This window comes from Streptomyces sp. WAC00040 (assembly GCF_056835925.1).
The window spans coordinates 115,344-576,716 of sequence record NZ_JAKQZE010000004.1 but is presented as its reverse complement, the minus strand read 5'-3'; the positions used below and the strand labels follow the sequence as shown (position 1 = coordinate 576,716).

Here is a 461,373-nt window from a genome sequence, read left to right as displayed (position 1 = left end):
GCAGGTGCTTCGGCCGGTGTTGTGGTCCAGCCTTGGGGCGGCCGTTGGCGGTCGTCCATCTGACCGGACCACCGGCTGTCTCATCCCATGCGTCGGTACGCCGTGCGTGGCACGTTGGGTTACAGCAGCATTCTCAGGAAACGGTGGCGATCATGCGAGCTCAACTCGGCGATCAACTCATTGTCGAAAGCCCTGCCACCGGCGCCACCAGGCGCGATGGCGAGATTGTGGGACTCCACCACGCGGATGGCACGCCGCCCTACGACGTGCGCTGGTCGGACACGGACGAGGTGACGCTCGTCTTCCCTGGGCACGACGCGCACATCCGTCACATCGAGCACCACCCCAGGAGCCCGCACACTCCTTTCCGGCCGAGCATGCACGGGACGGGCGGGCAGCCAAGTGCCGGGTCTGGCGGGACACCGTCGGGCATGGCGCCCAACCCCGGTGACATCGGCCGCCGTGTGGCTGCCGAGCGCACACGCCAGGGACTGACCCGGGCCGAGACGGCCCGCCGCGCCGGAATGGCGCCGGAGTACCTGGCGTACCTCGAAGAACAGCCGGCCGACCCGACATCGGCCAGTCTCATCAACCTGGCTGCCGCACTGGGAACCAGCGCCGCAGCCCTGCGCGGGGGCGACATCGATCTGCCGCCCGGCCAGGGCCAGGCGCTCCTGCATCCTCAGCTGCGGGACGTTGGCCTCGACGAATGCCGCGCCTTGCTCTCCACGCACGGCGTGGGGCGCGTCGCGGTGTCGACACCGGACGGCCCGGCCGTCGTTCCGGTCAACTACGAGGTCGTCGACGACGTGATTGCGTTCCGGACGGCGCCGGACTCGGTTCCGGCGAGGGCCGTGGGATCGGAAGTCGCCTTCGAGGTCGACCATGTGGACGAAGCGATGAGCCAGGGCTGGAGTGTGCTCGCCGTCGGATCGGCGCGGGTGGTCACCGAGCCCGAGGTGGTGCGGAAGCTGGTCGACCGTGCCCACACAAAGCCGTGGGCCGGGGGCGAACGCGAGATGTGGGTGTCGATCGAGCCAACGCGCCTCACAGGCCGCCGCATCAGTCCGGCCGAGCACTGAGCGAGCGCGCGTTTCATTCTGCAGGCAGGGTGTAATCACGTCTCACTGCGTGTCCTCCGCACCAGCCGAAGGGCCGGACTCGCCGGTGAGATGGGGTTCGACGTTCACGACGCCCTCCACGGCGCGCACCAGGCGCACGGCGACCGAGATGAGTGAGGTGTCGCGGATGTGCCCGCGCAGGGTGACGACCCCCTCATCCACGTTCACGTGGATGGCGTGGCTGAAGGCCGGGAAGAGGTAGGACACAACGGTGCGGCGGACCTCTTCCTCGATCTCCTCGTCCGACCGCAGGAAGACCTTCAGGAGATCGGCGCGGCTGACGATGCCCTGGAGCATGCCCACGTCGTCGACCACAGGCAGCCGCTTGACATGCCGGACCGCCATGATCCTGGCCGCATGCGCCAGGGTGACGTCAGGGTGGACTGTGATGGCGGGGGTGCTCATGAGATCCTCCGCCGTCACCGCCCCGGCCTTGGCGACGTCGGAGAGGCGCCGGCGTTGCTCGTAGAGACTCGGGTCGGTGTCGCGGAACTCCTCCTTGGGCAGCAGATCGGCTTCGGAGACGACGCCGATGACGCGCGCTTCACCTTCCAGGACCGGCATGGCGCTGACTTTCCACTGCTCCATGGTTCGGACGATCTCCTTGAAGGGTGCGTCGCGGCCGACAGCCACGACCGTCTGGGTCATGACATCGCTCACGATGTGTGGGGTTTCCGGCATTGCCAACCACCTCGTCTCGCCTCGTCAGGGCACTTCGCCCGCGCCGTGGGGTGCGTACAGGTCGAGCAGGCGTACCAGGGCGGACCTGAGCCGGCGCGCGAGCACGCCGAGGACGTAGGTGCACAGCTCGTGGTCCAGGGCCGGGTCCTTCGCGCACATCGCACGGACCGCCGCCGCGTCGAACTCGTAGGCACGCACCGGGCTGCTCGCCTCGCCCCCAGATGCCACTGATGGGAGGGACCAGCCAGGACCAGCCCAGCAGTTTTCCGGCGTCGAGGGTCTCGATGACCGCTGCTTGCCGGCCGGGCACGTGAAACGTCGAGAGCGACCGTGCCCGTGTGAATGATCCAGAAGCGGTAGGCCTTTCCGCCCTCGTTGAAGATGCGCTCGCCCGTCGCGAACGACACCTCATGAGCGAGTGGCATGAGCTGCTCGCGATGCTCCGTGCTCAGGGCGCCGAAAACGCCGGGCCTCGTCACCACTGTGGTCTTCCCTTCTCCATGGCCTCGAAGGTGGAGGGCGGGCTTCGTCCAGTCACGGACGTCTCACCGTGCGGGGCCGTGGTCTTCGTGGTCGGGTCGCGATGGGCACGCAGCGCTGTCCCCCGGTCGTATGACTCCACCATCGCCGCAAAACGGCGCGGTGCAACCGGGGCCGAGGTCTGCTCCCAAGCCGATCCGCGTGTCACGAAGCCGGTCCACGTGTCGCGACGGACCCCGGGCGGTGCGACGGTGTTCACAGGAGGTCTCGCGGTTGCCGGGCAGAAGGGCGGTGGAGACAGTGGAGCTCCCGCTGGTCGTGGGCGTCGACGGATCGGATTCCAGCCTGCAGGCCGTGGACTGGGCGGCGGACGAGGCGGCACGCCACGGGCTGCCGTTGCGGCTCGTCCACGCCTCCCTGTGGGAGCGGTACGAGGGAGGCCGCCCGTCCTTCACCACCGACCGCCCGGCCGAAGAGGTCATGGCGGAGCACATCGCCGCGTCCTGCGCGGAACGCGCCCAGCTCCGCAACCCGGAGCTGAAGGTGTCGAGCGAGGTGCTGCCCGACGACGCCGTGTCCGTGTTGCTGCACGCGGGCCACGAATCCTTCGCCCTGATCACGGGCTCCCGCGGCCGCAGTGAGCTCGCTGGGTTGCTGTTGGGCTCGGTCAGCCTGGCGGTGGCCGCCCGCGCAGTCTGCCCGGTCATCGTGGTCCGTGGCGGGGAACGGAATCGGCAGGGCTCCTTCAACCGGGTGGTGCTCGGAGTCGGCGATGCCACCGAGGGCTCGGCCGCCGTACGGTTCGCCTTGCGCGAGGCCGAGGTGCGCGACTGCGCCCTGGATGCCGTTCGGGCCTGGCGCTACCCCGCCCATGAGCACGTGGACCAACCTCTGCTGGAGGTTGCCAGTGTCCACGAGGAACGAGCCTCTACCCTCCTCACCGACGCACTGCGCGACGCGGTGCGGGATCACCCCAAGGTTGATGTACACCGCCAAGCGGTGGAGGGTCCCGCGCACACGGTCCTTCTGGACATGTCGGCCGACGCCGACCTGATCGTTGTGAGTGCACTGCGCCGGCACGGCCACTTCGGTCTCCAACTCGGCAGGGTCGCCCACGCCCTCCTGCATCACGCCGCGTGCCCGGTGGCCGTTGTCCCGCAGCGAGCCTGAACTCCAGCACGTGGGCTGACGGGAGAGGGTGAGGCCGGCGGATGTCGGAGTGGACCTGGGAATACGACGGTTACAACCCGGCTGCTGAGCGGCTGCGCGAGGCGTTGTGCACGCTGGGCAACGGCTACTTCGCCACCCGTGGTGCGGTGCCCGAGAGCAGGGCGGGGCTGGTCCACTGCCCGGGGACCTACGTGGCCGGGTGCTACAACCGTCTGGAGTCGACCGTGGCGGGGCGACAGGTGGTGAACGAGGACCTGGTCAATCTCCCGAACTGGCTGCTCCTGCGATTTCGTTGCCGCCGCGCCGCAGGATCGTGGAGCCCGTGGTTCTCCCCGGACACCGGCACACTTGTCGACTACCGGCACACCCTGGATCTGCGCCGCGCCACGCTGACCCGCACATTCCGCTACCGGCACGATGACGCGGGCGTGTTGAGTGTGGAGCAGATGCGCCTGGTGCACATGGGGGACCCTCACCTGGCAGCGCTACGGACCGTCTTCACGGCTGAGGACTGGTCAGGAGAGATCGAGATCGAGTCCGCCCTCGACGGCGACGTGATCAACGGCAACGTGCACCGTTACCGCTCCCTCAACCGCAACCACCTGGCCCATGTACGGACCGGGACGGCGAAGGACGACATGACGTGGCTGCACTGCCGCACCCGCACCTCCGACACCGGCATCGCCATGGCGGCCCGGACAGTCGTCACCGGGGAGCCTTTGATCTCGTCGGAGCTTCATCCCGCCCGTCGGCGTGCCGTCCACCGCCTGGTGATCCCGATCGCTCCGGGCCGACCCGTCGGCGTGGAAAAGACCGTGGCGCTGCACACCTCACGGGATACGGCGATCAGCAACCCACTCGGGGCAGCGGTCGACCGGGTGTCCGCAGCTGCCGACTTCTCGGCCCTGCTGGCCTCCCATGCCGCAGCGTGGGAGCGGTTGTGGCGGCGCGCGGAGATCCAGGTGCCCGGCCAGGCCGGTCGGGTCCTGCGCCTGCATCTGTTCCATGTCCTGCAAACACTTTCTCCGCACACCGCGGATCTGGACGTGGGAGTTCCGGCCCGAGGGCTGCACGGAGAGGCGTACCGCGGCCACGTCTTCTGGGACGAACTGTTCGTGCTCTCGTATCTGAATCTGCACTTCCCGGAGGTCTCCCGGGCGCTGCTGAACTACCGGCACCGGCGCCTGCCCCAGGCATGCCGGGCGGCCGCCGCCATCGGCCGGGCCGGGGCGATGTACCCGTGGCAGAGCGGCAGCGACGGCCGCGAGGAGACTCAAGAGCTGCATCTCAACCCCCGCTCGGGCCGCTGGCTGCCGGATTACTCCCGGCTCCAGCACCACGTCGGCTCGGCGATCGCCTACAACATCTGGCAGTACTGCGAGGCCACCGGCGACACCGAGTTCCTGCACACCAAGGGTGCGGAGATGCTGCTGCAGATCGCCCGCTTCTGGGCGGACATCGCGGCCTTCGATCCCGAATCGGGCCGCTACCGCATCCGGGGCGTCGTCGGCCCCGACGAGTATCACGACAGCTACCCGGCCTCCGCCCAGCCGGGACTGGACGACAACGCCTACACCAACGTCACCGCGGCCTGGGTCCTTGCCCGCACCCTGCAGCTCCTGCGGCGCCTTCCCGCATGGCGTCGGCAGGAACTGTTCGATCGCGTACAGCTGGACGGCGGCGAACTTCTGCGGTGGGAGGAGGTCTCCCGGCGGTTGCGGGTGCCGTTCCACCGGGGCGTCATCAGTCAGTTCGAGGGCTACGACGACCTTGACGAGCTGGACTGGGATGCCTACCGGTCACGCTACGACAGCATCAGGCGGCTGGACCGGATCCTGGAGGCCGAAGGTGACGCGGTCAACCGCTACAAGGCGTCCAAGCAGGCCGACGTCCTCATGCTCGGCTACCTGTTCTCACCTGCGGAGCTGCGGGATCTGTTTCGGCGTCTCGGGTACGAGCTGGACCACGAGGTCTGGCGCAGGACCGTCGACTACTACCTTCAGCGCACGAGCCACGGCTCCACGCTCAGCGGGCTCGTCCACGGCTTCGTCCTGGCCCGGGCCCGGCGAGCCGAGGCGTGGCGATATGTCCAGGAGGCCCTGGAGGCCGACATCGCCGATATCCAGGGCGGTACGACCGGCGAGGGCATCCACCTGGGGGCGATGGCCGGCACCCTCGATCTGGTCCAGCGTGGTCTGACGGGACTGGAGACGCGCGAGGACGCCCTGTGGCTGGATCCCGTACCTCTTCCGGCACTGTCCGAGTACGGGTTCTCGCTCCGCTATCGAGGCCATTGGGGTGTCGGTGTACGGCGCCGGAGCGGGCAACTGGAGATCGGTGTACCCGACTCGGAGGAGTCCCCGATCCGCGTGGTGCTGGCCGACCGAGCCGTCACCATCGCCCCCGGCGAGACCTGCCCGCTCGTACTGCCGACGGATTGATCCGACGGGATGCGGCCCGGCAGCGAGGCGACTCTGCCCTGCGGCGGTGTTGCCATCGGCCTACGCTCCCAGAGCGGGGTTCGGCTTCGGGCGACAAGGCCGTGGGAGACGCGGATGAAGTGGTGGGTCTCACTGGTGGGCGCTGGACTCGTCATGGTCACCCTGCGGGACCTGTTCCACACACTCTGGCACCCCACCCGCCATGGCGGGCTGAGCCGCCTCGTCATGACGGCACTGTGGAGACTGGCCCGGCGCCTCCGTGCCCGCAGGCGTGTGGTCGGGCTGGTCGGACCACTCGCCATGGTGACCGTCGTGTGCATGTGGGCCACTACCGTCATCCTCGGCTGGGCGATCATCTACTGGCCGCACATGCCCGGTGCCTTCACCTTCTCGCCCGGCTCCGAGGCGGCGCAGGAGCCGGCGCTTCTCGACTCCGTGTACCTGTCGCTCGTCACGGTCGCCACCCTGGGTCTGGGTGACATCGCGCCCGGAGAGGGCTGGCTCCGCCTGGTCTCGCCGTTGGAGGCGCTGGTCGGCTTCGCCCTACTGACGGCCACAGTCTCCTGGGTGCTGGAAATCTACCCGGCGCTGACCCGTAGAAGGGTCCTGGCCATCCGCCTGGCACTGCTGCGCGACGCGAATCCGACGCAGCAGCAGATCGACAGCACCGCGGGTGCCCTCTTGCTGGACAGCCTGGCCACCGAGGTCGTACGCGTCCGGATCGACTTCACCCAGTACGCCGAGGCGTACTACTTCCATGACGGGGAGGACCACTCGTCGCTGGCGGCCATGATCGGCTACGCCGCCGCTCTCGCCCGGCGCGGACAGGCCGCAGGGCGGCCGGAGGTGCGACTGGCAGGTGAGCTGCTCGCCGGTGCGCTGAGAGATCTCGCCGCCATCCTCGACCAACGCTTCCTCCACACGGGCGCGGTACCGACGGACGTCTTCGCGGCCTACGCCGCCGACCACGGGCGGGCCTCGTGAACCGGCCCAGGGACAGCCGGACGCCCGACGCGGACATCGGCGAACCCCGCGGTGCGACCCCCTGGGCGGGTCCGTCGGGCCTGTCGTCGGACGAGGCCGCGCGGCGGCTGGAGTTCCATGGTCCCAACGAGATCCCGGCGGAGCCGCGGATCCCGGTGTGGCGTCGGGTACTGCAACAGCTGCGCGACCCGCTGATCCTTGTTCTGCTCGTGGCCGCCGCTCTGACGATCGCCACCGGCGATCTCTCCGACGCCGCCGTCATCCTGCTCGTGATCACCGTGAACACCATGGTCGGTGTCGTACAGGAAGTACGGGCGGAACAGGCGGTGATGGCCCTGTCCGCGATGAGCGCCCCCGCCGCCAGGGTGGTGCGCGACGGCGAGGAACGCTCTATCCCGGCTGCTGAGGTGGTGCCGGGCGACCTGGTGCTGGTGGCCGAGGGGGACATTGTTCCCGCGGACGGAGACGTGCTGGCTGCGTCGTTGCTGCTGGCGGACGAGTCCTCGCTGACGGGTGAGTCCGTGCCGATGGAGAAGGCCCCTGACCAGGACGCGTCGCGAGGTGCGGTGTCGGCGGGCACGATCGTCGTCCGCGGCCACGGGCGTGTCGTGGTTACGGCCACCGGCGCCGGCAGCGCGCTCGGCCGGATCGCTGCCCTGATGGGCGCCGCACCCGGTCCCACTCCGCTCCAGCACCGGCTGGCGAGGTTCGGCCGGACTCTGGCGGCGGCCGTCGTGGCGCTGTGCGTGGTGGTCCTCGCTCTCGGGCTGGTCCGCGGACAGCCCGTCGAGCTGATGATCGTGGCGGCCATCAGCCTTGCCGTCGCCGCCGTCCCGGAGTCCCTTCCCGCCGTGGTGACCCTGGCTCTGGCTCTGGGAGCGCGGCGGATGGCGGACCGGCACGCCATCGTCCGCAGACTGCCCGCGGTGGAGACACTGGGTTCGGTGACCGTGATCGCCACCGACAAGACCGGCACCCTCACCGAGGGCCGGATGGCGGCCGAGCAGCTGTGGACACCGTACGGCGAGGCGGCGGTCGTGGGCACGGGCTACGAACCCGAGGGCCAAGTCGTCCGCGACGGCGAGCCGGTCATCGTGAGCACCGCGCCCGACCTGGCGGAGCTGCTGCGTGCCGCGATGCTGTGCAATGACGCGGCGCTGGAGCCCCCGCTGGACGGCTCCACGGAATGGAGTGCGCTGGGCGATCCCACGGAGGCCGCTCTGTTGGTGGCCGGAGTCCGTCTCGGGCTGGGCCGTGGGGCGCTGGATCGCGGGTTGCCGCGTCTGGAGGAGATCCCGTTCGACAGCGACCGCAAGCGCATGACGACCATCCACCGCAGGCCGGAGGGCGGAGTGCGGATCGCATGCAAAGGAGCGCCGGAATCAGTGCTCCAGCCAGAGATCCTTACCGACGGGCCTGACGTACTCGCCCAAGCGGCCGCACAGGCCGAGGTGCTGGCACGCCGCGGGTACCGGGTCCTCGCCATCGCCTCGGCCGACTACCAGGACGCGGCGCAGCAGCCCCCGACGTGGGAATCGGGCCTGTCGCTTCTGGGCCTCGTCGGCATCCTGGACCCGCCCCGCAGTACGTCCGAGTCGACGATCGCCGCCTGCAAACGCGCCGGCATCGTCCCCGTACTCATCACCGGAGACCACCCGCTGACCGCACGGGCCGTGGCCGGGCGCCTCGGGATCGCTGCCCGGGATGAGGAGGGCACCACTGGGGACCGGATCCGGGAAGGCACAGCGGGCGACTTGACGAACGTACGGGTCTACGCCCGCACCACCCCCGAGCAGAAGCTGGACATCGTCCAGGCGTGGCGCGGGGCCGGGCACGTGGTGGCGATGACGGGGGACGGCGTCAACGACGGCCCGGCTCTGCGGCAGGGCGACATCGGTGTCGCCATGGGGCGGCGCGGTACCGAGGTCGCACGCCAGGCGGCCGATTTGGTCCTCGCTGACGACAACCCGGCCACGATCGTGTCCGCCGTCGAGGAGGGACGCCGGGTCTACGCGAACGTACGCCGGTTCCTGCTCTACGGCCTTGCCGGGGGCACCGCGGAGATCCTGGTCATGCTCCTCGGCCCCTTCCTGGGAATGCCGCTGCCGCTGCTCCCCGCACAGATCCTGTGGATCAACCTTCTCACGCACGGCCTGCCCGGCGTTGCCCTCGGCGCGGAGCCCGTCGACCCGGACACGATGCGCCACCTTCCCCGTCCTCCCGAGGAGAGCGTGCTGGGGGCCGGCCTGTGGCCCCGCATCCTCTTCATGGGAGCCTTCGTCGCCACGGTGACCCTCGTGGTCGGTGTCTGGGCCCGGGAGACCGGACGCCCCTGGCAGTCCATGATCTTCCTGATCCTCGGCGCCACCCAGCTCGGCGTGGCGCTCGGCTCACGGGCCCGCCCGGGCAGCCTGGCCAACCCGTTCCTGCTCGTCGCCGTTGGCGCGGCACTGAGCCTCCAGGTAGCGGGCGTCTATCTGCCGCCCCTGCAGGAGCTGCTGGGTACGGAGCCGCTTCCGCCCACCGACCTCGCGATCGCCTGCGCGGTGTCCGGTCTCGGCCATGTCGTCATGCGCCTTCAGGCCCGACTGAAACCGGAACGCCCACCGCGCGGGGGCCCTCCGGAGGTCCGAGGGCGTTGAGCCCGTCATGCGCAACGGAAGCGCGAATTCCCATCCGCTGACCGCCCTGTGACCCTCACGAGAGGGCGAGGCCGACCCGCGCCGGAGGAAGTCGCTGATCGGCTGACAGGGCCGAACGGACCGCGCACGGGGACCGGGTCGGCCCACGCGACTCGGGCTCGGGCAGGTGACCCTGGAAGCGGGGAAGAAGGAGGTGCTGGACATGACCGGCACGACCGAGCGGCTCCCCGGCCGCCCTGCACTGCCCGACCTGTCCGGATGGGCGGTGGCGGGATTCCCCGTGCTGGAGGAAATTCCGGCGACGCACGGTGTCCGCGTCGAAGAACGCCTGGCGGACGGGCGGTACGTGCTGCAGGCCGAGCTTCCGGGGATCGACGCCGAGGATATTGAGATCACCGTCGCGGAAGGTTGCCTGACCCTCCGTGCCGAGCGCCAGCGAGGAGACCACCCAGCAGGGCCGCGCGGAATTCCACTACGGCCACTTCACCCTGCTGCCGCCGGGGGCTGAGAGCGACGAGGCGACGGCTGAGTACGAGCATGGTGTCCTGCCATCACGATGCCGGTGTGGGAGGCGAAGACGGGCATGAGGACCATGCCGATGCGGGACTTCTGAGCGTAGGTGCGCATTGAACCGCATCCTGGTGCGCGGCCGATCCGTTCTTCTGGCCGCGCACATATCTGTTATCTGTCCGTGGGCTGCCGACACCCAGCGCGGCACCCGTCCGCTCGGCCCCTGCGGCAGCGTCACTACGTCCTCTGCCCGAGCGGGTGGGCCATTTCGTCGGCTCGTCTGCGCGGCCCCCTAACCCATACCAGTGGCCCCTTGGACCGCCCCGTCCGACGCGGTCATGATGCGCCCCACGCGCACGGCCGTGACCTTGTACTCAGGGCAGGACGTGACGGTGTCCGCCTGGTCGGAGGTGAGGTGGTTCACCCCGCTCGCGGGGAAGTGGAAGGAGCAGAAGACCTGGCCGGGGGCGGTCTGCTCACCGACCCTGGCGACGAGCCGGGCTTGGCCGTGCCGACTCTCCACGGTGAGCTGCGTGCCGTCCCGCACACCGTAGCGGGCGGCATCGTCGGGATGGAGGTCGAGGAAGTCGACCGGGTCGAGTGCGAGGTTGCCGCCGCGTCGGGTCATGCTGCCGGAGTTGTAGTGCGCCCAGCGCCGCCCGGTGACCAGGACCAGCGGGTAGTCGTCGTCGGGCTGTTCCCCGGGCGGGAGGTAGGGAGCTGCGCTGAGGTGGGCCTTGCCGTCCGGGGTGGCGAACCGTTCCTTGTAGAGCTTGGCCTCTCCTGGGCGGTCGGGATCCGGGCAGGGCCACGGCACGGCGCCTTCCCGGTCCAGCCGGGCGTGGGAGAGGCCGGCGAAGACGGAGGCGATACGTCCGCATTCGGCCAGGGCGTCGGCCGGAGTGGGGCAGCCCAGGTCGCCGCCCATCAGGCCGGCGAGGGCGTGTACGGCATCGAAGTCGCTGCGTGCTTCGCCCGGCGGAGGTACGGCGGGGCGGACCCGCTGGAAACGGCGGTCGAAATTGACGAAGGTGCCGTCCTTCTCCAGCCAGGACGTGACCGGCAGAACGACGTCGGCGTGGCGGGCGGTCTCGGAGAGGAAGAGTTCGTTGCAGACGACGAGCGGGCAGGCGTCCAGGGCTGCGGCTACCTGGTTGCTGTCGGGGTCGGTGGCGCAGACGTCCTCGCCGATGATCCACAGCGCCCGCAGATCCCCCGCCCGTGCGGCGGCGAACATGTCCGGGATCCTCAGTCCGGGGCGCTCCGGAACCTGTACTCCCCACACCGCTTCGGCCCGGGCTCGGGCGGCAGGGTCGGTCACCTTCCCGTAGCCGGGCAGGAGATCGGGCAGCGCTCCCATGTCGGAGGCGCCCTGGACGTTGTTCTGGCCGCGCAGGGGGTTGACGCCGTGCCCGCGGTCGGTGCCGACGGCGCCGCGCAGGATCGCGAGGTCGGCCAGGGACCGTACCCCGTCGGTGCCGTGCAGGTGCTCGGTGACGCCTAGGCCGTAGACGATCGCGGGTTGCCGGGCACGGCCGTACAGCCGGGCCGCGGTGACCAGGTCAGCGGCGGGCACCCCGGTGATGTCCGCGACACGGTCGGGCGGGTAGTCCAACAGCAGCTCGGCGAGTTCCGGCAGGCCGGTGACCCGTTCGCGCAGAAACTCCTCGTCCACGAGCCCCTCGGTGAGCAGGACGTGGGCGAGGCCGTGGAAGAGCGCCACGTTGGTGCCGGGCCGGGGCCGCAGGTGTACGTCGGCATGCAGCGCGAGGCCGACGGCGCGGGGGTCGGCGACGACCAGCTTGGCTCCGCGCAGCACGCGGCGGAGCAGGCGGGCTCCGACCACCGGGTGGGCCTCGACCGGGTTGGCGCCGACCACGAGCAGGCAGTCGGACCGCTCCACGTCGTCGAAGCTGTCGGTGCCGCCGGAGAGCCCGAAGGAGGCGGTCAGGCCGGCGGCGGACGGGGAGTGGCACAGGCGGGAGCAGTTGTCGACGTTGTTCGTGCCGATGACGACCCGCATGAACTTCTGGACGAGGTAGTTCTCCTCGTTGGTGGCGCGGGCCGAGGAGATCGCCGCCACCGCGTCCGCGCCACCGGCGTCGATGGCCTTGCGCAGGCCCTGGGCGACATGGCCGAGCGCCTTCTCCCAGCTCACCGGCTCCAGGCGGCCGTCGCGCCGCAACAGAGGCCGGGTGAGCCGTTCGGGAGAGGTGAGGTAGCCGTGGGCGAAGCGGCCCTTGACGCAGGCGTGCCCCTGGTTGACGGGGCCGTCCCGGGCGGGCAGCACGGCCGTGACCTCGCCGTCGGAGGTGACGACGTCCAAGGCGCAGCCGACGCCGCAGTACCCGCACGTCGTACGTGTGGCGGTCGGCCGGTGGGCGGAGGTGAGCCCGTGCCCCGGGCCGGGTTGGGTGATCGCACCGGTGGGGCAGGTGTCGACGCAGCCGCCGCAGGCCACGCAGTCCGACTCGGCCCAGGGCCCACCAGTGCCGGGAGCGACCACGGTGTCGGCGCCCCGGCCGGTCAAGGTCAGGGCGAAGGTGCCCTGCACCTCGGCGCACATGCGGACGCACCGCCCGCAGGCGATGCAGAGGTCCCGGTCCAGGTGGACGTACGGGTGGGAGTCGTCCCCGCCCCGGCCTCCGATGCCCTGTGCCGCGTCCGGGCCGATGCCCAACGACCGGCAGACATCGGCCAGTTCGCTGGGATTTTCCTCGGTGAGGGCACGGGGAGGCAGGGCGGAGGCGATGAGCTCCACCGCGTCCCGGCGCAGCTGCCGGAGGTCTTCTGCGGCGGTTTCGACGTGGGCACCGGACGAGGCCGGGGTCACGCAGGCCGCCACGATCTGTCCGTCGGCCCGTACGAGACACGTACGGCAAGAGCCGGCCGGGCTGAGCCGGTCGTCGGAGCAGAGCGCGGGCAGCTCGGCGCCGGCCGCCCGCACCGCCGAGAGCAGTGAGGCTCCCTCGGCAACGGCGACCCTGACGCCGTCCACCTCGATTCCCGTCATGGTTCCCATCCCGCGAGTCGGTCCCCGTAGGCCAGGGCGAGGCTGTGCACCGCGGGCGGAATGCGCCGTCCGAAGGCGCACAGGCTTGCCTCGGCCAGGACACTGGCGAGCCGTCCCCATTCCGTTCCGGGCGGGGTGCCGGCGGAGGCCAGCTCCAAGCCGCGGCGCGAGCCGACGCGGCAGGGGGAGCAGGCGCCGCAGCTCTCTGCCGCCGCGAACTGCCAGATGTGCCGCAGCACTTCCTCCGGCGGCACGTGCTGGTCGAAGGCGACCAGCCCGGCGTGGCCGAGGGCGGCGCCCCGGGCCGCGAGGTCGGCGGTCGTCAGCGGTACGTCCAGCGCGTCGGGGCCGAGGAATCCGCCCAGCGGCCCGCCGACCTGCACAGCGGTCAGTTCGCTGCCGTCCTTCAGACCGCCGCCCAGCTCGGTGACGATCCGCAGCAGCGGGGTGCCCAGCTCGACCTCGTACGCCCCGGGCCGGGCGAAGCGCTCCGACAGGCACACCAGCTTCGTCCCGGTCTCGCCCGGATCACCGCGCCGGGCGTACGCGTCTCCACCGTGGGCGATGATCCACGGGACGGAGGCGAGGGTCTCTACGTTGTTCACCACCGTCGGCTCATCCCAGAGGCCACGCTTGGTCGGGTAGGGCGGGCGCGGCCGGGCACAGCCACGGTCCCCTTCGAGGCTCGCGATCAGGGCGGTCTCCTCACCCGCGACGTAGGATCCGGCGCCCTGCACCACTTCCACGTCCAGGCTCGTGTCCGTTCCGTGTACGGACGGACCGAAGTGCCCATCGTCGTACGCCTGCCTGACCGCCTCGCGTATCCGCGCCAGCGCACGCGGATACTCCGAGCGCACAAGGATCACGCCTCGGCGTGCCCCGCATGCGAAGCATGCGAGGGCCAGGCCCTCCAGTACGCGCTCCGGCTCCGCCTCCATGAGCAGCCGGTCGGCGTACGAACCGGGATCCCCCTCGTCGCCGTTGACCACCACCACGGTGCCGGGCGCCCGGCCGGCCGATTCCCACTTGGCGGCCACCCGGAACCCCGCGCCGCCGCGCCCCCGCAGCCCGGATGCGGCCACCTGCCGTTGGACCTCGTCGGAAGTGCTCGTGGTCACCGTCCGTGGCCACACCTGCCACGGGGGCTCACCGGCCACCACGCTTCCCAGCAGCACGGGGTCGCCGGTGTCGTCGGCCGCCGGGATCTCGGGCGCCCGAGGGGCCTCGCGTCCCCCGAGCTGGCCGGCCAGCGTCGGGCCGGTGCAAGGCGTGTCACCGTCGAGGGCGGCGGGGCCCGCGTAGCAGTACCCCAGACAGCGGACGGTCTGCAGCGAGGTCGCCGCGTCAGGCGAAACCGTGCCCGCGGTGACGCCCAACTCGTGCTCCACCTCGGTGAGGTGCCGTCCGGCCTGGGCGGCGAAGCACGCCGTCGCCGCGCAGGCGCGGACGTGACGGCGGCCGTGCGGGGCGGCGAGGTCCGCGTAGTAGCCCGCAGGTCCGAGTGCGGCGGCGGCGGGCAGGCCGAGACCGGCAGCGACAGCCGGAGCCCACGTCCCAGGGCTGTCCGCTGTACCCGCCCTGACGTCGGCCAGCGACTGGATCAGCTTGTCTCCCGGCCGACCGCGCCGGTCGTCCAGGGCCCGAAACGCGTCGAAGCGGTCTGCGGAACCCACCGGAGTCATGACCTCATCGTGGAATCAGTCACCGAGGCTCGCAATCCGGGGTATCAATGACCCCCGACAGCGGCACCGGCAAGGGCGAGGACTTCGTACTCTCGCGCACCGTGACCGTGCCGGGCGACGCCACCGCCACCCCGCTGCCCGCACCGGCCACCACCACCGAGGCCGACCGCTACACCATCACCGTCACGGGCCAGCCCAGGGCGGGCATGGCCGTCCCCCTGACCGTCTCGGTCAGCAAGAACGGCAAGCCCGTCACCGAGCTCCAGCCCTACCTGGACACCTACGCCCACCTGACCGCCTTTCACGAAGGCGACCAGGCGTTCGCCCACCTCCACCCCACCACCGAGGTCACCGGCGACAACGGCGGGCCGGATCTCACCTTCCACGCCGAGCCGCCCACCGCGGGCAACTGGCGGCTGTTCCTGCAGTTCCAGACCGGAGGAAAGCTTCACACCGCCGCGATGACCCTGCGCGTCGGCTGAGCCCGTGCGGGCGCCGCCCTCCACAGCGGCGCCCACACTGGCTGACCTGGCCAATCGGGTTGGGGAACAGAAATGGGGAGTGCAGGGTGGGTGTCCCCCTGACAGAACGGGACACCGTGGCGGCGGCGCGGACGCGCGGCCTGTGGTCGGCGGCGCGAAGGTGGCAGATGCCGAATTCACGGTGGTCACTCCGTGCACTTGGCCATCCGCTCGTTCTGCGCCGCCGAACTCGAGATGGCCGCGCCCCGGCTCCGAGCCACGGGGCCGGCCAGCACGCTGCAGCCCACGCTGCGGACGCCGCGCAGACGCATCCCGATCCGGTGCTATCTTCCTCCCAGTCCGGATGGAACGCCCCTGTCGGCATTCCCACTACCTAGCCCTCCTACGGTCGTGAGCGTGATCTCAGGCAAGGTCCGTCGCGACCGTCACACGGGAGCGTTGCTGCGGGCAACGCTCCTCGCGGTGGTGCTTGCCCTTTTCGGGATGCACGTCCTGGCCTCACATCAGCCGGCCCACAGCGGGCATGCCGATGCGCTCCCGCTCGTCGACGCTGGGGACAAGACACCCCACGCGCACTCTGACGTCGCCTCCGGGGACGCCACCAGGACACTGGACAGCCCGGACGGCGAATCCCCCTGCGATCACGGCGGAGTCAGAGAGAGCTGCCTGGCGCTGCTGTGCATCGTCGCTGCCCTGTTCACGTTCGCCCTCAGGCGCGGGGGTGGCAACCGCGTCCTGGGCCGGCGCGCGGAACCCACGCACTCCTGGATCAGCCGCACCGGCGACCCGCCGTGCCTGCACCGTCTTTCGATTTTGCGCTGCTGAGAGCTGCATCAGCGTGACGCCGCACCACTGGTGCCGGCGCGGCTTCTGCCTGCTCTCACCCACCAAGATCCGAAAGGCCTTACCCGCGTGACCACCGCTCTCAAGCCCGAGCTCCAGCAGCCTTCCGCCTCGAAACATCGCCGCCCCGCCTTCGACAAGAAGTCACTCCCGGCTCGCTACAGCGGCCAGATGCTCTACTTCCTGGGCGCCGCCCTCATCGCCGGCGCCGTCGTCCACTACCCGATCAATCCGCCGCTGTACGCGATCATCTGCGCCGTCGGCGCCTTCGTGTTCCTCCTCGGGACCATCGTCAACGAGTTCGTACTGGCCGACGAGCGTCCGGCGCTGCGCCAGGCGATCTCGCTGGTCGCGTTCTCCTTGCTGCTGTCCTTCGGCGTCGGCCTGGTCGGCGGCGGCATCCAGCACTTCGAGCAGTTCCCCGAGCGCAGCGCCTGGATGACCCCCATCGGCCTGCTCATGTCGTACGTCGCGTTCGTCGCCAAGGACTCCAAGGGCCGCTGGCGGCACCTCGTCACCCCGTTCGCGGCCGGCGTCGTGGTCCTCGCAGCTCTCGCCTGGCTGGGCATGACCGCCCTTGCCGGCACCATCAGCTCCGACGGCCACAGTCACGACCACGGTTCCACGACCGGGACACCCGCAAAGCCGGACCAGGATCCCGTCAAGCAGGCCCCTCCGGCCAAGGCACCCACCGAGCCGGCCCAGGATGGACATTCCCACAGCCACTGACCCCGGTCCGTCACCCTCGTAGCCGTTCTCCGCGGGCCCAGCGTGGACCACGCTGGGCCCGCGGTCTGCTCATGGAGCCCGCACCTGCCGCCGGCGGGCTCGGGAGGCGGCGCGCTCTTGCGGACGTGTAGTCGGCGAGGCGTTTCCTCCAGCAGGCTCTTCTCGCTGGTGATCTTCCCCAGCTCACCGCGGCCGGTGCGGTCCTTGACCGACTGCATGGGCCATTTGCTGCTCCTTCCTTCCGCCGCTCCCTTCACCGCGCGGGGTAGCGGTCCGGGGCGGCGTCGAAGGCTGCTGCGCACTGTGCGGAGCAGAAGAAGTAGCTGCCGGCGTCGGTGTCGCGTCGTTCGGGGGCGGTTGCCGGGTCCAGTTGCATGCCGCAGACCGGGTCCACCGCACTCTCTGCGGGATCAGGCCGGGGCTCTTCGCCGGTGGGTGGCTCGGGTGAGTGGTGCCGTCCGTGTTCCGCAGCCGAGGCATGGGCCGGGGCCCGGTCGGCTGTCGATTCGACGTGGGGTTCGACGGGCTCGGCCGTGACGGTCGGGAGCGGGGTGGTGTGCCAGCGGCGCAGGCGGGAGGCGTTGGTGACCACGGACAGGGAGGAAAGGGCCATCGCCGCGGCGGCGATGATCGGGCTGAGACGGATGCCCCACAGCGGGTAGAGGGCGCCGGCGGCGAGAGGCACGCCGACGGCGTTGTAGATCAGGGCGAAGAACAGGTTCTGCCGGATGTTGCGCATGGTGGCGCGGGAGAGCCGGACCGCGGTGACGACGCCGGTCAGGGAGCCGGAGATGAGGGTGATGTCGGCGGCTTCGATGGCGACGTCGGTGCCGGTGCCGATGGCCAGGCCGACATCGGCGGCGGCCAGGGCGGGGGCGTCGTTGATGCCGTCGCCGACCATGCCCACGGTGCGGCCCTCGGCTTGCAGGCGGCGGATCTCGTCCGCCTTGTGCTCGGGCAGTACCTCGGCCAGGACCCGGTCCACGCCGACCTGGGCGGCGATGGCGGCGGCCGTGCGGGCGTTGTCGCCGGTGATGATGACCGTCTCGATGCCGAGCCGGTGCAGGGCGGCGATGGCCTGGACGGAGTCGTCCTTGAGGGTGTCGGCGACAGCGAGGACGCCGGCGGGCCGGCCGTCGACGGCGATGAGGACCGGGGTCTTGCCCTCGGCCGAGAATCCGGCCGCGACCGGGGTGAGGGCGCCGGCATCGATGTCGACATCGCTGAGCAGCCGGGTTGTGCCGACCAGGACCGTGTGGCCGTCGACGGTGGCCTGGACGCCCTTGCCGGTGACGGAGTCGAAGCCGCTCGCCGCAGGCGGGGTGAGACCGCGCTCGCGGGCCCCGGCGACGATCGCGCCTGCCAGCGGGTGCTCGCTGTCGGCCTCGGCCGCGGCCACCAGGGCCAGCAGCTCGTCGTCCCCGAAGCCGTCGGCGGAGTGCACGTCCGTGAGCTGGGGCTTGCCGGCGGTGACGGTGCCGGTCTTGTCCAGGACGATGGTGTCGAGTTTGTGGGCGGTCTCCAGGGCCTCGGCGGAGCGGATGAGGATACCGGCCCGGGCGCCCTTGCCGGTGCCGACCATGACCGACAGCGGGGTGGCCAGGCCGAGCGCGCAGGGACAGGCGATGATCAGCACCGCGACCGCGGAGACCAGAGCCAGGGTGAGCGCGGGAGCGGGCCCGACGGTGTACCAGATCGCGAAGGAGGCGACAGCGATGGCGATGACGGCGGGCACGAAGTAGGCGGAGACCGCGTCGGCCAGCCGCTGGATCGGGGCCTTTGACGCCTGCGCCTGCTGCACCAGGCGGATGATCTGTGCCAGCATCGTGTCGGCCCCGACCTTGCTCGCCCGTACCCGGAGCGATCCGGTCGTGTTGACGGTGGCGCCGATCACCGTGTCCCCTTCCCGCTTGGTTACCGGCATCGGCTCGCCGGTGACCATGGACTCGTCGACCGCCGACGACCCGGACAGCACCACCGAGTCGACCGGGATCTTCTCCCCGGGCCGGATCACCACCTCGTCGCCGACCGCCACGTCCTCGATGGGCATCTCCGTCTCGGTGCCCTCGCGTACGACGCGGGCGGTGCGGGCCTGGAGGCCCAGCAGGGCGCGGATGGCCTCGCCGGTGCCGGCCTTGGCCCGGGCCTCCAGCAGACGGCCGAGCAGGATGAGGGTGAGGATCACCCCGACCGCCTCGAAGTACACCTCCCGGACATCCTCCGGGAGCAGACCGGGGGTGAGGGTGACCAGCAGGCTGTAGGCGTAGGCGGCCGTCGTACCCAGGGTGATCAGGGAGTTCATGTCGGCGCCACGGTGCCTGAGAGTCAGCCATCCGGTCGAATGGATCGGCCAGCCGGTGTAGAACATCACCGGCGTGATCAGCACCAGCTGCAGCCAGTGGTTCAGCAGCCAGCCGGGCACCCAGTCGGCAGCGAACAGCTCGTGTGCCATCACAGCGAAGAGCACAGGCAGTGTGAGCACGGCGCCGGCGACGACCCGCCGGGTCAGATCGGTGATCTCCGCGCGCCGCTCGGCGGCCTCGGCCGCCTCCGACTCGGCCCCGCTCCCTTCACCGAGGTCGGGCCCCCCAGTACCGGCAGCAGCGCTCCGGCCCATACCGCCCTCCCGAGTCTCCTCCGTGGCGCCGGGACCGTCCGCAGGTTCGACGAGCAGCGTGCCGTGGATCATGTTCATTCCGCAGGCGAAGCCGAAAGAGCCGACGTCGGCAGGGCGAAGGCGCACGGTGGTGCGGGCATAAGCGGGCAGTCCGGCGCTGACCCGCAGGTCGGGGAAGACGACCCGGTTGGTGCACTCCCCGCTCTCCTGCCGGTCGAAGACCAGCTCCAGCGGCACCCCCTGGCGGACCTTGATGACATTGGGGCTGTAGCCGCCCCGCACGGTCACCTCGACCCGCTGCACCCCGCCCTCCAGCTGCGCGGTGCGGGCCTTGCGGGGGCCGAAGAAGAACCAGCCCAGCGCGCCGATCAGCAATGCGGCGAAGACCACGACCACGACATCAGCCACACCCATGGCAGCTCGCCCTCCTTGCGCGTGCACTCCTTTCCAGCGTCCCTCGCCTCTAGCAGTACCGGGTAGGGGCAGCCTGGCCCAGTGGATGGGACCAGTGGACCCTGCACCATCGGCGGGAACCGGCGGATCATGGCATCAAGGGAACAACCGGACTGCCAGCGGGCCCCGCCCGCCATCCGGATCACCAGGGACGTGATCGTGATGATGTTCTGGTTCGAGCACGATGTCAGCGGCTGGGGCTGGTTCACGATGTCGGCCGGCATGATCCTGTTCTGGGCGCTGATCATCACCGCCGCCGTACTGCTCTTCCGGGCCCTGAGCCGCGCCACCGAGCCCACCCGCACCACCGCCGGCCCCTCTCCTGAGCAGCTGCTCGCCGAGCGGTTCGCCCGCGGCGAGATCGACGAGGAGGAGTACCGGCGGCGCCTTGATGCCCTGCACGCCTCCACTCCACCCACCAAGCACTGACCCCGGCCCGCGGGCCGAAGCCAACACGTTGTGGACCTGCTGTCTCCCGAAGGACGGGCCGCCATGAACAACAAAAGGAACTACGGTCTGTACGCAGTCGCACTCGCCATCGCCTTCGTCGGCGCGCTCGCGCTCGGCGTGCCCGTGGGCACGCTCGCTCTCCTGGCCATCGTCGCCGCCTGCCCGCTGATGATGTTCTTCATGATGCGCGGCATGCACGGCGGCCAGGACGACGACCACCCCATGGACGAGCGCGATCCGCTGTGCAAGCACGACCACCACCAGCACCCCGGTTCCGGCCGACCCTGACCGGCCGGAACCGCGCGGCACAGGCAGGGCGAGGTGAACGCCATGAGCGCGCTGACAGCCCTCCTGATCGGGGGCGCTGGCCGCCCTCGCCTACGAACTCGCGCGCATGATCACGCCCGACGAGAGCCGCTTCCCACCCCTTGCCCCTCTTCGAGGACGGCGGGCGGCTCTGGAAGACGCTGAGCGGTGGTGCGTGTGCCTGCGCCTGCACGGCCGGATCGACGAAGCCACCTACCAGCGTCGGATGAGCGGCCTCGCCCACGGCGGCGCCGCACCGCCGACACCCGAGCAGCCTCAAGGAGGACGTGATGGGTGACGCCGCATACGGCCTGTGGCCCCTGGTGGTACTCAACACGGCACTGTTCATCGTCTTCGCCGCCAGCTTCTTCCACCCCAAGACCAAACGGGACTGGCGGGCCATAGGCGCCTACAGCGCCTTCCTGGTAGCGCTGTTCACCGAGATGTAAGGCACCCCGCTGACGATCTACCTGCTGGGCAGCTGGCTCGGCAACCAGTTCCCGCTGCTGAAGGACACCCACGCGGGCGGACACCTCTGGAACGACCTGACCGGCTGGTCCGGCGACCTCCACCTGAGCCCCTTCCACCTGGCCAGCTACGTCGCCCTCGCCCTCGGCGTCGGCTTCTGGCTGATCGCCGCCGCCTGGAAGGTCCTGCACGAAGCCGCGCAGAAGGACCGACTGGCCACGACCGGCCCGTACGCGTGGGTGCGCCACCACCAGTACGACGGCTTCCTGCTCATCATGATCGGATTCCTGCTGCAGTGGCCCACCATCCCCACTTTGATCATGTTCCCGATCCTGGTGCACGTGTACGCACGCCTGGCCCGCAGCGAGGAGCGCGAGGTCGCGGCGCGGTTCGGCCATGATTGGACGGCCTACGCCGACGGCACCCCTGCCTTCTGGCCCCCGAAGCCCCTCCACCGTGGCAGTACCCAGCCGCAGGCGAAGCCCACCTCGTCCGGACACGAACCGAGCCCGCCCACCGAGGCCCTGCCAACCGAGCGGCGCCTCACCCTGGGAGCGAGCCGTGACCGACCGAAGCCCATATGCAGCCCTGATCGAACTGCCGCGCGGATGTCGGGCCTCGACAATGGAAGAGGCATGGGCCGAACCCGCTGACGCGGCGCCGGCCTCGAAAGGGAGGCGGTCACCATGACCAGCATCACCCAACGCCTCACCACCCTGTTCCGGATCAAGGCGAACAAGGCGCTGGACAAGGCAGAGGATCCGCGCGAGGTCCTGGACTACTCCTACGAGCAACAGCTGCAGATGCTGCAACGGGTACGGCGCGGCGTGGCCGATGTGGCGACCAGCCGCAAACGGGTCGAACTCCAGGTCAGCCAGCTGCGGCAATCCACCGACAAGCTCCAGCGCCAGGCGGAGCAGGCACTCGCCGCCGGGCGCGAGGACCTGGCCCGCGAGGCACTCACCCGCCGTACCGCTGTGGCCGGGCAGATCACCGACCTGGAAACCCAGCACACGTCGCTGAAGGACCAGGAAGACAAGCTCACGCTCGCCGCACAGCGCCTGGAGGGCAAGGTGGACGCCTTCCGGACCCGCAAGGAGACCATCAAGGCCGGCTATACCGCAGCCGAGGCCCAGACCCGGATCACCGAGGCCGTGACCGGCATCGGTGAGGAGATGGGCGATGTGAGCCTGGCCATGCAGCGAGCCCAGGACAAGACCGAGCAGCTGCAGGCACGCGCCGGCGCCCTGGACGAACTCATCGCCTCCGGTGCGCTGGACGACGCCACCCTGCCGGCCGGACGGGACGACATCCAGGCCGAGCTGGAGCGCGTCACCGCGGGCCAGGACGTGGAACTCGAACTGGCCAGGATGAAGGCACAGCTGCCGGCGGGATCCGCTCCGCAGGCGGTGGAAGCTGGTGAAGGACGGCCAGGGCAGGAGAAGAAGTCATGATCATGCGGATTCTCGGCGAGGGCCAGTACGACATCGCCGACGAGCACCTCGACCGGCTCAACCAACTCGACACCAGCCTGCAGGAAGCCTCCGACGCCGGTGACGAGACGGCGTTCGCCACCGCTCTGTCGGCGCTGCTGGACGCCGTACGCAGCCTCGGCACACCGCTTCCCGATGAGCGGATCACTCCATCGGATCTCGTGCTGCCCGACGAGACGACCAGCCTGCCGCAGGTGCGCGAGCTTCTGTCCGACGAGGGCCTGATCCCAGGCTGACGGACTGATGGGGTGATGGCGATGCGCAGCCGCTTCGAACCCGACCGGCAGCTGACCGCCCGCATGGCGGTCACGATGTTCCTGCTCGGCTTGCTGTACGTGGCGTTCATCGCCGCGCTCATCGCGCTGCTGAAGTCGGTCGTGCTGGTGGTCATCATCGCCGCCGTCCTGCTGGGGGCCCAGTACTGGTACTCCGACAGGATCGCCCTTTACGCCATGCGCGGCCGGCTCGTCACGCCCGAGGAGCAGCCGCGGCTGCACGGGGTCGTGGACCGGCTGTGTGCGAGCGCGGACATGCCCAAGCCGCGGGTCGCGGTCTCCGACATGGACCTGCCCAACGCGTTCGCCACCGGCCGCAACGCCGACCACGCCGTGGTCTGTGTGACCACCGGCCTCATGCGCCGTCTGGAGACCGAGGAGCTCGAAGGCGTCCTCGCCCACGAGCTCTCCCATGTCGCCCACCGCGACGTGGCGGTGATCACCATCGCCTCGTTCCTGGGCGTGATCGCCGGGCTGATCGTCCGCTTCGCCTTCTACTCCCAGCTGTTCGGCGGGCGCAGCCAGCGGGACCAGAACACCGCCGCCGTCTTCTTGGCCGTGATGGCCGTGTCCGCCCTCGTCTATGCCGTCAGCTTCCTGCTCATCCGGGCTCTGTCCCGTTACCGCGAGCTGGCCGCCGACCGGGCCGCGGCCATGCTGACCGCAAAGCCGTCCGTCCTGGCCTCGGCGCTGACCAAGGTCAGCGGTGACATCGCCCGCATCCCCACGCAGGATCTGCGGACCGCCCAGGCGTTCAACGCGTTCTTCTTCACCCCTGCCCTCGGACCCGGCACCGCGGTGGCGAACCTGTTCTCCACCCACCCCACCCTGGAACGCCGGCTCGAGGCGCTCGCGGAGCTCTCCGCAGAGCTCGGAGAGGCGGGCGGCGAACCAGGCAGGGCGTGAGGGAAGGAGACGGTGGCCCATGGGCTTCTGGGATGTGCTCTTCGCCCGGAGCAAGCCGATCCGGCCTGACCTGGACCAGCTCTTCGCCCTGCCCTCGGCGGCGGTCACCCTCCAGGCCGCCATCGGCTTCACTCCGACCGGCTCGGGATCGGTCTGCTTCGCCGCGATCGAAGGCGGCGCCTTCGCGCAGGTCCAGCAGGAGGTACGAGCTCTCCTGGAGGCCGACTCCGAACGCGGCGGTGCTCCGGTGGAGTTCAGCCGCGACACCTACGGGTACTCCTGGCTGCTCTCCCGCCGTCCACCGGACGACCTGCCTGCCCTCGTGGGCGACCTGCACGCGGTCAACACCTCCCTGCAGGACAGCGGCTTCGGCCCGCACCTCCTCTGCTCTCTGGTCGCCTTCCTCGACGCCGAGCTGCGCCGGCTCGCCCTCGTCTACCTCTACAAGCGCGGCACTTTCTATCCGTTCGCTCCTCTGCCCGGCAACACGCGCGACAACCCGCTCGAACTCCAGGTCAAGGCCGTACTCCAGGACGACTTGCGCATCGAGCAGGATCTGAGGCGCTGGTTCCCGCTGTGGGGCGCCCCCGGCCTATGACACGACGCGACCGGCCCCACCCGAGCCGGGGAGGTGACAACGTGAGCGAAGCCCAGCCCCGCTCCCGTGACGCACCGGGAACCGCCCGCCCGGTGCTGGCGGCGGTCGGCATCGAAAAGGCATACCGACGTGTCCTGTGGCCGGCGCGCCGCACGACTCCGGTGCTGCGGGGCGTGGACCTCACCCTGGCTCCGGGCGAGGTGGTCGGCATCGTCGGGGAGAACGGCTCCGGCAAGAGCACGCTGATGAAGATCCTGGTCGGGGCGCTGGCCGCCGACGCCGGAACGGTCACCCGCGCCGGCCGGCTGGGCTACTGCCCGCAGGAACCAGTCCTCTACGAACGCCTCACCTGCGACGAGCACTTCGAGCTGTTCGGCCATGCCTACGCCATGACGAGCGAGGCGGAGCGGCGCTCGCGCCGCGAGATCTACGCAGCCCTCGGCTTCGAACGCTACGCCAGCACCCGCGCGGACCAACTCTCCGGTGGGACTCTCGCCAAGCTGAACCTGGGCCTGGCGCTCCTCGCGGACCCCGAGGTGCTGCTGCTGGACGAGCCGTACGCGGGTTTCGACTTCGACACCTACCTGAGGTTCTGGGACCTGGTCGCCGAGCGCCGCACGGCGGGTCGCTCGGTTCTGATCATCAGCCATTTCGTTACCGACCAGGAGCGCTTCGACCGCATCGTGGAACTGCGGGACGGCAGGGCGGTGACCTGATGACCGTCCTGCCGTTCGTTCGCCGCTTCCTCATCGAGTCTGCCCGGACCCCGGTGAACCTCCTCGTGCTCGTGCTGGTGCCGGTGGTGTTCGTGGTGGTGGCCGCACGGCCGCTGGCGGACGCGGCCGACCTGCTCGGCGGCACCGGTGGGCCCGCCGTGCAGACAGCTACCGCCGGCTGGGCCGCGGGATTCATCGCGGCGATCGCCATGTACTTCCAGATGCGCGCTTCGCACGCGGCTGATCGCCGTCTGATCATCTCGGGGCTGGCGCCCCACCGGCTGGTGGCCGCGCGCATGGGCGCCGGCCTGGCCCTGGCCGTGCTGGCCGCGGCGGCAGCTCTGCTGGCCCTCCAGTTGCGTACCGGCCTCGGCGATGATCCGGGGCGGGTGCTGGCCGGAACGCTGATGTACGCGGTGATCTACCTGGCCCTCGGGGCACTGATCGGCGCCACGGTGACCAGCCCCGTCAACGGCACCGTTCTGGTGCTGTTCGTGTGGATCCTGGACGTCTTCTTCGGCCCCGTCCTGGGCGCGGCGGACCGCGCGGCAACCCGGCTACTCCCGACGCACTTCGTGACACTGTGGATGGTCGATGCACCCTCCGGCCACAGCGGCGGGCCCGGAGATCTCGGCTGGGCCCTGGCCTGGACCGCGGCAGCCGTCGCGGTCAGCTGGACAGTGATCACCGCCGCCAGCCGCACGGCCCATACCCGCCGCCGCGCCAAGCCGGGCTCGGCCACGGCACAACTGGCCGCCGGGGTGCACGCAGGGCTGAGGGAAGCCGGCCGCAACCGGGTGCTGTGGGTGCTGCTCATCGCGGTGCCGACGGTCTTCGTCCTCCTCGCGGTGGCCACCACCCCCGAGGAGACCACGTCGCTGACCGTCCGAGAAGGTGGACGCACCACCGTCCAGCAGGCGTGGCTGCCCGACATCCACGGCGGCACCATGGCACCGATCGCCACCGCCTCCCTGGCCACCCTTGCCGGACTCTTCACGATCCTCAACGCCCGCACAGGCGACCAGCGCCTCGCCCTCGCCGGGTTCCGCACCGGCAGCCTGCTCGTCTCCCGCCTGACCGTCGTCGTCCTCGGCGCGCTCCTGGCCACCGCCGCCTCCCTCGCGGTGACCGCCACCGTCTTCGACGCCCGCCAATGGGGCCTCTACGTCGCCGCGAACGTCCTGATCGCCCTCACCTACGGCCTCATCGGCGTCCTCCTCGGCCCACTGTTCGGCCGGGTCGGCGGGGTGCTGATCGCCTTCCTGCTGCCCTTCATCGACCTGGGCATCGAACAGAGCCCCATGCTCCACACCGCCCCGCCCACCTGGGCGCACGCCCTGCCCGGCTATGGAGCCACCCGCCTCCTCATCGACGCCGCCATCACCCCCGGCTTCGACGCAACCAGCCCCCTGCTCACCGCCCTAGCCTGGCTGGCCGGACTCACCCTCGCCGCCACCGCACTGCTCCGCCACACCATCACCCCGGCCCGCACCGGACGGACGTCATGACCAGCGGACGCCTCGGCGGCGTGGCACCCACCGGCAGGGACTGCCCAGCGCGTACCGGTATGTCCTGATCCCCTTCGATCCGAGGAGCCACCACATGAAGACCACCCGCCTGCCCTGCCGTACCGCCCTGGCCGCCGCAGCCGTCGCCGCCTCCGCGCTCTTCCTGGCCGGCTGTGGAGACGACGGCAACGGCTCTACCGTCACCTCCCCGAGCCCCACCGCATCCGTCTCCGTCCCGGCAGGCGAGCACAACCAGGCGGACGTCGACTTCGCACAGGGAATGATCCCGCACCACCGCCAGGCCGTCATGATGTCCGACATGGCCGAAACCCGGGCCTCCTCCAGCGACGTCAAGACCCTCGCCGAGGAGATCAAGAAGGCCCAGGAACCAGAGATCGAGACCATGTCCGTCTGGCTGACGGCCTGGGGCGAAGAGGTCCCCCAGGGCATGGACGGCATGGACGGGATGGACCACGGCGACGCCTCGTCCCCCGGCATGATGAACGACCAGCAGATGAACGACATGCGAGGCGCCTCCGGCAAAGCCTTCGACACCATGTTCCTGACCCAGATGATCAAGCACCACGAAGGCGCCATCGCCATGGCCGAGACCGAGAAGAAGGAAGGCACCTACGGGCCCGCCAAGGAACTCGCCGACGACATCATCACCGCCCAGAAGGCAGAGATCACCCAGATGCGGGAAATGCTCGGCACCAACTGACCCGGCGGGCACCGACGACGGGCCCTATGCCGAAGACAAGGAAGACAGCCCCGGTCGCACGACGACCTCGCGGCCGGGCGGGACGGCGCCGAGGGGCGTTAGCCGGAAGCAGGACCCGGGACTCTTGAGGCGGCCCACCCCGGTCCGCCGGCCCCACGCGAAGGAGGCAACGATGTCCAGCACCGTCAAGGACATGCTCGCCACCTACCCGGCCGACCTCGGCGACATCGACCAGGCCAAGCTGACGCGCTGCATCGAAGAGTGCATCGCCTGCGCGCAGGCGTGTACGGCGTGCGCGGACGCCTGCCTGTCCGAGGGCATGGTCGGTGACCTGACCAAGTGCATCCGCACAGACATGGACTGCGCCGACATCTGCACCGCCACCGCGTCCGTCCTCTCCCGTCACACCGGCTACGACGCCAACATCACCCGCGCGATCCTCCAAGCGTGCGCCGTGGCCTGCAAGGCGTGCGGCGACGAATGCGCCTCCCATGCGGAGACGCACGAACACTGCCGGGTGTGCGCCGAAGCCTGCCGCTCCTGCGAGCAGGCATGCAACGAACTCCTCGGCGCCCTCGGCTGACGCGGCCGGGGTCGGCTCGCTACGGCAGCGGTACCTGTCCGCGCCGGCGACGGCCGTAGCGGGTCACCCCGCGCGGCTTGAACACCGACAGCGCGGCCGCCGTGAGCAGCACCATCAGGGCGGCGGCCGCATCCGCGATCAGCTGGATGCGCATGCCCTGAAGCTCGCCTCCCGCGAGCGCCGCCCGGGCGGCCGCATCGGCGAGGTGTCCGACCGGCTGCATGTGGACCAGTAGCAGAACGGTCGCCACCACGGTGATCAGGAGCTTTGCGATCACCCAGTAGTGACGCAGCAGCCCCCACACCGTGCCGAACGACCGCACCAGGCCGGTCAGCAGGCAGGCGGCGCTGAACGGGACGATCACGTACCAGCCCACCACGTCCATGGCCAGGTAGGCGCCCCGCACCGTCTGGGGTGAGCTGCTGGTCAGGCCGGCGACGGCGAGGGCGAGGAACGCCGCGACCGCGCCAAGCCAGCCGACCGAGGAGGTGATGTGGAGCGTGAGCGTGAACTTGCGCAGCCGCGGCGGGAACGGGGTTGGGTGGCTTTCAGCAGCGGGAAGGTGCTCCCGAGCCAGCTTCCCAGAAGGTAGATCGTCAGCGGGATGCCGTACATCTCGGTGAACAGCGCGACCATGAACGCGCTGTAGGCGCCCATGGCCCGCCAGTCCCGTTTCGTCTTCGGGTGGAAGAAGCTCGCGGCGAACAGGATGAACAGCGCGGTGTTGAGCACGACCGGGGCCACAGGCCGTATGCGGCGTCAGCCATCACATCCTCCTCGCGTCTTCCCGGGTGGTGGCGGGCCGACGTCGGCCGTGAGCGAGGGTGCTCATTCGGTGCTGTTAGGTAGGTGGTCTGGTCGATCCGGCCGTGCAGGCGCAGGCCGACGCACCACCGTTCAGCGTCCTCCAAGGCCGCCCGCTTTCCCCTAAGAACCCCTAACAGAATGAGCTTGTCTCTTGGTTGGCGCGCGATCGGGTGAGGAGATCATTACTCTGCATGGGTGCTGTCATATGACGAGTTGACCCCGCCGGAGCGCGAGCTGTGGGATGCGTTCCCTGAGGGGCGTCGAGTTGATCTGCGTACAGGCATGCCCGAGGCGGACGCTCCCGCTGCGGGTGCTCGATGGGGTCCCGAACGCACGGTTCGCGCGGCCGTCGTGGCGGCGCTGCTGCTCGGCGCGAACGACGATCGGTCTGGTGGCGTAGCTGCCCTGCGACTCGCCGGGGCACGTATCACCGGCCGTCTTGACCTGTCCGGGGCGGAGATCCGCCACACGTTCTCGCTGGAAGGCTGTCGGCTGGACGAGACGGTGCGGCTGCACGGGGCCACGACCCGGACGATCGAGATCACGGACAGCTGGGTTCCGGGGATCGATGCCGAACTCGCACGGATCGAGGGCGACCTGGATCTGAGTCGGTCGACCGTCGAAGGTGGCTCCCTCATACTCGTCAACGTCCGTATGGCCGGGAATCTCCTGCTTGTGGATGCCAAGATCTCAAGCCCGGAAGAATGGGCAGTGCTCGCGGGCGGCCTCGTCCTGGACGGCGGCGTCTTCGCCCGGCGACTCACCACACGGGGCGGGTTCCGGCTTCCTGGCGCTCGGCTGCTCAGCGGCCTGTTCCTGCAAGGCGCACGGCTGGAGAACACCGGGGGCGTCGCACTTGCCGCAGGTGGTGTGACCGCCTCGACCGTGGACTGCTCCCAGGGGTTCACCGCACAGGGAAGTGTGCGGCTGCGCAGGGCTCGCATAGAAGGTCTGCTGACCTTCGAAGGAGCCCGCCTGAACGGGGACGGCACAGCGCTGGAGTGCGTGGCGATGCAGGTGGGGGACTTCGACTACAGAACCGCAGCACCGCTCTCAGGGCTGGTGGACCTCCGGGCCGCACAGGCCACATGGTGCCAGGACAGCGAGCGGAGTTGGCCCGAGAAGGTGCTTCTGGACGGGTTCACCTACGGCTCCATCCGGTTCCGGGATACGCCGTCCATAGCGGGCGAAGGCGAAACGCCCGTCAGTGACGAGGTGGCCCGCCGCCTGGCGTGGGTCCGTCGGAATCCCGGTTATGCCCCGCAGCCGTATGAGCAGCTCGCCGGCTGGTACCGGCGGATCGGCCACGACGACGACGCCCGCCGCGTGCTCCTGGCCAAACAGCGTCACCGGCGCCTCACCCTGTCCCTGCCGGCACGGGCGTGGGGGCACCTGCTCGACGTGACCGTAGGCTATGGCTACCGGCCCTGGTTGGCAGGCGTCTGGCTCCTGACGCTGACCCTGCTGGGCGCTCTGGTCTTCGGTACCCACTCTCCGACCCCGGTGAAGCCGGGTGAAGGCGTCCCGTTCCAGTCTCTGGTGTACACACTCGACCTCTTGATTCCCATCGGTGGTCTGGGACAGCGCGCGGGTTGGTACTGGTCGAACGACGGCCTCCAGTGGCTGGCCTACCTGCTGATCGCCTTCGGTTGGATGCTCACGACCGCCGTCATCGCCGGTGTCACCCGCGCCCTGCAGAAAAACTAGCGATCGACAGCTGAGTTCAGGCGTCGCCAGCAGAGCAATGCGCATCCGAGGATGAGGAAGGCTTCGTGGATGTCGTCGCGGATCTCCCAACGGATCCGCAGGCGGCGAAACCAGTGCAGGTGAGCGAAGGCACGCTCGACAACCCAGCGTTGGGTGCCAAGTCCGGAGCCGTGCTCAGTGCCGCGTCGCGCGATCATTGGCTTCACTCCCAGCGCGCGGACGAGGCGGCGGTACTTGTCGTGGTCGTAACCGCGGTCCGCGAGGACCACGTCCGGGCGGCGCCGGGGCCGGCCGCGCTTACCCCGCACGGGCGGCACTGCCTGGAGCAGTGGGACGAGCTGGCCTCCAGACCCGGAAGCGCTACGACGAACAACGCGCCTTCAGCCCACTACTCGCGCACTCCGCCGGTCAGCCAGCTTGACTTCTTGACTCCCTGAGATGCCTTTGAGAGCCCGGACATGGGAGCCGTCGACGGTCGCGTCTTCCATGTCCAGCAGACGCGCGGCCCGCAGCTGAGTCAGCAGCACCTCGTGGAGGCGGGGCCGGACACCGGCCCTCGGTACCAGTCCCGCAGACGCCTCCAGGCCGTCACACCGCTGCAGCCGACCTGTTCAGCCGGAACATCCCGCCGGCTCACGCTCTTGCACAGCACGTAAACGATGCTCCGCAACGCAGCACGGTCATCCGCCGGCAACCGCCCGGGATCCCGCTTGCGCCGCGGCGGACGAGCAGGCAACAGCGGAGCCACACGTTCCCACAGGTCATCAGGCACAAGATCAGCAGACACCCCACCGATCCTGCCGACACAACGCCCAACTGCCCAGCGCGACAGCGAACTTCATGCTGAAGCGATAAGTAAGGGAGTTGGGCGGTGTGTTGGCCTACCAGCCGCGGGCCGGGAGGCACGGCAGCTGAAGCCGCCGGCCGCGGTCCATCACCGCTTTGTGGCCGCGAGGACCATGGTGATCAACAAGGCTCCCCCGCTGAAGGCGGCCTGCAGTGCACTGCCTACAGCCGGGTGTTGGTGGGCCACGTATGCCAGGCCGGCCAGCAGTAGGCAGCCCGTCAGCAGCCAGTGCAGGTTTCGTCCGGCGGCCGAGTCGGACCGGGGCGCGGCGTCCGGTGTGGGGCTGCGCTGGTCGTCGTTGCTCATTCTGGGATCCTTCATGTCGGGTGTGCGCGGCGCACACGAGTGGATCGAGACGCGGCTGGAGCCTGGAGGCGGCTGCTCGGCGGTGGGGAAAACGCCGTTTCCACCCGGGAGGCATTCCCTGAGGTATGGAATGGCAGCGCAGCCCCGGCTCCGGGGCCGCGTCTTATTTCTAGGGCTGGTTGGACGCCGCCGGCCAGGGCGTTCGGACGGCAGCCAACGAGTGAACGCCAGTGAACGGGCAGGGACGAGGAGAGTGCATGCCAGGACGTGGAGGCTTCCAGGCGAGAGGCCCCAGGCGCCCTGATCCACAGTCGGCGGAGCCGGGGGATCACCACTGGGCGGTGCTGATGCGCCGTGTCTACGACGAGCTCTACGGGCAGGGTGATCCGGCTGAGCGGCCCACCCTGACCGCTCTGGCCGACGCGGCTCATGTGCACAAGAGCTACGTCTCACAGATCTTCTCCGGGAAGAAGCACCCCCAAATGGAGGTGTTCCTGTCCCTGGTGCGGGCTCTGGGCGGCAGCCCCGCAGAGTGGGAGCCGCGATGGCACGCCGCGGTCGCGCAGACGCGGGCCGGGGAGCCGGCGGACGGCCTGCGACTGCCGGGCGTCGACGACGAACCCCCCGATGCCGTGTTACCTGGCGCCGCACCTGATTGGCCGGCCCCTCGCCATCTCACCCGTCGCTTCCTGCGCATGGTCATCGGCTGGCTGGTTACGGTCGCCACCTGGCCGGTGCGGATGCGCAGGGACAAGACAGCAGCGACGCTCAGGCGAAAAGTGCTCAAGAGCGTCCGGGTCACGACCTCGGACGAGATTCGCCGTGCCGAGGCCCACTACTACCTCTGTCCCCGGTTCCTGATATGGCGGGACCCAGAGGGAAGCAGAACCGGCCGGACGCCGCGGGGCAGGAAGACACGGCGTTCCGAGCCCGTTCGAGTGCCGACCTCCGAAACGGACATCCGTGTGCTCTTCGACGACGCCGACGAGATCGTCCTGCTGGGCAGTCCCGGGCTGGGCAAGACCACTCAGCTCGCCCGGCTCGGGCACCAGCTCGCTGTCGAAGCCCTGGAACAGGACAGCAGCGCAGAGCCGTTACCGATACCGGTCTTTCTGAGCCTGGACAGCTACCGCGGGGAACCCATCGAGGAGTGGCTGATCTCGGCGATGGGCCGCGGGCCCTACGAGCTGCCCGCCGTACTCGTGCGTACCTGGCTGCGCCAGCGGCAACTGCTGCCGGTACTGGACGGTCTGGATGAGGTGCCCGAGGCGGAACGACCTCGCTGCGTCGAGGAGCTGCGCCGTCTGCGGGCGGAGTGCCCCGGCATAGCCATCGGCTGCCGTACCGACGAGGCCGATCTGCGGCGGCTGGCACGTAGCATCGGCGCCCTGCGCTACGCCGAGCTCCTGGCCCCCACGCGCCAGGACGTCCAGGACTTCCTGGCCTCCGACATCGAAGCCCTCAAAGACGTGAGCGCCGCCCTGGGGACCGACCCGGACCTGTGGCCGCTGCTGCAGTCGCCGGTGATGCTGAACGTCATCCACGTCGCGTACCGCAACCGATCGGCAGCCGAGCTTCGGGAACCGGGCAGTCTGACGGACCGCCGACGTCGCATCTTCGACACCTACATCCGGCGGTGCCTGGAGGACGGCCGGCCCCGGGCATACGACGAGCCGGAGCGCACTCTTCACTGGCTCACCTGGCTTGCCCGCACGCTCACCGAGCGGGGTGAGCACGTGCTGCATCTGGATCGACTGGATCTGACCTGGCTCTCGCCGGCCCAGCAGATCCTGCCGAGGAGTGTGCCGAACGTCGTGATGTCGGCCGTGGCCCTCGGAGTGCCGCTGGGGTGGGTGGTGGTCGCCGCCCAGGCCGGGGTGGTGCGGACGAGCCTGCTCGATGCGGCGGCGTTCGCTCTGGCCATGGCGCTCACCATCGCCGGACAGGCCTACAGGTCCGAGAAGCACTACGCGAAGTCGCCGTCCCGCCGGCACTCGACAGGGCGGGACGAACCGGGCAGCATCCTCATCCCCTTCGGGGCGAACACACCCCTGATGCTCTTCAACGTCTTCTGGCTGGTGGTGTTGCTGGGGGCCGATCTGACCGCACCAGGCGTCCTTGTGATCGGACTCGGCTACCTGTGGGTGACCGCCACGCAGTTCGACGCCGCGTTCACCGACGTTTACTCGCCGGTCGAACAGCTTAGGTGGACCTGGCGGCGTCAGGAGCGAATGCTCTGGTCGCCGACCAAGCAGAACTACATCCGAGGCATCGTCACCTTGTTCCTTGCGGTGACGAACGTCCTGCTGTTCGGGTACGTCCTCCATCTGCTCTGCCCTGACCCGTGGTGGACCGGTCCGGCAGCGACCCTCTCCCTCGGGGCGCTCTACGCGTTCGGTAATCAGTTCGAGCCATCCCTGCAGGATCGGCGTCCCCGTCCCAATGAAGGAACCCGCCGCACCTTGCGGTTCTCCCTGATCCAGGGCGGGGCCACTTGTCTCCTGATCGGGCCGGCGCTATTCGCTCTCATCGCCCTGACCTCGCCGGCGGACGACCGACTGCGCACAGCCTGGTTCGTCGCCCTGCTGCTCGGCAGCCTCTACGGTCTGGCCCGCGCCTTCCGCTACGGCGGCCTCGCCGTCCTGCGGCACTGGACGATACGCGGTGTCCTGGCATACAGCGGCAGCACACCATACCGGTACCGCCGCTTCTTGCACGCGGCAGAACAGCGCATTCTGCTGTACCGCGCCGACAGCGGCTTCTCCTTCCCACACCGCCTGCTTCAACTGCACATGAACACCGTGGTGGCGGAACTGCTGCCGCGTGTTACCCCGCGACGCGAATAGCCGTGTGCGTCAGGGGCGGGATCGCCGGACCTCCATGCCGTAGCGGCGATGCATCGCGCCGCCGTCGTAGGCGTTCCGGAGTAGACGTACCTGGAACTCGCACAGTCCGTGGCCAGTGTCGCCGTGGCGCAGCGCGCCCGTGCCCGTGATCTCGGGGAGCGGGGGAGTCGGGCAGCAAGCACCACCTGATCACCGACCGGCACGGCACCCCGTTGGCCGTCTCGTTGACCAGCGGAAACCGCCATCACGTCACTGAGCTGATGCCCCTGCTGGACGCGATAACCCACATCCGAGGGGCGCGCGGGCGGCCGGGACCCCGACCGGGCCGGCTGTTCCCCGAGCGCTACGACTACGACAAGTACCGCTGCCTTCTCCGCGCCCGAGGCATCACACCGAAGATCGCCCGCAAGGGCTCAGCCCACGGCGGCGGTCTGGGCAGGACCCGCTGGGTGGTCGAGCGGACCTTGTGCGCCACGAGGCGCTCTGTTTGTATCCCCGGCTCAGCCGGGAGGAACTCGGAAGGAGGTTTCTGGGCCGGATGACTTACCTGGATCCGAAAGGTGAAGGGGACAAAAGCATGTCAGAAAACCAGTGACCGGGCTCAGTTGTTGGAGACGGTGCGCTGGGCGGCCCGCGCGATATGGCGAAGACTGGATTGTTTGAATCCCAATCTCCAGAAGATGCAAGTTCCCATCCGCCGGAAATGACAACTGAAACCGGTGCCGTACTCTGCCCCGGCTTCGATTGTTGGCCGGGGCACCTCCGGGGTGCGGAGCGATGTCCAGCGAGGACATTCAAGGAGATGAGTGGGGCGCCTGTGTCGCGCTTGAACGTACAGACAGGGACGAACGTGGGATCGCCTACGGGACGCGAGTCCTATGGCGACGGAGGCCCCGTAGTAGTCGCCGGAGTCACGACCGGCCAGGGAGGACGGGAAAGCCGTCCGCATCGGGCGAAGGGGGCCAGGTGATTCGGACACTCGAACCCGGGAGGTATGCGTAATGCAGAGCGCCAAAACGGTGCTGGGTGTCCTGCGTGAACGCGGCAGACGCGGTCTGCCGTGTGATGACCTGTATCGGCAGCTGTTCAACCCGCAGTTGTATCTGCTGGCCTACGGTCGCATCTACGCCAACCATGGTGCGATGACGCCTGGGGTCACATCGGAAACCGTGGACGGCATGTCACAGCGGAAGATCGACCGGATCATCGAGGCGATGCGCCACGAGCGTTACCTCAGCGCGGACAGCGTGTTGGCGGCAGGCAGGTTAGCGGCGCCGCGTGACGCCTCGCAAGCGGTCGCCGCCGATGGAGTAGCGGCCGTGGAAATAGCGCACGCCGTGAGTGATCGCGCGCCGGTAGCGCACCGAACTGGTGATGCCTCGACGCACGATCTGCTGCAGCTTCTGCCCCTCCTGGTCAGTCAGTCTGCGGGGGAGCGGGCAAGCACTCCGCATCGCTGCGGTTCACGGAGAACGTCCCCTTCAGCACCGCGCACGCCGTGGATGTAATGGACCGGAAAACGTGCACCGGCCGGTGGCTCACGCGGCGGCGATCGCCTGGCAGGCGCTCAAGGCGGGTGATCCGCCCACGGTTCTATCCCTCGAGCCTGAGTTGTACGCGGGAACGGGCATCACCCCGCTGAATCCCACCTGACCCGTCGTATCCAGACGCCGGCTCGCAGGAACGTCGACCGTTTCCACTGGGAACGGCCGCTGCATTCTCACGAGAACGCCCACGTATGGAGCACTGCCTCCCAAGGTTGACGTTGGATCGCCTCGGGGGCAGATGCCACGGTGCGGGTACGGGACCGCGCCGTCGGACAGGTGGTGGCCGCCCGGCGCTCAACGGTGCCCGAGCGGTGGCCCGGAGCCCGAGCGTGCGCGCGAGTCACCTGCTGGTCGCCGAGGTGGCAGCACGGGAGCCCGATGTCCGGCAGGGCTGTCGTAGGTACCGGACAGATGGAGATCAGGCTTCGCGGGACCCCTCGTACATCGCTTCGATGGTTTGTGCGTACTCGCGCTCCACCACAGGGCGCTTGACCTTGAGGCTCGGGGTGAGTTCGCCGTGCTCGATGTCGAGGTCGCGCGACAGCACCGAGAACTTCTTGATGGTCTGCCACCGCTGCAGGTCGCGGTTGAGCCGCTGGACGAAGCCGTCGATCAGCTCGCGGACCTGCGGAGAGGAGACGACTTCGGCGTAGCTGCGGCCACCCAGGTCGTGAGATGCCGCCCAGGGCATGATCACAGTCTCGTCGAGGGTGATCAGGGCGGTGCAGAAGTTGCGGCCGTTGCCGATGACCAGGATGTTGCTGAGGTACGGGCAGATGGCCTTGAAGCGGCCCTCGATCTCGGTGGGCGCCACGTACTTGCCGCCCGAGGTCTTGAACACGTCCTTCTTGCGGTCGGTGATCCGGAGGAAGCCGTCCTTGTCCACCTCACCGATGTCGCCGGTGTGGAACCAGCCGTCGCTCTCCAGGACCTCGGCGGTCTTGTCCGGAAGGTTGTGGTAACCGCGCATGATGCCGGGGCCTCTCAGGAGTACCTCGCCGTCCTGGGCGATACGGACCTCGGTACCGGGCAGCGGTTTGCCCACCGTGCCGACCCGATATCCGTCGGCAGGATTGACAGTGCAGGCCGCGCTGGTCTCCGTCAGGCCATAGCCCTCGAAGACATGCACGCCGGCGCCGGAGAAGAAATAGCCGATATCCGGAGCGAGGGCGGCGCTGCCGGACACGCTGCCGCGCAGATTGCCTCCGAAGGCCGCGCGGATCTTGCCGTACACCAACCTGTCCGCGACGGCGTGCTGGACAGCGAGCGCCAGAGGCACCCGGCGTCTTCCCGTCGCCGCTGCGCTCTCCTGCGCGGCCCTGGCGTAGTCGCGGGCGATCTTCGCCGCCCAGAGGAAGATCTTGTACTTGGCGCCGCCCTCGGCCCTCGCCCTGCTCGCGATGCCGTTGTAGACCTTCTCGAAGATCCGCGGCGCGGACGCCATCACGGTGGGCCGGACCGCGGGCAGATTGGCGACGATGCGGTCGACGCGCCCGTCCACCGCCATCACATGACCGGTCCTGACCTGTCCGGAGATCAGGGCCTTCCCGAAGACGTGGGACAGGGGCAGCCACAGGAACTGAACATCGTCGGAGCGCAGCAGCCCGCTGACCTCTTGTGCGACGCCCTGGTACGACCAGCAGTCGTGGACCAGGCGCACGCCCTTGGGCCGGCCGGTCGTGCCCGAGGTGTAGATAAGGGTGGCGAGGTGCTCCCGCTCGATTGCCCGGACTGCCTCCTCGATCGCGTCCGGGTGCTCTTCCAGGTAGGCGATCCCGCGCTTCTCCAACTCGGCGAGGGACAGTACCTCGAGGCCCTCCACCTGAGGGGTGTCCGCCGATGGGTCGAAGAGGATCACATGGCCGAGCTCGGGCAGACGGTCCGCGTGGGCGACCACCTTCGCCAGCTGTGCGGCATCCTCGGCGAATATCGCCCGGCTGCCGGAGTCGGAGAGGATGTAGACCGTCTCATCGGCATTGGTGCTGGGGTAGACGGCGGTCGCGGCGGCTCCCGCGCACATCACCCCCAGGTCGGCCAGAATCCACTCCATCCGAGTGGAGGAGGAGATCGCCACCCGCTCCTCACGCCGCACCCCCAGCGCAAGCAGCCCGGCCGCGATCGCCCTGACTCGCTCGGCGGTCTGCGCCCATGTCAGCGAGCGCCACTGCTCGGCGCCACAAGAGCCGTCCTCGGCCGGCGCCGGGTAGCGGTATGCCTCGCCGGCAGGTGTGGCCTCGACTCTTGAGAGAAACAGGTGCGCCACCGAAACCGGGCGGCTTTCAAGAAGGGATTGCGTGGAACTCACATCGACCTCCGGACTCTGGAGCAGTCGTCAACGACTTATTACTGACAGGTAACTCGATAGTGGGATGAGAGTAGAGGCAAGTCTCCGGCGCGTACAGGGATGAGGAAGCTGGACAATGGCGCTCGCATGGCCCCTGGGGGGAAGACGAGGGCCGTTCCTGCGGCGTCACAGGCGGAACATCATCCCGCCCGCGGAGGTGGCCGGTTGGGTGTGCGCCGGCCGCCTTCGGCGTGTGCCGTGGTACGGATGGAGCCGGTGCTGGCGGCCTCATCCGGAAATCCACCGACGACGACACCCGCGCCTCGCGCCCTGCCCTACCGCGTCCGTCTTCCGGACACTCCGGTGGTTCAGGAACCCGGCTCATGGCCGGGCCGGGAGGCGCGGGACGCCGATCCGGTGACCGACGGGTGAGCAGCGGGCGGCGCCGTCCAACTGCCGAGCAGCCGCAGCGCGGCGTCCGCACGCGGGTCCGGCGCGGTGAAGACGACCAGGGACCGGCCCTCGGCCCCGGGCAGCGACAGGGTCTCGTACGCCAGGTCGAAACGGCCGACCAGCGGATGCCGAAAGCACTTGGTGCCGTACGACTTCTCCCGCACCTCCTGCGCCGCCCACAGCCCCCGGAACTGCGGGCTGCGGCGGCTCAGTTCCGTCACGACCCGGCCCAGCCGCGCGTCCCCGGGGCGGCGCCCGGCGGAGAGACGCAGGAACCCGACGGTCTGCCGCGCCACGTCGTCCCACTGCGGGTACAGGTCGCGGGCAGAGGCATCGAGGAAGACGTGGTGCGCGAGGTTGGACGGCCCGGACGATGCTCCGCCAAGAAGGGCGCGGGTCAGGTCGTTGGCAGCGAGGACGTCCATGGCAGGCCCCAGCAGGTACGCGGGAACGGCTCCCACGGCCGCGAGAAGACGATGCAGGTCCTCCCGTACGGCCACGCGGGGCACGTCCCCGGCATCGCCGGTGTCCCCGAGGCCGTCGGCCTCCCCGTCCTCCGGGGCGCGCTGGAAGCGGCCGGGTGCCGGGAAGGGAGCGGCCTTGCGGACGGCCCCGCGCGCAAGGTCGTACAGGTGCCTCCGCTCGGTCGGACCGAGACGCAGCACGCGTGCCAGGGCGTCCAGCACGGCGTCGGACGGGTTGCGGGCCCGGCCCTGCTCCAGACGTGTGTAGTACACGGCGCTGACGCCCGCGAGTTCGGCCACCTCCTCCCGGCGCAGCCCCTCGACCCGGCGCCGGCCGATGACCGGGAGGCCGGCTGCGCCGGGGGCCACCCGGGAACGCCGCGCTTTGAGAAAGGCGCCGAGCTCGCTGGCTGAGTTCATGAGCGCCAGTATGCGCCGAGGCGGCGCCCGGCAGCCTGTCCCTGTCAGTACCCCCCAGTGTCCTGCGCGGGTTCTGCCTCCTTCCCCGCCTGGTACTCGCGGAGTAATGGCTCCGCGCCCACCGTGTCGCCACGGTGGACCCGGGTGCGGATCCGCACCACGCCGCCCGGCGTCACAACGGTGGTCGGGCGGCGCACGGACTTGCGACACGACAGGAGCGGCTTCAATGCGCGCGGTGGTCTTCTCCCGATACGGCGACGAGAACGTCCTGGAACTCACGGAACGGCCCGCACCGACCCCGGCGGACGGGGAAGTGCTGGTGGAGGTCAAGGCAGCGGGAGTGAACCCGGTCGACTGGAAACACCGCGAAGGAGCCGTGCGCAACGACCGGCCCTTCCCGCTGGGAATGGGCTGGGACGTCGCGGGCGTGGTACGAAGCACCGTGCCGGGCGGCCCCGCGGTCGGCGAGGCCGTGTACGGCATGCTTCCACTGCCGTACGGGGGCGCCTACCAGGAGCTGTGCGTCTTGCCTGCCTCCGCTGTGGCGCCCAAGCCGGCCCGCCTCTCCTACGCGGAGGCCGCCGCCGTGCCCCTGGCCGCCCTGACAGCCTGGCAGGCGCTGGAGACTGCGGGTGCCGCGGCCGGCCGGCGCGTTCTGGTACATGCGGGCGCGGGAGGCGTCGGGCACTTCGCCGTACAGTTCGCCCGGCACCTCGGGGCACACGTCACCGCCACCGCCTCCGCCCGCAACCTGGAGTTCCTTCGCAGGCTCGGCGTCGACGAGCCGGTGGACCGCACGACGGCGGACCTGGCCGCCGGGGAACCGTTCGATGTCGTCCTGGACACCGTCGGCGGTCCGGTACAACACGCGGCGTGGCGGCTCTTGCGTCCCGGCGGCACGCTCATCACACTGCCGGAACCGGTGAACGAAGTACACCGCCTCCCCCGCATCACGGCCCGCCGCATCATCGTCACTCCCGACGGCGCGGCGCTCCGCAGAATCGGCGAGCTCATCGATTCCGGCGCCGTACACGTCGAGGTCCAATCGATCCTCCCGCTGCAGAAGGCCGCGGAGGCGCACCGTACGAGCCGGGAGGGCAGCGTGCGCGGAAAGCTGGTCCTCGGTCTTTGAGGACCCGGGTGCCTGCCACCGCCGAACCGTGGGCAGCTTCGCCTTCCTGCCACAGCGGCTCCCATGGCTTGGGAACGGTCTCAAGGCGTTCTGTCAGGGTGGTGACCCTCCCGAAGCCGCGGACCAGCCGGGGAATCCCGTGCCGGCCGGCACAGCGGGGAGGGCCTGCCAGGTGTGGCCGACGGGCATCGCGGGTCCGAATTCTTCTGACGACGACGACCGCTTACCCTCAGCGGTCGGCAGCCCGATGACCTGGTCACGCGCGAGTGCGGTCGATGCGGACGTGGTCCTGGGTCACGCCTGCCACGGCGTCGACGGGGATGCTTCTCCTTGCCGACGCCCAGGAACCCTCCGTGCTCCAGCAGAAGGAAGCGGACCTTGTGTTCTTCCTCCTCGATGATCAGATCGCCGACCTTGCCGAGTTCGTGCCGGAGCGGTCGGTGACCTTCCGGCCCCGGATGTCCTCGTCTGCGGAGGGGGACGTTCGTGGCAGCCGGGTTGTCACCCCGGCTCGGGTTGCGGTTTCCCACTCCTGGTCATCCGATGCGGGCGGTCATTGGCCGGCGCCCTCCCGAGTCAGGGGGTGCGATGATCAGGCCACGCGCCCGCCGCCCTGCTCGGACTCCTCCTCCTCGTCGGGCAGGTGGACGTCGTGGACCGCGATGTTCACCTCCACGACTTCCAGGCCGGTCATGCTCTCCACCGCCTGGATGACGTTGGTGCGTACGTCCCGGGCGGTGTCGACGATGGAGACGCCGTACTCGACGACGATGTCCAGGTCCACAGCCGCCTGACGCTCGCCGACCTCCACACTGACCCCTCGGGTGATGTCGCTGCCGCCGCCGGGTACGCGTTCTTTCACTGCCCCGAACGCCCTTGCCATTCCTCCGCCGAGGTTGTGGATCTCGGGGATCTCGCGGGCCGCCATGCCCGCGATCTTGGCTACGACCCGGTCAGCGACCGTGGTGTCTCCGCGTATCCCCGGAGGAGCGTCGGTGCCCCTGCGGCCCTTCAAGGTCGTCCCCTTCTCGCCTGTCTCGTTGCGGGATCTCGTCGTCGTGTTGGTGCTGGTGCGGTCCGTGGTCTCCGACATGGCGGTCACCTCGCGCTCTCTGTGGCGGGTTTGCGAGCGTTGCCATCCCTTCCAACGCTAGATCAGTCGGACTTAACGGTAAAAAGATGAGCAGATGGGCGGTCGGTTCGCGTCGGTGGGGAGGGCTTGCCCGTCGGCCAGGGCGATGGCCAGGGCTCCGGCGGCCGTCGGATGCAGCGGGGCGCGATCCGCCGGCCCTTGGACGTACGGCTGGGCGCTCAGCAGGCGAGGTTGAGTACGTTCCAGTCGTCGGCCCTGGCGAGAGCCTTGGGGTAGGAGTCCGCGCTGCGCCGGCATGCCCGGTCGAGGTCACTGGGATCGGGCGGGGGGCGGTTGCCGGTCCCAGCGGCGGTCGAGCCTCTCAGGGCTACCGCCCGTACGTTGCCCAAGGGCGGGCCTTCGGCCCGGGGGACCCGGGGACCGGGGTGAGCGGACTGTCGCCCACCAGATCCTGCAGCGACCGTCGGGCAGCGCCTGCGTGGTGTCGGAGGCCAGCAGGTAGAAGCCGACGGCGTTTGACCGTGGTCACCAGGGCGAGGCCACTGGCCAGCACGAGGATGGTCCGGGCTGGCGGCATGTGGGCAGGCCCGTCGAGGCAGCCAGCGGGAGCAGCACCAGCCCGGCGGCCACCGCGGTCTCCCACGCGCCGTAGCGCATCCACCCGGACGTCAGCCTCCGGCCCACCTCCAGGGTGAGCCGTTCGTGATCGCCGGACCGCAGGAGGCGGGCCACCTCGGCGTCCTCTTGAGGCGGGTCGGCTCCAGCCGGGTCTGATCGGCCCGTCGAAGTGTCGTCTCCGGCGAGTAGTGCACGAGGTCGGCACCGGTCACGACGCGCTCTCTCGTGATGGTGTGGAGAGAATCTTCGCCGCGACTGCGTTGCTTCTGGGCGGTCCCTGTGACATGACCGGCGGTCCTGGCTGTAAAACGACCTCCCGTTCGGTGTCACGTTTTCGGCCGCCGTAAGGCAGTAACGAGTGAGCCGACTGGTCAACCGCCGATGTCGAAACCCGCGTGCCAAGGAGGCGTTATGGCAAGGGAGTTCTGGCGAACGCTCCAGATGGCTATTGAGAAGGACAATTGGACGGCCCGCCTTGTCGTGGCTTTGTGCACGTCAGGAGTCGCCGTGCTCGGCGTCTACGTGGTCGGCGCTGCCAGGTAACCCGGTCGGTGGCCGCGCGATAGGTACGCGGCCGCTGCCCCCTGTAGGAGAGACCCGATCGTCACTGGGTGTCCGCCACGTGGTGCATCCGTCGGCAGCCGCGAGAGAACATCCCGTACGCCCGCTGGCGCCGTGACTGCGTTTTCTGTCACGCCCGGCCGCGTTATCGGTTCTCGGTCTCTGTCGCGGGGCCGCCGCCTCACACGGGACCCGGGAGGGCCGCAGGTACTGGGGGACGATATGGAGCGCTGACCACCGCGGTGCTTGCAGCACCGGGCAGGACGAGACCTCGTTCCGACTGGAACTGCGCATATCCGGCGCCGTGATGGAAGTGGCCGTGTGGGACAGCGATCCCGTGCTGCCGGTGGCCCGGATCGCCGATGCGGGCAGGGTCGGGCAGCACGTACTGGAGATCGTCATGGCTGTCTCCCAGGGCTTCGAGGTCCAGCGGGAGCCGGTCGGCAAACGCATCACCGCCCGCATCGCCCTGCCCGACGACCCGGGCGGGGACGTCACCGGACGCCGCCCCCGGTAGGAGGCAGCGCTCCCCGCTGGCCCCGCTGTCGTGCTTGACGGCTTGCCGTGAAGCGGCGGGTTGCATGGGGCGACGTCGGCGGGGGAGAGGTCGGGGCGGGCGCGGTGCCAGTGTGCGAGGGGGCGCCACCGGCCGGAGGCGTCGTGGGCGACGTCGACTTCGCCCCGCATACGCACACCGCCGGCGCCCCAGCGCGTGGACGCGAGTTCCAGCGGCCGGGCGGCTGGGGCGCCGTCCGCCGCGGCGAGCCCGACACCGAACCCCTCCCGCAGAGTATGCGCCTCTACCTGAAGCGCAACTCACAGGGGCGTCTGGTTCTGGTGTGACCGGCGCGCCCGGCCCGGTTCGGCTTGTTGCCTCCATGCCCGTGCCGTTCGCTGCCCGTTCGACGGCAGGCCTCCGGCGGGCCCTGCTCGCTTCTGGCCCGGCCTCCGGTGGCGCCAGGGAACCGGCCTGGGGCGCGCGGCCAGCGGGCGGTACGCCCTGTTGCCGCCTTGAGCAGGGCCGTAGCGTCAGAGGACGTGCCAGCTCGGCACCCGCCGGGCAGCGAAGAGCGGGGAGCGCCCATGGAGCCTTCTCGGTACCGGGGTTGCCCTGACGGCCGCCGTGGTCCTTGCCCGGCCGACGGTGGTGTGGGCCGCCCCGCGCCGCGGCAGCTCGCTTCCCAGGCGGCCGTCAAGCAGGGCCGTACGGGAGACGCGGGCGCCTACGCGGAACGGGCGGGCGCCGTGGCGCGCCGCACGGGCGATGCGTCGGTGCTGGCGGCCGCGGCTCGCGCGGCCGCGATCCCGCTGCGCCGCACCGGCCGCGCCCGGCAGGCCCTGAGCCTGCTGCAGGAGGCACACAGTCAGCTGACGACCGGTTCCCGGTCCGTGGTCGCCGCTCTGGACGGGCGGCCGGGGTCGCGCTGACCGCTGCCTACCCGCCGCGAAGGCCCACCAGCCGTTCATCGCCCGGGAGTCCTCGCCTTGGCCGAGCAGGCCACCCACCGTCTGACCGACGGGCTCAGGTGCCCGGCTTGCGCCCGTACACGTAGACGTCGTCGCCGTTCTTCAACAGGTTCCAGTATGCCTTCGCGTCCGCGGAGCGCATGTTCACGCAGCCGCCGGAGCCGGGCGGGTTCCACATGGACTTGGTCGTGGAGTGGAACGCCTGTCCGCCGTCGAAGAACTGGGAGTACGGCATCCGCACGTTGTAGAGCGTCGACCAGTGGTTGATGTTGCGCCAGTAGATCTTCTTCGCGCCGGTGCGGGTCTCGGTGCCGTTCTTGCCGGTGCGCACCGGCACCGGGCCGTACTTGAGCGTCCGGCCGTCCTGGATCCAGCTGAGCTGCCGGGTCAGGTCGACGCACGCGATCCGGCCCTTGTTGGTCGGGCACTTGCCCGCCTTGTTCGGGTTGTTCCCGGCCGCACGCTGCGCGAGCATCGTGTTCATCGTGCGCCAGGTGATCGGGCCCGCGTAACCGATCGTGGGCGTGATGCCGTGCTTGGCCTGGAAGGCGCGGATCGCCTGGCAGTCGGTTGCCGACTGGCGCCCGTCGACCGGGCGGCCGAGGAACTTCTCGACCTGCTTCTGGTACGGACCCGTCGACGTGGTGCACGACGCGGCGTGCGCGGTGCCGCTCCCGAGCGCCACGCCGAGCGGGAGCAGCATGCCGGTCAGCCCGAGCAGCACTCCCGTACGTCCTATTCTGCCCCTCATGTCCCCCAACTCCCCTTCGTATCCCCTCCGGTTGGGACGGTCTGCCGGTTGAGACACGCGAAGGGGAGCGGTAGTTGCACGGAGGGGGGACGTATTCGCGACGCATTCCGGGCGGTCCCCCGAAAGGTGTGACCCGCGCCGTTACGCGGCCGTCGCGAGGCGTCGCTCCTGGGCCCGCGCCGCGTGCGTCCCGTACAGCGTGACCGACACGACGCCGAACACCGCCAGGAGCCCGAGGGTCACCGTGTGTGTGACTGGCGTTCCGCGAAGTCGCCGGAGGCACCGCCCGCGCTGTGCGTGTTGAGGGCCGCGCTCGTCTGGTGATTCGGCGCTGCCTCCACCCCCGCCCGCGGCTGGCGCTGGCGGTGTTGGTCCGGCCCCCACGGTGGGGCCTGCCCGCGCGGCCGCGCTCTCACCGCCCGCCGTTTCCTCGCCGTTCGCCGGTCGTCGGCCGTCCCCGGGCCGGGAGCCTGTCTGCCGGCTGTTGGAGGCCGCGGCGCCCGGGGCGCTTCCCGCCCCGCCGATACTGCGCTCGACGACACGCTGCGCCGTGGATTGCCCCGCGCGGGCGCTCGTTCGCCGGCCTTTGACCTCTGTTGCTTGGGCTGCCGGCTGCACTGTGTCGGCTTCCTGAGCGTCACGGGGGCGATGTCCCTCTCGGCGGCGATGACCGGCGCCAGGTCAGCGTCCTGTTCAAGAGCGACCTCCTCCTCGCCGTGCCGCTTCCAGGCCTCCTCGGTGCCTCGGCCAGTGAAGTACAACGGCCTGGTCGTTCATCTTCCGGACCGATGAGGCGGCGTGGCTGCACAACGGCACGGTGGAGTCGCACGGGAGGCCGACGACCAGGAGAGATGCGCGTCCACGCCCTGGAAGCCCGGTACATCAGGTCCCTGACGACAGCCGATGCCCGTGCTGTGCCGCCTCGGGGGAGGCTGTGCGCGAAACCACGGGCGCACAAGGCCTTGAACTGGGAGGAGTCGTGCGCCCCGCAGGATCGACGCCAGGAAAAGCCGCAATACGGACACGTCGCGGGGGTGATCGAAGCGCTAGGTTCTGTGCCGAACCCGCTCACGACGAGGGGGTTCCGGCGCACAGCCTTGGCCGGACGCCTGCCTTGCTCTCGCACCCTCCCGCGCGACGGCGCTCCGGAGCCGACCGGGATGGACGGAAGGGGAGACGGGGACAACGTGTGGGCGGTCGGCTGCTCCGGGCCGCTTGCGCGCGACACAGGACTGGGAGCACTTCTATCGCCTCGTGTGCGGCTCGCGCACACGCCTGAACTCGTAGGGGGGAACCCATGACCGTGACCGATCCGACTCCGCCGCGGCCGCCGCAGCCGTCCCGTGACCGGCTGCACTGGATCACCACCGGCCTACTCGCACTCGCCTTTCTCAGCTACGTCGTCCACGAACACCCCGCGCTGCGCGAGACGGCAGCCGCTGTGGGCGGCCTCGGGACGCTGCTCCTGGCGGCTGCGCTCGCGGTGGGCCGGAGCCGGTGAGGCCAGGTGGACTCCGGCGCTGCGGCACCGCCGCATACACGTTGGACGATCGACAGTCGATCCAGCGAAAGCGCGCCGCCGTCACCACCCTCAACTCCCACGTCGTCGATCGCCGCGGCCAAGCGGCCCCCACCTCCACATCGAGCTGTTCGCGGCGCTGCTGGTCCTCGAGGACCCGCGCCTGATCGCGTTCCGCACCGCTTACGAACTCCGCTCCGTGGCTGTCCCTTACGGCGGCTGCACCGAACCCAGCAACGTCAAAGCCAGCGGCAGCTCCTGCCCGATCCGCTTCCAGTGCGCCGGCCGCGGCTTCTACCGCCCCGACCCCTCCTACCTGCCCGCCATCGAGCAACACATCAACGAACTACGCGCCGACCGCGAAACCGCCCTGGCCATGGACGCCGCCGAGTTCGTCACCACCGCCCTCACCGTCCAGATCACCGCCTTCGAACAAGTCGCCCTCGCATGCATAGGTACCTGGCCGCCATGCCGGCCCACGAACGCGCCGAACTCGAAGACGCCAGCACCGTCCTGCGCCGAGCCAGAGCCGGAGCGCCCCGCCCCTCCTGCCCCTGACCGTCGTCAACCGCACCCCCGCCGGAGCACAGTGAACCCCCATGGCAACCCGGCCCCCCTCGCCGAGGCCCGTGCCCGCATCAGCGCCGACAAGCGCCAGCGTGCCCTCGACGCCATCACCACCCTCGAACGTGACGGCCACCCCGCTGTACTGCCCAGCCAGGTTGGTCCTCTCTCATCACTGCTGGCTAGGCGGGCGACGCACCGGCCTTCGATTCCGTGATGGCAGAGCCGTGTTCCGCGGCACGGACGTGGGAGACCGAGGACCCGGCAGAGGCCGTCCTGGCGGATCGCGCGGATCGCGCATATTCGTCCCGTGCAATCCGTGGGCAGCTACGTCGGCGCGGAATCCGTGACGACGAACAATCCGTTCCCCCCTCCGTTTCCCTCTCACAGCGACGCCGGCAGGAAGCCTTCCCGGGTGGAACGTGCTCCACGGCGCTGTGCAGGGGCCGCCCGCATCATGAGCTGTGATCAGCCGGTGGTCAGGCGCTGATGGACGCGCGCCGGATCGCGGCGAGCGCGCGCGTCACGTCGTCGTCGGTCGTCGACCAGTTGCTCACCGAGATGCGCATGACGCGGCGGCCGTGCCAGGTGGAGCCACTGATCCACGCCGTGCCGTCGTCGAGCAGCCGCGTCAGTATCCGATCCGTGCGTTCGTCGTCGCCGAACTCGGCGCAGACCTGGGTGAATACCACGTCGTTGAGGACTGTCGCGCCGTCGATCCGGGCGATGCCGGCGGCGAACGCCGCGGCGTGCCGGCACAGCCGCTCGATGAGGTCGGCCACACCTGACCGGCCGAGGGACCTGAGGGCGGCCCACACGGGGAAGGCTCGGCCGCGGCGGGAGAGTTCGGGGACCTTGTCGATGGGGTCGCCGCCCTCGTCCTGGATGAGGTAGTCGCCGTGCAGGCCCATCGCCGCCCGGAGCGCGAACGGGTCGCGCACGACCGCGAGGCCGCAGTCGTAGGGGACGTTCAGCGTCTTGTGGGCATCCGTCGCCCAGGAGTCGGCGTCCGCGCACCCCGCCGTCAGGTGCGCGTGCATCGGGGAGGCGGCCGCCCACAGTCCGAAGGCTCCGTCGACGTGCACCCACGCATCCGCCTGGCGGGCGGCCCCGATCGTCGCGACGAAGGGATCGAAGGCGCCGGAGTGGATGTCTCCGGCCTGGAGGATCACGATCGCCGGGCTCTGCCCGCCGACCGCCAGAGCGTGCCGCAGGGACTCGGGCTCGATGCGCCCTTGATCGTCCGCCTTCACCGGTTCGGGTCTGCCGAGCCCGAGGTAGCGCAGCGCCAGGTCGACGGCCATGTGGCGGTCCTCGCCGACGATGACGCGTACAGGTGGCCCACCCACGAGTCCGTCGCGGGCCACGTCCCAGCCGGCGCGCCGCAGCACAGCGTCGCGCGCGGCGGCAAGGCAGGTGAAGTTCGCCATTGTGGCACCTGTGGTGAAGCCGACGGCACTGCCGACCGGCAGGCCGAGCAGATCGAGCAACCACGTACTCGCGACGTCCTCCACCGCCGTGTACGCGGGCGAGACGGCGCGCATCACACAGTTCTGGTCCCAGGCACTGACGAGCCAGTCCGCGGCCAGGGCGGCCGGTTCGGTGCCACCGACCACGAACCCGTAGAAGCGACCACTGGGAAACGCGGTGAGTCCCGGCTCACCAGCTGTGGCCAGCAGGTCGACGACATCGGCGGGTGTGCTCGGACGGTCGGGCAGTTCGGAACCGAGCGCGCGCACGATCTCGTCGATCGAAGCGCGGGCGGGAACCCGGCGATCGGAAAGGCTCGCCAGCCACCGGAGGGCATGGCGGTATGCCTGTCGGAGCGCCGCCTCGCGGGCGTCCATACCTCGGACTATGCGACAGCCCTCGCGGCGGTGCAAGCCACGACCGGCACGGAGCCTTCGGCCCGCCGAAGGCGGATCGGGGCGCGGCGATGTGCCCTGGGTCGTTTGATGCCGCCGTGTGATCGAAAGGATCTTTCGCCGGTCCGTCGAGGGCGTCGTCGACCCCCTGAGCCCCGAGGCGACCGGCACCGGCTCCTTGTGCGGGCACCTGGGAATCCGGGCCACGAAGCATCCCTCTCCCGCTGGTTGTTGAACCAGTCGACCCATTCCGCGGTGCCCAGTTCGACGTCGGCGAGACCGTGCCAGGGCCGACGGGGCTTGATCAGCTCTGTTTTGCAGAGGCCGATCTGGGACTCCATGAGCGCGTTGTCCAGGGCGTCACCGACGGTGCCGATCGAGGCGTCGATCCCAGCCTCGAGAAGGTGCGCGCGGTGAACGCGAAAGACGTGTACTGGGCGGATTCAACCAGTCGTAGCAACGCTGGGCTGCGCTGATTGTAGATGTTCGTCGAGGGCCTCCCGGGTGTCTTCCGACCGAGGGTTTTGCGGGGACGGGAGTTGAGGACCGCGGCGATGGCGGTCAGCTCGTCGGTGCCCATCGGGACAAGTCGGTGCCCTTGGGGAAATGCTGACGTAGCAGCCCGTTGACGCTTCTATGTCAAGCGGCGAGCTGATGCTGGGCGATGTGGTGCTGCAGGTGGCTCGATCTTGGGTCATGGCGCGACGGATGACATCGATCAGATGGCGTTTGAGGATGCGTCGGACTCCGCGAGCTCCCTTGGTCGGCTCGTGGCGGGCCAGGAGTGCTCGCGCGCCCGCATGGAATCGCTGCTGGACGATGGACGCCGTGTAGAGCACGCTGTTGAGCCTCCGGTTGCCGCCCCGGTGCAGCCGGTAGCGTTCCTTGTCGGACGAGTGGACCGGGATCGGCGCGGTCCCGGTGTAGCGGGCGAGCTTCGCTGAGCTGGCGAAGCGGGTGATGTCACCGATCTCAGCGAGGAGGACCGCCGCAGACACATGGCCCAGCAAGCGGTCCTTGACATACTCCCGCAGTCGCTCGTTCGCGGCCCGCAACCATGCACGAGGTCGTAGGGGATGTCCCGTAACTACCGGCCATCCGGGCGGGGATAGCTCTGGTCCGGTACTCAGCAGAAATCGAGCGGGCTGCCCTTGTCCACGCAGTACTTCATGACGGCGATCAGCTCGCGGGTGTCATTGATGCGCCGTTGGAGGACGGGACCGTCGACGACTTGTGTCGGCTCGCCGACGATTGCTCTAGCCGTGGCAGCGTGGCGACGCACTGAGCGGGTGTGAGGTCGCCGTCGTCGTCTGGATGGTTGAGCAGCGGTGCCAGCGTGGTGGTGATGCTGCTCCACGCGCACTTCCCCAGCCGGAATCCGCGGCGCCCACGAGAAGGGCGGAGTCGACGGCCAGATCGGCTGGTTCCGTGGCAACCACCTCGTCCCGGTGCCCGAGATCACGATGCTCGCCGAGCTCAACGCGATGATCGACCGGTGGGACCAGGAGACGAGGATCGCCGGATCCGGTCCCGTCCTCGTACGATCGGTCAGTACTTCGCGGCCGAGCAGCCGCTGCTGGTGCCGCTGCCTGATGAGCCCTTCGAGACGGGCCGGCTCTTCACCTGCGGGTCGACCGCTGCAGCCAGATCAGCGTCCGCACCAACCGCTACTCGGTGCCGGTCCGGCTGATCGGCCGGAACGTCCGCGCGATGCTGCACGCCTCCGAGCTGGTCGTCTACGACGGCCGGGACGAAGTTGCACGGCAGGGGCGGCTGATCGCCAATGGCGGCACCGCCTCGAACTCGACCACTACCTGGAAGCTCTCGTGCGCAAGCCCGGCGCCTCGCCGCGAGCGACCGTGCTCGACCATGCCCGTTCCGCAGGCCGTTTCACTCCCGTCCACGACGCCTTTGGGATGCTGCCGTCAAGGCCCACGACGAGCGCGACGGCACCCGCGCGCTCATCGAGGTCCCCCTCGGCCGGCACCTGCCGCACGAGCACCTGGTCACCGGACTTGCTGCCGCCCTCAAGACCGGGGCGCTGACGGCGGACGCCGTCGCTCTCGAAGCCCGCAAGGCAGCAGACGCCGAAACCGCCCCTGCGGAGGCCCCAGAACCATCAGGAGCAAGCCGGACCGGCATCGCCCCACTGCCGGCTGCGGCGATGGATGGTTGCAAGGAACGTGATCCGCGGATGGCGATCGTCACCTCGGCGATCAAGGTGGCCGTCAAGGGGGCTTGGGTAAGCGAGCGCGTGCGTGGGTCGGGTGGGTTGGGGGGTGTGTCTCTTGCCGTTCGTCGTGCCGGTCCCACCGCTCGGCGCATTCGCCGTGTCCGCCTGTCGCAGTAGTGCTTCCGTTCGGCATACCCGAGGTGGCGGAGGGGGAACGGTGGGGCTCGGGCGGCGTAGACAGGAAGTGCAGGGACTGCCGAGACCCCCCGGCGGCACGCCGTTCGAGTGGGGAAGCGGTTCCCACCGTATCGGGCCGCCGGACCGACAGGTGCAGCGATGGATTCCTCCCAGTCCTCTGCCGCTTGAAGGGAACCACCCGCTCATGTCCACTACCACTGCAGCCGATCCGGCTTCCCGTCCTTCCGCGCGGGAAGCGTGTCACTCGGGTGAGCGCGCCATGAGCTGCCCGAACCGTGTGGTTTTCGCGCTGGCCGCCGATCGGGCGCACATTGCGACCGCGCGCCGTCAGGTCACTGCCCATCTGCGGTGCTGGAGTCTGGACGACATGGCTGCCGACGCCGCGTTGGTCACGTCCGAGCTCGTGACCAACGCCGTGCTCTACGGACAGACCGACACCGTCACCGTGCGTCTGGCCGAGTGCGGCACACCGGCGGACCCGCTGCTGCTGATCGCCGTCACGGACGAGTCCCCGGACCAGCCCGTGTCGGGGGCCGCTTCCCCCGCAGAGGTGGAAGAACACGGCCGCGGCCTGTTCATCCTCCAGTGTCTGGCCAGTTGCTGGGGCGTCATCGCCAAGCCGTGCGGCGGGAAGCTCGTGTGGGCCACCTTGGCCGTCAGCGGCTCCCGGCACGTCGATCGCAGCGGGCGTGCCTCCTCCCCGTGCTGCGCGGGCTCCCGGCTGGCACACGCCTTCAGCTAGGCGCCTCTCGTGCCGGGCCTGTGGGGTCCGGCAGGCGCTTTTCGTGGACCGCCGGGCTCAGGGGGGTGCTGCCTGGCTTGTCTCTTCGGCCGTGTGATTGCACGGCATCGGTCCCCGGTCCCTGATCAGGTCCGATGCGAATCCTGGGGCTTGTCCTGCGCTGTTGCCGAGCCCGGTCGGACAGGCAGGATCAGCGATTCGGGGGCGTGGAGGCGCACCAGCGCACGTGCGGTACCAGGAGGGACACTACGCCGGGTCAGCAAGGAGGTGCCGATCATCACCGCGAAGGCCAGGGGCACGCTCCAGGCCGCCGGGCGGCTCAGCAGGGCCTGGAGCAGGCCCCCGGACGGTGGGGCGGCGATGGTGACGACCGCCGCGCCGATGGTGGCGCCGCCGCCGGCGAGCAGACCTGCTGCGGCGCCCTGCGGGGTGAGGCCCCGCCACCAGATGCCCAGGAGCAACAGGGGTGAGAACGACGATGCGGCCACCGCGAACGCGAGCCCGACGACGTCTGCTGCCGGGAGGCGCACCACGAGGAGGGACAGCGCGCAGGGCACAAGGGCCGCGGCCACGCCGGCGAGCCGCAAGCGCAGCACGTATGCGCGGCCTTCGAAGGGCTCTCTGGTGGCGCTTGTGCGGCGTGACGTGCCGACCGGTGTCGCCCTGCGTTTCGTCCGTGCCGTGATTCTTGCCCGGATGTGCTCCAGCTCCTGGCTGAGCACCCCGGCCACCGAAACGGTCAGCCCGCTTGCCGTCGACAGGAACGCAGCGAACGCGCCGGCGGTCACGAGCGTGCCCAGCAGTGTTCCGACCGTCCCGCCGACGAGTTGGGTCGGCAGCAGCAGTACGGCCGCGTCGGTGCGGCCGGTCATGAGCAGTTCCGGCGTGTACACGCGGCCCAGCGCCCCGTACACCGGGGGCAGTACGTAGAACGCGGCAAGCAGCCACAGCACGGCCCAGGTGGTGCGGCGGGCCGCCGCACCGTCGGGGTTGGTGTAGTAGCGCACGATCACATGGGGCAGTCCCATGGTGCCCAGCAGGGTGGCGATCAGGAGCGAGTACGTCCCGTACACCGGATGGCTGGTGCCGGACAGTGGTCGGGCCCAGTCGTTGCCGCTCAGCGGCTCCTGACCCACCGGGTGGGGGACATCGGCCCCGGCGGGGAAGTCGACGGTGGCTCCTCCACCGATCCGGTGGTCACCCGGCCGGAGCCGTACCTGTGCGTGGTCCACAGGACGCCCGTCGAGGCTGCCGTTCACCGTCACGGTCACCGGCTCGTCGACCCGTACCCGCACGGTCTGCTGCACGGACACGGTCGTCGCCTCCCGGAATCGCGGCGGGGTGTCGCTACTCGGCCAGGGGGCTCCGTCGGCGCGCCAGGCCAGCAGCAGGAAGATCACGGGGACGGCGAGCGCTGTGAGCTTGAGCCAGTACTGGAAGGCCTGGACGAAGGTGACGCTGCGCATCCCGCCGGAGGCGACGGTGATCGTCACCACGCTGGTCACGACCACTGGCCCCACCCACAGCGGGGCGGCCGTGACGGTCCGCAGGGTCAGTCCCGCGCCCTGCAGTTGCGGCAGCAGATAGAGCCAGCCGGTGAGCACCACGAGCAGCGCCGTCAGGCGGCGCACCCGGGTGGATTCCAGGCGTGCCTCGGCGAAGTCCGGCACCGTGTAGGCGCCCGAGCGGCGCAGCGGGGCGGCCACGAACGCCAGGAGCACCAGGTATCCGGCGGTGTAGCCGACGCCGAACCACAGCATGTCGGCGCCGTAGGCCAGCACAAGCCCGGCGATGCCCAGGAACGAGGCCGCCGAGAGGTACTCGCCGCCGATTGCGGAGGCGTTGCGCAGGGGGGAGACGGCCCGCGAGGCGACGTAGAAATCCGATGTGGCACGGCCCGGCCGAAGCCCGTAGACACTGAACATGGCCGTGGCGACGCACACCAGCGTCACAGCCGCGATGGAGTGCGCATCGGTCATGGGGCGCGGACCACCCTCACAGGACGCTGGGGGCGCCTTCCGCGGCCGTCCGTCATGAGCGCTCGATCAGTTCGACGAAGTCACGCTCGTTCCTCTTCGCATGGCGTACGCAGACCAGGGCCAGCGTGAGGATCACCGGATACACCGCCACGCCGATGACCAGCCAGGCCGCGGGGATTCCCGCAAGGGTTCCGTCCCGCAGGGCGGGCGTGAAGAACAACAGGTACGGCATGCCGCCGAGAACGATGACGAGAGCACCTACGACGGCGAGCCCGAGCCGCAGCTGGCTGCGCATGAGTGAGCGGAGGTAGATGTCGCCGAGGGGTGTCTGCCGTCCGAGGTCGTCGGTGACGTACGCGGGACGGTCCATCGGTGTCTGCCCGCTTCGCAGGGCCGCCAGCGTCCTGGGATGGGCCACGGTGACGCGACGCGGAGGAGGCCTGTCCGCGCCGGAATCGCCCCGCGACGGATCCGGGATGTCGGTCACCGGGCACCGCCACGGTCGGGGAAGGTCCGTCGCTGGACGGGCGGCACCATGGTGGCGGACGGCTCACCGCCGGGCGAGGGCGGGCCCGCCGGGCGGCTCTCGGGCGGGCGGGTCCGCGCCTGTCGTACCAGGGCCTCCCTGACCTGCCGGATGTGGCGCCTGCTGACCGGTAGCAGCTGATCCCCGAGCCGCACACATGTCTTTCCACCCTCCATCCGCAGCTCGGTCACCTCGCTGAGAGCGACGAGAAAGCTGCGGTGGATGCGGATGAACCCGGCATCGTGCCAGCGCTCCTCCAAGGCGGCCAGCGGTGTCCGCACCAGGTGCGTGCCCGAGGGGGCGTGCAGGCGCGCGTAGTCGCCGTGGGCCTCGGCGTAGAGCACGTCGCTGCGCTTGACGAAGCGTGTCACGCCTGCCAGCTCCACACAGATGACCTCGTCGGCAGGAGGGGCGGCGGCCTGCGTCGCCTGGTCGGCGGGCTCGTCCGCCTCGTCCGCCTCGTCCGTCTCGTCCGCGACACGGCGCACCGCCTCGGCCAGGCGCTCCCGGGCAACGGGCTTGAGCACGTAGTCGACGGCGTGCAGCGTGAACGCGTCCACCGCGTAGTCCTCGTGCGCGGTGACGAACACCACCCGGGGCGGCCGGACGAAACGGGAGATCACGCGGGCGATGGAGACCCCGTCCAAGCCGGGCATGCCGATGTCGAGGAAGACGGCATCGAGGGGACGGCCCGCCTCCATGGCCCCGCCGATGTCGAGGAGGGCCTGAGCCCCGTCGTGCGCCGTCCGCACCTCCACCACACGCGGGTCGCAGCGGAGCAGGTAGGCCAGCTCCTCCAGGGCCGGCACCTCGTCGTCTACCGCGAGAATGTGGAGCATACTGCGAGGTTAACCATCTTTTGACCCGATATGGAACTCGACCGGACGCTCGGTGTGCACCGAAATGCACACCGGTGCCGTCAGCCGCGGGCCGGCCCGTTCTGGACGGCCCGCGGGTGGAACTTCGGCACCCGCACCCGCACCGTCGTTCCGGCATCCGGTGCGGTCTCCACGACCAGCCCGTAGGCGTCCCCGTAGATCTGCCGCAGTCGCTCGTCGACGTTGCGCAGTCCGATCCCCGGCTCGCGCCCCGGTTCCCGCCACCGCTCGGAGCCGGAGGGTTCCGCCGGGCCCTCCTCGCTCTCGCCCCTGAGGGTGCGAGCCAGGCGCCCGGGATCCATCCCCGTGCCGTCGTCCTCGACGCTGATCCAGGCTTCACTCCCCGCATCCTTGGCCCTGATCACCAGGTGCCCCGAGCCCGCGCGGCGCTCCAGGCCGTGGCGGACCGCATTCTCGACGAGGGGCTGAAGGCACAGGAAGGGCACCACCACGGAGAGGACCTCCGGCGCCACCCGCAGGGAGACCTTGAGACGGTCACCGAATCGGGCTCGTTCCAACAGCAGGTAGCGGTCGATGCAGCGCAGTTCCTCGGCAAGGGTGGTGAATTCGCCGTGCCGTCGGAAGGAGTAGCGGGTGAATTCCGCGAACTCCACGAGCAACTCCCTCGCCCGTTCCGGGTCGGTGCGGACGAAGGAGGCGATCGCCGACAGCGAGTTGTAGATGAAATGCGGCGAGATCTGGGCGCGCAGGGCGCGGACCTCCGCCTCCGCGACAGCCGCGCGCGAGCGGTCGAGTTCGGCCAGCTCCAGTTGGGTCGACACCCAGCGTGCGACCTCCGTGGTGGCCAGGACCAGACCGGTCGAGGCCTGCGAGCCGTAGACGGCGAGTGCGCCCTCCGGTCGGCCCCCGACGATCAGCGGCACCACGACGCCCTGTCGCAGCAGGCAGTCGGCCCTGTCGCAGGGGGTGTCGCCGGGGCCGATGACCTCGGTGCGTCCCCTGTCGAGGGCCCGCTGGGCGTGCCCGGGAACTGCCGACCCGTGGTCATGGCCGACCATGGCACCCTCCCAGGCCAGCACCATGCCGGACGCGTCCGTCAGCGCCAGCGCGGGCACGCCGAGCAGCGCCCGCAGATGCCGTCCGGCGCGCCGCGCGCTCTCCGCGTTCAGCGTGGCCCGAAGCGGGGGCGCGGCCAGCGAGGCGGTGTGCAGCGTCTCGTAGGTGGCCCGCTCCTGCGCGGTGCCCATGAACTGCCGGTGGCCGACGGCGCGCAGCAGGAGCAGCGCGGCAGCGATGAGGAGCACCAGCAGTGTCCCCAGGAGCAGGACGGCCGTACCGGTGGAGAACCACGCCATGCTCGGACGGTATACCCGAGCACCGGCCCGCGCAGGGCGGCGCTGCGGCCCGCGCTCGGGGGAGACCCGTGTCGCCCGTCCCGCGGCACAGGAGGGGGGTGGGACGGGGTGGTGGACGGCGGGCATCGGCCCTTCGCCCCACAAGCACCGCCGGTGCGGCGGTCGGCGGTGCCGGTCCGAGTGGAGAGCGAGGACGACGGCCCGCGCCGGCCGCGGCGGTGCGAGTTGGGACGGACCCGTGACGAAGGGCCGGGGCCCGCCCGCCGTCCGGACGGCGATCCGCCGAGCCGCCCGACGCGCGCACTTCTCGCCGGCGCCTAGCGTGCCTCGTTGACGATTCAAGGGACTCCTGGGGCTTGCGCGCTTCCGGAGGACACCTCTATAACCCTCGTTAGGAAAGTTTCCTAACGAATGGGTTCGATGATGAGACGCCGCACCCTCGCAATGGCGCTGAGCGCCCTGGCCGTGCTCGTACCCCTGTCCTCACCCGCATCGGCCGCCGACCCGGGAGCCGCGGAAGCGACGGTCGCAGCCTCCTTCGACTGGCAGGCATGGACGCCCTACTCCGTGGGCGACCGGGTCACCTACGCCGGTGTCGAGTACGAGTGCCTGCAGAGCCACACGTCGCAGCCGGGATGGGAGCCCCCGAATGCGGCCTCCCTGTGGAAGAAGGCCGACGGAAGCGGCGGCGACACCACAGCGCCGAGCGTGCCGGGCGGCCTGCATTCGACCGCGACCACCTCCAGCAGCGTGTCCCTCGCCTGGGACGCCTCCAGCGACGATGTGGGGGTGAGCGGATACCACGTCTACCGGGACGGGGCACAGATCGCGTCGGTTTCCGGCACGTCCTACACCGACAGTGGGCTCTCCTCCGGTACGACCTACGGCTACACGCTCAAGGCCCGCGACGCGGCCGGGAACCTCTCCGGTGCCACCCCCACCCTCTACGCCACCACCGCCTCCGAAGGCACCGACCCCGTGGAACCGGGCGGCTGGACCTCCTACTCGCCCGGCTACAGCGTCCAGGAACGCGGCTGCGGCGTGGTCAGCAACCTGACGTTCCGCCTGACCTGTTCCACAGCGGACGGCGATCAGCGCGCAGAGCGGCGATACGCCACGTACACCGGCGGCAGCCGCCAGTTCGAAGGGTACTTCCGCATCACCAGCATGGGTGGCTCCCGCGTCAGCCTCAAGCAGACCTTCCAGACAACCGGCCCGTTCTTCATGCTCGCGGTCGAGCAGGGCGGACGACTGTACGCCGTACACGGAGGGACGACCATCGCGACCGGTGCGACGATCGGCACCCCCGTGCGGATCAACACGGTCCACGTCGTCGGCAGCAGCCACCGCACCTACGTCAACGGCTCACTGCGCCACCGCGTCTCCAGCCCCTCCGGTGACTTCTACGACAAGTTCGGCGCCTACCGCACCGCCAGCGGAAGCGGACCGATCGGCGTCGAATGGAGCGGAATCCGGTTCTGGCGCAAATGATCCGCACACATCAGCACGACGCGGCCCTCCCCTCCGCGCTGCACACACAACCCGGACGGGACGGTCGCGATCTCTCACCCGAGGCAGGCAATGACCGCGAAGTCTTCAGTGCTGACGCTTGTGCTGCTGTGGGGCTCACTGACCGCATGCTCCGCACCACACACCCACAAAGCCGAGCCCCACCCGGTCGAGGAGCTCTCGGCCTCCCTGATCTCGCCCACCGACATCGTGCTCAAGTGGCGAACACACGACCCGGACGCCGCCGGTCACGTCCTCGAGTTCGCCACCGAGCGCCAAGGCCCCTACACCCCGTTGGAGTTCCTCCCGCCCCGGACGACGAGCTTCACCCACCCCGACCTGCTGCCGAACACGCCGTTCTACTACCGGCTCCGTGCCCTCCACGGCCCGGCCTCGGAACCGATCGAAGTGACCCTGCCCAAAGGACCCTTCAACGAGAAGGCTCAGAGAAGCGACCACGACTGGACAGCACCCACGACGGCTCCCGGGCAGCCGACCCCCACCGCCTCGATCGCAGAGGGCGCCGCCGCACCGACCGGACTGAGCGCCGTCATCATGCACGCCAACGGCATCAGGTTCCGATGGACGGACCGGGCCACCGACGAAGAGGGGCAACTCCTGGAGGTCAGGCCGGCGGGCAGCCCGGAATTCAAAGCGGTCGCCGTCCTCGACCCCGACATCAACTCGTTCGGCCTGGTCACCTTGCCCGACGAGAAGCAGGCCTGGTACCGCGTCCGCGCCTTCACCTACGGGCCACCGTCAGAGGTCGCCCACCGGACAACCGGCTCCGACCGGTTCGCCGACGAGCCCTCTTCGGCCATCTCCACGCAGCCGCCCGGTCCTCCGCACTAGCCCCACGCCCCGCCCGACACCGGACAGACACCGAGCCGGCGTCCGCTCGACGCACGCCCACCCGGATCACACCCCTGCACGCTCGACCCGTCATGCACGCACGGCACCGCACCAGAGAAATTCCCTTCAACCACCGGAGAGTCTCATGAGACCTGCTCGAACCTGGCCGAGCGCGCTCGTGGCCGCGCTGCTCCTCGGCCTGACCGCACTGCACAACGCCAACGCCACCCCCGCCCCCCAAGAGGTAGAAATCGGGGAATCGACCGCCCTCGCCGCCTACACCGCCTGGGAGCCGTGGACCGCCTACACCGTGGGCACACGGGTGACGTACAACGGCAGCACCTACGAAGCACTGCAGAGCCACACCTCCCAGCCCGGCTGGGAACCGCCGAACGTGCCCGCTCTCTGGAAAGCCGTCGGCAGCGGCGACACCACGGCCCCCAGCGCGCCGAGCGGCCTCAAGCCCACCGGCGTCACGGCCACCGGCATCTCCATGTCATGGACCGCCGCCACCGACAACGTCGCAGTCACCGGCTACGAGGTCCTCCGCAATGGCACTTGGGTAGCCACGCCGACCGGCACCTCCTACACCGACAGCGGACTGACGGCCGGCACCACCTACACGTACACGGTCCGGGCGAGGGACGCGGCAGGCAACGTCTCCGCCGCGAGCAACCAGATCAGCGCGACCACCTCACCCTCAGTACCCGACGGAGGCTCGACCCCCGCGGCGATCAACGGGCAACTCAAGGTCTGCGGCACCAAACTGTGCAACCGGTACGGCAACCCCATCCAACTGCGCGGCATGAGCACCCACGGTCTGCAGTGGTACAACCAGTGCCTGACCACCGGGTCCCTCAACGCCCTTGCCACCGACTGGGACGCGGACGTCATGCGGATCTCCATGTACATCCAGGAAGGCGGCTACGAAAGCAATCCGCGGCTGTACACCGACCGCGTGCACAACCTGATCGAGCAAGCCACGTCCCGAGGCATGTACGCGATCGTCGACTGGCACATGCTCAGCCCCGGAGATCCCTACGCCAACCTCAGCCGCGCCAAGACCTTCTTCACCGAGATCGCCCAGCGCCACAACAACAAGACCAACCTGCTGTACGAAATCGCCAACGAACCCAGTGGCGTCAGTTGGTCGCGCATCAAGGGCTACGCCGAGGAACTCATCCCGGTCATCCGCGCCAACGACCCGGACACCCCCGTCCTGGTCGGCACACGCGGATGGTCCTCGCTGGGCGTCTCGGAAGGCGGCAGCGAGACCGAGGTGATCAACAACCCCGTGAACGCATCCAACATCATGTATACGTTCCACTTCTACGCCGCCTCGCACGGCAGCACGTACGTGGCTGCCCTCTCCCGCGCCGCAGACCGCATCCCCATGTTCGTGACGGAATTCGGGACCCAGACCGCCTCGGGAGACGGGAGCAACGACTTCACCCGCGCCCAGGAATATCTCGACCTGATGGCGGCCAAGAAGATCAGCTGGGTGAACTGGAACTACTCCGACGACGAACGCACCGGCGCCGTCTTCAAGCCCGGCACCTGCAGCAACAACGGCCCCTGGACAGGCACCGGCTCACTCAAGCCCGCCGGCGTCTGGGTCCGCGACCGGATCAGGACCCCGGACAACTTCCCGACCGGCTGAACAGCACCGCCCAGGCCCTCGCCGGTGAGCCCGACGCCGCGGTACGGATGGCCTCGCCGCGCGGAATGGATGCGGCGCATCTGGTCCTCGCCGACGTCGATCTGTCGGGGTGCCTGTTCACCGGAACGGTGCACCTGGACCAGGTGCGGTTGGAGGGCGCCTGCTCCTTCGACACGGTCCCGCCCACACGCTGGCTGCCCTTACTCCCGCGGTTCTCCCAGCGCCGCGCCCTGGCCGAGGAACACCACTGACGCGCGAGTCGGCCGGCGGCAAGGGGCTGGAACGTGGCGGTGCTCGGCGCCGGGCGCGCCGGACCGGCGCAGCCGATCTCGAGCAGCAGCACCCCCGAAGCTGCGGCCCTGTCCCTGCCGTTCAGCGGGGCGGGGCCGTCGGCATCCCCGCAGGCGCATGCCCCGCCCAGCCCGTGAGCGGCTCCACGGAACTGCCGTGCGCGGCCTTGAGACCGCCCTGCGGCCACCGGTACGACCGGACGCTCTGTCGCAGTGGGAGTCGCCGACCTCCCAGGCCGACTCAAGGGCTGAGTCGAACAGCGCCTGCGCCCGAGCCGCCCATCCCAGCCGGGCCAGGGCGACGGCCGGCTCGTCGAAGTCCTCGGCTCGACGGAGGCAGTTCCGACTGGGAATACGCCCGGACCATATCGCCAAGGTGGACCGGTCGCCGCGTACCGGCCCAGTATCCCTCCGGGCGGGCGGTCCTCGGGGGCGGCGCGTACGGAGCGGTGCCGGACGTGCTCGGCAGGGCGCTGGTCGGCGTGGGAGAGGGGCAACGACTGGTCCAAGAGGCGCTGAAGGATTTCCACTCCAAGTGAACGGAAAGTCCCGCTCCGGGGCCGGTATCGGCCCCGGACGGCGGGGCGTCGCTGCGCCGGGCCGGCCATGGTCCGCGTCTTGCACGTTTGCCCGGGGAGCGCGGTGGAAGAGTCGACCCCGAGACCGGCCGGCCGAGTCGCTGGCGGGACGGCCGATTCTCCTCGACGTCCAGAACAGAACAGGAGCCCGCCGTTGCGCCTCTACGCCCAGACTCCCGCACGCCGGAACCGCCAGGTGCTCATGGACCTCATCGCCGTGGCCCTGATCGCCCTCACGGTGTGGGCGGCATTCTTCGTCCGCGACATGATCATGCTGCTTGCCGAGCCGGGGCGGAAGGTCGAGAGCTCCGGAGACGGCCTCGCCGAGGAACTCGGCAACGTCGGGGACGCGGCGTCAGACGTACCGCTCATCGGCGACGTTCTGAAGCAGCCGCTCCAGTCCGCAGCCGACGCCAGTACCGGCTTCGCGGATGCCGGCGCATCGCTCCAGGAGACCGTCGCCCAGGTCGCGAACGTGACGGCCACGGCTCTCATCGTCATCCCCGTGCTCCTCATCCTGGTTCTGTGGCTCCCCCCGCGCCTGCTCTGGATTCACCGCAGCATGATCGTCCGCCGTCTCGCCGACGCGCCGGGTGGCGCCGACCTGCTAGCCCTGCGCGCACTCACCGGCTCGCCGGCCGCCCTCGTCAAGCTGCCCACCCCGCCCGGCGGATTCGCCGACGCCTGGCGCCGGGGCGACCAGGAGGTCATCGCCACCCTCAGCGCGGTCGCCCTCGCACACACAGGCCTGCGCCCCTGACGAACGCCTCCCACGGCGAGGGACAGCCGAAGGACGGATACAGACCGGGGGACCGGGGCGCGTACGGGCCGGTTGGGCCGCCACAAGGTCCTCGGCGACGAAACTTTCCACGAACTCTTGTACACGACGGTCGAGATCGGCGTACCGCGCCTCTCGCTCAGCGCCCGTGACCGCTTCGCCGGCCATGAGGTTGGCTTCGGCGTCGACGCGTTGGGGGCGCTCCTCCGCGTCGGTGAGCAGGCCGACGGTGGGAGGGGAGAAGCCGCAGTAATAGGCGATGCCTTCGCTCAGATTTGTGTCGAGGACGGTTTGCATCCCCTACACGATGGGATCGTCGGCAGTGGCGCCGGCCAGGCCCAGCCACAGCAGGCGCTTGCCGGCGAGGCGGGGCTTGCTGGGGCCGTAGGCGAACCCGTAGTCCATACGCGGTCGATCCAGCCCTTGTGGAGGGCGGGCACGCTTTACCAGTGCACCGGGAAGACGGCTACGACGACATCGGTGGCTCCATTCACGAGTAGTAGTTGTGGCTCACTTGCGTCGAGCAAGCACGCTGAGCGACGGCTGATGCTCGGATCAGCCTCCGAGGTTGCATCAGCCGGTGACGTTCGGTGCGCGGAATGGTGAGACACGCGAGACGTGGGTCCTGGGGGGTCGGGGGAGGGTGAAGCGGTCGGGGTGGAGTACGGTCTTCGCCGGGTCGCCCATGTCGCGGCGCTTCCCATGCAGGTGGACACGGGTGGCGCGCAGCCCCGTCGGGACGTAGTTGCGGCTCCACTCGTAGAAGAACGGCGTCTTGTCGTAGTACGCGGGGAACTTGCGCTCCGAGGTGCTGGCCGGGTCGTAACGGTAGAACGGGCCGCCCATCGGGGCGCCGCCACCGCTGCCGAGCTCGGGGAACTGGGTCGAGGCAGGAATGGAGTACCCCTGCCGGGGACGCCATCTCCTCGGGCGGCCGGCCCGCCGTGGCGTTCGCCTTCAACGGCGAGGCCAGGCTGGGCCCTCGGGGAGTATCCGAACGGGAATTAGCGGTAGCGGGACGATCTTGATTCCGGTTCGGTGACGTGCCCGTTTTGCCTGGCTACTGAACTTGAATCCGTGATGTCGTAAATCATCCGTGGGCAGGCCGGTGGCGGCAAGGCAGTCGACGTTGTCCGAGCGGCAGCGGTCACGGCGTGGCCTTCTCGTTCTTCGCGACGTAGCCGGCGAGGGCGCCGAGGGACAGGCAGAGGGGCGAGTACAGGGCCAGGTCCCACCGTGTGAAGGTGGTGGGCTCGTCGGCGAATCCGGAGGAGACCAGACCCGCGCCGCCGCGGAGCAGCAGTACGCCCGCGACGGTGGCCGCGCCCAGGCGTCCGAGCCGGGCAGACGGCAGGCGCGGGGCCAGGCCCGCCTGAGCGGCGACGAGATAGGCCGCCGAACCGAGGGCCGCCGCCACGGTGGCCGTGGCGGCGGCACTGGGGGCCTCGGCTTCGGACACGCCACCGATCGTGCGGGTGAATTCGGCACGGTCGTCGAACGGCCACGGTGAACAGACCCAGACGACGTGCAGGGCCGCGGCGGCGGCGAGGCCGGCTGCCGCCACCCATCCAGCGGGCTTCGTGAACCTCATGAGCATTCTCCTTGTCCGGACGTGTCGGGGAACCGACGACCCACAGGATGGGGCGGTCCCAACGGCCCACATGTGATGGCGCGCGGTGGCGTTGTGGCCGTCCCGGTCAGCGCCCTGTAGGGGGCAGGCTGAGCACTCCGCGCACTGCCCGGTCCATGAGCTCGATGTCGTAGGGAGCCCTTCCGGCCAGCTCGATCCCGACCGCCTCGATGAGCGCGGTGGAGGCTGCCGCGGTCTCCCGGGGCGGCGGCCCGGGAGGGATCACCCTGCTCGTTCTGCCTGCAGCGATCAGGTCAGCACAGTCGGCGTCGAGCCGGTCGACGATCTCGGCGATTGCCCGGCCCACCGGATGGTCTTGCCCGGCGAACTCGATCCTCAAGGTCAACAGGACTCGCGCCACGTCCCGGCGGCAGAAGACGGCATGCTTGCGGGCCAGCGTCATCAGGGCATCGACAGGGTCGGCCTCGGCGGCGGCGGGGCTGCCCACCTCGGCGGTCCACGTCTCCTCTACCCACGTCACAACTGACAGCGCCAACTCCTCCTTGCCGGCGAACTGGTGATACACAGCGCCGCGGGAGTACCCCGCCTCGCCGGCCACCCAATCCAGCGTCAGGTGGGCATAGCCGTGGGTGGACAGCCTTCGGGTCGCGGTTTCCAGCACTGCGTGCCTGGTCCTCGCGCGCCGCTCGGCCTGTGTCCGCCGGGGTGTTGCTCCCGTCATCGCTTCTCGCATGCACACAAGTCTGTACGTCTCTTCCTTCGGCTCCGCCGGCTGTTCAGCGGATTCCCTGACGGGACGCGTCCGGCTGATCTGTGCCCGCCGCGGTGTCGGGTGGTGGCCCGGAGAGGAATCGGCTTCGGCGCCTGTCACCGAGCACGATGAGTCCGCCGATGATCGGGAATGCCCAGCCAGGGGAGGTCGGGCACACGATCGCAAGGGGCAGCCCCCAGACGAGGAAGATCCACCCCAACCACCCCGGCACACGACGGTGCTGGCGCGCTGACCACAGGACGTAGCAACCTAGTGCGAGCACTGGGACGGCCCAACTGCCGAATGTGGCCCAGAATCCGGCCGCTCGCTCGAACTGGCCGGACGTGGCGGGCACGTCGGTGCTGAAGGTGTTCCACACGCCCTCGTCAACGACCTTCGCCCAGAGGTCGCCCTCCTCCAGTGGTGCGACGACGACGTGCACGACGCCCATGCCGATGGCGAGCCAGCCCGCAGCCGCCACGAGGCGAGCGCTCATCTTCTCGCTGATCTCTCTCCCCATAGAAACAAACATACACGTTTGTAAGTATGCCGGAAGGAGGGCGGGCCGGGGCCGCGCGGATGACCGGGCTGGCCCGGTACGGGCTGACTTCGAAGGCGCCGACGTTCAAGCGGCTGGAGGTGACCCGGCAGACCGCGACGCTGCTGGCTGACCGGCTGCACGCCGCGCTGTACGAGGCGGTCCCGTACGACCTGCGCACCGAGATGGTCCGGCTGCTGGAAGTGCCGGAGAAGAAGCGGGTGTACGGGCGTTCAGGGGGCAGAAGCCGACCGGGCCGAGCTCTGCGGTTGTGGATTCGCTCCTGTTCAGGGGCCGAAAGCTCTAAGGGTCGCGTCGACAAGTGAGTCGGCATATGCGGCGGTCAGCGGACCGCTGCGATGCAGCCACCGCTGGAAGAGGGGGGCGTAGAGCACTTCGAGGGCCAGGTCGAGGTCGGCGTCGGCGTCGAGCTGGCCGGCCTTCTGGGCGCTGCGCAAGCGCGCCCTCTTCGCCTCTTCCAGCGGCTGGGCCAGCTTCTCCCGGTACTCGGCCGCCAGCGCGGCATCGTTGGCGATCTCGGTGTTGAGGGCCCGGATCAGCCTGTCGAAGGAAGGGTCGGCGAACTCCTTCGCCGTGGCACGCATGACGAGCTTGAGGTCGGCCTCGAGGTCGCCCGTGTCCGGCAGCATGACCGACTGCCCGTCCGCATCCTCACTCAGAGCCAGAAGGGCGGCGAAGACGACCGCGCTCTTCGACGGCCACCGCCGATAGATCGTCTGCTTGCCGACGCCGGCACGGGCAGCGATGGCTTCGACCGTGACCTTCTCGTATGCCTCCTCTGCGACCAGGGCGCGGGTGGCCGCGAGGATTGCCTGCCGAGACCGTTCCTTGCGTCGGGAGTGGTCCGGCCCCTTCTCGTTGGACATGCGGCCCCTAACCCAGAAATGAAACGAGACGATCCGTATTGATAATACCGAGAGAGTACCCTAGGCTGTAAACGAATCGATACGCACCGTTTCGTTTACTGAGAATGAGGAATCGTGGCGAACGCAAGAGTCTGGCTCATCACCGGCGCATCCCGCGGCCTGGGCAGGGCTTTCGCCGAGGCCGCCTTAGCGGGCGGCGACCGCGTAGTGGCTGCCGCCCGCAACGTCGAGCCTCTGGAGGAACTGACCGAGAAGTACCCCGACCACTTGGTCCCGCTTGCGTTGGATGTCACCGACCGCCGGGCCGTGTTCGACGGGGTGGAGCGGGCGGCAGCTGTGTTCGGCAGGATGGACCTCGTCGTCAACAACGCCGGCGGAATGCTCTACGGGATGGTGGAGGAAGCCACGGAGGAGCAGATCCGGGCACATATGGATGTGAACTTCTTCGGCGCTGTGTGGGTGGCTCAGGCGGTCCTTCCTCACTTGCGCGCCCAAGGCGGGGGACGGCTCCTCCAGGTCACCTCGATGGGCAGCGGCGGTGGAATGGCCACCGTCGGCTTCTACGGCGCAGGCAAGGCCGCGCTGGACTCGGTCAGCGAGGCACTGGCGATGGAGGTCGAGGGGTTCGGCATCAAGGTCACCATCGTGCAGATGGGCGGCTACGACACCGGCCTGTTCACTATCGGCACCACGACCACCGAACCCCTGACGCAGTATCAGCCCCTGCGTAGCGAGATGGAGGCGATGTGGGGCGACGCCGTCGCCCCGGAGCCCGGCACGGCTGCTCCGGTCATCATGGAGCTGGCCGCACTGCCGGACCCGCCCCGACGGCTGATCGTCGGCAGCCAGTCCTTCGATCATGTCTTGGAGATGGACCAGGCTCAAGCGGATCTGTACCGGTCCTGGGAGCACCTCAGCCGTATCGCCCCGGGCTGACCGTGTCCCGCGCCACGACATTCCCGTCCCCGTCCCGCTGCTCAGTCGCGGGGATGGGCATGGGCCGAGAAACGCGCCGTACCGGCAGGATCCGCCGGAGTCGACCGTAGGGGAGGCGGCCCCGCCGGTCCGGGAGATGCTGTTCGGCCGTGCAGGATTCGAACGCCTACGCAAACGCGTCCTGTTGGCCTGACCGGGCGTCATCAAGGCCTCGCCGCCCGGTCCACGCCCACCGGCGGGACGTCACCGAGTTCAATGACCGCCCCGGGCCAGCGCCGGGGTGGTCAACGCCCCCTGCGTTGGACGGGATGCCGCCTCACTCCGTCAGCAAACGATGGTCACCCTCGACATGCCCGGCAAGGTCGCCGACTTCCTCCGTACCGCCGAACTGGAGCCCGCCGAGCGGACCGCCCTCGACCACGGGATGACCGTACGGCGCGGCCAGGGCTACACCCTGCGCGTCAGCGCCGTCCCCGCCGTGCACCGCCAGCTCCTCGCCCGCTGCCAGCCGCTCGACGGAGGCGAGGGCGCCCCGGCGTTCCCGGCCCAGCGCAAGGCCCGCCGCGAGTACGAGAACCGGGTCAGCACCCTCGCGCCGACCGGACCATGATCTCGGTCAGCGGCTACCGCAAATTTCCGTTCGGATACTCCCCGAGGGCCGGCTGGTGCTCTCGGCCGACCTCGGCGCCACTCACGCGAGCATCGCTCTGACCGACCTGAAGACCCGGGTGCTGACCGAGCACACCCAGGACATGCCGATCTCCCAGGGGCCCGAGCACGTCCTGGGATGGCTGGTCGACGCCTTCGGCGCCCTCCTCGACCAGAGCGGCCGCACCCTCGCCGATGTGTGCGGTGCCGGGATCGGGCTTCCCGGGCCCGTTGAGCACAGCACCGGACGCCCCGTCAACCCGCCTATCATGCCCGGCTGGGACGGCTTCGACGTGTCCCTGTGGCTCCGCGAACAGCTCGGCGTCCCCGTCCTGGTCGACAACGACGTCGACATCATGGCGCTCGGCGAGCACTGGGCCGCCGGTGACGAGTGCGAGCACCTACTGTTCGTGAAGGTCGGCACCGGAATCGGCAGCGGCATCATCACGGAGCACCGCCTCCACCGCGGCGCCCAGGGGGCCGCCGGCGACATCGGGCACATCAGGGTTCCTTCCGCCGGCGATCAACTGTGCCGGTGCGGCAACATCGGATGCCTGGAGGCCGTCGCCGGCGGCGCGGCCCTCGCCGAACGACTGCGCGCCCTGGGCGAGAACGCCGCCGACGCCCGGGGTGTGGTCCAACTGGTCCGCTCGGGAAGCCCGTCGGCCGTCCAGCTGGTCCGCCAGACCGGCCGGGACATCGCCGAGGTCCTGGCCTCTCTGGTGAACTTCTTCAACCCGGGCGTGATCGTCGTCTGCGCCGACCTCGCGGATGCCGGCGAACACCTCCTCGCGGGCATCCGCGAGGTCGTCTACAGCCGCTCTCTGCCGCTGGCCACGCAGCACCTGACCATGCGCGGCCGCCTCCTCGGCGACCGCGCGGGCGTCGTCGGCGCCGCGGTGATGGTGATCGAGGACGCCCTCGGCCCGGGGGCGGTGGACCGCTCTGTCACCGCGGACTGAGGGGCCCCACACCCGTGGAAACATCTCGGCCGAGCGCAGACCCGTCCGCGCCGAGGGGGTCGCGGAGAACTGCTCGACTCCTGCCACATGGACCGTTCGCCCAGGGGGCGAGGAACGTGGCTGTCTCACCCGAGCGCTGGGCGTTCATCGTCCACGGTGAGTTCGTGGACACGGATCGCGTTGCCGCGGATCACCACGTCCTTCTCCGCCCGGTCGAGCGTGTGCACGAGTGCCTCGCAGATCCCGACGACCGTCGCGTAGTCGGCTGCCAGGGTGCCCATGTTCAGTACTGCGGGGAAGGCGATGCCGATCATCACGATCGCGGCCAGGATGGCGCCGGGGGCAGACCTCACGTGCGTCCCGTCCTCGCAGATGTGCTCGACGAGGTCGAATGAACCGGCCCACCGGCGAGGCGTACAACCTTCGGCGAGCTCCGGATGTCTTCTCGGTGAGTGCAATACGGGCATTACCCTCACCGCACTGTCCAACGCGGGAGGCCGCTCATGATTCCACGCCGTTCCGCCCGGCGCGGCGCCGTTGCCTGACGCTCCCGGGCATCTGCACGGGTCCGTGCTTCGGCGTCTCGCCGGGGAACCGACCGCGCACTTCCGCCCAGCCACCGCACGCACAAACCACCGCGGCTGATCAGGACTCAGTAGGCAGCCTCGGAGACCCAAGGAGGTTCTCCTGTGCGTTACATCAGAAGCGCGGCCCTCACGGCTGCGGTACTTCTTACCCTCGGTGGCGGCGCCGTGTTTGCGGCCCCCGCCGCACAGGCCGCAGTGCCGTTTCCGTCCATCGGCTGGCAGCAGCGCAATGCCGACTACGACGGCAACGGTTTCGACGACGTGCTGATCGGCGCCCCGGGCGCCACGGTGAGCGGTGCCGCGGGCGCCGGCTACGTCACCGTGCAGTACAGCTCGTCAAGCGGTCTCAGCACCACCGAGAAGAGCGTCCTCCACCAGAACACCTCGGGTGTCCCGGGCGGTGCCGAAGCGGGCGACGGCTTCGGTCGGGCCGTGGCCTCCGGCGACCTGGACAACGACGGCTACGACGATGTCATCGTCGGCATCCCCGGAGAGGACCTGGCCGGGCTGTCCGACGCCGGCGCCGCCACCGTCTTCTGGGGCTCGCCGACCGGGCTGCACGGTGCCGACAGCACCTGGCTGGAGAACTCCGACGAGCTGCGGGTCGGTGCGAACTTCGGCCGGGCGATTGAAGCGGCGCGGTACTTCGCCCCGGACCCGGCGGACCCGAACGCCAATCCGCGTGACTCGATCGCCGTCCTGGAGGACAACGCCCTGCTGTTCTTCACCGCCCCGCCCGGCGCGACGGCGCAGCAGCTGAAGATGTCGGACCGCAGCATGCGGGCGCGGGACTTGTCGCCGCTGGACACCGGCTTCGAGTTTCGCAACCTCAGCCACGGCAACTACAACGAGGACTCCTGGGCCGACCTGGCCATCTCAGGGGTCACCATCGGCGACCGGCCGGGCGTCGGCTCGGTGCACGTGCTGCACGGCGCGCCGGACATCGGCGGCCTCGGCGACGGCGGCACGTTCCCGGGCGGCCCGGCCATCGTCTCCGGCGACTGGGACGGCACTGGGCAGGACGACCTGGTCATCGGTGAAACGGGCAAGGGCTCGCCGTCGGGCGGCGGGATCACCCTCTACGTGGGCCGCGGGGACCTGTCCGGCCTCGAGCCGGAGCCGGTGCAGTACTGGACCCAGGACTCCGACGGCATCCCGGGAGTCGCGGAGGCGGGCGACCAATGGGGTGCCGAGCTGTCGGCCGGCGACACCGACGGCGACGGACACCCGGACCTCGCCATCGGCGCACCCGGCGAGGACATCGGCAGCGTGTCCGACGCGGGCGCGGTGTGGGTGCTGCGCGGTGATCCGACCGGCTTCACCAACATCGGGGCGAAGAGCTTCGATCAGCAGCTCGCCGACATCCCCGGCGTGGCGGAGTCCTCGGACCGCTGGGGTGGTCAGGTCCGGCTGATCGACGCCAACAAGGACGGTCTCTTCGGGCTGTTGGCGGCGGCACCGGGCGAGAACACCAATGACGGCTTCGTTTGGGTCATTCCCGCGTCGTCATCGGGGCTGGTGGCCAAGGGCACGTGGACCTACGACGGGGCATCCCTCGGGGCACCGGTGGCCAATGCGCAGTTCGGGGTGGCGATCGACGAGTAGCGGAAGCGCCGAGGAGGCCTTGCCCAGCGTGCCCGAGTACTGCCAGGCCACCCCGGGCGAGGCAGTGCCGTCCTTGGGGAAACCCGTGTCGTCCACCACCCACGCCCGAGGGCGGACCACCCGCACGGCCCGCCACGCCAACCGGGCCCGCACCGCGTCAAAAGCCCAGGTTGAGGACTGTGATGAACTGCTGGAGCTGCTGGTGGTCCACCCCAGGCGCCCGGCCATCGGCTGCATCGACTTACGCCGGCCGTCCAGCAGCAGCCCCCGCAGATACAGGGCACCCTTGGCACGCTGATCACGCCGCACCAACGGCGCGAACACCTCCCCGCCGAACTCCTCCAACCGGGCACGACACGTGGCGAGTTCCTCAGCCCTCGTACCAGCAGCGAACTACCAGACACCCACCATGACAAGGCCGACGTAACAAAGCCCTACTAGGGCGCGTATCGAGTCGTGATCATCGGGTGGTCCTGGTGAGGTCTTTGATCCGGATCATCGAGGCGTGCAGGTGGAGACTGGCGAGGTCCCCGTCGGGAGTCTTGTCGTATCGGGTGTCTCACCGTCCCAGTTCCGGCCTCCTGGTACGTCGCGCTCTGGGGCGGGTGAGACACGTGGAGCCGACGTGAGCCGACCGGTTCACTGATGTCCGGGCGGAGACTCATGGGACATGGCCCGGCACCCGGCTCAGGTTCCGGGGAGGATACGGCGCGTTTCGTAGGCCCACATCGCGATCTCGACCCGGTTGCGGGCGCCGAGTTTGGCCATCAGGCTGGCCAGATGCGTCTTCACCGTGCTGAGGCTGATGTGCAGTGCATCGGCGATCTCGGTGTTGGTCAGCCCGCGAGCGACGGCGAGGAGCACCTGCTCCTCGCGGGCTGTGACGGGGGAGACCGGCTGGGCCACGGGTCGGCCGGCGGGCAGGTCCGCGAATGCCTGGAGCAGACGCACGGTGACGCTCGGCGCGATGAGCGCCTCACCGTCGGACGCCGACCGTACGGCCTGCGCCAGAAGGTCCGGTCCCGTGTCCTTGAGGAGGAATCCGCGGGCGCCGGCACGCAGTGAGCCGTAGACGTACTCGTCGAGGTCGAACGTGGTGATGACGACCACGGCCAGCGGGTCGGCGACGCCCGGGCCGGCGACCAGCCGGGTGGCCTCGAGCCCGTCGAGTACGGGCATGCGGATGTCGAACAGGCATACTTCGGGGCGTAGTTCGCGGGCCAGACGTACCGCTTCCCGCCCGTCGGCGGCCTCGCCGACCACCTCGATGCCGGGCTGGGCGTTCAGCATGATCCGCAACCCGGTGCGGATGATCGTCTGGTCGTCAGCGACGAGGACGCGAATGGACACCGCTCTCGCTCCTCGCTCTCGGCAGTTCGGCTTCGACATGCCAGCCCCGGTCAGTACCCGGGCCGGCTCGTAGTGTGCCGCCGAGCAGGGTCGCGCGCTCGCGCAGTCCGGTAAGTCCGTATCCGTCGCGACCCCGGCCGGTGCGCCGGCCGTTGTCGCGCACGCTCACCCGCACCGTGTGCCGTTCCGCGGCGACCCGAACGACGAGCTCGGTCGCGTCGACCGCATGGCGCAGCGCGTTGGTCACCGACTCCTGCACGATCCGGTAGACGGCCGCGTCCACGGCCGGGGCCAGCGCGTCCAGTTCGCCGTCGAGCCCCAGGTCGACCCTGAGGCGACCACCCGGGGTGCGCACCAAGCGCTCCAGATCCGCGACTCCGGCAGGGGGCGCCAGCTCGGCGCCGACCCCGCGGTCGCGCAGCGCGGCGACCATGGCGCGCATTTCCTCCAGCGTGCGCGCCCCTTCCTCCTCGACCCCCTCCAGCGCCTCGACGGCGGCGGACGGGTCGGTGCCCGCGAGCACCCGGCCCGCCTGGGCGATGATCACCATGGCCGATACGTGGTGGGCCACCGTGTCGTGCAGTTCCCGGGCGAGCTGCTCGCGCTCGCGGGAGCGCACCTGCTCCAACTGCCGCTCGCGAGCGGTCACCCGGAACCGCACGGCAGCCCCGACCACGCCGGGCAGCAGCAGGAAGACCAAGCCCACGACCTTTTCGACGACCGGGGTCTCGTCCGTGACGACACACAGCGCGCCGACCGAGACGATCAGCGCACCGCCCAGCACGATCTCGCGTCCCGAGCCCCACCGGGGCAGCGCGTACACCAGCACGAGCACGACCGCGCCGGTGTACAGGCCGACGGGCTCGCGCGGTGCGGCGACGAGCGAGGCCACCTCAAGCAGGGTCACCGAGCCGAACGCCAGCGTCACCATCGCCAGCGGGCGGGTCCGGCGCCACAGGGGCAGCAGGCACAGCCATACGGCGAACACCACCGCCACCGGCCGCCACACGACGTTCTCGCGCAGGGTGGCCTCCAGCGCCACACCGGCAAGGCCCGCGGCGAGCAGCGCCCAGTCCCGCCGCACCCGTGCGGGCGCGGCGGGCGGCCGGGGTTCGGTCCACAGGGTTCGCAGGTCGTCTCGGAGCACGGTTCTCAGCCTAGGGACCGCGGCGTGTCGCGCATCGGCCGAAAGGACGGGTCGTCACTCCGCCCCGGGGCCGACGGATCCGCGGCCCGCGGGCCGATGCCGCGGAGCGCCGTGGCGACGAGCCTCGGGAACGGCGGCCGTACAAGGACGGCCGACGAGGTGGTTGGAGGACCCGATGCTCTCGAAAGCCCTGTTGCGCCTGGGCGCAAGCGCCGCCCGCCATCCCTGGCGGGTGATCGCGGCATGGCTGATCGCCGCCTCGCTCGTCGTCCTCGCCGCCGTCGCCTTCGGCGGGCGTACCGCGGACTCGATGACCGCTCCGGGACTGGACTCCCGACGGGCCGCGGAACTGATCGAGCGGGCGGGCACCGACCAGGAGGGGATGACCGCCCAAGTGGTCGTCACCCCCCTCGACGACGGTACGACGTTCTTCGACGACGACGGCGCGCGCACCGCTCTCACGCGGCTGCGGGCCGAGGTGAAGCGGCTGCCGCACGTGCTCGGCACGAGCGACCCGGCGACGGCGCTCGACACGGGCGGGGACACCGTCGTGCGCGGCGGCCTCGTTTCGGCCGACGGGCGGATCGCGGTCGTCCGGGTGCAGTACCCCGACCAGAGCCGGCTGTCGGCCGAAGACCTCGACGCCCTCGTCGATCTCGGCGACCGGCTGCGCGCCGAGCTGCCGCTGCGCATCGAGATGGGCGGGAACCTCTTCTACGCCTTCTCCGACCCCGACGGCGGCGCGAGCGAGCTGATCGGCCTCCTCGCCGCGGCCGCGATCCTGTTCCTGGCGTTCGGTTCGCTCATCGCCGCCGCGCTGCCGATCGGCATGGCGGTCTTCGGGCTGACCGTCGGGGTCGCCACGATGACGGTACTGGCGGGGGTGACAGAGGTCCCCACCTTCGCACCGGTCCTGGGCAGCATGGTCGGGCTCGGAGTGGGCATCGACTACGCGCTGTTCGTGCTCGCCAGGCACCGGGAGTACCTCGCGTGCGGGCTCGATCCGCAGGCGGCGGCCGGACGAGCGGTGGCAACGGCGGGGCGGCCGGTGGTCTTCGCCGGCGGCACCGTCGTCGTGTCGATCCTCGGCCTGGCGGTCGCGAACGTGCCGTTCATGACGGTGGGCGGGGTTGCCGTCTCGATCGTCGTCCTGATGATGGTGCTCGCGTCGGTGACGCTGCTGCCGGCCTTCCTCGGCGCGGCGGGCCCGCGCCTGGCCCGGGCCGGCCGGATCGGCCGGGCTCTGCAGACCAGGAAGCTGGGCCGACTCGCACGGCGGCGGGACCCGGCGGCAGGCGCCGCCCACGCCGCCGGGTGGCGTCGCTGGATCGGGCACGTCAGCCGGCACCCGGTGCCGTACGCGGTCGGCGCGGCGGGGCTGCTGCTGACCGCGACGCTGCCCGTGCTCGGCCTGCGCGTCGGCCTGCCCGACGACGGCTCACTGCCGCAGAGCCGTACCGAGCGCCGGGCCTACGACCTCGTCGCCGAGGGGTTCGGCCCGGGCACCAACGGTCCCCTCGTCATCGCCGCGGACCCCACCGGCGATCCGAAGGTGCTGGACCGACTCGTCGCAACGGTCGCGGCGGATCCGGGCATCGCATCCGTCGCGCCGACACACATCGATCGGGCCACCGGCATCGCGACCCTCGTGGTGTTCCCGACCACCAGCCCTCAGGACAAGGCCACGGCCGACACCATCGCCCGGCTGCGCACCGACGTGCTGCCCACGGCGATCGGGCACGGCCCGGCCAGGGCCCACGTCGGCGGCGCCGCCGCGAGCCTGTCCGATGTGGGCCAACGCACCAGCCAACGCCTGCCGGTGTTCGTCGCCGCCGTGCTGGCGATGTCGTTCCTGCTGCTGATGCTGGTCTTCCGCTCGATACTCGTACCGCTCAAGGCGGTACTGCTGAATCTGCTGAGCATCGGCGCTGCCTACGGCATCATGGTCGCGGTCTTCCAGTGGGGCTGGGGAGGCGCACTCATCGGGCTGGAAGCGACGGTTCCGATCGTGTCGTTCATCCCGATGTTCCTCTTCGCCATCCTGTTCGGACTGTCGATGGACTACGAGGTGTTCCTCCTCTCCCGCGTACGCGAGGAGTACGTGCGCACCGGCGACAACGGCACGGCGATCGTTGAGGGCGTCTCGCGCACCGCCCGGATCATCACCTCGGCCGCCCTCATCATGGTGGCGGTCTTCCTGTCCTTCGCCGTCGCCGAGGACCCCTCCACCAAAATGTTCGGGCTCGGCCTGGCCACCGCGATCTTCATCGACGCCACGGTCGTACGCATGGTGCTGGTACCGGCGACCATGACACTCCTCGGCCGGGCCAACTGGTGGCTGCCGAAGTGGCTGGACCGGATGCTTCCCCGCGGTCCGGTCGGCACCGACGACACCGACGCGGAATCCACGGGTGAAGCCCCGCGTCCACGGCTGGTTGACCGTTGACTCAACTCCTGCCCGCCCTTGGCGTCCGGCACCTCAGCGCGTCACCTAGTGCTGTGACCGCGTAGACACCTCAGGCGCTCAACACGTCAAGCTGCGGCGGCGAGTTCGACGGGGAAGGCGGTGTGCTCGTCGAAGAGCTTGCGGTGCTGAAGGCAGTGGTAGAGCTGGCCGAGCATGCGGTTGAAGAGGTTCCTCTGGGCGGCTGCGTGCCAGTCTCCGTGGCCGTCGCGGCGCCTGCGATAGTGGGTCTTGGCGCCTGGTGAGGCGGTGATCGCGGAGAAGGCCCAGAGGTAGCCGGCGTGGTTGAGGCGGTCGTTCTTCACCCACCGGCGGGTGATGCTCGACTTCTTGCCCGAGGCCCTGGTGATGGGGGAAGCCCCGGCGTATGCCTTCAGGCCCCGGGCATCGGCGAAGCGGTTTCGGTCGTCCCCGATCTCGGCGAGCACCCGGGCGCCGAGCTGGATGCCGAGGCCGGGGAAGCTGAGGATGATCTCAGCGTCCGGATGCTGAGGGAAAGCTTCCTCCACCGCCTCGGCCAGATTGTCGGCCGCCGTGCAGGCGGCCTGGAGCTGGACCAGGAGCGCGAGCATCTGCTGGCCGAGCGCGTCCTCGACCAGCGGGGGCTGGTGGGCCCAGTCGGCGCGGAAGACTTCACGGAGCCGTTCGGCCTCGGCTTCGACGCCGCGTTTGCGACCGGCGCGCTTGAGTGCGGCCTGCATCTGCGTGCGTGTCAGCTTCGCAGCCCGCGTCGGTGTCGGTGCCGCCTTGAGGAGTTCGTGCGCCTCCCGGCGGCACAGACCGTTCTTCCACGACTCGAAGGCGGTCAGGGCGGACGGATAGTACTCGCGCAACAGGGAGCGGAGCTGGTTGGAGATCTGCTGCCGGTTCCACGTGGCGTCCTGCTGAGCTCTGGCGAGCACGGCGAGGGCGCGGGCGAGGTCGCTGTCCTGCGGCAGTGGCCGGTGGGCGTGCATGTCGGTGCGCAGGATGTTGGCCAGGACCAGGGCGTCTCCGGGGTCGGACTTCTTGCGGGAGACGCTGTGCCGGTCACGGTAGCGGGCGGCGGCCATCGGGTTGATCGCGAAGACCTGCCGCTTGCCCGTCCGTAGCACTGCGACGAGCAGGCCGCGGGAGGTCTCGATCGCGACCGGGACCGGGTTCTCCTCGGTGTCGCCGTATTCGGCGAGCAGGTCCAGCAGGATCTTGTAGCCGGCGGCGTCGTCGGTGATGTGCCGTTTGGCCAGTAACTGGCCGCTGTCGTCGACCAGGGCGACGTCGTGCGTGCGTTCCGCCCAGTCGATGCCGCAGTAGATCAAGTCTTCCCCTCCGTCGTGCTGTTCTTGCTGGTCACGAGCTCATGCGGGCCACGCAGCGACCTAATCCCAGGACTCGGCCCTTCTGGCCGGTCCGCCACCTCAGTAGCCGTTCGTGGCACCAGCTCGTCCCACGGGCCTCGGTCTCTGCGGGAGCTCAAACGGCTCGGGCTTCACGAGAGGTCACCGTGGAGCGGGCTCGCACCGCCAACACCAACGAGTGATCAAGCGGAGGGTGTTGACGCCCCGGCGGCGCTGGACGGCGCCGATCTTTCGGTAGGCCTCGCGGGCCGGGAGGGACGTCAAACGTCCGTCCAGCACCAGCGGGCGCCAACACCGGCTGGACGGTGACGGGTGCATGGGCGCCGGCGCCGCCGATCTATCCTTGGGCATCGAGGCCGGGGAACCAAAAGGCGTCCGTCCGACGCCCACGCAACTGCCACCATGATTACGAGGACCGCGCGCCGCTCTATGCGGAGGTCTCAGCAGACCCGGTTCGCCGCAGGCATCGCAGCCCTCTACTCGAAGCATCCCCACAAGCTTTTGCTCCATTGGGGCGCCCTTATCTACGGATTAGGTTCGCCGTGTTGGGGCAGGAGCTTCCCCCTCGCCGCGTAGGTGACTGGCGCCCCGGAACGCTCACGCAGGAGAACCGTGTCACGGCTAGCTCGGGTCACGTCGAAAAGCGACAGCAGTCATGAGGCAGCTGTCGGACCAGGTAGGCGTGGCGGGTAGCGTCCCACGCGTGGATATCGCCAACCTGACCCCTCTCGAATCCCGGATCCGTCACGCCTTTGCACGGGGCGAACCGGTGGACGCGCGCCAGGATCACGGCGCCCCGGTCCGTCCGGAAGACGCCCACGGTCCGGACACTGCGGGGCCGCCCGTACGAGCTGGAGTGCTGCGCGGGTTGTTGCTTTCCGGCCCGGCAGAGGACGGCGAGATACCCGCGCTGCGCCTCACCGGCGCGACCGTGACCGGCCGACTCGACCTCGCGTACGCCGAGATCCCTTATCTGGTCCAGCTCGCGGACTGCGACCTGGAGAACACGCCCGATCTGCGCGGAGCCCGCGTACGGGCGCTCGACCTGCACGCGTCACGGATGCCCGGCCTCACCGCGACGGCATTGCACGTCGAGGGCGACCTCCTGCTCGCCGACTGCCGGGTGTCCGGCCCGGTCCGGCTCGGGCACGCTCGCGTCGAGGGCGACATCAGCGCCCCGCGGATGGTGGCACACGACGAGGTCGTACTCGAGGCGGCCCAGGTGGCTTGCGCCCTCGATCTTGAGGACGCCCGGCTGCACAATCCGGGAGGCCATGCGCTCAACGCGCCCAGTCTCAGCCTCGGTACCCTCCTCAACGCGGGTGGCCTCGACGCCGATGGCAAGGTCAGACTCACCGGCACAAGGGCCGGTGGCTGGATCTCCTTCATCGAGGCGCGGCTGCACAATCCCGGAGGAGTCGCGCTGGGCCTCAGTAGCTGCGAGGCCCGCCAGCTCACCTTCCGCGACGCGGAGCCCATCAAGGGCGACGTCAGACTGCACCATTCCACGTTCAAAGCGATCGAGGCTGATCCGTCGGTATGGCCCGAGACGGTACGGCTGGAGGGACTCGTCTACGAGTCCCTCTCGCCCAGGCTACCCGCAGCCCAGCGGCTGCCCCTGCTGGAGCGCGACCAGGACGGCTTTGCACCGCACAGCTATGAACAACTTGCCGTCACGTACCGCGGCGCCGGGGAGGACGGCGAGGCACGGACTGTCCTGCTGGCCGCACAGCGCAGACACCGCCGCACCCTGCCCTGGCCCGCCAGGCTGTGGGGGCACGTCCAAGACGTGACTGTCGGCTACGGCTTCCGGCCCGCCCGCGCGGTGACCTGGCTGCTGGCGTTGCTTCTGCTCGGAGTGGTCACCTACGGGCTCCACGAGCCGCCACAGTCCGACCCGGGCAAGGGACCGCAATTCAACGCCGTCGTCTACACGGCAGATCTGCTGCTTCCAGTCATCGACTTCGGCCAGGAGAAGGCGTTCGCGCCCACCGGGGCTCACCAGTGGCTGGCCGCCCTTCTCATAGCGGCGGGATGGGTCTTCGCCACGACCGTCGCGGCCGGGGTCGCGCGTAGCCTCAAGCGACAATGATCGAGGCGCTTCTCAGGGTTCGGCCCAGATATGACTACCCGCCGTCACGCTGCGGTCTTCAAGGGGCGTCCGACCCACCGAACGCCCTTCTCGCAGCGGATGCGGGCGCGCTCAGCGGCGGATGTCTGTGACCTTGTGGGCAGACAGGTTGTCCAGGATCACGTGGATCCGTGCGCCGTCAGGTCGGGCGGCGCGGATCGACTTCAGCGCGGCCAGGGTGTTTGCGGCGCCCTTCTTGTGGCGGTTGACGCCCCACAAGTAGTCGTCGCCGACCGAGTAACAGCCGTGGAAGTAGCGCACGCCGTGGGTGCGGTGGTAGGTGGCCGGCAGCCGGTTGGGCTGCCCCTGCTCGGACCAGCCCATGCCTGCGGTGGGCCTGATCCCGAGCGGTCCGAACTCGTCGAACGCGAAGACCCGGTCCGGGAAGCGGACCAGGACCTCCTCGATGCGGTCGAGCTTCGCCTCACGGTCCGGGTCCGGGGACTCCTTCCAAGTCTTGGTTCGCTGGAATGTGACACCTCGGCGGGTGAGCAGCAACGTAACGCCTCGCGGCCAATGCGAATGACCCAGCCGTGGACTTTCCGCAGGTAGGCGACGAGCTTGCGCAGCGACCAGCGGGTGAAGGGCTGACCGAGCTTGGTGGGTCGGGTGATGGCTGTCGCCACGACGAAGTCTTCGTCGCCAGGGCTGAGTAGGCGGGGACGGGCCTCCCGCCCACTGAGGGTCCAGGCAGGCCAGGCCGATGTCGTTGAACCGGTGGATCACATCCCGAACGGTGTCCTCATCAGCCTGCACCAGCTGCGCGATCACCGGCACCCGGTTCCCGCCGGCCGAGGCCAACAGCATCATCGCGCGCCGGAACCGCACCGAACTCGTACTGCCCCGGCGCACGATCTGTTGCAGCCGCTGTCCCTCCTGGTCGGTCAGTCTGCGCACACGGACAGGCTCAGCCACCGCGCCTCCAGCGGGTCGGATCGGACGCACGCATCCAACCGCCCCGCCTACCAACCCGGCGAACCTAATCCGTAGATAAGGGCGCCCCAATGGAGCAAAAGCTTGTGGGGATGCTTCGAGTAGAGGGCTGCGATGCCTGCGGCGAACCGGGTCTGCTGAGACCTCCGCATAGAGCGGCGCGCGGTCCTCGTAATCATGGTGGCAGTTGCGTGGGCGTCGGACGGACGCCTTTTGGTTCCCCGGCCTCGATGCCCAAGGATAGATCGGCGGCGCCGGCGCCCATGCACCCGTCACCGTCCAGCCGGTGTTGGCGCCCGCTGGTGCTGGACGGACGTTTGACGTCCCTCCCGGCCCGCGAGGCCTACCGAAAGATCGGCGCCGTCCAGCGCCGCCGGGGCGTCAACACCCTCCGCTTGATCACTCGTTGGTGTTGGCGGTGCGAGCCCGCTCCACGGTGACCTCTCGTGAAGCCCGAGCCGTTTGAGCTCCCGCAGAGACCGAGGCCCGTGGGACGAGCTGGTGCCACGAACGGCTACTGAGGTGGCGGACCGGCCAGAAGGGCCGAGTCCTGGGATTAGGTCGCTGCGTGGCCCGCATGAGCTCGTGACCAGCAAGAACAGCACGACGGAGGGGAAGACTTGATCTACTGCGGCATCGACTGGGCGGAACGCACGCACGACGTCGCCCTGGTCGACGACAGCGGCCAGTTACTGGCCAAACGGCACATCACCGACGACGCCGCCGGCTACAAGATCCTGCTGGACCTGCTCGCCGAATACGGCGACACCGAGGAGAACCCGGTCCCGGTCGCGATCGAGACCTCCCGCGGCCTGCTCGTCGCAGTGCTACGGACGGGCAAGCGGCAGGTCTTCGCGATCAACCCGATGGCCGCCGCCCGCTACCGTGACCGGCACAGCGTCTCCCGCAAGAAGTCCGACCCCGGAGACGCCCTGGTCCTGGCCAACATCCTGCGCACCGACATGCACGCCCACCGGCCACTGCCGCAGGACAGCGACCTCGCCCGCGCCCTCGCCGTGCTCGCCAGAGCTCAGCAGGACGCCACGTGGAACCGGCAGCAGATCTCCAACCAGCTCCGCTCCCTGTTGCGCGAGTACTATCCGTCCGCCCTGACCGCCTTCGAGTCGTGGAAGAACGGTCTGTGCCGCCGGGAGGCGCACGAACTCCTCAAGGCGGCACCGACACCGACGCGGGCTGCGAAGCTGACACGCACGCAGATGCAGGCCGCACTCAAGCGCGCCGGTCGCAAACGCGGCGTCGAAGCCGAGGCCGAACGGCTCCGTGAAGTCTTCCGCGCCGACTGGGCCCACCAGCCCCCGCTGGTCGAGGACGCGCTCGGCCAGCAGATGCTCGCGCTCCTGGTCCAGCTCCAGGCCGCCTGCACGGCGGCCGACAATCTGGCCGAGGCGGTGGAGGAAGCTTTCCCTCAGCATCCGGACGCTGAGATCATCCTCAGCTTCCCCGGCCTCGGCATCCAGCTCGGCGCCCGGGTGCTCGCCGAGATCGGGGACGACCGAAACCGCTTCGCCGATGCCCGGGGCCTGAAGGCATACGCCGGGGCTTCCCCCATCACCAGGGCCTCGGGCAAGAAGTCGAGCATCACCCGCCGGTGGGTGAAGAACGACCGCCTCAACCACGCCGGCTACCTCTGGGCCTTCTCCGCGATCACCGCCTCACCAGGCGCCAAGACCCACTATCGCAGGCGCCGCGACGGCCACGGAGACTGGCACGCAGCCGCCCAGAGGAACCTCTTCAACCGCATGCTCGGCCAGCTCTACCACTGCCTTCAGCACCGCAAGCTCTTCGACGAGCACACCGCCTTCCCCGTCGAACTCGCCGCCGCAGCTTGACGTGTTGAGCGCCTGAGGTGTCTATGCGGCCACAGCACTAGGCGGTGGGACACGAGCCGCATCACCAGAGTGCCCAGGTAGGGGCGACATGCGGCTCGTGAAATGGCGGAATGCGCGGAGGAGCTGGCGGCGTGGTGATCGGACCTGGGCAACGTGCCCGGCGACGGTGGTCATCCGGAGAAGTCGCTGACGGTGGCTGTCACGAACGCCAGCAGCGTAAGGGTGGCCGCGAACGCCATCCCCGCACGGCTGACGGCCGTTGCCGGGGATGCGCCCTCTCGGCGGGCGAGGAAGCCGGCGGTCACGGCCGCGAGCACGGCGATGATCACGGCGACGGTGATGGCGAGAACGACGAGGGCGACGGCGTGGACGGACACGGCAGGCTCCTTTTCGACTGCTTGCACAGGGGTCGATGCAGCGACCTTGCTCATTCGCGTGTGCAGCAGGGTGCAGCCGTACGAAGATGAACGGATCCGTACGGCGGCTCGGGGGGACGGGATGACTGACGCCGGGGCGGCGCAGGCGCTGGACGACCTGCGACAGATCCTGAAGACCCGCATGGGCGACCATCGCAGGCGCTTCACCACCAGCACCCTGGCCACGAAGGCGGGGCTGGGCAGGACGACGGTCAGCAACGCGCTCAATGACGGCCACCCGCCACCGTCCTGGGAGACGGTCGCGGCCATCGCGAGGGCGCTGGACTTCAGTGAAGAGGAACGCAAGGGGGCTTTGCGCCGCCTGTGGTGGCAAGCGGCCTCCACGAAAGTCACGTCTCCGCGAAGACCCGATGTCACCGTCCCCGTCAGCAACTTGCGGGCGCTCAGGCCGGAGCCATTCGTCGGGCGTGGGACGGAACTCGAGCTCCTGGCCGCGTTTTCCTCGACCGGCACGGGACTGCCTCCGGTGACCGTGCGCGGCATGGGCGGGGCCGGCAAGACCACGCTGATCCTTCACCACGTGTGGGCGCAGAAGGCGGCCGGCCGAAACCCCGTGTGGTGGATCGACGCGGACGGCCCCGACGCGATCGAGGCCGGCTTGGCCGGGCTGGCCGGGGAGCTGGACCGGGACATCGTGAGGACATTGCCGGTCTCCGAGGCGGCCGCCTGGGCGGCGCACTGGCTGGAGGCCCGGACGGACTGGGTGCTGGTCTTCGACAACGTCGAGGACGGTGTCCATCTCAAGCCATGGCTCGGCAGGCTGACAACCGGACAGGTCCTGATCACCACCCGGCGCACCCTGGCCTGGCAGCGGGGCAACGGCTTCCTGGACCTCGGCCCTCTTCACCGCGACTGCTCGGTGTCCCTGCTCAAGGAACTCACCGGCCGCAGTGACGAGGAAGCGGTCCCGGCGCTGACCGGGCTGGCTGCGGAACTGGGGGACCTTCCGCTGCCGCTCCGGCAGGCCGGGGCCTACATGGCGGAAACCGCGATGGACCCCGGCGCATACCTCGCCCTGCTGCGGGAGGACCTGGCGGGGATGCTGGCCGAGCAGCCGCCCGTGGACGACGAGCAGGAGCAGACCATCGCCCGCCTGTGGTCGGTGACTCTCTCCACGCTCCGGCACAGCCACCCTGACGCGGTGCTGCTGCTGCGCGTTCTCGCGTACTGCGCGCCCAGCCCGCTGCCTCGTGCCGCGCTCGACGGTGCCCTGCCCGCACGGCTGCGTGTGGTACGGGCCCTGGGCGTGCTCGCCGCCTACAGCCTGGTCGCCCTGACCCCTGAGGAAGTCACCGTGCACCGGCTGCTCCAGGCGGTCCTGCGCGCCGGCCTGCCCGCCCCTGACAAGGCCGAGGCAGGTGACCCGAGCGCGCTGGTGGTCGCGCTGCTGGACGAGGGGGCGCCCTGCGAGGCGGCGCCGGACGACGTCACCAGCTGGCCCCTCTGGGAGCGGCTCCTGCCTCACGTGGAAGCTGTCGTGGCCCACCGGGACGGTCTCGATCCGCTTCCCGAACTGGCCAACCTGATGGGACGAACGGGCACATACCTCCACTCCCGCGGTCGCCTCACCCTCGCGCTGGACATCGGCCGGCGTGCCCTGGAACTCTCCCAGCGCCTCCACGGCCCCAGGCACCCCTGCACCCTGACTCACATGAACAATGTCGCGGTGACTCTGAGCACAGCCGGAAGGCACGCGGAAGCCGAGCCCGTGCTCCGGGCCACATGGCGAATCAGCCAGGAGATCCACGGAGAGCGACACCCGAGCACGGCGACCTCACTCGGCAATCTGGGACACACGCTGACCCATCTGGGCCGCCGCGAAGAGGCTCTCGAACTTTCAGAGACGGCCTTGGAGATCATTCGCGACACGCTGGGTGAGGACCATCCCCGGACCGCCTCCCGCCTGGACGACCTCGCCGCCGTCCACACCGCCCTTGGGCACTACGAGCAGGCCCTCACGCTTGAAGAGCGCGCCCTGGAAATCACACGGACCGCCTTCGGCGACGACCACCCCGACACCGCCATCCGCCTCGGCAACCTCGCCGCCGTCCACACCGCCCTTGGGCACTACGAGCAGGCCCTCACGCTCGAAGAGCGCGCCCTGGAAATCACACGGACCGCCTTCGGCGACGACCACCCCGACACCGCCATCCGCCTCGGCAACCTCGCCGAGACCCTCAGGGCCATGGGGCACTACGACGATGCCCTGGGCCACGCGGAGAAGGCCTTGCGCATCACTGAGGAGGCATACGGGCGCGGCCACCGCGACACAGCTATCCGCCTGGGCAATCTGGCCCTCCTGCGCGGGGCCAAGGGCGACTACGAACGGGCGCTGGCGCTGGACGGGGAAGCGCTGGACATCACCCGTGACGTGCTGGGCGAGAACCATCCCGACACCGCGCTGCGGCTGAGCAACCTTTCCCAGAGCCTCCGGCGTACCGGACAGTTGCAGAAGGCTCTGGAACACGGACATCAGGCGTTGGACATCGCCACGGCCACCATGGGACCCAAGCACCCCGAACTCCCCGTCTTCGCCAACAACCTGGCCACCATCTACGACGAGCTCGGCCGGCACGAGGACGCCTACCGCCTCAAGACGCAAGTACTGCGAGCAGCCGAGGAAGCCCTCGGCCACGATCACCCCACCTGTGCCAATTTCGCCAGCAACCTGGTGTACTCACTGCACCGGCTCGGCAGATACGAAGAGGCGCTTCCGCACGCTCGACGGGCGGTGGCCATCACCACGAAGACCCTGGACACAAACCACCCAGACCTGGCGGTACGTCTGCACAACCTCGCCCAGACCCTCCTCTCCCTGCAACGACGCGAAGAAGGCCTGGCGCTGCAGCGGCAGGCCGCGGAGGTCGCCGAGACGGCCCTCGGCCCCACGCACCCCACAACCGCCCACATCCAGCGCCGGCTCACCGCCGCCACCGCAGTCGAACGAACGCCCTGAGAAGGCAACGCTCCATGGTCCCGTCGAAGCCCCTGTCTCCCGGGTTCAGCTGTCCGCTGGCTCTCCGCCTGCTTCTCGGCGGCTTCTTTGATGTCCTTCGGGATGTACAGCGGCCGGGAGGATGCCTCTCGTGTTCCGCCGTGGCGGGCCGCCCGGTTGGCGAACAGATCGCCCGCTCGCCCGTGACGCTGGCCGAGCCTGGCCTTCCCCCAGAACTCGCTGTTTGGGACGGGAATCCCGACCCGTCGCCCTTCCACGCCGCAGGACGCCGCGCTGACCGCCGCTACAGCGGTTCTCACCGGGTCACTGTCCATTCAAGAGATCGGGGACATGCTTCGCGCGCTGCACTCGGGCGCCGCCGCCCACCCCATCGCCTCTCGTCGAGACCACCCAGAGCGACGTCCCAGACGTCGCTGACAAGGTCATCGCACCGGACGGAACTCAGGCTCTGCGCCCCGCGAGCGATGCCCGCGACCTCTCGTGCGCGACCTGATCGAAAGGGCTCCTCTGGAGAACATCGCCGCAACTTGGCGGACCGGCCAGCACGTATGGCAGTGGACCCTGGACCTGTGCATGCGCGTCGAGAGCGAAGTGAGGGCGAACGCCCGCCAGATCCGCGAGACCGTCGACTGCGACATCCCTGTCGCCGCCGCCATCGACCAGGTCGACCAGTGGGACGCGTTCATCGAGGTCTCCTCGAGCGTCTTGACGATCACCCCAGCCCCTCAAGACTGAGGCATGCTGCGCGCCGCGTACATACCTCGCGCCCCGCCATTGACGATCGTCTTCCGCGGTCGTGAGTCCCAACTCGGTGTAGTCCTGGCCGTTCATCAGGAAGGCCTGGGTAGCGCCGTCCATCTCGAGTGCCGCGGCGAGCGGCATGTCCAGCTCGGCGGTGACCTGCTTCTTGGTCTGGGTGTAGGCGAGGGCGGGGCCCTGGGCGAGGCGGCAGGCGAGTTCAGCGGCGCGTTCGTCGGCCTTGCCCTCGTCGACGAGTTCGCTGAGCAGGCCGATGCGCTCGGCCTCAAGGGCACAGACCGGCTCCCCGAGCATCGCAGCCGGGTGGCCCGTTTCAAACCGACTACCCGCGGCAGCAGATACGCGGCACCCATGTCACTGCCGGAGAGCCCTACCCTGGTGAACAGGAACATGAAGCGGGCCGATGGATCGGCGATCGTAACCGGCGGCGAGCGCGAGCACTGCTCCCGCTCCGGCGGCAACACCGTGGACCGCGGCGATCACCGGGAGGGCACTCGCGGACGGCCCGGACCTGCCCGGTCATCCGATTGAAGTCGCGGAGCTCGGCGGTGTCCATGGACAATCGCACCGATGACCTCGTCGACGTCACTACCTGAGCAGAAACCGCGTCCTTCGCCGCCCAGCACGAGGGCGCGCACCGATCGCTCCCGGGACAGTTCGGCGCGCAGGTCGCGCAGGTCGCGCAGGTCGCGCAGGTCCGCGTAGGTCGCGCAGGTCCGCGTAGGCGCCGAAGGTGAGCGCGTTGGGCTTCTCGGGACGGTCCAGCGTAACCGTCACCACACTGTCCTTCTGGGTCAGCCGTAGATGGAGCCAGCGCTCGACGGGAAGTGCGGATCCAGTGCAGGGACTCAATGTTTGCTCCTTGTCAAGCGGTGTGTTCAGGTTTGTGGCACGGGCACACAGTGGAGGGACCGTGGCTTGCCAGCCCTCCCGCGTCCCAAGGGTGGCACTGCCCACTTCCTGGACAAACGTCTGCTGCTGAACGTGCATCCGTCGTGCCTCAAAGGCCAACGCCGTTCAGCGTAAAGGGGATTGCTGAGGTGATCGTCCGCCGGACGGCCCGGAGCCGGAAGACAGCGGTCGCTGACCTGGCCCAGAGGGCGCTGGACCGTCGTGGTGGGGGTCCGAGTAGGAACTGCCGTGTCCCCAGGTCGAGGTGGCTCTGGAATGGGACAACTCGGCTCGCTCGGCCTGGCCTCCCGAATGCCATGGTCGGGGCGGATGGTAGGGCACGGAGGGCTGATTCCTGCCAGATTCCCGGTGTTCCCGTAATACCTGGCGGCGCGTGGGTAGTGTCTGCGGTCGTCACTCGGCCGGGGTGTCAGCCGGCCGGCGTCGTCCAGAACAGAGGGAGCGGGTAAGGATGTTGAGTGTGGAGACGTCTCTGAAGGAGGCGATGACCTCGATCGAGGGGAGCGTGGCGGCTGCACTGGTCGACTACACGAGCGGCATGGCGCTGGGAACACTGGGCGGGGGCAAGGACCTCGATCTGACGGTGGCCGCGGCGGGGAACACCGATGTGATTCGGGCGAAGGTCCGCACGATGGAGATGTTGGGGCTCAAGGACGACATCGAGGATGTGCTGATCACCCTGGGGAGCCAGTACCACCTCATGCGGCTGATCAGAGGTCGTGGGGGCAACGGCCTGTTCCTGTACCTCGTCCTGGACAAGGGCAGGGCGAACCTGGCCATGGCCCGGCACCAGCTCCGGCGCATCGAGGCGGAACTGGAGCTGTAGCCGTTCCCATGTTTCCCGGCTCCGTCTGCCCATGAGTTGAAAGAGTCTTCAACTCGGCACATCTGAATGTGATCAGGCCGGGGCAGGCCGGGCCGGGAGCCGGGAAGATAGTCGGAGTTGGGCACCGAAGATCCAGCAGGTCCAGCTGCCTGAATGGTCGAACTGTGGGTGGGGAGTGTTGTGGCATGCAGGTGCCGCTGTATCAGGCAAAGGCGGAGTTTTTCCGCATGCTCGGGCATCCCGTCCGGATCCGTGTACTGGAGCTGCTCCAACACGGTCCTGTACCCGTACGCGAACTCCTGAACGAGCTCGAGATCGAACCATCGAACCTCTCCCAGCAACTCGCGGTTCTGAGACGGTCCGGCATCGTGATCTCCATTCGTGACGGTTCCACCGTTAGCTACGCGCTCGCCGGCGGCGACGTGGCGGAACTCCTGCGCGCCGCACGGCGCATCCTCACCGAACTCCTGGCCGGACAGAATGAACTCCTCGCCGAGCTCCGGCACACCGACATCTCGGCGCAGGCGGCGTCCTCGGCCTTCCCCCCTCCGGCCGCTCCGGGGAGATGACCCCTGGCCGCTGGGGTCGTTGAATATGTCGCAAACTGGCGGCCAGCCGGCATCATGCGTGTCCAGGCCAGCACGGGGCGGCGGTAGACCTCCAGGTCGGCTGGGTTCAACGGGGTGGCGAGCGTGTCCGGGAGCCCTTCGATGAACATGGATTTCTCCAGGACCATTCTCTCGCCCACCCCCGGGGTGCGCAGAAAGGTGAACAACTCCCGTCCGGCCGCTGGGAACTCGTCGCCGACCAGGGGCTTGGTGTCTCGGTGAAGGCGAGGCCGTAGACGCGGCCCGGGAGGCGGGCGTCGCGGTCGAAGGCGAGTGCGCCACCCCAGTCGTGGCCGACACGGATCGGTGACGGTCAGCACGGGTTTCCCGCATGCGGTCTAGCGTGTTCCGGCTACGGCTGCCCTGCTCTTGGCGGCTCTGACCGCGTGCGGCGATGGCGGTGGCGGAGACGGCAAGCCAGCCGCCGAAGCCGAAGAAGTCGGCGTCCGTGGACTGTTCGGATCAGAGTCTCGGTCAGGCTGAGTGGATGGAGCTTTGCTCAGACGAAGGCGCCGGCACTGGCGGCGACGGGAAGGACACCGCGGCCCCGGACGCCAAGCCGATGCCGCTGGGGAAGACAGTGGAGACGATCGGCTCGGAGAGCCCGGTGGACGGTGGCCCCGGCGGAGGCGGGCTCGAGGTCACGCCGACGACGATCCTGTACCAGGAGGAGGCCATGGGGAACACGGCCCTCAGCGGCACCTTCGCGATCATCACCGTGAAGGACAAGGCGTCGAACGCAGTCGACGCAGCCGAATCCGCTCCCGTCGAGGGCGGCGGCTGGCAGAGGATCGCCCCAGACGGCCAGGCACTGGATGAAGGCGACAACGAGGCCAGCAACATCACACCGAACGGGTTCACCAGCGGCGGCACCACCTGCCGACCACTCCATCGCCTGGGAGGGGGTGAATGGAGGGCCGGCGTCACCGCGAGCCGTCCAGTCGCATCAGGACGGAGTACGCCGACTCGGCCCGGCGAGCCGGTATGGCGTCAGGGTGGGCGTGGTCGAGGAAGCTCTGCGTGCCGCCGTGGTGGAGAACCCGGCCGCCGTCCATGAGAGTGACGGTGTCGGCTTCGTCGGCCAGGTCGGCGATGTCATGTGTCGACATGAGCACCGGGGTCTTCACCGCGACCTCCCGCAGCACATCACGGAAGACCGTGCGCTGGTGAGGGTCGAGCCCGGCCGTCGGCTCGTCCAGCAGGATGACGCGCGCGTCGTGGGCAAGGGCGCAGGCGATGCCGACGCGGCGGAGTTGTCCCCCGGAGAGCCTGGCCGTCTTCCGCCCGGTCTGTTCGGCGAGGCCGACCTGGTCCAGGGCGGCTCCGGCGCGCTCCCACGCACCGGAGCGGCTCTCCCCCTTCAGCCAGGCCACGTATGCCACGTACTCGCGGGCGGTCAACTGCCGTGAGGTCGGCACCCGCTGAGGCAGCCAAGCCACGTGGCGGCGGTATTCACGGCCGGCGGAGGTGAGGTCCGAGCCGCTGAACAGGACTCTGCCCGCCTTCGGCTCGACCGTGCCGGCGAGAAGAGCCATCGTGGTGGACTTGCCAGCCCCGTTGGGGCCGAGCAGGATCGTCAGGCCCTGGCCGGGTACCTCGTAGGTGAGCCGGTAGAGGACAGGGCGAACCCAGCGGTGATAGCTGAAGGTGACACGGTCAAGCAGCAGAGTCATCGGTCGGTCCTTGGTGCGAAGCAGATTAGGGAGGCAATCCCGGCCAGAAAGACAACAGCGGCGCCTACGGCGGCATGGGTGACACGGGCTTCCTCTGTGACGATCACCCATGGGTAGGGGTCGTTGCGACTGCGGCCCCCGAGGAACATGGAGTGAATCATCCAGAAGACAGGCAGCAGGGTCGCGCGATGTCCTAGCAGCGGCCAGGAGCCCAAGGCGAGTCCGCAGAAGAGCAGGTTGTTGCGCGCCGCTGTCCACATCACTTCCTGGCCGAGCGGAGACATCGCCACGGCGACCACCGTCGCCAGGAGCGCGAAGCCGGACACCAGCGCGATGTCCCGCGCATCGAGCCGACGGACGGCGGACCGTTCCACGGAGGGCAGCCGCCTTTCGAGGCAGACAACCAGGGCGACGCATGGAATGAGGCAGAGGAAGTTGCTGAGCTCCGTCGGTATTGCGTAATTCCCCAGGAACGCGGGGAAAACGAGGACCACATCGAGAGTGAGCCCGACGCCCAGGACGAAAGCCAACAGGGCACCGGGCACCAGGCCCAGGGCACCCCGCTGGCGCAGCCACCAGATCATGTTCAGCGTCCTGCCCGACAGGCATGCCGAAGCCGCTCGGCGTACCAGGTCTTCTGCTCCTGCGAGGAAAGCCTGCTCACTCCGTCCATTTCGGCGAGGAGCTGTTCCCTGCTCTGCCCTTGGCTGAATCCCTGGGTCTCACGGGACAACGAGGCGAGGTACTCACTCTCCACACCTGTCGTCCGTGCGGCCCAGAGGGTATTGAGATGCAAAGTGTTCCAGTCCGGCCGCTCGCAGGGCATTCCGACGACGGCAATGGCGATGTTCTCCCGGAGAGCCTTGTCCACGTTGCCGGGCACGAGGCCGCCGAGTGTCCAGTGTTCCCCCGTGGTGTCGAGTTGCTGAATATCGGCCACGGTGATGTCAGTGATGCGGGCGGGCTTCTCGGCGATGATGCCCTTGGCCTGCAACCGGCCTATTATATCGGCGAGTCCGTCCTGAATCTCCCCGATGTGTCCGGAGGCGGCCGACGGAAGACAGACCTCAGGCGTGTCCCCCTCACAGGTGACCGGGGCCAGGCCCTCAGCGGCTGGAGCGATCGAACGCCAGGCCTTGGTGATGCTGTACGCACCGAGCAGCCCACTGGCCGCGATCACCAGCGACGCGGCGACAGAGCTGACGCCGATGCGCCGGGGCCCCGCGAGGACGACGCAGGCAAGTGCCAGACAGACCGTCGGCAGAACCGCGGCTGCCGTCATGGACAGCGAGTACGCCTCACCGAACCCCACCCAGGAGATGGACCCGGTGACATGGTGCGCCCAGTAGCTGTCCGTCCCCAGCGGGAAGCTGATCCCGATGAAGACCGTCACGGATACGAGCGGCGCGGCGTACAGCGCGTGGAGTCGGCGCCCGATGACGAATCCGATGACCGCGTGCGCGGTGAGCAGGACGACGACGATCCCCATCAGATGCAGCACATACAGGTCGGGAGGGACTCCGACCACCCACAGCCCACCCGCCATGACCCCGACGGTCAGGACCGACAGGGACAGTACGGTGATGAGGACGGGCTGCACAGCGATACGCCAAGTGGAGCGTGCGGCACCCAACTCCCAGGTACCCAGGGCGCGAAGCCGCGTCGCCTCCACCGCGGCCAAGCCGGCCACAGCCGCTGCGGCCATCGGGACCGGGGCATGCACGGCATACGACGCGGCCTGCGCGGGCCACGGCACGGCGATGAGTGGCTCGATGTTCCGGGTGCTCGTGAGGAAAACGTAGGTGAAGAAAAGGCCAATCACGGGGAAGGCGAGCACGGCTGGATGCGTGCGAAGAGCGGAGGAGAAGCGCATGGAGCCTCGCAGGGAACAAAGACGGGCCGCCGCACGGCATTTGCGCGCGGCGGCCCGGAGGATCAGTCAGCCAGGGTGGTGTCTACATTGACAGTCTTGACGCTGACCGTGCAGGATATGCAGCCGCCGGCGATCTTGTCCACTTCGAAGTAGTAACTGTCGTAGGGCAGACCGCTCTGGGTAGCTGTGCTCTTGGACACCGCGCAGCGCACCGTGTGGCCGCTGGAGGCGTTCTACGTCCACGACGACACCACGGCCGTGGCTCTGCGGTAGCAGATGAGGGTGCAGCCGATGCTTCGACGAGCTCGGCGACGAGGTAGCCGTTGCTCCGTGCGTCGTCAGCCGGACCTTGCGGATGTCGCCGTCGACGTGGAAACACTCCATGCCGGGCAGGGCGAGGATCGGGCGGATGAACACCTCTCGGTCCGGCGCGCCGAACGGCTGCGGGAGCGCGAAGCTCAGCCCGACGCCGCCGCACCGTCCTGCTTTAACGAAGTTGGACGCAGCATCTCGTGACATCCGGTCGATCTGCCGGCCCCGATGGGGGCGGGTGGCAGGCCGATCCCGCCAGCCGCTGACCGCGTCGAGGGTGAGACCACCGAAGCCGGTGGCGGTCGACGGGCCTGGTCCGCGGCCCGGAATCGCGGTTGTCGACCAGATCACTCCGTTACGGTCAGGCACTCGGCGAGCAGGTCGACGACGTCGCGCCAGGCTCGCTGCGCGTGCCGTGGGTGGTAGCCAACGCCGGGGACGACGGGGTGGTCGACCGGCGGGTGGTGGAAGGCGTGCAAGGCGCCGCCGTAGACCGCGAGGCGCCAGTCGACGCCCGCGGCCTGCATCTCGGCGGTGAACGCCTCCCATTGCGCGGGCGGCATGATCGGGTCTTCCGACCCGACCCCGGCCCACACCGGGCAGCGAATGCGCGCCGCCTCGCCCGGTCGGCCCGTGGTCAGCGCGTTGACTGTCCCGATCGCGCGCAGGTTGACGCCGTCGCGCCCGAGTTCCAGCCCGACGGCGCCCCCGGTGCCGTAGCCGACGGCGGCGATCCGGTCGGGGTCGGTCCGCGCCTCGGCGCGCAACACGTCGAGCGCCGCATGGCCGATGCCCCGCATCCGGTCGGGGTTGGCGAGCAGCGGCATGCAACGGGCCAGCATCTCCTCGGGGTCACCCAAGTAGCGCCCGCCGTGAAGGTCGAAGGCCAGCGCTACGTATCCCAGCTCGGCGAGAGCATCGGCCCGGCGGCGCTCGACATCGCTGAGCCCCATGCCCTCTGGCCCGAGCAGCACCGCGGGTCGGCGATCGACTCCGGCCGGGAGTGCGAGGTGGCCGATCATCGTCAGACCGTCGGCCGGGTACTCGACCGTGCGCGTTGTAATCGTCGTCATGCGACTGGACCGTAGTGAGCGTCGAGTCCGGTCGGGCCGCTGTTCTGCCGCTGGCAGACCAGCGCGGCTGTCCCTCTGAAATGCGGCGATGGCTCACGATCCGCCACAAACCCCGTTCCCGCGGCAGCGGTTTCGGATCACCTGCCCTCGCCACAGTGCTGGAGGTGGACCTGCCGGTTCTTCCGCCGGGGACATCCCCGCGCCGGACGAGCAGCCAGCGGATGCGCCTTCGGTCGCTACAGGGCGCACGCCCTCACAAAAATCGCTGGTCACCGGCTCTGGCAGCTTGGACTTGTCGCCGTGATGAAGCACATGCAGGACCACCTTCCTCGCGCACCAAGACCGTGTCCTACGTGGTGAGGCGGAGGAGTTGTTTGTAGCAGCACAAGGCTGCGGCGAGGCCGAGAAAGGCCAGGCAGTTGCGGGGGTTTCGTTCGTAGCGGTGGTTGAGTCTGCGGTAGCCGGTCAGCCAGGACATGGTGCGCTCGATGACCCACCTTCGGCGCCCCAATCGCTGGCTGGACTCGATGCCTTTGCGTGCGATGCGGACGCCGATCTCATTTGGCTATGTGTGGGGAATCCGCGACAGTCCTTCGCCGCGCCCTCCGTGATGTTCACCGAGATCGCCGTCATCCGCTGGCTCCGCGACCTGATCGGCTACGTCAACCCGGCCGTGAGCGAGGTGAAGACGGTGTGGGACGTCGGCGGTGTGACGACCTACGGCGGGACCGGCTCGAACACCACGGCCATGATGCTGGCCCGGGAGAACATCGACCAGCACACCGCCTCACCCCGGCCCCGGCCCGTCCTCGCAGCGGCCAGGGCCGTCCCATGCCCGCCTCGCGCCGCCGCGTCCCCCTGCCGCCTTGCCCCGCTTGGCCCCCGGCGCTCCACGGTGCGGCCACCCCGGGCCGGGCACGGCGGGCCACCGGGGCTCGCCAGCGCAAGGAGGCGTCCGTGCTGTTCGCCGAACCCGCCCACACCGTCCGGATCGGATGCCACCTCCGCGCGGTAGATGGCATCCGACTGGCCGGCGCCGGAACCAGCTACACGCTCTGGGTCAGCAGACCGGCGTCGATGACGTCAGCGATAAGGGTGGCGCCGCGGCTGTTCTGGTGGATGTGGTCGGTCGTGAGCACGAGACCTCGCCGCCGCGAGATCGTGTCGAGGCTGCGGCGCAGCACTGCGTGCTGGACGAGGACGCCGACGACCGCTGCGGGCGTCACCTCCCGGTATGAAATCGGCGGCGGGTCCGCTTGGCGCAGTTCCTCGATCTGGCGTTCGTGGAGCGGCAGGTAGGCCACCTCGTTGGTGGCTGCGACCTCGGCGATCATCCGGCTGTACGCCTGCGATGCCTGTGCCGCTGCTCCGTCGAGTTGTTGGCCGAGTACCGGTAGCGACAGCAGACCGATCGTCGCGTCGGTCTCCGCTCGCAGCCGTGCGACGACGGCTCCCAGGCACTGTTGGAACCAGCCGGCCGACGGGCGATCGGGGAGCTGTTTGCGCTTCATGGCCTGCTCGACGGGGTAGCCGGCAAGGCTCGCTCGGGCGTCGTTGGTCCCGATCAACACGGTGATCACATCGGGTGGGTTCGTGACGACAGCATCGAGGCGCTGCAAGAGGTTGTAGGCGAAGTCGCCGTTGGCGCCGAAACGGGCAAGCTGCACGTCACCGGGAGGGTGGCGTCGTCCGAGAAGATCCAGGTAGTCGACGCTGAACTGCGCGCGGGTGAGGCTGTCGCCGAGGCACGCGATGCGTGTCGTCACGGCGCTTCCTCCGGGCTGGACGTGCCGACGCGTTCGGTCGGGCGGGTGTCGGTCCGAGGACGGTGGTCGGTGCCGAGGGTCGCAGTGATGGCCAGGATGGACGTCGGCCCCTCCATGTCGACCACGTGCCATACCCCGGCCGCGTTGATGGTGGCCTCGCCCGGCCCGAGCAGAACTTGGTCGGCTACCCCGTCCACGTTGCGGGTGACCGTCACGGACCCGCTGAGGCAAACGACCAGTTCGTCGCCTGCAGGGTGGCTCTCCCAATGGTCGCCGAGCCGGTCGCCGTCGAAGATCATCACCATCCGGCCCTCGGCGCCGTCTGCTGCGACCGCGGCGCTGTAGGCCTGGAGCACCTCCGGGTCCCAGGTGAAGCCCTCGACGGGTTTCGCTCTCGATCCCAGTCCAAGGTGCACGGGGGTGGTCCGCAGGTCCATGGCATTGCGTTCGTGGTTGACGAGTCTCATGCCGACGATCGTCCACGACAGCGATCGGGCGGTCTTGAAGAAAAGGGAAGAGAAGCCGACTCGAAGGGCAGACGGTTGGCGGCTACCCGGCTCCCAGGAGGACTTCGCTGCGACGCCAGGCCGTCGGCGATCGGCCCGTGAACTCGCGCCAGTCCCGAACGAGATGGGCCTGGTCGGCGTAGCCAGAGACGATTGCCACATCGCCCCACGGGAGCGGGTCCTGCGCCGCTGCCAGTTCGTGCGCGTGCTCGAAGCGCAAGACTCGGGCAAAGGTCTTCGGCGACAGGCCCACCTCACCGCGAAACCGCTCGGTGAGATACCGACGGCTCCAGCCGAGTTCCGCGGCGACCGCACCAACCTGGACGCAACCCCGCGCGGCGACGAGGCGGCGCCATGCCTCGGCCACCTCGGGGCGCATCCAGCGCACATGGTCGCCGCAGGCACCACGGCTGACAGCTCGGAGAAGCAATTCGTCCAGCGCGGTGAACCGCGCCGCCCATGTTGTCGCCGATCGGAGCCGGTCGACCAGCTCGACGGCAACCGCTCCGAGAAGCTCGTCAAGTGGGACCAGTCGGTGGGCGAGCTCGGCGGCGGGCATGCCGTAGATGGCCCGGGCCCCGAGCGGTGTCAGCGATACCTGAACACCTTGCTGGCGTCCGTCGTGGTGAATCGCGACGGACCGGCACATCAGACCGCCGGCCACGCTGCCGAATCGGGTGACCGGTGACCCGTCGTCGACGCCCGCCGCCACCTCCAAAGGATCTGACAGGCTGATCACCGCAGTGAGCGCGCGGCTCGGCGGGCCGCAGTGCACCCCCGTCGGGAGCCCGCGGAGGTCGAAGCCGACATACGAGTCGACGTACTGCCGCAAGACGGGCGCCGGACGTGCACCGATCCCGGTGGCCGTGTGGTCCTCCATTTTCGTCAGTGTACGAGCCGCCCAGCCCAGGAAGATCACCATCCAAAGGGCTGATCATCGCCGTTTGCGGCCGGTGACGATCCTGCTGGCTTATTCCGTGCCCGGCGGGTGTGGCGGCTCGTTGGTCGGGGCAGCAGCGGCCGTCTTGGCGTTCCGGTCGCGGGTGGGGTGTGGAATGTCGATGCGGCCGAGGCCGTGGCCGAAGGTGCCTGAGCTGACCGCGCAGGTGGCGCGGGCGGTGGCGGCACGGGGCCCGTATCCGTTGGCGATGCGGGTCCGTGACGAGCTGGGTGAGTTGTTTGCAGACGCCGAGTTCGCCGAGGCGTTCGGATCCAGAGGGCGGCCGGGCTGGTCGCCGGGCCAGCTGGCGCTGGTGACGGTGTTGCAGTTCGCCGAGAACCTCACCGACCGGGCGGCAGCGCATCGGGTGCGGTACGGCATGGACCTGAAATACGCGCTCGGCCTGGAGCTGGATGACCCCGGGTTCGACGCATCGGTGCTGTCCGAGTTCCGCACACGGTTGGTGAGCACGGGATGGAGGAGAAGGTGCTCGACCTGCTGCTGACCGCCCTCAAGGACCGGGGACTGGTGAAGGCCGGAGGCAAGCAGCGCACCGACTCCACCCGCGTGCTGGCGGCAGTACGCGACCTGAACAGGCTGGAGTTGGCCGGGGAGACACTGCGGGCCGCGCTGGAGGCACTGGCCTGCGCGGCCCCGGACTGGCTGACCCCGGCGGTGCCCGTTCAGGAATGGCCGAACGCTACGGCCCGCTGACTCATCCTGGCACCCGCCGACTTCCACGAGCAAGCGCGAGGAGATGGCCCTGCCGAGGCGGTCCAGGTTCCGCTGGGCGAAGACCGTCATGTGTCCGTCCCGCTCCACGCCGGTGGCGAGTCCGGGGCCGGTGATGGTGGCGGCGAGCGCCAGCGAGACGCCGGGGCCGGGGCCCAGCTCCAGATACCTGTGGCCGGGGCTGAGTTCCACGGCTTGAAGGGCTTCGACGGTGGCGGGGGTGTAGGTGGACATGGACGTCATGTGTCCGCCGGGCACCGGGCCGCGGGGGAGTGCGTCGAGGGGTTCACCGTCGCGCTGGAGCAGGATCGACTCGTCGCTGTGAATCAAGTCGAGCCACTCCTCCTGGTCGTCGGGGTGGGAGCCGTCGAGGAGGCGCCAGTCGATCGGGTCCGCACCCGGGCCGCTGACCCGGACGTACGCGTGCGGGAGCAGGACCTCGCGCGGCAGGCGAAGCAGCGCGCCGCGCAGCAGCTTGTCGGTCAGGACGCCGTCGGTAGTGAGCCGGTCGACCATGCCGGCGCGCCGACGGCTCGTCGCTTCGCGGAGGTCAAGAGGCATGAGCGGAGTCCTTCGCGGAAGTCGGCATGGTGGTGAGGCGGCGGACAGGCGAAGCCCACAGCAGTGCTGCCGGCACGAGGTAGAGCAGGGTCCCGACGATCAGCGCGGCATGTACGGAGGAGCCGGCGGCGATGGCGCCGGGCGTCAGGGCGGCCGGGCGCAGGCCGGTGACCAGCCAGACGGAGGTCTGCTGCGCGCGGGACTGCAGCTCGGAAGGGCACAGTTGCTGGCGTAGAGACCGCTGGGTCGTGCCCGCCGCGACCGCGGCCGCCGTCCTCAGAGCGCAGGCGGCAGCGATCACGCCGAGCCACACCGGAACCGGCCGGGCGACAAGAAGAGGCACCCCGCACACGGTGTAGGCGAGGAGCCTGCTCAGCAGCACGCGCGCCGGCCCGAACCGCTCCAAAAGACGGGTGGCGACCATTGCTCCCGCGAGGCCACCGGCGGCGGTGACGCCCATGACGAGGTCGAGTCCGGTGCTGCCCGAGTCGAGCCGGGTCAGCAGCGTGGACGCGAAGAACGTCGTCACGATCCCGTCGGCGAACGCGAGACCGGCGAGCGAGAGCACCAGGGGACGCTGTATCGGATCGCGCATCACGTGGCGGACCCCCTCGCGGATCGCGGAGCCCATGCGCACGGGCCGGTCAGCCGCCCGGCGCGCCGCGCCGGGCCGGATCCGGGAGGCGCACCAGGCGCTGAACAGGTACGAGAGGGAGTCCAGCCACAGGGCGTGGACTGCACCGACGAGCCCGACGACGAGGGTGCCGCCGTAGGTACCGGCCGTGTCCGCCAGGCAGAAGGCGCCGGCGATCCGCGCGTTCGCCGGATGTATGTGGGCGCGGTCGACGATCTCGGGCACGATGGCGATCGACGCGGCCTGGTGCAGCACGGTCAGTGCCCCCAGCAGCAGGGCGACCGCGTAGAGCACGGGCACGGACAGGACTCCCACGGCCCAGCAGACCGGCTGCGGAAGGTGCTCCCGGCGTCCGAGATGTTGTCCGTGTCTCCGGCCTTCGGGCCGCTTCCAGTCTTGTCGCTGCCTGGTTCGACCAGCGTCAATGTGTTCCCCCTCCGCGGACGTGGTGGTGGCGTCGACGTGTTCAACGACGCCGCACGATTTCGAGCACCTGTTCCTCTCGGACGGGTTGTGCACCCTGTGATTCAGCGAGTTTCCGAAGGTGTGCGGTGCACGGACCCTTGCCGCGCAAGGTCACGCGGCTCGGAGACGGTTGGCCGAAACGCCGATGCTCGGTCGTTGAGGCCGTGAGGTCAGAAGGAGGCCCGCCCACCTCACCGTGGCGCCCTGAAACCGCTGACAGGCGAGCCGCGGCGGTTGTCGAACATTGGCGTGGGGTTGTCCCAGGTGAGACGGTTGTCGAAGGTGGCGAAGGTGCGGGTGCCGGGTGCCTCCAGGAGTGCCTGGAAGCCCGAGTACTCCAGCAGCGTTTCGCTATCTGGCCTGGTCAGAGGCGTCGTCCGGAGTGTAGTTGGCTGATGGTGGGTCAGGGGTGGTCTTGCCCGATCGCCCCTCCATCGAATGGAGTCTGCGCTGGTAGTGGCAGTGGTGGGCGACTGCCTGGCGTCTGGGGCGCCAGAGTGACCAGCTCAGCAGGTGCGCGCACAGCCACCGGCCGGCTCGGTGGTTCGGGCCGCCTCGGAGCCACCCGGGGCTCCGAGGCGGCCCCGGCCGCGGGCCCTGGCGACCTCCGGTTCGGCCCTCCCGGGTACCGCACCGGCTCGCTCCGGTCGGGCGGCGAGCAGTGCGCGGCGGGTCGCCTGCCAGCGCCGCCTACGGCCGCAGCTGGGACGCGAGTGCCTCGGCGACCTTCCTGAGCGACTCGCCGGCCAGGGCCGGGTCCGCCTTGGTGACGGGCCATCCCTGGGAGACCACGAGCGCCAAGTCGCCCTTGCCCGCCACCGCCACCCGTGCGACGGCGACCGTGCCCCGGCCCGGGGTGACCCTGGTCTGGCCGATCCCGGGCCTGTCCTTGGAGAACGCCATCACCTCGTCGGCGCCGAGGTTGCCGAGGCGGGCGATCTGCGGCAGCGCCAGGTTCACCGCCACCCCGCCCTCGGACGCGGCCACGAGGTCGATCTCCACCGGGGCTTCCGAAGCCGTGAAGTTGCAGACGACGGACGTGTGCGGCGGGACGGCGGGGTTGGAGGGGAGCCCAAACGGCGGCGTGGGCTGCCCGCTGGGCCAGGCCTCAGCCGGCCGGCCCGGGTCGACGGTCCCCTGAGCCGCGGGGTCGCCGCCGGACGCCGCCGGGGTGACGGTCCGTTCGGCACCGGCCGCCTTCAGCGCCGCCGCCGGGTCTAGGCCGAACGGGCAGGCCGACGTACTCGTCAGCTGCTTCGCCGTCGAGGCGACCCGGTCGTAGGACAGCCTCTCACCGCCCGAGGCGGCCCCGCCGGAACTCCCGGACGAGGAACAGGCGCTCCCGGCAAGGGCGATCCCGGCCGCGCCGGCCAGGGCGAGGGTGCGGCGGTACTTGGCTGCTGTGCGATCAGCTGTCATCCGGTCAGCCTAACTAGTAGTGCTTCGTTACGTCGGGTGATCTTGCCTGGTGATGGGCATCTTCTGGCTATGAGACTGGGGGAGGTGGAACGGCTCCGGGGTGACTTAGCGGAGTTCGTTGCCGACGTTTTCGGGTCGCTGCCACGGCGGGATCAGCGCCGGTGGGGCGGGTGTTATCTGCGGGGCCTGATACTGGACGGGAGGCGGAAGTCGATCCAGCCGATGGCTGAGCGGCTGCCGGACGGCAACATGCAGGCGTCGCAGCAGTTCGTGAACCAATCGCTGTGGGATCCGCTGCCGGTGCGGCGGCGAATCGCCGAGCGGTTGTTTGAGGCGATCCGGCCTCAGGTGTGGGTCATCGACGATGTGTCGTTTCCCAAGTGCGGCACCGCTTCGGCGGGAGTGGCCCGGCAGTACTGCGGGGCCTTGGGCAAACGGGCGAACTGCCAGGTCGCGGTCAGCGTGCACGCGGCCACGGACAGCGCGTCCTGTCCGCTGGAGTGGGGTTGTTTCTCCCCGACGAATGGGCCGCGGATGATCGGCGGCGGCAGCGGGCTGGTATCCCCGACGAGGTCGGGTATGTCTCCAAGCCTCTTCTGGTCCTGAGGCTGCTGGACCGCCTGGCCGAACAGGGCTTTGAGGTGCCGGTGCTTGTGGCGGATGCCGGCTATGGCCGCAGTGTCTCCTTCCGGCTCGCGCTTGAGGAACGTGGCTGGTCCTACGTGATGGCGGTGGATCCGCAGGAGGTCGCCCGGCCGGCTACGGCCGAGCCGTATCGGCCCGCCTATGGCGGGCTGGGGCCGCCCACGTTGCCTCGATATCGCGAGCCGGCCCAGGCACTGACCACGTTCATCACCGCGGACACCGCCTTCGAGGAAGTGGTCTGGCGGCAGGGCAGCAAGGGGCTGATGACCTCGTGTTTCGCCGTGGTCGAGGTGCGACCCTCAGGCCAGGAAGCCTGCCGCACAGCCCAGGACCACGCCGGAGGACGCAACCGCTGGGACGGTGTTCTTCCGCTGCGGACCCTGCTGGTCGAACAGCCCGAGGACGTGGGCGAACCGACCGGCTACTGGATGACTGACCTGCCCGCCACCACCCCGATTACCGACCTGGTGCGCTGGGCGAAGATGCGATGGCGCATCGAACACGACTACCACGAACTCAAGCACGGCCTCGGCCTGGACCACTTCGAGGGCCGGACCTGGCGCGGCTGGCATCACCATGTCACCCTCGTCACCGCCGCCCAGGCCTTCTTCACCCTGCGGCGGCTCGACCCCAAGGCATGGATCCGGTGATGGGGTCGGTGGCTTCGCAGACGCTGTCCACGTTGCCCAGGTTGGTGCTGACCACGACGGCGGTCGAGTCAGCTGCACCAGTGAACGTCGCGTGGGCGTCGGTCATGCCCGCGTCGTGGAGGGCGGACTCGGCAGCGCGCAGGGCGAGCCGGGACGCGCGGTCGCACACGCCGGCGGTGCTGATCACGCGTGGTCGGATAGACGATCAACTGGGGAAGATCGCCTCTCTGACTCCCCGCGACGAACGCCGGAAGGCCTTCCGGCTGCTGGTCGCGGTCCTCGCAATCGCCGACGGACGACGCCGCGAGCGCTACTGCTCGAACGCTTGCAGTCACTGGTGGCACAGGCTGTCCGCCGCTGACTGATCCCTCCGTCGGCATCAGCGCCCAGCTGGGATCCCGTATCAGGCGCGTACGTAGCCCAACGGACCGGCAGCAGCATTGAAGTCACTACCGCGGCGGCTCGGCCAGTTCACGTGAGGGTCACGTGCATTCCGCCCTCGGTCAGAACTTCGATCACGAGGGCGACTAGGCCATATTGCTCACCCTCCGGCGCCAGGACGCGGGACAGGTGCTCGCGTGCAGTCGCAGCGTCCCGCCAGACCAAGGTCGCGGGAGCGGTATAGCCGAAGTTGCCGCGCGGACAGTCCACGAGGGCGTCCAAGCAGCCGCCGAAGTAGCCGCCCAGGAGCTGGCGGACCAGCCCCGGCCAATGTGGCGGAAGCGGCGTAGAGCGCTGCTTGCCCAAGGCCCTCGACAAGACGGTGGCGGGCGCGTCGCCGCTTCGGGGCGGGGCGGTGCGTACGGTGGGACATGACGGTCTCCGTTCAGGGGATGAGTCGGCTGCCCCCGCACCGCGTGTTCCTGGCAGGGATACGGTGGGGGGCGCAGTTTCTGCTGGCCCCAAGCCCTATGGCTGACGTGCGTTGAATGCAGCTTCCGGGGCTCGAATCTCGATGTAAGTTCGGCGCCATGAACGGGAATCGGGCCACCACGTGGGTCGAGGGAACTTCGGCCGATCTGGTCGCCGACGGGCTCGCGCTGGGCGTGAAAGCCAGTCCCCGGATGGTGACCTCCTGGGTCGAGGACGGCATGCCGGACAACCCCGAGCCGCGCAAGACCAGCGCGCACGGCAGTGATCCGCGGGTGTTCCCGCCCGAGCAACGCGAGTTGTTCACCAGACTTCTCGGGGCTCGAGAGCGCTCCCCGCTTGGGCGCATCCCGCAACGCTCCCTGATCCGCGTCGTGCTGTACCTGTGGCTTATCGACGACACGATCGTGCTCACCCCGCAGGCGCGCCGAGCCTGGCGTACCCATGCGCGCGCCACGGGCCAGACGACCGCCGTCCGGCGAAGTCAGAACGTCCGCGCCATCGTCGAGCAACTTGCCCACCCGTCAGCCAGCCTCAAGCAACGGCGCGCTGCCCAGCTCGTCCTTGAGGAGGGCGAGCGGACCGGGCGGATCGACATCGACAGACTGACTGCGGTCCTCACGGAGTTGTACTCGCCCTGGCCATTCCAGCCGGGTATGCCGAGGATCGAACGAGCCCTTCCCGGCCCGTTCGGGCCGGTCTTCGTCCAGCACCACATCGCTATGTGGAAGGCCCGCCGGCAAACGATCCGCCGCCGGCGGCCGGAGGAGATCGACGAAACCGAGCTCGACCGAGTGCGCGCCGTCTACAGACCGATGTGGGCCGACTACCAGGCCCGTCGGCCCGCCATGGCGACCATCGGCGCCGGAGAGTTCGCGGCTACTTCGCAGAGCCCGACACCATGGAGGGCCGCGCGATCGAGGCGGTCGATGCCTTTGTGGGAACGCTCGCCGGCGAACTCGGGCTGATCGAAGCCGCGTCCCATGCCGCAGAGACGGCACGCATCAGACTGGCGCGCTAACGGTCCCCGAGACCGCTCCACCGCATCCTCGCCGACGAAACCGACGGCACCGAGTGAGCCGTGAATACCCGTCAATGGCTTCCAGCGGTAGCGGCACGGGCATCGGCCGCGGCTTCGAGACGCCGGGACGCCGGATCGACGGACAGGGCGTAGCGGCTTCGCGTAGCGTGCTCAGGGACGGACCAACTCCCTTGGCTAACGGGGTGTTCGGCACGAGAGGCGGGTCGTGAGCTCCATTCCTGAGCGGTACACATGCGAAATGCATACCAGGTACGGCTACCTGGCCTGTTGGCTCCCCTCCACCCGGCTGGCGCTCGGGGACGTCGGTCTCCTCTCGGAGCACGGGTTCAGAAAGGTCAGCACGCTCGACGCGATGGGCATCGCGTTCACGAGGGGCGCCGAGAGCAAGATCGTCGATCTCGACTACTCGTCCGCGGACTGTGTCGCGGTGGCGGCCGACAACCGTCTGGAGGTCGCGCCCGCCGGCCTTGCGACCCGCCTGTCCATCACGTTCGACGAGGGCGGCGCGACGTTTTTCCAGGCGTCCGACTGCGTGCAGGAGTCCATGGGCAACATGCTGGCGCTGCAGGCGGCGCTGCGGGATCAGTACCGCAGTGGGACCTGGCGCCGCGAGTACGTCGTCGTGACCGAGGTCGTCCGTACCGGGCCCACAGCCATCCTGGTCTCGGAGCAGCAGGGAGCCCGGATCGACCTGCGGGTGAGCGCGGGTGTCATGGGTGGCCCGCTCGCGGTCGCCGGTGCGCTGGGACGGTACACCGTCACGTCCAGGTCCGGGATCGCGGCCAGCGTCCTCGCGCCGGATGGGGCCACTCCGCTGTTCCAGGCCGCGCAGCTGCGCCGGCGGCTGGTGGGACAGCCGGAGTTGGTGTTCCGTTCCGACGAGGACGAGGACGACGTGTCGCAGGGCGAGGCCGATGTGGTGGAAGGCCGCGCCGCGGCGGACGATCCGTCCGAGTGGGAGCTGGACCTCACCCGCCTGACCTGGTCCGACGTGGTCTCCTCGCAGCGGTTCGACGTGCACGACGTCCGTAGCGATCGGTGAGCGCGTCTCAGTCGGCCCGTGCGGGGCAGCCTTCCGTCCCCCGGACGGCCGCCTTGCACGCTTGCGTCGACGTCGCGCGGGCGCTGGCCACCGTCCAGGAGGCCCCGGTGCAGCTGATGGATCTACTGCTGGCGGCGATGTGCGCGGGTGATCCATCGTCCCGGGCACGGCTGGTGATGCACAACACCGCCGCGCACCACTTCCTCTCCGAGGAGCTCCGCACCGCGGTCGCCCGGGTGGAGTCCGACGGGGCTTACCGGGATGCGGCGGTTGCCTTCTCCCCCGTCGCGACCGCCGCGCTCGAGAGACTGGCGTTCTGGACGACTCGGACGGGCGACGCCTCCGCCGATACGGCCCACCTGCTGCTGATCTGTCTGGAAGCTCGCATGCAGGACGAGCAGGTGAGGCAGTTCGCCCACACGACCGGCCTGACGGAACGGGCCGTCGTACGCGGTGCCATGGCGGAACGCCACCGCGTCTGCCCCAGTGACCGTCAGTCCTCCGAACGGGGGCCGATCCTCTCCCCGCACCGTCCGAACCGGCCCGCGCCGTACGCGTTCAAGGCCAGGGCGGGGCGGCCCTACCAACACACTGTGCGGAGCATCACGCTGCGGTCCCAGATGACGGGCGCGGCCCACGTGAGCTCACGGGTGCAGGCCCATCTGATCCGGCTGCACATGTGGGTCCTGCTCTGGTGCCAGTTGCTGGTGCTGGCCACGGTGCTCGCGATGCTCTGGTCAGCCAACTACGTCACCCCGTGGTCGTGGCTGTGGCTGGGCAGCCTGATGGCGCGCAGGCAGCACCTGTCCCCCGGGGCGCGCCTGGCCGTGGACCTCGTCTGCGGCACGGCCTCGGTGTTCTTCGCCGTCCCCTGGTGGCTGGCCGTACTCGCCCTGTCCACACGGGTGCTCGAACTGCTCGACGGCCGGCTCGCCCTGCTCCAGGTCAGTGGTGACACCGGCGACGCGGCACTGACCGAGAAGGACATCAGGGCGGACCGGCGTGCGGACCGCCGGGCCGCCAAGTACTACCAGGTGCTCCGTGTGACGGGAAGGCTCTCGCCCGAGTGACCATGTCGGTCTTCGACCCCTTCGTGCCGCGCGTCGAGCATGCGCCACTGCAGGACTGGCTCGCCCGGCGCAACCGCCTCGACCAGGACGAGGCGGTCACCGAGTACGTCATCCCCCTGGCGTGCCTGTTCTGGACCGGCGTCTCCCTCTGGCGGCGGCTCGTTCTCCTGCCCCGCGCCGTCCTGTCGTGGTACGTATCCCGGCCCGGCCGCTCGGGGAGGCGCCGCATCGGGCTGTACGAATGCGACCTGATCGCCGTGCTCGACCGCGTCCTGTTGTGGCGGGTCCTCGGCCCGCGCGCGCTCGTGGTGGCCCTGGCGCTCGCTGTGTGCCTGTGGACGGGCACCCCGGGGTGGGCGGCGATCGCCGTCCCCGCCATGGTCTGGGCCGTCACCGGCTGGCGCCCGACCCGGGCACTCGTCCTGGTCGTACCCATCCTGATATGGACCACCCGGACCGCCCCCGACGTGCTCTACCTCGCCCTGCCCGGTATCGCGGCGGCCGAGATCGTCTGGCTGATGGTGTCCTTGGCGCGTACGGGCATGCTGGCGTCCGCGCCCGCCCACAGCCCCGTACGGTTCCTCGGTCGGGGCTTCCTGCTCCGCGCGCTCTGGGACCCCGCGGCAGCCCGTGCAGTGCTTGCCGTGGACAAGGCGACGCACGACGACCGGGCCCGGACCTTGTGTTTCACCGATGCCGACACAGGCGTGCCGCGAGGGCTGCGGCCGGTCCTCTTGCAGTGTCGCGCCCTGGCCGCGGCGGGCCGTCTCGAGTTCCAGGCGGCCATGGTGCTCTCCGAACAGGCGCGCGCGCTCGCGACGAACGCCCCGTCCCGGATCCGCGGCTGGTGCGCGCTGCATGCCGGGGACGTCCTGCTCGCCGCGGGCCAGCCAGCCGCCGCCGAGGCCCGCTGGCGGGAGGCGGCCGACCTGCTGGCCGGTGTGCCGGCGGCCCGCTACTGGGCCGCCCAGGCCGAGCTGCGCATGGGCGAGGCGTTGACCACGGACCTGACCGACACCGACCGGTGCCTCGAGGGCCTGCGGCTGCTGTGCCGGACCCGCCACGCAGCGGTACGCAGGGGCAATCTGGCCGTACTCGCGCGCACCGAGATGCTCCTGCTGCGCATGATGCACGAGGCGGGCAACACCATTGGTGTGGTCGAGCAGTTGCTGTCCGAGCACGAACGGAAGGAGGGAACGGTCGACCTCGGCGCCTCCGTCGCGGACCACGCGGCACAGACGCTGCTCCTGGTCACCCTGTACCTGGACGTCCTCGAGCACCCGGTCCGGTACCCGGAGGCCGACCTCGTCGACCCCGCCCGGCGCCGCGAGCGCTACATGCACGCCGCCGGCCTCATGGACGACGTACTGCGCCATCTGAGCAATTCGCGAATGCCCCTGCTCGAAGCCCACGCCTACGCCGTTCTCGCCCAGATCCAGCGAGCCGTCGGCCAACGCGAGGAGGCGTTGGGAAACGCGCTTGAGAGCCTGGGCGCCGTCCAGCGCGTCCGCTACCAATTGCCGACCGCCGCGTGGCGGGCCCACTGGGTCGCCTCTCACGCCCGCACGTACGCCCTCGCGCTGGACCTGGCCGCATCCGATCCCGCACTCGTCGGCGAACTGCTGGAGACCGTCCGCGCGCAGTCCGTCCCGGTGGCATCCGACGCCCCGGGCGGCCACCTGCGTGCGGTGCTCGACGCACTGGTCTCCAGTACCGGCCTGCCGCCGCCCGGGCCCCACGACAGCAAGGCGGATCAACGCGTCACCACCGATCCGCTGCTGACCGACCGCACGCTCACGGTTGGGCAGGCATCCTTCGTCGGCGGGCTGGCAGACAAGTCGGTCGACCTCGACGGCGAACTTTCGGTCATGCACCCAGGCGGCTGGTACTGGAGCTACGCCCGCGTGGGCGAGTGGCTCTACCACGCGGTACGCAGCCCTGAGGGGCGCTGGTACACCGAACGGCGTCCACACCGCGCATTCGCACCTGCCTACCAGGACCTGGTCATGCACTTGCCCGTGCGGCTGGCGGGTGTTGACACGCCCGCGAGGCGGCTTCCGGGCACCGCCCTGACTCTGGCGGGCGCCGACGATCCGGTGGCGTTGGAGTCGCTGACCGCGGGGCAGGTGTGGGCGCAGATATTCGACGCGCTCGGCGCGGCAATGGTCCCCACCGTGTTGCGGCAGGCCCTGCTCGCGGCACCGTCACCCGTACCGCTGGTGGTGGCTCCCACCGGAGCCCTCGCCCTCGTGCCCGTCTGCGCGTTGACGCTCACCCCGCAGCAGACGGTCCTGGACGTGGCCGAGGTGTCCTACCTCCCGTCGGTCGCCCTGCTGTCGCAGGCCCGGCGGCGCACCCTACGGGACGCGCCCCCTCCACCTCCTGGCTCCACCGACAGCCCGGCGCCGGCCCTGGCGGTCCTCGGCCCGGACCGGTCCCCGCAGCATCCCCGGCAGCGGCTGCGCCACGCACTCCGTACCGTCCCCGAGAACAGCGAGGTGGTCACCGGCCCCCTGACCCGGACCGCCCTGGCCGACCTGCTGGCCCGCGAGGGCATGGTGGAGACCGTGCTGTGCCTCGCGGGGCACGTCAATGTCCCGACGCCGGCTGACCCCGGTTCGTCCGGCTTCAGGTTCAGCGACGGCCTGTGGGGCATGCACGACCTGTACCGGACCGACCCGCACGGCGTGCCCCTCTACCGGATGCCCCACCGGGTACTGCTCGCGGCCTGCGCGAGCCTCGGCCTGTACGGGCAGCCGGACGGCGCCCACGCGCCCGTACTGCTGGACGTACCGGAATGGCTGGGCGTGGGGGCTGCCGCGGTCCACGGTGGAGCCCGGCACGTGTACTGCACCCTGTTCGAGCTCCTGGACAGCGAGCCGGCACGGCGTATCGACCTCGCCCTCGTCGACGCCCTCCGTCACCGCGTCCGCCCGGCGGCGGCGCTGCGCGCCGTCCAACGCGCGGAGCTGCACCGCTGGCGCAACGGCCACGGCTCCCTGCCCCTCGCGTTCCTCGCGTACGCGTACGTGGGACTCGGCGAGTCGGAAGGAAAGACGCTGCCTGCAACCACGGCGTTCACTGCGGCCCGGCCGGCCGACACGCCGGGCGCAGCACCACGTCAGGTGCCGGACCGGACGGCGCCAACCACCCCCACTGAAACGCCGGTTCGCCCTGTGCCCGGCAGACGCACCCCGCACGAGCCGTTCATCATGATGAAGAGGCACGCTCCGGACGGGACGGACAGTCGCGATGACATCCGGCACCCGCGCTTCGGACCCGACGGACAGGTCAGATTCACACCGTTCGACGGCGAGGTGGTCGGTCCCTTACCCGTTCGAGGCGCCGTGTGGACCCGGGAGGACCTGGACCTCGCCGCCTTCCGCTCCACCAGGAGCACCGAATGGCGGATCTTCGGTCTGCACCTGTACGTCACTGACGCCCGCCTGGTCCTGGTGGCCGACAAGCCGGACGCCCAAGCCCGCAGGGTCGCCGGACACGTCCGCTACCCGTGGGTGAGTTCCATCGGGTTCCGCCCCAAACAGAGCTTCCTCAACGACTGCGAGGTGGTGATCGAAACCCAGCAAGAGGGTATGGAGACCACCCGCACCACCCACCGCCTCACCCTGCTCTTCGACCACGCTACCGACAGCGGACGGCTCGCCCGACTGCTGGTCCGACGCCTCGCGTCACACCACCTCGCCGACGACACGCTCCCCACCTCCGTACGCCAGGACTTCGAGACGCTACGCGACGCCCCCGTCCTGCCTCCCCCGAGGAAGGGCGAGCACGCCACGTACCGGCCATCTGCCTTCAAGTACTACCCCTACGGGGCCGAGCACCTGCTGGGCCGGCCCCCAGATGGCATCTGGATCGGCCCCGGCCTGCCGCCGCAGCCCGAGTGAGCGGCGCTTGGTCCCGGGGCCGCAGCTCGGGCGGCCGCCCTGTCGGCCGGCTGCGGCCGTTGTGGGGACCGCACACTTCGACCGATAGCGCCGCCGTACTGGACGAAGTCGTGAAGGGCGTCGGAGCTGTCACCGCCTGGCGCGACCGCCTCCACGGCAAAGGCCTCATGGTCTCGATCGACGAGCACACCGACTTTCACCGCTTCCGGCGGGCCGGGTGGCACCATCCGCTCCACGTCGGTGCGATCGAGGTCGGCGGCTGTCACGTGCTCGGGATCGACTGGGACCAAGGCGACCACTCGATCACCGCGGTGAGCGCGACGCCGGCCAGGTCTATCCGGTCACACTTGAAGCCGACGAGGCGGGAGAGATGGTGATGCGATGGACCATCCCGCCCTACGACTTCGACGACGAGGGCGAGTGACGAGCCCAGCCCGGGGGATCCGCCACCGTTGTGAGACTGATCAACCCCGACACGTGATGAGACTGGCCGGAGAGCACCAGGTCAGCCGAGGCGTCCTCCGACACGAGCCGCGAGATCCTAATCCGTCGTAGTTATGAGCGATCCGCAGGAGCAGGGGCTTCTCGGAGCGTTCGAGTACCAGACCCTGACATCCAGGTACAGCCGGGCCGTGGAGGCCTCAACGCAGATCGGTGCGCGGTCGTGGTGCTCAGGCGGTGGCGGTCACGCGGGCGCCGGGCGGATGCCTTGCGAGACCCAGGCGATCAACGTCTATTTGTAGAACGACGGCGTTCAGCGCCTTCGTGCCCGCCGCCGCAGTCAACACCTACGACCTTGACCACTCGTTGGTGTGCGTAGTGCGAGCCCGCCGCACGGTGACTTCCTGATACGCCCGAGCCTTGCGAGCTCCCGTATAGACCGAGGCCCGTGGGGTGCGCTGGTGCCACGAACGGCTCGTGAGGTGGGGTTGCGTCCTGGGAAGTGGTGTACGGGTTCGACCTGATCCGGGGGTTTGCTCCGGCATCGGGATGGTGCCCGCATAGATGAACGGCCACCGGCTGATCTTCGAGATGTCGAAGCTCGAAGGAGATCAGCACGATGACCGCACCCGACAGTCTGCCCCTGCACGCCCTCGCCGAGGACAACCTCGCCGCGGCGAGTCCCGATCTGCTGCGCGCGATGATCAAGACGTTCGCCGACGCGCTCATGTCCGCCGAGGCCGACGCCCTCTGCAACGCCGAATACGGGCAGGTCAGCGACGAACGCGTCAACCACCGCAACGGCTATCGCCCGCGTGAGTGGGACACCAGGGCCGGCACCGTCGAACTGGCCATCCCCAAGCTGCGGCAGGGCAGTTACTTCCCGCACTGGCTCCTGGAACGTCGTCGTCGGGCCGAGCAGGCCCTCATCTCGGTGGTCGCCACCGCCTACCTGCTCGGGGTCTCCACTCGGCGGGTCGAGAAGCTCGCCGAGTCCCTGGGCGTCACCCAGCTGTCGAAGTCCCAGGTCTCCGCGATGGCCAAGCACCTGGACGAGCAGGTCGCCGCGTTCCGCAACCGGCCGCTGGACGCCGGGCCGTATGCCTTCGTCTGGGTCGACGCACTGACCCAGAAGGTCCGGGAAGGCGGCCGCATCATCAACGTCCACGCGCTGATCGCCGTCGGCGTCAATGCGGACGGGCACCGCGAGATCCTCGGCATCGACGTCGCCACGGCGGAGGACGGTGCCGGCTGGCTCGCTTTCCTGCGCTCGCTCATCGCCCGCGGCCTGACCGGCGTCCAGCTCGTCATCTCCGACGCGCACGCCGGCCTCGTCGACGCCGTTGGCGCCGTCCTGCCCGGCTCGTCGTGGCAGCGGTGCCGGACCCACTACGCCAGAAACCTGCTGAGCCAGGTCCCCAAGTCGGCCCAGCCCTGGGTGGCGACCCTGCTGCGGACCGTCTTCGAACAGCCCGACACCGACGCCGTGAAGGCCCAGATGCGGCATGTCCTAGACGCGCTGGAGGCCAAGTTCCCCAAGGCCGCAGCCCACTTGGACACCGCCCAGCACGACCTGCTGGCCTTCACCGCCTTCCCGCGTGAGATCTGGCGGCAGATCTGGTCGAACAATCCGCAGGAGCGGCTGAACAAGGAGATCCGCCGCCGCACCGACGTGGTCGGCATCTTCCCTGACCGCACCGCCGTCCTCCGGCTCGTCGGCGCGGTCCTGGCCGAGCAGAACGACGAGTGGACCGAGGCTCGCCGCTACATGGGCCGCGAGCTGTTGGCCAAGGCCCGCCTCCACCCGATCGAGTCAGAATCCGACGACACCGTCCTGCCCACCGAACTCACCGCATAGCCTCAAAACGAGATCACCGAGTGGCCGTCGATACACCACTCCAGCGGACGTGACCTGAGGTGGTGGCCCGACCGCGATGCGGCCGAGGCCTGGGATTAGGTCGCTGCGTGGCCCGCATGCGCTCGTGAAGCGCGAGCTCTTCGACGAACAGTCCGCGCTCCCACGACTGCCTGAGTTCGTCGTCAGCGCGGCTTGACCGGCAGCAGTTCGGTCACCCAGGCCGGCAGCTCGGGGTCGTCGCGCCAGGCTGCGGTGATCGTGAGTAGGGCGTCCCACGATGCATCGGCGATGGGGCCAGGGGCGCCATTCTCCAGCTCGGCATACAGCCGACTGCACAGGTGGGACGTGACGTCGTACAGGGTCCCGTTAACCTCCGCCACGCGTGCCAGAGCGGACCCAGGGGCGTGGGGCGGCTCTCCGTTGAGCCGGATCGTGGGGACCGGCAGCGTCTGTCCGTCCATGGACGAAGTCCCGCAGCGCGACCACTTGGTCCCACGTCGGCAAAGAGCGCTGGACAGAGGCCGATTCGGTCATGCGGCAAGGCTATCCGCGAGGTCGCCGTTGTTCGAGGCCTCGACGCCAGTAGCTTGACGGCATAGCAACGTGAGGTGTCTACACCTGCTCGCCCCCCCACGAAGCCGCCCGCCCACGATCGCCAACCGCGTCACCGACATCGTCCCGCTCAGACGCCTCCAGTGAGCTTCGGCTGACCCTCACCGATCACTCGGGCCCGCTGACCTGACGGCCGGCGGGCCCGCAACGGTCAGGCCACCGAGCGCAGATGGTCCAGTTCGCTGCCGATCGCATCCCGCAGTACGTCATGCTGCGGACCGAGCCTGAACTGTTCGTCACTCCACCGTTCGTGCGGATAGAGCCACACAGGCTTGCCCACCAGATCGGCCGGCTCCCAGTCGAACCGCGGCCAGACATGAGCGTGCAGGAACGGGTCCGTGTTCCCCAGGATCTCCAGGTTGACCCGTCGGAAAGCCGGGTCCAGCCGCCGGCAGGCACGCTCGACCGCTTCACCGAGCTGGTCCATGTCGGACAGGAACGACAGCCGCTTTGCCTTCGGCAGGTCCGACAGACGTTGCACATCCGGTTCGTCCACGAGCAGAACCGAGTAACCCGGCAGGAACTGAACATCCCCGATCACCGCGAACCCCGACGTCAACCGTCGAAGCACGGTCGGGTTCTCGCCCCGCAGCGCAGTCCCGATCCGGTCCATCCGCCAGTCACCAGTCATGGCCAGAACCTGCATTTCGGTGATCAGGGACTGCTCTTCGCTCCCCATCGTCCTCACACAGTTCAAGGACGAAGCAAGTGGGGCGAGGAGCGGCTTGGCCGTCTTCTTCAAAGATCCCGATCTACCCGTCCACGCCAATCTTCAGACTCAGGAATGCCCAGTTCCCGCCTGGTGGAACGCAGAGCGAAGATTCCGCACCCAACCATGATCCTGAATCCATGTTGAGCCTCGATGGGCACCGCCCTATCGGCACTGTCACCTGTGTCGCTGTAACTGCTCGCGATCTCCGAAGGTGGCGCAAGCGTCGAGGCCAACATCACCGCATGGTCGACTTCCTGGTCAGGATGATGCGAGCCGAGTTCGACGGTTGCCCTCTTGGTGACGCTTCCCTCTGGGGTGCGACTGCTCCTTTCGTGCACTGGCGTGAGCAGCAGCGCCGCTGGCTTGCGGGCCTCGATCCCGAGGCGGCGAGCCTGATCCGCGGGTGCAGGACTTTGTTGAGTGGCCCGCACCCTGACCAAGGGAGCTCGCCAACCTGCTCATCAGCCAGGTTGGCAAAGGCTCAACGCCCGGACAACCGGACGATGCCCGACGACTCGGTCCGAGCGGCCGCACGCCGATCGTCTCATCGCAGGCGCGGTGGGTGCGCGCTGACCTTGTGTCACCGCCCATGAACGGACCGAAACAGGTCAACTACCGATGAAGAACATGAGGAACCAGCTGGACGGCATCAGCGACCCCAGACCCTACGAGGGAAAACCGTCGCCTCGCTCGGCATAAACCTTCATCGCCTCGCCCAGAAATTCGACCATGCGCGGGTGATAAGAATTATGATAGTCCCTCATGGAGTCGTTCTCTGAATACAGTAGCGCCATGCCGATGTACGCCTTACGGCTAGGGGTGTAGAAGCGGCAGGCTATCGCGAAATGCCTTCGAATGAAATCCTGAATGTGCTCATCTCCTGGCAGGGAGCCGTCCAAGCAGGATGCGACTTCTTTGTAGAGAATGTCCCAGTCCTGATGGACCTGATTTTTTGTCCACATGCTCCCAGTCATTTGTTTCGGAGAGGCTCCGTCCTTGCTCCGTGGCCAATGACTGCCGACATTCGTCTGCGTACCGCTTATCCATGGCGCCAAGTATCATGCTTTTCCCATCGATTGTGGCAGTGGATGCTGGAGGCGACCGAGCATCAGCAGTGATCCGCTGCTGGTTCAGGCTGAACAGTGACACACCACCCATGGGCCGAGCAATGATTTATTGAGCTCTTTCAGTGTCGCCGCTCCAGGGTGAGGATAGCCGCGGTGATGGTCATGCGACTGTGGGTGTGACGGTGGCGTCGCCGGCTTGGTGGCGTCGGTAGAAGTACGTAAAGCGCTACGGCATTTCGGGGTGAGGTGATGGCCGGGGATGGTGTGTCAGTGAGCATTTTCCAACCTGCTCGCCGCGAGCGTGGTGCTCGGCTGGTCATGCACCTTCAGTGTCAAGTCCCTCCGCGGACTGGAGCAGGTACTCCGGCAGTTTCGAACTGGCCGCCAACACCTCGATGCCGATGAGGCGGCCCTGCTCGTCGAAGTCGAGGTTGATCACGCCGTCGACGTCCACTGGATCGCAGGGATACATGTGCGCGGACGTCACGCGGGCCTGCGGTTCGGTGAGGTATACGTACGCTGCGTTCACGGTCTTGTCGTAAGTGACTCTGACGTCTGTCACGGTGAGCGGTCTCCCTTGCTGTCGTTGATGGTGGCGCTGTCCTTGTCCATGCCTCCGGCTGCGGCGACATCAGGCTGCCGTGGCGAGGTGCAAGGCCAGGACGGCCTTGACGATGTCGGTGATGCGGGTGGTGCTGCAACGGAGTTTGCGCAGGAGGCGCCAACTCTTCAGGGTGGCGTTGGCCTGTTCTCCGACGGCTCAAGATTCTGGCGTGGGAGGAGTTCACCGCCCGCTTCCCGACTGGGAGCGTGCTCCAGCGGTCGCGGTAGGGCACCCGGATCGTCCCCCTGGCTCCCTGATATCCCTTGTCTGCCCACATCCGGATGCCGGCTTGGGTGAGCGCTTCGATGATGCCGTGGGTGCGGGCGGCCTTGATGTCGTGGACGGCACCTGGCAGGGCAGATGAGGCCCAGAGCAGGTGTCCGAACGCGTCGGCGATGACCTGGACGGTCGCTGTGCATGGAATTCATCTCGTCAGGCCAGGCCTGTCCGACGGATCATGTGGCGCAGTAGCCTCCTTGGATGCCGTGATATCGGGAGGGGCGGCTGTGGAGCAGTTCTTTTATGTGGTGGGCGTCTGCCTCGCCATCGTCGGGGGCTTCGCCGCCCTCGTGACCACCGGGAACGTCCTCGCGTTCTGGCGCTTGCGGGCGCTGGAGCGCCGGGGTGTCCAGGGGGAGGCGGTCTCGTACAACCAGGACTGGATGGGTGGCAAGTACCGGGTCCACTACCGCGTTTCGGTCCCGGAGGGAGAGCGCGGTGGGCAGTTCTACGAACTGATGCTCAAGGAGCCCGACCCGGTAGGGACCGTGGTCCCGGTGGTCTACGACAGCAAGAGGCCGTCGCGGGCGAAGACCGGCACGCGGGAAGAGATCGATTCGTCCTCGGAGGGCTGGATCGCGAAGTGGGTCACCGGCGGCGGACTCGCCACACTGCTGCTGGGAGTCGCGCTCGTGTCGTTCTTGGACTGATGGAGTGATGGGGGCCGTCGAACCCGGCGTCGACCTGAGCGATCAGGAACAGAGCACAGTCGGATCGCTGCGACAGTGACGGTGCTGTGGAAGACGTAGACCCGTTGTCGCAGCGCGTCGCCACAGTCCTGAAGTTCTTGAGTGCATTGATCGTGCGCTCGACCTCGTTGCGGCGCTTTCCCACGTGCCGTCCGCCGACCAGCGCCGACCTCGCGGGTCGGGCTCCACTTGCAGGTGGACTTCCTGCGAGGCGGTGTCCATCGCCAGGGCTTCCAGGAAGGCGAGTGCGTCGGGGAGTGCCGACTGGCTGGGGGTGCGGCCGGTCGAGAGGCCGAACTCCCGGCTTTCCTGGTCCGGGTGCCTGTCAGGCAGCCGGGCGGTCAGCGCGGCGGCCGCCGCAGTCGTCAATGAGTGGGGACTGGAGGCGCGCTGGCGGGTGCGGTCGGTGCCGGGCGAGGGAACGGTCGGGGTGGCTGTGGGGGTCTCGGTCATGCCGGTGCCCCGATCCGGCGTGGGTGCCGGCTGCCAGCCTCGAGTGCTCGCTCGATGGTGGGCTGGTCCTTGCGTTCGTTGGGGTCGATCACGGCGAGTGAGTCCACCTTCGCCGGGCGAACGGCGAGACCGTCGAGCAGATCAAGGCCGGCACGCGTATCGCCCGAAGCCGCACTGAGGCTGTCGTCTCTCGGTGGTGCGCGTGGCGATCTGACGCTGTCTGCCCGGCCGAGTTAGGGGTACCGAGAAGGCATGCAAGCACTGTCACAGGATGTGATCGAGTTGGTCCGTGAGGATATTGACCAGGTGAAGGCGGAGTTGGTGGCTGCCGTGTCCGAGGGGCGCCGGGGTTCGGCGGCTCTGGGGGCGGGCGCGGTGCTCGGTGTGCTGGCCCTGCTGGCGGCTCAGGAGTCGGCGGTGCGGGCGCTGGAGCGGGTGTGGCCGGCGCCGCGGGTGACGGGGGCGTTGGCGGCTGCGTACGGCATAGGGGCTGTGGCGTTCGCCGGGTATGGGTACGAGAGATTGCGCCGGGCCCGAGCCGCGTCACGGGAGGCGTTGGCAGGTTCGCTGGACGCGGTGAAGGAGGTGGCCGACGAGTTGGCGCACTGACTGATGGGTCATCACGGGCGGACGCGCCGCCGTCCCCGCCGCCTCCGGGACGGGGGCGGGGACGGGCCCGTATCCGCTCACGGGCTCCCGTCCGCTCAGCCGGAGAAGGGCGCTGAAATCGTGGCTCGTCCCGCGGAGTTGACGCGCGGACGTGGCGCAGGCTCCCGCCCTCAACGTCCGCGCCCTGCCAGGCGCAGGTGATGCCGGGTGCGTGCCGCGGCGTCCGGGAGTTCCCCCACGGATTGTCCGGCTTTCACACGGCTGTCCCGGGGCTCAGGGGGGGGCACGCGTAGTTCCGAGCTCGCACATGGGCAGGCCCGCCGCCGGGGACGGTACGGCGTCGACCGCCGTTCAGCGGTCATACGGCCAGGCATCGGACGCCGGTGCTCCCTCTGGGAAACCGTGACCATGCGCGCCCACGGCTGGTCCCGTGCTGCCGAGCCCGAAGCACCACCCGCCCCGCCGGCTCACCCCGGCCTTGTACCGCGCGGACACGGCTGAGACGCAGGGTCGGCGCCGGAGTAGTTTGCCATGACTCCGTTCGCTACCGTCCCGTCAGCATCACCATGTCTTTGTCGTCGGGATGGATTGTGGCTCTGGGGAATGGGGGAGACATCAACCTCTTCTTCTTCGCCTACGCCATTGGCGCCGACGTCGACGGCTGAGCGGACGGGCAGCGCGGAGCCCGAGTGGACGTCGCCTCTCAGGCCTGTCAGGGGACGGGACGCAGAGCGTTCCGATCGAGTGCCAGTAGCTCGATTCCCCGTTCATCGCACAGGAGCTGCGCTGCTTGCAGAACCTCGGGGGAGATGGCGTCGATGGCCGCCATGAGGTGGATGTCAGCGCCGAGGGAAGCGCTGACTTCGACGTCGTGCTGGAGTTGTCCGGGCTTGGCAAACTCTGCGTCTTCACCTCGCCGGCCAGGACCGGACCCCCGTACAGGCCGTAGAGGTCGCAACTACGGGACCATCTTGATCGACGTTGAAAGCCGGCGGCTGGTGGACCTGCTGCCCGACCGTGAGGCATCCAGCCTTGCAGCTTGGCTCGCGAAACGGCCGGGGGGCCGGGCCGGCTTCGATCTCCTGCGCAAGCGTCCTGCTCTACTCGTGAACCACAGGTCACACCGCATCATCAAGGAGCCCGAAGCCTTCCAGGAACCCTTCCGGTCTCCCGGTTGATACGGCGCCCGGGCCTAGGCTGGCGCCGCCTGCGCAGCGAGCACACAACGGGTGCCGGCGGGACCTGGCTGCCGGTGCACCGGCAGGCCCTACGATCGGCATCATGACCTCCGCACTGATCCTCATCGACCTGATGCCGCGCATCATCGCCCTCCCCCTCGCCCCGCACTCCGGTCACGAAGTCCTCATGCGCTGCCGCGAGTTGGCCGAGTCGTTCCGGGCGAGCGGGCGGCCGGTGGTACTGGTTCGAGTGGAGCGCCCGAACGTCGCTGAGCAGCCACCGGGCAGCGACTTCGCGGACGGCCTGGTACACGGAAGCGACATCGTGGTGGTCAAGCGCACCATCGGCGCGTTCTATGGAACCCATTTGGACGAGCAACTGCGCAATCTAGGTGTGGACACCTTGGTGATCGCCGGGCTGGTCACCACGATGGGCGTCGAGTCCACCGCACGGGCCGCGGCGGACCACGGCTACCAACTGGAGTTCGTAGCCGACGCGATGTCCGGACTGAGCGCGGACGAGCACGAGTTCACCGTAGAGCGGATCTTCCCGCGCTTCGGCGAGGTGCGGAAAGCCGACGACTACAGCTGACGTCCACTCAGTGAGTCGGTCCCCAGCCTGCGCCTCCCCTACGTCCAGACATGACCGCCGTTCCCATGGGAAACGTGAGCACCAGGGGTGGGGAATTACATGGGGCTGATCGTGTAGATCGTGAGGAATTGCGTGACCGCTGACAACTCCCGGCAGGTTCACGGCAGCAAGGTCCGGCCATCCCACCACACACCACTGACATCACACTCAGTCAGCCCCACACGGGATGTGGGCCAGAACCGGAACTGGTTCTGGCCCACATCCCGTGGGGCCAGCACGCTGAGTGGCGGTTGAAGTCACGCCCCTGGACGGGCTGCTGACCCTGGGAGCGAAGGGTGCGCCGGACGGACTTGAGTTCCACGGGCCGCACTATCAGCACACCGCACCCGGCAGGGCAGTCGAGATGCTGGATCGTCAGAGATGGTTCACGGCGGCCGCACTCTCCGACCAGAGCCAGTTCACCGGCGTACTGCTTCTTCAGCGTGGTGCGCTCGCGCCCGTAGCCCTTCAGCGCGGCCTCCACCGCCACCGCCACCGCCAGGTCGTCCAGGTCCTGTGGCACTGGCACCCTCAGCAGCAGGTGCTGCTTGCGATGTGCGAAGAGCAGCCCCCCTGCGGGTGTGCACTCCAGCAGGGTGAAGTGGACGAGGGGCTTGAACGGCTTCTCCACAGTGGACATCCGGGCGCGCAGCACCCCGTCGGCGCTCCACGCGTACAGGCCTTGAGATGGAAGGCACGGGCGCGGTGCGGGTCGGCGACCACGGTGAAGTCGAAGCCAGTGAACGGGCTGTCCGCGCACAGGTGTAGGCCTCCCAGCCGGCCCTGCAACACCCCGTGGTCATCGATGAGGGCGAAGCTGAACTCCTGCCCCCGGTCGGTCGAATGGTAGGTCTTCCCGAAGACCGGGACGACGAACAGGTCGTCGCCGAGCGCTGCCGGGCGGGCCATCGTGGAGTCGAGGTAGCCGTAGAGACTGCCGCTGCTCGCGGTTAGCTCCGACAGGGCCTCGGTCAACGAGGGCGAGGGCCGGTTGCCGCGCCCCACGGGCTCGTCACCGTAACGCACATGGGCGTACGAGTCGGCGTCGCTCCGGAGGTCGGTGCGCGCGTCCAGGGTCGCGATGGCGCGCAGCACGGGCTTGCGGCCCGGGCCGAGGGCTGTGCCGAGGGCTGTGCCGGGTTCGGAGACAGCGACGATGTTGGGGTGGGCGCCGGCCCAGTTGCTGAGCCCGTACTCGGAGGTCATGCACAGCAGCCGACCCGCAGGGGTGACGGTGATCGAGGCGGCGAACGGGTCGTCCCCGGGGCCCTGTTGCTTTTCCCAGCCCCAGGACATCGGCCAGGGAGGCGAGGACCTTGTCCAGGTCCGGTGACAGGAGTGGGTGCTGCCGGGCTTGGAGCTGACCACCCTGGCCGTCCGGCAGGACGGCCAGGGTCGTCACGTCGCCCTCCGGTCCGAGGGGCCACCGCCCGGCACGGCCTGTCCGAACACGGCGGTGGCGGTGGGTTTTCCGTCGGATCCGTGGCGGGTGATCAGCTGGTGGCCGAAATCCTGCTCGGCGGGGTCGGCCGAGCCGGCTGCATGCGCGCGGTAGCGAGGCCGGTCAGCACGTAGGTGTCGCCGGCCGCCGTCGCCACCGCGTGATCGACCCTGAACCCCCATCCACTGGCTTCGGGATCGAGATGGTGGAGGTCCAGCAGGGACGCGGGCGCAGTGATCGGCAGCAGTGGCATACAGGCATCCTCTCCGCTGCCACCGACAACTCGTAGACATCGGCCTCGGGACCGGTAGGCCCTACCTGAATGGGCTCGCCCCGTTCGACAAGGCGATTTGCCACCCATCCACACGCTGGCCGCAGGCCCGGTTCAGGCCGGCCGCCACCGCACGCCGCAGCGCCGACCGCATCGCGTGAAGGACGCGCGGGAGACCTCTTCAGGCCGCGTCTTTCGGACCACACCAGACGAGTTTGAGACGGCCTCGTTCTCGCTGTTCAGGCTCGCTGCCGTGTGGTCAAAGACCGCCGGTCTCCAGGGAGCCCAAGCACTATGGTCGTCGTGATCGCGAAGATCAGGAGACGGGGGAGAGATGGGCACAAGAGCCAGGACGCGGCGATGGGCCGCTGCTGCGGCGGGAGTCACACTGGCGGCAACCGCGTTGGTCGCCTGCGGAGACGGCGGCTCATGGGATCCGAAGTCGTCCGGCGAGTCCGCGGAACCTTCCCATCCAACTTCCCAGGGGCCAAGCCGTCCGACGTTCGACCCGCCCGTGCGCTTCGGCGGGCCTACGGTCGAATTGCCGAGTGCCACCCAGCCAAGTACGACGAGCGGGGAAGCGACACGGCCTGCGGTCACGCTTGCCGACGGGGTTGCCTATATCACCGCCGAGTGGGGACTGGAGGCGATCGACACCGGGACCGGTGCACCGCGGTGGGACGTGGCCACGAAGCACGCCGCGGACCCGGGCGGTTTCGGAAGCAATCGTGTCGCTCCGCTGGTCTCGGCTGACGGTAAAACCGTGTACGCCGCCTGGAACAGGGATGTGGAGGGTGAAGGGACAGCGCCGGACCGAGCCGTGATCGAGGTGCTGGCCGTTGAGGCGGCCACCGGTAAGACGGCATGGTCGGCAGAGATCGCTACGGCTCCCAGCGCCACCGGGCTCAGCGGCATGTCCATCGGGGCCGACGAGATGCTCGCGCCGCAGGTCATCGGGGTCGATGCCGGCACAGCGCTCGTTACTGCGGCCGACACCACGTATGCCGTTGACCCCTCCGCGGGCACCGTCCGCTGGAAGAAGCCCGACTTTCGTGCGGTGACCCTCGCCGACGGCGTCGTTGCCGGCGGTGAGGAGACGGGGTTCGGCGAAGGCAGGCTGTTGGGACTTGCCGCGGCCACGGGCGAACAGCGGTGGACCGTGGCGGAGGCGCGGCAGCCGGCCGCAGCCGCGCCGCGGCTGCTGAGCGCAAACCTGAATGACAAGACGCTCGTGATCGATGCGGTCAGCGGTGAGCGGCGAGTGGCGCTCGATGGCGAGGGCTGGCGGTGCCGCCACGACGCACAGTCCCTGGTCCTGTGTTCCAAGTACGGGTACGGGGCGGCAGACCGCGGGATCACCGTGTTCGACGCCGCTTCGGTTCAGAAGCGGTGGGCGTTGCCCGACGGTTCCGGACGGGTGGTGCCGAAGGTCAGCGGATTCTGGCACGGTGCCGTGTACGGGGAGGTGGGCGACGAGCCGATCGTCCTGGACGGCAAGACGGGACAGGACAGACAGACTTCTGCCGGCGCCGCTCCGTACGAGATCGATCGCTACGGCGGAATAGAGGGAACCACGTTCCATCGAGCCGCAGGCTGACAAGTGTGGATCCCGGAGGCGACCTTCGCTACGTGCCGACGCAGGGATCGCTCAACCACGCCGTCGGCCTTGCCTTCTCACAGACCGCCCTGGCAACCAGCCACGTCGCTCCCGTCCCGGCCGGCGCCTGACCCAGCACTGAGGCACCAACGATGTGCCGCGAGCACCCGCGATGGTATGGCGGCAGGGCCCCGCGGCGGAACTCGATGGTCTCGGCGCGGGTGTTGTGGCGGCCGAGGAAGGCGCAGCCAGCAAGGCGAGGGCATCACTGCCAGTCCTCCAGCGTCGGCAACGCCTCTGGCGGCGCGCTCGACATCGGTGTGGAGGCGAACGTGACTCTGAAGAGCGGGTGACCGAGCGGCAGATGCGCAACCTCTTCGGCGAGGGCCGTCACCCGGACGACGAGCGGATCGTCGCCGACCGGCTCGCGGCCGGCGACATCCCGGGCCGCTGCGCGCCCCTGTCCCAGGGGCCGGTCAGGCCCCTGTCCGCCCCAGGAAGTGGAAGCCGGGCCGGGGGTGCATGAGGAAGTCGTGGTGCGAGATGTTCCACGCGTAGGCACCCGCGAGGGCGAACGCCACCCGGTCGCCGGCGCGCAGCCCCGGCGCCGGCACCTGACGGGCCAGCAGGTCCTTGGGGGTGCACAACTGGCCGGTCAGCGTGACCCGGTCCTGCCGGGCAGCCGGGCGGGGCCAGGGATGGGGCCAGGTGTCCACCGGGAGGACGGAACAGGGCTGGTCGTGACCCTTGGTCGCCGGGGTGCGCAGATGGTGCGTGCCGCCGCGGACGACGGCGAACTCCTCACCGTGACTGTGCTTCACGTCCAGCACCTCGGTTGCGTACCAGCCGCAGTACGCGGTCAGGGCGCGGCCCGGCTCGATGCGCAGAGTGAGGGCGGGGTGGGCGGCCACGAGGCGGGCCAGCCCGACGCCGTACGCCGTCCAGTCGAAGCGCTGGTCGGGCGCGGCGTAGTCGACGGTCATGCCGCCGCCGACGTTCACCTCGGCGAGGCGGACGCGGTGGCGGGCGGCCAGCTCCGTCGCCCACGTCACGATGGATTCGGCGACCGCGAGCTGTTCGGGGGCGCGCAGACCACTGGCCAGGTGGGCGTGGACGCCGCGCAGCCGCAGATGCGGGTACGTGCCGTCGCTGAGCAGACGGACGACCGTGTCGGCGTCGGCCGGGTCGAGGCCGAACGGGGTGGGCCGGCCGCCCATCGCCAGCGAGCTGCCCGCGAGCGAGCCGTCGGACACCGCGAGGTTGAAGCGGAGCAGGACCCCGGCCTTCACGTCCGCCCGCCGGGCCAGCTCCGCCAGCATGTGCAGCTCGTGCACGCTCTCGACGTGGAAGCGTTCCACGCCCAGTTCGAGGGCCGAGGCAACCTCGGCAGGCGTCTTGCCGGGACCGCCGATGGCCAGTGGGCGGCCCGGTACCGCCTTGCGGACGTGGGCCAGTTCCCCGCCCGAGGAGACCTCGTAGCCGTCGACGTACGGGCCCAGCGCGGCGAGGATCTCCGGCTCCGGGTTGGCCTTCGCGGCGTAGTACAGCTCGACGTGCTCGGGCAGGGCTGCCCGTACGGCGGCTGCGTGCTCGCGCAGCGCCGCAAGGTCGTAGACGTACGCCGGGAGCTCGTCGGTGGGCAGGGAGAGGACGCGGTCGCGCACCGCGGCGGTTGGGGCGGTCATCGGGCGTCTCTCCAGGTGTGGCGGTCATGGACCGTTTCGGACAGCAGGTTCTCGGCGAGCGGGGAGGGCAGGCGGACGTAACCGGCTTCGCGGTCGGCCTTGCGTTCCCAGCGCGTCAGCAGGTTGGCCTTGGCCGGCAGCGGTACGCCCGCGAGCAGCGCGGCGAGCCGCGGCGGGCAGCCGTACCGGTCCGCGTACGCCTGGAGGGTGGCCCGGACCTCGGCCCACAGGGCGCGCTCGGTCTGCGGATGCAGGTCGGCGACGGCGGCGAGCATGTCGGCGACGTGGTTCACCAGCAGGCAGTAGACGACCCGGTCCCAGCCGCGCTGCGCGTCGTACGTCATGGGGCCGCCGACCGCGGTGGGCAGCCCGTCGAGGGCGTCGGCGTGGTGCTCGGGCAGGAGCTTGGTGCCCTCCAGGTCGCGGAAGAGGACCTGGGCGGGCATGCCCTCCTCGTCGACGCAGACGAGGACGTTCTGCAGGTGCGGCTCCAGGACCACGCCGTGGTCGAAGTACGCGGCCAGGACAGGTGGGACCAGCAGCTTCAGGTACGCCGACCACCAGTCGAGGGCGGTCCTTGGCCCTGCCCCTTCGAGGAGCCGGGAGATGTGGCCGGGACCGGTCGGGTACTCGTCGGCGACGGCCGCCGCGAGCAGGGGGGTGGTGCCGGGCAGCAGTCGCTCCGCGAGGCCCTCGCGGACGATCACACCGAAGCCTTCGAGCAGGTCCCGGTCCGGAGCACCGTCGGGCCCCGGCAGCAGCAGGCTTCGGTAGGCGGGCTCGCGGAGCACGGTGCTGCCGGGGAAGCGGGTGGCCATGGCGTTCAGGACCGGCTCCAGCAGCCGGGTCATGGCCACCGCGCCGGACAGCTCGTAACTGGCGTTCTTGCGCAGGCAGTTGGTGATGCGGACGTTAAGGCTGAACTTCAGGAACGTGTCGCCGTCGTACAGGGTGCGTACGGACGCGGTGGCGGTGAACGGCTTCCCGGCCGGGGCCAGTTCGAGGATGTCGCCCCGGTCGACGGCCTCGCGCAGCCGGGGGTGTGCACTCAGCATCTCGTACTGCCAAGGGTGGGCGGGCAGCAGCCGGTAACCGGCCGGGACGTCGGAACGCAGCCGGTCCAGCACGTCGGCCGAGCCGGGCTCGGCGGTCTCCTGCGCGATGAGATGTTCGCGCACCGCGAGGTGGCGGAGGGGGAACGAGGCCCCGGTCTCGGGCGCGTACGACAGCCATGAGGCGGTGTCGCCGCTGCGTGCCTTGGGGGTGGGGTGGAAGCGATGGCCGAACAGCAGCGACTGCTCGGAGGCCAGATAGGTGGCGAGCCCGTCCGCGACGGCGGCGCGCGGCTGGGGCCGTGCGGCGCGTACGCCGAGGGCGGTCGTGACCGCCTGGTGGCTGGAGGCGATCTGGTCCAGGAACTCCTCGTTGCGCACGCCCGTGCGCGACGACAGCTCGTCCTGCGTGTACGCGGCGAGGCGCCGCCAGTCGATCTCCGTCCAGTCGCCGTCGCGCTGCTCCCGCACCGGCCCGGTGAAGCGGTGCGCGCCCAGCAGCGACGTACGGCGCAGGGCGACGCGCAGCAGTACACCGCGGCGGGGCAGACGCAGCAGCAGGTGGCCGTCGGTGACGGTGGTCTGGTGCTCAGGGCCGGGCATCTCTCTCAGGAGGCAGTTGAGGAGGGTGTGGGCCACGGCGTCGTCCGCGGTGGGAAGCCCGCTGGGGGCGGCGGAAACGGGGGCGGTGCCGATCGAATCGGTCAGCGGCATGAACGGCTCCAGCGGATGCGGAGAGAGCGGAGGTCCAGGGACGGGGGCGGCGTTTCGCGTGGCCGGCCCGGTGGCTTGGGGAGTGCGGGCGCGCTCATCGTGCCATCGCCGCCCGCAGGAGGTAGTTGGGGCCGGTGGTGTAGTGCTTGTTGATGTCCGCTGCCCCCGAACGCTCCTTGCTGACCAGCGTTCCAGCGGTGACCATCGCCTTGACGGGCAGCTCGTGAGCGTCGAGCACATGGGCGCGCAGGATCCCGCCGGGCTCTTCGGCTCCGGTGCCGAGCCGGGCGACGGCCTCGGTGAGCCGGTCGCGTACGAGGTCCAGCAGCGTCCCCAGCGGGGCGCGGCCCCGTCGGGCGAGCCCGAAGGCGTAGGCCCCGGCGCACAGGTGGACGGTGATGGTGGTGAACAGGTCGGTGACCGGCCCGTCGTCCTCGCCGAAGATCCGGGCGTCGTCGAAGTCGGACGGCTCCGGGGCATCGGCTCCCAGCGTCTGCCGCATGCGGGCGGTGTTGATCCGCGGCCCGTCGTTGTCCTTGAGCAGCAGCCGTAGACGGGTTCGGCCGTCACCGTCCCGGTCCAGGACCAGGGAGACGTTCTGCTGGTGGGACTCCAGCGCGATGCCGTAGCCGAAGAGCGTGGTCTGCCAGTCGAGGAGCAGGGTGAGGCAGGCGTCGAACAGCGCGATCGGGTCACCGCCGTAGAAGCGGTCGGCGAGGTGGTCGATCACCATTCCGCCGCTCGGTGCCTCGCTCAGCAGGGCGGCCATGGGCGTGACGACGGCGGCGTCGAGTCCGGCGGGGTAGCGGCGGGCGAGTACGGCGAGGAGTTCGTGCCCGGCGTGGGCGTACACCGTCTCGTCGGCGTGCAGGACCCTGCCGCGAAAGCGCGGCTCGCGAGCGACCACCGCCTCCAGCAGGCGCTGGCCGGCGGCACCGTCGACGAGGGTGCCCGGCTTGATGGTGCGGCGGTTGCGCAGGCCCAGGGTGGCGGTGGCGAGCGGCAGCTTGAGGTGGAGCGTGGGGTCGGCGGCGAGAGCCACCGTACGCATCGACAGGGTCGGTACGGCCTCGAGATACGGGTGGTCGGCGAGTACGGCGCGGTCCTGGAGGCCCGTCGCCCGCAGTGCCTCGCGCAGGGGCGATCCGACGGTGAGCGGGTGGACGGGGAGAGCGATGTGGCGGTGGAAGAGCTCCGGGAGACCGAGGACCGCGGGCGTGGGCCACCGGTCGGGAAGCCGGGCGGTGCCACCCGGCACGGTGAGGGCCTCGTGCGGCACGGCGATCCAGCGCAGTGCGAAGCTGGGGTGGAACTCGGGGGCGTAGGCGCGCAGTTGCTCCTCGCCCAGGCCGAAGCGTCCTCGCGCGGTGGGGTAGACCGGGTGGTCGTGGCGGGCAGCGAGGGTGTCGTGGGCGAGTCCGCCGGCAAGGCCCGTCCAGTCTGCGGGGTCGGCGCCGTGACGGTCGGTGAGCCGGCCGGTGACCTCCTCGCGGGTGCGGGCGTGCAGCCGCATGGTGGCCAGGGTCTGGCGGCACTCCTCGGCGAAGGCGCCGAAGCCGGCCCGGTCGGCGGGGTGCGCGTGCGCGCTCAAGGTGGCGAGGACGTCGTCGTGGGACACGAGCTCACGGCCGTCCGACTCCCTTACGAGCAGCGGCAGTCGCGCGGTGTACGAGCTCTGGAAGCCGTCCTCGACGACCGGGAGCAGCAGGGCGTCAGCGTCCGTTTCGCTGGCGAGCCGCAGCCAGAGGCCGTCCTCCCGCTCCACAGGCGTGGAGCGGGTGCGCAGGCCCGCGACGTCCTCGCGCAGCAGCGCACCGAGCACCCGCAGCAACAGGGCCGCCTCCGTGGCGGCGGCCGTGGTGGTCACCGTCATGGGGTGAACTCCCAGCGCTGAACGGCGAGGAAGTCGGTCACGACCCGGTCGACGGCTTCCTGATCGGTGCCGATGGCTCGGACCACGCCGAGGTAGTCGCGGTTCGTGTGGTACAGACCATGTCGCTCGCCGACCTGGCGCAGCGGCCGGTACGTCAGGTTCACACCGTCCACGACGAGATCGGCGGCCGCCGGGGCCGATGTCAGCGTGCCGGCCCTGTCGGCGCAAGGGCATGCGAGCCGGGCTGCGCCGTCGGTACGGGCGCCCAGGTCGGCGGGCAGCGGCTCGCCCAGGTGCGTACGGAGTATGTGCTCGAAGAGCGGGATGTCCAGCAGCTCGGCCAGCAGGAGATCGCACTGGTCCCCGATGGCACGGTAGTTGACCTCGATGATGCGGGCGCGGCCCTCGTGCACCACGAACTCGGTGTGGCAGGCCCCGAAGCCGACGCCGAGCGCGTCGAGCTGGGCGAGGATCTGCTCCACGACCGGCTCGGGGTGGGCGGCGACGAAGGTCAGCCGCTCCTCGATGAAGTACGGCGGGGCGGACAGCTCGGTGTGGAAGCCGCCCAGGACGTGGCGTACGCGACCGTCGCCGAGCGTTTCGAGGGTGTACAGCTCGCCGGCGAGGTACTCCTCGACGACCAGCGCCGCTTCCGGGCGCCGTCGCTGGATCTCCTTGCAGCGCAGCAGGAGGTCCTCGGGACCGTCGGCGAGCACCACGTCCTCACTGGCCACGCCCTCGCGGGGCTTGACGACACAGGGGAACGGCACGTCGAGGCCGGTAAGTACGGCCGGGTCCTGGCCGGCGGCCAGCTCGGCCGACCACACCGTGTCGGCCCCGGTCGCGGCGAGGTGGCGGCGCATGTGCGCCTTGTCCTTGGCGCGCAGCGCGGCCTGCCAGGGCTTGGCAGGGAGCCCGAAGTAGTCGGCGGCGAGAGCGGCCTGTGTCTGCAGGTGGTCGCTGTTGGTGAAGACCGCGTCGGGCGTGTGGTGGGTCGCGAGCCGGGTGATGACCGCGCGGAAGTCGCGTACGTCGCACTCCAGGACCTCGATGTCCGGGTACCTGCGGCGGTGGGGCCGGGGCTGGTCGGTGAGCACGGTGACATCGAGGCCGAGCCGGGCTGCGGCGGGGAGGAAGCCTTCGGTGACCGAGTCGGTGGGGTTCAGCGCGAGCAGGTACAACCGCATGGGCGGTGGCCCCTTCCGAGTCGAGGACGTGGGGACGGGCGGCGTGGGAGAGGTCGGCGGCGGCGCAGGCACCGACCGCCCTTCGTCCTCGGCGCGCGGTCAAGGTTAGGCAACCCTAAGTTATCAACTCCCGCGTGAGGGGCGGAAACCGCCCCCCCTTGATCCCCGCGATGACAGCTCGACTAAGGTAAGGCTTACCTTTTTCGTTCTGTGGCATCCGAGCTTCCGTGCCGCTCCATGAAGGACTGCCGATGACCATGGCCACAGGGACCGCGACAGCCGGACCCGTCGTGACCGCGGCCTCCGCGCTCGCCCGTACCCACCTCGAACTCGTGTCCTCGTGCGAAGCGCTGAACGTGAGGGTCGCCTCCGTCGCACCCGAGGCGCACCTCGACGGGGCACTGCTCGACGGGGCCGAACTGACGCGGAGCGAGAAGGCGCTGGACGCCTTCATCGACGCCGAGGCCGCCCGCATCCGGGAACAGCACCGACATGCGCCGCGCAGAGACGTCGCCGCCTCCCGTGCCCTGCACGACTACCTTTGGTCCGTGAGTCTGCTGATGAGCGGCCCCTGGTACCTGGAGCGGCGCGTGCCGCGCATCGCTCCGCAGGATGTCCGCATCGACGTCGCGGCGGCCGCCTTCGAGATCGTCCCGGGTTCCGGCTTCGCCTGCCTGCCCGACGACCCGGCCGCCGGGATGCCCGGTGTCCGCGTGGTGGCCCACGAAGAGGCGCTGCGCGCCGAGCTGCGTGCCGCCGTCGCCGACCACGCAGGACCTTTGCTGGCGGCTGTCGGGCCCCTTGCGCGCCGCAGGCCAAGGGCCTTGTGGGGCATGGCCGCCGACGACCTGGTCTCCGGCATCTGGTACCTCGGCCGCATGCTCGACCAGGAGGACCGGGCGATGCGGGCCGCGACCGAGTTGCTTCCGACGGCCGTCCCGCCCTTCCCGGGCGGCGCCGACTTCCGCCGGCTGGCAGGTCGGGACGGGCGCCGGCACCCGACCCGCACACGCCTCGGCTGCTGCATGTACTACACCTTGGACGCCGCCCGGGCGTGCTCGACGTGTCCCCGGACCTGTGACGCGGAGCGCCTGCGGAGGCTGGAGGAAGCGGACTGACCGCGGCGGAAACGGCGGCGGCGGACACCAGGCGTACGTTTTCTCCGTACACATCCGACGTCGGCCCGGCAGAGGTCAGGCCCCCGAGCCGCACCCAGGCCGGCGCACCCCGACACCTCGCCGCGACATCCTCCGGCCGAGACGGACAGCGGCCTGGTACTCCAGGCCACCCCGGACATGCGTTCCTACGTGCCGGACCGCGTCGCCGCGGTGTTCAGCAGCTCCGCAGCGTGCTGCCGCCCGGTACACCGAGTGAGTTCGTCTCGGACGTGACTCCAAGGCTTGTCCACGAAGAGGCCTGCCCCCTGGCCCCGTAGAGAGGGGTCGCGGTCACCGTTGCCGCGTCGGGGGTGTTCCAGGTGGCGGGATCACCGAACACGAACTCGCCCCCGTGACGGGGTGGAGGGACAGGGGCGCCGGGCTCCCATGGCGGGACCGCGCGGCGAAGGACGCGGTCCGAGCGCATCCGGCCCAGCACCTGAACGGGCAGATCCTGTAGAAGGAAGGCCAGGCGGGCACGTCGTATCCGGCGTCCACCACGATGAGGCGTCCAGGTCTCCGTTGTGCCACTGGCCGGCTGCGATCAGGTGCTCGATGAGCTCGCGCATTCTGTCGAGCGCTGCGGGGCGCGGTGTCGTCGCCCGGTGTCAGACGCAGTGCGTCAAGCGGCGCGGTCCATGAACTGCGGCCCGTCCACGGTCGGCCGAGGACGGGGCGCGACCACAACGTCGCGTGATCACCGACCCGGCTGGGGCGGGCAGGGTGTGGGGTTCGCCCGCAGGCTGAGCCCACCGGCCCTCGGTTTGTCCCGAGCGCGATGGTCGCCGGCGTGCGCCGCGCGGGACGTCCTTGCGCCGTACCCGGCAAGTCCCGGCGGAATTACGGCTTCTCCCTCTCCTCGGATCCACTCCATTCGTGCGAGACTCTGCGGCGATCGTTCCCCCAGGCGATCCTTCCCCTCGGCCTGAGGGCCGGGGGAGACCCCATCTCTCGGCCCTGAGGGCCGGGGGAGACCCGAGCACCACACGGAACCACGCGAGCCATGCGACACATGCATGCGAAAGGGATCGCAACGTGAAGAGATCTGTCGTGGGCATGACCCTAGGGTCGGCGCTCACCGCACTCCTTGCCGCGGGGCTGCAGCCCGCCACCGCGCAGGAGGCCGGGGACATGTCGCCGAAAACCTCGGAGGCCGCCACCGCGCACCGCTCCGACAATCGCCCCGGACCGCTCACGAAGCAGCGCACCGAGCTGCGCGAGCAGGCGATCGACAAGATCGCCAAGGGGAAGGCCAAGGCGAATGCCCGTGGCGTCGTCGAGATCGCGCCCGGCAAGTTCGTGGAGACCCGGACCACCACGGCCGTACGCCAGGAGAAGATCTTCACCATCCTCTCCGAGTTCGGCGACCAGAGCGCCGGACGGTACGGCTCCACCCCCGGTCCCCTGCACAACCAGATAGCCCAGCCTGACCGGAGCGTGGACAACTCCAACGCCTGGACGGCTGATTTCAACAAGGCGTACTACGAGAACCTCTTCAACGGCCCCGGCGAGTCGATGAAGACGTACTACGAGAACCTCTCGGGCGGCCGCTACTCGGTGACCAACGTCGTCGAGGACTGGGTCAAGGTCCCGTACAACGCCTCCTTCTACGGCGACAACGCCGTCGAGGACAACGGCGGTTCGTGGGCCTTCGTCCAGGACACCGGCGACTCCTGGTGGAACGCCCAGATCACGGCCGGCAAGACCCCTGCCGAGATCGACGCGTACCTCGCCCAGTTCGACGTCTGGGACCGCAACGACTGGGACCACGACGGCAACTTCGACGAGGCCGACGGCTACATCGACCACTTCCAGGCCGTGCACGCCGGTATGGGCGAGGACGCGGGCGGCGGCGCGCAGGGCGAGGACGCCATCTGGTCGCACCGCTGGTACGTCAACGGCGACGACTACGGCCTGACCGGTCCGGACGTGGCCGGTGCGCAGAACAAGGCCGGCGGCGCCCGTATCGGCCAGTCGAAGTACTGGCTCGGCGACTACACCACCGAGGGCGAGAACGGTGGACTCGGCGTCTTCTGCCACGAGTTCGGCCACGACCTCGGCCTGCCGGACTACTACGACACGGGCGGCGGCGAGAACTCCACCGCCTTCTGGACCCTGATGAGCTCCGGCTCCTGGCTGAGCCACGGCGCTGCCGCGGGTGCCGGCATCGGCACCCACCCCGGCCTGATGGGCGCCGAGGAGAAACTCTTCCTCGGCTGGCTCGACTACGCCGACGCGCCCGTCGGAACCACCGGCTCGTACACCCTGAACCCGGCACAGCTCCAGGTCACCGGCAAGGAGCAGGCCGTCCGCGTCGCGCTGCCCGACAAGACGAGCAGCACCACGTACACCACCCCCACCTCGGGAACGCACGCCTGGTGGACCGGCTCGGCCGACGGCCTCAACCAGTCCCTCACCCGCTCCGTGCCGACCGCCTCGCGGGTCACCGTCACGGCGAGCGCCTGGTACGAGATCGAGGCCGACTACGACTACCTCTTCGCCGAGTACTCCCTCGACGGCGGGGCGAACTGGCTCCGCGCGGGCGCGGCCGTCGACGGCTCCTCCGCCGGCAAGTGGACGACCCTGCGCTACGCGTACGACTCCCAGGGCAAGCCCTCGCTGTTCCGCTTCCGCTACCAGACCGACGGCGGCGTGCACTTCGCCGGCGCGTTCCTGGACGACATCGCACTGTCCTCCGGCGGTACGACGCTGGTCACCGACGACGTCGAACAGGGCGTCGGCGGCTGGACGGCGACCGGAAAGTGGAAGATCTCGACCGGCACCGAGACGGCCACGTATCCGCGCTACTACCTGGTCGAGAACCGCGAGTACGTCGGCAGCGACGCGCTCCTGGCCGAGGGCCCGTACCAGTTCAGCAAGGGCATCACGGCACCCGACTGGGTGGAGTTCTTCAAGTACCAGAACGGCATGCTCGTCTGGTACGTCGACCGGTCGTACGACGACAACAACGTCAGCTCGCACCCCGGCGGCGGCGCCGCCATGGCCGTCGACGCCCGCCCGACGCCGTTCCGGTACGACGACGGCACCGCGCCGAGCAACCGGCGCCAGCCCTTCGACGCGACCTTCGGTCTGGAGGCCACCGACGCGACCTGCCTCCACAAGGAGGTCCTGTCGGGCAAGGGCGGCGCCCAGACGGTCGTGACGAAGGCGGCCTGCGCGCCCTCGGTTCCGGGCATCGCAGTCTTCGACGACACCGACCCGAACGCGTACTACGACACGTCGGCCCCGCAGGCCAGCGTCAAGGTCGCGGGCCACGGGGTGGAGGTCACGGTCACCGGCGACACCGGTGACGACCTGACGATCAGCGTGGTCAACCCGGCCGCGCACTGACGGCCGGCCCAGCACGGTGACGGCCGGGTCGCGCGACAGCGTGACCCGGCCGGACGCCGGCCCGTGACGTCATGAGGCATCGGCGCACGGACAGGGCGGTCCTGCACGCAGCGCCGGGACCGAGTCGTCGAAGACCGCGAGCCCTGGGGTGAAGTCCTTGGCAGGATCGCACCCGGGATCATGAGCAGGCCGACGTCGGCGGCGTCCGCCGCCCGCGTGCAGGCCCGAGCGCTTTCGTCTCCATCGGGCGACAGCCGATGCGGTACTCGGGCCGCCGCTTTCATCTTCCGTCGACGAGCACCGGGCTCTGGCGGAGGCGAACGAACGTCATTCCCGCACAGGCGTCAGAGGGCTGCGACCTCTACGCTGATCTCGCCGTCGATGCGGACGGCGACATCGAGGTCCGCGGCGAGGACGAGGCGCTTCTTGAGGGTGGCTTCGATCCTGGATTCGATCTCAGTGGCGATGGCAGCCTCGAGTGCGGCGTCGGCCTCCACCTTCGCGTTGGTGACGACGGTCAGCCGGATGTCGACGCTGCCGCCCAGGCCGGTCCGCGCGACGGCACCGACCGTGACGTCCACGTCGAGGTTCTCTTCGAGAACGGTTTCCACGTCGACCGCGATGGCTGCTTCGAGTGATGTGACGGCCTGCTGCTCGGTCGAAGCCGCGGCAGGTGACGCGATGGCCGCGGCCGGAGCGATGGAGGATGTGCCCAGCGTGAGGGCGAGAGCGACGAGGGGGACGGCTGAGGCTTTGAAGGCGTTACGGCCAATGAGTGACATGCTGTGAACCTTTCGTGAGCGAGGAGCGCCCTGTGTGCCTGCCGGTCGGACAGACCGGCCTATGGATTCCCTCACTTGCGGTTTCCGCCACCCGTTATGGCGTGAATGCGCTGAATAGGGTGAAACATGCGGACATGCATCGACGGGCCACCCGGCTGCCGCCCTGCGCTCGCCGCCGGACCAGCAGCCGTCAGGCCGGCCCATGTCGTCTGCCTGTGCTGTTCCACCCGCTTCTGGGACGAGCTCGCCGAGGCCAACCTCGGCGAGACCGCCGTCGGCCGCATCGTCCTTGCCCCCGACTGCGACATGAAGAAGCCGCACCCGCTGTGGAGCGACCCGCAGCACGCCGAGGAACTCAAGTACCAGCCGGACGACCTCCACCGGTGGAAGACCCGCGCCGCCGACGAGGTCCTGGTCGTCAACCCCGGGGACTCCACCCGCTCCGGGATCCGCTTCGCCCACGAGCTCGGCCGGCCGGTCCGCTACATCGACCCGCTCGGATACGCCGTCGTCATCACCCGGCCCGACCTCAATCCGATCCGCCTCGGCCCGTACCAGAAGGAACATCAGGCCGAGCAGATGGCCGTCGGCCTACGCTGCCAGACGTTCAAGACGCAGCACGTCGAAGCAACCGTGATCGAGTCGTCGTCCATGGCATCGGCGAGCGCGTACGAGTCGGGGTCCACGCGTGGGGCGATGTCCTTGACGTACACGCAGGCCTCTCCCCCTGCACAATGGACAAAGGACGTCCTGCCTTCGCCCCGCTCCCCGGGCGCGAAGAGTGAGCGCCGTGCAGCAGAAGGGAACAACCACGTGCCGTCGGACCGGTCGGAGGAGGAACCGGGCCCCACGCCGGTCTGGTCCGAGCACGCGACACTGCTGGAGCACATCCCGGTCGCCGTCTTCGGAATGGATGAGCACGACCGGATCTGCTTTTGGGGCCCCGGCGCGAAGGACCTCTTCGGGCACGACTCCGCCTCTGCGCTGTCCCGGCCCGCCGGCATGCTCTTCCCCGAGCCGCCTCCGGGCGAGCCGCCCGCGTCCACGCGGCTGGGAGAGCGGGGCAGGACACTCGGATACTGGCGGGTCCGGCATCCCGCTCGGCACCAGGACGGCACGATCTTCCCGTGCGGCTTCCGGGCCTTCCCCGTGACCGGCACCGGGACCGGTTCCGTCGTCATGGTCCTGGCGAGCCGGGGCGATGAGCTCGACCGGGTGAAGACCAACCTGGCCTTCCTCGACGCCCTCTTCGAGACCTGCCCCATCGGCCTGGTCATGCTCGACGAGGAACTGCGGTACGTCCACCTCAACCGTGCGCTCGCCGAGATGGACGGACTCTCCATCGAGGAGCACCTCGGCCGGCGCATGGACGAGGTCATGTTCGCCACCGACGGAGGTGAGTATCTCCGGATGCTCCGCGAAGTCGCCACCGGCGGCCCGCCCGTCGTGGGCGCCCTGGTCGGTCTCCGCACCGCGGGCCACCCGGACCGCGCCCAGGTGCGGTCGGTGAGTCTGTTCCCCTTGAGTCAGGCGGGCGACACCCGCCCCGGCGTCGGCGGGCTGCTGGTGGACGTGACCGACCGCGAACAGGCCATCGTCGAAGCCACGGCGACCCGGCAGCGGCTGGCGCTGCTCGACCGCGCCACGGCCCGCATCGGCACCACCCTCGACGTGGAGCTGACCGCACGAGAACTCGTTGATGCCGCGGTACCGGACTTCGCCGACGCCAGCGTCGTCGAAGTGGTGCAGTGGATGGACGAGCCCGAGGTGTTCGACCCGAACCTGCCGCTGGTCACCCACAGAATCGCCTCAGGAACCGTCCTGCCGCCGCCCGCCGCGGAGCTCGTGGGCGGTCTGGAGACGGTGACCTACCCGCCGGGCTCCAGCATCCACCGGATGCTGTCCACGGGAAGACCCGTCTCAGTCGCGGTGAACGCCGACTTCGTCACCACGACAGTGATGCACCAGGACCGGGCCCAGCTTCTGATCGACAGTGGTCTGAAGCGCCTCCTCCTTGCGCCCCTCGTCGCCCGCGGCACCGTCCAGGGAGTCACCATGTTCGGCCGCTCAGCCGCCCGCGCGCCTTTCACGGAGCAGGACCTCACTCTCGCCGGGGAGCTCGCCTCCCGTGCCGCACTGTGTCTCGACAACGCACGGCTCTACAGCCGGGTCCAGCACATCGCGCTCACCCTCCAACGCGCGCTGCTGCCCACTGCACTCGCGGCCAGCTCCTATGTCGAAGTCGCTCACCGCTACGTACCGGGCAGCCACATCACCGAGGTCGGCGGCGACTGGTACGACGTGATCAACCTGCCGGACGACCGCGTCGCACTCGTCGTCGGCGACGTCATGGGACACGGAGTGCCCGCCGCCGCGGCCATGGGCAGGCTGCGCATCACCACCAAGGCACTAGCCCGGAGCAACCAGGAACCGGACATTCTTCTCGGCGAACTGGACGCGTGCGCCCAAGAGGCGGGCATCGAACTGGCGACCTGCCTCTATATCCTCTACGACCCCGCAACCGGCTGCGCCCGCATCGCCAACGCCGGCCACCCACCACCGCTCGTCCGCCACCCGGACGGCACGGTCAGGACGATCAGCGAGGTACTGGGAATCCCTCTCGGGGTCGGCGGCCTTCCCTTCACGACGACCGACGTCCACCTGCCCGACGGCGCCGTTCTCGCGCTCTACACCGACGGCCTCATCGAAGCCCGCGGCCAGGACATCGAGGACGGCATGGCCGCGGCCCGCAGCCAACTGCGACGCGCACCGGCCGATCTGGAGGAAGCAGCGGACGCCATCCTGTCCCGTCTGCGACCCGATCCTCCCGACGACGACACGGTGCTCGTCCTCGCACGCGTGCACCGGCGGCAAAACGCTCCCACCGCAGCCCACCCGCCGCGTCAGCACCGGTATCCCCGCAGGCCGCCTTCGTAGTCGAGCCGCCGATGGGTGCGGATCAGCGAAACCGGAGGCTGACGCGCGCAGCAAGCCAGGAGGCGGCTCCGCAGCGGCGTCGGCGCACTGGTCTCGAAACAGTGTTCCTTTTGTCGCAGGTCTCTGTGCAGTTCAGGAGCATGATCGCCGGAGCAGGCAAGTAAGGCACTTAGTTGAACGGTTCGGTCGAACCGTTCACAGGGCTCCGCGAGGCCGGGTATGGGCAGTCAGCGTTTGATGCGTCCGCGGACGGCGAGTACGGCGAGGGCAAGTAGGGCGGGTTCCACGAGGCGGGAGGTCATCTCGATGTAGGTGCCGGCGGTGCTCAGGTCCTGGCCGGAGGAGCGGAACACTACCGAGTTGAGCGTGACGTTCAGGGCCTTCTCGAAGCGCTCGCCGGTGAACCGGTGCCCGGTGGGGTTCTGCGGATCGCCTTTGTCGATCTCGAAGGTGACCTTGCCTCCGCCGGGCGGCACGGTGCCGGTCGCCTCCTGCTTCGGATCCTCCTTCGGCAGACCGAAGCCCATCAGCAGCACGAGGGTGATCAGCATTGTGGCGGCGAGCCAGCCCAGGGCCCGCAGAGCGCGCAGACCATAGCCGGAGACCAACCAGTAGGCGTGCAGCAGCCCTCGTTCGGCGCCGGAGGTGGCAGTGTGGTCGTGGCGGCGCATCTCCATCTCGCCGTAGTAGAAGTCCGCCGCCCCCGGCTCGTTCTTGCTGTCCTCGAACGCCTTGCGCAGCGCCCGGTACACCGGCGCCAGCTGGGCCGGCCCGGCGCGCCCGGCGCCGAGCACTGCCACGTTCCACCCCCTCACCGCCGCTGGTTGGCCCGCGCGCCAGTGGTGTTCCTCGGCGAGGGTGCGGCGCGGGGTGAACCATGCCGGGCACCTGCGTCGCCAGTGCGTACCGGGCGGGACCGTGTCGAAGGAGCAGGCGCCCTCCAGCCGTATCTGGTCCAGGTGCACCGTCCCGGTGAACTGGCACCCCGACAGGTCGATGTCGGCGAGGACCAGGTGCGCTGCGTCCACCCCGCGCAGCGAGGCCATCCGCACCGCGGCGTCGGGCGTGTGGGCGAGGGCCTGATCCGCCACCGCCCGTCCGTCGGGGAGCACGAAGGGATCGGCCTCCGCAGCAATGGTGAGGGGATACTCGAAGACCGCGTGGGCGAAGTCCACGCTGGCGTAGCGCAGCCGCACCTCGGCCGTGGACAACCAGCGGGTCCGCCGGCACTCCAGACGGCGCGCGGCGAACGAGAGGGTCGCCGGCCCGTTGAACACCGCCCCGGACAATTGCACCCTTCCGGCGCACACCAGCGGCCCGAGGCTGACCCACCGCTCGAAAACCGCCGACTCGAAACGGGCGTTGCGCTGGAAGGTCGCCGACGCGAACCCGGCGTCGCCTCCGAAGGTCGTCGACGTGAACCAGGCGGGGCCATGGAAGGTCGCCGACGTGAACCAGGCGTCGCCCTGGAAGGTCGCCGACTTGAACCAGGCGACGCCCTCGAAGGTCGCCGACTCGAACGCAGCGTTGCCCTCGAAGGTCCCACCCCCGAACCAGGCCTTGCTCTCGAAGGTCGCCGCCCCGAACCCGGCGAAGCCGAGGCGTGCGTGTCCAGTGGCGGGGTCACGGAGGGCGTTGAGGAGGGCGTTGAGCAGGGGTTGGGTGAACGGGGTGCCGCGATGGTCGATGTCTGTGCCGGGGGTCAGGCCGGCCAGGTAGGCGTCGCGGTCGGCATCGGCCAGGTGGGCGAGGCACGCGGTGCGGCCGGGGACTTGGATGCCGCGACAGCCGACGGGGTCGGCAGCAGGGGCTGCACCGTGCGCGCAGGGCGTCCAGGTTGGGGGTTCGGATGTGCTCATGGTGCGGCAGCTCCACGATCAGGTACCTATACGGCCCTGTTCTCGTATAGCTACCGCCAGGTGGCGTGTAGCGCTGAGTAACTACTTGGGTCTGCGTTCGCGCTGCTGGAGGGCGGCGAAGTCGGCGTGCGCCGCCTCGACGGCCTCCGGGTACGCCTGGGTCTTCTCGTGCTCAGCCAGCGCCCGGTAGATGCTGGAGAGGCTGGGGCTCTGTCCCTTACGGCGGCCGGTGGGGATGATCAGGTCGGGCTGGACGTCCTCGACGGTCTCGCCGTTCGCGCGGCGGCGGAGCACGGTGTGCAGCATGTCGTCGGTGATGACCGGGGGCCGGCCGCCGTGGTTGCCCTTGCGGGCCGCCGTGTCGAGTCCTTCGAGGGTGGCCTCGCGGATGTTCTCGCGCTCGGTCTCCGCCATCGCCGCGAAGAACCCGAACAGCAGGCGTCCCGGACCGCTGGGGTCGTACATCCCCGGGAGGGGTCCGGCAAGCATTTCCAGGATTAGGCCGTGGGCGGTGAGGTGGTCGGCGAGCGCGGTCAGCTCCGCGGCATCGCGCCCGAGACGCTTCATCTCGTACACCGTGAAGATCACCCGGCAGTGCGGGGCGTGGGCCTTGATCTCTCGGGCGGCGGTGAGGGCTGCCTCGAACTGCGGGCGGACCCGGACTCGGGTGCTGATCTTCTCCGAGAAGATCTTGTCCCTGGGAATGCGCTTGGCGACGAGCGCGTCGATCTGTGTCTGGAGTTCCTGGGTGAGGGTCGAACAGCGGGCGTATCCGATGCGGATGTCCGCGCTCGGGGTGTCCGGGTCGACGGGCGCGGGCGCCGGGATGCCGGGCCGCCACGGCTGGCCGGGACCGCGATCGGCGGGTGTCGGCACACGCAGGGGTTTCGCGAGCCGGGGCACCTTCGTGAAGCGGCCGGTGTGGTACGTCCCGGCAACCGCACCGGAGCGCGAGCGACAGGGTGAACCTGGTGAGCGTTACAGCGTGGGCAGGGGTGGCGCTCGACGTCGTCCGCTTCGGACGTGAGTGTGATCTGAGGGCCCGTCATGACCCCGGATGCTGTCACAAACATTTCCCACAACATGCCTAGTTCCACTTTGAGTGAGAACGAGTTGTGACAGTGAATCCGCGACCCGGACCGCTTCCGTCGACTGTTCTTGATCTTGCTCCGAGAAAGGGTCGTTTGTGAGAGTGGGCAGGCTGCGATCCCGGGGGGCAGCCTGCCCCCACTCATCGTTCCCTTCAGACACTGAAGCGTTCGACGAGCATCTTCATGGTGTCGAAGGCAGGCTTGGGAGAGTAGTCATCGGCGGTGAGCCCGAATTGATGGAACAGTCCCGTTTGGGTGCTGTCGGCGTCTCGCAGCGCAAAATGGGTGTAACCGCTCAGGTGGAGTTGCTTCGATTGGGCGGCGATCACATTCACCACGGTCTCGACGACGTCAGCCTGCCGCTGCGGGTGGCGTTCGGGTCCGGTAGGCCAACCGTGCTCGGTGATGTGCAGCCGTAGGTGTCCCAAGCCGGAGGGTGCCAGTGCCGAGTCGCGGTGATGACGTAGCAGTCCCTCGACAGCGTGCGTGAGGTCGGATGCGTCAACGGGTTGGAAGACGTCGGGAAAGAAGTCCAGGCCCACGTAGTCCAGATCGGTGATGAAGTCTCCTCCCCCGAGGTTGGTCAGATCAGTGAGGAAGGAGGTTGCTGGCCCGAAGAGGGGAGTGGTGTTGAATCCGACCCGTAGGTCTGTGTGTCCGAGTTCACGTGCTCGCGCTTTGACGACGGAAACCCCACGGACGATCGCCTCGTGCACCGCCGGGTAGTAGCCGTCCAGCGTCGGGTTCGACGTGACGTTGGGCTCTTCCGTCACTTGCAACGTGCTCGTGACCGCGCCGTACTGCTCGACCAGCTCGCGCAGGAAGTCGCAGTAGCCGTCGACATCTCCGGCTGTGGACTGGTACTGCGCCACCAGGTCCAAGCGGCGCCCCCGGATGGCGTATTGGGCTGCGGCGGCCGGCGCCGCGGTCGCGTGTGGCTCGCCGAGGCGGGTGGCGTCGTCGAAGCCTATGTAGGCGCGTACCAGGAACGGGCGGCCTGGGCGGCCCTGGAGGCGGTCGAGTGCACTCGACACGAGGGCCGGGTCATCGGGCAGGCCGCTGGCCAGACCCCCGGTGTCATCACCGGCGACTCCGCCCGGGTAGATCCCGAAGAGCATGCCGTCATGCGTTGTCAGTGTCACGCGTTCGATTCCTTTCGGTTCGGCGTTACAGGAGGTGTGGAGGTTGTCGCCGAATCGGCCGGCCACGTCAGTGAGCCGGTGCGGAGGTCATCGATGACCGAGTCGATCCACGCCATTTCGGCGCGAGCGAGGCACAACGCGTATTCAGCTTCGATGACGTGCATGCGGGGCACGCCGGCCGCCAGGGCCTCCGCGAGGCGTTCTTCATCGGCGGCCGTGCGTTGCCGGAGGCGTTGGGCACGCTCAACCAGGGCCTCCACCGCGCCGCTCGTCCCGAGGGCACCGAGATAGGTGACTGCGCCCAGGAACTGCGAGAACTCGCGCTCTGGGTTGCGGATCTGGGAATCCAGCCGTCGTACGAGTTCGTTGCGGCCCTCTTCCGTGAGGGCGTAGACGGTCCTCTCTGGACGGTTTCCCAAGCGCTGCTGGCCTTGTGACGCAAGCCATCCCGCTTCGGTCAGGGCGGCAACGGTGTTGTAGAGCGTGCCTCGCGTGATCGCGGCCGCGTGGTTGTCGCTGCGTTTTCGCAGTTCGGCAAGCATTTGGTGCGGATGCGAGGGCTGTTCGAGCAGGAGACCCAGCACTGCCAGAACGATCGGGTTGTCGAGAGCGCGACGTGGCATAGTCGAACTCTATCAGTCTAAATAAACTATTGGACGCCTCGTGGGAACTGGAGTCGCGTCGGACGGCTCGGCGGCCTGCGGGTGGTGTCACGCGGGGGCCGAGGCTGCTTCCTCTTGCGGACTGCGCGGGCTGGGCACGGCCGACACTGCGACCAGGTCCAGGTCCAGGCGGCGGTTCATGTCCAGCTCAAACCGGCCGTACGGATTCACGTGGGTCCAGAACAACGGCGACAGCGCCCGGCGGTCCGCGTCGGTGAGCTTGTCCGCCCACTTCGGGTCGGCCAGGACTTCCTGCATCAGCAGCGTGTTGACGTGCACCAGCGCCGACTGGAGCAGGTGTAGCGCGAGCATGCTGACTTCCTGCGACTCCTTGTCCGTACCGGCCAGGTCACCGTCCTTTCCGTAGAAGAGGTCTTTGTTCGCGGAGTTGCAGTTCTCGACCACCTGCAACCCCTCGTGGATCTCCTGGCGCATCTCGACGTCGGCCAGGTACACAGACGAACGAGGTCCGCACCGCCCGGCCCAGCTCTTCGATCGCCCGGTACGTCGGGTGCTTCGGCCCTCCACGGGTGAACCGGCGCAGGACCTGCTCGGCCTCGGCGGTGCCCAGTCGCAGGGCGGTGGTGTACTTCACGATCTGGTCGTACTGCTGAGCGATCAGGTCCCAGTCGATCGTCTTGGTGGAGAGCACCGGGCCCAGGTTCGGCCACTGGTCGTCCTCCCCGGCCGCGGGCCGGTACAGCTTCGCCGAGCCGATGTTCTTCAGCCTCGGCATCAGCTTGAAGTCGAGCATGTGCGCGAAGGCGAACCCAACGATGGAGGCGCCGTGCGTGTCGGTGTACTGCCGGTCCACGACCATGTCGGTGCAGTGCCGCAGCACGCCCTCGATCATCGAGGCGACCTCGGAGGCCGAGCAGGACTTGAGCTGGGAGTAGATGCACACCGACTTCCGCTCGACGTGCCAGTAGATCATCACGCCGGGGCCCCGGTAGCGCTGGTGCCACTCGGTCATCAGGTTGCTGGACCATGCGCCGAACTTGCGGCTGTCGGAGGCGCACGCGGTGCCCGTGCCCCACCACATCTCATCGCGGACGGCGAAGGTGGCGTTCACCAGCTTGCGCAAGGCCGCGCGCATGTTGGCGCGGTTGACGAAGAGGTGCCGCACCCGCCGCAGCGTCGCCTCCGACTCGCCGTGCTTGCCCGTCACCGCGACCCGCTTGATCCCCATGTTCGTGCCCAGCCCGAACAGGACCAGCAGCAGCCGGCGCCGCAGTACATCCTTCGACAGCATCTCTCTGGTGGCGACCGAGGTGAACTTGGCGATGAAGTCCGTGTCGAACTCGGCGTATTTCAGGATGTCCAGCAGGTCGATGGTGCCCCAGCGCCGCTCGATCTCGCCCTTGATGGCCACCAGGCTCTCGGGCTCCTCCTGCTTGCCGCGTGGGGAGACCCTGATCCACGGCTCGCCGTGCTTCTTGACGATCGCCACCCCGCCGGTTGTGCCCTCCGCCAGCGCCTGCTCGAAGCGGTCCAGCGAGGTGCGGAGCTTGCTTTGCAGGGCGGCGATTAACTCCCCGGCGTCCTGCGGCTGGCCCAGCGCGGCGTAGTGCACGTCCCGGTTGTCCTCGAAGTCCGCCGGCAGGTCGTCCTCCGGGTTACGCCACCGGTTCGCCCCCACCACCCAAATCTCCCGGCGCCGCACCGCGTCCCGCAAAGCGACCAGCACGCACAGCTCGTACGGGATGCGCTCGACACGGCCCTTGTCGTCCACCACCGCCGCCCGCCAGTGCTCGGGCACCACCCCCGCGAGCGGCACGCTCTCCGCCGGATCGAAGAACGCGCCCTCCTTCAGCGGTTGGTCCAGGTAGCGCTGGAGCAGATCGATCGCGTCCATCACCGGCCGGTAGGCAGTGTTGTTGCACTTCAGCTCCAGCGCGCCCAGCAGCGGCGAGAGCATCCGGCGCCAGTGCGCCGAGTACGACGACCGCAGCACCGTGCGGACCCTCGCCTTGTAGCGGGCCTCGTTCGCCGCGGCCTCCGCCGCCAGCGCCTTCAGCGTCTTCTCCCCGCCGACCACCGGATAGATCACCCGCCGCACGGTGCCGGACGGCTCGGACAGCGCCGCTTCCGCGACCCGCAGCAGCATCCCCTCCTTGCCCCGGACCTTCTTCAGCTCGGCGTTCAGCTCCTTGTCGACCTTCCGCTCCGCCCGGGTGTTGATCTTCAGCACGAGCTGGATGAACAGGTCCACCAGCGAGTCGGTGATCTCCGTCTGCCGCACATGACACAGCGCGGCCAACAGCGTCAGGCGCCGCGGCGGCTTCATCCGCTCCAGGTTCGCCGGGTACTCCTTCGACGCCCGCGCACGCCACGCGTCCACCAGCTTCTCCGACACGTCCGCGAACAAATCCGCGGGCAGCTCCAGCCGCCGCACCCGCTGAAGCTTGTTCACCTCCGCCAGCAGGCTCTCCAGGCCCGGCGCCCCCGGGTCGGCCTTCAGCTCGGCGAAGTGCGAACGCCCGCCGGCCGACACCACATCCTGGCCGTCCGCTCCCTCGCCCGTCTCGTCCTGGCTGTCGGCGACCAGATCCTCCAGGCGCGACCGAGTCGCGTGTGAGATCCGCTCCATCCTGCTGCGGCAGAACTGGGCCTCGAAGTCCTTGACCGCCTTGCCCACCAGCCGCCCGACCCGGCCTGGCGCCGGCGGCTCGATGTGGTCGTTACGGCAGCGGGCCACCACCGCTGCCGCCAGCCGATCTCGCGACAGCTCCACCGGACACAGCTCAGCGGCCAGCCACTCGGCCAGCCGCTCCTGGTCCTCCTCGGTGTTCGCCCGGAACCCATACGCCTCTCGGATCTCCTTGCGGTGCCGCTTGATCCGGTCGCCCTGCCAGTCGTAGGCGTCCCACGCCTCGGCGGGGACCTTCACCTGCTGGGCCACGTACTCCACCGCCGCCGCGGGCATCTCTTTGGCGGACTCCGGGAACCGGGCCTCCACCTCGAAGAACTTGAGCAACAGCGCGAATCTCAACCGGGTCGCCCCGGACTTGTTCCGCACCTTCTTCATGTCGTCTTCGAGCAGCGTCCAGACCTCGATCAGGTCTTCCGGCTCCCAGTCCTGCCGCATGCGCCCCATCCTTCGCCGTCACTCGTTCAGCTCAACGAGGCGGCCCAGGCGGGGAAACGAGGGCTACGAAAGTTACTCAGTGCTACACGCCACCTGGCGGTAGCTATACGAGAACAGGGCCTAGAGTCCCGTGGGTTCAGGGAAACCGAAGCTTCCTCGGAGCGAACCCACGGGTCTCCCCATGTGCTTCAGGCCGGTGCATCCGTGGGTTCAGGTGAAACACGAGGATGCTGAGCGGGCAGAAGAGCGCAGGCCGGCAAGCTGTGGCTGGGGGACCCGACATTTAGATCGGTGGCTCGGTGAAGAGTTGCAGCAGCCAGTTGGCGCTTTCTGCAGCGCCTGTGGTTGTGGTTGCTCCGGGGAAGAGTCGGCCCCAGGAGCACGCGCGGCCAAGAGCACTCAGTCGCCACGCCAGAGTCACCGCGCGTCGCAGTTCTGCGCTCGTCCGACCGCCTCCCGCCCAGGGTTCCAGGTAGGCGTCCCGTAGCCGTGGCAGCACTTCGGACCCGTATCGTGCACTGGCTGCCCGGGCCGGGACCAGGAAGCTGCAGAAAGGGTGGGAGACCGCGGCGTCGCCCCAGTCGAAGAATGTGAATCGGCCTGGCGCTGGGTTGAACAGCTGGCCGTCGTGCAGGTCGGAATGGTCGAGGGAGTCAGCGATGCCCACGTCGGCAAGTTCAGCGCACCAGTTCACGAGGCGCGGCCGGAGTTCATACAGCCTCTTGAGGTCGTCCGGCTGAAGTGTGGTGTTCTCCGCGATGACGCGGTCGAAGACGTCAGGAAGCGCAGTGGTGCGTGCGCTGGGGACACCGAGCAGCTCGATCTCGTGAGCGTGCGGAACAAGCGCGTGCTGCATGCTCGCGTACTGGCCCAGCAGCTCTTCCCAGACTCGTGGATCGGCGGGGCTGCGGTTGAGCACGTCCCTGAAGAGCTCGCCGCCGTGGGGAAGCAGCGACCAGCCGTGGTCGACGTCGACGGCGAGTGGTTCCAACACGTGCTCCGGCACCCAGTGGGCCAGGGCTGAGGTCAGCGTCGCCTCGAAGGCGCTGGCGGGCGGGTTGGCTTTGAACCATACGGCGTTGTGTTCTTCGACCGGCAGGCGCACCAGAACAGACCACGGTCGTAGCCGCACTCTCCGTTGCCCCGTCTCGCGTAGGCCGCGAGCAGCGAGCTCGCGCTCAGCCCATCCGAGGGCAGCGTCTCGCCAGGCTTCTTGCTCCCAGGGCGTGACCGCATCTTGGTATTGGCCCCGGTCCACGACCATCGACGCGTCATGTTGCATCGCGCCATCCCAGCATCGTGCCCGCCGGTTCTCCATCGATTTTCTTCTTGAGCCCCTCGGCAGCGTCTCCCAGAAGTGCGCGTGCTGAGTCCGCGTAGCGGATGGCGGTCTTCTCGTCGATGCCGAAGACGAGGGCGAGGTGGAGCGGGTCGGCGCCGTGGGTGAGGGCCTCTTCGAGCTGGCGGTCGACGCGGAGTCGTTCGAGGGTGGCGGTGAGGTTGCGGGTGGCCCGGGTGGTCCAGAGCTTGCCAGCCGGGCCGAGTTCGACGGCGGTCTTCTGGGTGATCAGCAGGTGGGGGTTGGCCGTGTTCGGCCATCGGTTGCGGCGGTGGTCGAGCCAGTCCAGGACAGCACGGCGGGTGAGGTCATCGAGTGGGCGGACATGGCCGCCGACGGTGATGCGCCTGTTCCCGAGATCCACATCGTCCAGCTGCATGGTACGGATCATCTTCGGCCGTGCTGCGTGGACGGCGGCCAGGGCGACGATGAGCCGGATGTCTGGGGTGGTGGCGGTTTCGATGGCCTCGTCGATGTCCGCCTGGACGAGGGCTTGGAGGACGCCGCCGGTCTGCCGGGGGACCCGGATGCGGATCGTGGGGTTGCGGAAGATCTGGCCGTTCTTCTTCGCGTGCCGGAACAGTGACCGCAGGGCGACGATCCGGCTTTCGCGCTGCTTGCCGGTGACGGCGTCCCGGGCCGCGATGATGTCCTCCCGGGTGACTTCTCGCAGGTGGTCGTAGCGGCTGGACCACTCCAGCAGCACCGGCTGGAGTCCGCCCAGGTAGGCCCATGCCGTGTGCCGGGAGCGAGGCTCCGATCGCGGGCCACCGTCGAGGAGAGTGCGGATCCAGGCTTCGACGGCGAGGTGGATGCCCGGGGGCATCCCGTCGAGTTTCCGTTCCAGCCACCGGTCGACTGCGGGTGCCCGGTCGTCGGTGAACAGGCCGAGACTGTCGAGGACTTCGGCGGTCCGCACGACGGGAAGCCCACGGACTCGCAGGGCCGGGAAGAGCTCGGAGTACCGGATCGACTCACCTTCGCGGAAGCCGGACAGCACGATGACCAGGGCTCGGTTTACGTCGCTGGCGATCCAGCGGCTCCAGCCGCGGGCCTCTCCCAGCGCCCGAGCGGCCTGCCGGGCCTGGACCAGCCAGGGGTTGGCCAGGTCGGCATGGAGTTCCCGGTCGAACCGGCGGAAGTCCCGAGTGGCAGTGAACAGCGTCAGTTGCGTCGACGTGGTGATCACGCGGTGTGGTTCGGGAACCGACGGCGGCTTCAGCACGCGCCGCCCGGCCTTGCCGACCCGGGGCCCGCCGTTCTTGGGCCGCTGGAGGTTCGCGAAAGAACAACTGCTGGCAGGTCACCCGCCGGAGGTACGGCTCGATCACCGACGCCTTGCCGCTGGCCTTGATCGCCCAGGTCGCCTGAGCCCGGCAGAGGCGGCAGTGCCGTGCTTGCCATCGACCGGGACCTGCCGGCGGCAGCCGACGCACTCGCCGACGGCGTGCAGCTGGCCGTAGGTATAGCAGCCGCGGCAGAACCGGCCGGGCAGCTGACCCCAGGCGAAACAGCCCACTCAGGAGGCCGCCGGCTTGTTCTCGCTGATCTTCCCCATGGTGATGGTGACCAGGTCACATAGGAGGCAGGGAACGGCCGTCGCGGCGCTTGGGCACGACGGCCGGGGCCACCACCGAGCCGGTCGTGGCCTCCTGGACTCCAGCCTGCTGACCTGGGCGGCTGACCTTCCCGGGCTCGGGAATCAGCAGATCGCCGATCTCGCAGCCGAGCACGACACAGATCACGTCCAGGTCCTCCAGCTTGAGGGAGACCGGTTGGCCGGACCACAGGCCAGACATTTTCCCGGCCGAGATCACCAAGCCGTGCTCGGCCAGGCTCCGTTGGAGCTCGGACGCCTTCCAGATGCCCTTGTTCGCGGCGGTCAGCCGCAGGTTCCACTTCATCCCATCAGTCCTTCCAGCCGCTTCGCGGCCCGCTGCTGCCCGGACACCCAGGCGTCCTCGACCCGGGTCTGCTGGACGTGGATGTACCGCATCGTGGTGGCGATCCAGGAGTGTCCGAGGACCTCTTGGATCCCGAGCAGATCAAGCCCTCCGAGGTAGCGCTCGGACGCGCAGAAGTGCCGCAGGACGTGCGGCGTCAGCGTGTGGGCCCAGCCGGGCAGATGGGCGTCCGCCGCGGCGGCCAGACCGTTGCGCAAGGCGTCGTCGCCGACGCGGCGCGAGGAGCCGTCGGTGTTCTTGCGCTCGGAGGGGAACAGCGGGGCGCCGGGTCGGGTGTGGTCGTCGTCGAACTGGCCCCAGACGTCCTCGATGAACCACCGCAGCGTGCGATCGGCGCCGTTGATCAGCGGCACCATGCGCTCGCGCGGGCCCGAGCCGCGGGCGCCCTTGCCGTGGCGCACATGGAGCTTGCCGAAGCGGCCCAGGTTCCACTTGATGTCCGCCAGATCGAGTTTGCACGCCTCGCTCACCCTGAGTCCGACCTGCGACATCAGCTTCGATGCGGTGTAGTTCCGCGCGGTGGGGGCGAACTTGCGGCAGGTGGCCAACTCACCGCCCCAGCCGGTGAACAGTGTCTTGATCTCCGGCTCGGTCGGCGGGATCCGCAAGGCGGCGTCCTTGGATCCCCGTGGGCGGTTCATCTCGTCGATCGGGCACTCGATGACCCGACCGGTCATCCGATGGATCTCAACCTTGTGCCGCAGCTCCAGGAACAGGAAGTACGTGGTCAGCGCCTGCGCGCGGGCCAGCCGGGTGCCGCTCGGCGAGTCCCGCAGCACCTCCCCGAAGTATCCGTCGGCATCGGCCGGCTCCATATCCCACAGCGGCCGGCCGAACCAGGCCCGCATCTGGTCCAGGTGCCCGACGTCCCCGCGGATAGTGCCGTCCGCCAGCCCCGCCGAGGCCCGCGCGAGGACAAAGCCGGCGAGCACATCGGTCTCGAACTGCTCCAGTTCCTCCGCCGAGACTGGACCGCGGAACTCGCGCAGGTCGCGTACGGCTGCCAGCGCCAACCCGAGCCTCCTCCCCTTCACCCCGATCGCAGATCGATCGGACGAAGTGAGAACGCTTCAAGAATCCTGAAGTTACGTCACCGGCTCGAAGAACACCCCAGGAGACAGAGCACCCCTGGCCACCGGGGCAAGGACTCAGCGGGGCTCAGAGGAACTCACGGGATGTCGCACATACGGACGCTCTGGGGACTGGAACGGTTCAGGCTCGACCATGACAGGCAGCGTCGCCGTTCCGCCCGCCCGCATCGTGAACATTCCGTGCCTGAACAACCCGCAGACATCTGTCAGGCACGGTGACTGAGAGGCACATGCCTCACATGCCTTCTCCGAACTAGGGGTATCGGTAAGAACTCTGTCACCAGCCGCATAGGAGGGTGCCATTGTTACCCGTCGTCCTGCGTCCTCACCGCTTCCTTCCGCCAGGAGAGGAGGTTGGTGAGGGCCGGGTGGTCCTCGCCCAGCACCCGCACAATGTGCTCCAGCAGGTGGGGGTGGTCCTCGCTCAGCTTCGGCACCATGTGTTCCAGAAAGCCGGCGGCCATGTCCTCGCCCAGCTCTCGCACCGAGTGCTCCAGAGCGTCGGCGTACGCCCGCGTGGCCCCGGCCGCATCCCCCGCCCGCCCCAGCCAGTTGGCAAGGTTCCACCGGACGGTGGTGGTGTGGCCGTGGTCCTCGCCCAGCACCCGCACCATGCGCTCCAAGAGGTCGGCGTACGCATGCGCGGCTGCGGTGGCATCCCCAGCCCGTCCCCGCCAGCTGGCGAGGTTGCCCCGGACGGTGAGGACGTGGGGGTGGTCCTCGCCCAGGGTCCGCACCGCGTGCTCCAGAAGGCCATCGAAGCCCTGCTCGGCCCCCGCTGCATCCCCCGCCCGTCCCCGCCATAAGGCGAGGCTGCTTCGGGTGACGAGGGTGTCGGGATGGTCTTTGCCCAGCACCCGCACCATGCGCTCCAGAAGGTCGGCGAGTTCCTGCACGGTCGCCGCCGCATCCCCCATCTGGCCCCGCCAGCCAGCGCTGCGGCTCCGGAGGGCGAGGGTCTGGTCCTCGCCCAGCCCCCGCACTATGTGCTTCATCGTGTCGTCGACCATCTGCATGGCCGTCGCGGCATCTCCTGTCTCCTCCTGCCAGCCCGCCTGCAGCATGTGTTCCTGCATGCCGTCGATATTCAGCGCGAACCCCGGGAGCGCCGCCTGCCCCCGCCAGGTGGCGAGGTTGCTCTTGGCGGTGCGGGTGGCGCGGTGATCCTCGCCGAAGCGGCTGCGGGTGATGGTAGTGAGGTGATCGAAGTGGGCGATGGCGGCCGTGATCTGACCGCTCTCGCCGAGGCTGCGTCCGAGGCGGTACAGCACCTTGTGCGCGTTCGGCCGGTACAGCGCCTCTTCGCCGTGGCGGGTGAGTGCTTCGGTGTTGCTTCGTAGGGCCTGGGCAAGGTCGGTGTCGTCGTCAGCGGGAGGCCAGGCTGCCATTAGGGCGTCGGCGGCGGTACGGGCGTACTGGTCGTGCTGGTGGGGGGCGTGGGTGTCGCGGGTGGCGCGCTGAATGAGCTGGTGGACACGGACAGCCTGGTGAGAGGTGTCCGGGGTGTGGTCGATCAGGCTGAGCCGGTCCAGTGCGCGCAGCGCGCCGAACGCCTCCTCGGGGGTGACCGGCGGCGCGGGGCGCAGCCGGATGCCCGGCCACCACTTCCGCCGCCGCGCCCGTACAGGGTCGGCGGCGGTGCGGTGCCGCTTGAGATGGGTGAGGGCGGGCCGGCTGGTCAGAACGGTCTGGGGGATGCCGTTGGCATCGAGCAGGGAGGCCAAGTGGAGCATGGGTCGGGCAAGGCCGGCGGGGCGCAGGGTGTCGGCGCGGTCGATGGACAGAGACCAAACGGCGGCGAGGGTGGTGGCCTGCTCGTCGGGCAGGGCGTAGGGGACGAGGTCGGCGAGTTGCGTGGCGCGGTCAGCCAGCAGATCCCGGTAGGCGGCCGCGGTCGTGCCAGAGTCAATGAGGTAGGCGGCCGCCTGGGCCAGGGCCAGGGGCAGGTGTCCGAGATCCGCGGCCAGGGAGGTGAGCTGGCTGGTGGGTTCGATGCGGCCACGGGCTTCCAGGGACGAGGTGAGGTAGGCGACGGATTCGTCGGGGGTGAACAGGCCAACCTCGATCCGGCGGCGACCTTCGCCGAACAGGGCGGCGTCACGGCGGCGGGTGGTGAGCAGAGTGTGGCCGTGCGGACTGGCGGGCGGCCACAGGCTGTACGGGGTGCCCGGGTTCTCAGGATGGACGATGAGGTCGCCTGGGTCGGCGAGGTCGTCCAGGACGATCAGCCACCGGCATGGCCGCTGCCCGGGCTTGGGTGCCAGCCAGGCCAGGAACTGCTTCGCGGCCTGCTCGGGGTCGTCAGGGTCGGCCCGGCACAGTTCGCGGCCGGCCTGCGCGTATCCGTCCACCACCGCCAACTGGGTGCTGGCGGTGATCCAGACCAGGACGTCCAGGTCGCCGTTGTTCCGGGCGGCGAGGGCATAGTCGGCGGCGAGTTGGGTCTTACCGACGCCGCCCATCCCGGTCAGGACCTGAGAGAGCACCGCGATGCCCCCACTCTCGACCACCGCCCGCAGCCGGTTCGCCTCTGCGCGGTGCTGGAAGGACCGCGCCAGCGTTGGGACCACACCGACCTGATGAGGCCACGAGGCAGGCTCCAGTGGCACTCTGTTCTGCACGGTCAGGGTGTGAACGTAGCCGCTGATGGCGGTTCCGCCGTTGGCGGCCGTCGCGTCCCCGGTGCGGGACAGATGTGCCGAAGCCGGGGATCCAGGGCCGCTTCCTGGGGCAGGGCCTCGATAGCCGGTCACGGCCGTCTCATCGCCGGTGGCCTCGGCATTGCCAGTATCCGCCACGGTCACTGACGGCTCGGGCTCCTCGTCCGGTGCCGTGCGCGATGACTCTTTCGCCATGGGAGCGGGCCTAGTTCAAGTAGTCGATGCCGGAGACGGAGTTCGGGCCGCTCGCCTCTCCAGTACGCTCGGCGGCGGCCGAGCCCCGTCCCCGGCCGCCAGGCCTCCGGATGCCGGAAGTGCCGCCGTCGTCGGCCCTCCCGGTCCGGATGGCTCTGTCTGTGGGACCGGCAGCGGGCGGATGCTGTAGCAGGGCCCAGACCAGGGCAGCGATACCGACGGCGGCCTGGACAGTGGCCCCGGCCAGCTGTCCCGCACCGGGGCCGTCCAGAAGCCACACCAGCGGTGTGGACAGGACTCCAGCCGACGCCAGCACAATGACCGTGATCTTCCATACCTGTGACACAGCGGCTCCCCCTCGCCTGACACATGCGCCACCAGCCGCCTGACGGCCCGCCACATCGCATTGTCCCGTACGGTTCCCGCCTGAACCAGGAAACACACCTTTCTGCATCGCGGTTGCCTTCGCGGCCGTAGACCGTCACATCGCCGAACGCGCCGCACCTTGCCGGACACGACACCCCTCGCTTGCGGCTGGTGACAGCGCTCTTACCGGCACCCCAACTACCGCCAGAGAGGCCGTTTAGCGTCCGACTGCGGCGTGCTTAGTCCGTCTTGTTCAGGTTCTGGGCTTCCCGGACCGCTAGTTGCTTGATCGTCGGCATTCCGACGAATACCGGCGAGCTCTTCCGCCTCTTGCTGGCGTCAATCTGGCTGATCTTGTCGTGGGTTGCGGTGAGGCTGACGGTCAGTTGCTCGACGTCGCCCAGCCATCCTTCTCGCTCGGCTTCGGCGATCCTGGCGTGCAGGTTCTCGCGGATCTCTTCCAGACGGGGCCGTTCGTCCGGCCCCACGATCAGTACCGGGCATCGCACACAGGCGTGCTCGTGGACACAGCTACTTCCGTATGGTCGGCCGCACTGCCCCAGGGCCAGCTTGCGCCGCTCGAAGTGCCCGAGGAACTCCTGCCACTCCTCGTCGGTCACCGCTCGGTATTCCCCGGCGGGTCGTAGACCGCGGCGCCGGGCGATGAAGGCTCGGTGAGCCTCGATGGCATCTTCCGGGTAGATCGCGGCATACCCCATCGTGGTTCCAATGTGGTCGTGACCAGCAATAACCTGGGCGATGTGCGGCGGCAAGCCGTTGAGGATGGCGTCGGTGATGAACATCCTGCGGAAGTCGTGCGGCTGGAAGGTCAACGGCTGTCCGTGGGCGTCGGTGATGCCGGTATCCGCCAGCAGCGTGTTGAGTGACTGGCGGATCGTGGTGATGGAGATCGTCCTGTTCTCCCCGCCTACGGGCCACTGGTAGAGCAGCGGCATGGGTGGGTTCCAGACTTTCTCGTGCAGGTCATAGGACGGGATGCTCGGCACCCTGCCGTCATGCTTGCGAACACGGCTGATCACGGCGCTGAGAACGTCGGCGAGCTCAGGGCTGACCAGCAGGAGGCGCTCTTAGTACTGCAACGGTGTTTGCCGTGACGGTGGGTCGGTTTCTGGTGGGGTGTGGCCTCGGCGTTTGTAGTGGCTGGTGCGGGCTTGGTGTTGTCTGCGGCGGCGCCAGTGTGACCAGTGCAAGATGTGCTCGATGCTCGGACGGGGCCGGGTGAGCCGGCCCATCAGTCGTCTGAGTTCGGGCAGGCTGAGGGGGATGAGCTGGGAGGATCCGTTTCTGCTTTCCCGGTATCGAGTTCGCGGGCCCGCAGCACGGTCAGGCATGCGTGGGCGGCCATGGCCAGGGTCATGTGGCGGTGCCAGCCGGGGTAGCGGCGGACCTGGTAGTCGTCCAGGCCGCACTCCTGTTTGGCGGTCTGGAAGCATTCCTCTACTGCCCATCGGCTGCCTGCGATATGGATCAGTTCGTCGAGTGTGGTGCCGACTGGGCAGTAGGCGATGTAGTAGGAGATCTCCTTGGGGCGGCTGACACTGCGGCGGGCGATCACCCAGTGCCGGCGATCCTCGCGGTGCCAGGGACGAACCTCGACGCGGGCCCAGTCGTAGATGCGCGGGCCGTGGGCGCCGTTGCCGCAGGAGCGTCGCTTCCACTTCTGCCGGGGCAGCCCGTGAAACAGGTCGTGGACGGGGTGGTCGATCGCCCAGCGGGTGACGACGGTGTCGTGCCGGGTGGTGGCCATGACGTGAAAGACGTCGGCCTGCTCGAGTTCGTGCCGCCAGCCCTTGCTGAAGCCGTAGGCGGCGTCCGCGGTCACCCACCGGAACGGGATCTTGTCCGCGATCGCCCGCCGGACCATGGCCTTGGCCATGGCCACCTTGGTCTCGAAACCAACAGTGTCGTCGATGCCGGCCTTCCGGCACCGGTCCCGGTCATCGGTCCAGGAGGTGGGCAGATACAGCCTGCGGTCGATCAACGTCCGCCCCTGGGGCGCCGCATAGGCGAGGAAGACACCGATCTGGCAGTTCTCCGTCCGTCCAGCGGTGCCCGAGTACTGCCGCTGGACCCCCGCCGACCGCACCCCCTTCTTCAAGAAGCCGGTGTCGTCCACGATCAGAACCGCCTCCGGGTCTCCGAGGTGCTCGACTACGTAGTCACGCACGTCGTCCAGGACCTCGTCGGCGTCCCACTCGATCCGGTTCAGCAGCCGGTGCATACGGTCCGGAGCCGCATGACCCGCCTCCTCGGCCAGTGTCCAGCCGTTCTTGCGCTCCAGCGGAGTGATCAGTCCCCGCATATAAGCCAGCGCTGATTCCCGCGGCTCCGACCGATTGAAGCGGTGCACGAACCGCTCATGCACAGCATCGAGTTCGCCCGCCCACGTCCTGGCCTCAGCAAGGTCCCCACCCATGACCACATCAACGACAGAACTGCCCAACCGTCACGGCAAACACCGTTGCAGTATTAGACGTCGTTTCTTATGGCTTGATCGTTCGTTGAACCGTGCATGACGGATCTGGTTGAGCGTTTGGTACCGGACGAGTTGTGGGTGCTGTTCCGGCGGGTGGTGCCGCCCACGGAGGTCAAGCGTCCGCAGGGCGGGGGCCGGCGGCGGGCGGGTGACCGTGAGGCCCTGGCCGCGATCATCTTCGTGGCCACCTCGGGCTGCACGTGGCGGCAGCTCCCGCCGGTGTTCGGCCCGGCTTGGCCCACGGTCTACCGGCGCTTTGCGCAGTGGAGCCGGGCCCGGGTGTGGGCGAAGCTCCACCGCGTCGTCCTCGACGAACTCGGTGCCCGTGGCGAGCTGGACTGGTCGAGGTGCGCGATCGACTCCGTCAGCGTGCGGGCGGCAAAAGGGGGTCACTGACGGGACCGAATCCGACCGATCGTGGCAAGTTGGGGTCGAAGATCCATCTGATCACCGACCGGAACGGACTGCCGCTTTCGCTCGGGCATCTCCGGCGCCAACATGCACGATAGCCAGGGCCTTGAGCCGCTCGTGCGCGGCATCCCGCCCATCCGCTCCCGTCGCGGCCCGCGCCGCCGACGGCCCGGCAAACTCCATGCCGACAAGGGCTACGACTACGACCGCCTGCGCCGTTGGCTCCGTGAGCGCGGCATCCGCCACCGCATCGCTCGCAAGGGCATCGAGTCCTCACGGCGGCTCGGCCGACACCGATGGGTGGTCGAAAGGACCGTGTCCTGGCTGGCAGGCTGTCGACGCCTCCACCGCCGCTATGAACGCAAGCCCGACCACTTCCTTTGCCTTCGTCGGCATAGCCGCAGCCCTCATCTGCCACCGCCGCCTCACCAACTGAAACGACGTCTAAGACGTCCCCTCAGGCGGTTGGCGGGGGGAGCCGCGCACGCTGCCGTCGCTTCAGCCGGAGTTGTACGAGGAAAGGGGCATCGCCCCGCTGGATTTCAACTGATCGCGTTGCATCCAGACGCCGGCGCACGCAGGAACGACGGCCGTTCCCACTGGAATCGGCGGCCGACATCGTACTCGGCGCGCGTTGCGCAGGTACTCGCGCCGGGCGGTGACCAGCGTCCGCCAGCCGCTGCGGGTGGGCTGCTCGCCGTCCAGCCACCGCGCTCTGGAGGCGTCGCTGAGAGAGCGGTCGGCCATGAAGTGTGCGATGTCGACGTAGTACGCATAGTTGCCGGACAGGGTCAGCTCGCGGAGTCGGGAGATAGAGGCCTCCAGTTCGGCGTCTGCGTCCAGTACGGCATGGTGGAAGCACATGACCAGCTCCAGGGTGGTCTCACCGGCCGCGGGTGCACATGCGCACCCTCGAAGTGCTGGTGACCGTGGCGGCGCGACGGGCACGTCGTCGCGCGGACCGCGCTGTCACACCGCGGTGAGACCACCGTCCACCACCAGGTTCTGGCCGGTGATGTAGGAGGCCCGATCGGAGAGCAGGAAGGTGACGGCCTCCGCCACTTCCCAAGCGGTGCCCTGACGGCCGAGCGGAATGCGGGCGAAGGAGGCCGCCCGGGAACTCCTGTTCGCCGATGCCTGGCGGCCCATCGGCGTGTCGATCAGGCCGGGGACGACCATATTGGCGCGGATGCCTCGTGCCGCTCCCTCCCTCGCCACATGGCGGGTCAGCCCGAAGAGACCGGCCTTGGAGCTGTCGTAGGCCGGAGAGCCGGTCGCGGCTCGCAGTCCGGCGACCGACCCGATGAAGACGACGGCGCCTTCATCGGCCATCGACGGAAGGCCGTGTTTGGCGGCGAGAAAAGGCGCGCGCAGATTCAGGCCGAGGACCTCGTCCCATTCCTCGGGCGACGAGCCCGCCAGCCCGGAGCCGAGGCCCACCCCTACATTGACCACCAGTGCGTCCAGCCCGCCCAGCCCGCGGACCGCTTCTGCGACCATGGCGGCCGACTGCTCCGCGTCCGTGGCATCAGCGACCACGGGAACACCCAGGGCACCTTCGGCGGTGACCAGGCCGGCGGTCACGGCGGCTGCCGGGCAAAGGACGTCGGCGCAGGCCACGTCCGCACCTTCGCGGGCGGCGAGAACGGCGATGGCACGACCGTTGCCGACGGGCGCCTGCGGGGAGTCGTCGGGACGCGTACCCGCGCCGACAACCAGCACTTTGCGGCCCGCGAGTATTCGGGCGGCGCGGTCCCGTTCCACCTCACTCATCACTCCCGTTCCCTTCCGGCAAGGCCTGCGCTGTCGAAGCCCGGGTCCAACTCCACGCCGGCCGAGTTCAAGAAGAACGCCACCATGTGGTACTGCCCGACCAGCATGGTGATCTCGATCATTTCCGCGTCGCCGAAGTGCTCGGCCAGGACTTCCCACGTGGCGTCGCAGAGCCACGCATCGCGGTTCAGCTCGTCCGCGGCCCGGATGAGGCTCCTTTCGAGGGCGGTCCACCCGTCGGCCTCCGGGCCCTGGGCCAGGCGCTCGATCTCCGTATCGGTGAAGCCCGCGGCCTTGGCCAGGGGCACATGGCGTCCCCACTCGTACAGGGCGCCGGTGTTGTGCGCGGTGCGCAGGATCAGCAGTTCACGGAACCTTCCGGAGAGCCGGCCGCGGCGGAGCAGCTGACCTCCGAAGGGCATGAACTGCTCGTAGAGCTCGGGATGACGCACGAGAGTGGTGAAGATGTTCGGAACCCGGCCCCCCGCGTCCCGTGGGACGGTGGTGGGTCCGCGTATCCCAGTCGTCCTCCGGCAGGGGCACGAGTCGAGGGAAGGCGTTGCGCGCAGGATCTCGCTCCGGCATTGAGACTCCAGGTGAAGTGCCCACCTGAACCAGGGTGGATGCGTGGTTCGGCGGTTGCGTGGGCATGGGTGTGTGGGGGCATGGCAGGTCCTTGGGGGCCGGGAGGGGCCGGCCGGTGTGAGCAACCGCCCCTCCCGGTCAGCTGGACGTCAGCCGGTCACGGGGCCGAACTTCTGCCGGGTGTCGAGGGGTTCTCCGAAGAGGACCCAGCGTTCCCCTTGGAAGCGCACGAGTTGCATGGTCTCGATGGGGAACCGGTCGTCGGCGCCGGTGTTCAGAGCGACGCCGGGGAGCAGCATGTCCACCTTGACGTCCTTGAGCTTTTGGACGGAGTCCCTCAGCCCTTCTCGCGTCGGGCATTCCATGGCGTCGAGGGCCTTGTGCAGGCTGGAGGCCACGGCCCAGCCGTAGGCGTTGAACTGGATGGAGGGATCGGCGTCCGGGGCGTACTTCTTCATCGCCGCCCGGTAGGTCTTCATCTCCGCGTCGTCAGCCCACTGGGGGTCGGCAGGATCCTTGAAGTAGGTGGCGGAGACGACGCCCTGCACGTTCTTGAAGCCGACGGGCTTGAGCACGCTGGTCGACGCCGAGACGCTGTTGACGATGTGCAGTGGGTTCCACCTGGGGTTCTTCGCGTCCGCGGCCAGAGCCTGGCTGCCGAACTTGGGAGTGGTGATGTTCAGCAGCACATCCGCCTGGGAGCGAGCGAGGCTGGTCATCTGGGCCGAGACGGAAGGGTCGGTGACCTCGTAGCTCTCCTCGGAGACGACCGTGATGTCGCTGCTCTTGACGGCCTGTTTGAAGCCGCCCAGCAGGTCCTTGCCGAAGTCGTCGTTCTGGAAGAGCACGGCCACCTTGGCCTTCGGCTTCTCCTTCTTGAGGTAGTCGGCATACATACGGGACTCGGCCACGTAGTTGGGCTGCCAGCCCATGGTCCACGCGTGTTCGGTGTCCGTGCCCCACTTGGAGGCGCCGGTGGCCACGAACGGCTGCGGCACCTTCTGCTGGTTGAGGTAGTCCCACACGGCTGAGGTGGAGGGCGTTCCCAGTGTCTGGAAAACGGCGAAGACCTTCTCCCGTTCCACCAGTCTCCGGGCTTCCTCCACGGCCTTCGGCGGCTGGTAGCCGTCGTCACGGACGACGAACTCGACCTTGCGGCCGTCGATACCGCCCTTCTCCGCGTTGACGTACTTGAAGTAGGTGCTGACGCCGTTGCTGATGGTGCCGTAGGCGGAGGCCGGTCCGGACATCGGGTAGATGCCTCCGAGCTTGATGCTCTTGTCGGTGATACCGGTGGTCTGCTGGCCCTTGCAGGCGCCGTCGGCAGAGGCGGCGGAATCGTCCTGTCCCCGTTGACTTGAGCAGGCGGTGGCGGTGACCAGGGCGGCGATTCCTGCGGCGGCTGCCCGCAGGGCGGTGGTGTGGCGCATCCGGATCATCCCTTTCCAGTGGTGGGCGGAGCGGTGAGGGGCTGGGGTTCGGGCTGTGGGGGACCGGTCGGTTCCGCGGGGGAGGCGGGCTCCGGTCGGCGGCGGGTGTGGCGGAGGTGTTCCAGACACCGCCGGACCCCCTGTCGGGCGCGGGCAGCCAGGCCGGCCAGTCCCGTTGGGGCGAGATACATGACGGCGATGATCAGAAGGCCGAAGACCACTCCTGGCGCGGCGGGGCTGATGTCCTGTGCCAGGTTCGGCACGTACATCACGAAAGCCGCGCCCAGCAGTGGCCCGTACACCGATGCGAGGCCACCCACGACGAGGCCGGCCAGCAGCGTGATGGACAGGTTGAGGCTGAAGGAGTCAGGAGACACGAAACCGATCACCCAGGTGTACAAGCACCCGGCGACACCTGCGAACATCGCGCTCCAGGCGAAGGCGAGCGTCTTGTGGAAGGAAAGTCTCACCCCCATCACCTCCGCCGCGCTCTCGTTCTCCCGGATGGCGAGCAGCGCCCGGCCGACACGTGAGCGCAGCAGGTTGCGGACGATCAGCAGCGTGACCGCGGCGACGGTGAGGGTAAGGAAGTACAGCCACTGGTCCTCGGCCAGGCCGGTCCAGGAAGGCGGCTGCGGTTTGGGGACGGTCAGGCCCATGGAGCCGCCCGTCACGTGCTCGAACCGCTTCAGTAGCGGCGGCAGGAACACGGCGAACGCCAAGGTGACCAGGGCCAGGTAGAGGCCGCGGAGCCGTAGCGCGGGTACCCCGAAACCCAGACCGAGGAGGAAGCACCCTGCGGCCGCGACCGCGAGCGTGGCCAGATGGCCGGTGGTGAAGCGGTCGAGCATGACGGCCGCCGTGTAGGCGCCCACGGCGAAGAACGCACCGTGGCCGAGCGAGATCTGTCCACCGTAACCGACGAGCAGGTTGAGGCCGGCCAGCACGACGGCGTACAGCAGCACCATGGTCAGCTGGAAGACCCGGAACGGGGCGAAGTAGTACGGCGTCGCGATCAGGGCGGCCGCGATGACCAGCGCCGCGAGCGGACGTGCCCAGCGCGCGGTGCGCGAAGCGTGCATCGTGAGTTCTCCCGTGCTCATGCCCGCTCCACCGCCGCCCGGCCGAACAGCCCCTGGGGCCGCACCAGCAGCACCACGAGGATGATCAGCAGTGGTACGCCGATCTTCAGGTCAGCGCCGACGAATCCGACGTAGGCCCCGGCCAGCGTCTCGGCCACGCCCACGACCAGCCCACCCGCCACCGCGCCCACCGGGCTGTCGAAGCCGCCGAGCGTGGCTGCGGCGAAGGCGTAGATGAGGGCGCCGCCCATCATGTTGGGTTCCAGGAACAGCAGCGGGGCGACCAGGACGCCCGACAGTGCGCCGACCGTCGCGGCCAGCCCCCAGCCGAGCATCAGCACCCGGCCCATCCGGATGCCGGAGAGTCTGGCCGAGGCGGGATTGGCCGCGACCGCCCGCATCACCAGGCCGGTCCTGGTGTGCTGGAACAGCAGGTACAGCAGTCCCATCACCACCGCCACGACGCCGATGACGCCCAGCGTCGACCAGCCGATGCCGACCCCGGCCAGGGTGACGCTGCCTTCGGGGAACGGCTGAGGGAAGTCCTTCACTGTGAACGACCAGATGAGGCCCGCAGCAGCGTTGACGAAGATGAACAGGCCAACGGTGACGATGACGATGGTCAGCTCGGGCGCTCCCTCGACGGGCCGGATGAGCAGGCGCTCGATGAGCATGCCGCCCGCGAAGGAGATCGCGAGGGTGACCGGCAGGGCCAGCCAGAAGGGCATCCCCGAGGCGACGAGCTGCCACGCCACGTAGGTGGAGATCATGGCGAGCTCGCCCTGGGCGAAGTTGACGATGCCGGTGAACCGGTGGATCAACACCAGGGCCAGTGCCAGGCTCGCGTAGATCGAGCCGGCGCCCACTCCTTCCACGACCTGCTGGAGGAATTCGCTCACGACCCTCACCCGCCTTTCCGGGCCTGGACGGAGATGCCGAGGTACACCTCGGCGACCTGGCCGTCCTGACGGATCTGATCGGCCGGGCCCGACAGCACCAGGCGGCCCGACTCCAATACGTGCGCCTGATGCGCGATGTCCAGCGCGAGCTGGGCGTTCTGCTCGACGACGACCACGGTCGTGCGCTCCTCCTCGTTGACGGTACGGACGATCCGGAACAGTTCACGGGTGACGAGGGGCGCCAGGCCCAGCGAGGGCTCGTCGAGGAGCAGCAGCGCAGGACGGAGCATCAGCGCCCTGCCGATCGCGAGCATCTGCTGCTCGCCGCCACTGAGGCTGCCGGCCGCCTGGCGGGAGCGTTCGCGCAGTTTGGGGAAGTAGCCGTAGACCCGCTCAAGGTCCGCTGCCACCGCCACCCGTTCGCTCCTCGCCCGGCGCCCTCGCCGGTGGCGCAGATACGCGCCGACGCGCAGGTTCTCCTCGACGGTGAGGTCGTTGAACGTGCCCCGGCCCTCGGGTACGTGTGCCACACCGAGTCGGGCTGTCTGTTCGGGAAGGCGACCCAGCAGCTGGGCGCCGTCCAGCGTCACCGATCCGCGTCCCTTGACCATGCCGCTCAGCGCCCGCAGGGTCGTGGTCTTGCCCGCGCCGTTGGGCCCGAGGATCGCGCAGATCTCGCCGCGGCCGACAGAGAAGCCGATGCCGTGCAGGACACGGGCCTGCCCATAGCCGGCGTGCAGGTCCGACACATCGAGGAAGGCCTCAGTCATGGGCTCGCCGGCGGGAGAGTCCTTCACCTGCCCGCTCACGCCGCTGCTCCCAGGTAGGCCTCGATGACGGCCGGGTCACGCTGTACCTGTTCCGGCGGCCCGTCGGCGATCGTGCGTCCGAAGTCCAGGCACACCACGCGATCGCACAGTCCCATCACGAAGCCCATGTGGTGCTCGACCACGACCAGGGTGAGGTCGAAGTCCTCGCGCACCGCCCGGATCAGGTCGGCGAAGACCTCGACCTCGCCGTGGCTGAGGCCGTTGACCGGCTCGTCGAGCAGCAGCAGCCGGGGCTCCACGGCCAGCGCCCTGGCCAACTCGACCCGTTTGAGCGTGCCGAAGGGCAGGCCGGAGGCGGGATGGTCCGCGACGTCGGCAAGGTCCAGCCGCCGCAGCAGTTCCTCCGCAAGCAAGCGCAGCCGCGCCTCCTCGCTCCGCACCCGCGGCAGCCGCAGCGCGGCGGCGAGATACCCTGTGCGGCCCCGGTGGTGAGCGCCGACCATCACGTTCTCCCGGACCGTGAGGTGCTGGAACAGGCCCAGGTTCTGGAAGGTGCGGGCGATGCCGTGCCCGGCCACGGCGTGCGGTGGCAGGGACAGCAGGTCCTCGCCTTCGTAGCGCACCGTGCCCTCGTCGGGCGTGCACCGCCGGGTCAGGCAGTTGAAGAGCGTGGTCTTGCCCGCTCCGTTGGGCCCGATGAGGCCCACGGCGGTGCCCTGCTCGACGGCGAATCCGACGCCGTCCAGAGCCGTGATTCCGCCGAAACGCATGGTGATGCCGTCGACCGTGAGCATGTGCTCCGCCCTTTCGACAAGGTCACTGGGGGGTGGGCGAGCGCCACAGTAGGAGGGCTCGGTCTGCGCGGGCATTGGGTGTGGCCACTCAACTTCGCGGCCGTCGCCCTGTGCACCGCGCACAATCCGACGTGAAGAACCGGTCCCCACCCTGTTGACTGGTCACGATTCGGCGACGACGATCGCGCCATGCGTCCCGCGATCGTTCCGAGTGTGCCTCCCCTGACCGAGCCGCTGCGCCGCGAGCGGCTGCGGATCCTGTGCGCCGTGAAGGAGCGCGTGGAGCAGGTGACGGAGTCCGCGCTTGCGATGATGCGCGCCGAGATCCCCGCCTACGCGGTGCAGGACGAGCACTTCTTCGAGGACGTGCGTCACCAGGTGCTGTCGCACTACCGGGTCCAGCTGGCGCTGCTGGCGGGCGAGCGGGGCTTCGCCTCCGAGGATGTGGCCTTCAGTCGCGCGGCGGCGATGCGCAGGGCCCGCGAGGGGTTCGCGCTGGAGGACTACATCAGTGCATTCCGGGTCGGCCGGCAGGTCTTCTGGGAGGCCCTGCGCGAGTGCGCGGGCCCGTCGGCAGCAGGGCAGGACGCCGTGCTCACCCTGGTCACCCCGTTGATGCGGTACATGGACTTCGCCAGCACCCAGGCAGCACAGGCCTACCTGGAGTTCCAGCAGCACGTAGTGGCCGACGCGGACCGCGAGCGCAGGGACCTGCTCGAGCAACTCCTCGCCGGCCACATGCCGACCCGGGGGCCCCTCCTTGCCGCGGCACAGGCCTACGGCATCGGTGCGCACCTGCCGATGATGGTGGTCGTGGCGGTCGGCGTCGACGGCGCCCGGTACGGAGGAGCGGACACGGCGGCCGAGAGCGGGTACATCACCAGCGCGGCGATATCCGCCGCCGGCGTGCGGGCCGCCAGAGTCCTGGTGGTCGTGCGGCACGGCGAGGTCGTGGCCGTGCCGGTGCTGCGCACGGGCACGGAGCCGGACGAGATCTGCGCGCGCTTCGAGGAGGCGCAGCGTCACCTGGCCCGGGACGGAACGGTCCTGGCGATGGGGATCAGCACGGTGGCCGGGGGGACGGCCGAACTGCCGCGGGCGTACCAGGAGGCCAGAGCCGCCCTGGAGTTCGTACCCAGCGGGGGAGGGGTGGCGGCGCTACCGCGGCTGTCTCCGTTCCAGTACCTCGCCCTGCGCGCGGACGCCATCGCCCGCCAGCTGGTCGACCCGCGGATCAGCGCCCTGCTCGATGAGGACATCCGGCGCGGGGGTTCGCTCGCGGCGACGGTACGGGCGTTCGCCGATGCGGATCTGAACCTGAGGCTGGCGGCGGAGCGGCTGCAGGTGCACCACAACACGGCGCACTACCGGTTGCGCCGCATCGAGGAGCGCACCGGCCGTAACCCGCGCCGGATCGCCGATCTGCTGGAACTGCTGGTCGCTCTCGCCATCCGCGACGCGCCCTGGGGAACGGAGGACGCGAGTTGAGCCAAACTCGTCCGGAGCCGACGGCGGGTTCACCGCAGGCGTCGGCGAAGACCGTGGCGGAGGGGGTGGAGGCCGCGGCTGGGACGACGGTGCAGACTCCCGCAGAGGCCGCGGCCGCCGCGGAAGTCTCGGTGCGGCGCGCATTGCTGGACGCGGCGCTCGATGTGTTCACCGAGCGCGGCTACGGCAATGCGAGCGTGACGGAGATCGCGGCGCGTTCGGGCATCGCCGTCGGCAGCCTTTTCCACCACTACGGAGGCAAGGGGGGCCTGTACCTGGCGCTGTGGGAGGAGTTCCAGGAAGAGCAGGAGCAGCGGACCGCGGCGGTGGTGGCGGCAGCGCGGCAGCACGGCGTGACCGACCCGATGGCACTGTTCCTCGCGGGGGCGAGGGCGTATCTCGAGGGCGCCTGGGTGCGCCGGCGCATGGGCAGGTTGCTGCAGCAGGAGGACGGCCCGGTCGGTTTCGGCGCACTGCGGCGGCAGTGGGACCGCTCGTGGGTACGGCGCAACGCCAAGCTGCTCAAGGTGGATGAGACCCGGCGGGCCTGCCGGGTCCGGGGTGTCGTGCTGACCAGGGTGATCAGGGGTGTCGCCGAAGAGCTGAGCGACTGCGCGGACATGGCAGAAGCCCAGGAGATCATCGAGGAAGTCTGCGGCATCCTGGCGCACCTGTCGGAGCCGCCCCAGTGACCGGCGCGCCACCAGGGGGCATCCGCTCGTGCGGTGTAACGGCTTCCGAACGATGTTCGGTCACCCAGGGTAGGTAGGATGAAGCCAGAAGCGGGGTGCTGCTGACTGTGGCGCCTCAAGGTGTGGGGGTGCATCGGTGGGCCGACCGACCAAGCCGATTCTCAGCCGCGGGCGCATCTGTGCCACGGCGCTGGCGATCGTGGACCAGGACGGGCTTGCCGAACTCTCGATGCGCAGGCTCGCACGTGAACTCGGGGTTCAGGTCTCCTCGCTCTACGAGCACGTCAAGACCAAGGACGACGTCCTCAACGAAGTCGCCAACACCATCATGGAGGACGTGGACGTCTCCGGCTTCGAGACCGGCGACTGGCGACACGGCGTGGCCTCCTGGGCCCGTTCCTACCGCGCCGCGCTGGCCGCGCATCCTCAGATCGTCCCGTTCCTGGCCTATGGCCCTGCCCGCCGTGAGGCCTCCCTGCGGCGCGCCGACGCCGTTCACGGCGGCCTCGTGGGCGCCGGCTGGCCTCCGCGCTATGCCACATTGATCGGTGCCTCCACCAAGTACCTGGTGGTCGGATCCGCGATGAGTTCGTTCGCCGGGGGGTTCGACGACGACGTCCAGGTCTACGTCGAGCGCTATCCACACCTGGCGGGGGCCCACCGCCTGCGCGGCCGCGCAGGCGTGATCGACCGGGACAGCTTCGAACTCGCCCTGGAGATGTTCCTCGACGGCCTCACCGCACTGCACGCCCGTGTCGCTGCGCCTCCGGAGCCCGCCGGGCTCTGATCGCCCGCAGGATCGCAGCGGACCCCGGGTCGGCGCGGAGGGTGACTCGCCGACGACGTCTTGCCCTGCACAGTGGGCACCTCTAGGCTCGCCAACCGAACGCTGTTCGGCATAGTTCCCGGTGCCGCGCGGCGCATCTTTCGCTTGCCCTGGTTCGACGGCGGCCGCCCGTGAACCGGAGGATCTGGTCGACTTCCCTCGCTGATCGAGGAGATCAGGACCCCCAAGGGCTGAGCACGTCACTGCGACACGGCTCGGACACCGAGGCGTGCCCTGGCGGAGACCGACCCGGTCGACCGCCCCGCGGTGACGCCTCGCCCTCTACGCGGCCTGCAGCCAAGAGGAGTTGATGTCGTCTTGACCAGTCCCTTTGAGCCGTTCGAACGACCGCGATCGTACGTCGGCAGCCCCTACGCGCACCCGCCTTACGCCGAGCCGGATCCCCCGACAGAGGTCGAACGGTTGCGTGCGGAGCGCCGCTCCAGGGTCCTTCCCGTTGCCGCCGCCGTGGTCGGCTTCTATCTGCTCAACGCCCTTCTGGCCAATGTGGCTGGCGGGTTGATGGCCGTGAGGCTGGTCGGCCACCTGAACCTCGGGCTCGCTCTGGCGCTGCTGCAGGGCGCCATCACGCTCCTCGTGTGCCGTTGGTACGCGCGTTACGCCCGCACCACCCTGGATCCGCTGGCCGAGAGCGTGCGGGCCGGGCTCGAACCAAGAGGGAGACTTCGGTGAGCGCCTCGCAGCTTTCCGCCCAGATCGCTCACAACGGAACAACCCTGATCGTCTTCGCCGTATTCGTCGTCTGCGTCATTCTCATCGCCTTGTGGGGTGCGGCGGACAGCGACACCCCCCGCCGCTTCTTCGTCAGCGGCCGCGAACTGCCCTCCTCGCGCAACGGGATCGCCCTGTTCGGCGACTTCATCTCCGCAGCGACGCTTCTTGGCACTCCCGGACTGATCGCACTGGCCGGCTTCGACGGCATCCCGTACCTGGTGGGGCCCGTCGTGGTCTGGGCCGTCATTCTGCTGGTAATCGCCGAGCCGTTCCACAACACCGGCAGCTATACGGTGGGCGACGCGCTGGCGCGCCGGCTGCGGCCGCGGCCCGTCCATCTGGCCATGGGACTCGCCACGTTGGTGATCTCGCTGTTCTACCTCACCGCCCAACTCGTGGGGGCCGGAGCGCTCGCGGCCCCTCTGCTGGGCATCTCCGGCGAGGCGGCCCAGAACTACCTGATGGTCTTCCTCGGTGTCCTGATGATCATCTACGTGGCCATCAGCGGTATGCACGGCGCTACGCTCGTACAGTTGCTCAAGGCGGCCGTCCTGCTCGTCGCGAGCATCTTCCTGGCAGCGCTCGTGCTGGCGAAGTTCAATTGGAACCCCAGTGACCTGCTGGGAACCGCGGCCCGCCGCAGCGGCGTCGGCGAGGACTTCCTCGCCCCCGGCGCCCGCGCCCAGGGGACCGGCACCGAGGCGCTGGACAGAGTCAGCCTCCAACTCGGAGCCCTGATCGGCGCCGCCGGGCTCCCACACATACTGATGCGCATGTCCGTGGTGCGCTCCGCGCGCGCTGCGCGGCGTTCAGTGCAGTGGACCGCGGTTCTGACGTGCGTGTTCTGCGCGACCGCGGGGATTTTGGGATTCGGTGCCGCGGCGGTTCTCGGCCCGGAGACCATCGTCGCCGGGAGCCCCTCGGGGAACACGGCCACCCTGCTGCTCGCCCACTCCCTCGGCGGCTCGTGGATGCTCACCGTCATGGCCTGCGTGGCGTTCGCCACGATCCTGGCCGTTGTTGCGGGCATAGCCCTCGCGGCAGCGACATCCGTGGCGCACGACCTCTACGGCGCGGTGCTCAAGCGGGGACGCGCGACCGAGGAGAAGGAACTGATGGTCGCCCGCTGGGCAGTCGTGCTGATCGGTTGCGCCGCGGTGGGCCTGTCCCTGCTCGCCGAGCGCCTCAACGTCTCCTTCGCCGCCGGGCTCGCGTTCTGCGTCGCGGCTTCGGCGATTCTTCCCGCGCTGCTTTACGGCCTCTACTGGCGGGGCTTCACCACCACCGGCGCGCTGTGGAGCATCTACGGCGGACTGGTTTCCTCGGTGGTCCTGGCCGTGCTGTCCCCGGCGGTTTCGGGAGGCCCGACCGCGCTGTTCCCGGACATGGACTTCAATTTGTTCCCGTTGCAGTACCCGACCATCGTCTCCGCCCCCCTGGGATTCTTCCTGGGATGGCTCGGTTCGGTGCTGGGGAGGGACAGGCCGGACCAGGCCACGTACTCCGCGCTCGAGTTGCGCACGCTCGCGAGCGTGGACGAGACCTCCGCCTAGGCCGCGTATCGGGTCGTGATCAATTCGCGGGATTCGCTCTCGTGACGGGCCTTGACCAGGTAGATCATCTTGTGTGTCGCGAGCGCAACTGACCGATGCGGAGTGGGCGTTCATCGGCCCTTACCTGCCGATCGGCGAGTACGGGCCTTATCCCGAACGGCTGCGGCAGCAGTTCGAGGGTGTGGTCTGGCGGTTCAAGACGGGCGGCCAGTGGCGGGAGATGCCGCAAGAGTTCGGGGCGTGGTCGACCGTCTCCAATCGCTTCCGGCAGTGGCGTGACACCGGTGTATTCGAGGCCCTGTTGTGGGTCTGATCGCGGAGGCCGCGAAGCGGGGCGAGGTGGATCTGTCGCTGGTCAGCATCGACTCCACCACCGCGCGGGCCCACCACGGCGCCGGGATGCACCTCGACGAGGACGTGCTCACCGCCTTGGAGAAGGCCGCTGCTGAGGAGGAGAAGGCCGCGTCAAAGGGGGCGGCCCCGAAGAACGAACCGGACAGAAAACCGAAGTCGACCCCGAACGGGAGGAACGACGACGCGTCCGGCGCCGCCGCAAGCTCCGACTGAAGGCCGCCCAGCGACCCGGTGCGACAAGACGCCGGAGAGCTACCTCGCCGGACTCCACCTCCGAGCCTCCATGATCTGGGTCAAAGACCTCACACGAAACGGCCTTGACCATGGGCAGACATGCGACCTCGTTGGAGGGCTGATGCCTCACCCGTCGAAGTGACACCAGCGGAACCCGTGTTCGAGCAGTCGGGGCCGTCGGCGGCGCCGGCTGCGAGGCGACCGCCGCCAAGCCGGCTTCCCCGACCGGCACCGCGGCCGCCCACTCCATCCCCAGCGCCGCGAGGGCAGCGCGCTGCTCCGCCGTGAGCTTCTCCCGCCTCGACTTGGTGTTCGAGAGCCACACCCCCAGCTTCACAGGCACCGGCTCCGCCTCGCCGTCGACCGCGACCTCAACGACCGCGCCGCGCGGGACGGACCGCTGCCCCTCCTGTTCCACCCACTGCGCCAGGGCTGCCAGGCCCCGGTGGAACGCCGCCTCAGCCTTGATCCCCCCAGGTGTGTATCGCGGTGGTGAAGCCGTAGGCGGGTACCCACATCACGGGGCGGATCAGGGCGCCGTGCGCTGAAAGTCACTCAGCGATGGTGAGTGAACGAAGGTCGGCGTCCAGCATGCGGATCAACTCGCCAACCCGTCCGCCGCCACGCGGCGCCGCCGGGAAGCGTTTGAGCACGTCGATGACGACTGGTGTCGCACGACGCGCCGTCTGCTCGATGCTTTCGGCACCAACGCTCCGGTCCTCGCCGGCGACGAGTTCGGCTGCTCTGGCCGCGTAGGCGCCGGCTCCGAGGATGTGCTTGACCTGGGTGGCCTTGGCCAACGGATGCAGGTAGGCGGCGCCGGCCGCAGACATCGCAGCCCACGCTGCCTCTCGGGCAGCGGCAGTGTCCGCGTCCTTGGCCGCTTTGAGGGCGGCGGATGCTGTGTCGCGCAGAGACTTCCCGCGTTCGCCGCCCCGAGCGAACTCCCACGCGGCACAGACAGCGTCTCGAGGCCGCGAGTCGTCCGGCTGATCGGCCTCGAACACCTCAAGCGCCGCCTCAGCACAGGCCGCAGCGAACGCGGCGATCTCACGAAGGTCCTGCTTGGTCAGAACGATCTCGCTTCGGTCCTCTGTCATGGGTTCCATCTTCATCGACTGCGCTGGACCGCAAGGTAGGGGCGGCTCCGGCGGCATTTCACCAGCGAATTCAAGTTGGCAAAGGCTCGGTGATCACAACCGGACAGACACATCCGATCAACTGACCGTCCCACGTCAGGGCCGTTCAAAGGCATCCGGGGCGGCTCGGCTGCCGTCGCTGTCGACCCGTGGCCGTGCGATCGCAGTGAGGAAGTCGTCGAGCATGGCGATTTGTACGTCTTCAGGGAATCGGCCGGGGTCGAAGAGGGTCTGCACGACGAGGCCGTGTGTGAAGGCGACGGCGCCTGCCGACAGTTGTTCCGGATCGGCGTCTGCGGGCAGCTGGCCGAGGTCGCGCGCGACCTCGAAGTGGGGGCTGATGGCCGAGCGGAGGCGGGTGTATCGGTCGGCCTGTTGCCTGGCCAGTTCATCGTTGGCGAGGGAGAGGTCCCAGGAACTGACCCAGATGCGGTTTCGGGCAGTGTCGTCCGAGGTCAGCGGCAGAATGTCCAGGAGGGCGGCGCGTACGGTGGCGAGGCCGGGTCCGGGACGTGCGCGGCGGGGCCTCTGTGCGGTGCGGTGCTCCAGCAGGTCCAAGGCATGTTGGATCAGGGCTCGTTTCGTCGGGAAGTAGTGCATGAGCATTCCGGTCGAGACGTCCATGGTGGCGGCGACCGCACGCAGGGTCAGGCCACCGAATCCCTTGTCGGCCATGACGCGCCAGACCGCCTCGGAAACGTCCTGGCGGCGGGCTTCTCGGTCTCCGGGTGCGGGTGGCATGCTGCTAGCTTACGTACCGAACGCTTGTTACGCACCCGAGAGTGAGGCTTCCATGTTCACCATGCCGCTCGGCGACCGTGCCCAACTCCGCTCGCTCGAGCCCTGGCAGGCCGAGGAGTTCCTCGCTCATATGGACCGCGCGCGGGACACCGTGGATCCGTGGATACCCTGGGCGTCGTTGAGTACCGACGGTGACTCGGCTACGGCCACCCTCCAGCGCTATGCCGACCGTGCGGCCCTGGACACCGGCCGGATCTACGGGATCTGGCTCGACAGCACACTGGTCGGCGGGGTGATGTTCACCCGCTTCGACAGTGCCTCCGGGGTCTGCGAGCTCGGCTGCTGGCTGGAACGGGCGGCGGAGGGGCGGGGTCTGGTCACCCGGGCCTGCCGGGCGTTGATCGACTGGGCCTTCCGTACACGCGGGATGAGCCGGGTCGAATGGTGGGTCGCGGCGGGCAACACCCGCAGCATCGATGTCGCACAGCGGTTGGGTATGACCCGTGAAGGAGTGCTGCGGCGGCGCTCTGCCCACCGCGGTGTGCGGCACGACAGCGAAGTCTGGTCGGTCCTTTCCGAGGAATGGCCCTGCCCCGGTGAGGCGTCCGAAGCGCCCGAGGCCGGTGTCAAGGCCGAGCTCGATCGGCTGATGGCAGTGTTCGCCGGCGCGTTTACCAACACCGGCGGCAACCGCCCTGATCTCGACGTCATCCGCGACGTCTTCATCCCGCAGGGCAGGATCATCTCGAACGTCGGCGACAAGCCCGTGATCTACGACCTCGACGCCTTCATCGAGCCCCGGCAGAAGATGCTCACGGACGGGACGCTGACGGAGTTCTCCGAATGGGAGGTATCCGAAAGTACCGAGATTCTCGGATCGATAGCGCACCGGTTCAGCCGATACCGCAAGTCCGGCATCCACCATGGTGAGGCGTTCCAGGGCTCCGGCCACAAGAGCACCCAGTTCCTTCGAACTCCGGCAGGATGGCGTATCGCTTCGCTGGCCTGGGACGACGTGGCGGCAACCACTACGGCATGACTACACGGTCAAGTGCGAGTGCGCTCCCCGGCCAGCGGCGCCGGTGAGCGCACCGGCAGCCCGCCAGTCGGTGAGCGCGCTCACCGACTGCGTGCGTGACGGCTGCGGACACATGGTGGTCGGATATCGAAGGACTGGTGGAGGAGGCCGGACGGCTGATTAGGGATCAGGCGTGGGCCGTGACACCCGCTGACCGTACCGTCGCGGCAAAGGCCGCCGCCGATCTGCACGCTGTCGGTGGCCCCCCGCAGTCCCGGCAGACCCTCCCAGGAGTTGACCGATTGGAACACTTGCGGGGAAGCATTCGCTGCTGTTGCCATCGCCTACGTCCACGGATGCCTGGCCTGGTTCCTCGGGGCAGCTGTCACCGTCCTCACGCCAATCCTGCACCGGCGCGCCATGCCCGCCGAAGACGGCCCCGCCCTCGGCGCCGTCCCGTTGGCCCTCCAGCAGTACACGGCAGCGAAGCCGCGATCCGCCGGCTCCAAGCCGCCCTCACCCGCATCGCCGCAGCCTGACGACAGACGGCACGGCCACGAGCTCGTCTGGGAACCGGTCATCTATGCCCGCCGACGCGGATCCCCGCCTCGGACGGTGTTGCTATGTTTCCGCTGGTCACAGGTGCAATCCGCCATGATCGGAGTCACACTGCTTCTTTTGCAGCCCCAACTCATACGGCGGCGCGGCCAGCCCAACTCATGCGGCGGCGCGGCGCAGTGTGAACCAGAAAGTCGGGACCGGGTTCGTGCCCGGCGTCACGTCGACCAGCTGCCATCCAGTGAACCTGGTGTTGAGTTCGTCCGCAGTGACGCCGGACCACGAGTCGTCAAACGCCCCGGGCCCGTAGCCGAACATCAGCAATCGTGCACCGGGGGCGGCGCGCTTGGTGACGCCGGCGGTGTAGGCGTCGCGGCGGTGCGGTGGAATCCCGCAGTAGCAGCTCAGGTCGAAGAACAGGTCGTACGGCCCGGGCACGCCCACCTCGTCGAGTCGGGTGGCGTCCGCGCACAGCACCGTGACGTCCGCTCCGGCCGCGGCAGCCTTCTCCCTCGCCTGCCGGACCGCGCGGTCGACCAGGTCGACGGCGGTCACCTGCCAGCCGTGCTGGGCCAGGTACACCGCGTTGGTCCCGGTGCCACAGCCGAGTTCGAGCACCCGGCCCGCCGTCAACGCGCCGGGCCCCTCTATCAGGGCCACGAGTTCGGGCGGCGTGACACCGCTGTCCCACGGCGGCTTACCGTCTCGGTAGAAGTCCTCCAACACGCCGCGCACAGAAGCCTCTTGGTCGAGCTCTGCAGCAGTCCGAGTCTCATTCATCGCTACGCCTCCAAGATATTAGAGTCCATCTCTAATGTCTGACTCTAGAGATAGACTCTCGGCATGGATGTGGTCAAGGGATCCGACGGACAGAACGTCAAGCGCCCCGACAAGAGGGCTGAGCGCTCGCGGCGTACCCGCGAGAAGATCGTTGCGGCGGCGCGGGAGCTGTTCGTCGCGCAGGGGTACGGTGCGACAAGCCTTCAGGAGGTTGCGGATCGCGCGGGCGTGGCAGTCCAGACCGTGTACTTCGTGTTCCGCAACAAGCGCGCGCTGTTCAAGGACGTCGTCGACACGTCGATCGCGGGCGACGCCGAGCCGGTCGCCACGATGGACCGAGACTGGTTCCGCGCGGCGTGCGCCGAACCCACTGCGGCCGGGCAACTGCGCATCCACGTGCGGGGCGTACGCGACATCCTCGGCCGGGTCGCCCCGATCATGCCGCTGATCGCGGCTGCGGCGGCCACGGACCCGGAGATCGCCGCGCAGTGGCCCGTCGGCCCTGACCCGCGCTATACCGTCCAGCACGCCGCAGCCAAGGCATTGACCTCCAAGCCCGACGCCCGCCCCGACGTCGATACCGCCCGCGCCGCCGACCTGCTGTACGGGCTGCTCAGTCCGGAGCTATACCTGATCTTTGTCCGCGACCGGGGCTGGTCCCCCGACGCCTGGGAAGAGTGGGCATGTGTGGCCCTGAGTGGCCACCTCTGCACAGACCACGAGTAGGCCACCGGGACTATGCTTCCGTTCCTTCCGGGAGGTCGAACGCTCCGGGCTCGGCGCGGGTCGGGTCCGAAGAACCGGTGCCCGGGGCGCCTGGCCCGTCCAGGTGGTCTGAAGGAGGCGTGGGTCCGTGGGACGTCACAGCCGGAAGAGCGGTCCGCCGGAGTTGTGGTGGTGGAAGGCGCGCAGGTTCGCCCATGACTGGGCGTATCCGACGATGTTCAGGTACTACTCGGTGGTCTACGTGACGTCCGCCGCGACGGCGACGAGGCCGTCTGGGGCGGCTGGCGCGGGGCGGCCGGAGCGCCCCGCCCGAGCTGCGTTTCGACACCGCCGCCTACGAAGTCGAGGTCCTGCGGGCCCGGGACGATGACGCGTGGTGCTGGCCGGCCCGCGGCACCGCCCGGCGGATCACGGCGGCCCTGCGGGAGCGGCCGGAGCTGACGGCCCGCTGGGGCATCCGATGGATGCGGCCACCGGATGGCGCGACCCGGACACCGTCAGCGTGACCTTCCTCCGCCCTCCGCACGCCCGTCCCGGCGCCGCCGGGACCGGAAGAGGGGGACGGCCCCGGCCTTATCTTCGAGTGGCGGCTGCCCGACGACGGCCGCCCGGCCGAGCGCAGGCCGCGGCGGCGGTGGAGCGGCTGGAGAGCACCGACCCCACGACGTACGCCACGCTGACGGGCGGGGGCCGGGAGCTGGCCGAGTCCCTCGGCTACGCCTGGCAGCGGCGGAACTAGTCATCACGCATCTGGCGCCGGCGCCCCGGCGCCTACGTCTTCCCGCGCACCGAGCTTGGGCCAACCGCTGCGTCCGCACACCGCAGTTGGGCCAAGGTGGCTGGTCGGGGCGTAAGTCCCCGGGCTGTAGCCTGCGAGCGGTCGTCGCTGCGACCCTTCCCTTGCCGTATCCGATCCATGGGGGTCACCATGTCCACACCGCCGTCCTACCAGCATCCCTACGGGCAGCCCAACAGCCGGCGGCTGGGGGCCCGAACCGGCCGCGGCAAGGGAACGTGCTCCAACTGCTCCTCACTATGGTCATCTTCCTGGCGATAGTCGGTGGTGTCGGTTACTGGGTGTACGACTACAACACCAACCCCAACGGCGGTCAGGCGAAGAAGGAAGCCGAGGCTGTCGCCCAGAACAAGGAAGACAAGACTCACGAGCCGCAGGTCGGGGACTGCGTCAAGGTGCAGGGCCCGCAGGGCAAGCCGGTGCCGACGATCGTCGACTGCGGTTCGGCGGAGGCCGAGTACAAGACCGGCGAGATCCTGCCCGGCGAGGGCATGAAGTGCGGGCCGAAGTTCGATTACGGCATCCAGCGCACGGCGTCCCGCGGGTTCGACTACACCTGGACGCAGGAGTGCACCCAGGTGAACAGTGGCCCGTGGGTGATGGTGGCGAGGTGGTGGGCGAGCCATGGCCGCCCAAGCTGGTCGGCGAGCTCGGCCAGCAGCCGGGGCAGCTCGCCCAGCCGGTAGGGGAGATGGCGGCGCGACGCGGTGACGGTGCGCTGCTGCAGGGGGCGGTTGGCCAGCAGGCGTGCGAGGGCGACGGTCTCGGGGTAGGTGACCAGGTCGCTCGGCGGCTACCTCCCACCAGCCGGGATCGGCGCCGGCGGGCCGGCCAGATCCGTTCGTCGGCGTGCCCGGGCCCGTGCCACCAGTCTCCGGTGACGGCGCGCGCCACGTCGAAGGCCTGCGCACCCGAGGAGCGCTCGAGCAGCCGTGCGCGAGGACAAGCGCCGATCGTGATCGTGCGGGCGTGTGACTCAAAGGCCCGCGCGCGCCACCGTGTGGGGCGGTGACGCGCGCGGGTGCACGGCGCAAGGGTGTGCTCTCGCGGCGGGAGCGCCTCGTGCGGCGTCTCAGCCGCGGAGGGGACCCTCGCAGCTGTAGTCGGATGTGCCCGCACGTCCGCCGGACCAGATGTCCACGTCGTCGAACGAGCAGTTCATGTCGATCAGGTTGTTGTCACCGCCGGCCGCACGGTCGAGGAGGAAGTGGTCGACCGTCTCGGACATGTCCTTGAAGACGAGGTCGGCGTCGCCGGCGTCGGTCAGGTGCGCGGTGATGCGGCCGGTGCAGACGAACCGGGGACGCTCGGCCGTGCCGCTGCCCCGGCAGGCCGGGGTGCTGCCGGTCGTCGCGGAGAAGGAGGCGCGGACCTCGTCGGCCGAGCCGTCGCGCAGCTGGTCCAGCGGCACATAGGCGGTGTCCGGCACGAACAGGTCGTCGACGTGGGCGATCTGCGCGTCGAGAAAGGCGTCGTACGCGCTCTGCAGCCCCGCGTCCTTGCCGAGCCTGTCGCGCCAGGCGTCGAACGCGGCCGGGTCGTCGGCGCGCAGGGTGCGGTACATGTCTCCCAGCAGGGAGGGCCGTTGTGTCCAGAGGAACTCGAAGAAGGTGCCCGCGTAGTCGTAGAAGCGGAAGCCGTCGCCGTCGTACGTGGCGTGCAGCAGCCGGTCCACGGTCATGCGCGGCCCGCCGTTCGCGGTGTCGTCGATGACGCCTTGGACGAGCGATTTGCGGACCTTGACGCCGTCGCTGCGGCTGGCGCCGGCGAAGAACTCGGCGGTGCCCTCGTCCATCGCTGTGGTCCGGTCGCCCTCGTACCACGGACCCTCGCCGAAGAAGCCCGGCACCGCCCACCGGCCGTTGAGGTAGTGCCCGTACTCGTGGCGGAACAACTCCTCCAGGGTCAGCGAGGAGTCCTGCGGCACCCGGCGCTGGTACGTGTAGAAGGTCGCGCCCTTCTCGATGTAGATGCCGCCGTTGTCGGTGCCCATGCCGGTCAGGAGCGGGTGGAAGATCTCGTACTCCTTGCGGGAGGAGTACAGGACGATGTTCAGGGCGGAGTTGGGGTCGCCCGCGAGCGGTTCCTCGCTGCCGACCACACGGTGGAACTGCGCCTTGACCTGCTTGCTCGCGTAGTACAGCTGGTCGACGGTGGCCCGGGCGAGTCCGGTGCGGACCTTGATGCGGTCGACGGCGTCGACACCGTAGACGTAGGTGTACGGGAAGAGGCGCTTCTCGATGTCGGACTTGCATACGCGGTAGGGGGCGCAGGCCTCGTACACCCCCAGCCAGGTGGCGACCTTCGCCCACGGGTCGCTCATGTCACCGAAGGTGCGTGCCGTGACGCCCAGGAGAGTGCCGAGGCCGGAGACGGTCCCGGTGCGCAGCCCGTCGATCTGGCCGAAGCGGCCGTACTCGCTCAGCGCGTCGCGCACGACCCAGGCGTTGGGCCTGTCCTTGAGATGCGTGTGCGTGGCGAACGACCTGAAGGCGGCCCTGTAGGAAGGGGCGGCCTTCGCCGCGGCGTGGAAGGCGGTGTCCTGGTTGCCGGGGTAGACGCCGAGGTAGTTCAGGCTGAGCGCGGCGAGGGCGGCGCCGGCCCATGAGGTGTCCTGGGCGGTGTCGGGGTGCCGGGCGTCCATGGTGGCCAGCACCCGCTTGACCAGGGGGAGTTGGTACTGGCGCAGGCCGGGGGCCGAGGCGGCGTAGAGCGCCTCGCGCAGCGTCTCGGCGTTGGTGCGGGTGGCGTCGAAGGTGCGGGTCGCCGCACCGAAGGCGGCGACGGCGCGGCGCATGGTGCTCAGGGTCGGCGCGTCGGTGATGTCGATCTCGTCGCGCGAGAAGTCGTGGTATGCGACGGCGTGGAGGTACGTGAACATCTCCAGCAGGTGGCTGCCGTTCCTGCCGTCGTGGGAGGCGGCGAGTGCGGTGACGCGGCGGGAAACGGTTTGGACGTGCGCGTCCGACATGACGGGGACGAGGCGCCGGTCCCAGGTCCACAGGACCGACCGCAGGCAGCCGTCGGCGGTGACGGCGGGGTCGGCGAGGAAGTCGGCGAACCGATCCGGGGGCAGGCCCGTGACGCCGTCGAGTGTGCAGGGCGCTGCCGCCGCGCCGAGGGCGGCCTGCGGCTCCTTCGCCCCGCCCTTCCGCTCGGGTGTACGAGGCCCGGGGATGCGGCCGCCGGTCAGGCCGCCCGGCGCGGGGAGCGGAAGGGCGGCCCGGTCCGGGGCCTTCGCCAGGCGGTCGACCCGGTCCGTGGGGTTCGGCGCGGAGGCCGGCCGTATCGCCGAAGGCGCGGCGGGTGCCCCGGAGGAGCCCGCGTCCGCGGCGGGTGCCCCGGACGCGGGCTCGGCCGCGGGGGCGGGCTGGACGGCCGTCACGCAGAGCGTGAGTGCCGTCGCGGCGGTGATCAGGGCTGCGCGCAGTGATCCGCGCGCGAACGGGCGCAGAGGTCGGCGCGGATTTCTGGACTGGAACACATCGGCTCCTGTGTGGGAGGTGGCAACAGATGCGCTGTGCGGCGGAAGGCGCCTCGGGCGTCAACTGCCTTGGCGTGAGCGCCGGTTGAAGCTACCGGCGCTATGTGATGCGTAACGTAGTAATGTGAAATGGCACTGTAAAGACCCGTGCACCGTGCTTCACGGTCGTGCCGGTACTTCAGGAAGCCTCGGGGAAGTGGCATGCCACCTGACGGACGTCGCCGGCTGCCGGTCGCGCGAGATCCGGCGCCTCGGTCCGGCAGATCCGCTGCGCCTTGTGGCAGCGCGGATGGAAGGAGCAGCCTGGCGGTGGAGACGCCGGACTCGGCGGATCGCCGAGCAGGGTGATGCGTTCACGGGTCCGCTCACCGACCGGGTCGGGCAGCGGTACCGCTGAGAGCAAGGACCGCGTGTAGGGGTGGGCGGGGGCGGCGTACACCCGTTCCTTGGGGCCGATCTCGACGATGCGGCCCAGGTACATCACGGCGACCCGGTCGCACACCCGCCTGACCACCGAGAGGTCATGGGCGATGAAGAGGTAGGCGAGAGAGAGTTCCCGCTGGAGACGTTCCATCAGGTTGATGATCTGGGCCTGTACGGAGACGTCGAGCGCCGAGACCGGTTCGTCCGCGACGATCAGGCGCGGACCCGTGGCCAGTGCGCGGGCGATGCCGATGCGCTGGGCCTGGCCGCCGGAGAACTCGTGGGGGTAGCGGTCGATGTGCTCGGGAATCAGCCCTACGAGCTCCATCAGCTCGGCGGCCCTGCGGCGCGCCTCGGTCGCCGGAGTGCCCTGCACCAGCAGGGGATCGGAGATGATCCGGGCCACCGTCTGGCGCGGGTTGAGAGAGGAGTGCGGATCCTGGAACACCATCTGGATCTCCCGCCGCAGTGGTCTCAGCCGGCGCTGGGAGAGATGGCTGATGTCGCGGCCGTCGTACGTGACCGAACCACCGGTCGGCTCCAGGAGCCGCACGATCATCCGCCCCGTGGTGGACTTGCCGCAGCCGGACTCACCGACCAGCCCGAGGGTCTCGCCCCGCGCCACGTCGAAGCAGACTCCGTCGACGGCCCGCACGGGGCGGGCAGCGCGGCCTCGCCGGCCGGGGAAGGTCATGCTCAAGTCGCGTACCGACAAGGGTGGTTCGCGAGCAGCCCGTGATGGCACGGGACCTGGCGCGTCGTCCTTCGTCACGGTGCGACCTCCCTGGGCGGGGCATACGGGGCCGCGTCCGGGCCCGGTGGAAGATGGCAGGCGACACTGCGTCCTGCGACGGCGGACAGACCGGGCCTGACCCGCTCGCATCGCACCCGCGCCTCGGCTCCGGCCGAGGCGGCCCGCGGGCAGCGCGGCGCGAACGCGCAACCGGGCGCCGGGGCGAGGAGCGACGGCGGGCTGCCGGGAATCGCCCGCAACGGGGCGCCGTCGATGTCGTCGAGTCGGGGCAGCGAGTCGAGCAGACCACGCGTGTACGGGTGGGCCGGGGTCGCGAACACCGCGTCCACGGGCGCCTGTTCCGCCACTCTTCCGCCGTACATGACCAGGACCTCGTGGGCGACACGTGCCACGACGCCGAGGTCATGGGTGATCAGCACGACGGCGAGGTCGCGCTCCTGCTGGATGCGGGCGATCAGCTCCAGGATCTGGGCCTGGACGGTGACGTCCAGAGCAGTCGTCGGCTCGTCGGCGATCAGCAGGTCGGGCTCGCAGGCCAGCGCCATGGCGATCATGACCCGCTGGCGCATTCCTCCGGAGAACTGGTGCGGGTATTCGCCGGCCCGGCGCCGCGGTTCCGGAATCCCCACCTCTGCGAGCATCTCGACGGCCCGCCGCCGGGACGCGGCACGGCGGGAGCCGAAGTGGACCCGGTGGTGCTCGGCCACCTGCTCGCCCACGGTGTAGTAGGGGTGCAGGCTGGAGAGCGGGTCCTGGAAGATCATGGCCATCCTCCGGCCGCGCAGCCGGTTCAGCTCACTTTCGGCGAGACCGACCAGTTCGCGGCGCTCCAGGGTGATTGAGCCGCTGACCGCGGCGCCGGTGTGCAGGCCCATCACCGCCATCGAGGTGACCGACTTGCCGGAGCCCGACTCGCCGACGATGCCGAGGGTCCGCCCGCGTCCGACGTCGAAGGAGAGCGAGTCGACCGCGCGGACCGGGCCGTCGTCGGTCGGGAATGTGACAGTCAGGTCCCGTACGGACAGCAGGGGTTCGTCAGCCATCACAGCCTCACTCGCGGGTCGACGACGGCGTAGAGCAGGTCGACGGCCAGATTGGCGACGACGATGAAGGCGGCGGCGAGCAGGGTCACTCCCAGGATCACCGGTTGGTCGCCGGTGGACAGCGCCCCGTAGAACAGCCGCCCGACGCCGGGGAGTCCGAAGATGGACTCCGTGATCACCGCGCCGGCGAGCAATCCGCCGAGATCCATGCCGAAAAGGGTCAGGACCGGTGTCATGCCGGCGCGCAGGCCGTGCTTGACGACGACGGTCCGTCGCGGCAGGCCCTTGGCGCGGGCCGTGCGGATGTACGGCTCCGCCATGGCCTCGATCATCGAACTGCGGCTCTGGCGCGCGTACATGGCCGCGTAGAGAACGGCGAGGGCCAGCCAGGGCAGCAGCAGGTTCGACGCCCATCGCCCCGGGTCGTCGCCGAAGGGCACGTACTGGGGATAGGGGAGCAGGCCCGTCACCCTGACGACGCCGTAGATCAGCATCATCGCGGTGAAGTAGACCGGCAGCGAGGCCGCGCCGACCGCACCGACCATCAGGACGCGGTCCGTGAGAGTACCCCTGCGCAGGGCCGCGACCGTGCCGGCGCCCAGACCGAGTGCCAGCCACAGCGCCGCCGCGCCGACCGCGAGCGAGGCGGAGACGGGGAGGCGGTCCGTCAGCAGGTCCCACACGGCCTCGCTGTTCTCGTAGGAGTAGCCCAGGCAGGGGAAGCGGCACTGAAGGGCGTACTGGCCGCTTCCCACCGTGCGGCCGGTGAAGATGCCGCTGACGAATTCCCAGAACTGCCGCCACAGCGGCTGGTCGAGGCCCATATGGGCGCGGATCGCGGCCAGCCGCTCGGCGCTGCACGCCTTTCCGCAGGCCGCGGCCGCGGGGTCGGAGGGAAGGACGTAGAAGATGGTGAAGGTGACGGCGGCGACGGCGGTCAGTACGCCGATGACGGCGGCCAGCCGTCGCAGCGTGTAAAGGATCATGCGCGGCCGCTCCTCGGGTCGAGGACGTCCCGCAAGGCGTCGCCGAGCAGGGTGAAGGCGAGCACGGTCAGGAACAGGCAGGTGCTCGGGACGATGAAGTACATCGGGTCCGTGTCGTAGAAGGCGACGCTCTCGGCGATCATCTGGCCCCAGGACGGAGTAGGCGGGCGGACACCGACGCCCAGGTAGCTCAGGGCCGCTTCGGTGGCGATCATCCCCGGGACGAGCAGGGTGGTGTACGCGATGACGGGCCCCGCCACGCCCGGCAGGATGTCGCGGGTGAGGATGCGCCAGGGGCCGGCGCCGCAGACGCGAGCGGCGTCGACGTACTCGCGGTGCTTGAGCGAGAGCGTCTGTCCGCGCACGACACGAGCGATGCCGGGCCAGCCGAAGAGGCCGATGACAGCCGTCATCAGCACGATCCGGTCGACGTCACGGGCCACGGACATCATCGCGATCATGAAGATGAGGGAGGGGAAGGACATGGTCAGGTCCATCAGCCGGGAGAGCACGGCGTCGGTGCCGCCGCCGAAGTAGCCGGCCGCGGTCCCGGCCGCGACACCCGTGACGACGACCAGGGCGGTCGCGGCGAAGGCGATGAGCAGGGAGACCTGGGCGCCGTGCACGACCCGGGCGAACAGGTCGCGGCCGGTGACGGGTTCGACGCCGAGCCAGTGCTCCGCCGAGACGCCGCCGAGCGGCCCGATGGGCTGCCCGCCGAGATAGGGGTCCACTGCGCTCTTGTCGAACTCTTCCGGGCCCCAGCCGCTCAGCGAGCTGAGCAGCGGGGCGGCCGCTGCCATGAACAGGAAGAGGGCCACCACCGCGAGGGAGAGCTTCACGGAAGTCCGGCGGCGCAGTTCCGCGCGGGCGAGCCGCCAGGGGCCGCTGCCCGTGGGGAGAAGGGTCTGGGAATCGGTGGCTGCCATGAGAGGCCGGATCCTCAGCGGCCGCTCTGGGACGGGTTCTTGAGCCCGACGGTGGCGTAGTCGATCTGGCCGCCGAACGAAGTGTGGCCGAAGGCGCCGGCGATGTTGGTGCCGAGGAGCAGTGGCATGCGCTCGATGACGGCGGGTGCGGTCGGGGCCTTGGCGAGTATCCGGGCGTCGAGGTCCTGCCAGGCCCTGGCCGCCTGTGGGGCATCGGTCATTGCGGCGATCTCGTCCATCCGCTTCATGGTCGCCCGGTCGCGGAAGAGGGAGTGGTTGCCGGAGTTGCCCTTCTCCTTGATATAGCGGCCGTCGAAGACGAAGGGCAGGAAGGTGGAGCCGGACGGGTAGTCCGGGCACCAGCCCGTGTAGACGAGGTCGGTGCGGTTCCCGGTGTCGCCGATGGTGTCGTAGAAGGCGGAGGGGTCGACGGTCTCGATGGTGACCTTGATCCCGGCCCGGCCGAGCGACTGCTGGATCGCCTCGCCCACGCCCTTGTCGCCGCTTGACACGGTGACGCTCGTGGCGAAGCCGTCCGGGCTGCCGGCCTCCTTGAGGAGTTGCTCGGCCTTCGCCACGTCACCGGTGAGGGGGATCTTCAGGGTGTCGGGCTGCTCGCCCCCGAAGAGGGACCCCGGCATGAGGGCCGTGGCGGGGTCGTTCAGCGCCGGACCGCCGGATGCGGTGAGGACGGCCTCTCGATCGAGGGCGTACTGCACGGCTTTGCGGGCCTTCATGTTGTCGAACGGCGCACGGCCGGTGTGCATCTGGAGCATCTCGGTGCAATTGGTGGACTCGGCGAGCAGTCGTGCCCTGACGTCGGGCTTGGTGAGCACCTTGGGGGTGCTCTCGGGGCGCAGCTTGCCCCATGGAACGGCGGAGGCGTCGGCGCCGGAGGAGGCGATGAGGCGGTCGTCGATCTGGTTGCCCTTCAGTCCCATCGTCACGACGATCCTGTCCGGGTATGCCTTGCGCACGCTGTCGGAGTCCGGGTCCCAGTGGGCGTTGCGCACCAGCACCAGCTGCTTGTCCCTGGCGTACGACTCGATCCGATACGGGCCCGAGGAGAAGGGACGGCTGTCGTACCGGGGGCCGGTGTCACGGGACTTAGGGACCGGCGCGAACGTCGGAAGCACGGTGGCGTAGGGGAACTCCGCGAAGGGCTTGCGGAGTTCGAAGACGATCGTGTGGTCGTCGGGCACCTTGACGGAGTCGAGGTGCTTGCCCCTCGCCGGGCCCTGGTAGCCGTCGGCGCCGGCGAGGTAGCGGGCCGCGTAGTCGGGGCCGCCGGGGAGGTCGGGGGAGAAGGACCGCTCGACGTTGTACTTGATGTCGTGGGCGGTGATGGGGGACCCGTCCTCGTACTTCAGCCCCTTCTTGAGCCTGAACGTCCACGTCCTGGCCCCGTCGGAGGAGGTGCCGAGGTCCGTGGCGAGGTCGGGGGTCAGCTGTCCGCCGCCGGCGCCGGGCTCGGCCCGGTACGTCACGAGGGTGCGGTAGAGCAGCCGGGTGCCGAAGTCCATGTCGCCCATGACCCAGTTGCGGGCGGGGTCGAGGTGGGTGAAGTCCTGGTTGGACAGCACCGTGAGGGTGCCGCCCTTCGTGGGGGTGCCGCCGATGACGGCGCCCTGGTTGGCGAGGGCGGGGTCGGCCCCGCGGTCCCTGCCGTCGGTGGAACGCGTACCGCCGGAGCAGCCGGCCGCGCCGAGGGCGAAGGTCGCCACCAGGGCGGCGGCGATGGCGGTGCAGGTGCGCTTGTCCATCAGTGGTCACTCCGTGAACAGTCGGCCGAGCAGCGGGATGTGACCGGTAACATAGTAATGTGAAATTGTACTGACAAGAGGGCGTGCCTGAATCGAGGAGGACGCATGAAGGAATCCGGAGCCGCCGACCACCGGACGGTCAGTCACGATCTGCCGCTGTCACCCGAGTTCGAGAATTTCATGGCGGGCGGCTGGGCGGGCTCGCCGCTCCCCGCCGACATCCGGCTCCCTGCCGCCGACCTGACGCCCGCCCGCCGCGGCCGGTTGTCGGCGTACTTCCCCGGTGAGCGTCTGATCGTCCCCGCCGGAGAGTTGAGGGTCCGCTCCAACGACTGCGACCACCGCTTCCGGCCGCACAGTGCGTACGCCTGGCTCACCGGCCTGACCGGCGAGGAACAGGCCGGACACGTGCTGGTCATGGAGCCGGACGGGCCACACGGTCACGAGGCGGTGCTGTACGTCCGGCCGCGCTCGCCGCGCACCGACGCCGGCTTCCACCGGGACCGCCGCTACGGTGAGTTCTGGGTCGGCCGGCGGCCCGACCTGGCCGAGGCCGAGCGCATGACCGGCATCCGCTGCGACGCTCTGGACGCGCAAGGGACGCTGCCGCCGGGCCGCGACGCCTCGACCGACGCCGAACTCGCGTCGGTGCTCAGCGAGTTGCGGCTCGTCAAGGACGCCTGGGAGGTGGCGCAGCTCCAGCTCGCCGTGGACCACACCACGGCGGGCTTCGAGGACGTCGTGCGCTCCCTGCCGCGAGCCCTCGGACATCCGCGCGGTGAGCGCTGGATCGAGGGAGTCTTCGGTCTGCGCGCCCGCGCCGAGGGCAACGGTACCGGCTACGAGACCATCGCGGCGGCAGGCGCCCACGCCTGCGTCCTGCACTGGACACGCAACGACGGCCCCTTGGACGCACGGCAGTTGCTGCTCCTGGACGCCGGTGTGGAGACGGACAGCCTGTACACCGCGGACATCACCCGCACCCTCCCGCTCTCCGGACGGTTCTCGCCCGTGCAGCGGCAGGTCTACGAACTCGTACTCGCCGCCCAGGACGCCGGTATCGCCGCGCTCAGGCCCGGGGCGCGATTCCGCGACTTCCATCGCGCCGCGATGCGGGTGATCGCGGAAGGGCTCACGGACTGGGGAGTCCTCAAGAGTCCCGAGGGCGACTTCCACCGGCGCTACACGCTGTGCAGCAGCGGGCACATGCTCGGACTCGACGTCCACGACTGTGCGCAGGCGCGGGCGGACGCCTATCTCGACGGGGTGCTGGAGCAGGGGCAGGTGCTGACGGTCGAGCCTGGCCTGTACCTCCAGCCGGACGACGAGACGCTCCCGGTCGAACTGCGCGGCATCGGCGTGCGCGTCGAGGACGACCTCGTCGTCACGGCGGAGGGGGCTCGGCTGATGTCCGGAGCGCTGCCGCGCACCCCGGACGCGATCGAGGCATGGATGGGGGCGCTGACCGACGGCCCCTGACCGGACGGGCGCCTTCCGCTCATCAAGAGGCCCTTGCCCGGGGGATCACCGGGCGCCGGTCTCTTGGCAGGCAGGGTGCAATGTGAAATATTACTGACGTGACCACGAGGAACTCCCCGGATCTCATCGTCGTCGGAGCGGGAGTGGTCGGCGCCGCCTGCGCCTACTACGCGGCCCGCTCCGGCCTCTCCGTCACCGTGATCGACCGCGGCCCCGTCGCGGGCGGCACCACGGGAGCCGGCGAAGGCAATCTGCTGGTCTCCGACAAGGAGCCGGGCCCCGAACTCGAACTGGCCCTGCTGTCGAGGCGATTGTGGCGCGAACTCTCCGACGTGCTGCCGCCCCGGATCGAGTACGAGGCCAAGGGCGGCCTGGTCGTCGCCTCCAGCGGGACGTCCCTGGCGGCCCTCAGGGACTTCGCCGGGCGGCAGCAGAAGGCGGGGGTCAAGGTCCATGAGGTCATGGGTGACCGGCTCCGTGACCTGGAACCTCACCTGGCCCCGGACCTGGCCGGCGGCTTCCACTATCCCCAGGACGCCCAGGTGCAGCCCGCAATCGCCGCGGCACACCTGCTGCGTGCCGCCGGCGGACAGGACTCCGGCCGGATCCTGCTGCGCCTGTGCGAAGAGGTCACCGGGGTGCTCAAGGGTGCGAACGACGAGATCCGCGGCGTACGGACGGCGAGCGGTGATCTGCACGCCCCCTATGTGGTGAATGCCGCCGGCACCTGGGGCGGACGACTGGCCGGGCTTGCCGGAGTGGACCTGCCGGTGCTTCCCCGGCGCGGCTTCGTCCTGGTCACGGAGCCGCTGCCCCGCGTGGTACGGCGCAAGGTCTACACGGCCGACTACGTCGCCGATGTCGCCAGCGGCTCGGCGGCGCTCCAGACCTCCGCCGTCGTCGAGGGCACCCCGGCGGGCCCCGTACTGATCGGCGCGAGCCGCGAACGAGTCGGCTTCGACCGCACCCTGTCGGTGGAGGCCGTGCGCCGCCTCGCGGGCCAGGCGACCCGCCTGTTCCCGGTGCTGGCCGGGGTGAGGGCGATACGGACGTACGCCGGATTCCGCCCGTACCTGCCGGACCATCTGCCCGCGATCGGCCCCGACCCGCGCATACCCGGTCTGCTGCACGCCTGCGGGCACGAAGGCGCGGGGATAGGACTCGCCCCGGCCACGGGCATGATCGTCGCCCGGATCCTGGCCGAGGAAGAACTCCCCATGGACATCGGTCCGTTCAGGCCCGACCGCTTCGAGACGGCCTCGCCCCACATGCCTCGGACACCCCGGAAGGAGACGCGCCATGGCGCGTGACCGTACCCCTGACGAACTCGTCGGAGCGGCACCCCAACAGCCCCCGTTCGAGATCACCTTCGACGGACGCCCGATCACCACGCTCCCCGGTCGGTCCGTCGCCGCCGCCCTATGGGCGGCCGGCGTCCTCACCTGGCGCACCACACGCGGGACCGGGAGTCCGCGCGGAGCCTTCTGCGGCATCGGCCACTGCTACGACTGCCTCGCCACCATCAACGGACGGCCCAACAGACGGGCCTGTCTGGTGCCCGCCCGTCCCGGTGACACGATCACCACCCAGGAAGGACACGGCCATGCCGAGCTCGCCGTCTGACCGGGCCGCCGGCGACCCGTACACAGGGGTGTACGACCTCGCGGTGATCGGCGCGGGCTGCGCGGGCCTCGCCGGCGCCGTCACCGCATCCGAACGGGGGCTGTCGGTCGCCTTGCTGGACACGGCCGGCCGGATCGGCGGCCAGTTCTACCGCCACCCCGCCCCGGCCGTCGGCGCGGTGCGTCCGGAGGCCCTGCACCACGACTGGTCCGCCTTCGCCGATCTGCGCCGCCGCCTCGCGGCGAGCGACGTCGTCCACCTCGCGGGCCACCACGTCTGGACCCTGGTACGGCATGACGGGGCGGACACGCGATTCACGATCCACGCGGTCACCGGAGCGGACGGCGACGGCGAGCGCCCGGTGCGCGTACGCGCCCGCGCGGTCCTGCTCGCGACCGGCGCGTACGAACGCCAACTACCTTTCCCCGGCTGGACGCTACCGGGAGTCGTGGGCGCCGCGGGAGCACAGGCGATGCTCAAGGCCGGACTCGTTCTGCCCGGCAGACGCGTCGTCGTGGCGGGCAGCGGCCCGCTGCTGCTCGCCGTCGCCGCGTCGCTCGCCACCGCCGGGGCGCGCGTCCCCGCGGTGGTGGAGGCGTCCGGCTACCTCGGATATGCACGCCGGCCGGCCGTCCTCGCCACCGACCCGCAAAAGCTCGCCCAGGCCGCGATCCACGGTGCGACGCTGCTCGCGCGCCGCGTGCGGCTGCGCACCCGCAGCGCGGTGACCCAGGTCCATGGCACGGACCGGGTGGAGGCGGTCACCGTCTCCCGGGTCGACCGGGACTGGCGGCCCGTGCGGGGGACGGGCCGCCGGATCGTCTGCGACGCCCTCGCGGTGGGGCACGGTCTCGTCCCGCAGATCGAGCTCGCCACCAGCCTCGGGTGCGCCACGCGGCCTATGCGGGACGGGACGTCTGCCCTGGCACTGGACCCGCTGCAGCAGACCTCGGTGCCCGGACTGTGGGCGGCGGGCGAGACCGGTGGCATCGGCGGCGGGCAACTCGCCCGCGCGGAGGGCGAGATCGCGGGCATTGCGGTGGCCGCCCATGTGCGCGGCGGGCCCGGACCTCAGCGTGACGGGCGGATGCGGGAGCTTGAGCGACGGCGCGAGCGCATGCGCGCCTTCGCCGGTGCCATGGCCGCCGTGCACGCGCCGGGGAAGGGCTGGGCCGAGTGGCTGGACGACGCGACGGAAGTGTGCCGCTGTGAGGAGGTGACGGCGGGCGCCGTCCGCGAGGCGGTCGACACCTACGGCGCCCGTGACGCCCGCACCGTCAAGCTCCTCACCCGCGCGGGCATGGGCTGGTGCCAGGGCCGGGTGTGCGGGGCGGCCGTGGCCTGCCTCGCGGTGGGTCAGGACCCCCTGTCCCCGCCGCCGTCCCCCGAGCGCCGGCCGCTCGCGGGGCCCGTGCCGCTGGGAGTGCTCGCAGCCCTCGATGCGAACGAGCCGCCCGTCACGCCCGACGGAGCGACCGGACAGCCCGACGCCTCCCGTCCGGACGGTGCCGCCGGAATCGACGACTGAGGGATCCGAAGCCCGTAGGTCCCGTGCACGGCTCAACGAGATGTCACACCTACAAAAGAGGTTCCCGTATGACCGCCACCCGAGCCACCCCCACCTGGACCGTCGACCGCCCCTGGCGCGGCATCATGGTCGCCACCGCCCTCCCTCTGCGCGACGACCTCTCCGTCGACTTCGACGCTTACGCCGAGCATGTTCGCCGGCTCATCGACGAGGGCTGTGACGGCGTCGTGCCCAACGGCTCCCTCGGCGAGTACCAGACCCTCACCGACGACGAGCGTGCCCGTGTCGTCCGCACCGCCGTCGAGGCCGCGGGCGACGGCGCGCGCGTGATGCCCGGGGTCGCCGCCTACGGCAGTGCCGAGTCGCGCCGCTGGACTGAACAGGCCGCACAGGAGGGCTGCGGAAGCGTGCTGCTGCTGCCGCCGAACGCCTATCGCGCCGACGAACAGGCGGTGCGTGCCCACTACGCGGAGGTCGCCCGCGTGGGGCTGCCCGTGGTGGGCTACAACAACCCCATCGACACCAAGGTCGACCTCACCCCCGCGCTGCTGGCCCGGCTGCACGCCGACGGCAGCATCGTGGCCGTCAAGGAGTTCAGCGGCGATGTGCGCAGGGCCTACGAGATCGGCGAACTCGCCCCGGACCTCGATCTGCTGATCGGCGCGGACGACGTGCTGCTGGAGCTGGCCCTCGCCGGAGCGGTCGGCTGGATCGCCGGCTACCCGAACGCCTTCCCCGCCACCTGCGCCGAGCTCTACCACGCCGCCGTCGCCGGGCGGCTCGACTTCGCGGTGCCCCTCTACAAGTCACTGCATCCGCTGCTGCGCTGGGACTCCAGGACCGAGTTCGTGCAGGCCATCAAGGAGTCCATGGACGTCGTCGGCCGTCGCGGTGGCCCGACCCGACCGCCGCGTATGCCGCTGCCCGCCGAAACGGGAGCCGTAGTGCGTGCGGCGACAGAGAAGGCCGTCGCCGACGGCCACCACTGACCCGCCGATCCGCCACACAGGAAGGGACTCCCGTGCGGACCCGTCATGTCTTCCACGCCGTCGACTCACACACCGAGGGCATGCCCACGCGCGTGATCACCGGAGGCGTCGGGGTGGTCCCCGGCGCCACGATGGCCGAGCGCCGGCTCCATTTCATCGAGCACCTGGACCATCTGCGCACGCTCCTGATGTACGAGCCGCGCGGCCACGCCTCCATGAGCGGCGCGATACTCCAGCCGCCGACCCGCCCCGACGCCGACTACGGCGTGCTCTACATCGAGGTATCGGGCCTGCTGCCGATGTGCGGGCACGGCACCATCGGCGTGGCCACCGTCCTCATCGAGACCGGCATGGTCACGGTCACCGAACCCGTCACCACGGTCCGCCTCGACACCCCCGCAGGCCTCGTCTCCGTCGACGTGCACGTCGAGGACGGCGCGGCCAAGGCGGTCACGCTCACCAACGTCCCGGCCTTCTGCGTCGGCCTCGACCGCAAGGTGGACGTGCCGGGGTACGGGACGGTGACGTACGACCTCGCCTTCGGCGGGAACTTCTACGCCTTCGTCGAACTGGACGCGCTGGGGCTGCCGTTCGACCGGTCCCGCAAGGACGACCTGCTCGCGGCCGGACTCGCCGTGATGTCGGCGATCAACGCCTCCCCGGACCGGCCCGTCCACCCGGAGCAGCCCGAGATCGCGGGGGTCAAGCATGTCTACCTCGCCGGACCCGGCTCCGACGCGCACCGCTCACGCCATGCCATGGCCATCCACCCCGGCTGGTTCGACCGCTCACCGTGCGGCACCGGCACCTCGGCACGGATGGCGCAGCTGCACGCCCGCGGCGCGTTGCCGCTGCACCGCGACTTCGTCAACGAGTCCTTCATCGGTACCGAGTTCACCGGCCGTCTCGTGGCGGAGACGGAGGTGGGCGGGGTACCCGCTGTGGTACCCCGCATCACCGGACGGGCCTGGATCACGGGCACCGCGCAGTACTTCCTCGACCCGGACGACCCCTTCCCCGGAGGATTCCTCCTGTAGCGGGGGGCGCTGGGCGGGCCGGACGGTCCAGGGACCTGCGAAAACAACGTGACATTGTACGCTGGTGATCCTCTCGGCCACGAGGGCACAAGGCGAAGGGATCACCACCACCATGGGGCACCTGAAGCAGCGCAACCTCATCACCGCCAGGGAGCGGCTGCGTGACCAGGTCGCCCACGCCCTGCGTGCCGCGCTCATCTCCGGCGAACTGCGTCCCGGAGAGGTGTACTCGGCGCCCGGCCTCGCCGAGGACTTCGGGATCTCCGCGACACCGGTGCGCGAGGCGATGCTCGACCTGGCGCGGGAGGGCCTCGTCGAGCCGGTCCGCAACAAGGGCTTCCGCGTCACCGAGGTCAACGAGCGCGATCTCGACCAGTACACCGAGATCCGCATACTCATCGAGGTCCCCATGGTCCGCCGGATCACCGGCAGCGCCTCCCGCGAGGACCTGGAGGCGCTGCGGCCAGTGGCCGAGGAGATCGTGCGTGCGGCACGCGATCACGACCTCATCGGCTACCTCGAGGCCGACCGCCGATTCCACCTCTCTCTTCTGGCGCTCGCCGGCAACGAACGACTCGTCGAGACGGTCGGCGATCTGCGCAAGCGTTCGCGGCTGTACGGACTGACCGCGCTGGACGAGCGCGACCAGCTGATCCCGTCCGCCGAGGAGCACATCGAGTTGCTCGACCTGATGGTGGCGGGTGACGCCAAGGGCGCCGAGAAGTGCATGGCCCGCCACCTCGGACATGTGCGCTCGCTCTGGGCGGAGGGCGCGCTGGAGAAGGAGCGGCAGGCGGCGGTGCGCGGTCCCAAGAGGCGGCTGGGCTCGGCTCGTTGAGACGGGCAGGGCCCCGCATGTGAGGTCGCGCCCCGCACAGCTCCCGGCGCCCGCCGGAGCGGGCGGCGGCTCGCTCCGGCGATGCCAGCCGCATCCACTTCCAGGCCCGGGTCAGCGCCGCTCGGCCGGGATGAGTGGTGTGAAGGGGGAGGCAGTGGCGGTCACGACGGTTTTCCTGACGGGTTCGGGCGTGAGCGGGCGGCCGGTCGCAGGCGTACGGGCAGGGCCTGGTGCCCGTTGCTGATCAGGGAGGGCAGCGGCTTCAGCTCCTCGGCGGGCACCGCGAGTTCGATCTCGGGAAAGCGCTCGAAGAGCTGCTGGAGGGCGGTAGCGACTTCGAGGCGGGCGAGCGGGGCGCCGAGGCAGAAGTGCACGCCGTGTCCGAAGGCCAGGTGCTCCTTCGTCGGTCGGGTGAGGTCGAAGCAGTCGGCGGATTCCCCGTGCCAGTCGGGGTGGCGGTTGGCGGCGGCATAGGAGGCGAGGATCGCCTCGCCCTGGGCGATCGTCTGCCCGTCCGGCAGGTGGATGTCCGTGAGGGCGTAGCGCAGGGGCAGGTGCTTGACCGCGGGCTCGAGCCGCAGGGTCTCCTCGACGACGCTGTTCCAGTCGGCGCGGCCGGACCGGAGGTGGGCGAGCTGCTCGGGGTTGGTCAGCAGGGCGGTGACGGCCTGGTCGATCACGTTGACGGTGGTCTCGTATCCGGCGGAGATCATGAGCAGGAGCGTGTCGCGCAACTCGTCGTCCGTGAGGGCGCTGCCGTCGCCTTCGTCGTCGCGGGAGGCGATGAGGAGGGAGGTCATGTCGTCGCCGGGCTCGGCGCGTTTGGCCGCGATCAGCTGGTTGAGGGCCTCGTACAGGGCGGCTGTGTTCGCGGTGGCCTGTTCGGTGGTGAGGGTAGTGTCGAAGACGCCGTCGACTTCGGCGCGGAAGCCGTCGCGCTGGTCGTCGGGGACGCCCATGAGCTGGCCGATCACCTCGATCGGCAACGGGTAGGCGAGGTGTTTACGCAGGTCGACCGCTTCACCGGCCGGCTTGGAGTCGAGGTCGTCGAGGAGTGCGGTGATGACCTCCTCGACTGCGGACCGCATGGCCTGGATGCGCCGGGCGCTGAACGCCGGCGCGACCATACGGCGGAGCCTTCGGTGGTCGCCGCCGTAGGCGGTGAACATGTTGTTCACGGCGATCCACAGGGCGAGGGGCCAGGTGGAGACGGTCTCGGCGAAAGCCGGCCAGTGGGCGCGGGCGTCCTTGGAGACCTGCGGGCTGGTGAGGAGTTCCTTGAGGAGAGAGGGATCGGTGACGGACCACGCGGTCACACCGAGGATGTCCACGCGGGCGGCCGGACCGCGGGTGCGCAGGGCCTGGTGCTCCGCATGGTGGTCGGAGCCGGTGGGGTCCAGGACGAGTATCGGCTGCTGAGACACTGTGTTCTCCTTCAGCGAGGCAGTCGGCGATTGGACGGGGAGGGCTTCCAAGTCGCGGTGGAAGGGACCGGGCTGCCACCCGCGGCTCGGCGGTGCGGACGGCGAGGTCTGTTTCGGGACATGACATCGAGCAGGTAGCTGATCGCGGTCTCGGCGACGAGGTGGGTGGCGGAGCGGGCCGGGCGGGTGTGGGGCCGATGCTCCAGGCCGGCGGGCGCGGGCGCCCTGCGATTCCGCCCCGGCCTTGGGTCACTTGGGGGTCGTTGTCGCAGGCTGCCACGGAAATGACGACGGGCTGTCGCGTCGGGAACAGGACGGCATCGATGTCCGCGGGGTAGGGGACAGGTGATGCAGTGGTTCGCCAGCGGCGGGTCACTCTAGAGGAGGGGCGCCAAGACCGTCACGCATCGTGGTCCGGTCTGCGTGCGGGCCGGCTGGAAATCGTCTGCAGTGAGTCCCCCCGCCTGGGCAAGTTCGCCACACAGCTCAAGGACAAGCTTTTCGAGGCCGGCAACACCATCGCGGCCACGATGGGAGTACGGATGGCCGGCCAAGCCCTCGCCGCGCTGGTTCAGTAGCCCTTCCCACAACACCGCGGGCCCCGGGGGAGCAGCGATGACATCCGCGGGGACCGGCTCGGGGGCGCACCGTCCAACGACGCCACGGCCCCGCCGTCACACGCGTGTCGGGTTGCGGTGGCTTCAGCAGACGGACAGGTCCGCACCAGAGAGGTCCGTACCGGTACGTCGGACAGGTCCGGCTGCAGGCCCATTGGGAGATCCGGCAGGGGGAACGGCGTCCTGCATGGAGAGGCGTTCGCCGGCACCAGTTCGGGCCTTTGCCGGCGGCGTGCCTCATGGGCAGGAGACTGCCCACCAGAGCCTTGGCGCAACCGAGTGAGGTCCACCCCGAAGCAGCGCCGGGCCACCTCCGGCCCCGGTGCATCGCGCTGTGCTTACCGGGCACGGGCCATCGCTCGAGGCATGCTGGTAGCCGTGACCAGGACAGCGCACACCGGGCAAAACGCGGCGGTTGAGCAGGACACACGACCTGCTCTCCGCGGCAGATGAGAGGGCGACAGGTGACGGACGACGACCGACGAGCGGATCTGCCGCCCGGCACGGAGCCCGGCGTCCTGGCGGACCGCCTGAAGGAACGCATCTACGCGACTATCACGATGATCGCCGTGGCGGTCGGCCTGTCCTACAGCGACGTAGGTTCCATGGGCGCCATCGCCACAGTGCTGACGACTGCGCTGGGTCTGTGGCTCGCGGCGTTCGTCGCCGACCAACAGGCCCACCGCACAGTCCACCGCCACCTCGCCACCGGCCCAGAGTTGCGACGCATGCTGTACGTCAGCAGCCCTCTGCTGTCGTGTGCCGCCGGCCCGGCCGTGCTGATCGCCCTGGCCGCTCTGGACGTCCTGACCCTGCAGACCGCGCTGCTGGTGGCGGCCGGCGTGGGTGTCGTCTCCCTCTTCCTGTGGGGCTGCCTGGGCGGACTGCGCATGGGAGGAGGCGTCCTGGCGGCCGTGTTGGCCGGCCTCGTGGACGCGGCCATCGGCGTCGCGGTAGCCCTGGTGAAAGCGTCTGCCGGGCACTGAACGGGTGCCCGCCCCGGTCACCTGTTCCGCGCGCACGGCGGTCTGCCGCTGCCAGGGATGGGCCGGGCCCCGGCCGGCTGGGGTGCCATCGGAGTGGTCGGCTCTGAGGTGCGCGAGGCGCCGGAGGTGACAGCGGTCCACCTGCCCGCCTGCGGCAGCGCGCCGGGCCCGCCGCGGTATGCGGCGGGCCCGGCCGGCCATTGCCTCGCTTCGCTAGAGGCCGAGTGGCCGCGCTTCGGTGATGCTTGCCCAGTCGTTCTCGGGATTCGCCCAGAACGAGATCTTGAGGTAGCGGGCGTCCAGCGCGCCCGCGGCGAAGTACACGGTCTCCGGCGCCGTGGTCGTTCCGGAACTGCGGCCCTCCCACACCTTGGTGTACGAGACGCCGTCCTTTGAAGCGTGGATGGTGTAGTCGTTCCACCGCAGGTCACCGCGATGCCAGGCCACAGTGGCGCCGCAGAGCTGGCGCAGTCTGCCCGTATCGAGGATCAGCGCGGCGCCGAATCCCTGGCCGGACCAGCGGGTCGTCAGGTTGCTGTCGATGGCGTTGGAAGGTGGGTTCGCCGGCTCGTACGTGGTGGCGGACGCGGCGGCGACCCCAGGGGCTCGCGTGCAGGTTCGCTGGGGCGTGATGTCCGTGTGGACGGCGCGTTCGTCACCCAGACGCAGAGCGTCGTAGTACATCACCCGCTGCGTGGTGCTGGAGGGAGCTCCGGTGTTCCAATCCCACTTGTAGATACCGAACTTGAAGTAGGGCGACCGTGGTCCCCCGTCGTGGGTGGCGCCGGTCTGGTGCACGACGCGTTCGCCGTTCTTCCACACCTGGAGGAGGCCGGTGCTGTCCGTCCTCCAGGTCACGTGGAAGACCCAGTCCACCCACGTCCCCGTGGTGTAGGCACCCAGATCGATGGGCTCACCGCGGAAGTCGATCTTCCAGCGCCCTTCGTCGGTCAGAAGTGCCAAGGGGGGAGAGGTGCCCGGGCAGCCGACGTCGCACTGGTGCCACTGGCTCACGATCTCGGCCGAGGTGTCGTGGGTCCATGTGCTCGCGAGGTTGATGCTGAAGCCGTACCACCGGTCGGCGCCTGCGGGTTGCTCGTCGCGCTGCGAGATCTCCGCCCGCTTGCTGCTGGAGACGACCGGATCGGATTTGCGCAGCTCGAAGCGGGCTGCGTGGGACCCGTCGCGTGTGGGGCTCGTGACGTTGGTGGCTCCGTACGAAGTGGCCCACTGCTTGTTGAAGTTTGCCGGTGCCGCGGAGGGGAGGGTCCGGTCGGCCGACTGCTCCCAGTCGAGGGTGCGTTGCACGCCGGCGGGGTCGGCGATTGCTGTCTGCACGGGTGCCAGTGCCGCTCCCGCGGCCAGCATCGCCGAGCTCACTGCGACGATCCATGCTCTGGTACGTGACCTTTTCATGCTCGAGCTCCTTCGTAGGACGCCAAGCGAATGGTTTCGTTCGTGCGCCCCGAGGGCGGGGCGCCGGCCCTCCCTCGCCTCCGGACAGCCCAGCGGGTCTCCGGCGCGACAACGGGCGGATTTCCGGGGACCAGACCCGTGGCCCCCTTCCTCAACTGGCCGTGACGGTCAGTCGGCTGTAGGTGATGTTCATCGCGTTGACCGGGAACCCGCCCCACCACCTCTCGATACAACGCGTCTGGCCCGCTGCTACGGAGACGTACTCGGGAGCCGCAAGGGGCGCGCTGCTCTGCACCCTTGCGGTGCCCGAGGCCGAGTAGCCGGCTGTGACGCACAGCCGCGTCCTCCCGAAGACCCACGTCGGAAAGTTGTAAGCGTCGTGGTAGTAGAGGGGCGGGGATTGCGTTGCTGCTGCCCGAACGAGAGCCGAGAGGACGTACTGTGTCGCGGCGGCCTTCGCCGGCCGTGGCGATGCCTGGGCAAGACCGGCCGGTCCCAGGCTCAGACCTGACACGACGCTGATGGCCGACAGGGCGACAGCAAGGCGCCGAAGCGACGCTCGAGTCATTCGATGCTCCTTCAAGCTGGTGTCCAGGCGGCCTTGGAGGAGTGGTTCTTCTCCTTGCATGCTCCCGGCCGCATCGGAGTACTGAGCCGACGCGTCCCATGCTCGGCTCCCGGGTGTCCCGGGAGCACTCCCTGATCAGTCCTCGATCATCCCGGTCGCAGATCACCCGGCGGGGGAACCGGAACCATTACCCAATCCGTGGGCTCGCGCTACTTCCGCGGCCTCCTTGCGTCCGGCCACACCGAGCTTGCGCACGACGGACGACAGGTAGTTGTGCACCGTGTGAGGGTCGAGGAAGAGCTCACGGGCAATCCGGGACGGCTCCTTGCCCTGCGCCAGCAGGGTCAGCACCTGACGTTCCCGCCCGCTGAGGGAGGGAAAGGGACTGACCACAGGCGTCCGTGCCGTCTCCAGCGCGACGAAGAGGTGGCTGCGCGCAGTGCGGTCCAGTACGGTCAGTCCTCGGGCGGCCGCACGGAGCGCCGCCAGCAGAGCGGGTGCTGAACACGTCTTCAGTACGAATCCGGCGGCACCGGCGCGCAGCGCGTCGCCGACCCGGGAACCCTCGTCATAGCCGGACACCACGACGACCGGCAGGTCCGGCCGTTCGCCGGCCAAGGCGCGGATCGCCGTCAGCCCGTCGCCGCCCGCCATCTCCAAGTCCATCACCACGACGTCCGGTTCCGTGTCCAGAACGACGTCCACCGCTTCCGCGGCATTGCCGGCCTCACCCACCACATGCATGCCCGCCGCCTCCGCATAGTCGCGCAGTCCGTTGCGGAAGACTTCGTGATCGTCGACGATGACCATCCGGATCGGTGTCAACTGGGGCTCCCCAGCGGGAGTCGCGCCACCACGGTGAGACCGCGCTCCTGCTTCGTGTCGAGCAACAGCTCGCCGCCCAGCTCCTCCGCCCGTTCACGCATGGAGGTCAGCCCCACTCCCGCGCGACGCTGCGCCCTCAGTCCCTTACCGTTGTCGGCGACACTCAGTTCGAGGACGTCGGACACCTGCACGGTCACGACGCACCGCGTGGCGGCCGCATGCCGGATGACGTTGGTCATGGCCTCTGTTGCGATGAGGTACGCGGCGGCGTCCACTGCTGCGGGCAGGTCCGCTGCGTCCCCTCCGGACTCGACGGTGATCCGGATGCTGTCGGGGGAGGACAGATGGTCCGCGTAAAGACGCAGGGCCTCGATCAGCCCTTCGTCGTCGAGAGCGGCGGGGCGCAGGCCCACCACGGCCTGGGAAACATCGGACGTGATGCCGTCCACCAGGGCCTGAAGGGCCTGAAGCCGTTCGCGCAGGTGCTCCGCGCTGCCCTCGGCCACGTGCTCGGCCGCCGCGAGCCGCAGTCGGAGCCCTACGAGGGAAGGCCCGACGCCGTCGTGCAGGTCCCGGCGCAGACGCCGGCGCTCTTCCTCCCGTGCACGCACCACACGTTCACGTGATTCCCTCAGGTCGGCGGTGAGCCTGGCCGTCTCCACGGCCATCGCCGCCAGTCCGGCTGTCTGGTTGAGCAGTTCTCTGTCGGCGGAGGAAAGGTCGTCTCCCGGCAGACGAGGGCTGACCATCAGCCGGCCGATGACCGCGTTCCGGTACTGCAGGGGAAGAGTCACTACGGTGCCGGTGGGCGCACCATGACGCACGCGGGGCCCGGCGGGTGTCTCGATGGCTACGTACGACAGGCGCAGCGCGTCCGCCAGAGTGCGGGCCACCATGGGCAGGGCGGCGTCCGGCTCGACCGAGGACCGCAGCCGCGCGGTCAGACGGGCGATGACGGTGTGGGGTTCGTCCCGGTCACCGAAGAAGATCCGGTTCACGGCACGTTGACTGCGCTGGTGCAACGGCTGAAGAGCCACCGCGACGACACCGGTCGCCAGCAGGGAGGCCGCGAAGGTGGACCTCCGGTGGAGAACACCGTTGACCGACCACATCACACCCGCATACAGGACGACCACGCCCGCAGTGAGGCCCGCGTAGGCAAGCGAGCGCCGAATGATCAGATCAATGGCCCACAGCCGGTAACGCAGTACCGCGACGCCCACGGCGACGGGGACGCCGGCATCGAGGCAGAAGCCGATCCCGTGCAGCACCACAGGCGAGTACGGCACGAGGTCCAGCGCGACCTGCCCGCCTATGGCCAGCGCGACGGCGAAGGCCAGCCACTTCAGCTGGTCGCGCTCCAGCCGCGCTCCTCTTCGCCAGCGTGTCACGAGCGAGACCAGGGCAATCAGGAGACATACCTGCAAAGCGATGAACGCGACCCGGTTCACAGGAAAGAGAGGGCTCTCCCCGATGTCCTCGGGATCCACCACGCCGGCCGTGGGATGGATGGCCCCGACCACTGCGAGGACGGCGGTCGGCAGGACTCCCAGAGCCGAGAAGGCAAGGCCGGTCAGGCGCCAGCGCGGCGAAGGGAGGCGTCCCGTGGGGTACAGCAGAAGAGCCAGGGGAAGCACGCCGAAGGCCGGCCACCACACCCACGCCGTCATCCAGCCGAGAACACTTGTGCCGGGCATCCGTGCCGCCGATGCCAGCGGCCACACCTGGTGGATCAGGCATCCGAGCGAACCGCTCAGCGCCATCAGGAGCATCAGCCACCCCAGCGGGTGGCGCGGCAGCCGATGAGCCAGCAGTCCTCCGACGGCCGCGAAGGAGACCGAGACACCGGCATCGCCCCAGTACAGGTCCTGGAGTCGGTTTTCGTACGCCGCGATGCACACCGCCGCGGCCACACCACTCAGCGCGCCGGCAGCCACCGGATAAGCCAACCGCCGGTATCTCTCCATGGACCAGCCCCCCCGCGCAGAAGGCCGCACAGGAGCGGCTCGCGAGGAGCCTAAAGAGATACCCGCCGGTTATGACGCTGCGTTACGGAGTCGATACCTGGTGTGCGAACGGGGTGGCTGCACCGGCTACCGCATCCTCGTGAACGTACGGCTGTAGGTGCGGGGGGCCCGCCCCCGGCAGCGGACGAACTGCTCACGCAGGACGGCCGCGGAGCCCCGGCCGGCCAAGCGGGCGATCTCCTCGGCGGGCAGGTCCGTGGTCTCCAGGAGCTCCTCCGCCCTGCCGAGCCGCATGCCGAGCACCCGGGCGTGCGGCGTCGGGCCGGTCGCGCCGGTGAACCGGTGGGTGAAGAAGCGGCGGCTCATCCGCCCCGACTCCGCCACGGGCAGCGGTTCGTGGAGGTGCTCGCGGGTCGAGGCGAGCACCTCCAGGAGCCCTCGTCGTCGCCGTCCTCGGGATGGGCGCTTACATTCCCGTTGCGGCCGCTTCGCCCGATCGCTGGCTGGAGTTGAGGGAAGGATGGGCGGCGCGGACGCAGCCGGGGAGCGGGGCTCGGACGCCTGGCTTTCGCGCCGGCCGGAGCCGCCGCGCCGTGCCGCCGTCAACACGGCTGCCCAGATATCCGTCCGCCGCACGGCCCTGCCCCGTTCGACCGGCTGCCGGGGCTGGGGCTTTCGCCCACGGTGCCGGCGCTGCCGCCTCAGGTGCGGCGCCGGCCCCGTCCGGCGTTCGGCGCTGCGCTCTCACAGCTCCGCGTCGCGGGGCCGCTCCGCGCGGAGCATGGAGTAGATCACCGAATCGTTCCACTGCCCGCCGCGCCACACCGCGGAACGCAGCACGCCTTCCCTGACGAAGCCGGCCTTCTCCAGCGCACGCTGCTCCGCGAGGTTGGCCACGTCCGTCCACGCCTGGATCCGATTGGCCCTGGTGTGCTCGAAGAGGTAGGCCGCCAGGAGCTGCTGGGCCCGGGTGCCTATGCCCCTGCCGCGGGCGGACGGCACCAGGCCGATGGCCAGGCTCCAGTTGGTCAGGTCCGCGGGCCCCCCAGGTGCCGGGGAACCACTTGACCCGGCCCACCGTCACGTCGCCCTCGACGACGGAGAACAGCCCCCCGTCGGGGCCGAGGAGGCCGTTCTCCGCGAAACGACGGCGCAGGTCGGCCGTCGACTGGAAGCCGAACCACTGGTGGACGCCCCAGCCCTCCGGCCCGTTGAACTCCTGCTCCCACACATCGAGGTCGTCGGCGGTGACCGGGCGCAGCGTGATCTTGTCCGACATGGAACGGCTCCTGATCCTCACGGCCGCGCGGTCCGATTCCGCACGGCCACGACGGGCAACGTCTTGTGAACTTCTCCCACTGCCGACACGTGCACCGGCGGCGTGCCGGTTGCGCCCTCCCGGAGAAAGATCGCCAGGACGGCCCGACGGGTCAGCTGCGCGAGCCGATCTCCTTCGGGCCCGTTCAAGGCCCGGTAGCGGTCCCTGTAGATGCGGCCCTTCGCTCCGGCCCCGAGCCGTCCCCAGGTGCTGCCGGGTGAGGCGCTGGGCCTCCCGGTTGCCGGCCTTCGCCCTCGGCAGCCCTCGGTAGCCGTCGGCACGGCTTCATGTGCCGACGGTGCCTTCCTCGGCCTCTTGTCCGGAGCCGGGGACGGACGGCGCAGGCGGTTCCGCTTCCCACGGCGCGGGCCCGCTGCCGTCGGTCCAGGCGACGAGGCTCTGGTGGTCGAAGCACAGGATCCCGCATTGTTCCGCGTACTCGACCGCGGGCCGGGTGAACTCGCCCGTGGTCACCACGGCCGCCACACTCGCCTCATGCACGGCGAAACACGTGCCGCCGAATCGCTGCACTTCCTGGGATCCGACCTTGTTCATCGGGCCGTAGCGCTTGCACTGCATGACGACACGCCTGCCGTCGGGCGTGGTGGCGATCACGTCGGCGCCGAGGTCCCCAGCACCTCCGACTACCTGGACGTCCCGGCAGCCGTCGCGTTCGCACAGAGCGGCGACCGCCTGTTCGAAGTCGAAGGGATCCATGGCCGCGAGGTCGTCCGCCTCGAAGGTCCGCGATGCTTCTTCGCCTTCGGACGACGGGGCAAGCGTCCGCGCCTGTTCCGCCGCGCTCGTGCCTGCGGCGTGGTGCGTGAGGTCCGACAGGCCGTCGGCGAGCCGCCCGGCCGCGCGACGACGGCGGGCGCTGCCCAGCCCGGTCGCTGCCACGCAGAGGACGGCCGCCACGGCCACCGCCGCCGCGGGCCGTTCCTCGGCCGCTCTGACGATGAGCTTCAGCGTGAGCCCGACGGCGCACAGGATGATGGCGACGAGTCCGAAGAAGAGGACCAACTGCCGGAGGCTGAAGGCAGGTTTCCGCTTCTGGCGTCCGGCGCTCCTGAAGTGAACGGTCATATGCGTCCCGCACCGCCCTCGGCGGCTGCTACAAGATCACTCATGCAGGCCGTATGCCCCGCCTGCCGTGTTTCACCGGCCGGGCCCGCCGGTCGGAGCCACCGAGCACGGCACGTCAGGAGGCCAGTTCGCGTACGCGGTCGACACTGCCGCAGTCGGCGTCGAGGTGCTTGGCACGGGCCTCGCCTTCAGGCCCGGCCGCGGGCGTGCTTGAACCGGGCGAGGCCGTCCGCGAGGTCGATCAGGCGCTCCGGGTAGGCCGGCCGTGTCCGTTCGAGCGGGGGCAGCAGCCATGGTTCGTGGATGTACCGGGCTGCGACATCCTCGAGTTCCGGCACCCAGCGGCGCACGTAAGCGCCTTGCGGATCGAAGCGCTTGCCCTGGACCACCGGGTTGAGCACGCGGTGAGGGCGGGTGTCCGTGCCGGTCCCGGCCACCCACTGCCAGTTCAGCTGATTGTTGACGATGTCGCCGTCCACCAGCAGGTCCAGGAAATGGCGCGCACCGACGCGCCAGTCCACGTACAGCGTCTTGGTGAGGAAGCTCGCCACGAGAAGCCGCGCCCGGTTGTGCATCCACCCCTCGTGCCTGAGCTGGCGCATCGCCGCGTCGACCACCGGGTAGCCGGTGCGGCCTTCCTTCCAGGCGGCGATCTCCTCTGCGGCCTCGTCGGTGCGCCAATTGTCGTCGCGTGCGCGGTAGTCGCGTACGGAGGACTCCGGCCGGGCGGCCATCACCTGATGGTGGAAGTCGCGCCAGCACAGCTGCCGGACGAAAGCCTCCGCGCCCGGGCCACCGCGTGCCCTGGCCCGCTGTATGACCTCGACGGGGGAAAGCGTCCCGAAGTGCAGGTAGGGAGAGAGCCGCGAGGTCGCATCGCCGGCCAGGTCGTCGTGCCGGTCCTCGTAGGCGTCGAGACCGCCGCGAACCCAGCCGGCCAGGCGCCGGCGTCCTTCGCTCTCGCCGCCGGCTGGAATCCCGGGGGAGACGCCCGGTCCTGGGTCCCGGGCAGGGAGCGGATCGCTGTGCACACCGTCGGGGACCGGTACCTTGCGCGGGGCGGGTTCCGGCGCACGCAGCCGTACCGCGGACCAGCGGCGGAAATAGGGCGTGAAGACCGCGAAGTGGTCGGAGCCGGTGGGCACCACGGCTCCCGGCGCGACGGCCGTCACCACGGCGTCGTGGGCGACCAGCCGCACGCCGCGCGCGGCCAGTTCCCCGCGCAACTGTTCCTCACGCCGGTGCGCGAACCGGGTCACGCCCGCGGCCATGTGCACCTCGAGCGCCCCGCAGGTGGCGGCGACCGCGCCGACCTCCCGGGCCACCGGCCCCGCGCGCAGCACCAGGCGCCCGCCGCGCCGGCGCAGCGAGGCGTCGAGGTCGCCAAGACAGTCGGCGAGGAACGCACGCCGGTTCGGCGCGTCGAAGCCGGCTGCGTGAACGGCCGGGTCGAGCACGAACAGCGGCACCACTTCGTCGGCGGCGCGCAGCGCCGCCCGCAGCGGGGGATGGTCGTGCAACCGCAGGTCGGAGGTGAACAGGACGACCGCGACGGTCATGTGCGACTCCTGGTTGCGGGCGGCCGGTGCCGCGGGGGCCGGCCCATCAGGACCCGCTGCCGGGGGAGCCCGGCTTACGGACCCCCTCAGGGGGCGGGTTCTCTCCGCGGGCGCTCATCTCTTCGGCGGCGGCCCGGGTGATGTTGCGCGCCATGCCGCCGAACACCACGGCGTGGAACGGCGAGACGCTCCACCAGTAGGCGTGACCGAAGAGGCCGCGGGGGTGGAACAGGGCGCGCTGCCGATAGCGGGTGCGGCCCTCCTCGTCCTCCTCGGCGTACATCTCCAGCCAGGCGAGACCCGGCAGCCGCATCTCCGCGCGCAAACGGAGCAAGTGCCCCGTCTCGATCTCCTCCACCCGCCAGAAGTCGAGCGAGTCGCCGGCCCGCAGGTGTTGGGCGTCGCGACGACCACGGCGCAGCCCCACACCGCCGACGAAACGGTCCAGCCGGCCGCGCACCGCCCAGGCGAGCGGGAAGGAGTACCAGCCGTTCTCCCCGCCGATGCCTTCGATCACCTTCCACAGTGCCGGGCGGGACGCCTCGACCGTCCGCCGGCGTTCGTCCACGTACAGGCTGCCGCCGGCCCAGTCGGGGTCGGTGGGCAGCGGATCGCTCGGAGCGCCGGGCAGGCCGGCCGACGACCAGCGGGTGGCGACCTGTGCTTCGCGGACACGCCGCAGCGCCAGGGCGACGGCATCGTCGAACGGCAGTGGATGGCCGGGGGAGTCGGGCACGTAGCGGGCGATGTCGTGCTCCTGGCAGACGACCTCGTGACGCAGGGACTCCGTCAGCGGCCGGGCGATGGACGCGGGCACCGGTGTGACGAGGCCGACCCAGTGACTCGACAGACCGGGAGTGAGCACCGGCACGGGCACGATCAGCCGTCGCGGCAGGCCGGCGACGACGGCGTATCGGCGCATCATCTCCCGATAGGTCAGGACGTCCGGCCCGCCGATGTCGAACGCCCGGTTCACGTCGTCCGGCATGGTGGCCGAGCCGACGAGGTACCGCAGTACGTCGCGCACCCCGATGGGCTGGACGGGGGTGCGCACCCAACTGGGAGTGACCATGACCGGCAGTCGCTCGGTCAGGTAGCGCAGCATCTCGAAGGACGCCGACCCGGAGCCGATGACGACGGCGGCCCGCAGCACGGTGGCGGGCACGGGCGCGTCGAGGAAGATCCGGCCGACCTCGGCACGCGAGCGCAGATGCGGGGACAGCTCCCGCTCAGGAACGCCGCGCGGCGTGAGTCCGCCGAGGTAGACGACCCGCCGCACACCGGCCGCACGAGCCTGCTCGGCGAAGGTCCTGGCCGCACGGCGGTCGGTCTCCTCGAACCTGGAACCGGTCCCCAGCGCGTGCACCAGGTAATAGGCGACGTCGATGCCGCGCAGCGCCGCAGCGACCGAGTCGGCGTCGGTGACGTCACCCTTGACCACCTCCACCGCCCCGGCCCAGGGATGGTCACGCAGCTTGCCCGGGGTGCGGGCGAGGCATCGCACCCGGTGACCGGCCTTCAGCAGCTCCGGTACCAGACGCCCGCCGATGTACCCGGACGCACCGGTCACCAGACAGTGCAGGCCGCCGGTCCCGGCGGTTCGGTCGGTGTCCACGTCAGCTCCTCCAGCGCTCGGCTCGTGTGCCTGTCGTTGTCACCGTGCGCCCCGTGCGCCCCGAGCGGCCGAGACCGGTGATCGACCAGGCTCATGGCCGTGATCGTGTTACGTACTCTCCTGAGCCGAATCGCGGGCGGCGGCGCGCAGGCGGTTCCCCCGCTCGCCGAGCACCCATTTGACCGGGATCAGAACCGCCCACCAGAGCTTCGCGCCCGTCGGGGACACGAAGGCCAGCGGCACGGCGATCGCGAACACCAGAACGGTCGCCGCGAGGTCAGCCACGTCGTTGCGCGCGACGCGGTCGGGAAGTGCCGCGCCGGACAGCCACGGGCGCCTCCACAGCGCGATCGTCAGCGCGAGTTGGGCGATCCCCATGACGGCCACGGCGCCGGAGTAGACCGCCACCGCCAGGGACAGGTCCCCGTACTCGGCCAGCAGGGTGGTGGGGAAGGGCATCAGGGCGATCAGCCCCATGCTCAGCAGGCCCAGCCGGACGACCGTCCAGTCGACCTTCACCACGTGCCGGAAGACCTGGTGGTGGCCCTGCCAGAACACCGCGATGACCAGAAAGCTGAGCGCGTACGCCCACACGCTGGGCATCACATCCGCCAGCGCCTCGTCGAACTCGGCGGGGTCCAGGCCGACGGGCACCGCGATGTCCAGCGCCAGCAATGTCATCGCGATGGCGAACACGCCGTCCGACAGCGCGATCAGCCGGACCGCGCTCCCCTCGTCGTCCCGTACTCGTTGGTGGCCCTTCACGCTGCCCCACCTTAGGGTCAGAAGTTCTTGAATACACGGATTGATCCGTTCGGCTCGGACGCGCTTACCATGGTCCGACTCGCCCGCGGTCGCGAGGTGACCGTCGAGCGGCAGTGCCGGACGAGGGAGCAGGGTGACCCATGACCCCGGACATGACGCCGAAGACCCCTGGCACGACTCCGGACGCGGCCCCACGACAGGCCGTCGACCCCGGACTGTTCGGACCCCGCTCCGTGACGTGGAACATCCACGGCGACCCGATCATGTGGATCGCCGGCGTACGCGCCCTCTACCTCCAGGCGCTGCATCCACGCGCGGTCCGCGGCGTCATGCAGAACTCGGACTTCCGCGAGGACGCCTGGGGCCGGCTGATGCGCACCGCTGACTTCGTCGGCACCATCACCTACGGAACCACCGAGGCCGCGGAGAAGGCCGGCGGCCGCGTCCGCCGGATCCACAGCCGGCTGAGGGCCACCGACCCCGCCACCGGGGAGCGCTACGGCGTCGACGAACCGGAACTGCTTCTGTGGGTGCACTGCGCGGAGGTCGGCTCCTACCTCGAGGTCGCCCGCCGCTCCGGGCTGCCGCTGGGCGACGAGCACGCCGACCGCTACCTCGGCGAACAGCGGGAAGCCGCCCGCCTCGTCGGGCTCGATCCCGCCACCGTGCCCGCCACCGCCGCCGAGCTGGCCGACTACTTCGAGAAGGTCCGGCCTGGACTCGCCGCCGGACCGGAGGCCCGCGACGTCGACGACTTCCTCCGCCGCCCGCCCGTGCACCCGCTCCTGGTCCCGGCACGCCGACTGGCATGGGAACGCGTGTCGGCACTCGCGTACAACGCCCTGCCCCCGTACGCCCACGACCTCTACGGCAGAGCCGCCCCGCCGCCCGACCGCGTGACACGGCAACTCACCGTCGCGGGCAACCTGCTGCGCTGCGTCCCCTCCCGTATACGCTGGCAACTCCCGCCCGGTCACATTCTCAAAGCGATGGCGCGACTCGGGCCCGGCGCACGCCCGGCCCCGTACAAACTACGCAGACGGGCCGCCATACTGGACCGGCCGGGGGAGGGCGCAGCGAAGTGACGGGGGCGACAACACGCGATGGCGGAAACCAGGCTGATCCAGGACCGCTACCGACTGCTCGATCTCATCGGGCGGGGCGGCATGGGCGAGGTGTGGCGTGCCCGCGACGAATCCCTCGGCCGTCATGTGGCCGTCAAGTGCCTCAAGCCGATCGGGTCGCAGCACGACCGGTCCTTCACCCGGATCCTTCGGGAACGCTTCCGCCGTGAGGCCCGCGTCGCCGCCGCCCTCCAGCACCGGGGCGTGACCGTCGTCCACGACTTCGGCGAGCACGAGGGCGTGCTGTACCTGGTGATGGAACTGCTCGAGGGGCGCAACCTCAGCCAGTTGCTCGAGGACAACAAACAGCAGCCGCTGCCCGTCACCGATGTCGTCGACATCGCCGACCAGATCGCCGACGCCCTCGACTACACCCACGAACAGGGCATCGTGCACAGGGACCTCAAGCCCGCGAACATCATGCGGCTCACCGGAGGCGCGGTGAAGATCTGCGACTTCGGCATAGCCCGCCTCGGGGAGGACATCGGCTTCACGTCCAAGCTCACCGGCACCGGCATCGCCATGGGAACCCCGCACTACATGTCACCGGAGCAGATCGCCGGCGGCCAGGTCGACCACCGCAGTGACCTGTACTCGCTGGGCTGCGTGCTCTACGAGCTCGCCACCGGCTCTCCGCCCTTCGACGTCGGCGACACCTGGTCGATCCTCGTCGGGCACCGTGACACCGTGCCCCGGCCGCTGCGTGAACACCGCGACGAGATCCCCGAGTTCCTGGACCTGATGGTCCTCGACCTGCTCGCCAAGACCCCGGAGGAGCGGCCCGCCGCCGCGGGCGACCTGCGGCGCAGGATCGGCGCGTCCGGACACGTGCGGCACGCCCCCGCCGTCGTCCCGCTCCAGCGCCGGGCCCTGCCCGACGCCTCCCGGGAGGCCGCCCTGCCCTACTGGACACGCGGCATGACGGTCGGCCACAAAGCCACCGCCACCTTCGCCGCCCAGTCCGTGGCACCGGAACAGGACCACACCGCGGCGCTCACCGGCCGGTGGACCAGCCCCTCCGTTCCCGCAGTCCCGCACACCGGCGTCCGCGTGCCCACTCAGGGGCACACCCGGACCACTCCGCCGCCCGAGCTGCTCGCCGTCCTCGCCACCCGGCACAACGCGGGCCTGAGCCTGGGCCGCCTCGGCAGGTGGCAGGAGGCGGGGGAGGTGCACCGCGCTGTGGCCGCGGAACGCGAGGCGCTGCTGGGCGCCGACCATCCCGACACCCTGGCCAGCCGCTACGAGGTCGGCTTCAGCCTCAGCCGCACCGGACGCGCCACGGACGCGCTCGCGGAGTTCGGCAGGGTCGCCGCGGGCCGCGAGGTCGCCCTCGGTCCGGACCATCCCGACACGCTCGCCGCCCGGCAGGAGACGGCGTACGTGCTCGGTGGCCTCGGCCGGTACGCCGAGGCCGACCGGATCTACACCGCCGTCCTCGAGTCACGCGAGCGCACCATGGGGGCCGACCACCCCGACACCCTGCGCTGCCGGCACAACCTCGCCTTCAACCTCAGCCGGATGGGCCGGATCGAGGACTCCTTCCGGATCGCCGGCGACGTGGCGGCGGCCCGCGCCCGCGTGCTCGGCGACACCCACCCCGACACCCTGGTGACCCGCTACGAGATGGCCTACGCACTCGGACTGCTGGGCCGCTGGGCCGAGGCGCTCGCCACCTACCAGGACGTCGCAGCGGCCCGCGCCGCGACCCTCGGCCCCGATCATCCGGACACCCTCGCGGCACGCTACGAGACCGGAATCTGCCTCGGCCGGCTCGGCCGCGGCGCGGAGGCCCTGGACCTCTACCGCTCCCTCGTCGAGGACCGCGTGCGTGTCGGAGGGCCCGACGACCCGGAGACCCTCCGCGCGCGCCACGGTCTCGGCGTCAACCTCGGCCGGCTCGGCCGCTGGGACGAGGCCCTCGCCGAGGCGCGCGACGTGAGCGCCCTGCGCGAGCGGATCCTCGGCCCGGACCACCCCGACACGCTGGTGAGCCGGCGCGAGGTGGCCGTGGCGCTCGGCTGGCTCGCCCGCTGGGCCGACGCGCTCGAGGTCTACGAACAGGTGGCCCGGGACCGCGAGCGGGTCCTCGGTCCGGACCACCCCGACACGCTGTCCAGCAGGAACGACGAGGCGCACTGCCTGGAGCAGCTGGGCCGCCACACCGAGGCGGTGGAGCTGTACCGGCGGGTCGCCGCGCTGCGCGGGACGGTGACGGAGCGGGCGCCCGGCGGTTAGTGTCCGCCCATGCCCGCACTCGCCTCGTACGACGCCGTCATCGTGGGTGGCGGCCACAACGGCCTGGTCGCCGCCGCCTATCTGGCCCGCGCCGGACGCTCCGTCCTGGTGCTGGAGCGCCGACCGCACACCGGGGGAGCGGCCGTCTCCACCCGTCCGTTCCCCGGTGTCGACGCCCGCCTGTCCCAGTTCTCCTATCTCGTCTCGCTGCTGCCCGACAAGATCGTGCGCGATCTCCGGCTGGACTTCGCGGTGCGACGGCGCACCGTCTCCTCCTACACGCCCAAGGGCGACGGCGGCCTGCTGGTCGGCGGGCCCGGGACCCGGGAGTCCTTCGCGGCCCTCACCGGCGGGGACCGCGAGTACGAGGCGTGGCGCGAGTTCTACGGCATCACCGGCCGGGTCGCGCAGCGGGTCTTCCCGACGCTTACGGAGCCGCTGCCCACAAGGGACGAGCTGCGGGAGCGGGTCGACGACGAGCAGGCCTGGCGGATGCTCTTCGAGGAGCCGATCGGCGCAGCTATCGAGAAACGGTTCACCGACGACCTGGTCCGTGGGGTCGTCCTCACCGACGCCCTCATCGGCACGTTCGCCGACGCCCACGAACCGTCGCTGCTGCAGAACCGCTGCTTCCTCTACCACGTCATCGGCGGCGGCACCGGCGACTGGAACGTGCCCGTCGGCGGGATGGGCGCGCTCACCGACGCGCTGACTGCCGCGGCCCGCGACGCGGGCGCGGAGTTCGCGCTCGAACACGAGGTCACCCGGATCGAGACGGACGGCGAGCGCGCCGAGGTCGCCTACCGGAACCGAGCGGGCGAGGGCGCGGTCGCCGCCGGCCGGGTCCTCGTGAACGCCTCACCGCAGGCGCTCGCCGCGTTCCTCGGAGAGGAGAGCCCGGAACCCGCGGAGGGCGCGCAGCTGAAGGTCAACATGCTGCTCCGGCGGCTGCCGCGGCTGCGTGACAGCTCCGTGGCCCCCGAGGACGCCTTCTCGGGCACGTTCCACGTCTCCGAGGGCTACGGTCAATTGGCCACCGCCTACCGGGAGGCCGCCGCGGGGCGGCCGCCGAGCGCTCCGCCGTCCGAGATCTACTGCCACTCGCTGACCGATCCGTCGATCCTCTCGCCGGAACTCGCTGCCCAGGGCTGCCACACGCTGACGCTCTTCGGACTGCACACCCCCGCCAGGCTGTTCGCCGAGGACAACGAACGAACGCGTGGGGAGCTGCTGGCCGCGACGCTCGCCGAACTCGACGCGTGCCTGGGGGAGCCGATCGCCGACTGCCTCGCGCTCGACGCGAACGGCGAACCGTGCATCGAGGCCAAGACACCACTGGACCTTGAGCGGGAACTGCGGCTGCCCGGCGGTCACATCTTCCACCGCGACCTGTCCTGGCCGTACGCCACCGGCACCGGCTCCACGGGGCGGTGGGGCGTGGAGACCGCGCACGCCAACGTCCTGCTGTGTGGAGCGGGCGCCGTACGCGGCGGCGGAGTCAGCGGCGTGCCGGGACACAACGCCGCGATGGCCGCACTGGGGCGCTGATGCCCGCGCGGCGGGTGGCCGTGAGCCCGGCGCGCGGCCCGGCGTCCGCGCCCACTGCTCCCGCGCCGAGTTCGGGCTTCCGGCACTCGCGCCCACCGCTCCCGCGGCGGGGCCGGGTTCGGCGCGGTCTCCGCGCGGGCGCGCCGGTCCTGGGTGTCGGCGCGGCTCTCGTGCCGGTTCCGCAGGGGTCGCGGGCCGGGGCCGGCCGTGCGACGGGCCGGGTCGCCGGCCGGGTGCCGGCGACCCGCGCCGGGCGTGCGCCGGTACTGGTCGGTGAGTGGTCGTCAGTCCCTGGAGGCCGTCCAGCCCTTGGGCTCGATCAGCGCTGCGTCCTCGGGGCGTGCCTCGTCGAAGGCGGCCGGGCCAGGGCCGTCCTCGACGCGGATCGCGTCGACGTAGGCGCCCCGGCCGACGTAGAGCTGATCGGTCGCGTACCGCCAGCGCAGCCGTACCGGCGCGCCGCGCCACGCGGTGAGGTCCGCCGTGGCCCGGTGCCATGCCCGCCCGGACCAGCCCGTCGCCGAGCCGGCCGGGTGGGGCTCCTCCTCGCCGCCCCTGCGGGCGGCCGTGAACGGGACCGGCCGCCAGGTCACGCCCCCGTCCTGTGACGCTTCGAGATACAGAGCGTCGGAGCGCGGTTCGGTGTCCCACCACAGCGAGCACCGCAGCAGGGGCCTGGCCGAGGCGAGGGCGAGCGCGGGCAGAGTGAGGGTCGCCGCGGTGGAGCCGGCCATGCCGGCGAACCAGGCGGTGCGGCCGTGGTCGGGACGTACGGCGACTGCCCTGGCCATGTTGTTGGCGGCGGCGACCCGGGGCGCGCTGCCGGACCGCCAGCTACGGACGGGATGGACAGAGTTGCCGAGCACGATCAGGAACGAGTCGGTGGTCGCGTCGAGGACGAGGCTGGTGCCGGTGAAGCCGGTGTGCCCGGCGGTCCGCGGTGTCGCCATCGCGCCCATGTACCAGTGCTGGTAGAGCTCGAAGCCCAGGCCGTGCTCGTCGCCGGGGAAGGCGGTGTTGAAGTCGGAGAACATCAGCTCGACGGAGGCCGGGCGCAGGATCCGGGAGCTGCCGTAGACACCGCCGTTGAGCAGGGTACGGGCGAGGACCGCCAGGTCCCAGGCGCAGGAGAAGACGCCGGCGTGCCCCGCCACGCCGCCGAAGCTGTACGCGTTCTCGTCGTGGACCTCGCCCCACACCAAGCCGCGGTCGAGTCCGGACCAGGGCAGCCTGGCGTCCTCGGTCGCCGCGATCTTCGGCTTCCAGGACGCGGGCGGATTGAAACGGGTGCGGTCCATCCCGAGAGGAGCAGTGATCTCGTCGTGGAGCAGCACATCCAACGGGCGTCCGGTGATCTTCTCCAGCACGAGCTGGAGCGAGATCAGGTTGAGGTCGGAGTAGCGGTACGCGGTGCCGGGCGGGTTCGCCGGGGCCTCGTTCCACAGCCGCTCGAGCCTGGCCTCCTGCGTGGGCTCCCTGAACAGGGGGATCCAGGAACGGAAGCCGGAGGTGTGCGTGAGCAGCTGACGCATCGTGATGTCCTGCTTGCCCGCACCGGCGAACCGCGGCAGATAGGAGGCGACCGGGGCCTCCAGCTCCAGCGTGCCGCGCTCGATCTGCTGCACCGCCAGGACGGACGTGAAGAGCTTGGAGACGGACGCCAGGTCGAAGACGGTGTCCTCGGCCATGGGGATCTGCCGGTCGGCCGGGAGCTCGACGGCCGTGTCGGTCTCCTCGTCGTACGCCGAATAGCGAAGCGCCTTGCCGATCGCCCGGTGCAGCGCCACCGTGCCGCCCCGCCCGGCGAGCAGCACCGCACCCGCGTACCACGGGTGCTTGGGGGAGGGGGCGAGGAACTTCTCGGCGTCGGAGACCAGTTGGTCGAGATGACGGGCCAGCAGTCCGGCCCGCTGCGCAGTTCCGCGCCGCAGCGTCGGCCGGTGTCCCGAGCCGCTGGCGGGGTCGGTCCCGCCGGCGCCCGAGCCTCCGTCACGCCCGGCGGCCGCCGCGAAGGGGACCGGTCCCAGGGCGAGTGCACCGCCCAGCGTCAGCACCTTGCCGCCCAGCCTTCGTCTGCTGATCCCTCTGCCCGCCGAGTCGTCGGTCATACGGACCCCTCTCTGCGCGTCTTTGAAAGTATCTTTCGGATCTTCCGCGACACGTGAAACTTTCTTGCGGTCCTGCGGGTCTGTCAACCACTCAAAAGAATCTGACGCTGCATCAGAAAACGTCTTCCCTCGTCCGGCGCCCTGCGGCATCCTGCGCCCATGGAGACGGAGCTGAGCAGACAACTGGGCATCGAGCACGCCATCTTCGGCTTCACACCGTTCCCCGCGGTGGCCGCCGCCATCAGCCGTGTCGGGGGCTTCGGCGTACTGGGTGCGGTCCGCTACACCGCGCCGGACGACCTGAGGCGTGACCTCGACTGGATGCAGGAGCACACCGGCGGCATGCCCTACGGGCTCGACGTCGTCATGCCCGCCAAGAAGGTCGAGGGCGTGAGTGAGGCGGACGTCGAGGCGATGATCCCCGAGACGCACCGCAGATTCGTGACCGACACCCTCGCCCGGCACGGCGTACCCGAACTGGCCGAGGGCGAGACCTCCGGGTGGCGCATCACCGGCTGGATGGAACAAGTGGCCCGCAGCCAGCTCGACGTGGCCTTCGACCATCCCGTCAAACTGCTCGCCAACGCCCTCGGACCGCCACCCGCCGACGTCGTCGCGCGCGCCCACGACCACGGAGTCCTCGTCGCCGCCCTCGCCGGCAGCGCCGCTCACGCCCGCCGCCACGCCGAGGCGGACATCGACGTCGTCGTCGCCCAGGGGTACGAGGCCGGCGGCCACACCGGTGAGATCGCCTCCATGGTGCTCACCCCCGAGGTCGTCGAAGCGGTCGGCCCCTTGCCGGTCCTGGCGGCCGGCGGTATCGGAAGCGGCGAACAGATCGCCGCGGGCCTCGCCCTCGGCGCCCAGGGCGTCTGGCTCGGCTCCCTCTGGCTCACCACCACGGAGGCCACCCTCGGATCCCGCGCCCTCACCGCGAAACTCCTCGCCGCGGGCTCCGGCGACACCGTCCGCTCCCGCGCCCTCACCGGCAAGCCCGCCCGCCAGCTGCGCACCGCCTGGACGGACGCCTGGGACGACCCGGCAGGACCCGGCACCCTGCCCATGCCGCTCCAAGGACTGCTCGTGGCGGAAGCGGTCTCCCGCATCCAGCGGTACGAGGTCGGGCCGCTGCTGGGAACCCCAGTGGGCCAGATCGTCGGCCGCATGAACTCCGAGCGCAGCGTGCGCGAGGTCTTCGACGACTTGACCCGCGGCTTCGAGCAGGCCGTCGACCGCATCAACCGCATCGCCGGAAGGAGCACGTGATGACCGGTGCGCCCGTAGACGCTTCCGGGCCGGCGGGGAACGGCTTCTGGGCGCAGGCCGCAGCCGACCCCGCCCGCACCGTACTGACCGACCCGGCCGGCAGGAGTTGGACGGCAGGCGAGCTGCATGCCGCCGCCAACCGACTGGTGCACGGGCTGCGCGCGGCGGGCCTCGGACGCGGGGACGCGTTCGCCGTCGTCCTGCCGAACTGCGCGGAACTCGTGGCCGCCTATCTCGCCGCCTCCCAGGCGGGCTTCTACCTGGTCCCGGTCAACCACCACCTGGTCGGCTCCGAGATCGCGTGGATCGTCTCCGACTCCGGCGCCAAGGTACTCGTCACCCACGAACGCTTCGCCGACGCGGCGGCCGACGCCGCCGACGAGGCCGGCCTGCCACGCACCCACCGCTTCGCGGTGGGCGACGTGGCCGGTTTCCGCCCCTACGAGGAGCTCGTCAAGGGACAGCCGGACACGCCGCCGGAATGCCGCACCCTGGGCTGGGTCATGAACTACACCTCCGGCACCACCGGCCGACCGCGGGGCGTCCGGCGGCCCCTGCCCGGCAGGCTCCCGGAGGAGAGCCACCTCGGCGGCTTCCTCGGCATCTTCGGCATCCGGCCCCACGACGGGAACGTGCACCTCGTCTGCTCGCCGCTTTACCACACGGCGGTGCTTCAGTTCGCCGGCGCGGCCCTGCACATCGGGCACCCCCTCGTACTGATGGACAAGTGGGCGCCCGAGGAGATGCTGCGCCTCATCGACACGCACCGGTGCACGCACACCCACATGGTGCCGACACAGTTCCACCGCCTGCTCGCCCTGCAGGAGGACGTGAAGCGGCGCTACGACGTCTCGTCGATGCGGCACGCCGTCCACGGGGCGGCGCCCTGCCCCGAGCACGTCAAAAGAGCCATGATCGACTGGTGGGGCGGCTGTGTGGAGGAGTACTACGCGGCGAGCGAGGGCGGCGGCGCCTTCGCGACCGCCGACGAATGGCTCAAGAGGCCCGGCACGGTCGGCAGGGCCTGGCCGATCAGTGAGCTGGCCGTGTTCGACGACGAGGGCAACCGGCTGCCGCCGGGAGAACTCGGCACGGTCTACATGAAGATGACGACCGGCGGCTTCAGCTACCACCGGGACGAGGCCAAGACACGGAGCAACCGCATCGGCGACTTCTTCACGGTCGGCGACCTCGGCCACCTCGACGAGGACGGCTACCTCTTCCTGCGCGACCGCAAGATCGACATGATCATCTCGGGCGGGGTGAACATCTATCCGGCCGAGATCGAGGCGGCGCTGCTCGCCCACCCCGCCGTCGCCGACGCGGCGGCCTTCGGCGTCCCGCACGCCGACCGGGGCGAGGAGGTCAAGGCCGTGGTGGAACCGGCGGACGGCCACTCCGCGGGCGACGACCTCGCCGCCGCGATCCTCACCCACTGCGCCCGGCACCTGGCTCCCTACAAGCGCCCCAGATCGGTGGACTTCGTCGCCTCCATGCCACGCGATCCCAACGGCAAGCTTTACAAGCGACGCCTGCGGGAGCCGTACTGGGAGGGCCACGCACGCGCCATATGACGCGGGCGCAGGGCTTTGTGCGGCTCGACGTGTCGGCCCGGTGGCCGACCTCAGACCGGCTTGCGCCACACGGAGATGTGCTTGGTGGAGTCCTGGGTGAACGGCGCGCCGTCCCAGTCGGCGACGCGGTGTTCCAGCTCGAGCCCGGAGATCCGTGCCATCAGGTCGAGCTCCGCAGGCCAGGCGTACCGATGGCGGGAGTTGCTGCGGCGGTAGCGGCCGTCGTCGCCGTCGCGGGTGAAGTGGTGCGAGACGAGAATCTGCTGGACCAGGTCGAAGGTGTCGAAGCCGAGATGCTGCTCGGACACGTCGAACGGCACCGCGGTCCGGCCGGGCGGCAGGACCCGCAGCGGCGGCACGCCCAGCTCGATGACGAATCGGCCGCCGGGCCTCAGGTGACGCGCGGCGTTACGGAAACATTCGACCTGCTCGTCCTGCGTGAGCAGGTTCGTGATCGTGTTGTAGACGAGATAGACGAGCGTGAACTCGCCGGGGACGACGGTCGTGGCCATGTCTCCTACGGCGACCGGGAGCGTGTCCTCGTCGACCTTTCGCCGCAGGACCGCCGCCATGTGCTCCGACAGTTCGATGCCCACCACCGGCACGCCGCGTTGCCGGAGCGGCACGCCCACGCGTCCGGTTCCGATGGCGAACTCCAGTGCCCGGCCGTCTCCGGCGAGCTCCGAGAGGAAGGAGAGGGTCGGTTCGAGAACGGCGGCCGAGGACATCGCGGTCTCCTCGGCGTCGTAGCGCTCGGCGGTCGCACGGGTCCACAGCTCACTGCTCGTCACGGGCGGCCACTGTGCCGGTCGTGGAGGGGCACTGTCGACGCATTTACCTTCCACCGAGCGGGATTCGCCAGGTGAAACGGTGACAAGCGGGTGGTCCCGTGCCGCCGTTGAAACGAACACAGTTGCGCCGCGCAACCATCACGGCGTTCTCGTGGTCGTGTTGCCGTACGACGCCGGCCCGCCCGTCCCTCCTCCTCGCTCGGGAGGTGCGCAACCCTTCGTCGAGGCGCACCATTTGAAGGAGGGGGAGCCGTCCGGGTAGGGCCACGGTCGCAGCGATTCGCAGACATGCGCCGTCGGATCCGCGGAGGAGTCACCATGCCCATGTTGCTCATCAAGGGGTTCTACGATGTCAAGGGCTCGCAGCCGGACGGGGACACGGTCCATTTCACTGCCGACGACCCCTCGGAGTGGAGCCTCGTCGGCGGTGGGCTGGGCCGCGCCGTCGAACACAGCGTGGTCGGACGCGCGAAGTTGCGGCTGGACGCGGTGGACGCACTCGAGACGCACTACGGCGCGAACCGTGTCCACCAGCCCTTGCAGTTCGCTCATGCCGCACGCGACGAACTGTTGAGCCGGCTGGGCTTCACCGATGTCCAGCGCCGCCCGGACGAGAGCGTGACCGCCACCACCCCGGACACCGTTCCCGGCTTCGTACTCACCCGTGGTGCCGACGTCCACGGCCGTTGCATCGCCCTGGCAGGGCGCGGCACGCCTCCCGGGACCAGCGGCCTGGAGATCGACGTCGACACCACTGTGCTGAGGACGACGGTCAACCACCACCTGCTCTCGGCGGGCCTGGTGTACCCGACGTTCTACCGCAGCCTGTTCACCAGCCTGCGGACGGAGATGGCCGGCGCGGTCAAGGAGGCCCGGAACGCGGAACGGGGCCTGTGGGCAGCCGATGTCACCACGACCGGGGCGAAGATCACCGGCCTGGCCTCGCTGACGGACGAGGTCGTGATTCTCCCCAAGCTGTTCCGCAGGCTGGTGGACTACTTCCAGCTCGGGACCATGCCGCTGGCCTGCTTCCCGGCATTTCTGGCGGGCGTCGGGGACCGCTTCTCCGTCCTGTCCACGGGCGAGCGGTGCAGGGGGCTGCACCGTGTCGTGGAGGTCACGAACGGCGAGACCGTGAAAATGACGCATCCCCCGGAGGACATGCTCTTCGAGGACGCCTGACACTGTCCGTCTTCGGCGTAGTCCGCCTGTACGGGGCGAGAAACCGGCTCCGGCAGCGCCCGGCGCATCGGGGGCGTCGCCCTGGACCAGCTCTGCTCCCGGTTGCGCTCGGAGGCAGGAGACGAGCACGGCACCAGCCCGCGCCCCGTCGATGGCACACCGGCACACCGCACCCGAGGACCCGTACCCGTCGTGATGTGCTTCGCGCGGGCCGGTGGATTCAGCCGGCAGTCCGGCGCGGGGCGACGCGCCCGGGCGGGCGGACGCGAGTCGTCGGGCGGTGACCGTCGGGCGCTGGCAGCCTGGCACCTATGAGCGCGGTGAAGATCAACTCTGTCATGGGCCGATGGACCGTCTGGGTGCCGCTGATCGCGCTGGTCGCCCTGGTGCTCAGCTGGGGCCGGGACCTGCCGCCGCTCGCGGTGGTCGTCGTCGCCTTCTGTCTGGCGGGTGCGGTGCTCGCCGCGGTGTACCACGCCGAGGTGGTCGCCCACCGGGTGGGGGAGCCCTTCGGCTCGCTGGTACTCGCCGTCGCCGTGACCGTCATCGAAGTGGCGCTCATCGTCACCCTCATGGTGGACGGAGGCGACAAGTCGGCGTCCCTTGCCCGGGACACCGTGTTCGCCGCCGTGATGATCACATGCAACGGGATCGTCGGGCTGTCCCTGCTGGTGGCGGCACTGCACCGCAGAGTCGCCGTGTTCAACGCCGAGGGGTCCGGCGCCGCGCTCGCCACCGTAGCCACCGTCGCCACGCTCAGTCTGGTGCTGCCGACCTTCACCACGAGCAAGCCGGGCCCGGAGTTCTCCACCGCCCAGCTGACGTTCGCCGCGGTGGCATCACTCGGGCTGTACGGGCTGTTCGTCGCGATGCAGACCGTACGTCACCGTGAGCACTTCCTCCCCGTCACGCACGACGGGGCCGTCAAGGAAGCCACGGACGAGGAGCGCTCGGCGGTGCCCGGCCGCTCGGTCGCTCTGCTCAGCCTCGTCATGCTCCTCGTCGCGCTCGTCGCCGTGGTGGGCGACGCCAAAGCGGTGTCGCCCACCATCGAGTCCGGCGTCGATTCCGCGGGGCTGCCGCACTCCGTCGTCGGCGTCGTCATCGCCCTGCTCGTCCTCATGCCGGAGACGCTTGCCGCGCTGCGTGCCGCCCGCCGGGACCTGGTTCAGCGGAGCCTCAACCTGGCGCTCGGGTCCGCCATGGCCAGCATCGGTCTGACCATCCCGGTGATCGCCCTGGCGACCATCTGGCTGGAAGGACCGCTGCTGCTCGGTCTCGGCGCGACCCACATGGTGCTGCTCGCGCTCACCGTCGTCGTCGGTGCTCTTACCATCGTGCCCGGCCGCGCCACGCTGCTCCAGGGCGGGGTGCATCTGGCGATCCTTGCCGCGTACATCTTCCTTGCCGTGAGCCCGTGAGCCCGTGAGCCCGTGAGCCCGTGAGCCCGCGTGCCGGCGGCTTCCGTGAGCCCGTGTGCAGGCGGCGTCCGGCCGGGCGGGGCGGCGGGTGGGCCGGTCAGGCGGCCGCGGTGAGTTCCGCCCGGCCGAACAGAAGGGCGTAGCCGCGCGGCAGTTCGGACAGCAACCGCAGGGAGAGGTCCTCGCCGGCGAGCTGCGCGATCAGGGAGAGGACGGTGCTGCTGGCCCAGCGCGCCTCCGGTCCGGAGAACGCCGGCAGGTGCCCGGCGACGGCGTCGACGAAGGCGGGCGCCGTCAACGGCTCCGTGAGCGGGATCTGGGCCGTGAGGATCGCGGCTGCCTCGACGGGCAGCAGGCGGACGAGCTCACAGCGCTCGTCGCCGCTGACATGACTGCCCAGGACGGTCAACACCGCGCGCAGAACGTCTTCGGCCTCCTCGCCGGTCGCATAGCGGCCCGAATAGCGCACCTGCTCGATGAGCTGCTGCCACTGCACGGTCGGTGGTCCTCTCTTTCGTTGTGGTCCCGCCGCGTCGGTGCCGCACCGTGTGGCGGGGTAGGTCGTGGTGTGGTGTCAGATGTGCTGCGGTCGTCCGAAGAGGACGTCGTAGCCCGGCGGCAACTGGAGCAGGACGCGGTGCAACAGGTCGTCCCCGGCGGCGTCGGCCGCTACGCTCAGCACCGCGCTGACGTCCCACTTCGCGGTCTTCTCCGTCGCCCCGTCGATCCATGCCGCCGTCGCCCGCACGAAGCGCTCGGGATTCAGGGGCTCCGCCGCCTGAAGCGGATTGAGCAGGATCATGGCGAAGGTCTCCGGCAGCCGTGCGGCCAGCTCCGCGCGCTCCTTGCCCACCAGATGCGCCCCGAGCAGGGCGAGCACAGTGCGGGCGGCCCGTTCGGCCTCCTGGGCCGATGAGTATTCGCCGCGCTCCTGCACGGCGTCCAGAAATGCCTGCCAACGCATGACCATCTACTGCCCCCTGACTGTGGTCGCGGCTGCTCGCGGACTGTGCTCGCGACGGTGCGGAGGACGGGGCGGGAGGGGGAGTGCGTGATGCCCCGTCCTCCTTCGTCGAGCGACTGCTGTCGCTCAGCCGCCGATCTGCTTCTGGTCGCCGCCGGCGCTGATGCTGATCTTGCGGGGCTTGGCGCGTTCGGCGATCGGGATGCGCAGGGTCAGGACGCCTGCGTCGTAAGCCGCCTCGATGTGTTCGGTGTCGAGAGTGTCGGCCAGCATCACCTGCCGGGAGAAGACTCCCAGCGGCCGCTCGGACAGCTCCATCTGGACGTCGTCGGCCTTGGTGGCCGGTCGCCGTTCCGCCTTCACTGTCAGCATGTTGCGCTCGACGTCGATGTCGATCGCGTCGGAGGACACACCGGGCAGATCGAAGGCGATCACGTAGACGTCGCCCTCGCGGTAGGCGTCCATCGGCATCGCGGAGGGGCTCGACCATGTGCCGGTGGAACCCAGGAGCTGCTGGGTGAGCCGGTCGAGCTCACGGAACGGATCGGTGCGCATCAACATCGCAGAAACACCTCCATTGGTTCAGGCAGAGTGCCAAGGCCAATGCGCTTCACCTGACACCGTTGTAACATGTCACCCATCCGATGACAAGGCAAAATGTCATTGAAAGGGTGACACCCTCAGGAGGCAGCGTGACCCCAGCCGACCAGCCCGGACCGCCGAGCAGCCCCGCTTCCTTGCTCGCCGCCACGGCGGCACTGCGGACCATCGACGAAGCGGTGCGCACTGCCCGTGCCGGCTCCGGCCGTGACCACCATGACGACGGGGACCCCGGCCCCGCCGGGCCGGAAGAGGCCCTGGCCGCCCTGCTCCTGCTGCGGGAGATGCGCCGGCAGCTCGCCGGCTGGGAGACGGGCCTGATCGAAGCCGCGCGTGACGCGGGTGCCAGCTGGGCCGACCTCGCCCAACCCCTCGGCGTCGCCAGCCGCCAGGCCGCCGAGCGCCGTTATCTGCGGCTGCGCCCCGGGGTCGCCGGCACCACGGGCGAACAGCGCGTCCAGGCCACTCGGGACCGGCGTGCCGCCAACCGCACCGTCACCGCCTGGGCCCGGGACAATGCCGCTGACCTGCGCCGGCTCGCAGGGCAGATCGCCTCCCTCGGCGACCTCCCCAGCCAGGCGCGTGGCACGGTGGACGACCTCGTCCGGGCCCTCGGTGACGACGACGCCGCCGGCCTCGTCGGCCCGCTGATGGAGTCCCGCGCGCACCTGGGCGATCACCCGGAACTGGCCGCCCGCGTCGACGACCTCGATCGCCAGGCCACCCGGCTGCGCCGGAGCAGCGACCGGCGCCGTACCGCCGGCTGACCCCGACCCGCCGCCACTACCGGACCCGCCCCCGACGTGCGCCCCGCGCGTGCCTGCCCCACCGGGCAGGCACCGGGCCCGCGCCGCTCGAGGCCGTCAGCAGCAGCCGCCCTCCGCCGCGCCCCCGACCGCTTCGAGGCGGCAGAAGCAGGACGCGTTGATCGGTACGTCCGCCATGGCGGACGCCAGCTTCAGTTGCTGGGCCACGATCTGCGCCTCCGCCGCCCTGCCCAGGCGCATCAAACACTCATGGAATCCGTGCAGCGCCCATACGTTGCCGGGGTGTTGCGAAGGACGCGGCAGCGTGTCGTCGAGGCCCAGGTCGGCCCGGTAGACGGCCTCCGCCTCTTCCACGCGTCCCTGTTCGAGAAGCAGGGCGCCGTACGCGTGCCGAGTGGGCTGCATCCACCCCCACGGTTCGTCATAGGGAAGGTTGTCATCGAGTGCGATCGACCGCTCCAGTGCGGCGAAAGCGGCGTCGTGGTTCCCTTTGCGGTACTCCAGTTCTCCGTCGAGCATCTCCGACGCGATCGCGAGGATGTCGACGCAGGTGTTGTTGAACAGCGTGCGTGTCTCGGGGACGCGGGAGACGGCCTCACGGAACAGTTCGCGTTCGCTCTCCGCCTCATTGATCCGCCCGGTCGCCGACAGGGAGACGCCGCGGGCGTAGTGAAGCATCGCCGTCGTCGCGCAGTACAGCTCCGGGTCGGCGGGCAGCGGCAGTTCCAGGATGTCGGACCAGAGGCCGAAGCGGATGAGCACGTGCACCCGCATGGCGAGGAAACCCTCCAGCCAGTCCGCCATGGGCGGACTCTGCACCCTCAGCAGTTCCTCCGGGATGGATGCCTCGAGCTGTACGGCCGTCTCCAGGGCGGTCGACGACCGGCCGAGGAACATCGCACCGTAGATCTTGAAGTGGTAGTTGTGCGAGCGGTACAGCGTGTAGAAGTTCATCGCGCCGGCGCGCGCGAAATACTTTTCGTCGGCGGCGATCGCCGTGGTGTTGTCCGACACCACTCGCCGGTAGTCCCCGCAGAGCACCTCCAGGTGTGTGGGCATGTGCTGCAGATGCCCGGCGTCGGGTACGAGGCCCCGGAGGCGGTCCGCGACGTGCAGGGCGGCCTCGGGGGTCGGGGACATCTCCATGAGGTGGATGTACATGTGCAGAAGACCCGGGTGCGTCTCCCCCCGCCCGGTGCCGATGGCCCGCTCGAGGACCGACTTGGCCTCCAGCGTGCGTGAGCCTGCCGCCGGCAGCCCGGTCCGCAGGTCCCACAGCTGCCAGGGCGTGAGGTTCATCTGGGCGTCGGCATGCAGTGTGGCGACATCGAGGTCGTCGGGAGCGAGTTCGTACACCGCACGCATGCTGTCGGCGTAGGGCTCGTTCCACACCGAACAGTCCTCGACCGCCTCCGCCTGGGGGTACCGGTACCGCAGCGCCCCAATCAGGGCCTGCTCGACGGCAGTGGCGCCGGCCGCCTTCTCATGCGCTCGCTCGACGGCCGCGTGGGTACGTTCAACGGTTCGGGCCAGGTCCTCGCCGTCGAAGAACTCCCAGGGCTTGTTGTAGTTCGGGCCGAGAGCGTAGGCGATGCCCCAGTAAGCCATCGCGCAGTCCGGATCCGCGGCAGCGGCGGCTTCGAAGCAGGAGACGGCCTCTTCATGGTGGAAGCCGTACGACCAGAGCAGCCCGCGGTCGAACCACATCTGGGCGGACGGGGAGGACGTCGTCACCGGGCGGGTATAGGTGCCGAGATCGTAGTAGTCCATCCGTCTCTCCTCGAGGTACGGCCCGGCCGGCCGGTGTCGCGTACCGTACGGCCCCGACCGGGACATGTGGACGCGCCGCGACCGGCACGCACTGTCCCAACGCGTGAAGGCCTCCGGGGACACCCGTGTATGCAAGAGTCGGCAGTGGGGGAGCGCTCGACGCACAAGAACACGTCTGCGAGGGCGGCGGTGCCCGCGGCAGGCCTGCATGTGTCCGGCAGGCAAGCACAGCGAACGGGTACCGTGACCGGCCGAAGCCGTCGGTGGCGCAGTGGAGCCTGCGCCACCGACGGAAGAAGACCGGCCCGCCCTGCTGGGACGGCCGGCCACGGTCCTGCCGGCCGGCCGCCCCGGATCAGGTCACCGGTTCGGGTGCAGAACGACCTTGGTGTAGCCCTCGACGCGCTTGTCGAACTTTTCGTACGCCGATGGTGCCTCGTCGATCGACAGCTCGTGCGAGACGACGAAGCTGGGCCGTGCGCGCCCCTCGATGATCATGTCGCGCAGCTGCCGGTTGTAGCGCTTGACGTTGCACTGGCCGGTGCCCAGGCGCAGTCCCTTCTCGAAGAGCCTGCCGATCGCCACGAGCAGCATGCCCTTCTTGGCCTGCTCATCAGGACCGCCGGGGTCGGCCGGAACGTACAGGCCCGGGATGCCGAGCGCTCCCGTCGGCCGGACCGTCTCGACGAGTGAGTTCAGGACGGTCGCCGGTTCCTCGCGCTCCTCGCCCGTTGCCTGGGCCTGGGCCTGGTAGCCCACCGCGTCGATGCCCTTGTCAGTGCCTTCTCCCGCCGTCTGGTCCTTGATCTGCTCCACCGGATTGCCTTCGGCGAAGTTGACGGCGATCGCGCCGATCTCCTCGGCCTTCTGCAGCCGCTCGGCCACCCGGTCGACGACGAACACCTTCTTGGCGCCGCGCAGCAGCGCGGAGTAGGCGGCCATCAGCCCGACGGGCCCGCCTCCGTACACCGCGACGCTCTCGCCCGGACGGACGTCGGCCAGCTCGTTGCCGTGGTAGCCGGTCGGGAAGATGTCGGCGAGCAGGACGAAGTCGTTCTCGTTGGCGTCGCCCTCCGGGAGCTTCAGACAGTTGAAGTCGGCGTACGGCACCCGTACGTACTCTGCCTGGCCTCCGCTGTACGGCCCCATCGCGACGTAGCCGTACGCACCGCCGGCGAATCCGGGGTTCACGGTCACACAGAAGCCCGTGAAGCCGGCCGTGCAGTTCTTGCAGAATCCGCAGGCGACGTTGAAGGGCATGACCACCCGGTCACCCGGCTTGAGGGACGACACGCCGTCCCCGGTCTCCTCGATGATCCCGAGGTTCTCGTGGCCGAAGACGATACCCGGCTCCGCGGCGGTGCGGCCCTCGTACATGTGCAGGTCGGAACCGCAGATGGCTGTCGATGTCACGCGGACGATCACGTCGTTCGGGTGTTGGATCCCTGGCTTCTCCACTTGCTCGACCGCTACTTCGAACGGTCCCTTGTAGACGACGGCCTTCATGCTCACGCACCTCCGCTCGGCACTGCTGCTTCCGTGCCTCTGTGCATTCGTGCATTCGTGTTCCATCTCATGGTCCGCCCGGTGTTCGGGGAGGGACAAATTGGCTACTGTCGTCGCGTATGCATGTATGCGCTGATTGTGCAAGCAGTGCACGAAGTGGCCGGAGAACCCGCAGACCCCGTAGCAGATCGCAAGAGACCCGCAGAAAGAGAACGCGAACAGTGATACGACGCCTCGGAACCTTGCTCGTCCCCGTGTCCGGACTGTCCGGTACCACCTACCCGCCGGGAACCGCCGTGTCGATCAACGGCCGCGGGTCGGCCGTCGACGGTTTCGTCGACGGAGACTGGCTCCCCCTCGCCTGGTGGGAATTCGCCGAGAACCGCAGTGAGGACGCCGTCGAAGGCTGACCCGCCCTTGCGCCTCCCCGCCGCCGGTTCCCCGGAGAGCCGCACCCGAGATGCCGACCGCGTCACTGCGGGGGAGCATGGCCGGGACGCGGCCACAATCGGCCCGACCATCTGGGCGGGAGGCGCAGAATATGCCGGAACCGACGTCCAAATCACGTCTCATCGGCGAACTCTCTGCCGAGTTCGCAGGCACCATGATCCTCATTCTCATCGGATGCGGTGTCGTCGCACAGGTCGTCGCGGGTGGTGCGCTGACCGACGGGGCGCTGGGCGACCACGACAGCATCGCCTGGGCCTGGGGCCTCGGCGTCGTCCTGGGCGTCTACGTGGCGGCGCGGGTCAGCGGCGCCCACATCAACCCCGCGGTGACCCTCGCACTGGCGGCCTTCAAAGGCTTCCCGTGGAGCAAGGTACTGCCGTACGCCCTGGCCCAGACCGCGGGCGCCTTCGTGGCCGCCCTGCTGGTGCGCTGGAACTACAGCGAGGTGCTGGCCAAGGCCGACCCGGGCCACACCGACAAGACGGAGATCGTCTTCTCAACGTTGCCGGGCAACGGTGGACTCCCGATCAGCCAGTTCGGCGCCTTCCGTGACCAGATCATCGGCACCGCCCTGCTGGTGCTCCTCATCTTCGCGGTCACCGACCTGCTCAACACGCCGCCGGGCGCGAATCTCGCCCCCTTCATCATCGGCCTGATCGTCGTCGCCATCGGCATGGCCTGGGGAACCAATGCCGGCTACGCGATCAACCCCGCTCGTGACCTCGGGCCCCGGCTGGCGGCATTCCTGACAGGCTACGGAGGCGCTTGGCGAGATCAGTACGGCGATCTCTACTTCTGGGTGCCGATCGTCGGCCCCCTGATCGGCGGTCTGATCGGTGCACTGCTCTACCGCCTGCTGATCAGCCGCTTCCTGCCCGTCGCCGAGCAGGAACCGGGCCGGGTGCCCGCACCCGACCAGTGACCGGACGAGTGAGAGGCCAGCCATGCCCGAGTTCGTCGGGGCGGTGGACCAAGGCACCACCAGCACCCGCTTCATGATCTTCGACCACGACGGCAACGAAGTCGCACGCCACCAGCTCGAACACGAGCAGATCCTCCCGCGCTCCGGCTGGGTCGAACACGACCCCGTCGAGATCTGGGAACGAACGAACTCCACGATGCAGAACGCCATCCGGCAAGGCGCCCTGTCCGCCGCCGACCTGGCGGCCATCGGAATCACCAACCAGCGGGAGACCACGGTCATCTGGGATCCCAGCACCGGCCAGCCGCACTACAACGCGATCGTCTGGCAGGACACCCGCACCGACTCCATAGCCGCGACGCTGGAGCGCGAACACGGCGACCTCATCCGGCGCAAGACAGGGCTGCCGCCGGCGACCTACTTCTCCGGCGGCAAGATCAAGTGGATCCTGGAGAACGTCGACGGCGTCCGGCAGGCCGCCGAGAACGGCCGGGCCGTCTTCGGCAACACCGACGCCTGGGTCCTGTGGAACCTCACCGGCGGCCCCAACGGCGGCATCCACGCCACGGACGTCACCAACGCCAGTCGAACCATGCTGATGAACCTGGAGACCCTCGACTGGGACGACGAACTGCTCGACATCTTCGGCATCCCACGCGCGATGCTCCCGACCATCAACCCGTCCTCCCACCCGGAGGCGTTCGGCACCACTCGCACCACCCGCCCGCTGCGCACCGCCGTACCCATCACCGGTGTCCTGGGGGACCAGCAGGCGGCCACGGTCGGCCAGGTCTGCTTCCGCCCCGGCGAGGCAAAGAACACCTACGGCACCGGAAACTTCCTGGTCCTCAACACGGGCACGGAGATCGTCCGGTCCAGCAGCGGCCTGCTGACCACACTGGCCTACCAGTTCGGGGACGCACCGGCGGTGTACGCGCTGGAAGGATCCATCGCCGTCACCGGCTCCGCCGTCCAGTGGCTCCGCGACCAGATGCACATCATCAGCTCCTCGTCCGAGGTGGAGGCCCTGGCGCGGCAGGCGCAGGACAGCGGCGGCATCTACTTCGTCCCCGCCTTCTCCGGCCTGTTCGCCCCGTACTGGCGCTCCGACGCCCGGGGCGCCATCGTCGGCCTCGCCCGGTTCCACACCAACGCGCACCTGGCGAGGGCCACCCTGGAAGCCATCTGCTACCAGAGCCGCGACGTCGCCGAAGCGATGGCACAGGACTCCGGCGTCGCGCTCGACGTACTGCGGGTCGACGGCGGCGTCACCGCCAACGACCTGTGCATGCAGATCCAGGCCGATGTCCTCGGCGTACCGGTCAGCCGCCCCGTCGTGGCCGAGACCACCGCACTCGGCGCCGCCTACGCGGCCGGGCTCGCCACCGGCTTCTGGGAGAGCGAGGACGAACTCCGCTCCCACTGGCACGAGTCGAAGCGGTGGGAGCCGCAGTGGAGCGACGAGGAACGGGAAAACGGCTACGCGGGCTGGAAGAAAGCGGTGGAACGCAGCCTCGACTGGGTCGAGGTCGAATAGCCGAAACGGCAAAGCGCCCTGGCGCACGTCCTGTCCGCATCCGTCTGTGCTCCGCCGTGCATCCGGGCCGCTCGACGTCCACGACCGGACACCCGATCTTCGCGATGCCCGGCCGGGCTCGACGTCCGACCCCTGCCCCGTGGAGATCGAGTGTGCCCACGTCGTTGCGCTCACGTCGCGCAGCCCCCGCCGTCGCGCAACGCCTCGGTGATGTCCGCGGCGGAGCCATGGAGCGGCGGGACGGGGTGCACCGCCAGCCGACTGGCACGCCGGCTGCTCTGGAAGATCACGGTGTGGCGCTCCCCGCGGCAGCACAACCCCGGGGCACCACCGCAGTCCTCGTACCGCACCGGGTCCCCGAGAGTGAGCCTTGCAAAGCGCGTACGGAAGAGCAACGTGCCTCCCAACGGGGCTGCGAGCCTTACTGGTTGGTTATGCAGTCAGCCAACGCCCCGGCTGTCAACATCCCGTTCGGTATCCGATGTGGCGCCTCTGTACTTGACCCCGCGTCAGCCGCCGCCGAGGATCACGCCATGACAGGCGCACACAGCAGCACCGTCGATTCCCTCGTACGCCGCAGTGCCCGGCGAACCCCGGACCGCACGGCCGTCCGGTACGCCGACCGCTCCTGGACCTATGCCCGGCTCGAGGAGGCCGTCAGCACCGCGGCGGCCGTCCTCACCGGTCACGGGCTGCGCCACGGCGACCGGGTCGCGTCGTACGGCCACAACTCCGACGCCTACCTGATCGCCTTCCTCGCCTGCGCACGGGCCGGGCTCGTCCACGTCCCTGTCAATCAGAACCTGACGGGCGACGATCTCGGGTACATCCTCGGCCAGTCGGGCAGCGCGCTGGTCCTCGCCGACCCGGCGCTTGTGCCACGCCTGCCCGCCGGGACGGCCGTACGGGCGCTGCGCGACACGGACGACTCGCTGCTCACCGCCCTGTCCGAGCCGCGGCCATTCATCCCCGCTCACGAACCGCGCGACGAGGACCTGGTCCAACTGCTCTACACGTCGGGCACCACCGCCCTGCCCAAGGGCGCGATGATGACCCACCGCGCCCTCGTCCACGAGTACGTCAGCGCCGTCACCGCCCTCGATCTCGCCCCTGGTGACCGGCCCGTCCACTCGCTGCCGCTGTACCACTCCGCCCAGATGCATGTCTTCCTGCTGCCGTACCTCGCGGTCGGCGCTGAGAACACGATCCTGGACACGCCCGACGCCGGGCAGATCTTCGACCTGGTCGAAGCGGGCCGCGGCGACAGCCTGTTCGCGCCGCCCACCGTATGGATCGGCCTGGCGAACCACCCCGAATTCGCCACGCGCGACCTCGGCGCACTGCGCAAGGCGTACTACGGGGCGTCGATCATGCCCGTCCCGGTGCTGGAGCGGCTGCGTGAACACCTCCCCGGCCTCGGTTTCTACAACTGCTTCGGCCAGTCGGAGATCGGACCGCTGGCCACCGTCCTTCGCCCGGACGAGCACGAGGGGCGCATGGAGTCGTGCGGCCGGCCCGTCCTCTTCGTGGAGGCGAAGATCGTCGACGAGGACGGCAAGGAGGTGAGCGACGGCACGGCGGGCGAGGTGGTCTACCGCTCGCCGCAGCTGTGCGAGGGCTACTGGGAGAAGCCGGAGGAGACACAAGAGGCCTTCCGCGGCGGCTGGTTCCACTCCGGCGACCTCGCCGTGCGCGACAGCGACGGCTACTTCACGGTCGTCGACCGGATCAAGGACGTCATCAACTCCGGTGGTGTCCTGGTGGCTTCACGACAGGTCGAGGACGCCCTCTACACCCACCCGGCCGTCGCGGAGGCGGCCGTGATCGGCCTGCCCGACGAGCGCTGGATCGAGGCGGTCACCGCCGTCGTCGTGGCACGCGATGAGATCACGGAGGCGGAACTGATCGCCCACGCGCGGGACGGGCTCGCCCACTTCAAGGCACCCAAGCGGATCCTCTTCGTGGACGCGCTGCCCAGCAACGCCAGCGGCAAGATCCTCAAGCGCGAACTCCGGGACCGGTTCGCTGCGCCGCCATCGCGTTCCTGAGGTCGTGCCCGTCCGCCACCGTGGCGAGCGGCGGAGAAGGAACTCGAGCACGTCCGGACTCAGAACGGCGGCTGCCCGCTGCCTTCGATCATCAAGTGCGCGGTACCGATGTAACGGTGGGCCACGGTGAAGTCGCCGACGCGGCCGTCGGGCAGTCGCAGCCGTGGGGCGTCCGCGCCCATGATGCCTTCCACGACCTGGTCGTCCGCGACCTCGAGCGTGCCGTTCCAGTCGGCGGACAGCACTGCGGCGACATCCTCGCTCATCACGGGCCCGGGGGCCGTCGCGGCGTTTTCCGGCTGCCCCGTCCATGAACGGAGCACGGCTCTCGCCGCGTACTCGGCATCGCCCGCGACCACCGTCACGTCGCCTTCGAAGACGCCCATGGTCCCAGTGTGCGTCCACGTGGCCCGTCATGCCTGCTGTGACCGGGCGCCCGGGTCGGCACCACGACGCTCACGCAGCACCCGCGCACGCATGCCGACGCCGCCGCCCGCGCCCCGCCGACGTACGGAGGCTTTCCCCGCCCGGCAACGAAACCTCGGCCCAACCAGCTTCGGGAACCTCGCAGTCCCGCGCCAGTTGCGGGGGAAAGGAACGACCGGGCCCACCGCTCCTGCCGTGGGGCCGGAGGCAGGAGCCCGACCTCCTATTCGGTGCGCAGGGCCGTGGCGGTTCGCGCCCTGGCGGCCCAGCCGGCGGGCAGGAGCGCTCCCAGAGTGGCGATGAGCAGGCCGCCGAGCGCCAGCGGGAGGAGTTCCGCCCCGTGGTAGACGGCGATGACCGAACCGGGAAGGCGGAGCCCCACGCTGTCACCCATCGCGGGGACGACCCAGCCGTGCAGGGCCATGCCGAGCGGCACGCCCAGCGCGCCCGCGACCAGTCCGGTCACGACGACCGAGGTGAGGACCATCGCGACGGTCTGCCGAGGGGTCATGCCGAGGGCCTTGTGGACCCCGATCTCCCGGACGCGCTCGCGGGTGTCGAGCAGCACTCCGTTCAGAACGCCGAGCGCGGCGACGGCGACGAGCATCAGCGTGAGGATCGCGGACAGCGCGTTGAGCGTGACGACCATGTCGCCGCCGCCGTCGAGCCCGCCGGCCCGGGCGGAGACCCCCAGTGGTGCCAGGTCCCTGTTCAGCGCGTCGACGTAGCCGGTCACGCCGGTGCCTGACGTGACCGCGATGTGATGGCTCGTCTCCGTCAGGTCGGGATGTGCGGCCTCGATCGTCGAGACGTCGGTGAAGACCTGCATCCCGTCGTTACGGGGGTCGAGGACCTCACCGACGATCCGGACCGTGACCGGTTCTGCCAGGCCGTTCAAAGTGACGGTGTCTCCGATGCCGGTGCCGGTAGTGGTCAGGAAGGGGGTCGGGACCACGGCCTCGCCGGGCCTGTCCGTCCAGCGGCCCGAGACCATCGTGTAGCCGCCCCACGAGGCGTCGCCGGTGAAGGCGATCACGTCGACGATGCCGGTCGCACCGGACACGGTGGCCCGTACCTTCGCGGCGCTGTAGTGCTTCCCGGTCCCGGCCGCGGCCCCGATGGCCGCGGCGACCGCGACGGGATCGGCCTTGGGCTGCTTCGCGGGGCCAGGGCCCCCACGTCCGAAGTCCGGCACGGGCGCGGGCACGACTACATCGGCCGCGTCGTGGGCCCGCGCTTTCATCACCTGCCCGAGCGAGGCGCCCAACCCCACGGTGAACGTGACGGCGACGGCGCCGAACAGGATCGCGGTCCCCATGGCCAGCGCGCGGGCGGGCCGGGCGAAGGGCCGGGCCAGGCCCAACGCGACCGGCTGCGGCAACGACAGCCGTCCGGCCAGTCGGGCCGCCCACCGGCCGCGCCCCGCCGAAGCGGTACGCCCGACGGCGAGCGCGTCGACCGTACGCAGCCGGCCGGCCCGCCAGGCGCTCGCCCACGCGGTGGCCGCCACCAGGCCGAGCACCCCGGCGATCACCGCAAGGTCGACCCGGGGAGCGACAGCCAGGGACGAGGTGCCGTAGACGTCCTCCGTCTCGGCCAGTACGGGGACGGCGAGCAGATGGCCGGCGAGGACACCGAGGGCCGTGCCGACGACGGCCGGGATCAGCGCCTGACCCACATAGGCCCGCACGACCTGGGACGGGGTGAGGCCGACGGCCTTGAGGATGCCGATACGGCGGGTTCCCGTTCCGACGGCCGAAGCGACGACGTTGCCGACGATGAGCACCGACATGACCAGACCCAGAGCGCCGAACGCGACGAGGAACGGGACATAGACGGCGGTGTCGCGCTCGGCGGTCTCCTTGACGGTCAGCCATGACTGTTCGCCGACCGCGCTTCCGGGCGGCAGGGATTCCGTCACGGCCCTGCCGCCTGCGGCGATCTGCGCGGCGGTGTTCGCGTCGGAGAACCGGTAGAGCATCTGGTAGCCGCCGCTGCCAGGCGCGGTGAGCGCCGGCATCTGGGACGGAACCACCCAGGCGTCTGCGGTGCTGGTGACCGAGCGGGCCACACCGACCACCGTCAGCGTCGGACCTCCGGACAGATCGGGGAAGGCGATCTTCATGCCCGGGGCCGGGACGATGGAGGAGCCGGCGGAGAGCACGATCTCGCCCGGGTGCGCCGGCCACCGCCCCTCGAGCAGGGCCACCTCGTCAACGTCCCGGCCGGGATCGTCCCGGCCGACCACGGTCATCGGCCAAGCGGGGCCCGCCCCGTCCGACCGCGGCGTGACGGTAGCCGTACGGAACGGCCCGGCCGCAACGCTCACCCCTTCGGCGTCCTTGGACTTCGACAACTGCTCGGCGCTCACCTTGCCCGGGTCGAACCCCACGGACAGATGCGCGCCGTGCTGCCTGGCGAACGCGTCGTCGAAGGGCGCGCCGGAGACCACGAGCAGCGATCCGCCGAGGACGGAGGCCGCCACCGCCATCATCGTGGCGAGTCCGATCACCAGCGTCTGCACCCGGCGTCGTCCCACCCCGGAGCGCACCACCTTGCCGAGCGCGCTCATCGGACGGCCTCCGGGGGGACGGCCTGCGACCGGACGTCTTCGGTGATCCGGCCGTCGGCGATCCGGACCGTACGGTTCGTGCAGGAACGGGCCAGCGCCAGGTCGTGGGTGACCACGACGATGGTCTGGCCCTCGGCGTGGAGGCCGGTGAGCAGCCTGCTGACGTCCTGTCCGGCGGCCGTGTCCAGAGCCCCGGTCGGTTCGTCGGCCAGGAGCAGAGCCGGCCGGTTCATCAACGCCCGGGCCACCGCGACGCGCTGCCGCTCGCCGCCGGACAGCCGCCCTGGGTAGGCGCCGGCGTGCCGGTCGAGGCCGAGCAGTTCCAGGAGTTCCGCCGCCCGGCGGTCCGCCTTGCCACGTGCCGCACCAGCGAGGCGCGCGGGCAGGACGACGTTGTCGGCCACGGTCAGATCGTCGAGCAGGTTGAAGAACTGGAAGACCATGCCGATCTTCGACCTCCGGAACAGCGCCGATCCGGCTTCGCCCAGCCGGTCCACCCGCACCCCGTCCACGGTGACGGTCCCCGAATCGGGCCGGTCCAGGCCCGCGATCAGGTTGAGCAGCGTGGACTTGCCGCTGCCGGAAGGGCCGAGGACCGCGACGGCCTCGCCGGGCCGCACGGTCAGCGACGCCTCGTGCAGAGCGGGCGGACCGTCGTCGTACCGGCGGCTCACCTCGCGCAGTTCGATCACCGGCATGGTCATAAAAGGCTCCTTGCGTACGGGCAGTTGGCTGTGTGAACGCTAGGAGCGGGCCCCGCCCGCACGCGTCGCCCGGCCGGACCCATTCCGGTACCGCGCTGGGACGAGCCCCGGAAACGTCATCCCTGCGATGTAGGCGGGCGATGTATCCGGTGCGGTCGGTAATGACCACAGGGACGGACTCCGCGGGTCCGCGCGGCGGCGACAATGAACCGGTGAGGGACGCACTTACGACGCCGGCGCGACTGTGGGAAGCCGCCCGCCGGGCGGTCCGCGACGCAGGGCTTCCGAGCGGTCCACCGCTGCGGCCCACCCGGCGCGCCTGGCAGTTCGACGCGCTGGTGGCACTGGCCCTCGGAATCATCACCGTCTACTACGGCATCGACAACGTCGACAACGTCGTGGTTCGGGAGATCGCACCCGGCGTGGAACGCGTCGTGCCGCGCCCGTCCGGCCCCGGCGGCCTGGCCCTCATGGTGGCCCTCGCCGCCATCGCGTCGGGTGCTCTGGCGCTTCGCCGCCGCTGTCCGCTCGCCGTGCTGTGCATCGTGACGGCCGCGACACTGGCGACACCGCCGAGCGTCGGACGGCTGACCTTCTACGCGTTCGTCATCGCCGTCTACAGCGCCGCCGTGTACAGCCCTTACCGGGTGGCGACCCTGGCGGCGCTGCCGGTGTCGGTAGTCCTGGTCGGCACCTCGGGGAACTCGGTGACACCGATCGTCCCCAACCAATACATCGCCCTGCTGATCCTGGTCCCGATGGCCGTGGCCGCCGTCGGCCTGCGTACCTGGAAACTGCGGACCGACGAGGGCCGCATCCGGCTCTCCGCCCTGGAACGCGAACAGGCCGAGGCGCTGCGCCGGGCCGTCGAGCACGAACGGGCCAGGATCGCCCGCGAACTGCACGACGTCGTCACCCACAACGTCAGCGTGATGATCATCCAGGCAGGCGCCGCCCGCAAGATCATGAGAACCTCCCCCGAACAGGCCGGCGAGGCGCTGCTCGCCGTCGAGGCGGGCGGGCGGGCCGCCATGACCGAACTGCGCCACGTCATGGGACTGCTCACCATGGCCGACGAGGGCGAGGGGACGGACGCGGACGCCGACCTGGCCGACACGGCGGCGGTGCCCGCCCCGCAACCAGGACTTGACCAGCTGGAAACGCTGGTCGCACGGGTCCGCGACACCGGGCTGCCCGTCGACCTGAACGTGACCGGACCGCCTCGTCCCCTCCCGCCCGGTCTCGAACTCGCCGCCTACCGCGTGGTCCAGGAAGCCCTGACCAACACCGTGAAGCACGCGTCCGGCGCCAGCGCCGCCGTGACCGTCGAATACGGGCCGCAGCGGCTGCGGGTGGAAGTCACCGACACCGGAGGACAGCCGGGCGCGGCCGCCGGAGGCGGCCGGGGCCTGATCGGCCTGCGTGAGCGCCTCGCCGTCCACGACGGAACACTGAACACCGGCCGGCGCCTGACCGGCGGCTACCGTGTGGAGGCCCTGATCCCCTTGGAGGCGCCGTGACCGAGCCGCCGCGTGTGCTGCTCGCCGACGACCAGACCCTGGTCCGCACCGGATTCCGGTTGATCCTCGGCGCCGACGGCATCGACGTCGTAGCCGAGGCGACCAACGGGGCCGAAGCGGTCGAAGCGGTCCGCCGCACACGTCCCGACGTGGTCCTGATGGACGTCCGGATGCCCGAGATGGACGGTCTGGAGGCCACCCGCCGCATCCTCACCGGAGCCCCCGGTGAACCCCGCGTGATCATCCTGACCACCTTCGACCTCGACCGGTACGTCTACGCGGCACTGTCCGCCGGGGCCAGCGGCTTCCTCCTCAAGGACGTCACCCCCGAGCATCTGACCGCGGCCGTCCGCACGGTCCGCACCGGCGACGCTCTCCTCGCGCCCGCCATCACCCGCCGCCTCGTGCAGCGGTTCACGCAGCGCGGCACCGACACCGCCTCCCTCCACCGCGACCTCGCGTCGCTCACCCCGCGCGAACTGGAGGTCCTCGGCCTGCTGGCCCGCGGACTGAGCAACGCCGAACTCGCCACCCGCCTCCACCTGGCCGAGGCGACCGTCAAGACCCACGTCGCCCGGATCCTCGCCAAGCTCGGACTGCGCGACCGTGTCCAGGCCGTCATCGTCGCCTACGAGACCGGGCTGGTCAGCGCCGGCGCGGGCGAGGCCGCCGAGCAGACGTAGACCGTGGCCGGACTCGGATCCGCAGCGGGAACCCGCGGCCCGTGCGCGGACGGCGCCATGCCGCAGGTCCCGACCGTCGAAGGCGTCCTCAGGCGTTCCTGAGCAACACGCGGAGAAGAACCCGGCTATGACCGGGCTGCCGGTAGCGCTGGCCGTCGGAGTCGTCGCCGCGGCATACGTCATCGTCCTCACCATCTGGCCCGCGCTCGCACTGCGCCGCCTGGCCATCCACCTCGGGATCCTCGAAGAGAAGGCGGACGATGCTCGAACTTGACCGTCTGGTCGCCGACCTGCTCGAGCGCTACCGCGGCGACGACAAGAATCCCGGCGGCAACCTGCCCGGCCTCATCCACCGCTTCGACACGCTCGGCATGCGCACCCGCCAGCCGTCCGCCGGAGGGCACGCAGCGCCGGGCTCGAGGCCGCCTACCTCGCTCGAGGCCGTCAGCTGGTTCCTGCGCATCAAGAGCGAGGCCGTGGGGCTCGACGTGGAGCTGCGGCAATTTACGCACGAGCAGCCCTGGTATCGGGCGCTCCGCGCGATACCGCCGGGCGCCGAAGCCACGGGCCGGCTTCCTGACGTCACGCGCACCGTCGCCCGCTGGCACGGCACCGTTCTCACCTTTCTTGGACTCCGCGGCCCGTCCGTCCACTTCCAGCACGCCCTGTGCCTCGCCTGCGGGCAGCCACCGTGTATGGCCGCGCCGACGACGACAAGCCGCGCGTCTGGTGCATCAATGACGCCTGCGACGACCAGGAGACCGGGCAGCCCGCCCGCAAGTTGGCAAGGACACCGTGCGCCGCGACATCGAAGCCCTGCGCCAGAAGCGCCACCCGAGACTGAGCCGGCGCATGGTGATGCGCCACCCGAGCCGGAATCGGCGCAGGCCGCTGCGCCACCCCCAGAAGCCGGCGCACCCGACGGCGCGCGCCTCGAGCTCGAGATCGACGACCAGCTGCGCCACGACCTCGCCACCCTGACCCGCACCGGCATGACCGCCTGGGCCGCCGTCGCCACCGCGGTGAGCATCGTCGCCGGCGCCTACCGCAGCGCGTGGGCGGCCGGGGTCGTGCCGGTCGGCGTCGCGCCCACCATCACCGACTGTTCGGTCATCCCGCCCCGGAAGCCGGCACGGTGAACCCGCCTAGCATGTGCTGCGGCCACCGGGGGCGGCCGCAGCCGGAGTTGCACACGAACCGGCCCGAACCCTCGGCAACAACGGTAGATTTCACACTTCCCCCACAGGTCCTGCAAGCCACCTTCGAAGAAGGAAACGTCCCTGTGAGCGACCAGTACCCAGGCCCGAACCAGCCGTACGGCCGTCAGCCCCACCAGCCGTACCCGGGCCCATATCGGCAGGGTCCCGCGCCCTACCAGCCGCCTCCGCCCCCGAAGAAGGGCATGTCCGGCGGCGCGATCGTCGCCATCGTCCTCGGCAGCGTCTTCGGCGGACTCTTCCTGCTACTGGGCCTTGGGGCGGCCGTCAGCGACAGCAGCACCGGCACGAAGAAGCCCATCACGTCGGAGGCGGCCAAGAAGCAGCCCGCGCAGGGCGACGCGAAGCCCGCCAACAAGCCGGCAGCCGAACCGGAGCCGCCCGCCCGCGTGCAAGTCACCGCGAAGAGGACCACATTCAAGCCGGGTGTCTTTCACGGCGGCGGCGAATTCACCAGCGTCCTGGTCACCGTCGTCAACAACAGCGACGAGACGATCCGCGTCAGCCCGCTGTACTTCGCAATCACCGACACCACCGGCACGAAGCACAGTGCCGAGTACGGCGAGGACAAGGACCAGATCGACAGCATGGACCTCGCTCCGGGCGAGAAGGCCACAGGCGTCATCACCGGCAAGGGTGCCTTCACCCCGAGGTACGTCACCTACACCGACGGCCTGTTCGGCGACGACGTACGCGGCCACGTCTCCTGAAGAGGGAACCATGCGTAATCGAACCTTCCGGAACCTCGCCGCGTTGATCGGCGTGGCACTTCTCATCGGGATGCTGACCGGCTGCGGCACTGGAACCGGTACGGTGGCAAAGCCCAGCAGCATCCCAAGCGTCAGCGCTTCGCCATCGCGGGCCCACGACATCCACGACTGCAAGGCTTTGCTGGAGCGGAATTTCGAGGCTGGGCAGAACCGCGACGCTTCGGGCGACCCTGAGTGCCAAGACCTCACGTCAGACGAGTATGGGGAAGCCGTCGGGGAAGTCCTCGCCAGTCGCAAGGACGAGATCTTCGAGGACGCTGGCAACAAAGTCGCGTGGGACACGGCATGGGACGCAACGGACTCCGAGCAGCAGAACGTGGTCTGTGAGCGCCTGGAGCAGGACGGTGCGATCGTCGTGGGGCAGGAGATGATGGCAGACTCGGATGACCCCAGCGGCACCGAGATTGAAATGGCTCGATACTTCGCTAGCCGTGGGAGCAGCACATCGGCTGACTGGTGTGCCATAGGCTGCCCCCGTGATTGAGACCATCGTGTTCGACGTCGGAGAGACCCTGACTCGGGACGACCGCTACTGGGCCTCATGGGCGGACTGGCTCGGAGCGCCCCGTCACACCGTCGCCGCCTTGGTGGGCGCCGTCACCGTACAGGGACGCGACAACGCAGATGCGCTGAGACTGCTGCGCCCAGAAATCGACATCGCAGCCGAGTACGAAGCCCGTGAGGCTGCCGGGCGAGGCGAGCAACTGGACGAGAGCGACCTGTACGAGGACGTGCGGCCCGCACTGTCCTCACCCGCTGGTGGCAGCGTACCGGCGACGGCTGGCAACTCCACGACGGACACGCGGACCCGAAGCAGCGGATCGCCGCCGCGTACGCAGACCGGTCGCTGATCACCCGCGTCGGCCCGCACCACGCCGACCTCGCCGAAGCGGGCGGCCTGCCGCAGGGAACTCCGACCTCATCGGCGACCCTGCCGAGCCTGATCGTGCGCATGTTCCAGCACGCCCGCATCACGGACGGCGACCAGCTGCTCGACGTCGGCACCTGCTCCGGCTACGGCACCGCCCTGGCCGCGCTGCGCCTGGGCGACGACCTGGTCACCAGCGTGGACATCGACGACTACCTCGTGAACGCCGCCCGCTACCGGCTCGGGCAACTCGAGCTGTCCCCCCAGGTCGAGACGGTCGACGCCACCGGCCCACTCCCGGGCATGTACGACCGGCTCGTGGCCACGGTCGGCGTGCGCCCTGCCCCGCCGCGCCGTGGCGCGCACGCGCCGTGCACAGTGGGCAAGTTGCATCGCGTGATGTGCATGAACGAGCGTGGCGTTCTCCGGTCGGCGGCGCACCGACCGTGCCCGCCTGGCTCATGCCGGTCCTGAGCAACTCGGGTGGGGCCCCATCGCCCGCAACTATCCCGCAGCCACAGGCGCGCAGTGGAGTTCGCGTACCAACTGGGGGGTGAGCAGTTCGCCTGCGCGGTCGGCGAGCACGGTCATTTCGTAGCCGATCAGGCCGACGTCGCACCCCTCGGCGGCCAGGACGCCGAGGCAGCTTCCGTCGCGGATACGACCGACCATGAGGAAGCCGCCGAGCATTTCGATCATGACGAGTTTCATGCCGTGGAAGCCGTGTGCCGTCGCAGCGTTCTGGGCGAGGCTGGTGATACCGGAGACGATGGCGGCGAGGTGATCGGCCCGATCTCGGCCGAGGCTGTCCGAGGCTGCCATGAGCAGGCCGTCGGAGGAGACGGCGACGGCGTCGGTGACGCCGTCGGCGGTGCGTACGAACTCCGAGATGAGCCAGCCGAAATTATGGACGGCGGTGGTCACGATGACGCTCCTTAAGTGGTTCGGGCCTCGGCATGAGCGACACCTGCTCTGAAGCCGTTGAGCAGGGAGGAGACGGCGGGCCGGGCGGGCGGGGGTGAGGCGGAGGGACTCTCCGCGGGGGCGAGCAGGCGCCCGGGGAGCGCGAGGAGCGCGGACAGGCCGCCGCCGGTGGTGTCGAAGAGGTGGACTCGGGTGCCTTCCCCGAGGCGGTGGGCGAGTCGACCGACGACGAGGTGGCCGAGGAATCGGGTGGGCGTGGCGATGAGGGCCTCCTCCCGGGAGTCGGAGAAGCGGGCGTGGGCACGTTCCTTGTCGGCCCAGGACATGCCGACGCCGTGGTCGACGACGGCGAAGCAGTACGTGTCGTCCTCGGTGTCGTACCAGCCGTGCACCTCGACCGGTTCGGTCGGTGGCGAGAAAGTCAGGCCGTTCTCGATGAGTTCGGCAAGGAGGTGGGCGACATCGGCGACGGCGTGCCCGCGCAGCCGCACCGGCTCCACGGTCGCGATCAGCACCCGCCGGTACTGCTCGACCTCGGCGACGGCGGACTGGACGACTTCCAGGCTGCCGGCCGGTGCTGCCGTGGGCTGCGGTGGATTCTGGCCCGCCAGGACCAGCAGGTTCTCGGCGTTGCGCCGCATGCGGGTGGCGAGGTGGTCGAGCTCGAAGAGCTCGGCCAGGGCGTCCGGGTCGAGTTCCTGTCGTTCCAGCCTTGTGATGAGCCTGAGCTGACGACGCACGAGGTTCTGGTTGCGGCGGCCGAGATTGGCGAGCGATTCGGTGGTGGTGCGGCGCAGTCCGGCCTGCTCTGCGGCGAGGCGGAGGGCGGTGTGTTCCACCTGGTGCAGGGAAGCTGCGACCTCGGCGATCTCTGCCGTGCCGCGCAGCAGCTGCGCATCGGGGTTGTCCGGGGCGTCCATCGCCAGGAGGAGCTCCGCATGGTCCTGTGGGGACTGCTGGATACGGGCGACGGTCGTGGGCAGCCGGTGCCGCGCCACGTTGTGGGCGGCCTCGGCGAGTGCGCCGAGCGGGCGCGTGAGGGAACGGGAGGCGAAAGCGGCGAGGCCCGCGACGAGCGCGGTCATGAGCGTTCCCGCGACGAGGTAGGCGGCGAGGCCCGTCTCGGCGTTGTGGCTGAGCCGGTCGGCCCGGTTCCGTGCATCGTGACCGACCGACTGCTGCACGGCGTACAGATCGTCGACGAGTACGGTCATCGCGTCCCACCAGGTGCCGGCGTCGGCATGCGGTACGGGGCCGTCGGCGGCGTCCTCCGCCCGATTCTCGTACGCGGTGGCGCGTTTGGCGTCCTCGGTTGCGAAGGCGTGCTTCAGAGCGGCGAGCTGGGTTGCGGTGGCCACCTGCCGGAAGCGGGCCAGGGCGGCGACGCGCGTGGCGCGCACCTCGGTGAAGGCGAGGTACTCGCGGCCCTGGAAGGCGCCTTTGGCGAATACGCCGTTGAGAAGTCCGCGTTCGAGAGCGACGGATTCCTTGGCCGCGGCCAGCTCCCTCAACGCCGCAAGTCCGTCGCGCAGTTGCCGGTCGGCACCGGTTGCGTTCTCCGCCACGGGGTCGACGGCGTTGAGGGCGTCGACGGCCGTGGTGTAGAAGGCGAAGGTGCCAGCCCTGTCGGCGGTGCCCCTGTCGGCAGCGGTGCGGATGGCGGCGAGGCGCCCCAAGTGCCGTCGGACGACACGCTCGACGGCGCTGTCACGGCGCATTTCACGCAGGGCCGTGTCGACGCGCTTGCGCGTAGCGGCCAGCGTTGGGCGGAACTCCTTCTCGCCGCCCAACAGGCCGCTGGTCAGGCCGCGTTCGCGTTGCAGCTGGTGCACGAGGCCCTGGAGTCGCAGGCTGAGGCCGACCTCGGTACGGGTCGTCCGGGCATCACCGAGGGCCTCGGCGCGGTCCTGCACGGCGAGACCGGACACCGCAAGCAGCAGGCAGATCGGGACGGTGATGACCACCGCCACCCGGCCCCGGATACTGCGCCAGCCGGTCATCGGCCGACGGCCGGGAGCCGTTCGGCCACCGTGACGGCGCGCTGAAACGCCCTTGTCCGACCTGTCTCTGCCGATTGCGCCAAGCCTGCCGAGCAGCTGACGTACCGGCTCCCACGCCCTCATGCGTCACGAAGCTAGTCCAATCGCCGTACCGGGCGGTTTCCCGGCTGTTAGGCAACGTGGGAAGTTCGGTTGCGCCACCCTCACGCCGCGGATCAAGGGGCTGGGAGCCCAGGCCCCTTGGGCGCCGCTCCCACAGCGGGCGCTCGTGGAGCGCCGGCCGACGCCCCCGTTCAGACGCCGGCGCGCCGCCGGCCGTTTCGGCAGGCCGCCCCTATCCCAGCGTCGCCGTGAAGCTGCGGCCGTAGGCACGGTGGCCCCCAGGGTTCCGGGTCCACGGCGAACGTGCCCGACTCCATGAGAACCGGGAGCTGGATCCCGTTCCCGTACTTCTGATGAGCGTGGGCCGGGCAGCGCGACCTGGGACAACGGGACGGTCAGCCTGGCCCCACAGCCGGCGCACACGAAAACGAACAAGCATCCTCCGTAAGGAAACAGAGGGCATCGTCACAGTTCAGCGGCGGACCGGCCAACACGTTTTTCATCCGCTGCACGAGACCATGCAACAGCACGGTGTGTAGCGCCACCGTTCGAATCCTCGGTACGCGGGGTGCCTCCCGAAGTGGTGAAGATCTGCTGCCCGTTCTCGGGTTCTGGCTCAACTTCTGTTTGCGCCGTGAGGCGCTGTTGGTTCGAGTGGAGGTGAAAGACCTGCACCAACCCGCTGTCGCAGCAGTCGGGTTGAAGCTGAGGGCAGCCTGAGCCGGGTGATGCCGGGGAGGGCGAGAGCGGCCCTGACAACGCCGGGACGTGTCCAGTACTGCCAGATGGGGCGGGTCCGGCAAGCGTGATGGAGAGGAGTACGCGAGGAACCGGCGTCTTACGTCTCTTAACAAACTCCGGCTCGAACCTGGTGGATCTTGGGCCGGAAGCGGTGCGTACTCGGGTCATCCTTTCGGGTGGTCTGACAACTCCTGGGTCGGTTTACGAAAGCTGGCCGGGAGGCCACGAGGAATGTCTGCGGCGTACTCGTGGCGATACCGCAGGGACACAGTCGGGCTCCTCCTTCGTCGAGCGAACCACAGTGAACACGGGAACCGTCCCGAACCTCGCCCCGCCACCTGTCTCCAGCAGGCTGCCGGGGCTGGGCGCATCGACCGCCGATCGGTCCGGGACGGGGCGGAGCCGCCGTAGTACTCCGAGGCCGGGAAAGCCGGCCGCATGGGGAAGGGCGGCAGCGGTATCGAGAAGGGAAGGACGCTGCAATGCCGGAAGACGCCCCGCCGAATGGCGGAGCCCCGGGCCCTCGGGCCCGGGTACTGGAGATGCAGACCAAGCTTCACCGTTGGGCGGTGGCCGACCCCGGCCGCCGGTTCGATGACCTGTTCAACTTCGTGCACGACCCGGCGACGCTGATGGTGGCGTTCGACCGGGTCGCGGGCAACCGGGGAGCCCGGACTCCCGGCGTCGACGGCCTGACCGCCACCGACGTCGAGGAGTCCATCGGTGTCCCCGGATTTCTGAACGACCTGCGGGCCGCTGTTAAGGGCGGTTCGTTCCGTCCTCTGCCGGTGCGGGAACGCAGCATTCCCAAGCCGGGAGGCTCGGGCAAGGTTCGCAAGCTCGGGATTCCGACGATCGCGGACCGGGTCGTTCAGGCGGCGCTGAAACTGGTGCTGGAACCGATCTTCGAGGCCGACTTCAAGCCGGTCTCTTATGGGTTCCGGCCCCGACGGCGGGCCCAGGACGCGATCGCCGAGATCCACTATTTCGGCACCCGGGGATATCGCTGGGTGCTGGATGCGGACATCGAGGCGTGCTTCGACTCGATCGACCACACGGCCCTGATGGACCGAGTGCGTCGCCGGGTGAAGGACAAGCGTGTCCTGACGCTGGTCAAAGCCTTCCTCAAAGCCGGTGTCCTCACGGAACTCGGCGAGAACAAGGAGACGCTGACCGGCACTCCGCAAGGCGGCATCCTCTCCCCGCTGCTGGCGAACATCGCCCTGTCGGCGCTCGATGAGCACCTGCACGGGCCATGGGAACCAGGTGGGGCGATGGCCACCGAAGGCAAACGCGCCTACCGGCGCCGCAAGGGTCAACCGACATGGCGGGTCGTCCGCTACGCGGATGACTTCGTCGTCCTGGTGCACGGCACCGAGGCCGACACCGCGGCACTGCGCGAAGAGGTCGCCGACGTGCTCGAACACGTCCTCGGCCTGGTCATCGCCGTCACCGTGCTGGCCGCAAGCGCCCACGACAACGCGTTCGGCATCGCGCTGCTCGGCCAGGTCGCCCCCATCGGCACCATCAAGAAGGCTCTGGTCGACCAGGGTTTCAAGAAGACGGTCGTCGAGCACGGCGCAAGGGCCGGCATCGACGTCGAGATCGTCGAACGCAACCCCGCGGACAAGGGCGCTGGCTTCGTCCCGCAGGCCAAGAGGTGGATCGTGGAGCAGACGCTCGGCATCCTCATGCTGTTCCGGCGGCTCGTGCGGGACTACGAGAGCAGGCCGAAGTCCTCGGAGTCCAGGGTGCGCTGGGCCATGATCGACGTGATAACACGCCGGCTCACCGGCCAGACCACGCCCACCTGGCGCGGGTGACCGCATGGATGACCAGGTCACGCCGCTTCTGGAGCGGATCGACGCACGCGAACGCGAGCTCGTCGGCGATGCAGCGCAGATCCGTGCGCAGATGGACGAGCTCACCGCGCGCCTGCGTGAACTCGATGAGGAGATCGAGAGCCTGGCGGTGACCCGTAAGACGCTCCTCGCCCTCCCGCCAGCGACTCCGGAGCCAGCCGAGGAGCCGCCTGTCCTGCCGGCCCACCCGGCCTACCAGCAGATCCTCGACGTCTTCGCCGACGCTGCTGGACCGATGCGTGCCCGCGACCTGTGCCAGGCCCTGGACCTCCCGCTAAAGCCGAAGAACATCGAGAGTACCCGGCACAAGCTCAAGCGCCTGGTCAGCCTGGGCGTCCTCGCCGAGACCGAACCGGGCCTGTTCATCCAGCGCCGCCCGTAGCAGCTCTCCGTTTCATGCCACCCGTCAGTCACGGCTGCCGCACTCGCCATCCGGCTCACGACGCGATCGCTAGTGACCCGTCATGCGGAGCCACTGCATCGTTGTGACGAGCTCTTCGCCGAAGTCCTCGCAGAGCGCGAGCAACTCGCGACCCGTGGACGAGTCGGGCAGCCCTGCGGAATCGGGGAGAACCCCGAGAGCACCGTGGCAGGCGGTCTCGACAGCGAAGTGGCGCGACGCGAAATAGCCCTCGCTCGCCCGGTCCGCCAGGTCGGCGAGGTACTGGTGGTGGGCTTCCTCCGAGGGGTGGGAGTAGAAGGAGCCCTCGACGAGACCGTCGAGGTAGTTCGCCAGACCGGCCGAGGCTTCGACCACTCGCTCGACTTCGTCCACGCCAGGCTTGTCCAGCAGTTCGCCGAAGGTCAGCAGGTTGCTGATGGTCTCCAACTGGAAGAGCTGGACCGTGTCCGGGTCGACTTCAGACGTGAAGAGCGGGGCCGTGCACAGCTCGGCGATTGCTCGCCGGTATGCGCGATCCGACTGTTCACCAGGGGGTGATGCTGCCAGTCGGAACAGCGACTCCAGCACGGACTGGTCGACGCCCCACTCTGCATCCAATTCGAACGCAAGTATCGGCGCGCGCCACCGCCACAGGGCCAGGACGGCCGCCTGACGCTGGTGAACGGGCTTCAGGTCCGCCAATCGCTCGATCCGCACCACGTTCTTGAGTCAGCCCTTCTGATCTATCGTCCCTGCCCGCCCCCTTTACCTCGGGACACTGTAGAAGCCGCCGAAGGACCACGTGACCGCCAGGACAGCGCCTGGCACAAGCCAACTACGGGAATCGGTCATACCGGTTCAGAATGCCCTCTCAGTGCCGCTCCTGACCCCGTAGGCGCCGTACGTGACGTGGATCGTCGCGTTCCCGCTGCAGACGGACACCTCGTACCCCGCCACTGTCCACGTCTCCACCGCAGCGTCCCCAAGACGGGGAACCTCGACGACCTCCACGAAGTGCTCCTCGGCATGGGCGATCCGGTCGTCCAGCCAGGCGGCGGCGACCTCCCGCCCCGGGGCGCCGGCAGTCGCGGTGTGCAGCTCGTACTTCACGTCCAGCTGGACATCGCCCATGCCGTTCGACTCCCAGCGCACCCAACTGCTCTCGGGCAAATGGGTCTCGGCCTGTTTGCGCAGAACGCTGCTCAGCCTGCGGGCCTCCTGGTCTTCGCCGTTGAGGAGGGCCTCGCTGCGGGGCAGCACGCTGTACGGGTCATCACGGCTCTGATACATGGGCATGAGGAAAGACCACAGGCCCCACCCGCCCACGGCCACGACCGCCAGAGCGGCGACGAGCACGGCGACGAGCTTCCCCCGCCGCTTCGGATGCGTACCGGCATCAGGTGTCGCGCTCTTGTACTGGTCAGCGGTCACGGCACAGCCCCATCTCCCCGGAGCCGCGCAGGCCCCCGACACAGGTCCGCAGCCACGGCCACCCCTGCGTCCTTTTATGGACATGCCAAAATTAGTGCTCGCCGCACGCCTGCCGGGATCCGACTGATCGAGTGACCGACATCGCACCTGCCGGACCTCTGCGACGGCCGGTGCGATGGTGCTGCGGTCGATGACCATGCTCATGAGCGGCCACCTGGCCGGACGCCGCCCCGGACCTGGCCCGCACCGCATCCCTACACCCGGCGACCGGCGCCTCTACCGGGCCGGGTGCGCCGCTGGTGGGGATCTTTGAAATCCCCACCCCTCGCTCAGGCGCGGGCCGGACCCGCTCACCTCATTTCCCCACTTTTTGGGAGCCTTGGGCGCTAACCACATCGGCGGAGCCGGGGCGGAGCAGGTCAAGGGAACGCACCGCTGGCCCCGTGCATCCTTACAACTGACCCAAGGGGCGTGAGCCTCGCAGCCCTCGAAAGAGACAGTGAGCACCACCACCATGAACGCGTCCCCAGCCACCGCGTCGGCGCCCGAGACGAGCGGACGAGTCTGGGTCTACGCAACGGCGTCGGCATTCGCCGGAGGACTCCTCCTCGGCGTCCTGACCAACCTGGCCCAGGGCTGGCTTCCGGGGGCCTGGAATCAGATCCCCAACTCCGGTGCGGTCTGGTCCGTCGCCGCGTTCGCCGCCGGCGCACTGCTGGTCCGGCAGGTCCGCCTGCCCGCGGCCGCCGTCGCGGGCCTGTGCGCCGAGTCCGGTCTCGTCGTCGGTTACTACTGCTACGCGGAGGTCGCGCGGGACGGCATGGGCTCTTTGCTCGCTCCACTCGTCTGGCTGGGTATGGCGTTCATCGCCGGACCCCTGTTCGGGGTGGCGGGCTCCTGGTGGCGGGGCCTCAGCCCACGCCACCGCGTCATCGGCCTCGCCGCCCTCGCGGGCGTTTTCGGCATGGAGGCCATCCACTACGCCTGGGTCCTGCACTACGCCCCCCAGGCATGGGCCTGCCTCGCCATTCTGGTCCTCGTGGCGCTGCTCATGGGCCGCACCCACAAGGAACGCGCACTGACTCTCCTGACCGCCATTCCCTTCTCGCTACTGGCCTACCTCATCTTCGAGACGCTGATCCTGGCAACGGTCCTCGACTGATACCCGCTTCGGACCTCCTCGGCCACCGAAGATCGCCGCCCCCTTGGCTGGACGAGCAGCGAAGCGGGGATCAAGAGCGGCACTCGGTACTTTCATTGAAAGATCCCCATACCGCGGCCAGTGCGGGTTCAGAGGTCTACCGCCGTCTGCGCAGCCGCCATTTCGCCCGGGGTGCGCCGCCCGGTGGGTCACCCGGGAGCTGCGGCCGGGGGCTGCGTCGGCGCGGGTGACAACCCGCCGGATATCGAGCGGGCCGGGAGGCAGCGTCAAGGACCGGGCGTTGACCTTCAGGACCTCGTACCACCGCCCGCAGACGTGCGCGAAATCGCCGGGTGTGAAGTCGTCCTGTGTCCACACCTTCCGCCCGCCTGCCACCGCGTCATCCAGCACGTGGCGCCGGTGGGCGAGTTCCTCGCGGATCTCCGCTGCACGGCGTTCCAGCTCCACTGCGTCCTCACGGGGCGCTGCGCCCTGGTGGGCACTCTCGATGCGGCGGAGCAGCTGCCGGAGATCCCTCTCGAGGCCCTCCGTGCGGCGGCGTGTGGTTCCCACCGCTTCACGGCGGCTCGTGTAGTTCTCCGCTGCCTCCGCGCGGCGGTTCAGCTTTGCTGCCCGCTCTCCTTCGGCGACGGCCCGCCCTTCCATGGCGAACGTCTGCTCGCGGAATCCGAGCTCGCGGGAGTAGGAGTGGTGATCGGTCAGCAGCGGCTGGCCCGGCGGAATCGACGCACGCCGCCTCTTCGCTTCGGCCCACAGCTCCTCGCTGTTCCCCTCGGCCCGGTTAGCGGCTGTCCGCTGTCGGCCGGCGCGGGCTGCCGCCTGCCGCCCGCGCTTCTCCTCGGCCTCTCTGAAGAGTCACGTCGCCTACCCTGGTCATCGTCGGCGGTCCGACCAGCCATGTCACAGAACCAGCTCGCCGAGTTGGCCGACCGGGCCCCGGGAGGGCGGCTCGTGACCATCGACGCGGGACACCTGGTGCACGAGAGCTGCCCGGAGGACTTCCTGACCGCGCTGAAGGAGTTCGGGATCTTATCGGCGCGTCCCGCTGCACACCGCACTGGTGCATCCGGACGATTGCGGCCGCCGCCGTCGCCAGGGGGAGCGCTTCGCGGGCGGTTGCGGGGAAGATTGCGGGACGGGAAGTTGAATGCCGCAATCAACCCACGTGAAGGAGTCCGCGATGCCTCAGCCAGAGGGAGCCGAACTGGAGGCCGTGCGTGCCCGTCGGGAGGACGTGCGACGGCGCTACCTGCGCGAAGCGGGCGACCGGCCCGCGACCACGGCGAACGGCGTCCACCATGTGGCCTTCATCTGCCGTGACGTGGAGGAGACCGTCCGCTTCTACCAGGAGTTCCTGGGGTTCCCCCTCGTGGAGATCGTCGAGAACCGGGACTACCGCGGCTCCACCCACTTCTTCTTCGACATCGGCAACAACAACCTGCTGGGCTTCTTCGACTTCCCCGGTCACGACCACCCGCCCGCCACCGAGACGGTCGGCGGGGTGCAGCACCTGGCGCTCTCGGTCGACGCGCGGCAGTTCTCCGCCGCCCGGGGGGCGCTGGACGCGGCGGGCATCGAGTACCTGGGCCCCGACCGTGGCGTCGAGGACAGCCTCTACATCCGTGACCCCAACGGCGTACCGCTCGAGCTGTACAGGGAACGGCTCGGCGTCTTCAACGGCGAGCGCATCCTGCCGGGCACGGACGACTGACCGCCGCTCGCTCGAGCACCCGCACGAGCCTCACGGGCCGAGTCCCGTCATGTCGGGCCCGAAGGCGCGGCCCGGCCCGGCGGATCTCGCCGATGTCGCCGGGCCGTCGCGTTCGCTGCCGGGCATCCCGATGGGCCGTCGCCGCCACCGTGTACGGGACCGCCGAGTGCCGGGTGGCCGCCCGCGCCGACTTCAGCCGCGGATCATCGACATCAGCAGATGATGGGTCTCACGGTCGGCGGCCGCGACGAGCCCGCGTCCCGCCGGGCCGACCGGGGCCCCGTCGACTCCTGTGACCACGCAGCCTGCTGCCCGGCACAAGGCGATGCCGGCGGCGAAATGCACGCTCCCGGACAGGTCGCCGCCGTCGGTGACGTATGCGGCGCGCTTGCCGGCGGCGACCCAGGCCAACGCCAGCGTGGTGGACACGACCCGTGGCCGGAACGATTCCACGAACCGGGGATCCGCCAGCAGGTCGACAGCGCGGAAGCCGGGCGCGCCGGGGAACGGCGGGTCCAGGTTGACATCCACGAGGCGGGTGGCTGACGTGGGCGTCAGAAGGGCATCGGCACCGTGGGACCGCACCCGGGCGCTCTCGCCGTCGGTGAAGAAGACCTCGCCGGAGAACGGGTCGGCCACCGCCGCCGCCCCGTCGCGCAGCGCCACGTTGACGGCGACCGCCATGTTGCCGACGGCGTAGTTAAGCGTGCCGCACAAGGGATCCACCAGCCACTGGCGTGCGGCCTCCCTGGCACCCTGCTGGCCGCCCTCCTCGCCAAGGACGGCGTCATCGGGGCGGGCGGCACGGAGGACGCCGAGGATCGCCTTCTCGGCCTCCACGTCGGCGGCGGTGGCGAAGTCTCCGGCGCCCTTGTCGATACGGGCGAGCCTTTGGCCGTACATGCCGCGCACGACCTCCGCGCCGGCCTGTGCAGCCGCTGTCGCGACCCCTGCGTCGTCGAGTACCACCGATGAGTTGATCACGTCAGGCATCGTATCGGCGGTGAAAAGGCGTGCTGCCAGGGGTGGTTGGGCCACCAAGGGCGCGGGCGCAGCGGGGCGTCAGGAACCGGCCCCGGCGGGCCCGTCGCCGAGCGCCGCGGCGTCGGAGGCGACCGCCCGCGCCCACCGGTAGTCCGCCTTGCCGCTCGGTGAGCGCTGGATCTCCGGTGCTATCACCAGCCGCCTCGGAATCTTGTAGCCGGCCAGCCGGGTGCGGCAGTGGGACTGGATCGTGGCCAGAGTCGGTGCGGCCACGCCCGCGCGGAGCTGGACCACGGCCGTCACCTGGTTGCCCCACCGGCGGTCAGGGACGCCGGCGACCAGGGCGTCGTACACGTCAGGATGGGACTTGAGAGCCTGCTCGACCTCCTCGGGGTACACCTTTTCGCCACCCGTGTTGATGCACTGCGAGCCGCGGCCCAGCACCGTGACGATGCCGTCCTCGTCCACGGTCGCCATGTCACCGAGGAGCACCCACCGTTCGCCGCCGCGCCGGAAGAAGGTCTCCTTGGACTTCGCCGGATCCTTGTAGTAGCCGAGCGGTACGTGTCCGCGCTGGGCGACCCGGCCCGTACCGCCCGGTGGCACCGGCTCGTGGGTGACCGGATCGACCACCGCCGTACGGGCGTTGACACGCAACCGGAATCCGTTGGCGGGGCCGGAGTCGTCCGTCGCGGTGCCGTTGAAGCCGGATTCCGAGGAGCCGAAGTTGTTCAGAAGCAGAACGTTCGGGGCGAGCGCGGTGAACTGCTCGCGGACGGTGTCCGACATGATCGCCCCGGAACTGGAGACGCTGAACACCGAGGACAGGTCGCACCCCTTCAGCGGCCCGTTCAGCGCGTCGATCAGCGGGCGCAGCATCGCGTCCCCGACCAGCGACACGCTGGTGACCCGTTCCCGCTCGATGGTGCGCAGCACCTCGTGCGGCACGAACTTGCGGTGGATCACGATCCGCTGGCCGAAGTTGAAGCCGATGAAGGCGGTGAGTGTCGACGTGCCGTGCATCAGCGGGGGAGTGGGGAAGAAGGTGATCCCGTCGCCGCCCGCGGCCACCCGCTCGGCCAGTTCCTCGGGCCGGGACACCGGCACGCCCGTCGGGGCGCCGCCGCCGAGCCCGGCGAAGAACAGGTCCTCCTGACGCCACATCACGCCCTTGGGCATGCCCGTGGTGCCGCCGGTGTAGATGATGAACAGGTCGTCGGCCGAGCGCCGGGCGAAGCCCCGCAGCGGTGAGGCGGCGGCCTCGGCCTCGGTGAACGCCACGGCGGCGAGGGGCGGCGCCCCCTCCGGCGGCGTGCCCACGCACAGCAGGTGCCGCAGCTTCTCCGTGCGGGGCAGGGCCGCCGCCACCCGTTCGGTGAACTCCGCGTCGAAGACGAGCGCCGCGAGGTCGGCGTCGCGGTAGAGGTGGGCCAACTCGTCCGCGACGTAGCGGTAGTTGACGTTCACCGGCACGATCCGCGCCTTCAGGCAGCCCAGCACGGTCTGGAGGTACTCGACCCCGTTGTAGAGATGCAGACCCAGGTGCTCGCCCGGTGCGATGCCCGCGTCGAGCAGATGGTGGGCGACACGGTTGGCCGCCGCGTCGAGTTCCGCGTAGGTGAGCCGGCGCTCCTCGCCGGTGCCGGGGTGGTCGACGTACACGAGTGCCTCGCGGTCGGGCACGGCATCGACCACCGATTCGAACAGGTCGGCAAGGTTGTACTCCACCGCTCCTCCTGACCCCGGCGGGACATCGCGACGTGAACCCGGTGCGCTGCGGCTCGGCCGTCATTAGAGCGCCGGTCCCCGCAACTGGGAAGGGCCACCGGCAGGAAATCTGACTGACAGTCAGAAAACTATTGAACTGGCGACCCGCCTGCTGCAACCTGTTCCAGATCCGGTGACGGGTCCGGAGACGGATCCCGTGACCGATCCGCGACGGGAGGTTGCACATGGCACGGCACAGCGGCCGCACGGGCACCGAACACCTCACCGTGGAACGCGAGGGCGCCACGCTGATACTCACTTTGAACCGCCCGGAGGTGAAGAACGCCCTCTCGCTCGCGATGCTCGTCGGCCTGTACGACGCATGGCTCGCCGCGGACGCGGACGACACCGTGCGCTCCGTGGTGATCACCGGGGCCGGCGGCTCCTTCTGCGCCGGCATGGACCTCAAAGCCCTCGCGGCGGGCGGGGGCATGGCGGGGGAGCACTACCGCGATCGGATGAAGGCCGACCCCGACCTGCACTGGAAGGCGATGCTCCGCCACCACCGGCCGAGGAAACCGGTCGTCGCCGCCGTCGAGGGATACTGCGTCGCAGGCGGCACGGAGATCCTCCAGGGCACGGACATAAGGGTCGCGGGTAAGGGCGCCACCTTCGGGCTCTTCGAGGTCCGGCGGGGCCTCTTCCCGATCGGCGGATCGACCGTCCGGCTGCCGCGCCAGATCCACCACACCCATGCCCTCGAGATGCTGCTCACCGGCCGCCCCTACACCGCCCACGAGGCCGAACGCATAGGCCTCGTCGGCCGCGTCGTCCCCGACGGCACCGCCCTCGACGCCGCGCTCGGCATCACGGAACGGATCAACGCCTGCGGCCCGCTCGCAGTCGAGGCGGTCAAGGCGGCGGTCTACGAGACGGCGGAGATGACGGAGGCCGAAGGACTCGCCGCCGAACTGGAGCGGGGCCGACCGGTCTTCGACACGGCCGACGCCAAGGAAGGCGCCCTCGCCTTCGCCGAGAAGCGCGACCCCGTCTACCGGCGCGCCTGAGAGGAGAGCCCCGTGCCCCCCGTGCTCCGTGCTCCGTTCGTCGTCGAGTTCCCCTTCACCCGGTCCCTCGGCCCCGTCCAGAGCGCCTTCCTGACCGGCCTGCGTGAACGAACGGTGCTCGGTGTGCGCACCGTCGACGGCCGGGTCCTCGTACCGCCCGTCGAGTACGACCCCGTCACCGCCGACGAGATCCGCGACCTCGTCGAGGTGGGCGCCACCGGCACCGTCACCACCTGGGCGTGGAACGGGCAGCCACGGCCCCGTCAGCCCCTCGCCACCCCCTTCGCCTGGGTGCTCGTCCGCCTCGACGGCGCGGACACCTCCCTGCTGCACGTCCTCGACGCCCCCGGCCCCGACGCCGTGCGCACCGGGATGCGCGTACGCGTCCGGTGGGCGGCCGAACGCACCGGAGCGATCACCGACATCGCCTGCTTCGAACCGTACGAGGGCGAGCCCGCCGGCCCGCCGCACCCCCACAGCGGGGCCTTCCCCGAACCCGTCACCGGCATCGTCGTCCCGGCCAGGCTCGACTACACCTGCACGCCCGGCCGCGCCCAGAGCCGCCACCTCGCCGCGCTCGACGGGCGCAGAACCCTCGGCGAGCGCTGCCCCTCCTGCCGGAAGGTCTACGTCCCGCCCCGCGGCGCCTGCCCCACTTGCGGAGTCGCCACCGAGGAGCAGGTCGAGGTCGGCCCCCGCGGCACGGTCACCACCTTCTGCATCGTCAACATCAAGGCGAAGGGCCTCGACATCGAGGTTCCCTACGTCTACGCCCACATCGCCCTCGACGGCGCCGCTCTGGCTCTCCACGGACGCATCGGCGGCATCCCGTACGACGAGGTGCGCATGGGACTGCGCGTCGAACCCGTGTGGCGCGACGGCTCCCGCCACCCCGACCACTACCGGCCCTCCGGCGAACCGGACGCCGACTACGACACCTACAAGGAGCTGCTGTGACCGGCCCCGCCGGGCGCAGGACGTCGGGCCCTGCACGGCACGGCAGGGACATCGCCGTCGTCGCCTTCGCCCAGACCCGCCACAGGCGCCGCACGGACGAGATGTCCGAGGTGGAGATGCTGATGCCGGTCCTCCACCAGGTCCTTTCGCAGACCGGGCTGCGCACCGGCGACGTCGGCTTCACCTGCTCCGGATCCAGCGACTACCTCGCGGGTCGGGCGTTCTCCTTCACCATGGCGCTCGACGGCGTCGGCGCCTGGCCCCCGATCAGCGAGTCCCATGTCGAGATGGACGGCGCCTGGGCCCTGTACGAGGCGTGGGTGAAGCTGCTGACCGGCGAGAGCGACACCGCGCTCGTCTACGCGTACGGGAAGTCGTCACCCGGCGAGCTCCGCGATGTGCTCACCCGCCAGCTCGACCCGTACTACACGGCCCCGCTCTGGCCCGACTCGGTGGCCCTCGCCGCCCTCCAGGCGCAGGCACTGATCGACGCGGGAGATGCGGACGAGGCGGAGTTCGCCGGTGTCGCGGCCCGCAGCCGGCGGGACGCCGCGGGCAACCCGCACGCTCAACTCCAGGGAGAGGGCCCGCGCGGCCGCCACCTCGTCCGGCCGCTGAGGGTCTCCGACTGCCCGCCCCTCTGCGACGGCGCCGCAGCCGTCGTCCTCGCCGCCGGCCCACGGGCCCGGGAACTGTGCGAACGGCCCGCCTGGATACGCGGCATGGACCACCGCATCGAGGCGCACGGCCTCGGCGTCCGGGACCTCACCCGTTCGCCCTCCACCCGGCTCGCCGCGGAACACGCGGGCCTCTTCGAGAGGCCCGTCGACACAGCGGAACTGCACGCGCCCTTCACCTCCCAGGAACTCGTCCTGCGCCGAAGTCTCGACCTTGACGCCAGGGTGAGGGTCAACCCGTCCGGCGGAGCGCTCGCCGCCAACCCGGTGATGGCCGCCGGACTCATCAGGATCGGCGAGGCCGCCTCCCGCATCCACAGCGGCGAGTCCGACCGGGCCCTCGCCCACGCCACCTCCGGCCCCTGCCTCCAGCACAACCTGGTGGCCGTCCTCGAAGGAGAGACCCATGCCGGCTGAGCCCGTGGCCGTCGTCGGCATCGGCCAGACCGAACACGTCGCCGCCCGCCGGGACGTGTCCATCGCGGGGCTGGTCCGCGAGGCGGCCCGGCGGGCCCTCGACGACGCCGAGCTGACCTGGGCCGACATCGACGCCGTCGTCATCGGCAAGGCCCCCGACTTCTTCGAGGGCGTGATGATGCCGGAGCTGTACCTGGCCGACGCCCTCGGCGCGGTGGGCAAACCGATGCTCCGCGTCCACACCGCGGGTTCCGTCGGCGGTTCGACCGCCCTGGTCGCCGCCAACCTGGTGGCCGCACGCGTCCATGCCACCGTGCTCACCCTGGCGTTCGAGAAGCAGTCCGAGTCGAACGCGATGTGGGGCCTGTCCCTGCCCGTCCCCTTCCAGCAGCCGCTGCTCGCGGGTGCCGGCGGCTTCTTCGCCCCGCACGTACGCGCCTACATCCGCCGCACCGGCGCGCCCGCCACCGTCGGGTCCCTCGTCGCGTACAAGGACCGCCGCAACGCGCTCAAGAACCCGTACGCGCACCTCCACGAGCACGACATCACCCTGGCGAAGGTCCAGGCCTCACCGATGCTGTGGGACCCCATCCGCTACTCGGAGACCTGCCCCTCATCCGACGGCGCCTGCGCGATGATCCTCACCGGCCGGTCCGGCGCGGCCCGTTCACCGCACCCGCCCGCCTGGGTGCACGGCGGGGCCATGCGCAGCGAACCCACCCTGTTCGCGGGCAAGGACTTCGTGTCTCCACAGGCCGGCAAGGACTGCGCCGCCGACGTCTACCGGCAGGCCGGCGTGAGCGACCCGCGCCGTGAGATCGACGCCGTGGAGATGTATGTGCCGTTCTCCTGGTACGAGCCCATGTGGCTGGAGAACCTGGGCTTCGCCGCAGAGGGCGAGGGCTGGAAGCTCACCGAGTCCGGCGTGACCGAACTCGACGGGGAGCTGCCGGTCAACCCCTCCGGCGGAGTGCTGTCGACCAACCCCATCGGGGCGTCCGGCATGATCCGCTTCGCGGAGGCCGCGCTCCAGGTGCGCGGACAGGCGGGCCAACACCAGGTCGACGGCGCGCGCAAAGCGCTCGGACACGCCTACGGGGGCGGGGCGCAGTTCTTCGCCATGTGGCTCGTCGGCGCGGAACCTCCCGCCACATGACCATCGGCGATCCGGGCGGACCGTCACGTGCGGCACCCTGTCCGTGACGGGGTGTCGTCGCTAGGCTGACCCGGGAGACGACGCGGGAGGAGCAGGACGTGGCCGAGAGCACCACCACCACTACCACCACGCACATGTTTTCCGGGTGGGAGAAGCCGGACCTGGACCTGAGCAACGCGGACTGGCGGTCAGGGACGCAGGGGGCCGGGGATGTGCAGATCGCGTTCGTCGAAGGGTTCATCGCGATGCGTAACGGCGGCCGCCCGGAGAACCCGTCGCTGATCTTCACACCGGCCGAGTGGCGTGCCTTCGTGCTGAACGCACGGGACGGCGAGTTCGACCTCACCTGACGCCACCACCGACGACTGGCCCCGCCGGTGCGCCGCGCCCCCTCCCGCCGACCTGGGAGAGGGAAGCGACGGCACGGCTCACGCGGGCGTCTGCGTCACGTCACGGCCGAGTCCCGTAGTGCCGTTGATCTTCTCGATGGCCTGCCGCGCGTGCTCACCGGGCGTACGGGCTGTGAGTGAGGAGACGGCCGTGGGCGGAGGCAGATGCGCCGCGCTCCCGGCGGGCGCGGACCCGGACGCGGACGCCGTCGTGGGCTTGGCGTGGACGGCGGAGCGGGTACGCAACCGATGCCCGGCCGCCTCGTCCAGGGTCACGGGCCGCTGCATCTGGGCGGCCAGCCGCCCCGCCTCCTGCCCGAGCGCGGCGACGTCCTCCCAATGGAGGCGGACCACCAGCCGTAGCTCCGCCTCGCCGTCGGGAAGGGCTTGCAGGGGAGGAGTGGTGCGGTCGTTCATGGACTGATCCTCACGTCGGTACGGAATCTCGCGGGACGCTGCTCCTCACAGGCATCGGCACACACGGGTACCGGTGCGCACAGGGATACGGGAGTGGCGGCCGGGGCGTTCAACGCCGCCGCGCCCCGGCTCGGCCGGGTCGGTCCGTACCCGTACCATTGCGGGTATGTCCTTCCTCCGCCGCCGCAGCGCCGCCACACCCGCGGGCCCGGACTTCGATGTCCTGGCCATGGACCCGGGCGACTGGCCCGGAAATCTGGGCGCCGGCCTCCTGCCCGCGCCGGACGGCAGCTGCCAGGGGGTCTTCCTGCGCTACGACCTGTTCGGCGGCCGCGGACCCGCGATGATCATCGGCAACCTGCCCGAGGGGTCGCCCGCCCGTGAGGTGGAGGAGGGTGAGATCCCCTTCGAGGTCGGCCAGCTCCTCATCGCGCTGGAGAACGACGAGCCGGTCCACGTCACCGGTGTCGAGGACACTCCGGTCATGCAGGGGGACAACCTGCTGATCGTTCGGCGTCTGAAGCTGTCGGAAAGCCGCATCTCCTGCGTCCAGTTCGACCGCAGCGACAATGTGCTCGTCACGATCGCCAGCTGGGACCGGCCCATCACCGACGATCTCTACGCGCTGCTCAAGCCGCTGCCCGCGGAGCTGTTCCAGCAGGGCTGACCGCTCGCCGACCGCCCCTGTGAGACCTGCCGCCCGGCCCCCGGCCCGGGCAGTCCTGTCATGTGCACCGGCACATCGGTCGCGCGACCCCTGGTCCTCTCGCTGCACCCTGACCGCCGAACGCCGGGCCGGCAGCGAGATCCGGGCGGCGGACGTGCCGAACCCCGTGGACGCACCCAGCCGCCACGGGGCAGCGCCGCCCCGAAGGTCCTCCTCCTCGTAACGCCGCACCTTCCGGTGCCAGTTGAGGATGCCGGCGAGCCAGTCCTCGAGCTCGCGCTACGAGGCGAGCGCCGCTCTGCCGTTCTCGTCGAGACAGATGCCGGGCCCTCCAGCATTCCCGTCCGCCGTGCCCACTTCCTGGTGTGCCGCCGTGCCCCTCGACGTGCGGATTGAGGCGGGCCGGATACGGGACGTAGAAGTCCGGCAGGACGAAGGGCTGTGCCATGTGCGCCAGGTCCTTTAGAGCAGCCGCGCACGGTCATGACGGCCCAGGCCTACCCCTCGCCCGTACGGGCCACTCACCCCGGCGAACAGTCACATGGGAGGCCTGGTGTCGGGTGGCGCCACCGGCCCCCACGACCGGTGGCGCCACCCCGTTCAGAACCTTCGCCGTGACCGGGTCCCGGCCCGGGGAGGGGAGCTAGCCCAGCACCCGCACGTCCGACGCCTTTACGAAGGCGACGCGGTGCCCGAACTGGATCTCGTAGTACATCTCTTCACCCCGGACCACCTTGTGGCCCGCCGTGTCGAACGTCGTCGCGTACAGGTACTCCCCGGGGACCCGGTCACCGACCACGTACTGCTGGCCCTCGAGCAGTTTGTACGGCAGCGGCGAGACCGCCTGCACCGGAACTCCCGGCGGATACGCCGACGCCTCCGGATACGCCCGGCCGTACACCGGCACCTCGGCGAGACCGTCCTTCGGCGTCAGCACCCGCTCCCGCGCGCCCACCGCCACCGGCCTGATCCGCGGGTTGTGGAACCAGGCCTTCTGCCCGAGGTACCAGATCGCCGTCCAGTCGCCCCGGCGCTCCGCCACCGCGTACTGCTGACCCGTCGAAGCACGTGCGCCCGTGTCGTTCACACCGGTCGTCGAGTCCTGCCCGCCCGGCCGCAGACCGATGTCCTTGACCAGCGGGGCGCTCTCGCTCGGCGCGGTGTGCAGCCGCACCGCGCCGGAACCGTGCGGAGCGCACGCCTCTCCGGCCGTCACGCAGCCGGTGTACAGCGGCTGGTGCCGCGCGTACTCGGGACGGATCGTGACCACGGAACTGTCCGGCCCCGCGGACGGCGTGAACGGCCTGCCGAGCAGCTGGAAGTAGTGTGCCCAGTCCCAGTACGGCCCAGGGTCGGTGTGCATACCGCGGATCGTCGCAGTCGTCGTGCCCGGGACGTTGTCGTGACCCAGGATGTGCTGCCGGTCCAGCGGAATGTCGTACCGCTTGGCCAGGTACCGCACCAGCCGCGCCGACGTGCGGTACATCGCCTCCGTGTACCAGGCGTCGGGGGACACCAGGAAACCCTCGTGCTCCAGACCCACCGACTTGGCGTTGACGAACCAGTTGCCGGCGTGCCAGGCGACATCCTCGAGCGGCACGTGCTGCGCGATGTGCCCGTCGGACGAGCGCAATGAGTACTGCCACGACACGTACTCGGGATTCTGCACCAGCTTCAGGGTGGTGTCCCAGGACGCCTCCGTGTCATGGACGACGATGTAGTCCACCGACTGGGAGGCCGGGCGGCCGGCCTGGTCGTGGTTGCCGTAGTCGCCGTCGCCGAACTCTTCGTACGGGGCCGGGATCCACTCGCACGCCACCGTCGGCGGGCATTCCGTGCGGCCCGTGTCGGCGGTGCGCAGCCCGAGCCGCCGCACCTGCGTCCGGTCCGGTGACACGGCCGGGTCCGGCTCGAGTTCCACCCGCTGACCGCTGTCCGTCGTGCGGGACTGCCCCGTACGGATGACGTCGAAGACATCGTCGGCGTACCTCGTCGCCGTCGCCACGTCGTCCGCGCCGGAATACCGCGCCACGGCGCCGTACCAGTCCGCGGGGTCCGCACTCGCGGGGCCGCCCAGCTCCCGCTGGGCCTGCGCGAGCAGGGCCGCACCACCCCGTACGTTCGCCGCGGCACTGTCACGCAACTCGTCCGCGCCGAGGCCCGACACTTCGGCCGCGCGCTCCAGCGTCCGCAGCCGCGGTGGTAGTTCGCCGGGACCGGGCAGGGCCGCCTCCACCACGGAACGTGCGGGGCGCGCGTCGTCCCCGCGAGCGTCCTCGGCGCCGTGCGAGTGGTGGGGCGCCTCGGCGATCGCGGTCCTGGCGTCCGTCAGGTGCATCGGACCGTAGCCGCCGGTGACACTCGCCGCGCCGCCGTGCGCGTCCCAGCGGGACTGGAGGTAAGAGACGCCGAGCAGCACGCCCTCCGGCACCCCGTACTCGGCTGCCGCGGCGGCGAACGTCCCCTGCATCGAATCTGCCGGAGCGCGTTCGGCGGTCGCGGACGGGCCGGCCGACAGAAGCGGCAGCAGCAGGGCGGCGCACGCCACCGCGCCACCTGCCGTCAGCGCACGACGACGGGCACTTCTCGGACGTGCGGGAGCTGATCCTGGCAATGCGGCCTCCAGTGACGGGTGACGCGCGAACGGGCCCCGAGGGGCGGGACACGCCCCATGGGTATCGGCTCACGGACGATCCGTCAATCATGCCTCGGCGCATGGTATTTGCACGTCAGACGGCGTGTCGCGGAGTTTCGCCGCGACGGTCCCCCGGCCTGCGCCGCGTCAGTGGAGTGGACCAATGGCCACCGGACGGCGGACCGTTGACCACCGTTCCGGGGCGCTCCCGTATGGGCGACGCGGTAGGGGGTAGCCGCAGTGCATGACCACGCAGAAGACCAGCGTTCTCGTCCTCGACGCCGCCGAACCGACGGAACTGGCGGAGTTCTACGCAGCACTGTTCGGCGCGGAGATACGTGTCGGCAGCGATCCTGATTTCGTGGAGGTCGTCGGTCACGGCGGAGTGCACCTGGCGATGCGCCGCGACCACGGCTACGCGCCGCCCAGCTGGCCCCGGCCGGAGGACTCCCAGCAGTCGCACCTGCGCATCCTGGTCGCCCGGGACGATCTCGACGAGGCGGAGCGGGAGGCGGTCGGCCTGGGGGCCCGCCCGATCGACACCCACAATCGGCGGGGGCCCCACGAGGAACGCGTCTTCTCCGACCCGGCCGGTCACTCCTTCTCCTTGGCGGTGTCCCCGGTGCTCGAGCCACGAACCACCGAGCAGAGCGCGCGGCACGGCGTACCGGTCCCCGGGCGCGAGAACTTCAGCTAGTTGTTCTGTCCGGGGAGGTTCGCCGGTCGGGCGGCCGGGCCGTCGGTCCCCTTCGGGCCCGGGGCGGGCAACAGCGCTCGCCGTGTTGCCCGGCCCCGGCTCCGGTCAGGGCCCGCAGCACCGGTCGACCACTGCCGCGGGTTCCGTGGCGAGCACGTCCGCCGACGGAAGACGAACGGGGGAAGCACAGTGCGCTGCGCGCCCGGAGTGTCGGCACCGGACGCGCAGCGCGCTTCCCTCTCTGCGGCGGCGGCTCGAACGAACCTGCCGCTCGGCGGCGGTCGGTCAGCGGGTGCCGACCGCCGCGCGCACGGCCCGGCGCGCCATTGCGCAGTCGTCGTGCAGCCGCCTCAGCAGCAGCCGCTGTTCCTCACCGGCCGTAGGGCCGGCGGCCGGTGCCTGGGCACCCACCACCGGCGGCGCCTCCCGCATCGTGCGCTGCACGGCGGTCTCGTAGGTGCGGATCTCCCGGGTGAGCACCAGCATCAGGTTGACCAGGAACGCGTCCCTGGCCGCCGTGCCCGCCTGCTGGGCTAGCTGGCTGATCTGCCGTCGCGCCGCCGGAGCGTCGCCCAGCACCGCCCACAGCGTCGCCAGGTCGTAGCCGGGCAGATACCAGCCGGCGTGCTCCCAGTCGACCAGCACCGGACCGGTGGGCGACAGCAGGATGTTGGAGAGCAGAGCGTCACCGTGACAGAACTGCCCCATCCCGTGCCGGCCGCCGGCCTGCGCCAGACCGTGCAGCAGTTTCTGCAGGTCCCCGAGGTCGCGGTCGGTGAACAGCCCCAGCTCGTGGTAGCGGGAGATCCGCGAGCCGTAGTCCAGCGGGGCGTCGAACATCCCGGCCGGCGGCCGCCAGCTGTTGAGCCGCACGACCGCCCCCAGCACGGCGCGCAGATCCGCGCGCGGAGGGGCCTCCACCGGATGCCGGGTCAGCGCCGCGGCCCTTCCGGGCATCCGCTCGATCACCAGGGTGCAGTTCTCCGGGTCCGCGGCGATGAGCCGCGGGACCCGCACCGGTGGGCGGTGCCGCACGAAGGCGCGGTACGAAGCTATTTCGTGCCGGAGCCGCTCGGCCCACGCCGGCGAGTGGTCCAGTAAGCACTTGGCGACCGCCGTCGTACGCCCCGTCGTTCCGACGATCAGCACGGACCGTCCGCTGCGGCGGAGCACCTGCACGGGATTGAACTCGGGGCAGATCCGGTGCACCGACGCGACAGCCTTGCGCAGCTGCGCGCCCTGCGGGCCGGACAGGTCGATTCTCCCGCTGAGCGGCGGCCGGCCCGTCGCACCGGCCGTCCTGCGTGCCCGGCCGGGGTCGGCGGCGCGGTCGAGATACGGACCGGCGCCGGCGGGGAACGCGTTGCGCTGCTGAAGCCGGGGCGGAGCGGACACGGAGGACGATGCTGTGTACATGGGAGATACAGATCCCTTCGTGTGCCGACAGGTTGCGTGCGCGCCCCGCCCCATATGCCAGGAGCAACACCCTGGGGAATGTGCCCCGGCAGACGGGGCGAGGTGGCGCTTTCCTACCTGACACTGCATCGCGGGTGGCACACCATCTGGCGAACCCTGGCGAACCCTGGCGAATAGTCGCCTGCCCCATGACAGCGCGTTACTGTCAACTCAGCCGAGAACCTGGGGGCTTGACGTGAGCAGAGAACCCAACACCCGCCTGTACGACCTGTTCGGCCTGGCCGGCTGGTCCAAGGGTGAGCTGGCAAGGCTCGTGAACCGGCAGGCGGCGGCCATGGGCCATCCGCAGCTGGCGACCGACACCTCGCGGGTCCGGCGTTGGATCGACCTGGGGGAGACCCCGCGCGATCCCGTGCCCAAGGTGCTGGCAGCTCTGTTCACCGAGCGACTCGGTCGTGTCGTGACCATCGAGGACCTCGGGTTCGCACGGAGCGGGCGAGCGGGTAAGCGGCGGGACGTCAAGGGAGCAGAGAACCCTGACGGTCTGCCCTGGGCGCCCGACCGTACGGCGGCGGTCCTCACCGAATTCACGGGAATGGACCTCATGCTCAACCGACGCGGCCTGGTGGGCGCGGGCGCGGCGATTGCCGCGGGCTCAGCACTCAGCAGCGCCATGCACGACTGGCTCAAGACCGATCCGGCGATCTCCCAGGACGCCGCACGTACCTCCGATGTTCTGCGCGCCGACCCCGCTGGGTACGACCGTTACGAGGCCGTCCCCATCGGGTCGCAGGAGATCGAGGCCCTCGAACGTTCCGTAGAGGTGTTCCGCGCGTGGGACGCCGCCCGTGGCGGCGGCCTTCAGCGCAAGGCAGTGGTGGGACAGCTCAACGAGGTCGGCGGCATGCTCGCCTACCGCCACCCGGACCATCTGCAGCGCCGCCTGTGGGGCGTCGCCGCCAACCTCGCGGTACTCGCGGGCTGGATGTCCCACGACGTCGGGCTCGAACCCACCGCCCAGAAGTACTTCGTCATCGCGGCCCACGCGGCCCGCGAGGGCGGTGACCGTCCGCGCGCCGGAGAGGCCCTGTCCAGAGCGGCGCGCCAGATGGTCCATCTCGGCCGCCCGGACGACGCGCTCGACCTGATGAAGCTCGCCAAGTCGGGCTCGGGGGAGCAGACGCTGCCCCGCACCCGCGCGATGCTCCACACCATCGAGGCCTGGGCGCAGGCCTCCATGGGCCAGGGGCAGGCCATGCGCCGCACCCTGGGCGAGGCGGAGGACCTGTTCGTCTCCGACAAGGGCGATGTGCCGCCGCCGAGTTGGATGCAGATGTTCGACGAGGCCGATCTGCACGGCATGCAGGCGCTGGCGTACCGCACACTGGCGGATCACGACCCGTCGGCCGCGGCCGTCGCGCAGAGCCACGCCAAGCAGGCTCTGCAACTGCGCGAGGGTGGCCGACAGCGTTCGAAGATCTTCGACTACATCTCGCTGGCTTCCGCGTGCTTCATCGCCGACGACCCCGAACAGGCGGACCGTTACGCCAGGTTGGCGCTGGTGTCGATGGGGGAGACCTCTTCGCACCGGACGTGGGACAGGCTCCGGGAGATGTACCGGCTGACCGGCCAGTACGCCGGCTACGCGAAGATCGAGGACCTCCGCGAGGAGATCGAGAGCGCGATGCCGGGCAGCCTGTCGGCGAAGCCGAAGTTCAAGGGGATCTAGTACCGGCACGGGCAGCCACGTATCGAGGCGAGGCTCAAGGGATCGCGTACAGGAGCGAGGTTCAAGAGGAGCCGACGCCTGGCGAGGTTCGACAGGAGCCGGTGTCAGCGGCGGACTTCCGCCCCTTCGGTGGGCGGGCGGTCACTCGGGTCGTCGACCGGCCCGTGGGCGGGCGCGGTCAGGCGACGACCCTTGCCACCATCACACAGGCATCCCCCTCACGTTCCTGCTGACCGAGCTCCTCCACGACAGCACGGACGCATTCCTGGGCGCTCGTGGCCCGGGCGAACCGCGCTGCCAGTGCCGTCAGCCGGTCCGCACCGAGCTCGGTCGCAGCGCCCGTGCGGGTGAGCGCGTCGCTGTGCAGCACCAGCACATCGCCCGGTCGGAGGGTCACTTCGGCCTGCTCGTACACCGCTCCGCTCGTCGCGCCGAGCAGCACGCCGTCCGGTGCCGTCAAGGCTTCACCCGTCCCTGTCCCCTCGCGGAACAGCAGGGGGGACGGGTGGCCGGCCTGCGCCCACGAGAGCGTCCTGGTCCCCGGGGCGTACGTGCAGCAGACTGCGCTGCCCAGGGTGGGCTGCGAAGACGTGTCGAGCAGTTGGTTGAGGTGCGTCATGAGCGGTCCCGGACGGATGCCGGCCACCGCCATGCCGCGCAGCCCGCCCAGCAGCATCGCCATCGCGGAGGTGGTTCCCACTCCATGGCCCGTCAGGTCGCCCACGCTCAACAGGGTGCTGCCGTCGGGGAGTCGGAGGGTGTCGTACCAGTCCCGTCCGAGGGGCACGCCGACAGGGGAGGGGAGGTGGTGGGCGGCGATGTCCAGGGCGCCCCGGCCGTCCTGTGGAGTCCGCAGCGGGCCCCTGCGCGCGGGAAGCACCGCTTCCTGCATCTCGGCCGCGAGGCGGCGCTCGGTCTGCTCCATGTGCTGCTGCCGCTGGACCCAGTCACGGGTCTCACGGACGGCCCGTTGGCTGCGGCGCAGTTCACTGACGTCCCGCAGCACGGCCCACATCGAGGCGGTGGAGCCGTCGGCGTCGAGCACCGGCTCGCCCATCATGTGCACGGTGCGCACCCGGCCGTCGGGACGTACCAGACGGAACTCGCCGTCGATGGGGCGGCCGTCCACCAGACAGTCCGTCACCATCGCCGTCAGCATGGGCTGGTCCTCGGCGAAGACGACGGACGGCATCTCGTCCAGCGACATCGGCCCACTGCCGGGATCGCGGCCGAGGATCCGGTACAGCTCGTCGGACCAGCTCACCTTGTCGGTGAGGAGATCCCACTCGGCGCTGCCGACGCGGCTCAGCAGTGAGCCGCCGGCCGCGCGGTCCGCCTGGTACTCGGTGAGATCGTCGGCGAAGGAGTCGGCGGTCTCGGGCGGCAGCCCTTCCTTCAGCTGGTCCAAGTGGGCGCCGAGATCATCGAGGTGATGGAGTGCCAGGTCGCACAGGGCGCGCTGCCAGCGCCCGCGCGGATCGTCCTCCGTCACCGCGCCGTCCGGGCGTACCGCATCGACGTCTCCACGCAGTCTGCGCGTCCTGCTGATCAGGGCGTCTACGGTTCCACGCTCGGGCGGCTCTGCGGGACGGTCCGCGAACACATGGGACGGCATGTCGTACTCCGATACAGGCGCGGCCACGGCCAGGGTCTGGAACAGGGACCGAATACGAGGGTTGCACAGCCAGGAGTTGGCCGTAAGTCATTTGGCAACACTCGATCCGGTGGTGCCTTTGGCATATACCACAGGCGTCCGGGGCAGGGCCGCGGCGACCGCCCGGCGACCGTCGCGTCGCCGTGGCGGGCCGCGTGAGAACCGCGGAGCGGGCACCCCGTCCGACGGTCGGCGACCGGGCGCCGCGGCGTTGTCAGTGGTGGGCGGCAGGATAGGGCCATGACGACTTCACCTGCCGTTTCCGTCGCGCCTGCCACCGTTCTCGCCGACGCCGCCGCCTATGCCGCGGCGGTCGAGACCGCGTCCCGTGCCTCCGCCGCATACTACGAGACCGGCGAGAGCGTCCTCGACGACGACGCGTACGACCGCCTGGTGCGCGGGATCGCCGCATACGAGCAGGAACATCCTGACGAGACGTCCCCCGCCTCACCGACGGGCAAGGTCGCGGGCGGAGCGGTGGCGGCGGGGGACGTGCCCCACACCGTGCCCATGCTCTCCCTGGACAACGTCTTCTCCGCGGAGCAGCTCGTCGCCTGGACCGCTTCCGTGGAAAGACGCACCGGCCGCCCCGTCGAGGAGTGGAGCGTCGAACCGAAGCTTGACGGCCTGGCGGTCGCCGCACGCTACGAACGGGGAAACCTGGCCCGGCTGATCACCCGGGGGGACGGCACGGCGGGCGAGGACGTGTCGCACGCGATCGGCACGATCGTCGGCCTGCCCCGCGCGCTCGCCGAGGCCGTCAGCCTCGAGATCCGCGGCGAAGTCCTCATGACGGAGGATCAGTTCGAACGGGCGAACACGGCACGCGTCGAGCACGGCGGTGCTCCGTTCGCCAATCCCCGCAACGGCGCGGCGGGCACCCTGCGGGCCAAGGACCGGGCGTACACGGTGGAGATGACCTTCTTCGGTTACGGGGCGCTGGCGGTGCCCGCCTCGGGCGAGGAGCTCACCGGCCGGCTCGGCGAGTGGGCGCACAGCCGCATCATGCGCTACGTCTCGGACCTCGGCGTGCACACCGCCGACAGAACCGCCGTCGCCCCCCGCACCCTGACCACGACCGAGGCGATCCAGGCCCGCATCGACGAGATCGCGGCCGCCCGCCCCGGCCTGCCGTTCGGGATAGACGGGATCGTCATCAAGGCGGACAGTGCGGCGGACCAGGCCGCGGCGGGCTGCGGTTCCCGGGCGCCCCGCTGGGCCATCGCCTACAAGCTGCCCGCCGTGGAGAAGGTCACCACCCTGCTCGGCGTCGAGTGGAACGTGGGCCGCACCGGCATCATCGCCCCGCGCGCCGTGCTCGAGCCGGTGGAGATCGACGGCTCCACCGTCACCTATGCGACCCTCCACAACCCCGCCGACATCACCCGCCGCGATCTGCGCACGGGCGACAAGGTGATGGTCCACAAGGCCGGGGACATCATCCCGCGCGTCGAGGCGCCGGTGGCCCATCTACGGACCGGCGCGGAGCAGCCCATCGTCTTCCCCGAGGTCTGCCCCCAGTGCGGCTCGGACATCGACACCTCCGAGCAGCGCTGGCGCTGTGTGCGCGGCCGTGACTGCCATGTGGTCGCCTCCGTCTCCTACGCGGCCGGGCGCGACCAGCTCGACATCGAGGGACTCGGCGTCACCCGTGTCGTCCAGCTCGTCGACGCGGGACTGGTCCGCGACCTGGCCGACCTGTTCACCCTCACCCGCGAGCAGCTGCTCGCCCTGGAGCGCATGGGAGAGACGAGCACCGACAATCTGCTCGCCGCCATCGACACGGCGAGGACCCGTCCGCTCTCACGGGTGTTCTGCGCCCTCGGCGTCCGAGGCACCGGCCGTTCCATGTCCCGCAGGATCGCCCGGCACTTCGCGGCCATGGAGCACATACGCGCCGCCGACGCGGAGGCCCTTCAGCAGGTCGACGGCATCGGCGTGGAGAAGGCGAGGACGGTCGTGGCCGAACTCGAGGAGCTTGCCCCGCTGATCGACCGGCTGATGGCCGCGGGCGTCAACATGACCGAACCAGGCGCGACGCCGCCCGCCGTGAGGTCCGAGGACGGTACCGGCGCCGCAGAGCCCGCGGAGGACACCGGGGCGGGGGCTGGGATCACCGCGGGCGCCGGCCCTCTCTCCGGCATGACCGTCGTCGTCACAGGAGCCATGACCGGCCCACTGGAGAAGCTGAGCCGCAACCAGATGAACGAGCTCATCGAGCGCGCCGGCGGCAAGTCCTCCTCCAGCGTGTCCAAGCGCACCTCGCTCCTCGTCGCCGGGGAGAACGCCGGATCCAAGAGGGACAAGGCCGAGCAGCTCGGCACCCGGATCGCCACGCCGGACGAGTTCGCCGAGATCGTCGCCGATTTCCTCGGCACGGCGGCCTGAGGCCGAGCGGCGGCCGTTCCCGGGGGAGCGGCCGCCGCTCGTATCTCACCGGGCCGCGAGGCCCCGTTCGAAGGTCCCCCGCTCCAGGAAGGCCAGCCTGGCCCGCTTCTCCGGCTTGTCGATCTCCGGCCCGAGCACGAACCCGGACCGGACCATCCGGCCGATGGCCTTCTCGTTGCGCGCGTCCGGTTCGACCACCAGCCGCAGATGGGCCGGGTCGGTGAACGCGTAGGCCGTCAGGGCCCCGACGAGCACGCCCGTGAAGCCGGGGCGTGCGCCCTCCCGCGGAGGTGCGATCAGCAGGTGCAGCCCGAAGTCCCCGGGCCGTACGTCGTAGCACTCGCCCACCGGGTCGGCGTCCGGGTCGTAGGTCTGGAACAGTGCGACCGGCTCCTCGTCCAGCACGGCGAGGAACGCGTGGTGCGTGGTGAGGGAGTCGACGAACTCGTAGGTCTCCCGCACCTGTTCACAGCTCTGCCCCAGCATGCCCCAGAACCGCGCGCGTTCCACGCTGACCCAGGCGTGGATCAGCGGGGCGTCGGCGGCCGGTTCCACCGGCACGAGCCGCACCGTCCCGAACCCGTCGGCGGCGTGCTCGTACACGGCCGCTCGGCGGTGTGCGGTGGTCTCAGTGGTCATCTCGCTCCTCGGTAAGGCTGTCCCATTCCGTGATCACGGGGACGAGTTCGCCGGCCAGCCACAGCGGCAGCTGGTCACGCCGGTGGGCGTGCCCGGGTACTCCACAAGCGCCGAACGGGACCACCCACAGGCTGTTCTCCCGCTGCGCCAGGTCCCATACGTAACGGGCGGCCGGGCCCCTGGCGCTGCGGTCGGTGATGCCGGGCACGCTCGCCGTCGACAGCACGCAGTCGTGGTCGCCCGACACCGCGGGCCATTCCTCGGGCGTCGACGCGGGCAGTGCTTGCCAGGGGGCGAGCCGGTGCGTGTCCCCCCAGACGCCGGAAGGTGTGCTCGCCGCCACCTCCTCCACGGCCTCACGCACCGCCGCTGCCGCGTCGAGACCGGGCAGCGCACCAGGGGAGAGCAGCCGTTCGAGCGCGAACGCGACGCGGGGCACCAGAGCCAGCCAGGGAAGGAACACCTCGGGAAGGCGGGGGAGTTCGGCCAGGCCGGCCAGTGCGGGGCTCGTCGACAGCTTGAGGACCACCGCGGAGCGCAGTGCCGCGTACACCGCCGCGTCGGTGCTGCCTGCGTCCATACGGCGGTCCCAGCGGGCCAGCCGGTCGCGCAGCGCGGCGGCTTCCGGGCCGAGACCTTCCAGCCGGGCCAGCAGGTCCAGCAGCGGGGCGGCGGACGCCAGATGAGTGTCCATGTGGATGCGAGGCATGTCGGTGGCGGACCAGGAAGCCGCCTCGCCCAGCAACTGCCGGATGCGCTCGGCCCGGTGAGGGGGCGCGAACTCGATGCCGAGCGGAGCGGCCAGGCCTCGGGCGTTCGCCATCACGGCGAAGCCGTCGACCGAGGCGCGCGGGGTGGGCTCGTACGCGTCCTGCCAGGCGTACCGGGACTCCCAGGCGGGTACCACGCGCAGCCGGTTGGCCCGGTCGCGCCGCGGTACGCGGCCGGCCACGCGGTGCAGCAGGCCGCCGCCGGTGTCGGCGGCCTGGACGACGTTGACCGGCTCCACCCACTGCTCGACGGCACGGTCCACGTCGTCGACGGTCCGGGCCCGCAGCAGGGCCGGTAGCGCGTCGAAGCCGATGCCAGCGCCGGCGCGTACGGGGCAGCGTAGGCTGACGGCTTCCGAGCCGTCGCCGGTCGTGATGATCACCGGCCCGCGTTCCGTCTCGATCACCTCGACCTCGACGGGATCGCCGCCCGCCACCGTGATCGACTCGGTGTGCGTGTGCGCGGGCCGCCACCCGTCGGGGCCGAGCGCCTCGACGGCGTCCCCGTGTCTTCGGAGCCGCTCGCGGTAGAGGTCCTGGTAGTCGGCCATGGCGTTGGTGATAGCCCAGGCGACGGTGCCGGTGTGGCCGAAGTGGGCGATGCCGGGGACGCCGGGCACGGCGAGTCCTACCACGTCGAACTCGGGGCAGGCCAGCCGGATCTGCTGGTAGATGCCCGGGTCCTCGATGAACCGGTGCGGGTCACCGGCGATGAGCGCGGCTCCCGTGGCGGTGCGGTCGCCGCCGACGATCCAGCCGTTGCTCCCGGAGGTGCCCGGCCCGTCGGTCGCGAAGAGTTCGACCGACTCCTCGCCGAGCGCCCTGGCGACCTCCTCGCGCCACAGTTTGGTGGGGAATCCGGCGAACAGGATGTGGGTCGCCAGCCAGATGCCGAGTGGCGTCCACGGCTGCCACCGGCCGGGCGCGAGGGACACGGCCGCGAAGCGGGGGTCTCGTGCGGCGCCGGCCTCCAGGCCGTCGTTGACGCCGTCCACGTAGCGGCCGATCCATGCGGCCGTCTCCTCGTCGAGCGCCGCGAGGCACCGTTGTGCGGTGTCGTCCAGGCGCGACATGCGGGCGAACCTGTCCCAGGCGAGGGCCTCCTCACCGAGGAAGGAGGCGGAGGTGCCCTGCGACCGGTGCCGGTCGACCTCGATCTGCCAGGCCCGGTCGGCGGCGGCGTTGCGGCCCTGGGCGAAGGCGAGGTCGTGCGCGTTTCCCGCCCTCAGATGAGGGATTCCCCACGGGTCCCGGTAGATCGTCGTACTCACACTGATTCCCCTTTAGGTTAGGCTCGCCTAACTTAATCTACGGTCCTCTGCGAAACAATCCGGCTATGGCGGGAAGGGGGCGAACCTCGGCGGGTCACCGCCGCCGGACGAACCCGTCATACTCGTTCCATGACGTCGCCCCTGACATCTGCCGGCGCAGGCCGCACCCGGGCCGATGGCCCAGCGGCCCCCGCGGTCCGCCGGGCGACCGCCCGGGACGCGAAGCGGCTCACCCGCCTGGTTCGCAGTTCCGGTGCCTACCAGGGCCACTACGCCGCCATGGTCGCCGGGTACCGGGTAGGGCCGGACTACATCGAGACCCATGAGGTCTTCGCCGCCACGAGCGAGGACGCCAGGGTTCTCGGTTTCTACGCCCTCGTGCTGCCGTCGCCCGCGCTGGACCTCATGCCCGAACTGGACCTCATGTTCGTGGCCGACGACGCCCAGGGGCTGGGCGTCGGCCGGTTGCTGGCCGAGCACATGCGCGGACGTGCCCGCGCCGCGGGTATCGACGCCGTCCGTGTCGTGGCGCATCCGCCGGCCGAGGGCTTCTACCTGAGTGTCGGTGCCCGGCGGACCGGTACCGTGCCCGCTCGCCCGCCGGCCGTCATGTGGGACCGCCCCGAACTGGTGCTCCCGACGGCGTAGCGGTCGGCGAGACACCGCCACGGTCCAGGTCTCGGCCCGGCCGTAAGGCTGCTGTTCCACGCGGACGTTGAGACCTCTCGGTTCGCGGCTCACCGGCGCGCGGCCTGCTGGCGTTCTTGATCCGTAAGCTCTTCCGTCCGTATTGCGGCGTAATGTGACATATGTGGGTCGCGACCCGCGGCTCGCCCCGCAGTGCGGCGGAAGGAGCGGCCATGTCGGATCTGGATGCGCGGCGCACGTCTCCCGACCTCGCTGAGCAGGAAGCGTTCGCCGGAGAAGTGGTGGACGTACTGAACAAGGGCGCGCTCGCCCTCCTGATCAGCGTCGGCCACCAGACCGGCCTGTTCGACACTCTCGCCGGCCTGCCTCCGTCGACCAGTGAAGAGATCGCCAAGTCGGCCGGGCTCGACCAGCGTTATGTGCGGGAATGGCTGGGCGGCATGGTCGTCGGCGGCGTCGTCGAGTACGACCCCCGGCACGAGACGTACACGCTGCCGCCCGAGCACGCCGCATCGCTGGTCACCGCGGCCGGACCGGACAACCTGGCCGGCATGATGCAGTACATCGCGCTGATGGGCGAGGTCGAGCAGCAGGTCGTGCGCTGCTTCCGCGACGGCGGGGGAGTGCCGTACTCGGCATATCCGCGCTTCCAGGCGCTCCAGGCCGAGGAGACGGCCAGGGTCTACGACCAGGCGCTCGTCGACACCATCATCCCCCTCGTACCTGACCTGCCGGAGCGGTTGCGCGCCGGCATCGACGCCCTCGACGTGGGAACCGGTCAGGGCCACGCACCCGTGGTGCTGGCGAAGGCCTTCCCCCGCAGCCGCTTCCACGGCCTCGATCAGTCGGAGGCGGGCGTGGAGGCCGGCCGTGCGGAAGCCGCCCGGCTCGGGCTCGGCAACGTGCGCTGCACGATCGGCGACGCGGCGGAGGTCAGCGGTGAGTACGACCTGATCACGGCGTTCGACGTCATCCATGACCTCGCCAGGCCGGACGCCGCGCTGGCGGCGATCGCCAGGTCGCTGCGGGACGGCGGCACCTTCCTCATGGGGGACATCGCCGCGTCCAGCAGGCTCGAGAAGAACGTGGGCCACCCCTTCGGGCCCGCTCTCTTCGGCTTCTCCGTCTTCTACTGCATGACGACGTCGCTCAGCACCGGCGGAGCCGGCCTCGGCACCGTCTGGGGACAGGAGACCGCCGTGCGGATGCTCAAGGAGGCGGGCTTCACGCGCGTCGACGTCCGGACCGTCGAAGGCGACCCGCTCAACGTCTACTACGTGGCGCGCAAGGACTGACCCCAAGGCACGCGCCCGGTGCACGCCGTCACGCGCACCGGGCACCGGGGCCCTCCGGAACACCGGCCCGGTCAGGGGGCGGGCGGCGCCCCTGGTCGCCCCATCTGCTGCCGGACCGTGTTCCCGTCCCCCGGGACGATCATGTCGATCAGCGGAGTGGCGAGCAGGCAGTGCTCGAACTTCGGGATGGTGTCGGCTTGTTCGCAGGAATTCCGGCCGACATCCCGCCCGGCCCCGGACCGTTGCGCGAGAGAGACGTTACGGACGGACAACCCGGCAGGCAGGAGTGACATTTCAAAACTCCCCGCCCCTGCCGCCGGCTGCACGCTTCTCGTCCGCTCAGCAGGCCACCCGGGATTCTTGTCCGCAGGTGAGCGTCCGCTCCCGGCAACACCGGCCCGGCGCATGTCACATGCCGGACCCGGGCAGCGGTTGTTCCGTCCAGATGACCTTGCCCTCGGACGTGTACCGCGTCCCCCAGCGTTCGGCGAACTGCGCGACCAGGAACAGGCCGCGGCCCCCCTCGTCCGTGATGGCCGCCTGCCGCAGGTGCGGCGACGTGCTGCTGCGGTCGGACACCTCGCAGATCAGCGCGCGGTCCCGGATGAGCCGCACCTGGATCGGCCCGGTGGCGTAACGGATGGCATTGGTGACGAGCTCGCTCAGGATCAGCTCGGTGGTGAAGGCGTCCTCCTCCAGACCCCACTCCGTGAGCCGCTCGGCAACCGCCGCCCGCACCCTGGCCACCGCCGCCGGGTCCGACGGCACGTCCCACTCCGCGACCTCGTCCGAAGCCAGGACCCGCGTACGTCCCACGAGCAGGGCGATGTCGTCCCGCGGACGTTCCGGCACCAGGGCGCCCAGCACCGTCTCGCAGGTTTCCTCGGGCCCCTGTCCGGGGTGCTCGGCCAGGGTGCGGCGCAGCAGCTCGAGCCCCTCGTCGATCTCCCGTTCCCGGTCCTCGACGAGCCCGTCCGTGTAGAGGACCAGCCGGCTGTCCTTCGGCAGCTGCAGTTCCAGCGTCTCGAACGGCAGACCGCCCAGCCCCAGCGGCGGACCGCCCGGTACGTCCGCGAAGTCGGCCGTGCCGTCCGGGTGGACGACGACCGGTTGGAGGTGCCCGGCCCGTGCCATGCTGCACGTGCCCGACACCGCGTCGTAGATCGCGTAGATGCAGGTGGCGCCGGTGACCCCGGCGTCCGCGCCGTCGTCGGTCTCGTCCTGGTCGATGCGGGCCACCAGCTCGTCCAGATGGAACATCAGCTCGTCCGGCGGTAGGTCGAGGCTGGAGAAGTTGTGGACGGCGGTACGCAGCCGCCCCATCGTCGCGGCGGCGTGGAGGCCGTGGCCGACGACATCGCCGACGACGAGGGCGACCCGTGCCCCCGGCAGCGGAATGATGTCGAACCAGTCACCGCCGACACCGCCGAGCCCGCCCAGCCCGGCCTGTGCGGGACGGTAGCGGTAGGCCACGTCCAGGGCGCTCTGCTCCGGCAGCGTGCGGGGGAGCAGGCTGCGCTGGAGCGTGACCGCCATGGTGTGCTCACGCGTATAGCGACGGGCGTTGTCGACGCTGATGGCGGCACGCGCCACGAGCTCCTCCGCCAGGGAGAGGTCCTCCTCCTCGAACGGCTGCGGGTTGCTCCCGCGCCAGAACAGGGCCACCCCCAGGATCACGCCCCGCGCCCTCAGCGGAACCGCGATCACCGAGTGGATTCCGTGTTCCAGCAGCATCCGCGCCCGGTCCGGGTCCTGTTCCTGCCATCCGGCGAGACGGGTCAGGTCCGCCTGAAGGACCGCTTCGCCCTTCCGCGGCCCGGCCCCGATCGGCGTGGTCGGTGCGAACCGGATCACATGCCCCAGCGGGTAGAGAGCCGTATCCCCGGAACCGCTGAAAGCCGTGCGGCGCATGTTCGTGCCCGCGCCGGTGCCGGTCGGCTCCTCACCGCGCAACACGGTCTCCGCCAGGTCCACGGTGGCGAAGTCGGCGAACCGCGACGCGGCGAACTCCGCGAGCTCCTCGCACGTGCGGACGACGTCGAGCGTGGTGCCGATCTCGGTGCCCGCGTCGTAGAGCAGTTTGAGCCGCCCTCTGGCCACGTCGGCGCGCCCGGTCAGGGTCTGGAGCTCCGTGGTGTCCCGCAGGGTCGCGACGCTGCCGGGGGGTCCGCCGTGCTGGTCCGTCGAGCGCTGGCTGACCGCCACGAGCCGGTCCCCGACCGGGATGACCTCGTCGGTCACGATCTTCCCGGACGACAGCAGACGGGCGGCGAGCGGATCGAGACCCAGCTCGGTCACCAGGGACCCGTCCACGTCCATCGGCAGTCCGAGCAGCCGGCGGGCCTCGTCGTTGGCGAGCAGCAGCTGGCCGTCGCCGCCCACGATGATCACTCCCTCACGCACGGCGTGCAGCACCGCGTCGTGATGTTCGTACATACGGGTCATCTCGGCGGGCCCCAGCCCGTGCGTCTGGCGGCGCAGACGTCTGCTCACCAGGGCCGTGCCGCCCGTGGCCATCAGCAGCACGCCGCCCGCGGCACCGAACAGCAGCGGGAACTGCTCCTCGACGACGCCGCTCACCCGTTCGATGGTGATGCCGGCGGAGACCATGCCGATGACCTTTCCGTCACGTCCGAAGACCGGGACGATGGCCTGGACGAGCGGACCGATGGTGCCGGTGATCTTCTCGGTGAAGACCTCGCCGTTCCGCGCATGGCTCAGATCGCCGACGAACTTCTTCCCGATCCGGTCCGGCAGCGGATGCGTGTAGCGGATGCCGTCGGTGTTCAGTACAACGATGAAATCGACACCGGAACGCTCGCGTGCCGCCTCCGCCTTCGGCTGGAGCACCGCGGTCGGATCGGGGCTTTCCAGCGCCTCTTCCATCCCGGGGGAGTTCGCGAACGTCTCCGCGACGGCGACCGACCGGTTACGGGCCTCACGCTCGCTGCCCGCGCGTGACTGGAACACGAGCGCCGCCATGGCCGCGGCCACCAGCAGCACCACGATCGCCACCTGCAGGAGGAAGACCTGACCTGCGACAGTTCGCATCCGCAGAACCGAGCGCAGGCGGCCGGAGCGTGGTGCGGCCATAAGTCTTTCTACACCTCCGCCGTGAGCCGGGCGAACCGCGCGGAGCGGGGCGTGGACGCTCGTACGCCCCACCCTGCCGCGAGTTGCTCAAGCATGCCAACGCAGGTGGCCGTACCCAAGGTCTTTGCAAAATCCGGGGGATCGAACCTCCCTGCGTCCACCGGAGCGCCCCGTGCAGGCACCGGACAAAGGGCGGGGAGGTGCGTCCGGGCCGGACGCACCTCCCCGCCTTCTGTCCGCGGGCTCTGCTCAACGACCGTCGGCGAACCCCCGCAGGATGGCGATCACTTCGTCGTCACCGACCTGGTCGAACTCCTCGTACCACTGGCCCACCGCGTAGAACGGCTGCGGCTGGTGCGGGCACAGCACCTCGTCCGCCTCTGCGGCGAGCGCCCGCGCCGCGTCCGGGGAGCCCACCGGCACGGCCAGCATCACCCGGCGCGGCTTCATCTCGCGGACCGCGCGCAGCGCGGCACGGGCCGTGACCCCGGTGGCCAGGCCGTCGTCCACGACGACGACCGTCATGCCCGTCACGTCGGGCGCAGGACGGCCGCCCCGGTAGAGATCCTCCCGGCGGCGCAGCTCCGCACGTTCCCTGACCACCTGCGGGCTCAGCTTCTCGGCCGTCAGGTCCAGCATGGCGAGGGTCCGCTCGTCGTAGAGCGGGGGTCCCTCGCCTGCCAGCGCACCGACACCGACCTCCGGGTTGTACGGGGCGCCGATCTTCCGTGCCACGAGGACATCGAGCGGGGCGCCCAGCGCGCGGGCGATCTCGTCGCCGACCGGTACCCCGCCGCGGGGCAGCGCCAGCACGAACGGGTCGGACGGCACGCCCTCGTCGCGCGCGAGGAGCCGGCGTGCCAGATCGCGCCCGGCCTCCCTGCGATCGTGGAACAACATTCCTTGCTCGCTTCCGCCCTGCCGCCCGGAGCCGCGCAGGGCTGCTCTTCGCGGATTGCCGCCGGAGCCCGGTCGGGGGGACCGGGCTCTAGCGCTCGCCCAGGTCCTCGTCGTCGGTGACGTGCACCGCGGCCTCCTCCGCGGAGGCGGCGCCGCCGTCGATGCCGACATCGCGGGCCACCATGTCGCTCGGCCGCCGGGGAGCGGGGTCGTCGGCGGGCGTGAGCCGTCCGGCCCGCGGCCCGCCGGCCTCGTCGTCGACCGGCTCGCCGGCGCCGCCCTCGAGGTCGCCTATGCCGTCGCCCCGTGGCGGCTCCACGTCGGGGCGTTCCTGCGCGAGACGCTGATCGAGGCTCTCGCCCTCCTGCTGCTCCTCGCCGGTGGTGCCGTGCTTGCCGACGGCCAGCGGACGCTCCGGCGGCGAGAAGCCCTCCGCCATCGTGTCGTCGAGACCGCGCTCGCCGATGACGTTCTGCATGTCGAGGTCGTCGCTGGGGCGGTTCTGCACGTCCGAGTGCTCCGGCTGGTAGACATCGTCGCCCCGGGCCTCTTCGTGCTGAGCTGCTTCGTCGGACATCGGGTCCCCTTTCTGCGACGTGATCGAAGACTTGCGCGGCCGCACCGTCGACGGCGAGGAGTACGGGCGGCCGGACGTTCACTCAAAGGATCATGATCAGCGCGTAGGCCAGGAAGAACGCGGCGAAGACCACGACGACGAGCCCGATGGCGATCATCGGACCCTTCGCCCAGCCGCGTGACAGGTCGGCGGGCGGGCCGGTCTCCGAGCCGGTGCTTCCCTCGCCGGGCGGCGTCTCACCAGGGGGGACACCCTCGCCGGGGCGGACGCCTGAAGTGTTCCGCGGGTCACGATCCGGGGGCTGACTGTTCATACCGGGCGAGTGCCCTCAAATCCACCGAATCAACAGTCCTCGGCAGTCCGGATCTCAGGTCTTCACCACAGGGCGAACAGCCGTCATCCGGCCTTCAGCGGGTCGTGCCCGAGGCTCATCAGCCGGTGTCGCCGGCCCGTGTCGTCGGTGGTCGCGGCCGCACCCTGTTCCTCCCGCTCCGACTCGACCGTGTCCACCACCTCGTACATGACCCGGACGTCCTCGTCGGTGAGATCGGTGCGGCGCTTCCGGAGGATCGACAGGACGTGGCGGCCGGTGGCCGGACCCGCCCCGTCCGGCAGCGGCTCGCTGTCCTCGTCGGCGTCCTGGATCTGCAGCCAGGCGCTCAGCTCCTGCGAGGTCATGTTGACGACGTTGTGGAACTCGTCCCAGAGCGCGTCGAGTTCAAGGGCGTTCGTCATGGGCTCGGCCTCCCGGTACCTGGTCATGGGGCTGCGTGCGTATACGCGGACACGGCGCCGGCCGCCACGGTGACGGCCGGCGCGCGAGTACCGCCGAGCCGTACGGGTACCCGCCCGACCACCAGCGCGAACCTGCCGGAACGGGAGGCGAGGACGGTGTCCGTCGAGGTCAACGGGGACAAGAAGGAAGCGGGACAGGGCTACGACGCCGGCCCCTTCCTCCCGCAGCGCGGCGGCCTTCCGGCCCTGCGCAAGGCCGCGGCCGGATGCGAGGGGTGCCCGCTGTTCCGCAACGCGAGCGGAACGGTCTTCGGTGTCGGCCCGTCGTCCGCCCGCGTCGTCGTCGTGGGGGAGCAGCCGGGCGACCAGGAGGACCGGCAAGGGGCGCCCTTCGTCGGACCGGCGGGCAGGCTGCTGCGCGAGGCGCTCGAGGAGGTGGGCATCGAAGAGGAGTCGGCCTACTTCACCAATGCCGTCAAGCACTTCAAGTTCGAACCCGCGGCCCGGGGCAAGCGCCGGATCCACAAGCCGCCCAGCCTGCGGGAAATGTCGGCGTGCCGGCCGTGGCTCGCCGCCGAGCTTCGGGTGATCGAACCCGAACTGGTGCTGGCTCTGGGCGCCACCGCGGGCAAGGCCCTGCTCGGCAGCTCGTTCCGGATCACCGAGCAACGTGGCCTGCTGCTACCCATGCCGCCCTGGGACGCCCTCGGCCGCACGGACGTGGCAGGCGCCGACGGGATGCCGGCCGAGGAGGCGGCCGCACACGGCTGCGTGGTCGGCACGATCCATCCGTCCGCGGTTCTGCGTGCGGACGACCGGCGTGCGGCCTATCGGGGCCTGGTCACGGACCTGCGGGTGGCGGCCGACGTACTCGCCGCCTGAACACCGGCCCGGCGCCCTCGGCCCGACTCGCTGCGGTGCCCGGCGGCCCCCGCCCGCCGGGCACCCCGCGCCGGCCCGGCCCGCTCCGGTCGGACCGGCAGGGCCCCCGGCCCGCCCTGCTCGCCGGCACGGGCCGGCCGGCCAGGGGCCGATACGGGTGACGGATACGATCATGGCCGCCGGCTCGGAAAGGATGCCGGCGGCCTCCTCGTACCTGAAGGAACCGACATGTCGGCCGGCGCCGCGCAGAAGACCACCGACCTTGCCCGCACGGTCACCGACGTCCTCCAACCCCGCAACGTCCTGTTGCTCGGAATGCTCGGGATCGGCCTCGCCGCCGCAGGCAGCTGGACCGGCCTGCCCTGGGGTCTGCTCGGCGCCCTGAGCGCGGGCATCGTGCCCGCCGCCTACATCGAGCGGGAGCGGCGCCGTGGCACCTGGGGCGACAGGCATGTCGTCGACCGTCGGCAGCGCGCCCCGATCTTCTTCGTGATCCTCGGCTCCATAGGCGTGGGCGCCCTGGTCATGGTCCTCGGCGGCGCCCCGAGCGGCATCCTGGTCGCGATGACCGCCCTGTGGGCGATGACCGTCGTCCTCCTCGCCGTGAACACCGCCTGGAAGATCAGCGTCGACTCGGCGGTCGCCTCCGCCGTCACCGCTCTGCTCGCCGCACTCCACTCCCCGTGGTGGACCGCCGGTTACGTCCTTGTCGCGGCGGTGTGCTGGTCCCGCGTCGCGCTCGGCTACCACTCCGCGGCCCAGACCGCCGCGGGGGCGGGCCTGGGCGCGACCACCTCCGCGGTGACCCTGTTCCTATGAGCTCACGTCCCCCTGACCGGTGTCGTCCCACCGGACAGGGGGACCCGGCGCGACGTCGGAGCCCGGGCACCCGCTGGGTCAGCCGGCCGCGGGAGCCTCGCGTCCGCGCTCCGCGCCCGCGTGCGCGAGGCCGTCCCGCCGGTAACGCTCGACGGCTTGCCGGGTCTCCTGCGCCGTCAGATCCGCGTTGATCGCCCCTGCCGCGCGGACTCCCGCGGCGGCCGCACCGATCACCTGGTCGGTCACGTTGGCGCCGTTCCCGGCCACCCACACGCCGGCTACCGCGGTCGCGCCGGTCGGGTCGGCGGCGACCCGGGTGCCGATGACCACGCCGTTGACCTCCTGTTCGCTCGCCTCGAGGCCCAGCCCGGCGAGGAACGCGGCGCGGGCGGTGAACAGCGGCGCGACCACGAGCGCCTGTCTGGCGATGACGTGGCCGCTCTCCAGGGCCACCCCGCTGAGCCGGTCGTCCGTGACCTCCACGGACGTCACCCGGCCGTCGACTACGGCGATGCCGCGGGCGGCCAGCTGCTCGTACTCCTCCTCGGACGGTTCGGGGCCGGTGTGCAGGAAGAGCGTCACGTCGTCGCTCCACTGCCGCCACATCAGGGCCTGATGGACGGCCATGGGCCCGGTCGCCAGGACGCCGACGGCCTGGTCGCGCACCTCCCAGCCGTGGCAGTAGGGACAGTGCAGGACTTCGCGGCCCCACCGTTCGGCCAGCCCCGGGACGGGGGGAAGCTCGTCGACCAGGCCGGTGGTCACGAGCAGCCGGTCGGCCTCGACCGCCGCCCCGCCGTCGAGCACCAGGCGGAACCGGCCGTCCGCGAGCCGCTCGGCGGTGGCGACGCTGCCCCGGACGAACTCGCCGCCGTAGCGGCTCACTTCGGCGCGGCCCGTCGCCAGTAGCTGCGACGGCGCGACGCCCTCCTGCGTCAGGTAGGAATGGACATGGCCGGCCGGGGCGTTCCGTGGCCGGCCCGCGTCGACGACGAGCACCGAACGACGGGCCCGGGTCAGCGCGAGGGCTCCGGCGAGGCCGGCGGCGCCGCCGCCGACGACCACGACGTCGTAGCGCGGGCGGGCGGGTACATCGGCGGCCGGGCCGCCGGCAAAGGTCTGAACCGTGTCTGTGGGCATGTGGTGTACCTCCGTTCGAGGAGATACTGCGCCCGCCGCACGCCACACAGCAAAGTCTCTTGCCGAAACAGCAAGGAATCTCTGCGGGGCCGGGTCCCGGTCATTCGCCGCGCGGCAGCAGGGGGCCGAGCGGGCCGAGGTCGATGTTCAGATCTCCGGGCTCCAGGCCGAACTTGTCCCGCAGGACCTCCATCCGGTCCTCGAGCAGCATCAGCGTCACGCCTATGCGCTCCTCCTGGTCCTCCGTGAGCTCACCGGTGTCCACGCGGCGCAGTGCCTGCCGCTCCATCAGCTGCCTGAGCAGCTCGACCACGGTCAGCACCAGCCTGGCGAGATCACGCTCCACGGTGTCCGGATCGAGCTCCACCCGGCGACGCGGGCCCTCGGTCCCGTTCCCGCTCATCGGTGCTCCTCCAGGTCCGGCCAGGGCGAGGGGACCCGCGGACCGACCGAGCTGATCAGCGCCGACAGATCGATCCTCACCAGGTCCACGTCGGCGATCCGCAGGGTGAGGTCGCCGGTCAGGACCACGCCGCCGGCGAGGAGCCGGTCCAGCAGGTCGACCAGCGCCAGCTCCCGCCGGGCCGCCGGCGCGGTGTCGTCGATTCCGCCGGTCACCGTCATGTCCCGGCCCTTCCCTCCTGTGCTCCCCGCCTCTCCTGGCCGCCCGGTGGCGGTGCCTCCGACGGATCGGAGAGGTCCGCGAAGGAGTACGGCGCCCAAGGCCCGGTCAGCTCCACGCGGACGCCCACGTCCCGCGGCGTCAGCCGCTCGACCTGTCCCACGAAGGCGTCACTCTCCTCACGGCGCACGAGAAAGGCGGCGTTGAGCACGTTCACACCGGACGCCCGCGCCAGTTGACCGCTCTGGGGCCTGTGCAGCCGCTGCCCCTCCGCGCAGCGCGACAGCTCCGTGTGCAGCCGCCGGGCGAGCGCGTCGGCTTGGGCCCAGCTCTTCTCACGGGACTGCCGGCTGCGCAACCGCCGGCGCAGGTAGTCGCGGCCGGGCGTCCCCGCCCCCTCCCCGCCCTGCGTCTGCTGTTCCGGGGCCGGCGCCCGGTCCGGTTCGGGGTCGGACTCCGCGTACAGCTTCACTCCCCACTCGACCCGACCCTCGAGTCTGTCGAGGTTCGTCGTGAAGCGATGACGCCCCTCGTCGAGGAGCCGGCGCACCCCGCTCTCGCCGCGGCACACGGTCGCCAGCCGCAGCGGAACCACACCCGTGACCGCGCTGACGGCGCGGACCACCGACTCGTGCGCGCGGGCGGTCCCGGCCAGCCATTCGAGGTCCTCCAGGCGTTCACGCAGAGGCGCCTCCTCGAAGTCCTCTGCCCTCACGTCGCTCACCACGGCGACCAGACCGTCGTGCTCCATCGGGCGGGCGGGCAGGCCGCCGACGCCCGTTGCGGTGGTGGGCACGCCCCTCTCGAAGGGCCGGGCGACGGCGTACACGTACAGCAGCTCGTTCATGATGCGTCCCGCTCCCGCTGATCGTGCTCGGCAGTCCCGTCCCGCCCGTCGGCCGGCTCCCGGGCGGACGGCGAAGAGAGGGCCTGCAGTTCGGCCAGGCGGCGCTCCAACTCGGCGTTTTTCTCCTCGAGTTCACGGCGGCGTGCGCCGGAGGAGAGCCCGGGGTCGTGCTCCCACCAGTCGATCCCCATCTCCTTGGCCTTGTCGACCGAGGCGACGATCAGCCGCAGTTTGATGGTGAGCAGTTCGATGTCGAGCAGGTTGATGCGGATGTCACCGGCGATGACGATGCCCTTGTCGAGGACCCGTTCCAGGATGTCCGCGAGGTCCGTCCCGCCGCCGGAGTCGTACGGGCTCGGATACCGGCCGGTCGCTGTCGTCACTGTGGGCCTCCCTTCGCCGCCAGCCGCTCCAGCAGCTCGTCCTCGCGCCGGTCGAACTCGGCCTCGTCCATCTCGCCCGCCTCGAACCGTTCGACGAGCTCCGCGAGTTCCCGCTGAACGGCGGCGGGGTCGTAGTACTGACGCTCCGCCTCCGCCACCACCTGCCGCAGCACCCACGACGTGCCGCGGACCGGTGCGAGGGGAAGCAGCAGGAGTTCTCCCAGCAGGCCCATCGCTCACTCCACGAAGCTGTACGGAGGCAGCGGACCGTTGACCTGGAGCCGCAGCTGCGGGTTGGCCTGCTGGAAGGCGGCGACCGCCGCCAGGAAGTCCTCGGCGCGGTCCCGTTCCACCAGGTACGACACGTTCGCCACCCGGCCGGAACCCTCGGGAGCCGGCGCCGAGTCGACGGCCATGCCCTCGAGCGCGCGCTGCACCTCCGTACGGTCGAGTTCCTCGCGCTGCCGCACCGCCGCCACGATCAGTTCGCCCAGCCGCATCTTGTCCTCCTGGCTCCCACCGCCCGCGGCCTGCTGGGCCAGGCCCATGGCGCGCAGTTCGGGGTCGTCGGCGAGCACGCGGTGCAACACCGCCTCCTCGTCGTGATCGGCCTTCACGTTGAACTCGTCCTTGCCGTCGACGGCTCGGAGCCGCTCCAGGTAGTGCTCCTCCCGCTCGGCCAGCGCGGCGGCGACCGCCTCGTCGTCGGGTGACATGCCGCCGAACCGGAGGGGCAGCACGGCCCCGGCCGTACCGGCCTCGGTGAGGACGTTCTGATGGGCGAGCAGATCGCGGCGCTTCGGCCTGAGTTCCTCGGTCACGTCACTGACCAGGGCGGCGATCCGCCCGTGGCTCAGCACACGCACCGGCCGCGGCGGGTCTCCCACCCCGGGGGTGCGGGAAGCGCGTTCCAGGGCGGGGGAGTTACGGGCGATCCCGTAGACGTACGTGCTCACTCCTGCTCCTCCTTACGGCGCGAGCTGCTGGTGCTCCGCCGTGCCCGCGGCCTGGACTCCTTCTCCTCCTCGTCGTCACGGCCGCCGCTGAAGACCTCCGAGATGCTCTGCGCGGCGCCGGACAGGGCGCCCTTGGACTTGCCGCGGGCACCGGACTCGGTGATCTCGCCGACGAGGTCGGGGAGTCCGGGATCCTTGCTGTTGCCCGATTCGAGATCGAGGCGGTTGCACGCCTCCGCGAACCGCAGATACGTGTCGACGCTCGCCACGACGACCCGCACATCGATCTTCAGGATCTCGATGCCGACCAGGGACACGCGGACGAAGGCGTCGATCACGAGCCCCCGGTCGAGTATCAGTTCCAGGACGTCGTACAGGCCGGTGCTGCCACCGCGGCTGCCCGAGCTCTGCTGTGCCGGGACAACTGTCATTGCCGTATGCCCTCCCTGTGTGAGGCCGTGCGGGAGCGCGAACCGTGTCCGGCGCCCGCCGGGTCATTTGGTGGGTGGAGTGTTGGAGGCCGGGCAGTTGCCCGGCCTCAGGAAGACGAACGATCGGCCCGTCCGCGCTCGTAACGCCTCGTCCGCCGATAGGAGATCAGTTCGCCGTCACGGTCGACCTCGACCTCGTAGGAGGCGAGGAGACTCGCGGTGTCGGGTACGCGGGCGAGCTCGAGCACTTCGACGACGAGCTGCCAGCCGTCCTCCGTGCGGGAGAACGACGACACGCTTTCCGCGGTCATTCCCGTCAGCTCGGCCAGCTGGGTGCCCGCTGCGCGAAGCACCTCCACCGCCCGGAGGGGTCTGCCGTCCCGCTCCCGGTCCGAACTGCTCGTCTCCGACTTCTTCGTGCTGTCCGCGCTCTTCGTGTCCGATGTCTTGTCTGTGTCCGCTGTGTTCTCTGAAGTTCGTCCCATAGTTGCCTCAGGACAGCGGGTATCCGGACCTGCCGCTCCCAAACCCCCATGGGGGTAGCCGTCCCGGGGAATCGGCGCACGAGTGCTGATCAGGGCGATACGGACCGTCGGGACCGGCCGTCGCGGACGGGCTCGCCAGAAGAAGCAGCGTCATGGCATTTGCCCTTGCTTCAGCAGCTTTGATGCTTTCGCTCATTTTCGTGAGGAATGCACCAATGCAATGCTCGAGCAGGGGTACCCGCACGAACGCAAGATCCGCATCGTGCGACGCAGGAGGAGTCTTGACTGACATCGACGGCCCCGACCGCAGGGACCAGAACAAGGCCGAGGCAGCAGCGAGCGCGGTACAGGAGAGGACGGCGCAGGGCGCCCAAGTGGTCAGGGAGAACGCCTCCGGCGTGGCGGGCACCGCCAAGCAGCAGGCGGCGGGGGTCGCCGGCGAGGCCCGTTCCCAGGCCAAGGACCTGGCGGGCCAGGTGCGTGGACAGCTCCGTGAGCAGGCGCAGTCCCGGACCAACAGCCTGGCCGCCGGTCTCCACAGGGTGTCCGACGACCTGATGGAGATGAGCAGGCACGCCCGATCCGGATCCGGCGTCGCCGGCGCGGTGCGCCAGATAGCCAAGGGCGGCGACCAGGTGGCCTCCCGGATCGAGAGCCGGGGCCCCGAGGGACTGCTCGGCGACCTCCAGGACTTCGCCAGGCGCAAGCCCGGTGTGTTCCTCGCCGGCGCGGCACTCGCAGGCTTCGCCGTCGCGCGCGCAGGCAAGGGCATCAGCGCCGCAGGGTCCGACGACGGCGGCGCAGGCGGCCGGTACGGCGGCGCAGGCGGCCGGTACGGCGACGCAGGCGGCCGGTACGGCGACGAAAGCCTCACGGCCGGCGGCGCGGACACCGACGCCCTGTCCGAGTCGTCCCGGGCGGGGCTGGGCCGGCCGGATCCCCTGGACACTTACGGCCAGTCACAGCCACCGCACTACACACCCGGCTACGGCTCAGGCGAGCCCCCTGGCCCGGTGGCGACCCCCCACACTCCGCCCGCGTACCCCCGCAGCAGGGACGAGGACGGGAACCCGCCGGCGCAAGGGAGTTGAGTCGTGGCCACCATCTACACGGATCAGGCGCCGCCCACCGCGAAGCGCCGGACGGACACGGAACGCCGTACGGAAGGGCGCCGGACGGACACGGGACGTCTCGCTGAACCGGTGGCCGTCCAGCCGGGCGAGGAACCGTCGGTCGGCGAGCTGGTAGGAGAGATCAGCAAGGATTTGTCACTCCTGGTCCGTGAGGAGATCGCACTGGCCAAGGCGGAGATCAAGGAGGAGACCACGAAAGCCGGCAAGGCCGCCGGCATGTTGGCCGGCGCCGGCTACGCCGGGCACCTCGTCCTCCTCCTGGGCAGTCTGACCGCGGTCTTCGCCCTGGCCAACCTCATGGACTGGGCATGGGCGGCGCTCATCGTGACCGCCGTCTGGGCCGTGGTGGCTGCGGTGCTCTTCGTACGGGGCCGCAAACAGGTGCGGCACGTGAACCTCAAACCCGAACAGACCCTGGAAACCCTGAAGGAGGACGCCCGATGGGCACGCAACCCGAGGAGCTGAGGAGCGAGGTGGAACACACTCGGGCCCACCTGGCGCGCAATGTGGACCTCCTTGCCGAAAGGGTGGCGCCCCGCAGAGTGGCCCGCCGGAAGGCGCATTCGGCTCAGAACCGACTCAGGGGGATCAAGGAGCACGTGATGGGCTCGGCCAAGGACACAAGGAGCAGCCTGTCCTCCACGGCGCACGACGTCGGGGGCAGCGCCGGACAGAGCGCGGGGCAGGCCGGCGAGAAGGCCCAGGACACCGCCGGCAGGGCCAGGGACACCGCGGCCGGCAAGGCGAAGGACACCGCCGAGCGGGCGAAGGAGAAGGCCGGAAAAGCGAAGGACACGGCCGGTCAGCTCGGCAGCGCTGCTCAGCAGACGCCCGCCCGCATGAGGGCGCAGACCCAGGGAAGCCCCCTCGCGGCCGGCGTCGTCGCCTTCGGCGCGGGCATGCTGGCAGCGGCGTTCCTTCCGGCGTCCAAGACGGAGGAACGCGTCGGCGAGCAACTGAAAGAGCACTCCGGCGAACTCCTCGAACCGGTCAAGCAGACCGCCCACGACATGCAGGAAGGACTGCGGGGCCCGGCCAACGAAGCCCTCGAGTCGGTGAAGAACGCCGCACAGGACGCGGCGCAAACCACAAAGGAGGAAGCGCGGGGCGCCGGACAGGACACGGCTCAGGGCCTGCGCGAGGCCGGCACGGAAGGAAGCCAGCGACGCGAGCCGTAGTCGTACTCATGAACCGCGCCGTCAGCCAGGGCACCCGTACGGAACGGCCGTCCACCGTCGTCGATCCGTACGGTGCCCGTCCGTCCACCGCTTGACCACCGGAGCTGGAGGTACCACTCGCAGTCGCAGCTGAGCGTCCGTCCGGTGACCAGCAGGACCTCGGGGTCCGAGGCGGAGACCCGGTACGGGAACGACACCGCGAGGATCGGCTCACCGGCGTCGTTGCCCCCCACCGATCGGGCCACGGGCCGTGACGTGTCGAGGTCGACGTCGAACATGCGGGGCGTGAGGGAGCCGCCGCATCCCGAGTCCATCCGGTACACGTTGTGCCGCTCCGGTGACCTGCGCGCCGCCACACGGACCTGGAGCGACTCGAGCACCACCGCTTCGGGGCCCTTGCCCTGAACAGTGATACGGACCCGGGTCTCGCCCGCGTGCCCGGCTCCCAGCGCGCGCGACCACTGTTCGGCGTCCGCCTCGACAGGCGGCGGCGGGACCTCCGCCGGGCTCCGGTCGACGAAATAGGCGTGGCCGCATCCGTGCCGCCAGACGTGATCGTCCGTGACCCAGGTGAACGGTGCACCGGTGGAAGACGAAGGCGACGACGGAGTGCCGTCACCGGTCGGCACGGGGCCCGGCCCGGACCCCTGAGGCCTCCCCGGCAAGCCACGAACCGGTGACGTTGCCGCGGGCGGCCCGGACGGCCCCGACGGCCCGGACGACGGGGCGGCCGTCGGCCCCGGGCCCGCCGAGCGCAGCGGAGCCGGTTCGCCGCCCCTGGCCGTGGTCGGGCGCTGCTCGGCGGAGCCGAAGGTGAACCCTGCGAATCCGAGGACGAGCGCGAGCACGACGACAGCCGCCCCTAAGGCGGCGGCGTATCCGTGACGGCGGCCGCGTGATCGCGCCGACAACGACGCCGTGACGGCCTGCTCCCGTTCCGCTGCCGGCAACTCCCCTGCCTCCGGCTGCTCCTGCCCGGCATGCCGTTCTTGGAGCGCGACGCCCTCCGTGTCCGGTGCCGCCCGAGCCGTTCGTTCCTGACGTGTGCCGCTTCGCTCCTGACGCGAGCCGCGCGAGGCGTCGGCCAGGACCCACAGCCGGTGCAGCTCCACGAGCTCCTCGCCCCGGCACCCACAGAAGCTCGCCAGCCGCTCGACGGGCGCGAACTCCATCGGAACGGTCCGCCCGGCGCAGTACCGGTGCAGCGTCGACGCGCCGACCCCCACCCGGCGCGCCAGCGAACCGTAGGTCCGGCCGGATCGCTCCCGCAGCTCGCTCAGCTTCCGGGCGAACGCCTCGGTCGCCTCCGCCGCGTCCTCCACCGGGGCTTCCATCACACCGCTCCTCCCGTGCCGGGCCGTTTCAGGAGGCGTTTCACCCCGCTCGACAAAGGCCACGTCGCAGGGGGTGGAATGGTTCCATCGTTCCCGAACGGGCCCCGGTCATTGCAAGTGCCCTTCCCACCACCCAGTCTGGCGGTCGATCAGCCACAGAACGACTGGGGGAAGCACATCCATGAACCGCATCCGCTCCGCCGCCGTCACCGCGACGGCCATGGCCATGGCCGCCGTTCCGCTCACCACGGCCGGCGCCGCTGCCGGCCCGCTGCCGGCCTTCCTCTCGGCCGCGCAACTGCCCGCCTCCAGCACTCCTTGGCAGGCCGACCCGGTCCGCAACGGACTGCCGGAGGTGAGCTCGATGTGCACGGCGGGCGTCACGCCGAAGTCCTCGACCCGGTACCGCGACTTCCGGACGGAGCTGGACACCACTGCCCGCCAGACGACCACCGTCGCGTCCACCACCGCCAAGGCGAAGGCGCTCGCCGACAAGCTCCGCTCCTCGATCGAGACCTGCCTGGACCGGCTGAAGGCACAAGACCCCGGACTCGAGGGGGAGGCCTTCTACCACGGCGGCATCGACGTCGAGGAAGGCGCACACGTCTACAGCATCGACACCTCGCACCCCGATGTCGGCTCCACGGACATCGCCCTGTACTCGGTCGGCCGTGACGGCCGGGCGGTGACCGTCGTCGAGTGGGGCCAGCTGGGCGACCTCGACGGGGCGCCGCTGGAGGGCTTCAAGAAGACGACGGCCGTCGCTGTCGCCAAGCTCTACTGACATCGGCGGGCCCGAACACCCGCACACAGGCCGGTCCGCCCGGCCGCCCGATCCTGGGCCGGCCCCCGCACCACGGGGGCGGGGGCCGGCCCGGGTACGACGGCGAACGGACCGTGCCGACCTTTCCCTCACGACAACACGCGTACCCCCGGCTGCGTTTGCTGCCATTCGTGGCCGGGTTTCCTTGCGGTGAGATCACAAGACGCTGCCCGGCCGGACGGTCCGTGAAGGACCGGCCTGGCCGGGCAGCGTCGAGGCCGACCGCCGTGTATCGACTACTGCGGCGGGTAGATGTCGCCCCCGCCCATGCTGCTTTCCTGCTCGCTCTGCGACTGCAGCCGCTTGGCCTTCTCCTCCAGGCGCTGACGCTCCTGGGGATCCGACGCGCGCTCAGCGGCCTGCTTCAGCTCCTGCGCCTTCTCGCGCATCTGACGGGCACGGCCGCCGGACTCACCTGCAACGCTCATGATCATCGCTCCTTGCGGTAACTCGGAAGAGCGGGCCCGACCAGCGAACCAGCGCAGGGCGGCAACCGCATCCCGAAGCGTCACCCGCTGTGACCGGCGCAGTTCAACGACGGCCGGTACATCCCCCGATGTGCCCAACACAGGCGCGTGAAGCCGGGCACTGCGGCCTCCATGTGAAACCCTCGCCGCTGCGACGTCTCTGTAGGTCGTCCTCTGGTGTCGTGCTCCAGAGGCCTGCACCGGGGTTCTGAACCTGCTCCAGGCCCTGCTCCGGGTGGCGTGCTCCAGCGTCCTGCGCGGGTGTGGGCTTCCGGCCGTCGCATCGACGTCACACCATGCCGTGGAAGGAGAAGCGCCCATGGAATTCCGCCCGCAGGCAGGCCGACCACGCTTGTTCCGCGTCCTACTGGCTCTGGCGGCAGGCGCTGCCCTGCTCGCCGCCGTGGCCGCGGCGGCGTTCATGGTGTCGGCCGGAACGGGAGGGCCGGACACGGCCGGTACCACCGGTCCCGGCGATGTCGGCCGTGGCCGCGGCAACTCCGCGGCCCCGCTTCCGCCCGCCACCGGGCGGGCCCTCGGCAGCGGGACGGCGCGGATCGCCGCCTTGGTGAACGCGGAACGGGACAAGGCGGGTTGCCCCCGGCTGACTGTCGACCCGCGGTTGGATCGCGCCGCCGGCGTCCACGCAGAGGACATGGCAGCCCGCGGCTACTACGACCATGTCGGCCCGGACGGCAGCGACGGCGGAAAACGTATGACCGCCGCCGGCTACAAGTGGAGTCGATGGGCCGAGAACATCCACCGCGGCCCCGAAGACCCGTCGGCCGTCGTGGCCGACTGGCTGCGCAGCCCCGAGCACCGCGAAAGCATCCTGGACTGCCGTTTCGAGAACATGGGCGTGGGAGTCGAACTCGGGCCGGGCGGCCCCTGGTGGGTGCAGACTCTGGGAACCGGACGAGGGGCTCGGCGGTGACCGCGCCGGCCCGGTCCGACGGGCGACCCTGGCGGCAGGGGCGCCTGGCGTTGTTGGCCGCCGGTGCTCTGCCGGACGGTCAGACCCGCCGGCCACCAGGCCCAGCCAGGCCCCTGACAGGAAGCGGTCGGTGGGCGTGAAGCCGTTGCGCTCGTAGAAGGCGACCAGTTCGCCCCGCCGCCCGCCCAGCAGTCGCCCCCAGCAGATCCACGCCGGCCCGCCGGGTCTCCTCGGCGGCATGGACGGCAGCGCCGCCCGATGCCCCGGCCGGCGTGCCGTCGGTCGGAGACCCGCAGCCGCACGTACCGCTCGGGTTCCCCGGCCGGCGCGATCGGCATCCGAGGGCCGGGCCCGGAGTCCAGCACCAGGGCCCCGACAGGCGCCCCGTCTTCCCCTGCCGGTGCGGTGCTCCTGCTGTCGTCCGGCACCTGGTGGGCGGACCGTCCTTACCAGGGCTGCGACCGAGGCGGACTGCGGCCCCGTGCGCGCGAAGCCCCGATCCGCCTGTCCGCCTTCCGCGAGCACGGCGCCGCAATCGTCCGGTCCGACCAGGACGACATGACGCCGCTCGACGTCGCCCGGCCCGAGGCGCCGACGACGTCTTCCGGCCTGCGCGAGCAGAGCGAGGCGCTGCGGGAGGACCAACGCTTCGTCCATGACACCCCTGGGTCCAGTGGGGCGTGTCACAGACAATCCGACGGCGCTGTGGGAACTTCAACTCAGTTACTGCTCAGGCCAGTTACTGAAGAGCCGAGATGGGGACAGGACGCCTCGGAACGGTCTGCCCGCACGTGGAGAGGATCGAGTGAGCTCCTTGGAAGCCCCGACACTGGACCAGGTCGTCGACACCGCCCGCTACCCACTGTCAGCACTCGACAGCGCCGAGGGCCGCGCCGTGGTGTCCCGTGCCCGGCGTGAACTGGCAGCTCTCGGCTGCACCGTACTGCCCGACTTCATCCGTCCGTCACTGCGCGAGACGCTGAGTCGCGAGTGCTCGGCCATCGCGCCCCGGGCGCACTTCGACACCGAGACGGTCAACGTCTACAACATCGCGGTGGACTCGGAACTGCCGGACGACCATCCGGGCCGGAAGACCTTCGAGCGCGGCAACGCCTTCGTCGCCCGGGACCGCATCCCCGACGACGCCGTCATCAGCCGCCTCTACACCGACGAACTGTTCCGCCGGTTCGTGGCACTGTGCTTCGGACTTCCCGAGCTCTACGAACTCGCGGACCCGCTCTCCGGGCTCGTCCTCAACGTCGTCGTGCCGGACAGGGAACACCCCTGGCACTTCGACACCAACGAGTACACGGTCAGCATGCTTACCCAACATGCCGAGGCCGGCGGTGACTTCGAATACTGCCCAGGCATCCGGTCCGCGCACGACGAGAGCTTCGACGACGTCCGGGACGTGCTCGAGGGCCGGGGCGGGGCACTCGTCCGCAGCCTCCCCCTGCAACCGGGTGACCTGCAGCTGTTCAAGGGCCGCTACTCCCTGCACCGGGTCAGCCCCGTCCGGGGCGGCGTCGCACGCCACTCCGCGATCTTCGCCTACAGCGAGCGCCCCGGCGTCATCGGCAGCGTGGCCCGCACCCGGCAGCTCTTCGGCCGCGTACTGCCCGAGCATCTGGCGGCCGAGGGCCGGGCCGTGCGGGGCGACGCGCTGCTGGACTGACCGACCTGCCGACCGGCACTGCCGCCCCCCACTCTGCGATCGACGAGGAGTAAGCCCTGTGCGTTTCGACGCGACCGGGAAAGTCACGCTCGACCACATCTACACCCAGCCCGATCCCCGGGCCTACTTCCGATTGCTGCGCCCACTCGGCTACTGCGTTCCACAGCAGGCGAAGCCCTACTTCGCGAAACTCGTGAAGGAGTACCGGCTGGCCCGGCACGTCACCGTGCCCCACATCGTGGACATCGGCTGCTCGTACGGAATCAACGCCGCACTGCTCAAGTACGACGTGACCATGGACGAGCTCTACGCCCGTTACGACGACAAGGACCTCGACGGGAAGAGCCGCGAAGCCCTGCTCGTCCGCGACCGTGAGCTGTCCCGCTCGCGGCGGCCGGCCCAGGGCATCCGCTTCACCGGCCTGGACACCTCCCACCACGCACTGGCCTACGCACACGAGGCCGGGTTCCTCGACGACGCGGTGCACGCCGACCTGGAGGCGAACGAGCCCACGCCGCGACAGCGCGCCCAGCTCGCAGGGGCGGACCTGGTGATCTCGACCGGCTGCCTCGGCTACGTCACCGAGCGGACCCTCGTACGGATCGTCGAGGCGCAGGGCCACCGACGGCCCTGGATGGCGCACTTCGTGCTGCGGATGTTCCCCTTCGACCCCGTGGAGCGGGCGCTGGCAGGTCTGGGCTACCGCACCATCCGCATCGACGACGTGTTCAAGCAGCGCCGTTTCGCCTCACCGCAGGAACAGGCGCTCGTGCTCGCGAGCATGTCGGCCGCCGGAGTGGATGCGAGGGGCCTCGAAGCGGAAGGCTGGCTCTACGCACAGCTCTATATTTCCCGCCCGTACGACACCCCAGGTACCGACAATCCGAATCGAGAACAGAATTGAAAACCAGTCAGGACGCAGCGGTGAACGCGACCTTCGCCCGGGAGGTCGACCTGCCGCGGGTGCCGCTGCCCTCCCTGGAAGCCAGTTGCGAGCGATTCCTCGCCTGGTGCGCGCCGCTGCTGACGCCGGACGAACAGGCGGCGACCGAGGCAGAGGTGGCCGCCTTCCTGCGACCCGGTGGCCCCGGCCGTGTCCTGCACGCGGCGCTGGAGGAGTACGACGCCACGGAGGGCGTGCACAGCTGGCTCGACACCTTCTGGCCCTACCGTTACCTGGGCCGCCGTGACCGGATCGCTCTGAACGCCAACTTCTTCTTCTTGTTCAGGGACACGGCCAGCCCCCAGGTGGAGCGGGCTGCCGGGCTCATCGCCGGGGCCCTCGACCACAAGCGGCAGCTCGACGACGGGCTCATCGCGCCAGTGGTGCAGCGCGGAGCACCCCAGTCCATGGTGCAGAACAAGTTCCTGTTCTCCACCACCAGAATCCCCGGCGCACAGCAGGACACCGTCCGCGCCCCGTACACCGATGCCTGGCCCGGCCCGTCCGACGCCCGTCACATCGTGGTGTTCTTCCGCGGCCGGATGTTCCGGCTCGACGTCATCGGTCCCGACGGCGTCCCGCACGCCCTGGACGAACTGGAGGCCGGACTGCGCGCGGTGATGAAGGCGGGCGACGAGCCGGCCGGCGACGGCACCTCGGTGGGGCACCTGACCACGATGGCCCGCGCCGAGTGGGCCGCCGCCCGGGCCTCTCTCATCGCCTGCCACCCCGGTAACGCCGACGCCCTCGACACCGTCGAGACCGCCCTGTTCTGCGTCTGCCTGGAGGACTTCGCACCGGAAAGCGTCCAGGACGCCTGCGACCAGTTGCTGTACGGCGACCGCGGCAACCGGTGGTTCGACAAGGCCGTGTCGTTCGTCGTCTTCGCCGACGGGCGGGCCGGCATCAACGTCGAGCACTGCGAGCTGGACGGCACCACCATCCTCAGCTTCACCGACGCCCTGCTCACCAGCTCCGCCGAGGAGTCCTCACGCCGGTCCGGGGCCCGCTCCCAGGGACGGCCCGCACTGGAGCCGGTCGTGTTCGCGCTCGACGACGCGCTGCGTACGCAGGTGCGCGCCGCCGCCGACGCGTTCGCCGCGTACGGGCGGAACACCGCGACCAGCACCGTGTCCTTCGAGGACTTCGGCAGCAGCGCGGCCAAGGCCCTGGGGGTGTCGCCGGACGCGTTCGTCCAGGTCGCCTATCAGCTGGCCCACCAGCGGGCGAAGGGCCGGCTCGGAGCGACGTACGAATCGATCGCGACGCGGCAGTACCGGCACGGGCGGACGGAGGCGATGCGCGTCGTCACCCCCGAGATGCTCGCTTTCGTCGCCGCCATGGACGACCCGTCGACGGACACCGGCGTCCGGCACTCCGCGTTCCGTGCCGCCGCCGACGCGCATGTGGCGCGTGCGAAGGAGAGCCAGGCAGGCCAGGCGCCCGAGCAGCACCTGTGGGAGCTGGAGCTGATCCAGCGCCGACGGGGGGCGGAGCTCGGGGTGGACGAGCAGCCCTCCCTGTACCGAACGCCGGGCTGGCTGACGATGCGGGACGACTACCTGAGCACCAGCTCGGCGCCGTCGGCCAACATCCAGTTCTTCGGCTTCGGCTCCACGAGCAGCCGGTGCATCGGTGTCGCGTACGTGCTGTTGCCCGAGCGCTTCAACATCTACCTGAGCACCCCGCTGCCGGTCGCCGACCAGATGCATGCCTTCGCCCGCCACCTCCGCGAGGCGGTTGCCGAACTGCGTGAACTGCTGACGTCCGTGCGGTCCGAGGACTGACCGGCGCACGGAGCGGACCGTCGGCCGTGCCCTCCGGGGGGAAGGGCACGGCCGACGTCCGTGGCCCCGTAGCGCCTGCGCCTGGGTGAACCGCCTGGTCCGAACCGCAGTTGAGAGCCATGGGCGGCGTGACCACAGGCACTGACTTCGCGCCGACCTGTACAACAGTGACGAGCGAACAAGCTTGTCGGCGCCACCTCTGGCACTGCCTGGCGTTCGGCTGCGATCGCGGCACCGATCCGTCCAGGACTGCCGGACCTGGTCCCGTACCTGACGGGAATGCAGAATGAGCCGACCCGCATCGCAGTCACCGGTCGCTCCCCGCAGTGCGTTCCTGTCACGGCCTTGATGACGGACCGGTCGTGGGGGACCGGCCGCGGAGGGTCGCCGGCGGTGAAGCCGTGAAAGGCGTGGGCGGGGCACATCCGCGCCGGGGTGGGTTCGTGCAGGGGTCAGTGGTGTGTTGCGGCCAGCGCGACCATGCGGCGCATGACGGCTGCGGGGATTGTCGGATTCTCGGCGGCGTCTGCGGCGCTGCATTCGTCGCGGAGCAAGGGGACCAAGTTCGCCGGCGGCAGGGCCGGGTGTTTCCGGGCGAAGCTACGGACGGATCCGTCGGCGTCGTCAGTCAGCCTGACAGCGGATTCGGGTGACAGACGCGGGTCCTCGGCCGCCCGCGTGCGCACGGAGGCGTCGGGATCGTGGCTGAACCGCTCGACGAGGGCGTCGGTCGACGCGGGGTCGTCGAGCGCGAGGAGACGCATGCGGGGCTCTGGGGCGTCGGCGTAGCGAAGCAGGCCCCTGCGGGGGAAGTTGGGATGGTTGCGGGGGCGGCCGGGGAACGAGAGGCTGCCGGGCCACCAGCTCCATACGTCCAGAAGCAAGTCCGCCGGCGCGTCGTGGCACGACTCAGTGAGGAACAGGCGCACGACTTCGTCCTCGTCGTGGGCGAGGAGCTGTACGACGTCCTGAGGAAGACGCGGGGCGCGGGCCACGCTGCGGCGGATCCAGAGGTTGGGGTACGAGGCCAGTTGCCGCATGGCTTCCGGGTCATCGTGAAGGGCGGCGATCCACCACAAGGCGTACGTACGGTCATCCAGGGGTATGGCCGGCACCGTGTCGGCCACCGCGGCGATCTCGGCAGGTGTGGTGGGTGGTTGCGACTCGGGGTGCGGCGGACGTCCGATCCCGACGCCGGCGTACGGTCGCTGGTGCGGGCCCTCCTCCGCCGCCATCTCCGCCAGAAGTCCGTGGATCGGCCGGTCCGCGGTGGCGGCGAGGAGCATGTCCCACTGCCCGGGCGAGAGGTTCCTCGATTCGGCGGCGGTTCCCCAGACGCGTTTCCCGGGATGGACGACTGCCGCATCGAGGACACCGGGCGGAAGATCCTTGCGGTACAGGAAATACACCCGTCCGGTGTCGAAGAGGCTGATCAACACCTCAGCCGGGGCTGCTCGGTTGAGGCCCAGACCGCACAGCCATGCCCGGGCGACGTCCGGGGAGAGGCTGAACCCTTCGAAGAGCGCGGCCCAAACGTCGCTGTCGTGGGCCTCTGGGGTCTGCTGAATCGTCACTGCGGCAGGGTAGTCACGGTGCTGTGGGCGGTGGTGGTCGGTGTGGAACGCACTGCCGTCGTCTTTCGGTGCGGCTCGGCTTCTGGTAACGGTCGGCCGCACTCGTCCGTGGCGGGTCGGGTCGGGTCCGGTCGGCGGGTTGTTCCGCTCGGTTGTGCTCGTGCTGCCGGCGTGCGGCCGGTGCGCACGACAGGGCGGTCGTCGTCCGTGTGTGGGTTGCTGGGCCACCCCGCCCGTTCCCCTCGACAACGGAAAACGGAGACGCAAGGGGGCGATTCCCGGTTCCCTCCAGGGCGCGCTGCGTAGACTCCCCGTAGTCATCCGCTCGGGGAGGGGCATGTGATGAAGGGGATACGAGCGGCCGGCACCGCCCTCGCCGTTCTGGGCGCCGCCGGTGTGGCGGCGGCACGGGCAGCCGCCGACCGGATCGCGCGGAACCCCGATCCGTATCCGCTGGACCGGCTCGCACGGGAGCCCGAAGGCGAAGAGGTGTTCATTCCGCGGCCGGACGGGACGGTGCTGCGGGCTCTCGTGGCGGGGGAGGGACCAGCGGTCGTGCTCGCCCACGGCTACGGCGCCTCATTGCTGGAGTGGAATCTGATCTGGGAGGAACTGCGAGCGGCCGGCCACCGTGTCATAGCCTTCGACCAGCGGGGCCACGAGCGGTCCACGCTCGGCCGTGACGGCGCCGGCTCCGGGCCCATGGCGGCGGACTACGCCGCCGTGCTGGAGCACTTCGACGTCACGGACGGTGTGCTGGTGGGCCACTCCATGGGCGGCTTCCTCGCGATCCGTGCGGTGCTGGACCACGGCGAGGTCGTCCGGCGTCTGCGCGGCCTGGTGCTCGTCGCTACTTGGGCGGGCCGGATCTACGACGGAGCGCCGCAGAACCGGTTGCAGATCCCGCTGATCAGAGCCGGCATCATCCAGCGCTGGATGTGCACGCGAACCGGCGCGCTCCTCTTCGGCGCCGCCCAGTGCGGCCGACGGCCGTCCCCGGCGATGATCTCGGTCTACCGCGATGTCTTCCTACGGCAGGACCACGCCCCGTTGCTGCCGGTGGTGCGGGCGTTCGCCGCGGAGGATCGCTATCCGCGCCTCGGCGAGATCACCGTGCCCACCGTCGTCGTGGTCGGCGCCGACGATCGCTCGACACCGCCCGTCCACTCGCAACGGATGGCCGCGGGCATACGCGGAGCGCGGCTGGTTACCGTGCCCCGCGCGGGCCACATGATCAACTGGGAAGGCGCCGACGCTCTCGTCGAAGCCGTCGAGTCGGTGGCCGCCCCTGCCCGGGGCGGTTCGGGGAGCTGAGACGTTGTTTTCTTGGTGAGTTGGGGGAAGCGAAGAGGGCCGCGGCGATGCCGACAAAGGCGAGGAAGTGCTCTGCCTTGCGTTCGTATCGGTCGTGCAGGCGTCGGCAGCCAGCAAGCCACGACACGGTCCTTTCCCAGCGGTAGCGGACCAGCCGTGTGCAGGACTCAATACCTTGCGGGCGATACGGTGGCGGATGCCGCGCTTGCTTAGCCATCGGCGCAGGTGGTCGTAAATGAGATGACGACTTAGCTCGGTGGCCCCCACGAACTCGGGAGTTCCGCCTTCGGGTCGGCGTCGCGTACCTGGGCGTACAGGGATATTCCTTCTTCGAGTGAGGCCAAGGATTTCCCGTATTGGCCAACTGCGCCCAGCGAGTTTCCCAGATCGATCAAGGCCACGGCGAGATGAGGTTGGTATGCCATGGTGTCCTCCGATGCCAGGCGCCGATAGATTTCGACCATCTCCTGGGCGGCGCGCACGGCCTGTTCGAAGTTCCGGCTCTGATACAGGTTGTCACCGAGATGACTCAGTAACTTGGCGAGCAGTGGCAGATGTGCCTCTCGACCGGCCGGCGGAAGGCCTCTCAGTGTGCCGATTGCCTTTCGGATCCGATCCATGGCCTGTTCCCGGTGTCCCAGCGTCCAAAGCTTGACGGCGACAGCGATGCCGCAAGGTCGGGTCGGTACTCGTCCGGATTGGTTTCGGCGAGGCCTTGGAAGAGGTCGACCGCTTCATGGGTTCGGGCCAGCGCCTGCTCGTCGTACCCAAGGCAGGAAAGGATATTTCCGAAATTGTTCAGCGCTCCGCCGAGGTCCGGTAGGTGGGCGTTGGGATTCATCTCGACGAGGACTGAGAAGTGGGCGACCGCCTGCTGGATGCAGTCCAGGGCCTGCTCGTGGCGCTCGAGCCCACCCAGCCTGTTGGCGAGGTTGTTAAGGGCGGTTGCAAGGTCCTTCAGGTGGGCCGCGGGATTGTTCCTGGCCGCCTGTCGGTACAGCTCGACCGCCTCCATGGTGAGGTCCAGCGCTTTCTCGTTGTGCCTCAGGTTGGCCCAGAGGGTGGCGAGGTTGTCGAGCGAGCCGGCGAGGACGGAGAGGTATGCAGGGCGATTCGCCAGGACGAGCCGCCGTCGGATTGCCACGGCCTCCTGTGCGGGTGACAGTCCGTCGCTGTACCGCCCGAGGTGCAAGCAGCGGAGCGCCAGGTTGTTCAAGCAAGCCGCCAGACCGGGCTCGTAGATGTCAGGGCTGGTGCGTGCCAGCCGCCGGTATATGCCGACAGCCTCCTGGGCGGGAGCCAGCGCGTGGGTGTGCCGTCCGAGTCGCCACAACCTGTTGCCGAGGCCGCTCAGTGCGTCTGCCAACTCGGACAATTGGTAGTCGGCTTCCCCTGCCGTCTCCGCAAGCTGCCGTCGGAGTCGGACGCTTTCTTGCGTGGTCGCAAGCGCCCGGTTGTAGTCGCCCAGCTCGGAAAGAGAGATGCCGAGGTTCTGCAGTAGCCCTGCGTACACGAGCCCATGAAGTGCTGGTACAGGCCGGGGCATGTCCCGGAAGATGCCGGCACCTTCCTCGGCCGCGGCTACGGCCTCCTCATGGCGGCCTAGTTTCGTCAGCGCCGCCGACATGCCGTTCAGCGATGTAGCCAAGTCAGGCAGGTGGTTGCCCTCCGCCATGGTCAGCCGCCGCCAGATGGTCGTGGCCTCGATCAAATGTGGCAAGGCCTTCTCGGGCAGGCCGGCCTCGAGTATGACGCTCGCCAGATTGGCACACAGGTGCGCCCGCTCGACGGGGTCGTTGGTGCGGCCGAGGCGGTGATCGGTCAAGATCTTGGCTATGGCAGCAGTGGCCGGCGCGAAGTCGACGCTGCGGCGAGGGAGGTGGGGTTCGATGGCTTCGAGAACGGCGAGGTCGATGTCCCTGATCTCGGTGAGCCGGATCAGGGCGGCTCCGCCAGCGGCCACAGCGAGGTGGGGATGGGTGGTCAGGAGGGTGTACAGCTGAGCCTCGGCCACGTGGCGCCAGCGACTGGCGGTTTCTATCAGCACCGTCAGTGCCGTACGGGTCCACGGGTGCGGTGATGCCGCTCGCTGGTCTGTGGGAACAAGAAGGCGGGTGGGTGCCGCCATGGCCCAATCGTCGGGGACGTAGTCGGGAAGGCTGTGGCCGGGAGTGCGCAGGGCGATGAAGTCCTCGCCGAGCCGGTCCGGGTAGAGAGGTTCCAGCGCGGTTCCCGGTTCCGCGGGCGGGTAGCACAAGGCGTGGTCGTTCAGCATCCTCCGGGCATCCTGTGGCCTTGCTGCGCGGGTCCAGGTGAGTGGGGCAACGGCGGCCTGGTGGGTGAGCGGACGGGTGAGGGTCGCAAGGTAGGAGGTGCGGGCCATCCGCTGCGGTGGCGTCGCGACCTGGTCATGGTCGTACAGGGTCTGCCAGTAGTCGTGTTCGCGGTCGAGCAGATAGGCGGACAAGGCTGTAGGATCCATCAGCGTTTTCCGGCCGCGCGAGTATACGGCGACGAGCGCCGCCATGTGCAGGGTCAGGACCAGGTCGAACTCTGGTCCCGTCAGGGCTTCGGGTGGGGGCGCGGCAACCTCGGTGACAGGTTCACCCAAAGCCGTGGCGAACTGGTCCCGGGCGGAGGTCACCACCTGCCACCGCAGCGCGGGGTCCATGGCGATCGATTCAAGTTTGAGTGCTGCCGCCACATCCATGCGCATCTTGTCCAGGAGACGGTGGCGCAGCGAGGGCCACCAGTTCCCGACTGGCCGGGCAATCAGAAGGACTCGTGTCCGTTCAGATCGGCGCAGCATGGAGTTGCCGAGCAGCAGTTGCAGATCATCGACGGGCCAACGCTCCGCATACTCCACGATGAGGAGCAGGGTCGGGCCGCAGTCTCCGGGGGCGACCACCGTCAAGGCGGTCGGATCGCTCAGGTGGTGCGCAGACCATACGGTCCAGCCCCGCTCGGCCGAGTCAGCTGCGAACTGGGCGGCGAGGCGAGTCTTGCCCTGCCCACCCGGACCGTGCACCAGCTTCACCGACACACCCTTCACCTCGTTGTCGCGCCAGCTGGAAAGCTCGGCCAGTTCGTCGTGGCGACCGGTGAATTCGATTATCCGGTTCTCGGCAGCCAACAACCGACTGGGCCGGACGGATGCCTCATTGACAGTGGGTGGGGTGGGCTGGAGCGGGAAAGGCTCCACCCGATAGACGGGGCAACCGTTACGAATATGCATGTCCCCGTGCAGCACCGCATACAGGCTTCCCCCCGGATGCACAGTGTTGTCTTGCAGGTACCGGTCCTGGTCCTCACGGTCATTTGCGCCCGTCATGCCTGTTCATCCAGTGGTCCGCGGGTGGGTCGGGTCATTGCTCTGCGCAGGACGTGGCGCCGCACACGTGGCGCTGCCCGGCGTCCATCCTTTACGTGGTCCCGGTGCGGACATTTCCCCGTGCACCCGCGGCTGGTGCGGGCAGCCGCGGGTGCACGGCTCGGATCCATGCGGGCTTGCCGCCTACAGGTCGGCTCCTACCGCGGCTGGTCGGGCCGTGCCCCCGCCGTCATGCTGAGCGAGACGCCTTGTTCTCACCAGGCTGAAACGTGGGCACCGGAATGTGAAGCCACCTCCGTACAGCACCGCACCCGCTCTCACCGCGTACTCCCTGCCTTGTAGCGGAGGGGCTCAATCGCGGCCATGGTGACGGGTGGACGGGGGACGAGTTTCCGTTGATGGCCGACTCTCGTGATAGATCAGGTTTCCGTGAAGCACCCCGAAGACACGGCCGTTGCCGCCGGCGACGTTGGTCTGCTGGTAGATGCGTTCCCGCTCCTCTCGGCCCAAGGAGGGAGCCAGCACATCGTTCAGCACCCTCTCGAGTTCGTCGGTAAGTTCGGGATTCTGACGGAGCAGCCGGGCCAACTGTTGCTGCCAGTCCGCGGCGAGTGCATCCTGCGTCGGTCCGTCTCTCCGTTCGCGAGCCCCCAGCACCTCTCGATGCAGTTCGTCCAGGTCCTCTTCGACTACGGCAACCCGATCCGGACGGGCCCGGCGCCACATGGTCACCATGGCTGCTCGTGCCTGTGTCCAGGTATCCGTAGCCATCGCTGCCACCAGCGCGGACCCTGCAGCGGCCGCCAAAGTGACTGGATCCATGGGCGATCGTCTCCCAAGAGTATGAGCAGCATCCTGCAGGCGCCGTCAGCCTGCTGGCTGCTGTTCCAAGCCGCGGAAGGCTTCGGATGCCCCTTGGAAAAGATAGAGACTCCTCGGTTGCCGTACTGCCTTTTCCGTGAACTTCCTGACTGGGCATGAAACAGACGGCATCGGTTGTCCATTGCCGGTGTTCATGTGGTTGCAGTGAAGTGCGCCGACCTGATTGTCGGACTTCCTTGACGGCTTTCGTCAGGAGATGGTTGACGTTCCTCCTGTCCTGCCAACGCACGCCGGCGGCCCCGATGGGAGTGTGCACCGAACTGCCGTGTGGCGCTGGGAGGCATGCGGCAAGCCCCCCCCCATGCGGACCATCATGTTCCCTTCATCCATGGGCCCATCACGCGCCAGAGGCGAGGAGATTGCCGAGTGCGCCGGATTCAAGCGGCGTGGAGCCGGTCCGGGTAGGTGCCTGCGAGGTCGTCGTCGCGGCGGATGCCGCGCTCTATGCAGGATCACCGCCGGCCGGACGCGGAAGTCTTCGGCGACGGTGAGGGTGATGTTCGCGGCTCGACGTGTGGGCCGGAGGTCGGCGATATCGGTCACCGCGACGGGTGTCGCGAGGCAGCGGAAGATCTCTCGCCTGATCGCGCGCTTGAGCAGGCGGATGCTCCGACCCGGGGCGCCACCTGCTGCCGGGCAACGACCACGAGCACCCGCTCGGGCCCAACCCCGTCGTGGGTTCCCGGTCACCACGGGACTCACCCGGATATCCCTCGTCATCGTCGAACTTGGCGCGTTGTTGAACAGCGGAAAAGCCGGAACCGTAACAGGAATGCGACTTCGACGTAAAGGACGTGAGAGCCCGCGCGCCCTCGCCGCCAACTGCCAAGGAGATGCCCTTCCATGAGCACCACACCTGTCCAGCCCGCACCCCCCGCCGACGTCCTCGCCGCGTTCGCGCGCGGCGGCGTCCACATCACCCCCGATGTCCTGGACATCCACCTCGTCGAGGTCGCCGACAAGGCGGCTTGCTCCCTGCTGCGGGACCGGTGGAAGAACGACTTCCCGATCGCCGCGTACGCCGAACTCCTCTCCACCGTTGCCGCGCTACGGGCCGCCCTCGGGTTCAGCCCGACGCCGACCGCCATGGAAGTCTTCGACTGGGTCCGCGAGCAGCGCGAGGTGTACGCCGCCGCTGTGAAGGGTCCACGGAAGTCCTACCCGGTCAGGTTCGTCGACGGTCCTTACCGGGGTGTCGAGATGCTGCTGGACGGCCCTGCCGACGAGTACCCGAAGGCGGACGACCCTCTTGGCCACCTGGCGGACGGCGGCTGGATCGCGGGACCGCCCCTGGCCGTTCCGCTGCCGATCGTGTGGGGAGGCACCCAGCGGCAGGACCACAGCAGCGTCCGGTACGAGCGTGTCGACGGGCCGGACGCCGAGGGGATGTGGCCGTTCCGGATGCGCGCCGACGATGCACCGCCGGAGGGCGCCCGCCCGGACATCAAGGTACGCGCCCTCACGCAAGGCGGCGTGTGACGGCCTGCTACATCAACGCCACGAACGGGGGCGTCCACCGGGCCGTCATCGACTGCGTGGGAACCAAGGGCAAGCCGTACACGAAGTCCCAGGGCCCGTACGGCAGGTCGGCCACGGCGCAGGGCCGCGTGACGTTCTGGGAGAACCACCTCCGCGAGGACGAGACCGGCGAGGAGTGGCCCAAGGGCCGTGTCGAGGAGCCCCGTTGCCCTGGAAGCCGTGGACGCCACCGTCGAAGCACGGCACCGCGTGATTTCCGCACCGTCCCTCGTCATTGCCTCCGCGACCGCGGATACCGCTCATGATGCTGCGCACGAGGTGCACCGACGGTTTCTGTCATGGCATCTACTCGGCGCTCCAGGCGATCGAGTCGGTCACCTCGCGGTGACGCCGCCACCGTCCACCCCGCTTCGGCCTCCGGTCCGGGAGCAGCGGATCGATCCCCGCCCAAGCGCATCAGTCATCGGCACACCCGTACCAACGACCAGATGTCCTGCGCCGCGGATCCGTCGGCAGAAGCGAGCAGGTGGGGGAGGCGCAGGACACCAGCTCCTGGCTGAGGACTCTTCAAAAGGTTGCACCGGAAGGCTTACGGCAGTGGTGACGCGGGCCGATACTGACCCGCATGGTTGACTGGTTCGTACTCGTGGGCTACCTGGCGGTCGCGGTGACGGCCTGGTGCCTCGACGGCATCGCACACAGCACCGCTGAGCAGGCCCGGCTGGATCGGTTCGTGGCCCTGGACCGCCAGAACGCCGTTGTCGAACCGGCTGCCGCGGAGCGACTTGGGCCGCTGGAGCTCGGTCTCCTGGCGGACACGTCCAGGGCGCGGGCGAAGCAGGGTGCCGTGGCCGATCTGGTGGCGAGCGGGGCGCTGCACCGGGCACCCTCCGATGGGCCGCCAGGCCCGCAACGCTGGGTCGCTCAGCACCCGTTGCCTGAACACGCCAACGACCTCGAGCGCGAAATCTGGCGCGCGGCTGCCCCGCGGATCAGCGCGTACGCCTACGCGCCCGAAGGGCACTACCTGTGGGACCTGCCCAGCGGCGGTCGTTGCCTGAGCGCGGTCGAAAGGCAGTTGTTCGGCGAAGGCTACCTGCGCCGTTCATCCCAACCTTTGCCCGACGAACAGCGCCGGCGGGGGTGGTGGTCCACAGCAGCCGCTGCGGCAGTGGTTCCCGTGCTAGTGGTGCTGATCTTCGACCACGCATGGATCCGCGCCGTGCTGGCACTGCTCGTCGGCGCCGTGACGGTCGCGGTGGCATCGAACCCGGGAAGCCTGCACCTCCAGCGAACGCTTCCCCCGCTCACCGCCCAAGGCGAAATGGTGCTCCAGCAGGCGCGGAGTCGGTTCGCGGACCTGAACCCGGCGATCCGGCCCGCCCTCACGGCCTACGACCCAGGCACGGTGGCCATGGCTGTGGCGCTCTTCGGGACGGAGGCGGTAAGACTCGTCGACGAGAGGATCCTGGACGACTGGTACGCGCCAGTGACCTACGTGGACGGCCCCGGGGACTGAGCTCATAGCGGGAACGGCATACCTCGGCCTGGAGGCCGTGGCGGAGCGCCTCGAGAACGACGAAAGCGAATACGTGCAGGGGCTGCTGCAGACGGAGGGCTATGTCCGGCCATCCTCGAGCGCGCGCACGCGGGCCTTCCCGAAGAGCAGATCGAGAGGCGGGTCTCCGTACGGATGACTCGGCAAGAGGTCGTGCACGGGAAACGAACCGGTATCCGTGGTCATGGGTGTGAGCTGAAGGGCGTGAGGATTGCCTGGGTGGCGAGGTAGGCCTCCAGAGCCTTGGGGGCCAGGGGCGGGGAGTAGTAGAAGCCCTGGCCGTGGGGGCAGCCAAGTGAGTGCAGCCGCTGTGCCTGGTGGGGGGTTTCGATGCCCTCTGCGATCACGTCCAGGTCGAGAGCGTGTCCGACCTGGAGGATGGCCTGGATGAGGCTCTTGTCGACATCGCTGCCGCCTCGCAGGACGAAACTCTGGTCGATCTTGACGATGTCGGCCGGCAGGTCGCGCAGGTAGGCCAGGGAGGAGTATCCGGTGCCGAAGTCGTCGATGGAGATACGCACACCGAGGTCGCGCAGTGCGCGAATGTGGGTGGATGTGGTCTCGGCGTCGGTTACGAGGGTGCTCTCGGTGATCTCCAGAACCAGGGAGGCCGCGGGGAAGCCGGTCTCGTGCAGAACCTGCCGCACGGTGTCGGGAAACCGGTGGTCCTTGAGCTGCCGGCCTGAGACGTTGACGGCCACGCTCAGCGCCTCGGCTTTCGGGACGGTGTCATGCAGGTTCCTGCCGTGGCGGCAGGCTTCGCGCAGCACCCAGGCGCCGATGGGGCGAATCAGGCCTGTCTCCTCAGCGACGGGCACGAACACCTCAGGCGGGGTGGGGGATCGGCCGCCCCGCTCCCAGCGCAGCAGCGCCTCCACGCCGGTGACCTGGCCGGTGGGCAGGTGGATGATCGGCTGGTAGTGCACTGCGAGTTCGTTGCGGGGCAGCGCGTAGCGAAGGTCCTGGGCGATACGGGCCCGGCCCTGCTGTCCCAGGCTCATGGCGGGCTCGAAGAGTTCCGCGCGGTCGCGGCCGCGTTCTTTGGCCACGTACAGGGCGATGTCGGCGTTGCGCAGTGCATCGTGGAACGTGGTCGGTTCGGTGATGGCGACGACGCCGATGCTGGCGGTGACGAAGACGCTGCGATGGCCGGAAAGTGCGAACGGCTCCTTGAAGCGGTCCAGGAACCGCTGGGCGTACGTCTCGGCGGGGGTCTCTTTGAGGTCTTCGGCGAGGACGGCGAACTCGTCCCCGCCCATGCGGGCGACAGTGTCGCTGCGGCGGGCTGCGCCCAGGAGCCGGTGGCCGACGGTGAGGAGCAGCTCGTCGCCGACCGGGTGGCCGAGGCTGTCGTTGATGTCTTTGAAGCCGTCGAGATCGATCAGCAGCAGGGCATTGTTCCGTGGTGCCGCGGGGCGGCTGAGGGCGTGGTCCAGCCGCTCGAAGAACAGCGGCCGATTGGCCAGACCGGTCAGTGCGTCGTGGAAGGCCTGGTGCGTGAGCTGCTGCTGCAGCGAGGTCTGCCGGCGTAGGGCGTCCTCGGCCATGCGGGCCCGGGCGCTCGCCTGGTCGGCCTGGGCTTCGGCGAACCGCGCCAGGAGCGTGATGCGCACGACCAGCAACACGGTCAGAGCGGCCACAATGCTCGCGATGGCCATGGCGTGCGTGGCCTGCCCGCGCACACCGCCGACGTCCGCGATCAGCACGAGGGGACCAAGGAGGGCGGGCAGGGTGAGGACGCTCATACGTACGCGGGACAGCCGCTCCCGATTGCGCGGCACCAGCTGGGTGGTCCTGGCCATGGACGGGTGCAGGGCGCCCGCGCCGAGCAGCGAATAGGAGGCCATCCACAGGGCATAGGAGACGTCGGCGGCGATCGGGGCGCCGGTCGCGGCCAGCGTGGAGTAGTACAGGGCGTCTGCGGCCAGCGTGGCACCGACCCACAGCGTGAACAGCGCGAGGGCCGGCAGGCGGACTCCCGAGACGAGTACCAGCTTGGCGGCCATGCCCAGCAGTAGCAGATCGGCCAACGGGTAGGCCAGGGAAACTGTCAGAGGCAGCGCCGACAGATGACCGCGCAGGTAGGGCATGACGATGAACGCCCATGCCAGGGTGGACATCCCAAGGGTGATGATCCCCGCATCGAGCACGGCTCCCCAGCGCCCGCCGCTGCCCCATACCGCCATCAGGCTGACCAGGCCGGCGGCGAAGCACGGATAGGCCGCCAGATACAGCACGTCGGCCGGTGAGGGGAACGGCACCGGCGTTCCGGCGACCTGGAAGGCGCCGAAGATGGCGTCCGCCACCGTGAACAGCCCCATGCCGGCAGCGAACAGATACCAGGACCGGCTCGGGCGCGGCCGGTGCCACCGGACACCGACCAGGATCGCGACGGTGGCGCAGGCAGCCAGCATCGGGGAGAACAGGTGCCGTACGGGGGCGGTGACCACGACATAGATGATGATCACCGCGGCGCCGGCCGCCAGAAACCACCACCAGGCGTGCGTTCGCCTGCGCAGTGCCTCGCTCTGCGCCTCCTGCATGACACCTCCGTGGACGTGATCCGTGGTCCTGGTGGGCGGGGTCGGATGGCCCACAGGAGCTGCCTGTACGTCCACCCAAAGATGACCCGGGAAAGATCGCAACCGCGCCTCTCGACCGCGGGACCGGTCGTCCGGCAGGAGATGCCCCGTCTGGCAGTACGCCCTCTCGGCTGCCCGCGGCCGGCCAGATATTGATCAACGGGCGATCATCCGCGGCAACGGGGCGTTGCGTGAAGTGCCTTCCATGACTGCCGATGTACGCAGGGAGCGCACCGCCGCTCGTCTTCAGCCGCTCCAGGTGGGCGGGCACGTTCTCGTAGGTCGGCCAGAGCGGCGGAGCCGGCGTATTGAGGAGGTCGCTCCCGTTGGGTGCGGCAAGCAGGTGATGTTCGGCGTGTCCCGCCCTTTCAGTACGTCGACCGACTTCACGCCCTCTCCATGATGGCCCGGGGGTTCCGACAACGGCCTGGCGGCTGTGCATCAGTAAAGAGGGGTCATTTTGACGACCAGACGAAGCGTTCGTCGAGTCCTGCCACTTGTGCTGGCAGCACTCACGCTGTGCTTCGGCATGCCCGAGACGTCTCCGAGCGCCATGGCACGGGACCACGGGGACGCCGTGGTGGCGACCGACCACATCCGGCTGCCCCCGGCGAAGGCCGTGACGCCGAGGGGAAACCTCGAGTCCGAGGACCGACGTCAGCCCCCTGCGCCGCTCCCCACCGACACGGAAGAGCAGCGTGCCGCGGCGCGAGAGCTTCCTCCGCAGAAGCGCCCGAGCGTCGGTGGCCCACGGTCTTCCGCTCCTCTGGCGCCTCCCGCGGGCCAGGTCGGCTTCGAGGGCTTGAACCAGGGCAGCACCGGCGTCCGCCCGCCGGACACGCACGGCGCCGTCGGCCTGAACCACTTCGTGGAGGTCACCAACGGTGCGGGCATCGGCGTCTTCAACAAGGCCAACGGCGCCAACGTGCTGAACGTGTCGTTCGCCAGCTTCTTCGGCTACACGACGACGTTGATCTTCGATCCACGGGTCGTGTACGACAAGAAGTGGAACCGATGGGTCATCGTCGCGGAGGCGCTCCCCGAGCCGGCCAACCCCTCGGTCCAGAACTTCTTCGTCGCCGTGTCCACGACGTCCGACCCGACCGGCTCGTACTTCCGCTACAGGTTCGACCTCCCGGAGGGCACTGACTTCTTCGACTTCCCGCAGCTGGGCCTGGACCAGGACGCCGTGATCGTCACGGGCAACGTCTTCAACGCGTCGCTCACCGGCTACCTCCGCACGCGTGTGCTGGGCCTCGCGAAGGCGGACATCTACAACGGGCGCGCCACCACGTTCCAGTACTTCAACCTCGGGGCGGTGGGTTCTGTGGCGCCACCCATCGTGGAGGACAACAACGCCAACGCCTTCCTCCTGACGGGCAGCTCCTCCGGGGCCCTGAGGCTCTTCCGGGCCACGGGCCTTGGCCGGAGCAACGCGAGCATCGCCGCGGCGGTGAACGTGCCGGTGCCGGCGTTCGCCGTACCTCCGGACGCGCGCCAGCCGGGATTCCCCGACCGGCTGGACTCGTCGGACACCCGTTTCCAGAACGCCAGCACCCAGATCGGCAACCAGCTCCTCAACGTCCACACCATCGCGGCCGGTTCGCGCCCGACGCCGAAGTGGTACCAGATCAACACCGGCACCAACGCCCTGACCGCGTCCGGGTTCGTCTTCGAATCCGGTGACTCGGACGACTTCAACCCTGCCGTGGTCGGCTCTCCGGTCGGCGGCACCGCGGCCAACCCCATCGGACGTATGTTCTTCACCTGGTCGTCGACCGACGCGGTCGGCTCGGGCCTCCACCACGCCGCGGTCAAGGGCAGCGGACGGTTCGCGACCGATTCCACGACCGTCACGGGAGGTGTGACCTTCGCGCTGGCGACCGGCCCCTACAACCCGTCGTCGGCGACCGTCGAGCGCTGGGGTGACTATTCGGCGGTCACCATCGACCCCGTGGCCGTCAGTGGCTGTGCGGTCGGCCAGCGTGCCTGGCTCGTGAATGAGCGGCACGTGAGCACGTCCATGTGGGGTTCGAGGATCGGACGTCTCGGTTACTGCTAGGCGAAGCCAGAACGGACCACTGTCGAGGCGGAGGGGCGCTGCATCGCCCCTCCGCCCTTGTCTCTGCCCCATCAGGCATGGTGCCTGGCGCAGGCCCTCCTACAGTGGAGGTGCACAACGGCTTGCCAGCTGTCCGCGGAGACGGTTCGGCTCAAGGAGGAGCACGGTGCGTTCCCGTGTCCTGACCGCGCCCGCCGGCGCATCGTTGATCGCGCTGGCGGCACTCACCTCGTGCGAGGACTTGCCGCACCAAGGCCCCGACACCTCGCCGAGCGGCGCCGGTTCGGGACTGGCGGGTGTGGTCGTCCTGTGGCCGGTGTGTCCCGTCGAGGGAGCCCCGGAGCAGCGCGAGGTCGGCTGCCGCGGGGAACCGACCGACGCGACCGTGCACGTACGCGACCGCTCCACGGATGACCTTGCCGCGACGGCGCGCGCCGGGCGGGACGGCCGGTTCCGGGTCTCTCTGCGCCCCGACGAGTACACCGTGACAGCGGAAGTGCCGGGAACGGAATACTGCAAGCCGATCGACGTCACCGTCCGTTCCGGCATGTACGCGGACGTGACGCTCAGATGCGACACAGGCCTGCGCTGACGGGGCGAGCGGATGACTTCTCAGCCGGCGCCGGACGTGTTTGCGAACCCGATTGTGGGGCCGCCGCTGTTGTCAGCGATGGCACTCCCCCACCGGGTGCTGCGCACCGCCCTTGATGTGGATGCGCAGCACCCGACGGCGCAAGCGGGCTTCCTGTGCGCGGAGCCGGGCGAGTTCCTGGTAAAACGATAGAAATGGTCCATGTGTAATTTCTTGGGGCGACTCGGGCGTCGCTCGCCCGAGTCGGCCGGGAGTGATCATGCGCCCGGCAGGTGGAGCGCGGGGCGATTGTTGCGGCACCTGGGTTCCCTGCTGAGCGTGCGCAGCCTCGCCGGCCAGGTGTTTCTCCTGCAACTGGCGGTCGTGGTGCTGGTAGTCGCTGCCGCGCTGGTAGCCCTTGTACTGCAAGCGCGCCGCGACAGCATGGCGGAAGCCCGGAACCGGACGCTCACCGCCGCCGAGACCTTCGCGAGATCACCAGGGATCCTCCCGGCATTGGAGAGTCCCGACCCCACAGCGATGCTGCAGCCGAGCGCCGAGGCGGTTCGCAGGGCCGCCGGTGTCGACGCCGTCATCGTCTACCGGCCGGACGGGATCACCCTCACCCACAGCGACCCGAAGCAGATCGGAAAGCACGTCATCGGCCCCTACGCGGAAGCGGCGGCAGGAAAGTCGTTCACCAGGACCTTCCAGGGCGCCCTGGGACTCTCCGTGATCTCGGCCGTCCCCGTCAAGGACACCGGCAACTCGGTCGTCGCCATCGTCTCCGCCGTCGTCACGGTCGGGAACGTGCAGGACCGGGTGAACCGACAACTGCCGATCCTGTTCGGGCTCGCGGCCGGGTCACTGGCCTTCGCCGCGGGCGGGTCGGCACTGGTGAGCCGTCGCCTCCAGAAGCAGACCCACGGCCTGGGCCCGACCGAGATGACGCGGATGTACGAGCACCACGATGCGGTCCTCCACGCCGTACGGGAAGGAGTGCTGATCGTGGGAGGTGACGACCGGCTGCTGTTGGCCAACGACGAGGCCCGCCGATTGCTGGACCTGCCGGAGGATGCGGAACGTCGCCACGTGAGCGAGCTGGGGCTGAACACCGACCTCGCCGGGCTGCTGACCTCCGATCGCTCGGCCACCGACGAGGTGCATCTGGCGGCTGACCGGCTCTTGGCCGTCAACAAGCGGTTCACCGCTCCCGAGGGCCCGGCGAGCAGGGTGGTGACGCTGCGGGACACCACCGAACTGCAGGCTCTTTCCGGCAGGGCCGCGACCGCGCGCCAACGGCTGGAACTGCTCTATGACGCCGGCGTGCGGATCGGGACCACCCTGGATGTCACGCGCACGGCTGAGGAACTCGCGGAGTTCGCGGTCCCCCGCTTCGCCGACGTCGTCACCGTCGAGCTCCTGGACCCGGTCCTGCGCGGTGAGGAGCCCTCCGGCGTCAGCACCGAGATGCGCCGCACCGCCGTCGTCGGCCTGGAAGGGGACCACCTGCTCTCCCCGGCCGGCAAGCTGATCCGATTCGTCCCCGCCCACCCCATGGCCGCGGACACGGTCGACGGCCGAACGGTCCTGGTGGAGGACCTGAGCGCCTCCGAGGGCTGGCGGGCCCAGGACCCCGACCGCGCCCGCCGGATCCTGGACCACGGCATTCACTCCCTGATCCTTGTCCCGCTGCGCGCCCGGGGGGTGGTGCTCGGAACGGCCCACTACTGGCGGGCGAACACCTCCTTGCCGTTCGAGGAGGAGGACGTGTCCTTCGCCGAGGAGTTGGCCGCCCGGGCGGCGGTGTGCATCGACAACGCCCGCCGCTACACCCGCGAGCACGCCATGGCCGTCACGCTGCAACGCAGCCTGCTGCCCCGCCGGGTGCCCGAGCAGACGGCCCTGGAGGTGGCCTACCGCTATCTGCCCGCCCGGGCGGGGGTGGGCGGGGACTGGTTCGACGTCATTCCGCTGTCGGGTGCCCGGGTCGCGCTGGTCGTCGGCGACGTCGTGGGTCACGGCCTGCACGCGGCGGCCACCATGGGCCGACTGCGCACCGCCGTGCACAACTTCTCCGTCCTGGACATCCCGCCGGAGGAACTGCTCGGCCGCGTCGACGAACTGGTGGCCCAGATCGACAGCGACGAGGCCGCCGCCGACGGGGAGGATCAGGGGATCACGGGCGCGACCTGCCTGTATGCCGTCTACGATCCCGCCTCGGGGCAACTGGTGGTCGCCACCGCCGGTCATCTCGGACCGGCGGTGGTCCACCCCGACGGGACCGTGGACTTCCCCGAGCTGCCGATCTCCCCGCCGCTGGGACTCGGGGCCGGACTGCCCGACGAGAGCGCCGAGCTGACCGTGCCCGAGGGCTCCCGGCTGGTGCTCTACACCGACGGGCTGATCGAGGACCGGGACCGCGACCTGGACGTCGGCATGGCGACCCTGCGCGACGCGCTGGCCGGACCCGACCGATCCCCGGAGGACACGTGCGCCGCGGTCGTCGACGCCATGATGCGGGACCAGCCCCGGGACGACATCGCGCTGCTGGTGGCCCGCACGCACCGGCTCGATGACACCCGGATGGCCGAGTGGCAGGTGCCCCGCGACCCGGCGATGGTCGCCCCGATCCGCGCTGCCTGTGTCGGCAGGCTCCAGGAATGGGGCCTCGAGCAGATCGACTTCGCCGCCGAACTCGTCCTCAGCGAGCTGATCACCAATGCGATCCGCTACGGCACCGAGCCCATCACCGTCCGTCTCCTCCGTGACCGAGCCCTGATCTGCGAGGTCTCCGACGGCAGCAGTACCTCACCACGACTGCAGCGGGCCAAGGCCACCGACGAGGGCGGCCGCGGGCTCTTCCTGGTGGCCCGGTTCGCCGAGCGCTGGGGCACCCGCTACACATCCACCGGAAAGGTCATCTGGGCCGAACTGTCCCTCCACGGCGGCACCGGCCCCTCTGTGGAGGGACTCGTCGAGATCCTGCTCGACGAGGAGGAGCGGCTTTCCGGCGAAGGCGGGGAGCAGAACGGCGGGGCACGGTGAGGGGCATCGCGAAGTGGCCGTACGAACGCTCGCCATCCACGCCCCCCGGGCCGGGCCGTGGCTTGTGGCCCGCCGCCGTTCCACCGGCCGGAACGATCGGCGCGGCGGCCGGAGGCCGCGCCGACCCGGATGGCGCCCCCGGAGCATCGCGCCTTGCTGGACGGACGGCTCGGGTACATGCCTCGACCGTGGCGCCCTTCTGCGGATGCCACCCGCCACATCTCGTCGCAAGACCGCACAGCGCCACTGCTCGTCACCCCGAGGACGCGTCGTATCCGGCGAAAGTCGGACCTGCGCGGGTGACAACCGCTCGTGCCCGCCTCCGCGCCTTCCCGACCCCCTGCGTCCTGGAGCCATCGTGACTGCACCTCGTGTCCGAACAGCGGCCGCCGCAGGCTGCCTCACCCTCCTGGTCCTCAGCGCATGCACCGAGACGCCGAAGGCCACGCCCGTGAAGCCGTCGGTGGCCACCTCGGCGGAGGAGGCGGGGGGCATGAGCAGGCTGATCGCCGCAGCGAAGGACGAGGGCGCACTCAACGCGATCGCGCTTCCGCGAGACTGGGCCAACTACGGTGGTCTGATCGACGGCTTCGAGAAGAAGTACGGGATCGAGGTCACCGTCAACGATCCCCAGGGATCCAGTCAGGACGAGATCGACGCCATCAAGAAGAGCGGGAAGAGCGCCGACGCCCCCGACGTCATCGATGTGGGCGACACGTTCGCCCGGGCAGCGGCCCGGGAGAACCTGCTCGCGCCGTACAGGGTCGCGGAGTACGACTCGATCCCGGACAGCCAGAAGGACGGCGAGGCCCGCTGGTACAACAACTACGGCGGCTACATCTCCATCGGCTGCGACGCCAACCGCGTCATGCCCTGCCCCCGGACCTTCGCCGATCTGCTGGACCACCGGTACAAGGGGCAGGTCTCGCTCGACGGCGACCCCACCCGTTCCAACACCGCCTTCGCCGGCGTCTACGCGGCCGCCCTCGCGAACGAGGGATCGTTCGACGACATCGGCCCCGGCCTCGACTTCTTCGCCGAGCTGAACGACCGAGGCAACTTCAACCCCGTCGAGTCGACCTCGGCCGCGGTGGAGGCCGGCAGGACCCCCCTCAGTATCGACTGGGACTACGTCAACCTCGACTACGCAGACCGGTTCCGCGGCAAGGGCCTGGACTGGCGGGTCGCGATCCCCTTCGACGGCAGCTTCGCCCAGTACTACGCCCTGGCCGTCAACAAGAACGCCCCCCACCCGGCGGCGGCCCGCTTGTGGCAGGAGTATCTCTTCAGCCCGACAGGCCAGAACCTCCGGCTCAAGGGCTACGCCCGCCCGGTACTGATGGAGACCATGCGCGAGGACGGCACCCTCGACGAGGAAGCCGCGGCAAAACTGCCGACGGTCGAGGGGGAGCCCCAGTTCCCCACGGACGCGCAACTGGAGAAGGCGAGGGTGACGGTCGACCAGGGCTGGGCGAAGGCCGTAGGAGGCTGAACCCATCAGGTGAGGGACCACGACTCCGGTCCTTGAGCCGGGGGATGTCAGGCGGGCGGCACCCGGCGTCACAGGCATGTGTGGAGAGTGGCTGGGATCATCCGGGCACGGAGCGGAAACCATGTTGGCGACCGACAGGTTCGCGTGCACGGTGTCGTCGCCCCGCCGAACGGTCCGAAACTCCCGAGGCGGCCGCTTGCGATCAGTTCCTGGTCATGCACCGGCCGGGCGGAGGTCCTCGTCCTTGTCCTTTCACGGACGACCCAGCCACAGTGCCTGGGGCCACGACGCGTCATGGCCCAGGCCGAAACGCAACGTCAGTACCAGTGCGGTGAGAGCTTCCAGGAGCATGCTGACCTTGACCACGCCGAAGATGACCGACCGGACATCGCCCAGTCCCAGGTCTTGGTCTCGGTCGCCGCGGTCAGCCGGGGACGCTGTCCGATCCGGCGAGAGACGAGTACCACCAGAAGCGATGTGAACGTCATGACCGCCGCCGAATCCTCCGGGCAGCACACGCGGCGTGCCGCGACTCCCGGCGCAACGCCCGTACGCTGGCCGTCGAGATGAGCCAGGACAGGACAAGGCCGGGAGCGTCTTGCACTTGAGGGTGCGATCGGCGACCAGGGAGGTGCCGGGATGAAGGTGTCGGCGCTGTGGTCCGGAAGGCAGGACGGCTCGGGACACCGGGCGGTGTTCATCCTCCTGACGCTGGTGAGCGGCGCTCTGAACGCGATCAGCTTCATGGCCCTCGGCGGGGTCTTCGTCAGTGTGATGACGGCGAACCTCGCCCTGGTCGGCATCGCGGTTGGCCGGTTCGACCTGCAGCTGGCGGGACACTCCGTGGTCGCCCTTGTCGGTTACGTCGCCGGCGTGCTGGTCGGCGCACGCTTCTGGGAGCGTTGTGGGGGCAGTAGCGGGTCGGGACCGCGGACACTGCTCTTCGCTGAGCTGGTACTGCTGTGCGCGGTCCTGACCGGCTGGCTCGTGACGGACGCCGGTCCCCCTGCACCCCTCCGGATCGTACTGCTGGGGGCCGCCGCTCTGGCGATGGGCTGCCAGGGCGCGATGATCCGTGGGGCCGGGCCACCAGGGTTGTCCACCACGTACATGACGGGCTTGCTGACGGCCCTGCTGACCGACGTGCTGGCGGGCCGCCGAACGGACTGGAACAAGGCCGCCCTGCTCGCGGCGATTCCCGTCGGGGCCGCGCTCGGTGCGCTCGCCCTCGTCACGGCGAGGGCGGGAGCACTCCTCCTGCCGGTCGTGCTGCTGGCGGCCGCACTCGTGCTGACCACCAGGGCGACGGGCCCGCCGGCATCCGCGCCGGCCGACCGGAGGTGATGGCGTAAGACGTCTTCAGGCTGATCTTCCCGACTTCCGCACGCGCCAGTGACGGATGTCGCGGAGCCGGCGGGTGCGAGGCTGACGCTCGTCCTGTCCATCAGTACTCCTGGCTCTCTGGATCGCCAAATTCGCCGCAACCTGCGGCGAAAGGCCCGCGATGACCTGTCGGCGCCCTGCCTGCTGCGCTGTTCGAGGTCGATTGCCTGACTGCCGGACACGCGGAAATCTATGTCGGCCAAGGTAGACATTGGGTAGTGGTGTGGTTATGGTTTCTCTCGTAGCTCAGAGAGACCGCAGGGCCTGGCAGAGACGAACTGCCGGGCAGCAGTACCGCAGTTGCAGTTCGCAGGACGGTGCGGTGGTGGAGTTCCGGAGCCAGGGTTGTTGGAGAACGGCGACGGACTGACGACTGGACCGGGTGGCCCGCAGTGATCAGGGGCCGCCGTGAGCAGTGCCGCAGTCGACGCAGTGGCAGTACCGCACAATGCAGTTCGCGGTACCCAGCAGTGAAGTCGGTCAGCAGCACCTCGGTGAAGGCGTCGGCTGCGGACGCGCGCACCGGGAAGTTCGGCAGTGGGGTTCTGAGCCAGAGCAGACGCAGGACGGGCGACGGGGCTGGCTGCCGAAGTGGCGCTGTCACAGGCCGCTGAGCAGTTCGCATCATCAGCAGTACGCAGTACCCCGTTCGGTAAGCAGTTGATCGCCGAGGGAAGAACGGAGGAGGCAGGCGCCATCAGGATCGCCCGGGCGGAAGTCTTGAGCCCCGGGTACCGCAGGACATCGATAGTGAGGTGGTCTCCGGTCACGCATCCGCGATCCCCGCATCCCCGACAGCATTTCGGTCGGGTCGGCGGAAACAGAGGGCCGGCGCAGTACCAGGGTCGGCAGATGGTGTAGCAGTTCCTTCGGGGCCCTGGTGCCGTACGGCACCAGGGCCCCTCCAGCGTGTTACGCAGAGAGGTGCGATGACAGCAGACGACTCGTTCGGCCGTCTCGATGACGACGACTACCCCGCCTACACGATGGGCCGGGCCGCCGAAATGCTCGGCACCACACCGAACTTCCTCCGCGCGATCGGCGAAGCCCGCCTGATCACACCGCTGCGTTCCGCGGGCGGACACCGCCGCTACTCCCGCTACCAGCTGCGCATCGCGGCCCGTGCCCGGGAACTCGTCGACCAGGGCACCCCCATCGAGGCCGCCTGCCGCATCATCATCCTCGAGGACCAGCTCGAGGAAGCCCAGCGCATAAACGCCGAATACCGCCGCACTACCGATTCGGCGAACCCTACGGCCGCGGCCTGAGACAGTGTGCCCGCCGGACACCGGCGGGCACCGCGCACGCGTGTCAGACGGACGGCGCCATGGGCTGAGTCACCAGTCGACGTGCCCGCTGGTCTCTTTGGCGGCCCCACTTCGTCAACCGTGGGCGGCAGGTCGGGACACGCCGACCGGAAGATACCTCGCGCAGGCCCTCACCGATTTCGAAAGCTGGCGCTCGGCAGGCGATCGGACCCGACTCCGCGCCGGCACTCCGACCTCACCGGCACCACCCTTAAGGACCTGATCTGCCAAACGCCTGCCGGGCCTTGCTCGGGGACCTTCGTCGCGCGCGGAGCCGCCGTCTCTGCTGCTGGTGGGTGTCGGGACGACAAAGCCTCCGGGACGCGGCGGGTTTGTCGTTCTGAAACGATCAGTCAGGTGACCGGGTCGCGATCTGCCGTGGCCGATCCGGGCCGGGGAGGTTTCCTGGCGCGGGTGGCCCCGTGGCCTCTTGATGGATGCTGCTTTGCGCGGCCGAAGGCCAGGAACCGGTGTGCGATATCAGCGGGTTGGGTAGGGTGTGCGGTCGTGACGTTGTATGAGCGCTGGTCCTGGTCGCCTCGTTCGGTGCCCTTCTGGTGAGCGTTGTCGCTTTCGGGGCGGTGCTGTGGCAACTCGTGATGTTGTCGCGCGCCACGAGGCATTCCCGTTCGACCACAGCCTCTTCGGGATCGAGGTTTCCGAAGGAGAGCGACTCGAATGTTCGTCCCGGCCCGGTCCGGAGGGCTGGACCCGCCGACGTGTCGTCCGGCGCCACGGAGAACTTCACGATGATGCTCGCCCGGGCATCATGCGCGACAGCCCACAACCATGATCGGCCGGACAAGTCCTTACTGATCGTTGTCGGCGTACTTCTATGAGTGCTCCACCAAGTGCAGAGGTATGTGCACCAGTAAGGGCCCTGCGATCAGTCGACGTCATCCCGCGGGCATGGCGGTGGCAGGGCGGTGAACCTCCAGGATGACTGCGGTGCCGGCCACGGATCGGTCCTCGTGCATGGTGATCAGCTGGCCGGGCTGAACGTGCTTCCACTGCGAGGGGGTGAGGGGCACGAGGCGAACCGTGGCTCGCCCGCCGGGCTCCAGAGAAGGCATGTCCTCGACCCAGAGCCGGGCGATGTTGACCGCCCGTTCACCAGCGGGTGAGAGGTGTCCGATGTCCCACATGGGCCGCAGAACACCGTGGCCAGCGATTGGCGTCGTGCGTCGCGCCTCGGTGGCAGGGCGGAGCGTCAGGTCCGCCCGGATCACGCCGTTGCGGATCTCGGAGCACCGCCAGTGGCACCAGGCCGAGCTCCGCTCAAGGCGGAGCTGTTCAGCCGCGTCGGCGAGTTTTTCCCAGAATGCGAGAGGAAGCGGATGGCCGTCCCCGAGCTCCTCCAGCAGGCCCAGGGCGATCTCCCACTCGTCGTGGACGAGGTAGTCCCAGATGTCTCGCACCGTGATGTCGTTCTCGGTGGCGGTCTCTTCCGGAACCAGCAGGGAAGCCGATTCGAGCAGCTCAGGGACGTCCATGCGCTCATTGTCGACCACGTCGTTGTCAGGCTGCGTTGTCCTGGTCTGGCTCGATAGCAGCGAGCCGGTTCTTGAGCCGTAGCTGGGGCCGTTGATGGAGATCACGTCGCAGGGGTGCAGGAGGCGGTCGAGGATGGCGGTGGCCAGGACCTCGTCACCGAACACCTGTCCCCATTCGCTGAAGGTCTTGTTCGAGGTCGGGATGATTGAGCCCCTTTCGTAGCGCTTTGAGATCACCTGGAAGACCAGGTCAGCAGACACTCGACGGATCCTGCCGACACCATGCCCAACTGCCATACGCCACAACGAACTTCATTGTGTGTCGACGTTTAGTGGGTGGGGGGGTGGGGTGGGGGTGTGTTGGTGGGGGTGGTTGAGGGCGTGGGTGAGGGTGGTGAGGTGGGGGTGGAGGGTGTGGTGGAGGTGGTTGATGGTGGTGTGGATTTGGTTGTGGTGGTGGGGGGTGAGGTGGTGGTGGGTGATGAGGTCGGCGGTGTGGGGGGTGAGTTGGTTGAGGAGGTAGAGGTTGGTGAGGTTTTTGAGGTGGGTGTGGGTGGTGGGGTGGGTGGTGTGGTTGAGGGTGGTGAGGAGGGCGTTGGTGGTGTGGAGGGTGGTGTGGAGGTGGGTCATGGTGAGGGCGGGTTGGGTGGCGTTGTTCCAGCGGGTGTGGGGGGTGTGGGGGGTGGTGGGGGGTGTGGAGGGCTTGTTTGGTGCGGGTGTGCCAGATGTGTTGGGCGTGTTGGAGGAGGTTTTTGAGGTGGGGGAGGTTGGTGAGGGGGGGTTGGGGGGGTGTGGGGGTGGTGGGGGGGGGGGTGGGGGGTTGAGGAGGAGGTGGGTGGCGGCTTTGAGGGGTGATGAGGAGGTTGTCGCCTTCGGCGGTGATGGTGCCTTCGAGGTGGTGTTGGGTGTAGTGGGCGAGGGGGTTGTGGGGGTGGAGGGGGCCCAGGCGCCGCAGCGTTCGCAGGTGGTGGTGATGGTGGTGGCGTGGTGGGTGGTGAAGGCTTTGGTGAGGGCGGTGAGGTGGTGGGTCTGGTCTTTGGTGGGGGGGTGGGTCGGTGGGGTAGCAGGGGTGGGGGGGGGGGGGGGGGTGGGGGGTGCCGTTGTGGTGGTGGTGGGTGTGGTGGTTGAGGGTGTGGCGGTGGAGGAGGGTGAGGGCGTAGGTGGTGGCGAGGTGGTCGATGAGGGGGGGGTGGTGGGCGCGGTGGGTGGTGAGGGGGGGGGGTGTTGTGGTGGGTGGTGTGGCGGTGGTTGGCGTAGTGGACGGCGATGGTGAGGGCGGCGCGGGCGGTGCCGGTGGCGGCGGCGCTCATGCAGAGTTTGCCGAGGTGACGCGGGTGGTGGGGGGGTGGTGGGGGGTGGGGGGGGGGGGGGCGGGGGGGGGGTGGGGGGGTGTGGGGGGGGGGGGGGGGGGGGGGGGGGGTCGGCGGTGGGTGTGGGTGGTGATGGGTTGGTCGCCGGGGTGGGGGAGGTGGCGGGGTGGCAGGGGGGTGATGTGGATGCCGGGGTGGGGGCCGTTTTCGTCGTGGAGGGGGGTGAGGAAGAGGTGGATGCCGCGGTCGGTGCCGTCGTGGGTGATGAGGCGGGCGGCGACGAGGGCGGTTTTGGGGCCTCCGGTGGTGGTGGTGTTGGGCATGAATTTGGCGGCGCCGGGGGTGGGGGTGTGGAGGGTGAACTCGCCGGTGTCGGGGTGGTGGTGGGCGGTGGTTTTGAGGTGGGCGGCGTCGTTGCCGTGGGCGAGTTCGGTGACGAGGAAGGTGCCGGTGCGTTGCAGGGTGGTGTAGGGGGTGAGGTCGCGGTGTTCGGGGTGGTCGTGGTCGAGGAGGGTGCCGAGGAAGAGGTTGTAGTGGATGCCGGCGAGGGTGCCCAGGGCGCTGTCGGCGATGCCGGTCCATTCGTGGAGGGCGGCCAGGCGGCGGGGGTCGCGGGCGAGGGCGAGGGGGTCGCCGGCGGCGGTGGCGTTGAGCAGGTGCAGGCGTTGGTAGGAGCGGGCGGTGCGCTGGGTGGGGGTGAGGTCGTCCTCGTGGGTGAGGAAGGCGTCGTGGGTGATGAGGGTGCGCCAGGGGGTGTGGATGGTGTCCTGTTCGTCGCCGTCGAAGAGCAGGTGGCGCAGTTCGCGGGTGACGGCGTCGGTGGTGGCCTGGTCGGTGTCGTCGCCGCCGGTGGGCCGGTGGGCGGGGCGGCGGGCGGCGGTGGGCGGCGGCGGGGGGAAGCGGGTGGTGGGGGCGGGAGCGGTGACGGGCGAGGCCGCGCCGGGTCTGCCTGCCGTCCCCGTCCCTATCCCCGCGCCTGTCCCCGTCCCGGTCCCGGTCCCTGCCGCAGCACCGGCCCCTGACCCTGTCCCCGTCCCGGTCCCTGTCCCCGTCCCGGTCCCTGTCCCGGTCCCTGTTCCGGGCGCCGTGTCCGACCCTGCTGCGCCGCCCGCGCCCGTGGTGATCGTTGCCGCGGCCGTGGTGAGGGTGGCCGCGGTCGTGGTGAGGGTGCCCGGGGCTGTTGCGGTGGCCGTGGTGAGGGTGGCCGTGCCCGTGATGATGCCCGCAACCGTGCCTGTGCCTGTGGCCGTGCCGGCGCCGGTGGCTGCCTGGGGGGTGGTGTGGGTGGGGGTGCCGGCCGGGGTGGCGTCCGGGGTGGCGGGGGGTGGGGTGGTGTTCTGCCCGGTGGCCGGGGTGGGTGGGGTGGGCTGGGTCAGCAGGGTCATGGCCTCTCCCGCGGGATAGGGGTCGTCCGGTGGTATGGGAAGCGCAGGGCCCCAAAGATACGTACCCACCGGTTTTGTTTTCAAGGCGTTGCGCGGGTTTCGCAGTGACGTGCGTCACAGTCGGAGGCTGCGGGGACGGCATATGCCGGGTTCCGTTGCTGGTCGGACGCGATCATTCCGCTTGAAAGGGACCTTTGGGTCGGCCAAGCAAAACCGGCATGGTGGTTTGGTTACCTGTTGTTTACGGGTCGGGGTGCGGTGACGGGGCCGGAGTGTGCTCGCAGGCTGTCCGCAGGCCGCTGGGCTGCTAAGATACGAACCCGCCGGTTTCTTTTCGTGGGTGCGGGGATGTCGGAGGTGGTGGTGATGGCGCGGCAGGAGCGGGCCGTGAGGACGCGGCGGGCGATTTTGGTGGCGGCGGCCGAGGTGTTCGACGAGGTCGGTTACGAGGCGGCGACCATTTCCGAGATCCTCAAGCGGTCGGGTCTGACGAAGGGGGCGCTGTATTTTCATTTCGCCTCCAAGGAGGAGCTGGCGCAGGGGGTGCTGGCGGAGCAGGTGCATGCGCTGCCGGATCTGCCGGAGGGCGAGCTGATGCTGCAGACGGCGGTGGACCGGGCGTTGCTGCTGGCGCATCTGCTGCGCCGGGACACCGGGGACCCGATCGTGCGGGGCAGTGTGCGGCTGACGGTGGAGCAGGGTGCGCTGCGTGACGGGCTGGACCGGCGGGTGCCGATGCAGGCGTGGACGGAGCAGACGCAGGTGCTGTTCGAGCAGGCGCAGGCGGCGGGGGAGATCCTGCCGCACGTGGATCTGGTGGGGGCGTCCAAGACGTTCGTGGGCGCGTTCACCGGGGTGCAGGTGCTGTCGAACATCATGACCGGCCGGCAGGACATGACCGAGCGGGTCGCGGATCTGTACCGGTTCCTGATGACGGCGATCGCCGTGCCCGGGGTGCTGGTACGCCTGGACTTCTCTCCCGGCCGCGGGCTGCGCGCCTACGAGGAGGCCCTCCGCCGCCGCGACGCCGCGCCGGAGCCCGCCGCCCACTGACCCGCTGTCTGCCCCCTTCTCGGCCGTGCGCCACCGCACCGCCACGGGCCGCTGCCCGGGCCCGTGCCCGGCCCACGCCCCGACGCGTGCCACCCGGTCCCGGCCGGGCGGGCCGGGGCACTCGCCAACCACCCACCCCTCGGCCCGAAGTTCACCGCCGCACCGCCGCACCGCCGTGCCGCCCTCCCGTTCACCGCCGTGCCGCTGCACCGCCCTCCCGTTCACCGTGGCGCTGTTGCCCCGCCCTCCCGTTCGCCGTGGCGCTGTTGCTCTCCCGTTCGCTGTGGCGCTGTCGTGCCTGCCGCGGTCGTGCTCCGTGGGGTCCGCGGGCGATCGCAGCCTCGTGCCGTGCTCGGGCCACCTGCTCCGACCGGGGGTCCGTGGCGCTGTTCAAGGGCCGGCTCCCGGCCGGTGGTTCGCCGTCGCCGTGGCGCACCGGTTGTGGCACTGGATGCGGGGCTGGTTTGCCGTAGCCGTCCCCTCCTTGCCGTGGAAGCAGTGGTTGAAGCCGGTCTCGTAGGGCAGGGCCGCGGGGGTGTAGGCCGCGGTCGTGCCTGCCGTCGGGGGCCGCGGGGGTGTAGGCCGCGTCGTGCCCTGTGGGGTCCGCGGGCGATCGCAGCCTCGTGCCGTGCTCGGGCCACCTGCTCCGGCCGGCGTGCGGGCGCTGTCCAACGGTGGCTTTCGGCCGGTGGTTCGCCGTGGTGTCCGCCCCGTAGCCGTGCCCGCTGCTGCGGCCCCGGGGCCGCAGCGGGCACGGCCCTGGCCCGGGGGTGGGGCCTCCTCCGGTCACCTTTCGGTCCGTAGTCCGTCTGCCGGCAAGGCCGCCGCCCGCCGCGTTGCCCTCGAGCCCGTCACCCCGGTCGCCGTCCCCGCGATCCCGAGAGCGAGTCGAGGGTGGCCGTCACGACCCGCGGGTGCGACATGGACATGTCCCCCGCCCGAGCCGCGGCGGGATGTCGGGCCGTCGTGCCGTCCTTGGCCGACCGTGGCCCGTCGCCGGTCCCGCGTCCGGGCCGCCGGCGCCCTGTCCGGTGCGTGCCCACCGGTCCGTGGCCCGGGGGGCCGTGCTGCACGTCCGGTCGCCGGGCGGCGGTCGGGGGCTGGTTGTGCCGGCCGGCCCTGGTTCGTGTGGTCGGTGCCCTCGGGGCCCGGGGGCGGGTCGAGGGGGTGCGGGGGTGCGGGGTTGGGCAGGGTGGCGGTGCGCGCCGTGGGCGCGGCCCGAAGAAGCCTGGACGGAAAGGGGAGTCGGACATGGACGTGGGTGTGGATGCGGGTGTGGAGACGGGTGTGGATGCGGGGGCGGGTGCGGACGGGACGGGGTGCCCGTATGTGCTGGATGTGACGGGGCGTGATCTGGCGGGGGAGGCGGCGTTGCTGCGGGAGCGGGGGCCGGCGGCGCGGGTGGTGCTGCCGGGCGGGGTCCGGGCGTGGGCGGTGACCGGACACGAGCCGCTCAAGCGGCTGCTGACGGACAGACGGGTCTCCAAGGACGCCGGCCGGCACTGGCCGGCGTTCGTCGAGGGGCGGATCACGCCGCAGTGGCCGCTGTATCACTGGGTGTCCGCGCCCACGATGCTGTTCGCCTACGGGGAGGAACACACCCGGCTGCGGCGGCTGGTGGCGGGGGCGTTCACCGCGCGCCGCAGCCGTGAGCTGGCGCCGCGGATCGAGCGGATCACGGCCGCCCTGCTGGACGCGATGACCCCCGACGCCGACGCCGACGCCGACGCCGGCGCGGGCCCGGACGCCGGCGCGGGCGGCGGGGCGGGGGAGGGGGTGGTGGATCTGCGGACGGCGTTCGCGAAGCTGCTGCCGATGCGGGTGATCTGTGAACTGTTCGGCGTCGAGGGGCCCGACCGGCAGGCCCTGTGCGCGGCGATCGACACCACCTTGGGCACCTCGGTCCCGGCCGACGAGATGGCCAGGGCCCAGGACAGGGTGACCGAGCTGCTGGCCCGTCTGGTCGCCGCCCGGCGCGCCGAGCCCGGCCCGGACCTGACCTCCGCCCTGATCGCCGCCCGCGACGGCGGTGAACGGCTGAGCGAACAAGAACTCATCTCGACCCTGAACCTGATGATCGGCGCCGGGCAGGAGACCACCAGCAACCTGATCAGCAACGCGGTCGCCGCCCTGCTCTCCCTGCCCGGCCAGCTGGAGCACCTGCGCACCGGCCGCGCCGACTGGTCCGACGTGATCGCCGAGACCCTGCGCACCCACAACCCCGCCGCCTACATCCCCCTGCGGTTCGCCGTCGAGGACATCGACCTGGACGGCGTCCTGATCCGCAAGGGCGACGTGATCATCGTGTCCTTCGCCGCCGCGGGCCTCGACCCCGCCCGGCACGGCAAGGACGCCGACACCTTCGACCTGCTGCGCCCGCACGGCGAGAGCGTCGCCTTCGGCCACGGCGTCCACTACTGCCTGGGCGCCCCGCTCGCCCGGCTGGAGGCCACCATCGCCCTGTCCGCGCTCTTCACCCGCTTCCCCCGCATACGCCTGGCCCGCCCCGTTGCCGAACTGCAACCCCTGGAGTCGTTCATCATCAGCGGCTACCGCACCCTGCCCGTCCACCTCGGACCCCCCACCCCGCCCACCCCCTGACCCGACCCCTCCGCCCAGCCACCCACCACCGGCCCCGCACACCCCGCTGCGCGCCGCCCGACCGCCGCACACCCCGCCCGGCCCCGCCCGCCGGCCGCCGGCACGGGGGGCACCCCCACCGCGCCGGTGACCGGCCGGCCCCCGCGCACCACCGCGCCCGGACCGGCCGGTCCCGGTGCACGCTGCTCCTGACCCCCGGCCCGGCGTCCCCGGCCTGTCGGTCGCCGCCCGCCCGGGGCTGGGCCGCAGCCCCGGGCGGCACCCCTGAGAGCAACATCCCCGCGGGGGCGGCGGGTGTCCGGGGCCGTTCCGCGTATCGCGAGGGGACCTCCCGGCCGGCCCCGGGCCAGGGCAAGTGCTGCGGAGCAGGCCGGGGCCGGGGGCGCCGAGGCGCAGGCGGGAGCCGGCCGGGGGTGGCCGGGGTCGGGGCCGGGCCTCGGGCCCCCGGGGAGCGGAATCCCCTCACCCTACTTACAAACCGCGTAAGCGGTTTGTTAATCTTGGGTGTCGTCCCGCGGCCGGTGGGGAGCGGGGCATGGCGTGTGCCGCCCGGTGCCCGGGTCGTCCGTCGTGCGGGGTGGGCGCAGGGGCGGGGCGTGTGTGCGGTCCGCCGTCCGTCGGTGAGGGGATCGCTGCGATGGTCAAGCAGGAGCGTGCGGTCCGCACGCGGCAGGCGCTGGTGCGGGCCGCGGCGGAGGTGTTCGCGCGGGAGGGGTTCGCGCCCGCCTCGCTGGCCCTGATCAGTGCCCGGGCCGGGGTCAGCAACGGGGCGCTGCACTTCCACTTCGAGAACAAGAACGCGCTGGCGCGGGCGGTGGAGCAGGAGGCGGCCGAGCGGCTGGGGCGGATCACCTCGCCCCGCCCGGCGCCGCCGGGCGGGGCGCTGCAGGCGCTGGTGGACGCCACCCACGCGCTGATGGGCGCGCTCGCCGACGACGTGGTGGTGCGGGCCGGGTTCGACCTGAGCGCGGACGTCTCCCGGGCCGGCGGCCCGGACCTGCGCGGGGTGTGGCGGGCCTGGGTCGAGCGGATGCTGCACGACGCCGAGCGGGAGGGCCACCTGGCCGAGGGCCTGTCCTCGCACGGCGCCGCCCCCGCCGTCGTCGCGGCCACCGTCGGCTTCGAGGTGCTCGGCGCCGCCGACCGCGAATGGCTGTCCGCGCCCAGGATCACCGGCTTCTGGGAACTCATGCTGCCCCGCCTCGCCCCCGGCCGGCCCATCGTCCCCGGCCGGCCCACCGTCCCGGGCCGGCCCGTCGTCCCCGCCGTCCCGCAGGACACCACCGCCCCGTAGCAGACCGCTCTTGCTGGTGCCCCGCGTCCAGTCGGGTGCCACCCGCGCCCGGCCGCCCGTACTGCCCCGCTTTCCCCGTCTCCCGCCCGACGGTTCAGGCCGGTGCGGCACCCCGCCCGCCACAGAAACGGCACCAACGGTCTCGTATGGGCAAACCGTCCGCCCTGTTTTGTACTCGTGGAGTGTCCGGCTGCTCCGCTGCGGGCCGTGGCTGCAACGGCCGGTGGGCCGCGGTGAAGGCGTGCGCGATTTCGCACCCACGAACCCGGCAGGCAGACCATCCCCGACGGCCGCCCCCCACCCCCCGCCCGTCGGCGCCCCTCCTGGCCCCGGCTCCGCATCCCGGCCGCAGCCCCACCCCGCCGCCCGCCTCCGTCCCGGTGCGCATCCCGCCCCGGAACGAAGGCGGGCCGACCGCGTCTGCCCACCACCCACCACCGCGCTACCGCTGCCGGGGCGGGCACGCCCGCCGCCCGCGAGGCGCTGCGCCCGGCGGGAAAGGGGCCGGGAACGGCTCCGGCGGGGCCGGGCGGGCCAGGGGCTTCGCGGCGGCATTGCGAGCGAACGTCGACCGGTTCTCGAGCGGGGCGCGGTGGGCTGGGCGCACCGGCCGCCCGGCCGGGCGGGGGTCCCTCTCCCCGCCGCCGGGACGGGCCGCCCGCGCCGCCGCCGACCAGCCCAGGAGGCATCCATGACCGATACCCCCGAGCGCAACGAGGCCGCCCAGGAGGCAAAACGCCGGTTCCGGCAGGCGCTGGAACGCAAGGAGCACAACTCCCTCGCCGAGGCGGCCCAGGAAGAAGGCCGCGTCAAGGCCCGCCACACTGCCGGCCCCGCAGGCCGCCGCACCTTCCACCGCCGCAGGACCGGCTGACGCCACCCGGCTCACCGCACGTTCCCGGCCCCGCCGCGCGGGCCCGGCCAACGGGACCGGCGCCAACGGTGCCGCCGGCCCCTTTCCCGCCCCGACCGCACCCACCGGCCGGCAACCCCCAGCCCCCCCCCCCCCTGCCCCCGCCGATCCGGGCCCGACCTCACCCGGCGGGCCCGACCCCCCCGCCCGATCCAGGCCCGACCCCGGGCCCGACCCCCCGGCCGGGTCCGGCCGGAGACCGGACCCCGACCGCACCCACCGGCCGGACCGACCACCTCCCGACCCCACCCGCACCCACCCTGCCCACCGGTCCACCCAGACCCGATCCGGGCCCCACCAAGGCCCGGCGCGGGCCCCGGCCCGGGCCCTACCAAGGCCCAACGCGGGCCGGTCCGGGCCCTGTCCGGGCCCCGGGTCTGAGCCCCGGTCCCACCGGGGCTTGGACCGGACCCTGCTACCCCGCCCGGACCCTCGGGCCCGGGGACCCGCCGGACCGCCGGGACCGCCGGGACCCGCCGGACCTCGGGGGCCCGGGGGGCCTCGGGGCCTCGGGGTCCGGACGGGGTCCGGGCCGTCACCGCAGCCGTACCGCCGAAGGAATAGGGGAACGACATGACACCGGCCGACGACACCGCGGCCCTCCTGCGCATCGAGCGCGGAGTGGCCAGCGCCGAAGAACTCGCCGCCGTCACCGCGACGCTGTTCTCCCTGCTCGCCTCCCGCCGCCCTGCGCGGGAACCGGACACGACACACACCCGCGCGTACTGGCGCCGGCAGCCCGCCGGCGCCTTCCGCGCACCGCACAGCTGGCGATGACCACCCGCCCGCACACAGGTTCACGGGCGAGGACCGGCCATCGCCACCCCCGCCCCCGGCGGCACACCCCACCAACGGTGCGCCGCCGGACGGGGGCGGCCGGCCGCCCCCCCGGTCGAAGAGAAAGGGACGAGGAGTCGTGGTGATGCCGAAGGACATCCCCGCCGACGCGGGGCCCACCGACGCACGTGGCCGGGTGGCCGAGCTCCACGCGCTGCGTGAGCAGGCGCTTGGGGGGCCGAGTGGGAAGGCGACCGAGGCGCAGCATGCGAAGGGCAAGCTGACGGCCCGTGAGCGGATCGCTCTGCTGTTGGACGAGGGCTCGTTCCGTGAGGTGGAGCAGCTGCGCCGGCACCGTGCGTCGGGTTTCGGGCTGGAGGCGAAGAAGCCGTACACCGATGGTGTGATCACCGGTTGGGGCACGGTCGAGGGCCGGACGGTGTTCGTCTACGCGCATGATTTCCGGATCTTCGGCGGGGCGCTGGGTGAGGCGCATGCCACGAAGATCCACAAGATCATGGACATGGCGATCGCGGCGGGTGCGCCGCTGGTGTCGTTGAACGACGGTGCGGGGGCCCGGATCCAGGAGGGCGTGTCGGCGCTTGCCGGTTACGGCGGGATCTTCCAGCGCAACACCCGTGCCTCGGGGGTGATCCCGCAGATCTCGGTGATGCTGGGCCCGTGCGCGGGCGGCGCGGCCTACAGTCCCGCGCTGACCGATTTCGTGTTCATGGTGCGTGAGACGTCGCAGATGTTCATCACCGGGCCGGACGTGGTCAAGGCGGTCACGGGTGAGGAGATCACCCAGAACGGTCTGGGCGGCGCGGACGTGCACGCCGAGACCTCGGGTGTGGCGCACTTCGCCTACGACGACGAGGAGACGTGCATCGCGGAGGTCCGCTACCTGCTGTCGATGCTGCCGTCGAACAACCGGGAGAACCCGCCCGCCGCCGCCGGCGGCGACCCGGCCGACCGCCGCTCGGAGGTCCTGCTGGATCTGGTGCCGGCGGACGGCAACCGCCCCTACGACATGCACCAGGTGATCGAGGAACTCGTCGACGACGGCGACTTCCTCGAGGTCCACGAGCGCTGGGCCCGCAACATCATCTGCGCGCTGGCCCGGCTGGACGGGCAGGTGGTCGGCATCGTGGCGAACCAGCCGCAGTCGCTGGCCGGGGTGCTGGACATCGAGGCGTCCGAGAAGGCCGCCCGCTTCGTGCAGATGTGCGACGCGTTCAACATCCCCATCATCACGCTGCTGGACGTGCCCGGCTTCCTGCCCGGTGTGGACCAGGAGCACGGCGGCATCATCCGCCACGGCGCGAAACTCCTCTACGCCTACTGCAACGCCACCGTCCCCCGCATCTCCCTGATCCTCAGGAAGGCGTACGGCGGTGCGTACATCGTGATGGACTCGCAGTCCATCGGCGCGGACCTCACCTACGCCTGGCCCACCAACGAGATCGCGGTGATGGGCGCGGAGGGCGCGGCGAATGTGATCTTCCGTCGGCAGATCGCCGATGCCGAGGACCCCGAGGCGATGCGGACGCGCATGGTCAAGGAGTACAAGGCCGAGCTGATGCACCCCTACTACGCGGCCGAACGCGGCCTGGTCGACGACGTCATCGACCCGGCGGAGACCCGCGAGATCCTCATCCGGTCCCTCGCCATGCTCCGCACCAAGCACGCCGACCTGCCCTCCCGCAAGCACGGCAACCCCCCGCAGTAACCCTCCCCTCGACGGACCGCCGGCCACCACCCGCCGCCGGTCGTCACCGCCACCCCCGGGCCACCGCTGCCACCACGGCTGCTGGTGGCCCAAGGCGTGTGCCGGGGCATGGGGCGTGCCCGGACCAGCCGGCGGTACGCCACAACGCGCCCCCGGCGGCGGAAGCCCCCGGGTACGCCGGCCGGCACCCCGCGGCAGCCCGCCGCCCCCCCTTTGCGCTCGGTACCGCCACTCCCGTACACGAGGCCGCCTCGACACACCCGCTCGCCGCGCAAACCCGACCGGAACGGGGGTGGCCGGGCGGTGGGCCGCGCGGTCAGAAAGGGGAGTGGCCGGTTCGAGTCGTTCTCCAGGCCTGTCCGCGAGGCTCGGTGCCCATGAACGGTTTTGTGCACACGGCAGCCGAAACGCAGCCCGGGCCGGCCCGGGCTGCGGCGGCCGCCGCCACGGAGCGGGGGTGTGGCGGGTGTGTCTGCCGTGCCGTGCGGTGTACCGAGCCCCTATCTGGAGGACAACTGTGAGGGACTACCGATGAGACGGGTCGTCATCACCGGCATAGGCGTCGTCGCTCCCGGCGGTGTGGGCACCCGGAATTTTTGGGACACGCTCACCGCGGGCCGTACCGCCACCGGGCACATCACCCTGTTCGACGCGTCCGCCTACCGCTCCCGGATCGCGGCCGAGGCCGATTTCGACCCCGCCGCGCACGGTTTCAGCCCCGCCGAGGCCGCCCGCCTGGACCGGGCCGCCCAGTTCGCGCTGGTCAGCGCCCGGGAAGCGCTCGCCGACAGCGGGCTGACGGGCGCGCTGGACGCGGTGCGCACCGGTGTCACCCTGGGCAGCGCGGTGGGCTGCACGACCTCCCTCGACGAGGAGTACGCCGTCGTCAGCGAGCACGGCTCCGCCTGGGAGGTGGACCACACCCGGGCCGTGGCCCATCTGTTCGACTACTTCGTGCCCAGCTCGATGGCGGCCGAGGTGGCCCGTGCCAGCGGCGCGCAGGGCCCGGTGTCGCTGGTGTCGACCGGCTGCACCTCGGGTCTGGACTCGATCGGCCACGCCGTCGACCTCATCCGTGAAGGCAGCGCCGACGTCATGGTCGCCGGCGCGACCGAGGCGCCCATCTCGCCGATCACGGTGGCCTGTTTCGACGCCATCAAGGCCACCAGCCCCCGCAACGACGACCCGGCCACCGCGTCCCGGCCGTTCGACCGCACCCGTAACGGATTCGTCCTGGGCGAGGGCGCCGCGGTGCTGATCCTGGAGGAGTTCGAACACGCCCGCCGCCGCGGCGCGCACGTGTACGCGGAGATCGCCGGGTTCGCCGGCCGCAGCAACGCCTACCACATGACCGGTCTGAAAGCGGACGGCACGGAGATGGCCGAGGCGATCACCGCGGCCCTGGACGAGGCACGGCTGGATCCCACCGCCGTCGACTACATCAACGCCCACGGCTCGGGCACCAAGCAGAACGACCGGCACGAAACCGCCGCGTTCAAACGCAGCCTCGGCCCCCACGCCCGCAGCGTCCCGGTCAGCTCCATCAAGTCGATGATCGGGCACTCCCTGGGCGCCATCGGCTCGCTGGAGGTCGCCGCCAGCGCCCTGGCCATCGAACACAACACCGTGCCGCCGACGGCGAACCTGCACGAGGCGGACCCGGCCTGCGACCTCGACTACACCCCGCTCACCGCCCGCGAACAGCGCACCGACACCGTCCTGAGCGTCGGCAGCGGGTTCGGCGGCTTCCAGAGCGCCATCGTCCTGACCCGGCCGCGCCTTCAGGAGGCAGCATGACCACGGCACTGGCCCCCCACCCCGCCCCCGCCGGCGAGACGACCCCCACCCCCACCCCGGCGCCCGGGGCGACGCACACCGGTGCGCACCCCGTCCGCCGGCCCGCCGCCGCGACCGTCACCGGTATCGGCGTCATGGCACCCAACGGGCTGGGCACCGAGGCCTGGTGGGCGGCCGTCCTCGCCGGCACCAGCGGCATCGGCCCCCTCACCCGCTTCGACGCCGCCCGCTACCCGGTCAAGATCGCCGGCGAGGTCGACGGCTTCGTCGACACCGACCACCTGCCCAGCCGGCTGCTGCCGCAGACCGACCGGGTCACCCGCCTGTCCCTGGCCGCCGCCCGCCAGGCCCTCGACGACAGCGGCTGCGACCCGGCCGCCCTGCCCGCCCACCAAGCCGGCGTCGTCACCGCCAGCTCCGCCGGCGGCTTCGAATTCGGCCAGCGCGAACTGCAGGCCCTGTGGAGCAAAGGCGGCCAGCACGTCAGCGCCTACCAGTCCTTCGCCTGGTTCTACGCCGTCAACACCGGCCAGATCTCCATCCGGCACGGCCTGCGCGGCTCCAGCGGCGTCGTCGTCACCGAACAGGCCGGCGGCCTCGACGCCCTCGCCCACGCCCGCCGCCAGATCCGCAAGGGCAGCCACATCATGATCACCGGCGGGGTCGACTCCGCCCTGTGCCCGTGGGGATGGGCCGCCCACCTCGCCGGCGGCCACCTGAGCCGCGTCAGCGACCCCACCCGCGCCTACCTGCCCTTCGACACCGCCGCCTCCGGCCACGTCGTCGGCGAAGGCGGCGCCCTGTTCGTCCTCGAGGCCGCCCCCGCCGCCCGCGCCCGCGGCGCCCGCTCCTACGGCACCTTCACCGGCTACGCGGCCACCTTCGACGCCCCCGCCACCGTGGACACCCCCCTCACCGCGGACGGATGCCGCCTGGCCGACGCCGCCCGCCTGGCCCTGGCCGACGCCGGCCTGAACACCGGCGACATCGACGTCGTCTTCGCCGACGCCGCCGGCACCCGCGGCGCCGACGCCGCCGAAGCCGCCGCCCTGACCGCCCTGTTCGGCCCGCACGGCGTACCGGTCACCGCCCCCAAGACGATGACCGGCCGCCTGCTGGCCGGCGGCGCCGCCCTCGACGTCGCCGCCGCCCTGCTCAGCCTGCGCGACCAGGTCGTCCCCCCCACCGTCCACACCCGCGACCTGGCCGACGACTGCCCCGTCGACCTGGTCACCACCGCCCGCCCCGCCCGGCTGCGCCACGCGCTGGTCCTGGCCCGCGGCCGGGGCGGATTCAACTCCGCCGCCGTCCTCAGCCACGGCCCCGGACCGCACTGACCCCCCCCGCAGAAGACGAAGGAGACGCGTCATGAAGCACCTGGAACTGGACGACCTGAAGACCCTGCTGCGCGAGTGCGCCGGCGTCGACGAAGGCGTCGACCTCGACGGCGACGTCCTGGACGTCCCCTTCCTCGCCCTCGGCTACGACTCACTGGCCCTGCTGCAGACCACCGGCCGCATCGAACGCGACTGGGACATCACCCTCGACGAGGAAGGACTCGACGAGGCGGAGACCCCCCGCGACTACCTCGCCCTCGTCAACCGGGCCCTGTCCGCGCGGACCGCGGTGTGAGAACGGCCGGGCCGGACAGGGCCACCGGGCACACCCCCGAGCCCGCCGACGTCCTCGTCGTCGGCGCCGGCCCGGCCGGGCTCGCCCTGAGCCTGATGCTGCTGCGCTCCGGGACACAGGTCACCTGCGCCGAGAAGTCGACCACCTACCGGCGCGACTTCCACGGCGAGATCCTGCAGCCCGGCGGCCAGCGCATCCTCGACCAACTCGGCGTGCTGGACGCCGCGACACGGCGCGGCGCCCGCACCCTCGACGGCTTCCAGGTCCTCGAACGCGGCCGCGTCCTGCTCGACATCGACTACCGGCGCCTCGACGCCCCCCACAACCGCCTCCTGGCCCTGCCCCAGCGCCACCTCCTCGAAGAACTCCTCGCCGCCTGCCACCGGCTGCCCGGCTTCACCCACCTGCCCGGCCACCGCATCAGCGCCCTGCGCGGCGACCGCGGCCGCTGCACCGGCGCGGTGTTCACCGGCCCCGCCGGAACGCGCACCACCGTGCCCGCCCGGGTGGTCGTCGCCGCCGACGGACGCTTCTCCAAAACCCGCACCCTCGCCGGCATCGACGCCGGCCGCAGCGAGGCGTTCGACCAGGACATCGTCTGGTTCACCCTGCCCGCACCCGGCCGCGCCACCGGACGCGTCCGCATCCACCGCGCCGCAGGCACCGCCGTACTGGTCCACGACACCCACCCCGACCGGCTCCGCGTCGGCTGGGCCCTGCCGCACGGCAGCTGGCAGACGGCCACCGCCCGCGGCATCGCCCCCATCAGGGACGAACTGGCCGCCGCCGTACCCGAACTGGCCGACCTGATCCACGAACACCTCACCGGCCTGTCCGACCTGGCCCTGCTCGACGTGTTCGCCGCCCACGCCGAGGAATGGGTACGCGACGGCCTCGTCCTGACCGGCGACGCCGCCCACACCCACGGCCCGCTCGGCGCCCAGGGCATCAACCTCGCCCTGCAGGACGCCGCCACCTTGCACCCCGTCCTCCTCGACGCCCTCGCCGCCGGCGCCTGCACCCGCGAACGGCTCGCCCCCTTCCCACGGCTGCGGGCACCCGCCGCCGCCCACGTCACCCGCGTCCAACGCCTGCAGGCCAAAGCCTTCCTCGGCAACGCCAAACCCGCCACCACCTACCTGCGCTCCCGCGCCGCCGCCCTGCTCACCCGCACCCCCCTGGGCGCGCACCTCACCTCCCGCATCGCCTTCGGCCCCGCACCCGTCCAGGTACGGACCGACCTGTTCACCGCCGCCCCCTGGCCCACCCAGAAAGGTGCACGCGCAACATGACTGCTCCGAGCCGTCGGCGTTTCGTCGCCCAGGCGTTCACGGCGGGCGCCGCCGCCTCCCTCACCACCGCCGGCCTCGCACCCGCCGCCCGCGCCGCCACCACCTCGACCCCCGCCCCCGCCCCCGCGGTCCAGGTCACCCCCGACGACCCCCGCTACGCGGCCCTGTCGGTACGCGGCAGCAACAAACGCTTCACCGCCCACCCGGACGCCTTCTGCCTGCCCACCACCACCGCCGACGTCGTCCACGCCGTCACCGACGCCGTCAGGCGCCGCCGGCGCATCGCCGTACGCAGCGGCGGCCACTGCTACGAGAACGTCGTCGGCGACCCGGCCGTCCAGATCGTCATCGACCTCGCCGCCATGAACGCCGTCACCTACGACCCGAGCAGACGCGCCTACATGGTCGAAGCCGGCGCCCAGCTCATCGACGTGTACAAAAGCCTCTACTACGGCTGGGGCGTCACCCTGCCCGGCGGCGCCAGCGCCACCGTCGGCTTCGGCGGCCACATCACCGGCGGCGGATACGGCGCCCTCAGCCGCGCCCACGGCCTCGCCTCCGACCACCTGTACGCGCTCGAGGTCGTCGTCGTCGACGCCTACGGCCGCGCCCGCGCCGTCGTCGCCACCCGCGACAGCGACGACCCGCACCGCGACCTGTGGTGGGCCCACACCGGAGGCGGCGGCGGCAACTTCGGCATCGTCACCCGCTACTGGTTCCGCTCCCCGAACGCCCACGGCGACGACCCCGCCCACCTGCTGCCCCGACCGCCCGCCACCATCCTCTCCAACGCGGTGATCTACCCCCGCGACGGCATGGACCAGGCCGCCTTCGGCCGCCTCCTGCACAACCACGGCCGCTGGCACGAGGACCACAGCGACCCCGCCTCCCCGTACACCGGCCTCTACAGCGGACTGGTGCTCCCCGGCCGGCTGAAGGACAACGACCCCGGCCAGAGCGCCATCGCCTTCACCCACCTCGACGGCACCCTCCCCGACGCCCGCGAACTGCTGGACCGCTACGTGGGCGCGCTGACCGACGGCGTCGGCGTCACCCCCTACATCACCGACACCGCGAGCGAGCCCTGGCTGACCGCGACCGTCGCGCTCGCCGAGTCGCAGGACACCGACAAGGGCCGCCACAAGATCAAGTCGGCCTATCTGCGCCGCGCCCTCACCCGCGCCCAGACCGACGCCCTCTTCACCCACCTGAACGCGACCGACCACCGCAACGACAGCGCCTCCGTCTCCCTCCAGTCCTACGGCGGCCGCACCAACGCCCTGCCCCCCGGCGCCACCGCCGGCGCACACCGCGACTCCGTCCTCAACGTGATCTTCATGAACACCTGGCAGGACCCCGAGGCCGACACCGTCAACATCGACTGGCTGCGCCGCACCTACCGGGACGTGTTCGCCACCACCGGAGGAGTGCCCGTCCCCGGCCGCGGCAGCGACGGCGCCTACATCAACTACCCGGACATCGACCTCGCCGACCCCCGCTGGAACACCTCCGGCGTGCCCTGGCACCACCTCTACTACAAGGACAACTACCCCCGCCTGCAACGCATCAAGGCGAAGTGGGACCCGCGCGGCGTCTTCCGCCACACCCTGTCCGTCCGACCCGCCTGAAACCCCACCGGCCGCCGGGCCCCACACCCGGCGGCCCCGCCCGCACGCGGACCGCCCGCACGCGGACCGTCCGCACCGGCGGCCGACCGACCCACCCCCGCACCGGGCGGCCCGCACCGATCGACGCCGACACCGGACCACCGCCCGCACCGGCCCGCCGACACCGGACCGCTGTTCGCACCGGCGGCCGACCGACGCCACGCCCCCGCCGGGGCGGCCCGCGCCGGCCCGGACCCGCCGCCCCCGCCGGGCGGCCCTTGTCGCAGCGCGCCCACGGTTCTCAGCGCGTCCGGCCCAACTCCCGCAGCAGCGCCCGCTCCAGCGGGCTCAGCGGCATGTCCGGACGCAGCCGCTCCGGGTGGCCCGGCGCGGGCCCGCGCAGCGAAGTGGGACGCTGGGCCGCGGCCCGCGCGCACTCGCCCGCCGCATAGACGGACCCGTAGGCCACCAGGCCCCGCCACACCACCCGCAGGCCCCGCCGTACCGCGTGCCGGGCGGCCGCGCCGCGGCCGCGCCCGGCACCGTCACCCGCACGCGGGAACTCGTCGCTCATCGGGGGTCCTTCCGCTCGGGTGTGCCGGGCCGGCAGCCGTCCCCGTCACGCTCCGACGCGCCTCTCGGGGCGGGCCGGAAAACCCCTGGAGAGTCGACCGGGCCACAAGGAGCCCCCACCAGACTCGGCCCGTCCACGACATCTGCCCGAGGAGAGGCCGTGCCCTCCAGCACCACAGTCCGCAACCAGGCCCCCGCGCCCGCCGGCCGGGCGACGGAGGTGGCGCCAGGCGTCCACGCCTACCTCCAGCCGCCCGGCGGCTGGTGCCTGAACAACGCCGGCATCCTCGTCTCCGGCGGCGAGAGCGCCCTCATCGACACCGTCGCGACCGAGTCCCGCGCCCGGCACCTGCGCACCGCCGCGCTCGCCCTGAACGCGGCCGCCCCGCGCGCGGTCGTCAACACCCACTTCCACGGCGACCACGCCTTCGGCAACCACCTGTTCCCCGAGGCGCTCGTCATCGGCCACGAACGCACCCGCACCGAGATGATCGCCGCCGGGCTGCACCTGACCGGCCTGTGGCCCGACGTCGACTGGGGCACCATCGAACTCACCCCGCCCCAGCTCACGTTCACCGACCGGCTGACCCTCCACGTCGGGGAGATCCGCGTCGAACTGGAGCACATCGGCCCCGCGCACACCTCCAACGACACCGTCGTGTGGCTGCCCGAGCACCGGGTGCTGTTCACCGGCGACCTGGTGATGAACGGTGTGACACCGTTCTGCCTGATGGGCACGATCAACGGATCACTGACGGCCCTCGAGCGGCTGCGGGCCTTCGGCGCCACCACGATCGTCCCCGGCCACGGCCCCCTGTGCGGGCCCGAGGTCCTCGACCGGGTCGAAGGCTATCTGCGTCTGGTCCAGCAGCTCGCCGCCCGGGGCCACCGGGCCGGCCTGACCCCGGCCGAGACCGCCCGCGGCGCCGCTCTCGGCCCCTACGCGAAGCTCCTGGACAGCGAACGGCTCGTGCCCAACCTGCACCGCGCCTTCGCCGAACTCGACGGCGCCGGCGACAGCGACCCGCTGCCCATGCCCGTCAGGCAGACGGCACTCGCCGAGATGATCGACCACCACGGCACGCTGCCCTGCTGCCTGGCCTGACGACACGACCGCCCGCACGACACGACCGCGCGCACGAAGGAGAGGCGGCCCGCCGGAGCGGGCCGCCTCTCCTTCGTGCCGGACCGCGTGTCAGAGCATGTGGTCCGGGCTGACCTTGCGGAACTTCGTGCGCAGCTCACCGTCCTCGTGGACCAGGACGTCGGTGACGAAACAACTCGGACCGACCACCGGCTCCCGCACACCCGGACGGGTCTGCACCACCAGCGCGTAGTACTCGGTGCGCAGCGTGCCGTCGTCCTGCCCGAAGACCTGCAGCATGTTGAACCAGTGGCGGCGCTGCACCGGGTCGGCCGCGTGCGTGGTCCTCTGGTACTCGCCGATCGCCGCGGCGATCGCCTCCCGGCCCACCAGCGGGTCGCCACCGGGACGGTGGTCGAAGACGCCGTCGGCCGTGAACGAGCCGGCGAACTCCTCGGCCCGCATGTTGTCCAGGTGGCGCACCTGGCCGGCGTAGAACTGCTGCACCTGTGCGTAGATCTCGCTCTGCGACACGACGGCCGCCATGGCTGTGCTGGTCACGTGATTCCTCCGGGGGATGCTCCGGCCTTCGGGCCGGGAGAACAAGGGGGCGAGTTTCCTGCGGTGCAGGGCGGAAAGCGGCGGATCGCCGCCCGGGTGATGCGTCCTCCCGCCGCCGCAAGCGCCGCCCGGGCGGGCGACTGCCGCGGCCCGCCGAGCCTCGCCGCGCCAGGTGGACCCGCCCTCGAGCCGCACTGGGCCCGGCCCGGCCGCCGGGTGTGCGTGGAGCGTTCCTCGAGCGAACCTCCATACGGGCACGGCAGATTGACCGGCACCGACACCGGTGTCGGACGAAGGAGGCCCGCCCATGGACAAAACGTTCCGGGACGTGGTGCTGCTGCTGCCCGGCCAGGGCGCGCAGTACCCGCGCATGGGCGCCGGACTCTACGGCAGCGACCCCGTCTTCACCGACGCCGCCGACCGGTGCCTGGCCCTGTTCGGCAACGGCGACGAACTGCGCGCCGACTGGCTCGGCGACCACCCGGCCATCGGCATCGACGACGTACGCCGGTCCCAGCCGCTGCTGTTCACCGTGGACTACGCGCTCGGCCGCATGGTCATGTCCTGGGGTGTGCGCCCCGCGGCCCTGCTCGGCCACAGCGTCGGCGAACTGGCCGCCGCCGTCCTGGCCGGCGTGTTCACCCTCAAGGACGCGGTGGCCGTCATGCGCGACCGGGTCACCCGAATCGCCCCCACCCCGCCCGGCGGGCTGCTGACCGTCGCCGGCACCCCCGAGGACGTACGCCCCTTCCTCGCCCGCCACCCCCACATCGCCGTCGGCGCGCTCAACGCCCCCCGCCAGACCGTCCTCGCCGGCCTCACCGGCCCGCTGGACGCCATCGCGGCCGACCTGCGCCACGCCGGGATCACCACCCTGCAGGTGGCCGCCCACCACCCCTTCCACAGCCCCGTCCTGGCCCCGCTGTTCCAGGACCTTGCCCTGTACCGGCGGATCACCGCCCGCCCGCCCCGCGTCCCCTTGTGGTCGGCCTTCACCCGCACCCGGCTGGAGGCGGACACCGTGGCGGACGCGGCCTTGTGGGCGAGCCACCCCGCCGCCCCGGTCCACTTCTGGCCCACCCTCGACAAACTCCTGTTCACCGGCCGCCACCTGCTGCTGGAGACCGGGCCCGGCCGGAGCCTGACCACCATCGCCCGCCGCCATCCGGCCGTGCGCCTCGCCCACCACACCACGCTCGCGCTCCTGCCCGTCCGCAGCCGCACCCCGGACGGCGACCGGCAGCAGACGGCCCGGGCCCACGAACAGCTCCGGGCCGCCACCACGGCCCCCCAGTGGGCCTGAGCCCCGCCGAAGAAAGGGGGGGGCGGGGCGGACGGAAGGCCGGCTGCCGACAGCGGCCGCTCCCGCCCGACGGACGCCGCAGCCCGGGAGGAACCGCCGAACCGGCCCCGGCGGTCAGTAGTTGCCCAGACCACCGCACACGTTCAGCGCCTGCGCGGTCACGGCCGCCGCATCGTCGCCGACGAGGTACTCGACCATCGCGGCCACCTCCCGCACCTGCACGTAACGGCCGTTGGGCACCCGGGTGGTGATGCGCTCGTACGCCTCCTCCTCGCTCACCCCCCACACGCCCGCGTAACCGGCGCGGACCCGCTCCGCCATCGGCGTCTCGACGAACCCGGGACACACCGCGTTGACGGTGATGCCGGTACGGGCCAGCTCCAGACCGAGCGCCTTGCTGAAGCCCACCACACCGTGCTTCGACGCCGAGTACGGGGCCGCCAGCACCACGCCCTGCTTACCGCCCGTCGACGCGATGTTGATGATCCTGCCGCGGCCCGCCTCCTGCATGCCGCCCGCCGTCAGAACCTCCTTGGTGACCCGGAAGACACTGGTCAGATTGGTGGCGATGACGTCGGTCCACAGCTCGTCGGTGATCGTCGCGGTCGGCCCGCCGCCGCTGCGGCCGGCGTTGTTGACCAGGATCCGTATCGGACCGTGCTGCTCCACGACCGTGCGCACCAGCTCACTGATCTGCTCCTGCTCGCGTACGTCGCACACCGAGCCGGTGACCGAAAGCCCCTCCTCCACGAGCTCCTTGACGGTGCTGGACACCGTCTCCTCAGAACGCCCGCACAGATGCACCGGGATGCCGGCGGACGCCAGCCTGCGCACGATCTCCAGGCCGATACCGCTGGTGCCGCCCGTCACCAGGGCGATCCGCTGATCCTCGACGGTCTCACTCATGTGAACTCCTTTGTGGATATACCCCCGGCTTCAGCCAGGGGAGGAAACGAAGCCCCTGCGGAGCGGGGCGGGGAAAGGTGAATCGCCGCCGGGCGATGTTCGTCCACCCTCAACCAGTAGCCAGGGCCCACAAGTCGGCGTGCTGGTTTGTGAGCTGTGGCCACTCATGTGAAGCGGGCGTATCGGTACCGCTTCCTTCCGACGGATGCGCAGGCGGCGGAGCTGTCGCGGACAGTCGGTTGCGTGCGGAAGGTCTACGACATGGGGCGCGACCTGGCGGTCGTGGACCGCTTCTTCCCCTCGTCCGAACTGTGCTCCACCTGCGGCGCCTTGCAGCACAGGATGCCGCTCTCCGTCCGTACCTGGACGTGCGACAGCTGCGGGGCGGCCCATGACCGGGACGTGAACGCGGCGAAGAACCTTCTGGCGGCCGGGCCGGCCGTGACAGTCTGTGGAGCCGGTGCAAGACCTCAACGGAGAACTCCGGGCGGGCAGTCGGCGACGAAGCAGAAAACCCCACGGCGCGAGCCGTAGGAATCCCCCCTCGTCCACGAGGGGGGAGGAAGTCAACTGAACTCCTCAGGGTCGATGGCTGCCCGGCCGGGCCGGGGGACAGGGGCGCCACACAGCTGGCGCACACGGGGAACCGGCCGGCCGGCACCCCGGATCCGGGCCACGCCTCACAGGGGCGAGCGCCACGGTGCCGGGCCGGCCGTCAGGTGACTGTGCCACCGACCGGAAGACCGGGGCCCGGTCATGGACACGTGCTCGACGGGACGTCGGCCCCCGCCCGAGCCGGCCCCCAGCCGGATTCGAGCGATCCGGGCCACGTCCCGACACCCGGCGCGCCCCGCAGGCCAGGCTCTGCCGTGCCGCCCGGAACAGGACCGGGAACCGGCCGAGGACCGCTCGACGCACGCTCGACGCACGCTCGGGGCGCGCTCGGGGCGTTCTCGGCCGGCGGTCTCAGCGCGCGACCCGCTCCAGCAGCGGCACGTACAGGTTCGGGTCGCTGCTGCTGAGCGTGCGCAGCGTGGTGCGGTGCGCGGCGAACTCGGGGCGGGCCAGGGCCGCGCGGAAGGACTCCTCGTCCTTCCAGTCGGCGACGTTCACGTACAGGTGCGGCTCGTCGACGTGCTGGAGCAGCCGGTGGTTCAGGAACCCGGGCTGGGCGGCGAAGAACGCCGACGTGGCGTCGAAGGCCGTCTCGAACTCCTCGGTGGGGCCGGTGACATGGAACCGGTTGATGAAAGTGATCATGACGCATCCTCTGATCGGGGGCCTCCTCGCGCCACGGTCCCGCCCCGCGCTAGAGCAGCCGTCGAACGGAGCCGGTCCCCATCGCCGCCGAACCCACGCCCCCGCCCCTCCCGCACCCGCACCTCCCGCACCCGCGCCCCGCGCCCGCGCGCCTCCCGCTCCCGTTTCCCGCTTCCGCGTCTCGTCTTCCGTCTGTTCGACCGGTCCTCCAGCGGTCCTCGACCGTTCGCCGAGCCGTGCACCAGCCCTGCTCAGGGCCGGTTTGGGACCCTCGGCCGGATATCCGCTACCCGTAAGGAAGCCGACGTGGATCCGACCAGCACCGCCGTCCTCGCCGAAGGACTGCGCAAACGCTACGGCGACCGGTACGCACTCGACGGATTCGACCTGCGTGTACCCGCCGGCACCGTCCACGGGCTGCTGGGCCCCAACGGTGCGGGCAAGACCACCTCGGTCGGCATCCTGTCGACCCTGCTGAAGGCCGACGGCGGACGCGCCGAGGTCGCCGGGCACGACGTCGCCCGCCAGGCCGCCGAGGTCCGCGCGAGCATCGGCCTGGTGGGCCAGTACGCCGCCGTCGACGAAGTCCTCAGCGGACGGCAGAACCTCGTCATGTTCGGCCGCCTGCACCACCTGTCGCCCGCCGCCGCCCGCCGCCGCGCCGACGAACTCCTGGAGCACTTCCGCCTCGCCGACACCGGCAAGAAGCCGCTCAAGGAGTACTCCGGAGGCATGCGCCGCCGCCTCGACCTGGCGGCGAGCATGGTCCTCGCCCCGCCGGTGCTGTTCCTCGACGAGCCGACCACCGGCCTCGACCCGCGCAGCCGCGGCGAGGTGTGGGAGGCGGTGCGCAGCCTCGTCGACACCGGCACCACCGTGCTGCTGACCACCCAGTACCTGGAAGAGGCCGACCAGCTCGCCCACGCCGTCTCCGTCATCGACTCCGGCAAGGTCATCGCCGAGGGCACGCCCGACGAGCTCAAGTCCCGCATCGGCGGCGACCGGATCGACGTCGTGGTACGCCGCGCCGACCAGCTTCCCGCCGCCGCGGCGGCGCTGGAGCAGGTGTGCGCCGACCGGCCCGACACCGACCACGACACCCGCCGCATCAGCGCCCGCGTCAAGGACCGCACCAGCGCGCTCGCCGGCATCGTCCGCGCCCTGGACGCGGCCGGCGTGGCGGCCGAGGACATCGCACTGCGCCGGCCCACCCTCGACGAGGTGTTCCTCCACCTGACCGGCACCGGCACGTCCGCCGGCGCCACCGACAGCGGCAGCGGCAGCGGCAGCGGTGCCGTCACCGGCGCGTCCGGCCATACCGGTGACGGCGCCCGAGAGGCGGTGGCGGCATGAGCATCACCGCACCCCGCCCCGTGGGCGGCGTGGCCCTCGCCCCGGTGATCGCCCGTACCCCGCTGGCCCGGCTCCGCTGGGCGGCCGCCGACGGCTGGACGGTCACCCTGCGCGGCCTGACCCACTGGGTCCGCGAACCGGGCACCCTGATCGGGTCGCTGGCCTTCCCCGTCATGATGGTGCTGATGTTCGGGTACTTCTTCGGCGGCGCCATGCAGGTGCCCGGCGGCGGCAACTACCGCGAGTTCCTCGTACCCGGCATGTTCGTCATGACGATGGTCTTCGGCATGGGCGAGACGGTCACCGCCGTCGCCGCCGACAAGAACCGCGGCGTCACCTCCCGCTTCCGCACCATGCCGATGGCCCCCTCCGCCGTGGTCGTCGGACGCGCCGTGACCGACATGCTCTCCTCCCTGCTGGCCCTGGCCGTCCTGTTCGCCACCGGCCTGGCCATCGGCTGGGACGCCCACGGAACGCTCGCAGAAACCACCCTCGCGGTCGGCCTGTTGCTGCTGCTGCGCTTCGCACTGGTGTGGGCCGGCATCTACCTCGGACTGCTGATGAAGGGCCCCGAGGGCATCACCATGGTGCAGACCCTGGAATTCCCGATCGGCTTCCTCACCAGCGCGTTCGTCGCACCGTCCACCATGCCGGGCTGGCTGGGCACGATCGCGGAGTGGAATCCGTTGTCCTCCACGGTGCTGGCGGTACGGGAACTGTTCGGCAACCCGGGATTCGGCGGGGACTCATGGATCGCGCAGCACGCGCTGCTGATGGCCGTGGTGTGGCCCGTCGTCCTGTGCGCCGTCTTCTTCCCGTTGTCGGTGCGCCGCTTCCGCAACCTGACAAGCTGATCACCGGCGCACACGCACGACGCAGCACCAGCACGACGCATGCAAGCACGAGCACGACGTAAGCACGACGCGTGACGCGTGTGCGAGCGAGACGCAGTAACAAGAGAACAGCACGCAAGAGAGAGCGGGACGCATGGTGTGGTTGGCGCCTGAGCAGGCCGGACTGCTGGCGCGGTGCGCGGTGGTCTTCGAGGCGGGGGACCCGGCGCGCACGGGCCGCCTCGTGTTCTTCGACCCGGACGGCTCCCCGCTGCCGGACACGGCGGCGGGCGAGCCGGGCGAGGCGTCGCTCGTCGTACCGCACGACGGCGGCGTCGCCCTGCGGACCCTCCCGGTACTGCGCCTGCCCCTCGCCCAGGCGCTGCCCGCCCTGATCGAGGCCCGCCGCTCCCACGGCCGCGACGGCGCCACCGTCCATCCGGCCGCCGCGTTCTGGGGGGCCGCCGCCGCCCTCGGGCTGCATCTCGCAGCCCGGGAGCGACTGCTGCCCGGCGTCTCCGCCGGCGGCTACGACACCTGGCGTGCCGGACCGCTCGACCTCGAGGACGTCGTACGGCTGCGGGAGCTCGCCCAGGCCGCCCCCGGCGAGGCCGTCGCCGCACCCGGCAGCGACGTACAGGCGCTGCTGCGCGCCTTCCTCGACGCCCTCGCCGACACACTGCCGCGCACCGCCGCCGCCCCGGCCGCCACCGGACGGGCCGCGTTCTCGGCCACCGAACCCCAGCACGTGCCCCAACTGCGCGCCTGGGCCGAAGAGATCTCCGCCGGACTCGACTCCGGCGTCCGGGTGTCCCTCCACGTCCACCTCGCCGACACCCCCGACGGCCCGCCCGCCCTGCACCTCGTCCCGCGCGCCCACAGCCTCGCCGACCCCACCCTCGCGCTCGACGCGGGCGAGCTGTTCGCCAGCGCCGACCACGCCCTGGGCCCGCGCGCCCAGGCCGACACGATCCTCGCGGTGCGCCGCGCGGCGAGCGTGTGGGAGCCGCTGGAGCGACTGCTGCCCGTACCCTCCGCCCTGGTCCTGACCGACCGGGAGACCACCGAACTGATCGGCACCGGCGCGGCACGGCTGCGCGCCCACGGCATCGACGTCCACTGGCCCGAAGACGCCGCCCGTTCCCTGACCGCCCGCGCCGTCGTCGGCGCCGGCCGCGTCCCGCCCGCCGACCTGCGCTCCTTCCTCGCCGGCGAGCACGCCGTCGACCTGCGCTGGCAACTCGCCCTCGACGGCGAGCCCCTCACCGAGGAGGAGACGGCCCACGTCGCCGACGAGGGACGCCCCCTCGTCAGGCTCCGCGGCCGCTGGACCCTGGTGGGCGCCGACCTGGCCCGCAAGGCCCGCGAACGCGACCTCGGACCACTGACCGCCATCGAGGCCCTCGCCGTCGCCCTCACCGGCCACACCCGCATCGGCACCGAACAGGTCCCCGTCGCCCCCAGCGACTGGCTGCTGGCCCTGCGCGCCCGCCTCACCGACCCCGACGGCGGCACCGAACCCCTGCGCCAGCCCGACGCACTGGCCGCGACCCTGCGCGACTACCAACTGCGCGGCCTGCGCTGGCTCGAACGCATGACCTCCCTCGGCCTCGGCGGCTGCCTCGCCGACGACATGGGCCTGGGCAAGACGATCCAGCTCATCGCCCTGCACCTGCTGCGCCAGGAACACGACGACACCCGCGGCCCCACCCTCGTCGTCTGCCCCGCCTCCCTGCTCGGCAACTGGCAGCGCGAGATCGGCAGATTCGCCCCCGGCACCCCGGTACGCCGCTTCCACGGCACCGGCCGCAGCCTCCAGGGCGCCGACGACGGCTTCGTCCTGACCACCTACGGCACCATGCGCCTGGACGCCGAACGGCTCGGCGGCCACCGCTGGAGCATGCTCGTCGCCGACGAGGCCCAGCACGTCAAGAACCCGCTCTCCGGCACCGCCAAGGCCCTGCGCCTGATCCCCGCCGACGCGAGGATCGCCCTCACCGGCACCCCCGTCGAGAACAGCCTCTCCGAACTGTGGGCCGTCCTGGACTGGACCACACCCGGACTGCTGGGCACCCACGGCCACTTCCGCCGCCGCTGGATCGCCCCGATCGACGCCGAACGCGCCGACGCCACCGGCGAGCAGCCCACCGCCCGCAAACTGGCCGGACTCGTGCGGCCGTTCCTGCTGCGCCGCCGCAAGTCCGACCCCGGCATCGCACCCGAACTGCCGCCCAAGACCGAGACCGACCGGCCCGTCGCCCTCACCGCCGAACAGGCCGCGCTCTACCGCACGCACGCGCAGGACGTCATGGACCGCATCCGCGCCAGCCAGGGCATCGCCCGCAGCGGCCTGGTCCTCAAACTCCTCACCGGCCTCAAACAGATCTGCAACCACCCCGCGCACTTCCTCAAGCAGGACGACACCCCCCTGTCCGGCCGCTCCGGGAAACTCGAACTCCTCGACGAACTCCTCGACACCATCACCGCGGAGGGCGGCGCGGCCCTGGTGTTCACCCAGTACGTCGCCATGGCCAAACTCCTCGAACGGCACCTGCGCGAACGCGGCATCGGTGCCCAGCTGCTGCACGGCGGCACCCCCGTACCCCGCCGCGAGGAACTCGTCCAGCGCTTCCAGGACGGCGAGGTCCCCGTCTTCCTGCTGTCGTTGAAGGCCGCCGGCACCGGCCTCAACCTCACCCGCGCCGACCACGTCGTCCACTACGACCGCTGGTGGAACCCGGCCGTGGAGGCCCAGGCCACCGACCGCGCCTACCGCATCGGCCAGACCAGATCCGTCCAGGTCCACAAGATGATCGCCGAAGGCACCATCGAGGACCGCATCGCCGCCCTGCTCGAGTCCAAGAAGGACCTCGCCGACGCCGTCCTCGGCTCCGGCGAAGGAGCCCTGACGGAACTGACCAACGACGAGCTGGCCAACCTGGTCGAACTGAGGAGCGTCTGATGAGCGATCACGAGGCGAGCGGCGCCCGCGGTTTTGCCGCCTTCCCCGCCCGCAAGGGCGGCCGCACCCGCGGCCAGTCCCCGTGGGCCGGCCGGTGGACCGAGGCCCTGGAGGACACCTGGCCCGAGGAGGAACCCCTGAAGAAGGGCCGCGCCTTCTCCCGCACCGGACGCATCGGCCCCATCACCGTCAGCGCCGGCCGCATCGCCGCCGAGGTCCACGCCGGCGACGCCGCCCACGCCACCACCCTCACCGTCACGGCATGGGACGACGACGACTGGGACCTGCTGTGGGAACGGACCGCCGACCGGCCCGACGCCACGCATGCCCTGCTCGCCGGCGACCTGCCCGAAGACCTCCTCGAAGCGGCCGAGGACGCCCGCCTCGGGCTGCTGCCCGGATACGGCGACCTGGACGCGGACTGCGACTGCGACGCGCTCGACCACCCCTGCCCGCACGCCACGGCGCTCGGCTACCAGTTCTCCTGGCTCCTCGATTCCGACCCGTGGCTGCTGCTGCTGGTCCGCGGCCGGGACCCCCACGAGGCGCTCGACGAACTCAAGTCGGTCCTGATGCTGCGGGCACTGACCGCCACCGACGACGACGAGGACGCCGGCGAGGACGAAGGCGAGCACGCCGGGGGAGAGGGGGCCGCGCAGGAGGACCGGCAGGAGCAGGCCGCCTACGAGAGCAACCGCGAGGCCTACGCCCGCCCCGCCGCCCCGCTGCCCGCCCTGCCGCCGCTGCCCGAGCCGCTGCCCACGGCCGCCGAACCGGTCACCGGCATCGAGGCCGACCCGCTGGAGCGCCTCGTCGCCGACGCCGCCGTCCGGGCCCGTGAACTGCTCGCCCACATCGCCGTGTTCGGCGACAGATCGCCCGCCCCGCCGCTCGACGAGTGGCAGGACACGGTCCGTATCGCCGCCACCCACCCCGACCCGCGCGTCCCCGCGCGGCTGCGTGAGGCCTGCGGCCGCCCCGACGACCTCGACCGGGCCGCCGAGGCCTGGCGCACCGGCGGGAAAGCCGGCCTCGAGGTCCTCGAACAGCCCTGGACCCCCTCGGCGCAGGAGATTGCCCGCGCCCGCACCGCCCTCGCCGCGGGCTGGGACGAGGACCTGCCTGCCCTCGACGTCGACGGCAACCACTGGACCCTCACCGGCCGCGGCCTCCAGCTCCGCCAGGGCCGCGACGCCCGCTGGTACCCCTACCGCGACCGCTCCGGCACCTGGTGGCCCGCAGGCCCCCCGGACACCGACCCGGCCGTCGCCCTCAGCGAACTCCTCGCCCACCGGCAGGAGGCGTAGCGGCCACGACGGTGACGCCGTCGCGGTGCACCAGAAGGTCACCGCGACGGCCGCCGGCGAGCGCCTGGTGGCGGCAATCGGGCGAGAGGCCAGGCGGCGCAGTCGTATTGCCTGGTGAGGTTCTCGACTGCTTCAAGGATCATGGTGCGCGGTCCCTGGCCAGGGAGGCGTTGTCCCAGTTCCGTGCGACGACGACCGCGGGTGAGACCTTGAGGGTGACCGTTACGTCCGCGGCGGTCGACTTCATCTTCTTCGTGCACCCGACCGGCATCTGGACCTCGCTCTGGCGCGGGCTCACCCAGTCCGAGAGGCCCTCTCCGATCTCGGTTGCGCCCTCCGGTTGATCACGGAGCGTGCCGGTGGGCCTCACAGCTCGTCGTCCTCCACCACGTAGTCGACAGAACCCGGCTTCGGCGTCGAACCGCCGGTGCCGACAGCGTTGTTCAAGCGCATGGCGGCAGCCCCTTGGCCGCGTCCCACTCGTTGTCGAACGACATCGTCGACACCCCGTGTCGTAAGGAAATAACTGGCGACACGCTCTGCTTGATCAACAACCACCGGCGACCGTCTCGCCGGCGCCGACTTATCGCAGGGCGTCGGCAATTCCGGCCATCGGCGCCGGGCTCTCCGTGGCCACGTCGAGGTCTTGACTGAGCCGCTCGACCAGTCCGTGCGCCTGCACGGCGTAGCCACCGGTGATGACCAGTGGATACGGAGCGCCGATCGTGAGGATGTCCGCCAGGAGCCGGCGGTGCAGCCCGGTGAGGTTCATGCGGCGGTGGAGATCCGCAGGGCGAGCTCGGGAAAGGAGTCCTCCCACACATCACGGATGTGCCTGCTGACCAGGGTGCGCAGCACGGGCCACTGATCGAGCAGCAGGTTCCGGTCGAGCAGGGTGGTGAGATCGTCGTGCTGCCCCTCGGCCAGGACAGTGCGGTAAAGGCTCATACGCTGCCGCGGCCGGTCCAGGTCATATGTACGAAGCCCCGACCAGGCGATATGCAGCGGGAGCTCGACCCGTCCCGTCACCGGCCCGGCGAGGTCTTCCAAGCGCGTCGGCAGCCGACTCGTATACCGCGTACGCAGCACTTCGGCGGCGGATGGCAAGGAACTGGGAGTGGGCTGCGGCACCATGCCCTGCATTATTCCTCGCCGGGATCGCCTTCGGCAGCAGAGGGCCTACGGTGCGGTCGCCACATGGCCCACGGCGTTGCAGACGTGCGGATTACGGGCCCCGCGCCGGATTCGTCACGCCGCGGCCGCCGCGACGGCGCGGCCGGCCCCGACAGCGGCTCCGGCGATCCTCCAGCGCGCGAAACCACCATCGAGGCCGACAGGTTTTCGCCGGTGCAAGGAGCGGAAGGGGGCGCGGCCCATGGACGGCGGCACACTCGTCGAGGAAATCGGGGCGCATGCGCGCCGTGCGCCGCAGGAGACGGCGCTCGTGTGGCACGGCGAAGAAGTCACCTACGGCGCCCTGTGGCGGCGCGCCGAGCGGGCCAGGGCCCGTGTCGCCCACACGCCCGGCCGCGGGCCCCTCGGGGTCCCGGCCGTCAAGTCGCCGGGCACGATCGCGCTGGTCCTCGCCTGCATGCTGGAGCGCCGTCCGGTGCTGCTGCCCTCGGCGACGCTCGGCAAGGACGTGACGGAGCAGCTGTACGAGCAGGCCGGCGCCGTCCCCCTGCCCGAGCGGCCGGGAGACGACACACCGGACGACGGCACACCCGGCGGCGACACGCCGTACGGCGGCCTCGGCGCCGCGCGCGACACGCCGGCCGATCCCGAGGCCCCGGTGCTGCTGCTGACCACCTCCGGGTCGACCGGGCTGCCCAAGATCGTGCCCGTCGCCGGCGGCGCCGTCGACCGTTTCACCGCCTGGGCCGCCGCCGCGTTCGGTATCGGACCCGGCACGAACGTCCTCAACTACGCGCCGCTCAACTTCGACCTGTGCCTGCTCGACGTGTGGACCACCCTCGCCCACGGCGGCCGGGTCGTCCTCGTCGACCCCGACCAGGCCATGAGCGGCCGCCACCTGCTCGAGACGATGCAGCGCCACGACGTCCACGTCGTCCAGGCGGTGCCCATGTTCCACCGCCTGGTCACCGACGCCGCCCGCGAACACGGCACCACCGCACTGCCCGCCGTGCGGCACGCGATGACCACCGGCGACGCCCTGCCCGGCCCGGTCCTGGCCGAGCTGCCGCGCCTGTTCCCGAACGCGCGGCTGCACAACATCTACGGCTGCACCGAGACCAACGACAGCTTTGTGCACGAGGTGACCGGCGAGCAGGCCGCGGCCGGCGCGACCCTGCCGCTGGGCCGCCCGCTGCCCGGCGCCGGCGCCCTGGTCGTCACCGACGACGGCACCGTCCTCGAGGGCCCCGGCAGCGGCGAACTGTGGGTCACCACACCGTTCCAGACCAGCGGCTACCTCGGCGCGGCCGCCGCCCGGCCCGTGTTCGTGCCCCACCCCACCGGCGCCGACGACCGGCGCTGGTACCGCACCGGCGACCTGGTCCACCGCGGCGCCGACGGCGCCCTGACCCTCGCCGGCCGCACCGACTTCCAGGTCAAGGTCCGCGGCGTGCGCATCAACGTCCAGGAGGTCGAGCACGTACTGCTCGCCCACCCCGAGGTCACCGAGGCCGCCGTCCTGGCCCTGCCCGACGAGGTGGCCGGCCGGCTGCTGCACGCCGTGGCCCGCCGCACCCCGGGCAGCGGCCTCAACAGCCTGACCCTGCGCGGCCATCTGGCACGCGGTCTGCCGAGGGCCGCGGTCCCCTCGGTCCTGCGCTTCACCGACGAGCCGCTGCCCCGGACCTCCACCGGCAAGGTCGACCGCGACCGTGTCGTGAAGGACCACTTCACCAAGGAGAACTGACATGCCCCACGCCCAGGCCCAGGCCATCAAGGAGTTCATCGTCGAGGAGTTCCTGCCCGACATGCCCGCACGGGACCTGGCCGACCACGACGACCTGCTGGAGGGCGGCGTCATCGACAGCCTCGGCCTGCTCAAGGTGATCGCCTGGCTGGAGGACCGGTACGACATCAACACCGACGAGGTGGACCTGGACCCCGAGTCCTTCAAGTCGGTGGCGGCCATCGAGGCGTTCGTCGCCGACGCCTCCCGCACCCGGGCGGAGGCCGCCTAACCATGCACGACGCCGTCGCCGCCCTGATCGCCCAGGACCGGCCCGTCGACCTTCCCCAGTGGCGCTCCTTCTGGGACAACCTGCACGACGGCGCGCTGCGCCGGGGCGAGAGCGTGGCCCTGCTCGCGTCCCTGTCCACGCAGATGCCCGGCCGCGCCACACTGACCGCGCTGCTCGACTCGCTCGCCGAACGCCGCCCGGACGACACCGGGCGGCCGGTGTTCGAAGGCGCCGTCAACATCGTCGGCACCGGCGGAGGCCCGCGCACCCTCAACATCTCCACCGCGGCCGCGCTGACCGCCGCCGCGATGGGCACCCGCGTCGTCAAGACCGGATCGCGCGCCTACACCTCCGCCCTCGGCTCCCTCGACCTGCTCGAACGCCTCGGCATCGAGACGGCCTCCTCCTACGAGCAGACCCACGAGATGCTCGAGCGGTGCGGCATCGCGTTCGCCGGCATGTTCGTCTACCCCGCCGAACTGGGCCTGCTCGCACGCGGCGTGCTGCCGCTCGACATCCGCCGCCTGGGACGCTTCGTCAACGCCCTCGGGCCGTTCCTCGCCGACATGCCGGTCGACGCCCAGCTCACCGGCGTCTCCGACCCGCGGCTGGCCCCCGGGCTGCGGCACGCCGCCGAGCACACCGCCCGCCGCACCGGCAGATCCGTGTGGCTGGCCACCAACGACACGGGCGCCGACGAACTGGTCGGCTTCACCCCCAACCTGGTGCGCACCTACGAAGGCGGCGGCGAGGACGAGTTCACCCTCGACCCCGCCGCGCTCGGCCTGGGCCCCGGCACCCTGCAGGACCTGCGGCCCGGCACCGACCCCGTCCGCGACGTCCTGGACCTGCTCGCCGGCCGCGGCCGCCCGGCGGCCGAGGACGCGGTCTGCCTCAACGCGGCGGCCCTCGCCGTCGCCGGCCGTCTCACCGGCGACTGGCACCAGGCCCTGCGCGGCGCCCGCGCGGTCCTGAACGACGGCTCGGCCCTCGCCCTGGTCGACCGACTGCGACGCGCCACGGAGGTGGCCCATGCATGACCCCCGCCCCGCACCCGCCACCGCCTCCACATCCGCCTCCGGCCCCGCGCCCACACCCCCAAGCGCCCCCGCCCCCGCGGCCGGGAACCTTCCCGGGTCCGCCACCGCGTCCGGGCCGGGCGGGTTCTTCACCCGCACCGCACCCGGCCGGCCCGGCCTGGCCCTGTTCCTCAACGCGGGCGACCCGCCGCTGGACCGGCTGCCCGACCTCGCCGCCCTCCTCGACGAGAGCGACATCGACTGCCTCGAACTGGCCGTCCCCTTCCCCGGATCCGTCACCGACGGGCCCGTCATCCGCCGCTCCGCCGACCGGGCCCTGGCCCACGGCACCGACCTGGCCGCCGTCCTCGCCGCCGTCGCCCGCGTCCGGCCCGGCCTGAAAAGACTGCGCATCGCGCTGCTCGCCGACTTCGGCCACACCGTCAAGGGCACGGCCCCCGCCGACTTCGCCGCCGCCGTGCGCGACGCCGGCTGCGACGGACTGCTGCTGCACGGCGTCCCGCCCAGGCTGCGCACCGCCCACTACCAGGCCGCCCACGACGCCGGCCTGCCGCTGGTCACCACCTGCTACGCGATCTCCCGGCCCGACGCGGTCGCCGAGGCGGCGGCGCAGGCCACCGCCTACCTCTACCTGGTCGCCCACTACGGCCGCAGCGGCACCGCCGCGGCCCTCGACCACGACCGGCTGGCCCGCTCCGTCGCCGCCCTGCGCGCCACCGCCACCGCGCCCGTCGCGGTCGGCTTCGGCGTCAGGACCCGCGCCGACACCCTGCTCCTGCAGGACCTCGGCGCGGACGCCGCCGTCGTCGGCAGCGTCGGCGTGGCCCGTATCGAACAGGCCCTGACCGAAGGCCGCGACCCCGTCGAGGAGTTCGGCTCCTTCGTGAAGGAACTGCGCGGGCCGTGAGCGGCCCCGGCGGCCCACCGTGCCGAACAGCGGAACCACCCGTACGAAAGGAGACCCCTGTGATCGTCCGCAAGCTCGAAGAGGTCACCTGCGTCGACTGGGGCAACGGCCTCAGCCGCAGATTCCTCACCCAGGCCGACGGCGTCGGCTACACCGTCACCGACACCATCGTCCGCGCGGGCACCAAGTCCCGCCTGGAGTACCGCAACCACCTCGAGAGCTGCTACTGCATCGAGGGCTCCGGCGAGGTGATCGACAGCGACGGCGTCTCGCACCCCATCACCCCCGGCACCCTGTACGCGCTCGACCGGCACGACGCCCACTGGCTGGTGGCGAGCCCGCACGAGGACCTGCGCCTGGTGTGCATGTTCACCCCCGCGCTGCGCGGCGACGAGAGCCACAACCTCGACTCGCCCGAATTCTCCCACTACTGATGGCCGACTTCACGAAGGACCAGCAGGCCCTGCGCGACGGCCTGGCGCCCGTGCTCGAAAAGCTCGACGAAGGGCACATCGAGCGCGACGCGGCCGCCGAGTTCCCCCGTGAGGCATGGCGGCTACTGGCCGGCACCGGGATCCTCGGACTGCCCTTCGACGAGCGCCACGGCGGACTCGGCCAGTCGCTGACCACCACCATGTACGTCCTGGAGGGACTGGGGGAGGGCTGCCGGGACGCCGGACTGAACTTCTCCGTCTGCACCCACCTGGTCTCGCTCGGCGTCCCCCTGCAGCGCTTCGGCTCCGACACCCTCAAGGACCGCCACCTGCCCGGAATCTGCACCGGCGAGCTGATCGGCGCCCACGCCATCAGCGAACCCGACAGCGGCTCCGACGCGCTGGCGATGCGCACCCGTGCGGTACGCGACGGCGACACCTACGTCCTGAACGGCAGCAAGTCGTTCGTCAGCAACGGGCCCGTCGCCGACGTGTTCACCGTCTACGCCCGCACCAGCGACCGTCCCGGTCCGCTGAGCATCACCGCGTTCCTCGTCGACCGCGACACCCCGGGCCTGACGCTGGGCCGGCCACTGGCCAAGATGGGCCTGCGCACCTCCCCGCTGTGCGAGCTGTACTTCGACGACTGCCGCGTCCCGGCAGACCGGGTGATCGGCCGGCCCGGCGGCGGGTTCCTCGTCCTGGACCACGTGATGCGCTGGGAGATCCTTTGCTCCTTCGTCATCAACGCCGGCGAGATGCAGCGCCGGGTGGACGCCTGCGTCCGCTACGCGCAGACCCGCAGCCAGTTCGGGCAGCCCATCGGCTCCTACCAGGCCGTCTCCCACAAAATCGTCGACATGGCCACCGGCGTGGAGACCTCCCGCCGCTGGCTGTACGAGACGGCACGCAAGATGACCGCCGGCGACAACGTCACCCGCGACATCGCCATGGCCAAACTCGTCACCAGCGAGGCCAACGTCGCCTCCGCCCTGGCCGCCGTGCAGATCTTCGGCGGCAACGGCTACATGACCGAGTACGGCATCGAGAGCCAACTGCGCAACGCGGTCGCCGGAACGATCTACTCCGGCACCTCCGAGACCCAGCGCAACCGCATCGCCGCACTCCTTGGCCTGTGAACCCACCGACGGGCCTTTGGAATCCAACCGACAACGAAGCGGACCCCCAGTTGCCATGACGACCCCACTGAGCACCGGCGCCCTCGAGGCCACCGAGTTCCTCGACCACGAGAACGAGCAGGTACGCGCGTTCGTGGCCGACGCCCTGCCGCCCACCGCCACCACACCCACCGAGCAGGCCGTCGCCCTCTACTACGCGGTCCGTGACACGATCCGCTACGAGGTCTACGGCGCCGACCTCACCCGCCAGGGGCTGCGCGCCGGCACCGTGGCGGCCACCGGCTCCGGCATGTGCCTGCACAAGTCGGTCCTCTACGCGGCCGGCCTGCGCTCGCTCGGCATCCCCGCCCGCCTCGTCCTGACCGACGTGCGCAACCACCTCGCCTCCCCGAAACTGGTGAGCCTGCTCGGCGGCGACGTGTTCCACCAGCACTGCCTGACCTCCGTACGCCTCGAAGGCCAATGGGTGCGCGCCACACCGGTGTTCAACAAGAACCTGTGCCGGCTGTACCGGATGGCGCCCCTCGACTTCGACGGCACCACCGACAGCCTGCACCACCCCTTCGACCTGAAGGGGCGCCGCCAGATGGAGTTCCTGCGCTTCCACGGCGAATTCGACGACCTGCCCTACGAGGCCGTCCTGGCCGACCTGCGGGCCGCGCACCCCGGCCTGTTCGGCGCCGGTGGCGACCGCTTCACGGCCGGCTCCCTGGAGCACGACGCCGGCCGGACGGCGGCCGCCTGATGCTGGTCAAGATCTGCGGTGCCACCACCACGGCGGAGGTCGACGCCGTCGCCGCCTCCGGCGCCGACCTGATCGGCCTGTGGCACCACGTACCGGGCGGCCACGCCGACCTGACACTCGACCAGCTCACCGTGCTCGGCGCCCGGGCCCGCGCCGCGGGCCTGGCGCCCGTCCTGGTCACCTTCTCCGCCGACACCGGCCAACTGTCCACGGCCGTACGGGCGGCCGACGCCGCCTGGGTCCAACTGCACGGCTTCCAGCCCCCCGGCGTGCTGCGCGCCCTGCGCGCACAGTGCCCCGAAGGCCCGAAGATCGCCAAAGTGCTGCACGTACGCGACGACACCTGCCTGGAGGGCCGGCTCACCGGCGCCTACGAGCGGGCCGGCGCCGACTGCTTCCTCTTCGACGCCGTCACCGGCGACGGCCGGATCGGCTCCACCGCCCAGCGCCTGGACGACACCACGGTCACGAAACTGGCCGACGCCACCACCCTGCCGTTCCTCCTCGCCGGCGGCCTCGGCCCCGCCAACCACGGCGACTTCCCCGCCACCCGGTCCCATCCCCGCTTCCTCGGCATCGACGTCGACTCCGCCGCCCGCGGCGACGACGGCCGCCTCGAGGTCTCCCGCGCCGCGGCCGTGGTGCACGCCTGGCGCACCGCCCCGGACGCCGACCTCGACATGCGGGCGGGCACCGGCTGAACCGGCTCGCGCGCCCCCGGTGGCGGCGCCCTCGCGGTCGACGCCATGCCGGCCGTGCACCGGATGCGCTGCCGCTCGGCGCGGCCGACAGGGCCCTCACCGGTGACGAGCGTGGGGTGTACCCCCGCGAAGCGAGAACCGGTGGCATCGATGCACACGGCGGTCCGAGTGACGGGGGCGGCGTGCCCATCGCGTACCCGGGCGCCAGGGGGCAGGACGACGACGGGACTTGGTGCGAGCACCGCCATTTGGCCGCGCTCGACGAGCCCGGCCTGTCCATTGCTGATTGCGTCGGGCCTACGCCCCGGCTGTGCGGGCGGCTCGACTCGATGGAGATCTCATGCGCAAGATGGTTCTTGTGGTGGCCCTCGCCGCCGCCCTGTCCTCCGCTTGCCCGGCGCTGGCTGCGGACGACAGCCTCGAAGGCGAAGGTCGCAACGGCCTGAAGGTGACGGGCCTCACCGATGATCAGCGCCTGGTCTGGTTCCGTGCCGGTAACCCTGAAAAGGTCACCTCGTCCGGCACGGTCAGCGGGCTCACGGGCGATTCGCAACTGGTCGGCATCGACTACCGCGTCCAGGACGGCCTGCTCTACGGGGTGGGCGACGCCGGCGGCGTCTACACCATCGACACCAGCGACGCCACGGCGACGAAGGTGTCCCAGCTGAGCATCGCCCTTCAGGGCGACTTCTTCGGAGTGGACTTCAACCCGGCCGCCGACCGGCTGCGGATCATCAGTGACACCGGGCAGAACCTGCGCCACAACGTCAACGTCCCCGTCGGCGGGACCGTCGCCGACAGCACTCTGACCACTCCGCCCGCGGTCACGCCCGCCCTCGGGGTGACCGGCGCCGCCTACACCAACAACGACCTCGACGTGGCCACCGCCACCAGCCTGTTCGACATCGACACCGCCAACGACCGCGTCGTCCTGCAGTCGCCCGCCAACGCCGGCACCCTCGCCCCGACCGGGAACCTCGGCGTCGACGCGGGCCCCAGCGCGGGCTTCGACATCTACTTCTCCGCGAAGGACGGCACCAACCGCGGCTTCGCCGCCCTGCAGACCGGCGATTCCTACCGCTTCTACAGGGTCGACCTGCTCACCGGAGCGGCCGACGACGCCGGCGCCTTCCCCGCGGCCAGGCAGGTCTTCGACATCGCCCTGCCGCTGAACCAGAAGAAGTAGGCCGGTCACACTGCCTCAGCACCGGGTGGGCCGCGATCCGTGCTTCGCGACTCACCCGGCCGGCTGCCCACCGCCCATGGCGCGGGGGCCGTGCGCTGCGGCCACAGCGAGGTCGAACCGGTCGGCCATGTCGGGGACCGCGGTAGGACGAGTGATCACGCTGCCCGCGCGTGCGGGGGCGGCGTCACCGCCCGTGACCAGGGCCGAGGGCCCTTCGCCGGGTGAGGTGGCGGGTCATACGGGTGATCGACGCCCAGGTGATGAACGATTCGCTGACCTGCGGCAGCCTCTCGTGGTCCCGGCAGCGCCGGCCGGCGCTGCCGGGACTGCCGGGCGTTTCCCGGCAACGGCGAGAGTCGGCGCCGCAGCGAGCACCCCGTGCCGGGCACGCCCCGGCACGGGGCCGCCTCCGTTCAGGCCCGCCCGCCGCGCGGCGCGGTGCCCCGCCCCCGCGAGGTGCGGCCCCACGGCTTGTAGACGGACACCACGGCGGCGACGGTCAGCAGCGCGAACAGCACCGGCACGCTCCACAGCAGGAAGTCCGCCGGCCAGCCCGGCTCCGGCGGCGCGCCGCCCGCCGTCGCGGTGTTCTCGGTGGCCTGCATGACGATGGGGTGGATCACGAACCACGCGAAGATCGTCATGAACAGGGTGATCACCCACTTGACGATGATCCACCAGTGCAGCAGCAGGCCCCACTTGGTGCCGCAGGACAGCAGAATGCCGGACAGCGCGGCGGTGATGCTGAACACCGTGACGCAGGTGTCGTCGAAGACGTACATCGCGTAGTAGACGCCCTTGGCGACCGCGGCGTCCTCGGTGGTGTACCCCATGACGGCCAGCACGGCCATCGCCAGGGAAAGACCCACCCAGCCCACCGAAGTCACGACATGGACGGCGAGCGTCAGCCTGCGCCCCCTTCGGGAGAGTTCGAACTTCTTCTTGGTCCTGCCCCGCGTGGTGGGGGACTGGCTTACGGCGGTGGCGGACAAAGCGGCGACCTTTCGTGGGGGACGAGGGAGAGGAAGGCGATGCGACCGGACAGCCGACAGCCCCGCGCAAGCCCCGCGGCCACCCGGCGGCCGGCCGTGCCCGGGCGTGCCGGCGCGCACGGGCACGCAGGCGAGGCCCTCCGCCGGGAGCATCCCCGCCGCCGCTGGAGAACGGCTCGAGCGCTGCTCCCGCCCCGCGCCGCCCCGATCGCGTTCCAGCCAGTCTCCGGGGACCCTCCAGCCGGGCTGTTCAGCCTTGCACCACCAAGGTCCGAGGAGTCTCGGGGAAGCCGGGACCGACAGGGTGGAGCAGGCGTGACAGTTCTGGTGACAGGAGCGACAGGATCCGTCGGCCGGCATGTGGTCGACCACCTCGTGGCGGCGGGAGCGCAGGTGCGGGCCCTGACCCGCACCCCGGCCGCAGCGGGGCTCCCCGACGGCGTCGAGGTGTTCGAGGGCGACCTCGAGCAGCCGCAGACACTGCGGGCCGCCCTGAACGGCGTGGAGCGCCTCTACCTCTTCCCGGTCCCCGAGACCGCGCGGGAGGTCGTCGCCCTCGCCAAGGAGGCCGGAGTGCGCCGCATCGTGGTGCTCTCCTCCTCGTCCGTGCTCGACACCTCCGGCGACAACCACAGCGGCGAGCACCACCGCACCGTGGAGCGCGCCGTGGAGGAGTCCGGCATCGCGTGGACCTTCGTCCGCCCCGACGAGTTCGCCACCAACCTGCTGTGGAAGTGGGGCCACTCCATCCGCACCGAGGGCCTCGTGCGCACCCCCTACGGCGGCGCGCCGCGCGTGCTGATCCACGAGGCCGACGTCGCCGCGGTGGCCGCCACCGCGCTCCTCGAGGACGGCCACACCGGGCAGGCGTACGTCCTGACCGGCCCTCAGGCCATCACCCAGGTGGACCAGGTGAAGGCGATCGCCGCCGCCATCGGCACCGAGGTCGCCTTCGAGGAGATCACCCCCGACCAGGCGCGCGAGCAGATGGGCCACTTCATGCCGCCGCCGGTCGTCGAGATGATCCTCGGCTACCTCGCCGACGCCATGGACAACCCGCCCGTGCCGCTGGACACCGTCGAGCGGATCACCGGCCGCCCGGCCCTCACCTTCGCCCGGTGGGCCGCCGACCACGCCGCCGACTTCGCCCCCCGGCGCGAGACGGTGGCGGCGTGAGCGTCGACACCGGCACAGCCGCCGCCGGCCGCGCAGCCACCCCCGCCGCCGGTGGCCGGACGGCCAACGCCCATGTGCAGCTCACCGGCAGCGGCCGCCCCGAGGACCACATCGTCGCCGGCAACGGCACACGGCCCACGGCCGGCCGGGGCAAGGTCGTCGTCCGCGTCGAGGCCGCCGGCGTGTCCTTCGCCGAGGTGCAGATGCTCCAGCACCTGCACCCCTTCCCGCCCAAGTTCCCCTTCGTGCCCGGCTACGACCTGGTCGGCCGCATCGTCGAGACCGGCGACAACGTCACCGGCTGGAACACCGGCGACCGGGTCGCCGCGATGCCCCGCCACGGCGCCTGGCAGCAGTACGTCGAGGTGCCCGCCGCCGCGCTCGCCGCGGTGCCCGAGCACCTGGACGCGGCCGTCGCCGTCTCCCTGATCACCAACGGCGTCACGGCCTACCAGATGCTGCACCGGCAGACCGCGCTCGCCGCCGGCTCCACCGTGCTCGTGCACGGCGCCAGCGGCGGCGTCGGTACCCTGCTCACCCAGCTCGCCGTCCACGCGGGAGTGCGCGTCATCGGCACCGCCTCACCCGCCAAGCACCCCGCGGTGCGCGCCCTGGGCGCCGAGCCCCTCGACTACCGCACCGGCGACCTCGCCGCCGCCGTCCGGGAACTGGCACCCGACGGCGTCGACGCCGTCTTCGACCACATCGGCGGCCGCGGCCTCGACGCCGGCTGGGCCATGCTCGCCGACGGCGGCACCCTCGTCTCCTTCGACTCCTCCGTGGCCGGCTACCGGCCCGGCCAGTGGTTCAGGCCGCATGTGCCCGCACTGCGCCGCACCGCCGCCCGCTGGATCGCGGCCAAGCTCCGCCTCACCCGCGGCCGCCGCCAGAGCATGTACTACGTCAAGCCCGGCGACGACTTCCGAACCGACCTCGCCGCCCTGTACCGGCTGGTCGACGAGGGCGTTTTGAGCCCCGAGATCGCCGGCCGCCACCAACTGGCCGAGGCCCCGGCCGCGGTACGCGCCCTGCTGGACGGCGCCACCGTCGGCAAGCACGTCCTGATCCCCTGAGACCGGTAAGGAACCCTCACCATGACCGCAACGCTCGCCGAACTGCCCATCCAGAGCGTCCAGGAGCGCAACAAGCAGATCGCGCTCGACTGCGCCGCCGCCTGGAACCGCTGGGACCTGGACGGCATCTTCGTCCACTGGTCGCCGGACATCCGGCACTTCTCCGAGGACCGCCCCGTCGACTCGCAGGCCATGAAGCAGGCGATGCGCGGCGGCCTCGCCGCCTTCCCCGACCTGCACCTGGACGTCAAGAGCGCCGTCTCGCAGGGCGACCGCGTCATCCTGCGCATCACCGTGACCGCCACCCACCTCGGCGATTTCATGGGCAAGGCCGCGACCGGCAAGAAGGTCACCTGGTTCATGCTCGAGGAGCTGCGCTTCGACGACGCCGGGAAGATCATCGAGCACTACGACGTCTTCAACTACCTGCCGATGCTCAAGGAACTGGGCTTCGTCGCCGCCGACGTCCTGTGACCTTGCCGCACCACCGAAGGGCCCGGGCCGCCGACACGGCCCGGGCCCTTGTCCGTGCCCCGGCCCAGCCGGCCGCCGCCGGCAGCCCGGGGAAGATCCCGCATGTCGTCGAACACGATCGCGGCCCCGCCGGCCGGGATGCCAGGCCGCCGCAGTGGCCGAACGCCCGCATCCCGGCCGCCCGCGCCGCCCTTGACCACCGCACACGCCCGGTGCTCCACCCCCAGGGGCCGTGCGAGTGCAGGAACAGGTCGTGAGTGAAGCTGCCGGCACGAAGGGCCCGGACCGCCGACACGGTCCGGGCCCTTCGTGCGGTGGTCGGGGTCAGAGGTCCAGCGACTTCAGATACGCCCCGAACGACAGCAGCCCCGGGTGCTCGGCCCGCAGCGCGGGGATGTCCGCCCGGTAGCCGTGCTCCTGGAACCACTCGAACATCAACGCGATCTCCGGCGCGTTGGGGATGTACGGGTTCGCCGCCACCGCGTCCAGCGGCAGCTCCTCGAACCGGGCCGGCAGGCCTGTCCGCGCGGCGAACGCCTCGGCGACCTGCGTCGCGCTCAACTCGTCGCCCGCCAGCTCCACCGCACGGCCCACATACTCCGCGGGCCGCTCGAAGGCCTCGGCGGCGAAGAAGCCGATGTCCTCCACCGCGATGAACTGCACACGGGTGTCCGGCTTCAGCGCCAGCTGCACCACCAGCGTCCCGTCCACCTGTCGCGGGCCGTGCGCGGCGAAGTTGTCCATGAAGAACGACGGACGCAGCACCGTCACCGGCACGGAAAGCTCCTGCAGATACCGCTCGATGTGCCGCTTGGACTCGAAGTGCGGTACGCCGCTGTGCCGTTCCGCACCGCCCACCGAGCTGTACACCACGTGCGCCACGCCGGCGGCCTTCGCCGCCCGCGCCACCGCGCGGCCCTGGCGGACCTCGCCGCCCAGGCCCTTGGGCGTCATGAACGTCTGCACGGAGAACACCCCGTGCACACCCTCCATCGCCGAACGCAGCGACGCCTCGTCGTCCAGGTCGCCCCGTACCAGCGTCACGCCCAGGTCGGTCAGCGCACGGGCCGCCTCGGAGGCCGGGTCGCGCACCAGCGCCGCCACCGGGCGCCCACGGCGCACCAGTTCACGCGCGGTCGCCCCGCCCTGAAGGCCCGTCGCACCGGTCACCAGGACCGTCCCGCCGCCCTCGCTGCTCACGCCATCACCTCCTCGGCGGCGAACAGCGCCGCGTTCGCCTCGGCCCACGTCCGGTAGCTGCGCGGCTCACGGCCGGTCAGCAGCCGCACCGCCGGCGTCGGCCGGGACCACGGCACCTCGGGGCTGTGCAGGGCGGCCACATTGGTCACCGCGGCCGGCCGGTCGCCGGTGATGCCCGCGAAGACCTCCACGACCTCCTCCTGCGGCGCGACCGAGAAGTCCAGCTCACGGCCCAGCACCTCGCCCAGGATGCGGGCCTGCTCCTTCGAGGTCAGCACCTCGGAGCCGGTCAGCACATACGCCTTGCCCCGGTGGCGCTCGTCGGTGAGCGCGGCCACCGCCGAGGAGGCGATGTCGTACTCGTCGATCGGCGCACCCGGGTTGTTGCCGATCCAGCAGCGCACCGCGCCGCTCTCCCGCACGGTCCTGATCCACCACGAGGTGTTGGCGTGGAACGGGCCGGGCCGCAGGAACGTCGTGTCGGCGCCCGACGCGGTGATGGCCTCCTCCGCGGCCCGGTGCTCGTCCGCGATGCCGTGCGGCAGCGGATGCAGCACGCTCGCGGACGACAGGAACACCAGGTGCCCCACGCCCGACGCCGCCGCGGCCGCGGCGACGCCCCGGGCCTCGCCCGCCACATCGCCGGACAGCACCACCAGCGCCGAACCCACCCCCGCGAACGCGGCCGCCAGCGACGCCGGGTCGGCAGGAGAGCCCGCCACCACCTCGACGCCGGCCGGCAGGTTGGCCTCCTCGGGGGTACGGCTCAGGGCCCGCACCCGGTGGCCCGCCGCGGCGAGCTGCGTAACGGCCTCACGGCCCACCTTGCCGGTCGCTCCGGTGACGAGAATCATGACTCAGTCCCTCCAGCCGTTCGGCTCCGGCCACGGCGACCCGAGCTGCCGGTAGGTGCCCTGGTAGTCCGGCCAGTCACGGTGGTCACGGATCTTGCCGTCGACCAGACGGATCAGATGGATCTGCTCCCCGGAGAAACGGCGCCCGGTCGGCGCCATCCCCACCAGGTCGCCGACATGACGGCCGTACAGGACCAGGTTGGCGCGCACCCAGTCGCCACGCTCCTCGATGAGGACCTCCTCGAGGTACGCCTCCTCCGAGAAGGTCATCTTCAGCCACTTCACGGCCATCGCGAACGAGTCCGGACCCCGCAGGTCCATGTGCTCCATCGTCGCCGGATTCAGATAATCCGGGTGGATGAATTCCGCGACGTCATCGGTCTTTCCGGTGTTGTACGCCTCCACCATGCGGCGTACCGCCGCTATATGACTGCTCATCGCATTCCCTTTCGCCGGGCGCCCAGCAGAAATTCAGGACACTGGCCGACATTGTGCGGTGGCCGAAGAGGCCGGGCAAGCGGCGAATTGCCGGCGTCGACCGGCTCTCGAACGGCCCTCCACCACCACCCGGCCGGAAAGCCGCAGCATTCACCCTGAACAGATCCATGCCGCCACCACCCCCGGAGCTGACCGTGGACACCGCGACCACCTACAAGACGAAAGTCACCGCCGCCTTCAACAAGGCCGCTGCGGCCTACGACCGGCTCGGGGTCGAGTTCTTCACCCCCATGGGCCGCCGGCTCGTCGAGCACGCCCGCCCGCAGCCCGGACAGCGGCTCCTCGACGTCGGCTGCGGCCTGGGCGCCACCCTTCTGCCCGCCGCCGACCGGATCGGCCCCACCGGTCACGCGCTGGGCATCGACATCGCCGAGGCCATGATCGAACAGGCCGGCCAGGAGGCGCGGCGCCAAGGCATCGACAACGTCGAACTGCGGGTCATGGACGGCGAACACCCCGACCTGCCCGCCCGGTCCTTCGACCTCGTCATGGGCAGCTACAGCGTCATCTTCCTCCCCGACGCCCGCGCCGCCCTCGCCCGCTACGCCGGCCTGCTGCGCGACGGCGGCCGGATCGCCTTCACCAGCCCCGTCTTCCGCAAGGACGACTTCCCCTTCCTGCCGCCGCTGTTCAGCCGCTGGATCCCCATGTCGCTGCTCCAGCACCTGCCGCCCGCCTGGCACCCCGAGCAGCTGCGGCGCCAGCTGCACTCCTGGCTCGAGGACCCGGCCGACCTCGAAGCCGCCCTGCGGCAGGCCGGATTCACCGACACCGTCATCACCGACGAGGTGGTCGAGATGACCGCCGCGAGCGGCGAGGACTGGGTCGAGTGGTCCCACACGCAGGGCATGCGGCTGCTGTGGCAGCACCTGCCCGCCGACGAGGCCGCCGCCCTGCGCGCCCGCCTGACCGGCGAACTCGACGCCCTGCGCGACGCCGACGGCCTCATCCGCATCGACGTCCCGGTCCGCTACGTCACCGCCACCGTCGCCCGCTGACCCCCCGCGGCCCTGCCGGCGACGCGGCCCGCAGGGCTGCTCGCACGGCGGCGGTCCGGCCCGCACCGGCGGTGGACCGAGCGCACGTCGGCGGCCCTCCGCACGGTGGCGGGAGCCGCACCTGAAGCGGCCCCCGGGGGCATCCCCCGGGGGCCGCTTCAGGTGTGCGTGGCGGGCGTCAGGTCACCGACAGTGCGCCGTCCACCGCCACGACCGTGCCGTTGGCGTACCCGGCCTCCGGACGGGTCAACTGGACGATCCACCAGGCGATGTCCTCCGGCCGGCCCACCCGGCCCGCCGGGATCCGCTCCGCCATCTGCGCGAGGAACGCCTCGTACGCCTTTGCCGGCATCCCGGCCCGCACCCCCACACCGGTGTCCACGACACCGGGCGCGACACCGACCGAGCGGATGCCGCGCGGCGCGAGCTCGACGGCCCAGGTGCGGGTCAGGAAGTCGAGCGCCACCTTCGCCATCCCGTACACCGAGTTCTCCGGCCAGGCGCGGCGGCCCAGCGAACCCGCGGAGCTGACGTTCACCACGACCCCGCCGGCGGCCTCGAGCGCGTCCAGGGCGGCCTGCGTCAAAAAGACCGGCGCGAGCAGATTCGTGCCCAACTGCTCGCGCACACCATCGCGTTCCAGACCGTCCAGGGGCGCGAATGCGGTGACCGCCGCATTGTTCACGAGAACATCGAGGCGGCCGAATTCTTCGAGCGCCGTCCGGACAATCAGACCGGGCGCATCGTGGTCGTGGACATCGGCGACCAGAATGCGAATTCGGTCGTGCCCGTCCGCTGTTTCCTTCAGCGTCGATTCACTGCGCCCGACAATGAGCACATGCGCGCCGTCGTCCGCGAAAGCGCGGGCCGTGGCGGCGCCGATTCCCGTGCCGCCGCCGGTGACGACGACCGATTTCCTCACCTGGTCCGTCATCGCGGCCTCAGGAGCACAGGGCGGTGTTGACACCGCGGATGACGGCCTGCTCGGCCTCCGGGCCGAAGTCCTTGTCGCCGATCGTGAACGACAGCTGCACCCGGGCCGACCGGTCGCGGGTGGTGGCCGCGAACGTGGCGTAGCCGGGGATGCCGGCGCCGTGGCCCCACAGGTCCAGGTCGTCGTCGTTCTCCAGCTTCATGATGCCCAGGCCGTAGCCGATGCCCATCGGCAGGTTCTCGATCATCTCCGGCGGCAGCGGCGTCGTCATCTCGGTGAACTCCGGCTCGTTCAGCAGCGTCCCGTCGAACAGGGCGCAGAAGAACCGGTCCAGATCCGCCGTGGTGGAGATGATCTCGCCCGCGCAGCCGGCCTCCGAGGGGTTCATCAGCGTCACGTCGACCGGCTCGCCGCCGATCTGCATGTAGCCGCGGGCGTGCGGGCCGGGGATGTTCGGGTCGTCGCCCGGCAGCGTCGTCTCCGTCAGCCCCAGCGGCTGCAGGACCCGCTCGGTGATCTCCTCGCGGTAGGAGCGGCCGGTGATCTTCTTGATGAGCAGGCCGACGATGAAGTAGTTGGTGTTGCAGTACGCGAACTTCGTGCCCGGCTCGAACTCCAGCGGCTTGGCCGCCGCGATGGCGATCAGGTCCTCGGGCTCGTAGTGCTTGTAGCGGTCGCGCAGGAACCGGTCGCCCGGCTTCTGGAACGAGTCCATGTAGTTGTACAGGCCGCTGGTGTGCTGCATCAGGTTCCGGACGGTGATCTTCTCACCGTACGGGAGCAGCCCCGGCAGGTAGGACTCCACACTCCGGTCCAGGTCCAGGCGGCCCTCGGCGACCAGCTGCAGCACCACCACGGCCACGAACGGCTTGGTGATGCAGGAGATACGGAACCGGCCGTCCGCGGGAACCGGCCGGTCCGAGCCCAGCTCCGCGATCCCGGAGGTGACGACGAAGGAGTTGTCCCCCCGGGTGACCCGGAACTGCACGCCGGCCGCGCCGGCCTGGACCAGCCGGTCCGCCGCTCCCTGCACGGCCTGCTGAAGAGCCGAGACCCCCGGCCGGTCGATCGTCGTCTGCGTCATGCGTGAAACCCCCATCGGGTGGCGAATCGGTCCGTGCGCGGGCCCGGAGTGTCCGGCTGCGGCGCCGTCCGCCACAAGGGCGGCACTTCGCGACACGACCCGGCTCCTGCGCAGGCAATGACGTACGCGGCCCAACGTGGCCGCCCGCGATGGAGGCCCGCCCGCACGCCGCTGGAGCGTTGCTCGCGCACCGGGCCCGCCCCGCCCCGCGCCCCCGGTGCCCCGGCGCCGTCCGCGCCCCGCCGAGAGACCGTCGAGCGGACTTCCACGGTTTCTCGAGCGCGGCGGCACAGCGTGGCATGCGACACCCGACCGGTGCCTGCCGGCGCTGGTGCCCTCCCGGCAGGCCCAGCCGGTCGCGGCATCACGCCACCCGGAGGAGGACCACGCCGTGCCGCGATTCACGTATCCGGAACTGCCCCTGGACGGACTGCTGCGCCAGGCCGCCGTCCGGGATCCCGACGGCACCGCCCTGACCCGCGGGCAGCACACCCTCACCTACGCCGAACTCGACGCCCGCGCGGACCGCGTCGCCCACTACCTCCTGCGCGCCGCGCCCCGGCCCACCACCGTCGGCGTGGCGAACACCCTCGACACCGCGTTCGCCGCCACCTACTACGGCACCAGCCGCAGCGGCCACACCATCGCCCTGGTCAACCCGCTCATCGGGGAGGCGGCGCTGCGGCACGTGTTCACCGCCGCCGCGATCGAGATCGCGTTCGTGCCCCGCGCCACCGCCGAACTGCTCACCAAGATGCGCGAGGAACTGCCCCGCCTGCACACCCTCGTCGTCACCGACGCCGACGACGGCGTGGTCCCCGCCGACGCGACTCCCCTCCACGTCGCCCTGGACGGCGCCGGCGACGGGCCGGCCGCCCCCGCCCACGGGCCGGCCGACCCGTCCTCGACCGTGTGCCTGCAGTTCACCACCGGCACCACCGGCCGCCCCAAGGGGGTGCGCCTGACCCACCGCAACCTGGTCGCCAACGCCCACCAGATCGCCCTCGCCCACGGTCTCGGCCCGGCGTCCGTCACCCTCAACCACCTGCCGCTGTTCCACGTGATGCACCTCAACTCGGCCGTGTGCGCCGGCGCCGCGCAGGTGCTGTGCACCGACGGCGACCCCCTCGCCTCCCTCACCCTGGCCGCCCGTACCGGCGCCACCCACTACTACGGGCTCCCCGCCCGCCTGCACCGCCTCGCCGCCGATCCGCGCCTCACCGCCCCGGCCGCCGTGCCCGCCCTGCCCCGGCTCACCGCCGTCATGTCCGGCGGCACCGCCCTCGCGCCCGCCGCCGCCCGCCGGCTGAGCCGGGCGCTCGGCGTCCCCGTCGTCCAGGGCTACGGCATGGCCGAACTCTCCCCGCTCAGCCACAACCAGCGCCTCACCGACGACCCCCGCCCCGGCGCCGTCGGCCACCCCCTGCCCGGCACCGAGAGCCGCATCGTCGGCCTCGACTCCCGCAGGCCCGCCGAGCCCTGGACCACCGGCGAAGTACAGGTCCGCGGACCCCAACTGATGGCCGGCTACCTCAACGACGACGAACCCTCCCGGATCGACGCCGAGGGCTGGTTCTCCACCGGCGACATCGGCTACCAGGACACCGACGGCGCCCTGTTCCTCGTCGACCGGCTCGGCGACGTCTTCAAGTACGACAACGAACTCGTCTCACCCACCGCCGTCGAACGGATCATCGCCGACGACCCCCGCGTCGCCGAATGCGTCGTCGTCGGCTGGCCCGACGCCGTCCACGGCGCCGTCGTCTGGGCCGGCATCGTCCTGCGCGAGACACCCCGCCCCCCGCACCACGCCCCCCACGCCGTCCTCGACGTCCTCGACGCGATCACCGAGAAGGCCAACTCCCGCCTGGCCCACTTCGAACGCATCCGCCGCGTCGAAGCCCTCGAGACCGTCCCGCGCACCCCCACCGGCAAACCCCGCCGCACCGAACTGCGCACCCGGCTGCGCGCCCGCGCCACCGCGGAAGCAGCCGCCTGACCCCACCCCTTACCGACCTGTCGCAGGAGGCAGACCATGGTGACCTTCGTCAACAAGCTGACCGTGCACGGCGACCACGACACCTTCCTCGCCGTCCGCGCCCGCCTCACCGCCTACATGACCGCCCAGCCCGGCTACATCAGCCACCAGAACCTGCGCGCCGTGGGCCAGGACAACATCCACCTCGAGATCGCCGTGTGGGACAGCCCCCAGGCCCACCGCGCCGCCGTCACCAGCGCCGGCTTCGCCGCCATCGTCGCCGACCTCAAGCCCCTGGTGACCGCCGAACCCGCCCTGTACACCGACGAGAGCGCCGACGCCCCGCTGGAGGCGGCCGGTGTCCGATGACCTGTGCCCCCACGTCCTGATCGCCGGCGCCGGCCCGGTCGGCCTGAGCGCCGCCCACGAACTGGCCCGCCGGGGCCTGCGCGTGCGCCTCGTCGACGCCGCCGCCGGCCCCGCCCGCACCAGCCGCGCCGTCGCCGTCCACCCGCGCACCCTGGAAACCCTCGACCAGATGGGCACCCTCGCCCCCGTCGTCGAGGCCGGCCGCACCAACCGGGCCTTCACCATGTACGCCTCGGGCCGCCGCCTGGTGCGCCTGGAGGCCGACTACCGCAGCATGCCCACCCGCCACCCCTACACCGTCATCATCGAACAGACCCGCACCGAAGCCGTCCTGCGCGACGCCGTCACCGCCCTCGGCGTCGACATCGAATGGGGCGTCCGCCTGACCGGCTTCGAGCAGGACACCACCACGGTACGAGCCACCCTGCGCCACACCGACGGCACCGAGGAAACCTGCGAGACCGCCTGGCTCATCGGCTGCGACGGCGGCCACAGCACCGTACGCAAACACCTCGGCCTGCCCCTGATCGGCGAGAGCAGCGACACCTGGATCCTCGCCGACGCACCCGTGCGCACCGACCTCGAACCCGACAGCATCTACTGGGTCCACACCGGCAAACAGGCCCTGATGATGGTGCCCTACGCCCGCAGCGGCCACTGGCGGCTGCTCGACACCGCACCCGACAGCGCCGACGCGACCGGCGCCGCCGACCGCTTCGCCGCCCGCCTCACCAAGGGCCTGGGCCGCCCCGTCCACGTCGGCGACCCCGCATGGACCTCCGTCTTCACCTTCCAGCAGCGCATGGTGCCCCGCATGCACACCGGCCGTGTCTTCGTCGCCGGCGACGCCGCCCACGTGCACAGCCCCGCCTCCGGACAAGGCATGAACACCGGCATCCAGGAGGCCTACAACCTCGCCTGGAAACTCGCCATGGTCCACCACGGCCACGCCCGCCCCGCACTGCTGGACACCTACAGCACCGAACGCGTCCCCATCGGCAGGGCACTGCTCGGCTCCACCCGCACCGCCACCTTCCTCGTCGCCCTCAAGAACGCCCTCGCCTCCCTCGCCCTGCCCGTCGTCTTCACCGCCGTCCGCAACCTGCCCCCGCTGCGCCGCGCCATCCAGCGCAAGGTCCTCGGCGGCATGTCCGGACTGCGCATCGACTACGCCGACAGCCCGCTGACCACCGGCGCCCGGCACGAGTACGTCCCCGTCGCCGACCCGCTCGCCGTGCCCGTCCCCACACCCCGGCGCCGCCACGTCCCCGGCCCCGGCGAACGCGCCGCCACCGCCACCGCCCGCCGGCCCGACTCACCCGGCCCCCTCGCCCTCGCCGACGAACTGCGCGACGTCCGCTTCACCCTGATCCTCACCCCCGGCGACCGCACCCCCACCTCCGAGCGCACCGCCGCCGACGCCGCCGCCCGCCACGGCACCTGGCTGTCCGTCCGCACCGTCACCGACACCGCCACAACCCACGCCGACGCCGACGCGCCGGGCCCCCGCCCGCTGCCCGACCCCGACGGCGCCCTGCGCCGGGCCCTGGGCCTGGCCCCCGGCGCCTGGGCGCTGATCCGCCCCGACGGCTACCTCGCCGCCCGCGGCGGCCTGCTCACACCCCGCGCCCTCGACGAGGCCCTGCGCCCGCTGTCCCTCGCCCCGCACCAGCCGCGCACCGCCCGGATCCGCCGCGCCGACGCCGTTCTCCAGCAGCCCTCCTGCGGCCTTCGAGCGGACTTGGACACCGTCGGGACCACCGTCGGCACCACCGCCGTCGGCGCACCGCACAAGGAGGCAGCACGATGACGCCACCGCCCCCTCCACCGCCACCGCCGGCCGCGCCGGTCGCCCTGGTCACCGGAGCCACCAGCGGCATCGGCCTCGCCGTGGCCCGCGACCTCGGCCGCCGCGGCCTGCGCGTCTTCATCTGCGCCCGCACCGCACAGGAGGTCAAACAGACCGTCGAGGACCTGCGCGACGAAGGCCTGGAAGTCGAAGGCACCGCCGCCGACGTCCGCTCCCGGGAGTCCGTCGCCGCCCTGGTGCGCACCGTCCTGGACACCTACGGACCCGTCTCCGTCCTCGTCAACAACGTCGGACGCAGCGGCGGCGGCCCCACCGCCGACATCGCCGACGACCTCTGGTACGACGTCATCGACACCAACCTCAACAGCGTCTTCCTGCTGACCCGCGAAGTCCTCAAGAACGGCGGCCTCGCCGACGCCTCCTGGGGCCGCATCATCAACATCGCCTCCACCGCGGGAAAGCAGGGCGTCCTGCTCGGCGCCCCCTACACCGCCTCCAAGCACGGCGTCGTCGGCTTCACCAAGGCCCTCGGCAAGGAACTCGCCCCCGCCGGCATCACCGTCAACGCGGTGTGCCCCGGCTACGTCGAGACCCCGCTGGCCGAACGCGTCCGCCAGGGCTACGCCGCTGCCTGGGACACCACCGAGGAATACGTGCAGGAGCAGTTCGAGGCCAAGATCCCCCTCGGCCGCTACACCACCCCCGAAGAGGTCGCCGCCCTGGTCGGCTACCTCACCACCGAACACGCCGCCTCCATCACCGCCCAGGCACTCAACGTCTGCGGCGGACTGGGCAACTTCTGAAAGAGGATGAGAGATGTCCGCTGAGCGAGTGCACGCAACGACGCACGAGGTGAACGTGGCCGCGCCCGCCGGCGTGGTCTACGGCCTGATCTCGGACGCAGTGCAGTGGCCGCTGTTCTTCCCGCCCAACGTCCATGTGGAGAGGCTCGAGTTCGACGGCGCCGGCGAGCGCCTGCGCATGTGGGCGACCGCCAACGGACAGGTCAAGTCCTGGACCTCCCGGCGGGTCCTGGACCCCGAGCGGCGCCGCGTCGAGTTCCGCCAGGAACTGCCCGCCCAGCCCGTCAAGTCCATGGGCGGCACCTGGATCGTCGAATCGCTGGGCGCCGAGAGCTGCAAGCTGACCCTCCTGCACGACTTCACCGTCGCCGACGACGCCCCCGACGACGTCGCCTGGGTCGAGCGCGCCACCGACACCAACAGCCGCGCCGAGCTGGCCAACCTCCGACAGCTCGCCGAGCGCTGGAACCGGCTCGACGACCTCGTCCTGTCCTTCGAGGACTCCGTCCGCGTCGACGGCCCCGCCGAACTCGTCTACGACTTCCTCTACCGGGTGGGCGACTGGCCCGAACTCGTCCCCCACGTCTCGCGCCTGGACCTGACCGAGGACCAGCCCGGCGTGCAGGTCATGGCCATGGACACCGTCACCGCCGACGGCTCCACCCACACCACCGAATCCGTCCGCGTCTGCTTCCCCCACGCCCAGCGCATCGTCTACAAGCAGACCGCCACCCCGCTGCTGATGTCCGCCCACACCGGCGAATGGTCCGTCGTCCCCGACGAGACGGGCGTCACCGTCACCTCGCAGCACTCCGTCGTCCTGCGCCCGGAGAACATCGAGCCCGTCCTCGGCCCCGACGCCGACATCCAGACCGCCCGCCGCTACGTCCGCGAGGCCCTGGGCCGCAACAGCACCGCCACGCTCAACCTCGCCAAGAAGCACGCGGAAAGCGCGGTCCGCGTCCTTTGACACCGCCCGGACCGCACCCGCCCGGCCCGCCCGGCCCCGCCGGGCGGGCCGCGCTGCGTCGGCGACAGGACCGCACGACGGACCACCGCTCCGCACACAACCCCCTCAGAAACCGCTTACGCGGTTTGTAAATTGAGGGTGTGTTCGAGCCGTCGCGGCTTAAGGTGGGTGGACGGGGGAGGTGATCAAGACCTCCGAAAAAGCTTGTCCAGCAAGGGAAGTAGACGTTCCGCAGGTGGCGGGCGGTGCACGGGAAACAGGGCGGACGGTCCTATATTGACAAACCGTCCGCCCTGTTTTTTACTCGTTGTGCAGGAGGAGTACTCGCATACATGCGCGAACAGGGGAGACGGCGTGGATATCGAGGTGCTGGGGGAGTTCGGGGTGCGGGTGAACGGGGTGTCGGTGACGCCGACGGCACCCAAGCCGCGTCAGGTGCTGGCGCTGCTGGCGCTGCACGCCGACCGGGTGGTCCCGGTGGCGTCGCTGACGGAGGAACTGTGGGGACAGTGCCCGCCGCGCAGCGCCCGCACGACACTGCAGACATACGTGCTGCAGCTGCGGGACCTGATCTCAGGAGCGCTGGCGTCGACCGGTGACGGCAGAACCGGCGACGGCGCGCCCGGCGGAGGCGGGTCGGCGAAAGAAGTGCTGGTGACCTCCCCGGGCGGCTACGTGCTGGTATCGGGGGGCGGGACCAGCGACGTGGGGGAGTTCGAACTGCTGGCGGGGCGCGGCTACCGGGCGATGGACGCCGGGGACTTCGCGGGGGCGGCGCGGGTGCTGCGCCAGTCCCTGGAGCTGTGGACGGGCGGGGTGCTGGCCGATGTGCAGGCGGGAGCGCTGCTGCAGATGCACGTGCGCAGGCTCGAGGAGAGCCGGCTGTGCGCGCTGGACCAGCGGATCGAGGCGGATCTGCGGCTGGGCCGGCACCGTGAGGTGCTGGGCGAGCTGACGGTCCTGGTGAGCCGGTACCGCACGCACGAGAACCTGCACGGTCAGCTGATGCTGGCGCTGCACCGGTCGGGCCGGCGCAGCGAGGCGCTGGAGGTGTACCAGCGGCTGCGGGGGACGCTGGTACGGGAGCTGGGACTGGAACCGTCGGCCGCCCTGCGCCGCCTGCAGCGGTCCATCCTCACCGCCCAGGCCGACACCGTCCCCGACAACCCCGCCACCCGCACGGGTGAGCGGTTGTCCCGTGTGGCCGGCTGAGGCCCGGCCAGGACGTGCAGGGTCAGGAAGGAGACTGGGGATGCAGGCCAGGTCGGAGCGGACCCGTCGCGGGCTGGTGCACGCCGGGGCGCTGATGTTCGACCGTCACGGATTCGCGCAGGCGACGCTGGGCCAGATCGCCGGTGCCGCAGGAGTGACGAAGGGGGCGCTGTACTTCCACTTCGCCTCCAAGGACGCTTTGGCCGACGCGGTACAGGAACACGGCCGACAGGCGCTGGGCGACTTCGTCCAGGAGCAGTGGCAGGTGGGCGCCGCGCCGGTGCAGACACTCATCGACCTGACGCACTGGCTGGCCCGGATGCTGCACGAGGACCCGGTGGTACGGGCCGCGCTGCGGATCGCGAACGAGTGCGCCGGCCGGCAGCCGCCCGTCGCCGACGTCCACCGGACGTGGACCACCGAGGTACTGCGGCTGCTGGGCCAGGCCCGCGCGGCGGGTGACCTGAACGAGGACCTGCCCGCCGAGGGCTGCGAGACGCTGCTGTCGGCGGTCGTGTGCGGGATCGGGGTCCTGGCCTGCGCCACCGTGCCCCCGCCCCGCCCCGGCGAACTCGCCGACCGGGTCACCGCCCTGTGGCAGCCCCTGCTGCCCGCCCTGGTCCCACCCGGCCACACCACCCGCTACCGCACCCGGCCTCCCGCCGGGCCCGGCATCACGGCCGAGGCGGCGTGAAACGGCCCGCCCTCGCGGCGAAGAGACCGTAACGAGCCCCGGCCGGGAACCCGGGTCCGGCCGAAACGGCGGAGACCGGCCGGGCCGCGATCCACCATCCACGCCTCTTGTCACCGGCCCGGCCGGGACGGACACCCCTTGGAGCCACGCCATGCCCGCGGAACGCGACAGCGCACCCCGTACCGCCACCGCCGCACCCACCGACGACGTGGTGAGCGAACTCGTGACCATGCTCGCCGGCGTACTGCACCTGAAACCCGAGAAGATCGACCCCGAACAGACCTTCCGGGCCATCGGCCTGGACTCGCTGCTCGTCGTGGAGTTCGTGGCCACCCTCAACGCCCGCTACGGCACCGCCGTCAAGGCCGCCGCGCTCTTCGACCACCCCACACCGCTGGCCTTCGCCCGCCATGTGGCACGCGAACTGGGCATGCCCGGCCAGGCACCCGCCTCCACCGCCTCGGCATCCGTCCCTCCCTCCCGCACCCCCGCGGCCGCCGCGCCCGCCGGACCCGTCCTGGACGTCCTGCGCGAGGAACTGGCCCGCATCCTGTGCTGCGACCCGTGGGACATCGACACCACGGCCGCCTTCAACCTGCTGGGCGTCGACTCCATCCTCGGCTCGGAGTTCGTGGCCGTCATCAACCGCACCTACGGCCTGCGCGAGCGGCCCGTCACGCTGTACGACCACCCGAGCCTCGCCGCGCTGGCCACCCACATCAGCGGCCTGCTGCCCACCACCCCCACCCCGGCAACCCCCGCCCCCGTCGCCGTGCCCGACGCGGACACGGCCACGGGACAGGCACCCGCCGCGGCGCAGGGCCGGACCGCGGAGCTCGGCGCGCTGCTGGACGCCGTACGCGGCGGGCGGATCTCGGTCGACGAGGCCCTCGGCCTGCTGTCCGCCCGGTCCTGAAACACCCAGGGGGGATCATGGACGAACGTGAAGTGCTGACCCGGTTCAAGGCCGGCACGCTGGAACGGGCCGACGCCGTGCGGCTGCTGGTGAACGCCGGCACGCACACCCCGGACACCGGTCCGCCGCCGCCCCTGCCCGCCGCCCACCCGGCCGGGCCCGCGCCCGCCGCCCAGGACGGCACGGGTGTCGCCGTCGTCGGGATCGCCGGCCGGTACCCGCTCGCACCCGACCTCGACCGCTACTGGGAGAACCTGCGCGAAGGACGCGACACCTCCTCCGCCGGCCCCTCCCACCGCCCCGGCCCCCACCCGCTCACGGCCGGACAGCGCGCCCATTTCCTCGACGGCGCCGCCGACTTCGACCCGGCCTTCTTCGGACTGAGCGCCGACGAGGGCGCGCTGATGGACCCGCAGGAACGCATCTTCCTGGAAGTCGCCTGGGAGGCGATGGAGAACGCCGGCTGCACCGGCGCCCGCCTCGACGCCCTGACCGGACCGGACGGGCAGACCCGCAGCGTCGGCGTGTTCGCCGCCGTCACCACCGCCGACTACACGCTCCTGGCCGCCGAGGCCTGGGCGCACGGCGGGCGGCAGATGCCGCCCAGCGGCCACTGGGGCCTGCCCGGCACCCTGCAGACACTGCTGAAACTCACCGGCCCGGGACAGGCCGTCGACGCAGCCGCCTCCTCCGGACTCGCCGCCGTGCACCTGGCCACCGAGGCACTGCGACGCGGGGAGTGCGCGCTCGCCGTCGCCGGCGGGGTGGAACTGCTCCTGCACCCCTCCCGCGGACGCCACCACGCCGGCGAGGGCGCCGGAGCCGTGGTGCTCAAGCCGCTCGCCCGCGCACTCGCCGACGGCGACCCCGTCCACGCCGTCGTACGCTCCACCCGCACCTGGTGCGGCCCCGGCGGCGCCTGCGCCCCCGAGGGCGACCTGCACGAGACACACCGCACGAGCCTGCGCCGGGTGGGCGACGCCGGGGCGGCCACCGGCCTCGCCGCCCTGACCTCCGCCGTCCTCCAACTGCGGCACGCCACCCTCGCCCCCGCCGAACCGGACGGCACGGCCCGCCCGTGGCCGCGGCCCCGCGACACCCAGGGCCGTGAACAGCCACGCCGGGCCACCGTCGAGATCGCACCGGACGGCGGACCCGCGGCCCGAACCGTCCTCGAGGAACACCTGCCACCCCCACCGCAGCCGGCACCTGACGACGACGTCCGGCCCGGCGAGCAGATCCTGCTCTCCGCGCCCACCCCCGAGCACCTGCGCGCCGACGCCGCACGGCTCGCCGACTGGCTGGCCGGCCACGGCCACCGGCCCACGGACACCCCCGCCGCCCTGGCCGACGTCGCCCGCGCCCTGCGCGCCAAACGCTCCTGCCGGCCGTGCCGGATCGCCCTGCCCGCCGACGACACCGACCACCTCGTCCACCGGCTGCGCGAGTTCGCCGACACCACCTCCACACCCACCGGCCTCACCGACGCCACCGGGACACGCTTCGCCGACCTGCGCGACGCCACGACGGACCCGCTGGGCATGGCACAGGCACCCGAGACCCGCGACTACCTCACGGCACTGTGGCGCGGCGGCCGCACCGAGACACTGACCCGGCTGTGGCTGTCCGGCCTCGACATCGACTGGGCCGCCCTGCAGCACCGGCCCGGCGCCGCCCCGCCGCCCCCACTGCCCCCCTCGGCGTTCCTGCGCCGCCAGTTGTGGCTCGGCCGGCCGCCCGCAGGGGAAGGCGCGGAACAGTCCCGATGACCAGCCCCGCGACGGCGGACCTCCCCGAGGCCGCCCCGGGCGGAACCGAACCGGTCAAACTGTGGTTCTGCCCCAACGACGAACTCGCCCCCGTGATCGCCGCCACCCTGGCCACCCACTGGCTCGACGAGCACGAACGGGAGATCGCCGCACGCTTCCTGTTCGAACGCGACCGGCGCCAGTACCTCGTCGCCCACACCCTGGTCCGGCGCGTACTCGCCCTGGAAAGCGGCGTCCCCGAGGCGGAGGCCGTGATCTGGCGCTCCTCACGCGGCCGGCCGTTCCTGCAAAAACCCGCCCAGGGACTGCCCCGCGGCGGCCGCGAACTCGACTTCAACCTGTCGCACGCCCACGGCCACAACCTGCTCGGCGTCGTCCGCCGCCACCGCATCGGGGTGGACGTGGAACGCCTCGACCGCGCCGACCGGGGACTTGCGACCATCGTGGAGACCTTCGCGGAAGAGGAACAGCAATGGGTGGCCGACGCCGCCCCCGGCCGGCCGCGCGACCGGCGCGTCCTGCGGCTGTGGACCCTGAAGGAGGCCTACGCCAAGGCACGCGGCCTCGGTCTCGGCCTCGCCTTCGACAGCTTCGCCTTCCACCTCGCCGAGGACATGGGCGTCCTCGGCTTCCGCCCGCCCCCCGACGAGGCACCCGGACGATGGCGCTTCATGGAACTGGAACCCGTACCCGACGTGTTGGCCTCGGTGTGCGTGACCGCCGACACCGACCACTCCCAGACGCTGCACCTCTACCACGGCTTCCCCTGGAGCCGCACGGCCCACCGGCAGCTCACACTGCCCGAACCGGCGCCGGTACCGGTGGCGACGTCTCGGCCGTGAACGACCTGCTCGTCGGCCCGCTCTCCTCCCCGGCCTGAAGGCTGTCCCGGGAGAAGCCGGATGAACCCGCGCCGCACGGCGGCCGGTCGAGCCGGACTCCGGTGCAAGACCAGCGACGCCTCTGCCGCCCGGGGCAGACTCTCCCGAGGACCGAAGAAGGGGCCGCGCACGGCCCCGACGAGGCGGGGGGGGGCGCCGATGGAGCTGGTACGGCGAGAGAACCAACTCGGCCTGCTCCAGAAGCTGCTGGCGACAGCCCGGCAGGGCGGGGCGGCCGCCGCCCACATCACCGGCAGCCCCGGAACCGGCAAGAGCGTCCTGCTGCGCCGTTTCGCCGAACAGGCCGCCCACCACGGCGCGCTGGTCCTCAGTGCCTGCGCCACCCCCACCGAGACGGACCTGCCGCTGGGCGTGGCCGGCCAACTCCTCACCGGCGCCGGCGGCCCGGCCGCCGGCCCCCACGCCCCGGGCCCCGGCGCCGGGGACACCGAGCTGCCGGGCACCGTCACCTCCGGTCCCGACGCCTCCCGGCTGCTGCACCACCGGCTGCGGGAACTCGCCGCCCGCCACCCCCTCGTCGCGCTCGTCGACGACGCCCAGCACATGGACGAGGCGTCCGCGCGCGCCCTGCTCCACCTGTGCGGCCGGCTCACCGCCTCCCGGATCCTCCTCGTCCTCGCCGGCCCGCACCCGGCCCGCCCCGTCCCCCTCCCGCCACCCCTGGCCGAACTGCTCAGGCACCCCCACTGCACACCCGTGCCCCTCGACGTCTTCGACGAGGCGGCAGTCGCCTCCTGCCTCGCCACCCACCAGCCCGGCCCGCCCGCCGCGCCGCTCCCGGCCGACCAGTGGCACCGCTTCAGCGGCGGCAACCCGCGCCTGCTGGCCGCCCTCGCAGAGGACCACCGGGCCTGCGGGCCCGTGCGCTCCGCACGCCCGGTGGCCGGCACCGCCTTCAGAGCGGCCGTCGCCGCCTGCCTGCGCAGCGCCGGACCCCTCACACAGGCCACCGCCCGCGCCCTGGCCGTGCTCGCCGACACCGCCACCCTCACCGCACTGGCCCGGCTGCTCGGCGTACCCGAACGCGCCGTCGGCCCCCACCTGGCCGAACTCGACGCGACGGGCCTGCTGGCCGACGGGCGGCTGCGCCACGCAGGCGTCCGCGCGGCGGTACTGGAAGACCTGAACGCCCAGGACGCCGCCGGCCTGCACCTGCGCGCGGCCGCCCTGCTGCACGAGGACGGCGCCGGGCCCGGCGAGGTGGCCCGCCACCTTCTCGCCGCGGACGCCGCAGGCACCCCGGCACCCGGACCCGCCTGGGCCGCCCCCCTGCTGACCCGCGCCGCACAGCACGCCATGACGGCCGGCGCCCCCCGACAGGCCGCCGCCTATCTGCGCAGCGCCGCCCGCCGCAGCGGCGGCGGCAGCCGGCGGGAAGCCCACCTGCTGGAAATGCTCGCCCGCGCCGAGTGGGAGAGCGACCCGGCCGCCGTGACACGCCACCTCGACCCGCTCGAACAGGCCCTGACCGCAGGACTGCTGGAGGGCCCGCACCTCCTGGGCGCCGCCGGTCTGCTGCTGTGGCACGGACAGACCGACACACTGGCCCGGACACTGGCCCGGCCGGCCGCCGGCCACGCCGCTCAGCAGGCGACCGCCGCACTGGCCTTCATCCGGCCCGGGACGGCCCCCGCCCTGCCCCGGCAGGACGATCCGCACCCTGCGGCCGAACGGGCCCTCGAGTCGATCGCCTACGACCACGCACCGCCGGCCCCCGTCGCCGCCGTCCTCTCCGCCCTGCTGCACACCGCGGAAACCGGGCAGCCGGCCCGGTGGCGCACACTGCTCCCGGGAAGCGGCAGCAGCCGCCGAACCCCCGCCCGCCAAGCCGTCGCACAAGCGGCGGCCGCGGTGGTGTGCGCCCGCACCGGCGCCTACGACAGCGCCGCCGGCCACGCGGCGACGGCGCTGGCCCTGCTGCCGCCGCCCGCCTGGGGAACGGCCATCGGAATACCGCTGTCGGCGGCCGTGCTCGCCGCCACCCGGCGCGGCGACCTCGACGAGGCGGCACGGCACCTGGCCGTCCCCGTACCGGAGGCGATGTTCACCACCCGCGCCGGACTCCACTACCTCCTCGCCCGCGGCCACCACCAACTGGCCGCCGGCCGCCCGCAGGCCGCGCTCGGCGACTTCCACGCCTGCCGGGACACCCTGGAACGCTGGCAGCTGCACCCCGCCACCACAACCCTGGACTGGCGCACCCCCGCCGCCGAGGCACTGGCCGCCGGCGCCGGCCACCACCCGCAGGACGGCCACCCGGCCCGCACGCTCACCGACGCCGAACGCCGGGTCGCCGTCCTCGCCGCCCGCGGCTCGACCAACCGGGCCATCGCGGCCCGCCTGTACGTCACCCCCAGCACCGTCGAACAGCATCTGACCCGCATCTACCGCAAGTTGCGCGTCACCTCCCGCGCCGACCTCGCCCACGTCGTGACAGCGGACCCGCCCTAGGCCCTCCCGGGCACGACGGGCCGGTCCGCGACGTCACCCGGTCAGCGGCGGGCGGCCGCCGTGCGCAGACCGCGGCCGTTCTTGCGGCCGAGCAGACCCGCGGCCACCAACTGCTCCAGCGCCGGCGAGGGACGGTACTCCGGCGTCCAAAACCGTTCGTGAAGCCGGTGCTGGATGGCCAGCGACACATCGAGACCTATGGTGTCCAGCAGTGCGAACGGGCCCATGGGGAAGCCGAATCCGTGCTGGACGGCCGCGTCGATCGCCTCGATGTCGCACCCGGGGCGCTCCAGCAGCGCCAGCGCCGCACCCAGATAGGGGAACAGCAGGCTGTTGACGATGAAGCCGGTACGGTCCGGGCACTCGACGACCGTCTTGCCCAGCGCCTCGCAGAAGGCACGCGCGGTGGACCACACACCCGGGTCCACCACCTCGGTGCGCGCCAGCTCCACCAGCCGCATCACCGGGGCCGGGTTGAAGAAGTGCATGCCGACCACGTCCGCCGGCCGGCCCGACGCCTCGGCGCACGCGGTGACCGACAGGGAGGAGGTGGTGGTGGCCAGCACCGTGCCCGGCGCGCACACCTCGCCCAGCCGTGCGAACAGCGCACGCTTGACGTCGAGATCCTCCGCGACCGCCTCGATCACCAGGTCGCAGCCGGCCAGGGCCGCCACGTCGTGCGCCCCTTCCAGGAGTTGGCAGGCCGACGCCTTCACCTGCGCCGTGACCTTGCCGCGGCGCACCGCGCGGGTCAGGGATTCGGCCACGCCGGCCAGCGCCTCCCGCGCCTTGTCGGCCGAGCGCGCCACCAGCACGGTCGGATGCCCGGCCGCGGCCGTCACCTCCGCGATGCCGCGCGCCATCGCACCCGAGCCCAGCACGCCCACCCGGCCCACCGGCCCGGCGCCCGCACCGCCCGCCGCACCGGCAGGGGCCGCCTCGAGCCGCTCACCGCGCTCGTCCCAGGTGTAGAAGCCGTCCCCCGTCTTCACCCCCAGCCGCTCGGCCGCCACCATCCGGCTCAGGAGCGGAGCGGGCTCGAAGGCACTGTCACCGGTGCGTCGCCACAGGCCGGTCAGCGCACGGTGGGCGGCGTCCAGGCCGATACGGTCGAGCAGTTCCAGCGGGCCCGCGGGCAGAGCGCAGCCGAACCGCATCGCGGTGTCGATCGCGTGCTGCGTGGCGTAGCCCTCGTCGAGGAGGATCACCGCACGGTTGAGGAACCCGAGCACCAGCGCGCCGGCGTCGTCCGCCGCGCGCGCTGCGGCCGTGACCGGCGTCAGACCGGTGTCGGTCACCAGCGCGTCGAGCGCGGCCGCGGCCTGCGGCGAGGTCAGGGCGGTGCGGTGCGGCCGGACGGGAGCCGCGGGCAGGGGCGGCGTGAACAGGTGCAGTGCCGCGACATCGGCCGGCCGCCCGCAGGCGAGGGCCAGGCCGGTCACGGACAGCTCCGCCGTGGTGGTGAGCAGGGGAGTGCCGGGCGGGCAGGCGGCGACGATCTGCGCCAGCGCGGCAGACTTGGCGGCCGTGTCGTCCGGCACGCACTCGATCACCAGGCCGGCGTCGCGCAGCAGCGTGTGGTCGGCGGTGAACGTGACCGGCGCACGGCCCGGGCCGTCGCCGGCGATCGCCTTGAGCCGCCGGGCGGCGCGGGCCAGGACGTCCAGGTCGGCGTCGACGGCGACGACCGGCCGGCCCGCGTCCACCAGACGGTGCAGCAGGGCCTCGCCGGCCGACCCCAGGCCGACGATCCCCGTGACGGGGACGGGGACGGGAACGGGTTCTGTCATGAGACCTTGGCCTCCCCTTCGCGGAAACGGTTGATGGCGTCGATGTGCTTCTCACGCATCTCCGGGTCACGCACGCCCAGGCCCTCCTCGGGGGCGAGCGCGAGGACGCCGACCTTGCCCTGGTGGAGGTTGCGGTGCACGTCGTACGCGGCCTGCCCGGTCTCCTCCAGCGCGTAGACCTTCGACAAGGTGGGGTGGATCCTGCCCTTGGCGATCAGACGGTTGGCCTCCCACGCCTCGCGGTAGTTGGCGAAGTGCGAGCCGATGATCCGCTTCAGCGACATCCACAGGTAGCGGTTGTCGTACTCGTGCCGGAAGCCCGACGTCGACGCGCAGGTCACGATGGTGCCGCCCTTGCGGGTGACGTACACGCTCGCGCCGAACGTCTCGCGGCCGGGGTGCTCGAAGACGATGTCGACGTCCTCGCCGCCGGTGAGCTCACGGATACGGGAGCCCAGCCGCTTCCACTCGCGCGGGTCCTGGGTCTGCTCGTCCTTCCAGAACCGGTAGCCCTCCGCGCTGCGGTCGATGACCGCCTCCGCGCCCATCCTCCGGCAGATGTCCGCCTTCTGGTCGCTGGAGACGACACAGATCGGGTTGGCGCCGCCGGCCAGGGCCAACTGCGTGGCGTAGGAGCCCAGTCCGCCGCTCGCACCCCAGATCAGCACGTTGTCGCCCTGCTTCATCCCGGCCCCGTTGCGGGAGACGAGCTGCCGGTAGGCGGTGGAGTTCACCAGACCCGGGGCCGCGGCCTCCTCCCAGGTCAGATGCTCGGGCTTGGGCATCAGCTGGTTCGACTTGACCAGCGCGATCTCGGCCAGCCCGCCGAAGTTGGTCTCGAAACCCCAGATCCGCTGCTCTGGGTCGAGCATCGTGTCGCCGTGGCCGTCCGCCGACTCCAGCTCCACCGACAGGCAGTGCGCCACCACCCGGTCCCCGGCCTTCCAGCGGTTCACACCGGGGCCGGTGCGCAGCACGACCCCCGCCAGGTCGGAGCCGAGTACGTGGTACGGCAGGTCGTGGCGGGCGGCGGCGGGGGAGAGCCGCGCGTAACGCTGAAGGAAGCCGAACGTCGGCAGCGGCTCGAAGACCGACGACCAGACGGTGTTGTAGTTCACCGACGACGCCATCACCGCCACCAGCGCCTCGCCGGCCGAAGGCATCGGCACCGGCACGTCCTGCAGATGCAGCGACTTGCGCGGATCCTTGTCCGCGAAGTCCATCGCCTCGAACATGCCGGTGTCCTCCTTGCGGACCACGGCACCGCGGTAGCTGTCGGGAAGCGGCACAGCCGCGAAGTCCTGCGGCGTCGCATCCTCACAGAGAAGGGCACTGATGATCTCGTCCACGTGAATTCCCTGGTTTCTCTCGGGAGTCGAGGAGCGCGCAGCGCGCCGGGGCACGGCCGGAGGGACGCGGCACAGGCACACGGCAGGCACTGCGCCGAGCCTGTGCCACCACGGCCGGCACCGGTAACCCCCGACGCCCCCCTACATTCGCCGGCGCCCCGAGCACAGGGGGATGTCAGGGGAAGCCGCCGCGGCCGGCGACCGCCGATGGTGGTCTCAAGCCCTGCTCGTGACCGGCTAGGAGAGACCCCATGACCGCCCTTACGGGAGACACCCCCTGGTTCAGGAACTACCGACCGGCCCCCGACGCACCCCTGCGGCTGGTCTGCCTGCCGCACGCCGGCGGCGCGGCCACCTTCTACCACCCCGTCGCGCAGGCGCTGTCCCCGCGCATCGAGGTCCTGGCCGTCCAGTACCCGGGCCGGCAGGACCGGCGCGAGGAACCGGCCGTCACGGACATCGCCGTGCTCGCCGACACGATCGCCGAGGCTCTCGCCCCGCGGACCGACCGGCCCTACGCCCTGTTCGGGCACAGCATGGGCGCCACCGTCGCCTTCGAGGCCGCCCGCCGCCTCGAGGCCGCCGGCCGCGGGCCCGCCGCGCTGTTCGTCTCCGGCCGCCGCGCCCCCTGCCTGGATCGCGAGGGAGACCTCCAGCCGCGCACCGACGAGGAAGTCGTCGCCGAGATCCGCGCCTTGAACGGCACCGGCGCCGAACTCCTCGACGACGCGGAGGTCCTGGACATGATCCTGCCCGCCCTGCGCGCCGACTACGCGGCGGTGCGCCGCTACCGCTACAGCGACGGACCCGCGCTGCGCTGCCCCGTCACCGCCTTCACCGGCGACAGCGACCCCAAGGCATCCGCGGCGGACGTCGGCGCCTGGGCCGGGCACACCGGCTCCGCCTTCGAACTGCGGGTCCTGCCCGGCGGCCACTTCTTCCTCGTCGACCAGCAGCACGAGGTCCTTCGCACCGTGGAGCAGCACCTCACCGCGGCAGCGGCGGTCGCCGTCTGAGAACGTGCACCGGACCGCAGGCCCGGGGCCGCCGCGCTCAGCGGGCCCGCGCCCGCGGCGGCTGCAGCCCCTCGGCCACCATCGCCTCGAACCTGCGCACCAGCGCCTGCTGCTGAAGGCCCAGCTCGTCGATACGGCGCTGCAGCCGGGCGATCTCGCCCCCCAGATCCACCACGCCGTCCCACCCCACCACGCCGTCCCACCCCACCGAGCCGTCCGGCCCCACCACGCCGTCCCGTCCCGCCGCGCCGTGCGGCCCCGCCTGCCGCGGTGGTGCCACGGCCACCGACGGGGCCGACAGGCCGGGCGCATGATGGAGAATCGCCTCCATCCGGCCGCGCAGCGCCGGACCCGGCTCGATCCCCAGCGCGTCCACCAGCCGGCGCCGCGCCCGCTCGTACACACCCAAAGCCTCGGCCTGCCGGCCACTGCGGTACAGGGCCACCATGAGCAGGTCGTAGAGACGTTCCCGCAGCGGATGGTCGGCGGTCAGTTTCTCCAGCTCCCCGGTGATCTCACCGTGCTGGGCACAGCGCAGGCTCGCGTCGTACAGCGTCTCCAGCGCGGTGAGCCGGTTCTCCTCCAGCCGGTCGGCCTCCGAACGGCAGATCGGCCCGTAGCAGCTGTCCTGCAACGCCGGCCCGCGCCACAGCGCCAGGGCCCGGCGCAGCAGCTCCGCCGCCTGCCCGGGATCGGAGGCGATGGCCGCACGGCCCTTCGCGGACAGCCGGTGGAAGGCCTGGACGTCGGTCGTGGCCCGGCCCAGGCTCAGCAGATAACCGGTCGGCAGCGTGCTGATCCACTCGTGACCCGCCGCCCCCGGCCCGTCCGCGGCGGGCAGCAGCCGCCGCAGCCGGGCCACATGGGCCTGCAGCGCGTTCGCGGCGTTCGCGGGCGGCTCGTCGCCCCACAGCTCCTCCGCCAGCCGGTCCACACTCAGCAGCCGGCCCGCGTGGATCACGAACGCGGACAGCAGCGCACGCTGCTTCGAACCGGGCGGCGCGATGTCCGCGCCGGTGAGCCCGTCGCGTATCTCCACCGGCCCCAGCAGCCGGAACTCGGTCGGCGCCGTGCCCCGCGCCGCCGGAGGGGCGGGGCGGACCGGCGCCGGCACGGTCAACGGGGCACCGCGCGCACGGCGCCGTCCAGGGCCAGGGCGCAGTGGACGTCATCGGCGATCTGCCCGGTCAGCGCGGAGGGATCGTCCTGGAAGTAGAAGTGCCCGCCGTCGAACAGATGCAGGCCCACGAAACGCGTCGACCGCTCGGCCCAGCCGGCCAGCCGCCCCGGCGGGGCCACCGCGTCACGAGTGCCGCCGAAGACCGACAGCGCCACGGGCAGCGGCTCGGTCTGCGGCTTCGGACGCCAGGTCTCCACCAGCCGCAGATCGCCCCGGATGGCCGGCGCGAACAGCTCCCACAGCTCCGCGTCCTCCAGCACCGCCGCGGGCGTGCCGCCCATCGCGGCCAGCTCACGGCGCAGCCCGGCGTCGGACAGCAGATGCCTGCCGCTGTTCTCGCCCTGCGGCAGTGGCGTGCTGCGCGCCGACAACCCCAGCCACAGCGGCGGCCTGCGCCCCAGATCCAGCAGCCGCCGGGTCAGCTCGTAGGCCACCAGACCGCCCATGCTGTGCCCGAACAGTGCGTAGCGGCCCTGGAGTTCGGGCCCCAGCTCATCGAGGAAGTGGTCCACGAGCCGGTCCGCGTCCCCGATCGCGGGACGGTCGGACAGCAGACCGCGGCCGGGGGCGTCCACCAGCCGCACGTCCCAGCCGGCCGGGAAACGGCCGGGCCAGTCGCGGTACAGCAGATGCGAACCACCGGCGTGGTGGAACACGAACAGGCGCAGCTCCATGGTGCCTCCGTGGTGCCCGTCTCGACGGTCCCGTGTGCGGAACCACGGACGATAGCCGCCCGGCAAGGACGGTGTTCAGCCGTCCGAGTCTTCTTCGACCACCCGTACAAGCGTTCTCGATCGAACGGCTCCTTCCGCCGAAGTGCCTTGTTGGAGGGCTGCTCAAGCACGGGTCGAAATCTCGGGGCCGTCCTTCGAACGCGACTAGCGTGCTGCGCGCCGACGGCTTTGAGCCATCGAGGGAACTCGACCAGGTAACGGGAGGAAACCGTGGAGATTCAGGTTCTGGGTCCGTTGAGCGCACACGTCAACGGAATGTCGATCGTTCCGACCGCGGGCAAACCACGCCAGATTCTGGCGCTGCTCGCCTTCTACCCGGGGCGGGTCATGCCGGTGCCGACCCTGATGGAGGAGATCTGGGGCACCGAACTGCCCCAGAGCGCCATGACCACCCTGCAGACGTACATCCTTCAGCTGCGCCGCCGACTGGGCACCGCGATGGGCCCCGACGCGCCGGGCACCGCGAAGGAGGTACTGGCCACCCGGCACGGCGGATACCTGCTGCAGATCCCGCCGGAGGCCGTCGACGTGCACCGCTACGAACAGCTGGTGTCGGCGGGCCAGAGCGCCTTCGAGGACGGCGAGGACGAACGGGCCGCGCACCTGTTCCGCGACGCGCTGGCGATGTGGCACGGGCCGGGGCTGGTGGACGTGCGGGTCGGCCCGATCCTCGAGATAGAGGTCCTGCGGCTGGAGGAGAGCCGGCTGGTCACCGTGGAGCGGCGGATCGACGCCGACCTGCGCCTGGGCCGGCACAGCGAACTCATCGCAGAACTGACCGACCTGACCGCCCGCCACCCGCAGCACGAAGGGCTCCACTCGCAGGCCATGGTTGCCCTGTACCGCTCGGGCCGGCAGGCCACCGCGCTGGACATCTACCGCAGGCTGCGCACACGGCTGATCGAGGAACTGGGCGTGGAGCCCTCGCCCCAGCTGCAGCGGCTGCACCACGCCATGCTCACCGTCGACCCGGCGCTGGACGTGGTCAGCGGCCCACGCCGCGGCTCCACGTTCGGCCTCTACGCCGCCTGAGCCCGAGCGGATCTCGAGGCGCGCAGGCGATCCTGGTACCGGCGCACCCGGCCCCAGGGCGCCCCAGGAGGAGGGACGACAGATGTCGGACGCACAGCCGGTACGGCTCCACTGCTTCGCGCACGCGGGAGCCGGTGTCTCCTCCTTCCACGGCTGGCCGGCCGAGCTGGGGACGGGCGCCGTGCCCGTGCCCCATCTGCTGCCGGGCCGTGAGGCCAGGCGCCGCGAGCCGCGCATCACCGGCCGTGAGGCCCTGCTGAGCGATCTGCTGGGCATCTTCACGCACGAGCCGCCCGGCCCGTACGTGCTCTACGGCCACAGCCTCGGCGCGATGGTCGCCTACACCCTCACCCGCGCCCTGCACGAGGCAGGCCTGCCGGGGCCCGCGCTGCTGGCCCTCGGCGCCTGCCCGCCACCTGACGCCGCCTCCGACCTCGCCGACGCCTGCCGGGACGGCGACGAGCGGCTGCTGGCACTCCTCGGCGAGCTGGGCGCCCTGCCGGAGGGCGCCCTGCCCGGCGGGTTCTGGCATCGGGCCGTGATGCCGGTCCTGCGTGACGACCTGCTGCTCGCCGACGCCCTGCGCACCGCCGCCCGCGAGCCGGCCCCGGCCGGGCCGCCGCACGTTCCGCTGCTCATCGTCTCCGGCGTGGACGACCCGCTGGCGCCGGCCGCGGCGATGGAGGGCTGGCGGGCCTGGAGCACCGGGCCCGCGGTGTCGCGGACCGTGCCCGGGGACCACTTCTTCGTACGCGGCAAGCACCTGCCGCGGCTCCTCGGCCGTGCCTGCCGCGTCGTACGGCGCACCGCGCAGGCGGGCCCCGTGCCGGCCACGTCCCCCGCCTGACCACACCCCCGGCCCGCGCGGGGCATCAGCCGCTCCTCCACCGGGCCACCCGCCGCGCTCTCCACATCGACCGCCACCGGTGAGGCGCCGGCCATGCGGCCACGATCCCGCCGCCGGCGGCATGCTCACCGACAGGCCGGGGAACCGGCCTGCCGTGCCCTGGCCCGCCGCAGCGCCCCACGCTTTTTGACGCAGCGTCACCGGTGTGGTGGCCGGCAGCCGGCGAAACGCCGCACGCAGGGCCACGCCGGCAGATGCGCGGCGACGAAGTCACGGCGCTGCGGCCGGTGCCGCAACGCCGCCGCACGCCGCCTCTCGTCGTCGGCACCACGGCACCGCCCTGCCGGGCGACGGCCCGCAGCACGCCGGCGGCCCGCTCCCGCATCACCACGGCCACCGCGTGGCACCGGTCCGAAGCACGCCGATGACGGTCTTTGGACAGAGGGCGCGGAAAGAAAGGGGGAGCGGGACAACCCCGTTCACGGGAGCGCATTGAGCGTAGAAGACGTGCGGCTCCTGCTTTCCGTTAATCCACCCCTCGTTACGGCCGCCCTAAGGGCCGGATCAGGAAAGACTCGAGAACCGCTCGAGCCGCGGCAGCGGAATTCCTCAAGATGCCGCCCCACCGACCCGAGGCAGGTCAAAGGGGCTTGACACTGAAACAGACCGGCAAAGAAGCTGACGCAGAACTACGTGGACCGAGCCTTTTCCGTATGCGTCACGGGGCCCCTGCGCACCGCGCAAGAGAGACGGCCCGATTGCGGATTGAGTGAGACCAAAGGCTGCGCTGCTACCAATTGGTCCACCCGTCTCCGGCATTCCCCGACCTGTGCGGCCCTGCCCTGCGACAGCCAAGGAGTGGCATGAATCCCCATCCGACACCCGTGTCCGTCCGCGACGACCACACGGTGAGCCCGTGGCACCTGGCGCTCCTGGCCGGTCCCGGCGCAGCGGACCTCGATGCCGGGATCGCCGCGCTCCGGTCCCGCTCCGCGTGTCCCGTCACGTCCCACGACGCACTGGTCACCGTCCACAGCGCCGGCGATGCGACCGCGACGGCCGGCGTGCGCCGCGCCGCCCTGCTGACCGCCGCCGGCGACGAGAGCGCCACCGCCGAGATACGCCCCAAGGACGCCGCGACCGCGCCCGCCGCCGAGCGGCCGGTCGCGTTCATGTTCCCCGGCCTCGGCGACCACTACGTCGGCATGGGGCAGGGCCTGTACCACCACTTCCCGGTCTTCCGGGAGCACCTGGACCGCTGCGCCGACCTGCTCGCCGCGGAGCTGGACCTCGACATCCGCGACGCCCTGTTCCCGCAGGACCAGGCCCCCGGCGCACCGGCGCCGGCCATGGACCTGCGGCAGATGCTGGGCCGCGACAGCGGCCCCCGGAGCGACGCCGAGCGCCGCCTGAACCGCACGGGTGTCGCCCAGCCGGCCCTCTTCGCCGTCGAGTACGCGCTGGCGCAGCTGTGGGAGTCGTGGGGCCTGCGCCCGAAGGTCATGATCGGCTACAGCCTCGGCGAGTACGTCGCCGCCACCCTCGCCGGGGTGCTGACCCTCGAGGGCGCCGTCAAGCTCGTCGCCCAGCGCGCCCGGCTGATCGACCGGTCGCCGGAAGGCGCCATGCTCGCCGTCATGCTCCCCGAGGACCAGGTCACGGCCCTGATCGGCGAGAAGCTGTCGCTCTCCGCCGTCAACGGACCCGAGTTCTGCGTCGTCGCCGGCCCCGGCGCGGCCGTGGACGAGCTCCACACCCGCCTCATGGAACAGGGCGTGGCCGCCCGCCGGGTGAAGTCCACCCACGCCTTCCACTCGGTCATGATGGAGCCGCTGGCCGCCGAAGTCACCCGGCTCGCCGCCACCTTGGACCTCAAGGCGCCGAGCATCCCCTACATCTCCAACGTGACCGGCCGGCAGATCACCGACGAGCAGGCCACCGACCCGGCCTACTGGGCCCGCCACCTGTGCAGCCCGGTGCGGTTCGCCGACGGACTGGCAGCCCTGGGCGCCGAGCCGCTCCTGCTGGAGACCGGCCCCGGACAGACCCTCAGCAGCCTCGCCGCCACCGCCCGCGACGGCGACACCGCCGCCATCGTCGCCTCCATGCGCCACCCGATGGAGCCGCAGGACGACACCGCCGTCCTGCTGAAGGCCCTCGGCCGGCTGTGGACCGGCCACGCACAGGCCGGCTGGGACACCTTCCCCGCCACCGGCATCCCCACCACCGGCCACACCGCCACCGCCGCCGTCCCGCAGGGCGCCCCGGAGCTGACCGACACCCAGGCCCGGCTGCACACGATCTGGTCCCGGCTGCTCAAGTCGGACGCGCTCCCCACCGACATCGGCTTCTTCGAACTGGGCGGCAACTCCCTGCTCGCCACCCGCCTGATCCTGCGCATCGAGCGCGAGTTCGGCGTCGAGCTCACCCTGCGCCGCGTCTACGAGATGCCCAGCATCGTCCAGATGTCCGCCGCCATCGACGCGCTGCTCACCGGCGACGAGCCGACCGCCGCCGAGACGGCCGCCTGGACCGCCGCGGCCGACGCCCGCCCCGCCTACCGGCTGCCCAACGGCCTGATGGTCCACCACCAGAACGAGGCCGAGACCAAGCACTTCTACGAGGACATCTTCGACCACCGCACCTACGCCAAGAACGGCATCACCATCGAGCCCGGCGCCACCGTCTTCGACGTCGGCGGCAACATCGGCCTGTTCACCCTCTTCTCCCACTACGAGGCCGACAACGTCGAGATCTACACCTTCGAACCGGCCCCGCCCATGTTCGAACTCCTCAGCCGCAACGTCGCCGAACACGGCGTGAACGCCAAGCTGTTCAACATCGGCATCTCCGACAGCGAGACGGAGGCCGACTTCACCTTCTACCCGCGCAGCTCCGGCATGTCCTCCTTCCACCCCGACGAGGACGAGGAGAAGCGCAACCTGCGCACCATCATCGCCAACCAGCGCGCGGCCGGCGAGGCCGAGGAGGGCATCGAGAAGCTCGACGCCTACGCCGAGGAACTCATCGACGTCCGCTTCGACGCCGTCCCGTTCAAGGCATGGCTGCGCCCCCTGAGCGCCGTCATCGCGGAACAGGGCGTCGAACGGATCGACCTCATCAAGATCGATGTGCAGAAGAGCGAGCAGCAGGTCCTCGACGGCATCGCCGACCACGACTGGCCCAAGATCCGCCAGATGGTGCTCGAGGCCCACGACGGCGACGGCCGGGTCGCCCACCTGACCCGGATGCTGAGCAGCCGCGGCTTCACCGTCCACGCCGAACAGGACGAGATCTACGTCGGCACGGACATCTACAACATCTACGCCCTTCGCAGCGACCAGTAAACGGAGTCGACGGACCATGGAATTCAAGACCGTAGGGGTACTCGGCGCCGGGGTCATGGGCGTCGGCGTGGCGCAGAACCTCGCCCAGACCGGACACCGCGTCGTCCTCGTGGACATCTCCGAGGACGTCCTCGAGCGCGCCCGCAAGGAACTGCGCACCAGCCTGCGGACCTACGCCCTGTTCAACAGCAAGGAGAAGGTCGACTTCACGGCGGTCCTGGAGAAGATCGAGTTCACGGTCGACTACGAGCGGCTCGCCGACGCCGACTTCGTCGTGGAGAACGTCACCGAGGACTGGGGCATCAAGCAGCAGGTCTACGAACGCATCGACAAGATCTGCCGGCCCGGCACCGTCTTCGCCGTCAACACCTCCGCCATCTCCATCACCCGGGTCGGCTCCGCCACCGGCCGCCCCGAGCGCGTCGTCGGCATGCACTTCATGAACCCGGTGCCGATGAAGCCGCTCGTCGAGGTCATCCGCGGCTACCACACCACCCAGGAGACCCTGGACACCGCGGCGCGCTTCCTCGCCGAACTCGGCAAGGAATGCATCGTCGTCCAGGACGTCCCCGGCTTCGTCTCCAACCGCGTGCTCATGCTGACCGTCAACGAGGCCGTCTTCCTCGTCCAGGACGGCGTCGCCTCCGCGGCCGAGGTCGACCGCATCTTCAAGGGCTGCTTCGACCACCGCATGGGCCCGCTGGAGACCGCCGACCTCATCGGCCTCGACACCATCCTCAAGTCCGTCGAAGTGCTCTACGAGAGCTTCAACGACGACAAGTACCGGCCTGCCCCGCTGCTCAAGAAGATGGTCGCCGCCGGGCTGCTGGGCCGAAAGAGCGGCCAGGGCTTCCACAGCTACGCCTGAGCGGCACGGGGCCGCGGCCGCCCGCGGCCCCCGCCGTACCCGACCCCACCGGACGAGTCCACCAGAGACAGGGAATGACATGAGCACGGACATCAAGCCCCGGATCGCGCACTACCTCTCCCGCTTCTTCCCCGTGCACGACCTCAAGGACGACGACGACATCTTCCAGCTGGGCTTCGTCAGCTCGATGTTCGCCATGCAACTGGTCGCCTTCGTCGAGCACGAGTTCGGCATCACCGTCGAGAACGACGACCTCGAACTCGACCACTTCCGCTCCGTCAGCGCCCTCGAGGCCTTCGTCAACCGCAAGCTGTCCGCAGCCGTGCCCCAGTGAGGCGACCCGTGTCCCTGACGACCCAGCCACCCGCCGGGCACACCGAGGCCCGGGAGGAATTCCAGGAGTTCGCCCAGCGCGTCGTCGCACCGGCCGCGGACTCGATCCACCGTGCCCAGCACACCCCGCCGGAGCTCGTCCGCGCCCTGGCCGACAGCGGGTACCTCGGCCTGGCCGTCCCGCGGGAGTACGGCGGAGGCGGCAGGGACGCGGTCACCCTCGGACTGCTGGCCGCGGAGATAGGACGCGCCTGCTCCTCACTGCGCAGCCTGCTCACCGTGCACACCATGGTCGCCCACGCGATCATGCGCTGGGGCAGCCGCGCCCAGAAGGACACCTGGCTGCCCCTGCTCGCGACCGGCGAACGCATCGCGGCACTCGCCGTCTCCGAACCCGGCGCCGGCAGCGACGCCGCCGGCGTCACCAGCCGCCTCACCCCCACCGGTGACGGCCACCTGCTCGACGGCCACAAGAAATGGATCACCTACGGCCACGTGGCCGACCTGTTCCTGACGGTCGCCCGGACCGAGGAAGGACCCACCGCGGTCCTCGTCGAACGCCCCGCCCCCGGCCTCAGCACCTCCCTGATCACGGACCTCATCGGCATCCGCGCCTCGATGACCGCCGACGTGCGCTTCGAACAGACCCCGGTGCCCGAGCAGAACATCCTCGCCCGCCCCGGCCTCGGCATCTCGCACGTCGTCGGCGCCGCCCTCGACCTCGGCCGCTACACCGTGGGCTGGGGCAGCGTCGGCATCCTCGACGCCTGCCTCGACGCCTGTCTCGCCTACGCGGGCGAACGCGAACAGTTCGGCGCGCTCATCAAGGACCACCAACTCGTCCGCCGCATGATCAGCGACATGTACACGGAGGCCCGCGCGGCCCGCCTGCTGTGCATGGACGCCGGCCGGCTCCGCGACGAGCGCGACCCAGGAGCCCTCGCCGCCACCTCACTGGCGAAGTACTTCGCCTCCCGCGCCGCCGTACGCGCGGCGACCGACGCCGTGCAGATCCACGGCGCCAACGGCTGCAGCTCCGCATACCCCGTACAGCGCTACCTCGGCGACGCCAAAATCATGGAAATCATCGAGGGAAGCACCCAGCTCCACCAAGTCGGCCTCGCCGAATACGCGTTCCAGGATTTCACCCTCGGCCGCCATCAGCTGCGCACCACGAACAGGGGAAATTGATGACGATCACCGTGAAATGCGTGGTCTGGGACCTCGACAACACCGTATGGGACGGAGTGCTCCTCGAGGACGGGGACGTCAAACTCCGCCCGGGAATCGTCGACGTCCTGCGTACCCTCGACGAGCGGGGAATTCTCCACTCCATAGCCAGCCGCAACGACCACGCCGCCGCCATGGCCCGACTCGAAGAATTCGGCATCGCCGAATACTTCCTCTATCCCCAGATCAACTGGGGCCAGAAGTCGGACTCGGTGAAGGCGGTCGCCGAAGCGATCAACATCGGCATCGACACCCTCGCCTTCGTCGACGACCAGCCCTTCGAACGCGACGAGGTCGGCTTCACCCACCCCCAGGTGCTGTGCATCGACGCCCTCGACGCCGAACGCATCCCCGACCTGCCCCGCATGCAGCCGCGGTTCGTCACCGCGGACTCCCGCGAACGCCGCCACCTGTACCGGGCCGACGCCCGGCGCAAGGCCGCGGAGGAGTCCCACACCGGCGCCTCCGAAGAGTTCCTCGCCTCCCTCGACATGCACTTCACCATCGCCCCCGCACGGGAGGACGACCTCAAGCGCGCCGAGGAACTCACCGTACGCACCAACCAGCTGAACGCCACCGGCTACACGTACTCCTACGAAGAGCTCGACGCGTTCCGCTCCTCGCCCGACCACGAACTGCTCGTCGCCTCACTCGACGACAAGTACGGCACCTACGGCAAGATCGGCCTCGCCCTCGTCGAACGCTCCGCCGACGTATGGACCCTGAAACTGCTCCTGATGTCCTGCCGCGTGATGGCCCGCGGCGTCGGCTCCGTCCTCCTGGGCCACCTCATCCGCAAGGCCCACGACGCCGGCGTGACCCTGCGGGCGGAATTCGTCTCCACCGACCGCAACCGGACGATGCTCGTCACCTACAAGTTCGCCGGCTTCCGCGAAGTGGCCAAGAACGGTGACGTCTCCGTCCTCGAACACGACAACTCCCACATCCCCAGCTTCCCCCCGTACATGGAAGTCGTCGTCGAAGACTGATCCGCCGGTGCGGTACGGCCGCGCCCCCGGGCGACCCTCCGGCCGTACCGCACGCTCCCGTCCAGGCCGGATGCCTCACATGGAGAACCGATGAACGCCAACGCCACCAACGCCGCCGACACCACCGCGAACGAAGAGCGACTGCGGCGCGCCATGGCGGCCGTTCTACAGCTCCAAAAGCGCAACGCGGAACTCGAGGCGCAGCGTTTCGAACCCGTCGCCATCATCTCCATGGCCTGCCGGCTCCCCGGCGACATCGAGACCCCCGAGGACTTCTGGAACGTCCTCGCCCAGGGCAGGGACACCACCGGACCCCTGCCCGCCCGCTGGGACGGCCTGGACCTCTACGACCCCGATGTGACAGCCCCCGGCAAGAGCTACTCCCGCGAAGGCGGATTCCTCACCCGCATCGAGGACTTCGACGCCGCGTTCTTCGGCATCAGCCCGCGCGAGGCCCAGTCGATGGACCCGCAGCAGCGCCTGGTCCTGGAAGCGTCGTGGGAGGCGCTGGAGCGCGCCGGCATCCGCCCCGGCACACTCACCGGCAGCCGCACCGGCGTCTACCTCGGCGCCATGCGCTCCGACTACGAAACCGCCCAGGCCGACTACGAGATCCTCGACGGATACCAGGGCACCGGCATCGCCGGCAGCGTCCTGTCCGGACGCGTCTCCTACGCGCTCGGCCTCCAGGGCCCCGCCATGACCATCGACACCGCCTGCTCCTCCTCCCTCGTCGCCCTCCACACCGCGGCCACGGCCCTGCGCAACGGCGAATGCGACCTCGCACTCGCCGGCGGCGTGACCGTCATGACGACCCCCGGCCTCTTCGTCGAGTCCAGCAGGCTCGGCGCCATGGCCCCCGACGGCCGCTGCAAGAGCTTCTCCGCCCAGGCCGACGGCGGCGGCTGGTCCGAAGGCGCCGGCATGATCGTGCTCAAGCGTCTGTCGGCCGCCGAACGCGACGGCGACCGCGTCCTGGCCGTGATCCGCGGCTCCGCCGTCAACCAGGACGGCGCCAGCAACGGCCTGACCGCCCCCAACGGACCCTCCCAGCAGCGCGTCATCCGCGACGCCCTGGCCGCCGGCGGCCTCACCCCCGCCGACATCGACGTGATCGAGGCGCACGGCACCGGCACCTCGCTGGGCGACCCGATCGAAGCCGGCGCTCTCGCCGAAGTCTTCGGCACACGCGAGGTGTTCCTCGGATCCTCGAAATCCAACATCGGCCACACACAGGCCGCCGCCGGCGTCGTCGGCGTGATGAAGATGGTTCTCGCCCTCCAGCACGAGACGCTGCCCCGCACGCTGCACGCCGACGAGCCCAGCCCCCACATCGAGTGGCACAGAAGCGGACTGACACTCCTTCAGGAAGCCCGGCCCTGGCACAAGGGCGAGCGGACCCGCCGCGCCGGCGTCTCCTCCTTCGGCCTGAGCGGCACCAACGCCCACGTCGTCATCGAGGAAGCTCCCGCGCCCGCCGCGACGGTCGAGCCCTCGGCACCCGCGCCCTCGCCCGTGGTGCTGTCCGGCACGAGCCGGGCGGCGCTGCGCGAGCAGGCCGGACGCTGGGCCGACTGGCTCAGGGCCCACCCCGACACGCCCCTGCGGGACATCGCCGCCACCGCCGCCACCGGCCGCACGCACTTCACGGAACGCGCGGGCGTCGTCGCAGACGACACGGCCGCCCTGGCCCACGCCCTGCGGACCCTGGCCGACGGCCTGCCCCACCCGGACGTCGCCGAAGGCTCGGCGGGGGAGCGGGGCCAGGTCGTGTTCGTCTTCCCGGGTCAGGGTAGTGAGTGGGCGGGGATGGGGCGTGGACTGCTGGAGCAGTCGCAGGTGTTCACCGACGCGGTGCGTGAGTGTGATCAGGCGCTGGCGCCGTATTTGGACCGGTCGGTGGAGGGCCTGCTGCGGGAAGGGTGCGTGGAGGACTGGTCGCGGCTGGATGTGCTGCAGCCGGTGATGTTCGCGGTGTATGTGGGCTTGGCTGCGGTGTGGCGGTCCTTGGGCGTGGAGCCGGCCGCGGTGGTGGGCCATTCGCAGGGTGAGGTGGCGGCCGCGGTGGTGGCCGGTGCGCTGTCCGTCGAGGACGGTGCACGGGTGATCGGTGTGCGTAGCGCCGCATTGCAGACGGTCGCCGGTGTGGGCCGTATGGCGGTGGTGGAACTCCCGCTCGACGAGGTGCAGGAGGCGATCGGCCCGTACGGGGACGCGGTGTCGGTGGCGGCGGTGAACACACCGTCCTCGACCGCTGTCTCCGGTGACGCGGACGCGATCGGCGCGCTGCTGGAGATGTGGGACGACGCGGATGTGTCGTGCGGGTGGCTGGAGGCGCCGGTCGCCTCCCACAGCCACCATATGGACGCCCTGCTGCCCGACCTGGAGGCCCGCCTCGCCCCGCTGCGGCCGCGCCCGGGACAGGTGCCGTTCTACTCGACGGTCACCGGCGCGCTGCTGGAGGGCACGGCGCTCGATGCCGCGTACTGGTGCCGCAACCTCCGCCGGCCGGTGCGCCTCGATGCGGCGCAGCAGGCGCTGCTCGCGGACGGGCTGGACGTGTTCGTGGAGGTCAGCCCCCACCCGGTCCTGATCATGCCGTTGACGGACGGCAGTGCCGGGCGGGGTGTGGTCGTCGGCACGCTCCAGCGCGAGCGCGGGGATCTGGCGCAGATGGCGCGCATGGTGACGCTGCTGCACGTGGCGGGCGTCGAGGTGGCCTGGGAGCCCCTGCTGGGAACGCACGGTCCGGTGGTGGACCTGCCGACCTATGCCTTCCAGCGCGAACGTTTCTGGCTGGACACCGTCACCAAGGCGTCGGGTGATGTGACCTCGGTGGGGTTGGAGTCGGCGGGGCATCCGTGGCTGGGTGTGGTGACCGCGCTCGCCGACGGCGAGGGTCATGTGTTCAGCGGTCGTGTGTCGCTGCGTGAGTTCGGCTGGTTGGCCGATCATGCGGTGTTCGGCACGGTGATCGTCCCTGGCACCGCGTTGTTGGAACTCGCTTTGTCGGCGGGCCATTTCGTGGGTGCGGGCCGGGTGGAGGAGCTGGCGCTCCTGGAGGCGCTGGTCGTTCCGCTGGAGGGTGAGCTGCGGCTTCAGGTGACGGTGGGGGCGCCCGGTCCGGATGGTCGTCGTGCGGTGGCGGTCTACAGCCGGCGTGGTGAGGACGGTGAGTGGGTGCGGCATGCGTCCGGCGTGCTGAGTGAGGCACCGGCCGTCGCGTCCGGCGGGTTCGAGGCGTTGGCGCAGTGGCCGGTGGCGGGTGCGCAGCGGGTGGACCTGGACGGTTTCTACGAGCGTCTGGACACCATCGGCGTCGAGTACGGCCCCGCATTCCAGGGCCTGAGCGAGTTGTGGCGTGACGGCGACACGGCTTATGGCCTGGTGCGGCTGCCCGAGGACGTCACGACCGACGGCTACGGCATCCATCCCGCACTCCTCGACACCGCCCTGCACACCCTGTTCGCCGTACCGGACGGCAACGGCACGGGAGACGACATCGCCCTGCCGTTCCAATGGACCGGGGTCGACATCCTCACCGGCGCGGGCAGCCTGCTTCACGTCCGGGCCGAGCTCGACGAGACACGCACCGCCGCCCGGATCTGGGTGGCCGACGAGAACGGCGACCCCGTCGCCCGGATCGAGGGACTCCAGGTACGGCCGGCCACGGCGGAGCAGATCCGCGCCGCCGCGTCGGTGTCCGTCGACCACCTGTACCGGGTGGAGTTCCAGCCGGTCATGGCCGGCTCTCAGGCACGGGACGCCGAGCGGCTGGTGATCGACGCGCGGGGCTGGTCGGGTGCGGTGAGGGAGGTCGCCGGACGTGGACTGGCCGAACTTCAGCAGGCGTTGCCCGGCGACGCAGCCGAGATCGTGTTGGTGACCTGCGGTGCGGTCGGTGAGGACGCCGTGGACGTGGGCCAGGCGTCGTTGTGGGGTCTGGTGCGTTCGGCGCGCAGTGAGCACCCCGAGCGGGTGATCCGCCTGATCGACACCGACACCGATGAGGGCTTGGCGTCGGCCGTGCGAGTGGCGGACGAGCCCGAGCTGATCGTCCGCGCAGGCAAGGTGCTGGCGGCCCGACTGGTCCGGGCGTCGGCAGATGCCGGCGCGCAGAGCCGTGGGCTGGATCCTGCCGGCACGGTCCTGATCACGGGCGGCACGGGGGAGTTGGGTCAGGCGTTGGCCCGTCACCTGGTCCATGAGCATGGGGTGCGCCGTCTGGTGCTGACCTCACGTCGTGGCACGGACGCACCTGGCGCCGATGAGTTGGTGGGGGAGTTGACCGCGGCGGGTGCCGAGCGTGTCGAGGTCGTCGCGTGTGATGTGGCCGATCGTGCCCAGGTCCGTGCCCTGCTCGCCGGGGTGGACACCGCCCACCCGTGGACCGGTGTGTTCCACCTCGCCGCCGTCCTCGACGACGGACTCCTCCAGGGTCAGGACAGCGACCGTCTGGCCCGCGTCCTGGGTCCGAAGACCGAGGGTGCGCTGCACCTGCACGACCTCACCCGCGAACTCGGCCTCGATCTCGCCGCCTTCGTCCTCTACTCCTCCGCCTCCGGCGTCCTCGGCGGCCCCGGCCAGAGCAACTACGCCGCCGCCAACACGGCCTTGGACACGCTCGCCGCCCTCCGCCGTAGTCAGGGCCTGGCCGCGACCAGCCTCTCCTGGGGTCTGTGGCAGCAGGCCGGAATCGGACTGACAGCGGAACTCGGGCAGCAGGACGTGGCGCGGATGCGGCGCCAGGGCTTCGGCGCTCTGTCCCAGCAGCAGGCACTGGCCGCGCTGGACGCCGCCATGCTCCAGCCGCACGCCCACCTCGTCCCGATCAAGCTCGAGACCGCATCACTGCGCCGCGCCCTCGACGACGGCGAGCAACTCCCGCCCGTCTTCCGCGCCCTGGTCCCCGCCCGCCTGCGCGGCACACGCCGTTCCCCCGGCTCCGGCTCCGACCTGCGTGAGCAGTTCGCCGCCCTGCCGCAGGCCGAGCGCCGCGCCGCGGTCACCGAGATGGTGCGCCGCGACGTCGCGGTCGTCCTCGGTATCACGGACCCGCGGGAGATCGGCGACGACCAGCCGCTCAAGGACCTGGGTCTCGACTCGCTGATGGCCGTCGAACTGCGCCGCCGCCTGTCGGCACAGGTACGCGCCGTCCTGCCCGCGGACCTCGCCTTCGCCCACCCCACCCCCGGCGCCCTGGCCGACCACCTCCTCACCCACGTCTTCGACGCCGCACCCGGCATCGTCACCCCCGGCACCGCCGGCGCAGCACCGCTGCCATTGGAACGCGCCGGACAACGGGACGCCCACCCGGCGACCGAGGGTCAGAACCGCCTGTGGTTCCTGGAGCAGATGCACCCGGGCACCGCCCGCTACAACGTGGCTCTGCGTATACGGCCTGCCCGTCCGCTGGACCGCGACGCGTTCGTCCGGGCCCTGGCCTGGATGGCCGGGCGGCACGAGGCACTGCGTACCGGACTGGGCTCCCGAGAGAGCCGGCTGGTCCAGAACGTCCACACCGACGTCACCGTCCCGTTCACGTACGAGGACCTGTCCGGCCTCGGCCAGGACGCGGTGGACGACAGGATCCGGCAGGAGGAGCTGCAGCCCTTCGACCTCGCCGGACCGACCCTGCTGCGCTGTCGCCTGCTCGACACCGGCGCCGACGGCCAGATCCTGTGCCTGACCTTCCACCACTCGGTCACCGACGGCTGGTCCCTGACGGTCTTCCTGCGCGAACTGTACGACGCCTACCGCACGTTCACGGAGGGACAGCAGCCGCAGGCGGCCGAACCCGCGCACCACGTCGGCGACTACGCCCGCTGGGAACAGCGCAGCCTCGCGGAGGGGCGGTTCGAGGAAGGGCTGCGGTTCTTCGCCGCCGAACTTCAGGGCTCGCCGATCCTGGAACTGCCACCCGGCCCGCAGGCCGTGGCGGAAGGCGCCGAAGGCGGCGACGCGGTCTACTTCACCGTGCCCGCAAAGCTGCGCGGGCAACTGGAGGCACTCGCCTCCGAAGCGTCCGTGACCCCGTACACCGTCTTCGCCGGCGCGTTCGCCGTGATGCTGGCCCGCTACGCCGGTCAGGACGACTTCACCCTGGGCACGGTCTGGGCCAACCGCCAGCTGCCGGGCACCTCGGACGTGCTGGGCTTCTTCACCAACACGCTGCCCCTGCGCTGCGATCTGAGCGGCGACCCCGTCTTCACCGATCTGCTGGCCGCGATGCAGCCGCGGATCCTGGGGCTGGTCGAGCACCAGAGCGTGCCGCTCACCGAGGTGATGAAGGTCGCCGACACGCCCCGCACCGGCGACGACAACCCGCTGATCCGCGCCGTGTTCAACTACATGGGCGCCGACTTCCCCGCCCTGGGCAGCGGCGAGGACGCCTGGCTCCTGCCGGCCGGCGGCAACGGCGCGGGCAACGTCCGCGGCGCCTCCAAGTTCGCCCTCGGCATGAACCTCGCGCCCAGCGGCGACGGACTGTGGGGCGAACTGGAGTACCTCCCCCACACCATGGACCGGGCGTCCGCCGAGCGGATGGTGCGCAACTTCCGCACCCTGCTCGAGTCGCTGGCCGCACAGCCGCGGCGCCGCCTGAGCGAGTTGGATCTGCTGGAGGCGGCCGAGCTGGCCTGGCTGGACGAGCGCGGCGGCCGGCCGTCGCTCACGGCGGGCCCGGACACCACGACCGCCCTGGACCTGGTGCTGGCCCAGGCGCGGCGCACACCCGACGCGATCGCCCTGGTCTGCGACGGCCGGGAGACGACCTACCGTCAGATGGTGGCGCGGGCCGGGACACTGGCCGCGCGGCTCACCGAGGCCGGTGTGACGGCCGAGATCCCGGTAGGGGTGCACCTGCCCCGCTCCGCGGACCTGGTCGTCTCGGTGCTCGCCATCTGGATGGCGGGCGGCGCCTACCTGCCCGTCGACCCGCACTACCCGCAGGCACGCGTCGACTACGTGATCCAGGACAGCGGACTGCGGGTCCTCGTCTCCGACCGGCCGGTGGACACCACGGCCCACGTCCTGCTGATCGGCGACATCCCCGACGCCCCCCTCGACGCCGCATGGCCCCCGCCGGCCGCCCGCCCCGCGCTCGACGACCTGGGATACGTCATCTACACCTCCGGCTCCACCGGCACCCCCAAGGGCGTCCTGATCGAGCACGGACAATTCGTCAACTTCTGCCGCAGCGTCGACGAGCGGATCGGCGGCGGCCCCGGAGACACCTGGCTGGCCGTGACCAGCCCCTCGTTCGACATCTCCACCGTCGAACTGATCTGGACCCTCACCCGCGGCTACCGCGTCGTCATCGCCCAGGGCAGCGTCGGCGAATGGCCCGGCTACCGCTCCTTCGCACCCACCCACCTGCAGTGCACCCCCTCGCTGGCCAGAATGCTGCTGGCCGACGCCGACGGCCGGGCCCTGCTCGGCGGCCTGGACCGCATGATCGTCGGCGGCGAGGCGCTGGACCGGCCGCTCGCGAAGAAACTGCTGCGCACCGTACGCGGCTCGGTGACCAACATCTACGGCCCCTCCGAATGCACCGTGTGGTCCACCACCTGGAACGTCGAACCGGGCGAGGTGTCCCTCGGCGACGCCGTCCTGGGCACCGGCCTGTACGTCCTCGACAGCCACGGCGCACGGATGCCCCGCGGCAGCCGCGGCGAACTGTGGATCAGCGGCCGGGCCGTCACCCGCGGCTATCTCGGCAGGCCGGAACTGACCGCACAACGCTATGTGCCCGACCCGTTCTGCCCCGGCGCCCGCATGTACCGCACCGGCGACCTGGTGCGCTACCGCGAGGACGGCAGCCTCGAGTACTGCGGCCGCATCGACACCCAGATCAAGCTGTACGGACACCGCATCGAACTCGGCGAGATCGAAGCCGTCGCGGGCGAACACGACTGCGTCGTCGAATGCGCCGCCGTCGTACGCCAGGACACCGAGAACGACCCCCGGCTGTTCCTGTACTGGACGGGCCGGCCCGCCGAAGAGGACCTCGTACGCGCCTACATCGCCGAACGGGTCCCCGCCTACATGGTGCCTACCCGGCTGGTACGCCTGGACGAACTGCCGCACACCCCCAACAAGAAGGTCGACCGCGGTGCGCTGCTCAGGATGCCCGCACCGCGGGCCGCCGGCACGGCACCGGCCCCCTCCGACACCGCACCCGCCGCGCCCGCCCCCCTCGGCGACAGCGTCGAGCAACTGGTGCGACGCGCCTGGGCGCAGGTGCTGGACCGTCCACGGATCGAAACCGACCGCGGCTTCTTCGAGCTGGGCGGCAACTCGATGACCGCCCTTCAGGCCCACAAGGTCATCTGCGAAGGACTCGGCCGCGAGTTCCCCCTGTCCGCGGTCTTCCGCTACCCCACCGTCCGGCAGCTCGCCGCTTTCCTGCGCGGCGACCACGACGCCACCAGGACCGCCCGCGGCCCGCGACCCGCACCGCCGCGCCGCACCGACGACGACGCGATCGCCATCGTCGGCATGTCCTGCCGGCTGCCCGGCGCACCGGACATCACCACCTACTGGAACAACCTCCGCAACGGCACCGAGTCGATCACCCGGTTCTCCGAGACCGAACTGCGGGCCGCCGGCGTCCCCGACACGCTGCTGCGCGACCCGAACTACGTGCGGGCCAAGGGCCACGTGGAGAACGCGGACCTCTTCGACGCCACGTTCTTCGACTACTCGCCCGCCGAGGCCGAGACGATGGACCCGCAGCACCGCCTCTTCCTCGAATGCGCCTGGGAAGCCCTGGAACACGCGGGCCTGGTCCCGCAGACCTACGACGGCAGCATCGCAGTCTTCGGCGGATCGGGCTTCGGCGGCTACGGCGGCGAGGAAGTCAACGACATGTCGTCGTTCTTCCGCACCATGATCGGCACCAAGAACGACTACTTCGCCACCCGCGTCGCCCACAAGCTCAACCTCCGCGGCCCCGCCCTGTCCGTGCAGACCGCCTGCTCGACCGGCCTGGTCGCCGCCCACCTGGCCCGCGAAAGCCTGCTGCGCGGCGAGTCCGACGTCGCCCTCGTCGGCGCCTCGTCACTGACCGTCCCCCTCAAACAGGGCTACATGTACCAGCAGGGCCTGGTGCTCTCCGCGGACGGCAAGTGCCGCGCCTTCGACGAGAAGGGCGGCGGCACCGTCTTCGGCAGCGGCGTCGGCGTGGTGGTCCTGCGCCGCCTGTCCGACGCCCTCGCCGCCGGCGACACCGTCTACGCCGTGATCCGCGGCAGCGCCGTCAACAACGACGGCGCCGACAAGGTCGGCTTCACCGCGCCGAGCGTCGAGGGCCAGGCACAGGTCATCGCCGCCGCCCAGGCCGCAGCCGGTCTCACCCCCGCCGACATCGGGCTCATCGAAGCCCACGGCACCGCGACCGCGCTGGGAGACCCCATCGAAGTACAGGCACTGCAGCAGGTGTTCGCCGCGGACGACCGCGACGAGCCGTGCGCCCTCGGCTCCGTGAAGACCAACATCGGCCACACCGACGTCACCGCGGGACTCGCCGGCCTCATCAAGGCAGCCCTGTGCCTGCACCACGCCGAACTCGTGCCCAGCCTCAACTTCGAACGCCCCAACCCCGAGATGGGCCTCGACCCCACCCTCTTCCACGTCAACACCGAACTGCGCCCGTGGCAGCAGGACACCCCCCGCCGCGCCGGCGTCTCCTCCTTCGGCATCGGCGGCACCAACGCCCACGTCGTCCTCGAACAGGCCCCGCCGCGCCACCCGCACGAAACCCCCCGCACCGACGGCGAACAGCCTGCCCCCCTGCCCGTCGTCCTCTCCGCACGGAACGACACGGCACTGCGCGAGCAGGCCGGACGCTGGGCCGACTGGCTCAGGGCCCACCCCGGCACGCCCCTGCGGGACATCGCCGCCACCGCCGCCACCCGCCGCGCCCACTTCACCGAACGGGCCGTCGTCATGGCCGGCACCACCACCGACGCGGCCGAAGCCCTCACCGCCCTCGCCGGACACCGCTCCCACCGCGCCCTGATCCAGGGCTCGGCGGGGGAGCGGGGCCAGGTCGTGTTCGTCTTCCCGGGTCAGGGTAGTGAGTGGGCGGGGATGGGGCGTGGACTGCTGGAGCAGTCGCAGGTGTTCACCGACGCGGTGCGTGAGTGTGATCAGGCGCTGGCGCCGTATTTGGACCGGTCGGTGGAGGGCCTGCTGCGGGAAGGGTGCGTGGAGGACTGGTCGCGGCTGGATGTGCTGCAGCCGGTGATGTTCGCGGTGTATGTGGGCTTGGCTGCGGTGTGGCGGTCCTTGGGCGTGGAGCCGGCCGCGGTGGTGGGCCATTCGCAGGGTGAGGTGGCGGCCGCGGTGGTGGCCGGTGCGCTGTCCGTCGAGGACGGTGCACGGGTGATCGGTGTGCGCAGCGCCGCGCTGCAGACGGTCGCCGGTGTGGGCCGTATGGCGGTGGTGGAACTCCCGCTCGACGAGGTGGAGGAGGCGATCGGCCCGTACGGGGACGCGGTGTCGGTGGCGGCGGTGAACACACCGTCCTCGACCGCTGTCTCCGGTGACGCGGACGCGATCGGCGCGCTGCTGGAGATGTGGGACGACGCGGATGTGTCGTGCGGGTGGCTGGAGGCGCCGGTCGCCTCCCACAGCCATCATATGGACGCCCTGCTGCCCGACCTGGAGGCCCGCCTCGCCCCGCTGCGGCCGCGCTCGGGACAGGTGCCGTTCTACTCGACGGTCACCGGCGCGCTGCTGGAGGGCACGGCGCTCGATGCCGCGTACTGGTGCCGCAACCTCCGCCGGCCGGTGCGCCTCGATGCGGCGCAGCAGGCGCTGCTCGCGGACGGGCTGGACGTGTTCGTGGAGGTCAGCCCCCACCCGGTCCTGATCATGCCGTTGACGGACGGCACCCTGCACGCCGGCCACGACCAGGCCGTCGTCGCAGCCACACTCCAACGCGACCACGGCGACCTCACCCAGTTCCTGCGCACCGCCGGCCTGCTCCACGTCCACGGCGTCCCCGTCGACTGGCGACGCGTCCTCGGCGAAGCACCCGTGGCCGCACTGCCCACCTACGCCTTCCAGCGCCGCCGCTACTGGATCGACACCCCCGCCAAGACCACCACCACGTCCACCGCCGCACCCGTCGACGCCTTCTGGACAGCCGTCCGCGCCGGCGAGAGCGGCCGGATCGCGGACCTGCTGGACGCCCCCGCACCGCTGCGCGCCGGGATCGACGAACTCCTGCCGCTGCTCGCCGCCTGGCAGGACAGGCAGCACACCCATGCCACCGTCGCCCCCTGGCTCTACGACGACGTGTGGCAACCGCAGTCCCCGCCCGCCACCACCCCCGCCGCCCTCGAAGGCGGCTGGGCCCTGGCCGCCGGCCCCGAACAGGCCGGCCTCGCCGACGAACTCACCCGCGAACTGCGCCTGGCCGGCGCCACCATGCACCGCCTCGACACCGGCCAGGACCGCACCGAACTGGCCACCGCCCTGAACACCCTCGCCCCCGGCCTCGCCGGCATCGTGACACTCGGCGGCCTCGACACCACCCTCGACACCGCCGGCGTCCCGCACGGATTCCGCACCACCCTCACCCTCGTCCAGGCCCTCATCGACACCGGCCTGCCCCTGCCGCTGTGGATGCTCACCCAAGGCGCGGTCAGCATCGACGGCACCGAACCCCTGCCCCACCCCCTGCAGGCCCTGGTGGCCGGACTGGCACGGGTGACCGCCCTGGAACAGCCCGCCCTGACCGGCGGCACCGTCGACCTGCCGGCGAGCCCCCACGACGGCTGGGCCCTCCAACTCGTGAACACCCTGCTGGCCAAGGACCACGAGGACCAGATCGCCCTGCGCCCCGACGGCCGCTACGTCCGCCGGATGCTGCGAACCGCCCCCGACCGGCCCGCCACCGACTGGACCACCGGCGGCACAGCACTGATCACCGGCGGCACCGGAGGACTGGGCCTGCACCTGGCCCGCTACCTCACCCGTCGCGGCACCACCCGCCTCGTCCTGGCCTCCCGCACCGCCTCCCGCTCGGCCGCCGCCGCCGCACTGCGCGACGAACTCGCCGGCGCCGGCATCACCGTCACCACCACCGACTGCGACATCAGCGACCGCGAACAACTGCGCCGGCTCCTCGAACACTGCGACGACGACGCGACGCAACCGCTGCGCGTGGTCGCCCACCTCGCCGGCATCACCCGCGGCACCGCCCTCCAGGCGATCACCCACGACCAGATAGGCGAGGAACTGGCCGCCAAACTCCACGGCGCCCGGCACCTCCACGACCTGCTCACCGACCGCCCCCTGGACGCGTTCCTCCTCTACGGCAGCGGCGCCAGCCTGTGGGGCGGAGCCCACCAGGCCCTGTACGCCGCCGCCAACACCGGACTCGACGCCCTCGCCCGCCACCGCCGCACCCTCGGCCTGACCGCAACCGTGGTCCACTGGGGCGGCTGGGCCGGCGAGGGCATGCTCACCGCGGAGGCCGAAGAACACGTCCAGGCCCGCGGCCTGTACTCCATGGAACCCGCCCACGCCCTGCACGCCCTCGGCGCCGCCCTCGACGCCGACCTGACCACCCTCGGTGTCGCGGACATCGACTGGGCCCGCTTCGCCCCCGCCTACTGCGCGGCCCGGCCCCGCCCCCTCATCGAGGACATCGACGACGTCCGCGCCGCTCTCGCCGCCCACCAGACACCCGACGACACCCTCGCCGGCGCCCGCCTCGCCGACGAACTCGCCCGCATGAGCCCCGAGACGCGCCTGCACCACATGACCGGGATCGTCCGCACCGAAATGGCCCACGTCCTGGGCCTCGCGGCCGCGGACATCCCCGACCTGCAGCCGCTGCAACAGCTCGGATTCGACTCCCTGATGGCCGTCACCGTCCGCGGCAACCTCGCCCGCGCCACCGGCCTGCCCCTGACCACCGGCATCCTCATCAAACACGCCACCTGCGACGGCATCGCCCGCCACCTCATCGGCGAACTCCACGGCGAGCCCGCCGGCCCGCCACCGCCGCCCCCAACCGGCGACAACCCCTGGCTGCGGGTCCTCAAGCCCGCCACCCGGCCGCACGCCCGGATCGTGTGCCTGCCCGGCATGGGCGGCACCACCGGCGGCTACACCCCGCTGATCCGCAACCTCCCAGAGGGCGTCGAACTCCTCGGCGTGCAGATGCCGGGCCGCGAGGCCCGCACCGACGAACCGCCGATGACCGACATGACAGCCGTCGCCGAACACATCACGACCGCCCTGTCCGGCCACGACCCGATCCCGCTGGTCCTCTACGGCCACAGCCAGGGCTCCTGGCTCGCCTGGGAAGTCGCCCACCGGCTCGCCGAACGCGACGACGCACCGCCGCTGTCCCTCGTGGTCGCCTGCGCCCGCACCCCGTTCGCCGACACACCCGAGATCATCCAGCGGATCGGGGAGGCGACCGCCGCCTGGGACGGCACCTCGACCGCCCACCTCGCCGAGGTCTACCAAGGGCTGCTGCCCCAGCAGATCCTCGACAACGAAGACCTCCTCACCGAGTACATCCAACGGCTCGTCGTCGACGTCCAGCTCGGCGAGAACCACCGCGAAACCCTCGCCGACGTCCACCGCGACCCGCTGAAGATCCCCGTCGTCGCCATAGCCGGCACCCACGACCCGGTGGTCCCCGCACCGTCCATGGACAGCTGGCGCGAAATGACCCACGGAACCTTCACCCGGCGCAGCATCCCCGGCACCCACGCGGCACCGCTCGAGAACGCACAGGCCATGGCCGCCGAACTCCTCTCCGCGATCCCCGCCCCGGGCCGATGACCCGCCCGCCCGCCCCCGCCCTTCCTGACACACCTTCACGGAGGAACGCCATGCCCGAGATCCAGCGCCCCGACGGTGCCCGCATCCACTACCAGGAGCACGGGGAAGGATTCCCCGTCCTGCTCCTCGCCCCGGGCGGCGTGAGCAGCCAGATCGAGTCCTGGGACGCGAACTTCTACCACCCCGTGCGCGAACTGGCCCCCCACTTCCGCGTCATCGCGATGGACCAGCGCCACGCCGGCCGCAGCCACGCCCCCACCACCCCCTTCTCGTACGAGCAGACCACCGGCGACCAACTCGCGGTCCTCGACCACCTCGGCATCGACCGGGCCCACCTGGTGGCCGCCGGCAGCGGATGCGCCCACGCCTGGCGGCTCACCCACCAGGCCCCCGACCGGGTGGCCGCCGTCGTCGGCCAGGAGCCCGCCGGCCGGGACTCCACCAACACCCTCGGCTCCTTCTTCACCGAGTTCGACGAGGCGATGCGCCACGTCCGCGCCGCCTCCCTCGACGACCCCGACACCATGGGACTGCGCGCGGTGATCGAAGCCGCCCTGCACGAGCCCCGGTTCAGCCTCAACCCGGCCGCCGGGCCCTTCGCGCAGCGGCTCCACGACGACGCCGCCTTCCGCGAGGAGTTCCTCACCTTCACCCGTGAAAGCTACGTCACCCGCCTGGTCCGCTTCCGCGACGGCGTCTGGCCCGACGGGTCGGCCTACTTCACCGTCCCCGAGGAGTGGATGACCAGCTTCCCCGCCCCGCTGCTCCTGCTGCCCGGAAGCGACCTGCACCACCCCGAGGGCGTGTCCAAGCGCATCGCCGCGGAGGCCCCGCGGGCGACCCTCCTCGACCACGGCTTCGACGCCCCCGAGCGGCGAAACGCGACCGTCGAGGCGATCACCGGGTTCCTCACCGCGCACACCCCCCGCTGACAACGAAAGAAGGCAACCGCGATGCCCACCCTCGACTCCCTCGACATCACCAGCGAAGCGCTCATCAACGAGCGCGGCTACCCGTGGAAGGAGTGGGAGCAGCTGCGCCGCGAGGCCCCCGTCTACTGGTACCAGCGCCCGGGCTACGAGCCCTTCTGGGCGCTGACCAAGTACGACGACCTCGCCTGGGTCGCCGCCAACCCGCACCTGTTCACCGTCAGCCAGCGCGTGCAGATCGAGACCCCCGACGAGATCGAGCCATTCGAGACCGAACGGGTCCGCCGCGCCGAGCAGTACGGCCACCCCGTCGACTACCACTACGGCCTGCCGTTCATGGACCCGCCGGGCCACCTCCAGGTGCGCAAGGCCATCTACCCGGCCTTCACCGCCGGCGGTCTGGCCGAGATGGAGGTGCGGCTCAAGGAGCTCGCCGTCCAGCACGTCGCCGAGTTCACCCAGCTCCTCGACGAGCGCGGCCACGCCGACGTGGCGCACGAGCTGTCCGCGAAGCTGCCGCTGGCCGCCCTGTTCGACCTGCTGGGCGTCCCGGAGAAGGACTGGGAGTACCTCTTCGACCTGCACCACAAGATCGCCAGCGCCTTCAGCTCCGGCTTCAAGTCCCTCGACGGCGAGGACCCGCAGGCCGCCTTCATGCGCCTGATCATGGACCTCGACGACTACATGGCCCAACTGGTGCGCACCCGCATGGCAGAGGGCGGCGGCGACGGCAAGGATGTCCTCAGCCGGCTCGCGAACGCCCGCCTGAACGGCGAGAAGCTCCAGTTCCACGACATCTCCTACCACTTCACCAACCTGGTGCACGCCGGCAACGGCACCAGCCGCAACGCGATCGTCGGCGGCGTGAAGGCCCTGCTGGAGCACCCGGACCAGCTGCGGAAGCTGATCGACGACCCGTCCCTGGTCGACAGCGCCGTCGAGGAGATCCTGCGCTGGACGTCGGTGGGCATCGTCTTCGCCCGGGTCGCCAAGCAGGACCTCGAGATCCGCGGCCAGCTCATCCGCAAGGGCCAGACCGTCGCCATGGTGCACCCCTCGGCCAACCGCGACGAGGACATCTTCGACGAGCCGGACCGCTTCGACATCACCCGCTCGCCCAACAAGCACCTCGCCTTCGGCGGCGCCGGCGAACACCGCTGCATCGGCATGGCACTCGCCCGCATCGAACTGCGGGCCATGTTCCATGCACTGCTGCCGCTGCTGCCCACCCTGGAACTGACCGGCGAGGGACGACTGCACGTCCTGCGCATGGTCGTCGCCGAATACTCCGAGCTTTCCGTCCGGCGCAAGAAGACCGCAGCCTGAACCGGCCCGCGGGCAGAGCGCCACGGCGAAATCCACGGACAGACAGGGAAGAGGGGACGGACGTGTCCACACAGGAAGCCACCGGCAGGAAATGCGCCGGCAGCAGAACACTTCAATTGCCGACGACACTCCAGGGATTCGCCGACTGCGACGAGACGGATCTGCAGATCGTGGTCCCGTGGACCGGGCCCGCCATCGACCCCGGCACCGGATTGCTGCGCGGCCCCCTGCCCGACCGGTATCTCATATCCGCATCCAGCGGATGGCCGAAACCGGACGCCGAAGAGACGACCGCTGACATGATTCAGGTCCTCATACAAGAGGGCTGGGAAAAGTACGGGATGCTGGCCGCCACCTTCGCCTACTCCGAGCGCTGCTGGAACAGCGCCAAGGGCCTTTCCATCTGGAAGGACGAGGAGTCCATGCGCGCGTTCGTCGCGTCGGCGGAACACATGGTGGCCATGCGGAAGACCAAGAAGGTGATGTACGCGTGGGAGTCCACCCACTGGGTCGCCACGGAAACCGCACGGCTGCCCACCTTCGCCGAAGGCAAATCGAAACTCGCCGAAGTCCGCGAGGACTACCCCGTGCGATGACCATCCGACCGGCCGGCGGCTCGTCCCACCACCCCGCCCCCCACAGAAACAGGTGACATGAGTAAGCACATCGCGTTCTTCAACTTCCCCGCCTTCGGCCACATCAACCCCAACCTGGGAGTGGTCCAGGAACTGGTCCGGCGCGGCCACAAGGTCACCTGCACCACCACCGACCACTTCGCGCCGGCCATCGAGGCGTCCGGTGCCCGCCCGGTCACCTACACCTCCGTCTTCGGCGACTACTACACCAGCCCCTACACCCCCGAAGCCCTCAAGGGCGAAGGCCTGCGCTGCTTCAACGAGGCGAAGACCCTCGCCGAATCCGCCGAGGCCTCCTACGCCGACGACCGCCCCGACCTCGTCGTCTACGACTTCATGGCCTGGGGCGCCCGGTTCTACGCCGCGAAGCACGACGTGCCCGCGATCAGGCTGCACCCCTCGTACGGGGCCAACGAGCACTTCGCCATCCACGAGAAGTTCCCGGTCGCGGAGATGAGCGACCCGCTGGTGATGGACATGCTCACCCAGCTCGAGGCGCACCTGCCGAGCATCGGCCTGGAAGGAACCTCCGCGATGGAGTTCCTCACCAAGATCGAGGACCTCGGCATCATCTTCCTGCCCCGCGAGTTCCACTACGACGGCGACACCTTCGACGAGCGATTCGTCTTCGCCGGACCCTGCCTCGGCGACCGGTCCGCATTCCAGGGCACCTGGCAGCCCACCGGCGACCGGCCCGTCCTGCTGATCTCCCTGGGCACCGCCGCCACCGGCTGGCCCGAGTTCTTCACCATGGCCGTCGAAGCGTTCCGCGACGCCCCCTGGGAGGTCGTGATGGCCGTCGGCGACCACGTCGACGCGGCCGAACTGGGCGACCTGCCCGCCCACTTCCACGTCTCCCGGCACGTGCCGCAGCTCGACGTGCTGCGCCACGCGAGCCTGTTCATCACCCACGGCGGCATGAACAGCACCATGGAATCCCTCTACAACGGCGTGCCCATGGTCGTCATCCCCCAGATGAACGAGCAGCGGGCCAACGGCCTGCGCGTCGAGGAACTGGGCCTCGGCCGGTTGCTCACCGCCTCCGACACCACCGTCCAGAGCCTGCGCAAGCTCGCCGACGACGTCCACGCCGACCAGGGCGTCAAGGACCGCGTCACGGCCCTGCAGACCAAGATGCAGCAGATCGACGGACCGGTCGTCGCCGCCGACGCCATCGAAGGGTTCCTGGCCTCCGCCCGCTGACCCGCCCCCTGACGACCGCAGCCGGCCGGACCGGACCGGGGGCCCCACGCCCCCCGACGACCCGGCCGGCTTCTTTCTGTAGATTTATCAAGGAGAAGACGTGAAGCGCATAGCTCTGCCGGCACTCGCCGTCGCCCTGGCGATGACGACGGTGCTGGCCATGGAAGTGAACGCCGGAGAGCAGCAGGAGCCGAACTCCCGGCACCCGCACGCGAAGAACGGCGCCTTCCCTCCCATTGGACCGATATCCAGCCCCGCGGGCAAGAACGGATTCCGGTTCGGAGTGGCCAGTTCCGCCACCCAGATCGAAGACCGGAACACCAACACCGACTGGTACAAGTGGACCCTCCCGGCGCCCGAGGGAATGGGCAAGAGCCCCTTCGTCGGAGAAGGCGTCAAAGGCTACTCGAAAGCACTCCAGGACGTCCGCCTCATCGACGACCTGAATGTCGACTCCTACCGATTCGGCGTCGAATGGGCGCGCATCGAACCCCGGCGCAACGTCATCGACAAGAACGCCCTCGCCCACTACAAGAAGCAACTCGACGCCCTCGCCGCCAAGGGCATCCGCCCCATGATCACCGTGCACCACTTCGCCAATCCGGTATGGGTCGACGACCCGGCCGACAACGAATGCGCGAACGGGCCCCGCGACACCAACCTGTGCGGCCTCGACCACCCCCAGGGCGGCCCGCTGGTCGTCAAGGAAATGGCCGAATTCGCCGCACTCCTCGCCACCACGTTCGGCGACCGCGTCGACGAATGGGTCACCGTCAACGAACCCATGGTCTACATGACCCTCTCCCACTCCTTCGGCGCCGGACCGCCCGGCAAGTCCAGCCTGCTGCAGGGCGACGTGAAACGCTTCGCCGCCGCCCAACGCACCTACATCCAGGCCCACGTGGCCATGTACGACGCCATCAAGAGCGCCGACCGCACCGACACCGACGGCGACGGCGCACCCTCCAGCGTCGGCCTGACCACCGGCGCCCAGGAATACGTCCCGGTCCACGACGGCAAACTCAGCAACGACCCCAAGGACATCGCCGCCCGCGACCGCTACCGCCAGTTCATCGACTACAGCGTCGTCGACTCGCTGTGGCAGGGCCGGTTCGACCAGGACCTCGACGGCACCATGGACGAGGCCCACCCCGAGTGGAAGAACAAGATCGACTGGCTCGGCCCGCAGAGCTACTCCCGCACCGGCGTCTCCGCCCCCGGCTCCGACCCGGCCGGCATCCTCTACCCCGTCCTCAACGTCGAGGTCTGCCTGAACGAACCGAGCCTGCCCCTGCTCGACAAGACGTACTACGTCCCCACCATGGGCTACGAGACCAACCCCGAGGGCCTCTACACCGTCCTCAAGGAGATCAGCAGCCGCTACCCCGGCCTGCCGCTCGTCGTCACCGAGTCAGGCCTGGCCACCGAATCCGGCAAGCGCCGCGCCGAACACCTCGTACGCGCCCTCGAACAGATCCAGCGCCTGCGCACCGAAGGCACCGACATCCGCGGCTACTACCACTGGAGCCTGCTCGACAACTTCGAATGGCTCGGCGGCTACACCCCCCGCTTCGGCCTCTACCGCGTCGACCGCACCACCATGGAACGCACCCCCACCGAGGCGGCCACCGTGTACGCACGCATCGCCGACCGCCGCTTCCTGACACCCGCCGACAAGTCCCGGTACGGCGGCAGCGGCCCCCTCACCCCCGAGCCGGCCGCCGCCGGCGCCGAACGCTGACCACCTGAACACACCGTTCCCATTCAGTGAGCGGGAGTGAGTCTTGAACCCATTCCTGCTCGCTGCGGACATCCCGAACGGTTTTGGGTGTCCTGGTCGCCCGCGTTCGCTCCGTGTCCGGTGGCACGGATCGGGTCCGTGGTCCGGGAACGCGGTGGCGGGGCCCCTCACGCCCCGGGGGTGTCCGGTGGGGCCTGGACGGTCCGATGCCCGCAACCATCGCTCTGGTGGATGCGGGGCGGTGCCGTCCGACGCCGGACCGGACACCCCTGGGCGCGTCGTCCGATCGCGATGCCGGCCGCATCGTGACGGGTGGCCCTACGGGTGGTGCTGGTGAGCTGCTTCTGCCAGTGCTCAAAGGCCGACAGTTCCCAACCTCCTTGCACGAGGGCCGCCCCGCACCGTCGGAGCGGCCCTCGGCCCGTCTGGACGGCCGCTCGAGCACGCCCCGAGCCGCCCCCACCAGGGTGGATGCGGTTGCGTCCGGGCGCGGAAAGGGGTGCCACCCGCACGGACATCGGTCGCAGAAGGGCGAGGGTGAACACATGAGCATGGCCAAGGAGAACGGCGACAGCGGTTCCTCTTCCACCGCCCAGGACATCGCACAGTTCATCCAGGAAACCGTCGCCGACCTGCTCGGCACCACCCCCCGGTCCGTCACCGCCGACCGGCCCCTGCACGAACTGGGCATGACCTCCGTCCACACCATCGCCCTGACCGGCCGGCTCTCCGCCCACCTCGGCCACCCGGTCCCCAGCTGGACCGCCTGGCAGTACCCCACCGTCTCCGCCCTCGCCGCCCACCTCGCCGGCGACCCCGCCCCGGCCCCCGCGCCCGGCGCCCCGGCCGCCCGCCAGAGCCACCACCACGAACCCGTCGCCATCGTCGGCCTCGGCTGCCGCCTGCCCGGCGGCGTCGACAGCCCCCATGCCCTGTGGCAGGCCCTCACCGACGGCCTCGACGCCGTCCGCGACGTACCCGCCGACCGCTGGAACATCGACGACTGGCACGACGAAGACCCCGACGCCCCCGGCCGGACGACCACCCGCCGCGGCGGATTCCTCGACGACATCGCCGACTTCGACGCCGGGTTCTTCCGCATCTCACCCGCCGAAGCACGCCAGATGGACCCCCAGCAGCGCATGGCCCTCGAAGTCGCCTGGGCCGCACTCGAGGACGCACACATCCGGCCCGCCGACCTCACCGGCACCCGCACCGGCGTCTTCCTCGGCACCATGGCCCAGGAATACCACCTGGCGACCGGAGCCGACCCCGCACAGATCGCCACCCACTCCGCCACCGGCTGGGACAACTCCGTCATCCCCGCCCGCATCGCCTACACCCTCGGCCTCCAAGGCCCCGCCATCGCCGTCGCCACCGCGTGCAGCTCCTCCCTCACCGCCACCCACCTCGCCGTACAGAGCCTGCGCAACGGCGAAACCGACACCGCCCTCGCCGGCGGCGTCAACGTCATGCTCCACCCCCACACCACCGTCGCCATGACCAAGTTCGGCGGCCTGAACCCCGACGGCCAGTGCCGCGCCTTCGACGCCGACGCAGCCGGCTACGTACGCGGCGAAGGATGCGGCGTCGTCGTCCTGCGCCGCCTGTCCGACGCCCTCGCCGCAGGCGACCGCATCTACGCCGTCATCCGCGGCACCGCCGTCAACAACGACGGCGCCTCCAACGGCCTGACCGCCCCCAACCCAAAGGCCCAGAGCGACGTCCTGCGCACCGCCTGGCAGGACGCCGGCATCGCCCCCAAGGACGTCTCCTACATCGAGGCCCACGGCACCGGCACCCTCCTCGGCGACCCCATCGAAGCCGAAGCCCTCGGCTCCGTGTTCGCCCCCGGCCGCACCGAGCCACTGCACATCGGCTCCGCCAAGACCAACTTCGGGCACCTCGAACCCGCCGCCGGTGTCGTCGGCCTCATGAAGACCGCCCTCGCCCTCCACCACGGCGAACTCCCCGCCAGCCTCCACTTCCGCACCCCCAACCCGCACATCGACTTCACCGGCAACCGCCTCGAAGTCGTCACCACCCACCGGCCCTGGCCATCGGCCCGCCACCGCTACGCCGGCGTCAGCGGCTTCGGCTTCGGCGGCACCAACGCCCACATCGCCCTGGAAGCACCCCCCGCCCGGCCCCGCACCCTGCTCGCCGTCGGCGCCGACACCCCCACCGCCCTGACCCGAGCAGCCCACGACCTCATCGACGGCATCCGCAACGGCGCCACCCCCACCGCACCCGGCACCGGCCCCTACCGCCTCTTCGCCGCCGCCGACCACCCCGCCCGGGCCGCCGACACCCTCGCCGCACACCTCGACACCCCCGACGCGCACCCCACCACCGGCGACCAACGCCCCGCCCTCGTCTGGTTCTTCTCCGGCCACGGCTCACAGTGGCTCGGCATGGGACGCGACCTGCTCACCGAACCCGCCTTCCGCACAGCACTCGCCGACTGCGACGCCGCCGTACGGGAATGCACCGGCTGGTCCGTCACCGAACAGCTCTGCGCCCCCGAACACCGCACCGCCCTCCACCGCACGGACATCCTCCAGCCCGTGCTCTTCGCCCTCCAGATCGCCCTCGCCCGCACCCTCGAGGCCTGGGGGCAGACCCCCGACGCCGTCCTGGGACAGAGCGTCGGCGAAGTCGCCGCCGGTGTGGTCTCCGGCGCCCTGACCCTGCGGGAAGGCGCCAGGATCATCACCACCTGGTCCGCGCTCATCGCCGAACACGCAAGCGGCCACGGCACCCTCGTCGTCTGCGACCTCCCCCTCGACCAGGCACGCGCCCTCGTCGCCGGCACACCACTGAGCATCGCCGGCCACCTGGCCCCCGACCAGGTGTGCCTGGCCGGCCCCCTCGCCGCCGTCGCCCACACCGAACGCGCCCTCACCGACGACGGCGTCCGCGTCCACCGCGTCAACATCGACTACGCCGCCCACAGCGCGGCCCTGCGCGACCTCGCACCCGAACTGACCGCCCGCCTGGCCGACATACGCGGACGCACCACCACCGTCCCCCTGCTGTCGACCGTCACCGGCACCCCCGTCGAAGGCACCGCCCTCGACGCAGCCTACTGGGCACGCAACATGTCCCAGCCCATGCTCCTGACCGAGGCCGTACACGCCCTCGCCGACCGGTACGACACTCTGCGCATCGTCGAGATCAGCCCGCACCCGATCGCCCGGCACTCCATCGAACGCACTCTCGCGGCCCTCGCCGACGGCACGACCGGCACCACGACAGCCGGCCGGGTGCTCGCCACCTGCCTGCGCGACCAGCCCTCCCGCCCGGCACTGGAAGACCTGACCGGCCGCCTGTGGTGCGACGGCCACCACGTCGACTGGACCGCCGTCACAGGCCGCTCCGGCACGCCCGAGATCCCCGTGGTCCTGCCCCTGTCCGGGCACACCCCCGGCGCCCTGGCAGACAACGCGGTGCGTCTGGCCGATTGGTTGGAGGCCTGTGACGGGGAGGAGTCGGTTCTCGCCGATGTGGCGTTCTCGGCGGCGGGGCGCACGCGGTTCGGGTGTCGGGCGGGTGTGGTTGCCGGTTCGGTGGCGGAGGCGGTTGCTGGTTTGCGGGCGGTGGGGGAGGGGCGTTCGGCTGCGGGTGCGGTCACCGGCACGGCTTCTGGTTCTGGTTCGTCGGTTGGTGCGGCGTTCTTGTTTGCGGGTCAGGGGAGTCAGCGGGCGGGGATGGGGCGGGGGTTGTATGAGGCGTTCCCGGTGTTCGCGTCGGCTTTCGATGAGGTGTGCGGTTTCTTCGATGGGGATGTGAAGGGGGTGGTGTTCGGTTCGGACGAGGGGTTGGTGGAGCGGACGGAGTGGGCGCAGCCGGGGTTGTTCGCGTTCGAGGTGGCGTTGTTCCGTTTGGTGGAGTCGTTCGGGGTGTCTGCGTCGTTTGTGGCGGGGCATTCGGTGGGGGAGATTGCGGCGGCGTGTGTGGCGGGGGTGTTCTCGCTCGAGGATGCGTGTCGTTTGGTGGAGGCGCGTGGCCGGTTGATGGGTGGGTTGCCGTCGGGTGGGGCGATGGTGTCGGTGCGTGCTTCGGAGGACGAGGTGCGGCCGTTGTTGGGTGGGGTGGATATTGCGGCGGTGAACGGCCCGCGTTCGGTGGTGGTGTCGGGTGAGCGGGGGGAGGTGGAGGCGGTTGCCCGGCGGTTGGAGGCTTCGGGTTGCGGGACGAGGTCGTTGCGGGTGTCGCATGCGTTCCATTCGCGGTTGATGGATCCGATGCTGGCCGCGTTCGAGGAGGTTGCTGCTTCGATCACGTATGCCGAGCCGAGGATCGCGATGCCGCCGGTCGGCGGTGCCCGGGATGCGGGCTACTGGGTGCGGCATGTGCGTGATGCGGTCCGCTTCGCCGACGACATGCGGTTCTTGGCGGCTGCAGGCGCCGAACGTTTCCTTGAACTGGGCCCGCAAAGTGTGCTGACGGCGGCCGCGGCGGAGAACCTGCCCGAGGACACACCCGTCCGGTTCGTCGCCAGTGCCCGCAAGGGTGCGGACGAGGTCGCCGGGGTGCTGACCGCACTCACCGAACTGCACGTCCTCGGCCAGGACATCGACTGGGACGCCCTGTTCACGGGAACCGGCGCCACCCGTATCGACCTGCCCACCTACGCCTTCCAACGCGAACGCTACTGGCTCGACGCACCCACCGACACCACCCCCACCCGCACCCGGACCCACGCCGAGGACGCCCTGTGGGACGCCGTCCAACGCGGCGAGACCGAGGAACTCGCCCGCCTCCTCGGAGCCGACGACAGCACGACCGTGGCCGCGATGCTGCCGCACCTCGCCGCCTGGCACAGCCGCCACACCCACACCGGCGAAGTGGCGGACTGGCTCTACGAGGAGACCTGGCACAACGCCCCCGCCCCCGCCCCCGCACCCGTCGCCGTCCGCGGCCCCTGGCTGCTGGTCGCCCCGCCGCCCGGACTGGCCCGGACATTCGAAGCGGCCGGCGCGAAGGTGCACGTCGTCCCCGCAGCCGGCGAACGCGAACACTTCAGCGCCCACCTGGCCGGAATCCCCGCCCCGACAGCCACCCACCTGCGCGGCGTGCTCGCCTTCACCCCCCTCGACGAAGCCGTCGACCCCGACCATGACCTTGAGGCCGACGCCGCACCGCCCTGCGGCACCTCCCAGACCCTCGCCCTCACCCAGGCCCTCGGCGACCACGGGATACAGGCACCGCTGTGGATCCTCACCCGCGGCGCGATACAGGCCCACCCCGACGACACCGTCCCCCGCCCGTGGCAGGCACAGACCTGGGGCCTGGGACACGTGATCGCCCTCGAACACCCCAACCGCTGGGGCGGACTGATCGACCTCCCCGAGGAGATCGACACACAGGCCACGCTGCAACTCCTGGCCACCGTCACCGGCACCGACGCGGAAGAACACGTCGCACTGCGCCCCTGCGGCCGCCTCGTACGACGGCTCCGCCGCGCCGCCGCACCCGACACCGCCGCCCCGGCACGGACAGGCCGCGGCACCGCCCTCATCACCGGAGGCAGCGGCGCCCTCGCCGCCCACCTCGCACGCCACCTGGCCGCACACGGCACCGAACACCTCGTGCTGGCATCCCGGCGCGGCCCCGACGCCCCCGGCGCCGCCGAACTGAAGGCGGAACTCGAGACCACAGGCACCCGCGTCACCCTCGCCGCCTGCGACATCAGCGACCCCGCCCGCACGGCCGAACTCCTCGCCACCCTCGACCGCGACGAACAGGCCCCCCTGCGCGCCGTGTTCCACACCGCCGGCGTCCTCGACGACAAACTGCTGGCCACCCTCACCACGGCCGAGGTCGAAACGATCGCGGCACCCAAACTCGGCGGAGCCTGGAACCTCCACGCCCTCACCCAGGACCGCGAACTGGACGCGTTCGTACTGTTCTCGTCCGTCATCGGAACCCTCGGCAACACCGGACAGGCCGGCTACGCCATGGCCAACGCCGGCCTCGACGCCCTGGCCGCACACCGCAGGGCAGCCGGACTCCCCGCGGTCTGCGTCGCCTGGGGCCCATGGTCCGACGGCGGCATGGCCGACGGCGCCACCGGCACCCTGCTGCGCCGCAACGGACTCGTCCCCATGCCGGCCGCCAAAGCCCTCACCGGCCTGGACCTGGCCCTGGCCGCCGGGCGCACCACCGTCGTCGCGCACATGGACTGGGCCCACGCCGTCCCCGCCTTCTGCCCACGCGGCCCCCTGCGCGCCGTGCTGAGCGAGATCCCCGAAGCCCGCGCCGCGAGCGAGCCGCACACCGGCACCGGCCACACCGCGACACTGCGCGACACACTCCTCGGCCTGACCGACGAAGCCCGGCTCCTCCACGTCCAGGACCTCCTGGCAGCAGAGGCAGCAGCCGTGCTCGGCATGCAGAGCCCGGCAGCCCTCGACCCCGAGCGGGGCTTCAAGGACCTCGGCTTCGACTCGATGATGGCCATCGCCTTCAGCCACCGGATCCAGGACCGCGTCGGCATCACCACCCCCAGGACACTGATCTACGACTGCCCGAACCTCTTGGCCGTCGCCCGGTGGCTGCTCGACCGACTCACCCCGGCCACCGACGCCGACACACCCGCCCCCGCCCCCGCCGGGGGCCGCACCGACGAACCACTGGCCGTCGTCGGCGTGGGCCTGCGCATGCCGGGCGACGCGAACGACCTGGCAAGCTTCTGGAACGTACTGGCCGAAGGCCGCGACACCCTCTCACCCATCCCCACCGACCGCTTCGACGTGGACCGGTTCTACGACGCCGACCCCGACGCCGAAGGAAAGACCTACGTCCGCCACGCCTCCCTCCTCGACGACGTGGCATCGTTCGACGCGGCGTTCTTCGGCATCAGCCCGCGCGAAGCCGAACCGATGGACCCCCAGCACCGACTGCTGCTGGAAGCCGCCTGGACCTCACTGGAGAACGCCGGCCTGCGCCCCCGCGACCTGCGCGACAGCCGGACCGGCGTCTTCATCGGCGCAGGGCCCGGCGAATACGGCAAGTACCGCCAGGGCTCCGGCCCCGACACCTACACCCTGACCGGCAGCCTCCCGAGCTTCAACGCCGGACGGCTCTCCTACCACCTCGGCCTGCAGGGCCCCGCCCTGGCCGTCGACACCGCCTGCTCGTCCTCGCTGGTCGCCCTGCACCTCGCCTGCGAGGCGCTGCGCAACGACGAGTGCGAACTCGCCCTCGCCGGCGGCGTCCAGGTCCTCGCCGACCCCGGCGCCTTCGTCGCCCTCAGCCGCTCGCACGCACTGGCCGCCGACGGCCGCAGCAAGACCTTCTCCGCGGCGGCCGACGGATACGGCCGCGGCGAAGGCGTCGGCGTCGTCGCCGTCATGCGCCTCACCGACGCCCTCGAGCAGGGCCGCGACGTACTCGGCGTCGTCCGGGCGACCGCGATCAACCACGACGGCGCAAGCAGCGGCATCACGGCACCCAACGGCACCTCGCAGCAGAAGGTCATCCGCGCCGCCCTCCGCTCCGCCGGCCTGACCCCGACCGACATCGACTACGTCGAGTGCCACGGCACCGGCACAGCCCTCGGAGACCCCATCGAGGTACAGGCCCTCGCCGCCGTGTACGGAAACGGCCGCACCCCCGAGCAGCCACTCGCCCTCGGCACCGCCAAGAGCGTCATCGGCCACCTGGAGTCCGCCGCCGGCATCGCAGGCGTCTGCAAGGTCCTCGCCTCGTTCCGCAACGAGGCCCTGCCCCCCACGATGCACAGCACCCCCCGCAACCCGAACATCGCCTGGGACGACCTGCCGGTCCACGTCATCGACGAGCTCACCGCCTGGCCACGAGGCGAGCGGACCCGCCGGGCGGGTGTGTCCTCGTTCGGGTTGAGCGGGACGAATGCGCATGTGGTGTTGGAGGAGGCTCCGGCGGTGGTGCCGGTGGAGTCTTCGCAGGGGGTGGGCGGGCTGCCGGTGGTTCCGGTGGTGGTGTCGGGTCGGGACGAGGGGGCGTTGCGGGAGAACGCGGTGCGTCTGGCCGATTGGTTGGAGGCCTGTGACGGGGAGGAGTCGGTTCTCGCCGATGTGGCGTTCTCGGCGGCGGGGCGCACGCGGTTCGGGTGTCGGGCGGGTGTGGTTGCCGGTTCGGTGGCGGAGGCGGTTGCTGGTTTGCGGGCGGTGGGGGAGGGGCGTTCGGCTGCGGGTGCGGTCACCGGCACGGCTTCTGGTTCTGGTTCGTCGGTTGGTGCGGCGTTCTTGTTTGCGGGTCAGGGGAGTCAGCGGGCGGGGATGGGGCGGGGGTTGTATGAGGCGTTCCCGGTGTTCGCGTCGGCTTTCGATGAGGTGTGCGGTTTCTTCGATGGGGATGTGAAGGGGGTGGTGTTCGGTTCGGACGAGGGGTTGGTGGAGCGGACGGAGTGGGCGCAGCCGGGGTTGTTCGCGTTCGAGGTGGCGTTGTTCCGTTTGGTGGAGTCGTTCGGGGTGTCTGCGTCGTTTGTGGCGGGGCATTCGGTGGGGGAGATTGCGGCGGCGTGTGTGGCGGGGGTGTTCTCGCTCGAGGATGCGTGTCGTTTGGTGGAGGCGCGTGGCCGGTTGATGGGTGGGTTGCCGTCGGGTGGGGCGATGGTGTCGGTGCGTGCTTCGGAGGACGAGGTGCGGCCGTTGTTGGGTGGGGTGGATATTGCGGCGGTGAACGGGCCGCGTTCGGTGGTGGTGTCGGGTGAGCGGGGGGAGGTGGAGGCGGTTGCCCGGCGGTTGGAGGTTTCGGGTTGCGGGACGAGGTCGTTGCGGGTGTCGCATGCGTTCCATTCGCGGTTGATGGATCCGATGCTGGCCGCGTTCGAGGAGGTTGCTGCTTCGATCACGTATGCCGAGCCGAGGATTGCGATGCCGCCGGTCGGCGGTGCCCGGGATGCGGGCTACTGGGTGCGGCATGTGCGTGATGCGGTCCGCTTCGCCGACGACATGCGGTGGGTCGAGGGGCAGGGTGCCGGCGCCTGTGTGGAGATCGGTCCGGGTGCGGTTTTGAGCGCGATGGCCCAGGACTGCCTGACCGACTCGGGCGCGCGGGTCGTTCCTGCCCTGCGCAAGGGACTGGACGAACCGCGTGCCGTCCTGACCGCACTCACCGAACTGCACGTCCTCGGCCAGGACATCGACTGGGACGCCCTGTTCACGGGGACCGGCGCCACCCGTATCGACCTGCCCACCTACGCCTTCCAACGCGAACGCTACTGGCAGCAGGTGTCCACCTCCGGTGATGTGACCTCGGTGGGGTTGGAGTCGGCCGGGCATCCGTGGCTGGGTGCGGTGACCGCGCTCGCCGACGGCGAAGGCCACGTCTTCAGCGGTCGTGTGTCGCTGCGTGAGTTCGGCTGGTTGGCCGATCATGCGGTGTTCGGCACGGTGATCGTCCCTGGCACCGCGTTGTTGGAACTCGCTTTGTCGGCGGGCCATTTCGTGGGTGCGGGCCGGGTGGAGGAGCTGACGCTCCTGGAGGCGCTGGTCGTTCCGCTGGAGGGTGAGCTGCGGCTTCAGGTGACGGTGGGTGCGCCCGGTCCGGATGGTCGTCGTGCGGTGGCGGTCTACAGCCGGCGTGGTGAGGACGGTGAGTGGGTGCGGCATGCGTCCGGCGTGCTGAGTGAGGCACCGGCCGTCGCGTCCGGCGGGTTCGAGGCGTTGGCGCAGTGGCCGGTGGCGGGCGCGCAGCGGGTGGACCTGGACGGTTTCTATGAGCGGTTCGCGGAGCAGGGCATTGCCTACGGTCCGGTGTTCCGGGGCTTGAGCGAGTTGTGGCGTGACGGCGACACGGCTTATGGCCTGGTGCGGCTGCCCGAGGACGTCACGACCGACGGCTACGGCATCCATCCCGCACTCCTCGACACGGCGCTGCATGTGTTGAAGGGCTCGGCGGCCGCGCGGGAGCGGTTGGATGGCGCTCTGCTGCCGGTCGAGTGGGCGCAGGTGGACCTGTCGGCGATGGGCGGCAGCGAGTTGCGTGTCCGTGCGGATCTCGACCCCTCGGGGACGTCCCTTCGGCTGTGGGTCGCCGATCCGGCCGGCGGGCCTGTTCTGTCCGGCCGTCTCGACCTGCGCGAGGTGACCGCCGAGCAGATCCGTGCCTCGACGTTGGTGGACCACCTGTACCGGGTGGAGTTCCAGCCGGTCACGGCCGGCTCTCAGGCACGGGACGCCGAGCGGCTGGTGATCGACGCGCGGGGCTGGTCGGGTGCGGTGACGGAGGTCGCCGGACGTGGACTGGCCGAACTTCAGCAGGCGTTGACCGGTGACACAGCCGAGATCGTGTTGGTGACCTGCGGTGCGGTCGGTGAGGACGCCGTGGACGTGGGCCAGGCGTCGTTGTGGGGTCTGGTGCGTTCGGCGCGCAGTGAGCACCCGGAGCGGGTGATCCGCCTGATCGACACCGACACCGATGAGGGCTTGGCGTCGGCCGTGCGAGTGGCGGACGAGCCCGAGCTGATCGTCCGCGCAGGCAAGGTGCTGGCGGCCCGACTGGTCCGGGCGTCGGCAGACGCCGGCGCGCAGAGCCGTGGGCTGGATCCTGCCGGCACGGTCCTGATCACGGGCGGCACGGGGGAGTTGGGTCAGGCGTTGGCCCGTCACCTGGTCCATGAGCATGGGGTGCGTCGTCTGGTGGTGACCTCACGTCGTGGCACGGACGCACCTGGCGCCGATGAGTTGGTGGGGGAGTTGACCGCGGCGGGTGCCGAGCGTGTCGAGGTCGTCGCGTGTGACGTGGCCGACCGCGCCCAGGTCCGTGCCCTGCTCACCGGCGTGGACACCGCCCACCCGTGGACCGGTGTGTTCCACCTCGCCGCCGTCCTCGACGATGGGCTTCTCACCGACCAGACCCCTGACCGTCTGGCCCGCGTCCTGGGCCCGAAGACCGAGGGTGCGCTGCACCTGCACGACCTCACCCGCGAACTCGGCCTCGATCTCGCCGCCTTCGTCCTCTACTCCGGCGCAGCCGGGGTGCTGGGCACGGCTGGTCAGAGCACCTACGCCGCCGCCAACACGGCGCTGGACACGCTCGCCGCGCTCCGCCGTAGTCAGGGCCTGGCCGCGACCAGCCTCTCCTGGGGCCTGTGGCAGCAGGCCGGGAACGGCGGCATGACCGCCCATCTCGGCCAGGCCGAACTGGCCCGAATGCGCCGCCAGGGCATCGCCCCACTGCCCGTTGCCCAGGGTCTGCGGCTCCTCGACCGGGCGCTCCACGGCCAGGACAGCCACCTCGTACCGGCCGTTCTCGACCTTGCGGCGGTCCGTCGGGAAGCGGAGAAGAGCGCTACGCTCCCTGCCCTCCTGCGTCTGCTGGTCCGGCCGCAGCTGCGCCGGGCGGCCGGCCGGACCGGCGACGCCCCGTCGTCCCTGCGCGACGAGCTGGCGACCTTGCCGGAGACACAGCGCACACAGCGCGTCCAGCACGTGGTCCTCAGCGAACTGGCAGTGGTCCTCGGCATCAGCGACATCTCCGGCCTGGGACCGGACCAGGTGCTCAAGGAACTGGGTCTGGACTCGCTGATGGCGGTCGAGCTGCGCAGGCGGCTCGCTGCGGCCACCGGCACCACATTGCCCGCCACCCTGGTGTTCGACTATCCGACCCCCGGCGCCATCACGGACCTGGTGATCGACCGGCTGGGTATCGCCGCCGACGCCGGCCGGCAAGAACCGTCCCCCGACAGCCCTCCCGCCGTACTGGACTGGGTACTCCAGCGCCTGTCCGCCGATCAGCTGCACCGCAGCGGCCTGCTCGACATGCTCGTCGACCTGGCGAACAGGGAGAGCGGGAACGGCACCGCCGACCCCTCCGCCCCCACCCTCCGGCCCTCCGACGCCCCCCGCCTGGAGGAGCGGTCGGTCGACGACATCAACGCCGAGCTCAACGCCTTCCTGGAAGCCGCAGGCGCAGGCGACTGAGAGGACCCGTCGCTTTCCGCCCCGAAGACGCTGCCCCAATTTCCGCTGACGTTTGTTTAGGGAACCGCAGAGATGACTAACTCGAATCAGGCTCAGCTGGAACGCGCCCTGCCCGCCATCCGCCTCCTCCAGAAGCGCGCGGCGGATCTCGAGGCCCGCTTCCACGAGCCGATCGCGGTCGTGTCGATGGCGTGCCGACTGCCGGGCGGCATCGACACACCCGAGGGTTTCTGGCAGCTGCTGGCAGAAGGGCGGGACGTCGTCGGGGAGTCTCCGTCGCACTGGGACGGCCTGGACTACTACGACCCCGATCCCCAAGCCGTGGGCAAGAGCTACGCACGCGAGGGCGGATTCCTCACCGGTGTCGAGGACTTCGACGCCGCGTTCTTCGGCATCAGCCCGCGCGAGGCCCAGTCGATGGACCCGCAGCAGCGCCTGGTCCTGGAAGCGTCGTGGGAGGCGCTGGAGCGCGCCGGCATCCGCCCCGGCACACTCACCGGCAGCCGCACCGGCGTCTACCTCGGCACGATGAGCACCGACTACGGCAACCACCAGGGCCACGACCTCGACGCCCTCGACGGCTACGTGAAGACCGGCAACGCGAGCAGCGTGGTGTCGGGACGCGTGTCCTACGCGCTGGGCCTGCAGGGCCCCGCCGTCACCATCGACACGGCCTGCTCCTCGTCCCTCGTCGCCCTCCACCTGGCGGCCACCGCACTGCGGCAGGGCGAGTGCGACCTCGCCCTCGCCGGCGGCGTGACCGTCATGTCGACCCCCTCGCTCCTCGTGGAGTTCAGCCGCCTCAAGGGCATGGCCCCCGACGGGCGCTGCAAGAGCTTCTCCGCCGCGGCAGACGGCGTCGGCTGGGCAGAGGGATGCGGCGTCGTACTCCTGAAGCGACTGTCGGCTGCCGAGCGTGACGGCGACCGCGTCCTGGCCGTGATCCGCGGCTCCGCGGTCAACCAGGACGGCCGCAGCCAGGGCCTGACCGCGCCCAACGGGCCCTCCCAGCAGCGCGTGATCCAGGACGCCCTGGCCGCCGCCCGCCTCACCCCCGCCGACATCGACGCGATCGAGGCACACGGCACCGGCACCTCGCTGGGTGATCCGATCGAGGCCGGCGCTCTCGCCGAAGTCTTCGGCGAGCACCAAGTGTTCCTCGGATCGTCGAAGTCGAACCTCGGGCATGCGCAGGCCGCCGCCGGCGTGATCGGCGTGATGAAGATGGTCCTCGCCCTCCAGCACGAGACACTGCCTCGCACTCTGCACGCCGACGAGCCGAGCCCCCACGTCGAGTGGGACGACAGCGGCCTTGCCCTGCTCCAGCAGCCGCAGCCCTGGAGCAAAGGCGAGCGGACCCGCCGGGCGGGTGTGTCCTCGTTCGGGTTGAGCGGGACGAATGCGCATGTGGTGTTGGAGGAGGCTCCGGCGGTGGTGCCGGTGGAGTCTTCGCAGGGGGTGGGCGGGCTGCCGGTGGTTCCGGTGGTGGTGTCGGGTCGGGACGAGGGGGCGTTGCGGGAGAACGCGGTGCGTCTGGCCGATTGGTTGGAGGCCTGTGACGGGGAGGAGTCGGTTCTCGCCGATGTGGCGTTCTCGGCGGCGGGGCGCACGCGGTTCGGGTGTCGGGCGGGTGTGGTTGCCGGTTCGGTGGCGGAGGCGGTTGCTGGTTTGCGGGCGGTGGGGGAGGGGCGTTCGGCTGCGGGTGCGGTCACCGGCACGGCTTCTGGTTCTGGTTCGTCGGTTGGTGCGGCGTTCTTGTTTGCGGGTCAGGGGAGTCAGCGGGCGGGGATGGGGCGGGGGTTGTATGAGGCGTTCCCGGTGTTCGCGTCGGCTTTCGATGAGGTGTGCGGTTTCTTCGATGGGGATGTGAAGGGGGTGGTGTTCGGTTCGGACGAGGGGTTGGTGGAGCGGACGGAGTGGGCGCAGCCGGGGTTGTTCGCGTTCGAGGTGGCGTTGTTCCGTTTGGTGGAGTCGTTCGGGGTGTCTGCGTCGTTTGTGGCGGGGCATTCGGTGGGGGAGATTGCGGCGGCGTGTGTGGCGGGGGTGTTCTCGCTCGAGGATGCGTGTCGTTTGGTGGAGGCGCGTGGCCGGTTGATGGGTGGGTTGCCGTCGGGTGGGGCGATGGTGTCGGTGCGTGCTTCGGAGGACGAGGTGCGGCCGTTGTTGGGTGGGGTGGATATTGCGGCGGTGAACGGCCCGCGTTCGGTGGTGGTGTCGGGTGAGCGGGGGGAGGTGGAGGCGGTTGCCCGGCGGTTGGAGGCTTCGGGTTGCGGGACGAGGTCGTTGCGGGTGTCGCATGCGTTCCATTCGCGGTTGATGGATCCGATGCTGGCCGCGTTCGAGGAGGTTGCTGCTTCGATCACGTATGCCGAGCCGAGGATTGCGATGCCGCCGGTCGGCGGTGCCCGGGATGCGGGCTACTGGGTGCGGCATGTGCGTGATGCGGTCCGCTTCGCCGACGACATGCGGTTCTTGGCGGCTGCAGGCGCCGAACGTTTCCTTGAACTGGGCCCGCAAAGTGTGCTGACGGCGGCCGCGGCGGAGAACCTGCCCGAGGACACACCCGTCCGGTTCGTCGCCAGTGCCCGCAAGGGTGCGGACGAGGTCGCCGGGGTGCTGACCGCACTCACCGAACTGCACGTCCTCGGCCAGGACGTCGACTGGGACGCCCTGTTCACGGGGACCGGCGCCACCCGTATCGACCTGCCCACCTACGCCTTCCAACGCGAACGCTACTGGCAGCAGGTGTCCACCTCCGGTGATGTGACCTCGGTGGGGTTGGAGTCGGCCGGGCATCCGTGGCTGGGTGCGGTGACCGCGCTCGCCGACGGCGAGGGTCATGTGTTCAGCGGTCGTGTGTCGCTGCGTGAGTTCGGCTGGTTGGCCGATCACGCGGTGTTCGGCACGGTGATCGTCCCCGGCACCGCACTGCTCGAACTCGCCTTCTCCGCAGGCCATTTCGTCGGCGCCGACCGGGTGGAGGAACTCACACTCCTCGAAGCGCTCGTCGTCCCGGAGCAGGGCGAACTGCGCCTCCAGGTAACCGTGGACGCGGCCGATGCCGAGGGCCGTCGCGCCGTGGCCGTCTACAGCAGCGCTGCGGGTGCGGATGCCCCATGGGTACGTCACGCCGAAGGGACCGTGGCTGGGCCGGTACCCGGGTCGGATACCGCCGTCGCGTCCGAGGGGTTCGAGGCGTTGGCGCAGTGGCCGGTGGCGGGCGCGCAGCGGGTGGACCTGGACGGTTTCTATGAGCGGTTCGCGGAGCAGGGCATTGCCTACGGCCCCGCATTCCGGGGCTTGAGCGAGTTGTGGCGTGACGGCGACACGGCTTATGGCCTGGTGCGGCTGCCCGAGGACGTCACGACCGACGGCTACGGCATCCATCCCGCACTCCTCGACACGGCGCTGCATGTGTTGAAGGGCTCGGCGGCCGCGCGGGAGCGGTTGGATGGCGCTCTGCTGCCGGTCGAGTGGGCGCAGGTGGACCTGTCGGCGATGGGCGGCAGCGAGTTGCGTGTCCGTGCGGATCTCGACCCCTCGGGGACGTCCCTTCGGCTGTGGGTCGCCGATCCGGCCGGCGGGCCTGTTCTGTCCGGCCGTCTCGACCTGCGCGAGGTGACCGCCGAGCAGATCCGTGCCTCGACGTCGGTGGACCACCTGTACCGGGTGGAGTTCCAGCCGGTCACGGCCGGCTCTCAGGCACAGGACGCCGAGCGGCTGGTGATCGACGCGCGGGGCTGGTCGGGTGCGGTGACGGAGGTCGCCGGACGTGGACTGGCCGAACTCCAGCAGGCGTTGACCGGTGACACAGCCGAGATCGTGTTGGTGACCTGCGGTGCGGTCGGTGAGGACGCCACGGACGTGGGCCAGGCGTCGTTGTGGGGTCTGGTGCGTTCGGCGCGCAGTGAGCACCCCGAGCGGGTGATCCGCCTGATCGACACCGACACCGACACCCAGGACCTGGCATCGGCCCTGCGAGTGGCGGACGAGCCCGAGCTGATCGTCCGCGCAGACAAGGTGCTGGCGGCCCGACTGGTCCGGGCGTCGGCAGACGCCGGCGCGCAGAGCCGTGGGCTGGATCCTGCCGGCACGGTCCTGATCACGGGCGGCACGGGCGAGTTGGGCCAGGCGTTGGCCCGTCACCTGGTCCACGAGCATGGCGTGCGCCGTCTGGTGCTGACCTCACGTCGTGGCACGGACGCACCCGGTGTGTCCGACCTGGTGGCGGAGTTGACCGCGGCGGGTGCCGAGCGTGTCGAGGTCGTCGCGTGTGACGTGGCCGATCGTGCCCAGGTCCGTGCCCTGCTCACCGGCGTGGACACCGCCCACCCGTGGACCGGTGTGTTCCACCTCGCCGCCGTCCTCGACGACGGACTCCTCCAGGGTCAGGACAGCGACCGTCTGGCCCGCGTCCTGGGTCCGAAGACCGAGGGTGCGCTGCACCTGCACGACCTCACCCGTGAACTCGGCCTCGATCTCGCCGCCTTCGTCCTCTACTCCTCCACCTCCGGCGTCCTCGGCAGCACCGGCCAGAGCAACTACGCCGCCGCCAACACGGCACTGGACACGCTCGCCGCCCTCCGCCGTAGTCAGGGCCTGGCCGCGACCAGCCTCTCCTGGGGCCTGTGGGAACAGACCGGAACGGGCCTCGCCGCCCATCTCGGCCAGGCCGAACTCGTCAGGCTCGCCCGGCGAGGCATCGGTGCCCTCACGCAGCAGCAGGCACTCGTCGCGTTGGACGCCGCCATGCTCCAGCCGTATGCGCACCTCGTTCCGGTCAAGCTGGAGACGGCGCGGGTCGAGGACCCGCCCGCCCTGCTGCGGGCACTCGTGCGCAGGAGGCGCACCCGCCCGGCAGCCGGCACCAATTCCGGCGGTCAGGTCACGGCGTTGCGTGACCGGCTGGCGTCGCTGCCGGAGGCCGAACGGCTCCCATATCTGGTGCAGCTCGTACAGCGTGAAGCGGCGGTCGTGCTGGGCCTCGCCGATGCCGACGCCATCAAGCCGCAGCAACTCTTCTCCGAGCAGGGGCTGGACTCGCTGATGGCGGTCGAGCTGCGGCGACAGCTGTCCGCGGCGACCGAGGTGGCCCTGCCCGCCACCCTCGCTTTCGACTATCCCACCCCCGTCGCCGTCGCCGGCCTGCTCCTCGACCGTCTCGACCTGGCCGCCACGGCCGCGGCACACCCGTCGGCCCCCGTACTCGAGCGCGGCACGGCCGACGACCCGATCGCCATCGTGTCGATGGCGTGCCGCCTGCCGGGCGGCATCGACACCCCCGAAGGTTTCTGGGAACTCCTGACCTCAGGCGGTGACGCCATCGGAGGGACACCGTCCCGCTGGGACGGCCTGGACCTGTACGACCCCGACCCCGATGCCGTCGGCAAGAGCTACACCCGCGAGGGCGGATTCCTCGACGGTGTCGAGGACTTCGATGCCGCGTTCTTCGGCATCAGCCCGCGTGAGGCGCAGTCGATGGACCCGCAGCAGCGCCTGGTGCTGGAGGCGTCGTGGGAGGCGCTGGAGCGCGCCGGCATCCGCCCCGGCACACTCACCGGCAGCCGTACCGGGGTCTACCTCGGCGCGATGAGCTCGGACTACGACCGCCAGGGCCAGGGCCTCGACGCCCTCGACGGCTACCTCGGAACGGGCAATGCCGGAAGCATCGTCTCCGGCCGGATCTCCTACGCGCTGGGCCTGCAGGGCCCGGCCGTCACGATCGACACGGCCTGCTCGTCCTCCCTCGTCGCCCTCCACCTGGCGGCCACCGCACTGCGGCAGGGCGAGTGCGACCTCGCCCTCGCCGGCGGTGTCACCGTGATGTCGACGCCGATGTCGTACGTCGAGTTCAGCCGGCTCAAGACGACCTCCCCCGACGGCCGCTGCAAGAGCTTCGCGGCCCAGGCCGACGGCGCAGGCTGGTCGGAAGGCGTCGGCATGCTCGTGCTCAAGCGTTTGTCGGCTGCCGAGCGTGACGGCGACCGCGTCCTGGCCGTGGTCCGCGGCTCCGCGGTCAACCAGGACGGCCGCAGCCAGGGTCTGACTGCCCCCAACGGACCCTCCCAGCAGCGCGTCGTCCGCGACGCCCTGGCCGCCGGCGGGCTCACCCCCGCGGACATCGACGCGATCGAGGCCCACGGCACCGGTACCGCCTTGGGTGACCCGATCGAAGCGGGTGCTCTCGCCGAAGTCTTCGGCGAACATCAGGTGTTCCTCGGGTCGGCCAAGTCGAACCTCGGCCACACACAGGCCGCCGCCGGCGTCGTCGGCATCATGAAGATGGTCCTCGCCCTCCAGCACGAGACGCTGCCCCGGACCCTGCACGCCGACGACCCGAGCCCCCACATCGACTGGGACAACAACGGACTCGCTCTCCTCCAGCAGCCGCAGCCCTGGCACAAGGGCGAGCGGACCCGCCGCGCCGGCGTCTCCTCCTTCGGCCTGAGCGGCACCAACGCCCACGTCGTCATCGAAGAAGCACCCACCACCGCGTCCCCCACCACCCCGTCGCCGGCGACCGATGCCGCTCCCGGCACGCCCTTGCCGGTGGTGCTTTCCGGCACGAGCCGGGCGGCGCTGCGCGAGCAGGCCGGACGCTGGGCCGACTGGCTCATCGCCCACCCCGGCACGCCCCTGCGGGACATCGCCGCCACCGCGGCCCAGCACCGCACCCACCTCGGCGAGCGTGCCGTCGTCATGGCCGGCACGGCCGCACACGCAGCCGAACTGCTGCGAGCCCTCGCCGAGGACCGGACCCATCCCGATCTCCTCACCGGAACACAGCAGGAGCACGGAAGGACCGTGTTCGTCTTCCCGGGTCAGGGTAGTGAGTGGGCGGGGATGGGGCGTGAACTGCTGGAGCAGTCGCAGGTGTTCACCGACGCGGTGCGTGAGTGTGATCAGGCGCTGGCGCCGTATTTGGACCGGTCGGTGGAGGGCCTGCTGCGGGAAGGGTGCGTGGAGGACTGGTCGCGGCTGGATGTGCTGCAGCCGGTGATGTTCGCGGTGTATGTGGGCTTGGCTGCGGTGTGGCGGTCCTTGGGCGTGGAGCCGGCTGCGGTGGTGGGCCATTCGCAGGGTGAGGTGGCTGCCGCGGTGGTGGCCGGTGCGCTGTCCGTCGAGGACGGTGCACGGGTGATCGGTGTGCGCAGCGCCGCGCTGCAGACGGTCGCCGGTGTGGGCCGTATGGCGGTGGTGGAACTCCCGCTCGACGAGGTGCAGGAATGGATCGCCCCGTACGGAGAGGCCGTGTCGGTCGCGGCGGTCAACACACCCCGGTCGGTGTCGGTATCGGGTGACGCCGAAGCGGTGGAGGACCTCCTGTTCCGACTGGACGACGCGGATGTGTCGTGCGGGTGGCTGGAGGCGCCGGTCGCCTCCCACAGCCACCACATGGACGCCCTGCTGCCCGACCTGGAGGCCCGCCTCGCCCCGCTGCGGCCGCGCCCGGGACAGGTGCCGTTCTACTCGACGGTCACCGGCGCGCTGCTGGAGGGCACGGCGCTCGATGCCGCGTACTGGTGCCGCAACCTCCGCCGGCCGGTGCGCCTCGATGCGGCGCAGCAGGCGCTGCTCGCGGACGGGCTGGACGTGTTCGTGGAGGTCAGCCCCCACCCGGTCCTGATCATGCCGTTGACGGACGGCAGTGCCGGGCGGGGTGTGGTCGTCGGCACGCTCCAGCGCGAGCGCGGGGATCTGGCGCAGATGGCGCGCATGGTGACGCTGCTGCACGTGGCGGGCGTCGAGGTGGCCTGGGAGCCCCTGCTGGGAACGCACGGTCCGGTGGTGGACCTGCCGACCTATGCCTTCCAGCGCGAACGTTTCTGGCTGGACACCGTCACCAAGGCGTCGGGTGATGTGACCTCGGTGGGGTTGGAGTCGGCCGGGCATCCGTGGCTGGGTGCGGTGACCGCGCTCGCCGACGGCGAGGGTCATGTGTTCAGCGGTCGTGTGTCGCTGCGTGAGTTCGGCTGGTTGGCCGATCATGCGGTGTTCGGCACGGTGATCGTCCCTGGCACCGCGTTGTTGGAACTCGCTTTGTCGGCGGGCCATTTCGTGGGTGCGGGCCGGGTGGAGGAGCTGGCGCTCCTGGAGGCGCTGGTCGTTCCGCTGGAGGGTGAGCTGCGGCTTCAGGTGACGGTGGGGGCGCCCGGTCCGGATGGTCGTCGTGCGGTGGCGGTCTACAGCCGGCGTGGTGAGGACGGTGAGTGGGTGCGGCATGCGTCCGGCGTGCTGAGTGAGGCACCGGCCGTCGCGTCCGGCGGGTTCGAGGCGTTGGCGCAGTGGCCGGTGGCGGGTGCGCAGCGGGTGGACCTGGACGGTTTCTATGAGCGGTTCGCGGAGCAGGGCATTGCCTACGGTCCGGTGTTCCGGGGCTTGAGCGAGTTGTGGCGTGATGGCGACACGGCTTATGGCCTGGTGCGGCTGCCCGAGGACGTCACGACCGACGGCTACGGCATCCATCCCGCGTTGCTGGACACGGCGCTGCATGTGCTCAAGGCCGCCATGGCGGAGCAGAGCACCGAGGACAGCGTGCTGCTGCCGTTCGAGTGGACCGGGGTGAGCCTTGAGGCGGTGGCGGGCTCCGTGCTGCGGGTCCGTGCCGAGATGGACAGTGAGAACTCGACGGCCCGGATCCGGGTCGCCGACGAAGCCGGTGTTCCGATTGCGGCGGTCGAAGGGCTGCTGCTGCGGCCGGCCACGGCGGAGCAGATCCGCGCCGCCGCGTCGGTGTCCGTCGACCACCTGTACCGGGTGGACTTCCAGCCGGTCACGGCCGGCTCTCAGGCACAGGACGCCGAGCGGCTGGTGATCGACGCGCGGGGCTGGTCGGGTGCGGTGACGGAGGTCGCCGGACGTGGACTGGCCGAACTTCAGCAGGCGTTGACCGGCGACACAGCCGAGATCGTGTTGGTGACCTGCGGTGCGGTCGGTGAGGACGCCGTGGACGTGGGCCAGGCGTCGTTGTGGGGTCTGGTGCGTTCGGCGCGCAGTGAGCACCCCGAGCGGGTGATCCGCCTGATCGACACCGACACCGATGAGGGCTTGGCGTCGGCCGTGCGAGTGGCGGACGAGCCCGAGCTGATCGTCCGCGCAGGCAAGGTGCTGGCGGCCCGACTGGTCCGGGCGTCGGCAGCCGCCGGCGCGCAGACGCGTGGGCTGGATCCTGCCGGCACGGTCCTGATCACGGGCGGCACGGGGGAGTTGGGTCAGGCGTTGGCCCGTCACCTGGTCCATGAGCATGGGGTGCGCCGTCTGGTGCTGACCTCACGTCGTGGCACGGACGCACCTGGTGTGTCAGGCCTGGTTGCGGAGTTGACCGCGGCGGGTGCCGAGCGTGTCGAGGTCGTCGCGTGTGACGTGGCCGACCGCGCCCAGGTCCGTGCCCTGCTCACCGGCGTGGACACCGCCCACCCGTGGACCGGTGTGTTCCACCTCGCCGCCGTCCTCGACGACGGACTCCTCCAGGGTCAGGACAGCGACCGTCTGGCCCGCGTCCTGGGTCCGAAGACCGAGGGTGCGCTGCACCTGCACGACCTCACCCGCGAACTCGGTCTTGAGTTGGCGGCGTTCGTGTTGTTCTCGTCGGCGTCGGGTGTGCTGGGCACGGCCGGTCAGAGCAACTACGCCGCCGCCAACACGGCGCTGGACACGCTCGCCGCCCTCCGCCGTAGTCAGGGTCTGGCCGCGACCAGCCTCTCCTGGGGTCTGTGGCAGCAGGCCGGTCTCGGGCTGACTGCCGGGCTGGGGGAGGCGGACGTGGCGCGGATGCGGCGCCAGGGCTTCGGCGCTCTCAGCCAGCAGCAGGCACTGGCGGCGTTGGACGCCGCCATGCTCCAGTCGTATGCGCACCTCGTTCCGGTCAGGCTGGAGACGGCGCGGGTCGAGGACCCGCCCGCCCTGCTGCGGGCACTCGTGCGCAGGAGGCGCCCCCGCCCGGCGGCCGGCACCCCCTCCGGTGGCCGGGGCAGCGTGTTGCGTGACCGGCTGGCGGGGCTGGCGGAGGGCGAACGGCTGCCGTATCTGGTCCAGTTGGTGCGTTCTGAGGCGGCGGTCGTGCTGGGGGCGTCCAGCGCGGACGGTGTCGGTGATCACCAGGCGTTCAAGGAGCTCGGCCTGGACTCGCTGATGGCGGTCGAGCTGCGTCGCCGGTTGTCCGCGGCGACCGAGGTGGCGCTGCCCGCCACCCTCGCCTTCGACCATCCCACCCCCGCCGCCGTCGCCGACCTCCTCCTCGACCGCTGCACATCCGAGGCAACGGCGCAGGCCGGCGTCGTCCGGACCGCCGTCTCCCGCGCCGGTGCGCACGTGACGAAGACACAGATCGACAGCCTGGTGGACCTCCTGCGTGCCGCGACTCCGCAACAACTCCAGGAGCAGGGACTGGTTTCCCGCCTCCTGGAGCTCAAGGACGGCCTCGCACGAACCGTCGTCCCCGACGCACCGGAGATCGAGATCGAGGCCGGCAGCACAGAAGACCTTCTCCAGTTCCTCGACCGCAAGCTTGGAGTGTGACGGATGACCGCGTCCGAAGTTGAGAAGCTCGAGTCCTACCTCCGTCGTGCCACCACCGCCCTGGTCGAGACGGAGAAGGAACTCAGCACGGAGCGCGCGGCGCGCACGGAGCCGATCGCCATCGTGTCGATGGCGTGCCGTCTGCCGGGCGGTATCGACACGCCCGAGGGCTTCTGGCAGCTCCTGGTCGAGGGCGGGGACGCCGTCGGCCCGTTCCCCTCCCGCTGGGACGGCCTGGACCTGTACGACCCCGACCCCGATGCCGTGGGCAAGAGCTACGCACGCGAGGGCGGATTCCTCGACGGTGTCGAGGACTTCGATGCCGCGTTCTTCGGTATCAGCCCGCGTGAAGCGCAGTCGATGGACCCGCAGCAGCGCCTGGTGCTGGAGGCGTCGTGGGAGGCGCTGGAGCGCGCCGGTATCCGCCCCGGCGCACTCAGCGGCAGCCGTACCGGGGTCTACCTCGGCGCGATGAGTGCCGATTACGGCAACCAGCAGGGCCATGACCTCGACGCCCTCGACGGTTACGTCAGCACCGGCAACGCCAGCAGCGTGGTTTCGGGACGGGTGTCCTACGCGCTGGGCCTGCAGGGTCCGGCCGTCACGATCGACACGGCCTGCTCGTCCTCCCTCGTCGCCCTGCACCTGGCGGCCACGGCACTGCGGCAGGGCGAGTGCGACCTCGCCTTGGCCGGCGGTGTCACGGTGATGTCGACACCGTCGACCCTCGTGGAGTTCAGCCGCCTCAAGGGAGCCGCTGCCGACGGGCGTTCCAAGAGCTTCTCTGCCCGGGCCGACGGGACCGGACTGTCCGAGGGCGCGGGCGTCCTGGTGCTGAAGCGCCTGTCGGCTGCCGAGCGGGACGGCGACCGTGTCCTGGCCGTGATCCGCGGCTCCGCCGTCAACCAGGACGGCGCGAGCAACGGCCTGACCGCCCCCAATGGGCCCTCCCAGCAGAGGGTCGTCCGTGACGCGCTCGCTCTGTCGCAGCTCACCCCCGCCGACATCGACGCGATCGAGGCGCACGGCACCGGCACCTCGCTGGGCGATCCGATCGAGGCCGGCGCTCTCGCCGAAGTCTTCGGCGAACATCAGGTGTTCCTCGGGTCGGTCAAGTCGAACCTCGGCCACACACAGGCCGCCGCCGGCGTCGTCGGCGTGATGAAGATGGTCCTCGCGCTCCAGCACGAGACGCTGCCCCGCACTCTGCACGCCGACGAGCCCAGCCCGCACGTCGACTGGGACACCAGCGGCCTGACCCTGCTTCAGCAGCCGCAGCCCTGGCACAAGGGCGAGCGCACCCGCCGCGCCGGCGTCTCCTCCTTCGGCCTGAGCGGCACCAATGCGCATGTGGTGCTGGAGGAGGCCCCGGCAGCCACGCCGGTGGAGCCCGCGGAGGACCAGGGCCGTCGGCTCCCCGCGCTTCCGGTGGTGGTGTCCGGCCGTGACGAGGGGGCCCTGCGGGAGAACGCGGCCCGCCTCGCCGACCGGCTGGAGGCCGGTGTCGGCGAGGAGCCGGCCCTCGCCGACGTCGCGCTCTCCGCGGCGCGACGGACACGGTTCGAACACCGGGCGGGCGTGATCGCCGGCTCGGTGGCGGAGGCCGTCACGGGCCTGCGGGCGTTGAGCGAGGGCCGCTCGTCCGCCGGCGCGGTCACCGGTACCTCCACGTCCTCGACGCCGGGTGGCGTGGCGTTCCTGTTCCCCGGCCAGGGGAGCCAGCGGGCAGGGATGGGGCGGGGGTTGTACGAGGCGTTCCCCGTGTTCGCCGAAGCGTTCGACCAGGTGTGTGACGTGGCGGACGGGCTGCTGGGCCGCTCGTTGAAGGATGTGGTGTTCGGGTCCGACGCGGCCACGCTGGAACGGACGGAGTTCGCCCAGCCCGGGTTGTTCGCGTTCGAGGTGGCGCTGTTCCGGCTGTGGGAGTCCTGGGGGCTCTCCGCATCAGTGGTGACCGGACACTCGGTGGGGGAAGTTGCGGCGGCTCACGTCGCGGGTGTCCTGCCCCTCGAGGACGCGGCGCGTCTCGCGGTGGCGCGCGGCAGGCTGATGCAGGCCTGCGAACCGGGTGGGGTCATGGCCTCGGTGGAGGCTTCGGAGGCCGAGGTCGTGGCCGTCCTGGACATGGTCCCCGGACGGGTGTCGGTGGCGGGGGTCAACGGTCCGGCCCAGGTCGTGGTCAGCGGCGACGCCGCAGCCGTTGAACAGGTCGAACAGCACTTCGCCGACGAAGGGCGGCGCACACGGCGCCTCGAGGTGTCGCACGCGTTCCACAGCGCGCACATGGACACGATGCTGGAGGAGTTCGCCGAGATCGCCGCCGGATGCCGGTTCGACGAGCCGCGGACACCCCTCGTGTCGTCGGTGACCGGCGCCTGGATGGGAAGGGAGCTCACGGCGGGCGAGGGCATGCGATCCCCTGCCTACTGGGTGACGCAGGTACGCGAAGCGGTGCGCTTCTGGGACGCCGTACGCACCCTGGAGGACGTCGGACCCGGCCGCTACGTGGAATGCGGTCCGCGGGGCGTGCTGACGGCCATGGGCAGCGAGGGCGTGGCGGACGACTCCGTCAGCCGCTTCGTCGCCAGTGCCCGCAAGGGTGCGGACGAGGTCGCCGGGGTGCTGACCGCACTCACCGAACTGCACGTCCTCGGCCAGGACGTCGACTGGGACGCCCTGTTCACGGGGACCGGCGCCACCCGTATCGACCTGCCCACCTACGCCTTCCAACGCGAACGCTTCTGGCAGCAGGTGTCCACCTCCGGTGATGTGACCTCGGTGGGGTTGGAGTCGGCCGGGCATCCGTGGCTGGGTGCGGTGACCGCGCTCGCCGACGGCGAGGGTCATGTGTTCAGCGGTCGTGTGTCGCTGCGTGAGTTCGGCTGGTTGGCCGATCACGCGGTGTTCGGCACGGTGATCGTTCCCGGTACCGCGTTGTTGGAACTCGCTTTGTCGGCGGGCCATTTCGTGGGTGCGGGCCGGGTGGAGGAGCTGGCGCTCCTGGAGGCGCTGGTCGTTCCGCTGGAGGGTGAGCTGCGGCTTCAGGTGACGGTGGGTGTGCCCGGTCCGGATGGTCGTCGTGCGGTGGCGGTCTACAGCCGGCGTGGTGAGGACGGTGAGTGGGTGCGGCATGCGTCCGGCGTGCTGAGTGAGGCACCGGCCGTCGCGTCCGGCGGGTTCGAGGCGTTGGCGCAGTGGCCGGTGGCGGGTGCGCAGCGGGTGGACCTGGACGGTTTCTACGAGCGTCTGGACACCATCGGCATCGAGTACGGCCCCGCATTCCAGGGCCTGAGCGAGTTGTGGCGTGACGGCGACACGGCTTATGGCCTGGTGCGGCTGCCCGAGGACGTCACGACCGACGGCTACGGCATCCACCCCGCACTCCTCGACACCGCCCTGCACACCCTCATCGCAGCAGCAGGGGAGCAGAGCACCGAGGACAGCGTGCTGCTGCCGTTCGAGTGGACCGGGGTGAGCCTCGAGGCGGTGGCGGGCTCCGTGCTGCGGGTCCGTGCCGAGATGGACAGTGAGAACTCGACGGCCCGGATCCGGGTCGCCGACGAGAACGGCGACCCCGTCGCCCGGATCGAGGGACTCCAGGTACGGCCGGCCACGGCGGAGCAGATCCGGGCGGCGGCGACATCGGTGGACCACCTGTACCGGGTGGAGTTCCAGCCGGTGGGCGCTTCGGCTGAATCCCGTGACGCCGAGCGGCTGGTGATCGACGCGCGGGGCTGGTCGGGTGCGGTGACGGAGGTCGCCGGACGTGGACTGGCCGAACTCCAGCAGGCGTTGACCGGCGACACAGCCGAGATCGTGTTGGTGACCTGCGGTGCGGTCGGTGAGGACGCCGTGGACGTGGGCCAGGCGTCGTTGTGGGGTCTGGTGCGTTCGGCGCGCAGTGAGCACCCCGAGCGGGTGATCCGCCTGATCGACACCGACACCGATGAGGGCTTGGCGTCGGCCGTGCGAGTGGCGGACGAGCCCGAGCTGATCGTCCGCGCAGGCAAGGTGCTGGCGGCCCGACTGGTCCGGGCGTCGGCAGCCGCCGGCGCGCAGAGCCGTGGGCTGGATCCTGCCGGCACGGTCCTGATCACGGGCGGCACGGGCGAGTTGGGTCAGGCGTTGGCCCGTCACCTGGTCCATGAGCATGGGGTGCGCCGTCTGGTGCTGACCTCACGTCGTGGCACGGACGCACCTGGCGCCGATGAGTTGGTGGGGGAGTTGACCGCGGCGGGTGCCGAGCGTGTCGAGGTCGTCGCGTGTGACGTGGCCGACCGCGCCCAGGTCCGTGCCCTGCTCACCGGCGTGGACACCGCCCACCCGTGGACCGGTGTGTTCCACCTCGCCGCCGTCCTCGACGACGGACTCCTCACCGACCAGACCCCTGACCGTCTGGCCCGCGTCCTGGGCCCGAAGACCGAGGGTGCGCTCCACCTGCACGACCTCACCCGCGAACTCGGTCTTGAGTTGGCGGCGTTCGTGTTGTTCTCGTCGGCGTCGGGTGTGCTGGGCACGGCCGGTCAGAGCACCTACGCTGCCGCCAATACGGCGCTGGACACGCTTGCCGCCCTCCGCCGTGGTGAGGGGCTGGCCGCGACCAGCCTCTCCTGGGGTCTGTGGCAGCAGGCCGGTCTCGGGCTGACTGCCGGGCTGGGGGAGGCGGACGTGGCGCGGATGCGGCGCCAGGGCTTCGGCGCTCTGTCCCAGCAGCAGGCACTGGCGGCGTTGGACGCCGCTCTGCTCCAGTCGTATGCGCACCTCGTTCCGGTCAGGCTGGAGACGGCGCGGGTCGAGGACCCGCCCGCCCTGCTGCGGGCACTCGTGCGCAGGAGGCGCCCCCGCCCGGCGGCCGGCACCCCCTCCGGTGGCCGGGGCAGCGTGTTGCGTGACCGGCTGGTGGGGCTGGCGGAGGGCGAACGGCTGCCGTATCTGGTCCAGTTGGTGCGTTCTGAGGCGGCGGTCGTGCTGGGGGCGTCCAGCGCGGACGGTGTCGGTGATCACCAGGCGTTCAAGGAGCTCGGCCTGGACTCGCTGATGGCGGTCGAGCTGCGTCGCCGGTTGTCCGCGGCGACCGAGGTGGCGCTGCCCGCCACCCTCGCCTTCGACCATCCCACCCCCGCCGCCGTCGCCGACCTCCTCCTCGACCGTCTCGACCTGGCCGACACGACCGCAATGGCGACACGGTCGGCCCCCGTACCCGAGCGCGGCACGCCCGACGACCCGATCGCCATCGTGTCGATGGCCTGCCGTCTGCCGGGCGGTATCGACACCCCCGAAGGTTTCTGGCAGCTCCTGGCCGAGGGCGGCGACGCCATCGGCCCGTTCCCCTCCCGCTGGGACGACCTGGACCTCTACGACCCCGACCCCGATGCCGTCGGCAAGAGCTACACCCGCGAGGGCGGATTCCTCGACGGTGTCGAGGACTTCGACGCCGCGTTCTTCGGCATCAGCCCGCGTGAGGCGCAGTCGATGGACCCGCAGCAGCGCCTGGTGCTGGAGGCGTCGTGGGAGGCGCTGGAGCGCGCCGGCATCCGGCCCGACTCGCTGCGTGACAGCCGTACCGGGGTCTACCTCGGCGCGATGAGCTCGGACTACGACCGCCAGGGCCAGGGCCTCGACGCCCTCGACGGCTACATGAGCACCGGCAACGCGAGCAGTGTGATCTCCGGCCGGATCTCCTACGCGCTGGGCCTGCAGGGCCCGGCCGTCACGATCGACACGGCCTGCTCGTCCTCCCTCGTCGCCCTGCACCTGGCGGCAGGCGCCCTGCGGCAGGGCGAGTGCGACCTCGCCCTCGTCGGCGGTGTCACGGTGATGTCGACACCGTCGACGTTCGTGGAGTTCAGCCGTCTGAAGGGGACGGCGACGGACGGCCGCTGCAAGAGCTTCTCCGCCCGGGCCGACGGCGCCATCTGGGCCGAGGGCGCGGGCGTCCTGGTGCTGAAGCGCCTGTCGGCTGCCGAGCGGGACGGCGACCGCGTCCTGGCCGTCGTCCGCGGCTCCTCGGTCAACCAGGACGGCGCGAGCAACGGCCTGACCGCCCCCAACGGACCCTCCCAGCAGCGGGTCGTCCGCGACGCCCTGGCGTCCGCCCGCCTCACCCCCGCCGACATCGACGCGATCGAGGCACACGGCACGGGTACCTCGCTGGGCGATCCGATCGAGGCCGGCGCTCTCGCCGAAGTCTTCGGCGAACATCAGGTTTTCCTCGGGTCGGTCAAGTCGAACCTCGGCCACACACAGGCCGCCGCCGGCGTCGTCGGCGTGATGAAGATGGTCCTCGCCCTCCAGCACGAGACGCTGCCCCGCACGCTGCACGCCGACGAGCCCAGCCCGCACGTCGACTGGGACACCAGCGGCCTGACCCTGCTCCAGCAGCCGCAGCCCTGGCACAAGGGCGAGCGCACCCGCCGCGCCGGCGTCTCCTCCTTCGGCCTGAGCGGCACCAACGCCCACGTCGTCATCGAAGAAGCACCCGCCCTCGTCACTGCCGCGCCGGCGGTGGTCGAGGCCCCGGCTCCGGTGGCCGTGCCGCTGGTCGTGTCGGGCACCGACGAGGACGCGCTGCGGGCACAGGCCGGCCGCTGGGCCGACTGGCTGGCCGCCCACCCCGATGTGCCGCTGCGGGACGTCGCCGCCACCGCCGCCCTGCACCGCACCCACCTGGAACACCGTGCGGGCGCCGTCGCGTCGACCAACGCCGAGGCGGCCGCGGCCCTGCGGGCCCTCGTGGACGGCGTGTCGCATCCTCAGCTGGTGACAGGCACGGCGCGCGACCGGGGCAAGGCTGTCTTCGTCTTCCCCGGACAGGGCAGCCAATGGCGGGAGATGGGCAGGCAACTGCTCGTGCAGTCCCCGGTGTTCCGTGAGACGGTCGAGGAGTGCGACGCCGCTCTGCTGCCCTGGACGGGATGGTCCGTCCTGGCGCTGCTCGCGGGTCCGGACAGCGGCCTCCCGGACGACGCGCTGCCGCCGTTCGACCGGATCGACGTGCTGCAGCCCGCGCTCTTCACGGTCATGATCGGCCTGGCGGCCCAGTGGCGTGGCCTGGGCGTCGAGCCGGCCGCCGTGGTCGGCAGCAGCCAGGGCGAGGTGCCCGCCGCGGTGGTCGCCGGGGCGCTGTCCCTCGAGGACGGCGCCCGCCTGGTGGCGCTGCGCAGCCAGGCGCTGCTGCGTGAGTGCAGCGGCCGCGGCGCGATGGCGCTGCTGGAACTGCCGGTCGCCGACGTCGAGGAGCTGATCGCACCGTACGGGGACGCGCTGTCCGTCGCGGTGGTCAACACGGCCACCTCCACGGTGGTCTCCGGGGATGCCGACGCCGTGGAGCGACTGCTCGCCGAGACGGAAGGACGCGACGTGTTCTGCCGCCGGGTCCAGTCCGACGCCGCCGGGCACAGCGCGCACATGGATCCGATCCTTCCCGCTCTGGCGGCCGGCCTGGCCGGTCTGCGTCCGCGGGCCTGGTCCGTTCCGTTCTGCTCGACGGTCACCGGCACGATGGTGGACGGGGACACGCTGGACGCCGCCTACTGGTGCCGCAACCTGCGGGAGACCGTCCGCCTCGACCGGGCCCTGCAGAGCCTTTCCGCAGCCGGATTCGGGGTGTTCGTCGAGATCAGCCCGCACCCGGTGCTGGGAATGCCGCTGACCGACGCCTGCTCCGCAGACGGCGGCGTCGTGGTCGGCAGCCTGGCGCGCGAACGGGGCGACATGGCCCAGCTGTTGCGCTCGCTCGCCGTCCTGCACAGCGAAGGCCACCCGGTGGACTTCCGCGCGTTCCTGCCCGACGCCGCCGCGCCGGTGGAGCTGCCCACCTACGCCTTCCAGCGGCAGCGCTACTGGCCGGAGCCGGCGACGGGCAAGAGCGCGGGTGCGGGCGACGCCGGCTCCATGGGCCTGGTCGCCTCCGGGCACTCCTGGCTGGGGGCGGCCACCACAGTGGCCGACGGCGAGGGACATCTGCTGACCGGGCGGATCTCCACCCAGGACCAGCCCTGGCTGACGGACCACGCGATCAGCGGAACGGTCCTGGTGCCCGGCACCGGTCTGCTGGACATGGCGCTCGCCGCGGCACGGGCGGTCGGCGCGGCGCGGGTCGGTGAACTGACCCTGGCCCAGCCGCTGGTGCTGCACCCCGGCGTCCCCATGCGGCTCCAGGTGCGGGTCGGCGCCCCCGACGACCGAGGACGGCGCTCACTGTCCGTGCACAGTCAGCCGGAGAACACCGCCGATGCCGGTACGTGGACCCGGCATGCCACTGGTGAACTCGACGACGGCACGAACAGCCCCACGGCCGGCGCGCTCAGCGGGCCGGCCTGGCCGGTGGGCGGCGGCGACCGTATCGACCTCGGCGGCTTCTACGAACGCTGCCACACGCAAGGACTGGAGTACGGCCCCCTCTTCCAGGGGCTGACCGAGGCCTGGCGGTCCGGCGACGCCCTGTACGGGGTCGTACGACTGCCCGCCCCGGGAACCGACACCGCCCCCGCCACAGCCGTCACGGCCGCCCCTGCCGACGCCGTCACCGGTTACGGGATCCACCCGGCGCTGCTGGACGCCGCCCTGCACCTGCTCGCGGCAGCCGGACCGATGGACGCCGGCGACGGGCAGGGCGCGGCGGAGGACGGCACCGTCCTGATGCCGTTCGCCTGGCGGGACGTCGAACTCCACGCCACCGGCGGCACCGAACTGCGCATACGCGCGGAGCGGACCGACGGGACCACGGTGCGGCTCCTCGTCGCCGACGCCACGGGCGAGCCGGTCCTCACCGTCGGCGGGCTCGAGGCCCGCCGGGCCGACATGGCCCGACTGCGCGAGGCCGCCGCCCCGCAGACCGGCTCCGAGGACCTCCACCGCATCCACTACCAGCAACTCGCCCTGGACACGGACGCCGCCACCCCGGCCCCGGGCACCGACACCCCGGGCACCGGGGGGACCGCGCTCGTCGGCGCCGACGGCATCGCCGCCGCATGGCTGGGAGTCACACCGGCGGCCACCGGCACCAGCCTGCCGGACTTCGGTGACATCCCCCCGTCCCGCATCGTCGTCGACCTGACCGGCGCCGCGATCGGGATCCGGCAGAACGACACCCAGGACGCGGCCCAGGACGCGGTGGTCCGGGCGCTGCACCAGGTACAGGACTTCCTGTCCGACCCGCTGCTGGACGACTGCGAGATCGTGTGGATCACCCGGGACGCCGTCGCCGCCCGGCCGGAGGACCCCGCCGCGTCACTGACGCACACACCGCTGGCCGGACTGCTGCGCGCGGTACGCGCCGAGCACCCCGACCGGTCGCTTCGCCTGGTCGACGTCGGCTCCGACGTGAGCGACCCCGGTCTGCTGGCCCGGGCGCTCGCCGTCGGCGGGGAGCCGGAAATGGTGCTGCGGGGCGACACCGTCCTGGTGCCGCGGCTGCAGCGTGCCCCGGCGCCCGACGCCGGCACCGCCCCGGCACCGGGCGGCGCGCCCTGGCACCTGGACATCCGGGAACGGGGACGGCTGGACACCTTCGAGTTCCGCCCCACCGGGACGGAGCCCCTGCCCGCCGGCCACATCAGGGTGGCGATCCGGGCCTCCGGCATGAACTTCCGGGACGTACTCAACGCGCTCGACATGGTGTACTCGCCGCGGCTCGGCCTCGAATGCGCCGGCGTCGTCGTCGAGACGGCCCCCGACGTCACCGGACTGCGCCCCGGCGACCGGGTGATGGGCCTGGCGACGGGCACCTTCGGCACCGAGGTGTGCGTGGACGCCCGCCTGATGGTGCGGATCCCGCCCGGCCTGTCGTTCGCACGGGCGGCGACGGTGCCGCTGGTGTTCCTCACCGCCTACTACGGCCTGCACGACCTCGCCCGGCTGCGCGCCGGTGAACGGCTGCTGGTGCACGCGGCCGCGGGCGGCGTCGGTATGGCCGCCCTGCAACTCGCCCGGCACTTCGGCGCCGAGGCGTACGGCACGGCCGGGCCGGCCAAGTGGGACACGCTGCGCCGGCTGGGACTGCCCGGCGACCGGATCGCCTCGTCGCGGGACACCGCGTTCGAGACCCGGTTCAGGAGCGCGACCCATGGCCGCGGTGTCGACGTCGTACTCAACTCCCTGACCGGCACGTTCGTCGACGCGTCGTTGCGGCTGATGCCCGGCGGCGGACGTTTCCTGGAGATGGGCAAGACCGACATCAGGGACGCGGAGCAGGTCGCGGCCGACCACCCCGGCGTCACCTACCAGGCGTACGACCTGCGTGACAGCGGCGCCGACCGGATCCAGCAGATGCTGCGGGTCATCGCCGATCTGCTGGAACAAGGGGTCCTCGCACCGCTGCCGTACGAGGCGTTCGACGTGCGCGAGGCGCCCGCCGCGTTCCGCCACATGGCGCAGGGCCGGCACGTGGGCAAGATCGTCCTCACCGTGCCGCGCGCCCTGGACACGGACGGCACGGCACTGCTCACCGGCGGCACCGGAGAACTGGGCCGGCTGGTGGCCCACCACCTGGTACGCGAACACGGCATACGGCACCTGGTGCTGACCTCACGCCGGGGCCCGAACGCGCCCGGCACCGCCGAACTGGTCCGGCAACTGGAGGAGGCGGGCGCCCGGTCCGTCACCGTGACCGCCTGCGACGTCTCCCGCCGCGACGACGTCGCCTCGGTACTGGCCGCCGTCCCCGCCGGCCACCCGCTCACCGCCGTGCTCCACCTGGCGGCCGTGCTGGACGACGGCGTGGTGCACAACCAGAGCGCGGAGCGGTTCCGGCGGGTCCTGGAACCCAAGGTGGCGGGCGCCCTCCACCTGCACGAACTGACCGAGGACCTCGACCTCGCGGCGTTCGTCCTTTTCTCCTCCGCGGCCGGCACCCTCGGCGCCCCGGGCCAGAGCAACTACGCGGCCGCCAACGCCTTCCTGGACGCACTCGCCGCCCACCGGCGCAAGCGCGGCCTGCCCGCGGCCAGTCTCGCCTGGGGCCTGTGGGCCCAGGGCGGCACGGGGATGACCGCGCACCTCGGCGACGCGGACCTGGCCCGGGTGCGCCGCCGCGGCGCCCGGGCACTGACGGCGCAGGAGGGCATGGCCCTGCTGGATGTGGCGCTGGCCCGGCCGGAGACCCTGCTGGTCCCGCTGAAGCTGGATGTCGCCACGCTGCGCGGCGACACCGGCGAGGTCGTCCCGCTGCTGCGCTCGCTGGTCCGCCCGCAGCTGCGGCAGGTGCGCGCACAGGCCCCGCAGACCGTGTCGTTCGCCGAGCGTCTCGCCGGCCTGACCCCCGACGAGCGCGTCGCGTCGCTGCTCACCACCGTGCAGAACGAGATCGCCGACGTGCTCGGACTGGCCGGTGCGGCCGCGGTGCCGGCCGACAAACGGCTCAAGGACTTCGGCCTGGACTCGCTGATGGCGGTCGAAGTGCGCAACCGGCTGTCCAAGTACGTGCAGGCGGCGCTGCCGAGCACCATGGCGTTCGACTACCCCACACCCAGGGCGATCGCCGACTTCCTGTACGTACGGCTGGACTTCGACGGGGAACCCGAGCAGTCCGGCCCGCCCGCCGACCCCGCGGAGGCGGCCCGATGGGCGCTGTCGCGGGTGAGCGCCGAGCAGCTTCAGCAGAGCGGTGTGCTCGCCAGGCTGCTGGAGATCGCCCAGCCGCGGCCCGCGGCACAAGCGGCCGCCGACGCGGTGCGCACCGCCGACGCGCTGCAGGCCGCGGAGGAACTGACCGCCGACGAGATGGATCAGGCGCTCGACGCCGTCCTGGGGAGCCTTTGAACGTCAACTTCTCGGCCGTGAACGGCAGAACTCGTCGGCTCGGTCGTCTGTGCCTCGTCGCGCTCCCGAACTGCCGCCCACGGCAGGGCGGTCACGGGTCGCGTCCACCAGCTGGGGAGGTCAAGGTTGCACGCGGGCAGGGTCGCAGCCGAAGCCGTCGCCGCCTCGGGCGACGGCAGCAGATCCACCCGCACCACGATCTTCACCCGTCCAACCTGCCCCCGACCACTGACAACAGCCGAAAGTGCAGGTCACAGCGGATGCAGAGAAATCCGCCGCTTCGCGGCTCCGCTCCAAGGCCCATTCCTCCCCGGCCTGGAGGCCGGAGCATCCCGGGAGAAATCAGGTGAACGAAACCACCTCCGGACCCGGACAGGGTTCACGCCGCCGCTGGCTGGCGCTGGCGATCGTCGGAGCGGCGATGTTCCTCGACACGCTCGACGCGTCCATCGTCACCGTCGTCCTGCCCGCCATCCAGACCGACCTCGACAGCAACTACGCGATGGCGCAATGGACCCTGGCCGGATACACCCTCGCCTTCGGACTGCTGCTGATCACCGGCGGCCGGCTCGGCGACATTTTCGGCCGTAAACGCGTCTTCATGGCCGGCGTCGCGGGATTCACCGCGGCCTCGGTGGTCTGTGGCGTCTCCGTCAGCGGCGAGATGCTGGTGGCCGGCCGGTTCGTGCAGGGCCTCATGGCGGCGCTGATGGTGCCGCAGACCATGGCGGTCGTCGTCACCCTGTTCCGCCGCGAGGAATGGGCCAACGCGTTCACCCTCGTCGGCGTCGGACTCATCGTGGGCAGCGTCAGCGGACCGCTGCTCGGCGGCGTGCTGACCGAACTGGACCTGCTGGGCCTCGGCTGGCGCGCGATCTTCCTGATCAATGTGCCCCTGGGTCTGCTGACCCTCCTGCTGGCCGCCTTCTACGTGCCCGAGAGCCGCTCCGACGAGCCGCTGCGCGTCGACGTGACCGGCGTGCTGCTGCTGGCCGCAGCGGCGCTCGGCCTGCTGTATCCGCTCGTCCAGGGCCGCGAAGAGGGCTGGCCGCTGTGGATGTTCGCCGTCATGGCGGCGGCAGCGGCCCTCCTGGTGCTGTTCGCGCTGCAGCAGCGGGCCCGCCACCGACGCGACGGTTCGGCGCTCATCCCCCCGCCGCTGTTCCGCCCGCCGTCGTTCCGGGTCGGACTGGCCCTCACCCTCCTGTTCTACACCGGCATCAGCTCCTTCTTCCTCGTCCTCACCTACCACCTGCAGTTCGGCCTCGGCTGGTCCGTGTGGCGCACCGCCCTGGCGACGGCCGCGTGGCCGCTGGCCATCATCGCCGCCACGCAGGTGTCCTGGCGGGTCAAGTCGGTGAGCGGACGCACCTGGGTGGGCGCCGGGTCACTGGTCCTGGCCCTCGGTGTGCTCTCGGCGATCGTGGCCGTACGGTCCTCGGGAGCCGGACTGCAGCTGTGGCAGGTCGCCGCGGCCGGCATCGTCATGGGCATCGGCATGGGCCTGTGCTCACCCGTCCTGACCGCCGTCGTCCTCGGCGACGTGCCCGCGAAGGACTCCGGCGTCGGCTCCGGCGTCGTCAATGCCTTCATGCAACTCGGCTCGGCCGCCGGCATCGCGGTCGTCGGCATGGTCTTCTTCTCCCTCACCGGCGGCCACGGCACCGGCGACGCCGAACTGCTGGGCGGCGCGCTGTCCACGACCCTCTGGTACAACGTGGGCGCCTTCCTGCTGACGGCGGCGCTCAGCCGCCTGCTGCCCGGGCCGGACGGACAGACCGCGGCCCCGGGCGAGGAACGCAAGCCGGACACCGCCGCGGAACTCGCGGCACCCTGACACCCCAGGAACCAGGAACCTCAGGAAACCCCGAAAACCTGTGGCCCACCCGGAAACACGCGGACCCTGAGAACAATTGCACGAGCAATTCATGATTGTGGCTCAACGGTAGCGAATTGAGGGCCGAAATCGGACCTCGTCAGAGTTTCCTTTCTGTGCCACGCTGGTCCGGCTGTTGATTATGCCGAGGAGGTTCGCATGGCCGATACGCCGCAGAACGATGCCGTAGAGGACGACGCCAGGCGCAAGTTCCGGGAGGCGCTCGAGCGCAAGGACCGCAAGGGGGCGTCCCGCCAGGCGCAGGGCGACATCCAGGCGCGGATCCAGGGCAGCACCAACCCGGCAGGCGGCAAGCGGTACTTCCGCCGCAAGACGGGCTGACCGCCGCGCAGAAGAAGGGCTGTGGCTCCCGAAGGGGGCCGCAGCCCTTCCTCGTGCCCGGTAAAAGGGCGGACGGAGGCCGCTCGAGACGCACTCGAATTCCCCTCGCGTCACACTCGGACGTCGCTCGCGCCAAGCTCGATCGGAAATCCGGACCGGACCGCTGAACTGCGGATGCGATTTGCGGACAGAAAGCCATGACCGGGTTCATGTCCACGGGACCCGGACCCCACGTCGAGCGCCGGTCCACCGGCCCTCGACCGCCCTCACCGAAAGTCCTGCGTACGTGCAGAGTAAGGAGTGTTCGAGGTGCTGGATCAGAACGCTCACCCGCCGCATGCGAGTGCCGTCGCCGTCCCGGCGCTCGCCGCGCACGCCGCGAGCCGGCCGGCCCGGGACCCTGGCCGGCTCACGGCCCGGGACCGGGACCCGGTCCGGGACCCGGGCCATGAGCGCGGCCGGCCACCGGCCCCGGCACCGGACGTGGACGCGGAGGCGGACGCGGTCCGGCGCGCCACCCGGCTCGAGATGCTCCTCGGCGACCCGTACGACCCCGCCAACCCGCACGGACTGCGCGCCCTGTTCGCCGCCGACGACCGGCGCACCCCGCCCGCGCAGACCGAGAGCCTGCTCATCCGGGCAGGGCTCGGCGCCGAGTTCGTACCCGCCGAGTACGGCGGCCGGCTCACCCGGGCGGACCTGCTCGCACGCGTCCTGCGCCCCCTGTTCCGCCGCGACGTCGCCCTCGGCTTCGGCGCCGGCATCACCTCGCTGTTCGCCGCCGGCGCCGTATGGGCGGCAGGCACCGGCCGACAGCGCCGCCACCTCGCCAACCTGCTCCTCAGCGGCGGGCGGGCCACGATCCTGCACCACGAACTCGCCCACTCCAACGCGATCCTGCGGCACGAGTTCACCGCCCGCACCGCAGCGGACGGCGACTACCGCCTCGACGGCCGCAAGGACGTCATCATCAACGCCGCACGCGCCGACGCGCAGATCGTCTACGCACGCACCGCCGCGGCCCGCGGACCACGCAGCCACTCCGTGCTCCTCCTCGACCCCGACCGGGCCCCGCAACAGCCGCCGGCCGTACGCCACCTGCCGCGCGTCACCACCCCGGGCATGCGCGGAGCGCTCTTCTCGGGGCTGGAGTTCACCGACTACGCCGTCCCCGCGGACGCCCTCGTCGGCGGCACCGGCGACGGCGTCACCCTGGCCCTGCGCACCTTCCAGGTCAACCGCAGCCTGATCTGCGGAGTGGTCACCGCGGCCGCCGACACCGTCCTGCACTCCGCCGTACGGGCCGCGACCACCGGCCGCAGCGGCCCCGTCGCACGCCGCTGGCACAAACCGCTGACCGGCGTCTTCGCCGACCTGCTGGCCTGCGACAGCATGTCCACCGTCGCGCTGCGCGCCCTCAGCCTGCTGCCCGACCGGGCCCACATCTTCGCCGCCACCGTCAAATACGTGGTTCCCAACCTGCTGCGGGAGGACCTGGAAGAGCTCGCCACCGTCCTCGGCGCACGCGGCTACGAACACGACAGCCCCGAGTACGGGGCCCTCGACAAACTCGTACGGGACCTGCCGGTCGCCGGCCTCGGCCACGCCGGAACCGCCTCCTGCCAGGCCGTGATCGTCCCCCAGCTGCGCACCCTGGCCGAACGCTCCTGGTTCGCGGAGGAGGAGCCGCCGCCCGAACTGTTCCGCCGCAGCGCCCCCCTGACCCCGCTGCACTACCCCTCGCTGGGCATCGCCGGTGGCGGAGACTTCATGGCCGCCTCCCTCGTCGGCTCCGCGGCCCGGCTCGGCGCCTCCCGCGGCGTCGGCGGCCACATCGCCGCCCTCGCCGACCTGGCCGAAGGGTTCGTCACCGAACTGCGCGCCCTGCGCGACCAGTGCCGCCGGCTGCCCGCCTACGGCACCACCGCACTCGCCGACCCCGCCGTGTGTGTCCTGAGCGACCGCTACAGCCTGATCCTCGCCGCTGCCGCGGTCCTCGGCGTCTGGGAGGGCCAGGACGGCGCCGACCCCTTCCTCGCCGACCCCGCCTGGGCCGTGCTCGCCCTGTCCCGGCTCGGCGAACGGCTCGGCATCCCGGTGCCCCGCCTGCCCGACAGCTGCCCCGAACACGTACTGGACGAACTGGTCCGCCGCTATCGGACAGGCCGCAGCTGCGACCTGGACGCGACCGCCCTCGCCCAGTGACACCCGCACGGGCCGCGACACAGGGAAGGACCACCCCCTTGACCAGAACCGAGGCGACGCCCGCGCAGTGGACCGACGCCGAACGCATCACCGAACCGATCCACGTCAGCGGCCCCGACGGACCGTGGGACCGGGTCCGCGAAGGCATGGATCTGCGTGGCAACGCCGTCGTGCACACCACGTGGGGCGAATGGCTCACCGGCGCCGTCGCCGACCCCTCGCTGCGCCCGCTGCTCGGCCGCGACTGGCAGCGCTACCGGCACACCTCGGACCCGACGATCCGCTACCGCTTCGTCGCCTCCCGCCTGGCCACCAAGTTCACGGCCGCCGCCGCGCTGGGCACCGCCCCCGCCGACCTCGACCTCGCCTACAAGATCGGCGGACGGCCCTATCTGCGCGGCCTCGACCAGATCGACGTCAGCCTCACCCACACCGACGACCTGATCGCCGTCGGCATCAGCCGCAACGGCCGGATCGGCGTCGACGCCGAACCCGCCGACCGGCACATGTCGTTCGACCTGCTCCAGAGCCATGTGTGCACCCCGGCCGAGCGCGCGGAACTCGAAGCACTGCCGGACGACGCGCGCAGAGCCGGACTGCTGCGGCTGTGGACCCTCAAGGAGGCCTACACCAAGGCCCTCGGCCAGGGACTGCGGCTCGGCTTCACCGAGTTCGGCTTCGGCGTCGACACCGGCGGGCTGTACGCCCCGGACGGCGCACCGGCCGCCCGCGGCGAGTGGGCCTTCGCCTCCCACCGTGTCCTCGGCCGCTACCTGATCAGCGTGGCCTGCCACGACGCCGGCCTCGACACCTCCCGCGACACCGCTGCCCGCACCATGCTCGACGAAGGCTTCATGGGCGCCGTCGCCGGCCTCCTCGACCCGCCGTGACGGGCCCTCGGGCGGTTTTGGGCCCGGCCGGTCCGAGGTGTCCGGCTTCCGGGTGCCCCTTTGCGGACCCGCACCTCCGCCACCACCCGCCCGGCAGGGGCGAGGGGGCCGCGACGCCCCCCGGGCCGGGCCGCCCCGGAGCGCCGAAAGCACGTCCGACCGCGGTGTCAGCGCCGTATCAGGCCCGTATGGGCGGGCCCTCGCATACTCGTTCCGAGCTCGCAGAGAGGGGAGGGAGGGGGCGTGCCCCGTACGGACCATGACGACCGATCACTCCTCACCCATGTCCCGGAAGTCGCCGGACAAGCCGATGGCCGTGGTCCTCGACCCCGGAAAGCCCCCCTACGACACCCCGCCCGTCCTGGAGCTGCGCGGCCCGCTGGACACCGGCCGCATCGAGGCCGCTCTTGAACGGATCGCCGCCCGCCGCCCGGACACCCCGCCCTGGCAGCACCGGCTCCAGTACCTGGGGCCCGGGCTGCACGCGCTGAGCATCACCCCCGAAACCCCCGGCGCCCCCGGCGACTTCCCCATCGGTCTGCTGGCCGACCTGCTCACGGACGCGTCGACCGGCCGCGCGCCCCTGCACTCCGTCGCGGCGGCCCCGCTCCAGCGCGACCTGCTCGCCGACGCCGACGCCCACCCCGGCACCGACCGGCACGTCGAACAGCTCACCTGGACCTGGCACGGGCCGCTCGATCCCGACCTTTTCACGGCCGCATGGCAGTCCCTCTTCGAACGGGACAGCGTGCTGCGCGCCGCCTTCGACGACGGCCCGGAACCCCGGATCGTGCTGCACGAACAGGTCACCCCCGACATCGTCCGGCTGCCGCACACCCACGACTGGAACCTGCTCGTCGCACGCGACCGGCGACGCGGCCTCGACCCGCGCCGCCCCGGACCGCTGCGCATCACCGTGCTCGACGGCGGGCCCGCCGCATCGGACCCGCCCCCGCCCGTGCGGCTGCTGCTGACCTACCACCACGCCCTGCTCGACGAGTGGAGCGTACGGCTGCTGCTGCGGGAGTTCTGCCGCGCCTACCTGGCCGGCGGCCGGCTGCCGGGCGGCGAACGCCGCCCCGACCTGGGCGACCACGCGGCCTGGCTGGCGCGCCAGGACACCACCGCGGCCAAGGAGTTCTTCGCACGCGCCGCGCCGCCGCCCGAAGCCGCCCACTGGCCCGAGCCCCCCACCCCCGCCGGACCCGCCACCCCGGCCGCCGGGCCTGCCGGCACGGGCCGTGCCAGGCTGCGGCTCACCCCCGCCCGGACGACCCTGCTCCGCGAGTGGGCCGCCTGCTGGGGCAGCACCGAGAGCGGCGCACTGCAGGCCGTGTGGGCCCTGCTGCTGTACGCGGCCACCGGATCGGCCCGCCCCGAACCGGTCCGCTTCAGCGTGACCGTCTCCGGACGGGGCATCCTCCTCGAGGGCGTGGAGCGGCTGCCCGGCGCCCTGCGCAACCCCCTGCCGGTGACCGTCACCGTCGACCCCCGCTCCAGCGTGCCGCACCTGCTGGCCCAACTGCGGGACCGGGCCCTGGACATGGCGGCGTACGAATGGGTCTCCGCGGGCCAGATCCGTGCCTGGACCGACGACCCGGCCAGGGCGACGGTCCACCCGGGCAGCCTCGTCGTCTTCGACGCCGGCCGGCCGTCCCTGGACCCGCTGGCCGCCGAACTCGCCGCCCGCTCCGTCCGCGTCGGCCCGCCCGAACCGCAGGGCGCCCGCACCGCGTTCCCCCTCACCCTCGCCGCACACCACGACAGCGACGGGGCCCTCGTGGTGACCGCCACCTACGACCGCGCCCTGCTCACCGGCATCACCGACGTCCTCGGCCGCGCCGCGCACCTGCTGCACGACCTGCCCCGCGTCGGCGACGAGTCCCTGACCATCGCCGACGTACTGGCCCGGCCGGCCGGCACCGGAGCGCACTCCGTCGCGGCGGACCTCACCCTCGAGCCGCCGGCCGGACCCGCCACCGACGACGAGACGCCCGGCGCCCCCGCCCTCACCGTCCTGCGCCCCGCCCGCGGTGCCGGCGCCGGCACCGTCTGCCTCCTCGCGGCGCACGGCACGCCGCACTCCTGCTACGACCTGCTCGCCCGCTCCTACGCAGGCCCCGAAGCGCTCGTGCTGCTGGACCCGGTCCCCGACGACCCGCACGCCCGCTACACGGCGCTGCGGCCGCTGACCGACGCCGGCGGTCCCCTCGTGCTCGGCGGGTTCTCCGGCCACGGACCGGCCGCCCACGACATCGTCCGCCTCGTCGCGGCCGACGGCGGCCGGCCGCCCCTCGTGGTGCTCACCGGCCCCGCGACCGCCGCCGGTGACCTCGCCCGCCTCCTCGAAGCCGTCGCCGGCCGGGCCGGGTGACCACCGGGCGGTGACCGAGCCGACGAACCGACCGTCCAACCGACCGCACACATCTGGAGAGTCATGTCCCGACGTCTGTTCACCTCGGAGTCCGTGACCGAGGGCCACCCCGACAAGATCGCCGACCAGATCAGCGACACCGTCCTCGACGCCCTGCTGCGTGAGGACCCCACCTCACGCGTCGCGGTGGAGACACTGATCACCACCGGTCAGGTCCACATCGCCGGCGAGGTCACCACCAAGGCGTACGCGCCGATCGCCCAGCTGGTCCGCGACACGATCCTGGCCATCGGCTACGACTCCTCCGCCAAGGGCTTCGACGGCGCCTCCTGCGGTGTCTCCGTCTCCATCGGCGCGCAGTCCCCGGACATCGCCCAAGGCGTCGACACCGCGTACGAGAAGCGGGTGGAGGGCGCCGCCGCGGACGAGCTCGACCGGCAGGGCGCCGGCGACCAGGGCCTGATGTTCGGCTACGCCACCAACGAGACACCCTCGCTGATGCCGCTGCCCATCGAGCTCGCCCACCGCCTCTCCCGCCGGCTCACCGAGGTCCGCAAGGACGGCACCGTCCCCTACCTGCGCCCCGACGGCAAGACCCAGGTCACCATCGAGTACCAGGGCAGCCGCCCCGTCCGGCTCGACACCGTCGTCGTCTCCTCCCAGCACGCCGCCGACATCGACCTCGGCTCCCTGCTGACCCCCGACATCCGCGAACACGTCGTCGAGCACGTCCTCGCCGCTCTCGCCGAGGACGGCATCAAGCTTGAGACCGACAACTACCGCCTCCTGGTGAACCCGACCGGCCGTTTCGAGATCGGCGGCCCCATGGGCGACGCCGGACTGACCGGCCGCAAGATCATCATCGACACGTACGGCGGCATGGCCCGCCACGGTGGCGGCGCCTTCTCCGGCAAGGACCCCTCCAAGGTCGACCGCTCCGCCGCCTACGCCATGCGCTGGGTCGCCAAGAACGTCGTCGCCGCCGGTCTCGCCGAGCGCTGCGAGGTCCAGGTCGCCTACGCCATCGGCAAGGCCGAGCCCGTCGGCCTGTTCGTCGAGACCTTCGGCACCGCGACCGTCGCCCAGGACCGCATCGAGAAGGCCATCGCCGAGGTCTTCGACCTGCGCCCGGCCGCCATCATCCGCGACCTCGACCTGCTGCGGCCCATCTACGCCGCCACCGCCGCCTACGGCCACTTCGGCCGTGAACTGCCCGACTTCACCTGGGAGCGGACCGACCGCGCCCACCGGCTCAAGGCCGCGGCCGGTCTCTGAGGCCCGCCCGACCTGTGAGGAGATCCTGACGTGCGCATCGCTGTCACCGGTTCCATCGCCACCGACCATCTGATGGTCTTCCCCGGCCGGTTCGCGGATCAGCTGATCCCCGACCAGCTCGCTCATGTCTCGCTCTCCTTCCTGGTCGACAACCTCGAGGTGCGCCGGGGCGGAGTGGCGGCCAACGTCGCCTTCGGCCTCGGCAGCCTCGGCCTCACCCCCCTGCTGGTGGGCGCCGTGGGCGGCGACTTCGCCGAGTACGAGGTCTGGCTCAAGGAACACGGCGTCGACACCGGCCCCGTCCTGGTCTCCACCGAGCACCAGACCGCCCGGTTCATGTGCATCACCGACCAGGACGCCAACCAGATCGCTTCCTTCTACGCGGGCGCCATGCAAGAGGCCCGCGACATCGACCTGTGGCACCTGACCACCACCGGCGCCCGCCCCGACCTCGTCCTGGTCTGCCCCAACGACCCGGCCGCGATGCTGCGCCACACGGCGGAATGCCGCGAGCTGGGCCTGCCGTTCGCCGCCGACCCCTCCCAGCAGCTCGCCCGCCTGGAAGGCAGCGAGGTACGCGACCTCGTCGACGGCGCCCACTGGCTGTTCACCAACGAGTACGAGGCCGCCCTGCTGCTGGAACGCACCGGCTGGGAACATGCCGACGTCCTCGCCAAGGTCGGCGCCTGGATCACCACCCTCGCAGGCGCCGGCGTCCGCATCGACCGCGCCGGCCACGAACCCCTGACCGTCGCCGCCGTGCCCGACGCGCCCGCCACCGACCCCACCGGCGTCGGCGACGCCTTCCGGGCCGGGTTCCTCGCCGGCACCGCCCGCGGCCTGGACCTCACCGGCGCCGCCCACCTCGGCTGCGTCGTGGCGGCAGAGGCCCTCGGCGCGGTCGGCTCGCAGTCCTACCACGCCGACCCGGCCCGCCTGCTGGCCACCGCCGAACGCGCCTACGGCCCCACCGCGGCCGCCGCGCTGGCACCGGCACTGGGGGAGCGCCCATGACCACCACCCGTACCGACGCCCGGCGCATCGAGGCCCTGCGCGAAGCCCTCGCCACCCGCGTGGTGGTCGCCGACGGCGCCATGGGCACCATGCTCCAGGCCCAGGACCCCACCCTCGAGGACTTCCAGAACCTCGAGGGCTGCAACGAGGTCCTCAACATCACCCGCCCCGACATCGTCCGCTCCGTCCACGAGGCCTACTTCGACGTCGGCGTCGACTGCGTGGAGACCAACACCTTCGGCGCCAACCACGCGGCCCTGGGGGAGTACGACATCCCCGAGCGTGTCCACGAACTGTCCGAGGCGGGCGCCCGGATCGCCCGCGAGGTGGCCGACGCGTACACCGCCTCCACCGGCGAACAGCGCTGGGTGCTGGGCTCGATGGGCCCCGGCACCAAGCTCCCCACCCTCGGCCACGCCCCCTACACCCTGCTCCGCGACGCCTACCAGGCGAACGCCGAAGGACTCATCGCCGGCGGCGCGGACGCACTGCTGGTGGAGACGACGCAGGACCTGCTCCAGACCAAGGCCGCGATCATCGGCGCCCGCCGCGCCATGGACGCCACCGGCAGCCGCCCGCCGCTGATCTGCTCGGTGACGGTCGAGACGACCGGCACCATGCTGCTCGGCTCCGAGATCGGCGCCGCGCTCACCGCGCTCGAGCCGCTCGGCATCGACATGATCGGCCTCAACTGCGCCACCGGCCCGGCCGAGATGAGTGAGCATTTGCGCCACCTCGCCCGCCACTCCCGTATCCCGCTGTCCTGCATGCCCAACGCCGGACTGCCCGTCCTCGGCAAGGACGGCGCCCACTACCCCCTGACACCCGCCGAACTCGCCGACGCGCAGGAGCAGTTCGTCGCCGACTACGGCCTCTCCCTGGTCGGCGGCTGCTGCGGCACCACCCCGGAGCACCTGCGCCGCATCGTCGAACGGGTCCGCGGCACCACCCCGCCCGCCCGCGAACCGAGGCCGGAGCCGGGCGCCGCCTCCCTCTACCAGAGCGTCCCCTTCCGCCAGGACACCTCCTACCTCGCGATCGGCGAACGCACCAACGCCAACGGGTCCAGGAAGTTCCGGAACGCGATGCTCGAGGGCCGCTGGGACGACTGCGTGGAGATGGCCCGCGACCAGATCCGCGAGGGCGCCCACCTGCTCGACCTGTGCGTCGACTACGTGGGCCGCGACGGCGTCGCCGACATGGCCGAACTCGCCGGACGCTTCGCGACCGCCTCCACCCTGCCGATCGTCCTCGACTCCACCGAGGTCGACGTCCTGCGCGCCGGCCTGGAGAAACTCGGTGGCCGGGCCGTCATCAACTCCGTCAACTACGAGGACGGCGACGGCCCCGACTCCCGCTTCGCCAAGGTCGCCGCCCTCGCCCGCGAACACGGCGCCGCGCTCATGGCCCTCACCATCGACGAGGAGGGCCAGGCCCGCTCGGTGGAGCACAAGGTCGCCGTCGCCGAGCGGCTGATCGCCGACCTGACCGGAAACTGGGGCATCCACGAGTCGGACATCCTCATCGACACGCTCACCTTCACCATCTGCACCGGGCAGGAGGAGTCCCGCAAGGACGGCCTCAACACCATCGAGGCCATCCGGGAGCTGAAGAGCCGTCACCCCGACGTGCAGACCACACTCGGCCTGTCGAACATCTCCTTCGGCCTCAACCCGGCCGCCCGGATCGTCCTCAACTCGGTCTTCCTCGACGAGTGCGTCAAGGCCGGCCTGGACTCGGCGATCGTCCACGCCTCCAAGATCCTTCCCATCGCCCGCCTCGACGAGGAGCAGGTCACCACCGCCCTGGATCTCATCCACGACCGGCGCCGCGACGGATACGACCCGCTGCAGAGATTCCTCGAACTCTTCGACGGCGTCGACACCACCTCCATGAAGGCCGGCAAGGCCGACGAACTGGCCGCGCTGCCGCTGGAGGAGCGCCTCAAGCGGCGGATCATCGACGGCGAGAAGAACGGACTCGGGACAGACCTCGACGAGGCGCTGAAGGACCGCCCGGCGCTCGACATCGTCAACGACACGCTGCTGGACGGCATGAAGGTCGTCGGCGAGCTGTTCGGCTCCGGGCAGATGCAGCTGCCGTTCGTGCTCCAGTCCGCCGAGGTCATGAAGAACGCGGTGGCGCACCTCGAGCCGCACATGGAGAAGTCCGATGCCGAGGGCAAGGGCACGATCGTGCTGGCCACCGTCCGCGGCGACGTCCACGACATCGGCAAGAACCTCGTGGACATCATCCTGTCCAACAACGGCTACAACGTGGTCAACCTGGGTATCAAGCAGCCCGTCTCCGCGATCCTCGACGCGGCCAAGGAGCACAGGGCCGACGTGATCGGCATGTCGGGCCTGCTGGTCAAGTCCACGGTGATCATGAAGGAGAACCTCCAGGAGCTCAACCAGCGGGGCATGGCCGCCGACTACCCGGTCATCCTCGGCGGCGCCGCCCTCACCCGCGCCTACGTCGAGCAGGATCTCCACGAGATCTACGACGGCGAAGTCCGCTACGCCCGCGACGCGTTCGAGGGCCTGCGCCTGATGGACGCCCTCATCGGCATCAAGCGGGGTGTCCCCGGCGCGGCCCTGCCCGAACTCAAGCAGCGCCGCGTC

353 protein-coding genes and 35 pseudogenes (1 of these 388 cut by a window edge) are annotated in these 461,373 nt (G+C 70.7%); 213 read left to right on the top strand and 175 right to left on the bottom strand.

Features of this window, described 5'->3' with window-relative positions; genetic code table 11:
• Positions 1-152: 152 nt before the first annotated feature.
• On the top strand, positions 153-1,082 hold the full coding sequence (locus tag MDN94_RS33135) for a pyridoxamine 5'-phosphate oxidase family protein (protein WP_482729841.1): 930 nt from the start codon (positions 153-155) through the stop codon (positions 1,080-1,082).
• 42 nt (positions 1,083-1,124) lie between these two features.
• Here the strand turns inward: MDN94_RS33135 and MDN94_RS33130 are convergent, their stop codons facing one another.
• Together MDN94_RS33130 and MDN94_RS33125 are read right to left on the bottom strand one after the other, a co-directional pair.
• Positions 1,125-1,802: a CBS domain-containing protein gene (locus tag MDN94_RS33130; RefSeq protein ID WP_482729519.1), complete on the bottom strand. Its 678-nt coding sequence runs from the start codon at positions 1,800-1,802 to the stop codon at positions 1,125-1,127.
• A gap of 24 nt (positions 1,803-1,826) precedes the next feature.
• Positions 1,827-2,227, bottom strand: a pseudogene (locus MDN94_RS33125) (Crp/Fnr family transcriptional regulator).
• 355 nt (positions 2,228-2,582) lie between these two features.
• Here MDN94_RS33125 and MDN94_RS33120 point away from each other — a divergent pair.
• The 5 genes from MDN94_RS33120 (at position 2,583) to MDN94_RS33100 (ending at position 10,027) form a co-directional block, all read left to right on the top strand.
• Positions 2,583-3,452: a universal stress protein gene (locus MDN94_RS33120; RefSeq protein ID WP_482729840.1), complete on the top strand. Its 870-nt coding sequence runs from the start codon at positions 2,583-2,585 to the stop codon at positions 3,450-3,452.
• A 41-nt stretch (positions 3,453-3,493) separates the two neighbouring features.
• The gene (locus tag MDN94_RS33115; RefSeq protein WP_482729518.1) at positions 3,494-5,893 is read left to right on the top strand and encodes a glycoside hydrolase family 65 protein; all 2,400 of its coding nucleotides are present in this window, start codon (positions 3,494-3,496) and stop codon (positions 5,891-5,893) included.
• A gap of 114 nt (positions 5,894-6,007) precedes the next feature.
• A complete protein-coding gene (locus tag MDN94_RS33110) occupies positions 6,008-6,877 on the top strand; it encodes a potassium channel family protein (protein ID WP_482729517.1) in 870 nt (289 codons plus the stop codon).
• Entirely contained in the window at positions 6,874-9,519 is a 2,646-nt protein-coding gene (locus MDN94_RS33105) for a cation-translocating P-type ATPase (protein WP_482729516.1), read from the top strand. The genes MDN94_RS33110 and MDN94_RS33105 overlap by 4 nt, the downstream gene beginning before the upstream one ends.
• A gap of 202 nt (positions 9,520-9,721) precedes the next feature.
• Positions 9,722-10,027, top strand: a complete 306-nt coding sequence (locus tag MDN94_RS33100) for an Hsp20/alpha crystallin family protein (protein ID WP_482729515.1) — start codon at positions 9,722-9,724, stop codon at positions 10,025-10,027.
• A 294-nt stretch (positions 10,028-10,321) separates the two neighbouring features.
• Here the strand turns inward: MDN94_RS33100 and fdhF are convergent, their stop codons facing one another.
• Together fdhF and MDN94_RS33090 are read right to left on the bottom strand one after the other, a co-directional pair.
• Positions 10,322-13,042, bottom strand: coding sequence for a formate dehydrogenase subunit alpha (gene fdhF / locus MDN94_RS33095; protein ID WP_482729514.1), 2,721 nt, complete (start codon positions 13,040-13,042; stop codon positions 10,322-10,324).
• The gene (locus MDN94_RS33090) at positions 13,039-14,724 is read right to left on the bottom strand and encodes an NAD(P)H-dependent oxidoreductase subunit E (protein ID WP_482729513.1); all 1,686 of its coding nucleotides are present in this window, start codon (positions 14,722-14,724) and stop codon (positions 13,039-13,041) included. The genes fdhF and MDN94_RS33090 overlap by 4 nt, the downstream gene beginning before the upstream one ends.
• A 47-nt stretch (positions 14,725-14,771) precedes the next feature.
• On the opposite strand from MDN94_RS33090, the gene MDN94_RS33085 reads away from it, so the two are divergent.
• The 3 genes from MDN94_RS33085 (at position 14,772) to MDN94_RS33075 (ending at position 16,778) form a co-directional block, all read left to right on the top strand.
• Positions 14,772-15,206, top strand: a complete 435-nt coding sequence (locus tag MDN94_RS33085) for a hypothetical protein (protein ID WP_482729512.1) — start codon at positions 14,772-14,774, stop codon at positions 15,204-15,206.
• Positions 15,207-15,602: 396 nt separating this feature from the next.
• Positions 15,603-16,031: a DUF6153 family protein gene (locus MDN94_RS33080; protein ID WP_482729511.1), complete on the top strand. Its 429-nt coding sequence runs from the start codon at positions 15,603-15,605 to the stop codon at positions 16,029-16,031.
• Positions 16,032-16,118: 87 nt separating this feature from the next.
• A complete protein-coding gene (locus MDN94_RS33075) occupies positions 16,119-16,778 on the top strand; it encodes a hypothetical protein (RefSeq protein WP_482729510.1) in 660 nt (219 codons plus the stop codon).
• Positions 16,779-17,031: 253 nt separating this feature from the next.
• On the opposite strand, the gene MDN94_RS33070 is transcribed toward MDN94_RS33075, so the two are convergent.
• Positions 17,032-19,809, bottom strand: coding sequence for a heavy metal translocating P-type ATPase (locus MDN94_RS33070; protein WP_482729509.1), 2,778 nt, complete (start codon positions 19,807-19,809; stop codon positions 17,032-17,034).
• 201 nt (positions 19,810-20,010) lie between these two features.
• Between MDN94_RS33070 and MDN94_RS33065 the strand changes: the two genes are divergently transcribed.
• The 12 genes from MDN94_RS33065 to MDN94_RS33010 all read left to right on the top strand — a co-directional run bounded on the left by MDN94_RS33065 (position 20,011) and on the right by MDN94_RS33010 (position 27,872).
• Positions 20,011-20,277 carry an SHOCT domain-containing protein gene (locus tag MDN94_RS33065; protein ID WP_482729839.1) on the top strand — a complete coding sequence of 89 codons (267 nt, stop codon included), beginning with the start codon at positions 20,011-20,013 and terminating at the stop codon, positions 20,275-20,277.
• A gap of 63 nt (positions 20,278-20,340) precedes the next feature.
• A complete protein-coding gene (locus MDN94_RS33060; RefSeq protein WP_482729508.1) occupies positions 20,341-20,586 on the top strand; it encodes a DUF2933 domain-containing protein in 246 nt (81 codons plus the stop codon).
• A gap of 308 nt (positions 20,587-20,894) precedes the next feature.
• Positions 20,895-21,053 (top strand): hypothetical protein, encoded by a 159-nt coding sequence (locus MDN94_RS33055; protein ID WP_482729507.1) that lies wholly within the window; start codon positions 20,895-20,897, stop codon positions 21,051-21,053.
• Between the two features lie 258 nt (positions 21,054-21,311).
• The gene (locus MDN94_RS33050) at positions 21,312-21,725 is read left to right on the top strand and encodes a methyltransferase family protein (protein WP_482729506.1); all 414 of its coding nucleotides are present in this window, start codon (positions 21,312-21,314) and stop codon (positions 21,723-21,725) included.
• Between the two features lie 33 nt (positions 21,726-21,758).
• Complete coding sequence (locus MDN94_RS33045; protein WP_482729505.1) at positions 21,759-22,526, top strand: PspA/IM30 family protein; 768 nt, start codon at positions 21,759-21,761, stop codon at positions 22,524-22,526.
• Complete coding sequence (gene pspAA, locus MDN94_RS33040) at positions 22,523-22,801, top strand: PspA-associated protein PspAA (protein ID WP_482729504.1); 279 nt, start codon at positions 22,523-22,525, stop codon at positions 22,799-22,801. The genes MDN94_RS33045 and pspAA overlap by 4 nt, the downstream gene beginning before the upstream one ends.
• A 21-nt stretch (positions 22,802-22,822) precedes the next feature.
• Positions 22,823-23,746 (top strand): zinc metalloprotease HtpX, encoded by a 924-nt coding sequence (gene htpX, locus MDN94_RS33035; RefSeq protein ID WP_482729503.1) that lies wholly within the window; start codon positions 22,823-22,825, stop codon positions 23,744-23,746.
• A 19-nt stretch (positions 23,747-23,765) separates the two neighbouring features.
• A complete protein-coding gene (gene pspAB, locus MDN94_RS33030) occupies positions 23,766-24,344 on the top strand; it encodes a PspA-associated protein PspAB (protein WP_482729502.1) in 579 nt (192 codons plus the stop codon).
• Positions 24,345-24,385: 41 nt separating this feature from the next.
• Positions 24,386-25,060, top strand: a complete 675-nt coding sequence (locus tag MDN94_RS33025; RefSeq protein ID WP_482729501.1) for an ATP-binding cassette domain-containing protein — start codon at positions 24,386-24,388, stop codon at positions 25,058-25,060.
• The gene (locus MDN94_RS33020; RefSeq protein ID WP_482729500.1) at positions 25,060-26,568 is read left to right on the top strand and encodes an ABC transporter permease; all 1,509 of its coding nucleotides are present in this window, start codon (positions 25,060-25,062) and stop codon (positions 26,566-26,568) included. Before MDN94_RS33025 ends, MDN94_RS33020 begins: the two co-directional genes overlap by 1 nt.
• 94 nt (positions 26,569-26,662) lie before the next feature.
• The gene (locus MDN94_RS33015) at positions 26,663-27,289 is read left to right on the top strand and encodes a DUF305 domain-containing protein (RefSeq protein ID WP_482729499.1); all 627 of its coding nucleotides are present in this window, start codon (positions 26,663-26,665) and stop codon (positions 27,287-27,289) included.
• Between the two features lie 172 nt (positions 27,290-27,461).
• Positions 27,462-27,872: a four-helix bundle copper-binding protein gene (locus tag MDN94_RS33010; protein WP_482729498.1), complete on the top strand. Its 411-nt coding sequence runs from the start codon at positions 27,462-27,464 to the stop codon at positions 27,870-27,872.
• Positions 27,873-27,891: 19 nt separating this feature from the next.
• On the opposite strand, the gene MDN94_RS33005 is transcribed toward MDN94_RS33010, so the two are convergent.
• Positions 27,892-28,278, bottom strand: coding sequence for a hypothetical protein (locus tag MDN94_RS33005; RefSeq protein ID WP_482729497.1), 387 nt, complete (start codon positions 28,276-28,278; stop codon positions 27,892-27,894).
• Positions 28,279-28,298: 20 nt separating this feature from the next.
• Complete coding sequence (locus MDN94_RS33000) at positions 28,299-28,604, bottom strand: hypothetical protein (protein WP_482729496.1); 306 nt, start codon at positions 28,602-28,604, stop codon at positions 28,299-28,301.
• A gap of 270 nt (positions 28,605-28,874) precedes the next feature.
• On the opposite strand from MDN94_RS33000, the gene MDN94_RS32995 reads away from it, so the two are divergent.
• The gene (locus MDN94_RS32995; RefSeq protein ID WP_482729495.1) at positions 28,875-30,386 is read left to right on the top strand and encodes an oxidoreductase; all 1,512 of its coding nucleotides are present in this window, start codon (positions 28,875-28,877) and stop codon (positions 30,384-30,386) included.
• Here MDN94_RS32995 and MDN94_RS32990 read toward each other — a convergent pair.
• Positions 30,383-31,173: pseudogene (locus MDN94_RS32990) on the bottom strand (IS5 family transposase). The gene MDN94_RS32995 and the pseudogene MDN94_RS32990 sit on opposite strands and share 4 nt — an antisense overlap.
• 147 nt (positions 31,174-31,320) lie before the next feature.
• Positions 31,321-31,539, bottom strand: a complete 219-nt coding sequence (locus tag MDN94_RS32985; RefSeq protein ID WP_482729494.1) for a hypothetical protein — start codon at positions 31,537-31,539, stop codon at positions 31,321-31,323.
• A 257-nt stretch (positions 31,540-31,796) separates the two neighbouring features.
• Here MDN94_RS32985 and MDN94_RS32980 point away from each other — a divergent pair, with 257 nt between their 5' ends.
• The 3 genes and pseudogenes from MDN94_RS32980 to MDN94_RS32970 form a co-directional block, all read left to right on the top strand.
• On the top strand, positions 31,797-34,385 hold the full coding sequence (locus tag MDN94_RS32980) for a helix-turn-helix domain-containing protein (RefSeq protein WP_482729493.1): 2,589 nt from the start codon (positions 31,797-31,799) through the stop codon (positions 34,383-34,385).
• 161 nt (positions 34,386-34,546) lie between these two features.
• Positions 34,547-34,849, top strand: a pseudogene (locus tag MDN94_RS32975) (transposase); the annotation flags it as partial.
• Positions 34,850-35,386: 537 nt separating this feature from the next.
• A pseudogene (locus MDN94_RS32970) lies at positions 35,387-35,617 on the top strand (maturase); the annotation flags it as partial.
• 733 nt (positions 35,618-36,350) lie between these two features.
• Here the strand turns inward: MDN94_RS32970 and MDN94_RS32965 are convergent.
• Positions 36,351-38,237, bottom strand: coding sequence for an AMP-dependent synthetase/ligase (locus MDN94_RS32965; RefSeq protein ID WP_482729492.1), 1,887 nt, complete (start codon positions 38,235-38,237; stop codon positions 36,351-36,353).
• Between the two features lie 347 nt (positions 38,238-38,584).
• Positions 38,585-39,553 carry a helix-turn-helix transcriptional regulator gene (locus tag MDN94_RS32960; protein WP_482729491.1) on the bottom strand — a complete coding sequence of 323 codons (969 nt, stop codon included), beginning with the start codon at positions 39,551-39,553 and terminating at the stop codon, positions 38,585-38,587.
• 226 nt (positions 39,554-39,779) lie between these two features.
• On the opposite strand from MDN94_RS32960, the gene MDN94_RS32955 reads away from it, so the two are divergent.
• On the top strand, positions 39,780-40,685 hold the full coding sequence (locus MDN94_RS32955) for an NADP-dependent oxidoreductase (RefSeq protein WP_482729490.1): 906 nt from the start codon (positions 39,780-39,782) through the stop codon (positions 40,683-40,685).
• Between the two features lie 80 nt (positions 40,686-40,765).
• On the opposite strand, the gene MDN94_RS32950 is transcribed toward MDN94_RS32955, so the two are convergent.
• Positions 40,766-41,215 (bottom strand): PRC-barrel domain-containing protein, encoded by a 450-nt coding sequence (locus MDN94_RS32950; RefSeq protein WP_482729489.1) that lies wholly within the window; start codon positions 41,213-41,215, stop codon positions 40,766-40,768.
• 62 nt (positions 41,216-41,277) lie between these two features.
• Complete coding sequence (locus MDN94_RS32945; RefSeq protein WP_482729488.1) at positions 41,278-41,778, bottom strand: Asp23/Gls24 family envelope stress response protein; 501 nt, start codon at positions 41,776-41,778, stop codon at positions 41,278-41,280.
• A 1,459-nt stretch (positions 41,779-43,237) separates the two neighbouring features.
• Here MDN94_RS32945 and MDN94_RS32940 point away from each other — a divergent pair.
• Both MDN94_RS32940 and MDN94_RS32935 read left to right on the top strand, forming a co-directional pair.
• Positions 43,238-43,474 (top strand): annotated as a pseudogene (locus tag MDN94_RS32940) (ATP-binding protein); the annotation flags it as partial.
• Positions 43,475-44,040: 566 nt separating this feature from the next.
• Positions 44,041-44,385: a hypothetical protein gene (locus tag MDN94_RS32935; protein ID WP_482729487.1), complete on the top strand. Its 345-nt coding sequence runs from the start codon at positions 44,041-44,043 to the stop codon at positions 44,383-44,385.
• 94 nt (positions 44,386-44,479) lie between these two features.
• Here MDN94_RS32935 and MDN94_RS32930 read toward each other — a convergent pair whose 3' ends face one another.
• Positions 44,480-45,127, bottom strand: a complete 648-nt coding sequence (locus MDN94_RS32930) for a L,D-transpeptidase family protein (protein ID WP_189477121.1) — start codon at positions 45,125-45,127, stop codon at positions 44,480-44,482.
• A gap of 1,345 nt (positions 45,128-46,472) precedes the next feature.
• Here MDN94_RS32930 and MDN94_RS32925 point away from each other — a divergent pair.
• The 3 genes and pseudogenes from MDN94_RS32925 to MDN94_RS32915 form a co-directional block, all read left to right on the top strand.
• A complete protein-coding gene (locus tag MDN94_RS32925) occupies positions 46,473-46,676 on the top strand; it encodes a hypothetical protein (RefSeq protein WP_100105289.1) in 204 nt (67 codons plus the stop codon).
• Between the two features lie 217 nt (positions 46,677-46,893).
• Positions 46,894-47,475, top strand: coding sequence for a hypothetical protein (locus tag MDN94_RS32920; RefSeq protein ID WP_482729486.1), 582 nt, complete (start codon positions 46,894-46,896; stop codon positions 47,473-47,475).
• Positions 47,445-47,606, top strand: a pseudogene (locus MDN94_RS32915) (IS5/IS1182 family transposase); the annotation flags it as partial. The gene MDN94_RS32920 and the pseudogene MDN94_RS32915, both read left to right, overlap by 31 nt.
• A gap of 131 nt (positions 47,607-47,737) precedes the next feature.
• Here the strand turns inward: MDN94_RS32915 and MDN94_RS32910 are convergent.
• The 4 genes and pseudogenes from MDN94_RS32910 to MDN94_RS32895 form a co-directional block, all read right to left on the bottom strand.
• Complete coding sequence (locus tag MDN94_RS32910) at positions 47,738-49,105, bottom strand: pyridoxal phosphate-dependent decarboxylase family protein (RefSeq protein WP_482729485.1); 1,368 nt, start codon at positions 49,103-49,105, stop codon at positions 47,738-47,740.
• A 239-nt stretch (positions 49,106-49,344) separates the two neighbouring features.
• Positions 49,345-49,562, bottom strand: a pseudogene (locus MDN94_RS32905) (integrase core domain-containing protein); the annotation flags it as partial.
• A 4-nt stretch (positions 49,563-49,566) separates the two neighbouring features.
• Positions 49,567-49,762: pseudogene (locus tag MDN94_RS32900) on the bottom strand (IS30 family transposase); the annotation flags it as partial.
• Between the two features lie 158 nt (positions 49,763-49,920).
• Positions 49,921-50,121, bottom strand: a pseudogene (locus MDN94_RS32895) (transposase); the annotation flags it as partial.
• A gap of 676 nt (positions 50,122-50,797) precedes the next feature.
• Between MDN94_RS32895 and MDN94_RS32890 the strand changes: the two are divergent.
• Entirely contained in the window at positions 50,798-51,310 is a 513-nt protein-coding gene (locus MDN94_RS32890) for a hypothetical protein (protein WP_482729484.1), read from the top strand.
• A gap of 443 nt (positions 51,311-51,753) precedes the next feature.
• Entirely contained in the window at positions 51,754-52,236 is a 483-nt protein-coding gene (locus MDN94_RS32885) for an ATP-binding protein (protein ID WP_482729483.1), read from the top strand.
• A 125-nt stretch (positions 52,237-52,361) separates the two neighbouring features.
• On the opposite strand, the gene MDN94_RS32880 is transcribed toward MDN94_RS32885, so the two are convergent.
• The 4 genes from MDN94_RS32880 to MDN94_RS32865 form a co-directional block, all read right to left on the bottom strand.
• Positions 52,362-54,215: a sodium/solute symporter gene (locus tag MDN94_RS32880; RefSeq protein ID WP_482729482.1), complete on the bottom strand. Its 1,854-nt coding sequence runs from the start codon at positions 54,213-54,215 to the stop codon at positions 52,362-52,364.
• 52 nt (positions 54,216-54,267) lie between these two features.
• A complete protein-coding gene (locus MDN94_RS32875; RefSeq protein WP_482729481.1) occupies positions 54,268-54,585 on the bottom strand; it encodes a hypothetical protein in 318 nt (105 codons plus the stop codon).
• Between the two features lie 113 nt (positions 54,586-54,698).
• Positions 54,699-55,580 carry a LytR/AlgR family response regulator transcription factor gene (locus tag MDN94_RS32870; RefSeq protein WP_482729480.1) on the bottom strand — a complete coding sequence of 294 codons (882 nt, stop codon included), beginning with the start codon at positions 55,578-55,580 and terminating at the stop codon, positions 54,699-54,701.
• 80 nt (positions 55,581-55,660) lie between these two features.
• Complete coding sequence (locus MDN94_RS32865; protein WP_482729479.1) at positions 55,661-56,935, bottom strand: sensor histidine kinase; 1,275 nt, start codon at positions 56,933-56,935, stop codon at positions 55,661-55,663.
• Positions 56,936-57,358: 423 nt separating this feature from the next.
• On the opposite strand from MDN94_RS32865, the gene MDN94_RS32860 reads away from it, so the two are divergent.
• The 5 genes from MDN94_RS32860 to MDN94_RS32840 all read left to right on the top strand — a co-directional run bounded on the left by MDN94_RS32860 (position 57,359) and on the right by MDN94_RS32840 (position 62,584).
• A complete protein-coding gene (locus MDN94_RS32860; RefSeq protein ID WP_482729478.1) occupies positions 57,359-58,426 on the top strand; it encodes a carbohydrate-binding protein in 1,068 nt (355 codons plus the stop codon).
• A 108-nt stretch (positions 58,427-58,534) separates the two neighbouring features.
• A complete protein-coding gene (locus MDN94_RS32855) occupies positions 58,535-59,296 on the top strand; it encodes a fibronectin type III domain-containing protein (protein WP_482729477.1) in 762 nt (253 codons plus the stop codon).
• Between the two features lie 145 nt (positions 59,297-59,441).
• A complete protein-coding gene (locus MDN94_RS32850) occupies positions 59,442-60,956 on the top strand; it encodes a cellulase family glycosylhydrolase (RefSeq protein WP_482729476.1) in 1,515 nt (504 codons plus the stop codon).
• A gap of 65 nt (positions 60,957-61,021) precedes the next feature.
• The gene (locus tag MDN94_RS32845) at positions 61,022-61,207 is read left to right on the top strand and encodes a hypothetical protein (protein ID WP_482729475.1); all 186 of its coding nucleotides are present in this window, start codon (positions 61,022-61,024) and stop codon (positions 61,205-61,207) included.
• A 771-nt stretch (positions 61,208-61,978) separates the two neighbouring features.
• Positions 61,979-62,584: a hypothetical protein gene (locus MDN94_RS32840; RefSeq protein WP_482729474.1), complete on the top strand. Its 606-nt coding sequence runs from the start codon at positions 61,979-61,981 to the stop codon at positions 62,582-62,584.
• A gap of 591 nt (positions 62,585-63,175) precedes the next feature.
• Here the strand turns inward: MDN94_RS32840 and MDN94_RS32835 are convergent.
• From MDN94_RS32835 to MDN94_RS32820, 4 genes are all read right to left on the bottom strand, one after another.
• Entirely contained in the window at positions 63,176-63,448 is a 273-nt protein-coding gene (locus tag MDN94_RS32835; RefSeq protein WP_482729473.1) for a hypothetical protein, read from the bottom strand.
• Positions 63,449-63,749: 301 nt separating this feature from the next.
• A complete protein-coding gene (locus tag MDN94_RS32830) occupies positions 63,750-64,193 on the bottom strand; it encodes a DUF3995 domain-containing protein (protein WP_482729472.1) in 444 nt (147 codons plus the stop codon).
• A 106-nt stretch (positions 64,194-64,299) separates the two neighbouring features.
• A complete protein-coding gene (locus MDN94_RS32825) occupies positions 64,300-64,926 on the bottom strand; it encodes a TetR/AcrR family transcriptional regulator (protein WP_482729471.1) in 627 nt (208 codons plus the stop codon).
• 43 nt (positions 64,927-64,969) lie between these two features.
• Positions 64,970-65,464: a DUF6463 family protein gene (locus MDN94_RS32820; RefSeq protein WP_482729470.1), complete on the bottom strand. Its 495-nt coding sequence runs from the start codon at positions 65,462-65,464 to the stop codon at positions 64,970-64,972.
• Positions 65,465-65,490: 26 nt separating this feature from the next.
• Between MDN94_RS32820 and MDN94_RS32815 the strand changes: the two genes are divergently transcribed.
• Positions 65,491-65,808, top strand: coding sequence for a hypothetical protein (locus MDN94_RS32815; protein WP_482729469.1), 318 nt, complete (start codon positions 65,491-65,493; stop codon positions 65,806-65,808).
• Here the strand turns inward: MDN94_RS32815 and MDN94_RS32810 are convergent.
• Positions 65,770-66,369: a TetR/AcrR family transcriptional regulator gene (locus MDN94_RS32810; protein WP_482729468.1), complete on the bottom strand. Its 600-nt coding sequence runs from the start codon at positions 66,367-66,369 to the stop codon at positions 65,770-65,772. The genes MDN94_RS32815 and MDN94_RS32810 overlap by 39 nt on opposite strands.
• A gap of 114 nt (positions 66,370-66,483) precedes the next feature.
• On the opposite strand from MDN94_RS32810, the gene MDN94_RS32805 reads away from it, so the two are divergent.
• From MDN94_RS32805 to MDN94_RS32795, 3 genes are all read left to right on the top strand, one after another.
• Positions 66,484-67,305, top strand: coding sequence for an SDR family NAD(P)-dependent oxidoreductase (locus tag MDN94_RS32805; RefSeq protein ID WP_482729467.1), 822 nt, complete (start codon positions 66,484-66,486; stop codon positions 67,303-67,305).
• A 334-nt stretch (positions 67,306-67,639) separates the two neighbouring features.
• A complete protein-coding gene (locus MDN94_RS32800) occupies positions 67,640-67,915 on the top strand; it encodes a hypothetical protein (protein WP_482729466.1) in 276 nt (91 codons plus the stop codon).
• A gap of 55 nt (positions 67,916-67,970) precedes the next feature.
• Positions 67,971-68,915 carry an ROK family protein gene (locus MDN94_RS32795; RefSeq protein ID WP_482729465.1) on the top strand — a complete coding sequence of 315 codons (945 nt, stop codon included), beginning with the start codon at positions 67,971-67,973 and terminating at the stop codon, positions 68,913-68,915.
• Positions 68,916-69,040: 125 nt separating this feature from the next.
• Here the strand turns inward: MDN94_RS32795 and MDN94_RS32790 are convergent, their stop codons facing one another.
• The gene (locus tag MDN94_RS32790) at positions 69,041-69,268 is read right to left on the bottom strand and encodes a hypothetical protein (protein WP_482729464.1); all 228 of its coding nucleotides are present in this window, start codon (positions 69,266-69,268) and stop codon (positions 69,041-69,043) included.
• 336 nt (positions 69,269-69,604) lie between these two features.
• Between MDN94_RS32790 and MDN94_RS32785 the strand changes: the two genes are divergently transcribed.
• Positions 69,605-71,107: an FG-GAP repeat protein gene (locus MDN94_RS32785; RefSeq protein WP_482729463.1), complete on the top strand. Its 1,503-nt coding sequence runs from the start codon at positions 69,605-69,607 to the stop codon at positions 71,105-71,107.
• Here the strand turns inward: MDN94_RS32785 and MDN94_RS32780 are convergent.
• The 3 genes from MDN94_RS32780 to MDN94_RS32770 all read right to left on the bottom strand — a co-directional run bounded on the left by MDN94_RS32780 (position 71,009) and on the right by MDN94_RS32770 (position 73,604).
• On the bottom strand, positions 71,009-71,431 hold the full coding sequence (locus MDN94_RS32780; RefSeq protein WP_482729838.1) for a transposase: 423 nt from the start codon (positions 71,429-71,431) through the stop codon (positions 71,009-71,011). The genes MDN94_RS32785 and MDN94_RS32780 overlap by 99 nt on opposite strands.
• 363 nt (positions 71,432-71,794) lie before the next feature.
• The gene (locus MDN94_RS32775; RefSeq protein WP_482729462.1) at positions 71,795-72,457 is read right to left on the bottom strand and encodes a response regulator; all 663 of its coding nucleotides are present in this window, start codon (positions 72,455-72,457) and stop codon (positions 71,795-71,797) included.
• The gene (locus MDN94_RS32770) at positions 72,432-73,604 is read right to left on the bottom strand and encodes a sensor histidine kinase (protein WP_482729461.1); all 1,173 of its coding nucleotides are present in this window, start codon (positions 73,602-73,604) and stop codon (positions 72,432-72,434) included. Before MDN94_RS32770 ends, MDN94_RS32775 begins: the two co-directional genes overlap by 26 nt.
• 175 nt (positions 73,605-73,779) lie before the next feature.
• Here MDN94_RS32770 and MDN94_RS32765 point away from each other — a divergent pair, with 175 nt between their 5' ends.
• Positions 73,780-76,050 (top strand): MMPL family transporter, encoded by a 2,271-nt coding sequence (locus tag MDN94_RS32765; protein WP_482729460.1) that lies wholly within the window; start codon positions 73,780-73,782, stop codon positions 76,048-76,050.
• An 86-nt stretch (positions 76,051-76,136) separates the two neighbouring features.
• Here the strand turns inward: MDN94_RS32765 and MDN94_RS32760 are convergent, their stop codons facing one another.
• On the bottom strand, positions 76,137-77,366 hold the full coding sequence (locus tag MDN94_RS32760; protein ID WP_482729458.1) for an IS110 family RNA-guided transposase: 1,230 nt from the start codon (positions 77,364-77,366) through the stop codon (positions 76,137-76,139).
• A 742-nt stretch (positions 77,367-78,108) separates the two neighbouring features.
• On the opposite strand from MDN94_RS32760, the gene MDN94_RS32755 reads away from it, so the two are divergent.
• Positions 78,109-79,497 (top strand): membrane-associated oxidoreductase, encoded by a 1,389-nt coding sequence (locus tag MDN94_RS32755; protein WP_482729459.1) that lies wholly within the window; start codon positions 78,109-78,111, stop codon positions 79,495-79,497.
• 114 nt (positions 79,498-79,611) lie between these two features.
• Here MDN94_RS32755 and MDN94_RS32750 read toward each other — a convergent pair.
• A pseudogene (locus MDN94_RS32750) lies at positions 79,612-80,451 on the bottom strand (IS630 family transposase); the annotation flags it as partial.
• 638 nt (positions 80,452-81,089) lie between these two features.
• On the opposite strand from MDN94_RS32750, the gene MDN94_RS32745 reads away from it, so the two are divergent.
• The gene (locus MDN94_RS32745) at positions 81,090-82,319 is read left to right on the top strand and encodes an IS110 family RNA-guided transposase (protein ID WP_482729458.1); all 1,230 of its coding nucleotides are present in this window, start codon (positions 81,090-81,092) and stop codon (positions 82,317-82,319) included.
• Between the two features lie 170 nt (positions 82,320-82,489).
• Here the strand turns inward: MDN94_RS32745 and MDN94_RS32740 are convergent, their stop codons facing one another.
• A complete protein-coding gene (locus MDN94_RS32740; RefSeq protein WP_482729457.1) occupies positions 82,490-82,696 on the bottom strand; it encodes a hypothetical protein in 207 nt (68 codons plus the stop codon).
• Between the two features lie 121 nt (positions 82,697-82,817).
• Between MDN94_RS32740 and MDN94_RS32735 the strand changes: the two genes are divergently transcribed.
• Complete coding sequence (locus MDN94_RS32735; protein ID WP_482729456.1) at positions 82,818-85,712, top strand: tetratricopeptide repeat protein; 2,895 nt, start codon at positions 82,818-82,820, stop codon at positions 85,710-85,712.
• Between the two features lie 593 nt (positions 85,713-86,305).
• Here the strand turns inward: MDN94_RS32735 and MDN94_RS32730 are convergent.
• Both MDN94_RS32730 and MDN94_RS32725 read right to left on the bottom strand, forming a co-directional pair.
• Positions 86,306-86,428, bottom strand: a pseudogene (locus MDN94_RS32730) (IS630 family transposase); the annotation flags it as partial.
• A gap of 49 nt (positions 86,429-86,477) precedes the next feature.
• Positions 86,478-87,323: pseudogene (locus MDN94_RS32725) on the bottom strand (enoyl-CoA hydratase-related protein); the annotation flags it as partial.
• A gap of 511 nt (positions 87,324-87,834) precedes the next feature.
• Here MDN94_RS32725 and MDN94_RS32720 point away from each other — a divergent pair.
• Complete coding sequence (locus MDN94_RS32720) at positions 87,835-88,209, top strand: hypothetical protein (protein ID WP_482729455.1); 375 nt, start codon at positions 87,835-87,837, stop codon at positions 88,207-88,209.
• 185 nt (positions 88,210-88,394) lie between these two features.
• A complete protein-coding gene (locus MDN94_RS32715; protein WP_482729454.1) occupies positions 88,395-88,778 on the top strand; it encodes an ArsR/SmtB family transcription factor in 384 nt (127 codons plus the stop codon).
• A 47-nt stretch (positions 88,779-88,825) separates the two neighbouring features.
• Here MDN94_RS32715 and MDN94_RS32710 read toward each other — a convergent pair.
• The 5 genes and pseudogenes from MDN94_RS32710 to MDN94_RS32690 form a co-directional block, all read right to left on the bottom strand.
• Positions 88,826-89,121, bottom strand: a pseudogene (locus tag MDN94_RS32710) (haloalkane dehalogenase); the annotation flags it as partial.
• 170 nt (positions 89,122-89,291) lie between these two features.
• The gene (locus MDN94_RS32705; protein ID WP_482729453.1) at positions 89,292-89,693 is read right to left on the bottom strand and encodes a hypothetical protein; all 402 of its coding nucleotides are present in this window, start codon (positions 89,691-89,693) and stop codon (positions 89,292-89,294) included.
• 47 nt (positions 89,694-89,740) lie between these two features.
• On the bottom strand, positions 89,741-90,490 hold the full coding sequence (locus MDN94_RS32700) for an ATP-binding cassette domain-containing protein (protein ID WP_482729452.1): 750 nt from the start codon (positions 90,488-90,490) through the stop codon (positions 89,741-89,743).
• The gene (locus tag MDN94_RS32695; protein WP_482729451.1) at positions 90,487-91,074 is read right to left on the bottom strand and encodes a hypothetical protein; all 588 of its coding nucleotides are present in this window, start codon (positions 91,072-91,074) and stop codon (positions 90,487-90,489) included. Before MDN94_RS32695 ends, MDN94_RS32700 begins: the two co-directional genes overlap by 4 nt.
• A 2-nt stretch (positions 91,075-91,076) precedes the next feature.
• Positions 91,077-92,363: a magnesium transporter gene (locus MDN94_RS32690; protein ID WP_482729450.1), complete on the bottom strand. Its 1,287-nt coding sequence runs from the start codon at positions 92,361-92,363 to the stop codon at positions 91,077-91,079.
• Between the two features lie 330 nt (positions 92,364-92,693).
• Between MDN94_RS32690 and MDN94_RS32685 the strand changes: the two genes are divergently transcribed.
• On the top strand, positions 92,694-92,879 hold the full coding sequence (locus MDN94_RS32685) for a hypothetical protein (RefSeq protein ID WP_482729449.1): 186 nt from the start codon (positions 92,694-92,696) through the stop codon (positions 92,877-92,879).
• 143 nt (positions 92,880-93,022) lie between these two features.
• Here the strand turns inward: MDN94_RS32685 and MDN94_RS32680 are convergent, their stop codons facing one another.
• Positions 93,023-93,748 carry a dienelactone hydrolase family protein gene (locus tag MDN94_RS32680; protein ID WP_482729448.1) on the bottom strand — a complete coding sequence of 242 codons (726 nt, stop codon included), beginning with the start codon at positions 93,746-93,748 and terminating at the stop codon, positions 93,023-93,025.
• A 349-nt stretch (positions 93,749-94,097) separates the two neighbouring features.
• Positions 94,098-94,304 (bottom strand): annotated as a pseudogene (locus MDN94_RS32675) (transposase); the annotation flags it as partial.
• A gap of 15 nt (positions 94,305-94,319) precedes the next feature.
• Between MDN94_RS32675 and MDN94_RS32670 the strand changes: the two are divergent.
• Positions 94,320-94,763 carry a hypothetical protein gene (locus MDN94_RS32670; RefSeq protein WP_482729447.1) on the top strand — a complete coding sequence of 148 codons (444 nt, stop codon included), beginning with the start codon at positions 94,320-94,322 and terminating at the stop codon, positions 94,761-94,763.
• Between the two features lie 31 nt (positions 94,764-94,794).
• Here the strand turns inward: MDN94_RS32670 and MDN94_RS32665 are convergent, their stop codons facing one another.
• From MDN94_RS32665 to MDN94_RS32655, 3 genes are all read right to left on the bottom strand, one after another.
• Positions 94,795-95,514: an SGNH/GDSL hydrolase family protein gene (locus MDN94_RS32665; RefSeq protein WP_482729446.1), complete on the bottom strand. Its 720-nt coding sequence runs from the start codon at positions 95,512-95,514 to the stop codon at positions 94,795-94,797.
• The gene (locus tag MDN94_RS32660; RefSeq protein ID WP_482729445.1) at positions 95,511-95,981 is read right to left on the bottom strand and encodes a cupin domain-containing protein; all 471 of its coding nucleotides are present in this window, start codon (positions 95,979-95,981) and stop codon (positions 95,511-95,513) included. Before MDN94_RS32660 ends, MDN94_RS32665 begins: the two co-directional genes overlap by 4 nt.
• Positions 95,982-96,063: 82 nt before the next feature.
• A complete protein-coding gene (locus MDN94_RS32655; protein ID WP_482729444.1) occupies positions 96,064-96,900 on the bottom strand; it encodes a helix-turn-helix domain-containing protein in 837 nt (278 codons plus the stop codon).
• Positions 96,901-97,075: 175 nt separating this feature from the next.
• Between MDN94_RS32655 and MDN94_RS32650 the strand changes: the two are divergent.
• Positions 97,076-97,635 (top strand): annotated as a pseudogene (locus tag MDN94_RS32650) (transposase); the annotation flags it as partial.
• 114 nt (positions 97,636-97,749) lie between these two features.
• Here the strand turns inward: MDN94_RS32650 and MDN94_RS32645 are convergent.
• Positions 97,750-97,926 (bottom strand): annotated as a pseudogene (locus tag MDN94_RS32645) (methyltransferase); the annotation flags it as partial.
• Positions 97,927-97,935: 9 nt separating this feature from the next.
• Here MDN94_RS32645 and MDN94_RS32640 point away from each other — a divergent pair.
• A complete protein-coding gene (locus MDN94_RS32640; RefSeq protein ID WP_482729443.1) occupies positions 97,936-98,289 on the top strand; it encodes a hypothetical protein in 354 nt (117 codons plus the stop codon).
• On the opposite strand, the gene MDN94_RS32635 is transcribed toward MDN94_RS32640, so the two are convergent.
• Both MDN94_RS32635 and MDN94_RS32630 read right to left on the bottom strand, forming a co-directional pair.
• Entirely contained in the window at positions 98,243-99,202 is a 960-nt protein-coding gene (locus MDN94_RS32635) for an MFS transporter (RefSeq protein ID WP_482729442.1), read from the bottom strand. The genes MDN94_RS32640 and MDN94_RS32635 overlap by 47 nt on opposite strands.
• A gap of 840 nt (positions 99,203-100,042) precedes the next feature.
• Entirely contained in the window at positions 100,043-100,771 is a 729-nt protein-coding gene (locus tag MDN94_RS32630; protein WP_482729441.1) for a hypothetical protein, read from the bottom strand.
• Between the two features lie 138 nt (positions 100,772-100,909).
• On the opposite strand from MDN94_RS32630, the pseudogene MDN94_RS32625 reads away from it, so the two are divergent.
• A pseudogene (locus tag MDN94_RS32625) lies at positions 100,910-102,066 on the top strand (IS701 family transposase).
• Here MDN94_RS32625 and MDN94_RS32620 read toward each other — a convergent pair.
• The gene (locus MDN94_RS32620; RefSeq protein ID WP_482729861.1) at positions 102,026-102,253 is read right to left on the bottom strand and encodes a beta-ketoacyl synthase N-terminal-like domain-containing protein; all 228 of its coding nucleotides are present in this window, start codon (positions 102,251-102,253) and stop codon (positions 102,026-102,028) included. The pseudogene MDN94_RS32625 and the gene MDN94_RS32620 sit on opposite strands and share 41 nt — an antisense overlap.
• Here MDN94_RS32620 and MDN94_RS32615 point away from each other — a divergent pair.
• Positions 102,171-102,431, top strand: coding sequence for a DUF5958 family protein (locus MDN94_RS32615; protein ID WP_482729837.1), 261 nt, complete (start codon positions 102,171-102,173; stop codon positions 102,429-102,431). The genes MDN94_RS32620 and MDN94_RS32615 overlap by 83 nt on opposite strands.
• Before the next feature lie 106 nt (positions 102,432-102,537).
• Here MDN94_RS32615 and MDN94_RS32610 read toward each other — a convergent pair.
• Positions 102,538-102,750, bottom strand: a pseudogene (locus MDN94_RS32610) (barstar family protein); the annotation flags it as partial.
• A gap of 245 nt (positions 102,751-102,995) precedes the next feature.
• Between MDN94_RS32610 and MDN94_RS32605 the strand changes: the two are divergent.
• The 5 genes from MDN94_RS32605 (at position 102,996) to MDN94_RS32585 (ending at position 112,294) form a co-directional block, all read left to right on the top strand.
• Positions 102,996-103,904, top strand: coding sequence for a hypothetical protein (locus MDN94_RS32605; RefSeq protein WP_482729440.1), 909 nt, complete (start codon positions 102,996-102,998; stop codon positions 103,902-103,904).
• Positions 103,905-104,216: 312 nt separating this feature from the next.
• Positions 104,217-105,020 (top strand): hypothetical protein, encoded by an 804-nt coding sequence (locus MDN94_RS32600; protein ID WP_482729439.1) that lies wholly within the window; start codon positions 104,217-104,219, stop codon positions 105,018-105,020.
• A gap of 53 nt (positions 105,021-105,073) precedes the next feature.
• Positions 105,074-106,090: a hypothetical protein gene (locus MDN94_RS32595; RefSeq protein WP_482729438.1), complete on the top strand. Its 1,017-nt coding sequence runs from the start codon at positions 105,074-105,076 to the stop codon at positions 106,088-106,090.
• A complete protein-coding gene (locus MDN94_RS32590; protein WP_482729437.1) occupies positions 106,087-109,995 on the top strand; it encodes a hypothetical protein in 3,909 nt (1,302 codons plus the stop codon). Before MDN94_RS32595 ends, MDN94_RS32590 begins: the two co-directional genes overlap by 4 nt.
• Positions 109,996-111,055: 1,060 nt before the next feature.
• Positions 111,056-112,294 carry an IS256 family transposase gene (locus MDN94_RS32585; RefSeq protein ID WP_482725288.1) on the top strand — a complete coding sequence of 413 codons (1,239 nt, stop codon included), beginning with the start codon at positions 111,056-111,058 and terminating at the stop codon, positions 112,292-112,294.
• 182 nt (positions 112,295-112,476) lie between these two features.
• On the opposite strand, the gene MDN94_RS32580 is transcribed toward MDN94_RS32585, so the two are convergent.
• The 5 genes and pseudogenes from MDN94_RS32580 to MDN94_RS32560 all read right to left on the bottom strand — a co-directional run.
• Positions 112,477-112,755, bottom strand: a complete 279-nt coding sequence (locus MDN94_RS32580) for a hypothetical protein (protein WP_482729436.1) — start codon at positions 112,753-112,755, stop codon at positions 112,477-112,479.
• A gap of 302 nt (positions 112,756-113,057) precedes the next feature.
• A complete protein-coding gene (locus MDN94_RS32575; protein ID WP_482729836.1) occupies positions 113,058-113,537 on the bottom strand; it encodes a diadenosine tetraphosphate hydrolase in 480 nt (159 codons plus the stop codon).
• Positions 113,538-114,283: 746 nt separating this feature from the next.
• On the bottom strand, positions 114,284-114,592 hold the full coding sequence (locus tag MDN94_RS32570) for a TipAS antibiotic-recognition domain-containing protein (RefSeq protein WP_482729435.1): 309 nt from the start codon (positions 114,590-114,592) through the stop codon (positions 114,284-114,286).
• 409 nt (positions 114,593-115,001) lie between these two features.
• Entirely contained in the window at positions 115,002-115,247 is a 246-nt protein-coding gene (locus MDN94_RS32565) for a DUF2283 domain-containing protein (protein WP_482729434.1), read from the bottom strand.
• 69 nt (positions 115,248-115,316) lie between these two features.
• Positions 115,317-115,695 (bottom strand): annotated as a pseudogene (locus MDN94_RS32560) (transposase family protein); the annotation flags it as partial.
• A gap of 100 nt (positions 115,696-115,795) precedes the next feature.
• Between MDN94_RS32560 and MDN94_RS32555 the strand changes: the two are divergent.
• The gene (locus MDN94_RS32555) at positions 115,796-116,218 is read left to right on the top strand and encodes a hypothetical protein (RefSeq protein ID WP_482729433.1); all 423 of its coding nucleotides are present in this window, start codon (positions 115,796-115,798) and stop codon (positions 116,216-116,218) included.
• Positions 116,219-116,274: 56 nt separating this feature from the next.
• On the opposite strand, the pseudogene MDN94_RS32550 reads toward MDN94_RS32555, so the two are convergent.
• A pseudogene (locus tag MDN94_RS32550) lies at positions 116,275-116,456 on the bottom strand (IS5/IS1182 family transposase); the annotation flags it as partial.
• Positions 116,457-116,962: 506 nt separating this feature from the next.
• Here MDN94_RS32550 and MDN94_RS32545 point away from each other — a divergent pair.
• The 3 genes from MDN94_RS32545 (at position 116,963) to MDN94_RS32535 (ending at position 119,089) form a co-directional block, all read left to right on the top strand.
• A complete protein-coding gene (locus tag MDN94_RS32545; protein ID WP_482729432.1) occupies positions 116,963-117,319 on the top strand; it encodes a phage holin family protein in 357 nt (118 codons plus the stop codon).
• Between the two features lie 971 nt (positions 117,320-118,290).
• Positions 118,291-118,497 (top strand): hypothetical protein, encoded by a 207-nt coding sequence (locus MDN94_RS32540; protein ID WP_482729431.1) that lies wholly within the window; start codon positions 118,291-118,293, stop codon positions 118,495-118,497.
• 103 nt (positions 118,498-118,600) lie between these two features.
• Positions 118,601-119,089 (top strand): isochorismatase family protein, encoded by a 489-nt coding sequence (locus MDN94_RS32535; protein WP_482729430.1) that lies wholly within the window; start codon positions 118,601-118,603, stop codon positions 119,087-119,089.
• A 211-nt stretch (positions 119,090-119,300) separates the two neighbouring features.
• Here the strand turns inward: MDN94_RS32535 and MDN94_RS32530 are convergent, their stop codons facing one another.
• The 3 genes from MDN94_RS32530 to MDN94_RS32520 form a co-directional block, all read right to left on the bottom strand.
• Positions 119,301-119,657: a hypothetical protein gene (locus MDN94_RS32530; RefSeq protein ID WP_482729429.1), complete on the bottom strand. Its 357-nt coding sequence runs from the start codon at positions 119,655-119,657 to the stop codon at positions 119,301-119,303.
• 2 nt (positions 119,658-119,659) lie between these two features.
• Positions 119,660-120,334, bottom strand: coding sequence for a hypothetical protein (locus MDN94_RS32525; RefSeq protein WP_482729428.1), 675 nt, complete (start codon positions 120,332-120,334; stop codon positions 119,660-119,662).
• A gap of 287 nt (positions 120,335-120,621) precedes the next feature.
• Positions 120,622-120,822: a hypothetical protein gene (locus MDN94_RS32520; protein ID WP_482729427.1), complete on the bottom strand. Its 201-nt coding sequence runs from the start codon at positions 120,820-120,822 to the stop codon at positions 120,622-120,624.
• 532 nt (positions 120,823-121,354) lie between these two features.
• Between MDN94_RS32520 and MDN94_RS32515 the strand changes: the two genes are divergently transcribed.
• Complete coding sequence (locus MDN94_RS32515) at positions 121,355-122,437, top strand: outer membrane protein assembly factor BamB family protein (RefSeq protein WP_482729426.1); 1,083 nt, start codon at positions 121,355-121,357, stop codon at positions 122,435-122,437.
• Positions 122,438-122,913: 476 nt separating this feature from the next.
• Here MDN94_RS32515 and MDN94_RS32510 read toward each other — a convergent pair whose 3' ends face one another.
• From MDN94_RS32510 to MDN94_RS32495, 4 genes are all read right to left on the bottom strand, one after another.
• A complete protein-coding gene (locus tag MDN94_RS32510) occupies positions 122,914-124,122 on the bottom strand; it encodes a type III PLP-dependent enzyme (RefSeq protein WP_482729425.1) in 1,209 nt (402 codons plus the stop codon).
• Positions 124,119-125,888, bottom strand: a complete 1,770-nt coding sequence (locus MDN94_RS32505) for an IucA/IucC family protein (RefSeq protein ID WP_482729424.1) — start codon at positions 125,886-125,888, stop codon at positions 124,119-124,121. Before MDN94_RS32505 ends, MDN94_RS32510 begins: the two co-directional genes overlap by 4 nt.
• A 94-nt stretch (positions 125,889-125,982) precedes the next feature.
• Positions 125,983-127,761: an IucA/IucC family protein gene (locus MDN94_RS32500; protein ID WP_482729423.1), complete on the bottom strand. Its 1,779-nt coding sequence runs from the start codon at positions 127,759-127,761 to the stop codon at positions 125,983-125,985.
• Positions 127,758-128,948 (bottom strand): ATP-grasp domain-containing protein, encoded by a 1,191-nt coding sequence (locus MDN94_RS32495; RefSeq protein ID WP_482729422.1) that lies wholly within the window; start codon positions 128,946-128,948, stop codon positions 127,758-127,760. Before MDN94_RS32495 ends, MDN94_RS32500 begins: the two co-directional genes overlap by 4 nt.
• A 251-nt stretch (positions 128,949-129,199) precedes the next feature.
• Between MDN94_RS32495 and MDN94_RS32490 the strand changes: the two genes are divergently transcribed.
• Complete coding sequence (locus MDN94_RS32490; protein ID WP_482729421.1) at positions 129,200-130,066, top strand: (2Fe-2S)-binding protein; 867 nt, start codon at positions 129,200-129,202, stop codon at positions 130,064-130,066.
• A 277-nt stretch (positions 130,067-130,343) separates the two neighbouring features.
• Here MDN94_RS32490 and MDN94_RS32485 read toward each other — a convergent pair.
• Positions 130,344-130,780, bottom strand: a pseudogene (locus MDN94_RS32485) (transposase); the annotation flags it as partial.
• A gap of 360 nt (positions 130,781-131,140) precedes the next feature.
• Between MDN94_RS32485 and MDN94_RS32480 the strand changes: the two are divergent.
• Positions 131,141-133,456 carry an immune inhibitor A domain-containing protein gene (locus MDN94_RS32480; protein WP_482729420.1) on the top strand — a complete coding sequence of 772 codons (2,316 nt, stop codon included), beginning with the start codon at positions 131,141-131,143 and terminating at the stop codon, positions 133,454-133,456.
• A gap of 344 nt (positions 133,457-133,800) precedes the next feature.
• On the opposite strand, the gene MDN94_RS32475 is transcribed toward MDN94_RS32480, so the two are convergent.
• Entirely contained in the window at positions 133,801-134,238 is a 438-nt protein-coding gene (locus MDN94_RS32475; RefSeq protein ID WP_482729419.1) for a hypothetical protein, read from the bottom strand.
• Between the two features lie 126 nt (positions 134,239-134,364).
• Here MDN94_RS32475 and MDN94_RS32470 point away from each other — a divergent pair, with 126 nt between their 5' ends.
• Positions 134,365-137,175 carry a SpoIIE family protein phosphatase gene (locus MDN94_RS32470; protein ID WP_482729418.1) on the top strand — a complete coding sequence of 937 codons (2,811 nt, stop codon included), beginning with the start codon at positions 134,365-134,367 and terminating at the stop codon, positions 137,173-137,175.
• Between the two features lie 227 nt (positions 137,176-137,402).
• Here the strand turns inward: MDN94_RS32470 and MDN94_RS32465 are convergent, their stop codons facing one another.
• From MDN94_RS32465 to MDN94_RS32405, 13 genes are all read right to left on the bottom strand, one after another.
• Positions 137,403-139,034, bottom strand: coding sequence for a pentapeptide repeat-containing protein (locus MDN94_RS32465; protein ID WP_482729417.1), 1,632 nt, complete (start codon positions 139,032-139,034; stop codon positions 137,403-137,405).
• An 81-nt stretch (positions 139,035-139,115) separates the two neighbouring features.
• A complete protein-coding gene (locus MDN94_RS32460) occupies positions 139,116-139,910 on the bottom strand; it encodes a recombinase family protein (protein WP_482729416.1) in 795 nt (264 codons plus the stop codon).
• A 367-nt stretch (positions 139,911-140,277) separates the two neighbouring features.
• Positions 140,278-141,243, bottom strand: coding sequence for a hypothetical protein (locus tag MDN94_RS32455; RefSeq protein WP_482729835.1), 966 nt, complete (start codon positions 141,241-141,243; stop codon positions 140,278-140,280).
• A gap of 20 nt (positions 141,244-141,263) precedes the next feature.
• On the bottom strand, positions 141,264-141,890 hold the full coding sequence (locus MDN94_RS32450) for a PadR family transcriptional regulator (RefSeq protein WP_405683784.1): 627 nt from the start codon (positions 141,888-141,890) through the stop codon (positions 141,264-141,266).
• A gap of 87 nt (positions 141,891-141,977) precedes the next feature.
• On the bottom strand, positions 141,978-142,334 hold the full coding sequence (locus MDN94_RS32445) for a Tn3 family transposase (protein WP_482729415.1): 357 nt from the start codon (positions 142,332-142,334) through the stop codon (positions 141,978-141,980).
• On the bottom strand, positions 142,279-145,017 hold the full coding sequence (locus MDN94_RS32440; RefSeq protein ID WP_482729414.1) for a Tn3 family transposase: 2,739 nt from the start codon (positions 145,015-145,017) through the stop codon (positions 142,279-142,281). The genes MDN94_RS32445 and MDN94_RS32440 overlap by 56 nt, the downstream gene beginning before the upstream one ends.
• Positions 145,018-145,300: 283 nt before the next feature.
• Positions 145,301-146,299 (bottom strand): aminoglycoside phosphotransferase family protein, encoded by a 999-nt coding sequence (locus MDN94_RS32435; RefSeq protein WP_482729413.1) that lies wholly within the window; start codon positions 146,297-146,299, stop codon positions 145,301-145,303.
• The gene (locus MDN94_RS32430; protein WP_482729412.1) at positions 146,289-147,545 is read right to left on the bottom strand and encodes a hypothetical protein; all 1,257 of its coding nucleotides are present in this window, start codon (positions 147,543-147,545) and stop codon (positions 146,289-146,291) included. The genes MDN94_RS32435 and MDN94_RS32430 overlap by 11 nt, the downstream gene beginning before the upstream one ends.
• Before the next feature lie 385 nt (positions 147,546-147,930).
• Positions 147,931-148,260, bottom strand: coding sequence for a helix-turn-helix domain-containing protein (locus tag MDN94_RS32425; protein ID WP_399183398.1), 330 nt, complete (start codon positions 148,258-148,260; stop codon positions 147,931-147,933).
• Positions 148,257-149,333: a tyrosine-type recombinase/integrase gene (locus MDN94_RS32420; RefSeq protein ID WP_482729411.1), complete on the bottom strand. Its 1,077-nt coding sequence runs from the start codon at positions 149,331-149,333 to the stop codon at positions 148,257-148,259. Before MDN94_RS32420 ends, MDN94_RS32425 begins: the two co-directional genes overlap by 4 nt.
• 383 nt (positions 149,334-149,716) lie before the next feature.
• Positions 149,717-151,981, bottom strand: coding sequence for an NB-ARC domain-containing protein (locus MDN94_RS32415; protein WP_482729410.1), 2,265 nt, complete (start codon positions 151,979-151,981; stop codon positions 149,717-149,719).
• Positions 151,982-152,871: 890 nt separating this feature from the next.
• Positions 152,872-153,672 (bottom strand): tyrosine-type recombinase/integrase, encoded by an 801-nt coding sequence (locus MDN94_RS32410; protein WP_482729409.1) that lies wholly within the window; start codon positions 153,670-153,672, stop codon positions 152,872-152,874.
• A gap of 212 nt (positions 153,673-153,884) precedes the next feature.
• Positions 153,885-155,069, bottom strand: coding sequence for an IS701 family transposase (locus tag MDN94_RS32405; protein ID WP_482729408.1), 1,185 nt, complete (start codon positions 155,067-155,069; stop codon positions 153,885-153,887).
• A 96-nt stretch (positions 155,070-155,165) separates the two neighbouring features.
• Here MDN94_RS32405 and MDN94_RS32400 point away from each other — a divergent pair.
• Positions 155,166-155,976: pseudogene (locus MDN94_RS32400) on the top strand (IS5 family transposase).
• 62 nt (positions 155,977-156,038) lie between these two features.
• On the opposite strand, the gene MDN94_RS32395 reads toward MDN94_RS32400, so the two are convergent.
• The 8 genes from MDN94_RS32395 to MDN94_RS32360 all read right to left on the bottom strand — a co-directional run bounded on the left by MDN94_RS32395 (position 156,039) and on the right by MDN94_RS32360 (position 162,873).
• Positions 156,039-156,404 carry a hypothetical protein gene (locus MDN94_RS32395; protein WP_482729407.1) on the bottom strand — a complete coding sequence of 122 codons (366 nt, stop codon included), beginning with the start codon at positions 156,402-156,404 and terminating at the stop codon, positions 156,039-156,041.
• A gap of 105 nt (positions 156,405-156,509) precedes the next feature.
• The gene (locus MDN94_RS32390) at positions 156,510-157,313 is read right to left on the bottom strand and encodes an SDR family NAD(P)-dependent oxidoreductase (RefSeq protein ID WP_482729406.1); all 804 of its coding nucleotides are present in this window, start codon (positions 157,311-157,313) and stop codon (positions 156,510-156,512) included.
• On the bottom strand, positions 157,313-157,765 hold the full coding sequence (locus MDN94_RS32385) for a carboxymuconolactone decarboxylase family protein (protein WP_482729405.1): 453 nt from the start codon (positions 157,763-157,765) through the stop codon (positions 157,313-157,315). Before MDN94_RS32385 ends, MDN94_RS32390 begins: the two co-directional genes overlap by 1 nt.
• A 282-nt stretch (positions 157,766-158,047) precedes the next feature.
• Positions 158,048-159,328, bottom strand: a complete 1,281-nt coding sequence (locus MDN94_RS32380; protein ID WP_482729404.1) for an ABC transporter substrate-binding protein — start codon at positions 159,326-159,328, stop codon at positions 158,048-158,050.
• A gap of 5 nt (positions 159,329-159,333) precedes the next feature.
• Positions 159,334-160,431 (bottom strand): branched-chain amino acid ABC transporter permease, encoded by a 1,098-nt coding sequence (locus MDN94_RS32375; protein ID WP_482729403.1) that lies wholly within the window; start codon positions 160,429-160,431, stop codon positions 159,334-159,336.
• Complete coding sequence (locus tag MDN94_RS32370; protein WP_482729402.1) at positions 160,428-161,309, bottom strand: branched-chain amino acid ABC transporter permease; 882 nt, start codon at positions 161,307-161,309, stop codon at positions 160,428-160,430. Before MDN94_RS32370 ends, MDN94_RS32375 begins: the two co-directional genes overlap by 4 nt.
• Before the next feature lie 5 nt (positions 161,310-161,314).
• A complete protein-coding gene (locus tag MDN94_RS32365; RefSeq protein WP_482729834.1) occupies positions 161,315-162,079 on the bottom strand; it encodes an ABC transporter ATP-binding protein in 765 nt (254 codons plus the stop codon).
• A 35-nt stretch (positions 162,080-162,114) separates the two neighbouring features.
• On the bottom strand, positions 162,115-162,873 hold the full coding sequence (locus MDN94_RS32360) for an ABC transporter ATP-binding protein (protein WP_482729401.1): 759 nt from the start codon (positions 162,871-162,873) through the stop codon (positions 162,115-162,117).
• 189 nt (positions 162,874-163,062) lie between these two features.
• On the opposite strand from MDN94_RS32360, the gene MDN94_RS32355 reads away from it, so the two are divergent.
• The 6 genes and pseudogenes from MDN94_RS32355 to MDN94_RS32330 form a co-directional block, all read left to right on the top strand.
• Positions 163,063-164,361 (top strand): PucR family transcriptional regulator, encoded by a 1,299-nt coding sequence (locus MDN94_RS32355; RefSeq protein ID WP_482729400.1) that lies wholly within the window; start codon positions 163,063-163,065, stop codon positions 164,359-164,361.
• Positions 164,358-165,053, top strand: coding sequence for a TetR/AcrR family transcriptional regulator (locus MDN94_RS32350; protein ID WP_482729399.1), 696 nt, complete (start codon positions 164,358-164,360; stop codon positions 165,051-165,053). The genes MDN94_RS32355 and MDN94_RS32350 overlap by 4 nt, the downstream gene beginning before the upstream one ends.
• A 136-nt stretch (positions 165,054-165,189) precedes the next feature.
• Complete coding sequence (locus tag MDN94_RS32345) at positions 165,190-165,840, top strand: TetR/AcrR family transcriptional regulator (RefSeq protein ID WP_482729398.1); 651 nt, start codon at positions 165,190-165,192, stop codon at positions 165,838-165,840.
• A 357-nt stretch (positions 165,841-166,197) separates the two neighbouring features.
• The gene (locus MDN94_RS32340) at positions 166,198-166,572 is read left to right on the top strand and encodes a DUF485 domain-containing protein (RefSeq protein ID WP_482729397.1); all 375 of its coding nucleotides are present in this window, start codon (positions 166,198-166,200) and stop codon (positions 166,570-166,572) included.
• On the top strand, positions 166,569-168,167 hold the full coding sequence (locus MDN94_RS32335; protein WP_482729396.1) for a solute symporter family protein: 1,599 nt from the start codon (positions 166,569-166,571) through the stop codon (positions 168,165-168,167). Before MDN94_RS32340 ends, MDN94_RS32335 begins: the two co-directional genes overlap by 4 nt.
• Positions 168,168-168,240: 73 nt before the next feature.
• A pseudogene (locus MDN94_RS32330) lies at positions 168,241-168,742 on the top strand (transposase); the annotation flags it as partial.
• A gap of 272 nt (positions 168,743-169,014) precedes the next feature.
• On the opposite strand, the pseudogene MDN94_RS32325 reads toward MDN94_RS32330, so the two are convergent.
• From MDN94_RS32325 to MDN94_RS32315, 3 genes and pseudogenes are all read right to left on the bottom strand, one after another.
• Positions 169,015-169,224 (bottom strand): annotated as a pseudogene (locus MDN94_RS32325) (helicase associated domain-containing protein); the annotation flags it as partial.
• Positions 169,225-169,306: 82 nt separating this feature from the next.
• A complete protein-coding gene (locus MDN94_RS32320; RefSeq protein ID WP_403604882.1) occupies positions 169,307-169,855 on the bottom strand; it encodes a putative immunity protein in 549 nt (182 codons plus the stop codon).
• A gap of 135 nt (positions 169,856-169,990) precedes the next feature.
• The gene (locus tag MDN94_RS32315) at positions 169,991-170,635 is read right to left on the bottom strand and encodes a TetR/AcrR family transcriptional regulator (RefSeq protein ID WP_482729395.1); all 645 of its coding nucleotides are present in this window, start codon (positions 170,633-170,635) and stop codon (positions 169,991-169,993) included.
• A 52-nt stretch (positions 170,636-170,687) separates the two neighbouring features.
• Between MDN94_RS32315 and MDN94_RS32310 the strand changes: the two genes are divergently transcribed.
• On the top strand, positions 170,688-171,674 hold the full coding sequence (locus MDN94_RS32310; protein ID WP_482729394.1) for a GNAT family N-acetyltransferase: 987 nt from the start codon (positions 170,688-170,690) through the stop codon (positions 171,672-171,674).
• Between the two features lie 696 nt (positions 171,675-172,370).
• On the opposite strand, the gene MDN94_RS32305 is transcribed toward MDN94_RS32310, so the two are convergent.
• Entirely contained in the window at positions 172,371-172,991 is a 621-nt protein-coding gene (locus tag MDN94_RS32305; protein ID WP_482729393.1) for a class I SAM-dependent methyltransferase, read from the bottom strand.
• Positions 172,992-173,054: 63 nt separating this feature from the next.
• Between MDN94_RS32305 and MDN94_RS32300 the strand changes: the two genes are divergently transcribed.
• The 3 genes from MDN94_RS32300 to MDN94_RS32290 all read left to right on the top strand — a co-directional run bounded on the left by MDN94_RS32300 (position 173,055) and on the right by MDN94_RS32290 (position 175,199).
• Entirely contained in the window at positions 173,055-173,717 is a 663-nt protein-coding gene (locus MDN94_RS32300; protein WP_482729392.1) for a TetR/AcrR family transcriptional regulator, read from the top strand.
• A gap of 583 nt (positions 173,718-174,300) precedes the next feature.
• The gene (locus tag MDN94_RS32295) at positions 174,301-174,456 is read left to right on the top strand and encodes a hypothetical protein (RefSeq protein ID WP_482729391.1); all 156 of its coding nucleotides are present in this window, start codon (positions 174,301-174,303) and stop codon (positions 174,454-174,456) included.
• A 275-nt stretch (positions 174,457-174,731) separates the two neighbouring features.
• A complete protein-coding gene (locus MDN94_RS32290) occupies positions 174,732-175,199 on the top strand; it encodes an LppU/SCO3897 family protein (protein ID WP_482729390.1) in 468 nt (155 codons plus the stop codon).
• A gap of 386 nt (positions 175,200-175,585) precedes the next feature.
• Here MDN94_RS32290 and MDN94_RS32285 read toward each other — a convergent pair whose 3' ends face one another.
• The 6 genes from MDN94_RS32285 to MDN94_RS32260 all read right to left on the bottom strand — a co-directional run bounded on the left by MDN94_RS32285 (position 175,586) and on the right by MDN94_RS32260 (position 183,895).
• Entirely contained in the window at positions 175,586-177,997 is a 2,412-nt protein-coding gene (locus tag MDN94_RS32285; protein WP_482729389.1) for a collagenase, read from the bottom strand.
• A gap of 178 nt (positions 177,998-178,175) precedes the next feature.
• A complete protein-coding gene (locus MDN94_RS32280; RefSeq protein ID WP_482729388.1) occupies positions 178,176-179,114 on the bottom strand; it encodes an ABC transporter ATP-binding protein in 939 nt (312 codons plus the stop codon).
• A gap of 74 nt (positions 179,115-179,188) precedes the next feature.
• On the bottom strand, positions 179,189-180,217 hold the full coding sequence (locus MDN94_RS32275; protein ID WP_482729387.1) for an ABC transporter ATP-binding protein: 1,029 nt from the start codon (positions 180,215-180,217) through the stop codon (positions 179,189-179,191).
• On the bottom strand, positions 180,217-181,203 hold the full coding sequence (locus MDN94_RS32270) for an ABC transporter permease (protein ID WP_482729386.1): 987 nt from the start codon (positions 181,201-181,203) through the stop codon (positions 180,217-180,219). Before MDN94_RS32270 ends, MDN94_RS32275 begins: the two co-directional genes overlap by 1 nt.
• Positions 181,200-182,132, bottom strand: a complete 933-nt coding sequence (locus MDN94_RS32265) for an ABC transporter permease (protein ID WP_482729385.1) — start codon at positions 182,130-182,132, stop codon at positions 181,200-181,202. The genes MDN94_RS32270 and MDN94_RS32265 overlap by 4 nt, the downstream gene beginning before the upstream one ends.
• A 14-nt stretch (positions 182,133-182,146) precedes the next feature.
• Positions 182,147-183,895 (bottom strand): ABC transporter substrate-binding protein, encoded by a 1,749-nt coding sequence (locus MDN94_RS32260; RefSeq protein WP_482729384.1) that lies wholly within the window; start codon positions 183,893-183,895, stop codon positions 182,147-182,149.
• 105 nt (positions 183,896-184,000) lie between these two features.
• Here MDN94_RS32260 and MDN94_RS32255 point away from each other — a divergent pair, with 105 nt between their 5' ends.
• The 7 genes from MDN94_RS32255 to MDN94_RS32225 all read left to right on the top strand — a co-directional run bounded on the left by MDN94_RS32255 (position 184,001) and on the right by MDN94_RS32225 (position 191,389).
• Positions 184,001-185,374 (top strand): aminopeptidase P family protein, encoded by a 1,374-nt coding sequence (locus tag MDN94_RS32255; RefSeq protein ID WP_482729383.1) that lies wholly within the window; start codon positions 184,001-184,003, stop codon positions 185,372-185,374.
• Between the two features lie 98 nt (positions 185,375-185,472).
• Positions 185,473-186,684 (top strand): NAD(P)/FAD-dependent oxidoreductase, encoded by a 1,212-nt coding sequence (locus MDN94_RS32250; RefSeq protein ID WP_482729382.1) that lies wholly within the window; start codon positions 185,473-185,475, stop codon positions 186,682-186,684.
• On the top strand, positions 186,674-186,997 hold the full coding sequence (locus tag MDN94_RS32245) for a (2Fe-2S)-binding protein (protein ID WP_482729381.1): 324 nt from the start codon (positions 186,674-186,676) through the stop codon (positions 186,995-186,997). The genes MDN94_RS32250 and MDN94_RS32245 overlap by 11 nt, the downstream gene beginning before the upstream one ends.
• Complete coding sequence (locus MDN94_RS32240) at positions 186,978-188,525, top strand: FAD-dependent oxidoreductase (protein WP_482729380.1); 1,548 nt, start codon at positions 186,978-186,980, stop codon at positions 188,523-188,525. The genes MDN94_RS32245 and MDN94_RS32240 overlap by 20 nt, the downstream gene beginning before the upstream one ends.
• Positions 188,526-188,593: 68 nt before the next feature.
• Entirely contained in the window at positions 188,594-189,514 is a 921-nt protein-coding gene (locus MDN94_RS32235) for a dihydrodipicolinate synthase family protein (RefSeq protein ID WP_482729379.1), read from the top strand.
• 32 nt (positions 189,515-189,546) lie between these two features.
• Complete coding sequence (locus MDN94_RS32230) at positions 189,547-190,551, top strand: proline racemase family protein (protein ID WP_482729378.1); 1,005 nt, start codon at positions 189,547-189,549, stop codon at positions 190,549-190,551.
• A 112-nt stretch (positions 190,552-190,663) separates the two neighbouring features.
• A complete protein-coding gene (locus tag MDN94_RS32225; protein WP_482729377.1) occupies positions 190,664-191,389 on the top strand; it encodes a GntR family transcriptional regulator in 726 nt (241 codons plus the stop codon).
• 161 nt (positions 191,390-191,550) lie between these two features.
• On the opposite strand, the gene MDN94_RS32220 is transcribed toward MDN94_RS32225, so the two are convergent.
• Complete coding sequence (locus MDN94_RS32220; protein WP_482729376.1) at positions 191,551-192,813, bottom strand: cytochrome P450 family protein; 1,263 nt, start codon at positions 192,811-192,813, stop codon at positions 191,551-191,553.
• 1,081 nt (positions 192,814-193,894) lie between these two features.
• On the opposite strand from MDN94_RS32220, the gene MDN94_RS32215 reads away from it, so the two are divergent.
• Positions 193,895-194,416, top strand: coding sequence for a hypothetical protein (locus tag MDN94_RS32215; RefSeq protein WP_482729375.1), 522 nt, complete (start codon positions 193,895-193,897; stop codon positions 194,414-194,416).
• 213 nt (positions 194,417-194,629) lie between these two features.
• Here the strand turns inward: MDN94_RS32215 and MDN94_RS32210 are convergent, their stop codons facing one another.
• The 9 genes from MDN94_RS32210 to MDN94_RS32170 form a co-directional block, all read right to left on the bottom strand.
• On the bottom strand, positions 194,630-195,832 hold the full coding sequence (locus MDN94_RS32210; RefSeq protein ID WP_482729374.1) for a heparin lyase I family protein: 1,203 nt from the start codon (positions 195,830-195,832) through the stop codon (positions 194,630-194,632).
• A gap of 730 nt (positions 195,833-196,562) precedes the next feature.
• Positions 196,563-197,225, bottom strand: coding sequence for a response regulator (locus MDN94_RS32205; RefSeq protein ID WP_482729373.1), 663 nt, complete (start codon positions 197,223-197,225; stop codon positions 196,563-196,565).
• Positions 197,222-199,192, bottom strand: a complete 1,971-nt coding sequence (locus MDN94_RS32200; RefSeq protein ID WP_482729372.1) for a histidine kinase — start codon at positions 199,190-199,192, stop codon at positions 197,222-197,224. The genes MDN94_RS32205 and MDN94_RS32200 overlap by 4 nt, the downstream gene beginning before the upstream one ends.
• Before the next feature lie 126 nt (positions 199,193-199,318).
• Positions 199,319-199,618: a helix-turn-helix domain-containing protein gene (locus MDN94_RS32195; RefSeq protein WP_482729371.1), complete on the bottom strand. Its 300-nt coding sequence runs from the start codon at positions 199,616-199,618 to the stop codon at positions 199,319-199,321.
• Between the two features lie 318 nt (positions 199,619-199,936).
• On the bottom strand, positions 199,937-200,194 hold the full coding sequence (locus MDN94_RS32190) for a GNAT family N-acetyltransferase (protein ID WP_482729370.1): 258 nt from the start codon (positions 200,192-200,194) through the stop codon (positions 199,937-199,939).
• 601 nt (positions 200,195-200,795) lie between these two features.
• A complete protein-coding gene (locus MDN94_RS32185; RefSeq protein WP_482729369.1) occupies positions 200,796-201,596 on the bottom strand; it encodes a restriction endonuclease in 801 nt (266 codons plus the stop codon).
• A 188-nt stretch (positions 201,597-201,784) separates the two neighbouring features.
• On the bottom strand, positions 201,785-203,155 hold the full coding sequence (locus MDN94_RS32180) for a cryptochrome/photolyase family protein (RefSeq protein WP_482729368.1): 1,371 nt from the start codon (positions 203,153-203,155) through the stop codon (positions 201,785-201,787).
• 46 nt (positions 203,156-203,201) lie between these two features.
• Positions 203,202-204,770: an SDR family oxidoreductase gene (locus MDN94_RS32175; RefSeq protein ID WP_482729367.1), complete on the bottom strand. Its 1,569-nt coding sequence runs from the start codon at positions 204,768-204,770 to the stop codon at positions 203,202-203,204.
• A gap of 108 nt (positions 204,771-204,878) precedes the next feature.
• Positions 204,879-205,535, bottom strand: coding sequence for a TMEM175 family protein (locus MDN94_RS32170; RefSeq protein ID WP_482729366.1), 657 nt, complete (start codon positions 205,533-205,535; stop codon positions 204,879-204,881).
• 152 nt (positions 205,536-205,687) lie between these two features.
• Here MDN94_RS32170 and MDN94_RS32165 point away from each other — a divergent pair, with 152 nt between their 5' ends.
• Genes MDN94_RS32165 through MDN94_RS32155 form a run of 3 tightly spaced genes read left to right on the top strand, consistent with a single transcriptional unit; the run spans position 205,688 to position 210,445 of the window.
• A complete protein-coding gene (locus MDN94_RS32165; RefSeq protein WP_482729833.1) occupies positions 205,688-206,620 on the top strand; it encodes an oxygenase MpaB family protein in 933 nt (310 codons plus the stop codon).
• 18 nt (positions 206,621-206,638) lie between these two features.
• A complete protein-coding gene (locus MDN94_RS32160; RefSeq protein WP_482729365.1) occupies positions 206,639-208,897 on the top strand; it encodes a serine/threonine-protein kinase in 2,259 nt (752 codons plus the stop codon).
• 9 nt (positions 208,898-208,906) lie between these two features.
• Positions 208,907-210,445: a phytoene desaturase family protein gene (locus MDN94_RS32155; RefSeq protein WP_482729364.1), complete on the top strand. Its 1,539-nt coding sequence runs from the start codon at positions 208,907-208,909 to the stop codon at positions 210,443-210,445.
• Positions 210,446-210,729: 284 nt separating this feature from the next.
• Here MDN94_RS32155 and MDN94_RS32150 read toward each other — a convergent pair whose 3' ends face one another.
• A complete protein-coding gene (locus tag MDN94_RS32150) occupies positions 210,730-212,553 on the bottom strand; it encodes a serine hydrolase domain-containing protein (protein ID WP_482729363.1) in 1,824 nt (607 codons plus the stop codon).
• A 159-nt stretch (positions 212,554-212,712) separates the two neighbouring features.
• Here MDN94_RS32150 and MDN94_RS32145 point away from each other — a divergent pair, with 159 nt between their 5' ends.
• Entirely contained in the window at positions 212,713-213,819 is a 1,107-nt protein-coding gene (locus MDN94_RS32145; RefSeq protein WP_482729362.1) for an NAD(P)H-dependent flavin oxidoreductase, read from the top strand.
• A complete protein-coding gene (locus MDN94_RS32140; RefSeq protein ID WP_482729361.1) occupies positions 213,819-215,393 on the top strand; it encodes an acyl-CoA synthetase in 1,575 nt (524 codons plus the stop codon). Before MDN94_RS32145 ends, MDN94_RS32140 begins: the two co-directional genes overlap by 1 nt.
• Before the next feature lie 50 nt (positions 215,394-215,443).
• On the opposite strand, the gene MDN94_RS32135 is transcribed toward MDN94_RS32140, so the two are convergent.
• Positions 215,444-216,184, bottom strand: coding sequence for a class I SAM-dependent DNA methyltransferase (locus MDN94_RS32135; RefSeq protein ID WP_482729360.1), 741 nt, complete (start codon positions 216,182-216,184; stop codon positions 215,444-215,446).
• A gap of 318 nt (positions 216,185-216,502) precedes the next feature.
• Here MDN94_RS32135 and MDN94_RS32130 point away from each other — a divergent pair, with 318 nt between their 5' ends.
• Both MDN94_RS32130 and MDN94_RS32125 read left to right on the top strand, forming a co-directional pair.
• Positions 216,503-217,366 carry a nuclease gene (locus MDN94_RS32130; RefSeq protein ID WP_482729359.1) on the top strand — a complete coding sequence of 288 codons (864 nt, stop codon included), beginning with the start codon at positions 216,503-216,505 and terminating at the stop codon, positions 217,364-217,366.
• 311 nt (positions 217,367-217,677) lie between these two features.
• On the top strand, positions 217,678-218,787 hold the full coding sequence (locus MDN94_RS32125; RefSeq protein WP_482729358.1) for a calcium:cation antiporter: 1,110 nt from the start codon (positions 217,678-217,680) through the stop codon (positions 218,785-218,787).
• Positions 218,788-218,884: 97 nt separating this feature from the next.
• On the opposite strand, the gene MDN94_RS32120 is transcribed toward MDN94_RS32125, so the two are convergent.
• From MDN94_RS32120 to MDN94_RS32110, 3 genes are all read right to left on the bottom strand, one after another.
• Entirely contained in the window at positions 218,885-219,283 is a 399-nt protein-coding gene (locus MDN94_RS32120) for a DUF2267 domain-containing protein (protein ID WP_482729357.1), read from the bottom strand.
• A gap of 78 nt (positions 219,284-219,361) precedes the next feature.
• The gene (locus tag MDN94_RS32115) at positions 219,362-219,757 is read right to left on the bottom strand and encodes a DUF2267 domain-containing protein (RefSeq protein ID WP_482729356.1); all 396 of its coding nucleotides are present in this window, start codon (positions 219,755-219,757) and stop codon (positions 219,362-219,364) included.
• Between the two features lie 120 nt (positions 219,758-219,877).
• Positions 219,878-220,312, bottom strand: a complete 435-nt coding sequence (locus tag MDN94_RS32110) for an Hsp20/alpha crystallin family protein (protein ID WP_482729355.1) — start codon at positions 220,310-220,312, stop codon at positions 219,878-219,880.
• Between the two features lie 131 nt (positions 220,313-220,443).
• Between MDN94_RS32110 and MDN94_RS32105 the strand changes: the two genes are divergently transcribed.
• Complete coding sequence (locus MDN94_RS32105) at positions 220,444-221,118, top strand: hypothetical protein (protein ID WP_482729354.1); 675 nt, start codon at positions 220,444-220,446, stop codon at positions 221,116-221,118.
• 96 nt (positions 221,119-221,214) lie between these two features.
• Here MDN94_RS32105 and MDN94_RS32100 read toward each other — a convergent pair whose 3' ends face one another.
• Positions 221,215-222,888 (bottom strand): tetratricopeptide repeat protein, encoded by a 1,674-nt coding sequence (locus MDN94_RS32100; RefSeq protein ID WP_482729353.1) that lies wholly within the window; start codon positions 222,886-222,888, stop codon positions 221,215-221,217.
• Between the two features lie 360 nt (positions 222,889-223,248).
• Entirely contained in the window at positions 223,249-224,394 is a 1,146-nt protein-coding gene (locus tag MDN94_RS32095) for a glutathione-independent formaldehyde dehydrogenase (protein WP_482729832.1), read from the bottom strand.
• Between the two features lie 221 nt (positions 224,395-224,615).
• Between MDN94_RS32095 and MDN94_RS32090 the strand changes: the two genes are divergently transcribed.
• The 4 genes from MDN94_RS32090 (at position 224,616) to MDN94_RS32075 (ending at position 229,351) form a co-directional block, all read left to right on the top strand.
• On the top strand, positions 224,616-224,804 hold the full coding sequence (locus MDN94_RS32090) for a hypothetical protein (protein WP_441266235.1): 189 nt from the start codon (positions 224,616-224,618) through the stop codon (positions 224,802-224,804).
• 131 nt (positions 224,805-224,935) lie between these two features.
• Complete coding sequence (locus MDN94_RS32085; RefSeq protein WP_482729352.1) at positions 224,936-225,766, top strand: MIP/aquaporin family protein; 831 nt, start codon at positions 224,936-224,938, stop codon at positions 225,764-225,766.
• Positions 225,767-225,788: 22 nt separating this feature from the next.
• The gene (gene glpK, locus MDN94_RS32080) at positions 225,789-227,303 is read left to right on the top strand and encodes a glycerol kinase GlpK (protein WP_482729351.1); all 1,515 of its coding nucleotides are present in this window, start codon (positions 225,789-225,791) and stop codon (positions 227,301-227,303) included.
• Between the two features lie 533 nt (positions 227,304-227,836).
• Entirely contained in the window at positions 227,837-229,351 is a 1,515-nt protein-coding gene (locus MDN94_RS32075) for an acyl-CoA synthetase (RefSeq protein ID WP_482729350.1), read from the top strand.
• A 59-nt stretch (positions 229,352-229,410) separates the two neighbouring features.
• On the opposite strand, the gene MDN94_RS32070 is transcribed toward MDN94_RS32075, so the two are convergent.
• From MDN94_RS32070 to MDN94_RS32060, 3 genes are all read right to left on the bottom strand, one after another.
• Positions 229,411-229,737, bottom strand: coding sequence for a hypothetical protein (locus MDN94_RS32070; protein ID WP_482729349.1), 327 nt, complete (start codon positions 229,735-229,737; stop codon positions 229,411-229,413).
• A gap of 263 nt (positions 229,738-230,000) precedes the next feature.
• Positions 230,001-232,349 (bottom strand): ABC transporter permease, encoded by a 2,349-nt coding sequence (locus MDN94_RS32065; RefSeq protein ID WP_482729348.1) that lies wholly within the window; start codon positions 232,347-232,349, stop codon positions 230,001-230,003.
• Entirely contained in the window at positions 232,346-233,053 is a 708-nt protein-coding gene (locus tag MDN94_RS32060) for an ABC transporter ATP-binding protein (protein ID WP_482729347.1), read from the bottom strand. Before MDN94_RS32060 ends, MDN94_RS32065 begins: the two co-directional genes overlap by 4 nt.
• Before the next feature lie 242 nt (positions 233,054-233,295).
• On the opposite strand from MDN94_RS32060, the gene MDN94_RS32055 reads away from it, so the two are divergent.
• The 8 genes and pseudogenes from MDN94_RS32055 (at position 233,296) to MDN94_RS32020 (ending at position 238,585) form a co-directional block, all read left to right on the top strand.
• Entirely contained in the window at positions 233,296-234,573 is a 1,278-nt protein-coding gene (locus tag MDN94_RS32055; RefSeq protein WP_482729831.1) for a sensor histidine kinase, read from the top strand.
• A complete protein-coding gene (locus MDN94_RS32050) occupies positions 234,570-235,256 on the top strand; it encodes a response regulator (RefSeq protein ID WP_482729346.1) in 687 nt (228 codons plus the stop codon). The genes MDN94_RS32055 and MDN94_RS32050 overlap by 4 nt, the downstream gene beginning before the upstream one ends.
• Before the next feature lie 127 nt (positions 235,257-235,383).
• Positions 235,384-235,530, top strand: a complete 147-nt coding sequence (locus MDN94_RS32045) for a hypothetical protein (RefSeq protein ID WP_482729345.1) — start codon at positions 235,384-235,386, stop codon at positions 235,528-235,530.
• Entirely contained in the window at positions 235,517-236,395 is an 879-nt protein-coding gene (locus MDN94_RS32040; RefSeq protein ID WP_482729344.1) for a hypothetical protein, read from the top strand. The genes MDN94_RS32045 and MDN94_RS32040 overlap by 14 nt, the downstream gene beginning before the upstream one ends.
• A 143-nt stretch (positions 236,396-236,538) precedes the next feature.
• Entirely contained in the window at positions 236,539-237,183 is a 645-nt protein-coding gene (locus tag MDN94_RS32035) for a DUF4352 domain-containing protein (RefSeq protein WP_482729343.1), read from the top strand.
• A 10-nt stretch (positions 237,184-237,193) separates the two neighbouring features.
• Complete coding sequence (locus tag MDN94_RS32030; protein WP_482729342.1) at positions 237,194-237,727, top strand: hypothetical protein; 534 nt, start codon at positions 237,194-237,196, stop codon at positions 237,725-237,727.
• Positions 237,720-238,037: pseudogene (locus MDN94_RS32025) on the top strand (HAD family hydrolase); the annotation flags it as partial. The gene MDN94_RS32030 and the pseudogene MDN94_RS32025, both read left to right, overlap by 8 nt.
• 26 nt (positions 238,038-238,063) lie before the next feature.
• The gene (locus MDN94_RS32020; RefSeq protein ID WP_482729830.1) at positions 238,064-238,585 is read left to right on the top strand and encodes a 50S ribosomal protein L11 methyltransferase; all 522 of its coding nucleotides are present in this window, start codon (positions 238,064-238,066) and stop codon (positions 238,583-238,585) included.
• Positions 238,586-238,615: 30 nt separating this feature from the next.
• Here MDN94_RS32020 and MDN94_RS32015 read toward each other — a convergent pair whose 3' ends face one another.
• The gene (locus MDN94_RS32015) at positions 238,616-239,035 is read right to left on the bottom strand and encodes a roadblock/LC7 domain-containing protein (protein WP_467664785.1); all 420 of its coding nucleotides are present in this window, start codon (positions 239,033-239,035) and stop codon (positions 238,616-238,618) included.
• A gap of 11 nt (positions 239,036-239,046) precedes the next feature.
• Positions 239,047-241,035 (bottom strand): sensor histidine kinase, encoded by a 1,989-nt coding sequence (locus MDN94_RS32010; RefSeq protein ID WP_482729341.1) that lies wholly within the window; start codon positions 241,033-241,035, stop codon positions 239,047-239,049.
• Between the two features lie 1,325 nt (positions 241,036-242,360).
• Here MDN94_RS32010 and MDN94_RS32005 point away from each other — a divergent pair.
• The 3 genes and pseudogenes from MDN94_RS32005 to MDN94_RS31995 form a co-directional block, all read left to right on the top strand.
• A pseudogene (locus MDN94_RS32005) lies at positions 242,361-243,290 on the top strand (reverse transcriptase domain-containing protein); the annotation flags it as partial.
• Positions 243,291-243,305: 15 nt separating this feature from the next.
• A pseudogene (locus tag MDN94_RS32000) lies at positions 243,306-243,701 on the top strand (transposase family protein); the annotation flags it as partial.
• Between the two features lie 4 nt (positions 243,702-243,705).
• Positions 243,706-244,122, top strand: coding sequence for a hypothetical protein (locus MDN94_RS31995; protein ID WP_482729340.1), 417 nt, complete (start codon positions 243,706-243,708; stop codon positions 244,120-244,122).
• Positions 244,123-244,191: 69 nt separating this feature from the next.
• On the opposite strand, the gene MDN94_RS31990 is transcribed toward MDN94_RS31995, so the two are convergent.
• Complete coding sequence (locus MDN94_RS31990) at positions 244,192-244,842, bottom strand: hypothetical protein (protein WP_482729339.1); 651 nt, start codon at positions 244,840-244,842, stop codon at positions 244,192-244,194.
• A 138-nt stretch (positions 244,843-244,980) separates the two neighbouring features.
• Complete coding sequence (locus tag MDN94_RS31985; RefSeq protein ID WP_482729338.1) at positions 244,981-245,553, bottom strand: hypothetical protein; 573 nt, start codon at positions 245,551-245,553, stop codon at positions 244,981-244,983.
• A gap of 514 nt (positions 245,554-246,067) precedes the next feature.
• On the opposite strand from MDN94_RS31985, the gene MDN94_RS31980 reads away from it, so the two are divergent.
• Positions 246,068-246,715: a DUF6518 family protein gene (locus tag MDN94_RS31980; protein ID WP_482729337.1), complete on the top strand. Its 648-nt coding sequence runs from the start codon at positions 246,068-246,070 to the stop codon at positions 246,713-246,715.
• On the opposite strand, the pseudogene MDN94_RS31975 reads toward MDN94_RS31980, so the two are convergent.
• Positions 246,662-247,528, bottom strand: a pseudogene (locus tag MDN94_RS31975) (DUF3560 domain-containing protein); the annotation flags it as partial. The gene MDN94_RS31980 and the pseudogene MDN94_RS31975 overlap by 54 nt on opposite strands.
• A gap of 367 nt (positions 247,529-247,895) precedes the next feature.
• Between MDN94_RS31975 and MDN94_RS31970 the strand changes: the two are divergent.
• Positions 247,896-248,426, top strand: coding sequence for a VOC family protein (locus tag MDN94_RS31970; RefSeq protein ID WP_482729336.1), 531 nt, complete (start codon positions 247,896-247,898; stop codon positions 248,424-248,426).
• A gap of 192 nt (positions 248,427-248,618) precedes the next feature.
• Here the strand turns inward: MDN94_RS31970 and MDN94_RS31965 are convergent, their stop codons facing one another.
• Entirely contained in the window at positions 248,619-249,419 is an 801-nt protein-coding gene (locus MDN94_RS31965; protein ID WP_482729335.1) for an inositol monophosphatase family protein, read from the bottom strand.
• Between the two features lie 69 nt (positions 249,420-249,488).
• Entirely contained in the window at positions 249,489-251,138 is a 1,650-nt protein-coding gene (locus tag MDN94_RS31960) for an acyl-CoA synthetase (RefSeq protein ID WP_482729334.1), read from the bottom strand.
• 224 nt (positions 251,139-251,362) lie between these two features.
• Here MDN94_RS31960 and MDN94_RS31955 point away from each other — a divergent pair, with 224 nt between their 5' ends.
• From MDN94_RS31955 to MDN94_RS31935, 5 genes are all read left to right on the top strand, one after another.
• On the top strand, positions 251,363-252,184 hold the full coding sequence (locus tag MDN94_RS31955) for a crotonase/enoyl-CoA hydratase family protein (RefSeq protein ID WP_482729333.1): 822 nt from the start codon (positions 251,363-251,365) through the stop codon (positions 252,182-252,184).
• Between the two features lie 12 nt (positions 252,185-252,196).
• A complete protein-coding gene (locus MDN94_RS31950; protein WP_482729332.1) occupies positions 252,197-253,141 on the top strand; it encodes a Zn-ribbon domain-containing OB-fold protein in 945 nt (314 codons plus the stop codon).
• Positions 253,142-253,242: 101 nt separating this feature from the next.
• Positions 253,243-254,235: a thiolase domain-containing protein gene (locus MDN94_RS31945; RefSeq protein WP_482729829.1), complete on the top strand. Its 993-nt coding sequence runs from the start codon at positions 253,243-253,245 to the stop codon at positions 254,233-254,235.
• Entirely contained in the window at positions 254,225-255,391 is a 1,167-nt protein-coding gene (locus MDN94_RS31940) for a thiolase domain-containing protein (RefSeq protein WP_482729331.1), read from the top strand. Before MDN94_RS31945 ends, MDN94_RS31940 begins: the two co-directional genes overlap by 11 nt.
• A 134-nt stretch (positions 255,392-255,525) precedes the next feature.
• Positions 255,526-255,741: a DUF397 domain-containing protein gene (locus MDN94_RS31935; protein WP_441266331.1), complete on the top strand. Its 216-nt coding sequence runs from the start codon at positions 255,526-255,528 to the stop codon at positions 255,739-255,741.
• 78 nt (positions 255,742-255,819) lie between these two features.
• On the opposite strand, the gene MDN94_RS31930 is transcribed toward MDN94_RS31935, so the two are convergent.
• Entirely contained in the window at positions 255,820-256,197 is a 378-nt protein-coding gene (locus MDN94_RS31930) for a hypothetical protein (protein WP_482729330.1), read from the bottom strand.
• Positions 256,198-256,363: 166 nt separating this feature from the next.
• Between MDN94_RS31930 and MDN94_RS31925 the strand changes: the two genes are divergently transcribed.
• Positions 256,364-256,864 carry a glycosyltransferase family protein gene (locus MDN94_RS31925; RefSeq protein ID WP_005321401.1) on the top strand — a complete coding sequence of 167 codons (501 nt, stop codon included), beginning with the start codon at positions 256,364-256,366 and terminating at the stop codon, positions 256,862-256,864.
• Positions 256,865-257,507: 643 nt separating this feature from the next.
• Here the strand turns inward: MDN94_RS31925 and MDN94_RS31920 are convergent.
• Complete coding sequence (locus tag MDN94_RS31920) at positions 257,508-259,430, bottom strand: N-acetylmuramoyl-L-alanine amidase (protein ID WP_482729828.1); 1,923 nt, start codon at positions 259,428-259,430, stop codon at positions 257,508-257,510.
• A 313-nt stretch (positions 259,431-259,743) separates the two neighbouring features.
• On the opposite strand from MDN94_RS31920, the gene MDN94_RS31915 reads away from it, so the two are divergent.
• Positions 259,744-260,196 carry a VOC family protein gene (locus tag MDN94_RS31915; protein ID WP_482729329.1) on the top strand — a complete coding sequence of 151 codons (453 nt, stop codon included), beginning with the start codon at positions 259,744-259,746 and terminating at the stop codon, positions 260,194-260,196.
• Positions 260,197-260,481: 285 nt separating this feature from the next.
• Here the strand turns inward: MDN94_RS31915 and MDN94_RS31910 are convergent, their stop codons facing one another.
• The gene (locus MDN94_RS31910) at positions 260,482-261,612 is read right to left on the bottom strand and encodes an aminoglycoside phosphotransferase family protein (RefSeq protein WP_482729328.1); all 1,131 of its coding nucleotides are present in this window, start codon (positions 261,610-261,612) and stop codon (positions 260,482-260,484) included.
• A 235-nt stretch (positions 261,613-261,847) separates the two neighbouring features.
• Between MDN94_RS31910 and MDN94_RS31905 the strand changes: the two genes are divergently transcribed.
• Positions 261,848-263,341, top strand: coding sequence for a DNA-binding protein NsdB (locus tag MDN94_RS31905; protein ID WP_482729327.1), 1,494 nt, complete (start codon positions 261,848-261,850; stop codon positions 263,339-263,341).
• Between the two features lie 178 nt (positions 263,342-263,519).
• On the opposite strand, the gene MDN94_RS31900 is transcribed toward MDN94_RS31905, so the two are convergent.
• A complete protein-coding gene (locus MDN94_RS31900; protein WP_482729827.1) occupies positions 263,520-264,956 on the bottom strand; it encodes a PP2C family protein-serine/threonine phosphatase in 1,437 nt (478 codons plus the stop codon).
• Between the two features lie 279 nt (positions 264,957-265,235).
• Between MDN94_RS31900 and ligA the strand changes: the two genes are divergently transcribed.
• Positions 265,236-267,383 carry an NAD-dependent DNA ligase LigA gene (ligA, locus tag MDN94_RS31895; protein ID WP_482729326.1) on the top strand — a complete coding sequence of 716 codons (2,148 nt, stop codon included), beginning with the start codon at positions 265,236-265,238 and terminating at the stop codon, positions 267,381-267,383.
• Positions 267,384-267,428: 45 nt separating this feature from the next.
• On the opposite strand, the gene MDN94_RS31890 is transcribed toward ligA, so the two are convergent.
• Complete coding sequence (locus MDN94_RS31890; protein ID WP_482729325.1) at positions 267,429-268,022, bottom strand: GNAT family N-acetyltransferase; 594 nt, start codon at positions 268,020-268,022, stop codon at positions 267,429-267,431.
• Positions 268,012-270,063 carry a penicillin acylase family protein gene (locus tag MDN94_RS31885; protein WP_482729324.1) on the bottom strand — a complete coding sequence of 684 codons (2,052 nt, stop codon included), beginning with the start codon at positions 270,061-270,063 and terminating at the stop codon, positions 268,012-268,014. Before MDN94_RS31885 ends, MDN94_RS31890 begins: the two co-directional genes overlap by 11 nt.
• Before the next feature lie 129 nt (positions 270,064-270,192).
• Between MDN94_RS31885 and MDN94_RS31880 the strand changes: the two genes are divergently transcribed.
• Both MDN94_RS31880 and MDN94_RS31875 read left to right on the top strand, forming a co-directional pair.
• On the top strand, positions 270,193-270,711 hold the full coding sequence (locus MDN94_RS31880; protein WP_482729323.1) for a GNAT family N-acetyltransferase: 519 nt from the start codon (positions 270,193-270,195) through the stop codon (positions 270,709-270,711).
• Between the two features lie 212 nt (positions 270,712-270,923).
• Positions 270,924-272,006: a class I SAM-dependent methyltransferase gene (locus MDN94_RS31875; RefSeq protein ID WP_482729322.1), complete on the top strand. Its 1,083-nt coding sequence runs from the start codon at positions 270,924-270,926 to the stop codon at positions 272,004-272,006.
• Positions 272,007-272,077: 71 nt separating this feature from the next.
• Here the strand turns inward: MDN94_RS31875 and MDN94_RS31870 are convergent, their stop codons facing one another.
• The 6 genes from MDN94_RS31870 to MDN94_RS31845 form a co-directional block, all read right to left on the bottom strand.
• Positions 272,078-272,299: a hypothetical protein gene (locus MDN94_RS31870; protein ID WP_482729321.1), complete on the bottom strand. Its 222-nt coding sequence runs from the start codon at positions 272,297-272,299 to the stop codon at positions 272,078-272,080.
• A 115-nt stretch (positions 272,300-272,414) separates the two neighbouring features.
• The gene (locus MDN94_RS31865; protein ID WP_482729320.1) at positions 272,415-275,057 is read right to left on the bottom strand and encodes a SpoIIE family protein phosphatase; all 2,643 of its coding nucleotides are present in this window, start codon (positions 275,055-275,057) and stop codon (positions 272,415-272,417) included.
• 291 nt (positions 275,058-275,348) lie between these two features.
• Entirely contained in the window at positions 275,349-275,999 is a 651-nt protein-coding gene (locus MDN94_RS31860; RefSeq protein WP_482729319.1) for a phosphoribosyltransferase, read from the bottom strand.
• 88 nt (positions 276,000-276,087) lie between these two features.
• Positions 276,088-276,576, bottom strand: coding sequence for a DUF5709 domain-containing protein (locus MDN94_RS31855; protein WP_482729318.1), 489 nt, complete (start codon positions 276,574-276,576; stop codon positions 276,088-276,090).
• An 82-nt stretch (positions 276,577-276,658) separates the two neighbouring features.
• On the bottom strand, positions 276,659-276,889 hold the full coding sequence (locus tag MDN94_RS31850; RefSeq protein WP_441266287.1) for a DUF6480 family protein: 231 nt from the start codon (positions 276,887-276,889) through the stop codon (positions 276,659-276,661).
• Positions 276,890-276,972: 83 nt separating this feature from the next.
• The gene (locus MDN94_RS31845) at positions 276,973-277,311 is read right to left on the bottom strand and encodes a DUF3140 domain-containing protein (RefSeq protein WP_482729317.1); all 339 of its coding nucleotides are present in this window, start codon (positions 277,309-277,311) and stop codon (positions 276,973-276,975) included.
• A gap of 156 nt (positions 277,312-277,467) precedes the next feature.
• Between MDN94_RS31845 and MDN94_RS31840 the strand changes: the two genes are divergently transcribed.
• Positions 277,468-278,193, top strand: coding sequence for a UdgX family uracil-DNA binding protein (locus MDN94_RS31840; RefSeq protein WP_482729316.1), 726 nt, complete (start codon positions 277,468-277,470; stop codon positions 278,191-278,193).
• 228 nt (positions 278,194-278,421) lie between these two features.
• Positions 278,422-279,012, top strand: coding sequence for a hypothetical protein (locus MDN94_RS31835; protein ID WP_482729315.1), 591 nt, complete (start codon positions 278,422-278,424; stop codon positions 279,010-279,012).
• Positions 279,013-279,090: 78 nt separating this feature from the next.
• Here the strand turns inward: MDN94_RS31835 and MDN94_RS31830 are convergent, their stop codons facing one another.
• The 9 genes from MDN94_RS31830 to MDN94_RS31790 all read right to left on the bottom strand — a co-directional run bounded on the left by MDN94_RS31830 (position 279,091) and on the right by MDN94_RS31790 (position 283,876).
• Positions 279,091-280,152: an NAD(P)/FAD-dependent oxidoreductase gene (locus MDN94_RS31830; RefSeq protein WP_482729314.1), complete on the bottom strand. Its 1,062-nt coding sequence runs from the start codon at positions 280,150-280,152 to the stop codon at positions 279,091-279,093.
• A gap of 100 nt (positions 280,153-280,252) precedes the next feature.
• Positions 280,253-280,555 (bottom strand): gas vesicle protein K, encoded by a 303-nt coding sequence (locus tag MDN94_RS31825; RefSeq protein WP_482729313.1) that lies wholly within the window; start codon positions 280,553-280,555, stop codon positions 280,253-280,255.
• Positions 280,552-280,776, bottom strand: coding sequence for a gas vesicle protein (locus MDN94_RS31820; RefSeq protein WP_482729312.1), 225 nt, complete (start codon positions 280,774-280,776; stop codon positions 280,552-280,554). The genes MDN94_RS31825 and MDN94_RS31820 overlap by 4 nt, the downstream gene beginning before the upstream one ends.
• Positions 280,773-281,621 carry a GvpL/GvpF family gas vesicle protein gene (locus MDN94_RS31815; RefSeq protein ID WP_482729311.1) on the bottom strand — a complete coding sequence of 283 codons (849 nt, stop codon included), beginning with the start codon at positions 281,619-281,621 and terminating at the stop codon, positions 280,773-280,775. Before MDN94_RS31815 ends, MDN94_RS31820 begins: the two co-directional genes overlap by 4 nt.
• A complete protein-coding gene (locus MDN94_RS31810) occupies positions 281,618-282,004 on the bottom strand; it encodes a gas vesicle protein (protein WP_482729310.1) in 387 nt (128 codons plus the stop codon). The genes MDN94_RS31815 and MDN94_RS31810 overlap by 4 nt, the downstream gene beginning before the upstream one ends.
• Positions 282,001-282,237, bottom strand: coding sequence for a gas vesicle protein GvpG (locus MDN94_RS31805; RefSeq protein WP_159694737.1), 237 nt, complete (start codon positions 282,235-282,237; stop codon positions 282,001-282,003). The genes MDN94_RS31810 and MDN94_RS31805 overlap by 4 nt, the downstream gene beginning before the upstream one ends.
• A gap of 3 nt (positions 282,238-282,240) precedes the next feature.
• Positions 282,241-282,960, bottom strand: a complete 720-nt coding sequence (locus MDN94_RS31800) for a GvpL/GvpF family gas vesicle protein (RefSeq protein WP_482729309.1) — start codon at positions 282,958-282,960, stop codon at positions 282,241-282,243.
• Positions 282,957-283,391 (bottom strand): gas vesicle structural protein GvpA, encoded by a 435-nt coding sequence (locus MDN94_RS31795; protein ID WP_482729308.1) that lies wholly within the window; start codon positions 283,389-283,391, stop codon positions 282,957-282,959. Before MDN94_RS31795 ends, MDN94_RS31800 begins: the two co-directional genes overlap by 4 nt.
• 107 nt (positions 283,392-283,498) lie before the next feature.
• Positions 283,499-283,876 carry a gas vesicle protein GvpO gene (locus MDN94_RS31790; protein ID WP_482729307.1) on the bottom strand — a complete coding sequence of 126 codons (378 nt, stop codon included), beginning with the start codon at positions 283,874-283,876 and terminating at the stop codon, positions 283,499-283,501.
• Between the two features lie 281 nt (positions 283,877-284,157).
• On the opposite strand from MDN94_RS31790, the gene MDN94_RS31785 reads away from it, so the two are divergent.
• Genes MDN94_RS31785 through MDN94_RS31775 form a run of 3 tightly spaced genes read left to right on the top strand, consistent with a single transcriptional unit; the run spans position 284,158 to position 286,187 of the window.
• A complete protein-coding gene (locus MDN94_RS31785) occupies positions 284,158-284,967 on the top strand; it encodes a hypothetical protein (protein WP_482729306.1) in 810 nt (269 codons plus the stop codon).
• Between the two features lie 3 nt (positions 284,968-284,970).
• Positions 284,971-285,474, top strand: a complete 504-nt coding sequence (locus tag MDN94_RS31780; RefSeq protein ID WP_482729305.1) for a phage holin family protein — start codon at positions 284,971-284,973, stop codon at positions 285,472-285,474.
• Positions 285,450-286,187: a DUF3618 domain-containing protein gene (locus tag MDN94_RS31775; protein WP_482729304.1), complete on the top strand. Its 738-nt coding sequence runs from the start codon at positions 285,450-285,452 to the stop codon at positions 286,185-286,187. Before MDN94_RS31780 ends, MDN94_RS31775 begins: the two co-directional genes overlap by 25 nt.
• On the opposite strand, the gene MDN94_RS31770 is transcribed toward MDN94_RS31775, so the two are convergent.
• Positions 286,136-287,521, bottom strand: coding sequence for a helix-turn-helix domain-containing protein (locus MDN94_RS31770; protein WP_482729303.1), 1,386 nt, complete (start codon positions 287,519-287,521; stop codon positions 286,136-286,138). The two genes, MDN94_RS31775 and MDN94_RS31770, sit on opposite strands and share 52 nt — an antisense overlap.
• A 181-nt stretch (positions 287,522-287,702) precedes the next feature.
• Here MDN94_RS31770 and MDN94_RS31765 point away from each other — a divergent pair, with 181 nt between their 5' ends.
• On the top strand, positions 287,703-288,305 hold the full coding sequence (locus MDN94_RS31765; RefSeq protein ID WP_482729302.1) for a hypothetical protein: 603 nt from the start codon (positions 287,703-287,705) through the stop codon (positions 288,303-288,305).
• Between the two features lie 275 nt (positions 288,306-288,580).
• On the opposite strand, the gene MDN94_RS31760 is transcribed toward MDN94_RS31765, so the two are convergent.
• Positions 288,581-288,772, bottom strand: coding sequence for a DUF6381 family protein (locus tag MDN94_RS31760; protein WP_364595758.1), 192 nt, complete (start codon positions 288,770-288,772; stop codon positions 288,581-288,583).
• A gap of 358 nt (positions 288,773-289,130) precedes the next feature.
• Here MDN94_RS31760 and MDN94_RS31755 point away from each other — a divergent pair, with 358 nt between their 5' ends.
• Positions 289,131-289,745, top strand: a complete 615-nt coding sequence (locus MDN94_RS31755; protein WP_482729301.1) for a CAP domain-containing protein — start codon at positions 289,131-289,133, stop codon at positions 289,743-289,745.
• A 93-nt stretch (positions 289,746-289,838) separates the two neighbouring features.
• On the opposite strand, the pseudogene MDN94_RS31750 reads toward MDN94_RS31755, so the two are convergent.
• A pseudogene (locus MDN94_RS31750) lies at positions 289,839-290,134 on the bottom strand (GNAT family N-acetyltransferase); the annotation flags it as partial.
• 416 nt (positions 290,135-290,550) lie between these two features.
• Between MDN94_RS31750 and MDN94_RS31745 the strand changes: the two are divergent.
• The 3 genes from MDN94_RS31745 to MDN94_RS31735 are packed head-to-tail and all read left to right on the top strand — an operon-like array spanning position 290,551 to position 294,150.
• A complete protein-coding gene (locus MDN94_RS31745; RefSeq protein ID WP_482729300.1) occupies positions 290,551-291,420 on the top strand; it encodes a HalD/BesD family halogenase in 870 nt (289 codons plus the stop codon).
• Between the two features lie 58 nt (positions 291,421-291,478).
• Positions 291,479-292,324, top strand: coding sequence for a class I SAM-dependent methyltransferase (locus MDN94_RS31740; protein ID WP_482729299.1), 846 nt, complete (start codon positions 291,479-291,481; stop codon positions 292,322-292,324).
• 20 nt (positions 292,325-292,344) lie between these two features.
• A complete protein-coding gene (locus MDN94_RS31735) occupies positions 292,345-294,150 on the top strand; it encodes a choline/carnitine O-acyltransferase (protein ID WP_482729298.1) in 1,806 nt (601 codons plus the stop codon).
• 452 nt (positions 294,151-294,602) lie between these two features.
• Here the strand turns inward: MDN94_RS31735 and MDN94_RS31730 are convergent, their stop codons facing one another.
• The gene (locus tag MDN94_RS31730; protein ID WP_482729297.1) at positions 294,603-295,724 is read right to left on the bottom strand and encodes a hypothetical protein; all 1,122 of its coding nucleotides are present in this window, start codon (positions 295,722-295,724) and stop codon (positions 294,603-294,605) included.
• Positions 295,725-296,066: 342 nt separating this feature from the next.
• On the opposite strand from MDN94_RS31730, the gene MDN94_RS31725 reads away from it, so the two are divergent.
• Complete coding sequence (locus tag MDN94_RS31725) at positions 296,067-297,038, top strand: alpha/beta fold hydrolase (protein WP_482729296.1); 972 nt, start codon at positions 296,067-296,069, stop codon at positions 297,036-297,038.
• A 248-nt stretch (positions 297,039-297,286) separates the two neighbouring features.
• On the opposite strand, the gene MDN94_RS31720 is transcribed toward MDN94_RS31725, so the two are convergent.
• The 3 genes from MDN94_RS31720 to MDN94_RS31710 form a co-directional block, all read right to left on the bottom strand.
• On the bottom strand, positions 297,287-297,658 hold the full coding sequence (locus MDN94_RS31720; protein WP_482729295.1) for a tetratricopeptide repeat protein: 372 nt from the start codon (positions 297,656-297,658) through the stop codon (positions 297,287-297,289).
• The gene (locus MDN94_RS31715) at positions 297,625-300,369 is read right to left on the bottom strand and encodes a tetratricopeptide repeat protein (RefSeq protein ID WP_482729294.1); all 2,745 of its coding nucleotides are present in this window, start codon (positions 300,367-300,369) and stop codon (positions 297,625-297,627) included. Before MDN94_RS31715 ends, MDN94_RS31720 begins: the two co-directional genes overlap by 34 nt.
• Before the next feature lie 351 nt (positions 300,370-300,720).
• Positions 300,721-301,191: a hypothetical protein gene (locus tag MDN94_RS31710; protein ID WP_482729293.1), complete on the bottom strand. Its 471-nt coding sequence runs from the start codon at positions 301,189-301,191 to the stop codon at positions 300,721-300,723.
• 903 nt (positions 301,192-302,094) lie between these two features.
• Here MDN94_RS31710 and MDN94_RS31705 point away from each other — a divergent pair.
• The 3 genes from MDN94_RS31705 to MDN94_RS31695 all read left to right on the top strand — a co-directional run bounded on the left by MDN94_RS31705 (position 302,095) and on the right by MDN94_RS31695 (position 304,249).
• Positions 302,095-302,730, top strand: a complete 636-nt coding sequence (locus tag MDN94_RS31705; protein WP_482729292.1) for an RsbRD N-terminal domain-containing protein — start codon at positions 302,095-302,097, stop codon at positions 302,728-302,730.
• Positions 302,727-303,035: a hypothetical protein gene (locus tag MDN94_RS31700; RefSeq protein ID WP_482729291.1), complete on the top strand. Its 309-nt coding sequence runs from the start codon at positions 302,727-302,729 to the stop codon at positions 303,033-303,035. Before MDN94_RS31705 ends, MDN94_RS31700 begins: the two co-directional genes overlap by 4 nt.
• Before the next feature lie 320 nt (positions 303,036-303,355).
• On the top strand, positions 303,356-304,249 hold the full coding sequence (locus MDN94_RS31695) for a DUF2207 domain-containing protein (RefSeq protein ID WP_482729290.1): 894 nt from the start codon (positions 303,356-303,358) through the stop codon (positions 304,247-304,249).
• A 221-nt stretch (positions 304,250-304,470) separates the two neighbouring features.
• Here MDN94_RS31695 and MDN94_RS31690 read toward each other — a convergent pair whose 3' ends face one another.
• Positions 304,471-306,831 carry a putative bifunctional diguanylate cyclase/phosphodiesterase gene (locus MDN94_RS31690; protein ID WP_482729289.1) on the bottom strand — a complete coding sequence of 787 codons (2,361 nt, stop codon included), beginning with the start codon at positions 306,829-306,831 and terminating at the stop codon, positions 304,471-304,473.
• 568 nt (positions 306,832-307,399) lie between these two features.
• On the opposite strand from MDN94_RS31690, the gene MDN94_RS31685 reads away from it, so the two are divergent.
• The 7 genes from MDN94_RS31685 to MDN94_RS31655 all read left to right on the top strand — a co-directional run bounded on the left by MDN94_RS31685 (position 307,400) and on the right by MDN94_RS31655 (position 316,694).
• Positions 307,400-308,932, top strand: a complete 1,533-nt coding sequence (locus tag MDN94_RS31685) for a hypothetical protein (protein ID WP_482729288.1) — start codon at positions 307,400-307,402, stop codon at positions 308,930-308,932.
• Positions 308,933-309,098: 166 nt separating this feature from the next.
• Positions 309,099-309,524, top strand: coding sequence for a carboxypeptidase-like regulatory domain-containing protein (locus MDN94_RS31680; RefSeq protein WP_482729287.1), 426 nt, complete (start codon positions 309,099-309,101; stop codon positions 309,522-309,524).
• Between the two features lie 12 nt (positions 309,525-309,536).
• Positions 309,537-309,716, top strand: a complete 180-nt coding sequence (locus MDN94_RS31675; RefSeq protein ID WP_482729286.1) for a hypothetical protein — start codon at positions 309,537-309,539, stop codon at positions 309,714-309,716.
• A 9-nt stretch (positions 309,717-309,725) separates the two neighbouring features.
• Complete coding sequence (locus MDN94_RS31670) at positions 309,726-312,551, top strand: SpoIIE family protein phosphatase (protein WP_482729285.1); 2,826 nt, start codon at positions 309,726-309,728, stop codon at positions 312,549-312,551.
• Positions 312,552-312,909: 358 nt separating this feature from the next.
• Positions 312,910-314,043, top strand: coding sequence for an ABC transporter substrate-binding protein (locus tag MDN94_RS31665; protein WP_482729284.1), 1,134 nt, complete (start codon positions 312,910-312,912; stop codon positions 314,041-314,043).
• A gap of 639 nt (positions 314,044-314,682) precedes the next feature.
• On the top strand, positions 314,683-315,387 hold the full coding sequence (locus tag MDN94_RS31660) for a YoaK family protein (protein WP_482729283.1): 705 nt from the start codon (positions 314,683-314,685) through the stop codon (positions 315,385-315,387).
• Between the two features lie 968 nt (positions 315,388-316,355).
• On the top strand, positions 316,356-316,694 hold the full coding sequence (locus MDN94_RS31655) for a MerR family transcriptional regulator (protein ID WP_482729282.1): 339 nt from the start codon (positions 316,356-316,358) through the stop codon (positions 316,692-316,694).
• Positions 316,695-317,629: 935 nt separating this feature from the next.
• On the opposite strand, the gene MDN94_RS31650 is transcribed toward MDN94_RS31655, so the two are convergent.
• The 3 genes and pseudogenes from MDN94_RS31650 to MDN94_RS31640 all read right to left on the bottom strand — a co-directional run bounded on the left by MDN94_RS31650 (position 317,630) and on the right by MDN94_RS31640 (position 318,856).
• Positions 317,630-318,226, bottom strand: coding sequence for a hypothetical protein (locus MDN94_RS31650; protein WP_482728177.1), 597 nt, complete (start codon positions 318,224-318,226; stop codon positions 317,630-317,632).
• Positions 318,227-318,251: 25 nt separating this feature from the next.
• Positions 318,252-318,484 (bottom strand): annotated as a pseudogene (locus tag MDN94_RS31645) (ATP-binding protein); the annotation flags it as partial.
• 54 nt (positions 318,485-318,538) lie between these two features.
• Positions 318,539-318,856, bottom strand: coding sequence for an acyl-CoA dehydrogenase (locus MDN94_RS31640; RefSeq protein ID WP_482729281.1), 318 nt, complete (start codon positions 318,854-318,856; stop codon positions 318,539-318,541).
• A 16-nt stretch (positions 318,857-318,872) separates the two neighbouring features.
• Here MDN94_RS31640 and MDN94_RS31635 point away from each other — a divergent pair, with 16 nt between their 5' ends.
• A complete protein-coding gene (locus MDN94_RS31635) occupies positions 318,873-319,499 on the top strand; it encodes a hypothetical protein (protein WP_482729280.1) in 627 nt (208 codons plus the stop codon).
• A 33-nt stretch (positions 319,500-319,532) separates the two neighbouring features.
• On the opposite strand, the gene MDN94_RS31630 is transcribed toward MDN94_RS31635, so the two are convergent.
• Positions 319,533-320,921, bottom strand: a complete 1,389-nt coding sequence (locus tag MDN94_RS31630; protein WP_482729279.1) for an acyl-CoA dehydrogenase family protein — start codon at positions 320,919-320,921, stop codon at positions 319,533-319,535.
• A gap of 366 nt (positions 320,922-321,287) precedes the next feature.
• Here MDN94_RS31630 and MDN94_RS31625 point away from each other — a divergent pair, with 366 nt between their 5' ends.
• The 11 genes from MDN94_RS31625 to MDN94_RS31575 all read left to right on the top strand — a co-directional run bounded on the left by MDN94_RS31625 (position 321,288) and on the right by MDN94_RS31575 (position 335,637).
• Positions 321,288-321,974 (top strand): ScbR family autoregulator-binding transcription factor, encoded by a 687-nt coding sequence (locus MDN94_RS31625; RefSeq protein WP_482729826.1) that lies wholly within the window; start codon positions 321,288-321,290, stop codon positions 321,972-321,974.
• A gap of 1,251 nt (positions 321,975-323,225) precedes the next feature.
• Positions 323,226-324,575: a cytochrome P450 family protein gene (locus MDN94_RS31620; protein WP_482729278.1), complete on the top strand. Its 1,350-nt coding sequence runs from the start codon at positions 323,226-323,228 to the stop codon at positions 324,573-324,575.
• Positions 324,576-325,212: 637 nt separating this feature from the next.
• Positions 325,213-325,869, top strand: coding sequence for a ScbR family autoregulator-binding transcription factor (locus tag MDN94_RS31615; RefSeq protein WP_482729277.1), 657 nt, complete (start codon positions 325,213-325,215; stop codon positions 325,867-325,869).
• Between the two features lie 691 nt (positions 325,870-326,560).
• Positions 326,561-326,743, top strand: coding sequence for a DUF5302 domain-containing protein (locus MDN94_RS31610; protein ID WP_482729276.1), 183 nt, complete (start codon positions 326,561-326,563; stop codon positions 326,741-326,743).
• A gap of 612 nt (positions 326,744-327,355) precedes the next feature.
• On the top strand, positions 327,356-327,559 hold the full coding sequence (locus MDN94_RS31605) for an acyl-CoA carboxylase subunit epsilon (RefSeq protein WP_482729275.1): 204 nt from the start codon (positions 327,356-327,358) through the stop codon (positions 327,557-327,559).
• A 145-nt stretch (positions 327,560-327,704) separates the two neighbouring features.
• Entirely contained in the window at positions 327,705-329,288 is a 1,584-nt protein-coding gene (locus tag MDN94_RS31600; protein ID WP_482729274.1) for an acyl-CoA carboxylase subunit beta, read from the top strand.
• 531 nt (positions 329,289-329,819) lie between these two features.
• Positions 329,820-331,085: a beta-ketoacyl-[acyl-carrier-protein] synthase family protein gene (locus MDN94_RS31595; protein WP_482729273.1), complete on the top strand. Its 1,266-nt coding sequence runs from the start codon at positions 329,820-329,822 to the stop codon at positions 331,083-331,085.
• Positions 331,082-332,422, top strand: coding sequence for a ketosynthase chain-length factor (locus MDN94_RS31590; protein WP_482729272.1), 1,341 nt, complete (start codon positions 331,082-331,084; stop codon positions 332,420-332,422). Before MDN94_RS31595 ends, MDN94_RS31590 begins: the two co-directional genes overlap by 4 nt.
• A gap of 31 nt (positions 332,423-332,453) precedes the next feature.
• A complete protein-coding gene (locus MDN94_RS31585; RefSeq protein WP_441267327.1) occupies positions 332,454-332,717 on the top strand; it encodes an acyl carrier protein in 264 nt (87 codons plus the stop codon).
• Positions 332,714-334,009 carry an FAD-dependent monooxygenase gene (locus MDN94_RS31580; RefSeq protein WP_482729271.1) on the top strand — a complete coding sequence of 432 codons (1,296 nt, stop codon included), beginning with the start codon at positions 332,714-332,716 and terminating at the stop codon, positions 334,007-334,009. The genes MDN94_RS31585 and MDN94_RS31580 overlap by 4 nt, the downstream gene beginning before the upstream one ends.
• Entirely contained in the window at positions 334,006-335,637 is a 1,632-nt protein-coding gene (locus MDN94_RS31575; RefSeq protein WP_482729270.1) for an FAD-binding oxidoreductase, read from the top strand. The genes MDN94_RS31580 and MDN94_RS31575 overlap by 4 nt, the downstream gene beginning before the upstream one ends.
• Positions 335,638-335,917: 280 nt before the next feature.
• On the opposite strand, the gene MDN94_RS31570 is transcribed toward MDN94_RS31575, so the two are convergent.
• Positions 335,918-336,190 carry a DUF6059 family protein gene (locus tag MDN94_RS31570; protein WP_482729269.1) on the bottom strand — a complete coding sequence of 91 codons (273 nt, stop codon included), beginning with the start codon at positions 336,188-336,190 and terminating at the stop codon, positions 335,918-335,920.
• A 159-nt stretch (positions 336,191-336,349) separates the two neighbouring features.
• Here MDN94_RS31570 and MDN94_RS31565 point away from each other — a divergent pair, with 159 nt between their 5' ends.
• Positions 336,350-337,294 (top strand): MBL fold metallo-hydrolase, encoded by a 945-nt coding sequence (locus tag MDN94_RS31565; protein ID WP_482729268.1) that lies wholly within the window; start codon positions 336,350-336,352, stop codon positions 337,292-337,294.
• Between the two features lie 90 nt (positions 337,295-337,384).
• Here MDN94_RS31565 and MDN94_RS31560 read toward each other — a convergent pair whose 3' ends face one another.
• Positions 337,385-337,834, bottom strand: a complete 450-nt coding sequence (locus tag MDN94_RS31560) for a nuclear transport factor 2 family protein (protein WP_482729267.1) — start codon at positions 337,832-337,834, stop codon at positions 337,385-337,387.
• A 307-nt stretch (positions 337,835-338,141) separates the two neighbouring features.
• Between MDN94_RS31560 and MDN94_RS31555 the strand changes: the two genes are divergently transcribed.
• The gene (locus tag MDN94_RS31555) at positions 338,142-339,137 is read left to right on the top strand and encodes an acyltransferase domain-containing protein (protein WP_482729266.1); all 996 of its coding nucleotides are present in this window, start codon (positions 338,142-338,144) and stop codon (positions 339,135-339,137) included.
• 114 nt (positions 339,138-339,251) lie between these two features.
• Here the strand turns inward: MDN94_RS31555 and MDN94_RS31550 are convergent, their stop codons facing one another.
• Complete coding sequence (locus MDN94_RS31550; RefSeq protein WP_482729265.1) at positions 339,252-340,043, bottom strand: SDR family NAD(P)-dependent oxidoreductase; 792 nt, start codon at positions 340,041-340,043, stop codon at positions 339,252-339,254.
• Between the two features lie 156 nt (positions 340,044-340,199).
• Between MDN94_RS31550 and MDN94_RS31545 the strand changes: the two are divergent.
• Together MDN94_RS31545 and MDN94_RS31540 are read left to right on the top strand one after the other, a co-directional pair.
• Positions 340,200-340,259 (top strand): annotated as a pseudogene (locus MDN94_RS31545) (helix-turn-helix domain-containing protein); the annotation flags it as partial.
• Between the two features lie 48 nt (positions 340,260-340,307).
• Positions 340,308-340,577 (top strand): annotated as a pseudogene (locus MDN94_RS31540) (zinc ribbon domain-containing protein); the annotation flags it as partial.
• A 432-nt stretch (positions 340,578-341,009) separates the two neighbouring features.
• On the opposite strand, the gene MDN94_RS31535 reads toward MDN94_RS31540, so the two are convergent.
• The gene (locus MDN94_RS31535; RefSeq protein ID WP_189473740.1) at positions 341,010-341,303 is read right to left on the bottom strand and encodes an antibiotic biosynthesis monooxygenase family protein; all 294 of its coding nucleotides are present in this window, start codon (positions 341,301-341,303) and stop codon (positions 341,010-341,012) included.
• 306 nt (positions 341,304-341,609) lie between these two features.
• Here MDN94_RS31535 and MDN94_RS31530 point away from each other — a divergent pair, with 306 nt between their 5' ends.
• The 4 genes from MDN94_RS31530 to MDN94_RS31515 all read left to right on the top strand — a co-directional run bounded on the left by MDN94_RS31530 (position 341,610) and on the right by MDN94_RS31515 (position 347,758).
• Entirely contained in the window at positions 341,610-342,656 is a 1,047-nt protein-coding gene (locus tag MDN94_RS31530) for an ATP-binding cassette domain-containing protein (protein WP_482729264.1), read from the top strand.
• Positions 342,653-343,510: an ABC transporter permease gene (locus tag MDN94_RS31525; RefSeq protein ID WP_482729263.1), complete on the top strand. Its 858-nt coding sequence runs from the start codon at positions 342,653-342,655 to the stop codon at positions 343,508-343,510. Before MDN94_RS31530 ends, MDN94_RS31525 begins: the two co-directional genes overlap by 4 nt.
• 133 nt (positions 343,511-343,643) lie before the next feature.
• Positions 343,644-346,451 carry a DEAD/DEAH box helicase gene (locus tag MDN94_RS31520; protein ID WP_482729262.1) on the top strand — a complete coding sequence of 936 codons (2,808 nt, stop codon included), beginning with the start codon at positions 343,644-343,646 and terminating at the stop codon, positions 346,449-346,451.
• On the top strand, positions 346,451-347,758 hold the full coding sequence (locus tag MDN94_RS31515; RefSeq protein WP_482729261.1) for an SWIM zinc finger family protein: 1,308 nt from the start codon (positions 346,451-346,453) through the stop codon (positions 347,756-347,758). The genes MDN94_RS31520 and MDN94_RS31515 overlap by 1 nt, the downstream gene beginning before the upstream one ends.
• A gap of 139 nt (positions 347,759-347,897) precedes the next feature.
• Here the strand turns inward: MDN94_RS31515 and MDN94_RS31510 are convergent, their stop codons facing one another.
• The 3 genes and pseudogenes from MDN94_RS31510 to MDN94_RS31500 form a co-directional block, all read right to left on the bottom strand.
• Positions 347,898-348,128, bottom strand: coding sequence for a hypothetical protein (locus tag MDN94_RS31510; protein WP_482729260.1), 231 nt, complete (start codon positions 348,126-348,128; stop codon positions 347,898-347,900).
• A 219-nt stretch (positions 348,129-348,347) separates the two neighbouring features.
• Positions 348,348-348,530: pseudogene (locus MDN94_RS31505) on the bottom strand (nucleotidyl transferase AbiEii/AbiGii toxin family protein); the annotation flags it as partial.
• Positions 348,527-348,892 (bottom strand): hypothetical protein, encoded by a 366-nt coding sequence (locus MDN94_RS31500; protein WP_482729259.1) that lies wholly within the window; start codon positions 348,890-348,892, stop codon positions 348,527-348,529. The gene MDN94_RS31500 and the pseudogene MDN94_RS31505, both read right to left, overlap by 4 nt.
• 241 nt (positions 348,893-349,133) lie before the next feature.
• On the opposite strand from MDN94_RS31500, the gene MDN94_RS31495 reads away from it, so the two are divergent.
• The 9 genes from MDN94_RS31495 (at position 349,134) to MDN94_RS31455 (ending at position 357,062) form a co-directional block, all read left to right on the top strand.
• Entirely contained in the window at positions 349,134-350,639 is a 1,506-nt protein-coding gene (locus tag MDN94_RS31495; RefSeq protein WP_482729258.1) for an AMP-binding protein, read from the top strand.
• Position 350,640: 1 nt separating this feature from the next.
• Positions 350,641-350,910: a phosphopantetheine-binding protein gene (locus MDN94_RS31490; protein WP_453467389.1), complete on the top strand. Its 270-nt coding sequence runs from the start codon at positions 350,641-350,643 to the stop codon at positions 350,908-350,910.
• 2 nt (positions 350,911-350,912) lie between these two features.
• Positions 350,913-351,950, top strand: a complete 1,038-nt coding sequence (locus MDN94_RS31485; RefSeq protein ID WP_482729257.1) for an anthranilate phosphoribosyltransferase — start codon at positions 350,913-350,915, stop codon at positions 351,948-351,950.
• Positions 351,943-352,857, top strand: a complete 915-nt coding sequence (gene trpA / locus MDN94_RS31480) for a tryptophan synthase subunit alpha (protein WP_482729256.1) — start codon at positions 351,943-351,945, stop codon at positions 352,855-352,857. The genes MDN94_RS31485 and trpA overlap by 8 nt, the downstream gene beginning before the upstream one ends.
• 59 nt (positions 352,858-352,916) lie before the next feature.
• Positions 352,917-353,291, top strand: coding sequence for an ectoine synthase (locus MDN94_RS31475; RefSeq protein ID WP_005321771.1), 375 nt, complete (start codon positions 352,917-352,919; stop codon positions 353,289-353,291).
• The gene (locus tag MDN94_RS31470; RefSeq protein WP_482729255.1) at positions 353,291-354,430 is read left to right on the top strand and encodes an acyl-CoA dehydrogenase family protein; all 1,140 of its coding nucleotides are present in this window, start codon (positions 353,291-353,293) and stop codon (positions 354,428-354,430) included. The genes MDN94_RS31475 and MDN94_RS31470 overlap by 1 nt, the downstream gene beginning before the upstream one ends.
• A 55-nt stretch (positions 354,431-354,485) precedes the next feature.
• Positions 354,486-355,175, top strand: coding sequence for a transglutaminase-like domain-containing protein (locus MDN94_RS31465; RefSeq protein ID WP_441267308.1), 690 nt, complete (start codon positions 354,486-354,488; stop codon positions 355,173-355,175).
• The gene (locus MDN94_RS31460; RefSeq protein WP_482729254.1) at positions 355,175-355,876 is read left to right on the top strand and encodes a phosphoribosylanthranilate isomerase; all 702 of its coding nucleotides are present in this window, start codon (positions 355,175-355,177) and stop codon (positions 355,874-355,876) included. Before MDN94_RS31465 ends, MDN94_RS31460 begins: the two co-directional genes overlap by 1 nt.
• A gap of 340 nt (positions 355,877-356,216) precedes the next feature.
• A complete protein-coding gene (locus MDN94_RS31455) occupies positions 356,217-357,062 on the top strand; it encodes a DUF4394 domain-containing protein (RefSeq protein WP_482729253.1) in 846 nt (281 codons plus the stop codon).
• Between the two features lie 413 nt (positions 357,063-357,475).
• Here the strand turns inward: MDN94_RS31455 and MDN94_RS31450 are convergent, their stop codons facing one another.
• Positions 357,476-358,054, bottom strand: coding sequence for a DUF2269 family protein (locus tag MDN94_RS31450; RefSeq protein WP_482729252.1), 579 nt, complete (start codon positions 358,052-358,054; stop codon positions 357,476-357,478).
• 315 nt (positions 358,055-358,369) lie between these two features.
• Here MDN94_RS31450 and MDN94_RS31445 point away from each other — a divergent pair, with 315 nt between their 5' ends.
• The 3 genes from MDN94_RS31445 to MDN94_RS31435 are packed head-to-tail and all read left to right on the top strand — an operon-like array spanning position 358,370 to position 360,777.
• A complete protein-coding gene (locus MDN94_RS31445; protein WP_482729251.1) occupies positions 358,370-359,230 on the top strand; it encodes an NAD(P)H-binding protein in 861 nt (286 codons plus the stop codon).
• Positions 359,227-360,303: a zinc-binding dehydrogenase gene (locus MDN94_RS31440; RefSeq protein ID WP_482729250.1), complete on the top strand. Its 1,077-nt coding sequence runs from the start codon at positions 359,227-359,229 to the stop codon at positions 360,301-360,303. Before MDN94_RS31445 ends, MDN94_RS31440 begins: the two co-directional genes overlap by 4 nt.
• Before the next feature lie 21 nt (positions 360,304-360,324).
• Entirely contained in the window at positions 360,325-360,777 is a 453-nt protein-coding gene (locus MDN94_RS31435; RefSeq protein WP_482729249.1) for an ester cyclase, read from the top strand.
• 324 nt (positions 360,778-361,101) lie between these two features.
• Here MDN94_RS31435 and MDN94_RS31430 read toward each other — a convergent pair whose 3' ends face one another.
• From MDN94_RS31430 to MDN94_RS31420, 3 genes are read right to left on the bottom strand one after another with little or no spacing between them, the layout of a single operon-like run.
• On the bottom strand, positions 361,102-361,977 hold the full coding sequence (locus tag MDN94_RS31430; RefSeq protein ID WP_482729248.1) for an NmrA/HSCARG family protein: 876 nt from the start codon (positions 361,975-361,977) through the stop codon (positions 361,102-361,104).
• Positions 361,974-362,831 carry an SDR family oxidoreductase gene (locus tag MDN94_RS31425; RefSeq protein ID WP_482729247.1) on the bottom strand — a complete coding sequence of 286 codons (858 nt, stop codon included), beginning with the start codon at positions 362,829-362,831 and terminating at the stop codon, positions 361,974-361,976. The genes MDN94_RS31430 and MDN94_RS31425 overlap by 4 nt, the downstream gene beginning before the upstream one ends.
• Positions 362,832-362,834: 3 nt before the next feature.
• Positions 362,835-363,269: a SnoaL/DnrD family polyketide biosynthesis methyl ester cyclase gene (locus tag MDN94_RS31420; RefSeq protein WP_482729246.1), complete on the bottom strand. Its 435-nt coding sequence runs from the start codon at positions 363,267-363,269 to the stop codon at positions 362,835-362,837.
• A 194-nt stretch (positions 363,270-363,463) separates the two neighbouring features.
• Between MDN94_RS31420 and MDN94_RS31415 the strand changes: the two genes are divergently transcribed.
• Positions 363,464-364,327 carry a class I SAM-dependent methyltransferase gene (locus MDN94_RS31415; protein WP_482729825.1) on the top strand — a complete coding sequence of 288 codons (864 nt, stop codon included), beginning with the start codon at positions 363,464-363,466 and terminating at the stop codon, positions 364,325-364,327.
• A gap of 178 nt (positions 364,328-364,505) precedes the next feature.
• Here MDN94_RS31415 and MDN94_RS31410 read toward each other — a convergent pair whose 3' ends face one another.
• Positions 364,506-365,261, bottom strand: coding sequence for an SDR family NAD(P)-dependent oxidoreductase (locus MDN94_RS31410; protein WP_482729245.1), 756 nt, complete (start codon positions 365,259-365,261; stop codon positions 364,506-364,508).
• Positions 365,262-365,268: 7 nt separating this feature from the next.
• Positions 365,269-366,345 (bottom strand): serine hydrolase domain-containing protein, encoded by a 1,077-nt coding sequence (locus MDN94_RS31405; protein ID WP_482729244.1) that lies wholly within the window; start codon positions 366,343-366,345, stop codon positions 365,269-365,271.
• A 391-nt stretch (positions 366,346-366,736) separates the two neighbouring features.
• Here MDN94_RS31405 and MDN94_RS31400 point away from each other — a divergent pair, with 391 nt between their 5' ends.
• The 11 genes from MDN94_RS31400 to MDN94_RS31350 all read left to right on the top strand — a co-directional run bounded on the left by MDN94_RS31400 (position 366,737) and on the right by MDN94_RS31350 (position 380,219).
• Entirely contained in the window at positions 366,737-368,344 is a 1,608-nt protein-coding gene (locus MDN94_RS31400; RefSeq protein ID WP_482729243.1) for a class I adenylate-forming enzyme family protein, read from the top strand.
• Between the two features lie 36 nt (positions 368,345-368,380).
• Positions 368,381-368,692 (top strand): antibiotic biosynthesis monooxygenase family protein, encoded by a 312-nt coding sequence (locus tag MDN94_RS31395; RefSeq protein ID WP_482729242.1) that lies wholly within the window; start codon positions 368,381-368,383, stop codon positions 368,690-368,692.
• Complete coding sequence (locus tag MDN94_RS31390) at positions 368,682-370,502, top strand: FAD-dependent oxidoreductase (RefSeq protein ID WP_482729241.1); 1,821 nt, start codon at positions 368,682-368,684, stop codon at positions 370,500-370,502. Before MDN94_RS31395 ends, MDN94_RS31390 begins: the two co-directional genes overlap by 11 nt.
• The gene (gene fabG / locus MDN94_RS31385; RefSeq protein ID WP_482729240.1) at positions 370,499-371,305 is read left to right on the top strand and encodes a 3-oxoacyl-ACP reductase FabG; all 807 of its coding nucleotides are present in this window, start codon (positions 370,499-370,501) and stop codon (positions 371,303-371,305) included. The genes MDN94_RS31390 and fabG overlap by 4 nt, the downstream gene beginning before the upstream one ends.
• Positions 371,306-371,318: 13 nt before the next feature.
• Positions 371,319-372,275 carry an aromatase/cyclase gene (locus MDN94_RS31380; RefSeq protein WP_482729239.1) on the top strand — a complete coding sequence of 319 codons (957 nt, stop codon included), beginning with the start codon at positions 371,319-371,321 and terminating at the stop codon, positions 372,273-372,275.
• A gap of 354 nt (positions 372,276-372,629) precedes the next feature.
• On the top strand, positions 372,630-373,487 hold the full coding sequence (locus tag MDN94_RS31375) for an AfsR/SARP family transcriptional regulator (RefSeq protein WP_482729238.1): 858 nt from the start codon (positions 372,630-372,632) through the stop codon (positions 373,485-373,487).
• Positions 373,488-373,527: 40 nt separating this feature from the next.
• Positions 373,528-374,181: a ScbR family autoregulator-binding transcription factor gene (locus MDN94_RS31370; RefSeq protein ID WP_482729237.1), complete on the top strand. Its 654-nt coding sequence runs from the start codon at positions 373,528-373,530 to the stop codon at positions 374,179-374,181.
• A 151-nt stretch (positions 374,182-374,332) separates the two neighbouring features.
• The gene (locus MDN94_RS31365) at positions 374,333-375,097 is read left to right on the top strand and encodes an acyl carrier protein (protein WP_482729236.1); all 765 of its coding nucleotides are present in this window, start codon (positions 374,333-374,335) and stop codon (positions 375,095-375,097) included.
• 17 nt (positions 375,098-375,114) lie between these two features.
• Positions 375,115-376,866 (top strand): beta-ketoacyl [acyl carrier protein] synthase domain-containing protein, encoded by a 1,752-nt coding sequence (locus MDN94_RS31360; RefSeq protein WP_482729235.1) that lies wholly within the window; start codon positions 375,115-375,117, stop codon positions 376,864-376,866.
• Positions 376,863-377,708 carry a 4'-phosphopantetheinyl transferase family protein gene (locus MDN94_RS31355; protein WP_482729234.1) on the top strand — a complete coding sequence of 282 codons (846 nt, stop codon included), beginning with the start codon at positions 376,863-376,865 and terminating at the stop codon, positions 377,706-377,708. Before MDN94_RS31360 ends, MDN94_RS31355 begins: the two co-directional genes overlap by 4 nt.
• Before the next feature lie 198 nt (positions 377,709-377,906).
• The gene (locus tag MDN94_RS31350) at positions 377,907-380,219 is read left to right on the top strand and encodes a helix-turn-helix transcriptional regulator (RefSeq protein WP_482729233.1); all 2,313 of its coding nucleotides are present in this window, start codon (positions 377,907-377,909) and stop codon (positions 380,217-380,219) included.
• A gap of 41 nt (positions 380,220-380,260) precedes the next feature.
• Here the strand turns inward: MDN94_RS31350 and MDN94_RS31345 are convergent, their stop codons facing one another.
• Entirely contained in the window at positions 380,261-382,009 is a 1,749-nt protein-coding gene (locus MDN94_RS31345) for a 3-hydroxyacyl-CoA dehydrogenase family protein (RefSeq protein WP_482729232.1), read from the bottom strand.
• On the bottom strand, positions 382,006-383,358 hold the full coding sequence (gene ccrA / locus MDN94_RS31340; protein ID WP_482729231.1) for a crotonyl-CoA carboxylase/reductase: 1,353 nt from the start codon (positions 383,356-383,358) through the stop codon (positions 382,006-382,008). The genes MDN94_RS31345 and ccrA overlap by 4 nt, the downstream gene beginning before the upstream one ends.
• Before the next feature lie 251 nt (positions 383,359-383,609).
• Between ccrA and MDN94_RS31335 the strand changes: the two genes are divergently transcribed.
• Positions 383,610-384,374, top strand: a complete 765-nt coding sequence (locus MDN94_RS31335) for a thioesterase II family protein (RefSeq protein WP_482729230.1) — start codon at positions 383,610-383,612, stop codon at positions 384,372-384,374.
• 37 nt (positions 384,375-384,411) lie between these two features.
• Here the strand turns inward: MDN94_RS31335 and MDN94_RS31330 are convergent, their stop codons facing one another.
• On the bottom strand, positions 384,412-385,488 hold the full coding sequence (locus MDN94_RS31330; protein WP_482729824.1) for an AfsR/SARP family transcriptional regulator: 1,077 nt from the start codon (positions 385,486-385,488) through the stop codon (positions 384,412-384,414).
• Between the two features lie 2 nt (positions 385,489-385,490).
• Positions 385,491-386,228 (bottom strand): thioesterase II family protein, encoded by a 738-nt coding sequence (locus MDN94_RS31325; protein ID WP_441267267.1) that lies wholly within the window; start codon positions 386,226-386,228, stop codon positions 385,491-385,493.
• Positions 386,229-386,498: 270 nt separating this feature from the next.
• Between MDN94_RS31325 and MDN94_RS31320 the strand changes: the two genes are divergently transcribed.
• The 13 genes from MDN94_RS31320 (at position 386,499) to MDN94_RS31260 (ending at position 414,580) form a co-directional block, all read left to right on the top strand.
• A complete protein-coding gene (locus MDN94_RS31320; protein ID WP_441267266.1) occupies positions 386,499-387,320 on the top strand; it encodes an AfsR/SARP family transcriptional regulator in 822 nt (273 codons plus the stop codon).
• Between the two features lie 82 nt (positions 387,321-387,402).
• Complete coding sequence (locus tag MDN94_RS31315) at positions 387,403-388,167, top strand: thioesterase II family protein (protein ID WP_482729229.1); 765 nt, start codon at positions 387,403-387,405, stop codon at positions 388,165-388,167.
• 863 nt (positions 388,168-389,030) lie between these two features.
• Positions 389,031-391,514, top strand: a complete 2,484-nt coding sequence (locus MDN94_RS31310; protein ID WP_482729228.1) for an FkbM family methyltransferase — start codon at positions 389,031-389,033, stop codon at positions 391,512-391,514.
• Between the two features lie 16 nt (positions 391,515-391,530).
• Positions 391,531-392,382 (top strand): 3-hydroxyacyl-CoA dehydrogenase family protein, encoded by an 852-nt coding sequence (locus MDN94_RS31305; protein ID WP_441267262.1) that lies wholly within the window; start codon positions 391,531-391,533, stop codon positions 392,380-392,382.
• A gap of 79 nt (positions 392,383-392,461) precedes the next feature.
• Positions 392,462-392,716, top strand: a complete 255-nt coding sequence (locus MDN94_RS31300; RefSeq protein ID WP_441267261.1) for an acyl carrier protein — start codon at positions 392,462-392,464, stop codon at positions 392,714-392,716.
• An 8-nt stretch (positions 392,717-392,724) separates the two neighbouring features.
• A complete protein-coding gene (locus MDN94_RS31295; RefSeq protein ID WP_482729227.1) occupies positions 392,725-393,906 on the top strand; it encodes an acyl-CoA dehydrogenase family protein in 1,182 nt (393 codons plus the stop codon).
• Positions 393,906-394,934 (top strand): HAD-IIIC family phosphatase, encoded by a 1,029-nt coding sequence (locus MDN94_RS31290; protein WP_482729226.1) that lies wholly within the window; start codon positions 393,906-393,908, stop codon positions 394,932-394,934. The genes MDN94_RS31295 and MDN94_RS31290 overlap by 1 nt, the downstream gene beginning before the upstream one ends.
• Positions 394,935-395,024: 90 nt before the next feature.
• Positions 395,025-408,746 (top strand): amino acid adenylation domain-containing protein, encoded by a 13,722-nt coding sequence (locus MDN94_RS31285; RefSeq protein ID WP_482729225.1) that lies wholly within the window; start codon positions 395,025-395,027, stop codon positions 408,744-408,746.
• Positions 408,747-408,796: 50 nt separating this feature from the next.
• Positions 408,797-409,678: an alpha/beta hydrolase gene (locus tag MDN94_RS31280; protein ID WP_441267593.1), complete on the top strand. Its 882-nt coding sequence runs from the start codon at positions 408,797-408,799 to the stop codon at positions 409,676-409,678.
• A gap of 21 nt (positions 409,679-409,699) precedes the next feature.
• The gene (locus MDN94_RS31275) at positions 409,700-411,001 is read left to right on the top strand and encodes a cytochrome P450 (RefSeq protein ID WP_482729224.1); all 1,302 of its coding nucleotides are present in this window, start codon (positions 409,700-409,702) and stop codon (positions 410,999-411,001) included.
• 62 nt (positions 411,002-411,063) lie between these two features.
• Positions 411,064-411,597, top strand: a complete 534-nt coding sequence (locus tag MDN94_RS31270) for a DUF3291 domain-containing protein (protein ID WP_482729223.1) — start codon at positions 411,064-411,066, stop codon at positions 411,595-411,597.
• A 57-nt stretch (positions 411,598-411,654) separates the two neighbouring features.
• Positions 411,655-412,839 carry a macrolide family glycosyltransferase gene (locus tag MDN94_RS31265; protein WP_482729222.1) on the top strand — a complete coding sequence of 395 codons (1,185 nt, stop codon included), beginning with the start codon at positions 411,655-411,657 and terminating at the stop codon, positions 412,837-412,839.
• Between the two features lie 100 nt (positions 412,840-412,939).
• Positions 412,940-414,580: a glycoside hydrolase family 1 protein gene (locus MDN94_RS31260; RefSeq protein WP_482729221.1), complete on the top strand. Its 1,641-nt coding sequence runs from the start codon at positions 412,940-412,942 to the stop codon at positions 414,578-414,580.
• 22 nt (positions 414,581-414,602) lie between these two features.
• Here MDN94_RS31260 and MDN94_RS31255 read toward each other — a convergent pair.
• Positions 414,603-414,936 (bottom strand): annotated as a pseudogene (locus MDN94_RS31255) (IS200/IS605 family accessory protein TnpB-related protein); the annotation flags it as partial.
• Positions 414,937-415,125: 189 nt separating this feature from the next.
• On the opposite strand from MDN94_RS31255, the gene MDN94_RS31250 reads away from it, so the two are divergent.
• The 11 genes and pseudogenes from MDN94_RS31250 to metH all read left to right on the top strand — a co-directional run.
• Complete coding sequence (locus MDN94_RS31250; RefSeq protein WP_482729220.1) at positions 415,126-426,495, top strand: SDR family NAD(P)-dependent oxidoreductase; 11,370 nt, start codon at positions 415,126-415,128, stop codon at positions 426,493-426,495.
• Between the two features lie 165 nt (positions 426,496-426,660).
• Positions 426,661-437,013, top strand: a pseudogene (locus tag MDN94_RS31245) (type I polyketide synthase); the annotation flags it as partial.
• A gap of 3 nt (positions 437,014-437,016) precedes the next feature.
• Positions 437,017-448,773 (top strand): SDR family NAD(P)-dependent oxidoreductase, encoded by an 11,757-nt coding sequence (locus MDN94_RS31240; protein ID WP_482729219.1) that lies wholly within the window; start codon positions 437,017-437,019, stop codon positions 448,771-448,773.
• Positions 448,774-449,119: 346 nt separating this feature from the next.
• Positions 449,120-450,610 carry an MFS transporter gene (locus MDN94_RS31235; RefSeq protein ID WP_482729218.1) on the top strand — a complete coding sequence of 497 codons (1,491 nt, stop codon included), beginning with the start codon at positions 449,120-449,122 and terminating at the stop codon, positions 450,608-450,610.
• Between the two features lie 198 nt (positions 450,611-450,808).
• Positions 450,809-450,991, top strand: a complete 183-nt coding sequence (locus tag MDN94_RS31230) for a DUF5302 domain-containing protein (RefSeq protein WP_453462219.1) — start codon at positions 450,809-450,811, stop codon at positions 450,989-450,991.
• A gap of 309 nt (positions 450,992-451,300) precedes the next feature.
• A complete protein-coding gene (locus tag MDN94_RS31225; RefSeq protein WP_482729217.1) occupies positions 451,301-453,196 on the top strand; it encodes an acyl-CoA dehydrogenase family protein in 1,896 nt (631 codons plus the stop codon).
• A 38-nt stretch (positions 453,197-453,234) separates the two neighbouring features.
• Positions 453,235-454,086 (top strand): 4'-phosphopantetheinyl transferase family protein, encoded by an 852-nt coding sequence (locus MDN94_RS31220; protein ID WP_441267573.1) that lies wholly within the window; start codon positions 453,235-453,237, stop codon positions 454,084-454,086.
• Between the two features lie 259 nt (positions 454,087-454,345).
• Entirely contained in the window at positions 454,346-456,460 is a 2,115-nt protein-coding gene (locus tag MDN94_RS31215; protein ID WP_482729216.1) for a condensation domain-containing protein, read from the top strand.
• Between the two features lie 63 nt (positions 456,461-456,523).
• Positions 456,524-457,735 carry a methionine adenosyltransferase gene (gene metK / locus MDN94_RS31210; protein ID WP_482729215.1) on the top strand — a complete coding sequence of 404 codons (1,212 nt, stop codon included), beginning with the start codon at positions 456,524-456,526 and terminating at the stop codon, positions 457,733-457,735.
• A gap of 30 nt (positions 457,736-457,765) precedes the next feature.
• Positions 457,766-458,749 (top strand): carbohydrate kinase family protein, encoded by a 984-nt coding sequence (locus tag MDN94_RS31205; RefSeq protein WP_482729214.1) that lies wholly within the window; start codon positions 457,766-457,768, stop codon positions 458,747-458,749.
• Positions 458,746-461,373, top strand: partial view of a methionine synthase gene (metH, locus tag MDN94_RS31200; protein WP_482729213.1) — the 5' portion only. Its footprint extends 876 nt past the window's final position; the window shows 2,628 of its 3,504 coding nt (coding positions 1-2,628); it begins with the start codon at positions 458,746-458,748; the stop codon falls past the right edge of the window. The genes MDN94_RS31205 and metH overlap by 4 nt, the downstream gene beginning before the upstream one ends.

Excerpts from the sequence above, each read along its gene's own strand:
- MDN94_RS32720 (WP_482729455.1), top strand. The coding sequence starts at position 87,835 with ATGTTGAGTGTGGAGACGTCTCTGAAGGAGGCGATGACCTCGATCGAG.
- MDN94_RS32235 (WP_482729379.1), top strand. The coding sequence starts at position 188,594 with ATGACCGCCACCCGAGCCACCCCCACCTGGACCGTCGACCGCCCCTGG.
- MDN94_RS32735 (WP_482729456.1), top strand. The coding sequence starts at position 82,818 with ATGACTGACGCCGGGGCGGCGCAGGCGCTGGACGACCTGCGACAGATC.
- MDN94_RS32585 (WP_482725288.1), top strand. The coding sequence starts at position 111,056 with ATGACCGCACCCGACAGTCTGCCCCTGCACGCCCTCGCCGAGGACAAC.
- MDN94_RS31790 (WP_482729307.1), bottom strand. The coding sequence starts at position 283,876 with ATGGGACGAACTTCAGAGAACACAGCGGACACAGACAAGACATCGGAC.
- MDN94_RS32765 (WP_482729460.1), top strand. The coding sequence starts at position 73,780 with ATGCTCTCGAAAGCCCTGTTGCGCCTGGGCGCAAGCGCCGCCCGCCAT.
- MDN94_RS32125 (WP_482729358.1), top strand. The coding sequence starts at position 217,678 with ATGAGCGCGGTGAAGATCAACTCTGTCATGGGCCGATGGACCGTCTGG.
- MDN94_RS32455 (WP_482729835.1), bottom strand. The coding sequence starts at position 141,243 with ATGCTCTTCGGGATCTACCCGGGCGGAGTCGCCGGTGATGACACCGGG.
- MDN94_RS31495 (WP_482729258.1), top strand. The coding sequence starts at position 349,134 with ATGGACGGCGGCACACTCGTCGAGGAAATCGGGGCGCATGCGCGCCGT.
- MDN94_RS31640 (WP_482729281.1), bottom strand. The coding sequence starts at position 318,856 with ATGACCCACCTCCACACCACCCTCCACACCACCAACGCCCTCCTCACC.
- MDN94_RS31380 (WP_482729239.1), top strand. The coding sequence starts at position 371,319 with ATGTCCGCTGAGCGAGTGCACGCAACGACGCACGAGGTGAACGTGGCC.
- MDN94_RS31595 (WP_482729273.1), top strand. The coding sequence starts at position 329,820 with ATGAGACGGGTCGTCATCACCGGCATAGGCGTCGTCGCTCCCGGCGGT.
- MDN94_RS31240 (WP_482729219.1), top strand. The coding sequence starts at position 437,017 with ATGACCGCGTCCGAAGTTGAGAAGCTCGAGTCCTACCTCCGTCGTGCC.
- MDN94_RS31830 (WP_482729314.1), bottom strand. The coding sequence starts at position 280,152 with ATGCCCACAGACACGGTTCAGACCTTTGCCGGCGGCCCGGCCGCCGAT.
- MDN94_RS33070 (WP_482729509.1), bottom strand. The coding sequence starts at position 19,809 with ATGGGTGTGGCTGATGTCGTGGTCGTGGTCTTCGCCGCATTGCTGATC.
- MDN94_RS32145 (WP_482729362.1), top strand. The coding sequence starts at position 212,713 with ATGGAGACGGAGCTGAGCAGACAACTGGGCATCGAGCACGCCATCTTC.
- MDN94_RS32545 (WP_482729432.1), top strand. The coding sequence starts at position 116,963 with ATGCAAGCACTGTCACAGGATGTGATCGAGTTGGTCCGTGAGGATATT.
- MDN94_RS31435 (WP_482729249.1), top strand. The coding sequence starts at position 360,325 with ATGACCGCAACGCTCGCCGAACTGCCCATCCAGAGCGTCCAGGAGCGC.
- MDN94_RS31455 (WP_482729253.1), top strand. The coding sequence starts at position 356,217 with ATGCGCAAGATGGTTCTTGTGGTGGCCCTCGCCGCCGCCCTGTCCTCC.
- MDN94_RS32810 (WP_482729468.1), bottom strand. The coding sequence starts at position 66,369 with ATGTCCAACGAGAAGGGGCCGGACCACTCCCGACGCAAGGAACGGTCT.
- MDN94_RS31755 (WP_482729301.1), top strand. The coding sequence starts at position 289,131 with ATGGAATTCCGCCCGCAGGCAGGCCGACCACGCTTGTTCCGCGTCCTA.
- MDN94_RS31575 (WP_482729270.1), top strand. The coding sequence starts at position 334,006 with ATGACTGCTCCGAGCCGTCGGCGTTTCGTCGCCCAGGCGTTCACGGCG.
- MDN94_RS31420 (WP_482729246.1), bottom strand. The coding sequence starts at position 363,269 with ATGAGCAGTCATATAGCGGCGGTACGCCGCATGGTGGAGGCGTACAAC.
- MDN94_RS32880 (WP_482729482.1), bottom strand. The coding sequence starts at position 54,215 with ATGACCGATGCGCACTCCATCGCGGCTGTGACGCTGGTGTGCGTCGCC.
- MDN94_RS32075 (WP_482729350.1), top strand. The coding sequence starts at position 227,837 with ATGACAGGCGCACACAGCAGCACCGTCGATTCCCTCGTACGCCGCAGT.
- MDN94_RS32655 (WP_482729444.1), bottom strand. The coding sequence starts at position 96,900 with ATGGAGGACCACACGGCCACCGGGATCGGTGCACGTCCGGCGCCCGTC.
- MDN94_RS31965 (WP_482729335.1), bottom strand. The coding sequence starts at position 249,419 with ATGCCTGACGTGATCAACTCATCGGTGGTACTCGACGACGCAGGGGTC.
- MDN94_RS32875 (WP_482729481.1), bottom strand. The coding sequence starts at position 54,585 with ATGGACCGTCCCGCGTACGTCACCGACGACCTCGGACGGCAGACACCC.
- MDN94_RS31875 (WP_482729322.1), top strand. The coding sequence starts at position 270,924 with ATGTCGGATCTGGATGCGCGGCGCACGTCTCCCGACCTCGCTGAGCAG.
- MDN94_RS33020 (WP_482729500.1), top strand. The coding sequence starts at position 25,060 with ATGACCGTCCTGCCGTTCGTTCGCCGCTTCCTCATCGAGTCTGCCCGG.
- MDN94_RS32260 (WP_482729384.1), bottom strand. The coding sequence starts at position 183,895 with ATGGACAAGCGCACCTGCACCGCCATCGCCGCCGCCCTGGTGGCGACC.
- MDN94_RS31915 (WP_482729329.1), top strand. The coding sequence starts at position 259,744 with ATGACCACGCAGAAGACCAGCGTTCTCGTCCTCGACGCCGCCGAACCG.
- MDN94_RS31845 (WP_482729317.1), bottom strand. The coding sequence starts at position 277,311 with ATGACGAACGCCCTTGAACTCGACGCGCTCTGGGACGAGTTCCACAAC.
- MDN94_RS32680 (WP_482729448.1), bottom strand. The coding sequence starts at position 93,748 with ATGACGACGATTACAACGCGCACGGTCGAGTACCCGGCCGACGGTCTG.
- MDN94_RS32835 (WP_482729473.1), bottom strand. The coding sequence starts at position 63,448 with ATGGGCGGCCCGTTCTACCGTTACGACCCGGCCAGCACCTCGGAGCGC.
- MDN94_RS31825 (WP_482729313.1), bottom strand. The coding sequence starts at position 280,555 with ATGAGCGGGAACGGGACCGAGGGCCCGCGTCGCCGGGTGGAGCTCGAT.
- MDN94_RS31585 (WP_441267327.1), top strand. The coding sequence starts at position 332,454 with ATGAAGCACCTGGAACTGGACGACCTGAAGACCCTGCTGCGCGAGTGC.
- MDN94_RS32945 (WP_482729488.1), bottom strand. The coding sequence starts at position 41,778 with ATGTCGGAGACCACGGACCGCACCAGCACCAACACGACGACGAGATCC.
- MDN94_RS33015 (WP_482729499.1), top strand. The coding sequence starts at position 26,663 with ATGAAGACCACCCGCCTGCCCTGCCGTACCGCCCTGGCCGCCGCAGCC.
- MDN94_RS31955 (WP_482729333.1), top strand. The coding sequence starts at position 251,363 with ATGGCACGGCACAGCGGCCGCACGGGCACCGAACACCTCACCGTGGAA.
- MDN94_RS32870 (WP_482729480.1), bottom strand. The coding sequence starts at position 55,580 with ATGCTCCACATTCTCGCGGTAGACGACGAGGTGCCGGCCCTGGAGGAG.
- MDN94_RS31325 (WP_441267267.1), bottom strand. The coding sequence starts at position 386,228 with ATGGAGCTGCGCCTGTTCGTGTTCCACCACGCCGGTGGTTCGCATCTG.
- MDN94_RS31925 (WP_005321401.1), top strand. The coding sequence starts at position 256,364 with ATGTCCTTCCTCCGCCGCCGCAGCGCCGCCACACCCGCGGGCCCGGAC.
- MDN94_RS32510 (WP_482729425.1), bottom strand. The coding sequence starts at position 124,122 with ATGACCGCCCCAACCGCCGCGGTGCGCGACCGCGTCCTCTCCCTGCCC.
- MDN94_RS31695 (WP_482729290.1), top strand. The coding sequence starts at position 303,356 with ATGGTTGACTGGTTCGTACTCGTGGGCTACCTGGCGGTCGCGGTGACG.
- MDN94_RS31805 (WP_159694737.1), bottom strand. The coding sequence starts at position 282,237 with ATGGGCCTGCTGGGAGAACTCCTGCTGCTTCCCCTCGCACCGGTCCGC.
- MDN94_RS31710 (WP_482729293.1), bottom strand. The coding sequence starts at position 301,191 with ATGGATCCAGTCACTTTGGCGGCCGCTGCAGGGTCCGCGCTGGTGGCA.
- MDN94_RS32690 (WP_482729450.1), bottom strand. The coding sequence starts at position 92,363 with ATGCGCTTCTCCTCCGCTCTTCGCACGCATCCAGCCGTGCTCGCCTTC.
- MDN94_RS32425 (WP_399183398.1), bottom strand. The coding sequence starts at position 148,260 with ATGAAGTGGAACCTGCGGCTGACCGCCGCGAACAAGGGCATCTGGAAG.
- MDN94_RS32010 (WP_482729341.1), bottom strand. The coding sequence starts at position 241,035 with ATGACCGGCTGGCGCAGTATCCGGGGCCGGGTGGCGGTGGTCATCACC.
- MDN94_RS33110 (WP_482729517.1), top strand. The coding sequence starts at position 6,008 with ATGAAGTGGTGGGTCTCACTGGTGGGCGCTGGACTCGTCATGGTCACC.
- MDN94_RS32570 (WP_482729435.1), bottom strand. The coding sequence starts at position 114,592 with ATGACTGGGAGCATGTGGACAAAAAATCAGGTCCATCAGGACTGGGAC.
- MDN94_RS31395 (WP_482729242.1), top strand. The coding sequence starts at position 368,381 with ATGGTGACCTTCGTCAACAAGCTGACCGTGCACGGCGACCACGACACC.
- MDN94_RS32715 (WP_482729454.1), top strand. The coding sequence starts at position 88,395 with ATGCAGGTGCCGCTGTATCAGGCAAAGGCGGAGTTTTTCCGCATGCTC.
- MDN94_RS32365 (WP_482729834.1), bottom strand. The coding sequence starts at position 162,079 with ATGACTGAGGCCTTCCTCGATGTGTCGGACCTGCACGCCGGCTATGGG.
- MDN94_RS31370 (WP_482729237.1), top strand. The coding sequence starts at position 373,528 with ATGCAGGCCAGGTCGGAGCGGACCCGTCGCGGGCTGGTGCACGCCGGG.
- MDN94_RS32820 (WP_482729470.1), bottom strand. The coding sequence starts at position 65,464 with ATGGGGAGAGAGATCAGCGAGAAGATGAGCGCTCGCCTCGTGGCGGCT.
- MDN94_RS32185 (WP_482729369.1), bottom strand. The coding sequence starts at position 201,596 with ATGACCGTTCACTTCAGGAGCGCCGGACGCCAGAAGCGGAAACCTGCC.
- MDN94_RS31280 (WP_441267593.1), top strand. The coding sequence starts at position 408,797 with ATGCCCGAGATCCAGCGCCCCGACGGTGCCCGCATCCACTACCAGGAG.
- MDN94_RS33045 (WP_482729505.1), top strand. The coding sequence starts at position 21,759 with ATGACCAGCATCACCCAACGCCTCACCACCCTGTTCCGGATCAAGGCG.
- MDN94_RS31910 (WP_482729328.1), bottom strand. The coding sequence starts at position 261,612 with ATGTACACAGCATCGTCCTCCGTGTCCGCTCCGCCCCGGCTTCAGCAG.
- MDN94_RS32165 (WP_482729833.1), top strand. The coding sequence starts at position 205,688 with ATGACGCCGAAGACCCCTGGCACGACTCCGGACGCGGCCCCACGACAG.
- MDN94_RS32535 (WP_482729430.1), top strand. The coding sequence starts at position 118,601 with ATGACCTCCGCACTGATCCTCATCGACCTGATGCCGCGCATCATCGCC.
- MDN94_RS32100 (WP_482729353.1), bottom strand. The coding sequence starts at position 222,888 with ATGGACTACTACGATCTCGGCACCTATACCCGCCCGGTGACGACGTCC.
- MDN94_RS32320 (WP_403604882.1), bottom strand. The coding sequence starts at position 169,855 with ATGACAGAGGACCGAAGCGAGATCGTTCTGACCAAGCAGGACCTTCGT.
- MDN94_RS31850 (WP_441266287.1), bottom strand. The coding sequence starts at position 276,889 with ATGAACAGTCAGCCCCCGGATCGTGACCCGCGGAACACTTCAGGCGTC.
- MDN94_RS32495 (WP_482729422.1), bottom strand. The coding sequence starts at position 128,948 with ATGCGGTTGTACCTGCTCGCGCTGAACCCCACCGACTCGGTCACCGAA.
- MDN94_RS33060 (WP_482729508.1), top strand. The coding sequence starts at position 20,341 with ATGAACAACAAAAGGAACTACGGTCTGTACGCAGTCGCACTCGCCATC.
- MDN94_RS31550 (WP_482729265.1), bottom strand. The coding sequence starts at position 340,043 with ATGAGTGAGACCGTCGAGGATCAGCGGATCGCCCTGGTGACGGGCGGC.
- MDN94_RS31600 (WP_482729274.1), top strand. The coding sequence starts at position 327,705 with ATGCCGAAGGACATCCCCGCCGACGCGGGGCCCACCGACGCACGTGGC.
- MDN94_RS32225 (WP_482729377.1), top strand. The coding sequence starts at position 190,664 with ATGGGGCACCTGAAGCAGCGCAACCTCATCACCGCCAGGGAGCGGCTG.
- MDN94_RS32155 (WP_482729364.1), top strand. The coding sequence starts at position 208,907 with ATGCCCGCACTCGCCTCGTACGACGCCGTCATCGTGGGTGGCGGCCAC.
- MDN94_RS32065 (WP_482729348.1), bottom strand. The coding sequence starts at position 232,349 with ATGAGCGCGCTCGGCAAGGTGGTGCGCTCCGGGGTGGGACGACGCCGG.
- MDN94_RS31715 (WP_482729294.1), bottom strand. The coding sequence starts at position 300,369 with ATGACGGGCGCAAATGACCGTGAGGACCAGGACCGGTACCTGCAAGAC.
- MDN94_RS32380 (WP_482729404.1), bottom strand. The coding sequence starts at position 159,328 with ATGCGCCACACCACCGCCCTGCGGGCAGCCGCCGCAGGAATCGCCGCC.
- MDN94_RS31795 (WP_482729308.1), bottom strand. The coding sequence starts at position 283,391 with ATGACAGTTGTCCCGGCACAGCAGAGCTCGGGCAGCCGCGGTGGCAGC.
- MDN94_RS32085 (WP_482729352.1), top strand. The coding sequence starts at position 224,936 with ATGCCGGAACCGACGTCCAAATCACGTCTCATCGGCGAACTCTCTGCC.
- MDN94_RS31230 (WP_453462219.1), top strand. The coding sequence starts at position 450,809 with ATGGCCGATACGCCGCAGAACGATGCCGTAGAGGACGACGCCAGGCGC.
- MDN94_RS31900 (WP_482729827.1), bottom strand. The coding sequence starts at position 264,956 with ATGCCGTCCCATGTGTTCGCGGACCGTCCCGCAGAGCCGCCCGAGCGT.
- MDN94_RS31405 (WP_482729244.1), bottom strand. The coding sequence starts at position 366,345 with ATGACGCAGACGACGATCGACCGGCCGGGGGTCTCGGCTCTTCAGCAG.
- metK (WP_482729215.1), top strand. The coding sequence starts at position 456,524 with ATGTCCCGACGTCTGTTCACCTCGGAGTCCGTGACCGAGGGCCACCCC.
- MDN94_RS32955 (WP_482729490.1), top strand. The coding sequence starts at position 39,780 with ATGCGCGCGGTGGTCTTCTCCCGATACGGCGACGAGAACGTCCTGGAA.
- MDN94_RS31590 (WP_482729272.1), top strand. The coding sequence starts at position 331,082 with ATGACCACGGCACTGGCCCCCCACCCCGCCCCCGCCGGCGAGACGACC.
- pspAB (WP_482729502.1), top strand. The coding sequence starts at position 23,766 with ATGGGCTTCTGGGATGTGCTCTTCGCCCGGAGCAAGCCGATCCGGCCT.
- MDN94_RS31690 (WP_482729289.1), bottom strand. The coding sequence starts at position 306,831 with ATGCAGGAGGCGCAGAGCGAGGCACTGCGCAGGCGAACGCACGCCTGG.
- MDN94_RS32355 (WP_482729400.1), top strand. The coding sequence starts at position 163,063 with ATGCGTCCCGCGATCGTTCCGAGTGTGCCTCCCCTGACCGAGCCGCTG.
- MDN94_RS32375 (WP_482729403.1), bottom strand. The coding sequence starts at position 160,431 with ATGAGCACGGGAGAACTCACGATGCACGCTTCGCGCACCGCGCGCTGG.
- MDN94_RS31770 (WP_482729303.1), bottom strand. The coding sequence starts at position 287,521 with ATGGAAGCCCCGGTGGAGGACGCGGCGGAGGCGACCGAGGCGTTCGCC.
- MDN94_RS32070 (WP_482729349.1), bottom strand. The coding sequence starts at position 229,737 with ATGGGCGTCTTCGAAGGCGACGTGACGGTGGTCGCGGGCGATGCCGAG.
- MDN94_RS31215 (WP_482729216.1), top strand. The coding sequence starts at position 454,346 with ATGACGACCGATCACTCCTCACCCATGTCCCGGAAGTCGCCGGACAAG.
- MDN94_RS32575 (WP_482729836.1), bottom strand. The coding sequence starts at position 113,537 with ATGACTGGTGACTGGCGGATGGACCGGATCGGGACTGCGCTGCGGGGC.
- MDN94_RS32405 (WP_482729408.1), bottom strand. The coding sequence starts at position 155,069 with ATGGGTGGGGACCTTGCTGAGGCCAGGACGTGGGCGGGCGAACTCGAT.
- MDN94_RS32850 (WP_482729476.1), top strand. The coding sequence starts at position 59,442 with ATGAGACCTGCTCGAACCTGGCCGAGCGCGCTCGTGGCCGCGCTGCTC.
- MDN94_RS31305 (WP_441267262.1), top strand. The coding sequence starts at position 391,531 with ATGGAATTCAAGACCGTAGGGGTACTCGGCGCCGGGGTCATGGGCGTC.
- MDN94_RS32470 (WP_482729418.1), top strand. The coding sequence starts at position 134,365 with ATGCGGACATGCATCGACGGGCCACCCGGCTGCCGCCCTGCGCTCGCC.
- MDN94_RS32040 (WP_482729344.1), top strand. The coding sequence starts at position 235,517 with ATGCTCGAACTTGACCGTCTGGTCGCCGACCTGCTCGAGCGCTACCGC.
- MDN94_RS31650 (WP_482728177.1), bottom strand. The coding sequence starts at position 318,226 with ATGGACGTCCCTGAGCTGCTCGAATCGGCTTCCCTGCTGGTTCCGGAA.
- MDN94_RS32925 (WP_100105289.1), top strand. The coding sequence starts at position 46,473 with ATGACCGTGACCGATCCGACTCCGCCGCGGCCGCCGCAGCCGTCCCGT.
- MDN94_RS31615 (WP_482729277.1), top strand. The coding sequence starts at position 325,213 with ATGGTCAAGCAGGAGCGTGCGGTCCGCACGCGGCAGGCGCTGGTGCGG.
- MDN94_RS31265 (WP_482729222.1), top strand. The coding sequence starts at position 411,655 with ATGAGTAAGCACATCGCGTTCTTCAACTTCCCCGCCTTCGGCCACATC.
- MDN94_RS32500 (WP_482729423.1), bottom strand. The coding sequence starts at position 127,761 with ATGACGGTGACCACCACGGCCGCCGCCACGGAGGCGGCCCTGTTGCTG.
- MDN94_RS31290 (WP_482729226.1), top strand. The coding sequence starts at position 393,906 with ATGACGATCACCGTGAAATGCGTGGTCTGGGACCTCGACAACACCGTA.
- MDN94_RS32985 (WP_482729494.1), bottom strand. The coding sequence starts at position 31,539 with ATGAGCAACGACGACCAGCGCAGCCCCACACCGGACGCCGCGCCCCGG.
- MDN94_RS31315 (WP_482729229.1), top strand. The coding sequence starts at position 387,403 with ATGTCGGACGCACAGCCGGTACGGCTCCACTGCTTCGCGCACGCGGGA.
- MDN94_RS31460 (WP_482729254.1), top strand. The coding sequence starts at position 355,175 with ATGCTGGTCAAGATCTGCGGTGCCACCACCACGGCGGAGGTCGACGCC.
- MDN94_RS32240 (WP_482729380.1), top strand. The coding sequence starts at position 186,978 with ATGCCGAGCTCGCCGTCTGACCGGGCCGCCGGCGACCCGTACACAGGG.
- MDN94_RS31535 (WP_189473740.1), bottom strand. The coding sequence starts at position 341,303 with ATGATCACTTTCATCAACCGGTTCCATGTCACCGGCCCCACCGAGGAG.
- MDN94_RS33100 (WP_482729515.1), top strand. The coding sequence starts at position 9,722 with ATGACCGGCACGACCGAGCGGCTCCCCGGCCGCCCTGCACTGCCCGAC.
- MDN94_RS32825 (WP_482729471.1), bottom strand. The coding sequence starts at position 64,926 with ATGCGAGAAGCGATGACGGGAGCAACACCCCGGCGGACACAGGCCGAG.
- glpK (WP_482729351.1), top strand. The coding sequence starts at position 225,789 with ATGCCCGAGTTCGTCGGGGCGGTGGACCAAGGCACCACCAGCACCCGC.
- MDN94_RS32440 (WP_482729414.1), bottom strand. The coding sequence starts at position 145,017 with ATGCGGCAGGACTGGGAGCCGGAAGACCTGATCGAGGTCTGGACGCTG.
- MDN94_RS31970 (WP_482729336.1), top strand. The coding sequence starts at position 247,896 with ATGCCTCAGCCAGAGGGAGCCGAACTGGAGGCCGTGCGTGCCCGTCGG.
- MDN94_RS31250 (WP_482729220.1), top strand. The coding sequence starts at position 415,126 with ATGAGCATGGCCAAGGAGAACGGCGACAGCGGTTCCTCTTCCACCGCC.
- MDN94_RS32435 (WP_482729413.1), bottom strand. The coding sequence starts at position 146,299 with ATGCAACATGACGCGTCGATGGTCGTGGACCGGGGCCAATACCAAGAT.
- MDN94_RS32045 (WP_482729345.1), top strand. The coding sequence starts at position 235,384 with ATGACCGGGCTGCCGGTAGCGCTGGCCGTCGGAGTCGTCGCCGCGGCA.
- MDN94_RS32605 (WP_482729440.1), top strand. The coding sequence starts at position 102,996 with ATGCAGCTTCCGGGGCTCGAATCTCGATGTAAGTTCGGCGCCATGAAC.
- trpA (WP_482729256.1), top strand. The coding sequence starts at position 351,943 with ATGCATGACCCCCGCCCCGCACCCGCCACCGCCTCCACATCCGCCTCC.
- MDN94_RS32865 (WP_482729479.1), bottom strand. The coding sequence starts at position 56,935 with ATGGCGTGGTTCTCCACCGGTACGGCCGTCCTGCTCCTGGGGACACTG.
- MDN94_RS32255 (WP_482729383.1), top strand. The coding sequence starts at position 184,001 with ATGAAGGAATCCGGAGCCGCCGACCACCGGACGGTCAGTCACGATCTG.
- MDN94_RS31345 (WP_482729232.1), bottom strand. The coding sequence starts at position 382,009 with ATGACAGAACCCGTTCCCGTCCCCGTCCCCGTCACGGGGATCGTCGGC.
- MDN94_RS32830 (WP_482729472.1), bottom strand. The coding sequence starts at position 64,193 with ATGAGGTTCACGAAGCCCGCTGGATGGGTGGCGGCAGCCGGCCTCGCC.
- MDN94_RS31720 (WP_482729295.1), bottom strand. The coding sequence starts at position 297,658 with ATGGATCGGATCCGAAAGGCAATCGGCACACTGAGAGGCCTTCCGCCG.
- MDN94_RS32130 (WP_482729359.1), top strand. The coding sequence starts at position 216,503 with ATGCCCATGTTGCTCATCAAGGGGTTCTACGATGTCAAGGGCTCGCAG.
- MDN94_RS32245 (WP_482729381.1), top strand. The coding sequence starts at position 186,674 with ATGGCGCGTGACCGTACCCCTGACGAACTCGTCGGAGCGGCACCCCAA.
- MDN94_RS32695 (WP_482729451.1), bottom strand. The coding sequence starts at position 91,074 with ATGATCTGGTGGCTGCGCCAGCGGGGTGCCCTGGGCCTGGTGCCCGGT.
- MDN94_RS32465 (WP_482729417.1), bottom strand. The coding sequence starts at position 139,034 with ATGAGCACATCCGAACCCCCAACCTGGACGCCCTGCGCGCACGGTGCA.
- MDN94_RS32390 (WP_482729406.1), bottom strand. The coding sequence starts at position 157,313 with ATGAGTGAGGTGGAACGGGACCGCGCCGCCCGAATACTCGCGGGCCGC.
- MDN94_RS32615 (WP_482729837.1), top strand. The coding sequence starts at position 102,171 with ATGCCCGCGTCGTGGAGGGCGGACTCGGCAGCGCGCAGGGCGAGCCGG.
- MDN94_RS32360 (WP_482729401.1), bottom strand. The coding sequence starts at position 162,873 with ATGCTCACGGTCGACGGCATCACCATGCGTTTCGGCGGAATCACGGCT.
- MDN94_RS31995 (WP_482729340.1), top strand. The coding sequence starts at position 243,706 with ATGGATGACCAGGTCACGCCGCTTCTGGAGCGGATCGACGCACGCGAA.
- MDN94_RS32525 (WP_482729428.1), bottom strand. The coding sequence starts at position 120,334 with ATGACCTCCGAGTACGGGCTCAGCAACTGGGCCGGCGCCCACCCCAAC.
- MDN94_RS32180 (WP_482729368.1), bottom strand. The coding sequence starts at position 203,155 with ATGACCGTCGCGGTCGTCCTGTTCACCTCCGACCTGCGGTTGCACGAC.
- MDN94_RS32505 (WP_482729424.1), bottom strand. The coding sequence starts at position 125,888 with ATGCCGCTGACCGATTCGATCGGCACCGCCCCCGTTTCCGCCGCCCCC.
- MDN94_RS31935 (WP_441266331.1), top strand. The coding sequence starts at position 255,526 with ATGTTTTCCGGGTGGGAGAAGCCGGACCTGGACCTGAGCAACGCGGAC.
- MDN94_RS31365 (WP_482729236.1), top strand. The coding sequence starts at position 374,333 with ATGCCCGCGGAACGCGACAGCGCACCCCGTACCGCCACCGCCGCACCC.
- MDN94_RS31860 (WP_482729319.1), bottom strand. The coding sequence starts at position 275,999 with ATGTTGTTCCACGATCGCAGGGAGGCCGGGCGCGATCTGGCACGCCGG.
- MDN94_RS31930 (WP_482729330.1), bottom strand. The coding sequence starts at position 256,197 with ATGAACGACCGCACCACTCCTCCCCTGCAAGCCCTTCCCGACGGCGAG.
- MDN94_RS31890 (WP_482729325.1), bottom strand. The coding sequence starts at position 268,022 with ATGACCACTGAGACCACCGCACACCGCCGAGCGGCCGTGTACGAGCAC.
- fdhF (WP_482729514.1), bottom strand. The coding sequence starts at position 13,042 with ATGACGGGAATCGAGGTGGACGGCGTCAGGGTCGCCGTTGCCGAGGGA.
- MDN94_RS32280 (WP_482729388.1), bottom strand. The coding sequence starts at position 179,114 with ATGACCTTCCCCGGCCGGCGAGGCCGCGCTGCCCGCCCCGTGCGGGCC.
- MDN94_RS31285 (WP_482729225.1), top strand. The coding sequence starts at position 395,025 with ATGAACGCCAACGCCACCAACGCCGCCGACACCACCGCGAACGAAGAG.
- MDN94_RS31870 (WP_482729321.1), bottom strand. The coding sequence starts at position 272,299 with ATGTCACTCCTGCCTGCCGGGTTGTCCGTCCGTAACGTCTCTCTCGCG.
- MDN94_RS31760 (WP_364595758.1), bottom strand. The coding sequence starts at position 288,772 with ATGAGCGTTGCAGGTGAGTCCGGCGGCCGTGCCCGTCAGATGCGCGAG.
- MDN94_RS32860 (WP_482729478.1), top strand. The coding sequence starts at position 57,359 with ATGAGACGCCGCACCCTCGCAATGGCGCTGAGCGCCCTGGCCGTGCTC.
- MDN94_RS31500 (WP_482729259.1), bottom strand. The coding sequence starts at position 348,892 with ATGGTGCCGCAGCCCACTCCCAGTTCCTTGCCATCCGCCGCCGAAGTG.
- MDN94_RS31655 (WP_482729282.1), top strand. The coding sequence starts at position 316,356 with ATGACAGCAGACGACTCGTTCGGCCGTCTCGATGACGACGACTACCCC.
- MDN94_RS32200 (WP_482729372.1), bottom strand. The coding sequence starts at position 199,192 with ATGGAGAGATACCGGCGGTTGGCTTATCCGGTGGCTGCCGGCGCGCTG.
- MDN94_RS32800 (WP_482729466.1), top strand. The coding sequence starts at position 67,640 with ATGGTCACCCTCGACATGCCCGGCAAGGTCGCCGACTTCCTCCGTACC.
- MDN94_RS31525 (WP_482729263.1), top strand. The coding sequence starts at position 342,653 with ATGAGCATCACCGCACCCCGCCCCGTGGGCGGCGTGGCCCTCGCCCCG.
- MDN94_RS32490 (WP_482729421.1), top strand. The coding sequence starts at position 129,200 with ATGACCATGGCCACAGGGACCGCGACAGCCGGACCCGTCGTGACCGCG.
- MDN94_RS31465 (WP_441267308.1), top strand. The coding sequence starts at position 354,486 with ATGACGACCCCACTGAGCACCGGCGCCCTCGAGGCCACCGAGTTCCTC.
- MDN94_RS31940 (WP_482729331.1), top strand. The coding sequence starts at position 254,225 with ATGCCGGCTGAGCCCGTGGCCGTCGTCGGCATCGGCCAGACCGAACAC.
- MDN94_RS32600 (WP_482729439.1), top strand. The coding sequence starts at position 104,217 with ATGCATACCAGGTACGGCTACCTGGCCTGTTGGCTCCCCTCCACCCGG.
- MDN94_RS31555 (WP_482729266.1), top strand. The coding sequence starts at position 338,142 with ATGGACAAAACGTTCCGGGACGTGGTGCTGCTGCTGCCCGGCCAGGGC.
- MDN94_RS31570 (WP_482729269.1), bottom strand. The coding sequence starts at position 336,190 with ATGAGCGACGAGTTCCCGCGTGCGGGTGACGGTGCCGGGCGCGGCCGC.
- MDN94_RS33135 (WP_482729841.1), top strand. The coding sequence starts at position 153 with ATGCGAGCTCAACTCGGCGATCAACTCATTGTCGAAAGCCCTGCCACC.
- htpX (WP_482729503.1), top strand. The coding sequence starts at position 22,823 with ATGCGCAGCCGCTTCGAACCCGACCGGCAGCTGACCGCCCGCATGGCG.
- MDN94_RS31625 (WP_482729826.1), top strand. The coding sequence starts at position 321,288 with ATGGCGCGGCAGGAGCGGGCCGTGAGGACGCGGCGGGCGATTTTGGTG.
- MDN94_RS31620 (WP_482729278.1), top strand. The coding sequence starts at position 323,226 with ATGGACGTGGGTGTGGATGCGGGTGTGGAGACGGGTGTGGATGCGGGG.
- MDN94_RS32475 (WP_482729419.1), bottom strand. The coding sequence starts at position 134,238 with ATGTCACTCATTGGCCGTAACGCCTTCAAAGCCTCAGCCGTCCCCCTC.
- MDN94_RS32265 (WP_482729385.1), bottom strand. The coding sequence starts at position 182,132 with ATGGCAGCCACCGATTCCCAGACCCTTCTCCCCACGGGCAGCGGCCCC.
- MDN94_RS32210 (WP_482729374.1), bottom strand. The coding sequence starts at position 195,832 with ATGAAAAGGTCACGTACCAGAGCATGGATCGTCGCAGTGAGCTCGGCG.
- MDN94_RS31300 (WP_441267261.1), top strand. The coding sequence starts at position 392,462 with ATGAGCACGGACATCAAGCCCCGGATCGCGCACTACCTCTCCCGCTTC.
- MDN94_RS32115 (WP_482729356.1), bottom strand. The coding sequence starts at position 219,757 with ATGGTCATGCGTTGGCAGGCATTTCTGGACGCCGTGCAGGAGCGCGGC.
- MDN94_RS31360 (WP_482729235.1), top strand. The coding sequence starts at position 375,115 with ATGGACGAACGTGAAGTGCTGACCCGGTTCAAGGCCGGCACGCTGGAA.
- MDN94_RS32305 (WP_482729393.1), bottom strand. The coding sequence starts at position 172,991 with ATGAATGAGACTCGGACTGCTGCAGAGCTCGACCAAGAGGCTTCTGTG.
- MDN94_RS32450 (WP_405683784.1), bottom strand. The coding sequence starts at position 141,890 with ATGCCACGTCGCGCTCTCGACAACCCGATCGTTCTGGCAGTGCTGGGT.
- MDN94_RS31605 (WP_482729275.1), top strand. The coding sequence starts at position 327,356 with ATGACACCGGCCGACGACACCGCGGCCCTCCTGCGCATCGAGCGCGGA.
- MDN94_RS31425 (WP_482729247.1), bottom strand. The coding sequence starts at position 362,831 with ATGATTCTCGTCACCGGAGCGACCGGCAAGGTGGGCCGTGAGGCCGTT.
- MDN94_RS31725 (WP_482729296.1), top strand. The coding sequence starts at position 296,067 with ATGAAGGGGATACGAGCGGCCGGCACCGCCCTCGCCGTTCTGGGCGCC.
- pspAA (WP_482729504.1), top strand. The coding sequence starts at position 22,523 with ATGATCATGCGGATTCTCGGCGAGGGCCAGTACGACATCGCCGACGAG.
- MDN94_RS31350 (WP_482729233.1), top strand. The coding sequence starts at position 377,907 with ATGGAGCTGGTACGGCGAGAGAACCAACTCGGCCTGCTCCAGAAGCTG.
- MDN94_RS31610 (WP_482729276.1), top strand. The coding sequence starts at position 326,561 with ATGACCGATACCCCCGAGCGCAACGAGGCCGCCCAGGAGGCAAAACGC.
- MDN94_RS32930 (WP_189477121.1), bottom strand. The coding sequence starts at position 45,127 with ATGCTGCTCCCGCTCGGCGTGGCGCTCGGGAGCGGCACCGCGCACGCC.
- MDN94_RS33130 (WP_482729519.1), bottom strand. The coding sequence starts at position 1,802 with ATGCCGGAAACCCCACACATCGTGAGCGATGTCATGACCCAGACGGTC.
- MDN94_RS33085 (WP_482729512.1), top strand. The coding sequence starts at position 14,772 with ATGACCCCCGACAGCGGCACCGGCAAGGGCGAGGACTTCGTACTCTCG.
- MDN94_RS31815 (WP_482729311.1), bottom strand. The coding sequence starts at position 281,621 with ATGAACGAGCTGCTGTACGTGTACGCCGTCGCCCGGCCCTTCGAGAGG.
- MDN94_RS33115 (WP_482729518.1), top strand. The coding sequence starts at position 3,494 with ATGTCGGAGTGGACCTGGGAATACGACGGTTACAACCCGGCTGCTGAG.
- MDN94_RS32815 (WP_482729469.1), top strand. The coding sequence starts at position 65,491 with ATGCCGGAAGGAGGGCGGGCCGGGGCCGCGCGGATGACCGGGCTGGCC.
- MDN94_RS32315 (WP_482729395.1), bottom strand. The coding sequence starts at position 170,635 with ATGCCACCCGCACCCGGAGACCGAGAAGCCCGCCGCCAGGACGTTTCC.
- MDN94_RS33090 (WP_482729513.1), bottom strand. The coding sequence starts at position 14,724 with ATGACTCCGGTGGGTTCCGCAGACCGCTTCGACGCGTTTCGGGCCCTG.
- MDN94_RS32660 (WP_482729445.1), bottom strand. The coding sequence starts at position 95,981 with ATGAGACTCGTCAACCACGAACGCAATGCCATGGACCTGCGGACCACC.
- MDN94_RS31855 (WP_482729318.1), bottom strand. The coding sequence starts at position 276,576 with ATGTCCGACGAAGCAGCTCAGCACGAAGAGGCCCGGGGCGACGATGTC.
- MDN94_RS32150 (WP_482729363.1), bottom strand. The coding sequence starts at position 212,553 with ATGACCGACGACTCGGCGGGCAGAGGGATCAGCAGACGAAGGCTGGGC.
- MDN94_RS31880 (WP_482729323.1), top strand. The coding sequence starts at position 270,193 with ATGACGTCGCCCCTGACATCTGCCGGCGCAGGCCGCACCCGGGCCGAT.
- MDN94_RS32030 (WP_482729342.1), top strand. The coding sequence starts at position 237,194 with ATGCGTAATCGAACCTTCCGGAACCTCGCCGCGTTGATCGGCGTGGCA.
- MDN94_RS32885 (WP_482729483.1), top strand. The coding sequence starts at position 51,754 with ATGAGCTGCCCGAACCGTGTGGTTTTCGCGCTGGCCGCCGATCGGGCG.
- MDN94_RS32300 (WP_482729392.1), top strand. The coding sequence starts at position 173,055 with ATGGATGTGGTCAAGGGATCCGACGGACAGAACGTCAAGCGCCCCGAC.
- MDN94_RS31980 (WP_482729337.1), top strand. The coding sequence starts at position 246,068 with ATGAACGCGTCCCCAGCCACCGCGTCGGCGCCCGAGACGAGCGGACGA.
- MDN94_RS32160 (WP_482729365.1), top strand. The coding sequence starts at position 206,639 with ATGGCGGAAACCAGGCTGATCCAGGACCGCTACCGACTGCTCGATCTC.
- MDN94_RS32580 (WP_482729436.1), bottom strand. The coding sequence starts at position 112,755 with ATGGACGGACAGACGCTGCCGGTCCCCACGATCCGGCTCAACGGAGAG.
- MDN94_RS31835 (WP_482729315.1), top strand. The coding sequence starts at position 278,422 with ATGTCGGCCGGCGCCGCGCAGAAGACCACCGACCTTGCCCGCACGGTC.
- MDN94_RS31775 (WP_482729304.1), top strand. The coding sequence starts at position 285,450 with ATGGGCACGCAACCCGAGGAGCTGAGGAGCGAGGTGGAACACACTCGG.
- MDN94_RS32980 (WP_482729493.1), top strand. The coding sequence starts at position 31,797 with ATGCCAGGACGTGGAGGCTTCCAGGCGAGAGGCCCCAGGCGCCCTGAT.
- MDN94_RS31685 (WP_482729288.1), top strand. The coding sequence starts at position 307,400 with ATGCCCGAGACGTCTCCGAGCGCCATGGCACGGGACCACGGGGACGCC.
- MDN94_RS32110 (WP_482729355.1), bottom strand. The coding sequence starts at position 220,312 with ATGTTGATGCGCACCGATCCGTTCCGTGAGCTCGACCGGCTCACCCAG.
- MDN94_RS32095 (WP_482729832.1), bottom strand. The coding sequence starts at position 224,394 with ATGAAGGCCGTCGTCTACAAGGGACCGTTCGAAGTAGCGGTCGAGCAA.
- MDN94_RS31765 (WP_482729302.1), top strand. The coding sequence starts at position 287,703 with ATGAACCGCATCCGCTCCGCCGCCGTCACCGCGACGGCCATGGCCATG.
- MDN94_RS32060 (WP_482729347.1), bottom strand. The coding sequence starts at position 233,053 with ATGACCATGCCGGTGATCGAACTGCGCGAGGTGAGCCGCCGGTACGAC.
- MDN94_RS33055 (WP_482729507.1), top strand. The coding sequence starts at position 20,895 with ATGGGTGACGCCGCATACGGCCTGTGGCCCCTGGTGGTACTCAACACG.
- MDN94_RS31660 (WP_482729283.1), top strand. The coding sequence starts at position 314,683 with ATGAAGGTGTCGGCGCTGTGGTCCGGAAGGCAGGACGGCTCGGGACAC.
- MDN94_RS32520 (WP_482729427.1), bottom strand. The coding sequence starts at position 120,822 with ATGCCACTGCTGCCGATCACTGCGCCCGCGTCCCTGCTGGACCTCCAC.
- fabG (WP_482729240.1), top strand. The coding sequence starts at position 370,499 with ATGACGCCACCGCCCCCTCCACCGCCACCGCCGGCCGCGCCGGTCGCC.
- MDN94_RS31275 (WP_482729224.1), top strand. The coding sequence starts at position 409,700 with ATGCCCACCCTCGACTCCCTCGACATCACCAGCGAAGCGCTCATCAAC.
- MDN94_RS31945 (WP_482729829.1), top strand. The coding sequence starts at position 253,243 with ATGTCCGAGGTGGAGATGCTGATGCCGGTCCTCCACCAGGTCCTTTCG.
- MDN94_RS32140 (WP_482729361.1), top strand. The coding sequence starts at position 213,819 with ATGACCGGTGCGCCCGTAGACGCTTCCGGGCCGGCGGGGAACGGCTTC.
- MDN94_RS32275 (WP_482729387.1), bottom strand. The coding sequence starts at position 180,217 with ATGGCTGACGAACCCCTGCTGTCCGTACGGGACCTGACTGTCACATTC.
- ligA (WP_482729326.1), top strand. The coding sequence starts at position 265,236 with ATGACGACTTCACCTGCCGTTTCCGTCGCGCCTGCCACCGTTCTCGCC.
- MDN94_RS33065 (WP_482729839.1), top strand. The coding sequence starts at position 20,011 with ATGATGTTCTGGTTCGAGCACGATGTCAGCGGCTGGGGCTGGTTCACG.
- MDN94_RS32845 (WP_482729475.1), top strand. The coding sequence starts at position 61,022 with ATGGATGCGGCGCATCTGGTCCTCGCCGACGTCGATCTGTCGGGGTGC.
- MDN94_RS32935 (WP_482729487.1), top strand. The coding sequence starts at position 44,041 with ATGGAGCCTTCTCGGTACCGGGGTTGCCCTGACGGCCGCCGTGGTCCT.
- MDN94_RS31515 (WP_482729261.1), top strand. The coding sequence starts at position 346,451 with ATGAGCGATCACGAGGCGAGCGGCGCCCGCGGTTTTGCCGCCTTCCCC.
- MDN94_RS32310 (WP_482729394.1), top strand. The coding sequence starts at position 170,688 with ATGTTCACCATGCCGCTCGGCGACCGTGCCCAACTCCGCTCGCTCGAG.
- MDN94_RS31410 (WP_482729245.1), bottom strand. The coding sequence starts at position 365,261 with ATGACGGACCAGGTGAGGAAATCGGTCGTCGTCACCGGCGGCGGCACG.
- MDN94_RS32960 (WP_482729491.1), bottom strand. The coding sequence starts at position 39,553 with ATGAACTCAGCCAGCGAGCTCGGCGCCTTTCTCAAAGCGCGGCGTTCC.
- MDN94_RS31355 (WP_482729234.1), top strand. The coding sequence starts at position 376,863 with ATGACCAGCCCCGCGACGGCGGACCTCCCCGAGGCCGCCCCGGGCGGA.
- MDN94_RS31670 (WP_482729285.1), top strand. The coding sequence starts at position 309,726 with ATGTGTAATTTCTTGGGGCGACTCGGGCGTCGCTCGCCCGAGTCGGCC.
- MDN94_RS32630 (WP_482729441.1), bottom strand. The coding sequence starts at position 100,771 with ATGACAGCTGATCGCACAGCAGCCAAGTACCGCCGCACCCTCGCCCTG.
- MDN94_RS31310 (WP_482729228.1), top strand. The coding sequence starts at position 389,031 with ATGAATCCCCATCCGACACCCGTGTCCGTCCGCGACGACCACACGGTG.
- MDN94_RS32270 (WP_482729386.1), bottom strand. The coding sequence starts at position 181,203 with ATGATCCTTTACACGCTGCGACGGCTGGCCGCCGTCATCGGCGTACTG.
- MDN94_RS31865 (WP_482729320.1), bottom strand. The coding sequence starts at position 275,057 with ATGCGAACTGTCGCAGGTCAGGTCTTCCTCCTGCAGGTGGCGATCGTG.
- MDN94_RS32395 (WP_482729407.1), bottom strand. The coding sequence starts at position 156,404 with ATGTGCTTCCACCATGCCGTACTGGACGCAGACGCCGAACTGGAGGCC.
- MDN94_RS31335 (WP_482729230.1), top strand. The coding sequence starts at position 383,610 with ATGACCGCCCTTACGGGAGACACCCCCTGGTTCAGGAACTACCGACCG.
- MDN94_RS33010 (WP_482729498.1), top strand. The coding sequence starts at position 27,462 with ATGTCCAGCACCGTCAAGGACATGCTCGCCACCTACCCGGCCGACCTC.
- MDN94_RS31490 (WP_453467389.1), top strand. The coding sequence starts at position 350,641 with ATGCCCCACGCCCAGGCCCAGGCCATCAAGGAGTTCATCGTCGAGGAG.
- MDN94_RS31820 (WP_482729312.1), bottom strand. The coding sequence starts at position 280,776 with ATGACGGTGACCGGCGGAATCGACGACACCGCGCCGGCGGCCCGGCGG.
- MDN94_RS31705 (WP_482729292.1), top strand. The coding sequence starts at position 302,095 with ATGAGCACCACACCTGTCCAGCCCGCACCCCCCGCCGACGTCCTCGCC.
- MDN94_RS32700 (WP_482729452.1), bottom strand. The coding sequence starts at position 90,490 with ATGACTCTGCTGCTTGACCGTGTCACCTTCAGCTATCACCGCTGGGTT.
- MDN94_RS31675 (WP_482729286.1), top strand. The coding sequence starts at position 309,537 with ATGACTTCTCAGCCGGCGCCGGACGTGTTTGCGAACCCGATTGTGGGG.
- MDN94_RS31485 (WP_482729257.1), top strand. The coding sequence starts at position 350,913 with ATGCACGACGCCGTCGCCGCCCTGATCGCCCAGGACCGGCCCGTCGAC.
- MDN94_RS32910 (WP_482729485.1), bottom strand. The coding sequence starts at position 49,105 with ATGGACGCCCGCGAGGCGGCGCTCCGACAGGCATACCGCCATGCCCTC.
- MDN94_RS31470 (WP_482729255.1), top strand. The coding sequence starts at position 353,291 with ATGGCCGACTTCACGAAGGACCAGCAGGCCCTGCGCGACGGCCTGGCG.
- MDN94_RS31630 (WP_482729279.1), bottom strand. The coding sequence starts at position 320,921 with ATGACCCTGCTGACCCAGCCCACCCCACCCACCCCGGCCACCGGGCAG.
- MDN94_RS31520 (WP_482729262.1), top strand. The coding sequence starts at position 343,644 with ATGGTGTGGTTGGCGCCTGAGCAGGCCGGACTGCTGGCGCGGTGCGCG.